The sequence below is a fragment of the Claveliimonas bilis genome (genome assembly GCF_030296775.1).
GTDB lineage: Bacteria > Bacillota > Clostridia > Lachnospirales > Lachnospiraceae > Claveliimonas > Claveliimonas bilis.
The window spans coordinates 2,305,073-2,766,445 of record NZ_AP027742.1; the positions used below are offsets into that span (position 1 = coordinate 2,305,073).

421 protein-coding genes, 4 tRNA genes, 3 rRNA genes, 1 other RNA gene, 2 pseudogenes and 5 riboswitches (2 of these 436 only partly in view) are annotated in these 461,373 nt (G+C 44.3%); of the genes and pseudogenes, 73 read left to right on the plus strand and 358 right to left on the minus strand.

All coding sequences use genetic code 11. From position 1 onward, the window contains the following. The 3 genes from R2J37_RS11225 to hpf all read left to right on the plus strand — a co-directional run. A protein-coding gene (locus R2J37_RS11225) for a phosphatase PAP2 family protein (protein WP_316265046.1) crosses the window boundary here: on the plus strand, positions 1-2 show a 2-nt sliver of it. The gene continues 898 nt to the left of window position 1, outside the view; only 2 of the gene's 900 nt are visible here; its start codon lies off the left edge, out of view; its stop codon straddles the left edge of the window (only 2 of its three bases are visible, at positions 1-2). Positions 3-10: 8 nt separating this feature from the next. Then, positions 11-625 (plus strand): transporter, encoded by a 615-nt coding sequence (locus tag R2J37_RS11230; protein WP_230105597.1) that lies wholly within the window; start codon positions 11-13, stop codon positions 623-625. A gap of 104 nt (positions 626-729) precedes the next feature. Next, the gene (gene hpf / locus R2J37_RS11235) at positions 730-1,266 is read left to right on the plus strand and encodes a ribosome hibernation-promoting factor, HPF/YfiA family (RefSeq protein ID WP_230105596.1); all 537 of its coding nucleotides are present in this window, start codon (positions 730-732) and stop codon (positions 1,264-1,266) included. 37 nt (positions 1,267-1,303) lie between these two features. On the opposite strand, the gene R2J37_RS11240 is transcribed toward hpf, so the two are convergent. After that, a complete protein-coding gene (locus tag R2J37_RS11240; protein WP_316267034.1) occupies positions 1,304-1,957 on the minus strand; it encodes a YigZ family protein in 654 nt (217 codons plus the stop codon). Between the two features lie 135 nt (positions 1,958-2,092). Between R2J37_RS11240 and R2J37_RS11245 the strand changes: the two genes are divergently transcribed. Beyond that, positions 2,093-4,735, plus strand: coding sequence for a transglycosylase domain-containing protein (locus tag R2J37_RS11245; RefSeq protein WP_316265047.1), 2,643 nt, complete (start codon positions 2,093-2,095; stop codon positions 4,733-4,735). A gap of 92 nt (positions 4,736-4,827) precedes the next feature. Here R2J37_RS11245 and R2J37_RS11250 read toward each other — a convergent pair whose 3' ends face one another. The 7 genes from R2J37_RS11250 to ftsH form a co-directional block, all read right to left on the minus strand. Further along, positions 4,828-6,558: an ABC transporter ATP-binding protein gene (locus R2J37_RS11250; protein ID WP_316265048.1), complete on the minus strand. Its 1,731-nt coding sequence runs from the start codon at positions 6,556-6,558 to the stop codon at positions 4,828-4,830. After that, positions 6,555-8,330, minus strand: coding sequence for an ABC transporter ATP-binding protein (locus R2J37_RS11255; protein WP_316265050.1), 1,776 nt, complete (start codon positions 8,328-8,330; stop codon positions 6,555-6,557). The genes R2J37_RS11250 and R2J37_RS11255 overlap by 4 nt, the downstream gene beginning before the upstream one ends. 156 nt (positions 8,331-8,486) lie before the next feature. After that, positions 8,487-9,113 carry a TetR/AcrR family transcriptional regulator gene (locus R2J37_RS11260; RefSeq protein ID WP_256195408.1) on the minus strand — a complete coding sequence of 209 codons (627 nt, stop codon included), beginning with the start codon at positions 9,111-9,113 and terminating at the stop codon, positions 8,487-8,489. A 106-nt stretch (positions 9,114-9,219) separates the two neighbouring features. Beyond that, positions 9,220-10,158 carry an ROK family glucokinase gene (locus R2J37_RS11265; protein WP_316265053.1) on the minus strand — a complete coding sequence of 313 codons (939 nt, stop codon included), beginning with the start codon at positions 10,156-10,158 and terminating at the stop codon, positions 9,220-9,222. A gap of 15 nt (positions 10,159-10,173) precedes the next feature. Continuing rightward, complete coding sequence (hprK, locus tag R2J37_RS11270; protein WP_316265054.1) at positions 10,174-11,097, minus strand: HPr(Ser) kinase/phosphatase; 924 nt, start codon at positions 11,095-11,097, stop codon at positions 10,174-10,176. 44 nt (positions 11,098-11,141) lie between these two features. Beyond that, positions 11,142-12,980, minus strand: coding sequence for an excinuclease ABC subunit UvrC (gene uvrC / locus R2J37_RS11275; RefSeq protein ID WP_316265055.1), 1,839 nt, complete (start codon positions 12,978-12,980; stop codon positions 11,142-11,144). Between the two features lie 99 nt (positions 12,981-13,079). Next, the gene (gene ftsH, locus R2J37_RS11280) at positions 13,080-15,143 is read right to left on the minus strand and encodes an ATP-dependent zinc metalloprotease FtsH (protein WP_316265056.1); all 2,064 of its coding nucleotides are present in this window, start codon (positions 15,141-15,143) and stop codon (positions 13,080-13,082) included. A gap of 159 nt (positions 15,144-15,302) precedes the next feature. Here ftsH and R2J37_RS11285 point away from each other — a divergent pair, with 159 nt between their 5' ends. Beyond that, positions 15,303-16,796 carry a DUF1846 domain-containing protein gene (locus R2J37_RS11285; protein WP_256195419.1) on the plus strand — a complete coding sequence of 498 codons (1,494 nt, stop codon included), beginning with the start codon at positions 15,303-15,305 and terminating at the stop codon, positions 16,794-16,796. A gap of 42 nt (positions 16,797-16,838) precedes the next feature. Continuing rightward, positions 16,839-18,464, plus strand: coding sequence for a CTP synthase (locus R2J37_RS11290; RefSeq protein WP_316265057.1), 1,626 nt, complete (start codon positions 16,839-16,841; stop codon positions 18,462-18,464). Between the two features lie 137 nt (positions 18,465-18,601). Here the strand turns inward: R2J37_RS11290 and hemW are convergent, their stop codons facing one another. The 14 genes from hemW to argC all read right to left on the minus strand — a co-directional run bounded on the left by hemW (position 18,602) and on the right by argC (position 34,141). Next, on the minus strand, positions 18,602-19,702 hold the full coding sequence (hemW, locus tag R2J37_RS11295) for a radical SAM family heme chaperone HemW (RefSeq protein ID WP_256195423.1): 1,101 nt from the start codon (positions 19,700-19,702) through the stop codon (positions 18,602-18,604). A gap of 106 nt (positions 19,703-19,808) precedes the next feature. After that, positions 19,809-21,623, minus strand: a complete 1,815-nt coding sequence (gene lepA, locus R2J37_RS11300; protein ID WP_316267036.1) for a translation elongation factor 4 — start codon at positions 21,621-21,623, stop codon at positions 19,809-19,811. A 146-nt stretch (positions 21,624-21,769) separates the two neighbouring features. Further along, positions 21,770-22,753, minus strand: a complete 984-nt coding sequence (holA, locus tag R2J37_RS11305; protein WP_230107600.1) for a DNA polymerase III subunit delta — start codon at positions 22,751-22,753, stop codon at positions 21,770-21,772. Between the two features lie 39 nt (positions 22,754-22,792). After that, on the minus strand, positions 22,793-25,045 hold the full coding sequence (locus tag R2J37_RS11310) for a DNA internalization-related competence protein ComEC/Rec2 (RefSeq protein ID WP_316265058.1): 2,253 nt from the start codon (positions 25,043-25,045) through the stop codon (positions 22,793-22,795). A gap of 2 nt (positions 25,046-25,047) precedes the next feature. Beyond that, entirely contained in the window at positions 25,048-25,980 is a 933-nt protein-coding gene (locus R2J37_RS11315; RefSeq protein WP_316265059.1) for a GerMN domain-containing protein, read from the minus strand. An 11-nt stretch (positions 25,981-25,991) separates the two neighbouring features. Continuing rightward, positions 25,992-27,458, minus strand: a complete 1,467-nt coding sequence (locus tag R2J37_RS11320) for a sensor histidine kinase (protein WP_316265060.1) — start codon at positions 27,456-27,458, stop codon at positions 25,992-25,994. Further along, positions 27,415-28,104: a response regulator transcription factor gene (locus tag R2J37_RS11325; RefSeq protein ID WP_230105581.1), complete on the minus strand. Its 690-nt coding sequence runs from the start codon at positions 28,102-28,104 to the stop codon at positions 27,415-27,417. Before R2J37_RS11325 ends, R2J37_RS11320 begins: the two co-directional genes overlap by 44 nt. Continuing rightward, positions 28,101-28,754, minus strand: coding sequence for a helix-hairpin-helix domain-containing protein (locus tag R2J37_RS11330; RefSeq protein ID WP_316265062.1), 654 nt, complete (start codon positions 28,752-28,754; stop codon positions 28,101-28,103). Before R2J37_RS11330 ends, R2J37_RS11325 begins: the two co-directional genes overlap by 4 nt. A gap of 65 nt (positions 28,755-28,819) precedes the next feature. Further along, entirely contained in the window at positions 28,820-29,251 is a 432-nt protein-coding gene (locus tag R2J37_RS11335; protein ID WP_230105579.1) for a DMT family transporter, read from the minus strand. 57 nt (positions 29,252-29,308) lie between these two features. After that, on the minus strand, positions 29,309-30,487 hold the full coding sequence (locus tag R2J37_RS11340; protein ID WP_316265065.1) for an aspartate aminotransferase family protein: 1,179 nt from the start codon (positions 30,485-30,487) through the stop codon (positions 29,309-29,311). Continuing rightward, the gene (gene argB / locus R2J37_RS11345; RefSeq protein WP_316265067.1) at positions 30,477-31,376 is read right to left on the minus strand and encodes an acetylglutamate kinase; all 900 of its coding nucleotides are present in this window, start codon (positions 31,374-31,376) and stop codon (positions 30,477-30,479) included. The genes R2J37_RS11340 and argB overlap by 11 nt, the downstream gene beginning before the upstream one ends. A gap of 5 nt (positions 31,377-31,381) precedes the next feature. Then, complete coding sequence (gene argJ, locus R2J37_RS11350) at positions 31,382-32,605, minus strand: bifunctional glutamate N-acetyltransferase/amino-acid acetyltransferase ArgJ (RefSeq protein WP_316265068.1); 1,224 nt, start codon at positions 32,603-32,605, stop codon at positions 31,382-31,384. 35 nt (positions 32,606-32,640) lie between these two features. Continuing rightward, positions 32,641-33,090, minus strand: a complete 450-nt coding sequence (locus R2J37_RS11355) for a GNAT family N-acetyltransferase (protein WP_230105575.1) — start codon at positions 33,088-33,090, stop codon at positions 32,641-32,643. Positions 33,091-33,100: 10 nt separating this feature from the next. After that, positions 33,101-34,141, minus strand: coding sequence for an N-acetyl-gamma-glutamyl-phosphate reductase (gene argC, locus R2J37_RS11360; protein WP_316265070.1), 1,041 nt, complete (start codon positions 34,139-34,141; stop codon positions 33,101-33,103). Between the two features lie 271 nt (positions 34,142-34,412). Here argC and R2J37_RS11365 point away from each other — a divergent pair, with 271 nt between their 5' ends. Next, positions 34,413-35,639: an argininosuccinate synthase gene (locus tag R2J37_RS11365; protein ID WP_230105573.1), complete on the plus strand. Its 1,227-nt coding sequence runs from the start codon at positions 34,413-34,415 to the stop codon at positions 35,637-35,639. Between the two features lie 31 nt (positions 35,640-35,670). Here R2J37_RS11365 and R2J37_RS11370 read toward each other — a convergent pair whose 3' ends face one another. Together R2J37_RS11370 and R2J37_RS11375 are read right to left on the minus strand one after the other, a co-directional pair. Beyond that, complete coding sequence (locus tag R2J37_RS11370; RefSeq protein WP_230105572.1) at positions 35,671-35,841, minus strand: putative ABC transporter permease; 171 nt, start codon at positions 35,839-35,841, stop codon at positions 35,671-35,673. Positions 35,842-35,848: 7 nt separating this feature from the next. Beyond that, positions 35,849-36,820 carry a dipeptidase gene (locus R2J37_RS11375; RefSeq protein ID WP_316265072.1) on the minus strand — a complete coding sequence of 324 codons (972 nt, stop codon included), beginning with the start codon at positions 36,818-36,820 and terminating at the stop codon, positions 35,849-35,851. Positions 36,821-36,880: 60 nt separating this feature from the next. Between R2J37_RS11375 and R2J37_RS11380 the strand changes: the two genes are divergently transcribed. Next, positions 36,881-37,597 (plus strand): gamma-glutamyl-gamma-aminobutyrate hydrolase family protein, encoded by a 717-nt coding sequence (locus R2J37_RS11380; RefSeq protein ID WP_256195441.1) that lies wholly within the window; start codon positions 36,881-36,883, stop codon positions 37,595-37,597. Between the two features lie 6 nt (positions 37,598-37,603). Here R2J37_RS11380 and R2J37_RS11385 read toward each other — a convergent pair whose 3' ends face one another. Beyond that, a complete protein-coding gene (locus tag R2J37_RS11385) occupies positions 37,604-38,572 on the minus strand; it encodes a Gfo/Idh/MocA family protein (RefSeq protein WP_316265074.1) in 969 nt (322 codons plus the stop codon). Positions 38,573-38,678: 106 nt separating this feature from the next. Here R2J37_RS11385 and R2J37_RS11390 point away from each other — a divergent pair, with 106 nt between their 5' ends. The 3 genes from R2J37_RS11390 to R2J37_RS11400 all read left to right on the plus strand — a co-directional run bounded on the left by R2J37_RS11390 (position 38,679) and on the right by R2J37_RS11400 (position 40,746). Beyond that, positions 38,679-38,861, plus strand: coding sequence for a hypothetical protein (locus R2J37_RS11390; RefSeq protein ID WP_230105568.1), 183 nt, complete (start codon positions 38,679-38,681; stop codon positions 38,859-38,861). 78 nt (positions 38,862-38,939) lie between these two features. Further along, on the plus strand, positions 38,940-39,200 hold the full coding sequence (locus R2J37_RS11395; RefSeq protein WP_256195445.1) for a spore coat protein: 261 nt from the start codon (positions 38,940-38,942) through the stop codon (positions 39,198-39,200). A 256-nt stretch (positions 39,201-39,456) separates the two neighbouring features. Next, a complete protein-coding gene (locus R2J37_RS11400; RefSeq protein WP_316265075.1) occupies positions 39,457-40,746 on the plus strand; it encodes an aspartate aminotransferase type Ic in 1,290 nt (429 codons plus the stop codon). A 46-nt stretch (positions 40,747-40,792) separates the two neighbouring features. Here R2J37_RS11400 and R2J37_RS11405 read toward each other — a convergent pair whose 3' ends face one another. Continuing rightward, complete coding sequence (locus R2J37_RS11405; protein ID WP_256195459.1) at positions 40,793-42,079, minus strand: cytochrome c biogenesis protein/redoxin; 1,287 nt, start codon at positions 42,077-42,079, stop codon at positions 40,793-40,795. Between the two features lie 219 nt (positions 42,080-42,298). Between R2J37_RS11405 and R2J37_RS11410 the strand changes: the two genes are divergently transcribed. Continuing rightward, on the plus strand, positions 42,299-43,651 hold the full coding sequence (locus tag R2J37_RS11410) for an MATE family efflux transporter (protein ID WP_256195446.1): 1,353 nt from the start codon (positions 42,299-42,301) through the stop codon (positions 43,649-43,651). Between the two features lie 90 nt (positions 43,652-43,741). Here the strand turns inward: R2J37_RS11410 and R2J37_RS11415 are convergent, their stop codons facing one another. Then, the gene (locus R2J37_RS11415; RefSeq protein WP_256195447.1) at positions 43,742-44,425 is read right to left on the minus strand and encodes a CPBP family intramembrane glutamic endopeptidase; all 684 of its coding nucleotides are present in this window, start codon (positions 44,423-44,425) and stop codon (positions 43,742-43,744) included. Positions 44,426-44,565: 140 nt separating this feature from the next. Between R2J37_RS11415 and R2J37_RS11420 the strand changes: the two are divergent. Then, positions 44,566-45,320, plus strand: a pseudogene (locus tag R2J37_RS11420) (IS256 family transposase); the annotation flags it as partial. Beyond that, positions 45,319-45,780: an MATE family efflux transporter gene (locus tag R2J37_RS11425; RefSeq protein WP_392391211.1), complete on the plus strand. Its 462-nt coding sequence runs from the start codon at positions 45,319-45,321 to the stop codon at positions 45,778-45,780. The pseudogene R2J37_RS11420 and the gene R2J37_RS11425, both read left to right, overlap by 2 nt. A 294-nt stretch (positions 45,781-46,074) precedes the next feature. Here the strand turns inward: R2J37_RS11425 and R2J37_RS11430 are convergent, their stop codons facing one another. Continuing rightward, positions 46,075-46,584 carry a flavin reductase gene (locus tag R2J37_RS11430; protein WP_230105564.1) on the minus strand — a complete coding sequence of 170 codons (510 nt, stop codon included), beginning with the start codon at positions 46,582-46,584 and terminating at the stop codon, positions 46,075-46,077. A 51-nt stretch (positions 46,585-46,635) separates the two neighbouring features. After that, positions 46,636-47,415: an SDR family NAD(P)-dependent oxidoreductase gene (locus R2J37_RS11435; protein WP_230105563.1), complete on the minus strand. Its 780-nt coding sequence runs from the start codon at positions 47,413-47,415 to the stop codon at positions 46,636-46,638. 144 nt (positions 47,416-47,559) lie between these two features. On the opposite strand from R2J37_RS11435, the gene R2J37_RS11440 reads away from it, so the two are divergent. Beyond that, entirely contained in the window at positions 47,560-48,264 is a 705-nt protein-coding gene (locus tag R2J37_RS11440) for a FadR/GntR family transcriptional regulator (protein WP_230105562.1), read from the plus strand. A 53-nt stretch (positions 48,265-48,317) separates the two neighbouring features. Here R2J37_RS11440 and R2J37_RS11445 read toward each other — a convergent pair whose 3' ends face one another. From R2J37_RS11445 to R2J37_RS11540, 20 genes are all read right to left on the minus strand, one after another. Next, positions 48,318-49,658, minus strand: a complete 1,341-nt coding sequence (locus tag R2J37_RS11445) for a GntP family permease (protein WP_256195454.1) — start codon at positions 49,656-49,658, stop codon at positions 48,318-48,320. 67 nt (positions 49,659-49,725) lie between these two features. Continuing rightward, a complete protein-coding gene (gene ilvC, locus R2J37_RS11450) occupies positions 49,726-50,712 on the minus strand; it encodes a ketol-acid reductoisomerase (RefSeq protein ID WP_230105560.1) in 987 nt (328 codons plus the stop codon). A gap of 407 nt (positions 50,713-51,119) precedes the next feature. Beyond that, positions 51,120-51,764: an ABC transporter ATP-binding protein gene (locus R2J37_RS11455; RefSeq protein WP_230105559.1), complete on the minus strand. Its 645-nt coding sequence runs from the start codon at positions 51,762-51,764 to the stop codon at positions 51,120-51,122. An 18-nt stretch (positions 51,765-51,782) separates the two neighbouring features. After that, a complete protein-coding gene (locus R2J37_RS11460) occupies positions 51,783-52,667 on the minus strand; it encodes a hypothetical protein (RefSeq protein WP_230105558.1) in 885 nt (294 codons plus the stop codon). Next, a complete protein-coding gene (locus R2J37_RS11465) occupies positions 52,660-53,409 on the minus strand; it encodes a hypothetical protein (protein ID WP_230105557.1) in 750 nt (249 codons plus the stop codon). Before R2J37_RS11465 ends, R2J37_RS11460 begins: the two co-directional genes overlap by 8 nt. A 436-nt stretch (positions 53,410-53,845) precedes the next feature. Continuing rightward, the gene (locus tag R2J37_RS11470; RefSeq protein WP_230105556.1) at positions 53,846-54,529 is read right to left on the minus strand and encodes a CPBP family intramembrane glutamic endopeptidase; all 684 of its coding nucleotides are present in this window, start codon (positions 54,527-54,529) and stop codon (positions 53,846-53,848) included. A gap of 496 nt (positions 54,530-55,025) precedes the next feature. Next, positions 55,026-55,829, minus strand: a complete 804-nt coding sequence (istB, locus tag R2J37_RS11480; RefSeq protein WP_316265078.1) for an IS21-like element helper ATPase IstB — start codon at positions 55,827-55,829, stop codon at positions 55,026-55,028. Then, the gene (locus tag R2J37_RS11485) at positions 55,826-57,400 is read right to left on the minus strand and encodes a Mu transposase domain-containing protein (protein WP_316264354.1); all 1,575 of its coding nucleotides are present in this window, start codon (positions 57,398-57,400) and stop codon (positions 55,826-55,828) included. The genes istB and R2J37_RS11485 overlap by 4 nt, the downstream gene beginning before the upstream one ends. Positions 57,401-57,556: 156 nt before the next feature. Continuing rightward, positions 57,557-57,769, minus strand: a complete 213-nt coding sequence (locus tag R2J37_RS15220; protein ID WP_416386656.1) for an IS66 family transposase — start codon at positions 57,767-57,769, stop codon at positions 57,557-57,559. An 84-nt stretch (positions 57,770-57,853) separates the two neighbouring features. Continuing rightward, positions 57,854-58,039: an IS66 family insertion sequence element accessory protein TnpB gene (gene tnpB / locus R2J37_RS15295; protein ID WP_416387400.1), complete on the minus strand. Its 186-nt coding sequence runs from the start codon at positions 58,037-58,039 to the stop codon at positions 57,854-57,856. Beyond that, positions 57,994-58,251: an IS66 family insertion sequence element accessory protein TnpB gene (locus R2J37_RS11495; RefSeq protein ID WP_230105553.1), complete on the minus strand. Its 258-nt coding sequence runs from the start codon at positions 58,249-58,251 to the stop codon at positions 57,994-57,996. Before R2J37_RS11495 ends, tnpB begins: the two co-directional genes overlap by 46 nt. Positions 58,252-58,546: 295 nt before the next feature. Then, positions 58,547-58,726: a CLI_3235 family bacteriocin precursor gene (locus R2J37_RS11500; protein WP_230105552.1), complete on the minus strand. Its 180-nt coding sequence runs from the start codon at positions 58,724-58,726 to the stop codon at positions 58,547-58,549. Positions 58,727-58,854: 128 nt separating this feature from the next. After that, positions 58,855-60,366 (minus strand): DUF6034 family protein, encoded by a 1,512-nt coding sequence (locus R2J37_RS11505; protein WP_316265081.1) that lies wholly within the window; start codon positions 60,364-60,366, stop codon positions 58,855-58,857. Between the two features lie 16 nt (positions 60,367-60,382). Then, complete coding sequence (locus R2J37_RS11510) at positions 60,383-61,489, minus strand: S8/S53 family peptidase (protein WP_230105550.1); 1,107 nt, start codon at positions 61,487-61,489, stop codon at positions 60,383-60,385. Next, a complete protein-coding gene (locus R2J37_RS11515; protein WP_230105549.1) occupies positions 61,470-61,736 on the minus strand; it encodes a hypothetical protein in 267 nt (88 codons plus the stop codon). The genes R2J37_RS11510 and R2J37_RS11515 overlap by 20 nt, the downstream gene beginning before the upstream one ends. A gap of 33 nt (positions 61,737-61,769) precedes the next feature. Further along, positions 61,770-62,837 carry a TIGR04066 family peptide maturation system protein gene (locus R2J37_RS11520; protein ID WP_316265084.1) on the minus strand — a complete coding sequence of 356 codons (1,068 nt, stop codon included), beginning with the start codon at positions 62,835-62,837 and terminating at the stop codon, positions 61,770-61,772. A gap of 248 nt (positions 62,838-63,085) precedes the next feature. Then, a complete protein-coding gene (locus R2J37_RS11525; RefSeq protein WP_316264445.1) occupies positions 63,086-64,339 on the minus strand; it encodes a transposase in 1,254 nt (417 codons plus the stop codon). 156 nt (positions 64,340-64,495) lie between these two features. Next, complete coding sequence (gene ccpM, locus R2J37_RS11530; RefSeq protein ID WP_316265086.1) at positions 64,496-65,827, minus strand: Cys-rich peptide radical SAM maturase CcpM; 1,332 nt, start codon at positions 65,825-65,827, stop codon at positions 64,496-64,498. A gap of 85 nt (positions 65,828-65,912) precedes the next feature. Next, complete coding sequence (locus R2J37_RS11535) at positions 65,913-66,260, minus strand: ATP-binding cassette domain-containing protein (RefSeq protein ID WP_316265088.1); 348 nt, start codon at positions 66,258-66,260, stop codon at positions 65,913-65,915. Next, positions 66,257-67,522: an ABC transporter ATP-binding protein gene (locus tag R2J37_RS11540; protein WP_316265090.1), complete on the minus strand. Its 1,266-nt coding sequence runs from the start codon at positions 67,520-67,522 to the stop codon at positions 66,257-66,259. Before R2J37_RS11540 ends, R2J37_RS11535 begins: the two co-directional genes overlap by 4 nt. 396 nt (positions 67,523-67,918) lie before the next feature. Between R2J37_RS11540 and R2J37_RS11545 the strand changes: the two genes are divergently transcribed. The 3 genes from R2J37_RS11545 (at position 67,919) to R2J37_RS11555 (ending at position 69,644) form a co-directional block, all read left to right on the plus strand. After that, complete coding sequence (locus tag R2J37_RS11545; RefSeq protein WP_230105545.1) at positions 67,919-68,293, plus strand: BlaI/MecI/CopY family transcriptional regulator; 375 nt, start codon at positions 67,919-67,921, stop codon at positions 68,291-68,293. A 210-nt stretch (positions 68,294-68,503) separates the two neighbouring features. After that, complete coding sequence (locus R2J37_RS11550; protein WP_230105544.1) at positions 68,504-69,442, plus strand: M56 family metallopeptidase; 939 nt, start codon at positions 68,504-68,506, stop codon at positions 69,440-69,442. Then, the gene (locus tag R2J37_RS11555; protein ID WP_230105543.1) at positions 69,405-69,644 is read left to right on the plus strand and encodes a hypothetical protein; all 240 of its coding nucleotides are present in this window, start codon (positions 69,405-69,407) and stop codon (positions 69,642-69,644) included. Before R2J37_RS11550 ends, R2J37_RS11555 begins: the two co-directional genes overlap by 38 nt. 161 nt (positions 69,645-69,805) lie before the next feature. Here R2J37_RS11555 and leuS read toward each other — a convergent pair whose 3' ends face one another. After that, positions 69,806-72,232, minus strand: coding sequence for a leucine--tRNA ligase (leuS, locus tag R2J37_RS11560; protein ID WP_256195582.1), 2,427 nt, complete (start codon positions 72,230-72,232; stop codon positions 69,806-69,808). A 287-nt stretch (positions 72,233-72,519) separates the two neighbouring features. On the opposite strand from leuS, the gene R2J37_RS11565 reads away from it, so the two are divergent. After that, positions 72,520-73,923 carry an alanine/glycine:cation symporter family protein gene (locus tag R2J37_RS11565; protein WP_316265094.1) on the plus strand — a complete coding sequence of 468 codons (1,404 nt, stop codon included), beginning with the start codon at positions 72,520-72,522 and terminating at the stop codon, positions 73,921-73,923. Between the two features lie 82 nt (positions 73,924-74,005). Continuing rightward, positions 74,006-74,431, plus strand: a complete 426-nt coding sequence (locus tag R2J37_RS11570; protein ID WP_230105540.1) for a P-loop NTPase family protein — start codon at positions 74,006-74,008, stop codon at positions 74,429-74,431. A 136-nt stretch (positions 74,432-74,567) separates the two neighbouring features. Here the strand turns inward: R2J37_RS11570 and R2J37_RS11575 are convergent, their stop codons facing one another. From R2J37_RS11575 to R2J37_RS11600, 6 genes are all read right to left on the minus strand, one after another. Beyond that, positions 74,568-76,196: a Na/Pi cotransporter family protein gene (locus tag R2J37_RS11575; RefSeq protein ID WP_316265096.1), complete on the minus strand. Its 1,629-nt coding sequence runs from the start codon at positions 76,194-76,196 to the stop codon at positions 74,568-74,570. A 43-nt stretch (positions 76,197-76,239) separates the two neighbouring features. Beyond that, the gene (locus R2J37_RS11580; protein ID WP_316265098.1) at positions 76,240-77,172 is read right to left on the minus strand and encodes an AEC family transporter; all 933 of its coding nucleotides are present in this window, start codon (positions 77,170-77,172) and stop codon (positions 76,240-76,242) included. Between the two features lie 31 nt (positions 77,173-77,203). Further along, a complete protein-coding gene (locus R2J37_RS11585; protein WP_316265100.1) occupies positions 77,204-78,799 on the minus strand; it encodes a CvpA family protein in 1,596 nt (531 codons plus the stop codon). 22 nt (positions 78,800-78,821) lie between these two features. Then, entirely contained in the window at positions 78,822-80,264 is a 1,443-nt protein-coding gene (locus R2J37_RS11590) for a TrkH family potassium uptake protein (protein ID WP_230105536.1), read from the minus strand. A gap of 13 nt (positions 80,265-80,277) precedes the next feature. After that, positions 80,278-81,639, minus strand: a complete 1,362-nt coding sequence (trkA, locus tag R2J37_RS11595; protein WP_316265102.1) for a Trk system potassium transporter TrkA — start codon at positions 81,637-81,639, stop codon at positions 80,278-80,280. A gap of 170 nt (positions 81,640-81,809) precedes the next feature. Continuing rightward, the gene (locus tag R2J37_RS11600) at positions 81,810-83,888 is read right to left on the minus strand and encodes an elongation factor G (protein ID WP_230105534.1); all 2,079 of its coding nucleotides are present in this window, start codon (positions 83,886-83,888) and stop codon (positions 81,810-81,812) included. 262 nt (positions 83,889-84,150) lie between these two features. Between R2J37_RS11600 and R2J37_RS11605 the strand changes: the two genes are divergently transcribed. Together R2J37_RS11605 and aroA are read left to right on the plus strand one after the other, a co-directional pair. Then, positions 84,151-85,287 (plus strand): prephenate dehydrogenase, encoded by a 1,137-nt coding sequence (locus R2J37_RS11605; RefSeq protein ID WP_316265104.1) that lies wholly within the window; start codon positions 84,151-84,153, stop codon positions 85,285-85,287. Then, entirely contained in the window at positions 85,277-86,638 is a 1,362-nt protein-coding gene (gene aroA / locus R2J37_RS11610; protein WP_316265106.1) for a 3-phosphoshikimate 1-carboxyvinyltransferase, read from the plus strand. Before R2J37_RS11605 ends, aroA begins: the two co-directional genes overlap by 11 nt. 65 nt (positions 86,639-86,703) lie before the next feature. Here the strand turns inward: aroA and R2J37_RS11615 are convergent, their stop codons facing one another. Genes R2J37_RS11615 through R2J37_RS11625 form a run of 3 tightly spaced genes read right to left on the minus strand, consistent with a single transcriptional unit; the run spans position 86,704 to position 89,832 of the window. Next, positions 86,704-87,876, minus strand: a complete 1,173-nt coding sequence (locus R2J37_RS11615; RefSeq protein WP_230105531.1) for a SpoIIE family protein phosphatase — start codon at positions 87,874-87,876, stop codon at positions 86,704-86,706. 1 nt (position 87,877) lies between these two features. Beyond that, positions 87,878-89,590 (minus strand): [Fe-Fe] hydrogenase large subunit C-terminal domain-containing protein, encoded by a 1,713-nt coding sequence (locus R2J37_RS11620; protein ID WP_316265109.1) that lies wholly within the window; start codon positions 89,588-89,590, stop codon positions 87,878-87,880. A 2-nt stretch (positions 89,591-89,592) separates the two neighbouring features. Next, positions 89,593-89,832 carry a (2Fe-2S) ferredoxin domain-containing protein gene (locus tag R2J37_RS11625; RefSeq protein WP_230105529.1) on the minus strand — a complete coding sequence of 80 codons (240 nt, stop codon included), beginning with the start codon at positions 89,830-89,832 and terminating at the stop codon, positions 89,593-89,595. A gap of 197 nt (positions 89,833-90,029) precedes the next feature. Here R2J37_RS11625 and R2J37_RS11630 point away from each other — a divergent pair, with 197 nt between their 5' ends. Then, complete coding sequence (locus R2J37_RS11630) at positions 90,030-91,376, plus strand: CapA family protein (protein ID WP_316265110.1); 1,347 nt, start codon at positions 90,030-90,032, stop codon at positions 91,374-91,376. A 14-nt stretch (positions 91,377-91,390) separates the two neighbouring features. On the opposite strand, the gene R2J37_RS11635 is transcribed toward R2J37_RS11630, so the two are convergent. The 7 genes from R2J37_RS11635 to R2J37_RS11665 form a co-directional block, all read right to left on the minus strand. Beyond that, positions 91,391-92,038, minus strand: a complete 648-nt coding sequence (locus tag R2J37_RS11635; protein WP_316265112.1) for an HAD family hydrolase — start codon at positions 92,036-92,038, stop codon at positions 91,391-91,393. Between the two features lie 109 nt (positions 92,039-92,147). Further along, entirely contained in the window at positions 92,148-93,428 is a 1,281-nt protein-coding gene (gene ltrA / locus R2J37_RS11640) for a group II intron reverse transcriptase/maturase (RefSeq protein WP_230107305.1), read from the minus strand. A 551-nt stretch (positions 93,429-93,979) separates the two neighbouring features. Then, positions 93,980-95,722: an NADH-dependent [FeFe] hydrogenase, group A6 gene (locus R2J37_RS11645; RefSeq protein WP_230105526.1), complete on the minus strand. Its 1,743-nt coding sequence runs from the start codon at positions 95,720-95,722 to the stop codon at positions 93,980-93,982. A gap of 15 nt (positions 95,723-95,737) precedes the next feature. Beyond that, positions 95,738-97,525, minus strand: a complete 1,788-nt coding sequence (gene nuoF, locus R2J37_RS11650; protein WP_230105525.1) for an NADH-quinone oxidoreductase subunit NuoF — start codon at positions 97,523-97,525, stop codon at positions 95,738-95,740. Between the two features lie 13 nt (positions 97,526-97,538). Beyond that, complete coding sequence (locus tag R2J37_RS11655) at positions 97,539-97,919, minus strand: (2Fe-2S) ferredoxin domain-containing protein (RefSeq protein ID WP_230105524.1); 381 nt, start codon at positions 97,917-97,919, stop codon at positions 97,539-97,541. 33 nt (positions 97,920-97,952) lie between these two features. Next, entirely contained in the window at positions 97,953-98,510 is a 558-nt protein-coding gene (locus R2J37_RS11660) for an ATP-binding protein (protein ID WP_230105523.1), read from the minus strand. A gap of 3 nt (positions 98,511-98,513) precedes the next feature. After that, complete coding sequence (locus R2J37_RS11665; protein ID WP_230105522.1) at positions 98,514-99,008, minus strand: NADH-quinone oxidoreductase subunit NuoE family protein; 495 nt, start codon at positions 99,006-99,008, stop codon at positions 98,514-98,516. Between the two features lie 305 nt (positions 99,009-99,313). Between R2J37_RS11665 and R2J37_RS11670 the strand changes: the two genes are divergently transcribed. The 9 genes from R2J37_RS11670 to R2J37_RS11710 all read left to right on the plus strand — a co-directional run bounded on the left by R2J37_RS11670 (position 99,314) and on the right by R2J37_RS11710 (position 105,757). Then, complete coding sequence (locus tag R2J37_RS11670) at positions 99,314-99,667, plus strand: hypothetical protein (protein ID WP_256195611.1); 354 nt, start codon at positions 99,314-99,316, stop codon at positions 99,665-99,667. After that, positions 99,660-100,082, plus strand: a complete 423-nt coding sequence (locus R2J37_RS11675) for an ATP-binding protein (RefSeq protein ID WP_230105520.1) — start codon at positions 99,660-99,662, stop codon at positions 100,080-100,082. Before R2J37_RS11670 ends, R2J37_RS11675 begins: the two co-directional genes overlap by 8 nt. 42 nt (positions 100,083-100,124) lie before the next feature. After that, the gene (locus R2J37_RS11680; protein ID WP_316265119.1) at positions 100,125-101,507 is read left to right on the plus strand and encodes a [Fe-Fe] hydrogenase large subunit C-terminal domain-containing protein; all 1,383 of its coding nucleotides are present in this window, start codon (positions 100,125-100,127) and stop codon (positions 101,505-101,507) included. Between the two features lie 2 nt (positions 101,508-101,509). Beyond that, positions 101,510-101,839: a hypothetical protein gene (locus R2J37_RS11685; protein WP_316265121.1), complete on the plus strand. Its 330-nt coding sequence runs from the start codon at positions 101,510-101,512 to the stop codon at positions 101,837-101,839. Then, the gene (locus R2J37_RS11690) at positions 101,836-102,561 is read left to right on the plus strand and encodes a PHP domain-containing protein (RefSeq protein ID WP_316265122.1); all 726 of its coding nucleotides are present in this window, start codon (positions 101,836-101,838) and stop codon (positions 102,559-102,561) included. Before R2J37_RS11685 ends, R2J37_RS11690 begins: the two co-directional genes overlap by 4 nt. Before the next feature lie 66 nt (positions 102,562-102,627). After that, positions 102,628-102,846: riboswitch (cobalamin riboswitch) on the plus strand. A gap of 154 nt (positions 102,847-103,000) precedes the next feature. Beyond that, positions 103,001-103,759 carry an energy-coupling factor ABC transporter permease gene (locus tag R2J37_RS11695; protein ID WP_316267038.1) on the plus strand — a complete coding sequence of 253 codons (759 nt, stop codon included), beginning with the start codon at positions 103,001-103,003 and terminating at the stop codon, positions 103,757-103,759. Continuing rightward, a complete protein-coding gene (locus R2J37_RS11700; RefSeq protein WP_316265123.1) occupies positions 103,752-104,078 on the plus strand; it encodes an energy-coupling factor ABC transporter substrate-binding protein in 327 nt (108 codons plus the stop codon). Before R2J37_RS11695 ends, R2J37_RS11700 begins: the two co-directional genes overlap by 8 nt. A 28-nt stretch (positions 104,079-104,106) precedes the next feature. Continuing rightward, on the plus strand, positions 104,107-104,907 hold the full coding sequence (cbiQ, locus tag R2J37_RS11705) for a cobalt ECF transporter T component CbiQ (RefSeq protein WP_316265125.1): 801 nt from the start codon (positions 104,107-104,109) through the stop codon (positions 104,905-104,907). A gap of 4 nt (positions 104,908-104,911) precedes the next feature. Continuing rightward, positions 104,912-105,757 (plus strand): energy-coupling factor ABC transporter ATP-binding protein, encoded by an 846-nt coding sequence (locus R2J37_RS11710; protein WP_316265127.1) that lies wholly within the window; start codon positions 104,912-104,914, stop codon positions 105,755-105,757. A gap of 47 nt (positions 105,758-105,804) precedes the next feature. On the opposite strand, the gene kynU is transcribed toward R2J37_RS11710, so the two are convergent. From kynU to R2J37_RS11840, 26 genes are all read right to left on the minus strand, one after another. Beyond that, complete coding sequence (gene kynU / locus R2J37_RS11715; protein WP_316265129.1) at positions 105,805-107,079, minus strand: kynureninase; 1,275 nt, start codon at positions 107,077-107,079, stop codon at positions 105,805-105,807. Positions 107,080-107,131: 52 nt separating this feature from the next. Then, the gene (locus R2J37_RS11720; RefSeq protein ID WP_316265131.1) at positions 107,132-108,259 is read right to left on the minus strand and encodes a YkvI family membrane protein; all 1,128 of its coding nucleotides are present in this window, start codon (positions 108,257-108,259) and stop codon (positions 107,132-107,134) included. Positions 108,260-108,484: 225 nt separating this feature from the next. After that, positions 108,485-109,861 (minus strand): helix-turn-helix domain-containing protein, encoded by a 1,377-nt coding sequence (locus tag R2J37_RS11725; RefSeq protein ID WP_316265132.1) that lies wholly within the window; start codon positions 109,859-109,861, stop codon positions 108,485-108,487. Positions 109,862-110,035: 174 nt separating this feature from the next. Further along, positions 110,036-110,485, minus strand: coding sequence for a hypothetical protein (locus R2J37_RS11730; protein WP_316265134.1), 450 nt, complete (start codon positions 110,483-110,485; stop codon positions 110,036-110,038). A gap of 5 nt (positions 110,486-110,490) precedes the next feature. Further along, positions 110,491-110,784, minus strand: a complete 294-nt coding sequence (locus R2J37_RS11735; RefSeq protein WP_316265136.1) for a hypothetical protein — start codon at positions 110,782-110,784, stop codon at positions 110,491-110,493. Positions 110,785-111,145: 361 nt separating this feature from the next. After that, positions 111,146-111,388 carry a hypothetical protein gene (locus tag R2J37_RS11740; protein ID WP_316265137.1) on the minus strand — a complete coding sequence of 81 codons (243 nt, stop codon included), beginning with the start codon at positions 111,386-111,388 and terminating at the stop codon, positions 111,146-111,148. Between the two features lie 52 nt (positions 111,389-111,440). Then, a complete protein-coding gene (locus R2J37_RS11745; protein WP_316265139.1) occupies positions 111,441-112,463 on the minus strand; it encodes a virulence RhuM family protein in 1,023 nt (340 codons plus the stop codon). Positions 112,464-113,058: 595 nt separating this feature from the next. Beyond that, complete coding sequence (locus R2J37_RS11750; protein ID WP_316265140.1) at positions 113,059-113,931, minus strand: PD-(D/E)XK nuclease family transposase; 873 nt, start codon at positions 113,929-113,931, stop codon at positions 113,059-113,061. 463 nt (positions 113,932-114,394) lie between these two features. Beyond that, the gene (wecB, locus tag R2J37_RS11755; protein WP_316265142.1) at positions 114,395-115,507 is read right to left on the minus strand and encodes a non-hydrolyzing UDP-N-acetylglucosamine 2-epimerase; all 1,113 of its coding nucleotides are present in this window, start codon (positions 115,505-115,507) and stop codon (positions 114,395-114,397) included. Positions 115,508-115,549: 42 nt separating this feature from the next. Next, the gene (locus tag R2J37_RS11760; protein ID WP_316265144.1) at positions 115,550-117,076 is read right to left on the minus strand and encodes a polysaccharide biosynthesis protein; all 1,527 of its coding nucleotides are present in this window, start codon (positions 117,074-117,076) and stop codon (positions 115,550-115,552) included. Positions 117,077-117,101: 25 nt separating this feature from the next. Beyond that, positions 117,102-118,280, minus strand: coding sequence for a Coenzyme F420 hydrogenase/dehydrogenase, beta subunit C-terminal domain (locus R2J37_RS11765; RefSeq protein WP_316265145.1), 1,179 nt, complete (start codon positions 118,278-118,280; stop codon positions 117,102-117,104). Next, entirely contained in the window at positions 118,270-119,370 is a 1,101-nt protein-coding gene (locus tag R2J37_RS11770) for a polysaccharide pyruvyl transferase family protein (RefSeq protein ID WP_316265147.1), read from the minus strand. The genes R2J37_RS11765 and R2J37_RS11770 overlap by 11 nt, the downstream gene beginning before the upstream one ends. Before the next feature lie 22 nt (positions 119,371-119,392). Next, a complete protein-coding gene (locus R2J37_RS11775; RefSeq protein WP_316265149.1) occupies positions 119,393-120,688 on the minus strand; it encodes an O-antigen ligase family protein in 1,296 nt (431 codons plus the stop codon). Then, positions 120,681-121,568 (minus strand): glycosyltransferase family A protein, encoded by an 888-nt coding sequence (locus R2J37_RS11780; RefSeq protein WP_316265151.1) that lies wholly within the window; start codon positions 121,566-121,568, stop codon positions 120,681-120,683. Before R2J37_RS11780 ends, R2J37_RS11775 begins: the two co-directional genes overlap by 8 nt. Beyond that, positions 121,561-122,313 (minus strand): glycosyltransferase family 32 protein, encoded by a 753-nt coding sequence (locus R2J37_RS11785; protein WP_316265153.1) that lies wholly within the window; start codon positions 122,311-122,313, stop codon positions 121,561-121,563. Before R2J37_RS11785 ends, R2J37_RS11780 begins: the two co-directional genes overlap by 8 nt. Further along, complete coding sequence (locus R2J37_RS11790; RefSeq protein WP_316265155.1) at positions 122,306-123,412, minus strand: glycosyltransferase; 1,107 nt, start codon at positions 123,410-123,412, stop codon at positions 122,306-122,308. The genes R2J37_RS11785 and R2J37_RS11790 overlap by 8 nt, the downstream gene beginning before the upstream one ends. A 37-nt stretch (positions 123,413-123,449) precedes the next feature. Further along, positions 123,450-124,646 carry a glycosyltransferase family 4 protein gene (locus R2J37_RS11795; RefSeq protein WP_316265157.1) on the minus strand — a complete coding sequence of 399 codons (1,197 nt, stop codon included), beginning with the start codon at positions 124,644-124,646 and terminating at the stop codon, positions 123,450-123,452. A 158-nt stretch (positions 124,647-124,804) separates the two neighbouring features. After that, the gene (locus R2J37_RS11800) at positions 124,805-125,899 is read right to left on the minus strand and encodes an ATP-grasp domain-containing protein (RefSeq protein ID WP_316265158.1); all 1,095 of its coding nucleotides are present in this window, start codon (positions 125,897-125,899) and stop codon (positions 124,805-124,807) included. A gap of 42 nt (positions 125,900-125,941) precedes the next feature. Next, positions 125,942-126,940 (minus strand): PLP-dependent aminotransferase family protein, encoded by a 999-nt coding sequence (locus R2J37_RS11805; RefSeq protein ID WP_316265159.1) that lies wholly within the window; start codon positions 126,938-126,940, stop codon positions 125,942-125,944. Between the two features lie 211 nt (positions 126,941-127,151). Next, a complete protein-coding gene (locus R2J37_RS11810) occupies positions 127,152-128,204 on the minus strand; it encodes an NAD/NADP-dependent octopine/nopaline dehydrogenase family protein (protein ID WP_316265160.1) in 1,053 nt (350 codons plus the stop codon). Positions 128,205-128,263: 59 nt separating this feature from the next. Beyond that, entirely contained in the window at positions 128,264-129,358 is a 1,095-nt protein-coding gene (locus R2J37_RS11815; protein WP_316265162.1) for a hypothetical protein, read from the minus strand. Between the two features lie 103 nt (positions 129,359-129,461). After that, the gene (locus tag R2J37_RS11820) at positions 129,462-130,745 is read right to left on the minus strand and encodes an ATP-grasp domain-containing protein (RefSeq protein WP_316265164.1); all 1,284 of its coding nucleotides are present in this window, start codon (positions 130,743-130,745) and stop codon (positions 129,462-129,464) included. Between the two features lie 114 nt (positions 130,746-130,859). Then, on the minus strand, positions 130,860-131,528 hold the full coding sequence (locus R2J37_RS11825) for a sugar transferase (protein ID WP_316265166.1): 669 nt from the start codon (positions 131,526-131,528) through the stop codon (positions 130,860-130,862). A 423-nt stretch (positions 131,529-131,951) separates the two neighbouring features. After that, positions 131,952-133,226, minus strand: coding sequence for a DegT/DnrJ/EryC1/StrS family aminotransferase (locus R2J37_RS11830; RefSeq protein ID WP_316265167.1), 1,275 nt, complete (start codon positions 133,224-133,226; stop codon positions 131,952-131,954). Positions 133,227-133,348: 122 nt separating this feature from the next. Beyond that, on the minus strand, positions 133,349-133,873 hold the full coding sequence (locus R2J37_RS11835; protein WP_316265169.1) for a transcription termination/antitermination NusG family protein: 525 nt from the start codon (positions 133,871-133,873) through the stop codon (positions 133,349-133,351). A gap of 155 nt (positions 133,874-134,028) precedes the next feature. Beyond that, positions 134,029-134,394 (minus strand): hypothetical protein, encoded by a 366-nt coding sequence (locus R2J37_RS11840; RefSeq protein WP_331490081.1) that lies wholly within the window; start codon positions 134,392-134,394, stop codon positions 134,029-134,031. Positions 134,395-134,893: 499 nt separating this feature from the next. Between R2J37_RS11840 and R2J37_RS11845 the strand changes: the two genes are divergently transcribed. After that, positions 134,894-135,676, plus strand: coding sequence for a sirohydrochlorin cobaltochelatase (locus tag R2J37_RS11845; RefSeq protein WP_316265171.1), 783 nt, complete (start codon positions 134,894-134,896; stop codon positions 135,674-135,676). Positions 135,677-135,713: 37 nt separating this feature from the next. On the opposite strand, the gene R2J37_RS11850 is transcribed toward R2J37_RS11845, so the two are convergent. The 27 genes and pseudogenes from R2J37_RS11850 to tdh all read right to left on the minus strand — a co-directional run bounded on the left by R2J37_RS11850 (position 135,714) and on the right by tdh (position 161,250). Next, entirely contained in the window at positions 135,714-136,655 is a 942-nt protein-coding gene (locus R2J37_RS11850; RefSeq protein WP_316265173.1) for a 2-hydroxyacid dehydrogenase, read from the minus strand. An 86-nt stretch (positions 136,656-136,741) separates the two neighbouring features. Then, positions 136,742-137,803, minus strand: a complete 1,062-nt coding sequence (locus R2J37_RS11855; RefSeq protein ID WP_316265175.1) for a Fic family protein — start codon at positions 137,801-137,803, stop codon at positions 136,742-136,744. 123 nt (positions 137,804-137,926) lie between these two features. Beyond that, positions 137,927-138,640, minus strand: coding sequence for a precorrin-8X methylmutase (locus tag R2J37_RS11860; RefSeq protein WP_316265177.1), 714 nt, complete (start codon positions 138,638-138,640; stop codon positions 137,927-137,929). A 10-nt stretch (positions 138,641-138,650) separates the two neighbouring features. Continuing rightward, positions 138,651-140,165 carry a cobyric acid synthase gene (locus R2J37_RS11865; protein WP_316265179.1) on the minus strand — a complete coding sequence of 505 codons (1,515 nt, stop codon included), beginning with the start codon at positions 140,163-140,165 and terminating at the stop codon, positions 138,651-138,653. Next, on the minus strand, positions 140,147-141,223 hold the full coding sequence (gene cobD / locus R2J37_RS11870; RefSeq protein ID WP_316265181.1) for a threonine-phosphate decarboxylase CobD: 1,077 nt from the start codon (positions 141,221-141,223) through the stop codon (positions 140,147-140,149). Before cobD ends, R2J37_RS11865 begins: the two co-directional genes overlap by 19 nt. Before the next feature lie 51 nt (positions 141,224-141,274). Next, the gene (cbiB, locus tag R2J37_RS11875) at positions 141,275-142,243 is read right to left on the minus strand and encodes an adenosylcobinamide-phosphate synthase CbiB (protein ID WP_316265183.1); all 969 of its coding nucleotides are present in this window, start codon (positions 142,241-142,243) and stop codon (positions 141,275-141,277) included. Then, positions 142,200-142,805, minus strand: coding sequence for a histidine phosphatase family protein (locus R2J37_RS11880; protein WP_316265184.1), 606 nt, complete (start codon positions 142,803-142,805; stop codon positions 142,200-142,202). Before R2J37_RS11880 ends, cbiB begins: the two co-directional genes overlap by 44 nt. 4 nt (positions 142,806-142,809) lie before the next feature. Continuing rightward, positions 142,810-143,568 (minus strand): adenosylcobinamide-GDP ribazoletransferase, encoded by a 759-nt coding sequence (locus R2J37_RS11885; RefSeq protein WP_316265186.1) that lies wholly within the window; start codon positions 143,566-143,568, stop codon positions 142,810-142,812. Next, positions 143,565-144,116 (minus strand): bifunctional adenosylcobinamide kinase/adenosylcobinamide-phosphate guanylyltransferase, encoded by a 552-nt coding sequence (locus R2J37_RS11890; RefSeq protein WP_316265188.1) that lies wholly within the window; start codon positions 144,114-144,116, stop codon positions 143,565-143,567. The genes R2J37_RS11885 and R2J37_RS11890 overlap by 4 nt, the downstream gene beginning before the upstream one ends. Before the next feature lie 21 nt (positions 144,117-144,137). Beyond that, positions 144,138-145,190: a nicotinate-nucleotide--dimethylbenzimidazole phosphoribosyltransferase gene (cobT, locus tag R2J37_RS11895; protein ID WP_316265189.1), complete on the minus strand. Its 1,053-nt coding sequence runs from the start codon at positions 145,188-145,190 to the stop codon at positions 144,138-144,140. Further along, positions 145,159-146,577, minus strand: coding sequence for a cobyrinic acid a,c-diamide synthase CobB (locus R2J37_RS11900; protein WP_316265191.1), 1,419 nt, complete (start codon positions 146,575-146,577; stop codon positions 145,159-145,161). The genes cobT and R2J37_RS11900 overlap by 32 nt, the downstream gene beginning before the upstream one ends. Next, complete coding sequence (cobK, locus tag R2J37_RS11905) at positions 146,574-148,583, minus strand: precorrin-6A reductase (RefSeq protein ID WP_316265193.1); 2,010 nt, start codon at positions 148,581-148,583, stop codon at positions 146,574-146,576. Before cobK ends, R2J37_RS11900 begins: the two co-directional genes overlap by 4 nt. Further along, positions 148,576-149,259, minus strand: a complete 684-nt coding sequence (gene cobJ, locus R2J37_RS11910) for a precorrin-3B C(17)-methyltransferase (protein ID WP_416387401.1) — start codon at positions 149,257-149,259, stop codon at positions 148,576-148,578. Before cobJ ends, cobK begins: the two co-directional genes overlap by 8 nt. A 4-nt stretch (positions 149,260-149,263) precedes the next feature. After that, entirely contained in the window at positions 149,264-150,358 is a 1,095-nt protein-coding gene (locus R2J37_RS11915; protein WP_316265197.1) for a cobalt-precorrin 5A hydrolase, read from the minus strand. After that, positions 150,355-151,140 carry a precorrin-4 C(11)-methyltransferase gene (gene cobM, locus R2J37_RS11920; RefSeq protein WP_316265199.1) on the minus strand — a complete coding sequence of 262 codons (786 nt, stop codon included), beginning with the start codon at positions 151,138-151,140 and terminating at the stop codon, positions 150,355-150,357. The genes R2J37_RS11915 and cobM overlap by 4 nt, the downstream gene beginning before the upstream one ends. Further along, entirely contained in the window at positions 151,141-151,833 is a 693-nt protein-coding gene (gene cobI / locus R2J37_RS11925; protein ID WP_316265200.1) for a precorrin-2 C(20)-methyltransferase, read from the minus strand. A gap of 75 nt (positions 151,834-151,908) precedes the next feature. Continuing rightward, positions 151,909-153,060 carry a cobalt-precorrin-5B (C(1))-methyltransferase CbiD gene (gene cbiD, locus R2J37_RS11930; RefSeq protein WP_316265201.1) on the minus strand — a complete coding sequence of 384 codons (1,152 nt, stop codon included), beginning with the start codon at positions 153,058-153,060 and terminating at the stop codon, positions 151,909-151,911. Beyond that, positions 153,057-154,571, minus strand: a complete 1,515-nt coding sequence (gene cobA, locus R2J37_RS11935; RefSeq protein WP_316265202.1) for a uroporphyrinogen-III C-methyltransferase — start codon at positions 154,569-154,571, stop codon at positions 153,057-153,059. The genes cbiD and cobA overlap by 4 nt, the downstream gene beginning before the upstream one ends. After that, a complete protein-coding gene (gene hemC, locus R2J37_RS11940) occupies positions 154,568-155,467 on the minus strand; it encodes a hydroxymethylbilane synthase (RefSeq protein ID WP_316265204.1) in 900 nt (299 codons plus the stop codon). The genes cobA and hemC overlap by 4 nt, the downstream gene beginning before the upstream one ends. Positions 155,468-155,511: 44 nt before the next feature. Beyond that, positions 155,512-155,973, minus strand: coding sequence for a precorrin-2 dehydrogenase/sirohydrochlorin ferrochelatase family protein (locus R2J37_RS11945; RefSeq protein ID WP_316265206.1), 462 nt, complete (start codon positions 155,971-155,973; stop codon positions 155,512-155,514). 43 nt (positions 155,974-156,016) lie between these two features. Beyond that, positions 156,017-156,250, minus strand: coding sequence for a hypothetical protein (locus tag R2J37_RS11950; protein WP_230105472.1), 234 nt, complete (start codon positions 156,248-156,250; stop codon positions 156,017-156,019). Next, positions 156,231-156,392 carry a hypothetical protein gene (locus tag R2J37_RS11955; RefSeq protein WP_316265208.1) on the minus strand — a complete coding sequence of 54 codons (162 nt, stop codon included), beginning with the start codon at positions 156,390-156,392 and terminating at the stop codon, positions 156,231-156,233. Before R2J37_RS11955 ends, R2J37_RS11950 begins: the two co-directional genes overlap by 20 nt. Before the next feature lie 63 nt (positions 156,393-156,455). Continuing rightward, positions 156,456-157,871 carry an aminopeptidase gene (locus tag R2J37_RS11960; protein ID WP_316265210.1) on the minus strand — a complete coding sequence of 472 codons (1,416 nt, stop codon included), beginning with the start codon at positions 157,869-157,871 and terminating at the stop codon, positions 156,456-156,458. 160 nt (positions 157,872-158,031) lie between these two features. Then, the gene (locus tag R2J37_RS11965; protein ID WP_316267069.1) at positions 158,032-158,436 is read right to left on the minus strand and encodes a hypothetical protein; all 405 of its coding nucleotides are present in this window, start codon (positions 158,434-158,436) and stop codon (positions 158,032-158,034) included. A 6-nt stretch (positions 158,437-158,442) separates the two neighbouring features. After that, positions 158,443-158,832: pseudogene (locus tag R2J37_RS15225) on the minus strand (transposase); the annotation flags it as partial. Between the two features lie 64 nt (positions 158,833-158,896). Next, positions 158,897-160,096, minus strand: a complete 1,200-nt coding sequence (locus R2J37_RS11975; RefSeq protein WP_230105468.1) for a glycine C-acetyltransferase — start codon at positions 160,094-160,096, stop codon at positions 158,897-158,899. A gap of 101 nt (positions 160,097-160,197) precedes the next feature. Further along, positions 160,198-161,250 carry an L-threonine 3-dehydrogenase gene (gene tdh / locus R2J37_RS11980; RefSeq protein WP_316267040.1) on the minus strand — a complete coding sequence of 351 codons (1,053 nt, stop codon included), beginning with the start codon at positions 161,248-161,250 and terminating at the stop codon, positions 160,198-160,200. 313 nt (positions 161,251-161,563) lie between these two features. On the opposite strand from tdh, the gene sstT reads away from it, so the two are divergent. Continuing rightward, a complete protein-coding gene (gene sstT / locus R2J37_RS11985) occupies positions 161,564-162,832 on the plus strand; it encodes a serine/threonine transporter SstT (protein WP_316265213.1) in 1,269 nt (422 codons plus the stop codon). Between the two features lie 139 nt (positions 162,833-162,971). On the opposite strand, the gene R2J37_RS11990 is transcribed toward sstT, so the two are convergent. From R2J37_RS11990 to R2J37_RS12010, 5 genes are all read right to left on the minus strand, one after another. Further along, complete coding sequence (locus R2J37_RS11990) at positions 162,972-164,363, minus strand: glycine--tRNA ligase (protein WP_230105466.1); 1,392 nt, start codon at positions 164,361-164,363, stop codon at positions 162,972-162,974. An 86-nt stretch (positions 164,364-164,449) separates the two neighbouring features. Further along, a complete protein-coding gene (gene recO / locus R2J37_RS11995; RefSeq protein ID WP_230105465.1) occupies positions 164,450-165,208 on the minus strand; it encodes a DNA repair protein RecO in 759 nt (252 codons plus the stop codon). Beyond that, positions 165,147-165,335 (minus strand): hypothetical protein, encoded by a 189-nt coding sequence (locus tag R2J37_RS12000; RefSeq protein WP_230105464.1) that lies wholly within the window; start codon positions 165,333-165,335, stop codon positions 165,147-165,149. The genes recO and R2J37_RS12000 overlap by 62 nt, the downstream gene beginning before the upstream one ends. A gap of 54 nt (positions 165,336-165,389) precedes the next feature. Next, positions 165,390-166,286 (minus strand): GTPase Era, encoded by an 897-nt coding sequence (gene era / locus R2J37_RS12005; protein ID WP_316265216.1) that lies wholly within the window; start codon positions 166,284-166,286, stop codon positions 165,390-165,392. A gap of 55 nt (positions 166,287-166,341) precedes the next feature. Continuing rightward, entirely contained in the window at positions 166,342-169,263 is a 2,922-nt protein-coding gene (locus R2J37_RS12010) for an insulinase family protein (RefSeq protein ID WP_316265218.1), read from the minus strand. A 187-nt stretch (positions 169,264-169,450) separates the two neighbouring features. Between R2J37_RS12010 and R2J37_RS12015 the strand changes: the two genes are divergently transcribed. Next, the gene (locus R2J37_RS12015) at positions 169,451-169,978 is read left to right on the plus strand and encodes a GNAT family N-acetyltransferase (RefSeq protein WP_316265219.1); all 528 of its coding nucleotides are present in this window, start codon (positions 169,451-169,453) and stop codon (positions 169,976-169,978) included. Between the two features lie 103 nt (positions 169,979-170,081). On the opposite strand, the gene R2J37_RS12020 is transcribed toward R2J37_RS12015, so the two are convergent. The 3 genes from R2J37_RS12020 to R2J37_RS12030 form a co-directional block, all read right to left on the minus strand. Further along, positions 170,082-170,642: a chorismate mutase gene (locus tag R2J37_RS12020; RefSeq protein WP_316265220.1), complete on the minus strand. Its 561-nt coding sequence runs from the start codon at positions 170,640-170,642 to the stop codon at positions 170,082-170,084. 55 nt (positions 170,643-170,697) lie between these two features. Next, the gene (locus R2J37_RS12025; protein ID WP_316265222.1) at positions 170,698-171,960 is read right to left on the minus strand and encodes an FAD-dependent oxidoreductase; all 1,263 of its coding nucleotides are present in this window, start codon (positions 171,958-171,960) and stop codon (positions 170,698-170,700) included. A gap of 108 nt (positions 171,961-172,068) precedes the next feature. Continuing rightward, complete coding sequence (locus R2J37_RS12030) at positions 172,069-173,532, minus strand: SLC13 family permease (RefSeq protein WP_316265224.1); 1,464 nt, start codon at positions 173,530-173,532, stop codon at positions 172,069-172,071. A 155-nt stretch (positions 173,533-173,687) separates the two neighbouring features. Here R2J37_RS12030 and R2J37_RS12035 point away from each other — a divergent pair, with 155 nt between their 5' ends. Continuing rightward, positions 173,688-174,605 (plus strand): LysR family transcriptional regulator, encoded by a 918-nt coding sequence (locus R2J37_RS12035; protein ID WP_316265226.1) that lies wholly within the window; start codon positions 173,688-173,690, stop codon positions 174,603-174,605. Positions 174,606-174,609: 4 nt separating this feature from the next. Here the strand turns inward: R2J37_RS12035 and R2J37_RS12040 are convergent, their stop codons facing one another. The 26 genes from R2J37_RS12040 to clpB all read right to left on the minus strand — a co-directional run bounded on the left by R2J37_RS12040 (position 174,610) and on the right by clpB (position 208,333). Next, positions 174,610-176,184 carry a Na+/H+ antiporter NhaC family protein gene (locus R2J37_RS12040; RefSeq protein WP_416387402.1) on the minus strand — a complete coding sequence of 525 codons (1,575 nt, stop codon included), beginning with the start codon at positions 176,182-176,184 and terminating at the stop codon, positions 174,610-174,612. Between the two features lie 234 nt (positions 176,185-176,418). Further along, positions 176,419-176,590, minus strand: a riboswitch (Lysine riboswitch). A gap of 99 nt (positions 176,591-176,689) precedes the next feature. Then, positions 176,690-180,229, minus strand: a complete 3,540-nt coding sequence (gene nifJ, locus R2J37_RS12045; protein WP_316265230.1) for a pyruvate:ferredoxin (flavodoxin) oxidoreductase — start codon at positions 180,227-180,229, stop codon at positions 176,690-176,692. 151 nt (positions 180,230-180,380) lie between these two features. Beyond that, positions 180,381-181,247 carry a prolipoprotein diacylglyceryl transferase gene (gene lgt / locus R2J37_RS12050; protein WP_256194604.1) on the minus strand — a complete coding sequence of 289 codons (867 nt, stop codon included), beginning with the start codon at positions 181,245-181,247 and terminating at the stop codon, positions 180,381-180,383. Between the two features lie 17 nt (positions 181,248-181,264). Beyond that, entirely contained in the window at positions 181,265-182,365 is a 1,101-nt protein-coding gene (gene ychF / locus R2J37_RS12055) for a redox-regulated ATPase YchF (RefSeq protein ID WP_316265233.1), read from the minus strand. 219 nt (positions 182,366-182,584) lie between these two features. Then, a complete protein-coding gene (locus tag R2J37_RS12060; RefSeq protein WP_316265235.1) occupies positions 182,585-182,899 on the minus strand; it encodes a type II toxin-antitoxin system RelE/ParE family toxin in 315 nt (104 codons plus the stop codon). Further along, entirely contained in the window at positions 182,889-183,188 is a 300-nt protein-coding gene (locus R2J37_RS12065; RefSeq protein ID WP_230105450.1) for a type II toxin-antitoxin system RelB/DinJ family antitoxin, read from the minus strand. Before R2J37_RS12065 ends, R2J37_RS12060 begins: the two co-directional genes overlap by 11 nt. 357 nt (positions 183,189-183,545) lie before the next feature. Next, positions 183,546-184,205 carry a thiamine diphosphokinase gene (locus R2J37_RS12070; RefSeq protein ID WP_230105449.1) on the minus strand — a complete coding sequence of 220 codons (660 nt, stop codon included), beginning with the start codon at positions 184,203-184,205 and terminating at the stop codon, positions 183,546-183,548. After that, complete coding sequence (rpe, locus tag R2J37_RS12075; RefSeq protein ID WP_316265238.1) at positions 184,198-184,860, minus strand: ribulose-phosphate 3-epimerase; 663 nt, start codon at positions 184,858-184,860, stop codon at positions 184,198-184,200. The genes R2J37_RS12070 and rpe overlap by 8 nt, the downstream gene beginning before the upstream one ends. Before the next feature lie 4 nt (positions 184,861-184,864). Beyond that, positions 184,865-185,749 (minus strand): ribosome small subunit-dependent GTPase A, encoded by an 885-nt coding sequence (gene rsgA, locus R2J37_RS12080; protein ID WP_230105447.1) that lies wholly within the window; start codon positions 185,747-185,749, stop codon positions 184,865-184,867. Between the two features lie 3 nt (positions 185,750-185,752). Continuing rightward, the gene (pknB, locus tag R2J37_RS12085; protein WP_316265241.1) at positions 185,753-187,783 is read right to left on the minus strand and encodes a Stk1 family PASTA domain-containing Ser/Thr kinase; all 2,031 of its coding nucleotides are present in this window, start codon (positions 187,781-187,783) and stop codon (positions 185,753-185,755) included. Further along, on the minus strand, positions 187,777-188,520 hold the full coding sequence (locus R2J37_RS12090; protein WP_230105445.1) for a Stp1/IreP family PP2C-type Ser/Thr phosphatase: 744 nt from the start codon (positions 188,518-188,520) through the stop codon (positions 187,777-187,779). The genes pknB and R2J37_RS12090 overlap by 7 nt, the downstream gene beginning before the upstream one ends. Continuing rightward, positions 188,498-189,568, minus strand: a complete 1,071-nt coding sequence (gene rlmN / locus R2J37_RS12095; protein WP_230105444.1) for a dual-specificity RNA methyltransferase RlmN — start codon at positions 189,566-189,568, stop codon at positions 188,498-188,500. The genes R2J37_RS12090 and rlmN overlap by 23 nt, the downstream gene beginning before the upstream one ends. A gap of 2 nt (positions 189,569-189,570) precedes the next feature. Then, complete coding sequence (rsmB, locus tag R2J37_RS12100) at positions 189,571-190,887, minus strand: 16S rRNA (cytosine(967)-C(5))-methyltransferase RsmB (protein ID WP_316265244.1); 1,317 nt, start codon at positions 190,885-190,887, stop codon at positions 189,571-189,573. Positions 190,888-190,911: 24 nt separating this feature from the next. Then, positions 190,912-191,616 (minus strand): zinc metallopeptidase, encoded by a 705-nt coding sequence (locus tag R2J37_RS12105; protein WP_256194575.1) that lies wholly within the window; start codon positions 191,614-191,616, stop codon positions 190,912-190,914. A 470-nt stretch (positions 191,617-192,086) separates the two neighbouring features. Continuing rightward, positions 192,087-193,016 (minus strand): methionyl-tRNA formyltransferase, encoded by a 930-nt coding sequence (gene fmt / locus R2J37_RS12110; RefSeq protein WP_316265246.1) that lies wholly within the window; start codon positions 193,014-193,016, stop codon positions 192,087-192,089. Next, positions 193,017-193,490: a peptide deformylase gene (def, locus tag R2J37_RS12115; RefSeq protein ID WP_316265248.1), complete on the minus strand. Its 474-nt coding sequence runs from the start codon at positions 193,488-193,490 to the stop codon at positions 193,017-193,019. Positions 193,491-193,634: 144 nt separating this feature from the next. After that, entirely contained in the window at positions 193,635-195,863 is a 2,229-nt protein-coding gene (priA, locus tag R2J37_RS12120) for a replication restart helicase PriA (RefSeq protein WP_230105439.1), read from the minus strand. A 38-nt stretch (positions 195,864-195,901) separates the two neighbouring features. Further along, on the minus strand, positions 195,902-197,446 hold the full coding sequence (locus R2J37_RS12125) for a UDP-N-acetylmuramoyl-L-alanyl-D-glutamate--2,6-diaminopimelate ligase (RefSeq protein ID WP_316265250.1): 1,545 nt from the start codon (positions 197,444-197,446) through the stop codon (positions 195,902-195,904). Positions 197,447-197,721: 275 nt separating this feature from the next. Beyond that, positions 197,722-199,245, minus strand: a complete 1,524-nt coding sequence (locus tag R2J37_RS12130) for a Mur ligase family protein (RefSeq protein ID WP_316265252.1) — start codon at positions 199,243-199,245, stop codon at positions 197,722-197,724. Positions 199,246-199,272: 27 nt separating this feature from the next. Continuing rightward, positions 199,273-199,989, minus strand: coding sequence for a cysteate racemase (gene cuyB / locus R2J37_RS12135; RefSeq protein WP_316265254.1), 717 nt, complete (start codon positions 199,987-199,989; stop codon positions 199,273-199,275). An 11-nt stretch (positions 199,990-200,000) separates the two neighbouring features. Continuing rightward, positions 200,001-201,212, minus strand: coding sequence for a carboxylate--amine ligase (locus R2J37_RS12140; protein WP_230105436.1), 1,212 nt, complete (start codon positions 201,210-201,212; stop codon positions 200,001-200,003). 111 nt (positions 201,213-201,323) lie between these two features. Further along, positions 201,324-201,920 carry a UbiX family flavin prenyltransferase gene (locus R2J37_RS12145; protein WP_316265256.1) on the minus strand — a complete coding sequence of 199 codons (597 nt, stop codon included), beginning with the start codon at positions 201,918-201,920 and terminating at the stop codon, positions 201,324-201,326. Further along, positions 201,895-203,364 carry a UbiD family decarboxylase gene (locus R2J37_RS12150; RefSeq protein WP_316265258.1) on the minus strand — a complete coding sequence of 490 codons (1,470 nt, stop codon included), beginning with the start codon at positions 203,362-203,364 and terminating at the stop codon, positions 201,895-201,897. Before R2J37_RS12150 ends, R2J37_RS12145 begins: the two co-directional genes overlap by 26 nt. A gap of 67 nt (positions 203,365-203,431) precedes the next feature. Continuing rightward, a complete protein-coding gene (locus R2J37_RS12155) occupies positions 203,432-204,307 on the minus strand; it encodes a YitT family protein (protein WP_230107593.1) in 876 nt (291 codons plus the stop codon). Then, the gene (locus R2J37_RS12160; RefSeq protein ID WP_316265260.1) at positions 204,288-205,583 is read right to left on the minus strand and encodes a DNA polymerase Y family protein; all 1,296 of its coding nucleotides are present in this window, start codon (positions 205,581-205,583) and stop codon (positions 204,288-204,290) included. The genes R2J37_RS12155 and R2J37_RS12160 overlap by 20 nt, the downstream gene beginning before the upstream one ends. Before the next feature lie 146 nt (positions 205,584-205,729). Continuing rightward, complete coding sequence (gene clpB, locus R2J37_RS12165; RefSeq protein WP_316265262.1) at positions 205,730-208,333, minus strand: ATP-dependent chaperone ClpB; 2,604 nt, start codon at positions 208,331-208,333, stop codon at positions 205,730-205,732. A 256-nt stretch (positions 208,334-208,589) separates the two neighbouring features. Between clpB and R2J37_RS12170 the strand changes: the two genes are divergently transcribed. After that, positions 208,590-209,909: an IS30 family transposase gene (locus tag R2J37_RS12170; RefSeq protein ID WP_316265264.1), complete on the plus strand. Its 1,320-nt coding sequence runs from the start codon at positions 208,590-208,592 to the stop codon at positions 209,907-209,909. Positions 209,910-210,563: 654 nt separating this feature from the next. Here the strand turns inward: R2J37_RS12170 and R2J37_RS12175 are convergent. The 7 genes from R2J37_RS12175 to R2J37_RS12210 all read right to left on the minus strand — a co-directional run bounded on the left by R2J37_RS12175 (position 210,564) and on the right by R2J37_RS12210 (position 215,628). Further along, positions 210,564-211,802 carry a tyrosine-type recombinase/integrase gene (locus R2J37_RS12175; RefSeq protein WP_316265265.1) on the minus strand — a complete coding sequence of 413 codons (1,239 nt, stop codon included), beginning with the start codon at positions 211,800-211,802 and terminating at the stop codon, positions 210,564-210,566. Between the two features lie 81 nt (positions 211,803-211,883). Beyond that, positions 211,884-212,078 (minus strand): DUF6462 family protein, encoded by a 195-nt coding sequence (locus tag R2J37_RS12180; protein WP_009248769.1) that lies wholly within the window; start codon positions 212,076-212,078, stop codon positions 211,884-211,886. Further along, the gene (locus R2J37_RS12185; protein WP_316265266.1) at positions 212,079-212,933 is read right to left on the minus strand and encodes an ATP-binding protein; all 855 of its coding nucleotides are present in this window, start codon (positions 212,931-212,933) and stop codon (positions 212,079-212,081) included. Next, positions 212,930-213,676 carry a replication initiator protein A gene (locus R2J37_RS12190; RefSeq protein ID WP_316265268.1) on the minus strand — a complete coding sequence of 249 codons (747 nt, stop codon included), beginning with the start codon at positions 213,674-213,676 and terminating at the stop codon, positions 212,930-212,932. Before R2J37_RS12190 ends, R2J37_RS12185 begins: the two co-directional genes overlap by 4 nt. After that, positions 213,660-213,860 carry a hypothetical protein gene (locus R2J37_RS12195; RefSeq protein WP_416387403.1) on the minus strand — a complete coding sequence of 67 codons (201 nt, stop codon included), beginning with the start codon at positions 213,858-213,860 and terminating at the stop codon, positions 213,660-213,662. The genes R2J37_RS12190 and R2J37_RS12195 overlap by 17 nt, the downstream gene beginning before the upstream one ends. Positions 213,861-214,335: 475 nt before the next feature. Beyond that, entirely contained in the window at positions 214,336-214,617 is a 282-nt protein-coding gene (locus R2J37_RS12205) for a plasmid mobilization protein (RefSeq protein WP_316265272.1), read from the minus strand. A 657-nt stretch (positions 214,618-215,274) separates the two neighbouring features. After that, positions 215,275-215,628 (minus strand): hypothetical protein, encoded by a 354-nt coding sequence (locus R2J37_RS12210; protein WP_316265274.1) that lies wholly within the window; start codon positions 215,626-215,628, stop codon positions 215,275-215,277. A 137-nt stretch (positions 215,629-215,765) separates the two neighbouring features. Here R2J37_RS12210 and R2J37_RS15235 point away from each other — a divergent pair, with 137 nt between their 5' ends. Next, positions 215,766-215,936 (plus strand): helix-turn-helix domain-containing protein, encoded by a 171-nt coding sequence (locus R2J37_RS15235; RefSeq protein WP_316267042.1) that lies wholly within the window; start codon positions 215,766-215,768, stop codon positions 215,934-215,936. 228 nt (positions 215,937-216,164) lie between these two features. On the opposite strand, the gene R2J37_RS12220 is transcribed toward R2J37_RS15235, so the two are convergent. Genes R2J37_RS12220 through R2J37_RS12250 form a run of 7 tightly spaced genes read right to left on the minus strand, consistent with a single transcriptional unit; the run spans position 216,165 to position 229,205 of the window. Next, positions 216,165-219,806: an ATP-dependent DNA helicase gene (locus tag R2J37_RS12220; RefSeq protein WP_316265276.1), complete on the minus strand. Its 3,642-nt coding sequence runs from the start codon at positions 219,804-219,806 to the stop codon at positions 216,165-216,167. 22 nt (positions 219,807-219,828) lie between these two features. Further along, the gene (locus R2J37_RS12225; protein ID WP_316265277.1) at positions 219,829-222,885 is read right to left on the minus strand and encodes a type III restriction-modification system endonuclease; all 3,057 of its coding nucleotides are present in this window, start codon (positions 222,883-222,885) and stop codon (positions 219,829-219,831) included. Next, positions 222,882-223,196: a hypothetical protein gene (locus tag R2J37_RS12230; RefSeq protein WP_316265278.1), complete on the minus strand. Its 315-nt coding sequence runs from the start codon at positions 223,194-223,196 to the stop codon at positions 222,882-222,884. The genes R2J37_RS12225 and R2J37_RS12230 overlap by 4 nt, the downstream gene beginning before the upstream one ends. 10 nt (positions 223,197-223,206) lie before the next feature. Further along, complete coding sequence (locus tag R2J37_RS12235; RefSeq protein WP_316265279.1) at positions 223,207-225,087, minus strand: site-specific DNA-methyltransferase; 1,881 nt, start codon at positions 225,085-225,087, stop codon at positions 223,207-223,209. After that, positions 225,059-225,739 (minus strand): DUF4391 domain-containing protein, encoded by a 681-nt coding sequence (locus R2J37_RS12240; RefSeq protein ID WP_316265280.1) that lies wholly within the window; start codon positions 225,737-225,739, stop codon positions 225,059-225,061. The genes R2J37_RS12235 and R2J37_RS12240 overlap by 29 nt, the downstream gene beginning before the upstream one ends. A gap of 9 nt (positions 225,740-225,748) precedes the next feature. Then, on the minus strand, positions 225,749-228,979 hold the full coding sequence (locus tag R2J37_RS12245) for a helicase-related protein (RefSeq protein WP_316265281.1): 3,231 nt from the start codon (positions 228,977-228,979) through the stop codon (positions 225,749-225,751). Between the two features lie 55 nt (positions 228,980-229,034). Continuing rightward, a complete protein-coding gene (locus tag R2J37_RS12250; RefSeq protein ID WP_316265283.1) occupies positions 229,035-229,205 on the minus strand; it encodes a hypothetical protein in 171 nt (56 codons plus the stop codon). Positions 229,206-229,615: 410 nt separating this feature from the next. On the opposite strand from R2J37_RS12250, the gene R2J37_RS12255 reads away from it, so the two are divergent. Continuing rightward, positions 229,616-229,813, plus strand: a complete 198-nt coding sequence (locus tag R2J37_RS12255; RefSeq protein ID WP_316265285.1) for a hypothetical protein — start codon at positions 229,616-229,618, stop codon at positions 229,811-229,813. Here the strand turns inward: R2J37_RS12255 and R2J37_RS12260 are convergent. From R2J37_RS12260 to R2J37_RS12285, 6 genes are all read right to left on the minus strand, one after another. Continuing rightward, positions 229,810-231,783, minus strand: a complete 1,974-nt coding sequence (locus R2J37_RS12260) for a BbrUII/HgiDII family restriction enzyme (protein ID WP_316265287.1) — start codon at positions 231,781-231,783, stop codon at positions 229,810-229,812. The genes R2J37_RS12255 and R2J37_RS12260 overlap by 4 nt on opposite strands. Beyond that, positions 231,780-232,988, minus strand: a complete 1,209-nt coding sequence (locus R2J37_RS12265) for a DNA cytosine methyltransferase (protein WP_316265289.1) — start codon at positions 232,986-232,988, stop codon at positions 231,780-231,782. Before R2J37_RS12265 ends, R2J37_RS12260 begins: the two co-directional genes overlap by 4 nt. A 298-nt stretch (positions 232,989-233,286) precedes the next feature. After that, positions 233,287-234,063, minus strand: a complete 777-nt coding sequence (locus tag R2J37_RS12270; protein WP_316265291.1) for a hypothetical protein — start codon at positions 234,061-234,063, stop codon at positions 233,287-233,289. Between the two features lie 13 nt (positions 234,064-234,076). Further along, the gene (locus tag R2J37_RS12275) at positions 234,077-234,538 is read right to left on the minus strand and encodes a hypothetical protein (RefSeq protein ID WP_316265293.1); all 462 of its coding nucleotides are present in this window, start codon (positions 234,536-234,538) and stop codon (positions 234,077-234,079) included. Continuing rightward, positions 234,531-234,998: a helix-turn-helix domain-containing protein gene (locus tag R2J37_RS12280; RefSeq protein WP_316265294.1), complete on the minus strand. Its 468-nt coding sequence runs from the start codon at positions 234,996-234,998 to the stop codon at positions 234,531-234,533. Before R2J37_RS12280 ends, R2J37_RS12275 begins: the two co-directional genes overlap by 8 nt. 597 nt (positions 234,999-235,595) lie before the next feature. Further along, positions 235,596-237,515: a DUF5107 domain-containing protein gene (locus tag R2J37_RS12285; protein WP_316265296.1), complete on the minus strand. Its 1,920-nt coding sequence runs from the start codon at positions 237,513-237,515 to the stop codon at positions 235,596-235,598. Positions 237,516-237,688: 173 nt separating this feature from the next. On the opposite strand from R2J37_RS12285, the gene R2J37_RS12290 reads away from it, so the two are divergent. From R2J37_RS12290 to R2J37_RS12300, 3 genes are all read left to right on the plus strand, one after another. Then, positions 237,689-238,387, plus strand: a complete 699-nt coding sequence (locus R2J37_RS12290) for a response regulator transcription factor (RefSeq protein WP_230105417.1) — start codon at positions 237,689-237,691, stop codon at positions 238,385-238,387. Beyond that, positions 238,377-239,450, plus strand: a complete 1,074-nt coding sequence (locus tag R2J37_RS12295; RefSeq protein ID WP_316265299.1) for a sensor histidine kinase — start codon at positions 238,377-238,379, stop codon at positions 239,448-239,450. The genes R2J37_RS12290 and R2J37_RS12295 overlap by 11 nt, the downstream gene beginning before the upstream one ends. A gap of 94 nt (positions 239,451-239,544) precedes the next feature. Next, positions 239,545-239,877, plus strand: a complete 333-nt coding sequence (locus R2J37_RS12300; protein WP_230105415.1) for a hypothetical protein — start codon at positions 239,545-239,547, stop codon at positions 239,875-239,877. Between the two features lie 87 nt (positions 239,878-239,964). Here the strand turns inward: R2J37_RS12300 and R2J37_RS12305 are convergent, their stop codons facing one another. Continuing rightward, on the minus strand, positions 239,965-240,900 hold the full coding sequence (locus R2J37_RS12305) for a GGDEF domain-containing protein (protein WP_316265301.1): 936 nt from the start codon (positions 240,898-240,900) through the stop codon (positions 239,965-239,967). 252 nt (positions 240,901-241,152) lie between these two features. On the opposite strand from R2J37_RS12305, the gene R2J37_RS12310 reads away from it, so the two are divergent. After that, positions 241,153-241,902, plus strand: a complete 750-nt coding sequence (locus R2J37_RS12310; protein WP_230105413.1) for a response regulator transcription factor — start codon at positions 241,153-241,155, stop codon at positions 241,900-241,902. Here R2J37_RS12310 and R2J37_RS12315 read toward each other — a convergent pair. Continuing rightward, the gene (locus R2J37_RS12315) at positions 241,843-243,342 is read right to left on the minus strand and encodes a hypothetical protein (protein ID WP_316265304.1); all 1,500 of its coding nucleotides are present in this window, start codon (positions 243,340-243,342) and stop codon (positions 241,843-241,845) included. The two genes, R2J37_RS12310 and R2J37_RS12315, sit on opposite strands and share 60 nt — an antisense overlap. 27 nt (positions 243,343-243,369) lie before the next feature. Between R2J37_RS12315 and R2J37_RS12320 the strand changes: the two genes are divergently transcribed. Further along, positions 243,370-245,370 carry a sensor histidine kinase gene (locus tag R2J37_RS12320; RefSeq protein WP_316265305.1) on the plus strand — a complete coding sequence of 667 codons (2,001 nt, stop codon included), beginning with the start codon at positions 243,370-243,372 and terminating at the stop codon, positions 245,368-245,370. Here R2J37_RS12320 and R2J37_RS12325 read toward each other — a convergent pair. The 8 genes from R2J37_RS12325 to R2J37_RS12360 all read right to left on the minus strand — a co-directional run bounded on the left by R2J37_RS12325 (position 245,367) and on the right by R2J37_RS12360 (position 254,358). Continuing rightward, positions 245,367-246,299, minus strand: a complete 933-nt coding sequence (locus tag R2J37_RS12325) for a C39 family peptidase (RefSeq protein WP_230105410.1) — start codon at positions 246,297-246,299, stop codon at positions 245,367-245,369. The genes R2J37_RS12320 and R2J37_RS12325 overlap by 4 nt on opposite strands. 2 nt (positions 246,300-246,301) lie before the next feature. After that, positions 246,302-246,775 (minus strand): signal peptidase II, encoded by a 474-nt coding sequence (locus R2J37_RS12330; RefSeq protein WP_230105409.1) that lies wholly within the window; start codon positions 246,773-246,775, stop codon positions 246,302-246,304. A 19-nt stretch (positions 246,776-246,794) separates the two neighbouring features. After that, the gene (locus R2J37_RS12335) at positions 246,795-247,085 is read right to left on the minus strand and encodes a hypothetical protein (RefSeq protein WP_230105408.1); all 291 of its coding nucleotides are present in this window, start codon (positions 247,083-247,085) and stop codon (positions 246,795-246,797) included. Between the two features lie 19 nt (positions 247,086-247,104). Beyond that, entirely contained in the window at positions 247,105-248,811 is a 1,707-nt protein-coding gene (locus tag R2J37_RS12340; RefSeq protein WP_316265306.1) for a S8 family peptidase, read from the minus strand. Between the two features lie 83 nt (positions 248,812-248,894). Then, a complete protein-coding gene (locus tag R2J37_RS12345; protein ID WP_230105406.1) occupies positions 248,895-250,142 on the minus strand; it encodes a cation:proton antiporter in 1,248 nt (415 codons plus the stop codon). Between the two features lie 28 nt (positions 250,143-250,170). Continuing rightward, positions 250,171-251,598 carry an ATP-dependent Clp protease ATP-binding subunit ClpX gene (clpX, locus tag R2J37_RS12350; protein WP_230105405.1) on the minus strand — a complete coding sequence of 476 codons (1,428 nt, stop codon included), beginning with the start codon at positions 251,596-251,598 and terminating at the stop codon, positions 250,171-250,173. Positions 251,599-251,610: 12 nt separating this feature from the next. Continuing rightward, a complete protein-coding gene (gene ligA, locus R2J37_RS12355; protein WP_316265307.1) occupies positions 251,611-253,590 on the minus strand; it encodes an NAD-dependent DNA ligase LigA in 1,980 nt (659 codons plus the stop codon). Between the two features lie 15 nt (positions 253,591-253,605). Continuing rightward, positions 253,606-254,358, minus strand: a complete 753-nt coding sequence (locus tag R2J37_RS12360) for a pseudouridine synthase (RefSeq protein WP_230105403.1) — start codon at positions 254,356-254,358, stop codon at positions 253,606-253,608. Between the two features lie 160 nt (positions 254,359-254,518). Between R2J37_RS12360 and R2J37_RS12365 the strand changes: the two genes are divergently transcribed. After that, positions 254,519-255,001 carry a DUF5721 family protein gene (locus R2J37_RS12365; protein WP_316265308.1) on the plus strand — a complete coding sequence of 161 codons (483 nt, stop codon included), beginning with the start codon at positions 254,519-254,521 and terminating at the stop codon, positions 254,999-255,001. 70 nt (positions 255,002-255,071) lie between these two features. Here the strand turns inward: R2J37_RS12365 and R2J37_RS12370 are convergent, their stop codons facing one another. From R2J37_RS12370 to R2J37_RS12390, 5 genes are all read right to left on the minus strand, one after another. Next, a complete protein-coding gene (locus tag R2J37_RS12370; RefSeq protein ID WP_256193642.1) occupies positions 255,072-255,500 on the minus strand; it encodes a DUF1893 domain-containing protein in 429 nt (142 codons plus the stop codon). Continuing rightward, on the minus strand, positions 255,490-256,062 hold the full coding sequence (locus R2J37_RS12375; RefSeq protein ID WP_230105400.1) for an ECF transporter S component: 573 nt from the start codon (positions 256,060-256,062) through the stop codon (positions 255,490-255,492). The genes R2J37_RS12370 and R2J37_RS12375 overlap by 11 nt, the downstream gene beginning before the upstream one ends. A gap of 67 nt (positions 256,063-256,129) precedes the next feature. After that, positions 256,130-258,187: a molecular chaperone HtpG gene (htpG, locus tag R2J37_RS12380; RefSeq protein WP_316265309.1), complete on the minus strand. Its 2,058-nt coding sequence runs from the start codon at positions 258,185-258,187 to the stop codon at positions 256,130-256,132. A gap of 139 nt (positions 258,188-258,326) precedes the next feature. Then, entirely contained in the window at positions 258,327-261,938 is a 3,612-nt protein-coding gene (locus tag R2J37_RS12385; protein ID WP_316265310.1) for an FtsX-like permease family protein, read from the minus strand. Between the two features lie 46 nt (positions 261,939-261,984). Then, positions 261,985-262,689, minus strand: coding sequence for an ABC transporter ATP-binding protein (locus R2J37_RS12390; protein WP_230105397.1), 705 nt, complete (start codon positions 262,687-262,689; stop codon positions 261,985-261,987). Between the two features lie 131 nt (positions 262,690-262,820). Between R2J37_RS12390 and R2J37_RS12395 the strand changes: the two genes are divergently transcribed. Continuing rightward, positions 262,821-263,324 carry a GNAT family N-acetyltransferase gene (locus tag R2J37_RS12395; protein ID WP_316265312.1) on the plus strand — a complete coding sequence of 168 codons (504 nt, stop codon included), beginning with the start codon at positions 262,821-262,823 and terminating at the stop codon, positions 263,322-263,324. Positions 263,325-263,336: 12 nt separating this feature from the next. Here the strand turns inward: R2J37_RS12395 and R2J37_RS12400 are convergent, their stop codons facing one another. The 7 genes from R2J37_RS12400 to R2J37_RS12430 all read right to left on the minus strand — a co-directional run bounded on the left by R2J37_RS12400 (position 263,337) and on the right by R2J37_RS12430 (position 271,238). Then, the gene (locus R2J37_RS12400; RefSeq protein WP_230105395.1) at positions 263,337-263,552 is read right to left on the minus strand and encodes a helix-turn-helix domain-containing protein; all 216 of its coding nucleotides are present in this window, start codon (positions 263,550-263,552) and stop codon (positions 263,337-263,339) included. 23 nt (positions 263,553-263,575) lie between these two features. Then, positions 263,576-263,908 carry a helix-turn-helix domain-containing protein gene (locus tag R2J37_RS12405; RefSeq protein WP_230105394.1) on the minus strand — a complete coding sequence of 111 codons (333 nt, stop codon included), beginning with the start codon at positions 263,906-263,908 and terminating at the stop codon, positions 263,576-263,578. Positions 263,909-264,058: 150 nt separating this feature from the next. Next, positions 264,059-266,593, minus strand: a complete 2,535-nt coding sequence (locus R2J37_RS12410; RefSeq protein ID WP_316265315.1) for a YfhO family protein — start codon at positions 266,591-266,593, stop codon at positions 264,059-264,061. After that, positions 266,478-267,533: a glycosyltransferase family 2 protein gene (locus tag R2J37_RS12415; protein ID WP_230105392.1), complete on the minus strand. Its 1,056-nt coding sequence runs from the start codon at positions 267,531-267,533 to the stop codon at positions 266,478-266,480. The genes R2J37_RS12410 and R2J37_RS12415 overlap by 116 nt, the downstream gene beginning before the upstream one ends. Positions 267,534-267,628: 95 nt before the next feature. Next, entirely contained in the window at positions 267,629-269,119 is a 1,491-nt protein-coding gene (gene galT, locus R2J37_RS12420; RefSeq protein WP_316265317.1) for a UDP-glucose--hexose-1-phosphate uridylyltransferase, read from the minus strand. 33 nt (positions 269,120-269,152) lie between these two features. Next, positions 269,153-270,319, minus strand: coding sequence for a galactokinase (locus R2J37_RS12425; protein WP_316265319.1), 1,167 nt, complete (start codon positions 270,317-270,319; stop codon positions 269,153-269,155). Positions 270,320-270,443: 124 nt separating this feature from the next. Next, complete coding sequence (locus tag R2J37_RS12430) at positions 270,444-271,238, minus strand: HAD-IIB family hydrolase (protein WP_316265321.1); 795 nt, start codon at positions 271,236-271,238, stop codon at positions 270,444-270,446. Between the two features lie 273 nt (positions 271,239-271,511). Between R2J37_RS12430 and R2J37_RS12435 the strand changes: the two genes are divergently transcribed. Beyond that, entirely contained in the window at positions 271,512-271,769 is a 258-nt protein-coding gene (locus R2J37_RS12435) for an AbrB/MazE/SpoVT family DNA-binding domain-containing protein (RefSeq protein WP_316265323.1), read from the plus strand. Between the two features lies 1 nt (position 271,770). Beyond that, positions 271,771-272,169 carry a putative toxin-antitoxin system toxin component, PIN family gene (locus tag R2J37_RS12440; protein WP_316265324.1) on the plus strand — a complete coding sequence of 133 codons (399 nt, stop codon included), beginning with the start codon at positions 271,771-271,773 and terminating at the stop codon, positions 272,167-272,169. Positions 272,170-272,273: 104 nt separating this feature from the next. On the opposite strand, the gene R2J37_RS12445 is transcribed toward R2J37_RS12440, so the two are convergent. From R2J37_RS12445 to R2J37_RS12475, 7 genes are all read right to left on the minus strand, one after another. Then, a complete protein-coding gene (locus R2J37_RS12445; RefSeq protein ID WP_316265326.1) occupies positions 272,274-274,472 on the minus strand; it encodes an ABC transporter permease in 2,199 nt (732 codons plus the stop codon). Between the two features lie 5 nt (positions 274,473-274,477). Next, on the minus strand, positions 274,478-275,158 hold the full coding sequence (locus R2J37_RS12450) for an ABC transporter ATP-binding protein (protein ID WP_316265328.1): 681 nt from the start codon (positions 275,156-275,158) through the stop codon (positions 274,478-274,480). A 64-nt stretch (positions 275,159-275,222) separates the two neighbouring features. Then, positions 275,223-276,410: a sensor histidine kinase gene (locus R2J37_RS12455; protein WP_316265329.1), complete on the minus strand. Its 1,188-nt coding sequence runs from the start codon at positions 276,408-276,410 to the stop codon at positions 275,223-275,225. Beyond that, entirely contained in the window at positions 276,407-277,078 is a 672-nt protein-coding gene (locus R2J37_RS12460) for a response regulator transcription factor (protein ID WP_316265331.1), read from the minus strand. Before R2J37_RS12460 ends, R2J37_RS12455 begins: the two co-directional genes overlap by 4 nt. A 221-nt stretch (positions 277,079-277,299) precedes the next feature. Continuing rightward, positions 277,300-279,021: a [FeFe] hydrogenase, group A gene (locus R2J37_RS12465; RefSeq protein WP_256193649.1), complete on the minus strand. Its 1,722-nt coding sequence runs from the start codon at positions 279,019-279,021 to the stop codon at positions 277,300-277,302. Further along, positions 279,015-280,847 (minus strand): NAD(P)-binding protein, encoded by a 1,833-nt coding sequence (locus R2J37_RS12470; RefSeq protein ID WP_230105386.1) that lies wholly within the window; start codon positions 280,845-280,847, stop codon positions 279,015-279,017. Before R2J37_RS12470 ends, R2J37_RS12465 begins: the two co-directional genes overlap by 7 nt. 259 nt (positions 280,848-281,106) lie before the next feature. Next, a complete protein-coding gene (locus tag R2J37_RS12475; RefSeq protein WP_230105385.1) occupies positions 281,107-281,988 on the minus strand; it encodes an AraC family transcriptional regulator in 882 nt (293 codons plus the stop codon). 114 nt (positions 281,989-282,102) lie between these two features. On the opposite strand from R2J37_RS12475, the gene R2J37_RS12480 reads away from it, so the two are divergent. Both R2J37_RS12480 and R2J37_RS12485 read left to right on the plus strand, forming a co-directional pair. Further along, complete coding sequence (locus R2J37_RS12480; RefSeq protein WP_316265334.1) at positions 282,103-284,184, plus strand: TIM-barrel domain-containing protein; 2,082 nt, start codon at positions 282,103-282,105, stop codon at positions 284,182-284,184. Positions 284,185-284,251: 67 nt separating this feature from the next. Beyond that, positions 284,252-285,136 (plus strand): AraC family transcriptional regulator, encoded by an 885-nt coding sequence (locus tag R2J37_RS12485; protein ID WP_316265335.1) that lies wholly within the window; start codon positions 284,252-284,254, stop codon positions 285,134-285,136. A gap of 17 nt (positions 285,137-285,153) precedes the next feature. On the opposite strand, the gene R2J37_RS12490 is transcribed toward R2J37_RS12485, so the two are convergent. The 17 genes from R2J37_RS12490 to R2J37_RS12570 form a co-directional block, all read right to left on the minus strand. Further along, complete coding sequence (locus R2J37_RS12490; protein ID WP_230105382.1) at positions 285,154-285,825, minus strand: ABC-2 transporter permease; 672 nt, start codon at positions 285,823-285,825, stop codon at positions 285,154-285,156. Beyond that, positions 285,822-286,673 carry an ABC transporter ATP-binding protein gene (locus tag R2J37_RS12495; RefSeq protein WP_316265337.1) on the minus strand — a complete coding sequence of 284 codons (852 nt, stop codon included), beginning with the start codon at positions 286,671-286,673 and terminating at the stop codon, positions 285,822-285,824. Before R2J37_RS12495 ends, R2J37_RS12490 begins: the two co-directional genes overlap by 4 nt. Before the next feature lie 3 nt (positions 286,674-286,676). Further along, positions 286,677-287,048 carry a GntR family transcriptional regulator gene (locus R2J37_RS12500; protein WP_230105380.1) on the minus strand — a complete coding sequence of 124 codons (372 nt, stop codon included), beginning with the start codon at positions 287,046-287,048 and terminating at the stop codon, positions 286,677-286,679. 172 nt (positions 287,049-287,220) lie between these two features. Further along, on the minus strand, positions 287,221-287,574 hold the full coding sequence (locus tag R2J37_RS12505) for a hypothetical protein (protein WP_316265339.1): 354 nt from the start codon (positions 287,572-287,574) through the stop codon (positions 287,221-287,223). A 230-nt stretch (positions 287,575-287,804) separates the two neighbouring features. Then, entirely contained in the window at positions 287,805-288,173 is a 369-nt protein-coding gene (locus R2J37_RS12510; protein WP_316265341.1) for a hypothetical protein, read from the minus strand. Between the two features lie 588 nt (positions 288,174-288,761). Beyond that, the gene (locus tag R2J37_RS12515; RefSeq protein ID WP_316265343.1) at positions 288,762-289,346 is read right to left on the minus strand and encodes a hypothetical protein; all 585 of its coding nucleotides are present in this window, start codon (positions 289,344-289,346) and stop codon (positions 288,762-288,764) included. Between the two features lie 166 nt (positions 289,347-289,512). Then, positions 289,513-290,190, minus strand: coding sequence for a flavodoxin (locus R2J37_RS12520; protein WP_316265345.1), 678 nt, complete (start codon positions 290,188-290,190; stop codon positions 289,513-289,515). Between the two features lie 31 nt (positions 290,191-290,221). After that, positions 290,222-291,250, minus strand: a complete 1,029-nt coding sequence (locus R2J37_RS12525) for an alpha/beta hydrolase (protein WP_316265346.1) — start codon at positions 291,248-291,250, stop codon at positions 290,222-290,224. 37 nt (positions 291,251-291,287) lie between these two features. Then, the gene (locus R2J37_RS12530; protein ID WP_316265348.1) at positions 291,288-292,133 is read right to left on the minus strand and encodes an aldo/keto reductase; all 846 of its coding nucleotides are present in this window, start codon (positions 292,131-292,133) and stop codon (positions 291,288-291,290) included. 111 nt (positions 292,134-292,244) lie between these two features. Then, the gene (locus R2J37_RS12535) at positions 292,245-293,240 is read right to left on the minus strand and encodes an aldo/keto reductase (RefSeq protein WP_316265349.1); all 996 of its coding nucleotides are present in this window, start codon (positions 293,238-293,240) and stop codon (positions 292,245-292,247) included. 74 nt (positions 293,241-293,314) lie between these two features. Further along, positions 293,315-294,481, minus strand: a complete 1,167-nt coding sequence (locus R2J37_RS12540) for an iron-containing alcohol dehydrogenase (RefSeq protein ID WP_316265350.1) — start codon at positions 294,479-294,481, stop codon at positions 293,315-293,317. A 54-nt stretch (positions 294,482-294,535) separates the two neighbouring features. Further along, positions 294,536-294,865: a hypothetical protein gene (locus tag R2J37_RS12545; protein WP_256193662.1), complete on the minus strand. Its 330-nt coding sequence runs from the start codon at positions 294,863-294,865 to the stop codon at positions 294,536-294,538. 237 nt (positions 294,866-295,102) lie between these two features. Then, positions 295,103-295,978, minus strand: coding sequence for a YitT family protein (locus R2J37_RS12550; protein WP_316265353.1), 876 nt, complete (start codon positions 295,976-295,978; stop codon positions 295,103-295,105). A gap of 116 nt (positions 295,979-296,094) precedes the next feature. Beyond that, positions 296,095-298,800, minus strand: coding sequence for an ABC transporter permease (locus R2J37_RS12555; protein WP_316265355.1), 2,706 nt, complete (start codon positions 298,798-298,800; stop codon positions 296,095-296,097). Continuing rightward, positions 298,782-299,483, minus strand: coding sequence for an ABC transporter ATP-binding protein (locus R2J37_RS12560; protein ID WP_316265357.1), 702 nt, complete (start codon positions 299,481-299,483; stop codon positions 298,782-298,784). Before R2J37_RS12560 ends, R2J37_RS12555 begins: the two co-directional genes overlap by 19 nt. A 159-nt stretch (positions 299,484-299,642) precedes the next feature. Continuing rightward, entirely contained in the window at positions 299,643-300,566 is a 924-nt protein-coding gene (locus R2J37_RS12565) for a sensor histidine kinase (protein WP_256193665.1), read from the minus strand. Positions 300,567-300,595: 29 nt separating this feature from the next. Then, positions 300,596-301,273, minus strand: coding sequence for a response regulator transcription factor (locus R2J37_RS12570; protein WP_230105364.1), 678 nt, complete (start codon positions 301,271-301,273; stop codon positions 300,596-300,598). A 204-nt stretch (positions 301,274-301,477) separates the two neighbouring features. Here R2J37_RS12570 and R2J37_RS12575 point away from each other — a divergent pair, with 204 nt between their 5' ends. Both R2J37_RS12575 and R2J37_RS12580 read left to right on the plus strand, forming a co-directional pair. Continuing rightward, positions 301,478-301,963, plus strand: a complete 486-nt coding sequence (locus tag R2J37_RS12575; protein ID WP_230105363.1) for an RNA polymerase sigma factor — start codon at positions 301,478-301,480, stop codon at positions 301,961-301,963. A 20-nt stretch (positions 301,964-301,983) separates the two neighbouring features. Further along, the gene (locus R2J37_RS12580; RefSeq protein ID WP_316265360.1) at positions 301,984-302,946 is read left to right on the plus strand and encodes a zf-HC2 domain-containing protein; all 963 of its coding nucleotides are present in this window, start codon (positions 301,984-301,986) and stop codon (positions 302,944-302,946) included. Between the two features lie 46 nt (positions 302,947-302,992). On the opposite strand, the gene R2J37_RS12585 is transcribed toward R2J37_RS12580, so the two are convergent. The 4 genes from R2J37_RS12585 to R2J37_RS12600 all read right to left on the minus strand — a co-directional run bounded on the left by R2J37_RS12585 (position 302,993) and on the right by R2J37_RS12600 (position 307,637). After that, positions 302,993-304,009: an NUDIX domain-containing protein gene (locus R2J37_RS12585; protein WP_256193667.1), complete on the minus strand. Its 1,017-nt coding sequence runs from the start codon at positions 304,007-304,009 to the stop codon at positions 302,993-302,995. Positions 304,010-304,096: 87 nt separating this feature from the next. Further along, complete coding sequence (locus R2J37_RS12590) at positions 304,097-305,845, minus strand: S8 family peptidase (protein ID WP_316265361.1); 1,749 nt, start codon at positions 305,843-305,845, stop codon at positions 304,097-304,099. Between the two features lie 95 nt (positions 305,846-305,940). After that, a complete protein-coding gene (locus R2J37_RS12595; protein WP_230105359.1) occupies positions 305,941-306,555 on the minus strand; it encodes a rubrerythrin family protein in 615 nt (204 codons plus the stop codon). A gap of 65 nt (positions 306,556-306,620) precedes the next feature. After that, a complete protein-coding gene (locus R2J37_RS12600; RefSeq protein WP_230105358.1) occupies positions 306,621-307,637 on the minus strand; it encodes a glycosyltransferase family 2 protein in 1,017 nt (338 codons plus the stop codon). A gap of 148 nt (positions 307,638-307,785) precedes the next feature. Between R2J37_RS12600 and R2J37_RS12605 the strand changes: the two genes are divergently transcribed. After that, complete coding sequence (locus R2J37_RS12605) at positions 307,786-309,015, plus strand: 6-phosphofructokinase (RefSeq protein WP_230105357.1); 1,230 nt, start codon at positions 307,786-307,788, stop codon at positions 309,013-309,015. 77 nt (positions 309,016-309,092) lie between these two features. Here the strand turns inward: R2J37_RS12605 and phnX are convergent, their stop codons facing one another. From phnX to R2J37_RS12650, 9 genes are all read right to left on the minus strand, one after another. Next, positions 309,093-309,860 (minus strand): phosphonoacetaldehyde hydrolase, encoded by a 768-nt coding sequence (gene phnX / locus R2J37_RS12610; RefSeq protein ID WP_316265363.1) that lies wholly within the window; start codon positions 309,858-309,860, stop codon positions 309,093-309,095. Between the two features lie 32 nt (positions 309,861-309,892). Continuing rightward, entirely contained in the window at positions 309,893-310,063 is a 171-nt protein-coding gene (locus tag R2J37_RS12615; RefSeq protein WP_331490009.1) for a hypothetical protein, read from the minus strand. Beyond that, on the minus strand, positions 310,056-311,630 hold the full coding sequence (locus R2J37_RS12620; RefSeq protein ID WP_316265365.1) for an ABC transporter permease subunit: 1,575 nt from the start codon (positions 311,628-311,630) through the stop codon (positions 310,056-310,058). Before R2J37_RS12620 ends, R2J37_RS12615 begins: the two co-directional genes overlap by 8 nt. Before the next feature lie 15 nt (positions 311,631-311,645). Next, positions 311,646-312,416: an ABC transporter ATP-binding protein gene (locus R2J37_RS12625; protein WP_256193672.1), complete on the minus strand. Its 771-nt coding sequence runs from the start codon at positions 312,414-312,416 to the stop codon at positions 311,646-311,648. Positions 312,417-312,903: 487 nt separating this feature from the next. Then, positions 312,904-313,806: a MurR/RpiR family transcriptional regulator gene (locus R2J37_RS12630; protein WP_316265367.1), complete on the minus strand. Its 903-nt coding sequence runs from the start codon at positions 313,804-313,806 to the stop codon at positions 312,904-312,906. 17 nt (positions 313,807-313,823) lie between these two features. After that, positions 313,824-314,486, minus strand: a complete 663-nt coding sequence (locus R2J37_RS12635) for an HD domain-containing protein (RefSeq protein WP_316265369.1) — start codon at positions 314,484-314,486, stop codon at positions 313,824-313,826. 31 nt (positions 314,487-314,517) lie between these two features. Beyond that, positions 314,518-315,891, minus strand: coding sequence for a PhoH family protein (locus tag R2J37_RS12640; RefSeq protein WP_316265370.1), 1,374 nt, complete (start codon positions 315,889-315,891; stop codon positions 314,518-314,520). 299 nt (positions 315,892-316,190) lie between these two features. After that, positions 316,191-317,231 carry an alcohol dehydrogenase gene (locus R2J37_RS12645; protein ID WP_316265373.1) on the minus strand — a complete coding sequence of 347 codons (1,041 nt, stop codon included), beginning with the start codon at positions 317,229-317,231 and terminating at the stop codon, positions 316,191-316,193. A 146-nt stretch (positions 317,232-317,377) separates the two neighbouring features. Beyond that, positions 317,378-317,452: transfer RNA gene (locus R2J37_RS12650), tRNA-Pro, on the minus strand. Positions 317,453-317,613: 161 nt separating this feature from the next. Here R2J37_RS12650 and dapB point away from each other — a divergent pair. Continuing rightward, positions 317,614-318,411 carry a 4-hydroxy-tetrahydrodipicolinate reductase gene (gene dapB / locus R2J37_RS12655; protein WP_316265374.1) on the plus strand — a complete coding sequence of 266 codons (798 nt, stop codon included), beginning with the start codon at positions 317,614-317,616 and terminating at the stop codon, positions 318,409-318,411. 81 nt (positions 318,412-318,492) lie between these two features. Here the strand turns inward: dapB and dtd are convergent, their stop codons facing one another. The 3 genes from dtd to R2J37_RS12670 all read right to left on the minus strand — a co-directional run bounded on the left by dtd (position 318,493) and on the right by R2J37_RS12670 (position 320,646). Next, positions 318,493-318,939, minus strand: a complete 447-nt coding sequence (dtd, locus tag R2J37_RS12660) for a D-aminoacyl-tRNA deacylase (protein ID WP_316265376.1) — start codon at positions 318,937-318,939, stop codon at positions 318,493-318,495. A gap of 77 nt (positions 318,940-319,016) precedes the next feature. Next, a complete protein-coding gene (locus R2J37_RS12665; protein WP_230105347.1) occupies positions 319,017-319,529 on the minus strand; it encodes a CarD family transcriptional regulator in 513 nt (170 codons plus the stop codon). Positions 319,530-319,737: 208 nt separating this feature from the next. Further along, on the minus strand, positions 319,738-320,646 hold the full coding sequence (locus R2J37_RS12670) for a DMT family transporter (protein WP_316265378.1): 909 nt from the start codon (positions 320,644-320,646) through the stop codon (positions 319,738-319,740). A 159-nt stretch (positions 320,647-320,805) separates the two neighbouring features. Here R2J37_RS12670 and R2J37_RS12675 point away from each other — a divergent pair, with 159 nt between their 5' ends. Continuing rightward, on the plus strand, positions 320,806-321,447 hold the full coding sequence (locus R2J37_RS12675) for a TMEM164 family acyltransferase (protein WP_230105345.1): 642 nt from the start codon (positions 320,806-320,808) through the stop codon (positions 321,445-321,447). Here R2J37_RS12675 and R2J37_RS12680 read toward each other — a convergent pair. Then, on the minus strand, positions 321,401-322,294 hold the full coding sequence (locus R2J37_RS12680) for a MerR family DNA-binding transcriptional regulator (RefSeq protein ID WP_316265379.1): 894 nt from the start codon (positions 322,292-322,294) through the stop codon (positions 321,401-321,403). The genes R2J37_RS12675 and R2J37_RS12680 overlap by 47 nt on opposite strands. A gap of 67 nt (positions 322,295-322,361) precedes the next feature. Here R2J37_RS12680 and R2J37_RS12685 point away from each other — a divergent pair, with 67 nt between their 5' ends. The 3 genes from R2J37_RS12685 to R2J37_RS12695 all read left to right on the plus strand — a co-directional run bounded on the left by R2J37_RS12685 (position 322,362) and on the right by R2J37_RS12695 (position 324,255). Continuing rightward, positions 322,362-323,726 (plus strand): MATE family efflux transporter, encoded by a 1,365-nt coding sequence (locus R2J37_RS12685; RefSeq protein WP_230105343.1) that lies wholly within the window; start codon positions 322,362-322,364, stop codon positions 323,724-323,726. Positions 323,727-323,821: 95 nt separating this feature from the next. Beyond that, positions 323,822-323,894: transfer RNA gene (locus R2J37_RS12690), tRNA-Ala, on the plus strand. A gap of 34 nt (positions 323,895-323,928) precedes the next feature. After that, positions 323,929-324,255 (plus strand): DUF6465 family protein, encoded by a 327-nt coding sequence (locus R2J37_RS12695; RefSeq protein ID WP_230105342.1) that lies wholly within the window; start codon positions 323,929-323,931, stop codon positions 324,253-324,255. Positions 324,256-324,352: 97 nt separating this feature from the next. Here R2J37_RS12695 and R2J37_RS12700 read toward each other — a convergent pair whose 3' ends face one another. The 14 genes from R2J37_RS12700 to R2J37_RS12765 all read right to left on the minus strand — a co-directional run bounded on the left by R2J37_RS12700 (position 324,353) and on the right by R2J37_RS12765 (position 333,978). Further along, positions 324,353-324,808 (minus strand): Rrf2 family transcriptional regulator, encoded by a 456-nt coding sequence (locus R2J37_RS12700; protein WP_230105341.1) that lies wholly within the window; start codon positions 324,806-324,808, stop codon positions 324,353-324,355. Positions 324,809-324,954: 146 nt separating this feature from the next. Beyond that, a complete protein-coding gene (locus R2J37_RS12705; protein ID WP_316265380.1) occupies positions 324,955-325,632 on the minus strand; it encodes a 4Fe-4S binding protein in 678 nt (225 codons plus the stop codon). Next, on the minus strand, positions 325,607-326,350 hold the full coding sequence (locus R2J37_RS12710) for an amino acid ABC transporter ATP-binding protein (RefSeq protein WP_316265382.1): 744 nt from the start codon (positions 326,348-326,350) through the stop codon (positions 325,607-325,609). Before R2J37_RS12710 ends, R2J37_RS12705 begins: the two co-directional genes overlap by 26 nt. Beyond that, positions 326,340-327,083, minus strand: a complete 744-nt coding sequence (locus R2J37_RS12715; protein WP_316265384.1) for an amino acid ABC transporter permease — start codon at positions 327,081-327,083, stop codon at positions 326,340-326,342. Before R2J37_RS12715 ends, R2J37_RS12710 begins: the two co-directional genes overlap by 11 nt. 6 nt (positions 327,084-327,089) lie before the next feature. Beyond that, positions 327,090-327,965: a transporter substrate-binding domain-containing protein gene (locus R2J37_RS12720; protein ID WP_256193684.1), complete on the minus strand. Its 876-nt coding sequence runs from the start codon at positions 327,963-327,965 to the stop codon at positions 327,090-327,092. A gap of 298 nt (positions 327,966-328,263) precedes the next feature. After that, positions 328,264-329,076, minus strand: coding sequence for an ABC transporter permease (locus tag R2J37_RS12725; protein WP_316265387.1), 813 nt, complete (start codon positions 329,074-329,076; stop codon positions 328,264-328,266). 128 nt (positions 329,077-329,204) lie between these two features. Further along, positions 329,205-329,684, minus strand: coding sequence for a histidine kinase dimerization/phospho-acceptor domain-containing protein (locus R2J37_RS12730; protein WP_316265389.1), 480 nt, complete (start codon positions 329,682-329,684; stop codon positions 329,205-329,207). Further along, positions 329,681-330,367: a response regulator transcription factor gene (locus R2J37_RS12735; protein ID WP_316265391.1), complete on the minus strand. Its 687-nt coding sequence runs from the start codon at positions 330,365-330,367 to the stop codon at positions 329,681-329,683. Before R2J37_RS12735 ends, R2J37_RS12730 begins: the two co-directional genes overlap by 4 nt. Then, entirely contained in the window at positions 330,342-331,220 is an 879-nt protein-coding gene (locus tag R2J37_RS12740) for a carbon-nitrogen hydrolase family protein (RefSeq protein WP_316265393.1), read from the minus strand. The genes R2J37_RS12735 and R2J37_RS12740 overlap by 26 nt, the downstream gene beginning before the upstream one ends. Before the next feature lie 37 nt (positions 331,221-331,257). Next, positions 331,258-332,076 (minus strand): Cof-type HAD-IIB family hydrolase, encoded by an 819-nt coding sequence (locus R2J37_RS12745; RefSeq protein ID WP_316265395.1) that lies wholly within the window; start codon positions 332,074-332,076, stop codon positions 331,258-331,260. Beyond that, entirely contained in the window at positions 332,058-332,579 is a 522-nt protein-coding gene (locus R2J37_RS12750; RefSeq protein WP_316265397.1) for a GrpB family protein, read from the minus strand. The genes R2J37_RS12745 and R2J37_RS12750 overlap by 19 nt, the downstream gene beginning before the upstream one ends. 54 nt (positions 332,580-332,633) lie before the next feature. Beyond that, positions 332,634-333,272, minus strand: coding sequence for a GNAT family N-acetyltransferase (locus tag R2J37_RS12755; RefSeq protein ID WP_230105337.1), 639 nt, complete (start codon positions 333,270-333,272; stop codon positions 332,634-332,636). 29 nt (positions 333,273-333,301) lie between these two features. Further along, positions 333,302-333,691, minus strand: a complete 390-nt coding sequence (locus R2J37_RS12760) for a DUF6483 family protein (protein ID WP_230105336.1) — start codon at positions 333,689-333,691, stop codon at positions 333,302-333,304. A 2-nt stretch (positions 333,692-333,693) separates the two neighbouring features. Further along, positions 333,694-333,978, minus strand: coding sequence for a DUF1905 domain-containing protein (locus tag R2J37_RS12765; protein ID WP_230107592.1), 285 nt, complete (start codon positions 333,976-333,978; stop codon positions 333,694-333,696). A 415-nt stretch (positions 333,979-334,393) separates the two neighbouring features. Between R2J37_RS12765 and R2J37_RS12770 the strand changes: the two genes are divergently transcribed. Further along, a tRNA-Trp gene (locus tag R2J37_RS12770) sits at positions 334,394-334,464 on the plus strand. 96 nt (positions 334,465-334,560) lie between these two features. Here the strand turns inward: R2J37_RS12770 and R2J37_RS12775 are convergent. From R2J37_RS12775 to R2J37_RS12815, 9 genes are all read right to left on the minus strand, one after another. Further along, entirely contained in the window at positions 334,561-335,733 is a 1,173-nt protein-coding gene (locus tag R2J37_RS12775) for a tyrosine-type recombinase/integrase (RefSeq protein ID WP_230105335.1), read from the minus strand. Between the two features lie 52 nt (positions 335,734-335,785). Continuing rightward, on the minus strand, positions 335,786-336,109 hold the full coding sequence (locus tag R2J37_RS12780; protein WP_316265400.1) for a DUF3784 family protein: 324 nt from the start codon (positions 336,107-336,109) through the stop codon (positions 335,786-335,788). 18 nt (positions 336,110-336,127) lie between these two features. After that, on the minus strand, positions 336,128-336,775 hold the full coding sequence (locus R2J37_RS12785) for a flavin reductase family protein (protein ID WP_316265402.1): 648 nt from the start codon (positions 336,773-336,775) through the stop codon (positions 336,128-336,130). Between the two features lie 25 nt (positions 336,776-336,800). Beyond that, positions 336,801-337,445: an ECF transporter S component gene (locus tag R2J37_RS12790; RefSeq protein ID WP_230105332.1), complete on the minus strand. Its 645-nt coding sequence runs from the start codon at positions 337,443-337,445 to the stop codon at positions 336,801-336,803. Positions 337,446-337,560: 115 nt separating this feature from the next. Next, positions 337,561-337,676: riboswitch (FMN riboswitch) on the minus strand. Positions 337,677-337,790: 114 nt separating this feature from the next. Beyond that, positions 337,791-338,795, minus strand: coding sequence for an aldo/keto reductase (locus tag R2J37_RS12795; protein WP_316265403.1), 1,005 nt, complete (start codon positions 338,793-338,795; stop codon positions 337,791-337,793). Between the two features lie 37 nt (positions 338,796-338,832). Further along, positions 338,833-339,366: a flavodoxin family protein gene (locus tag R2J37_RS12800; RefSeq protein ID WP_230105330.1), complete on the minus strand. Its 534-nt coding sequence runs from the start codon at positions 339,364-339,366 to the stop codon at positions 338,833-338,835. Between the two features lie 64 nt (positions 339,367-339,430). Then, entirely contained in the window at positions 339,431-340,060 is a 630-nt protein-coding gene (locus R2J37_RS12805) for a TetR/AcrR family transcriptional regulator (RefSeq protein ID WP_316265405.1), read from the minus strand. A gap of 19 nt (positions 340,061-340,079) precedes the next feature. Beyond that, the gene (locus tag R2J37_RS12810; protein WP_230105328.1) at positions 340,080-340,550 is read right to left on the minus strand and encodes a flavodoxin; all 471 of its coding nucleotides are present in this window, start codon (positions 340,548-340,550) and stop codon (positions 340,080-340,082) included. Further along, positions 340,547-341,719, minus strand: a complete 1,173-nt coding sequence (locus R2J37_RS12815; protein WP_230105327.1) for an iron-containing alcohol dehydrogenase — start codon at positions 341,717-341,719, stop codon at positions 340,547-340,549. The genes R2J37_RS12810 and R2J37_RS12815 overlap by 4 nt, the downstream gene beginning before the upstream one ends. A gap of 173 nt (positions 341,720-341,892) precedes the next feature. On the opposite strand from R2J37_RS12815, the gene R2J37_RS12820 reads away from it, so the two are divergent. Next, a complete protein-coding gene (locus R2J37_RS12820; protein WP_316265408.1) occupies positions 341,893-342,723 on the plus strand; it encodes a polysaccharide deacetylase family protein in 831 nt (276 codons plus the stop codon). Between the two features lie 79 nt (positions 342,724-342,802). On the opposite strand, the gene thiC is transcribed toward R2J37_RS12820, so the two are convergent. From thiC to R2J37_RS12835, 3 genes are all read right to left on the minus strand, one after another. Next, the gene (gene thiC, locus R2J37_RS12825; RefSeq protein ID WP_230105325.1) at positions 342,803-344,113 is read right to left on the minus strand and encodes a phosphomethylpyrimidine synthase ThiC; all 1,311 of its coding nucleotides are present in this window, start codon (positions 344,111-344,113) and stop codon (positions 342,803-342,805) included. Positions 344,114-344,194: 81 nt separating this feature from the next. Then, on the minus strand, positions 344,195-344,704 hold the full coding sequence (thiW, locus tag R2J37_RS12830; RefSeq protein ID WP_316265410.1) for an energy coupling factor transporter S component ThiW: 510 nt from the start codon (positions 344,702-344,704) through the stop codon (positions 344,195-344,197). 252 nt (positions 344,705-344,956) lie between these two features. Continuing rightward, a riboswitch (TPP riboswitch) is annotated at positions 344,957-345,062 on the minus strand. A gap of 153 nt (positions 345,063-345,215) precedes the next feature. Further along, positions 345,216-345,791, minus strand: coding sequence for a class II aldolase/adducin family protein (locus R2J37_RS12835; RefSeq protein WP_331490087.1), 576 nt, complete (start codon positions 345,789-345,791; stop codon positions 345,216-345,218). A 6-nt stretch (positions 345,792-345,797) separates the two neighbouring features. Between R2J37_RS12835 and R2J37_RS12840 the strand changes: the two genes are divergently transcribed. Further along, positions 345,798-346,607: a helix-turn-helix domain-containing protein gene (locus R2J37_RS12840; protein ID WP_316265412.1), complete on the plus strand. Its 810-nt coding sequence runs from the start codon at positions 345,798-345,800 to the stop codon at positions 346,605-346,607. Between the two features lie 199 nt (positions 346,608-346,806). On the opposite strand, the gene R2J37_RS12845 is transcribed toward R2J37_RS12840, so the two are convergent. The 11 genes from R2J37_RS12845 to moaC form a co-directional block, all read right to left on the minus strand. Further along, on the minus strand, positions 346,807-347,172 hold the full coding sequence (locus R2J37_RS12845) for a winged helix-turn-helix domain-containing protein (protein WP_230105315.1): 366 nt from the start codon (positions 347,170-347,172) through the stop codon (positions 346,807-346,809). Positions 347,173-347,185: 13 nt separating this feature from the next. Then, positions 347,186-348,253: a sulfate/molybdate ABC transporter ATP-binding protein gene (locus tag R2J37_RS12850; RefSeq protein ID WP_316265415.1), complete on the minus strand. Its 1,068-nt coding sequence runs from the start codon at positions 348,251-348,253 to the stop codon at positions 347,186-347,188. Between the two features lie 9 nt (positions 348,254-348,262). Beyond that, entirely contained in the window at positions 348,263-348,937 is a 675-nt protein-coding gene (modB, locus tag R2J37_RS12855) for a molybdate ABC transporter permease subunit (RefSeq protein ID WP_230105313.1), read from the minus strand. A gap of 3 nt (positions 348,938-348,940) precedes the next feature. Then, the gene (gene modA / locus R2J37_RS12860; RefSeq protein WP_316265417.1) at positions 348,941-349,798 is read right to left on the minus strand and encodes a molybdate ABC transporter substrate-binding protein; all 858 of its coding nucleotides are present in this window, start codon (positions 349,796-349,798) and stop codon (positions 348,941-348,943) included. A 127-nt stretch (positions 349,799-349,925) separates the two neighbouring features. Next, positions 349,926-351,287, minus strand: coding sequence for a selenium-dependent molybdenum cofactor biosynthesis protein YqeB (gene yqeB / locus R2J37_RS12865; protein ID WP_316265419.1), 1,362 nt, complete (start codon positions 351,285-351,287; stop codon positions 349,926-349,928). Continuing rightward, the gene (gene yqeC, locus R2J37_RS12870; protein ID WP_316265420.1) at positions 351,284-352,228 is read right to left on the minus strand and encodes a selenium cofactor biosynthesis protein YqeC; all 945 of its coding nucleotides are present in this window, start codon (positions 352,226-352,228) and stop codon (positions 351,284-351,286) included. The genes yqeB and yqeC overlap by 4 nt, the downstream gene beginning before the upstream one ends. Further along, positions 352,134-352,532 (minus strand): NifB/NifX family molybdenum-iron cluster-binding protein, encoded by a 399-nt coding sequence (locus R2J37_RS12875; RefSeq protein ID WP_316265422.1) that lies wholly within the window; start codon positions 352,530-352,532, stop codon positions 352,134-352,136. Before R2J37_RS12875 ends, yqeC begins: the two co-directional genes overlap by 95 nt. A gap of 82 nt (positions 352,533-352,614) precedes the next feature. Further along, the gene (locus R2J37_RS12880; RefSeq protein ID WP_316265423.1) at positions 352,615-353,583 is read right to left on the minus strand and encodes an XdhC/CoxI family protein; all 969 of its coding nucleotides are present in this window, start codon (positions 353,581-353,583) and stop codon (positions 352,615-352,617) included. Between the two features lie 41 nt (positions 353,584-353,624). Then, a complete protein-coding gene (locus R2J37_RS12885) occupies positions 353,625-354,656 on the minus strand; it encodes a molybdopterin-binding protein (RefSeq protein ID WP_316265424.1) in 1,032 nt (343 codons plus the stop codon). After that, entirely contained in the window at positions 354,653-355,198 is a 546-nt protein-coding gene (locus tag R2J37_RS12890; RefSeq protein ID WP_316265426.1) for a MogA/MoaB family molybdenum cofactor biosynthesis protein, read from the minus strand. Before R2J37_RS12890 ends, R2J37_RS12885 begins: the two co-directional genes overlap by 4 nt. Further along, positions 355,192-355,743 (minus strand): cyclic pyranopterin monophosphate synthase MoaC, encoded by a 552-nt coding sequence (gene moaC / locus R2J37_RS12895; RefSeq protein ID WP_230105305.1) that lies wholly within the window; start codon positions 355,741-355,743, stop codon positions 355,192-355,194. The genes R2J37_RS12890 and moaC overlap by 7 nt, the downstream gene beginning before the upstream one ends. A 161-nt stretch (positions 355,744-355,904) precedes the next feature. Here moaC and R2J37_RS12900 point away from each other — a divergent pair, with 161 nt between their 5' ends. Both R2J37_RS12900 and R2J37_RS12905 read left to right on the plus strand, forming a co-directional pair. After that, complete coding sequence (locus tag R2J37_RS12900) at positions 355,905-356,234, plus strand: hypothetical protein (protein ID WP_316265428.1); 330 nt, start codon at positions 355,905-355,907, stop codon at positions 356,232-356,234. A gap of 295 nt (positions 356,235-356,529) precedes the next feature. Continuing rightward, positions 356,530-358,002: a nucleotide sugar dehydrogenase gene (locus R2J37_RS12905; protein ID WP_316265430.1), complete on the plus strand. Its 1,473-nt coding sequence runs from the start codon at positions 356,530-356,532 to the stop codon at positions 358,000-358,002. A gap of 78 nt (positions 358,003-358,080) precedes the next feature. On the opposite strand, the gene R2J37_RS12910 is transcribed toward R2J37_RS12905, so the two are convergent. The 8 genes from R2J37_RS12910 to R2J37_RS12945 all read right to left on the minus strand — a co-directional run bounded on the left by R2J37_RS12910 (position 358,081) and on the right by R2J37_RS12945 (position 367,608). Then, positions 358,081-358,989, minus strand: coding sequence for an Rpn family recombination-promoting nuclease/putative transposase (locus R2J37_RS12910; RefSeq protein ID WP_316265432.1), 909 nt, complete (start codon positions 358,987-358,989; stop codon positions 358,081-358,083). Between the two features lie 340 nt (positions 358,990-359,329). Beyond that, positions 359,330-360,073 (minus strand): D-allulose 6-phosphate 3-epimerase, encoded by a 744-nt coding sequence (alsE, locus tag R2J37_RS12915; protein ID WP_311135876.1) that lies wholly within the window; start codon positions 360,071-360,073, stop codon positions 359,330-359,332. Continuing rightward, on the minus strand, positions 360,063-361,085 hold the full coding sequence (locus R2J37_RS12920; RefSeq protein ID WP_316265436.1) for a sugar ABC transporter substrate-binding protein: 1,023 nt from the start codon (positions 361,083-361,085) through the stop codon (positions 360,063-360,065). Before R2J37_RS12920 ends, alsE begins: the two co-directional genes overlap by 11 nt. Positions 361,086-361,122: 37 nt before the next feature. After that, positions 361,123-362,082: an ABC transporter permease gene (locus R2J37_RS12925; RefSeq protein WP_230105300.1), complete on the minus strand. Its 960-nt coding sequence runs from the start codon at positions 362,080-362,082 to the stop codon at positions 361,123-361,125. A gap of 18 nt (positions 362,083-362,100) precedes the next feature. Further along, positions 362,101-363,582 (minus strand): sugar ABC transporter ATP-binding protein, encoded by a 1,482-nt coding sequence (locus R2J37_RS12930; RefSeq protein WP_230105299.1) that lies wholly within the window; start codon positions 363,580-363,582, stop codon positions 362,101-362,103. Positions 363,583-363,605: 23 nt separating this feature from the next. Beyond that, positions 363,606-364,829 carry an anhydro-N-acetylmuramic acid kinase gene (locus R2J37_RS12935; RefSeq protein ID WP_316265439.1) on the minus strand — a complete coding sequence of 408 codons (1,224 nt, stop codon included), beginning with the start codon at positions 364,827-364,829 and terminating at the stop codon, positions 363,606-363,608. A gap of 292 nt (positions 364,830-365,121) precedes the next feature. After that, positions 365,122-366,930, minus strand: a complete 1,809-nt coding sequence (locus tag R2J37_RS12940; RefSeq protein ID WP_230105297.1) for a histidine kinase dimerization/phosphoacceptor domain -containing protein — start codon at positions 366,928-366,930, stop codon at positions 365,122-365,124. 12 nt (positions 366,931-366,942) lie between these two features. Further along, a complete protein-coding gene (locus R2J37_RS12945; protein ID WP_256193722.1) occupies positions 366,943-367,608 on the minus strand; it encodes an ANTAR domain-containing response regulator in 666 nt (221 codons plus the stop codon). A gap of 75 nt (positions 367,609-367,683) precedes the next feature. Here R2J37_RS12945 and R2J37_RS12950 point away from each other — a divergent pair, with 75 nt between their 5' ends. The 4 genes from R2J37_RS12950 (at position 367,684) to pflA (ending at position 372,060) form a co-directional block, all read left to right on the plus strand. Beyond that, positions 367,684-367,914 (plus strand): helix-turn-helix domain-containing protein, encoded by a 231-nt coding sequence (locus tag R2J37_RS12950; RefSeq protein ID WP_230105295.1) that lies wholly within the window; start codon positions 367,684-367,686, stop codon positions 367,912-367,914. 274 nt (positions 367,915-368,188) lie between these two features. Next, the gene (locus tag R2J37_RS12955) at positions 368,189-368,818 is read left to right on the plus strand and encodes an SGNH/GDSL hydrolase family protein (protein WP_316265442.1); all 630 of its coding nucleotides are present in this window, start codon (positions 368,189-368,191) and stop codon (positions 368,816-368,818) included. Between the two features lie 37 nt (positions 368,819-368,855). Then, a riboswitch (ZMP/ZTP riboswitch) is annotated at positions 368,856-368,934 on the plus strand. Between the two features lie 113 nt (positions 368,935-369,047). After that, positions 369,048-371,300 carry a formate C-acetyltransferase gene (gene pflB / locus R2J37_RS12960; RefSeq protein ID WP_316265444.1) on the plus strand — a complete coding sequence of 751 codons (2,253 nt, stop codon included), beginning with the start codon at positions 369,048-369,050 and terminating at the stop codon, positions 371,298-371,300. Beyond that, a complete protein-coding gene (gene pflA / locus R2J37_RS12965) occupies positions 371,266-372,060 on the plus strand; it encodes a pyruvate formate-lyase-activating protein (protein WP_316265445.1) in 795 nt (264 codons plus the stop codon). Before pflB ends, pflA begins: the two co-directional genes overlap by 35 nt. Here pflA and R2J37_RS12970 read toward each other — a convergent pair. The 9 genes from R2J37_RS12970 to R2J37_RS13010 form a co-directional block, all read right to left on the minus strand. Beyond that, positions 372,057-374,102, minus strand: a complete 2,046-nt coding sequence (locus R2J37_RS12970) for an LTA synthase family protein (protein WP_316265446.1) — start codon at positions 374,100-374,102, stop codon at positions 372,057-372,059. The two genes, pflA and R2J37_RS12970, sit on opposite strands and share 4 nt — an antisense overlap. A 25-nt stretch (positions 374,103-374,127) precedes the next feature. After that, positions 374,128-375,468, minus strand: coding sequence for a sodium-dependent transporter (locus R2J37_RS12975; protein WP_316265449.1), 1,341 nt, complete (start codon positions 375,466-375,468; stop codon positions 374,128-374,130). Positions 375,469-375,812: 344 nt separating this feature from the next. Beyond that, a 23S ribosomal RNA gene (locus R2J37_RS12980) occupies positions 375,813-378,701 on the minus strand. 510 nt (positions 378,702-379,211) lie between these two features. After that, positions 379,212-379,329, minus strand: a 5S ribosomal RNA gene (rrf, locus tag R2J37_RS12985). Positions 379,330-379,399: 70 nt separating this feature from the next. After that, a 16S ribosomal RNA gene (locus R2J37_RS12990) occupies positions 379,400-380,934 on the minus strand. The 16S, 23S and 5S rRNA genes sit together here, the layout of an rRNA operon. A gap of 401 nt (positions 380,935-381,335) precedes the next feature. After that, positions 381,336-382,091: a TraX family protein gene (locus tag R2J37_RS12995; protein WP_316265451.1), complete on the minus strand. Its 756-nt coding sequence runs from the start codon at positions 382,089-382,091 to the stop codon at positions 381,336-381,338. A 34-nt stretch (positions 382,092-382,125) separates the two neighbouring features. Then, the gene (locus tag R2J37_RS13000; protein ID WP_316265453.1) at positions 382,126-382,776 is read right to left on the minus strand and encodes a helix-turn-helix domain-containing protein; all 651 of its coding nucleotides are present in this window, start codon (positions 382,774-382,776) and stop codon (positions 382,126-382,128) included. Positions 382,777-382,903: 127 nt separating this feature from the next. Then, entirely contained in the window at positions 382,904-384,262 is a 1,359-nt protein-coding gene (radA, locus tag R2J37_RS13005; protein ID WP_230105288.1) for a DNA repair protein RadA, read from the minus strand. 50 nt (positions 384,263-384,312) lie between these two features. Beyond that, positions 384,313-384,873 (minus strand): helix-turn-helix domain-containing protein, encoded by a 561-nt coding sequence (locus R2J37_RS13010; protein WP_230105287.1) that lies wholly within the window; start codon positions 384,871-384,873, stop codon positions 384,313-384,315. A 177-nt stretch (positions 384,874-385,050) separates the two neighbouring features. On the opposite strand from R2J37_RS13010, the gene R2J37_RS13015 reads away from it, so the two are divergent. Next, positions 385,051-385,548, plus strand: a complete 498-nt coding sequence (locus R2J37_RS13015) for a GNAT family N-acetyltransferase (RefSeq protein ID WP_316265456.1) — start codon at positions 385,051-385,053, stop codon at positions 385,546-385,548. Positions 385,549-385,628: 80 nt separating this feature from the next. Here R2J37_RS13015 and R2J37_RS13020 read toward each other — a convergent pair whose 3' ends face one another. The 5 genes from R2J37_RS13020 to ald form a co-directional block, all read right to left on the minus strand. Then, entirely contained in the window at positions 385,629-386,042 is a 414-nt protein-coding gene (locus tag R2J37_RS13020) for an endosialidase (protein WP_230105285.1), read from the minus strand. Between the two features lie 58 nt (positions 386,043-386,100). Continuing rightward, a complete protein-coding gene (locus tag R2J37_RS13025) occupies positions 386,101-388,536 on the minus strand; it encodes an ATP-dependent Clp protease ATP-binding subunit (protein WP_256195644.1) in 2,436 nt (811 codons plus the stop codon). A 78-nt stretch (positions 388,537-388,614) separates the two neighbouring features. Continuing rightward, positions 388,615-388,983, minus strand: a complete 369-nt coding sequence (locus R2J37_RS13030; protein ID WP_230105283.1) for a GntR family transcriptional regulator — start codon at positions 388,981-388,983, stop codon at positions 388,615-388,617. An 83-nt stretch (positions 388,984-389,066) separates the two neighbouring features. Further along, positions 389,067-389,858: a nitroreductase family protein gene (locus R2J37_RS13035; protein WP_316265459.1), complete on the minus strand. Its 792-nt coding sequence runs from the start codon at positions 389,856-389,858 to the stop codon at positions 389,067-389,069. Between the two features lie 236 nt (positions 389,859-390,094). Next, complete coding sequence (gene ald / locus R2J37_RS13040; RefSeq protein WP_256195647.1) at positions 390,095-391,216, minus strand: alanine dehydrogenase; 1,122 nt, start codon at positions 391,214-391,216, stop codon at positions 390,095-390,097. A 307-nt stretch (positions 391,217-391,523) separates the two neighbouring features. Between ald and R2J37_RS13045 the strand changes: the two genes are divergently transcribed. Beyond that, positions 391,524-392,381 (plus strand): MurR/RpiR family transcriptional regulator, encoded by an 858-nt coding sequence (locus tag R2J37_RS13045; RefSeq protein WP_316265462.1) that lies wholly within the window; start codon positions 391,524-391,526, stop codon positions 392,379-392,381. Positions 392,382-392,419: 38 nt separating this feature from the next. On the opposite strand, the gene R2J37_RS13050 is transcribed toward R2J37_RS13045, so the two are convergent. The 48 genes from R2J37_RS13050 to R2J37_RS13285 all read right to left on the minus strand — a co-directional run bounded on the left by R2J37_RS13050 (position 392,420) and on the right by R2J37_RS13285 (position 443,591). Further along, positions 392,420-395,122: an ABC transporter permease gene (locus R2J37_RS13050; protein ID WP_316265464.1), complete on the minus strand. Its 2,703-nt coding sequence runs from the start codon at positions 395,120-395,122 to the stop codon at positions 392,420-392,422. Further along, complete coding sequence (locus R2J37_RS13055) at positions 395,119-395,814, minus strand: ABC transporter ATP-binding protein (protein WP_230105278.1); 696 nt, start codon at positions 395,812-395,814, stop codon at positions 395,119-395,121. The genes R2J37_RS13050 and R2J37_RS13055 overlap by 4 nt, the downstream gene beginning before the upstream one ends. Before the next feature lie 76 nt (positions 395,815-395,890). Continuing rightward, entirely contained in the window at positions 395,891-396,892 is a 1,002-nt protein-coding gene (locus tag R2J37_RS13060) for a sensor histidine kinase (protein ID WP_316265467.1), read from the minus strand. A gap of 12 nt (positions 396,893-396,904) precedes the next feature. Further along, entirely contained in the window at positions 396,905-397,579 is a 675-nt protein-coding gene (locus tag R2J37_RS13065; RefSeq protein ID WP_230105276.1) for a response regulator transcription factor, read from the minus strand. Between the two features lie 87 nt (positions 397,580-397,666). Further along, on the minus strand, positions 397,667-398,941 hold the full coding sequence (gene purD / locus R2J37_RS13070) for a phosphoribosylamine--glycine ligase (RefSeq protein ID WP_230105275.1): 1,275 nt from the start codon (positions 398,939-398,941) through the stop codon (positions 397,667-397,669). 10 nt (positions 398,942-398,951) lie between these two features. Further along, entirely contained in the window at positions 398,952-399,578 is a 627-nt protein-coding gene (gene purN, locus R2J37_RS13075; protein ID WP_230105274.1) for a phosphoribosylglycinamide formyltransferase, read from the minus strand. Continuing rightward, entirely contained in the window at positions 399,572-400,597 is a 1,026-nt protein-coding gene (gene purM / locus R2J37_RS13080; protein ID WP_230105273.1) for a phosphoribosylformylglycinamidine cyclo-ligase, read from the minus strand. The genes purN and purM overlap by 7 nt, the downstream gene beginning before the upstream one ends. Positions 400,598-400,612: 15 nt before the next feature. After that, the gene (gene purE, locus R2J37_RS13085; protein WP_256195660.1) at positions 400,613-401,125 is read right to left on the minus strand and encodes a 5-(carboxyamino)imidazole ribonucleotide mutase; all 513 of its coding nucleotides are present in this window, start codon (positions 401,123-401,125) and stop codon (positions 400,613-400,615) included. A 50-nt stretch (positions 401,126-401,175) separates the two neighbouring features. Continuing rightward, positions 401,176-403,224, minus strand: a complete 2,049-nt coding sequence (locus R2J37_RS13090) for an aminopeptidase (RefSeq protein WP_316265471.1) — start codon at positions 403,222-403,224, stop codon at positions 401,176-401,178. Next, positions 403,225-403,623, minus strand: coding sequence for a DUF6142 family protein (locus tag R2J37_RS13095; RefSeq protein ID WP_230105270.1), 399 nt, complete (start codon positions 403,621-403,623; stop codon positions 403,225-403,227). Further along, positions 403,589-404,071 (minus strand): VanZ family protein, encoded by a 483-nt coding sequence (locus tag R2J37_RS13100; RefSeq protein ID WP_230105269.1) that lies wholly within the window; start codon positions 404,069-404,071, stop codon positions 403,589-403,591. The genes R2J37_RS13095 and R2J37_RS13100 overlap by 35 nt, the downstream gene beginning before the upstream one ends. A 21-nt stretch (positions 404,072-404,092) precedes the next feature. Further along, a complete protein-coding gene (locus R2J37_RS13105) occupies positions 404,093-404,245 on the minus strand; it encodes a hypothetical protein (RefSeq protein ID WP_230105268.1) in 153 nt (50 codons plus the stop codon). A 15-nt stretch (positions 404,246-404,260) separates the two neighbouring features. After that, the gene (gene pyrE, locus R2J37_RS13110; protein ID WP_230105267.1) at positions 404,261-404,941 is read right to left on the minus strand and encodes an orotate phosphoribosyltransferase; all 681 of its coding nucleotides are present in this window, start codon (positions 404,939-404,941) and stop codon (positions 404,261-404,263) included. Between the two features lie 170 nt (positions 404,942-405,111). Further along, the gene (locus R2J37_RS13115; protein WP_230105266.1) at positions 405,112-405,267 is read right to left on the minus strand and encodes a hypothetical protein; all 156 of its coding nucleotides are present in this window, start codon (positions 405,265-405,267) and stop codon (positions 405,112-405,114) included. Between the two features lie 103 nt (positions 405,268-405,370). After that, a complete protein-coding gene (locus R2J37_RS13120) occupies positions 405,371-406,435 on the minus strand; it encodes an aromatic acid exporter family protein (RefSeq protein ID WP_230105265.1) in 1,065 nt (354 codons plus the stop codon). Positions 406,436-406,641: 206 nt separating this feature from the next. Then, positions 406,642-407,259 (minus strand): L(+)-tartrate dehydratase subunit beta, encoded by a 618-nt coding sequence (gene ttdB, locus R2J37_RS13125; RefSeq protein WP_230105264.1) that lies wholly within the window; start codon positions 407,257-407,259, stop codon positions 406,642-406,644. After that, on the minus strand, positions 407,259-408,158 hold the full coding sequence (gene ttdA / locus R2J37_RS13130; RefSeq protein WP_230105263.1) for a L(+)-tartrate dehydratase subunit alpha: 900 nt from the start codon (positions 408,156-408,158) through the stop codon (positions 407,259-407,261). The genes ttdB and ttdA overlap by 1 nt, the downstream gene beginning before the upstream one ends. 122 nt (positions 408,159-408,280) lie before the next feature. Then, on the minus strand, positions 408,281-409,549 hold the full coding sequence (locus R2J37_RS13135; RefSeq protein ID WP_230105262.1) for an SLC13 family permease: 1,269 nt from the start codon (positions 409,547-409,549) through the stop codon (positions 408,281-408,283). A gap of 210 nt (positions 409,550-409,759) precedes the next feature. Continuing rightward, positions 409,760-410,407 carry a GntR family transcriptional regulator gene (locus tag R2J37_RS13140; protein WP_230105261.1) on the minus strand — a complete coding sequence of 216 codons (648 nt, stop codon included), beginning with the start codon at positions 410,405-410,407 and terminating at the stop codon, positions 409,760-409,762. Continuing rightward, on the minus strand, positions 410,404-411,069 hold the full coding sequence (locus R2J37_RS13145; protein WP_316265475.1) for a GntR family transcriptional regulator: 666 nt from the start codon (positions 411,067-411,069) through the stop codon (positions 410,404-410,406). Before R2J37_RS13145 ends, R2J37_RS13140 begins: the two co-directional genes overlap by 4 nt. Before the next feature lie 124 nt (positions 411,070-411,193). After that, on the minus strand, positions 411,194-412,099 hold the full coding sequence (locus R2J37_RS13150; RefSeq protein WP_256195674.1) for a dihydroorotate dehydrogenase: 906 nt from the start codon (positions 412,097-412,099) through the stop codon (positions 411,194-411,196). Further along, positions 412,099-412,881 carry a dihydroorotate dehydrogenase electron transfer subunit gene (locus R2J37_RS13155; protein ID WP_316265477.1) on the minus strand — a complete coding sequence of 261 codons (783 nt, stop codon included), beginning with the start codon at positions 412,879-412,881 and terminating at the stop codon, positions 412,099-412,101. Before R2J37_RS13155 ends, R2J37_RS13150 begins: the two co-directional genes overlap by 1 nt. A gap of 68 nt (positions 412,882-412,949) precedes the next feature. Then, the gene (gene pyrF, locus R2J37_RS13160; RefSeq protein WP_256195678.1) at positions 412,950-413,876 is read right to left on the minus strand and encodes an orotidine-5'-phosphate decarboxylase; all 927 of its coding nucleotides are present in this window, start codon (positions 413,874-413,876) and stop codon (positions 412,950-412,952) included. Further along, the gene (locus R2J37_RS13165; RefSeq protein WP_316265479.1) at positions 413,869-415,161 is read right to left on the minus strand and encodes a dihydroorotase; all 1,293 of its coding nucleotides are present in this window, start codon (positions 415,159-415,161) and stop codon (positions 413,869-413,871) included. Before R2J37_RS13165 ends, pyrF begins: the two co-directional genes overlap by 8 nt. Positions 415,162-415,233: 72 nt before the next feature. Next, entirely contained in the window at positions 415,234-416,394 is a 1,161-nt protein-coding gene (locus tag R2J37_RS13170) for a S41 family peptidase (RefSeq protein WP_230105256.1), read from the minus strand. Positions 416,395-416,424: 30 nt separating this feature from the next. Next, entirely contained in the window at positions 416,425-417,567 is a 1,143-nt protein-coding gene (locus R2J37_RS13175; protein ID WP_316265481.1) for a murein hydrolase activator EnvC family protein, read from the minus strand. Positions 417,568-417,706: 139 nt separating this feature from the next. Continuing rightward, positions 417,707-418,615, minus strand: coding sequence for a permease-like cell division protein FtsX (ftsX, locus tag R2J37_RS13180; RefSeq protein ID WP_230105254.1), 909 nt, complete (start codon positions 418,613-418,615; stop codon positions 417,707-417,709). Then, complete coding sequence (gene ftsE, locus R2J37_RS13185; RefSeq protein ID WP_316265482.1) at positions 418,605-419,291, minus strand: cell division ATP-binding protein FtsE; 687 nt, start codon at positions 419,289-419,291, stop codon at positions 418,605-418,607. Before ftsE ends, ftsX begins: the two co-directional genes overlap by 11 nt. A gap of 16 nt (positions 419,292-419,307) precedes the next feature. Further along, positions 419,308-420,396: a PucR family transcriptional regulator gene (locus tag R2J37_RS13190; protein WP_230105252.1), complete on the minus strand. Its 1,089-nt coding sequence runs from the start codon at positions 420,394-420,396 to the stop codon at positions 419,308-419,310. Positions 420,397-420,604: 208 nt separating this feature from the next. After that, the gene (locus R2J37_RS13195; protein WP_230105251.1) at positions 420,605-421,303 is read right to left on the minus strand and encodes a WecB/TagA/CpsF family glycosyltransferase; all 699 of its coding nucleotides are present in this window, start codon (positions 421,301-421,303) and stop codon (positions 420,605-420,607) included. 113 nt (positions 421,304-421,416) lie between these two features. Beyond that, on the minus strand, positions 421,417-421,611 hold the full coding sequence (locus R2J37_RS13200) for an alpha/beta-type small acid-soluble spore protein (RefSeq protein ID WP_230105250.1): 195 nt from the start codon (positions 421,609-421,611) through the stop codon (positions 421,417-421,419). Positions 421,612-421,698: 87 nt separating this feature from the next. Beyond that, positions 421,699-421,890 carry a PspC domain-containing protein gene (locus R2J37_RS13205; protein ID WP_230105249.1) on the minus strand — a complete coding sequence of 64 codons (192 nt, stop codon included), beginning with the start codon at positions 421,888-421,890 and terminating at the stop codon, positions 421,699-421,701. 27 nt (positions 421,891-421,917) lie between these two features. After that, positions 421,918-422,742 (minus strand): DUF4097 family beta strand repeat-containing protein, encoded by an 825-nt coding sequence (locus R2J37_RS13210; protein ID WP_316265484.1) that lies wholly within the window; start codon positions 422,740-422,742, stop codon positions 421,918-421,920. Continuing rightward, complete coding sequence (locus R2J37_RS13215) at positions 422,743-423,516, minus strand: DUF1700 domain-containing protein (protein ID WP_316265485.1); 774 nt, start codon at positions 423,514-423,516, stop codon at positions 422,743-422,745. Then, a complete protein-coding gene (locus R2J37_RS13220) occupies positions 423,513-423,836 on the minus strand; it encodes a PadR family transcriptional regulator (RefSeq protein ID WP_230105246.1) in 324 nt (107 codons plus the stop codon). Before R2J37_RS13220 ends, R2J37_RS13215 begins: the two co-directional genes overlap by 4 nt. Before the next feature lie 292 nt (positions 423,837-424,128). Beyond that, positions 424,129-427,767 (minus strand): helicase-exonuclease AddAB subunit AddA, encoded by a 3,639-nt coding sequence (addA, locus tag R2J37_RS13225; protein ID WP_316265486.1) that lies wholly within the window; start codon positions 427,765-427,767, stop codon positions 424,129-424,131. Beyond that, positions 427,764-431,144, minus strand: a complete 3,381-nt coding sequence (locus R2J37_RS13230; RefSeq protein ID WP_316265487.1) for a PD-(D/E)XK nuclease family protein — start codon at positions 431,142-431,144, stop codon at positions 427,764-427,766. The genes addA and R2J37_RS13230 overlap by 4 nt, the downstream gene beginning before the upstream one ends. Positions 431,145-431,179: 35 nt before the next feature. Beyond that, positions 431,180-432,418 carry a GTPase HflX gene (gene hflX / locus R2J37_RS13235; protein WP_316265488.1) on the minus strand — a complete coding sequence of 413 codons (1,239 nt, stop codon included), beginning with the start codon at positions 432,416-432,418 and terminating at the stop codon, positions 431,180-431,182. A gap of 19 nt (positions 432,419-432,437) precedes the next feature. Continuing rightward, entirely contained in the window at positions 432,438-432,965 is a 528-nt protein-coding gene (locus tag R2J37_RS13240) for a tetratricopeptide repeat protein (protein ID WP_316265489.1), read from the minus strand. A gap of 35 nt (positions 432,966-433,000) precedes the next feature. Next, on the minus strand, positions 433,001-434,863 hold the full coding sequence (locus tag R2J37_RS13245; protein WP_316265491.1) for a heavy metal translocating P-type ATPase: 1,863 nt from the start codon (positions 434,861-434,863) through the stop codon (positions 433,001-433,003). 33 nt (positions 434,864-434,896) lie between these two features. Then, positions 434,897-435,256, minus strand: a complete 360-nt coding sequence (locus R2J37_RS13250; RefSeq protein WP_230105240.1) for an ArsR/SmtB family transcription factor — start codon at positions 435,254-435,256, stop codon at positions 434,897-434,899. A 134-nt stretch (positions 435,257-435,390) separates the two neighbouring features. Further along, positions 435,391-437,688, minus strand: a complete 2,298-nt coding sequence (locus R2J37_RS13255; protein WP_316265493.1) for a heavy metal translocating P-type ATPase — start codon at positions 437,686-437,688, stop codon at positions 435,391-435,393. A gap of 142 nt (positions 437,689-437,830) precedes the next feature. Continuing rightward, positions 437,831-439,261 (minus strand): dihydrolipoyl dehydrogenase, encoded by a 1,431-nt coding sequence (lpdA, locus tag R2J37_RS13260; protein WP_230105238.1) that lies wholly within the window; start codon positions 439,259-439,261, stop codon positions 437,831-437,833. Positions 439,262-439,307: 46 nt separating this feature from the next. Continuing rightward, positions 439,308-439,976: a uracil-DNA glycosylase gene (ung, locus tag R2J37_RS13265; RefSeq protein WP_316265495.1), complete on the minus strand. Its 669-nt coding sequence runs from the start codon at positions 439,974-439,976 to the stop codon at positions 439,308-439,310. Positions 439,977-440,011: 35 nt separating this feature from the next. Beyond that, a complete protein-coding gene (gene hisF, locus R2J37_RS13270; RefSeq protein ID WP_316265497.1) occupies positions 440,012-440,773 on the minus strand; it encodes an imidazole glycerol phosphate synthase subunit HisF in 762 nt (253 codons plus the stop codon). Between the two features lie 16 nt (positions 440,774-440,789). Further along, positions 440,790-441,395, minus strand: a complete 606-nt coding sequence (gene hisH / locus R2J37_RS13275; protein WP_316265499.1) for an imidazole glycerol phosphate synthase subunit HisH — start codon at positions 441,393-441,395, stop codon at positions 440,790-440,792. A gap of 57 nt (positions 441,396-441,452) precedes the next feature. Next, entirely contained in the window at positions 441,453-442,913 is a 1,461-nt protein-coding gene (locus tag R2J37_RS13280; protein ID WP_256193099.1) for a sensor histidine kinase, read from the minus strand. Next, complete coding sequence (locus R2J37_RS13285) at positions 442,914-443,591, minus strand: response regulator transcription factor (RefSeq protein WP_304999989.1); 678 nt, start codon at positions 443,589-443,591, stop codon at positions 442,914-442,916. A 192-nt stretch (positions 443,592-443,783) separates the two neighbouring features. On the opposite strand from R2J37_RS13285, the gene R2J37_RS13290 reads away from it, so the two are divergent. Then, entirely contained in the window at positions 443,784-444,065 is a 282-nt protein-coding gene (locus R2J37_RS13290) for a TFIIB-type zinc ribbon-containing protein (protein WP_230105232.1), read from the plus strand. A gap of 91 nt (positions 444,066-444,156) precedes the next feature. Continuing rightward, positions 444,157-444,248 (plus strand) — tRNA-Ser (locus R2J37_RS13295). Between the two features lie 52 nt (positions 444,249-444,300). On the opposite strand, the gene R2J37_RS13300 is transcribed toward R2J37_RS13295, so the two are convergent. From R2J37_RS13300 to R2J37_RS13325, 6 genes are all read right to left on the minus strand, one after another. Beyond that, the gene (locus tag R2J37_RS13300) at positions 444,301-444,975 is read right to left on the minus strand and encodes an MmcQ/YjbR family DNA-binding protein (RefSeq protein WP_316265503.1); all 675 of its coding nucleotides are present in this window, start codon (positions 444,973-444,975) and stop codon (positions 444,301-444,303) included. A 91-nt stretch (positions 444,976-445,066) separates the two neighbouring features. Next, on the minus strand, positions 445,067-446,530 hold the full coding sequence (locus tag R2J37_RS13305) for a GH25 family lysozyme (RefSeq protein ID WP_316265505.1): 1,464 nt from the start codon (positions 446,528-446,530) through the stop codon (positions 445,067-445,069). A 273-nt stretch (positions 446,531-446,803) separates the two neighbouring features. After that, positions 446,804-448,207, minus strand: coding sequence for a dipeptidase PepV (pepV, locus tag R2J37_RS13310; protein WP_230105229.1), 1,404 nt, complete (start codon positions 448,205-448,207; stop codon positions 446,804-446,806). Between the two features lie 30 nt (positions 448,208-448,237). Next, positions 448,238-449,830, minus strand: a complete 1,593-nt coding sequence (locus R2J37_RS13315) for an OPT/YSL family transporter (RefSeq protein WP_316265507.1) — start codon at positions 449,828-449,830, stop codon at positions 448,238-448,240. A 94-nt stretch (positions 449,831-449,924) separates the two neighbouring features. Beyond that, positions 449,925-450,989, minus strand: coding sequence for a 2,5-dihydroxypyridine 5,6-dioxygenase NicX family protein (locus tag R2J37_RS13320; protein ID WP_230105227.1), 1,065 nt, complete (start codon positions 450,987-450,989; stop codon positions 449,925-449,927). 18 nt (positions 450,990-451,007) lie between these two features. After that, positions 451,008-451,694, minus strand: a complete 687-nt coding sequence (locus R2J37_RS13325; protein ID WP_230105226.1) for an AroM family protein — start codon at positions 451,692-451,694, stop codon at positions 451,008-451,010. A 152-nt stretch (positions 451,695-451,846) separates the two neighbouring features. Between R2J37_RS13325 and R2J37_RS13330 the strand changes: the two genes are divergently transcribed. Further along, entirely contained in the window at positions 451,847-452,824 is a 978-nt protein-coding gene (locus R2J37_RS13330) for a LysR family transcriptional regulator (protein WP_230105225.1), read from the plus strand. 123 nt (positions 452,825-452,947) lie between these two features. Here R2J37_RS13330 and ssrA read toward each other — a convergent pair. The 8 genes from ssrA to R2J37_RS13370 all read right to left on the minus strand — a co-directional run bounded on the left by ssrA (position 452,948) and on the right by R2J37_RS13370 (position 459,403). Continuing rightward, positions 452,948-453,299, minus strand: a transfer-messenger RNA (tmRNA) gene (ssrA, locus tag R2J37_RS13335). 96 nt (positions 453,300-453,395) lie between these two features. Next, on the minus strand, positions 453,396-454,595 hold the full coding sequence (locus R2J37_RS13340) for a pyridoxal phosphate-dependent aminotransferase (RefSeq protein ID WP_316265509.1): 1,200 nt from the start codon (positions 454,593-454,595) through the stop codon (positions 453,396-453,398). Positions 454,596-454,640: 45 nt separating this feature from the next. Next, a complete protein-coding gene (locus tag R2J37_RS13345) occupies positions 454,641-455,228 on the minus strand; it encodes a zinc-ribbon domain-containing protein (RefSeq protein ID WP_256193093.1) in 588 nt (195 codons plus the stop codon). Between the two features lies 1 nt (position 455,229). Further along, the gene (locus tag R2J37_RS13350; protein ID WP_256193092.1) at positions 455,230-455,496 is read right to left on the minus strand and encodes a hypothetical protein; all 267 of its coding nucleotides are present in this window, start codon (positions 455,494-455,496) and stop codon (positions 455,230-455,232) included. A 12-nt stretch (positions 455,497-455,508) separates the two neighbouring features. Then, the gene (gene smpB / locus R2J37_RS13355) at positions 455,509-455,976 is read right to left on the minus strand and encodes an SsrA-binding protein SmpB (RefSeq protein ID WP_256193091.1); all 468 of its coding nucleotides are present in this window, start codon (positions 455,974-455,976) and stop codon (positions 455,509-455,511) included. Continuing rightward, positions 455,960-458,116 (minus strand): ribonuclease R, encoded by a 2,157-nt coding sequence (gene rnr / locus R2J37_RS13360; protein WP_230105220.1) that lies wholly within the window; start codon positions 458,114-458,116, stop codon positions 455,960-455,962. The genes smpB and rnr overlap by 17 nt, the downstream gene beginning before the upstream one ends. Positions 458,117-458,198: 82 nt before the next feature. Continuing rightward, positions 458,199-458,441 (minus strand): preprotein translocase subunit SecG, encoded by a 243-nt coding sequence (secG, locus tag R2J37_RS13365; RefSeq protein WP_230105219.1) that lies wholly within the window; start codon positions 458,439-458,441, stop codon positions 458,199-458,201. 68 nt (positions 458,442-458,509) lie between these two features. Then, the gene (locus tag R2J37_RS13370; RefSeq protein WP_316265513.1) at positions 458,510-459,403 is read right to left on the minus strand and encodes a LysR substrate-binding domain-containing protein; all 894 of its coding nucleotides are present in this window, start codon (positions 459,401-459,403) and stop codon (positions 458,510-458,512) included. Between the two features lie 143 nt (positions 459,404-459,546). On the opposite strand from R2J37_RS13370, the gene R2J37_RS13375 reads away from it, so the two are divergent. After that, complete coding sequence (locus tag R2J37_RS13375; protein ID WP_316265515.1) at positions 459,547-460,581, plus strand: YeiH family protein; 1,035 nt, start codon at positions 459,547-459,549, stop codon at positions 460,579-460,581. 5 nt (positions 460,582-460,586) lie between these two features. Here R2J37_RS13375 and eno read toward each other — a convergent pair whose 3' ends face one another. Beyond that, positions 460,587-461,373 carry the 3' portion of a phosphopyruvate hydratase gene (eno, locus tag R2J37_RS13380; RefSeq protein WP_316265517.1) on the minus strand. The gene runs 503 nt beyond the window's last position, so the window shows 787 of its 1,290 coding nt (coding positions 504-1,290); its start codon lies beyond the right edge, outside the window — the gene reads right to left on this strand; its stop codon occupies positions 460,587-460,589.

The window sequence follows — 461,373 nt, forward strand, 5'->3', positions numbered from 1 at the left end:
AGGAGGCATTATGAAAAAATATATTACTATGTTCCTTTCCTATCTTGCCATGTTTCTGGAGTTTTTTATCTCCATGATGCTTGCAGTCGGAATCATCCTTTTATGCATACGTCTGGCCGGTTCTCTTGTACATATCCCGGACCTGGATGTTTATCCCAATTATGAGGATCTGCTGGAATCCTGTTTTGAGCTGATCATTGGTGTTGAGCTGATCCGTATGATGTACTACCACACACCGGACACGGTATTTGAAGTACTGGTTTTTGCCATCGCACGGCAGATTATCAACGGCCATTCCTCTGCTCTTTCCAGCCTGATCGGAGTATGTGCCATCGCCGTTTTGTTTGCCACAAGAAAATTTCTTTTCTGCGGATTCGATCTCCTGGAGAAAAATATTTTCCGTGCTTCTTCCAGAATTCAGGTGATCAATAAGCTAATGGCCTGTCATATTCCATGTCCCAGTCCGTCCTCTACTCTCAATGACGCGATACTTGAAAAAATGTCGGAAGAAAATGTAACTCCTGAAGTAGGTACATGTGTTTCTGTTGCAGATGTTGCTCTTCGTATCGATAAAATGAAGGACGGAAAAATTTCAAGAATCGAAGTAATACATGCTATACATTGACACAAAAACATGTTATACTCAATATATCAGATATAAATAGTTTGTCTTACTATTTTGTCAGACATTATTTCGTCTGAAATTCTCTTAAAAAGGAGTTGGGCATCATGAAATTTATCATTAGCGGAAAGAACATTGATGTGACACCTGGTTTAAAGGATACCATCACACACAAATTAGGAAAGCTGGAAAGGTATTTTACTCCTGATACGGAAATCATTGTTACGTTGAGCGTTGAAAAAGAACGTCAGAAAATCGAAGTCACTATCCCGGTAAAGGGCCAGATCATCCGGTCCGAGCAGGTCAGCAGCGATATGTATGTATCCATTGATCTTGTGGAGGAAGTCATTGAACGTCAGCTTCGCAAATATAAAACAAAGCTGATTGCAAGACACCAGGAAGGGGGTAATTTCAAACAGGAATTTTTTGACAGCCAGGAACAAAACGAAGCAGATGAGGAGATCAGGATTGTACGTACCAAACGTTTTGGTATCAAACCTATGTATCCGGAAGATGCCTGCATAGAAATGGAACTTTTGGGACATGATTTCTTTGTTTTCTGTAATGCGGAAACAGAAGAAGTCAACGTGGTATACAAACGAAAAAATGGAACCTTCGGTCTGATCGAGCCGGAGTTTCAATAACAGGGTGCTCCCTTTTTCATGACCAGAGTTCTGGAGTTTACTCCAGAACTCTGGTCTTTCCATTTATTTCTGCATAAAAGCAGGGACCCCCTTCTGTTATGTTCGCCCGTCCTGCCGTTGCTTCTGTTACTTCTTCCTTTATCTTATCCAGCAGCTCTTCCGGTACCAGCGCCTCCAACGCTACCCGGTCCGTATATTCCGTATCCAGGATTGCTATATTGCGCTCCCCAAATATATACTGTATTTTTCCAAGTCCCGTATAATCCGTTTCAAGGTTCAGTTTAACGCCCCGTTTTCTGGTTATAATAGTAGAAGATAAAAGACCTTCCTTTACCGCCGCCGAATAGGCCCGCACAAGTCCTCCCGTTCCAAGAAGCGTTCCTCCAAAATATCTCGTCACCACTACTGCCGTGTCATGGAGATCTTCTCCCAGGAGTACATCCAGCATCGGTTTACCCGCTGTTCCGCTTGGTTCTCCGTCATCGCTGCATCTTTGAACTTCATAGTGCTCTCCAATGACATAAGCAGAGCAATTGTGCGTAGCATCCCAATACTTCTTTTTCATAGATTCCACAAACGCCACTGCTTCATCTTCGTTTGACACCGGAAGAACTGTAGCGATAAAACGGGACTTTTTTTCTGTGATCTCTCCTTCTCCCCCCTGATATACTAATCGATACTCCATTTTTATATCCCTCACTTTCATACATATATACTATACTTGATTTCTTAAGTTTTTCCTACTGAAATATGAAGTTTTCATTTTCTTCTTTATTTCAATAGGTAAATTTGCTATAATGACTTGGAATAAAGGAGGCATAAATGCATGAATTACGGAAAAAGAAAGATTTCTAAAAAGCAGAAAGAAATCACCTCAAAATCGACCATGCAGGGCAAGCGCGTCGGAGTCAGACTGATCAAGGCATTTTTCCTTTGTGTGATCGCCGTTTTCATTATCGGTGCCGTAGGTGGTCTGATTTTTTTAAAAAGAATTCTGGATAATTCTCCTGATATCTCTCCTGAGGATGTCCGCCCAAAAGGATATACCACTTTAGTATACGCCGATGACGGTTCCACGGAAATTGAACGTTTTGTAGAAGCCGGCTCCAATCGTATCTACAAATCCATTGATGAGATTCCGAAGAATCTCCAGCATGCATTTGTAGCGATCGAAGACGAACGTTTTTATGAGCACAACGGAATCGATCCCCAGGGTATTCTCCGTGCGGCAGTAACGGGTCTTGCTTCCGGGGGAAACTTTTCACAGGGTGCCAGCACGCTGACACAGCAGCTGATCAAAAATAATATCTTTCCTGATTTTGTAAATGAAGAGACCTTCTATGACAGGTTAGAGAGAAAGATTCAGGAACAGTTCCTGGCACTGGATATCGAAAAGCAGATGTCAAAAGAGGAGATTCTGGAGGCATATATGAATACCATCAATCTTGGACAAAATACTCTTGGTGTTCAGTCTGCTTCCAAACGTTATTTCAATAAAGATGTATCAGAGCTTACCTTATCGGAATGTGCGGTTATTGCCGGAATCACGCAGAATCCTTCCCTGTACAATCCGATCACCAATCCGGAAGAGAACGCAAAACGGCGTGAAGAAGTTCTGAATAAAATGCTGGATCAGGGCTATATTGACCAGGCCGCATATGATGAGGCTATGGCAGATGATGTATATGCAAGAATCCAGACTGTCAATTCACAGATTGGTGAGGATTCTCCTTATTCCTATTTTGTAGACGCCCTCTCTGAACAGGTAATTAACGATCTGCAGTCCAAGCTGGGCTATACAGAGACTCAGGCTTACAATGCCCTTTACAGCGGAGGCCTTACCATTATCTCTACTCAGAATCTTGCCCTTCAGCAGATCTGTGATGAAGAGATGAACAATGACAGTAATTACCCCTGGCTGAAAGAAGTGGGACTTTCTTCCTATGCCCTGACTGTCACAAGAGCTGACGGCACTGTAGAAAATTACAGTGAAGGTCATGTCGAGGCATTCCGCGCTGAAACATACGGAAGCACAGAGGGGCTTACCTTCTCTTCGGAAGAGGAAGCGAACAGTGTCATTGCCGCCTGGAAGGCCAGCATTGCAAAAGAGGGCGATACCTATGATGAGTCCATCATCCTCACTCCGCAGCCTCAGGCTTCTGTCACTTTGATGGATCAGGCGACAGGACAGATCAAGGCACTGGTGGGTGGACGAGGCGCTAAACAGACCAGCCAGAGTCTGAACCGCGCTTACACCGGTTCCAAAAGGCAGCCTGGTTCCTGTTTCAAAATCCTCTCTGCATATGCACCGGCTCTGGATACCAACCAGATTACTCTTGCTAATGTCATAAAGGATGAACCGTGGACCTATTCCGACGGTACAAAATTTAAAAATGCCGGCAACAGCTACATGGGCAATATTACAGTTAGAGAGGCCATTGCCAATTCACAGAATACCTGTGCTGTAAAAACGATCCAGCAGATCACACCGGATCTGGGATATGAATACGCAAAAGAGAATTTCTCTATGAGCACTCTGGTGGACAATGATAAATATGAACCGATCGCTCTTGGCGGTCTGACAGATGGTGTATATAATTATGAATTGTGCGCGGCCTTTGCTTCTATTGCTAACGGCGGTGTATACAATACGCCTACTCTTTACACAAAAATTTTGGATCATGACGGAAATGTTCTGATCGAGAATCCTTCCGAATCTCATACAGCGATCAAAGACTCCACTGCTGCTCTTCTTACAAGCGCAATGGAAAGCGTTGTTACAAGCGGAACAGGACGGGCTGCCGCCCTTTCCAATATGCCTGTTGCAGGTAAGACCGGAACCGCCGATGAAGACAAGGACCTCTGGTTCTGCGGTTATACTCCGTACTACACCTGCTGTGTATGGGGCGGATATGATGATCCAAAATCTCTGACGAATATTGACACTACCTTCCGTCTGCGGATCTGGAACTCCATCATGAGCCGTGTCCATGCCGGTCTGGAGACACGGGACTTCCAGATGCCAGCTTCTGTTGAACAGAAAACAATCTGTACAATTACAGGAAAACTGGCACGGGCAGGAAGCTGTCCTTCTGTAACGGAATATTTTGCTACTGACAATGTAGCTACTGAGGTTTGTCCTGGACACGGTTCCGTCGATTCTGGTGATTCCGACAATACCGCAAATCAGGATGCAAATACGTCTTCTGATTCCGGCAATACCGACACTGGCAACACCGGTAATACCGGCAGTGGTTCCGGTGATTCCGGCAATACCGGCGGCGGTTCCGGTGATTCCGGCAATACCGGCGGCGGTTCCGGTGATTCCGGCAATACCGGCGGCGGTTCCGGTGATTCCGGCAATACCGGCGGCGGCTCCGGTGATTCCGGTAATACCGGCGGCGGTTCCGGTGATTCCGGCAATACCGGCGGCGGTTCCGGTGATTCCGGTAATACCGAAGGACAATAAAGTAATTAAAAGAAAAAGCGGATTATAAAAAATCAAAGGGACAGAAAGAAATTTCTTGTCCCTTTGATTTTTTATTAACCTATACGCTGTATTCAGATACTCCACTTTTGGCTTAGCATCTGTAGTTTTACCATATGAGGATAAATTTCCCCTTTCTCCATAAGTATGCCAGGCGTTCCCTGTTCCGCCACCTTGCCGCCGGAAAGCACAACAACCTTGTCTGCCCCGCTTACTGTTCGCATGCGATGTGCAATTACAAGCACTGTTTTATCTTTTATTAATCTCGACAAAGCGGACTGTATCAAAGTTTCATTTTCCACATCGAGACTTGCAGTGGCCTCATCCAATAAAATGACAGGTGCATTTTTCAGGAAAGCCCGGGCTATGGAAATCCGCTGCCTTTCGCCGCCGGACAACTCGCATCCGTTTTCTCCGATCATACTATTATAACCATCCGGAAGCTTCCCGGCAAATTCCTCACAGTTTGCCATTTGTGCAGCTACAAGCACTTCTTCGTCTGTTGCATCTTTTCTTCCTATCCTGATATTTTCCATAATAGTATTATTAAACAACGTAACATCCTGGAATACAATAGAGTACAGCGACAGTAAAGCTTCCGGATCTATTTCCGATATATCCATCCCCCCGACCGTAATTTTTCCTTTGCTGACATCCCAGAACCGCGCTGCAAGCCGGGAGACTGTGGTCTTTCCTCCACCTGACGGACCTACCAGAGCCGTCACTTCTCCCTGCTTCGCAGTAAACGATACATCTTCCAGAACGGTTTCTCCCATGTTGTAAGCAAATCCCACATGATCGAATACAATATCATATCCTTTATTTGTCAGACTGCTGCTGCCCCCTTGAACCGGATGATCAAGAATTTCATTCATCCGGTTAATATTCGTCCTTGTAGAGATAACGGCCGCCAGATTTTGCAGTGCCCCTTCCAGAGGAGCATACAGCCTGGAGGCAACAAGCAGAAACATAAAGAACAGTGGAATATCAATCTCACCGCGAATCAGAAGCACTGATCCTGTGAGAGCGACTGTGGCAATACCGAACTTTAAAATTAATGTGGCTGAAACAACAAACAAAGCAGTTCCAAGTTCTGTAATAATATGTCTTTTTTCCACATCGTCGATTTTCTTATACAGACCTTTCAAATACCTTTTTTCCGCGTTATTTGCCTTTAAGTCCTGTAATGTTTCGATGCACTCCTGCACTCCCTTTTCAAGAGCTACATTGGCAGTTACTGACTTTCTGTTGAAATATTCCTGGATCCTCGCTGAAAAAAGTGTGATCGCAAAGGCAACCGGCAAAACCCAAACTGCTGCCAAAGCCATCCGCCAGTCATAGGCAAAAAGGCACAGCGAAATAAATGTTGTAGAAATAATCGATCCTGCCAGAGCGGGAACATAATGTGAAAATGCCGTTTCAAGAGTGGCACAGTCTCCCATAATAGAATTCGTCAGATCTGCAAGATCCTTTTTCCCGAAAAAGGACAGCGGAATTTTCCGAAGCTTTTCTGCCAGAGTAACACGCCTGACTCCGCTTTCCACATAAGTTGCCAGGTAAGTCGCATTATATTGAAACCAGGCAGCAATAAATATAACTGCAAGGCAAATCACAATACCTATCCCATAAAAAGCTGTGCGTTGTCCATTTACTCCTCCATTCATCATATCAATAACCAGAAAATACAGGAGTCCGACAGGCAGCATGAAGGAGATATCCTGTACCACGCATGCAAGGCACCCTTTTATCAAATCCACAGCTCCCTGTCTTGATAATGCAAATCGTTTCTGTAATATCCGAATCATAGACTTACCTCCTTTGCAATTTTCCACTTCGCCGCTTCCGAATAATTTTTCCACATATGAGTAAATATTCCATTTTGCGCGATCAATTCTTCATGCGTGCCACTCTCAGCAATTTTCCCATCCCTCAGTACATAAATGCAGTCTGCATCGGTAATAGAAGAGAGTCTGTGTGCGATCATTATTACTGTTTTTCCTTTTGAGAGAACCGATAATGCCTGCCCTACCCGTACTTCATTATCTGGGTCCGCAAATGCAGTGGCCTCATCCAGGATCAGAATAGGTGCATTCTTTAAAATAGCCCTCGCAATTGCAATTCTCTGCTGCTCGCCACCTGACAGATATACACCGTTTGTACCGACAACAGTATCTATTCCATCCGGCAGTTTTTCAATAATATCCATGCACTGTGCCGCATCCAGAGCCTGTATAACTTCCTCTCGCGATGCGTTGGGTTTTCCCATACGTACATTCTCCAGAATAGAGTCCTTGATCAAGCGGCTGTTCTGAAATACAAAAGATATTTTATTCATAAGTACTTCTTTCGGAATATCTCGTATATCGACATTCCCTATCAAGATCCGTCCCTTCTGCGGATCAAAAAATCTTGTCACAATATTGGCAAGAGTTGTCTTTCCACCTCCCGATGGACCTACCAAAGCTGCCTTCTGTCCCTGCCCGATAGAAAGAGAGATATGATCCAATGCATTTTTCTTTCCATCATAGCTGTAGCTTACTTCTTCCAATGTAATAGAATAGTTAAAGGGTTCCTGCACTTTTCTGCATTCCGGCAGAGGTTTTTCCTTCAGCACCTCATCAATTCTGTTTATCGCGTCATTTACGATCATCGCATCCTCGCTCATAAACATAATTTTTGTCAATGTCGTTCCAATTACCGGAGTAATAATGATATAGAAAATAAGGTTTAAAAGCAGTGTATCCGTTACTCCCCCTCTTGCAAAAATAATTCCCCCAGCGATCAGAAAAGCAAATACTCCATTGATAGCAGTCGTATAAAACATCATAGGAAGCCGCAAAGCCTTTGTGTATGCGATAACCCACTTTTCATAATTGTCAATAGTTCCTTTGAATCGTTTAAACGAAAAAATTGTCTGTCCGAACGTTTTTACTACCGGTATTCCCCGCACATATTCAACAGCCTCATTAGACATATCTGAAAGTGCATTTTGATATTCTTCCATTTTCTGCTCCATATTTTTTCCGGTCATTTTCATCATGATCAAAAAGCCAAGAACAACCGGTATCAGGCTTAAGAGTCCCAGTCTCCAATCAAAGACAACAAGCAGAAAAAGCAGTCCTGCAGGTGTTGCAACGGCGCCGGCCTTATCAGGAAGTCTGTGTGCAAGATAGTTTTCAGTTGCACTGCTGGATGTATTCACAATCCTCCTAAGCTTCCCGCTTCCGTATTTTTCCGTCACACCAAGAGGAAGTGCGGTGATATGGCGCATCAGTTCTTTCCGGATATTGGATGCAACCCTAAATGCACTGATATGCGAACACATCAGAGCCGCTATATAGACAATAACAGATATCACCGCGAATCCTACTGCCTGCCAGCCATAATGAGTAATACTGTATGCCCGTGAAAAGTCGGGAGACACTTCCAGTATGTCGTGGATGATACGCCATATGTACCAGAAAGGTACAAGTGCCAGAAGCGCACTTATAACTGATAATATCCAGGAAAGATAGGTCAGTATCTTATGTCTTCCGGCATAGCTCATCAATCTTGATAAATTAGACTGTTTTTTCATGAAAAACCCTCCTTGAAAATATTTTTATGATATGAGAATAAATTTATTATTCTCTAATATCTCCAGTTAGTTGTTTCGTATTTTAGTTAGTTTATACTAACTAATGTATCAAATATAATGGAAAGCTCTCGCCTTCCATTATTCAAAACTACAGACTCAAATTACCTGCTGTCCCATAATTTTCATCCATCCGGCAGTATAGAAATCTCTCATTTCTTTTAAATAATGCTCTGCCTCTTCAAGCGGCATTTCATGTATGATCAATTCAAAAAATGTATTGAACATCCCTGTAATCAATATATGTTCCAATCTTTCGTCAATAGGAGGCGACGGTCTTCCTAATTTTTTAAGCACTTCCATATAGTCGCGAGTTCCTTTTGTTTCGATTTCTACCATTTTATCGATAAGTTTTGAAAAACGCGTCCCCTCTGAATGGCAGAGAATCAGTTTAAATTCATCCAGATATTTATAAGCATATAGAAGCATATCGTACATACATCCGCCGGAAACTGTACTAAGATTTTCCGGCTGTTTTTCTTCCGGTAAATCTGCAAATTCCTTCTGGGCATTGCAGAAACAATTCATAAAATAATCATATTGTTCTTCGACCAATGACGCAAACAGCTCCTCTTTACTTCCATAGTACCCATAAAGTGCACCTGTCGTAACACCTGCTGCTCTGGCAATATTCCGCAAAGAAGCAGATCGGAAACCTTTTTCAAGAAATTCCTGCCTGGCAGCTCTTTGTATTAAATTTAAAGTTGTCTTCTCATTCTCACTCATAATTCTCTCCGGATATAACATTGTTATATATCACTGTTATATTTTACAGATAAAAAAGAGAAATGTCAATAGCTGATTGAACATTTCTCTTTGAAACGCCGGTCCATTACTCTATGATCAGTCTGGCCGCACCGCATATCCCTGCATCATTTCCAAGAGTTGCAAGAACAAACTTCGTGTCCTGATTTGCAAAAAATGCACTCTCCCGGAAAGGTTTCTCAATGAATGGGAGGAGAACCGGTCCGGCTTTTGATACTCCGCCTCCAATTACAATGACAGCCGGATCTGTAATTACTGCAAGATTAGCCAGCGCACATCCCAGGTATCTTCCAAATTTCTCTGCGATCTCAACTGCCACCTTGTCTCCCTCTTTCACAGCGTCAAAAACCGTCTTTGCACTGATGCTCTTTGATGAGAGTAAGGTCTGTCCATCATAATGTTCCAGATATTTTCCTGCAAGACGTGCAATACCTGTAGCAGAGGCATATTGTTCCAGACAGCCTTTTTTACCGCATCCGCACCTTTCTGTCTCCTCACTGTTGACACAGAGATGACCGATCTCGCCTCCTGCACCGTTTGCTCCCACAATGACTTTTCCATGGGTGATAACTCCTCCTCCGACACCGGTTCCAAGAGTCACCATGATCATATCACTGCAGCCTTTTCCGGCTCCAAGCCACATCTCTCCCAAAGCTGCCACATTTGCATCGTTTCCGATCTCAGCACGGATACCCCCAAGAAGTTCCTCGATTTCCCTCTTCACTTCCTTATATCCCCAGCCGATATTAGCGCTGTCCTTGATGATTCCCTGCTCATTTACCGGTGCTGGAACTCCGACGCCGACTCCTTCCACATCCTCTTTCCTGATTCCTCTTTCCTCCATTTTACCGAAAATGGCATCTACGATATCAGGAAGGACGGCCTCTCCTCCATTTTCTGTGCGGGTCTTGATCTCCCATTTATCAAACAATTCTCCTTCTGTGGAAAACAATCCCATTTTAACGGTTGTTCCCCCAACATCCACTCCAAAACAATACTTCTTCATTCCATCTGCTCCTGTCTATTTTTTCGCTAAATTTCTCTGCACACGCTTATAAAGCTCCTGCGCCGCATTATATCCCATTTGCTTCTGTCTGTGGTTGATCGCTGCCGTCTCTACAATGATCGCCAGATTTCTTCCCGGACGGATCGGTATCTGATGGCATACGACTTTGTTTCCAAGGAAGGACGTATACTCTTCTTCCATTCCAAGCCTGTCGTAATCCGTTTCTTTGTTCCAGTCCTCAAGAGTAATGACCAGATCTATATTCTGTGTCTCTCTGACGCTCTGCACACCATACAATGTCTTTACATCTACGATGCCGATTCCTCTAAGCTCAATAAAGTTTCTCGTAATATCAGGCGCCGAACCTACCAGAGTGTCGTCACTTACTTTGCGGATCTCCACCACATCATCACTGACAAGCCGGTGTCCCCTTTTTACCAGTTCCAAAGCGGATTCACTCTTTCCGATCCCGCTCTCTCCCATGATCAGTACACCGACGCCATAAACATCCACAAGGACTCCATGGATAGAAATACATGGCGCCAGCTGTACATTCAGCCATCGAATGATCTCAGCCGTAAAAGCAGAAGTCTGTATTTCTGTGGAAAAAACCGGTATCTGCATTTCATTCGCTTTTTCCAGAAGTTCCGGATCCGGCTTCAATGCACGGCAAAAAATAATACACGGAATCTTGTAAGAGAAAAGTGTGTCATATACTTTCGTTTTTGCCTCCTTTTCCATCTGTTCCAGAAATGTATGTTCTACATATCCGATAATCTGTACCCTCTCCGCAGCAAAATGTTCAAAAAACCCTGCCAGCTGCAATGCCGGACGATTGATGTCCGGAACAACTACATATTTATCTGTCAGATCCACATCCGGAGTCAGATTTTTCAGATTCATTTTTTCTACGATCCTCTGCATCTCAACTTTAGACATAATCTATCTCCTTTACTACTTTTTATAGTGCTCAGTATAACACATCAGTGAAAAAACTGATACACCTCTTCTGCGGATTTTTCATTCATACTGGGCAGCCTTTTCAAATCTTCTACCGTTGCCGCCCGTATCTCATCCAGACTGGCAAAATGCTTCATAAGATCCTTTCTCCTCGCAGGCCCTACTCCGGGGATATCATCCAGCACAGAGTGTACCTGCTCCTTACTTCTTAGCTTGCGGTGAAATTCAATCGCAAATCTGTGGGCTTCATCCTGAATCCTGGTAATCAGCTTGAACCCCTCTGAATTTCTGTCAATGGGAATTTCTTTGTTGTCAAAATACAATCCCCTTGTCCGATGATTATCGTCCTTTACCATGCCGCACACCGGAATGGTAAGATGCAGGTTATCAAGAACCTGAAGCGCAATATTGACCTGCCCTTTTCCTCCATCCATGAGAATAAGATCCGGGAAAGCCGTAAAACTTCCTCCTTCCCTGCCTTCCTTCTTTTCTTCCAATCCATGACGAAAACGGCGTGTCAGCACTTCTTCCATGCTGGCATAATCGTCTGGTCCCTGCACGCTCTTAATCTTAAATTTACGGTAATCATTCTTCTTCGGCCTGCCTTTTTCATAGACAACCATGGATCCCACGGAAGCAAAGCCACTGATATTGGAAATGTCATAAGCTTCCATGCGCACGATATTTTCCAGTCCGAGGAGTTTCGCAATTTCTTTGACCGCTCCGATCGTTCTTCCCTCTTCTCTTTTCAGCCTCTCCCGGTCTGTCTGGAGAACAAGCTGCGCATTCCTTGCAGCCAGCTCCACCAGCTTCTCTTTTGTACCCTTCTTAGGGACCTTGATCTGTACCTTATGCCCTCTTTTCTGTGAAAGCCATTCTTCCAGAACTTCCGTATCCTCTATTTCCTGCGGCAGCATGAGTTCAGAAGGAATATAGGGAGTGCCTGCGTAAAACTGCTTGATAAAACTGGATAGAATCTCTCCCGGAAGCTCTCCTTCCATAATCTTCAAATAAAAGTGATCTCTGCCGATCAGCCTTCCACCTCGTATAAAGAACACCTGGACAACCGCATCGCTCTGATCTGCTGCCATTGCCATGATATCTCTGTCGTTTCCGGCAGTGTCTGTTATTTTCTGTTTCTGTGAAATTTTCTTTACACTTCCTAACAATTCACGGTATTCAATGGCTTTCTCAAATTCCATATTTTCTGAAGCCCGCATCATTTTCTGCTCCAGCTCCTTCAAAATACTGTCAAAATTTCCATTCAGAAACCGCAGTACTTCATCAATGGAACGCCGATAGTCCTCCTGAGATACATACCCCTGACAGGGAGCGTCGCACTGATGGATATGATAATTCAGACAGGGGCGCTCTTTCCCTGTATCTCTGGGAAGTCTTCTGTTGCAGCTCCTTACCTTATAAATCTTCCGGATCAGCTCAATGGTATCTTTGACCGCTCCCGCACTTGTATATGGGCCGAAATATTTTGCCTTGTCTTTTGCCATACGCCGGGCCATCATAATGCGGGGAAAAGGCTCGTCTACCGTCACTTTAATAAAAGGGTAGGTCTTGTCATCCATGAGCATAGTATTATATTTCGGGCGATACTCCTTGATCAGATTACACTCCAGCACCAACGCTTCCAGCTCTGAATCTGTCACAATATACTCAAATCTTGTGATGTGGGTCACCATCTGGTCTATCTTAACCCCTTTGCTGCGGCTTGTCTGGAAATACTGGCGTACCCGGTTTTTCAGACTGATTGCTTTCCCGACATAAATAATCTCATCCTTCTCGTCATGCATCAGATAGACGCCCGGTTTGCCCGGAAGCTTTTTCAATTCTTCCTGTATATCGAACACGGTTTCCTTCCTCCTTTCCGGAAACAGACATTGTAAAACCCCTGTGCGGTATCCCGTTTTCTTCTCATACCATACCGCACAGGGGCGCTTGCATTTCTCTTACTGTTCTGTTTCTTCTTTAGCTTCTTCGCCAACCGCTTCCGCTTCAGCCGCTGTTGTCTCTGCTGCCTTTATTTCATTTTCCGTGTCAGCGTTCTCTTCCGGCACTGCATCTGCCGGCAGATCAGTACTTTTCTTTTCTGTGTCAGTTTCCGGCGCCGTAAGCTTGAGAGCAACTCTTTGCTCCGGAGCTTTCTTTTCCTCCGGATCAATACCTTCTACTTCATAGAAGATCTTCATAAATTCTTTTCCTGTAATCGTCTCCTTTTCGATCAGGAATGCTGCAATCTTATCCAAGGCTTCTCTATGTTCACTGAGGAGTCGTTTTGCTTCCTCATAAGATGACTTCAGCATGACCATAACTTCCCTGTCAATTTCGGAAGCCGTCTCCTGTCCGCAGTTCATGACCGGTCTGCCGTCCAGGTAACGGTTTTGAATAGATTCCAAGCCGATCAGACCGAATTTACTGCTCATTCCGTACTGCGTGATCATAGCTCTTGCAATACTGGTAGCCTTTTCAATATCATTAGAGGCTCCGGTAGTTACTGTATCAAAAACAATCTCCTCCGCTGCACGGCCGGCCAGCATTCCCACCAGCATTGCCTCCAGTTCTTTCTTTGTATTAAGGAATTTTTCTTCTTCGGGAGTCTGCATTACATATCCCAGCGCTCCCATTGTTCTTGGAACAATGGTGATCTTCTGAACCGGTTCGGCATCCTTTTGAAGCGCGCTTACCAACGCGTGGCCAACTTCGTGATAAGAAACGATCCTTCGCTCTTCCTGGCTCATGATCCGGTCTTTTTTCTCCTTACCCACAAGCACCACTTCCACCGCCTCAAAAAGGTCGCTCTGCGATACAGCGTTTCTTCCATGCTTTACGGCATTGATGGCAGCCTCGTTGATCATATTTGCAAGATCAGATCCGACTGCACCTGATGTAGCAAGGGCAATTGCTTCCAGATCTACTGTTTCATCCATTCTGACGTCCTTGGAATGTACCTTCAGGACGTCGATCCTTCCCTTCAGATCCGGTCTTTCTACAATGATACGGCGGTCAAACCGTCCCGGACGAAGCAGAGCCGGATCCAGTATTTCCGGACGGTTCGTCGCTGCAAGAAGAAGGAGTCCTTTATTTGTATCAAATCCATCCATCTCTGCCAGGAGCTGATTCAGAGTCTGCTCACGCTCATCATTTCCTCCCAGTTGATTATCACGGCTCTTTCCGATCGCATCAATCTCATCAATAAAGATAATGCAGGGAGCCATCTGCTGTGCCTGCTTAAAGAGATCACGCACTCTGGATGCTCCGACACCCACATACATTTCCACAAAGGCAGAACCGGAAAGAGAAAAAAACGGTACCTTTGCTTCTCCCGCAACCGCCTTGGCCAGAAGAGTTTTTCCTGTTCCCGGCGGTCCTACAAGAAGAGCTCCCTTCGGCAGTTTTGCCCCGACACTGGTATATCTTCCCGGATTGTGCAGGAAATCCACGACCTCCTGCAGTGATTCCTTTGCTTCATCCTGACCGGCAACATCCTGAAAGGTTACGCCTGTTTCTTTTTCTACATACATTTTGGCATTACTCTTTCCAATGCCCATCATTCCGCCGCCTTTAGACATTTTCCGCGTAAACCACACGAACAGGCCCACAAGGCAGGCAATCGGCACGAACGTAAAAATCAGATTCAAAATCACTGCTGAAGTGGTGTCCGGAATCTCCTGGGATACTTCAACTCCTGCATCCAGAAGTCTGTCTATCAGCTTATCGTCATTGACGGTCCCTGTATAATACTGCTGCTGTGTCGGACTGTCCGTATCTTTTTTGGCTGTGATAGTGATCTGACTGCTTCCTATTTCAACCTTCTCGATCTTTCCGTCGTCTACCATCTGCAGAAATCTGTTATAGGAAATTTCTTCTGCATTTCCCATGCCCTGCAGCTGGAACAAAACCAGTACCACGATGGAAGTGATCAGGGTCACTAAAAGAATAAAAGAAATGCCCTGCCGGTTATTGCGGCCCGGGTCCTGATTATTATTTCTGTTCTGATTATTCTGGTTATCCATATTTGTCCTCCTGTACTTCTCTTATTATAAGTATCCATACTTTTAAAATCAATAAAAACATTATGAAAAGATTGTAAACTCGCACTTCCCTGTAGTATACTTGTGAGGAAAATATTTTCTCCGCCCAAGTAGTGCGGAGCAGTAAAAGGGGATACACAAATGAAAATTGGATTTGACAATGATAAGTACTTGAAAATGCAGTCTTCCCACATTCGTGACCGGATCGCACAGTTTGACAACAAGCTGTATCTGGAGTTTGGCGGCAAACTGTTTGATGATTATCACGCTTCCCGGGTACTTCCCGGCTTCCAGCCTGACAGCAAACTCCGTCTTTTAAAGCAGCTGGCAGACCAGGCGGAAATCGTGATCGTCATAAGCGCGGGAGATATCGAAAGCAACAAAGTCCGTGGAGATCTTGGCATAACCTATGATTCTGATGTTCTCCGGCTTCGGAAAGAATTTATGCATGCCGGCCTTTATGTGGGCAGCGTTGTCATCACACAGTACTGTGGACAAAGCAGCGCTGATCTTTTCAAAGCCCGCCTGGAACGCCTTGGCATCCGGGTCTATCTTCATTATGTTATACCTGGTTATCCGGGAAATGTCCCGTTCATTGTCAGTGATGAAGGATACGGCAAGAATGATTACATTGAGACAGAACGTCCTCTCGTTGTAGTGACAGCGCCGGGCCCCGGCAGCGGAAAAATGGCCACCTGTCTTTCTCAGCTTTATCATGAACATAAGAGAGGAATCCACGCCGGATATGCCAAGTTTGAGACTTTCCCTATCTGGAACATTCCGTTAAAGCACCCGGTCAACCTTGCTTATGAGGCTGCCACAGCTGATCTGAACGATGTAAATATGATCGATCCTTTCCATCTGGAAGCATATGGAGAAACAACGGTAAACTACAACCGGGACATTGAAATTTTCCCTGTTTTAAGCGCCATCTTTGAGCGGATTTATGGAAAAAATCCATATAAGTCCCCTACAGATATGGGCGTCAACATGGCGGGAAATTGTATCTGTGATGACGAGGTATGCCGACAGGCTTCTCTTCAGGAAATCATCAGACGATACTATGATACAATGGACCGCTTTATCATGGGATCCTGCTCTCAGGATGAAGTCCGTAAGATCGAAATGCTGATGAGCCAGACCGGCATCACGGTCCATGACCGTCCGGTAGTGGATGCCGCTCTCGAGCGCGCCGAAGCCACCAATGCGCCTGCCGCTGCCCTGGAACTTCCTGACGGGCATATCGTAACCGGCAAGACAAGCAGTCTTCTCGGTGCATCCGCTGCTCTTCTTCTGAATGCTCTGAAAGAACTGGCCGGCATTGACCATGACTGCCATGTCATCTCGCCTTCTGCCATTGAGCCGATCCAGAAGCTGAAGGTTGATTATCTTGGAAGCCAGAATCCCCGGCTGCACACAGATGAGGTTCTGATCGCCCTGTCCATCAGTGCGGCAACAGATAGGCAGGCGCAAAAAGCTCTGGAGCAGCTTCCAAAATTAAAAGGATGCCAGGCTCACACCTCGGTCATGCTGAGCGCAGTTGACATTAATCAGTTTAAAAAATTAGCCATTCAGGCAACTTTTGAGCCAAAATATGAAAAAAAAGCTGTATTTTCTGACGAAAAAGCTGTATAATATATTTTTTTAAAAGTAGTTTGGTTTCAAAAGGAGGATATTATGGCAGTAAAATACGTATTTGTTACAGGCGGTGTTGTTTCAGGACTGGGAAAAGGCATAACAGCTGCTTCTCTTGGAAGACTGCTGAAAGCCAGAGGATATACGGTGACAATGCAGAAATTCGATCCCTATATCAATATCGATCCGGGTACCATGAATCCTGTACAGCATGGAGAAGTGTTTGTCACAGACGACGGCGCCGAAACGGATTTGGATCTCGGACACTATGAACGTTTCATTGACGAAAGTCTTACCAAAAATTCCAATGTCACAACCGGAAAGATCTACTGGTCCGTACTCCACAAGGAGCGCCGTGGGGATTTCGGCGGAGGAACCGTTCAGGTTATCCCTCATATCACCAATGAGATCAAGAGCCGTTTCTATCGTAATCCTGCAGCAAAAAATACGGAAATTGCCATAATTGAAGTGGGAGGCACTGTCGGCGATATCGAAAGCCAGCCCTTCCTGGAAGCTATTCGGCAGTTTCAGCACGAAAGGGGCAGGGAAAATGTCATTTTGATCCATGTTACATTGATCCCCTACCTGCGGGCTTCCCAGGAAATGAAAACAAAACCTACCCAGGCAAGCGTCAAGGATCTTCAGGGTATGGGAATCTGGCCGGATATCATTGTCTGCCGTTCCGAATACCCTCTGGATCAATCCATCAAGGACAAGATCGCTTTGTTCTGTAATGTCCCTGCAGAGCATGTTCTTCAAAATTTGGATGTGGAATATCTGTACGAAGCGCCTCTTGCAATGGAAAAAGAGCATCTTGCCGAGGTTGTCTGCGAATGTCTCCATCTGGACTGCCCGCAGCCGGATCTGAAAGACTGGCGTGAAATGGTGGACTACCTGAAAAGCCCCAACACCGATGTTACAGTGGCTCTGGTAGGCAAATATATCCAGCTCCACGATGCATACATCAGTGTGGTGGAAGCCTTGAAACACGGCGGCATTTTTGCCCGCGCCACCGTCAACATCAAATGGATCGACTCTGAAACAGTGACAGATGACAATGCAGACGAGCTGTTTGGAGATGTCAGCGGCATTCTTGTACCGGGAGGATTTGGCAGCCGCGGGATCGACGGGAAGATTGCTGCCATCCGCTATGCAAGAACCCATCAGGTTCCGTTCCTTGGTCTCTGCCTTGGCATGCAGCTTGCTATCGTTGAATTTGCGCGGGATGTTGTCGGTTTCCACGATGCCCACAGTGCTGAACTGGATCCCGATACCACCCATCCTGTCATCCATATCATGCCTGACCAGGTAGGTGTGGAAGATATTGGAGGAACTCTCCGCCTCGGCGCATATCCCTGTATCCTGGATAAAACTTCCAAGGCATACAGACTTTATCAGAGTGAAGAAATAAAAGAGCGGCACCGGCACCGCTACGAAGTCAACAACGACTACCGGGAGGATCTCACCAGTCATGGCATGAAGCTCTCCGGCCTCTCCCCTGACGGACGGATCGTAGAGATGGTAGAGATTCCGGAACATCCCTGGTTCATCGCAACACAGGCCCATCCTGAACTGAAATCCCGTCCCAACCGTCCGCATCCTCTTTTCCGCGGATTTGTAGAGGCAGCTTTGGCATATCAGAACAGCCGCAAAGATAACGAAAGATAAACTTCCCTGGAAGAATAATCGAAAGAGGGCGTCCCCAGGCTATGGATTTTAACTTCATAGTTTTGGGACACCCTCTTTTTGCCATTTACAATAAGCTGCCTTTTCTATCCGGATACTCTCTTCTCCAAACACTCTCTTCAGAACAAAAATTCACTCATTACATAATTGCTGATGTCAATCCCCCGCTCTGTCAGCCTCCAGTTGTCACCTGCCTGTTCCATGAGTCCTTCCTCTTTCATCTTCTGCAGGATCAGGCCGTAAACTTCCTGCATTTCTTTCTGGAAAACATTCCGGAAATCTGTTTCGGACACTCCTTCCATTTTACGAAGTCCCAGAAACATAAATTCTTCCATTTCCTCTTTTTCTGTCAATATTTCCGGCTCCTCCCCTTCCCTCCACCTTTTATTTCCGATCAAAGAGGAGGCTCCTGTGCCTATGCCAAGGTACTGTGTCCTGTTCCAGTATCCCAGATTATGTCTGCATGCAAATCCGCTCCTGGCATAGTTGGATATTTCATAACGGATATATCCGTATTCCTCCAAAACCTCCTTCGTCCTTACATACATTTCCCTTTCTTCCTCCTCTGCAGGAAGTTCCTCGGCATGTTTTCCTTCTCCGTATCGCTCATAAAAAGGCGTTCCCTCTTCGATGATAAGACTGTATGCTGATATATGTTCCGGAGGCGGCACAAGCTCTGCCACTGTCCGCAGAGTTTTTTCGTAGCTTTCCGGAGTCTGGAACGGAATGGCTGACATTAAGTCCACATTAATATTGGAAAATCCGCAGTCTCTTGCCATCTGATAGCTATGAACAAACATTTCATAGGTATGGATCCTTCCGAGGCATTTCAGCTCCTGATCGTTGGCTGACTGAAGACCGATACTGAGCCGGTTAATGCCCGCTTCCCTGTATGCCTTTAACTTTTCTTCCGAGACAGTTCCCGGATTCATTTCCACTGTAATCTCCGCCATATCATCCACCCGGAACGTTTCTCTTATGTCTCTGAAAATATATCCCATCTGCTCTCCTGTAAGAAGAGAAGGAGTACCTCCTCCCACAAATATACTGCTCACATGCCAGTCTTTTGCAAATTCTTTGCAGGATCGTATCCTGCTGCAGAGGCTTTCCACGTATCTTTCCCGTTCCTCTTCATCTGCCGGAGCCGACAAAAAATCACAGTACCTGCATTTGCTGACACAGAATGGTATATGAATATATAATTCCAGTTCTTTCGCCATATTTTTATTTCTCTCCTCTCCATTTCCTTCAAAAGAATCTAATAGCTTTTCAAAAGGATATGGTGATTCTAATTAAGGACGGGGATTAAAAAATCCCCGCCCTCCATTAACGGTCGTCCAGCTTCAGCACACTCATAAAAGCCTTCTGTGGTATTTCTACATTTCCCACCTGGCGCATCCGCTTCTTTCCTTCTTTCTGTTTTTCCAGCAGCTTTCTCTTTCGGCTGATGTCACCGCCGTAACATTTTGCAAGCACATCTTTCCTCATGGCTTTCACTGTTTCTCTTGCAATAATCTTGCTTCCGATCGCTGCCTGGATCGGAATCTCGAAGAGCTGCCTTGGTATCTCTTCCTTCAGCTTCTCGCACATCTTTCTGCCCCGCTCATAAGCTGTTCCTGCATGTACGATAAAGGAAAGGGCATCTACTTCTTCCTTATTGATCAGAATATCCAGTTTCACCAGTTCTGACTGCTGGTATCCCATCATCTCGTAATCAAAGGACGCATATCCCCGTGAACGGGATTTAAGCGCATCAAAGAAATCATAAATGATTTCATTCAGCGGCAGGTGATAGTGGAGTACTGCTCTTGTCTCTTCCATATACTCCATCCCCTGATAGATTCCTCTTCTCTCCTGGCAAAGTTCCATGATGGAACCGATATATTCGGATGTTACCATGATCTCCGCCTTTACCATAGGTTCTTCCATGTAGTCAATTTCCGACAGATCCGGAAGATTGGAAGGGTTTGTCAGCTCTATCACTTCTCCGTTTGTTTTATGCACCTTGTAAACAACTCCCGGCGCTGTTGTCACCAGATCCAGATTGTATTCTCTTTCCAGTCTTTCCTGTACGATCTCCAAATGCAGAAGTCCTAAAAATCCGCACCGGAATCCAAACCCAAGAGCCACCGACGTCTCCGGTTCAAACTGCAAAGCTGCATCATTTAACTGGAGCTTTTCCAGAGCATCCCTAAGATCCGGATATTTCGCCCCGTCTGCCGGATACATACCACAGTAAACCATAGGATTTACCTTTTTATACCCCGGAAGCGGTTCACTGCAGGGGTGATCTGCATTGGTAACTGTATCACCTACCCTGGTATCTTTCACATTCTTCAGGCTGGCTGTAAAATAACCTACCATTCCTGCTGCCAGCTCATCGCACGGAATAAACTGCCCTGCTCCGAAATATCCCACCTCAACAACTTCCGCCTCTGCTTTGGTTGCCATCATGCGGATCGTTGTTCCTTTCCGGATGGTTCCTTCCTTAATTCTGCAAAAAACAATAACTCCCCTGTAGGAATCATAGACTGAATCAAAGATAAGGGCCTGCAAAGGTGCGGACGGATCCCCTTTTGGCGCCGGAATCTTCTGTACGATCTGTTCCAGCACTTCGTCCACATTAAGGCCTGTCTTTGCAGAGATCAGCGGAGCATCCTCCGCTTCAATACCGATGACATCTTCAATTTCTTCTATTACTCTCTCCGGCTCCGCACTTGGAAGATCCACCTTGTTGATAACCGGCATCACATCCAGATCATGGTCCAATGCAAGATACACATTTGCCAGAGTCTGGGCCTCTACTCCCTGTGCTGCGTCCACCACAAGAATTGCACCGTCACAGGCTGCCAGACTGCGGGATACCTCATAGTTAAAATCCACATGTCCCGGTGTATCGATCAGATTAAAAATGTATTCTTCTCCGTCCTTTGCCTTGTATACCGTACGGACCGCCTGGGCCTTGATCGTAATTCCACGCTCTCTTTCCAGCTCCATGTTGTCCAGAACCTGAGACTGCATCTCACGGCTTGTCAGAAGTCCGGTCATCTCGATAATACGGTCGGCAAGTGTAGATTTTCCGTGATCAATGTGTGCAATAATACAAAAATTACGTATTTTGCTCTGCTCAATTCCTTCCACTTCTATCGTTCCTTCCATTACAAATTCTTTTTTCAAATTCATCTGATTTTATAAATGTTCCATCTCATATGCGGGCTGATTCTCCCGCACAGGCTATCATATCACGATACCGCCTCTTTTGGCAATCCTCTTTCCTAATCGCTTTCCTAATCCTTCATACTGTACTTGACAATAAAAAGCTCCACACACATCGTATCTGCCAGACGGCCTGTCTTGACTGCTTCCTCCATTTCAGCGGCATCCTCCATGATTCCTCTTAAATCTCTTCCGGAAAAGCTTTTACACTGGCTCATATATTTTCCCGCCACATAGGGGTGAAGTCCGGTTACTTCTGCAACTTTAGGTCTTGCATAGCCCCGTGATACCAAAAGCTTAACCTCCATAAGAAGACGGAACTGCCGGGTCAAAAGTGCCAGGATTTTCATAGGAGGTATCTTTAAGGCCAGCAGATCATAATAATAATCCAGCGCTTTCTTTTGCTGTTTCATAGCGACCGCCTCTACCATATCAAAAATATGGTCTGTGATCTGTGTCGTGCAGACTGCGTCCACATCTTCCACAGTAATTTCTTCCTTAAAAGCAGTATAAGAAAACAGCTTCTCCAGCTCTTTTTCCAGATTCTCCATATCTGTTCCCACCTTAGAGAGCAGATGTCTTGCTGTGGATTCCTGGATTTTCTTCTTCTCCCTTTTCACTGCGCCTGCGATCCAAAGAAGAAGTGTTTTCTCATCCTGGTATCCCAGTTCTGTAATACGTCCTTTTTCTTTGACCGTCTTGTACATTTTTCCCCGCTTGTCCACCTCTTCTTCTATAAAAAGAAAAAAGGCAGTATCCGGAGCTGTCTTGAGATAGTCGGCCAGCTCCGGAGAAGCATTTTTAAAAAATCCTGAATTTTCAATGACGATCAGTCTCCTGTCTGAAAAGAAGGGCATAGTCTCCGCCAGGTCGATGATTTCCGGGATGGAAATTCCTTTCCCTTCATAATAGGAATAGTTCATGGTATCCCCTTCCGGTATGATCGCCCGGGTCAGTCTTTTTTTGTACTGCTTTTTCAGATAAGCTTCCTCTCCGTAGAGAAGGTACATGTTTTTCAATTGTCCTGTCTTAATATCTTCATTTAAACTTTTCATACCCACAATTATAATGGATTTTCCTGTTTCTGGCTAGACTCATTCTTGCAGGAAACTTTGTATTTCCATCTTCCTCCCATCTGTACAGATAGTGACAGCTCCGTTTTTGATCGTGGTATATATGCTGCATCCCCGATCTTCCAGACGCTCAACCGTATCCGGATGGGGATGGCCGTAACGGTTGTTTTCTCCGGCAGAAATCAGCGCATAGTCCGGAGAGACTTCCTCAAGAAATTCTGCAGAAGTTGAATTTTTAGAACCGTGATGGGACACTTTCAGCACATCATATGACTTCCCGGTCCGCTCTTCCAGAATCTTTTCCCCCTCTCCTTCCACATCTCCTGTCAGCAGAAGGTCAAATTTTCCCAGACTGACATCTAAAACGAGGGAAGCCTCATTTCCCTTTTCAAACTTATCTTTCCCTTCCGGCTGTATGCAGGTAATCCTCCACTCCCCGGAAATGATTCCCTGCCCTCTTTCCACCGTACGAATCTTCACTTCATATTGCTCAGCCAATGCAGCAAGTGCCTCCAATTTTTCATCCCACATCTCCCTTGCGGGAAAAATGAGGCAGGAAATCTCCACCCCTCTGCCCTGTCTGGACAACATTTCTTCTATTCCATTCATATGATCACTGTCCCCGTGAGTGACAAATACGTAGTCCAACTGACCCACGCCCTGAGACTTTAGGAAGGGCTCGATTCTATATTTTCCAATCTGTTTCTCCGTACTGCTTCCGGCATCTACAAGCACCGTGGTTCCTTTTGCGCCTCTCATAAAAATGCTGTCCCCCTGCCCCACATCCAGCACAGTAATGTAAGTCTTCCCATATACGGATACCTGTCCTGCCAGCATAAGAGTTCCGCATGCCGTAAAAACACAAAGCAGACTTCCCCACTTTCTTCTTCCCACATGTTTGAAAAAAATCCACAGAGCCACCGCAACAGTTCCATAGTAAAAAATGACAGTTTCTAATTCCGGCCGGCCCACAGCAATCTCACTGGCAGGAATCCTCATCACTGCCCTGCAGGAGATTTCATAGAGATCCAGTATCCTTTTACAGATCCAGATCAAAACACCGCCACCTTGAGGAAACACCCAATAGAGAAGACTGCCGCCTGCTCCCAGCACAAGAAGCAGCGACATAAGGGGAATGACCAGAAGATTCAAAAAAACCGAATAAAGTGGGTAGGAAAAGAAATGATATAAGGTAATTGGCAGCAGAACTGCCTGCACACCCAGGCTGGCCATCAGTGAGCTTTTCCATTTCCCCGCAAGTCTTCCGCTTTCCCTCCTGCTGTTTTTCCCCTTCTCTCTTTCTTTTTCCGCCTTCCGCTGTACCTGCCCTGCAATCCAGATGCCCAGAATTGCACCGAAAGACATCTGGAATCCTCCGTCATAATAAGAGAGCGGCTGCCACAGCACAACAATAACAGCGGCCGCCAAAAGGGAGGTCAGCATGTCATATGCCCGTCCGCTCATATCAGCCCCCACCCGTATCAAAAACATAACCAGCGCCCGAAGCGCCGACACTGTCAGACCGATCATCATAACATAAAGAAGCAGAAACATCATTCCTGCCACACCGCCTGCCAAATAGGAGCCGGTCTGTTTTCTTAAAAACTGATATACTCCCGTCCCGATAAAAGAAAGATGAAGCCCCGATATGGCAAGAATATGTGCAATCCCGTTGACCTGATAGAGTTCCTTTATTTCCGCATCCATCCCGGCCTTATCTCCGATGATCATGGCCGCTAAGATTCCTCCATCTTCTTCACCCGCAGCTTCATAAAGCGACGCTTTCCATTTGTCGCGGAATTGCTCCAGTTTATCTTGAAGAAAAGAAACCTTTTGGTCTGTCACGCGGACCTCCTTTCCCCAGATGGCTGCATGGATATTTTGTTTCTGATAATAGAATTTCTGATCAAAACCCCCGGGATTTCTGGCTTCATCAAAGAAAAACAGATTGCCTGACGCCTGCACCTTATTTCCTGTTTTGATTGCTGTTTTCTGTGGATCATATAAGAGTATTTTTGATTCCTGCAATGAATTGTTTTTGAATGGTCGATTATAGATAATAGAATTGCTTTTCAGATATAAGATCTGGTAGTCTTCTCTTGCTTCCTTCCGGTATACTTCCCCTTCCAGATGTACTGTACTGTCAGGCGGAATATATTTCTCTGTCTGGGAGGGCTGAAGTTCCTCCAGGAAATATTCTCCTGCAAAATGAACCGCCCCAAATCCCAAACAGAAAAGGAAAAGACATATTGTAAATAATATTCTTTTTTTCAAAATTATTTTGTTTCCTCCACAATTTCCATGTTTCTGGAAAAAGGTTTACTCAAATCAATGGAATTTCCAAAAAGAACATCTGATTCCCCGTTAATGGAAATCTGTACCTCTCGCACACTTTCACTCTCCGTAAGAGAATTGACAAGAGAGTAGATAACTGTTTCCGGTTCTGCATTATTATAACCCTGTACAAGAAATCCTTCATCAAAATTCACATAACATATTCCGGCTTTTACGGAAATCCCCAGAAGAACCGCATCCGGTGGAAGAGTCTGCAGACAGCTGTCATCTTTAGGGCCTTTCAGCAGCTGTTCCACGATCAGCTTTTCTAAAGATGTATTGCTGTTGTAACGCACGTTTACCGTCTGTTCTGCCAGAGCATTTCCCTCTATATTGGAAAAATAGAGCTTCAGCTCCGCCTTCTGATAAGAATGGAGCGCTGAACCGATATTCTGTACAAAATCATCTTCCGTCATATAGCCTGCGCTGGTACCATCCTCGTTCTTGACCGGCTCCTCTCCGATAAAAAATCCCACACGGTCAATTCCCTCTATCTGAACCAATGTCTGCACAATTGCCGCCTGCATCAGCACTTCGTCCTTCTTTTTCATATTCCTGTAGGCTTCATTAAAGGACAGATCCGCATAACCTTTTTCTATCCTTTCTACTGCTGCCTCCACCCCTTCGGGAACCGCACTTTTATAAATATCACTTGCAGGCGATGAAAGGAGCTCCATAGCCTCCTCTGCCTGTTCTTTTGCACTGCCTTCAGTCAAGGAAGAATCCCACGCTGTACGGACAAGTGAAGTCCCCTTTTCATTAATATAGTACACATAAGGGCCTTTTTCTGCTTCTTTTCCGCTATCTGCCGAACAGCCGGTGCACAAAAGTATACATATGAAAATCCACAGGACACTTTTATGTTTCTTTTTCACATCCATCCCTCCTAGGCAATATAATTCAGCGGAATCCTTACAGTAAATGTTGTTCCTTCTCCAAGCTGGCTGTATACCTTGATCGCTCCGCGGTGCATAACTACTGCATTACGGGCAATCGCAAGACCCAGTCCGGTTCCTCCGATTTCTCTGGAATGAGATTTGTCCACCCGGTAAAATCTCTCAAAGATATGCTCTTTGGACTCTTCCGGTATTCCGATTCCGGAATCTGCCACTTCAATATAAAAAAACTTATGATCTGCATTCAGAGACACGTGTACCCATCCGCCGTCTATATTATATTTTACTGCATTTTCTACGAGATTTGTTATAGCAAGAGAAAGCTTTACTCCGTCAACTTCTGCGTTTACCGGACGAAAGCTTTCAAACACTACTTCAATATTTCTGGCAGCGGCAATCGGCTGAAGTCTCTTCAGTATCTTTTCTAAAAGATCATTGATGTTTTCCTGCTTCACTTGCAGAGAAGCTGCTGTTTTGTCCATTTTTACAAGTGAGAGAAGATCGTTGATGATCTTGTCCTCTCTTTCAATCTCTTCTGAAAGATCCTGCATAAATTCCTGGTACAGCTCCACCGGCACATTTTCCTGGGCAAGCAGTGAATCCGCCAGAACCTTCATAGAAGTAATCGGTGTTTTCAACTCGTGAGAAACATTCGCCACAAACTCCTGCCTGGAATCGTCTAGGATTTTCAGGCGTCCCAGCATTTTGTTAAAAGCTTCTGATATCAGCCTTGTCTCTGTGTAAGTATTTTCATGGAGATAATTGTCATCGTATCCCTCATTCACCGCCTCAATGGAAGATGTAATTCTGGCAAAAGGCCGCACCATTACCGCCCCCAGAATAATCGCAAGCACCGCCACAGTCAGAATGATGATCCCTTCCGCGATCCATGCTTTTGCATCCAGCACTTCAATGCTGTCAAGGATAGGTGTGGTGGATACACTGACAAGCATAACCCCTGTTACGCTCTCCTTATCCGCTGCAAAAATAGGTGATGTTACTTCTATATATCCGCTTTTGGCATCGTAAATCTTTGTCCCCTCGCCCTCAAAACATTGGATCACATCTTCTGATACGATTGTCTTTTCTTCATCCAGATCATAGGTATCTTCCACAATCTGAAACTGACTGTCTATCAGCATGACCCTTCCGTTATATATGCTGGACAGCTGCTCCAGCTCAGGCAGCATTGCTTCCGCCGCTTTCTTTCCAGGATAACCCATAGCGGCAAGCTGATCGCACAGAATGGTACACTGATTTTGTATCTGGGCGGTCTGGACATCTACCGCCCTGTCTTCATAACTTTTCAGGATAATGGATTTCAGAATCAGGCAGGGAAGAATCCCTACCAGCATGAGTAAAAAGATAATACGAAATCTGAGACTTTTAAAAAAATGATTTCTTATATACAGCCTAACCCCTGAAATAGTAACCAACTCCCCACTTTGTATAGACATATTTCGGATCGCTTGGATGGGTCTCTATCTTCTCCCTGAGACGCCGGATATGTACATCTACCGTTCGGACATCTCCCGGATACTCATAGCCCCACACAATATTGAGCAGACTTTCTCTGCTGTACACTTTTCCCGGATTTGTTGCCAGAAGTTCCAGAAGATCAAATTCCTTTGCCGTCAGGTTGATCTCCTTTTCGCCGATTACAACTCTCCGGCTTTCACAGTCTATTTTCATTTCGCCTTTGACGAAGATCTTTTTATCTTCTGTCTCTTCGGTTTTCTTGCCTGTGCGGCGCATGATGGCCTTGATCCTGGCTTTGACTTCCAGAATATTAAAAGGCTTTGTAATATAGTCATCTGCTCCATATTCCAGGCCCAGGATCTTATCCATATCATCGCCCTTTGCAGTCAGCATGATAATGGGCACATCCGAATATTCCCGGATCTGTGTACACACCTCAAATCCGTCTTTTTTTGGGAGCATTACATCCAGAAGGATGATATCGTATGTATTTTCCGCCGCCAACTTCAGAGCCTCTTCTCCGTCATAGGCACAGTCCACTTTCATTCCATCCTGCTCCAGACTGAAACGTATCCCCTTAACAATCAGTTTTTCATCATCTACCACTAATACTTTTTTGCTCATTCTGTTTTGATCTGCTCCTTAATCTTTTCATAGATGCCTTCTTTGATCCCCTGGACATTCATAATATCCTCCGGGGAATGAAAGCTTCCATTTTCCTCACGGTAAGTCAGAATTGCCTCCGCCCGCGTCTCTCCTATTCCCGTCAGCGTCATCAGCTCTTCCTTATCCGCTGTATTTAAATTTACTCTCTCATCATTCATGCCGCCGCTGCTTCCTTCGTCCGGAGTTTCAGCCGGCATAGCGGCCGCCTCTTCTTTTGACGGTATATAAATACGCTGTCCGTCCGACGCTTTTTCCGCCAGATTGACGCTCTCCGCCGCTCCCTGTTCCAAAATCCCTCCGGCGCTTTCGACTGCCTCATAGATTCTGGACTCTTCCGGCAGTTCATAGACTCCTGGCGAAGCCACCTGTCCGCAGACATACACCCAGATCTTTCCCTCATCTGTTCTGCCTGTCTGCTCTTTGCCTGCTCCTTCCCGCTGCTCTTGACTCTCCCCGTCTTCCTGCTCCTCACCGGAGCCTTTTTCCTCCTGCAGCGCTTCCTCCTCCAGGGTAACTTCCTCCCCGGTAATCTCATCGCTTTGGCAGCCGCTTAGCACAAACGTCATCATTGTCAAAATTATAAGAACCATTCCTGGTTTTCTACGCATAAAATCCTCCTTTACAGTTAAAAAACCGTAAACACCCCTCTTTATGCCTAGACACCGTTATTGTACTATTTCCATTGGAAAATTGCAACTCCAATCAAAGACAACGCAAGTCCTCCCAGTTTTCTCCATTCCAGCGGTTCTTTTTCAACGCCAAACATGCCGAACAATTCTATCACATAAGCTACCGTAAGCTGTGCGATGACAATGAGAAGCGCCGCTTTTGCCGGTCCCAGCTGCTCCATGCTTTTAATAACTGTCCAGGTAATTCCTGCTCCGATCACGCCTCCCAACAGCATATATTTGGGTTCCACACGGGCAATGGCCCCGATACTGTCACGTCCCATAAAAAACCACACTGCCAGGCAGACCAAAAAGGCGCTGAACTGTACCCAGCCATTGCTGACATACATCCCTGTTGTCTTTGTCACCTGTGTATTGAATACTCCCTGCACGCTCATCAATGCACCGGACAAAAGCGCAATGAAAAAACCAGCCATAAGAAATACCTTCCTTCTTTCATAATTAAGGAATAGTATCTCCTACAGCCGGCTGTTTTATAACGCCTTTTTCAGCTTTTCAATCATTTCATCCACATAATCTTCCGTGATGATAAGCGGCGGTACAATGCGGAGGACATTCCCTCCTGCTGAAATGACAAGCAGTCCTTCCTCCTGCGCCTTTGCGATCACTTCTCCTACCGGAACGTTCATTGCAAGCCCCTGCATCAGACCTTTTCCGCGCCGTTCTTTTACAGCATCGCTCTTGGCTGCAAGTGCATCCAGCTTCTTTTCCAGGTACGCCGACACCTTTTTGACGTGTTCCAGGATATGTTCCTCCTCATAAATGTCAAGAACTTTGGAAACTGCCGCACATACAAAAGGATTTCCTCCATAGGTTGTTCCATGATCTCCGGGTGCCAAAGACTTCTCTGCCACCTTTTCTGTCATGGCAAATGCCCCTACCGGGACGCCTCCTCCGATAGCCTTTGCCATTGCCATAATATCCGGCTTCACACCGTAATCCTGCCAGGCAAACATAGTTCCTGTCCGTCCCATGCCGCACTGGATCTCATCCAGGATGAGAAGCGCTCCTCTCTCATCACAAAGCTCTCGCACTCCCCGGAAAAATTCCGGATCTATAGGATAAATGCCGCCCTCTCCCTGAAGGGTTTCCATGATGACCGCACAGGTCTTATCAGAAAACTGTTCCTTTACGCTTTCCAGATCGTTATAACGGGCAAATTTCACACCTCCGATCAGCGGTTCAAATGGTGTCCTGTAGCTTTCTGTGGCTGTCACAGAAAGCGCTCCCATACTTCTTCCGTGGAAAGAATGTTCCATAGCAATGATCTCAAATTTTCCGGAACCTTCTGTGTAAGCATACTTTCTTGCCGCCTTCAGTGCTCCTTCGATAGCCTCTGTGCCGCTGTTGGTAAAAAAGATCCGGTCCATCTGTGCTGCTTTGGCAAGCTTGGCCGCCGCATCCGCTGCCGGACGGCTGTAGTAGAGATTAGACGTATGCAGCAAAAGATCTATCTGTGATTTCAATGCTTCTGTATAGCCTTTATGTCCATATCCCAGGCTGCACACGGCAATTCCGGCTGCAAAATCAAGGTATTTCTTTCCCTCTGTATCATACAGATACACGCCTTCTCCCTTTTCCAGCACAATAGGATACCGATTGTAAGTGTGGAGAAGCGCATGATCCGCCTCATCCATCCATTTATTCTTCATGGCAAAATCTACTCCCTTCATCATCCAAAATCGCAGTTCCAATTCCCTTATTTGTAAAGATTTCCAAAAGCAGGCAGTGGGGTATTCTTCCATCCAGGATATGCACTCTGGACACTCCGTTCTCAATAGCGTCAATACAGTTGTTCAGTTTTGGAAGCATACCGCCTCCAATATATCCGTCCTCCATCAGACCTCTTGCCTCTGTGACTGTCAGCTCGGATATAAGGGTTTCCGGATCCTTGGGATCTTTGTAAACGCCTTCGATATCTGTAAGAAACGCCAGTTTTTCTGCATGCATTGCCCTTGCAATAGCACAGGCTGCATCGTCAGCATTGATATTGTAAGTGTAAAATTTTTCATCCAATCCAACCGGACACACAATAGGAAGAAAATCTTTTTCCAGAAGATCCCACAAAATATCTGCATTTACTTCCGTTACTTCTCCTACAAAACCAATGTCTTCGCCGCCGGACAGTTTCTTCTTTACCTTCAGAAGCCTTCCGTCCTTTCCGCTGATTCCGATTGCTCTTACTCCCAGGCCTTCCACCAGCTGTACCAGCTCTTTATTTACTTTGGAAAGAACCATCTCTGCCAATTCCATGGTGGCCTCGTCTGTCACACGCAGCCCGTTAACAAACTGCGGCTCCATTCCTACTTTTCCGCCCCAGCGGCTGATCTCCTTCCCTCCGCCATGTACAATAATAGGCTTAAATCCTACCAGTTTAAGCAGCGTCACATCCTGAATGACATGTTCTTTCAACTCCTCATCCACCATGGCGCTTCCGCCGTACTTTACAACAATGACTTTCCGGTTAAACCGCTGGATATAGGGGAGGGCTTCAATCAGAACCTCCGCCTTGTCCAGATATTTCTGCATACTATTATCCATTTTTTCTAACTCCTGTAATCTGCATTAATCTCAATGTAACCATGGGTGAGATCACAGCCCCAGGCAGACGCCGTCATTTCTCCCATCTTAACGTCAGCTCTGGCCGTCACCTCCGGCTGCGACAAAATTTTGGTCGCCTCTTCTTCACTGTAATCTACAGCAGTTCCGTTTTCAATGATCTGAATAGTTCCGGCGCTGCTCTCAAAGAAAAGGTCCACTTTTTCCGGATCAAACTGCGCGCCGGAATATCCCATGGCGCACAGGATCCTTCCCCAGTTTGCGTCGTGTCCGGCAATGGCTGTCTTCGTAAGGTTAGAGCATACAATGGCTTTTGCCAGGATTTTTGCCTGCTCTTTTGTCTCCGCTCCCACGATTTTCGCCTCAAAAAGCGCGGTAGCTCCTTCTCCGTCGCCGGCAATTTTCTTGGCCAGATATTCATTGATCACATGAAGCGCTTCTTTGAATTTATCATAATCTTCTGTTCCGTATTGGATCTCTTCATTTTCCGCCAGCCCGTTTGCGAGGAGAAGAACCGTATCGTTTGTGGATGTATCGCCGTCTACGGAAATCATATTGTAGGTATCCGGCACATCTTCACTAAGAGCACTCTGGAGCGCTTCCCTGGAGATAACTGCATCTGTCGTGATAAATGCAAGCATGGTACACATGTTGGGATGGATCATTCCGGAACCCTTCGCCATACCTCCGATAGTAACGGTTTTTCCGCCGGCTTCAATAGTTACAGCCAGCTCTTTTTCAGCTGTATCTGTGGTCATGATGGCCTTTGCAGCAGCGGTTCCGCTCTCCAGTGAATCCTGCTTTTTCTCCCCCAGGGCTTCGATTCCTTTTTTCAGTTTCTCGATAGGCATCTGTCTGCCGATCACACCGGTGGAGCCGATGAGGACGCCATCCGCATCCACACCGAGGACTTCTGCCGCTTTCTGTGCGGTCTCCTGGCAGTAGCCGTACCCTTCTTCTCCGGTACATGCATTGGCAATACCGGAATTTACAATAACCGCCTGTGACTTCTTTCCGCCTTTTACTACCTTCTGATCCCATTTTACCGGCGCTGCTTTTACCACATTAGTCGTAAATGTACCGGCGCACACACACGGTACCTGGCTGTACACCAGCGCCATATCCGTACGATCCTTGTACTTTAATCCTGCAGCTGTACATGCTGCTTCAAATCCCTTTGCTGCGGTCACTCCGCCTTTGATAATCTCCATTTCCACACACTCCTTGCTTATCAGCTGTTCATTTTCTATTGCTCATTAAAAGCCGTAATATTTTCATCATTTAGCACAAAATCATAATAGTTCAGATCTTCCCTCTCTGTCCAGCCGATTGTATTCCAAAATGCATTTCCGATATCATTTTTGGTAAATGCGATCAGACAGACTTTATTGATCTTCTCTGCTTTCAGCGCTTCCATGGCCTTTACTACCATAGCCTTTCCAATTCCGTGACGCCGGTATGCCTCATCCACACAGACATGATAAAGGCATCCCCTTCTTCCGTCATGTCCGCACAGGATTCCGCCTACAATTTTTCCATTCTCTTCCGCTACGACGCTGGTAGTAGGGTTTCTCTGAAGGAAGCGGGCAACTCCTTCTCTGGAATCATCAATGCTGCGGATACCGAATCCCTTGATCTTTTTCCACAGCTTGTATACCTGATCATAATCCTCTATTTTCATTTCACGGATCGTCATTTTTTTCACTCTACGGGAACATCGGTACAAGATTTAACCCTTCATCCTCCGGCAATCCAAAGGCAAGGTTCATATTCTGTACTGCCTGTCCGGCCGCTCCTTTCACCAGATTGTCGATAGCGCCCATCATAATGATTCTGCCTGTGCGCGGATCGATTTGGAAATTAATGTCCGTGTAATTGCTTCCCTCTACCCATTTTGTCTCCGGGAAAACGCCTTTGTCAAGCACACGGATAAATTTCGCATCCTTATAATATTTATCATATACTGCTTTTACTTCTTCATAGGTTACATCTTTTGTAAGCTTCGCATATTCTGTCGCAAGAATGCCCCGGTTCATGGGCACAAGATGAGGGGTAAAATTCAGGACAACTTCCCTGCCGGAAGCATATCCAAGCTGTTCCTCGATCTCCGGCGTATGTCTGTGGGTTGCCACACCGTACGCCTTTATATTTTCATTGACCTCACAGAAAAGATTTGGAAGCTTCGCTCCTCGTCCTGCCCCTGAGGTCCCGGACTTTGCATCGATAATCAGTGTATCCATATCAATCAGCCCCTCTTTTGCCAGCGGGTAGGCTGTCAGAATGGAACAGGTTGTATAGCATCCCGGATTTGCGATCAGTCTTGCCTTTTTCACATCATTTCGGTTAATCTCACAGAGACCATAAACTGCCTCTGAAATAAATTCCGGACTTTTATGCTCAATTCCGTACCATTTTTCGTAAGTTTTTACATCTTTTATACGAAAATCCGCGCTAAGGTCAATGATTTTGACCTGTGACAGGATGTTCTCATTCACCAGTGAAGCGCACAGCCCCTGTGGAGTTGCCGTAAAGATCACATCCGCCTGTGCGGCCAGCGCCTCCATATTGTCATCCATACAGGCTGCATCTACAATCTGAAACATGTTCCGGTAAACATCTGCATATTTCTGATCTATATAACTTCTGGAGCCGTACCATACAATTTCCGCATCCTTGTGTCCCGTCAGTATGCGCACCAGCTCCCCGCCGGCATATCCGGTGGAACCGATAATTCCAACTTTTATCATTGCTGTACATCCTTTCTTCCTATTAATAAGGTTACCTGTTCAAGTTTATACCACTTTCTTTTTCCTGTAAAGTAGCAAAACAGGCCTCTCCTCCTCCGATATTGCATGATTATACATCTTTTATGAATATTATGCAAGATATTTTGTATATCAAACATTAAAATATTCTTTTTTCAACTTTTAGTTGCATAATTATTAAATATAGTGTATAGTAATCCTTGCGATTAACATGAACTGTAAAAATGAAAATAAATTTTCAGGAGGAAATATCATGAAAGAAAAAGTTGTACTTGCTTATTCAGGCGGTCTTGACACTACCGCAATCATTCCCTGGTTAAAGGAAACTTTTGATTACGAGGTCATCTGCTGCTGTGTAGACTGCGGACAGGGCGAAGAACTGGACGGACTCAATGAACGTGCAAAATTATCCGGCGCTTCCAAATTATATATCGAGGATATTGTAGATGACTTCTGCGACAATTACGTTGTTCCATGTGTACAGGCACACGCAGTATATGAGAACAAATACCTGATCGGAACATCCATGGCCCGCCCTGCCATTGCAAAACGTCTTGTAGACATTGCAAGAAAAGAAGGCGCTGTTGCCATTTGCCACGGCGCAACCGGAAAAGGGAACGACCAGATCCGCTTCGAGCTCAGTATCCGGGCTCTGGCTCCGGACATTAAGATCATTGCTCCATGGCGTATGACAGATGTATGGACCATGAACTCCCGTGAAGACGAGATTGAATACTGCAGAAAACATGGTATCGAGCTTCCTTTTGACGCAAAACACAGCTACAGCCGCGACCGTAACCTGTGGCACATCAGCCACGAAGGACTGGAGCTGGAAGATCCGGCAAACGAGCCAAATTATGATGATCTTCTGGTGCTTAGCGTTACCCCGGAAAAGGCTCCTGATGAAGGAGAATATGTAACTATGACATTTGAGAAAGGTGTACCAAAGAGTATCAACGGAGTGGAGATGAAAGTTTCCGACATCATCCGCAAGTTAAATGAACTGGGCGGAAAACACGGAATCGGTATCATCGACATTGTTGAAAACCGCGTTGTCGGCATGAAATCCCGCGGCGTATATGAAACTCCCGGCGGAACCATTCTCTACGAAGCACATCAGCAGTTAGAAGAACTTGTACTGGACCGCGCTACTTATGAAGTAAAGAAAGAAATGGGTGATAAACTTGCCCAGGTTGTATATGAAGGAAAATGGTTTACTCCTCTGCGGGAAGCCATTCAGGCATTTATCGAAAGCACGCAGGAGTATGTAACAGGCGAAGTTAAATTTAAACTGTACAAAGGCAATATCATCAAAGCCGGCACAACTTCTCCATACTCTCTTTACAGTGAATCCCTGGCAAGCTTCACAACCGGCGATCTCTACGATCACCATGATGCCGACGGATTCATCAATCTGTTCGGACTGCCGCTAAAGGTGCGCGCTATGAAAATGCAGGAAGTAAAAAAAGAGACGAAATAGTTAATTTGGGACGTAACAAAGTTTAACTTTGTTACGTCCCAAATTGCATTTTACCATGGGTAAAACTGCGATTTACCCCGTCCCTTTTTGCGCCTGCGCCGCATTGGGATAAATCTGCTCCAAATGCCGCCGTCTCTGCTATCCACCCTAAAAAGCTGTAAACAAAGAACAGCCAAAGTATTTCATATCCTGAGTAAATCATTTATCTTCTACCTTTCTTTCCAGACTCTCCAGACATTTTCAAAGCAAATTTTCTCTATTTGGCGCTCTGTAAGTCCCGCCCTTTTCAAGGCATCCCACAGCTGCCCCAGAAAGCTTTGATCCGGAAGATCCATCTTATCCATTCCGTCAAATCCGTCAAAATCCGTTCCCAGGCAGGGAAGGTCCTCTCCGCCTTTATCGATCATATGTCTGATATGAGCAGTCATTTCCTCTATCCGGGATTCTTTCGGTGTACCAAGAAATGGACCGTAAAAATTAAGGCCTGCTATCCCTCCATTTTCTCCCAGCGCCTTTAGCATTTCATCACTTAAGTTTCTCGGATGGTTGGCAAGCGCTCTGCAATTGGAGTGGGAGGCCGTCACCGGCTTTTTGCTCTGATGGAGAACGTCCCAGAAGGTGCCGTCAGAAGCATGGGAGAGATCCACAAGCATTCCCAATTCATTCATCCTTTCCACGACTTCTTTGCCAAAAGCCTTCAGCCCCTTTTCCATCCTGTCCTTTTCATTGCTGTTTGGAAATCCGATACAGTTTTCATAATTCCAGGTAAGGGTCAGAAGTCGGATTCCTCTGTCCCAGAGTTCTTCCAGCCGCTCTATTTTTCCATTCAGGATCCCTCCGTCTTCTACCGTCAGCACTGCTCCGCATTTTTTTCCCGTCCGGAAATCTCCAAGTTCTTCTTTTCCCGTAATCGGAACAATTTCTTTGCCATAAGTTTCCATCTGCTCTTTCCCATATCGGATCATATCAAGAACATGGAAGTAGCCATTTTCATATTTTTCCTCTTCTGTTCTCCCTTCCATGGCGTCACGGTACAAAAAGCAGGCGAAAAACTGTACTGCAACTTCTCCTGCCTGCATTTTTCTGATGCTGACCGCGCCGTCATTTTCCAAAAGGTCCCCCTGTCCTCCCAGATCCATGAGACGCCATATGGTATCACAGTGCAGATCGATCACACTCATATTTGTGCTCCTTTCTTTCATACATATACTATACTACTTTATCAAGACGGAGGAAGTACTATGACTCCCACTTCCCTTCCTTTTATTGGTGTCGTTATGTGCGGTTTTATGGATCAACGCCAGTTCGTCACCCACTCCTATATCTCTGCCATTGTCCGCTCCGGGGGATGCCCCATTGTCCTGCCCTGCACAGGGAAAAAGGAGGCATCACTTCAGGCCGCCTCCATCTGCCACGGATTTCTCTTCTGCGGCGGAGGAGATGTGACGCCCCTTCTTTTTGACCGGCCGCCCCTTTCCTCTGCCGGAGAAACAGATTTCCAAACCGATCTGTTTCAGCTGTCCCTCATGAAACATGTTCTCACTCTGTCGCGCCCCGTCCTGGGTATCTGCCGGGGAATGCAGCTTATGAACATTGTGCGGGGAGGGGAAATTCTGCAGGATCTTTCCCTTCACAGCGAACCCTGTCTGTGCCACATGCAGCATTCCCGTCTAAGAAGCGATCCCTGCCATTCCATCACCCTCCAAAAAGATAGTATACTACATAATATTCTGGGAGATCATGCGGAAGTCAACAGTTTCCACCATCAGGCTGTCCTGACTGCCGGAAAAGGAATATCCATCACAGCCCACTCTCCCGACGGCATTGCAGAAGGGATAGAACTGACCGGTCGTCCCTTCGTGGTGGGCGTCCAGTGGCACCCCGAATGCATGATGAACTCCGCAAAAATGCGGCGGCTGTTCCGCTCTTTTATATCTGCTGCGTCCAGGGGGATATAGCTTTCCTTATTCAAAAGGATAGCGGATTCCCCAGTCTTTTCTCAGAGCGTCCATCCATTCCATCATTTTTAAGGTTTCATTGTGAGGCATTTCCGGGCATTCAAGGCGTCCCTCCTCCAGAGCCTTTTTACAGGAGAGCACCTCGTACTCATAACCGGTGATCTGAGGAGGGATATCGATCCTTTCTTTTAACTTTCTGTCCGGCGTAAAGATCTCAATCCGGTCAATGTTATTAATGTTGTATGCAATGAGATAACCCTCTGTACCGTAAACAATACCATACTGTTCTGTCGCCGCCAGCATCCCGGTGTGGATAGTCGCTGTTTTCCCTCCCGGATAGGACAGTATGATGCTGTCCTGTGCATCCACGCCAGTCTTATATTTCACACATGCGGACGTCATTTTTTCAACATCATTACCCAGCACCATACTTGCAAAATTCAAAGGATAGATTCCCACATCCAAAAGCGCTCCGCCTGCCAGGGCCGGATCTGTCATCCTCTTCTTATCTGTCAGGGCATAGCCCAGATTTGCTGTAAGAGAACAGATCTCTCCCAGCTGCCCGGAGGCAATGATATGGTCTATTTTCTTTCTGGAAGGCATATATCTGGTCCAGATGGCCTCTGTAATAAAAACCCCTCTGTCTCCGGCACAGTCCAAAAGTTCGCGCGCCTGATCGGCGTTGGCTGTAAATGCTTTCTCCATCAAAATCGGCTTTCCATATTTTATACATAATTTTCCGTGTTCCAGGTGGTGAGAATGGGGAGTCGCTACATAGACAAGCTCCACCTGTTCATCCTGAAGCATTTCTTCATAAGAGCCGTAGGCTTTTTCCACATGATTTGATCTTGCAAATTCTTCCGCCTTTTCCGGACTTCGGGAAGCAACTGCATACGCGCTTGCTCCTTCCATTCCATTCAATGTTTCCGCCATTTTTTTCGCAATATTTCCCGCTCCAAGGATTCCTACTTTCATTTTTTCTTCCTCCGCTATATTTTTATATTGCATTTACTGCATATTTTCTCTGCCTTTTAACCATACTAATCCTGTCAAATAAAGTCAACAGCAAGGAGGAAAAGAAATGTCAGAATTATCCGTTTTGGATCTTCAAAACCTTCGCCACCTTATCGGCGGCTATGACACAAGTCATTGCAAAATGACAGAATATGCAAACATGACTGAGGATGCCGAGATCAAAAAGCTTTTTCAGGACGCTGCCGACAGCGCCATGAAAAACAAACAGGAACTGATGCGTTTCCTGTAACTTTCCTAAAGGACTGTACGCCTTTTCACAAGCCGGTCCATCCGGAATGAACATGTAAACTCAAAGGGAGGGAAAGAAATGTTAAATGAAAAGACAATGGTTGCCGACGCTCTGGCCGGAGTCAACGGCGAGCTGACCCGTTTTGGTGAAATGATCCCGCAGACAGAAAATCAGGAATTAAAACAGTGCCTGAAACAGATGAGAAATGCCTGCGAGATGTCACAGGAGAAAATTTTTGAGCTGGCAAGATCACGCAGTTATTACGTTCCTGCTGCAAAAGCATCACAGCAGGAAATCGAACATGTCCGCTCAATCCTGACACAGCCGGCAATGAAATAACTGCCGGAAGCAGGCTGCTTCATTAAAACAGATTTTTTCATCGGGGACGGGACTGTCAAAAGTCCCGCCTTTCTTTTTTGTATTTCTCCTAATAAATGAATAAAAAACTTTAAAAAGCTTCATATTTCTTGTGGTTTTTTACAGAATTACTGGTTTTTATCAATATTTTTGCAAGAACCAATTGACGATTCTTCAATTTACCGCTACAATGGTAGCATTGAGTAAAATATGGGAAAATGAGATGGAGGATGCAAGGATGGCAACAACATATGAAGAATTATCAAAAGAAGAATTGCTGGAAATAAAATCAGAACTGGAAGCTGAATTTGAAAAGGTAAAGGCACAGGGACTGAAGCTGGATATGTCCCGGGGTAAACCGTCTACAGAACAGCTGAATCTTTCTATGGGAATGATGGATGTCCTGAACAGCGACTCTGACCTTGTCTGTGAGGAAGGAGTGGACTGCCGCAATTACGGTGTCCTGGACGGCATACGTGAAGCAAAGCAGCTGCTTGCTGATATGATGGAAGTTCCAAAGGAAAACATTGTAATTTTTGGGAATTCCAGTCTGAACATCATGTATGATACAATTGCCCGCTCTATGACTCACGGAGTAATGGGAAGCACTCCCTGGTGCAAACTGGATAAAGTCAAATTCTTATGTCCGGTTCCCGGGTACGACAGACATTTTTCAATTACAGAATATTTCGGCATTGAAATGATCAACGTGCCAATGACTCCAACCGGCCCTGATATGGATATTGTAGAGAAGCTTGTCAGCTCCGATCCGGCTATCAAAGGAATCTGGTGCGTTCCAAAATATTCCAACCCACAGGGAATCACTTACTCTGACGAGACAGTACACCGTTTTGCAAAACTGAATCCTGCTGCCGAAGATTTCCGTATCTTCTGGGACAATGCTTATGGAATCCATCATTTATATGAAGACAAGCAGGATTATCTCATTGAAATCCTTATGGAATGTAAGAAGGAAGGACATCCGGATATGGTATATAAGTTCTCTTCTACTTCCAAGATCAGTTTCCCGGGTTCCGGAATCGCCGCCATCGCTGCATCCACTGAAAACCTTAAGGCAATCCGCGAGCAGATGAAGATCCAGACCATCGGTCACGATAAAGTAAACCAGCTCCGCCACGCAAGATATTTTAAAGATATTCACGGCATGGTACAGCACATGAAAAAGCATGCAGATATCATGCGTCCTAAATTTGATGCCGTTTTGGAAACATTGGAACGGGAAATCGGAGGACTCGGCATCGGCTCCTGGCTGGCTCCCCGCGGTGGCTATTTCATCTCCTTTGACGCTCTTCCGGGATGCGCAAAGAAAATCGTTGCCAAAGCAAAAGAAGCCGGTCTTGTCATGACAGACGCCGGAGCTACCTTCCCCTACGGAAAGGATCCGCAGGACAGCAACATCCGTATTGCTCCATCCTATCCGACCACCGAGGAACTGAAGGTCGCTACTGAAATTTTTGTATTAAGCGTAAAACTGGTCAGCATAGAAAAAATACTGGCCTCTAAATAACCCCTTCATAAATTGAGGCAGGCCGGACAATTGTCCGCCTGCCTCATTATTTTTCTCCTTCCAGCGTCTGGCTGATCATACTCTCCAGACCTTCTTTGCCAACCATGCCGCTTACATAGCCGTAAATTTTCCCTTCCTTATCGATCATATAGGTTGTAGGATACGCCATGATCCCGAATCTTTCCATCAGCTGTCCTGATTCGTCCATCAGCACCGGATAAGTATATCCGTTTTCCTCAAGAAAGGCAGTAATTTCCTCCCTGCTTCCTTCTCCCGAAATTCCGGGAAAAGCAACTCCCAAAATTACCGTATCGCTCCCGCTGCCTTTCGCCTGATATTCCTCATACAGATTTTGTATGTCGGGCATTTCCCTCTTGCATACCGTACACCATGTTGCCCAGAAATTCAGAAGAACTGCCTTCCCCCGATAATCTGACAGCCTGTGCTCCTGCCCATACTGATCTGTCAAAGTGAAATCAACAGCTGCCGAAGGATCTGTCTTTGCACTGTCTTCTTCTGCGTTTTCTCCTGCTCCTTCTTCTACACTGTCCTCTTCCCCATTGTCTTTTGTTTCATCATTCTGCACGGACTCTGATTCCACGGAGGGCGTTGACAGATACCCTGTCACTCCATTCATCTTTCCTGTCATCATCATAAGCCCCATGAGGATCATCAGCACCGCTCCTGCCCGCGCCGTATATCTTACAATATTTCCATGCTTTTTGAAAATCTTCAGTAAAGTTGTGGTAAATATACCGACAGCCAGGAAGGGAATAACAAATCCCAGCGTATAGACACCGATCATCAGAAATCCTTTCGTCCTTGTGGCTGCTGATGCCGTCATCAGCAGCACGCCCGACAGCGCCGGTCCCACACACGGCGTCCATGCAAAACTGAATGTAAATCCCATCAGCAGCGCTGCAACAGGAGACATAGCCATCCGGTCAAATTTCAAGGGAAGCCGATGTTCATTTCCAAGAAGTTTAGACGTCCCCAAAAGGCCAAACTGATACAATCCAAGAAGGATCACAAGGGCTCCTCCCACTCTGGCAAACACAGCCTGATGTTCGGAAAAGAACTCTCCTGCAGCTGACACACCCATCCCCAGCAAAAAGAAAGTAAAGCTGATCCCAGCCACAAAAAACAGCGTATGGGTCAGAACCTTTCCTTTCTGGTATTGCAGCTCTCCGCTGTCACCTCTTCTGACCGCTCCTCCTGACAGGTAACCGATATATAAAGGGATCAGCGGGAAAATGCAAGGCGAAAAAAAGCTTAAGATCCCCTGAAGAAATACTGTAATTACCGGAATACTTATATTCAGATCAAATCCCATAAACCTCTCCTTTTTGTTTTTTACCATCATATAGGTCTTACTTCCTTCTGTCAACAAGAATCCATTCCCGGCGTCACCGCGCAGCACGCCATCCTCTCAACTACATGCTAAAATCATTCTCGTGGCTGCATACTGCGCAGATTTGACAGCCCTCCGGCTTCTCTTCTATAATAGTATCGTTAATGCCCAAAAACAGGAACTTTCAGGAGGACCTTACGGATGAATGAGAGCAAACTCTTAACCGGAAATATCACAAAAAGCCTACTGGTTTTCGCACTTCCCATGATTGCCGGGAATCTGCTCCAGCAGTTTTACAATATTGCTGACACGATCATTGTCGGACGCTTCCTTGGGGCCGATGCTCTGGCTGCGGTAGGTTCTTCTTACACTCTGATGACATTTCTTACTTCCATCATCCTGGGCCTGTGTATGGGAAGCGGCGCTTCCTTTTCCATCAGCTATGGAAAACAGGATGAAGTTCGTATGAAGGGAGCTATTTTTCAATCGTTCCTTTTTATCGGAGCCGTTACTGTTGTTCTCAACCTGGCTGTTTTTCTTGGCATCAACAGCATTATCTGGTTCCTTCGCGTCCCCGCTTCTGTCACTGATCTGATGCGGGATTATCTGCTTGTCATTTTTGCAGGGATTCCTGCCACTTTTTTCTATAATTATTTTGCCTGCCTCCTCCGCTCTGTTGGAAACTCCAGGATTCCACTGATCTTTCTGGCTGTTTCTGCCGTCATGAATATTGTTCTGGATCTCCTTTTTGTTCTCTCCTTCCATTGGGGTGTATCAGGCGCTGCCTTTGCGACTATCCTTTCACAATATGTTTCCGGAATGGGACTTGCACTGTACACTCTTCTGCATTTTCCCTCTCTTCGTCCCCGGAAAGAAAATCTAAGGTGGGACCGGGATATTTTTCGGGAAATCACCGGTTTTTCTTTCCTCACCTGTATTCAGCAGTCTGTTATGAATTTCGGCATCCTCATGGTACAGGGACTTGTCAACAGCTTCGGCCCGGTTATCATGGCTGCATTTGCGGCTGCTGTAAAAATTGATTCCTTCGCCTATATGCCGGTACAGGATTTCGGAAACGCCTTTTCTACTTTTATTGCACAGAATTTCGGCGCAAAAAAAGAAGACCGCATCAGACAGGGAATCAAAAGTGCTTTCCTCACTTCCTTTTTCTTCTGTCTGGCTGTCAGTCTTCTTGTCTGTATCTTTGCCCGTCCTCTTATGAAGATCTTTGTATCTGCCAATGAGACACAAATCATCGAAGCCGGAGTACACTATCTTCGCATTGAAGGCTCCTGCTATTTCGGGATTGGCATTTTGTTTTTATTGTACGGGCTGTACCGCGCTATCGCCCGTCCGGGTATATCTGTGGTTTTAACGGTTATTTCCCTGGGAACCCGTGTATTTCTGGCCTACACCCTCTCTATGGTACCGTGGATCGGAGTCACCGGCATATGGGTGTCTGTTCCCATCGGATGGATTCTGGCGGATCTGACCGGAATCTTTGTATACCGGAGGTTGAACCGGCGCCGCTCGAACGACAAGACGGCATCTTAAAAAATCCCGATGGTATCGGCTCTAATCACAGCCATTGTGTGATATTGGTAATTTAAAAGATGCATCTTATGTAATGATTTTAAAATATATTTATTGTGTAAAAACAGATATTTTATAAGTTATTTCTGTAGTCAGAATATGTGGAGCCATATGAAGGAAAACAGGGAAAAAAATATTTCCTACTTTTTTATAAAAGAACATAAATATGTACTGTCCTGCTATACCAGAGGTTATTGAATTAAATATCAAAAGGCTATTCACTTGCATATCGGGACGCCCAATATTCAAGAGAATATGCATACTCCCCCACAATACTCCACTAATAACAGCTCCCAGATGCTTATTATATAATCTCATAAGCTTTGGCCCTAAATAAGCTCTGTAAATAAATTCTTCTACAAAGAAAAACATACAAAAATATATAATCATATTAAAAATGTAATCACAAATTGAAACTTCTGAAGAAGAAAACGGCAGATAATTCATAAAGAAAGAAATTCCAACTATAAGCACAAACAATACTATCGTTATTTTCAAACCTTTCATACAAATCCCTAACGAAGTTAGATCATGCCGATTTCTAAAAATAATAGCACCAACATAAACTGCAGAAATTGCTATGCCTAAAAAACTGGTTAAGTAAAATTGATTCTTCTTATCAAAATGAACACTTACTCCTATCATTACCAGCGTGTATAATATATAAAAAATAATAAAAAGATTTTTTCTTAAACCTGAAAATAAGGAACTATTATTTGGAAAACAGTTTTTCATCTTCTCCTCCTTCAAAAATGGGTGTTTTAACCAAAGTAGAACACCCATATATTAATTGATGTATAAAATAGACATGGTCTATAGCCGTTTGGTAAAATTAAGTCACCACAACCAAATCTATCAAAGGAGGTTATAGAACCATGTCTGATAAAATTATACAACTAAATGAGGACTTAATAAAGCACGATTTAAAGGATCTTGTCTGTAACAGTGTCGAAGAAACTTTAAACGCTCTGCTCGATAAGGAAGCCGACGAATTAGTCAACGCTGAAAAGTATGAGCGTTCTTCTGACCGTCAGGGATATCGTTCCAGTCATTATAAGCAGAATCTCCATACTACCGCTGAGGAAGTGGAGCTGAAAGTTCCAAAACTCAAAGGCATTCCTTTTGAAACTGCAATCATTGAAAGATATCGGCGCAGAGAATCCTCTGTGGAAGAAGCTCTTATTGAAATGTATCTGGCCGGTGTTTCCGTCCGCCGTGTGGAGGATATCACCGAAGACTTATGGGAACGAAAGTCTCTCCTGGCACCATCAGCAACCTGAATAAAAAAGCTTATGAGCATATCGAAACCTGGCGTACCCGTCCGCTTTCCGGGGATTATCCCTATGTTTATGTGGATGGTGTTTATCTGAAACGCAACTGGGGGCGGTGAAATTCAGAATGTTTCCATCCTCGTTGCTATCGGAGTCAGTCAGGATGGCTGCCGGGAGATCCTTGGCGCTGCGGATGGCATGAAAGAGGATCGTGAAAGTTGGCGTTCTTTCTTTGTATGGCTGAAATAACGCGGGCTTACAGGTGTACGTTTGATCATAGGCGATAAGAATCTCGGTATGCTGGAATCCTTCTCCTATATGCCGGTACAGGATTTCGGAAATGCCTTCTCCACTTTTATTGCACAAAATTTCGGGGCAAAAAAAGAAGACCGCATCAGACAGGGGATCAGAAGCGCATTCCTTGTTTCCTTTTTCTTCTGTCTGGCTGTCAGTCTTCTCGTCTGTATCTTTGCCCGTCCTCTTATGCAGATCTTTGTATCTGCCGATGAGACGCAGATCATCGAAGCCGGAGTCCACTATCTTCGCATTGAAGGCTCCTGCTATTTTGGGATTGGTATTTTGTTTTTATTATACGGGCTGTACCGCGCTATCGCCCGCCCGGGCATGTCTGTCGTTCTGACAGTCATTTCCCTTGGAACCCGTGTGCTGCTGGCCTACACACTCTCTATGGTGCCGTGGATCGGGGTTACCGGCATATGGCTGTCCGTTCCGATCGGATGGGCTTTAGCAGACCTGACCGGAATCTTTGTATACCGGAGGTTGAACCGGCGCCGCTGCGCCACCAAACCGGTCTCCTAGTTTGTCATAATCAAATGTTAGCGTCGGTGTACAAGGGGACAATACGCTCCAAGCCGCGTAATTTCGGGGATTTTCTTTGTTATCCTCATTCGGCGTACGTCCAGTACGCCTCAATCGTCTGCCTTGAAAAACCCCGAAATTCCTGCGGCTGGAGTCTGTGAGTCGGGAAGGAGCAGATTTTAGCCCCTTTTAGGCACTTGAACGACGCGTACAGAGACGTACGCGGAGTGAAAGTAACGAAGAAGGGACTAAAATCTACCCTTCACCGACCGTGTTGCCCCTTGTACACCGACGCTACTCTTCCTTTTGCAGAATCCTTACAATTTCCAGCATATACATCTCATGGTAGTCCTTCTCCGGATAACATTTTATGTCATTCTCTTTTTCAATAAACAGTGTCGGATCCACCCACTGCGTATACTGTTTCTTTCCCACAATAATGAGTTCTGCCTCCTCTACTCCTACTGTCCCATCCACATAATAGGGATGAAGACCCGCAGCTTCCCATTTATTCATATCTTTTCCCGACTTTGTACCACAGATCTTCAATGCTTCCCGGTAACCGTCCGGCAGGAAAGATATAGTGAGCATATCATTCTCGTCTGCAAATTTTTTGGTATAGCGCTGAGGGCGGATAAAAATTTCCACAATACTTTTTCTCCAGAGTGTTCCAAACAACCCCCATGATGCCGTCATCAGATTATTTTCCTCTTCATCCCCTGCCGCAATCAGGATCCAGTCTTTATTTGTCCTTGTAAAGGGATTGAATGTCATATCTTCCACAGTAATTTCTTTAAATTTCATTTTCTTCCTCCGCTTGTCATTAATATATTATTATATCATTTTTTTCTGCGTCTATATCAATGTATAACCTCCGTCCACACACAACATCTGTCCGGTTGTATAGGCTGACAGATCTGACGCATAGAATACGGCAATCCCTCCTAGATCCTGATCTGGATCTCCAAAACGCCGCATCGGTATATGGCTTAACAATTTGGATCTTACATCCGAATCTTCAAACAAAACTTTTGTAAGTTCTGTCTGGAAAAATCCCGGTGCGACCGCATTCACCGTAATTCCATGAGACGCCCACTCTGCTGCCAGCGCTTTTGTCATCTGCATCACACCGCCTTTGGCGGCCACATAAGAAACGATATCCTCCCTTGCAACAACCTTTGCATTGATGGACGCAACATTAATAATCCGCCCTCTGATCTTTTTTTCTATCATATGCCTTGCCGCAGCTTGACAGGTAAAAAACACACCTTTCAGCTGTACCTCCTGTACCCTATCCCAATCTTCTTCCGTATAATCCACTGACGGTTTTCTGACATTGACTCCTGCGCTGTTCAAAAGGATATCCACATGTCCTGCCAAATCTACCGCCTCTGCCACCAGCTGGGAAGCACCGTTTTTCCCACTGATATCTGCTCGTAGTCCAAAAGCCTTTCCGCCGGTTTTTTTCTGTATTTCTCCTGCTGCTTTTTTACATTCTTCTTCTTTTCTGCTAGCAAGGATTACCTGTGCTCCTGCCTCCGAAAGAGCTTCTGCCATTCCCCTTCCAAGTCCCCTTGACCCTCCAACGATCAACGCATTTTTTCCGTTCAGAGAAAACATTTTTTCAAAACCCATATTTCTTCCCCTTTCTATAGTTGTACCAGAAACTCCAACACAAATGATAAAATATATTTTTTACATCGATTCACTCTATTTTTCAAAAATAAATAGAATTGGTCGTTGAATTATGTTAAAATTAGAATATTAGGAGGTTTTTATATGATAGAATCAAATGAATCATGGCTTTTGCCCATGCCCAAAAAAAATTTGAGCCGCATGGTTACTGATAAAATTACCGAAGCCTTGGCAACCGGACAGCTCAAACCCGGTGAGTATCTTCCTTCCGAAAATCAACTTTCTGAAAACCTGGGAGTCGGAAAATCCAGCATCCGTGAAGCAATAAAAATGCTGGAGGCAGTCGGCGTCGTAGAAATTGTAAAAGGACACGGCAGCCGTATCCGTACTTCTATTGATTCCGATGCCTTAAACCCGCTGACCTATCAGCTGATCCTCCAGAGCAATTCTTCACAGGATAATCTGGTTGAATTTCGTCGCATCATTGAAAACGCTGTCAGCTGCCTTGCCGTAAATACAATTACTGATGAAGAGATCCTTTTTCTAGAAAAGTTGCATGAACAAATGAAAGAAAAAGCCGAAAAAAAGGAAGACACATTGGAATTAGATGTCCAGTTTCATGAATATATCTATTCCGCAACAAAAAATCCTTTTTTTTCCTGTATCGGGAATGCGATCATGAAATTGTTCAAGCCTTCCATGGAGGTTTCCAACTCCATCTATCAGAATATTGTGCTGGAAAACCATGAACGGATCCTTCAAGCCTTTAAAAAGAGAGATCAAAATGCCATGCACGACGCAATTCTTCACTCTATCAATAAGTGGGATACCCTGACACTGCATCATTAAAATTCGGACTGGCAGTTCCGCAAGATATGCCAGTCCGAAAACCTTTTGATTTACTATATGGAGCTGATTAGTGCTGCCGCAATACAAACAATCATTGTGAATACGGCTATAAATATGCCTGCCAGTGTGTAGGACTTAAGTCCTCCCTTTACAGTGTAGCCGGACATGTTGGTTACAACCCAGAAACCACTGTCATTTACATGTCCAACACTGATTCCGCCGGCCAGGCACGCCAGTGCGATAAAAACCGGATGCAGTGTTGTCATACTGGCAAAACCAGCCATTATGTTCATGGAAGTGATGGAAGCAACTGTTCCTGAACCAAGCGCTATTCTGAACACTACCGCTATGATAAAGGCAAACAGTACCAGAACAACCGGCGAAGTTCCAATTGATGTAAAGCTTTCCGCAATGATGTCAGCAAATCCGGTGGCACTGATCACAGCTCCAAACGATCCGCCGGCTCCGGTAATCAGAAGAACGATACCGGAATCTGCAACTGCCTTATTCGCTACACTTTCCAGATTTTTCCCAATAGATTTAATAGAGATCAAATAAGCAGCCAGAGTTCCAAGGAGCATGGCGATTGTTTTGTCTGCGAGAAATGACAGTACAGCGGAATCCACTCCAAATGCTGTACTGACTGTGTCAAGCAGGATGCAGACAACCGGGAGCAGCAAAGGAATCAGAGCCATACCGAAGCTTGGTGCTCCTTCCGGGATTGGCTTTGACTCACTCATTTCCAAAATTCCCGTTTCATCTTTTTCTTTATTCCAGAACCCTTTATCCAGCATTTTAAAATAAATCGTTGTTCCTATAATATAGACGAAAAGGCAGACAACTGCCCCTACACCAAGCATGATACCAAGATCAAAATGAAAGATCTGTGCAGCTGCAAGAGGATTTGGTGTAGGCGGAACCAGAGTATGTGCTCCGGCCGCACCGATCGTTACAGCGCCAATGGCGTATGGCAAAGGTTTTTTCAAAGTTTTACTTACTTCAATTGCAAGAGGTACAAGGATAATAAAAGTAATATCAAAAAATACCGGTATTGCAAGAAGAAATCCCGCAAATCCAAGAGCGTAAAGCGCATATTTCTCGCCGGCTTTTGCTACCAGCGTTTCTGCAATCACACGAGCGCCTCCATTTTCTTCCAGCAGTTTTCCTAAAATAACGCCTAAACCGATTGGAAGACCGATTCCAGCCATTAGGTCGCCAAATCCGGTTCCAATTGTTGTCGCTGTATCTAACAGATTCATGCCGCATCCAAGCCCCATGACAAGACTTCCAAAGATCAACCCGATAACTGGACTTAATTTCAATTTCATAATAGAAATTAAAATCACAACGATTGAAATAATAAGCCATAATGATACCTGTGCCATTTCAGACATATTCTTTCCTCCCTTCTTCCTTTTAGAAAGGGACGGTCTGTTCGATCCGCCGTCCCTTTACGTAATATTAATTAATCTTTTCAAAGAGTCGTTCTTCTGCCTTTGTAAGTTCGCTTTCCATTGCCTTTTGGCTCAGTTCTTTCAGAGTCGCCAGATCATTCTCCTTCTGTTCTTTCTCCCATTCCTCTGCAAATGCACCGTTGCGTATTCTGTCATATCTGTCGCGGAGAAATTCTTTAATCTGTGTCGGATCAAAAAGTTCAAAACTTTTAAGCTGTCCATACTGGCTTGTATGTGAGTGGAACGGAAGCTGTTTGAACATTCCCATTTCTGCTGCCTTCTCCATCATGAACATAGGTTCTTTTGAAATGTATTCCTCCATCAGTACTGCTTCTTCCGGATGTCCCATTTCTACATGAAGTTTAAATGCTTCTACAAATACATGATAGATAATCGGCCAAATTCCCTGTTCTGTCATCAGATCCAGGCATGTTTCATCATCAAAGCATACCTCAATCGCACCTTTTTTCGTGGAGCCTATCGCTTTACAAAGGGCTTTGCCATATTCCAGCGCTTTCCCGGACGCATCCTGCGCAACGCCTACAAATGCTGGGAAGCCTTCTCCTCTTAGATACATCTCACGAACTCCTTCTCCAATCATTCTTGGAGCTGCCATAACAACATCTACATACTCAGGCGGAATAATCTTTTTGAATGTAATATTGTAGGCGGAAGCGAAATTAACAATATTGCCCTTTTCCAATCCAGGAGCGATCTGCTCTTCAAAGATCTTCGGTGCAAATTCGTCTGGAAGAAGCATGAAAATTACATCTGCCATCTTGCAGGCTTCAGCAATCGGGAATACCTCAAATCCATCTTTCTCTGCCTGGTCGTAAGATCCGTCATGGCGGCTTCCTACGATGATCCTCTTTACACCGGAATCCTTCATATTCAGCGCCTGCGCGCGTCCCTGATTTCCATATCCTACGATTGCCACTACTTTGTCCGTTACCAGACTTAAATCCGCATCCTTGTCATAATAAATGTTTGCCATTTCTTTTTCCTCCTTAACCCTTTTTGCTAATCTGATATCAGATGTCTTATATCTGTTATCACATTACTACTTTTAGGTAAAATAGTCAATATATTTTCCTGCTATTTTTATTTTTCATCAATTATGCACAATTTATATTTTTATTTTTGTGATATTATACTATTATTACTTCTATTGAGCGATAAATTTTCACATTTCTTTTTTATCGTCAGTTTTATCCAAAACAACAATTTCCGCTTCGCGCAAATACATATCCCACAGAGCGTTTTATTTAACAGGGAGCAAAGTTCCTGTTAAATAAAAAAAATACCTCAAAAATTAATAAATTAAATTTCAAGGTATTCTCAATATAAATGCATCTTATGTAATGATTTTGAAATATATTTATTGTGTAAAGACAGATATTTTTATTTAACGCGTGTCATTTTTCCCGCATCCATTTCCCACACATGGTCTGCCAAAAGAGTAATGTCTTCACTGTTATGGCTGGTTAGAAGGATCGTTTTCCCTTTCTCCTTCCACTCCATCAATAAAGCGCGTATCTCCTCCACTCCCCCCTTATCCAATCCATTAAAGGGTTCATCCAGTATCAGCAATTCCGGGGCTTCCATGATTGCCTGGGCAATGCCAAGTCTCTGCTTCATTCCCATAGAATATTTGTCCACTGCTTTTTTTGAAGACGGATCCAGACCCACTTTACGGATGACCTCTTTGATCTGCTCATCCGTAATTTGACCGCGGATTCCCGCCATTAACCGGAGATTTTTAAATGCTGACATCTGCTGCATAAAGCCCGGATGTTCAATCAGAAGGCCAATAGATTCAGGAAAATCTACATCTTTTCCAATCTGCTTTCCTCCTACTGTAACCTGACCGGCTGTAGGCGTAAGAAAACCGCATACGCATTTAAAAAATACACTTTTTCCGGAACCGTTGTTTCCGATCACAGCATACGTCTTTCCTCTTAAAAACTCACAGTTTATCCCTTTGAGAACTTCCTGCTCCCGAAAGGTCTTTCTCAAGTTTTCAACTTTTACCATTACTTCATTCATCGTCTGCCCTCCGTTTCTCTATGAAAATACGAACTGGTAACGCCTGGCCAGCTTTCTGATAATCAAAATATTTAACAGAACCCACACAACCAGAATCAGATAACTGTGCCATAACCTTGGCAACAGATCATAGCCGAAATTGTGCATATAATAGGTGGCATGATTCAAAGGAGAAATCCACCCAGTAATCACATTACTTTTATATTGCAATATATCCGGTATATTTAAAAGCCTGCCTACCATATCCGGATTCAGAAGAAGGCCATAAAGATTCAGGATGAATACACTTACAACGCCGCCAAACTTATTTTTCAGCAGATTAAAGATCATCATGAGCGTTGCTGCCAATAGGGTATATAAGGTCATCAAAAAGAAAATAGCGGCCGTACACTTATAAGGTTTTGACATTTCCATTATTTTCACTGAAGCAGGAAGCGCCACCTTCTCTCCCACACCAGAGTACCCTAAAAGAGCTCCTGTCTCGCTCCACATATTCCCCACGAACGAGAGGGGTGCACATAATATACAAAATACTATCAGTATAAAAAACATATAGATCAATGTTACAGCCACAATATACAGGATCTGGGCCCAGATCCAGGTACTTCGCCTGGCCCTGACCAGATAATAGGGTGTTGCTTCGTTGATAAAGGGCATGTCCATAAAGAAGAAAATCAAAAGAAAAGAAGCAAGCAGAATTGATTTTCCATCACTGAATGCCCATACAAAAGGTTCAAAAATCTGCATGATCGTTCCATAGGTCCGGGCAAACATAATAGCCTTGGCAGACATCATAACACAGAACACAAATGCCAGAATAAACGCCAAAACAATCTGGGGATTTTTCTTCCACCCCAGGAAATTCAATCTGGTCATTGAGCATACAAGACAAAATTCACTCATGTTTCCACCTTCTTTCCATCATAATAAGATATCCGGTTCCCGCTATCAAATTAGCAGCAAGCAAAATCACTATAACCTGACTTTCACTGGAAATTCTCAATAACATCCATTCTTCCGGATTCAAAATGGGATAATCTGAAAGATAGGCTTTCAATAAGGTGGATATGATATAATACAAAATAAAGGGAGAGGCATAGGCCATATAGCGATTATTAGAGCCAACGGAAATCACTCCCCCAAGCAAAGCATAAAAGGAGCTGTTTATACACAAAATTGCTGCCATCTTGCACAAATATATCAAACTATCTGTCTGGAAGGTCTGTATTTCCGCCTGCTTTGGCGGAAACAAGATGCCAAAAATAATAAGCAGCAGTAAGATCATGGCAAGAACTGTTAAAAATCCAACCAATACACAGCTAAGTATTTTACTGGTATAGTAACGCTTCTTTGTCGTTCTAAGGATACTATAATATAACACTCTGCTTTGCATATCTTCAATAAACATCCCACTTACTGCGAATGTACATACAATGGGCAATACATAAGCAATGGCTTCCGTTCGAAGCGCTATGCAGACCGCGGACAGGAAACGGATTTCTCCTTCCGGTATTATAGATTCTGCAATATTTTCCATCATCTCTCCCATGCCGAAAACAGCTGCTAAAGAACAAAGCACAATGCCCACATAAAACCCTGGTGAAGATAATCCACGTTTGATATCCATTCGATAGATTCCATTCATTCCTTACCCCCTCCTTTCAGGATTTAGTCCACTTCAATCCCGGGATCCGCATTCGGCTGAATGTATCCTCCATCAATGGCATTTAATACGATGGTTTCTGTGCCCCATTTACGGATCTCCCCAGCCGAAGTTAAGCCTGTCCTTTCTAAATCGAAAACCCACACAGAAACCAACCATACTCTTTCAGGTTCTTCAATGCATTAATGTTGGCCGCACGAATCCGAATAATTAAAACATTATATATGCGATAACGTATAATTAATTGCAAAAAGGCCAGCAACTCCACTCAATATCTGCAATAAATAAATCGCATTTTCCTGTTGAAACCAAGGGATTTTTCACCTCTTCCATACGTCTGCTTATGAAAACGAGAGTTAATTATCAAGGAAGTTCACATCAATATAAATGCGTCTTATGTAATGATTTTGAAATATATTTATCGCGTAAAAACAGATATTTTATAAGTTATTTCTGTAGTCAGAATGTGTGGCGCCATATGAAGGAAAACAGGGAAAAAAATATTTCCTACTCTTTTATAAAAGAACATAAATATGTACTGTCCTGCTATACCAGAGGTTATTGAATTAAATATCAAAAGGCTATTCACTTGCATATAGGGACGCCCAATATTCAAGAGAATATGCATACTCCCCCACAATGCTCCACTAATAACAGCTCCCAGATGCTTATTATATAATCTCATAAGCTTTGGCCCTAAATAAGCTCTGTAAATAAATTCTTCTACAAAGAAAAACATACAAAAATATATAATCATATTAAAAATGTAATCACAAATTGAAACTTCTGAAGAAGAAAACTGCGGATAATTCATAAAGAAAGAAATTCCAACTATAAGCACAAATAATACTATCGTTATTTTCAAACCTTTCGTACAAATTCCTAACGAAGTTAGATCATGCCGATTTCTAAAAATAATAGCCCCAACATAAACTGCAGAAATTGCTATGCCTAAAAAACTAGTTAAGTAAAATTGATTCTTCTTATCAAAATGAACACTTACTCCCATCATTACCAGTGTGTATAATATATAAAAAATAATAAAAAGATTTTTTCTTAAACCTGAAAATAAGGAACTATTATTTGGAAAACGGTTTTTCATCTTCTCCTCCTTCAAAAATAGGTGTGCTAACCAAAGTAGAACACCCATATAATTGATTATTCCGAGGCTCTTTGAGCCACCTGTCCGGACTTTGAGAGCTGCCATTCCGGAGAATGAAAGCCATATATTCCGGTAAGTCAGAGCCACATTAGGCTCTATTACATAGATTTCCTTTATACTGTAAGAACAACATCAGTAGATATGAATACAGTTAAAGGAGGTCACCACTATGACCAAATATCGAGAAATCCTTCGCCTGAAAAGCTTAGGATTCAGTGAACGGAACATCGCACATAGTTGCGGTGTGTCCCGTAACACAGTTACTGTTCGCCGGACGCCCATCCTTCGCTACTTTGTGCAAATGTCAACCACTTTTTTACATTGTTAGGTAAGATGTTTTTTACACCGTATGGTAAGGAGTTTTTTACATCCCTTAGTAAGCAGATTTTTACATCGTAAGGTAAGCACTTTTTTACTTTACCCGGTAAGCAGTTTTTTACATCCCTGTTTCTCCCTTTGGGTAAAGGTCAGGGTGCTTCAGCCGGTACGATTCCCCGCGGAAAGAGTAACACTTGGCATGGTGCAGGATCCGATCCAGCATTGCAGTGGTAAGTACCGGATCCCCCATCATCTCAGCCCAGTCAACGATCTCTTTGTTGGTGGTAAAGATGATAGAACTGGTTTCATAGGTATCACTGATAAATGTGAAAAATCTGTTTGCCTGTCCGCGGCTGATCGGTGTGTAGCCGATCTCATCAATTATGACAAGCTGTGCTTTCTTGATATTTTTGAGCCGGAATCCGGCTGCACGCTCTGTCTCTGCGGTATCAAGGATCTTGATCAGACTGGTCATCTTCTCAAAACATACAGTATAGCCGCTGTTGACAGCCTGCAGACCAAGGCCACAGGCAACCATGGTCTTGCCGAGGCCCGGAGGCCCCGCAAAGACAAGGTTTCCGCAGTTGTCCAGCCAGGACAGTTCTTTCAAAACGGAGAGCTGTGCGTGGGTGATACCTGACTCCAGCTCTTCCGGATCAAACTCTTCCAGCGGCCGGATATTTGGTGGAAAATGCGCCGCGGAATAGTTACGCTTCCGACGCCGTTCATTCCGCCCTTTGACTTCGGTCTCAAGAACGGCCAGAAGAAATTCCCTGCAGGAGGAGTCCTGCAGATCCGCAGTTTCCAGAAGATCCGGAAGCATGCGCGCCGCGTGCTTTAAGGTAAATGTTTCGAGCAACGCTGTGAGCCGCTGTACAGGGATATGGCCGGTATCCATACTTTTTAAGATTTCACGGTTCATCGAGCAGCAGCCTCCTTCCTTTCTGTGCGTTCCTGAAAGGCTTTTGCATAAACAGAAAGATCCGTGTAGCTGACACTGCCGGATGGAACCTGGGCACGGCAGTCGTCTGTGGTCAGTTCCCGGCCGGCTTTTGCAAGACTGTAAACAACTTTAAACTGTGAGAACTGATACCGGTATTTCTGGCAGCATTCCTTCATCACCTGCGCTACCAGGGATTTATCCGGATTCTCAGAATCAAGGAACTGTTCAATTGCCCGAAGCTGTTTGGAGATATGCCGTGGATTTTCCTTTTTCACACCATTGATGAAGTGCTGGAAGTCATAGCAGTTCCATTTCCCACGGAGACGCTCCATGATCTCGATCCAGTCTCCGGAGTCCTGTTTCCGGTGTTCCGGGAGCTGATTAACACTTCCCTTCCTCTCGCTGAGATTATGGGAACAGATATAGTTCAGCTGGTCATCATAAATGTGGATCTTCCCACTGACAACTTTGAACTGTACCGTTTTGAAAGCATAATCACGTGGAACCGAATACCTGCATGATTTATACAGGACGTAAGGTATTGCCGCGATTTCATAAGTGCGGAATGTATTCGGAGATGTTTCATACACGGATGGAAGAAGAGGCCGCATGGCTGACCTTTCAATGCTGTCGTAGACTGCTTTTGGGACCCGTAAGGTAGAACGGTGGATCCGCTGGTTCTTGCGTTCCAGCCATCCGGGCAGGGAACGCCATACATCATCGATACAGGTGACCTTCCGCGCACTGAAGAAGTTTTTCTTCACGAACCCGACAGAGTTTTCGATAGGTCCCTTGCTTTCCGGATCCGCTTTATTACACACCCAGAGCCGGATATCCTGTTCAGTACAGAAATCTTCAAAGGTCCTGGTCTTGATGACTTCACCATAGGTTTCACTGGCGACAAACACGGCGTCCTGGTCAATGACCAGTTCTTTAGGACGCCCTCCAAGCCTGCAGAAACTACGGTAGATCGCCTTACAGGCCTCTTCCGAGTTATACTTGTGATCCTGTGCATAGACGCATAAAAAACGGCTATAACGCAGCAAAAGGCACATGAAATGGATATGCGTTGTTTTTGAGAGAGTCTCCTCACCGAAGTCAATCAGCATCTGTTCTCCGGGCGGGGTGTCAAAAACATAATCATAGATACGGCGGTGCTCAGGCTCCCTGTTGATCTGTCCGGAATCCTCAAGATAATGGATGTAGTTCCGGAGCGTCTGTTGGTTCCCGGGAAGTTTCTCATAGTCTCCGTTTTCGATGAATTTTTCTTCCAGAACATCGTAAACTGATGACATACAGAACGTTTTTCCGCTGTTTGTTTCAAGGATCCTGATAATCGTACTGCGGAAAGGTTCCGCATCAAAGGTTTTCGGTTTTGCGAGCTTAGCGCCGGGATCATCCGGGAGCACATCCATGTCATAATACTTGCTGATTGTGGGCCGGCTGGGAGGCTTGCGTCCCTGCGCTTCATAGTATCTGATAATATCAGCTTTTGTGTAACCTTGCAGTTTTAAATCCTGTATTTCCTGCATTTTTGTTTTTGTCAGCATAAAGGTCTCCTCTCTTGTGTACTGCTTACAGTATACAAAATCGGATGAACTGCTGACTCCTCCTGTGATAAAACTCGCCGCAGAGGATGTAAAAAAGTTCTTACCGGACGGTGTAAAGAACTTCTTACCAACTCATGTAAAAAACTCCTTACCGCGTCATGTAAAAAACTCCTTACCCTGTGGCTGTAAAATCACCTTACCACGCACAACTTTGACTGGAGTCTCATCGGCCTGCAGCACATGGAAGCGGTACATCCTGTTATGAAGGTAATCATAAAGTGCCCCCAGATACCGGTCGGCACACTGGATCACCCAGTTGGCCATCACCTGCCGGGAGATGTGGAGTACTCTTAATTGAATGAATTGCATGAGACCCGGATGTGGATAACTTCCACTGTATCTGCGAGGGCGAACCGGAAAAGATTTTTAAATTTCTCTGTTTTGCACAACGTATCACAGGAGATTGCTGGGCTGCACTTCCTGGATCGGATGTCTGGATACGATCTCCAGCCCCTGCATCAGCGCCCGGTATTGTTCCGGCGTGATCTCCAGAGCCTCTTCTTTTGTACGGGACCAGCTGAAGCCGCCCTGTTTTAGCCTTTTGTAAACCTTCCGGAATCCGGATGGAAAACGGATGATGCATCTGGTAACACAGCAGGAAGTTTGATCTCAGCGAAAGATACGGACTGCTGAACAGTAGATAACTGTCCCGTCTCTATAACTGCGGACAGAGACGGATTTTGAGATGCTTCATAAGCTTCCCAGCGCAGGATGCGCTGCCAGTAAAAGAACTGTTTTCCAGAGATTCCGTTTGCCCGGCAGCAGGCGGTCTTTGGCATCCCGCTGTTCATACATTCATTCAGGATCTTGGTCCAGTGCTCTGCACGGACCTGATGTGTGATTTTATCTATGGCACTAACTCCTTTAAAAAACTTGTAGTTTTCTGGAGTTATTATCTCATGAGACAAGGAAACTAGCACGGTACTAGTGATTTACCATATACAAACAAATTACTACATAATAATGAATTAAACATATTATTGCTTTTCAGGCAAAGAAAACAATATGTTTTCTTTGCCTGAAATTAATTAATTAAACATTCTAATATTACAACAAAAATATACTTTTAGCGCAGAAATAGAAAAATCATGCTGTAATATTTCTGTCAATATTAGACTTCATGTTTTCACGTAAACTTTCTTTTGCAAGAGCCCACGGATATCCTCCCGGACCACAATAACAATCGCAATTGATATCACATACGCAATTCTTATACTGCTCTAATGTATTACGATTTTCTTGAATTCTTTTATTTAGTTTCTTCATTTCATATTCCTCCTATTTTTATAATGAATGCCTTATTATAAATAACATTATTCAAACTTCTTTAACTCTACTCCTCCTTTCCAAGAATAATTTTATGATTGAATAATGTCATATATAGAAACAGTACATTATCCTTCTCCCTGCTTGATCGATACAAATCCTCCATCAATTGCATTTAATACGACGTTTTCTGTGCCCCATTTAAGAACCTCCCCATCTGAAGTTAATCCTGTCTTTTCTAAATTGAAAACCCACACAGGAACCAACCATACTTTTTCAGGTTCTTCAAATGCATTAATGTTGGCCGCACGAATCTGTATATTTGTAACATTATATATACATTTTGTACCAGTATCCTTCAGCTCATCTCCATCGTCAGAAAGAGCGGAATACAGCAGGTGATCTGCCAGTTTTTCCTTTATTTCATCAAAAGAAAGTAGCTTTGTGTTATTTGCAACTGTATCTATTTTCTTTGACATATTTGTCCAAGCAAATTTTTGAACACCATCTTTCGTGATAATGATTTGAATTTTTTCGGAAGAAAATTGTGGGGCGTATACTGTTTCTGGAATTCCTTCTAGTATTTCAGGTGACCGCTGACTATATCCCATCAAGTCTCCCAATGTACGATAAAAATAAATTGAAAATCCAACCTCATTAAAGGGATTATCTTCGTCCCATAATACCCATGTTTCTGTATTCCTATTTCCGATTGCTTTGACACAGCTGCCTACTTCAAACCCTTTTATTGATATTTTATCGAGTAAAGCCTTCGCTTCATTCAAAGCCTCCTCTTCAGATAGAGATGGTATCTCTTCCATATGTTCTTTTAATGATTTTAGCCAAGCATCATTTTTATTATTGCTATCTAAATTTCCATGAATCAAAGGCATCAGATATTCTTCATCAATAAACGTACCCTGGGAATACAGAAAATTGGTTGTGCTTCCTAATTTATCGCTATAGCTTATCGCACGGATTAAGGGGTTCTTTTCATTTTCTTTATCTATTTTGGCTGTGAAACCTAGTTTTTCGTCTGTATCATAATAATAATCACTTACTCCATCATAGAAATCTCTTTCTGTCTGTACCGGCTCCATAAGAACAGGCTTTATAGAATTCTTTGTTCCCGCTTTTTCTGGAGCTTCATCAATAAGTTGATCCATTTTACTAAGTTGATCCTGCCAATATTGAGTTGATCCTAATCCACCAGATAACGAAGCCCAAGTCCCCTCATAATTTTCCATTCTCGCTTTTTCCGATTCTAATTCATCTTTTGTCATCTTAGGATATTCATACAATGGATTCCCATCTGAAAAATAATCGCATAATTTCTCCAACAATTCATTGGTCAATACTGATTGTTCATAAACATCTACAGGTGTATTGTATATTTCTGGTATCTGTGGAGAATAATCTGCTTCTAAAGTAACAAAACCATCGCTTCTTTCAATCTTTTCGTGCCAATGATCAGGAATCTGCAGATCTTTTGGTACATCGTCATCTTTTTCCAGAATGCTTTCTTTCGGAATCCCCTCTGATCGGTCAACAACAATTTCTTCTTGTGGCGTTTTAGCACATGCCATTAATCCAGAACTTAAACATAGCAAACAAACCAAAATATATGTTTTGTTCTTCATTAGAAATCACCCCCTTCTATTCTTGTAATAATAATATCATATCTTTGCATATTGATTCTATTTCATGTTTACTATAATTGTGTATTACCTGGTTACAGACGGTTAATTTCATGCTATTTCGATACACATGTATCCAGCAACAATCAGTAGTATCTACTATATTTGGAAATGTTAAAAGTATATTTGAATTTAATAATAAAAGATCAACATTACGATGAAATGAAATATTTATTTGTTGTTCGAAGTTTTGTTTATTATAATTTATAATTCTAAAATCATCGCTTGAAGAATTATTGTCTGTAATACATACACATTCATAACCAAATATTTTAGTAAGACAATTTAAAACATTAGAAAATATTGAAATATCATCTGATTCTATTAAAATAATTGGTGGATTGATAATTTTTTTTGGAAGCAGTGCTTCAGACAGTACATTAATCTGGCGATCATTACAGGTTTCTCCTTGGGCAAGAAACTGATTTATTAGGTTTCTTGAACATGAAAAACTACTTTCTTCGCATAACGCATCAACTTTATTTAACAAATTTGCCAAAACACGAGGAGCTGAAAAGCTATTTCCTATATTTGAATCCAAAACTGTCCCACAATCCACATGAAGATCATTATCTGGAATAGCATAGATTTTTTGACAACAAAAATGTTCTACAGGTAATGCTATAGTTCCGATCACTTCTTGAAACGCTGCCGGCATAGTAATAAGATTAGCATTACTGCTTGCAGCTATTATAGTAATTCCACTGTCATACATTTTTTTAATCAAAGGATATATTTCTTTTTGTTTTGATAATATCGTTGTGCCAATGCTCAAACATAATACATCAATTTGATTAGAAAAAAGAAATTCTAATGCAATTATGAAATCGTTAATATCTAATTGATTTTTATTCATAATATCAACATGTATTAAAACGTGGTTCTTAGGATTTCTTAAGTTATCGTTCAAAATCTTGCAGCATAATGTACTATGAGTAGAATTAACTATATCGTTTGTTTGGCATACCGTTTTTACTTGACATTTCGTTATTTTATACTTATGTATCTGAGAAAAATCAAGCATTACATTATTATCTAAAGAATCGTCAATTATTCCTATTTTCATTAATGCCAATCGCCTCTATTTCTGCCGCCAAATTGTTAACAGTAAATATTGGGCTATCATTCGTTTCTAAAATTCTGCAAATATTAATTCCATATTTAGTTTCAAGCGTATTAATTAAATATAAGAAATCAACGGTATCTATTCCAAACTTTTGATCAAGCAAATTATCATTTAAATCTGAAATAGTAATATCAAAAAGAGCACTAATTTCCTCTAACAACATTTTTTTAGCAATATCTTTTGTCATATATATACCCCCTGTATATTTTTTACAAATGATCTAAATTATCTCAGGATTTTCATTTAAAAGGGAAGTTAATTCATCTATGAATGTTTCAATCCCTTTTTTATCGTCTGGAAGTAAGACAATATTGCTGTTCACAATTTCTGTTGGCAAATTTTCTTTACAAAACTTGTTAGAATAGAAATTATATTCTACTTTTTCTTCCTCGGTATTTACATTATAAGTTTGATTACAGATATAGAATTTAATAATATCCACGCCCAATCGTAACTTACACAACTTTTTCATTTCATCAAAATATTTATCCGTATAGTATTTACTATAATGTATACAGAGAACACCATAATCACTTATTATTGCATTAGATAAAACATATGAAATTTCTCCAAAATAATTGTGTTCATAATCATTTAATGTCATTATCCCACTAGGGCAACTAATCAGTATTATGTCAGGAAGTTTTTGCTCAGCTAAGTCACAAATAAAACTATTGGCTCGTTTAACTTTTAGAGGCAGAGATATATCATCCGCATATAAAAAATCAGGTAATACGTCACAATTAAATAACCTTGCAAGTGGATTCCCAGAAATTACTAAAACGCTATATCCTTTATCCTCTAAAACTTTTTTTACTGATAATATCAAAGAAAACTTATCACAATTTTCACCATCTCCTAATATAGAGATAACTGGGCATGTCACTTTTCGTAATTTTTTTGACGAAGTACAAATTCTATTGTTATAGCTATTTAGAATTGTTGTCTCAGCATCTTTAAATACTTCAACTCCCAGCCATTTATAGATAAAGCTGCTAGTGTATATTGGTATATTTTTTCGAATGGCTTCATTAATTCGATTAATATATGCTTTTTTGCCCATTTTTTGCACATTATCACATAAAATCAAGACATCGCAATCCATAAGGGCTTTTTCGGAATCATTTGTGTAAATGCTATTTTTTTGAACTTCTATTTCATTTTCTTTATATGTAACTATAAAACTTATTTCATATTTTTTTAATTCCTTGGAGTGTTCATAGATTACATTCGACTCATAATTTGCAGGGAACAATACAATTTTTCTCTTACTATTCTCACTCATCATGATCCTCCTCGTGAAAATGATATCCATTTTCTATCAAAACACATAATTCTTTTAAATTATACAAAGTATCATTTATACTCGTTTTACAACTCTTGAGTTTCCGCAAACTGCATTAAAAAGATAGATATGTCTTCCTAAAGTACCAATCTGCTGTTTTTTGAGAAATTTAGAATGGCAGCACCGAGAATAGAGGCACTTTTATAAGCCCCGTCGGAACCGGGCTTGGGGAGATATATTCTTTTATCTATTCAAACGGTCAGCTTAAGGCAGAGTTGACGGTTCACTGGACGTTTTGTCCTGTACCAGAGCCGGATGCCCTCTTTTGCATATGACAGTATGCCGAAGATGCCTTTTGCCAACCGATAATAGCAGAAACTGACTTTCTCCTTGATTGGATTAGCTTCCTGTATGATTGAAACTTTCAGGGGGTTTGTATCAGGACTTAATTCTTCCTGCGCTAAAAATGCCATGGCTAAAGTAATATAAAAGTTAAGCGCATTAATGGCTTCCAGTTTCCTTACACGGAAGTTTTCAAACTGATAGGTCTGCTTTTTACAACGAAAATATTCCTCGATCCGCCATCTGGAAAAGTAGGTTCTGGCAATGCGGATCACATCATCCTTTGAACGGATCTCTTTGTTTGTAGCCAGCATCATGGGATGTTCCGTGATCCCATAGACCAGGACCAGATAGATATCCTTCCGGGAGGCAGTGATATGAACTTTTACGTGGGAAAGATATGCGGTATGTCTTTTTCCTTTATAGAAAACATCCGCTTTTACTTTTCCTTTCCTCCGGTTCCGCAGTTCCGTTGCCTTTGTCCATTTATTGTGATAAAGAAGTTTCCGGTTGGATTTCAGACGGATCACGTAATTCTGCTTCAGATGGTCGAGGACGAGAAATATCTTATTGTCATCATAACCGCGGTCCATAACAAAGGTGGCCTTCCCAAAAAGAGCAGCTGCCTGTTTGATCGCATCAAACGTGATGGTGTTTACAGATTTATAGTCCTTCTCAGCAGAAGAATGGATCATGGAAAAAACACTGACAGGATGCTTGCTGGCAGTCAGGGCACAGGCCTCTGTTACATGGTATCCTTTTTTATAAACACTTTTCGTCTGTGTGCTTTCAGAACCATCGCGAATGATACCAAGAGCTTCAAACTGTTTTCCATCTGGTTTTACGATATCACTTTCATCAATGAGGACCACTGGTTCAGAGGGAACGCGTCTCTTTACGGTATGGAGATAAGAAGCAGCCGCAGAAGCCGGCGTTCCTTCTGAAAGATGATTGGAAAGCCGTTTTACAGTATTGGCTTTCTGTACTGTTTCATGAAGCTGGTCGGAAATATCAGTGAGCAGGCAGCTTCTGGATGCCAGAATGCCATAAACCATATCTGCTGTGAACTTTCGGTCTGGTTTCGAAAGTCTGCGGGAGATTTTATTAGTAAAAGTCAAAATTTTTCTTTTCAAACGATAAGTAGTTGATGTAGAATTAGCCATAAGGAATCCCCTTTCTTTTTTGTTTAGTAAAGTTTTTGTTTGGTAGCTTAATTTTACATCAAAAAGGAACAGGATTCCTTATATTTTGGACATTTTTTGAAAGTTGTGGATAACAAAACGCAGCATATTTGTCTTAGGGGATAATTCTGCGGAAACTCAAGTACAACTACATAACTTTCCTTCGCATGTTAATTTATTATTTGTAGGCTCAACTTGTCCTACACACATTCTACATAAACGTAAATTCCAACATTCCAAACATTCTTTTTCTGTCAATTGACCGATGTTCAAAATATAACGCATTTTATTATAATCAAATCCCTTTTCAACACTTCCTATCTTCATTCCTTGAACATTTTCACTAACTCTTTCGCATGGATAAAAATCTCCTGAAGTGTCTACAAACAACCTTCTTACCCCAGGGATGCATGGACCACCGTGATGCATTGCTTCCAGTTCTATATAATGTTGATGAGTCTCTTTATAAAAAAGTTCTATTGCTCTATGATCTGTAATATATAAGGGGTGTATATATTTCCGATCAATTTTTCCCAATAAGTATAGCAATACCTTTAAGTGTTCATATCTGTGTGGAATCCAAAATGAATCATTTACTTTAAGTAATCCATTATTTGATACACCTGTTTCATTTAACATACTTAATCTGACTTGAATAGGATTGAATAACTTTGAATTAGCGAAATAGTCTAAAACATTTTTTAAATCCGCTTTTGGATTGATGACGGTATTATATCTTACAGTAGAAAAAAATTCTTCGTCATACTTTTTTATTTTGTTTAAATTTCGAACGATTACATCAAAAGAACCTTGCCCATTTCTAAATTTACGATTTACATCGTGTTCTTCTTTTTTGCCGTCTAAACTGATTGTAACTGCAAATTTATGTTTTGCTAAAAAGCTAATAACCTCTTCTGATAATAAAGTTCCGTTAGTAGTTATAAAAAAACTCAATTCTTTATCCTGAACTTTTCCCTCGGCATACTCTACGCATTTTTTGATGAGCGGAAACTCTAATAATGGCTCTCCTCCGTAAAAAGCAATAATTAATTTATCTGAATCTATAGAATGTTCAAAATAAAAATCTATTGCTTCCCGTGCTATCTCCCAAGACATTCTTTTGTCTGAATGTCCTCTATTATAATAATTACCCGAATATGTACAATAGAAGCATCTTAAGTTGCATTGCTGCGTCACTTGTAATATTAGTTCTTTTAATTGCTTGTTTGCATAATATTCAATATCATCGGAAGAGGGGTGAATTATTTTTTTTGTAATCTTCTTCTGCAATAATCCTTTTTGTAAATATTTGTCTAATTCCCTGCAATTATTTGGAATTTTCCCATCTCGTTCGACATTTTTTAAGATTTTGTATTCCTCAGGATTTACGCAAACTACTGAATTTGTGTGTCGATCATAGAAATAATACTTTTTTAATGTTGAAAAACATTTTATTACAATTTCTCCCATAGACACCTTCTCCCTTCTTTATATAGATACTTTTATAATTGTTTCCATCCTTAACATATTCAACTTCTTCTAATTAATTTATTGACTATTTCTTTTGGATTTTATGACATTTAATCTCATATATTTTGTCTAAATTTTCTAGATTTTCTGCTTTATGGGTAACAATTATCACAGTTTTATTATTACATTTTTGAAAAATATAATTGTGAATAAAACTGTCATATATCCGATCTATATTTGAAGTGGCTTCATCCATTATAATAATTTTTGCATCTTTGACTATTGCTCGTATGAAGGCAACTTTTTGACGCTCCCCGCCGGATAAATTTCCTCCGTTTCTATCAAGTATCGTATTCAATCCTTGTGGCAAACTTTGAATAAACTTTTCTAACTTTAATTCTTCTATTATTTGCCAGAGTTGACTATCAGTCATTTTTTTCCTAAAAGAATATTATTTCGCAAAGTATCTCTGAATAAATATATGTCTTGACTTATAACACTAAATAATTGACGATAACAATTAAGTTTTACTTCTCCAATATCAACGCCATCTATTAAAATTTGTCCCTTTTGTGGATGATAAAATTGTAATAGAAGTTGAATTAAGGTTGATTTACCTGAACCATTATCTCCTATAAGGGCTATTCTTTCACCTTTCTTAATTGTTAATGAAATATCATTTAAAACAGGATGATTTTTATCATAATAAAAACTAACATTATTAAAAATGATTTCTTTATCAAAATTTTTTATTTCACGATATCCGCTTAATGTTTGCTCGTTTTCCAGTTTTTTTAATTTTTGCAACCTTTTGATAGATGGTTTTATTTGTGCAAGCAAGAATTTCAAATTAAAAATCAAAGCTATAGGACCAATTACATAAGAACTGTATGTAATAAATGCAGTTAAACTACCTACGGTCATTTCGTTGATACAAACAAAATAACCTCCTACGCCATAAAGGAATCCAGTGATAATCCATTGCAACAAAGTATCTCCTGCCAAATTAAATGAATTTAAGAGATTACCTTCTTTGAGAAACTTGAGATTATATTTTTGATATTTTATCAATTCTTTTTTCTTTATTTTAAATAAATTCCATAATTTAATTTCAGCAATTCCATTTAATGTATCATCAAACCATCCGGAAAAATCGGAATAATATTTTAAAATACATTCTGTGTTTTGCTCTCTTTTATTTGAAAAAAAAGTAATTAAACAAAATTTTATTGGTACTGCAAGAAGAACAAAGATAGCAAGTTTCCAATTAATTACAAATAATCCAGCAACTCCACTCAATATCTGCAATAAATAGCTTACTGTATTTATCAAGCCACTATTAAATAACGAACTAATATTGTCTATATCTGATGTAATTCTGTTAATAATTTCAGAAGAATTATTATTTTTAAAATAAGCCACTTTAAGATTCAATAAATAGCTAAAATATTTGTAATACAGCCTTAATACAATCCAATTTTGTATATTTACATAAACCGAAGTTTGTAAAATACTAATCCCAGATTCTATAATAGATAATCCAACTAGTATAATAGAACATACTATTACGACACTAAAAGTTTTTCCTACTAATCCAGTATCAACAATTTTCTGAATAACTAATGGACGGCCAAATGCAATAATTACTGTGATTACATAACAAAAAAATATCTCTATAATCCATCTCTTTTTCATATGATACGCCTTACACGATTTTTATTACGATTGTTGTTGAGTAATCCACTTATAACCTTGTCATCTATGCGATAATTTATTTTTAATATATTATATAATATCAAGTCATTATTTTCAATATATTTTTAACATATTAAATTATATACTAATAATAAATTAAATCAATTGAATTTTACACATTATATTCAAATTTAAATTAATATTAAAGGAAATATCGAAATTTAATTTACTGCTTTAGATTGCTAAGGTTTTCAGCACAAAATTATTAAAGATTACGGAAATAAAGCAATAAGATGTTATTATTGATTATTCAATATTTTTATATTATTAAATAGTGAAATATAAATAATAATGTGTTATTATAATAATATATAACGGTTGCAAAGGAGGATAAAAATGATTAAGTTAACACGAAGGCAGGAAGATATCATGAAAATATTGTGGGAATCGGACAAACCATTAATTGCATCAGAAATCGAAAAAAAGCAGGATGATCTTAATATTAATACTGTCCAGGCTACGCTCCGAGCTCTTATGAAGAAAAATGCCATTGAAGTTGCAGACATTGTTTATAGTGGAACTGTATTGTCCAGAAGCTATAGGCCAATTATAAGTCGGGATCAGGTTATCACAGAATATGATCAGGTAGTTAGTAAGGTATTAAATGATAAGAACCTGATTGCACATTATGTGGATGAAATTAACGATCTGGCTGCTATTACAGAATTAGAAAAAATAATCAAAGAAAAAAGGAAAAAATTGGAGAAATAATATATGCGCTTAGTTTCTTTTGGATCCCTTTTGATATGTTTTTTGTCAATTATTGTTCTGACTATATATATGTATTTAACTTTAAACAGGGCAAAAGGCATTTTGATCTGTTACCTAAAACCTATATTTGTTTTGTCAGCCATTATTATGCTTCGAATGCTGATACCTGTTAATTTTCCATTTACCTATTCCTTTCGCGGAGCAAAAATCATGAATGCTGTAGGGAATATTGTATACATTAAAATAACCGAAACTGTAAATATTTTTGATATAATGCTGGGCATTTGGTTCATAGGAGCAGTCATCCAGATTATTCGTTATATACTAAAAAGAAAAAAAGTATATACCTATATTACCCCCTATATCCTGTCAGCAGAAGAAGTAAAAGAATCTGAATATTATTATTTGTTAAATACATATAAACAAAGCAAAATGCAAGTAGCTTGTGTACCAGAAAATGTTAGTCCTTCTATCTTTGGTATCTTTCATCCAATTATTATTTTTCCACAAAATATTGTTTCTTCAAAGGACTTACATTTTATTTTATCACATGAAATACAACATTATCGTAACTTTGATTTACATTTAAAAGTTATACTTGATTTATTAGTTGCAGTGCATTGGTGGAATCCTTTTGTATATATGCTAAGAAAGAAATATAATAGTGCAATAGAATTTTCAAATGACTATATGGTATCCAGGCAATTAAATGAAACTGAAAAAATAGAATATGCAGAATCACTTCTGAATATTGCAAAGATACCATTTTCAGACAAATCCTTCGACCTTTCATTAGTTGAGAACGCTAATTTTAAAAAAAGAATCTCTCTGCTTGTAGAAAATGCTAATGTTGCTAACAGCAGGAAAATGGTCACCTTGATTTTAAATATTATGTTTATTTCAATAATAATGTTTATTTCTTTGTTTTTTGTTCCAGAGGCAGATTACAGTAAAGAAGCAGAGGAAGTTTTTAAAGAAGCAGGCGCATTCAGTATTACTCCAGATAACGCTTATATAGTAACTGCCATTGATGGTTATAAATTATATATGAATGGAGAATTTATCGGTACAATGACCAGTATACCGGAGGATTTAAAGGAGGTTCCAATTTATGAAGAGAAAACTATTAATCAAAAGTCTGGTGACTAATTTGCTGGTATTAACAATGCTTTTTCCTTGTTATACAGCATATGCGCAACAACCGATTACTAATCCAATCTCAAAAGAAGAATCACAAATAGGAAAGGCAAATAGATATGTGTGGAAGTATAAAGAGATTAACGGAAAGATTTATAAAAGATTATATGACCTTACTGAAAACAGATGGATTGGTGACTGGATCTTAGTATAATCAAATATTATATCAATCTCTCAAATGTGCGTTGTCTTTATAAATAGTTAGCTCCTTTCAAATAAAAAATCAGGAGCTAACAGGGTCACAACCTATAATAAGAGACAGGCCTCCTTTTATGCAAGCATAAGGAGTCCTGCCTCTTCTTTTATCCGCACAGCTTACTTCTGTACAATATTTATAATTCTTCCCGGCACATAGATTTCCTTTACAATGGTTCCGGTCAGTTTGTCTTTGACAGCTTCTTTTCCTTTCTCCAGGGCTTCTTCTTTAGAAATCTCTGCAGGAAGTGATACGACTGCTCTTGTTTTTCCATTGATCTGGACAGCGATCTCAATCTCATCGTCCTTCATTGCTTCTTTATCGTAAGACGGCCATCCTGCATGGAATACAGTCTCTTCATGCCCCAGCTCTTCCCACATTTCCTCTGCCATATGAGGTGCAAACGGAGCAAGGAGCACAGCCAGAGCTTCCAATGTCTCTTTGTCTATGCCGCCGGCTTTCTTCGCGATCTCTGTCAGCTTGTTTGTATGTTCCATAAATGCGGAAATAACTGTATTGAGGCTGAAGCTCTCCAGACGAGTTGTAACATCATAAATCAGTTTATGACGTTCTTTTACCATATCCTTTGACGCCTCGATCTCTTTCTCCTTGCTGTCCTGAAGGAGGTTCCATACTTTCTTCAGGAAACGATATACTCCGTCGATTCCTCTGTCATCCCACTCGGCATCCAGTTCCGGCGGACCTACAAACAGCTCATACATTCTAAGAGAATCGCATCCGTAATCTCTTACCAGATCATCCGGAGATACGACATTTCCTTTGGATTTGCTCATCTTGATACCATTCTTTCCGGTGATCATTCCCTGATTGAACAGCTTTGTAAACGGCTCGTCAAAATCGATCACTCCGATATCACACAGGAATTTTGTGTAAAATCTGGAATAGAGCAGATGGAGCACCGCATGCTCTACTCCGCCGATATACATATCTACCGGAAGCAGCGCATCTGCCTTCTCCCTTGATACAAGCTCCTCGCTGTTGTGATTATCCACATAGCGCAGGAAATACCAGGAAGATCCTGCCCACTGCGGCATGGTATTTGTCTCTCTCTTAGCTGGTTTTCCACATACCGGACACTTGCAGTTTACCCATTCCTCGATACCTGCAAGCGGAGATTCTCCTGTACCTGTAGGCTCATAGGACTCCACATCCGGCAGACGGAGCGGCAGCTCCTCTTCCGGTACCGGCACAGCGCCGCAGTCCGGACAGTGTACGATCGGGATCGGTTCTCCCCAGTAACGCTGACGGGAAAATACCCAGTCACGCAGCTTGTAATTTACCGTAGCTCGTCCGATTCCTTTTTTCTCTATAATATGCGGGCCTTCCTTTTTCAGCACAGAAGATTCCATTCCGTTCCACTCTCCGGAATTGATCATGATTCCTGATGCCTCGGTATATGCCTCTGTCATATTTTCTATTTCTTTGCCGTCTTTGGAAATAACCTGAACGATCGGGATTCCGAATTTGGTAGCAAATTCAAAGTCGCGGTCATCATGGGCAGGTACGCACATGATCGCTCCTGTACCATAATCCGCCAGTACATAATCGGACAGCCAGATCGGTGTCTTCTCTCCGTTCAGCGGGTTGATGGCATAACTTCCTGTAAAAACGCCTGTCTTCTCCTTATCCTGCAGACGATCCACGTTTGACTTCATGGATGCCTCATAAATATACTGGTCAACCGCCTCTTTATATTCCGGTGTAGCGAGCTCTGCCGCCAGCTTATGTTCCGGAGCAAGTACCATGAAAGTAGCGCCGTACAGCGTATCCGGTCTTGTGGTGTAGACTGTGATCTTATCGTCCCGTCCTTCTACCGGGAAATCCACTTCCGCTCCGTAGGATTTACCGATCCAGTCAGACTGCATCTTTTTCACTTTCTCCGGCCAGTCAAGCTTGTCCAGATCATTTAAAAGACGCTCTGCATAAGCGGTGATCTTCAGCATCCACTGACGGAGGTTTTTCTTCGTCACTTCCGTACCGCATCTTTCACATTTTCCGTTTACAACCTCTTCATTTGCAAGACCTGTCTTACAGGACGGACACCAGTTGATCGGAAATTCTTTTTCATATGCCAGACCCTCTTTGAACATTTTCACAAAGATCCACTGTGTCCATTTATAAAATTCCGGGTCCGTTGTATTGACTTCCATATCCCAGTCATACAACGCTGCGATCTGGTTGATCTGCTCTTTGATGTGCTTTACATTTTCTGCAGTAGATTTTGCCGGATGTACTCCCATCTTGATCGCATAGTTTTCTGCCGGAAGTCCGAACGCATCCCATCCCATGGGATGAATAATATAATATCCCTGCAATAATTTGTATCTGCTCCACACATCAGAAATAACATATCCTCTCCAGTGTCCTACGTGGAGGCCATTTCCTGATGGATACGGAAACATATCCAGGCAGTAATATTTCTCGCGCTCTTTGCCAGTCTTATCTACTTTGACGTTAACTGGATTTTTCTCCCAGTTTTCCCGCCATTTTTTCTCAATCGCCTTATGATTATAAGGTACAGCCATTATTCATTCCTCCTAAATCATGCATACGCGTAAATACTCTTCCTTGATAAATGCATATACAGCCAAGAGTATACACTATCTTTTAATTTTACCATACGAGTTTTTCCTGTCAAGTTTTCCCCGGCAATTATCTTTAATAATATGTAAGAAAATTTCCCGGTTTTGCTGGACAAACCCCGCTTCTTTCTATTATGATATATAAGCATGGCCATTTTAGAGGAAGCGCATATTTCCTGCCAAAATGACCGATTATAGAATCCAACACAACAGGAAAGAGAGGTTTGAACATGTTTGCACAAATCATCAACACTTTGAGCGATCTTTTGTACAGCTACATTCTGATTGTCCTGCTTCTTGGTACAGGGATCTACTTTACTTTCAAGACACGTTTCGTACAATTTCGCATGCTGGGTGAGTCTATCCGCGTCGTAATGGAACCCAAAAATGACGAAAACGGTCTTTCTTCTTTTCAGGCTCTGATGGTATCCACCGCTTCCAGAGTAGGAACGGGAAACATTGCCGGTATTTCTACGGCCATATGCCTTGGCGGCGCCGGAGCTGTCTTCTGGATGTGGGTAACTGCTCTTCTCGGCAGTGCCTCTGCGTTTATTGAGAGTACTCTGGCACAGATCTACAAAAGAAAAGCTCAAGACGGAACCTGCTATGGCGGGCCTGCCTACTATATCCAGGCAGTTCTGAAAAAACGATGGCTGGGAGCCTTGTTTGCTGTCTTTTTGATCATGACCTACATGGTTGGTTTCAATCTTGTAGCATCTTTCAACATCACTGACTCCTTCCGTACTTACAGTTTTTTTAATGAATCCACGACTCCGATGGTAGTTGGAGGTATTCTTGCAGTTATTTTCTGCCTGTGTGTATTTGGCGGAAGTACACAGATTTCCAAAATCACCGGAATCCTTGTTCCTTTTATGGGTATTTTTTATCTTGCTGTAGCGCTGTTTATCGTTGTAACACATTTTAATCTTATACCGCAGATGTTTGCAGATATTTTCTCCAATGCTTTTGACTTAAAGGCTATCTTTGGAGGCTTTACAGGATCCTGCATCATGCAGGGTATCAAAAGAGGACTTTTCTCCAATGAAGCCGGTGTCGGTTCCGCTCCTAACGCCGCTGCAAGCGCATCCGTATCCCACCCTGTAAAACAGGGACTTGTCCAGATGCTTTCTGTATTCATTGACACAATCCTGATCTGCTCCGCAACGGCATTTATGCTTCTTTGCTCTGGGGTAGCTCCCAGTGATGAACTCAAAGGTATGCCCTGGGTCCAGACTGCGGCAGCGGAATCTCTTGGATCCTTTGGTACTGTTTTCATCACGGTAGCCCTGTTCCTTTTTGCCTTTACAACTCTGATCGGAAATTACTTTTATGCAGAAATGGGCCTTGGTTATCTCTGTGATAAAAAACCGGGCAAAAAACTTCTGACTGTTTTCCGTCTGTTTGCAGCAGTTGTAGTATTTGGCGGATCCTTAATGGAATTTAGCGTAGCATGGAGTACAGCAGACGTAATCATGGGCTTTCTGGCACTGATCAACCTGCCTGTCATCATCCTGCTGGGCGGACCTGCCGTACATTGTCTGCAGGATTATATCAAACAGAAAAAAGCCGGCAAAAATCCGGTCTTCAAAGCTGCAGATATTGCCCTGAAAGACAAGACAGACTTCTGGAATTAAGTATTGTTTCTCTCATTAAATTCATGTATAATAAATGTTAAGAAAATACGTATGTCAAATACATAAAAAAGGAGTGTTTCCCATGGTAAATTTATTGACAGGGCCGAAAGGCAGCGGTAAGACACAGCAGATGATCGATCTTGCAAATCAACAGGCAAAGGCATGCAGCGGGAATGTAGTTTTTATCAAAAACAGTCATCGTGATACAAGCAGCGTAGCATTTGATATTCGGGTTGTATGTATGGACGACTATGATGCGATCACAAATATTGATGAATATATCGGTTTCCTGTACGGAATGTACAGTGCTAATCACGATGTAGAGTGTATCTTTATCGATGGAATTTTGAAACGCGACCACATCAAATCAGAGGACATGCCAAAATTCGTAGAACGTCTGGAAAAGATTTCCGCACAATGCGACATTGATTTTTACGTCAGCATCAGCGCCGGAAAGGATGATCTCACAGGAATCAATCTTTCAGAGACCTGTAAGGTATTAAATTAAAAAGTTGGGGAAAACAAAAAGGTTCTGTGCAAATGAAAATGATTGACACAGGACCTTTTTTAGACCGTAAAATAACGTCGGGGACAGAGTATTTGCAAAATACTCTGTCCCCGATCTGTAAAAAGAAGTTTTCCTTCTATGCTATCTCATTATATTTCTGTGCAATATTCAGCGCATGATCTCCGATTCGCTCAAAATCTGTAAGGATTTCGGAATAGATAATACCTGTATCTGCCTGGCAGGTTCCTTTCTGCATGCGGTTTACCTGTTTGTCACGGTATTCATCCCTCATATCGTCAATCCTCTGCTCATTCTGTGCTGTGCGCTCCAGAATCTTTTCCTTCTCTCCCCGCGTAAATCCTTCCAGTGTATCGATCGTTTTCAGACACATGTCACGCATCGCCCGCACTTCGGAAAGCGCTTCCTCGGAGAAAGTCTGTTTCCACTTTTTCAGATTAGATGCATATCCCGCAATATTCATCGCATGATCGCCAATTCGTTCCAGATTGCCCACTACAGTATAGTAGCCGTTGATATTTACCAAATCCTGACTGCCGGCCTCTGTAGACATTACATGGACAATATAACGGGATATCTCCACATTGAGGTAGTCAATGTATTCTTCCCTCTCATCAATCTCTTCCCGCTTCTCAACATCATTGTTTAAGAGGGCATCAAAACTCTCCTCTACATTTTTACGGACCATACCTGTCATACGGTCAACTTCCTTCTCAACCTGTGTCTGTACAATTGCTGCATGTCCCACCTGATAATTGGTCTCAAAGGGAACAATATATTTGAGACGTTTGACTTCCTCCTTCTCTTTTTCGCTCTCCGGAAGGATTTTCTCTGCCAGCTTCGCCATATAAGTTCCGAATGGCAGAAGGAGCAGTGTCGTCACAATATTAAACGTCGTATGCACATTGGCGATCTGTGCAGCCGGGTTACCCGGTGCTGTCTGTGCCATCAAAGATGTGAATGGTGTCACTATACAAATAATTGTAAATAAAACAGAACCGATAATATTGAACATTAAATGAATGATCGTGGTTCTCTTCGCGTTCGTCTTTGTTCCGATAGACGCCAGAACCGCTGTAATACATGTTCCTATATTCTGTCCAAACAGAATATATACCGCACTGGAAAGAGGAACAAGTCCAGCTGTAGCAAGCGCCTGCAGAATACCTACTGACGCGGAAGAGGACTGGATGATCGCGGTAAAAATCGCACCCATTGCAATTCCTGCCAGCGGATTCTGGAAGGTTGTCATAAAGTTAATGAACACTTCCGAGCTCTGGAGAGGAACCATAGCAGCCCCCATCATATCCATACCGATGAAGAGCACACCGAATCCGGCGATCACTTCACTGATATGTCTTACTTTTTCTTTTTTCACAAACATGATGCACGCCACGCCGACAAATGCAAAAAACGGCGCCATAGCCCCTACATCGAGAGCGATCAGCTGTCCGGTAATGGTTGTACCGATATTGGCTCCCATAATTACCCATACAGCCTGTCTAAGAGTCATAAGTCCTGAATTTACAAATCCCACAACCATGACTGTGGTTGCTGAAGACGACTGAATAACTGCGGTAATGATCGCACCTGCAATAACACCTTTGATCCGGTTAGAAGTAAGTTTTTCCAGGATTGTCTTCATTTTGTTTCCTGCCGCTGTTTCCAGACCGGTACTCATCATCTGCATACCGTACAGGAAAAGTGCAAGTCCCCCTAGCAACTGCAAAACTTCTGTGATTCCCATAATTTTTTCCATCCTTTGTATGATTGTTTTTATTTTTTACCTTTTAGATAAGCTCTTCATAAAAGAGCAGCATCAAAGGCATAGTAACAATACAGAAAATTACAGACATAACATTTATTACACTGGCATATATGGCATCTCTGTCATGTATCTGCGCAAGCTGCGTCACCATAACCGCTGCCGGAGCGCTGGCTGCCAGTATGACGATCATCAGGATATATTCAGCATCCGGATGAAGATTTCGGATTCCACTGCATGCAAAAATCAGTATAATGATCATCGGAAAGAAAATCAGCCGTAAAAAGCAGATAAAATATGGCCTTTTCTGGCAAAATACCCATTTCAAATCTACATTTCCAATGATCATTCCCACAACCATCATGCTTGCAGGTCCTATCATATCCCCAAATCCACTGATACACTCATTTACGATCACAGGCAGGCGTATTTTCGTAAGGAACAAAAACAGTCCTGTTATAATCGCAATGATATTCGGATTCAGTAATATTTTCCTGTAATTCATCTCCAGTCCCTGACAGATCACTGACTGCCCATGGGTCCAGATAAGTATCGTCTGTACGATCATAAATGCAGTTGTGTAAAATACCCACTCTGCTCCAAGTACTGCTCCCACCAGGGGAACGATCAGATTTCCGGAGTTACTGTATTCCACTGAAGCTTTCTCAATCCCATTCAAATGGAACGGTTTCGATAGAAGCTTCCCTCCACCGATCAAAATAATATGCACCAGTATCGAAGCCCCTCCGGCCAGAAGGAGCCCCTTGACCTTATCTGCAGTAAAATCGATCTGAAATGCATCAATGATCACACAAGGAGAACAGATATACACTACCAGATTTGAAATGATCCGGCTTTCATATTCTCTGAATTTTCCGGATTTCACGGCCAGATAACCTACCAGCCCCATCAAAAAGAGCGCTGCGATCTGCTCCGCCAGCAGTATACTTAATTCCATTGTTCTCTCATCCCATCTTTTCCTCGCCCGTCTAACGGATAGCCGTTACCGTATTGGCAGGAGTATCTTCTTTATACTCCATTGTAATTGTCTGTCCTTCTTCATATCGAATGATGTCGATATGATCCACTACCGATACATCAAAAATCTGGTCTGAACTGTCAAGCATAATATAGTAGTGAGAATTTCCATCCACGACACCTTGAGCAATTTTCGTAATCTTGCCGCTTATGCTCTTTTCCTGCCGGGTATCCTCTTCTTCTTTTGTAATTCCATTTTTCACAAGGAGATTTCTGTAGCTTTCCTCACATTCATTTACACTGTCTCCCACTGCCACAATCTGATATTTCTGAATATTGACAAGGGCATATTTTTTTACCAGCCCGGCATCATCTTTCAGTGCGATAAAATATGTCGGTTCATCTGCCACATTAAGCAGCATCGGAAAAGTGGCCGTGTATTTCAGATTCTGCACCTGCCCTTCGGCAGACGCCATGGCCGCTGCCTCTGTTGCACCTTCCACTTCATAGTACCTTGTTTCCATTGTCCTCTGGTTTGCCAGAACGAATCCTACATTGGACTGATCTCCATTTACTGAGGTCACGCCGGTATACATCCACACATCATCATCCAGAGCCAGATAATTATATCCTTCTGTAGCCCGCAGACAATCCCTCTGCCCTAAAATACTATTGAAGAATCCATGCTTCAACGTACCGTAATAATTGAACAGTTCCACCAGAAGATCTGCGGAATAGGCACGGTCAATCCACTGTGGCGCATCTTCCACATCATAGGTTGTCGTTTCCCCTGTAATTGCATTACAGAGTACGACCTTTCCTACTGTTTCTCCTCCAAATAATCCAATATTAAATTTTTTCACCGGAGCGATCCAATATGGAACTCCTTCATCATCAATTTCAAAGCTCAGTTCCCCGTAAATATAGGTCGGATGAGCAAACCTCAAATGACGGTATATATTCCTGTTAAAGTATTCGCTTGTGGAATATTTGATACCTTCCTCCAATTTAACCAGCTCTGTATTTTGATTCGTCATATCGATCATGATATAGGCCGGTATTCCTTCCGACTGATTTGTCAGCCACTTAATGGGACTTGCATATTTCAGAGGAGATACCCTCACCGGTCTGTCCTGGTAGTTGATCTGACTGTAGATATTATCTGCCTCAAACTGTGATACCATGTCCACCATGCTTCCCATTTTTCTGTCGCCGAGAATTTCAGCAGAATCCTTATCAAGAAGCGGTATTTTGTCAAAAGAAACTTCTTCGATATCTTTTGTAAATTCTCGTTCCTCTACCTTTAAAAGACTTTGATATTTTTTCGCATTAATAATAGGTGAGGACAGGAGTGTCCCTGCCAGATAAACCACTCCGATAATCAGGATCAAAATCCCGAAAATTTTCATGACTCTGGACTGCTTCAGTTCTGTTCTTCCCAACCGTTTTCTTACTGCATAGGCAACTGCAAGCACAGCAAGAAGGAACAGCGCAAAAAACCAGACGTCCGACGAGTGGATATTAATTGCCGGGAGCGCTACATAATAGTAGATTCCTGCAAGGATCAGGACAATCATCCCCAGCAATACTTTTCTGCTTGTTTTCATAATTCCTCCTTTTTATGGAGTCTTAAAATTTTTTTCTCCATACATAAGAGAATAACATTAAAAACGGGAAGATTTCAAGCCTTCCGGCCAACATATCTAAACAAAACACAAATTTTGCCAGAAGTGAATAGTCTGCAAAACTTCCCACCGGCCCGGTCATACCAAGGCCGGGGCCAACATTACCCAGCGCTGTGATCACCGAACCGACTGTCGTTTCAAAATCAAAATTATCCAGTGAAACAATCAAAACTGATACGATCGCAAGGGTAATATAGGCAAGCAGATATACATAGACATTTCTTATTGTATCCTCGCCCAGCTTCTTTTTATTCAGCTTTACTACATTTACTGACTTAGGGTGCAGCATCTGTTTGATTTCTTTATAAATACTTTTCAGGGAGATCAAAAGTCTTGATACTTTGATTCCGCCTCCTGTGGAAGACGCACAGGCTCCAATGATCATCAGTGCTACAAGCACACATCTGGAAAACTCCGGCCACAGCATATAATCTGCTGTAGCGTATCCGGTAGTGGTAATGATCGATGCTACCTGAAATGCCGAATAGCGGAATGCTTCGGCCACAGACCCGTATATCGGATAAATATTGATCATTATCATTACGACCGCACCTGATATGATGAGCAGATATGCCCGTAATTCTTCATTTTTAAATACCAGTTTAAATTCACGGACCGCCAGGAAAAAGTACAGGTTAAAGTTGATCCCGAACAGAATCATAAATACACTGATCACTCCATCCAGATAGGCGCTGTCGAAATGCCCCACACTGTCTGCATAATTGGAAAATCCGCCTGTCCCCGCTGTCCCAAATGCATGGATCAGAGAATCAAAAAGATTCATTCCTCCCAAAAGCAGAAGAACAACCTGGATCGCCGTCAAAATAAAATACATTCCGTAAAGGATCTGCGCTGTTGTCCGTGATTTTGGAACCAGTTTATCTTTCTCTGGCCCTGGTACTTCCGCGCGCATCAGATGAATGGAACTTTGCTTGTCCAGGTTCGTCAGCACCATAACAAAAACGAGCACACCCATTCCGCCTACCCAGTGTGTCAGACTTCTCCAGAAAGTCATACACTGCGGAAGCACTTCCACGTTCTTCAGAATCGTAGATCCTGTCGTGGTAAATCCGGATACGGTTTCAAAAAATGCATCCATATAATTCGGGATCGATCCGGAAAGGAAAAAAGGAAGTGCTCCAAAAAGCGACCACAAGATCCAGGCTGATGAAACGATCAGCAGGCCGTCTTTTCCGTAAAGCATCGTATTTTCCGGTTTCTTCCTTCCTGTCAGCAGGAAAATAACTGCCAGCACCGCGGCCGTAATAACAAAATAAACCGCACATTTTTCCTGATAGATCAATCCTACAAGCGCCGGGATCAGAAGGAGAAGCCCCTCCACTCCCATCATTTTACCGAGAATATGTAAAATCATCTTCCTGTTCATTTTTTGTTTCCCTCTATTTCTCCAGCATATCCTTCAGGTCATTGACTCCCCGCTCTGTTGTTACGATTACAACGCTGTCCCCGACTTCAATATGATCATCACCATTGGGAATCCGGATTTTTCCCTTTCTCCCGATGCAGGCAATAAGATAGTTTTTCTTTGTCTTCAGATCTTTCAGAGGGATGTTGGTGTATTCACATTCCTTCCGGATAATAAATTCCAATGCTTCAACTTTACCGTTTACCAGTCGGTACAGAGCTTCCACGTTGGCACTTTTTAAGGATTTACGCCTTGCCCTCACATAGCTTAGAATCACATCGGCAGTTGCACTCTTTGCCGACACAATACTGTCAATTCCCAGTCCTTCCACCATCTGTGCCCTGGAATCCTCATTAACCTTAGCAACGATCTTCGGCACATTTTTTGTTTTCGCAAACAGCGCCATGATAATATTTTCTTCATCCATTCCTGTCAGAGCCACAAGGGCATCAGCATGCTCAATCCCCTCTTCGATCAAAAGGTCGTGATTTGTAGCATCTCCATGGATGATCGTTGCGTCCGGCAGCATTTCACAGAGCTTTTCACATTTATTATAATCCTTCTCGATGATCTTTACATTCATTCTGTCTGATCCGAGCTGGCTTGCCAGATAATAGCTTACGCTGCCGCCTCCGCAGATCAGCACATTTTTTACTTTTCCGCTTCTCTTTCCCAGGGCATTAAAAAATGACTCCAGCTCCTTATGGGTAGCAGCCATATGGATCTTATCCCCTTCTCTTAACACTGTTTCTCCATCCGGAATAAATACATCATTTCCACGCTTTACTGCACATACCAGTATCTTGATCTGATATCTCCGGTAAATCTCTGCCAATGAAAGATCTTTCAGGCGGCTCTCAGCACGAATGGGAAATTCCACCAACTCCACCCGGCCTTTTACAAAAGTTTCCACCTTGCTGGTATCCGGAAAAAGAAGTACTCTTGCAATCTCATGAGAAACTGCAAGTTCCGGATTTACAGCCATACTAAGATGCAGATCCTCTTTGAGCAACCCGATCTGTTTATAATAGATGGGATTCCTTACTCTGGCAATCGTATGCTTTGCCCCCAAACGCTTGGCAAGGAGACAGCTTAGCATATTCAACTCGTCTGTAGATGCACAGGCAATCACCAGATCGGCATGTGGAACGTCCGCTTCCTTCTGAACTTCAACATTTGCGCCGTCTCCTGTAATACAGAATATATCCATGCGATTCAGCGCTTCCTTCAGTCTGCCTTCATTCTGGTCGATCAACACAATATCATAATCCTCTTCGGAAAGCTGGGCAGTCAGTTTATGGCCTACCTTTCCATCTCCAATGATAACTATCTTCACCGTTTTTCCCTCTTTTTTATGTAGTTTTTCTATAGGTTTTTTCTTGCCCTGATATTATGGCAAGTGGATTATAGCACTTTTAGTATTATACTGCAATAGAAAAAAGAGACATTCCAGGAAAGGAATTTCCTCCCTGAAATATCTCTTAAATCACTTTGTTTTAGGTTATCTTATGCCTCTTCTGCAGCTCTCTTTGCAATCTCTGCTTCCTGTACATCAGACGGGGCCTGCTCATAGCGGGCAAATTCATACTCATACGTACCGCGTCCGCCTGTCATGGAACGAAGATTTGTACAATATCCGAACAGACCTGTCATCGGCACATCTGCTTCAACTACCTGATAACCGCCGCTTACCGGGTTCATACCAAGCACACGGCCTCTTCTCTTATTCAGATCACCCATAATATCTCCGGTATACTCATCCGGGACTGTGACCTTCACAGAAGCGATCGGCTCAAGCAGAACGGGGCCTGCCTCCATGAAACCTTTCTTAAATGCCTGGATCGTTGCTGTCTTGAACGCCATTTCTGAAGAATCTACAGGATGGTAAGATCCGTCATAGAGAACTGCCTTCACGCCTACAACAGGATATCCTGCCAGAGGTCCTTTCAGGACAGATTCCTGCAGTCCCTTCTCTACTGCCGGGAAGTAGTTCTTCGGAACAGCGCCTCCAACTACTTCTTCTTCAAATACATAAGGAGTCTCCAGATCGCCGGACGGCTCAAAACGCATTTTAACATGTCCATACTGTCCGTGTCCTCCGGACTGTTTCTTATACTTTGTATCAACATCGGATTTTTTACGGATAGTTTCCCGGAAAGCAACCTTCGGCGTCTCCAGAGTAATCTCGCATTTATACCTTGCAAGGAGCTTGCTTGCAACTACCTCCAGGTGCTGATCTCCCATACCATAGATCAGGCTCTGCCGGTTTTCGCTGTCATTGACTGCGCGAAGCGTAACATCCTCTGCCATCATTTTCTGCAGCGCCTGTGATACTTTGTCCTCGTCGCCTTTATTTTTCACTACATACTTCATATATGTATATGGTTTGGAATAATCTGTCTTTCCGTATACGATCTGACTGGATTTCGCGGACAGTGTATCCCCGGTCTTTGTGCTGGAAAGCTTTGCGATGGCGCCGATGTCTCCGGCAAACATCTCGCTTACCTCAACCGGCTTGTTTCCGCACATTGTATAGATCTTTCCAAGTTTTTCCTCTGTCTCTGAAGTAGTATTGTAGAGAACATCATCTCCCTTCAGAACGCCGGAGCATACTTTAACGAAGGAATATTTACCGATAAACGGATCCACCATTGTTTTAAATACATACGCGCTCTTTGCTGCGGAAAAATTGTAGTCTGCTTCAAAGATCTCATTTGTTGTTTTGTTGAGTCCCGCACATTTTCTGCAGTCCGGGCTTGGGAAGAAACGAACAATATCAGAAAGGAGGTTGGCAACTCCCTGTGCCTGAATATTGGATCCCATTGCCACCGGAACAATATCGCCGTCCATAACCTCAGTACGCATTGCCGCCCTGATTTCTTCTATTGAAAATTCTTCTCCGGCAAAATACCGTTCCATAAATTCTTCACTTGTCTCTGCTACTGCTTCAAGAAGTTTTTCCCTGTAGATTTCCAGGTTTGGTTTACAGTAATCCGGAATCTCGCACTCTTCTCTCTGGCCGATGCCTGTATAACGTCTTCCTGCATTCTTGATAACATTTACATAGCCTACTAACTTTTCATTTTCGCGGATCGGCTGAAAATGAGGCGCGATCACCTTTCCATACCGGTCTGTCAGCTGCTGTACCACTTCACGGAAGCTGGCATCATCCACATCCATCTCTGTCACATAAACCATGCGGGGCAGATTGTATTTATCGCAGAGTGCCCAGGCCTTCTCCGTTCCTACCTCTACACCTGCTTTTCCGGAAACAACAATAACTGCGGCGTCAGCTGCACTGACCGCTTCCTCCACTTCTCCGACAAAGTCGAAATATCCCGGCGTATCCAGAATATTGATCTTTGCTTTTTCCCACTCGATGGGTACCAGTGTTGTGCTGATAGAAAATCCCCGCTTCTGTTCCTCTTTATCAAAATCACTGATCGTATTGCCGTCGGCTACCTTTCCCATACGGCTGGTGGCTCCCGATACGTAAGCCATTGCCTCAACAAGGCTTGTCTTTCCGCATCCTCCGTGTCCCAAAAGAACCACGTTCCTGATTTCGTCCGTTCTGTAAACCTTCATATGGCTGCCTCCTTGTTTTGTAAAATCTCATGGGTATATTGTACTAAAAAAAAACTGTTTTTACAACTATTTCATGCACATTTTACAAAATACTGCCTGGTATTAATATACAATTCTGTCTTGAGGAAATTTTTTTCCATTCAGTCAGATTTAAATATCACCTGGTCTTTGACAAGCCCCGGCGGACATAGTAAAATTTAACTAATTGTGATGAAAGATCATTTCATCTGACTACAGCTATCAGAGAGGACTTTAGCAATTTATGAATGAATTTACACACTCCTTTTTATCGTCTGCTGAGGTAAGACGCAAAAAAATCGGTTTTATCGGACTTGGGCTGATCGGCGGCTCCATTGCCCGGGCAATCCGGCAGTATTATCCGGAATATACCATTACCGCATTTGACAAAAACAAAGAAACGCTGGCACTTGCTACCCAGGAGTCTGTGATCGACGTTGCCGCCGTTCATATTGACGACAGTTTCCGGGGATGCGACTATATTTTCTTATGCGCCCCTGTTTCCTATAATAATGCTTATCTTAAGCAGGTTGCCTGTTATCTGAAAGAGGGATGCATTCTGACGGATGTAGGCAGCGTGAAGACAAGCATCCATCAGGAAATTAAAAAACTGAAATTAGGGAAGTATTTCATTGGCGGACATCCTATGGCCGGCTCTGAAAAAAGCGGATATACCAATTCCAAGGCAATGCTGATCGAAAATGCCTACTATATCCTGACTCCTGCCCAGGAAGTCCCTGAAGAGAAGATTTCGGAATTTCAGAATTTTATTGAAAGCCTGAAGGCGCTGCCGGTTGTGCTGGACTATCATCTCCATGATCAGATCACAGCCGCTATCAGCCACCTTCCCCACATTATCGCCTCCACCCTCGTCTGCCTGGTAAGAGATGCAGATACGCCGGATGAGCTGATGAAACAGCTGGCAGCCGGAGGTTTTAAAGATATCACGCGGATCGCCTCCTCCTCGCCTACCATGTGGCAGCATATCTGTCTGAAAAACAAAGAGAATATCTCTCATATTCTGGAACAGTATATTTCTGTACTGGAAGAGGCAAAAGCATCGGTAGACGAAGGGGATGAACAGGCCCTTTACCATCTTTTCGACAGTTCAAGGAATTATAGAAATTCGATTCCCGGCGGATCATCAGGACCCATCAAAAAAGTATTTGCCGTTTACTGTGATATCATTGACGAAGCCGGAGGGATTGCAACAATTGCCACCATTCTTGCTTCCAATAACATCAACCTGAAAAACATCGGCATCATTCACAACCGCGAATTTGAAGAAGGGGTTCTGCGCATAGAATTTTACGATGACGCCTCCTCAAGAAAGGCGTCGGAACTTCTGCAGAAATACAGGTATATTGTTTATGAACGGTAAGTTTACACACAATCAGTTGATCACTCCCGCAATGCACCCGCTGTCCGGAACTATCCGCATTCCCGGCGATAAATCTATTTCTCACCGCGCCGTTATGCTGGGCGCCATTGCAAAGGGAACCACAAGGATACAGGGATTTCTGCCCGGAGCGGACTGCCTGTCTACAATAGAATGTTTTCAGAAAATGGGGATACGTATAGAATATGCAGACTCTTCCAGCGTACGTTCCGACAATTCTTTTTCACCGGAACTTCTTGTACATGGCCAGGGGCTCCATGGATTGAAGCAGCCGGATGGACCTTTGTATACGGGAAACAGCGGAACAACTACCCGGCTGATCTCCGGTATTCTGGCAGGACAGGATTTCAGCTGCATTTTGACAGGGGACGACTCTCTGAACCGGCGGCCGATGAATCGGATCATCGAGCCTCTGTCCCAGATGGGCGCTTCTATTAAAAGCATTTCCGGAAATGGCTGTGCGCCCCTTGGCATCTCCCCCGGAAAGCTTCATGGGATCCGGTATAACTCCAAAGTTGCATCTGCCCAGGTAAAATCTGCCGTCCTTCTGGCCGGGCTGTATGCAGACTCCCCCACAGAGGTGACAGAGCCCGCGCTTTCCCGAAATCATACGGAATCCATGCTGTCCGGCTTTGGTGCCGACGTTTCCTCGCATCAAAATGAGAATGGTTCCTGGTGCGCCTCCATCCAGCCCTGCCGGGAACTTTTTGCCCAGGATATCCAGGTACCCGGAGACATTTCCTCAGCAGCCTATTTCATTGCTGCTGCCCTTCTGATCCCCGGCTCCCGGCTTCTTATCAAAAACACCGGGATCAATCCCACCCGGGCCGGCATCCTGAAAATATGCAGGGAAATGGGCGCTGACATCACCTGCATCAATCAGCATGTTTCTGCCGGTGAGCCTACCGCTGATCTGCTGGTAAACTACTCTCCTCTTCACGGCACAGCCATTGGCGGATCTGATATCCCTACTCTCATTGACGAGCTGCCGGTTATCGCTGTTCTTGCAGCATACGCCAAAGGTACCACTGTCATCTCCGATGCCGCTGAACTGAAAGTCAAAGAAAGCAACCGGATCGACAGCATCACCCGCGGACTTCAGGCTATGGGCGCTGATGTCATTCCCACTGATGACGGCATGATCATCCACGGCGGAAAAGCATTGAGGGGCGCCGCAATCGACAGCTTCCTTGATCACCGGATTGCCATGGCATTTACAGTGGCGGCCCTTGCAGCGGAAGGGGAGACCATTATACAAAACGCCCAGTGCGTGGACGTTTCCTATCCGGGATTTTATGATGAAATATGCAGTTTGGGACGTAACACTTTTTAAAAGTGTTACGTCCCAAACTGCATAATACCATGGGTAAAACTGCGAAATACCCCGTCCTTTTTTGCTTAATAATACTTCACTGTCACACTTTTCCCCAAATGTTCCGCACATTCTTTCAGCTGTTCCACAAGATTCATCCGAACACTCAGATCAAAAGGAAGATTAGAGCTTTGATGTGCCGGATTCAAAGATTTCCCCACAAAGAGGTGAAGATCCGTACATTCTTCGATTAAAAGCTTGGCCAGCTTTGCCGCTCCGCTTTTTCCGTCCAGTTCATCGAAAAATTCTTCATCAAAATCATCCTGCTCATATCTTTTCAAAAGTCCCAATGCTTTACCGATGGTAAGAACCCCTTCCGTCACCAGATCCAGACCTTCGATCGTCGCTGTAGGCGGAACGCTCGGATCTGCATAATCCAGTGATGTAATGATCTCCTTTTTCAGGACTCTGGCAGCAATATTGGCACTTGTACCTCCGCAGACAACTTTTTTCCCTTCGTTTTTCATAAAATCATGAATCACCTGTTCATCGTCCTCTTTATTGGTTGGAGGACCGGTAAAAATATTCACAATTCTCCGTTCGATCACACGAGTCACTGCTACTGTCGTATCATCTCCCGGCTTCTCGCCATACAGCTCAAAGCAGGCCTGCGACAGCATTGCGGCAAGCCGGGATGCGGATAATGTCTCTTTCGTGCATTTCAGTGTATATTCAGCCATGCTTTCCCATGTCCATCCGAAATTCAAAAGCTCGCCGACTCCCGCATAGATCACGCCGTCGCTCATCAGCACAAAGCAGTCGTTTAACTGTACCTGAAACCGATATTCCCTGATCTTCTTGTCCTCGATCATCCGTTCCTCATATGGATAATCCACGATTTTTTTATCCCGGATAAAAACGCAGGAAGGATTGTCAAATTCTACCAGATACGCACTTCCATCATGGAAAATCTGCAGAATACTGAAGGTGGCATAGGCAACTTCTCTCACTTTACAGACCGGCAGCGTACTCGCGATGGTCTCCACACAGGAATCAATGGCCGCTCCATTCAGAAGCATGGTGCCGAGGATTTTAGACGTCAAAGTTGCCAGAATATTGGCTTTTACTCCGCTTCCCATGCCATCTGCCAGGATCACAATATCTGAATCCTTTGTTTTCAGAATCTCAACCTTATCTCCACACAGCTCCTCATGGTGTTTATTCAGACTCTTCCACGCTATATCAACACGAACGCTCATATCATTCTTCCTCTTCAAATAAAATGGAATCCCTAAGCTTTGACAGCGTTACCTTTGTCTCTGCCGTTGTTTCTCCAAGAAGCCCTGCAATCTCCTGCGCAACCATCATCTGTTTGTCAATGACTTTCTGCGCCATCTCCACTGTCTCCATCTTCAAATGGTAATGCTGTTCCCTTGCCTTTTCTTCTTTTGTCACATCCTGGTAAGTCACAAGAACGGATTCCAGATGGTCAATATAAATAATGCTCTCTACTACCATCATTTCCGACGCATCCAGGCTGACTTTCTTTCGTATGATCTGTTCCTTTGTATCCAATACCTGAACGATATCCTCCGGCTCAATAAATTCAAAAATATACCGCTCCAGCGCCTCTTCTCTGGATACCCCCAGCATCTTCTGGGCTTTTTTATTACATTCCCGGATCCGAAGCTCTTTATCAATGATCAGTATCATACTGGGCGTCACATCCATAACAATATTGGACATAGACTCTGCCTGTGCAACTGCATGGGGCAGACACATGCCGATCTCTGCTTTTTTCTGAAAAACTGCTTTCGCCTTTGCACGACAGCTTGGATAACCGCATGCCCCGCAGTTCAGCTCATCTTCTTTGGTGTATTTTCCCATAGCGTGCAGCACTTCTTCCATCTGCTCTTCTGTCGGCTCCATATCTGTCACACGGCGGTCCATAAATATTTTCTCCATGTCCACGCCGCTGCCATCGATCTCACTTGCTTCCTCCCGGTAAACCGCCTGATCCTCTACGTCCATCTTTGCTCGGACCACAGACCGCTGCCATTTATCGGATGCAGGCCCTTTTATGCACCCTCCTTCACAGACATTCACCTCAAAAAAGCAGTTTTCAATCTCATTCTTTTTCAATTCATCAAAAAGTTCCATACATGCAGTAAGTCCGTCTACAGAAACTTTATAGTAATTATCCTCCACGGAACTTGCCCGAATGGATTTGATAATACCCCCTCCTACAGGATACAGCTGATTTACTTTCGGACTCGGGTTGCCAAGAGGCTCGCTTGGACACTCTTTCGGGTTGATTCCTTCCCTTTCCCACCACTTTACAATTTCTTCAAAGGTAAGAATAGCGTCAATAGCCCCGCTTACTCTTTCATCACCTTCCGCTTCCTCTTTTTTGGCAATACAGGGACCCAGAAATACAACTTTCACATCATCCCCGTAAATCTGCCGGATCAGGCGTCCATGAGCGATCATAGGCGATACCACCGGCGCCATCAAAGGAACAAGCTCAGGGTAATATTTCTCGATCAGATCGTTTACACTGGGACAGCATGTTGTGATAATGTTGGTCATCTTTCCCTCTTTTAAGAGCCGGCGATATTCTTTTGTTACCAGGGCCGCTCCTTCCGCCGTTTCTCTCACTTCATAAAATCCAAGCTTTTTCAGGGCCGATACAACCTGTCCCGGCTTGTCATAGTCCAGCACTCCCAGATAGGAAGGCGCAATAGAAATGATAACCTTCATATTCTGCCGAAGATAGCCTACAACCCGGTCCATATCACTTGCAAATTTCTTCGCATTCTGGGGACAGACTTCCAGACAATGCCCGCAGTTGATACAGTGGTCTTTCATAATATGAGCCTGGGCATTCTGCACGGAGATTGCCTTTACCTCGCAGTGACGTACACATTTATAGCAATGTCTGCAGCTTGCATCCTTAAAATCTATAACCCGCATTCTCACTCCTCCTTTCCTATGATCTTAAAAAAGAACTCATCCACCTCTTCCGGCCCGATATGGTAAATCTCATCATCCACTTTCACACTGACTTTCCTGGAGCACTTTCCCATGCAAAAAGATCCTCCCAGTTCAATCTGTTCATCCATTCCCTGTTCTTTTACCAGTTCCTGTATCCTTTTTACTACAGTCTCTGATCCCCGCAAATGACAGGAACTTCCAATACAAATTTTAATCTTCATCCGGTATCCCCCTTTATTTTTCGGGCTTTTATCATAGTATATCATCCGCTTTGTCCCCCTGCAACGGAAACAGCAATATACGCCACAATAATAGTGTCTGATACCGCTTGCTTTTTGTCCTGCTCAGATTTACAATAAAATCAGTTTACAAAAACACATTGGTTGTACTTATGTAACATACAAAAGAGGTGGGGAACATGTCGGAATTGAAACGTCACAGAAAAAAACAAAAAAGGAGAAAGTCCAGACATCTGCTGGCCGGAAGCTCGGCATTCTATGCCGGTGTTTTCTCCTGTATTGCTGCAGCCATTGTTGTTTCAGCCCTTCTGTCTGTCTATTTTCCGACTGCAGCAAAACCGGAAAAGGGAAAGCCCAAGGCAGTGGAAGTATCCGCAGAGCCTTCCACCGCCAAAAAACCGGCTTCTATCACTTATACAGCCGCCGGAGACATTATTCTCCACAAACCGTTTCTGGAATCTCCCGTTTATCTGGATTCCCAGGACGGGACCTATGATTACACATCCATTTTCACCTACTGCAAAGATCTCCTGTCAGAGGCCGACTATACCTCTGTCACCTTTGAAGGTTCTCTTGTAGATGGAAGTAACGGCTACAGCGGATACCCTATGTTTCAGGGTCCTGACGCCCTGGCCGACGCTCTGGCAGCAAGCGGGATCGATATGGTAAATCTTGCCAGCAATCATGTATATGATGCAGCAGAAGAAGGTTTTCTGCGTACATTGGATGTAATAAAGCAGAAAAATCTTATCCCCTGCGGTGTCCGGTCTTCCGAAGAGGAAAACAGATATACTATTCAGGATATCGGCGGGATCAAAGTCGGCATCATCAGTTATGTATATGAGACAACCGAAGCGGGCGGGGCTCCATCCATTAACGGCATTCCCTTGTCCGACAGCGCTTCCGCTCTGATCAATTCTTTCGATTACAATGATCTGGACAGTTTCTATACAGAACTTCAGGATTCTTTGGAGGCAATGGAAAAAGACGGAGCTGAATATACTATCGCTTATATGCATTGGGGCACTGAGTACCAGACGCAACAGTCCCAGCAACAGGAGGAGATTGCACAGAAATTATGTGATCTGGGGATTGACGTTCTGATCGGCAGTCATCCTCATGTCATTCAGCCGGTAGATCTTCTCACAAGCACGAACGGAGAACACCAGATGGTATGCGCCTACGCCATCGGCAACTTTCTTTCCAATCAGCAAAAAGAATATATGCAGGCCGAAATGCCCACAGGCGAGACAGAGGATGGATATGTTCTCAGTCTTTCTATCGACAGAGATAAAAAAGGCAATATTTCTCTGACTGACGCTGTTTTCACTCCTACCTGGGTCTATCGCTTTGATGATGTGGGAGCACAGTTTTATATCCTTCCTGTCAACGATCCGGCTGCCCTGGAAACTTCAACCGGCATTTCCGGCATTTCAGCGGAAGCCCAGGAGTCTGCCAGCCGCACCGGGGCTATCATTAACGAAGGAGTGGAAAAAGTAAGAGCAGCTCTTCCCATCAGAAGTTAAATCTGATGGGATTTTTATACGCTGCCGTAAATATCTTCCACTGTTTCCGCAAGGTAATCCGCCCCGGCCGTCTCCAGTTCTTCCCTGCTTCCGTATCCGTACAGCACGCCCATACTGTCAAGGCCGTTTTCTTTCGCCCCCTGGATATCATGCTTCCTGTCGCCGATCATGAGTGCTTTTCTTTTATCTGTAATACTGCACTGCTCCAGGGCATAGGCGATCACATCTCCCTTTTTCACACGATTTTCATCCATAGTAGCCCCGGCAACAAACGTAAAATAGCTGTCCAGGTGAAAGTATTCCAGAATCTGGCCTGCAAAAAATTCCGGTTTTGAGGTGGCCAGCACCAGCGTTTTGCCGTCTTCCTTCATTCTCTTCAACACATCTTCTATTCCCGGATAAAGCTTATTCTCAAATATTCCTTTTTTGCTGTAATATTCCCGGTAAAACCTGATCCCTTTTTTCGCCTCGTCCGCCGAAAATCCATAAAACTCCCGGAAGGAATCTGCCAGCGGGGGGCCGATAAATCGATAGAGTTTCCTTCTGTCCCTCTCATGGATTCCGAATTTTTGCAGTGCATACATAACAGAATTGGTAATTCCCTCTCCCGGGTCTGTCACCGTTCCGTCCAGATCAAACAAAAAATACTGATAATTCTTCATGTTTCCTCCTGAAATCTCCTTCTAATCGAGTAGGAGGTAGGCGATTATTTCGCCTACCGACCTCTCACACCACCGTGCGTACCGTTCGGTACACGGCGGTTCAATCAACTTAACAAGTAACCCGCCTTTCGGCGTAGTAGTCTTCCATAGATACAAGCCCAAACTTAGCCAGTCTCTCTTTACTGATTCCAATGTGGAGATTCCAGCTCCTGCACACTCTGGCATATCCCTTTGCATACGAAATACCATGTGCCGCACGCCGTGGCAGTCCGAGCTTGATAAGGTTCTTTTCCCTGTTCTTAGGTGTTTTCCAGTGTTTCCAGATACACATCCGCAATCGAAAGCGGATATGCTTATCGAGCTTTCCACATAACTTTTTCATGCTTCCGATTTTGAAGTAATTAATCCATCCTCGTATCAGTTGGTTGAGTTTCTCCACCTTATAGGTGTTGCTGACTCCCCAACTCCTACATGTAAGTTTCTTCATTTGCTCCTTAAACTTTTCCACCGCTTTCGTGTGGGGTCTGGCTTTATATCCTTTGGCAAATGAGTCATAGTAAAATCCAAACCCAAGATACTTTATCCCTTTTGGTTTATCTACCTTGCTCTTTTCGGCATTCACTTTGAGTCCGAGTTTATTCTCTATAAATCTCGTCACACTCTTCATGACCCGTTCCGCCGCCTGCCTGCTCCCGACCATGATGATTAGGTCATCGGCATACCTGACAAAATCCAGCCCTCTTGCTTCCAGTTCCTTGTCCAGCTCGTTAAGCATGATATTCGCTAATAATGGCGAGATATTCCCTCCCTGCGGTGTGCCGACTATTGTATCTTCATACTCATCGTCTATCATCACTCCGCTGACTAGAAACTTTCTTACCACTGATATCACATCCCCGTCCTTTATGGTTCGTCCGATGATTGTCATCAGCTTATCATGGTCTACCGTATCAAAGAACTTCGCAAGGTCAATGTCTACTATCCAGCTGTGTCCGTCATTCATCATCTCCAATGCCTTTAGGACTGCCTGCTGTGCGCATCGGTTTGGTCTGAATCCGTAACTATGGTCATGAAACTGCTCCTCAAATATCGGAGTCAATACCTGTGCTACCGCCTGTTGTACAAAACGATCAACTACCGTCGGCACCCCCAGGTTCCTTACTCCTCCGTCTGGCTTCGGTATCTCCACTCTGCGTACCGGCTGCGGCTTATATTTTCTCCTCCGTAGCTGTTCCATGATGTTCTCGCCGTTTTCCGAAAGGTATGGACCGAGTTCTTCCACGGTCATTCCGTCTACCCCTGCCGCTCCTTTGTTCCTGACGACTTGCAGATATGCCGCATTAAGATTGTCCTTACTCAATATCTGCTCCATTAGACTACTTATGTCCATGCGTTGTTTCCTTTCTGCCCCTTTTGCCTTTTCCGCCTTTGAAGTTATCGACAGGCGTTGCTCCGGCTACGAAGTGGAACGTACTTCAACTGATTGATTGTTCAGCCCTTCGCTCCATTCCCATTACAGGAACTTCCTCACTACTATGGCTTCTGCTGACTTCTCACTGTTCGTTGTTACTACGGCTGATGAAACCGCCTGTGAGACCTCCCCAGTTAAGGTGCGTATTCTTTCCCTCCATGCACCTGCCACATTTACTCGTACTTCCGGCAACCTTTTGGACTTCAGTGCCTTTTGCCACCTTATCCGCATTTCCGAGCCTTATATGCGGTTCCTGTCCGTCAGGTCAGAGGTTTGCTTACAGCTTCTTTCAGATTCCGTCTCACGGCGGACACCCTTGCTGTTCGGCTATGTGCTTCGTCGTTGCCTACGCGCACTTGGGACTTTCACCCATTAGAATACGCCCATGCTGGGCAAACAAAATCCCGGAGACGGTATGTTTGCTCCGCCTCCGGGATTTCTTATTATTTGTGGATCTTTTCCTTATCCGGCTAATTCACAGTCCTCTTTACATAAGTTGTATGCAGATATTCGTGAGCCTTATGGCTTCCCGGTTCGCCCAGATATTCCTCATAAAGCTTTTTGATCGCCGGATTTTCGTGGGATTTCCGGATTGATTTTGCCTGATCATTCCGATAGAGCACTCCTGCCCGGATGGCACGTACATCTGTAAAGTTTCTCACATCGCCGGATACCTGCGGCTGTCCGCCTCCATTGACGCATCCGCCCGGACATCCCATGATCTCTATGAAATGATAGCTGGCTTCTCCGGATTTCACCTTATTAAGCAGATTCCTTGCATTGTTAAGTCCTGAAGCAACTGCCACTTTAATGTCCATTCCGGCCACATTGTAGCTGGCCTCCTTGATTCCTTCTGTGCCGCGCACATCGGTAAATTCCAGATTGGCAAGTTCTTCACCGGTCAGAACTTCCACTGCAGTACGAAGAGCGGCTTCCATTACTCCTCCGGTTGCGCCGAAGATCACACCTGCACCTGTAGATTCGCCCATCGGATCGTCAAATTTCTCATCCGGCAGCGCAGTAAAGTCAATGCCGCACCTTTTGATCAGCCGGGCCAGTTCTCTTGTGGTGATGGCAATATCCACATCCGGAACTCCCGCTGCATTCTGATCATCTCTTCCGATTTCAAATTTCTTTGCCGTACAGGGCATTACACTGACGGACACAATCTTTTTCGGATCGATTCCTTCTTTTTCAGCAAAATATGTTTTCAGCATCGCCCCGAACATCTGCTGGGGTGATTTGCAGCTGGACAGATTTTCTGTCATATCCGGGAAATAATGCTCACAATATTTGATCCATCCCGGTGAGCAGGAAGTGATCAGCGGAAGTACGCCGCCGTTTTTCACGCGATCCAGAAGTTCTGTAGCCTCCTCCATGATCGTAAGATCGGCTGCCCAGTCCGTATCAAATACCTTATCAAATCCGATCCTTCTAAGTGCTGCAGCCATCTTTCCTTCTACATCTGTTCCCATGGGATATCCAAACTCTTCTCCAAGTCCCGCTCTTACGGAAGGAGCAGTCTGAACCACTACATATTTATCCGGATCTGCAATCGCTTCTATGATCTGATTTGTATAATCTTTTTCATACAATGCCCCTGTAGGACAGACTGCAATACACTGTCCACAGGATACACAACTGGTCTCCCCCAGCCCCATATCAAATGCGGATCCGATAAATGTATCAAATCCCCGGTTGTTGGGTCCGATCACACCGATCCCCTGGGTCTTTTCGCACACTGCCACACAGCGCCGGCACAAAATACATTTGTTGTTGTCGCGGATCATATGAGCAGCAGAATCATCCAGCTCATAATGATTGGTTTTTCCTTCAAAATAGTTCTCATCCTCTACTCCGTACTCCCTGCAGAGCTGCTGAAGCTCGCAGTTTCCGCTCCTTACGCATGAGAGACATTTCTTATCGTGATTGGACAAAAGAAGCTGGAGCGTTCTCCTTCTTGACTTGATCAGTTTTGGTGTGTTGGTGTACACTTCCATTCCTTCCGTCACCGGATATACACAGGCTGCCACCAGGTTTCTGGCTCCCTTGACTTCCACCACACACATACGGCATGCACCGATCTCATTGATTTCCTTCAGGAAACACAAAGTCGGTATCTTAATTCCTGCCAGATGTGCCGCTTCAAGAATGGTGGAGCCGGCTGGAGCGGATACTTCAAGACCATTGATTTTTAAGTTTACGTTTTCCATATTCTCCATCCTCCATTATTCTTTGTAAATAGCACCAAAACGACATTTCTCCATGCAGGCGCCGCATTTCACACATTTCTCCTGATTGATCACATGCGGCTCTTTTACCTTGCCGATGATAGCGTCGTTCGGACAGGTTCTTGCACACAGAGTACATCCTTTACATTTATCTGCATCAATCCGGTACTGCAGAAGATCCTTACAGACTCCTGCCGGACATTTCTTGTCTACAATATGAGCGATATATTCGTCCCGGAAATACCGCAGGGTGGAAAGAACCGGATTGGGAGCTGTCTGCCCCAGCGCACACAGAGAATTGGATTTCAGATGTTCTGCCAGTTCTTCCAGGCGATCGAGATCCTCCATGGTTCCCTGACCCTTGGTGATCTTTTCCAGAATTTCCAGCATGCGCCTTGTTCCCACACGGCACGGCGTACATTTTCCACAGGATTCATCCACTGTAAATTCCAGGAAGAATTTAGCGATATCCACCATACAGGTATCTTCATCCATAACGATCAGTCCGCCGGATCCCATCATGGAACCAATGGCGATCAGGTTATCGTAATCAATAGGAACATCAAAATGCTCTGCCGGGATACAGCCGCCGGACGGTCCTCCGGTCTGGGCCGCTTTGAATTTCTTGCCTCCCGGGATTCCTCCTCCGATCTCCTCTACAATCTCCCGGAGTGTAGTTCCCATTGGAATCTCCACAAGTCCCGTATTGTTTACTTTACCGCCGAGGGCAAAAACTTTTGTTCCTTTGGACTTCTCCGTTCCCATAGATGCAAACCATTCCGGTCCGTTCAAAATGATCTGCGGAATGTTTGCGTAAGTTTCCACATTGTTAAGGATCGTCGGCTTCTGGAACAATCCTTTCAGCGCCGGGAACGGCGGACGGGGACGAGGCTCCCCTCTGTTTCCTTCAATGGATGTCATAAGAGCAGTCTCTTCGCCGCATACAAAGGCACCGGCTCCAAGACGAAGCTCAATATCAAAATCAAATCCGGTTCCGAAAATATCTTTTCCCAGAAGACCGTATTCTCTTGCCTGACCGATGGCAATGTTCAAACGCTCTACCGCGATCGGATATTCTGCACGCACATAGATATATCCCTGGGATGCTCCGATAGCGTATCCTGCAATTGCCATAGCTTCCAGTACAACATGGGGATCACCTTCCAGTACAGATCGATCCATGAATGCACCGGGATCCCCTTCATCTGCATTACAGCAGACATATTTCTGATCCGCCTCATTTGCCGCTGCAAACTTCCATTTCAGACCTGTGGGGAATCCTGCTCCTCCCCTTCCTCTAAGTCCGCTGTCCAGAAGGATCTGGATCACATCCTCCGGTTTCATCTCTGTCAGCACTTTTCCGAGCGCCTCATAGCCTCTTGTACCGATATATTCTTCAATATTCTCCGGATTGATCACACCGCAGTTCCTAAGGGCGATTCTGTGCTGTTTCTTATAAAACTTTGTCTCCTGCAGGGGAAGCACTTCCGTTCCTTTTACTGTCTCATCATAGAGGAGACGTTTTACAACTCTTCCTTTCAGCAGATGTTCCGATACAATTTCCGGGATATCTTCCTCCTTTACCATGGAATAGAAGGAACCTTCCGGGTATACGATCATAATAGGGCCTAAGGCGCACAGGCCGAAACATCCTGTTTTCACAACGCCAACTTCATTTTCCAGCCCCTGCTTTCTGATTTCTTCTTCCAGTTTCTCTCTGATCCTCTGGCTGCCTGAGGAGGTACATCCGGTTCCTCCACAGACCAGTACATGTGAACGATACATATGTAACCTCCTTTTATTCTTTACTGATTTTTTCCGCTGCAAGCGTATATTTTGTTACAACCTGCCCGCCCTTAAGATGCAGGCGGAACACTTCCATTGCCTTTTCCGGCGTCATTTTCACATAAGTAACCTTTTCTTTGCCCGGCTCCATCACCTCAACAATCGGCTCATACTGACAAAGTCCGATGCATCCGGTCTGGGTTACGTTAATATTATTTAATCCTTCCTCCTGTACAGCATCTGCCAGCGCTGCCAGAACCGGGCGGGCGCCGCTTGCGATTCCGCAGGTTGCCATACCCACAACTACTCTTGTCTGTGTCGCATCTTCGGAGCGGAAGCCGACTTTTCCCTGCATTTTCTCTCTAATTGCCCGTAACTCTTCCAGAGATTTCATACTCTTCCTCCATTTCTTTTTCAGATCTTTCCGTTACAAATTTTTCCCTCCGCTTACTTCCCTGTGATTTTCCTTAAGATAATCCATAATGAATGCGGAAACTTCCGGGGAATGAAGCGGCACATCGCCTAACATTTCTTTCATCTCTCTTGTATCGAGGACAAATTCCCGGCCATCGCACGCATAACGATACCGAAAATCCACTTCCTCATGGTATACCATCAGATTATGTACAGTCATACTCATATCGCCAAGAGGCATTCTGTCAATACTGGACAGGACAAACCGGGCGGTAAGGACCGTCCCTTTCCCTTTCTTGGATGTAATCTGAAAGCTCCCTCCTGATATTTCCGCTGCCTGCTTAAAAAACGGAACACCAAGCCCTACCTTGCGCGTTGTCCGGGTAGTAAAAAAGGGATCCGTCACTCTTTGCACCTGTTCAGGGTCCATACCGGATCCGTTATCTTTGATGGTAATACTAAGAGAATCTTCTGCAGTACTGACTGCAACTTCTATTTCGACAAAAGCTGCTCCCGCACGGACAGAATTTTCCGCCGTATCAAGAACATGCAATGATATTTCCGGCAGCATAGGCTATTCGTACTTTGCCAAAATATCGTCAATATCATCTACTTTTAACCTGCCATATACATCGTCATTGATGGTCATGACAGGGGCCAGACCACAGGCACCGATACAACGGCACGCATCCAGGGAAAACTTACCGTCGGGGGTACATTCTCCTCCCACGATCCCCAGCTTTTCCATCAACTTATTGTAGATGTCGCCGGAGCCCTTTACATAGCATGCCGTGCCAAGACAGACGGAAATCTTATATCTGCCCTTGGGACTTAACGTAAACTGAGAATAAAATGTCGCAACGCCATAAATTTTTTCCAGCGGTATTCCCGTTTCATTGGAAATGATCTTCTGCACTTCTATCGGAAGATATCCGTAAATATCCTGCGCCTTTTGCAGGATAGGCATAAGCGCACCTTTTTCATCTTTCATTTCGCGGATCACTTCCAGCAGTGCCTGTTCCTGTGCTTCAGTTCCGCGAAACGGAACTGATGTTTTCTTAGAAAGCATTTCTGAACCTCCCTTGTTTGTATTTTGTCTGAAAATTGCCCAGCGCTCCTATATAGAGGCTGACTATTGTTTATAACACATTCTACCACAGTACATACTAAATATCCACTTATTTTTTCCTTATATTTTGTTAAATTTGTTTACATTCAAGCTATTTTTTTCACAATCATGTCAATAAATGCACAATATTTAACCTCGTTTTTTATATATTTTATACAAAATGTATTGATTTGCCATATTCTCAATGCTATACTTTATTAAAGTCAATTGTTTCATATTAGTATTCTGTTTTGCAGGAGGTTCCTATGATAATCAGAGAAATCCAATCGCTCCTGAAGGCCCGTATTCTGGAGGGCGAAGCACAGCTTGACCACACTGTCTCCGAAGCCTTTGCCTCGGATATGATGAGTGATGTGCTGGCTTATGCTTCTCCCCATTCCGCCCTTCTCACCGGCCTTTGCAATCCGCAGGTCATACGTACTGCAGAAATGATGGATATGCCGTGCATTATTTTTGTCCAGGGAAAATCCCCCGGCTTAGAGGCTCTTGCTCTTGCGGGAGAAAGGGATATCTGTATTTTGCAGACATCTTTGGACATGTTCTGCGCATGCGGTATCCTGTATACTCACGGACTGCCTGGAGGTGGTGCGCATGAGTAAAACACTGACATTTGAATATCAGGTTCCGGGCGATGATTTTACCCGCGCCGGCGAAGCAAGCAGCAGCGTAAAGAATAAGCTGAAAATGATGGGTGTAGACAGCACAGTGATCCGCAAAGTGTCCATTGCCATGTATGAAGGAGAGATCAACATGGTGATCCACGCAAACGGCGGTACAATCAAAGTACTGGTCTCTGATGACAACATCCGGATCATCCTTGCCGACACCGGCCCCGGCATTCCCGATGTGGAAAAAGCCATGCAGCAGGGATACTCTACCGCTCCGGAGGAAGTTCGTTCTCTTGGCTTCGGCGCCGGAATGGGACTTCCCAATATGAAGAAGTATTCTGACGATATGAAGATCGACACCATAATCGGAAGCGGAACTACCGTCACCATGGATATCCATATGTAAGAGATTCATCAAAAGGACTGACAGGAAGGAGGCACTTCAGCTTTGGATCATAACGATAAATTTATAAATTCTGTAAAACTGGATAAGGACGCCTGCACCGGCTGCATCAACTGCATCAAATACTGTCCCACCCAGGCAATACGGGTACATAACGGCAAGGCTTCCATAAATCCGGATTTCTGCGTGGACTGCGGACGGTGTATCCGCTACTGCCCCAACCATGCCAAAATACCTGTATCTGACTCCCTGGAGGAGATCACACATTATAAATACACAGTGGCTCTCCCCGCCCCTTCCCTCTATGCGCAGTTCAACAATCTGACAAACATAGATATTGTGTTAAATGCCCTGATCTCTATGGGATTTGATGATGTTTTTGAAGTGAGTGCGGCAGCGGAGCTTGTTTCGGAAATGACAAGAAATTACATTGCACAGCATCGGGATGAAGCTCCTTTCATCAGTACAGCCTGTCCCACCATTGTCCGTATGATCCGGGTTCGCTTTCCTACGCTTATCCCCCGTCTTCTGCCCCTTAAGCCTCCTGTGGAGATCGCAGCCGAGATTGCCAGAAAAAAGGCAATGGAAAAGACAGGACTTCCCGCTTCGGATATCGGGATCTTTTTCATTTCTCCCTGTCCTTCCAAGGTAACTTATGCCAAAGCACCTCTTGGCATTGAAAAAAGCCAGATTGACAAGGTATTGGCGATCAAGGACGTTTACCCCGTCCTCTTAACTCATATGACCCACGATGAGTCCCGCCTGAAGCCGCTTGCCGCCTCCGGCCGTATCGGAATTGGCTGGAGCAACAGCGGGGGAGAGGCAGCCGGGCTGATCACAGACAATTATCTGGCAGCTGACGGCATTATGAACGTCCTTCGCGTCCTGAGCGATCTGGAAGATGAAAAATTTTACGGTCTGAAGTTCGTGGAACTGAATGCCTGCAACGGCGGCTGTGTCGGCGGCGCTTTGACGGTGGAAAATCCCTACATTGCCACTGCAAAGACGAAGAAGCTGCACCGCTATCTTCCTGTGTCCCGCACCCACTCCAACATGTATCCCGATGTGGATTATCACTGGGACAGCTATGTGGAATACGAGCCTGTATTCCGGCTTGGGAAGACATTCCGGGAAAGTCTGGAAATGATGGGCATGGTAGAAGAGCTGACAGAACAGCTCCCCGGCCTGGACTGCGGCTCCTGCGGTGCGCCCACATGCCGTGCTCTGGCCGAAGATATTGTAAGGGGCGAGGCAGACAGAACCGACTGTATCTATGTATTTTTTGAATATATCGGAAATCTCTCCCGGGAAATTTCCTATACGGCGCGGAATCTTACTTCTTCTGAAGACGGATCTGAAATTTCCAGGGAAGACCTGGAAGACTATGTAAAAAAACTGGAGGCAGAGTTAAAGAGAAAGGATGTGTAAAAATGGCTTCTGTACAGGATCTTATCAATTCCGGAATATTCCATACCGAAAATCCGGGGAGAAGCGAACAGCCGATCACCCGTGTATTTTGCTGCGACCTCTTAAGCGTCGCCATGGGGAAAGCGCCTTCCGGCTGCGCCTGGGTCACAGTCATTGGCAACCGGAACACCCTGGCTGTCGCTTCTCTTGCAGATGTATCCTGCATCGTCCTTGCGGAAGGGGCCTCTTTTACAGAGGACGATATGCAGTGTGCCAAAGAGCAGGAAATCGCAGTATTTTCCACGGATCTTCCTGTCTTTGAAGCCGCGCTGAAGGTTCATCAGCTGTTATGATCCCGCTCTATTATGACCTGCACATCCATTCCTGCCTGTCGCCCTGCGGAGATGACGATATGACCCCTTCCAACATCACCGGCATGGCCGCAGTCAAGAATCTGGATGTCATTGCACTTACGGATCACAATTCCTGCAGGAACTGCCCTGCTGCCATAGAGGCTGGCAAACGTCTGGGAATCACAGTCCTTCCCGGCATGGAACTCACTACATCGGAAGAGATCCATGTCCTTTTCCTGTTTGCCTCCCTCGGTCGCGCCCTTTCCTTTGACGCCTATGTGTATGAGCATCTTCTTCCCGTAAGAAACCGCCCGGAAATCTTCGGCACTCAGCTGATCGTAGATGAAAATGACAAAGTGTCCGGATCCCTGGATAAACTTCTGATCAGCGCCACAGACATCCCTTTTGATGAAACGGGAAAGCTGGCTGACTCCTTTGGCGGCATCTGTTTTCCGGCCCATCTTGACAAGTCCTCTACCAGCCTGATCTCCAATCTGGGAGCGATCCCGCCGGACAGCACCTTTTCCTGTGCAGAACTGAAAGATATGAAAAATCTGCACCGGCTGAAAAGAGAACACCACTATCTGGAAAACTGCCGGATTCTCTCCAGCTCGGACGCCCACTATCTATGGGATATTGCAGAGCCAAACCTGCAGATCTATGCCCGTTCAAAGTCTCCTTCTGATATCTTGGAAGCACTTGGCCGCGGTGTTTTAAGATGAGCAGGAACGCTTTTAGAAATGCTTGACTTTTGAAAAACGCCATGCTATTATTTATCCTGTTAAAAGTAAAACTAAATACATTCAGGTGCCTGTAAAGTCTGTGTGTGCAGCCTTGTACAGGATAATAGGGAAACAGGTGCAAATCCTGTACGGTCCCGCCGCTGTAAGGAAGGAGCGATTTTTATTATGCCACTGTATCTTATGCTGTGATATGCGGCAGATATGGGAAGGGAAAAACCGTGATGATCTCCAAGTCAGAAGACCTGCCTGTCTGTATGGAACTGCCGTCTGTCACGGAGTATGACACAAGGTATAAAGGAAGCAAAGTTTTCGTTCTTTTGCTTCTCTTTTTGGTGCCCTTGTTCTTCCCACGACAGGGGCATTTCTATTGACTGTAGAATATAATCTAAAGGAGGAGCATTTTATGACAAATCGATCCATGACACTTTATGAGAAAATGCTGGTATCTTTAACAGCTGTCCTGGCCCTGTCCCTGGGGACGGCCCCCAGCGTACATGCCATGCATATTATGGAGGGCTATCTTCCCGGCGATTCCTGCATCGCCTGGGGCGTTATCTGCCTTCCCTTCCTTTTAGCCGGCTTTTTCTCTATTCGCCGAACACTTGCGTCCAACCGGAAAGCGCTGGTTCTTCTTGCCATGTCCGGAGCATTCATTTTCGTTATTTCTTCTTTGAAGATCCCTTCCGTAACCGGAAGCTGTTCCCACATGACAGGTACCGGCCTGGGAGCTATTTTATTCGGCCCTTCTGCTGTAAGCATTCTGGGCCTCATTGTGCTTTTGTTCCAGGCAATTCTCCTGGCTCACGGAGGGCTTACTACTCTTGGCGCAAACACCTTCTCCATGGCTATTGCAGGACCCATTTTATCCTGGCTCATTTATACGATCTGCAAAAAGCTCAAAATAAACCGGCGTGTCAGCATCTTTCTCGCTGCTGCCCTGGGTGATCTTTTCACCTACTGTATTACCAGCATTCAGCTGGCGCTTGCCTACCCGTCCCAGCAGGGAGGATTCCTCACATCTGCTGTAAAATTCCTGGGCGTGTTTGCTCCCACACAGCTTCCCCTTGCTGTCATCGAGGGAATCCTGACCGTTGTCATCGTCATTGCTCTGGAAACCTATGCACAGCCTGAGCTGAAGTTGATCGGATATCATAAGGAGGCAAAAACATATGAGTAAAAATAAACGAACCGTCATTCTTTTACTGATCCTCGCTGTTCTTCTGGTGATTTCCCCTCTGTTTTTCCAAAAAGACGCTGACTTCGGCGGATCCGACGACGCCGGAAGCGTCATGGTGGAAGAAGTCCAGGGAGAAGCCTATGAGCCCTGGTTCACGCCTGTCCTTGAAACCTTCCTTGGCGGGGAAGTTCCTGGAGAAATAGAAAGTTTGATCTTCTGCGTACAGACCGGTATCGGCGTAGGGATCATCGCATTTTTCATGGGAAGATTTGTAGAACGAAAAAAATGGATGAAGGATACGGATCCAACCGAAGATTAACGCTTGTATCCGTCAGGAGGCTGTTTCCATGTCACTTATTGATAAATTATGCTATACGTCCAAACTGCGATATACAAATGCCGGAGAAAAGTTTTTCTTTTCTCTGGCCTCTTTGTGCTTCTGCATCGTCAGCCGTTCTGTCCTTGTAGCCTTGATCGTCCTTTTGGCATCCTCCTGCCTTACCATAAAAAAAGGCGGTATTTCTCTCCGTTACTACCGGAAACTGATGGAGATCCCTTGCGCCTTTTTACTCGTCAGTACAGCGGCCATTATTGTAAATATCTCTTCCGTTCCCCTTGACGCATTTGCCCTTCCTGTGGGATCCTGGTACATAAGCGGAAGCTGGGAAGGGATTTATCGCGGGATCCAGCTCATCCTCACTGCCCTTGCCTGTGTTTCCTGTCTGTATTTCCTGTCCCTTAGCACTCCTGTGACAGACATGGTTTCCGTTTTGGAATCCTGGCATATCCCCTGGCTCATCATTGAACTTATGATGCTGATCTACCGGTTCATTTTTCTCCTGCTGGAAATTGCTTCCTCCATTTCCTGTTCCCAGCGCTCGCGGCTGGGGAACAGGAATTTGAGCACTTCCATAAAATCATATGGTCTCCTGGCCTCCTCTTTGTTTATTCTTTCTATCCGGCGGGCCAGCACTGTATACGACGCGATGGAAGCCCGGTGCTATAATGGCAGGATCCATGTTTTAAAAGAGCATCACCCCGTCAGACGCAAAGAAATCCTCTGGCTCATCTTATTTGAAGGGGTTCTTTTCCTGATCACTGTATTTGATGCCAGGCTATCAGAAATACTTTTCAGAATGTGGAGGTAATCTTATGAGAGATATCATACTGGAAGCCCGAAACCTTTCTTATTCCTATGAGGACTCATCCTCTCCTGCCTTAAACGGTCTCTCTCTTTCCGTCGCCCGCGGCAGCAAGATCGCCGTTATGGGAGCCAACGGTTCCGGAAAATCCACCTTCTTCTTATGCTGCAACGGAATCTTAAAACCGGATCAGGGAGAACTCCTTTTCAAGGGACAGCCGGTATCTTACCGCAAAAAAAATCTGCTGGAACTTCGCAGCAAAGTGGGAATCGTCTTTCAAAATCCCGACACCCAGCTTTTCTGTGCCAGCGTCTATCAGGAAATTTCCTTCGGACCTCTCAATCTGGGTATTCCGGAAAAAGAAGCCGCAGAAGCGGTAGAAAATATCATTGAAACACTTGAGATCACAGACTTTCGCCACCGCCCCGCCCACGCTTTAAGCGGCGGACAAAAAAAGCAGGTGGCGCTTGCTGACATCCTGGTAATGAAACCGGAAATCATGATCCTGGACGAGCCCTTTGCCGCCCTGGATCCTGTCCACACCCGGATCATCCGCCAGCAGATTGACAAAATGTGCGCTTCCGGCATGACTGTGCTCCTGGCAACTCACAATACAGACTATGCCCTGGAATGGGCCGATGAAGTTGTCCTTTTAAAAAACGGACGCGTCCTAAGTCAGGACCGTCCTGACAAAGCGCTTACAGATGAAGAACTTTTAAAAGAGACGAACCTGGAACTTCCTTCCGTGATCCGCCTCCATAAATTTCTGTGCAGCCGGGGGATGGCTGATCCTTCTTTGCCTGTCCCCAGAAACATGGATGAACTGGAAAAAGAGCTGCTTGCTGTCAGATCCTGAAACCTCTTCTGCCGCTTAAAACTCCCGCATCTTAAAAGGACCATGGCTTACGCCACGGTCCCTCTTTTATTTGCAAAGTTTTCATATTCTTTCTTTTCCATAATGTCCACAATAATATCTACCATATCATACACCTCTGTATAGGAGATATAAAGTGGAACCGGAGCCAGTCTGATCACATCCGGGAACCGGAAATCCGGAATAATATTTCTTGCTTTCATTGCCGCATTGATGCGGATCGCATCCTCATGCACCAGCGCAACATGGCCGGTACGTTTGGAATCTTCCCTGTAATTTCCTACGGAAAATCCATATTTTGAAAGTCTGGTATCGATCAGATACATCAGATATTCTGTGATATCCAGGGATTTCTTCCGCAGATTTTCAAGGCCTGCTTCTTTGATCATTTCAAGGCTTCCTTCCAATGGCGCCATAGAAAGAACCGGCTGTGTTCCTGTCTGCCATCCTCCTGCATATTCTGCATGTTCAAAATACTGCTCCAGATTGAACTGTGTATCCTTTCTGTTTCCATGCCATCCTGCAAGTCCCGGTTCCATGGAAAAATGTTTCTTATTGATATACAGACCTGCAATCGCTCCCGGGCCGCCGTTCAGGTATTTGTATGTACACCACACTGCAAAATCCGGCTGGATCTCCTTAAAATCATGGGGAACTGCTCCAATAGAATGGCAAAGGTCAAATCCTACATAGATTCCTCTTTCATGTGCAGCGTCTGCAATCTTTTTCATATCAATGAGCTGGGCGCTTCTGTAGAGAGCAGAAGGAAGAAGAACAAGGCATACGTCATCTGTCATCGCTTCAATCACATCGTCCTCATAAATATATTCTCCGTCCCGGCTCTTTACCACTTTCAGACATTCATCCGGATCATATCCATGTACGCGGATATTGCTGTATACCGCATACCGGTCTGTCGGGAAATTCAAGTCATCCATAATAATCTTATTTCTTTCCGGAGTCGGCTTATAGAAAGTAGCAATCGCCTGATGCACATTCATTGTTGTGCTCATGCAGATAGTCACCTCTTCCGGATCCGCATTTACAAGGGGTGCACACATTGCTCCCAGTTTATCCTGATACAGGAAGTAATCATATTTCTCCCACATATCAATTCCGGCCTTTTTCCACACTTCCAGCGCATTCATCAGCGCTTTTTCCGCATCTTTGCTGCACAATCCAAGAGAGTTTCCGTCCATGTAAATGACACCCTCCTGCTTATAAAACCTCTGCTGGAAATCCTTCAACGGATCTTCCTGATCCTTTTTCTGCGCAAACGCTCTTCCATCTTCATATTGTCTCATATTGGTCTCCTTTCTGATCTCACCCCACGAAATCATATACCTTTTTCACTTTTTAATTTTGGGCTTTTCCTACAACATCATTTTCGTCAAACTCTTCGTACTTCTTTTTCTTAATATATTTTGTATAGATCATTCCTGCAAAAATGACAACTCCCGCATATCCGGAAATCGGATAGATAATGCTGATCATAGTGGAAAAGGACAGCTGCCCTCCAAATATACTTACAATCGCCGTCACAATTGCAGCCACACGATATGGTGTACTCTTGGAGTCAGAAGAAATTTTATTACATACTGTATAGAGCATCGGAACTGCAGTAGTGTAGATTGCCCCAATCAGAAGAACAGAAAATATCTGTCCGAAAATCGGATGAATTGACGCTGCCACAAACAGAGACGGAATCTCAAGATTATAAACATCGCTTAAGTTTGCAAGCAGTCCGAAGTTCAGGATCATAACTGCGATCAAAAATGCTCCGCCTCCAAAGATTCCTCCCAGCAATGCATTCTTTCTGTTGGTAGCGGTAGACTTTCCAATGTCAGCAAGGTAGGGAACCACTCCGGTCACTGTATATGCCCCGTACATAAATCCGGATACCGCCCAGTTATTGAAATTATTACGCACTTCCACCTGCTTCAGCGTAGCATCCGCCTCTGCAATTCCTGCCGGGTTACTTACAATAGAGATAATGCCTATCAGAATCGTCACAGCCAGAAGCACCGGAGCAATATATCCCACGATCTTTACCAGCTTGTTCAGTCCCAGAAGAACGGTCAGAAGCGAAACAATGATCATAAATGCCCGTCCGATATTTCCATTGACACCATAGTACTCTTCAAACGTAGACCCTGCCCCTGATATCATAGTGGAATATACAAAGAACAACATGATCGGAGTAAACCATTCCATGACAAATCCCAAATACTTTCCAAGGTAAAAGTTGAACATCTTACCTGAATTGTGAAGCTTAAGTTTCCGTCCATCTTCTACGATCACAGTAACAAACCATACATACAGCAAAAGCGCAATAATCCCAGCACCTATACTTCCCAGTACCCCGTGTCCGGTAAAATACTGCATACACTCTTGCCCTGAAGCGAAACTTGAACCAATAACAAATCCCATAAATGCTCCGCCTATGGCAATTACCTGAGATATGCTGATTTTTTTCTCTTCCATATAGCCCCTCCTTTTTTCTGAATATTTTTCCGTTTTTTTGTTGTTGAATTTACTATACCGTATTTTGACAGTTATATTCAATTGAATCGGATAGCTATTGCAAAACGTCAACAGGGTCAAAAAAGAGGAAGTTGAATTCAAGTTATTCAACTTCCCCACCGTTCTTCTTATTGTCCGGGTGCAAAATCTTTGCAGATACCGGCGTGTCTACAGATACTGACATGTCTACAGATACCGGCGCAGTTCTTCCGGAGTCAGCTCATAACAATCCGGACGCTGTATCATGGCATCAAAATATTTTTCAAACACTCTTATAATCTGCGGATACATAGAAATATGATAATTTTCATTTGGCTTCCTTCTGGAATTTTCCAGCGTTACTGCCATTGTATCAATAAATATAGAGGGAAACATTTTAAGGTTCTCTGACTCACTCACCGTATCCCGCAGAACATAAACCTTAAATCCATGATTTTCCTCCATACACTTGCTAATGTAATGAATATGGTCCCTCACCTGCTTTTCTGTCAGATGATGCGGCACATTTCCCAGGCTTAACTCTCCTGTTGCAATATACTCGCTGATCACCGAGGAAAACAAAAGAAGATCCACTCTGGCATTATATGTATAGGAAGAAAATACTTTCTTCAGCTTCCTTAAATAATCCGAATAATCTTTACTCTCACTTTGCTTTGCCAGTTCTTCCATTACATTTTCCGGCAGGAGCATAGCAGGTGCCTCATTGAAAAACAATCTCTGCCGGCGGCAGGAATAAGAATCCAGCTGTACATTCGTTTTTCTTAAATTTTCCGGCGAAGCATAGCTCAAAACCTGCTCGGCATTCTCAAAAATTTCTCTCCCGATTCTGCGGAACATAGACGCCACTTCCGGATCCGTGCTGAAGCAGGCTGCAAAATCATCCTCTTTCTGATACAGGATCTGTATGTAAAAAAATCCATTCACCACGATGATCCATGGCGTCTGCTCTTTTGCAGCAACAATAGAAATTTCCGCTCTTTCATAGCCCGCAACAATATTCAGGAGCATATCACAGTACAGCTTGTTTTCTACTTCCTGCTCCGGCATATTCATGCACATTTTCATGCTGAATCTCTTTGTTCCGGCAGACGGCAGCTTCTGCAGCAGCTCATAAAACCGATGTCCCAGATGTTCCAGTACATTAAAGGAGGCGGCAATCTCAACAGTGTGGTCGTCCAGCGCGCTGACCTGACGGAACAGCTTCTCAAACACATCAAAGAAATCCTTTCTGCTGTCCACAAAAGACAGAGAATAAGTTCCCTGTATCTCCATCTCTTTAAACAATTCATCCTTCCTGCAGGCGTTCAAAAGCTCCTCCGCAATCTCTGCCGCATCTGCACCCACATCTTTCATATTCTGTGCAAAGCACTCCGCCAGTGCATAAATGATCTCACTTCGGTTCCGTTTGGAGGGCAGCTTAGCTCCATTCACCCACTTGCTGATGGAAGTAATATCATAGTTAATAAAATTTGCCAGCTCTCTCTCCTTCAATCCGGCAAGATGCATCAGCTTTCTAAGCTCTTCTCCGAATTTTTTACTTTCTGTCTTTCTTTTATCTGTCAATTTCTTTACCTGCCTCTGCTGTTGTCTTTTGTCATAATTTGCAGCAATATCTGCCAATATTGCTATAAAACAAACAATAATAAAATTATAATACCTGCAGGATAAAAGAGCAATAGAGTTTATGGCCGCTGACCTGACACTTTAGCGGAAAATTAGCAATCCCCGTTCTTCCCGTTACTCCATCTTACGGCGGATTGCCTCAATCTCTTCCTCGCTCCACCCACTGGCTTTTTTGATCATCCAGGTGTCCGCGCCTGCTTTCAGAAAAGCAAGGATCATTTCTCGTTTTCCTTCCAGCTTTCCCTCCTCGCGGCCCTTTTCTTTCAGTTTCTCTAATGCCGTACACATATTCATTCCTCCTTCACTCTCCAAGGCTTCTTCAACGATCAGGCTGCTGTCTGTCATAACTCCGATCACTGCACCCACGTCGGATTTTACTACTTTTTCTCCGTAAAATTTCTTCACTTTAGCAAATTCACCCTGATAAATATATCTGGTGATCTCAAAAATGGTCTGGACATCTTCATTATCAAAATGATATTGGGATGACTCCCTCACCTGCAGCAGATTCATCCGATAATCCGAAAACACTCCGGAAATCTCCGAGGGCATATCTCTGATCATGTCCTTCAGGCTCTGTGCAGTATCCCATGATGGATCTTCCGCTGATTCTCAATTCCCAGTATCACAAAGTCCGTACCATGAGCTGCCTTTTTCACAACATCTCTGGCTCTTGTCAAAGATTCCTCATACTTTCCAGATTTTATGAGATTAGATACATCCGTATCCAACTCTTTCAGCGCCTCCGGCTGGATCACTGTCTTACCGCCAAATACAACTGTGTTAAAGAGACTGGCAAAATGTCCGTTATCTCTCCAAAAGTTTTTAAATATAACGTCAGGCTTGATTCCCGTGTTTCTCATATTCGCTCCTCTTCCATTCTGCTGCTGAAAATAAGTAACAATCTGTCATTACTGTATCTAATTAGTTATCACGGAAAGAATCTGCTCCGGGCTATATCTCTATTCATCGTCAAGGGCAGGCGACCTTCTCATATTCCATCTGCCCTTTTGTCAATTTACATAATTTTATTATAGGATAAAAAAGAAGGAAAGTAAAGACCGGATTTATGGAAATTAAATTCCAGCTTACTTTCCTTTTTAACATCTGCTTTTCTCAAGATCCTCCATAATTTTCCCACATAATATTTCAAAACCACGTCTTTATCCATATGGGAAGGTATGCACAAAATATAGTATAGATCTCCATACAAAGACTTTATCTTTACTTCGACATCGCTGCCCCTTCAGCAAGCCATTGCTGAATCTGGTCCATGCTTTCCTTTACCGCCTGTGAAATCTTATTGACAGGCATTCCCATTGAGGCAAGTGTCATGGCTGTTTCTTTTTTGGCCTTTTGTTCTCCAATCTCAATTCCCTCATTATAAATCTCATCCATCTCACGACACATATCCTCTACTCCTTTCGGCGTTTCCTTTAACTCCCGGACACGCTCTGCCAGAATCATACTCTACATTCTATCCATAATCATAGGAAAAGATCTCCTTATTCCTATCCAGTTACTTTTCCTCAGTGCTGGCCACAAGACGGTCAAAATCGCTCTGATACTGACGATCTTGAAGAATACGATATTGTTCAAATTCACTTTCTGCAAAAGCTTTTGCGATTTCAGCCGTAACCTTTCCTTTATCATGTAAGATTTCAGCATCGTTAAATTGCAGAAACGCATCCAGTTTGGAAGCCCAATCTGCCATCGTCATAGGAATATGGCGCCTGGCTTGCCTTGTCGCATAGTCCAGGTACATTGTGACAATCTCGTTCAACTCTTCCATTTCATCGACAGATAAGTAATTTTTTGCGATAGATACATCAGCTTTCACAATCTTTCCATTAGGAGCATTACGCCAAGATGTTAATCCCATATGCTCTTTTGTGTAATCTGCTCTTGCTGTGATAACCTCCGCTGCGGTATTACCATGAATAGCATAATGCATCTTGTTCTGCACTGTTGCAAAAAATTCTCGCGTGATTTGACTATCGAAAGAATAATCAACCGCAGTAGCATATATGTCCGTGATTTTCTGATAAAAACGGCGCTCACTAGCTCGAATTTCCTGTATTTCGGAAATCAGGTGGTCAAAATAGTCCTCGTCAAAAATTTGCCCGTTAATCAGTCTACTTTTATCCAAAACATATCCTTGTTTGGCAAAAGTGTCCAATACTTTCGTTGCCCATTGCCGGAACTGTGTTGCCCTGCCAGAGTTAACGCGATACCCGACAGCAATGATAGCAGATAACGAATAGAACTTATATTGATAAGTTTTTCCATTATCCGCAACTTGTGCAAAATTTGCACAAGTTAAATCCGCAGACAATTCACCGCTTTCGTAAAGATTTTTGAGATGCTTTGTAACAACGCTTCTGTCCACATCAAAAAGCTGACCAATCGCTTTTTGCGTTAGCCATACATCGTTATCCTGCACACGGACTTCAATCCCATCCTCGTGAGCGTCCTTCGTAAACACAAGGAAATCTACGGTACTATTTCGAATCTGCAATTTAACGTTTTTATTTTCAGCCATTGTATATCACTGTCCCATCATTCATCATCAGATTTATTTTCTTTATACTACTCTTGTAATTATTACACTTGCTTCAATCTGCATTATCACTCGATAATTTGACCTTATAATGTCGATTATACTATCCATTTCTCCGGTTATCAACTGCCAGCTCATGTTCTCATACTTAACATAATTAAGCATGCTCTGTTAATATCTGTTTGTACATCGCATTCGCATTTTTATACTAAAAGTCATGCAGCAAATATCCAAACGTAATCCAAATTCTTCTATTTGCTTCTTTCCTTTACTCCATCCACATCGGATTGCTTCAATCTCTTCCTCACTTTCTATTTGCTATTATGGGCAGATTCCATCTGTTAGTATACCATTCGCCCTCGCTTTTAATTTACATAATTTTATTATAAGGTAAAAAAGAAGGAAAGTAAAGACCGGATTTATGGAAATTAAATTCCAGCTTACTTTCCTTTTTAACACTCTGCTTCTCTCAAAATCCTCCGTAATTTTCCCACATAATATTTCAAAACCATATCTTTATCCATACGGGAAAGTATACAAAAGATATAGTATGGATTTTCATACAAAGACTTCTTCTTTACTTCGACATCGCTGCCCCTTCAGCAAGCCATTGCTGAATCTGGTCCATGCTTTCCTTTACTGCCTGTGAAATCTTATCGATAGACATTCCCATTGAGGCAAGTGTCATGGCTGCTTCTTTTTTGGCCTTTTGCTCTCCTCGCTTTTCTCCAATCTCCATTCCTTCATTATAAATCTCATCCATCTCACGACACATATCCTCTACTCCTTTCAGCGTTTCCTTTAACTCCCGGACACGCTCTGCCAGAATCTCGCTAAACATCTCATCTGCAGTTCTGCATTGCAGATCGTGCATTAAACGGCCCAATGCAGTCTCTTTATCCTTGATTTTTGCATTCACATAGATAAGGTGAGCACCGTCCTGAAAATCTTCCCTTGCCTCTTCAATTTTTTTATTAATGTGATAAATAGGAAGTCCATAGCCAAGCACATCATCTCTTGTAATGAAAATTACATAGCTTTCTGGCAGTTCATCAAAATCCTGTCCGGCTTCCAGAGTATTCATATCCAAAAGTCCACTGTGATATCTGGCTCGTTTGGCAGAAGCCCCTTCCTCTTCCTGCTGGAGTTCCACATCGTACCGTTTCGACTGAGTGTCACGGGCAACGCAGTCCAAAACAGCCGATCGTCCCTGCAGATTCTTATAATCCTTCTGCAGGACCTGCTCCTTCACTTCCAAATCTTCTTTGTCCATAATGATCCGTAAAATATACTCTGTGCATTCCCGCTTTTTCAAGACATTTCGCATGAAGATATCGCTCATGATCGTAAGTCCTGCAAGAATCCGCTTGTATTTTTCATATCGATCCTCAAGCTCATGCTCTTCCACCGGTACGTCAAAGTTTCTGGCATCTTGTGCCTCTTTCCCCATAGGCAGCCTCCTTTTCTTGATTGTATAAAGAGGCTCTTTCTCCCTCTGGTTCCGTTGATTGTCCTGCCTTATTTTATTTTCCATACCATCCAGGAAAGAACCTCTTTACTGTATATAAATCAGTTGTAAAAGCATTGAGATATCTTTCCTGATGTGTATTTAGAAAATAAGATACAGGAAACAAAACTAAGACGCTTGCCGCTTCCTGTGAAAGACACAAAAGATTGTGAAGATATAATGCTTTAGATATATGTTAACATATGTAGAATGGTTTGTCTAGTAGTTTGACATAATCGTCACATTTCTACTTTCTCGCTAAATGCAAAAAACTCGCTTTCCTTACATTATTATATATAAGAACAGCGAGTTTCTACTAACATTAATATTTTTACCTATCTTTTTACTATTGCAAAGTAAAGTATTACTATAACTTATTAATTTTAAAAAATCCTTTTATATACTTTTAACTGAACGGCCTCGGTGTTTTTCCTTCCAAAATGTCAGCAATTCTTTCACTGGCGAATCCGTCTCCATAAGGATTAGAAGCTTTACTCATGGTAGTGTATACCTCATCATTTATTAACAAATTAGAAAAATTCTGATAAATTGTCTCTTCATCAGTTCCTACCAATTTAAGAGTTCCTGCCGCAATTCCCTCTGGTCTCTCTGTTGTATCTCGCATAACTAAAACTGGTTTTCCTAATGAAGGAGCTTCCTCTTGGATCCCCCCAGAATCTGTAAGAATCAAATAACTTCTATTCAAAAAATTGTGGAAATCCAAAACATCTAACGGCTCAATTATTCTTATACGATCACAACCTGAAAGTTCCTGCTCAGCCTTTTCTCTTACAGCCGGATTCATATGAATAGGATAAATAGCTTTAACATCTGGATGTTCTTCCATCACACGCCGAATAGCTCTAAACATATGTCGCATAGGTTCGCCTAAATTTTCTCTTCTATGAGCAGTAATCATAATCAGTCTGCTTCCCTCTGCCCAATCAAGATGCTCATTCTTATAATCTACCTTTACGGTCGTTTTTAATGCGTCAATCGCCGTATTACCTGTAATATAAATACTGTCAGGATTTTTCCCTTCTTTTATAAGATTATCTCTCGATAAGGTAGTTGGTGCAAAATTGAAAGATGAAATAATAGATACAGCCTGTCGATTAAACTCCTCTGGATAAGGACTGTAAATATTATACGTACGGAGTCCAGCCTCTACATGGCCTACAGGTATCTGCAAATAGAAACAAGCCAATGCAGTTACAAATGTTGTGGAGGTATCTCCATGAACTAAAACTACATCTGGCTTGACTTCGTCCAATACAGACTTGATTCTATTTAATATATTCGTTGTTACATCAAATAGTGTTTGCCTATCTTTCATAATCGAAAGATCATAATCCGGCACCACCTTAAAAGCATCTAAAACTTGATCTAACATCTGTCTATGTTGTCCTGTAACACAAACTACTGTATTAATATTTTTGCGCTTTTTTAACTCATTAACCAAAGGGCACATCTTAATTGCCTCAGGTCTCGTTCCAAAAACTATCATTATTGTTTTCATCTATAGTCCCTCACCTAACCGCTTATCTTTTTTGAAATATCTCTAACACCGTATTTCTTTTATAAATCTTTTTATCACTTTAATAGATTGTTTCAATTCATTTTTATAGAATGCTACTGCTGTTATTCCTATTATTCCTATAGATATTATCGAAACAATTAGGGCTTTTATAATCCAAGATGTAATGTCCACGACTGCTACCTTTACAAACAAAAAGCCTACTGAGATAATAATAATATACCCCATCAATGATAGACATACATTTTTAAATGTATACGTTGATTTCACATTTAATATATTGTGTGGTACATAATATATTAAATCAATACATCTATATATGTTTGACAGACATGAAGCTATCATGATTCCCGTAAGCTTATATAAAGGAGTTAATATCAAACCACCAATAATAATTATCAATACCTGTATTGTGCATTGCACTCTTGTTTCTTTATAATGCCCTGCCGAACCTATTAGCATTCCTTGTGGGGTTTTCATATTATACAAATATCCATTTAGCGCCATCAGCACTCCTAAAACTGGAAAAATATAGTTCTGATCGTGAATATCTGATGTGTATATTTTTACAAAATCTACAATTAAAACCGTAGTCACTGAATATACAAAAGTATTTATGCATGAGTATACAAATACAAAAAGGTTATAGCTACGTTCTAAAGTATTTTGTTCCTTTTTTGCTAATACATCACCAAAAGATGCTCCCAAACCAGATATAAAAATACTCATAATTCCGTTTATTCCAGACATAACCATGTTATATATCGTATAAACACTAACTAATGACAGAGAGCAAAAAAAAGTGGCTAGTACAACAGGTACACTGCTTTGAGTCGCCCCAAGCATCTGTTGATATAGCGCATCCCATCTTTTATCTAAAGCACTTTTATCTGGTTCAAGATCATATCTTATTTCTGAATATTTTCTGCAAACATAAGTTTTTAAAATAACTGTCCTTGAATAAACAGCAATTATAGCGAACAAATATACGAGCACAATACTAACCCGAAAAAAAGCCAATATTGAAATGATTAAGATATAAATAATCTGGTATACGATAGAGGCCGCCGAAATGATATAAACTTTTTGGTCAGCTGTTAATAAAACTCTGTATTTAGCCAATGTAAAAAAATCAAAAAATGATTTTGCTCCCAATGCAATTACTAATATGAATATTTGAATATATGACAGCTGTTTCGTATTGTTGAAAAGCGGATAAGTCGCGGCCAATATAATTACTAGAAAAGTAAATATATATCCACATTGATAATAATATTTTTTTGCTGCACTTAAAATTCTGTTTATCTTATCCAAATTTCTTGTAGCCAGTGGCTCATATAGCGAATAAACAATAGCGGCAGCCAAGCCCGCCTCTACCAAACTAAAATATGAAATAAACTGATTAATAGATGAAACAAGTCCATTTAATTCCGACCCGTATGCAACTAACATTACTCGCGGGACAATAAAGCCACTAATCATTATAATAAACTGATATATTGCAGTTACTATTGTACTATAAAAAAATTGTGTAGTTCTGCCTTTTTTCATAAAGTCCCCTTAAAACCCCTTAAAATTAATGTTTTATTTTAGAATAAAATTTATATAATTTAATATATAAAGGTTGTGGTAATTTTGAGATGACTCTTTCTTTTCTACTCATAGTCATTTGAGCTGCTGAACAAAGACCCTCTTTTATAAATTTTTCTTCTATTTCTCTACGATTTTTGTTGAATTCTATTGATTTATTAATATATGGATTATTTTTTATAGCCACATCCAAATCAAATACTTCTAACGATATGTTATCCATTCTATTAATAAACGCCTCGCCTTTTTTTGTGTTTACAAGAACAAGAGAAACTCCGTTTGGATTATATTTTTTTTTCGTAGCATTTATTCCCCAACAGTCGCCAATTGTCAAATCTGCCACCCTTTGTTCCCCCTTAAATTTACAATTATGGCATGACATTCTTGCCATATTATTAAATAATTTTCCATATTCAGAAAGAACAAAATCTTTATAAAATTGGTTACCATTTTTTAATTTTATATAGATCATTTGATTCATCCATGTTGCATTGTGGCGTTTCTTCTTATCTTTATATCTCATCGAAAAGAACTCTATAGATGATCTATATTTTTTTTCAATCCTATTAATATACTCTTCTAGCACTTTCTGTGAGGTATTTCCATGACACACTAATTCACAAGTAAGTAAACTCTCATTGTTACCAACCATAGATTTTACCGCTGCCACCTCACATGGACATCCAATAAATAGCACCTTTTTCCCTGTTTTTAATTCTTCACTTACATCTTTATATAATTTGTCATGGCTTGCCTGTGCATACTTTGACCCTTGTAATAAGTACAAATTTTCCTTTTTATTAACTTTTAGATATTTTACAGATTTATAATTTTCTGCATAGCATACTCCAAAACAACTTCCATTCTCTTCAATAACTTTCTCATATAGTGCCATCGCTACACCACCTGAACTACTCTGCATAAGAACTCGCATATTTTTATGTGTAGCTGCATATATTTTAATATTGTGCGAAGGAATTGCTATTTCATTATTATTCAAAGGGCACTTTTTTATACATATACCACATTTGATACACATATCATCTCTTATACAAGGATATTCAAATCCTTCTTCATCCTTTTTCATTACAATCGCGCTGTGAGGGCATACATTATTACACAGTCCACAGCCATTACATAATTCTTTTGGTAATTCAATTTTCATAAATAGCATCCTTTTCTATAATCATTTTAAGATATTTCATACTCTCTTTTCGTAACTCAATTAATTTTTGATTTATTTTATTATAATTTACAGGTATAGTTTCATTTGCGTATTGCAAATCTCTTTTTTCCACAGATAATAATTCTAAGAAACATTTGATTCTAGAATTAACAGATACGGCCTGCCCTTGAGAAGTTTCCACAAAGAACTCTTTTTTAAAATTGATAGAGAATGCTGTTCCATGAAAAGAATTAGTTATAATAAAGTCTGCATAATAGAATAAATTTAAAAATTCAAGAGGTCCACATCCTTTAAATTTAGTAATATTCTTATAATATCTTAACGAATTTGAAATCATAATAATTTTCAAATTTCTCTCTTTTGCTATTTTTTTTGCTGTGCTATATATAGAATCAGTCATACCAAAAGAATAAATCAATAAGTATTTTTCTTTTATTATTCGATTTGTAATTGAAGCTTTCTCTTTCCATTCATTTTTACTGAGCAATAATGTTGGATCTAATACTAATTTGCAATCCTTTCCCAATAAATTATTTATAATATTAACTCCTTGTTTCTCTCTTACTGAAATATCATTAAATTCATTTAGAAGCCTAATGTATTCTTTCTCATATTTTGGAGGAATCCCGGATATGCCGAAGCTGGCAGCATATGATTTTTTTTTCATATTTTGTTTAACGAAATCTAAAAAATATGTTTTGTCAAAATTACTCCCCTGATAATTCCAAACCTGATCACTACCAACAATATAAACTTCATATGAATCTGCAACTTTTTCTATGTTATCTCTATTAAAATTATCATTACTTAAATTTAATTTATCATTTCGAAATTTAATAAACTTCTTTTTTGTTTGATTTATCCTATGGCCAGAAAGTATAAATTTTATTATATTTTTTATTGATTTTTCACTACCTATGTTTTCAATATAATCACAACGATAATCAATTATCTCAACATTATAATCTAATTTCTGTATAGCAGATTGTAGAGCGTAAGTTTGTAAAACAGCACCATAATTATACGCTCTATGATATGTAAGAATCCCAATTTTCTTCGCTTTACTCATATTTTTTCCTCCCAAAAACTGGTTAGACTTCATTATTACCCTTTGAAATACTTAGCCGCATATAGCTTAAAACAAAAAGAATATAAATATATGTGTTCGCATAATTAAAAGAGCCTTCCGTAAGTGTTGCTACGAAATATATACTTGCTGGCAAGAGCAAAAAAACATTTTTTTTCACTTGTTTTATTACAAAATTATTTCTTACCATATATAAAATTATAATGAGGAGACAGGAAAATCCAATAATCCCCCAAGACATTAATGCATCAAGATAAATGTTATGTGCCATAGCACTAAACCTATATCCATTTTGTTGTCCTATAACAGTATAGCCAATGCTTCCCTCACCAATTAGTAAAGCTTTTATATTAGATAATAAATAGTTTATGCACTCTTTATATATTTCTAACCTAGCACTTTCACCACCACCAATCCGGACAGTAAATTTCAAGATAAGATTTAGAATTAAATCTTGAAATTTAAAATATAATATGAAAATTGCCACAATCCCCAATAGTTGTATTCCCAATACTTTTAAAGTTTTTAACTGAAGATTTTCAATAACGACAAATAGAATAATGACTCCTAAAATCAACAAAAAATTTCTTGAAACTGTCATAATTCCTAACAAAAGGCAAAAACTTATCAGCACAATATTTATCCATTGATTTCCATATTGTTTAAATATTCTTTCTAAAGCAATAGCAATTATGAGTCCCGTATATATAGGAATTCCCATTGCTCCACCTAAAGAAGTTGCTTCCTGTCCAAATCGGTAATAATCTATAGTATTATTATATGCTTGTATACCCCCACCAGCTATTAAAGAATAGGTTAGAGCTATCAGACATGAAATAATAAATTTGTTACATAACTTGTATATATCAATTTCACTGTATATTTTATAAAGAATAAAAACGGAAAAATAGAGAATTGCACTTACATTGTTAAATATTGAAAATACATCGGCATAATAAAAATCATTTATTACTTCAATACCAAGTAAAATATACATGGAACATAGCAGAATCCCAACTGCCTTTTTTTTCGTAAAAGCTATTATTTTTATTGCTGCTATGAAATAAAAAATTCCCCTAATAGAAATCCCCGCTAAAATCAACGTGTTATTAAAGGGAATAAGCATTACCAATAACCCAAAGTTATCCTTATAATTTCCTCCTAGTAGAAATACTAACAGAAAAATGACTGCCAGTGGTTGCATTGCCATCAAACGACCGTTAATTGCATACGAGCCTAAAACAATAAATATTAAAATAATAATTACATCTAATATAAATTCTTTTTTTATCTTAATCATAACTATTTATTCGTCTCTTTTTTTTATATGCTTCGATTACTCCTAGTGGAAATGTAATCACCAAAATAAGCCTTTCTCTTAATTTAAATTTTCTAATATCCTTCCTTCTTGCAATTTTTTTATACATATTATATCTTATGCCTGCTTTTAATTTATTGAAAATTCCTTTTTTTAATTTCATATTCTGGGCTTCATGATACATTCTGCCAACAGGATTTCTGTATGAAATTTTGTCCATATTTTTCGAATACCCATCAGTCAAATATTCACAGATGGTAATAATTTTAGGACATAAAATATAATCATACTTTTGATCTATCTGATCATAAATATATGTTTCAGATAGGAATTTTTCATCTTCTATAACCGGAAATAAATACTGTTTTATTACTTTGGAACTGAAACACATTGTTGTATCTCCGAAGTATGTTTTATTCATCATATTTTGCAGATTACATACTTTTTGGTCTGGAAAATAACCTCTTCCCAACTCTTTTTCCATATCAAACCCTTTTTTTGCAATTATCCCCGCTATATTAATATGATCATTTTCTTTCCATTGCTTTATCAATATGTCCACAGCCCTATCAATTAAATAATCATCAGAATCGACACATAAAAATAATTCCGTTCTACACTTTTCTACTCCCACATTATGTGCTTGCATTTTTCCCTTATTTTTTTGGTAGTAATATTCAATTCTAATTTTTTTTTCATTAATATATTGTTCAACCAATTCCTTTGTATTATCTGTAGATCCATCGTCAACTATTAACCATATAAAAGCATGGTTTGTCTGTTTTATCAAACTTAAGTATAAGCGTTCTAGTAAATGCCCCCTATTATAAGTTGGTGTAAAAATTGTAATCATCTCATTCATTAGTTAGATTCCTCATCTCCCTCAGTACTCTTTTTGCCCTATCTTCTCCCAAGATTTTACAGCACATTCTAAACAAAGCTTTATGCCTCAATGCTTTCCGTGGAACCCAACTTCCAGCAAAGTGATGTATTGTATATGTATTATTAGTAACTGTTATTTTTCCCGTTGATGGTGATTTTGCACAAAAATAGTCCATAGGATATATCGCCATTCCATATTTTAGTACTTGATAACTGTTATTAAGTACTAGTCCATGCTTCTCCACACTAATGTGAGTTATGATATCAACATTAGTAATATGCTTCTCTTCAACTTCATTTAAAGAGAATTTTCTATCTTTATAGAAGTCTAACTGTTCTTTATACCATTGATTTTTAGGTTCAGAAGCCATAATTCCAGTAGGAATTTGATCAGGCATCTGAAATCCCGAAAATGCATGTTCATGTAATAAATTATCTAGTGGCTTTAATACTTCTACGTCTGTATCCATATATATACCTCCGTAATGATACAAAACATGAAGTCTAACAACATCTGATACATAAGCATACTTTTTTTCTTTATATGCCCCTTTTGTAAATTCATATAAATTTAAATCAAAATTATCTTCATTCCACTCAATAATTTCATACTCAGGCAAGTATTTACGCCAACTTTCAATACATTTTTCTATTTGACCATTCTTTTTTCCACGCCCAAACCATACATAATGAATTATTTTAGGAATTCTCTTTTCCTCACTCACTTACATCCACCTGTTCATTTATTATTTTCTTATAATTATTTATAGTTTCTTTAGCAATTGAATCCCAAAAAAACAACTTTGCACATTTAAACGCATTTTCCTCATATTTTTTCTGATCTTTCTTGGAATCAATTGCCTTTATTATGGCCTTTGATATATCCACAGAATTATTTCCTACCCAGCCACATTCATTATTTAATACTAATTCCGCCATACCGGTCCCTTCACTAACAATAACGGGAATTCCATAAGATAGGGCTTCTAAGATTCCCATCGGCATTCCTTCAAATCGTGACGTTTGAATAAAGTAATCCGTACTATTTAGTATTTTTCTCTTTTCTTCTTCATATATTGGATCACAGACTTTAACGATGTCACTTATTTCGAATTTCCTTATCATATCAATTAATTTTTCTTTATCACCGCAAACATCCGAACCGTATAAATAAATTTTTACAGTATATTTTCTTAAATAGTCATCTATTTCTTTACATGCCTCTAATAGGATATCCAATCCTTTATGATAAATATCTAACCTCCCTATATACACGAGATCAATACTACTTTTCTTGCAAGATTGATATTCATTTTTCTCTGCCGGATATATTCCATTTCCAACAATAAAATATCGCTCCTTCCATCTTTTCTTTGTTTCCTTCATCTCTTGATAGGATAAAAAATGAATTGCCTGAGAATTCTTCATATATGAATTTACACATACTATGTTCGCTAATCTCTTTTTTAACTTACTTTTCCTTTGTGCAAAATTTGTTGATGATCCATGAGGTACGACTACATAAGGAATATTTTTCTTCATAACAAAATAGCGCCATATTTTCCATAAATTAGGCAAATACATTCCATGGAATATGACTAGATCTATTTTTCCAATATTTTTTAATATATATTTAATTTTATTTCTACTAAATCCATCTAAGGCATAATATTTCACATTGTCACACAATTTGAAATGTGTAGAACAAAAATTAATACATATAACTTGCTCTATCCGACTTTGAACATTTAAATGCTGTGGAATAACTACTGACATACCTGAATCTTTGCGATTTGATATATTACATATATGCAAAATCTTCATATAATGTTTCCTCTCATCATCTTATATTTTAAAAGGATCAAACTACTGACGTTATAATTTTTGCCAGTTTTGTATATGTATACTTTCTGTCAAATCTTTCTTGTGCACAACGCCTTGCGTTTTTCCCCATCTCCAGGCGTAATTTTTCATCATAAATCAGTCTTTCCATCTTTTCTGCCATATCTTTTGGTTCTCCATTTCTACAGTTGAATCCCATGCTATAATCGTCTATAAGCTGACGAAATTCTTTACTTTCCTGCGTACTAATTATTGGAAGTCCAGCAGCCACATAATCTGCATGCTTATTAATAATGCTTTGAGCTGCCCCGTGCATAATTGGATTCAGTGCTATATCACATTCGCACAATCGCCGAACCATATCGGGATAATTAAGCGTTCCTGTAAACTCCGCATTAATGCCTTTTTTTCTTGCATATTCTACAAATCGGTTTTTCAGAGGGCCATCTCCCATAATAACAAAACGATATTTTATTCCCTTTTCTTGCAGAATACTCAAAGCATCGAATGTACTCGTCAAATCATAACTATGCCCCAGTGTCCCACAATAAGCAAAAAGTATTTCATCTTTTCTATTCTTTCTCACAAAACCTTTGTATAAATCGAAGGTTTCTAATTCCGTCCCCAGAAAAATCACTTCTGGTTTTGGACATACCATATTAACTCTTTTCCCCCTATCAGCGTATGTTTTGGACACTGCAACAATTCTATCTGCTGCTTTGTATATTCTATCTGCCTGTTTCTTCATAGGAGCAAAAATAATATTACTTATAATTGGTATGTTAAATACCACTCTAAATGCTTCCGGCCATAAGTCCTGGATATCTATTACAAATTTTACATTGTTCCGTTTACAATAGGAGGCACATACATCTGCCACATCTAAAGACGGAACTGCGGTATAAACCAAGTCAGGAGTTATCCTTTCATTAAGATATAATCTTATATTCTTTGCCAATTCTTTATGACTTCCAAAACGCTTCAAACATACGTTTTTAGGATATCCTGATTCGTGACATGTTGTAATCTTAATTCTTTTTAATTCACCTACACTTTTAAAATGTTGCTTCTTTCCATGACTAAAATCAGACGTAATAATTTCGACACTATCTATTCCTTCCTTTATTAATTCTTTTGCAATATAAATAAAGCGACTATTATTTCCTTCAAAGTCCTCTATATTTCTTAAATACTGTGCAACAATTACAATATCCACCGCAAAAAATTCCTTTCCCGTGTACTCAGATTCACCCGAACCCTATCTATGACCTTATAATTTTCTAACTTTTCGATATAGATAGATCTTCCCATCCATAAAGTAATAAAAAAAGACATCTTTACAATGTCTATATCCATTCCTTATAACTACACTATTTACAATTTTGTCTTTAAATCATCAAAGATTTTTTCGCTCTCCAAAATAATTGGCTCTACATCGACATCACGAAGAAAAATATATGGTTTCTCATAATGATAAAACTGATCACGTACCACATTATTAGCATTCCCCTCTTCCATAATACGAATCGTATCTTCTATCAAATCAAAACCTACATGTGCCATAACACCTGTGTACGCCATGTGACGGATGTTAATCTCTGTAACTTTCATGTTGCCTTCCGTATCCTCTTTTAAATCAAAAGACAGAATACCGTGAGCCGGAACGTTAAGTTTCTTTTCTAGGTATTTGATGCAATCATCGCAGAACTTGTTAATTTTATCCTCGTTAAGAAATCGACCAAAGTGTGTATTTCCTGTTACGTGTGATGGAGCTGTGTTTGCCATGACATATTCAACGCACTCCAACGCTGCACCTTTCACATACTCTCCATTGTAGTAAAGCATCTGATTTGCCAGATGACGACCTGAGAGAAACTCAGATACTGTAAATTCTGGAATTCTTCCATTAATGAGGAGCCAAGAACGATAAGAACTTATATCATTCAGTTTTAGGCTTCCGAGACCTCCTGTTCCTTCTGTAGCTCTAATCCAGCAAGGAAACTTGATTTCCTTCTCTACCTCTTCAAATCTAGGATTTCTCTGCGTAACCTTGAGCGTCTTTGGAATGAATTCCGTGCCTTCAAGAAGTTCAGCCATTATCGCTTTATCTTTAAGACTCTCCGAGAATAATCTACATCCCATAAAAGTCGGACAAGGATATTTTTTGTGAATCTCATAGTATCGTCCCCATTCAATAATTTCGCTTTCTGGCTCTACGAAGGCATAATCTATTTTCTTCTCAATCACAAGTCTTTCAATCCAAGCAAAATATTGGGGACTGTCACATCTTGGAGCTATGAAATACTCGTCTATAAGTTTTTTGTTATCTTTAGTTTTCATAAAAAAACCTATTGCTTTTTTATCTACATCGCAACCAATAAGCTTGTAATCGGGATGTTTTTCTTTAATCATTATTGCAATAGAGCGTGGCGTAAGACCACCAATACCTGTAATCAAAATTGTCTTCATTGTTGTTCCCCTTTGTTTCTATTTATTTTAATGTAGAATAATCTATAGTAATGTTTTTAGAACGGACACAAGCCGCTCCATATCTTCTTCATTATATCGTTGATCACAAATGAGAGATAATTCCTGATCATATAGATTTGAATCGCAACCATCCGGCCTTGGCCAGTGAATTGGACAGTAAATCTGTTTGAGAGAGAGTTCTCTTTTTATCTCTTTCTGATTATGGAGCAGTATAGGCACAAACAAAGGGCAATCCATATCTTCTATCGAAAAAAGGAACTGCACTTTCTCTTCCAGCCCTTCATACAACACCTTTGCGTTTCTTCTTCTTATCCTCCTTTGCTCTCCAACATCCACAGTGGAAAGATAGTCTTTTGAACACAAGTCTATAGATAGTCCTGAATAATTCTCTGCAAGCCAGTGATTACTTTCTTCGAACATAGAGAGGAATCGAGGCTTTTTTTCTTTATCAAAATCTAGCAGATACTCTCTCTTTAATTCCATGGCTTCCTTCTTTAATCTCATATATTCCACAGGCGGAGATATTGTCGGCTCATAGTGAATCTTCCCATTTACACTCGAACAGTATCCTCCGCAATTAATTGGCTCCCACTTGCGCAATGAAGCAACCAAGTAATGTGATTGCGGATGGCAAGGGTTTTCTGAAAATAAGCTATGGGTAACATCCTCGATAATTACGCCTTGAAACTTTGACAAGTCTGGCATTGACATCATAAATCCAAAGTAATTGCACCAGAGGATAATATCCGTATTCTCCGGTATATCAACCTCAATCTTTAATCCATTCTCAAAATACACAGGATAAAATTCAACCTCTATCCCTGCATCCTTAAAGGGTTGAATCATTGAGTAACAACAGTAAGACGGGAGGGCCGCTTTTCTTGCTCCTATAATCTCTTTAAGTACAGTCTCTATTGCCGTCCTGCCAGAGAAAACCAATGAACCTAGAATTGGATAGCGCAAACCATGACCTCTATCAGGTAATACTCTATGAAATTCACTACCAATTTCCCATGCCATAGTTTCACCTCTTTCAACTATCTGCTATAACATCCTTAGTTTCGATTTATTCTCGTATATTTTCCCACGCCTTTCTCAAAACCTTAATCATTACTATTGTACTAATGAGCAAAGCTTTGCAATTCCCTATGATGGTTAAGTTAAGATTCCATATCTTTATCTATTATGAGACGTATTTTGAATATTAGTCACATCAAACAACCACAAAAGATTAAATGTAATCCTTTACTTCTTCAATCGAGTACCCCTGTGCTCGATAATCCGTATTCTTCAGAGCAGATGCGATAGTAATTAATGCAGAAGCAATAGGTGTATGAAGCCCCTTATATTCTGAAAGCCTTTCAAGCATACACAATTCCATGGGTACATCCTCATATATATATCGAGTATTCAGATCTTCTGGCCCTTTGGGACCTCCTGTTGCAGCATAGTTCCTAAAAACTTCTAAACTATCAACATAGAGATTCTCTTCATTTCTCCACTTACATGCATCAAGATAGCTAATAACATGTTCACCACCATATGCTTTGATGACTTGTTTTTTTTCTTCATCCAACTTCTCAATAAGCCCCCAAACGGAAGGTGAGAAGGCTTCCCTATACATCCAAAACTGACCTTTTGCATATTCTATACGACTCGCTGACATAATTGATCCAACTGTATGTACAATCATATTGGGATTATGCATCGTTGTCTCTATTATATTTGTCCTCAAATATTTATGAGTACCGAACAATGATGTTACAACAGGCAGATATTGTTCATCCTTCTTATTCAAAAAAGAGACAGCATTTCTCACGTTTTTGAATAAGATTTCAACCTTCCCTGGAGCAATAATACGTGCATCATAGGGGGTTGATTCCCCCTCTACATAAACTACGTGTTTCCCAACAGAGTGCTTTGCAAACTGCGTAGAACCCATATTACCTGGAATAATGAATACAATTTGTCCTTCCTTAAGTAAGGGACCAATTTTTTTAGCTAAGTCTCGATGCTGTAGACTTTGCGTTAAAACCATAACAACCTCAGCATCTTCAAGGCCTTCTTCTAAATCTCTCGTAATCATCGAAGGCTTAAGTGTGAACTCACGATTTCCATCTGTTGTATCGAGACAACTAATTTCTCCTGTTTTTAACAGATATTCGAAATTGTCATCATGCAAACTATGGGAAGTTTTAATCAAATTGACCTGATGACCATTTTGTATCAATTTGATTGATTGAGCACACCCGGAGTTCCCTGCTCCAATAACCGCTACTCTCATTTTAAAAAACTCCTTTCGTTGTAAATAATATTATTTGTTTAGCTTCATGATGTAAAAAATCAGAATATGATGGTATTACATCCACCATATCTAATTCGCCATTTGCTCTGGTCTAATATTCCCTCTTGATTAAGTCCTCCTGGTTTGATTGACATCTGATAGCTCCCATGCCTTATAAATCCAATCTTTTCCATACCCTTATTATCAGATATATCTGATAATACTGTAGTAATATTATCAACTTGCGAACCAAAGGAATCGATTGCCAATAAATTTAAATCAATCTCACTCAATTCTTCTTCGTTATAGCTACCCCATTCTACAATTGTCCCCCGTGTTATATTTTTATATTTCCCCTGTCTACTTTCAAATCTTTCTTTTGTCATAAAAAATCCTTTTGGATTGCCCTGTCTATCACATACTGTGTAAAAGGACTGTTTGTCATTTAGTTTCTCAGTAAATTTATTATCTAAGCACCATTGAAACCATTTGTGATCATGCACTTCCATAAATTCATGTCCATCATGAAGGGTTAGCTCATCTATCCAATCCGGTATAACACATTCTTTCTTGATTTGATAAAATGCCTTTATCTTTTTTAATCTGAAGGTATTTGGAATATTTATAAGTTTTAAAACTGCATTGACAATAATTGTTCCTAACTTAAGAGGAAAGCCCCGAAATCCGTTTGCCTCCAAAACTGAACGGCTATTACACAGCTTATAATAAGACGGAAGTTCAAAAATCGTCAGTCCAAGTTTTCGGACAATTGCTGCTGCTGTTGTAGAGTAGAATTGTCCTATGTAAGATTCATACTCTGAATTCATAATACTATCTCTGAATACTATTGTTCCCAAACCACGACCACGAAGCTGCTCCGCAATTTCATAACTACCTCCAGTTTGGGCCATAATTATCTCATCATTTATTTTAAGTTTTGTGGGCATCAACATATTCCTGCCTGCAATAATTCCATCACAAATAGCAATGTTTATAGCTGATTTACACTCATCATCAAGATTTGGATTTGCCAAAAGCGTACTTCGAACTGACGATGTAAGATATTCAGAAACCATACCATAGTTATCATCAACAGAAATCCCCGTTTGATCTCTCAGGTCTTTATATGTTATTCTTTGCAAAACAACATCCATGAACTCTCACCTCTCTATAAAGTTTTCTAAAAACAAATCTTATCATGCCAATCATCCACATCTGACATTTTCTTCTTTCAAAATAAATATAGCTGTCTATATCTCATTGAAACAAAATCTCAGGATCCAACTTCTCCATTAATAAAGATTCACCATATTCGTTAAATACATCAAATTCTCTATTGATATAATTGACAATTCTCTTAACCTCTTCTTTGTTATCAGCTACCACTTCGGCAACCATAATGGGTCTGTCCACTGTTCTATCTTTGCCATAGTGATACCCGACATCCCGGTATTTTTGTATCTCAATACATTCTGGCATTGCTTCAACTTCTTCCATGCCAACAATCAATGCTACCGTTTCATCTGTTCCCTTTAACAGATAGTTACAATCAAGAGCATATTTTTTATATTTAGCAGCTTCTTCGCTAATCGTATTGATATCATCAACCATCTGTCCTGTCAAAGCAAAGCGGATTATCATATCCATTGCATTATATCCCAAACATGCCTGCTCATGATTAAAGTAAGAGCCACCAAGTCTGCATCCCATCTCATAAAATGTTACTCTCTTTCCATCATAGTAACCTTGCATAAATAAGACACCGTCTGTAAAACCTTCTCTTTTGAACATACTGACAACTCGATCATTAACATTATCCAAATAATAATCAACCATCTTAGAAGGCGACATACTAATTGTCGAGTAATTGATGGCGCTTCCTCGATCTGACGCCATAAATCGATCAAAAATAGACAAAAGTCTAAACTCTCCATTAACAGCAATGTAATCGAGTAAAAACTCTCTTCCGGTAATATAGTCTTCGATTATTGCCTCACCTCTAGTGGAATAATCTACTGCTTCCTGGAATTTTGCACAGAGTTCCTCTTCATTATTGCATACTCCAGCCCCTCTCGATCCGCTGCCATCTAAGGGCTTTACAAACACTGGGTAATTAATCCTCTTAAAAGTATCTTCATCTATACTTTTACCCATAAAATATGTATGTGGAACCGGCACTCCGTATTTGTCACACGTTTCCTTAAAAACCACTTTGTTAGTAGACATACTCAGCATTTTGTCTGTAATATAGCACGGAAGATTAAGTCTCTTGCAAACCTCCATATAAGGACTTAAAAGGATATCCACAAATCCAGTAATAACGCCATCAACTTTTTCCTGCTTACAATAATCCACCAATGCATCAACGTCTTTTCCACTGATCAAGGCAGCCTTATCTGCAATTTTCATACCAGGGGCTTCAGAATCATAATCGGCTACTATCGTATATGCTCCTTTAGCCTTTGCATAATGTACAATATCACATTCTGTTTTTGTTCCTCCTATTATCAGTAATTTCCTTCCCTCAAATTCTTTATTCATACCATAAACCTTTCGTTTCCACTGTTTATTTAGAATAGCATCTCATTTGCTTATCACTCTCAAATACACAAATTTCTTATAGACTCATTGGTATAGTCCTTTCCTCTTTTATACTCAACACTTTTCTCTATGTTCTTCTCTCTGCTTAATGCGATACTTATCAAAGTCTCCTTGACTGCCCGCTTCAACAATATTTGACCGCTTTATGACCTTTTTCACAGTCTCAATTATTATTTTGACATCAAACAGAAAAGAAACCCTTTCCACATACTCTATGTCATATTTAAAGCGTTTCTCCCAATTTGCTGCTGTTCTTCCATTCACTTGTGCCCAGCCACTCAATCCAGGTCGAACTGCATGCCGTTTACGTTCTTCATCTGTGTAATACGGAAGATACTGTACTGCCAAAGGACGCGGCCCTATAATACTCATATCCCCCTTCAAGATATTCCATACCTCCGGTAACTCATCTAGGCTAGTCGCCCTAAGAATACGACCGAATTTCGTCAATCTCTGAGCATCTGGAAGTAATTCTCCATTTTCATCCTTCACATTGCTCATAGAGCGAAATTTATACAGACTAAATATTTTTTCTTTCCCAGTCTTCTTATCAATTCTACCAGGGCGATCTTGCCTAAATATCACTGGACTTCCAAGTTTTATATAGACCAAAAACGCAATAATAGCATATAGCCAGCAAAAAAACATCATAGCCAACAACGAACAAATGATATCTAAAATCCGTTTAACAAAGCGGTTATAAATCCCATTAATGCCTTTCACATTACAACTCTCCTTTTTCCTCTAAATGTGTTCCTCTCACTTTCCACTAGGCGACTTTCCAATAATGAAAACCCTCAGCGTAGACTTATTGAATTCAAACCAAGTATCCCAAAGTGAATCTTTATTGTGTTCTCCTAAGATGCATAATATGACAAGAATAGTAGTCAAAACCTCATCTGTACGCTCTTACTTATTCCTTTATCTACCATATTAATAACCACTATCCAAAACTGTAATTCTGTAGTTCGATTTTTTACGCTAATACTCCAACATCACAGTTCCAATAATAATTCGAAACATGTTATAACTCATGTCATCAAATTCATGGAAGGTTCTATCTATAGCTAACTCAATCGGATAGCCCTAAGTTAGCATATCAACATAAGGTAATATGTAATTAATAGTTATATTTTCCTGTACTGATTACTCAAAACATCCCTTCACAATCTCAATCACTCTATCCTGCTCCCCAGCCGTCATCTTATTATCACTCGGCAGACACAGTCCTCTCTGGAACAGATCCATTCCTACATCCAGCGCTCTTCCATCTTTTCCAACTGCTCCGACCGCAAGATAAGCATTGGTCTTTGCCCTTCCGTTACCTTCCCGCGTCACAAATGAATTCATCCGGTAGATAGGCTGCATATGCATGGGTTTCCATATGGGCCTTCCTTCCGCATTATAGCTCGCCAGTGTTTCCAGGATTTCTGTGGGGCAGCTCTTCCCATGTTCTGGAAGATACAATGCCTCCTGTTCTCCCCGCATCTGCCTGCACATTCCTTCCGGCTTGATCAGAAGACAGCTTAGCCAGAAGTTCGGCTCGCTGTTTTTTTCGTCATAAGGATTCATTTCTACCGGAAGACCTGCTCGTTTAAAAGCTTCCTTATAACGCATGTAGATTGCTTTCTTCTGTGCGATATGCTCTTCCAAATAAGGAAGTTGTCCCCGTACCACTCCAGCGATCACATTACTCATGCGGTAGTTGTATCCCAGCTCTTCATGCTGATACCAGGGAGCATTTTCTCTGGCCTGAGTAGACCATTTCCGCACCTTTTCCGCTGCTTCTTTGTCATCGGTCAGGAGCATCCCTCCGGAAGATCCTGTAATGATCTTGTTCCCATTAAAAGAAATACAGTTATATGTACCAAAGGTTCCTGTCTGTATGCCCTTATAAGTTGCGCCGAAAGATTCTGCGGCATCTTCGATGATGGTTGCCCCGTGTCGGTCGCACACTTCTTTGATCTCATCGACTTTTCCCGGCGTTCCATACAGATGAGCCACAACGACTGTTTTCACTTCGGGATACAGACGAAAGGCCTGCTCCAAAGCAACGGGATCCATGTTCCAGGTAGCATATTCGGTATCAATAAATACAGGTATGCCTCCCTCATAGACAACAGGGTTTACCGTTGCATCAAAAGTCATATCCGAACAGAATACCTTTTCTCCAGGCTGAACTCCTGCCAGCTTGACTGCCATATGCAGCGCCGCCGTTCCTGCTGAAAGTGCCACTGCATAATGACACCCTGTCTTTTCACAGGCAATACGTTCCACCTCATTGATATTTTGTCCCACTGTAGACATCCAGTTTGTCTCATAGGCTTCTTTCACATATTCAATTTCCGGGCCGTGCATGGTTGGACTGCTCAGCCAGACTTTTGATTCAAAAGCCTTAAACTCTTTTCCTTGCTTAAACATCTTTTCCTCTCATCCTCTGCAGCCTCATTTTTAAACTCTTGATGCTGCTCTTATTTTTCTCCACAAAAATAGGAAGGCCTTGCCTTCCTCTCTGGTTCTTCTATATTTCTTTTACTTCTCTTCTACCTTTTTCCTTCCGGATCATCCTCAAGCCGGATGCCAAGGATAATCTCCCGATCTTTTCCCAGAAACTGCTGTCTGATCAGCACGTAGCGCTTCCGGATCCGTTGTTTGATGATATACTCAAAATATTTTCCTACTGCTCCCTCTGCTGCCACGATCTGCTTTTCTTCATCCAGCTTTACCAGTGAGCGCCGGACAAGATGTCCTTCGCTCTGGATGTTTTCCAGAAATCTCTCTTCCTCTTCTTCTACCTTAAGAAAAACTTCCTCTTCATTTTTCAAAAGCTTTGTAAGCTTCGGTACATTCTTTAATTCATAATATAATTCTTTGGGGAATTCTGTGTCTATAAAGACATAGCCGGGAAACAATGCCTTTTGGCAGATCTCCCAGCTACTTTTTTGTTTTATGGCACATTCCCTTTTTATATAGAAGCAGTCCCTGTAAAGTTCTTTTGTGAGGATTTTCCTCATCATCTCTACCAGGATTTCTTCCTGTCCTGTTGTTGTCTGAATCACATACCACATATGTATGCTCCTTTTTGGGTATGCTTCGCCATATCCGCAGTATGAAGCGTCATACTCCGAACTTTTTACACGCAAATTTATGACCACAATCCACGATTTCCATAGCACACACTACAGAAAAAGATCCTGACTCTGGTTTTTATCCGATCACCTGCTTAACTTTTTGAAGTGATCTCTAAACCTGCCTGAAGAAAGGTTCCTAATCCTCCGGCAGGCATTTCCACATTTGCCGTACGTTTATGGCGGTCTATTTTTCGGATTCGTCGTTCCATTCCCACCAGCGGGCCATGGATAACATGGGTGATTCCATCACGGATATATCCCTGGGACATACAGAGATGATGCTCGTTTCCGCACAGTTTTTTCAAAAACTCTTCCGCATCTGCAGGCACAGCCCAAAGCAGTCCGCCCTCCTCGGAAGTCTGAAGAAACTTACGGCAGGGTTCCAATTGTTCCGACAAAGCGGCAGGATCCGTTGTCTCAACAAAGATACAATCTGGGAAAAGCTGCCTTTTTTCCATATGCCAGCTTCCTTCATACCGCTTCATTCTGTCAGAAGTGAACACAAAAATATCACGCAAAATTTGATGTGAAATCTGCCTTCTGCATGACTTTATGACCTCTTCTGTTTTTCCGGGGTGACATTTCAGTATACACCACATAGAATCACTCCTCATTTTCGCAGAGTTACATACTCTGCGAAAGTGAAAAAGGCGAAAAGGCTTTAATTGCGGCTGATACACGGAAATTATTTTTACTATATATTATAGAAGAAACAGGAAACTTCAAATGTCGAAAAAAGCCTGCTTTCTACACATTTCTACGCGAAAACAGGCGAAAACCTATGGAAATCATGGCAATTCTGATCTTTTTGTTGAATAACAAATACAGATGAGGTATAATATTTACGATTTCGCAGAGTATGTAACTCTGCGAATTTTTTTCTGACCTAATTGATTAATTTTCAAACCTCCGTTATACTACTGACAGTTCCTATTTACCCACATGGAGGAAAAATCTATGACAAACAAAGCTCTGCTGGTGGTAAGCTTTGGCACCAGCTATAAAGAAACAAGAGAAAAAAACATTGAACATATTGAGAAAATTCTTGCCCGGAAGTTTCCGGACAGAAAGTTTTTCCATGCCTATACAAGCGGCATGATCTTGAAAAAATTAAGAGAGCGGGACCACATTATCATCCCCAACGTAAAGGAAGCTATGGAGGATATTGTAAAGGAAGGTTTTACGGATCTTCTTGTGCAGCCCACCCACATTATGAATGGTGTAGAAAATGATCTCATGAAGGCGGACGTACTCTCCTTCCGGGAGCATTTTTCCAGTCTTTCTTTCGGCTCCCCTCTCCTTACGGATACTTCGGATCTTTTTTATGTGATCGACGCTTTAACAAAAGAGCTCCCTGCCTTGTCGGAGCAGGAAGCTCTTGTATTCATGGGCCACGGAAGCGCCCACTATGCCAATATGCTCTACGGGGCGCTGGATTATGCCTTTAAACAGACGGGCCATCCCCATGTCTATGTAGGCACAGTGGAGGCTTATCCGGATCTTGATGCTGTTCTTAGCCTGATGGAAGGCAAAGGTTACCGCCATATCTACCTTACGCCGCTTATGCTGGTGGCGGGAGATCACGCCTCCAACGACCTTGCCGGTGAGGAGCCTGATTCCTGGAAATCCATCTTCCAGTCCCGCGGCTATGAGACTACCTGCATTTTAAAAGGTCTTGGCGAATATGAGTCCATCTGTGAACTCTATGTGCGCCACGCCCTCCAGGCACAGCCTGTTTAATATCCAGTACATGCTGACACCTGGCAGGACATTAAAATTAAATCGCGTTTTTCTGCTCTCCTGCAAGCCAGGAATAAAGATTGTCAAATACGATCTGGGCCCTTTGTTCCATAGACTCTTTCGACGCAAAAGCAATGTGAGGGGTCACAATGATGTTGGGGCAATGAAGCAGCGGATGGTCAGCCGGAAGGGGCGGCTCCATCTCAAAGACATCGCTTGCCGCTCCTGCAATCTGCCCTTCTTCCAGAGCCTTTGCCAGTGCTTTGGAATCTACTACGGCTCCTCTTGCAGTGTTAATAAGGAGAGCGGTTTTCTTCATCATTTTCAGCTGCTCTTCGCCGATCATTCCTTTTGTGTCCTCGGTCAGCGGGCAGTGAAGGGAAACGATATCCGACTGTTTTAACAGTTCTTCCAGACTCACCTGTTCATCGATAACCGGATCTGTAATTTTACTTCTGTTAAATCCAATGACACGGCAGCCAAATGCTTTGCAGAGGGCTGCTGTTTTCTTTCCAATGGCTCCTGCGCCTACGATTCCTACTGTCTTTCCACACAGAAGATTGCCGATGAGACCATCCTTCGTCCCGCCTTCCCGGCACCGCTCTTCTGTTTTTCCTACGTTGCGGAGCAGCTGGATCATGAAACTGATGCACAGTTCTGCCACTGCCTGTGTCGCATAGCCGGAAGCGTTGCTGATGGCAATACTTTTCGCCTTTGCCTCTTTCACCGGAATGTGATCCACTCCGGTAAACGCTACGTCAATAAATTTCAGGGAAGAAGCCTTCTCAATAACAGATGCATCAAGGGGCATATTTGCCAGCATCAGAACATCTGCATCTTTGCTTCTTTCCACCTGGACTTTGGGATCTGTGTCCTTTGGATACGCCACAAAACTGTGTCCCATTTCTTCCAGCTTCGCTGCATAACCTTCCATAACAGAATCTGACACGCCCAGACTCTCCAACAATACGATTTTCATTTTGCCTTCCTCCTCTTTTTTGAATAAATCTATCTGCATGACATTTGTACTTCCGGTATACAAAAACCTCATAATAGGATTTGAAATCAACAACCGTATTCATTCGCTTTAATATATCTTGTTGCCCTTGATGAGCCGATTCGCTTCACCGCACCGCTTTTTACCATAGCGCCGAGAACAGCTTCAACAGTAGTGGGGCTCACATCGGGAAGAATTTTACATATTTCTGCTTTGGAAATCGGTGTAAGACTATTTAATACCGTGGCCTCTACACGGGCTTTCTTTGTGATCTTTTTTCCATGAACAACAGCAAAACGCTTATCAAGTTCTTTATAGCACATATAAAGGGTGGACAGAAAGTTTTCGACAAATGGGAAATAACTGTTTTCGTTTGTTTCCCAGCCTTCCGAAGATTGCCGGAGGGCTTCATAATAGTAGGCTTTGTAATGATTGATCTGTTCCTCAAAAGACACATACTTTCCTGCATCAAAGCCATTTTTGTACAAAAGCAGTAGGGAAAGCAATCTTGACATTCTGCCGTTACCGTCACGGAAAGGGTGTATGCAGAGAAAATCCAAAATCACGCAAGGGATTAACAATAGTTGATTGATATTAGCGTCACTGCGTGCCTCCATATAAGCAAGCTCTAATTGTTCCATTGCCTTTGGGGTTTCTTCTGCCGGTATAGGGCGGAAACGAACCCGTCTGTTGCCCTCCGCATCCACCTCTAAAATCACATTATCTTCAGTTTTGTATTGACCGCCATACTCATAACCGGTCAGGGACATCATCATTTCGTGTAAGCGCAAAATATCATTCTCTCTGAAATCTATGTGTTCAAAACCTAAGTGGATTTCGTTTAATGCATCTCTGTAACCGGCAATCTCTGCCTCATTATGGTTCAGAGGGGCGCTGTTTTGATTAACAATAGCTGCGATACGCTCATCGCTTGTAACAATACCCTCAATCGCATTTGAACTTTTGATAGATTGTACTTTTGCAACCGCCTCCAATTCGGTAAAGACTTGTGCATATTCCTCTTTGCGGATTCCCGCCATAGTTTTCAAGGCGGAAATGTTAGAAGTAAGGTTTACCAGATTTGCAGGCAAAAGACCATTGTTCAAAAATGAATAATCAAATTTCCTCATATAATCCCCCTATTTCTGCATATAAGAATACTATATTATATGCAGAAAATCAATTCACCATTCGATTTTACTGCATATAAAATTCAAAATTATATGCAGTAAAAATCCTTATCTGTTTTCCGACTACACTTTTGTCTTATTGAAAGACATATAGATCAATGCATTACAGATGGCTGCCGCAATATTGCTTCCGCCCTTTCGTCCCCTCGCCACAATACAGGGAACTCCCGCCTGCATGATCCGTTCTTTTGCGGGGATCACATTGACAAATCCAACCGGCACGCCGATCACAAGATCCGGTGCAAACCTGCCTTTTTGAATGAGCTCATAGGCTTCGATCAGAGCCGTTGGCGCATTTCCCACTGCCAGGATAAGAGGGCGGTCATCTGCCTGCCTCCTTTTTCCCAGCTCCTCCTTGGGCTTTCCTGTAGCCTCTGCAGTCTCTGCAGCTTTCAGAGCAGCGGCCTTTTTTACACTGGCTACTGCCCGGGTGGTTCCCTCTCTTTTTGCCGCCTCTGCCACATCTTCATCTGCCATAAAGCACAGCACTTCCCCGCCAAATTTGCCAAGGGCTGTCTTGTTGACTCCAGCTTTTCCCATATTGGTATCCGTCACGATCCGGGCTCCTTTTTTTATAGCTTCTATTCCAATCTTTACCGCGCCGGGTGAGAAGTAAAGCTGATCCGCATAGTCGAAATCCGCACTGGTATGAATGCACCGCTTGATAATGGGTTCTTCCAGAGGATCAAAAGTTCTTTCCCCCAATTCCTCTGTAATGATCTCAAAACTTCTCTTTTCTATGTCGCCAGGCAGTACCTGTTCTAATTCTTCCAGCATGATTTCCCTCCTAACATTTTACTTCCCTTAGCATCCGGTAAATCGCCTCCATATCCAGAGACTCACGAAGCCCTTTCGCCAAAGCCTGGTATTGCTTTTCCTTGTATTCCCGAAAATCTGTCCCCTTCAGGGCGGCGCCATCCAGGCCTTTTTTCTCTGCCAGCATTTGAAGAAGACCGTCGGCTGTCCCGCTGCTGTCAAAAATCCCATGAATATAAGTTCCTGCTGCCTGCCCCCGGCACACACCTAAGATTTCTTCTTTTTTTGCCAGAACCTGCGCTTCTCCTGTAAGCATTGTCCTGCCCATATGGATCTCATATCCCTCATATGCAGCGCCTGACAGTTTTTCATACATCCCGCTTAAAGCTTCCAGTTTCCCCTGTATGCGTGTTCTTGTTTTCTGCTTATGAAAAATGGTCTCCACCGGGAGGAGTCCCATTCCTCTCATGGTTCCTCCCCCTTCTGTTCCTTCCGGATCCGCAAGGCTTTCCCCCATCATCTGGTAGCCGCCGCATATGCCGAAGATCATGGTGCCTTTTTTCAAACATTTAAAAATAGAAGCTTCCATGCCGGAGGTCCGCATCCATTTCAGATCTCCCATTGTATTTTTACTTCCGGGAAGCAAAATGAGATCGGGATGTCCCAGATCCTGTGGTGCGGAAACATAACGAACCGCAACCCCCTCCACAGATTCCAGAGGCGCAAGATCCGTATAATTGGAAATCTTTGGAAATCGGATCACTGCAATTTCAATGGCTGCCTTCTGTGCGCCTTTTTGGCCCGCCTTGTTTCCTTCCCTTTCCAGACGTTCCGATATGCTGTCTTCCTCCTCAATATCTACGGAAAGCATAGGAACAGTTCCCACCACAGGAATCTTTGTCCGCTCCTCCAGCATGACAATTCCCGGATCAAGGATGGATTTATCTCCACGGAACTTATTGATAATGAGCCCCTTGATCCGCTCCCTCTCCTTCTTTTCAAGAAGGGCCACTGTCCCGTAAAGCTGTGCAAATACGCCGCCCCGGTCAATGTCTCCGGCAAGAAGTACTGGAACATCCAGCATTTCGGCAAGACCCATGTTGACAATATCATTTTCTTTCAGATTGATCTCTGCCGGACTCCCCGCCCCTTCTATGACAAGAATATCATACTCTTCTGCCAGATGGCGGCAGGCGTTTAAGATATCCGGGACAAACTTTTTTTTGCAGGCAAAATATTCACGGGCGCTCATATTTCCTATGACTTCCCCATTTACTATGACCTGAGATCCGGTGTCCGTAGTAGGTTTGAGCAAAATAGGATTCATATAGACAGAGGGCTCTGTCATAGCCGCCTCTGCCTGCACCACCTGGGCGCGTCCCATTTCCAGTCCATCCTCTGTAATATAGGAATTTAAAGCCATATTCTGGGATTTAAAGGGAGCGGTCCGAAAGCCGTCCTCCGTAAAAATCCGACAAAGTCCGGCTGCCAAAAGGCTCTTTCCTGCTCCGGACATGGTTCCCTGTATCATGATCGCTTTTGCCATTGTTCTCTCCTTTTTCCGATATCACCGCACGTTTTCAAAACTTCCAGAAGCTGCACATTGTCCTCATGCCGCCTGATCCCGATCCGGTAAGTTCCCTTTCTGATCCCCGGAAAACTGGCTGCATCCCGAATATAGATTCCCTGTTTCAAACAGGCTTCCTGCAGGTCTTCTTCCCCCTCAAACATACAGAAGATGGTATCTGAAGGCCATACGAAAAACCCCAGTTCCGTCAGCTTTTCTTCCATCCACTTTTCTTCTTTTAACAGAAATTCCCGGCTCTCTCTGACAAAGGCCTCCTCTTCCAGAGCGGCGCACCCTGCCATCTGTGCAGGAGCGGACACGTTCCAGGGAGGCAGTATATCTTCCAGTCTCTTTGCTGTTTCTTCATCGGCTGTCAGTGCATAGCCGAGCCGAAGTCCCGGCATGGCATAAATTTTTGTAAATGCCCGTAAAATAAGGATCTCCGGATATTGTTCCTGCAGATACTGAATGGATTTTCCCTCTCCCTGCACTGTCAGTTCCAGAAAACATTCATCCACTACAAGAAGCATCTGTTTCCTGTGGCACAGATCAGCCAGCTTTTCCAAAAATCCTCCATCTGCCAGCATTCCGGTAGGATTGTTGGGATTGCAGAGAAAAACGGCGCTAAGTCCTTCTTCTTTTTCAAGCCATTCCAGCGCTTTTTCTGTAAAGCGGTATCCCTCTTCCCGGCGGGCCAGATAATGCATCACCTGCCATCCATGGATGCGAAGGGCTTTTTCGTATTCCCCAAAGGTCGGCCCCAGCACGGCAGCCTTCCCCGGTTCAAAGGCAGCCGCTATGGCATAGATCAGTTCCGCCGCCCCATTTCCTGTCACGATCCGCCCGGGGGATATTTGAAGTTTTCTTCCCAGAGCTTTTCTAAGTTCTCTTTTTTCTATATCCGGATACCGGTAAGCAAGAGAGACCCCTTTATGGGCCGCCTTTTTCACCGATTCGGGCATGCCAAAAGGATTGATATTGACAGAGAAGTCCAATCTGATGTTTTTATCGAAAATATTTCCGCCGTGTTCTTCCATTTCTATCCTCTTTTTCTATCCTTTTTCTCTGAATCTCTGCTGCCGTTTTCTCTAAATCAGAAAGATCAAAGCTGCTTTTACCGCCACCATCACCAAAAACTGCAGGATGACTGCTCCGTACTCCAGACGGCAGGCTGCCCGAATATCCTCCCGCCTCACCGAGCGGATGGGATCCCCGATGGTGGGCTTTTTATAAAGTTCTCCAAAATACCAGGCGTCCCCGGCAAGCTGCACCTGAAGAGCCCCCGCCATCACCGCTTCCGTCTGCGCCGCATTAGGACTTTTATGATTATGGCGGTCACGCCGGTAGATTTTCCATGCACTTTTTCCGTCAAATCCCAGCACAAAGGCTGCTGCTGTCATAAAAAGCGCACTGATCCTTGCAGGAATGAAATTGGCAATGTCATCCAGACGGGCCGCGCAGGTTCCCAGCCACCGGTATTTCTCATTGCGGTAGCCGATCATGGAATCCATGGTATTGATGGCCTTATAAAAAACACCTCCTAAGGGTCCCGCCAGCATCATGTAAAATAAAGGAGCTGTCACACCGTCTGATGTATTTTCCGCCACGGTTTCCACTGCCGCTTTAATGACGCCCTCTTCGGAAAGGGACTTTGTATCCCGTCCCACGATCATGGAAACTGCTCTTCTTCCCGCTTCCAGCCCTTCTTTTTCCAGAGCGGTATACACTTTCATACTTTCTGTTTTCAGGGATTTTGCTGCCAGCATCTGCCAGCACAAAATGCAGGAAAGTCCAAAACCAAGAGCCGGATGGATCCTTTCTGCTATCCACAGAAGCAGCCCTGCAAACAGTACGGAGACAGACACCACAAAGATCACCAGAAGGAGACCTGCTATCTGTAAAGACCTCTTTTTATCGGGAAATACCTTTCGCAGCACCTTTTCCGTCCCGGTGATCAAAGAGCCGATCCCCTGCACCGGATGCCAGAGGCTGTGGGGATCTCCCAAAATAAAATCAAGTATAAATCCGATGCAAAGTGCCGCCAGTGACTGTGCCATCCAGATGTCCTTCCTTCCATTTTTCTTCGTCTATTTCCACAATATAGCCTTCTCCGTTTTCTACGTTCCAGGCATAGTAATCGCTGCCTTTCACCATCTGCGACATCACTGCCATGATCACCCCGCCGTGAACGGTACAGCCTATACTCTGATATCCTCTTTCCCCGGCAATTTCCACTGCTTTTTGAAGAGCCTTCACGCACCGGGCGTTAAAATCAGGAATCGCCTCCCCTTCCGGGAAAGGCAGCTCGCCGCCGCTTTCTACAAAAGTGTCATACAGGGGATCTTCCATAAGTTCCTCATGGGTTTTGCCCTCCAATATTCCGAAATCACATTCTCTAAACTCCTCTATGATCTCCGGATCTTCTTCCCCAAAGACCACCTTCGCTGTCTGTATGCACCTCTTCATCGGACTGGAAAATACATGCTCCACCTTAGGATATATTCGTTTTTCCAGTGTAAGGATTCCTTCTTTCGTCACAGGTTCATCGCTTCTTCCTCCGATGAAACGATGCTCCCGGTTGCCTTCTGTTTGTCCGTGACGGACCAATATGATTTTCATTGTACTATCCTGTCACCGCTGCCGCAAGAAGAAAGACCAACTCTAAAAGCTGGACAAAATATCCTGCCAGATCTCCGGTGATTCCTCCAAATTGTTTTTTACTTATGTAATAATACCAGATATAAACCGCTGCCGCCGTCAAAAGGCAGATCCATCCGCATCGTCCCCCGAACACAAGGAGCAAAGCCGACGCAGCAAAAAGCAGCAGACCAAGGATGACTGCTCCCTTTTTCTTCTGTGCCTTCCCTGCAAACATAGTCACATAGGAGCCTGTCTTTTTTGCCTTGGGAAAGAAAATAACAGAAAGTCCGCTTAAGGCCCGGCTTATCACAAAGCCCACACCGACACAGAAAAGCCCCTGCCCGGGTCGGATACAGTTCCATGCTCCGTAAGAGAGCAGAAGATAAATCCCAAGTCCCATCACGGCAAAAGCTCCCACACGGCTGTCCTTCAGGATTTCCAGCTTCTTTTGGGAATCTCCCCAGGAAGCCAGCGCATCTTTTGTGTCCATATAGCCATCCATGTGGATCCCCCCGGAAATCCAGAGAGGAAGCGCAGTCAGAACGGCCGCCGACAGCTGCCGGGGAATAGCAAAAAAATCCGCCGCCCAGGCAGCCCCATACAGGATACCCCCGATGACAGCTCCCACCAGCGGGAAAAAGCACATGACATATTCCATAGAAGATTTCTCCCAGTCTGCCTGTGGAACCGGAATCTTGGAATACATACTGAAAGCGATCAGAAAGCTGCTTACATATTTCATACTGTCCCGTCCCCTTTCAGCTCCAAAGGCAGCTCTCCTTTCAGCATAAGGGGAAGGCCGAATTTGACTTCAATGACCACATCCGCCTCTTTTGCCAGTTTCTGATTGACCCGCCCGGACTCCCGGACATATCGGCGCATTTCCGGGTCCATGGGAACCTCGGAAAAAGAATCCTGGGCGATCACGATCAGGTCCTCCACCTGGCCTTTGATATGCCGGATCCCTCTCATAATGTAATCCGCCACCGGCTCTTCCTTCTGTGCCTTTGGGGAATACATCTCATTTGCCAGAAGATTGGTCATGCATTCTAACAGTACCAGTTTCTGTCCGCTTACATCCAGCGTTTCCAGGGCAAGCCCCTGCTCAACAGTTGTAAAATGCTTTCCTTTCCGCATGGTTCTGTGATCTTCAATTCGTTTTTCCATTTCTTCATCAATATCCTGCAGAGTGGCAAGATAAATTTTTTCTTCCGGACAAAGTTTCACCGCAAGATCTTCCGCATACTCGGACTTGCCGCTTCCGCTTCCTCCAAATATCATGTAAAGCATTGCTTCCTCCTTTAAAGAGCGTTAAAGAGGCTGATAGGCCTCAATCTGAATCCCGTCAAAATCAGGCATATGACGATACACTTCCAGCGCCATATCCAAAAGGGGCATAAGAGCGACTGCGGCGGTCCCTTCTCCCAGCTTCATGCCGCAGTGCAGGAAGGGTTCCTTTCCAAGTTCTTTTAAAACCAGGCTCATTCCCCCTTCTCCGGATAAATGGGAAGGAAGAATATAATCGGAAACCTTTGGCTCGATCCGGCAGGCAACAAGAGCCGCCGCCGCGGAAATGAATCCGTCCATCACTACAGGGATCCGGTACATGGCTCCTCCAAGGAACACTCCGGCAAGGCCTCCGATATCCAGTCCTCCCACTTTGGCAAGCACATCCAGCGGATCTTGGGGATCCGGCCGGTTCCTTTGGATAGCTGTCCGTATCACCTGCTGCTTCCGAAGAAGCCCCTCGTCGGAAAGTCCTGCCCCTTTTCCTGTCACTTCCTTCGGATCCTTGCCAAGGAGCACTGAAACCACGGCGCTGCTTGTGGTAGTGTTGCCGATTCCCATTTCACCGGTCAGAAGGATCTGATACCCCAGTTCCCGGCAGCGCCAGGCTGCGCGGATTCCTGCATGGATGGCTTCCTGGGCTTCCTTCTTTGACATGGCAGGGCCTTTGGCCATATTCCGGGTTCCCCAGGCTACTTTATCTTCATAGACTTTTGTCTTTGTCTGTACGCCGATATCAATGGGGAAAACGTCCACACCGGCCCGCCTGCTCATCAGGCAGGCGGAAGTCTTTCCTTCTGCAAAATTGTCTGTCACCACTGCCGTTACGCTGCTGTCTGTCTGGGAGACCCCCTCTTCCACTACTCCGTTGTCAGCGCACATGACGATCAATGCTTTTTTGTCTATAGAAACTTTTTCATTTCCCATAATACCTGCAATCTGTATGATGGCATCTTCCAGCCTTCCAAGTCCGTACAAAGGTTTTGCAATCTGCATCCAGCGCCTTTGGCACCGCTCCATGGAAGTTTGATCTAATCCTGTCACTTTAAAGCTGTTGTTTTCTTCTGTTTTTTCCATATTCTTCTGCCTTTCTTACAAATCGTCCGGCAAAATCCGGCATCGAATAGAGATAGAGATGAGGAAATCCGGCATAAAATGCCTCTCCTGTCACGCCGCATTCCCAATTCCGGCCGGTAATGGGTTTGCAGGCCTGGAATGCGTCCCCATTTGCATCTGTATCCATATAGTGAAACTCATGTCCCCGGATAATCTCTTTTTCTTTTGCAAACGCTCCGTCTTTTTGGGCTGTCAGTGACACATAGCCAAATCTGGACAGTCTCCCTTTATAAAAGCTTTTCCCCGGCAGGAATCCTGCCATTTTGCAATGTCTTCCTTCGGGATCTTCCATCTCCTCCTGAAGATAGAGGAAGCCTCCGCACTCTGCCATACACGGCATTCCAGAGGAAAGCGCCTGCTTCACTGACTGGCGCATGGGAAGATTTGCCTCCAGATGAGCGCCGTAAAGCTCAGGATAGCCGCCTCCAAGGAGAAGGGCATCCGCCTCCCTGGGAATTTCCCTGTCATTTAAGGGGGAAAATTCCAAAAGCTGTGCCCCAAGCTTTTCAAGAAGCCTTAGGTTATCTTTATAATAGAAGGAAAAGGCCGCATCTTTTGCCACAGCGACCACAGGCGGCTTTTGGGAATCCTTTTGGAGCAACTTTTGAGAAATCTCCTTTACAGGGATATCTAATTCCCCTTCCTCCATATCCGGAGCCGTGGAAGCAATCTTTTCCAGAAGGGGAAGATCAAGAGAAATCCGGCACTGCTTTTCCAGTTTTTGCAGTTTCTCCTTCCACTTCTTGATCTCACCCGGCATAACAAGCCCCAAATGGCGGCTTTCCAGGTCCATATCTTCCATTTTAGGCAGATAGCCGCAGACCGGAATGTCAAGCTCTTCTTCTGTCAATTGTTTCATCCCTTCATAGCGGGACGGAGACAATTGATTAAAGATCACACCCCGGATCAGGCTGTCCCGCCGAAATTCCCGGAATCCTTTCAAAAGCGCCATAACGGAAACGCTTGTCTTTGCAGCATCAACTACCAGTATAACGGGCGCTTCCAGCGTCCTTGCCACATCGTAGGTACTGGCTGAAAGGGAAGTGCCTGCCAGGCCGTCATAATATCCCATCACGCCCTCGATCACAGAAAGATCCGCCTGTTTTGCCTCCTCCAGGAAAAGCTGTCTTACCAGTTCTTCTCCGGCAAAGAAAGTATCCAGATTTTTGGAAGCTGTTCCGATCACGGTTTCATGGAACATGGGATCAATATAATCCGGACCGCATTTAAAGGCTGCCGGCTTTTTTCCTGCTGCCAGAAGGGAAGTTAAAATTCCACAGACAGCAAGTGTCTTTCCGCTTCCGCTCCCCGGCGCCGCTATGACAAGTCTGGGTGCCTGCCGTTTCATTCTTTCTTCTCTCCTTCCCTGCCCTGCTCTTTTTTCTCTTTCCGTCTTTCAAACGTAACGATATAGATGGGGTTCTGTCCGGTCATCATCTGATATCTTCCTACTTTTTTTCCCTGGGATACCTGGATCTGCATTATATCCGCTCCAAGCTTTGGATGCCGCTTTATATATTCGGTGCATTCCGCAAGGGTATTCAGTGTGATAGCGGAAACTACGATTTTTGCCTCTGGATTTTTGCTCCATATTGCTTCCAGAATGGACGTCAGATTTCCGCTGCTTCCTCCCACAAAAGCAAGATCCGGCGCCGGCAGCTGCTCCAATGCTTCAGGAGCCTCTCCGTGAACGGCCTGAATATTGGATACATGAAAATGCCTCTTGTTCTTGTGTATAAGAGCAATTCCTTCAATCTTCTTCTCGATGGCAAAAACCATGCCGTCTATGGATTTCTTTGCAAGGGCAATGGACACGGATCCGGTTCCTGCGCCTACATCGTAAATAACTGCGTCCTTTTGGGGATTCATTTTTGCAAGGACTACGCTTCGGATCCCGCTTTTTGTCATAGGAATCTTTCCCCGGATAAAATCGCCATCCTCCGTCTCCTGCGGTGCCTCTTCCACAAGGATTTCCGGGATCTCCACATACATCACACTGAGCCCGTCCCAGATTTTTTCTTTTTCAGACAAGCGTTTGGCTGTACCTGATATGAGATTTTCCTTGGGGTAGGACAGTCTGCTTCCCACATAGACAGACGCAGATCCATAGCCATACCGGCAAAGTCTTCTTAACACGGTTTCAATCTCTTTCCCGCTGCTTACCAGAAGAAAGATTCGTCCGTATTCTCTTAAATAATCCACATAATTACAGTTCCGACCGTGAATGCTGAGCAAAGGAGTATGTTCCACTCCCTTTCCAATCCGGGCCGCCATACAGGAAATAGATGAAATTCCCGGAATGACTGACATCTCATATTCCTTCAATGTCTCTTTCAGCTTCGCCGCTCCGCTGTAAAAGCTGACATCGCCGGAAAGCAGAATGACAATCTGCCGGTATCTGGAATTGATCCTTAAAAATTCTTCTATCTTGTCTGCACGGTACTCTTCATATCTTTCTGCCGCGATTCCTTCTGCCGCCTGCAGCATACGCTTGGCTCCGATCAGCACATCCGCCGATTTCATTGCCCGCTGTGCTGCTTTTGTCAGCAAACTCTCATCCCCCGGCCCCACTCCTACAAGGGTAATATGACGCGGACGGCGGAAACCGTATTTTTCTGCAAGGATCTGAAACGCTTCATCCAGAGTGACTCCCTTTTCCAGGGGTCTTCCAATGACAACTGCCACTGCTCCCGCTTTTTTGGCGGCGCGAAGCTTTTCTTCATATCCGCCGCTTCGGCCTGATTCCTTTGTCACCATATATTTTGCCTGCACATGGCGAAGAAGCTGTTCGTTCATTTCCTGGGAAAAAGGTCCCTGCATCGCAATGAGATGTTTCCCTTCAAATCCGTTTTCCACTGCTTTTTGCACTGCTTCTTTTGTGGAAAGCACACGAAGAAAGCACCGGCTCTGATAATCGGGTATTTCCGTGTAAGGCGCAAGTTCCTTGCTTCCGGTGGTGATGAGGACATTTCCTTCCTTATCTTTCAGATAGTCCGCCGCCTCCCGAATATTCTTTACCCACACTGCATTTCCGTCCTTTACGGATCCTTCCCGCAGCACCCGCATATAAGAAATGCTCTCTTCCCGACACATTTTCTGTATATTTTTTGTCACTTCCATGGCAAAAGGATGGGTGGCGTCAATGACAAGCTCTGCCTGGCACCCGTAAGCCAGTTCCCGCATTCCCTCCACATCCAGTCTGCCGGCGAGAACGTGGATATTTTCCCCGTCCTCCACTTGCTCTTTTCCATACTCTGTCGCCGTAAGGACATATACTTTCGGTGCATGTCCCCGAAGAAATTCCGCTATTTTCCGCCCCTCTGTCGTTCCTGCAAAAATCATAATACTAGCCATTTTCATATCCCCTTGGTGTTATCATAGCTTCCTTTTTTCTGATGGTCTGTGAGTTTCCAATAAATACTGTTGTAAACATATCTGTCTGCGCTTCCATAAGCCGGGCAAGCGTGCATATCCTGTATGCCTCTCCTTCCCGCCCTATGTTGGACACATAGCCGCATACGGTATCGGAGCTCTGGTATTCTCCAATGATGCGGCACGCTCTTTTCAGATAGTCCTTCCTTTTGCGGCTGGAAGGATTATAGATACAGATTGCAAAGTCCGCCTCTGCCGCCGACCGCAGCCTTTTTTCAATCTTTTCCCACGGCGTGAGAAGATCGCTTAGGCTTATGACGGCAAAATCGTGGATAAGGGGCGCGCCCAGTACAGCCGCCCCTGAAGAAGCCGCCGTCACTCCCGGAACCACTTCCACCTGGACGTCCGGATACTCTTCTTTCATGGAAAGGATCAGTCCTGCCATACCGTAGATCCCTGCATCTCCGCTGCAGATCATGGCTGTGGTCTGCCCCTGCTGTGCCTTTTCAAGCGCCATGCGGCATCTCTGGATTTCTTTTGTCATAGGGGTTGTCAGAAATTCCTTTCCGGGAAAATGCTCCTTTACCAGATCTACATAGACCGTATAACCTGCGATCACCTGGCTTGCTTCCAGCGCCTTTGCCGCCCGTATCGTCATATCTTCATAGTTTCCCGGCCCGATGCCCACTACATATAATTTCGTCAAATGCTACACTCCAATCTTTGGCCGCCACCGCAAGGGTCATGCCGTTTTCTGCTGTTTTTTCAAGAAGCAGCCTTCCGTTTTTGCTGCCCTGTATCGCTGCCCGCTCGCAGACATTTCCAATTCCTGTCACCTGGCGGACAAATCCGGATTCCCTGCTTACGTTTTCTATCTGCTTAAGCACTTCCTCCGGCCAGGTCTCAAATGGAATGTTCCACTGATCAGCCAGCTCAAGGAATCCCTCTTCTTCTGCTTTTCTGTCAATACTTCCGATCTTTTCCACCTGTTCTTTTCTAAGGCCGAGAGATTTAAGGCTCCTGCAGAAGAAATCTTCCAGCTCTTTTGCCGGCTTTCCTTTTTTACACCCGGCTCCCAAAGTGAGATTAGCCGGGTAAAGATAAAGGATCTTCGCTCCGGACGACCCGCTTGTTTCCAGGTCCTTTCGCCCTTCGCCGTCCGGGCTTTGTACAACGGCAATTCCCAGGGGAAATTCTTTCAGCATCTCTTCCCTGGGACAGGACTCCAGTTCTTCCGGAAGTTCCCCTTCCACCGGGCACTCTGCATAAAATCCGATTTTCTCCCCTCTTAGTATAGCAGCAGAAATTTTTTTTGCCAGCATCCGGTTGGAAAAAAGGAGAGACTGTTTCTTTGCAAACATATCTACCGCAAATTTCCCCTGTACATCTGTCGCCGTTGTCAGCACCGGCAGGGAGCCCATCTCCTCCGCCAGAAGAAGGGCAAGTTCATTTGCCCCACCCACATGGCCGGACAGGATCGGAATGGCAAAGGTTCCTTTCTCATCCATGACAACCACTGCCGGATCCTTCATTTTATCCTGAAGACAGGGGGCAATGAGACGGACCGCAATCCCGGCTGCTCCAATGAAAAGGATCTCTCCGGCTTTGTCCCAATAATGAGATACCCAATCCTTTCCGGAAGGTCTCTCAAGACAAACGGTGTCTCTTCCCCGGCGGGTAAGGATCTCTTCTATTGCCTGCATTTTTTCTTTCCCTCTGTCTGTATAGCAGACAATAAGTGTTAAGGACTTTTTCAATGTTCTTTCCTCATTTCTTTCTGCCCGTCTTTGCTCTTCCGATATTCGGTGTCGAAGGATGGATCATATAGTTTGGATCTTTCATAATTCTTTTTTTCCAATATACGTCCCACAATAATAAGGGCAGTCTTTTTGATCCCCTCTCTTGCCGCTGCCTCTTCCAAAGAATCCACGGTGCAGATCACTTTCTTTTCCTCTTCCCAGGTAGCTTTGTATACAATGACTGCCGGTGTGTCCGGAGGATACCCTCCTGCCTGCAGCTCTAAAGACAGCTGCCCCAAAAGCCCGGCGCTTAAAAACAATACCATGGTCGTCTGATGCTGTGCAAAAGAACGGATACTTTCCCTCTCCGGCACAGGGGTACGTCCCGCCATCCTTGTGATAACAACACTCTGGGCTATGGACGGCAGTGTGTATTCCAGCTGAAGGGCAGCTGCGGCTCCACAAAATGAACTGACTCCGGGACATACTTCATAAGAAATGCCAAGCGCATCCAGCGCATCCATCTGTTCCTGAATGGCTCCGTACAGGCAGGGATCCCCGGTATGCAGCCGCACCGTCGTCTTCCCTTCTTCTTCCGCTTTTTTCATAACATCCAGTACTTCTTCCAGTGTCATATAAGCACTGTTGAAAACCTGGCACTCTTTTTTTCTGTCTGCCATCACCTGGGGATTTACCAAAGACCCGGCATAAATAATGACATCCGCCTCATCTACTTTCCGTTTCCCCTTTACTGTAATAAGATCCGGATCCCCAGGGCCTGCGCCCACAAAATAAACCATCTATTGTCCTCCTGCATCTTTTACTACCATAATAGAATAATAACTTAAATCATCTGGAATTTCATCCAAAGAACGGTAAATTTTCTCTCCGTCCATTTTGCATCGCTCCACAGCCTGCCCTTTCTGCCCATTCTCCTTCAGGTAGTCTCTTACCCTGGCCGCTTCTTTTCCCGCTTTCATTAATACCTTGGTACCTGAAAGAGCGATTCCTTCTGCAATCGGATAGGAGGCGGGAATGAGATGAAGCATCTGATCCTTTTCCACAAGCCCCTCATCCAAAGCTGCCGATACTGCCAGAAAAGAAGGAATCCCATTGATCAGTTTTGCCGGATATCCTGCTGCCTCTACCTTTTTATGGACATAGAGATAAGTGGAATAAATACAGGGATCTCCCAGCGTGAGATAAGCCGCTGTCTTTCCCTGTTCCAAAACTGCAAGGATCCTCTTTGCCGCATCTTCATGGGCCTTCTCCCTTGCTTCCTCATCTTTTGTCATCGGCATATAAAGCCCTTCCGTCTCCTTTGAGGCAAGTTCCGGTACCGCTCCTGCCGCGATCTGATAGGCAGTTGTCTCTTCCGGCACTTTTCCGGGTGCAAAGATCACATCGCTCTCCCTTATGATACGGACAGCTTGAAGGGTCAAAAGTTCCGGATCCCCAGGGCCGACGCCTACTCCATACAACGTTCCTTTCATATGATTCCCTTTCTTTTTATATATTTTTTTATTTCTATAGAGCTTTTATTATTTATCCTATTGATATATGCAATATCAATTCCGCTGCTGGCAATGGAACTTATATTCCTCGATCAGCTCCAAAGCGTCCTCCGTCATTCCAAGCATCCCGAAGGTATTGGAAAATACGATTGCTCCGGTCTTTATCTCTCCGCCGGACCTCATGTTAAGATACGTATGGATCTTCTGCATCAAAACCTCTATTATCTTCTCCCTTTTTTCTCCATCCAGCATCTGCAGTGCATCCTCTGTTGTGTTGCAGCCAAGAAGCGACAGGGCAGCCGCTTCTCCCAGACCTGCCCGAAGAGCTGCAGCACTTAAAATTTCCATCCGGCAGTCTGCATATCTGGAATGCGTATTCATAATGCCTCCGGCAACCTTTACAAATTTACCGATATGAGAAATAAAAAGCAGCCCCTTTGCGCCATGTTTTACTGCAAGATCTATGGTATCTCCCACATAATTGCTGCACTTGACAGCCTCCTCTTTCTGGATCTGCCATTTCTCTTCCAGGAAATCCAGCCCATAATTGCCGGGCGCTGCCAAAATAATCTCTCTTTTTGCGGCAAGCTTTACTTTTATCTCTACCTCAATGGTGTCAATAAGGGCCTGCTCACTCATAGGTTCCACAATGCCGCTTGTTCCAAGCACAGACAGCCCTCCTTCTATCCCAATACGGGGGTTAAAGGTCTTTTCTGCCAGCTCCTGGCCTCCCGGTATCTCAATGATTACCTTCAGGCCTCCGGTATAACCTGAGATGTCCCGCACTTCCCGGACTTCTTTTTCTATCATTTTTCTTGGGACCGTGTTGATGGCCGCACTGCCTACCGGCTGATCCAGACCGGGCTTTGTCACTCTTCCCACTCCTTCTCCGCCGTCTATGATGATATGATCTCCTTCTTCCATAGAGACTGTACTGTAAATCACAACTCCGTTCGTAATATCCGGGTCGTCTCCGCTGTACTTTCTGATACCGCACCTGACAGAGTTCACATTTCCCCGGTCATCATATCTTACCGGCCCGCATTCTTCCACAGGAAGTTCCAGGCTCCATCCGGCAGGAATCCATACTTTGATCTGTTCCCTCTTTCTGCCTGTAAGCAAATATTCTGCCGCTGCCCTTGAAGCTGCCTGTGCGCAGGTTCCTGTAGTCCAGCCTTTTTTTAACTCCTTTTTCTGCCTGCTCATTGCTTCTCCATTTCTTCTGCCAGTAAAACAAGGGACTCTACGTCCGCCCTCCTAGCTGTATAGGTAACCATCCCGGCTTTCCTTGCTTCTTCTTCTGTCTTTTCTCCGATACAAAGCGCCGTCACCCTGCCAAAATCCAGCTCCGGCGCGGCATGGACAAATCCGCGGACAGTAGAAGCACTGGTAAAAACAGCATAATCACTGATCCCTTCTCCAAACTCTTTTTCCAGATCAACAAAGGGCCGGGACTCATAACAGGTATCATACAGCGGTATGTCCGCCGTCTGTATGCCTGCTCTCTCCAGGATTTCCGTAAGTTCCCGGCTTCCCATCCTGGCTCTGGGAAGAAGAATTTTTTCCTTCTTTCCCACTTGCAGCGCCAATTCCTCCGCCAGATGTCTGCTGTCGTATACTTCGGGCATCAAATCCGGGGAAAATCCCCACTCCCGCATTTTCTCCGCTGTTCCCTGCCCTATCACTGCAAATTTAAGATGAGACAGCTTTCGGTTGTCTATCGAATGCTTTTTCAGATAGTCTCTGAAAATCTGTACCCCTGTAGGGCTGGTAAATACCAGCCAGCTATAATCTACAATCTTCTCCAGCGCTTCATCCAAAGCAGGATTTTCTTCTATGGGGACAATGCGGATTGTAGGAGCTTCCAAGACTTCCGCCCCCTTTTCCCTAAGGAGGGCTGACAGCTTGTCCTTTTGCTCTCTTGGCCTTGTCACCACAAATTTCTTTCCTGCCAGCGGGCGTTTGTCATACCACTCCATTTGGTCTTCTCCGGCAGCCTGCCCTACAAGAATGATGGCTGGGGACTGTACCTTCTCTTCCAATGCTTTCCGGGCAATGTCTGCAATGGTTCCTTTGATTTTCCGCTGCCTTGCCGTTGTCCCTCTCTCCAGGACAGCAGCCGGTGTCTCTGGAGGCATACTGCTCTTTAACAAACCTTCTGCCACATCCTTTACCGTGTGCACCCCCATCAGGAATACCAGAGTTCCGCCTCCTTTTACCAGGGCGTCGTAAGAAATATCCGGAAAACTTCCGTCCTTTTTGTGGGCAGTGACAACGTGAAAGGATGACGCCATATCCCGGTGGGTCACAGGGATACCAAGATAGGCCGGCACAGAAACAGCAGAAGTGATTCCGGGGACAATCTCAAATGCGATCCCCTGAGCGTTTAAATATTCCGCCTCCTCTGCACCTCTCCCGAATACAAGGGGATCCCCTCCTTTAAGGCGCACGATCCTCCCTCCTTTTTCTGCCTCTGCAGCAAGAATTTTATTGATCTCTTCCTGGGGGATCGGATGAAATCCCGACCGTTTTCCCACATCTATATATTCCGCTTCATTATTTCCATATGAAAGGACACTGCTTCCCACAAGCCGGTCATAGACAATAACATCCGCCTCTTCCAGCAGGCGTTTTCCTTTTACAGTGATCAGCTCGGCGTCAGAGGGGCCGGCCCCTACCAGATAGACAACTCCTTTTCCTTGTCTTCTCTGCTTCATTTTTCTGTCTCCTCATTTTTTAACTTTTCCGCAAGATCCATCCCTATCCGGACAGCGTTTTGAACATCAGCCATTTCTTCCTTCGGCAGCGACTGCTGGCCCACTTTGAAAAATCCTGTTCCTTCATTATAATAAAGACCCCTCAAAGTACAGATGCCGTTCCTGATCTCTCCATAAGCCGCCACGGGCGAAGAACAGCCTCCATTCAACCGCCGCACAAAGGACCGCTCCGCCACAGAAATCCACCGGGATTCCTTGTGATCGATTCCATCTGTAATGGATTTCAGGGACTTTTTCCCCTGCACGGCCAAAACTCCCTGTCCTGCAGAAGGAAGGATCTCCGTCACCTCAAAGTAACGGCTGATCCGGTTTTCCAGGCCTAATCTTTTCAGCCCGGCTGCCGCCAGCACCAAAGCGCCAAACTCCCCTTTATCCAACTTTTCCAACCGGGTCAATACGTTCCCTCGTATACTGGTTATTTCCAGTTCCGGATACATAGCATGCAATTGAATTTTCCTTCGCAAACTGGAACATCCAACCGGTTTTTTAACATCCCATTTTTCCACTCCCTTTGGGAGCACTAACACATCTCTTGGATCTTCACGCTCAGAAAATGCCAGAATGGGATACTCTTTTGTCTCCTCCATCGGCATATCTTTCAGACTATGTACTGCAAGATCGATCTTCCCTTCCTGAAGAGCTGCCTCCAGCTCTTTCATAAAAAGACCTTTCCCTCCGATTTTATCCAGCGTCTTATTAAGAATGCGATCCCCTGTTGTCTTCATCGTAACCAGTTCACATTCCAGCGCCGGATTGACTGTCTGTAATTCTTCTATTATAAGTTCTGCCTGCCGGATTGCCAGCCGGCTCATTCTGCTTCCTACCTTAAGTTTCATTCTCACACTCCCAGCTGTCTTCTGATACTGTGCGTCCCAGGACGCTATAATTCTCTGCGAACTTTCGCTGCAAGGTCAGCCACTGCCCGATGATCCGATCCGTCTCCTGCAATTCCAACCACAATGTTGTCCTTTGCTGCAATGGCCGGAAAATAAAAATCACAGTCCTCCCGGCACGACGCCGAATTTACCAAAATTCCTTTCTCCCTGCCAAGAGCTACGATGTTACGATTAAGGTCATTGTCATCCGAAGCAGCGATTATCATAAAATAGTCTGTAAGAATATCAGCAGGACGAAATTCCCGCTCCATCAGGTTTATTTTCCCCTCTCTGTGCAGACATTCGATTCTTTCTTTCTGATCACCCGGGACGCTTTTGGCAATGACTGTGATATCGGCTCCAAAATCCTGAAGGACTGATATTCTGCGAAGAGCCACTTTCCCTGCCCCGATAACCAGTACCTTTTTCTTCTCTACAGATATAAATAGCGGAAAATGTTTTTTCATTTTTCCTCCTTCATAAAGAAATCTTAAAGGGAATTTCCCAGATTTACTCTTCCATTTCCACAATAAGATAAAAGCCTTTTTCTGTCTCCTCGATTTTTCGGATGACGCCCTTTCGCGCTTTGATTCTTTCATTTGTCCGATAAATTCCGGACATGGCTACAGACGGTTCAACCAGATAGGTATACCGCCCTGTACTGGGACTTCTCTCGCTGATGACGACCTCCTGACCTTCTTCTACAAGGCCCTGCCTCTCCATTTTAAATCTTTCCTGCCTCACCTTTATCTGTCCTTTCTAATTTTCCTGTCCGTTCTGGTTTGTCTGTCTGCTCTACATTTTCTTCATACTCCGCTTTCCTCATCCTTTCAGGTGCAGACATTTTGAAAAGGCTAAATGAGAATACAGCCGTTCTGCCTCTCATCCAGCCTCCCTCTCTTCAATATTAACCTGGGACATCATGCCTGCTTGCCAACAGGCGGCGCTTTTACATTTCTTCTATAAATGCCATGTATCCTTTGTATGCCTCATACACATCCGCCTTGCTTGTAATCTCCCATGGTGCATGCATACAGAGAACCGCCACTCCGCTGTCGATCACTTCCATACCGTAATTTGCCATGATATAAGCAATTGTTCCACCGCCGCCGGCGTCAACCTTTCCAAGCTCCGCAAACTGGTATGCTACATTTCTTTTATCCATAGCCTGCCGGATCTGTGCCAGATATTCTGCGTTTGCATCATTTGACCCGCTCTTTCCGCGGCTTCCGGTAAACTTGTTGAACACCAGACCCTTAGCAAAAAATGCAGAACTTCTCTTTTCAAACACTTCCGCAAACATAGGATCATAGGCTGCACTGACATCCGATGAGAGCATTTTTGAATTTTGCAGGGCACGGCGTACTTTCAACTCCGACTCGCCTTCCGTAAGAGCCACAATCTCTGCCACCGTATTTTCAAAGAACCGGGAATGCATTCCAGTTGCGCCTACACTTCCAATTTCCTCTTTGTCCACAAGAATACAGCATGCCGTTTTTTCAAGGTTCTCCACATCCAACATTGCAAAAAGTGAAGTAAAGGCACAAACTCTGTCATCCTGTCCATAGGCCATGATCATGCTGCGATCCAGGCCGCAGTCTCTTGCTCTGCCAGCCGGAACGATCTCAAGCTCTGCGGAGAAAAAGTCCTCTTCTTCTATATTATAGCTTTCTTTGAGAAGCTTCATGATCTGGCTTTTTACTGCATCCTTTGCAGCTGCTTTTTCTTCCTTATCTGCATCTTCTGTCTCATCTGCCTTCTCCGGACGGCTTCCGATCAAAAGATCCAGCTTTTCTCCTTCGATCACGATGTTAGCTTTCTTTTCCAACTGTTTTCCCGCCAGATGGACCAGAAGATCTGTGATGGCAAACACCGGATCATCGTCCTTTTCCCCGATGCGGATAGGAATCGTCGTTCCATCCTTTTTTACCACAACCCCGTGGAGAGCCAGCGGAAGAGTTACCCACTGGTATTTTTTAATACCGCCGTAATAATGAGTATCCAGGTAGGCAAGTTCTTCATTTTCATATAATGGATTCTGCTTCACATCGATTCGCGGAGAGTCAATGTGTGCACCCAGAATATTCATACCCTCCTGAAGGGGCTTTCTTCCTATATGAAATAAAAGAATGCTCTTATCCATGCATACCGCATACACTTTGTCCCCGGCTTTCAACGGTTCCCCACTGCGGATCACATCCTTCAGATCTTTAAATCCCTTTTCCTGTGCCATACGGTGCGCTACTGCCACACATTCCCGCTCGGTCTTTCCCTCGTCGAGACAAGCTTTATACGAAGAATTGATTCTTTCAAGCCCCTCCATATCCTGAGCGGAATAGGTGAGCCATGCGTTATTTCTTTCCATAGATGTCACTCCTTCACTCTAAAATCAATACGTATATCATAACACATACCGGTTTTTTTGTACATGTAAGTTAATTGTACACGTAACATTTTTAAAAAGTGTTACGTCCCCATTTAATGTAAGTGGTGTGTATTTTTGCAAAATACCCTGCGTTTTTTTGTCATTTGCTCTTCATCTTTTTTCTTATTTTTGAATATATCTCCTGGGATTTACGACACGATACATCTAGTGTCTGCTGAATTTTTTTAAGATATTCTTCTCGAACCGCTTTTTCTTCAAAGACTTGAATACAGAAATCAAATTTGTTCTTTTCACACAATTCATGTGCCATCATTTCAGCTATGTCAATTCTCTGCTGTTCTATTTCTTCCTTAACATCCTCAAACACTTCATATTTTCTTCCTTGATGGAAAGCTTCAAAGATATGAAATTCTCCGAACCGGTTTCTTATAAACCTTACCGCCTCTTCATGTATCAGCATTTTCTCCTCTGCAAAATATTCTTTTATACTGCTGTATTTATAATCTGCGGCCTTTTTTGCCATACCTGCTTTTACCGGATTCATATGAATATATCTGAGACAATTCCAGAAATAATTCTCGTCCTCAATACACTCACTGGTAAATCTGTTTTGAAACACATGTCCGTTTCTGTCATGTTTGTAATTGTAATAATTTGCGTATTCAGCCAAGACCCTGGCCATAAAAAATGACAATTCCTGAATTTCCGCCCATATCATAATATGAGCATGATTAGACATAATACAATATGCATAGATCTTTACATCATAATTTTTCAGATGCTTTCTAATAATTGATCTAAAATACTTCTTTTCCCGCGTTTGACTAAAATTTCTTTCCCGTGCAATCCCTTTTACAACAACGTGATAGAAACCGGTACTACTCTCTTTTCTTCTTCGCAAAATATCCCTTCCTTCATTTTTGCACAGGGTATTTTGCAAAAATGCACACCACTTTTTCTAATTTGGGACGTAACACTTTTGAAAAGTGTTACGTCCCAAATTATTATTTCAATCCCATTTCCTCTCTTACTTCTTTGAAGCATTTTACGATGAAATCGATATCTTCTTTTGTGTGGCTTGCGCATACCTGGGTACGGATTCTTGCTTTTCCCTTCGGTACTACCGGATAGGAGAATGCCACAACATAAACTCCCTTGTCCATCATGCGTTTTGCGAATTCTGCCGCTGTTTTCTCATCATACAGCATTACCGGTACGCAAGGATGAGTTCCCGGAATAATATCAAATCCGTTCTCTACAAGAAGATTTCTGTAATATGCTGTTACTTCTTCCAGATGATCTCTAAGCTCTGTGCTCTCATCAAGCATATCAAACAGCTCAATACTTGCTCCAGCAATCGCCGGTGCCAGTGAGTTGGAGAACAGATACGGGCGGCTTCTCTGACGAAGCAGATCAATAATCTCTTTGCGTCCGGATGTGTATCCGCCGGATGCTCCTCCAAGTGCTTTTCCAAGTGTTCCTGTGATGATGTCTACACGTCCCTGTACACCACAGTATTCCGGAGTTCCGCGTCCTGTCTTTCCGACAAATCCTACTGCATGGCTGTCATCAACCATAACAAGTGCATTGTATTTATCTGCCAGATCACATACTCCCTGCAGGTTACAGATAATACCGTCCATGGAAAATACTCCGTCTGTTGCGATCAGCTTAATTCTTGCGCCAGCTTCGTCTGCTTCCTTAAGTTTTGCTTCCAGATCTTCCATATCATTGTTTTTATAACGGAATCTTTTTGCCTTACACAGGCGAACACCGTCGATAATGGATGCATGGTTCAATTCGTCGCTGATAACTGCGTCATCTGCTGTAAGGATTGTCTCAAAAAGTCCTCCGTTTGCATCAAAACAGGAAGAATAAAGAATCGTATCATCTGTTCCCAGGAAATCTGAAATTTTCTTCTCCAGTTTTTTGTGAATATCCTGGGTTCCGCAGATAAAACGAACAGAGGCAACCCCGTATCCTTTTTCATCGTATGTTCTCTTTGCAGCCTCGATCAGTCTCGGATTATCTCCCAGTCCAAGATAGTTGTTGGCACACATACACAAAAGTTCTCTTCCGTCTTCCATTTTTACTTTTGCGCCCTGCGGAGAAACAAAGGGAGCCTCACCTTTAAAGAGCCCTGCCTCTTTGATTCCTTCCACTTCTTTTGCATAAATACTTAAAATATCGTCTTTACGTGCCATTTTGTTTTTTCCGCTCCTTTTCTTTTTCTGTTTTCATCACATATTTTGTATAGTGCTTTACTCCGCACTATATTCTGTCAGACGATCTGACTGTTTTCCCTCTAGTCATTAATGTGTGACCAATCCAGGATAACCTTTCCTGACTCTCCGGAAATCATTGCCTCAAATCCTTTTGCAAAGTCCTTGATGTCAAAGTGATGTGTGATAATGCCGGAAATATCCAGTCCTGCCTGCAGCATAGTGGACATCTTGTACCATGTATCCCACACTTTTCTTCCATAAATACCGCGCAGATTCAGTCCGTTGAAGATTACTGTCTCCAGATCCACCTTGGCGTCTGTTCTCTGCAGTCCGAGAAGCGCGATCTTTCCTCCGTGCTTCATATTGTGGATCATATCGTGAAGTGCAGCCTGTGATCCGGACATTTCAAGACCGACGTCAAATCCCTCTGTCATACCGATCTCTTTCATCACATCCGGAAGTTTCTCTTTTCCAAGATTTACTACTCTTGTAGCGCCCAGCTTCTTAGCCAGATCAAGACGATACTCATTAAAGTCTGTCACTACAACATGTCTTGCGCCTGAGAATTTCACGATAGCTGCTGCCATAATACCGATGGGGCCTGCTCCTGCCACCAGGACATCCTCTCCCAATACATCGTAGGAAAGAGCTGTATGGGTTGCGTTTCCAAAAGGATCAAAAATCGCATACATTTCTTCCGGGATATTAGGATTACATGGCCATACATTAGAGGACGGGATTACCAGATACTCTGCAAAAGCACCGTTCCTGTTTACACCCACACCTTTGGCATCTTTACAGTTCTCTTTATGGCCTTCCAGACAGTTACGGCATTTTCCACAGGTAATGTGTCCTTCTCCGGATACAAGATCTCCTATTTTAAAGCCCTGTACACCTGCTCCTACTTCCACGATCTCTCCTACGTATTCATGACCTGCTGTAAGTCCAATAGGAATCGTGTGCTGTGCCCAGTCATTCCACTGCCAGATATGTACGTCTGTTCCACAGATTGCTGTTTTGTGAATCTTAATCTTAACATCATTCGGTCCTACCTCGGGAATCGGAACACGCTTCATCCACAGCCCTTCTTCCGGCTTCTCTTTTACGAGAGCCCACATCATTCCATCATTCATTTTTTCTCCCATGATATACCTACCTCCAATTTCCTGTCTCTTGACAGATTTCTTTTTTTATTATATCACTCGCTTGTTTTTCCCACAATTGGCTTTTTACACTTTTTACAGAATTTATCCTACTTTTTTTAATATTTTACTCTTTTTCACAAAAATACTTTGTTAAATTATTATTTATCTAAATTTTCTATGGCATTATTACCAAATTTGTGCGATAATATAATTTATCAGGAAACGGAACCTAACAACAAAATCAATGAGAGAAAGAGAGGAATTGCAGATATAAAATCCGTATATATCTGCAGAAGAAAGTATGAAAAATGCAATCAAAAAATGGAACAGCATCAGTCTTGTAAAACGAATTATTGTAGGACTGATCATTGGTATCATTCTCGGACTTACTATTCCACAGGCATCCGGAATTTCCATCCTCGGTGATCTGTTCGTTGGGGCGCTTCGTGGTGTTGCACCAATCTTGGTATTTTTCCTTGTTATGAGTGCATTATGCCATATGGGCGAAGGACAGAAAACCAACATGAAGGCTATCGTAGTTCTGTATATGCTCGGTAACCTTCTCGCTGCTCTTGTAGCTGTAGTTGCACATTATATCTTCCCGGTTACTCTGACATTTGCAGAGAATACAAATACCGGTGATGTTACACCTCCAAGCGGTGTAGTAGAGGTTCTTACAAATCTTTTAATGAACCTGGTAGACAATCCGGTAAATGCTATCGTAAATGCGAACTACATTGGTATTCTTGCATGGGCAATCATTTTCGGTGTGGCTTTAAAGAAAGCCGGTCCGGGTACTAAAAAAGCTTTAGAAGATATTTCCGATGCCGTATCTGTAGCTGTTCAGTGGGTTATCAGCTGTGCTCCATTCGGTATCATGGGCTTGATCTTCACAACAATTTCCGAGCAGGGTCTGGGCGCTCTTGTAGAGTACGGACGTCTGATCGTTATCCTGGTAGGCAGCATGGCAGTTGTTGCATTTGTTGTTAATCCGCTTGTTACCTTTGTATGTACAAGAAGAAATCCATATCCGCTTGTATTTACATGCTTAAAAGAAAGCTTTATCACTGCATTCTTCACAAGAAGTTCCGCTGCAAATATTCCTGTTAACATGGAACTGTGTAAAAAGCTTAACCTTGACGAGGATACATATTCTATTTCCATTCCTCTGGGAGCAACAGTCAATATGGCGGGAGCAGCTATTACAATCTCCACAATGGCCCTTGCAGCAGCTACAACACTGGATATCCAAGTTTCCTTTGGATCAGCCCTTATTATGTGTGTTCTCGCGGCTGCCAGTGCAGCAGGTGCATCCGGTGTTGCCGGAGGATCATTGCTTCTGATTCCTCTTGCCTGCAGCCTGTTCGGTATTCCGAATGATATTGCAATGCAGGTTGTTGGTGTCGGCTTTATTATCGGCGTTATCCAGGATTCCTGTGAGACAGGTATCAACTCTTCCACAGACGTTCTTTATACAGCGTGTGCAGAGTTCCGCGACAGACGGCTTCATCCTGAAGACTATACAGGAAAACCGGAAGCACGTTTCACAGTGCCAAAAAATAACGCTTAATCTTAAAACTGAATATGAATCATCTGAACCGCGCATAGAGATGCGCGGTTCTTTTTTGTCAGATTTCAAATCACGGATGCGCAAAAACAGCCGGATCCTTTCCTGAACCCGGCTTGTTTGTACCTGTATATTTTTTATTTTACCATTCAAACTTTTCAGCAAAGTAAGCGTCCAGATCTTCGATCTTGATTCTTTCCTGCTCCATGGTGTCTCTGTCACGCACTGTTACTGCTCCGTCTTCTTCAGAATCAAAATCATAAGTAACACAGAAAGGCGTACCGATCTCGTCCTGACGACGATAGCGTTTTCCGATATTTCCACGCTCATCAAATTCACAGTTATATTTCTTGCTAAGCTGTGTATAAACCTTCTCTGCACCCTCGCTTAACTTCTTTGAAAGAGGAAGTACACCGATCTTGATCGGCGCCAGAGCAGGATGGAAGCGAAGGACTGTTCTTGTATCTCCGCCTTCCAGCTCTTCCTCATCATAAGCGCTGCACAGGAAAGCCAGTACCATACGGTCAGCGCCGAGTGACGGTTCAATGACATATGGAATATATTTTTCCTTTGTTTCGTCATCAAAATACGCCATATCCTGTCCGGAAACATTCTGATGCTGTGTCAGGTCAAAGTTTGTTCTGTCTGCGATTCCCCACAGCTCTCCCCATCCGAAGGGGAAAAGGAACTCTACATCAGTTGTCGCTTTACTGTAATGAGACAACTCTTCTTTCTCGTGATCGCGATATCTGACTTCCTCATCCTTTAAGCCGAGAGAATACAGCCAGTCCAGACAATATTTCTTCCAATATGCAAACCACTCCAGATCTGTATCCGGCTTACAGAAAAATTCCAGTTCCATCTGTTCAAATTCTCTTGTACGGAAGGTAAAGTTTCCCGGTGTGATCTCATTTCGGAAGGATTTTCCGATCTGACAAATTCCAAAAGGAATCTTCTTTCTGGATGTACGCTGTACATTTTTAAAGTTTACGAAAATTCCCTGGGCTGTCTCCGGCCTTAAGTACACCGTGCTCTTTGCATCCTCAGTTACACCCTGAAATGTTTTAAACATCAGGTTAAACTCTCTGATCTCTGTAAAATTATGCTTTCCACAGGACGGACAGGGAACATTGTGCTCTTTGATAAACGTTTCCATTTTCTCATGACTCCATCCGTCAATGCTGTCCCCGATTTCCAGATTATTTTCATGTGCATAATCCTCGATCATCTTATCTGCACGGAAACGTTCGTGACATTCCCTGCAGTCCATCAAAGGATCGCTGAAACCTCCCAGATGTCCGGATGCTACCCATGTCTGCGGATTCATCAGGATCGCACAGTCAACGCCTACATTGTAGGGATTTTCCTGCACGAATTTTTTCCACCAGGCCCTCTTTACGTTATTTTTCAGCTCTACGCCCAGGTTCCCGTAATCCCATGTGTTTGCAAGTCCTCCATATATTTCAGACCCCGGATATACAAAACCTCTTGATTTAGCCAACGCTACGATTTTGTCCATTGTCTTTTCAACCATTTTCCTCTACCTTCCCTTCTATACTGGATAATGTCAATATTATAACGTTATATGGGGCAGTTTTCAAGCCTAATCCCCCGTTTTTCCTAGCTTTCGCCCGTAATCTGCTTCAGAATATCCAGAGATTTGAAGTGCCTGTCCACATAGATATCCATATAGCGTTCCATCACCATTCCCAGTTCCTTTAAAACCTCATCCGACACCGTAAATGTATACAGCTTTTCTATACTGGAACTAATAATATACTGGAGCGTATATACAGTAGACGGATTCAGCCGGATACCGTCCGGCACACTTCCCCGGCAGGACTCGCACACAAGTCCTCCTTTCAGTGCACTGAACACCGCCGGCTGATCATTCCTCTGGCACATCACACACTGAAAGACCTGAGGCGCCTCCCCATTGACAGCGATAGCCTTTAATTCAAATATGTACCGGATCAGACGGTCAGGCAGCGTCTTTTTCACAAGTGCCCGGAACGTCTGATACAAAAGCTTCAAAAGCATTGTCTCATCATTGGCCTCGCGGCCGTAATAATTAGCAATGTCCAAAAAATAAAAACCGTAATAGGCCGCTTCTATATCCGCCCTAAGTTCTGCAAAGTAGTTGGAAATATCAGCTGCCACAAGCGTATAAGATGTCCTGCCCTCATATACAGTAAACGTTCCGAAAGAGAAAGGATTCACCGCGCCGGTCAGCGGACTTCCCGGCTTCCTTGCCCCTCTGGCAAAGGCTGAGATCTTTCCTCTCTCTTTCGTCAATATCACAACTCTTTTATCATACTCACCGATAGGAGCTGCCGACAGAATCATCCCCATTACGGTTATCTGATTTGACTGACTCATTTTCCATTCCTGCCGTTTCTCTGGAATACTTGTTTATTGTCTGCCTGCACATTTCCATCCCTTTATAGGTAAGATAATCTTCCACCGTTCCCGATGCCATAAATTTGTTCCAGTAGCTTTCTTCCATTCTATCACCTCATCCTGTGTTGATAAGGTTAGAATCTCCCATGCCGGCTGTCTTTTATTCATCTTCACGGTATCCAAAATTTTTCATCAGAAATTCACTGTCTCTCCAGTCCTTTTTCACCTTTACCCAAAGCTGCAGATTCACCTGACAATCCAGCATTTTTTCAATCTCATACCGGGCTGTACTGCCGATCTTTTTCAACATTTTTCCTTGTTTTCCAATAATTATCCCCTTGTGAGAATCCCTCTCACATATAATAGTCGCATCTATGTGCGTCAGCTTCCGAGTCTTCTGCATTCTCTCAATCGTCACTGCAATTCCATGAGGAATCTCTTCATTGAGACAGTGCAGCGCCTTTTCCCGAATCAATTCCGCAACAATCTGTCTCTCCGGCTGGTCTGTCACCGTGTCTTCATCGTAAAACTGCGGCCCATAAGGAAGATATTTGAAAATCTCTTTCAAAAGTTCCCTCGTATTTTCTCCGCTTCTTGCAGAAACCGGCACGATCTCCGCAAAATCATAGAGATCCTTGTAAGCGGCAATTGAGGCAAATACCTCTTCTCTTTTCACTGAATCCACCTTATTGATGACCAGGATCACAGGAGTTTTTACTCTTTCCAGCTGCTGTGCAATATGCTTTTCGCCGGCGCCGATAAATGTGCTGGGTTCCACAAGCCACAGCACCACATCCACCTCATTCAGCGTACGCTCCGCAATATTGACCATGTATTCTCCCAGCTTGTTTTTGGCCTTGTGGATACCCGGAGTGTCCACGAAAATGATCTGCCCTTCTTCTGTTGTAAGCACTGTCTGGATACGATTTCTCGTTGTCTGCGGTTTATTGGAAGTTATGGCGATCTTCTGGCCGATCAGATAGTTCATCAGCGTGGATTTCCCCACGTTGGGACGGCCGATCAGAGTCGCAAAACCTGATTTAAAATTCTCTGTCATAGATTCTCCTTTGCAATTTGGGACGTAGTAAAGTTTAAAAGTGTTACGTCCCCCGTTAAAATCTTGTCACACAGTCAAACATCTCTTTGTTTTCTTCTATCTTATCTTCTCCGCCGATAACACAGATCTGCTCTGCTGACAGCATAGCCTTCACAACCGCTGCCAGTGCGCGGATATCCTCCTGTTTCGCATCCAGAACTTCTGCCCTTTCTTTTCGGATCATCTCCTCGCTGACATGGTTCATGTACAGATTCATGGAGCGGTCTCCTTTTGCAGCAGGCGTCATAGGCTGATCCAGGTTGCTGATGGTTCCAATGATATATTTATTCATATCCCGGTCGCTGACTGTAAAGTTCTCCAGGTATTCCACCACGCCTTCATAGACATCCATGGTACGGCGAAGATTCGGATCCCGATAAGATACCATATACCCTTCTCCAATGCGGTTAAAATTGCTCATACAGCCGTAAGCTCCGCCTTTTACACGGATATTCTGCCACAGATAATCATAGCTTAATATCACCTTCAGGATCTGCAGCGCTCCGGTGTAAGACGCGCCATGATCGATGAAATTCCCTGTACGGGCCACGTACTGAACCTTGGACGCTGTCTTGAAACCTTCATTCCTCTTCTGACAGTGGATCACGCAGGCTGTCTCTTCTTTTTCTCCTTCCGGCAGTTTTGCCGCCAGCTCTTCCGTCAGCTTTGCAAGGCCTTCCAGACCTTCTCTTTCAGCCGTGTAACTTATCATCATATTATCTGCCCTGAAAATCTGTCCTGCCAGATTTTGAAGTTCCTGGGAAAGAGCTTCCTTTTTCTCTTCAAAATGTTCTTCGATCTCCGCCACTGTCTGATAAAATTCTATTCCGTTTGTCATATCCTTGAGCTTTGCTGACGGGGATGCGTAGGACAGCGCACGAAGAGCCGCCGTTGTATGCCCGGAGGACTGGAACTTCATCATAAGCCGGGATTTCAGCATAGCCAAAATCTCCCGGATCCTTGCCGTATCGTTCAACTTGGACGCCGTCAGGATCTCTCCCATCATGGAAAATGCCACAGGCATCTGACTGTAAAGAGCTTTCGCCTTTATCTCAAATGTAGCCTTAAATTCTTTTTCCCGGATGTGAGTCACATCATTATAGAGTTCCAGAGAAGTTCCGATTCCGCCTGTATGCATGTTGATCTCGTTAAACAGTTCTCCGTACTCATAATTCTCTGTGTCAATAATGCCAAGCACGGACTGCAGGATTCCCACATAAGGCAGCTTCTCTTCAGGTATTCCGGATAGATCAAACATCACCTCTACATAACCAATACCGTTTGTGTCAATATCATGGAACACAGCCGGAATGTTCCCAAGTTTCATTTCCTCATTTCTGATAGGTTCGATTTCCCTGGAAATATCGCTGACTTTAAGAACCGGTATTTTTTGAATATCTTCTTCTTTATCCGGGGCAGACTGATATTCTTCCAGATCCTTTGTGCGCTTTACAAGCGCCTCTTTTTCTTCCTCAGACAGGCTGTCTTTGTAAGCCTGGAGCTTCTGATCCAGTTCCCGGTCCATGCGGGCTGTCCGTCCTTTCTCCGGCTTTACTACCACAACAGCGCCGTGGGTATTGTTAAGAAGATAAGTCTGGATCAGCTCTTCAAAATAGCGGCCTCCCACCTGATTTTTCAAAAATTCAAAAGTGTCCAGAGCTTCAATATGCATAAACGGCTCATTCCCATCATAGAGCCAGCTGTCCATCATCTGAAGACCGTACATAAGCCCTTTCGGGTAACCGCCGAAATCTGCTTCTCTGTACCGGAACTCATGATAGTTGATCCCGGCTTCCAGCGCCTTTTTGTCCATACCGTTTTTCACAATATTCTTCAGCACCGTTTCAATGGTATCTACAAATGCCGTCTTCTGCTCCGGATCCGCGTTCTTTGCGATGACGGAAAAAACAGGCTGGTAAATGCCATTATCATAGGACCCGATAATATCCTTTCCAATGCCTGCATCTGTCAGCGCTTTTTTCAAAGGAGCTCCCGGTGCGGACAAAAGCGCATAATCCAAAATCTGAAACGCCAGATAAAGCTCTTTATCCAGGCTTGTTCCGATGACTTTGTTATAAGAAAGATAGGTATTTTCCTCCTCCGGCTCTTCGCTTGCAATAGAGTAAGGAATTTCCTTTTCCACCATCTCCTCAAAAGGCTTCTGCAGACGGATTTCCGAATCTACATCCGCTGCATCATACCGGCTCAAATACTCCTGATCCAGCCAGTTCAATTTCTCTTCCATATCCATGTCGCCATACAGGTAAATATAGCTGTTGGAAGGATGATAGTAAGTTCTGTGGAAATCAAGGAACTGCTCGTAGGTCAGATCCGGAATAAATTCCGGATCACCGCCGGATTCATTAGCATAAGAGGTATCCGGGAACAGCGTATTTAATACCACCCGGTCCAGCACACCCTCCGGAGAGGAAAAAGCTCCTTTCATCTCATTGTAAACCACACCATTGTAAGAAAGCTTATCCTCTTTGGAATCCAGTTTATAGCTCCATCCTTCCTGGCGGAAAATTTCCTCATGCTGGTATATATTAGGGTACAGTACCGCATCCATGTAGACATGCATTAAATTCTGGAAATCCTTCTCATTGCAGCTTGCCACCGGATATACGGTCTTGTCAGGATAGGTCATTGCATTCAAAAACGTATTCAGAGATCCCTTCACCAGTTCCACAAAGGGATCCTTGGCCGGGAAATTTCTTGATCCGCACAAAACAGAATGTTCCATGATATGGGGCACTCCTGTACTGTCAGAGGGCGGAGTCCTGAAACCGATACTGAATACCTTGTTGTTATCATCATTTTCTACAAGAAGAACTCTTGCTCCGCTCTTTTTATGTTTCAGAAGATATCCTGTGGATTTGATCCCTTTCAGTTCTTCTTTCCGGAGCAGTTCATAAGCTTTGCAATTTTCTGTTTTCATATCCAACTCTCCATTCTTCTATCGTTACTGCCGCCGGTGCCGATGCATGCCGACGCTTCTGTTCAGCATTATATTATAACAGTTTTCCCGTAAATAAGGAAGATAATCTCGTTCAATTTACTCTTTCCCAAAGTTCCTGTTCATATGTTATACTAAATTATAATCATTTTACAAAAGGGGAATTAGTATGATCACATTCAGACATTCTGCAACCGCCGATGTAGATGCAATGGACAAAATAATAAAGGACGCTGTCCGGGGACTTGGAGCCCAAGGTATTCCGCAGTGGCAAAAAGGATATCCCAACCGGGAACTTCTCGTTTCTGATATTGGAAACGGGATCGGATATGTTCTGACAGACCATGACAGAGTAGTGGCTCTGTGCGCCGTCACCTTTGCAGAAGAGCCGGCCTATCTTCATATTTCCAACGGAAGCTGGCTGACAGGAGATAACGCATCTTACGCCACCATTCACCGTATGGCTGTCGATGCCGATCTTCGCGGAAAAGGATACGCTTCCCTGCTGTTTTCTTCTGTAGAAGATCTGGCTGTCCAAAAGGGTATGGAGAGTATCCGCATTGATACCCACGAGCAGAACCTGTCCATGCAAAAGGCGCTGGAAAAATCCGGCTTTATCCGCTGCGGCAATATTACGCTCTGCGGCGGACCGGAAGACGGCGATCCCCGGATCGCCTATGAAAAATTGTGCAGATAGCCACTCTGGAACAGAGTTTCCTGTCTAAACAAAAAAGGAAGGACTTTTAGCTTTCGCCTGGCAAATCCCGGCTGCAGCAAGAAAGTCCTTCCTCATTTTCATCTTATTTTATTCCCACGAGATGGAAGTTTTCCGCTTCCTTTCCAATCTGACAGAGAAGCCTTCTCATCTTCTCCTCTCTTAAATTTCCATCCAGCACTATGCGAATGTTCTGCACACCGTCCGCTGTTTCCAGGGACATAGCGTCAATCTCCACCCCGTTTAATTTTGTCATATTGATATACAGGTTCAGATCACTTGTATCTTTCGGACAGGTAAATGCAATCTCTACCTGGCTGTGAGACGCCGCTTCATCTATGCCTGCCTCCTTCTCGGCACTGCTTAAAACTTTATCCTGCATCCCGGTAAGGATCCCATACTGGTATCTTCTGCTGACGCTCATCAGATGGCGAAGGAACGCCACATACTCATCATAAACCTCTTTATCCACATCTCCTGCCCGCTTCTCAATGATGGACAGCTCTCTTTCCAGCACGAAAACGTCGCCGCCGGTTTTTGCCTTTGCTTCTGCTACTTGTTTTGCGCATTCCATTCTTTTTAAAAACAAAGGCTTCATCTGTGTATCTACTGCATCGATTTCCACGCGAATCTCATCTAATGTCATTTGATCACTCCTATTCTCTTATTGTCTTGTGTTTTCCGTCCTTATCTGCCGGGTTCTAAATGAGAGCTCCCTGTTTTACCAGCTCTTCCCTTATTTTCCTGATGTCCGCTTCTCCCTGCAAAGCCTGCACTGCCGCTACCACGCCGGCACCGTGCCCGGTTGCAAAGCAGGTTCCCATCACACGGACCGCCGCAAAGGCAGCCTCGTCCGCCGAGATCATTCTTCCCGCCCCATAGAGGTTTTCCACAGACTCACACTGAAGCGCGCCAAGAGGAATGTCAAACCAGCTTCCTTCTTTTACATCTATATAGGTTGCCATTTTGTCGGCGCTTTTATGGATTTCCGGCTTCCATCCGCCTCTTGCCACGCCGTCTTCACATTTCTTTCTGGAAAGCACATCGTCTGCTGTCAGCACTTTACGCCCTTTGATCCTGCGGGTCTCCCGAAATCCGATAGAAGGCCCGATCACAGACAATTCACTGTTTTCCATTCCCGGAAGATATTTTTTCAACGCTTTCACATAGGAAAGTACCTGCTTTCTTGTCTCCTGCTCCATAGCGGTCATTTCCCGGCAGTCTAATGACTTTGGCATTACGCTTGGCAGGAGAACTGCCACCTGATCTGATCCCTCCCTTTTCAGGATAAATCCTTTTTCTTTGGAAAGATTCGGAATCCCTTCTTCTTTTGCCTTGATCACTGCTTTTTCCACGGCAGCCGGAGACAGATCACAGGAGGTGTCCACGCCGCTTAACCGGAACGGCAATGTCGCCGCCTGGACGGTGCCATCCTCTCCTCCCCAGATGGTCTCAGCTCCTGCCAGATGAGCCAGCGCCGCATCTCCCGTGGCATCCACAAATGTTTTTGCCTGAATGGAAAATGTCCCTTCATCATCCGTACATTCCAGCGCAGTCATCTGTCCGTTCTGCATCTTCACTCCAGTTACTCTTGTGTGAAGAAGACAGGTTACTCCTGCCTTTTCCAGTACATTATCCATTGCACATTTCAGATATTCAGGATGAAAATTAATATTTTTGTTTCCTGTTGCCGAAACAATATAGTTGATCGAAGAGGGATCCAGTTCTTCCATTTCTTTTAAGATCATCTCTCCAACTCCTGCTACCGCCTTAACCGGATCTCCCCCGCAGGTATAAAATCCGCAGAAAGCCGCCACGCCAGAGTGAGTAGCCTCCCCACCCGGATAGGGACTGCGCTCAATAAGAACTGTCTTTGCCCCTGCCAAAGCCGCACCTACCGCTGCTGCAGTTCCGGCTGTTCCGGCCCCTGCCACAGCTACATCAAACTGATACTCTCGTTTCACTGATCTGTTCTCCTTTTCTTCTTAATTTACAGATATTTTATTTCCTGTTCAAAACAGCGGCAAAGCGGATTTTCACCCCTTATGCCGCTGTCAGATACATTCAGCTTATTATGAAATAAACAGTGATCCCAGAGGATATGCGATAAAGCTTAATACAAGAATGCCTGCTATCGCAAACAGTCCTCCCCAGATAAACATGGATTTTGTATCGGTCCATCCTGAACCGATGGCAACTGTATTTACTGTACTTTGTCCTGCCGGAGTCATATTGCAGATTGCTGCCGCAAATCCTACCATGCATACTACAACTCCCACATTGACACTTCCTTCCGGAAGAGCTGTAAGAACAGATAAAGCCACTGCGCTTACCACTGTTGTCGTAACAATGTTGGATGAGAAGTTTGTCTCAACAACCGCCCATGTCATGAAGAACAGGATCAGTCCGATCACCGGGAGATTTCCTGTCAGCGGTTCCAGCGCTCCTGTCAGCCATGCGCTGATTCCCACATCTTCGTTTGTCAGGCAGGAACCAAGCTGTGTCGCTGCCGCTGTCATCAGCACGCTTCCCCAGAGTACGCCTTTGCTTGCAGTTTCTCTGAAGTTCATAATGCTCTCGCCGTCTACGCGGATGACAAACAGAAGGATACATCCAAGAAGCGGAGGCATTGCGGTAGACCAGCCGTTTACTGTTTCATAGAACTGGGGCCATACGCCTTTTACAAGACTTGGAGCAACCCACAGAAGCACGGTAAGAAGCATAACACCAAGGATTACCTTCTCCTTGAAATCTGCTGCAGGCACCGTTCCTCTAAGGCTCATTGCCTTGTCCGGCTTGATGGTGTCTGCGTCATCCGGACGGTAAATAAATTTAAAGATTAAAATTAAAATAACAATCAGGATAATTCCTGTTGGGATTCCCATTGCCATATACTGGAACTGATTCACGTCATTTCCAGTGGCTGATGTGTAATATCCGATCGCCATAGTCGGCCATACATGTCCGATTGCAGTCATACCGGAAGAAAGGCTGATACAGAATGCAGTTCCCATCATGAGCACATTCGCAACCTTGCTTCCCTTTTTCAGTTCAAGCACCTGGAAAATATCTTCCAGGAACGGCATAAATGCTACAAACAATACAGATGGAGAAATGAACAGCCCCATAAAAGTAACTGCTGCAAGCAGGAAGCAGATAAAATACCATGGTCCCTTTCTTGCAATTCTGTTAGTAATAAAGTAAATAGTACAGCGTCGTACAAAATTGGTCTTAGAAAGCGGATATACCAGCATAAAGGTAAATAAAAGAAAGGCAACTGTCGTATTTCCGAATGCCCCTGCAAAAGTTCCTGAAAATCCGAAAATCGGAATCAAACCTAAAGCCAGAAGCGTGATCATACTCGGCCAGTCAATGGAAATGCCGATCCACATGATCAGTGATCCAAAAAATACGCCAAGCACCGCCCATGCGTCGCTGGACAACCCGGCCATCTTTGGCATAAACCGTGAACCTATGATGACAACAAGCGCCAGGACTAAGAAAATGTTTGCTTTTGTGTTCTTTTTTGTCTGCATATCAATTCTCCTCTCATTCCTTTTACGCTTTATTTCTTTGAAGCGTTAAAACATTACATTATTAATATAGTACCGTTATTGCCATTTGTAAACTATTGATATATTATAGTATCGATAGGATTTTCCTATATCATATATGAAAGGAGAACTGCCTTATGCAGCTTCAGCAAATGCGTTATGTTCTTGCAGCAGCAGAGAAAAACAGCTTTTCTGCCGCTGCCAAAAGCCTTTTTATCTCCCAGCCCTCCCTCTCCCAGCAGATCGGCAATCTGGAAAAGGAACTTGGGATTCCGCTTTTTATCCGCCATTCCAAATCTGTTACTTTGACAGATGCCGGCGAACAATTTGTCATTCAGGCACAGCGTATCCTTAATCGGGTAGATCAGCTGTCTGATACCATGAAAAAATACAGTCTGCAGCAAAGTGGCACTCTTCGCATCGGCATGCTTTGGATCGCCGGATATCTGGGTCTATCCAGCGTGATTACAGACTATCATAAACGCTACCCCCATATCACCTATCACCTTAAAGTAGAAGGAAGCAATACGCTTCTGAAAATGCTCTCATCCAGAGAAATTGATGCGGCTTTTGTCATTAGCACAGACAATATCCTGGCAGAAGAAGATTTATACTACCAACAATTGATGGATGACCGATACATGGTCATTTTATCTGCCCAAAATCCTCTCTCTTCCAAATCCTCCCTGACAATACAGGATCTGAAGGAGGAAAAGATCATTATGCCCGCCAAAGCTTCCGCATTCCGCCAAAATATGGAACAGCTTTTTGCGCAAAATAATATATCGCCCAATGTTTTATGCGAGACAAGCCAGTCTGATCTTGTCATGCAGCTTGCTTCACAGGGACTTGCCGTAGGATTTGCTTCCCGCTCCATTGCCCGGAAACTGCAAAATCCTGCATGCCGCATCCTGCCGCTTAAGCCCCGCATTTCCCGCCCCATTTACTATGTAACATTAAAGGAGCTTCTGGACTATCCGCCCATCCGCTCCTTTACCTCGTTTGTAGAAAGCTATCCTCTTTTTACAAATGCACATACTGCCGATAAAAAATAAAGCATTATTCTGCCTCTTTTCCGTATATTTTCCTGATCACCAGAAGTACTGCAACCATCAGCACGATTCCTGCCGGAAGCGCGATCCATGCTGTCTGCACGAACCCTGCGATAATATATACGACAAAAGAAACCGCTGCAACTGTAATTGCATAAGGAAGCTGTGTCGTTACATGGTTCACATGGTTGCACTGTGCGCCTGCCGATGACATGATCGTTGTATCCGAAATCGGAGAACAATGATCACCGCACACTGCTCCAGCCATACATGCAGAAATGGAAATGATCATCATTGTCTCATTCTGCCCCTGGAATACAGAAACAACGATCGGAATCAGGATACCGAATGTTCCCCAGGATGTACCTGTGGCAAAAGCAAGTCCGCACCCTACCAGGAAGATGATAGCCGGAAGGAAATTCATAAATCCGGAAGCGCTGGATTTCACAAGCTCAGATACGAACACATCCGCTCCCAGACTGTCTGTCATTGCCTTCAGAGTCCATGCAAAAGTTAAGATCAGAATAGCCGGCACCATTGCTTTGAATCCTTCCGGAATACACGCCATACACTCATTAAATTTGATGAGCCTTCTCGCTACATAAAAGATAATTGTAATAACAAAGGCAAAAAAGCTTCCAAGTACCAGTCCGACAGAAGCGTCACTCTGTGAGAAAGACGTAACAAAATCTGTTCCGGAAAAGAATCCGCCTGTGTATATCATACCGATAATACAGAATACGATCAGCAAAATGATAGGAAGTACCAGATCAATAACCTTCCCTTTTCCCTCCACGATCTCTTTCTCTGCATCTGCATAAGGCCTGTCAGGCGTTGTATAAATATCTCCTCTGATAGCATTATCCTCATGCAAACGCATTGGGCCGTAATCCAGCTTCAGAAGAACAAGGCTAAACATCATAACAATGGTAAGCAGAGCATAAAAGTTATAGGGAATCGCACGAATAAAAATAGAAAATCCGTCTTCCCCCTCTACAAATCCTGTTACCGCTGCCGCCCAGGAAGAAATCGGCGCGATAATACACACCGGAGCTGCAGTAGCATCAATCAGATAAGACAGTTTTGCTCTTGATATTTTATGCTTATCTGTCACGGGACGCATCACACTTCCCACTGTCAGACAATTAAAATAGTCATCAATAAAAATCAAAATTCCCAGAAGAATTGTTGCACACTGTGCTCCCGCTCTGGATTTAATGTGCTTTTGAGCCCACTGTCCAAAGGCTGCCGAACCGCCAACTTTATTCATCATACATACCATAATTCCCAGGATAACCAGGAACACAATAATTCCCACATTATAACTGTCTGACAGAACAGATATAATGCCTCCCTGGAATACATGAGTTACAGTTCCTTCAAACGCAAACCCGGAGTAAAATACTCCTCCGATCAAAATACCAATAAACAGGGAACTGTAAACCTCCTTTGTGATCAACGCCAGTACAATTGCCACAAGGGGCGGGATCAGCGACCAGAAAGTCGCGTACATAGCCGGCACATATTCCTCTGCTTCCTCCGCTGCAAATGCCAGCATAGGGCAACATGCCACAAGCAGCATTACTGTGGAGATCAGCCACAGGATTTTTCTCTTTGTCTCTCTCATAAAAATTTCCTCTCTCTCTTTTTGTAAAACAGATTTCCACTTCACGTGTATGCCTATTCCGCGAAGCGTTTTATCTAACAGGGAACAAAGTTTCCTATTAAATGAAAAAGCTATGAATAACGCTGTCTTGAGCGCATCCATAGCATAAACTGCCCTTCTTCGGACTTCTTATGTATATCAATTTCATTCAATAATGATAGCGCTCCACAGGTTGTGACAGTCCGCAGCATATTCTGCATACGGCCCAGGAAATCTGTCCGGGAAAACAAGATCTCCTTCGGCAATGTTCCCTTTCCACACAGTATGCATACCCGTGCTTCTATTCTGTGGTACTATTGAACACTGCACCTCTATCAGGTCTGATTATTCATACAATAAAGTTGTATCACCTTTGCCGGATAAAGTCAATAGAAAAAAGCGAACGCCGCATAAAATGCAGCGTCCGCTTTGCGTTTTTCTTTTATTCTTCTGTTCCGTACAGAGTAACAAGCTTTTTCAGATATGCATATCTTTCTTTTGCTTCTTCCTCGTTCTTTGCAAACATTACTTTTGCCTTCTCCGGATTGGATCTTACAAGTGAATTGTAACGAACTTCTCCGTTCAGGAAGTCCTGATATCCTTCCAGTTTTGGCTCTTTGCTGTCCAGAGTGAATTTCGCTCCCTCTGCAGCCGGGTTGAAGCGGAAGTTGTTCCAGTATCCGCATTCTACAGCCAGCTGTTCCTCTGTCTGAGCCTTGCTCATACCTTTCTTGATACCATGGTTGATACATGGAGCATAAGCAATGATCAGTGACGGTCCCGGATATGCCTCTGCCTCTGCGATTGCTTTTACAGTCTGGTTGTAATCAGCACCCATAGCAATCTGTGCAACGTATACGTATCCGTAGCTCATTGCGATACCTGCAAGGTCTTTCTTCTTAGTATCTTTTCCGCCTGCTGCAAACTGTGCAACTGCACCTGTCTTTGTAGCCTTGGAGGACTGTCCGCCTGTGTTGGAGTAAACTTCTGTATCGAATACCATGATGTTGATATCCTTGCCGCTTGCAAGAACATGGTCAACACCACCGAATCCGATATCATAAGCCCATCCGTCTCCACCGAAGATCCACTGTGATTTCTTAGCAAGGAAGTCTTTGTTGTTTACGATATCTTTGCATACTTCACAGTCGCATCCTTCCAGCGCTTTTACAAGGTTGTCTGTTGCTGTTCCGTTTGTAGCGCCGCAGGAGAATGTATCAAGCCATTCTTTACATGCAGCTTTCACTTCATCAGAAGCTTTATCAGATTCCATTACAGACTCTACTTTAGTCTTAAGACCTGCTCTGATCGTGTTCTGTGCCAGCAGCATACCATAACCGAACTCTGCATTGTCTTCGAACAGGGAGTTGTCCCAAGCCGGTCCTTTTCCTTCCGGTGTTACGGTGTAAGGTGTGGACGGTGAGGAGTTACCCCAGATAGAAGAACATCCTGTTGCGTTTGCAATGTACATTCTGTCACCGAACAGCTGTGTGATCAGTTTTGCATATGGTGTCTCACCACATCCTGCACAAGCTCCGGAGAACTCAAGCAGAGGCTGTTTGAACTGAGAACCTTTTACTGTATTTTCTTTGAATTTTGCTACTACTTCCGGTTTTACAGGAATTTCTCTTCCGAAATCGAATCCTTCCTGACATCCTGCATTTTCTTCCATGTTGCCCATAACAAGAGCTTTCTCGCCCTTCTTGCCCGGGCAGACATTTGCACAGGAACCACATCCTGTACAGTCATAAGCTGATACAGTGATAGCGAACTTCATTCCAGGCATACCGATCATATCAATTGTCTGGAATCCTTCCGGTGCATTTGCGGCTTCTTCCTCTGTCAGAGCTACCGGACGGATAACTGCATGAGGACAAACATATGCACAGCGGTTACACTGGATACAGTTCTCTGACTGCCAAACCGGGATATCTACTGCGATACCACGTTTCTCGTAAGCAGATGTACCGGACGGTGTAGATCCGTCTACATAATCTTTAAATGCAGATACAGGCAGTGTATTTCCTTCCTGTGCATTTACTTTTGCCTGAATATTTTTAACAAAATCTACAACTTCTGTTCTTCCGCCCTTTACTTCCGGTGTAAACAGACCTTCATCAGCACAGTCTTTCCAGCTTTCCGGAACAGTTACTTCATGAACCTGTTTTGCACCTGCATCGATGGCATCATAGTTCATCTGTACGATCTTGTCACCTTTTCTTCCGTAAGTAGCTTTTGCAGCAGCCTTCATCAGGTCAATTGCTTCCTCTTCCGGAATGATAGCCGCCAGTTTGAAGAATGCTGACTGAAGGACTGTATTGATACGTCCGCCAAGTCCGATCTCCTTACCGATCTTGATACCGTCGATTGTGTAGAATTTAATGTTGTGGTTTGCGATAAATGCCTTTACCTGTCCCGGAAGGTGTTTCTCCAGTCCTTCCATATCCCATGGACAGTTCAGAAGGAATGTTCCTCCGTCAACCAGTTCCTGTACCATATTATATTTATTGATATAGGATGGGTTGTGGCATGCAACAAAGTTTGCTTTCTTGATCAGATATGTGGATTTGATCGGCTTTTTACCGAAACGAAGGTGAGACATTGTCACACCACCGGACTTCTTGGAGTCATAATCGAAGTAAGCCTGTGCATACATATCTGTGTTGTCACCGATGATCTTGATGGAGTTCTTGTTTGCTCCTACTGTACCGTCAGCTCCAAGTCCCCAGAATTTACAGTTGATCGTTCCTTCCGGAGTTGTAACAAGCTGCTCGCCCTCTTCCAGGGAAAGTCCTGTCACATCATCCACGATACCGATAGTGAATTTCTCTTTTTCTGTGTTGCCAAATACAGCAACGATCTGTGCAGGTGTTGTATCTTTGGAACCTAATCCGTAGCGTCCGGAAAGAACCGGAACAGCGTCAAATTTTGTTCCCTTCAGAGCTGCTACAACGTCCAGCCACAGTGGCTCTCCAAGAGCACCCGGCTCTTTTGTTCTGTCTAATACAGAAATTGTCTTAACTGTGTCAGGAATTGCATCGATCAGTGCCTGTGCGCTGAATGGTCTGTACAGACGTACTTTTACAAGACCAACCTTCTGTCCTGCTGCCAGCAGATAGTCAACTGTCTCCTCGATGGTATCACATACAGATCCCATAGCGATGATAACCTTCTCTGCATCTGCTGCTCCATAGTAGTTGAACAGTTTGTAATCTGTGCCGATCTTAGCATTTACCTTGTCCATGTATTCCTGAACGATAGCCGGCATAGCTGCATAGTACGGGTTGCTTGCTTCTCTTGCCTGGAAGAAGATATCCGGGTTCTGTGCGGAACCTCTCTGGCATGGATGATTCGGATTCAGAGCATGTTTTCTGAATGCGTCAATTGCGTCCATATCTACCAGATCTTTCAGATCTTCATAATCCCATGTCTCAATCTTCTGAATTTCGTGAGATGTACGGAAACCGTCAAAGAAATTGATGAACGGAATACGTCCCTTGATTGCAGAGCAGTGTGCGACCGGTGTCAGGTCCATAACTTCCTGTACACTTGATTCACACAGCATTGCACATCCGGTCTGACGACAGGCATATACGTCTGAGTGATCTCCGAAAATAGAAAGTGCATGGCTTGCAAGAGCACGTGCAGATACGTTGAACACACCTGGAAGCTGCTCACCTGCAATTTTGTAAAGGTTCGGGATCATAAGGAGCAGACCCTGGGAAGCTGTGTATGTTGTAGTCAGGGCACCTGCTGCCAGTGATCCGTGAACAGCACCTGCTGCACCAGCCTCTGACTGCATTTCAGTCACCTGTACTTCCTGTCCAAAGATGTTCTTTCTTCCCTGTGTTGCCCATTCATCTGTAGCTTCTGCCATGACAGATGACGGGGTAATCGGGTAAATTGCGGCAACATCTGTATATGCGTATGACGCATGAGCTGCTGCATGATTACCATCCATGGTCTTCATTTTTCTTGCCATTTTTTGTTCCTCCTTAGATTTTGAAAAATAATAATTTATTTTTTCACATATATTTATATTATAGCCTGTGCAATTTTAAAAGTCCAGATTTTACTCTGTTTTCTTTTGTTTCTTTTTCGGTACAAAAAGGAAAAACGGAATCCTTCCGCATTTATAAGGATTCCGTTTCTTTCTTTTTTCTTCTTCCGCATATGATCCAGATTACTGACACGATCACCAGCGTTCCCGCCAACACCTGTGACACCGGAATTTCCGTTCCCGGAATCCAGAGCTGATCTGTCCGAAGCCCTTCGATCCAGAACCGCCCCAGGCCGTATCCTCCCAGATACAACAGGAAAATTTCTCCGTTAAATTTCTTATGTGTCCGGTACAAAAGCAAAAGCACAAGAACTCCCAGACACCACAAAGACTCATAGAGGAAAGTGGGATGTACCTGGATATAGGATACGCCGTCTATGACTTCTATGTGATCCCGGATCTTCTCTGTCAGATCTGAAGTGCGCACTGCATCCAAAGGAAGCCTCATCGCCAACACGCTGTCTGTATATTCCCCAAAAGCTTCTCTGTTAAAAAAGTTCCCCCATCTTCCAATCATCTGCCCGGTCACAAGACCAAAGACTGCCGTATCAAGAAGCAGGGCAACCGGCTGTTTTTTCACCCTGGCCACCACAAACACAGTAATGACTGCCGCAATGACTCCGCCGTAAATCGCAAGACCTCCATGGCGGGTATTAAAAATCTCCAACAGATTATCTTTGTACATATCCCAGGCGAACACAACATAATAAATGCGGGCGCCGATGATCCCGAATATAATTCCGAACATAGCCAGATCCAGATAATCCTCCTGCTTCTGGCCGGTCCTTTTTGCTTCCATCAACGCCATGGCGATACCGGCCAGCATTCCGATCCCGATCGTGATTCCGTAATAAGCAATATCAAAGCCGAAAACTGTCACTGTCTTTCCTACATTTTCCAGGTGGATGCCCAGATTAGGAAAGTCAATTGATGTATGCATAAGCTGCCTCATCCTTTCTATACGTTAAACCTAAACAGCATGATATCGCCATCCTGTACCACGTAATCTTTTCCTTCCAGCCGTACAAGTCCCTTTTCCTTTGCAGCATTATGGGATCCGCATGCAATAAGATCGTCATAAGCGACCACCTCTGCCCGGATAAAGCCCCTCTCAAAATCCGTGTGGATCTTGCCGGCAGCCTGCGGTGCCTTTGTTCCTCTCTTGATGGTCCATGCTCTTACCTCTGGCTCTCCTGCTGTCAGGTAACTGATCAGTCCAAGCAGATGATAACTTGCCTTGATCAATTTCTCAAGTCCGGACTCGGATAGTCCCAGATCTTCCAGGAACATTTTCTTTTCTTCCTCTTCCAGTTCCGCAATCTCCTGTTCAATCTGAGCGCATACAACAAATACTTCAAAACCTTCTTCCGCCGCATACTCCCTTACTGCCTGTACGCCTGCATTGGAAGCGCCGTCATCCGCCAGATCATCCTCAGTTACATTGGCAGCAAAGATAACCGGCTTATAAGTGAGAAGATTATAGCTCTCCAGCCATTCCTGCTCTTCTTCATCTTCTGCTCCGTCAAAACTCTTTGCCAGTTTTCCATCTTCCAGATGAGCCTTGATCTCCTCCAGCAGTTTCAGCTCTTTGGCCGCTGTCTTATCATTTCTTGCAACCTTGGTTGTCTTCGCGATCCTCCGCTCCAGAATTTCCAGATCAGAGAAGATCAGTTCCAGATTGATCGTCTCAATATCTCTCATGGGATCAATGCTTCCGTCCACATGGACAATATTGCTGTCTTCAAAACAGCGCACTACATGGACAATCGCATCCACTTCCCGGATATTTGCCAGGAACTGATTGCCAAGCCCTTCTCCCTTGGAAGCTCCTTTTACCAGCCCTGCAATATCCACAAATTCGATTGCAGCCGGTATGATCTTTTTCGTATGATACATTTCTCCAAGGACATTTAATCTTTCATCCGGAACTGTTACCACGCCCACATTGGGGTCAATGGTACAGAAGGGATAGTTTGCAGATTCCGCACCCGCCTTTGTCAGCGAATTAAAAAGTGTACTCTTACCTACGTTGGGCAGTCCTACAATACCTAATTTCATTTTATCTTTTACCTATCCGAAAGCCCCTGCTTTCTAAGGCTTTCTGCCTTTCGTTAAATTTATTCTGCGCTACCTTTACGCCGTTTCTCTAAACTCCACCGCGCAGTTCATAAAAGGAGTCCAGCGTGACTATAGAGTATAGCACAAAATCGGGCTTTTTTCAATCACCGGTCCGGGCGAATCACCAATTAGGACAAATAGCCACAAAAAATATTCCCATCAGCATAAAACTTTTTCATAATCCTGAAGCTCATGAAAGATATTATCAACAATTGCCCTGTTGCCCCCTATATGATACAGCATAAAATACTTGTGAGACATGAAACTAATCCTTTTATACCCTGCTTTCTTTAGTCTTGGATTCTCGCAATATTTCAAGCTTCCAGCCACCTGTTCTAACGTGCGGATTGTACGCTCAAAGTCATCAAGCACGTTCTTTGCCGCCTGTTCATTTCCTTTTTCAAAAAGCAAGTATTGGATAAACCTATCCAAATCTTCTTCTGCACTTTTTGTAACAACAACGTTATAATCCATATTTCCCTTTCATTTCCGCGATCAAAGAATCTGCACTTCTATATTCACCCCGATTTGCCTGTCTCATGGAATATTCCAGCTTTTGCATTAACTCATTTTCACTTAACGGAGCATATAGGTTCACAGAAGACTGGTTCAATTTGATCTCAAATGGAAAGCCATTGTTCATCACAGACTGTGTTAAAAACATTCTGATTGCAGAAGTTGTATCCGTTCCCAATTTTTTAAACAATTCATCAGCTTTATTTTTCAACTCGTCATCTACCCTGACTTGTATTGTACTTGACATCTCTTTGCCTCCTCCCATTTTCGCAATTGATACCCTCTCTTTGCAAGACATATACAATTGATAAAGAAAGAGTAAGTATTTTGTTATATAATTATAGTATTAACTCAATGTCAATACAATACTTTTGCATTGATTTGACATGGTTTTTATATAGTTTTAGGCAATACACAAGCTAGAAAGACAACACGCCGTTTATAATACCATCTTTTCAATGGCTGCCCGGTAAATTTGGGCGCATTTCATACATGCTGCCTCTGTGCAGGCATTTTCCCATTCAAGAGAACGCGGCAGACACTCTTTCCCACGAAAAAAGACAGTACAGTTCTCAAAACTGCACTGTCTGCATCACAATTCTTTTTACTCTTTATCCCGCGTTTCCATCAAGATAACGACTCCACTGGAAAAGTCGATGACTACTTCGTCATCTTCTATTTGGTTGCTGACACACAGGCTGTCATAAGGAGTCAGTGTATGATCCGCCAGCGGATATTTTGCTCCTTTGATATTCAGCTCATAGACCGTGCCTCCAAGAGGGAACACAGAAAAATAATTTCCAAACGCCTCTTCCTTCTTAAGATGGGTTTCTCCCCCTATCAGACGGATCCGGTTCATAGGATCCAGGATCACAGCCTCAATCCCTGCCTTAAACGGAATCATCAGGGTCTGGATATTGGCCCACAGATGATCTACCCGATTGCCGGTAGCTCCCAGGATCAGCATACCGTCGCAGCCCAGTGTCATTGCAAGGCGGATTGCTATTTCCGTATCGGACGCATCTTTGACCGGATTAAATTCCCGTACGGGAACATGAGTTTCATTCTTATAATAGTCCACGATTTCCTGTGACAGACTATCAAAATCTCCTACAATATAGCTGGGTACGATTTTATGTCTGTATAAAAATTCCACGCCTTTGTCTACACCTATAATGCACGGCGCATCCTCTTCCCGGATTGTCTGCAAGACCAGTTCCTCATAAAGAGTTCCGCCGCTGATGATTACTGCTTTCTTATTCATAACTTTTCAATATCTCCATAAACTCTCTGGTGTTTTCTGCTGCATTTCCCTTAAAGACAGCAGAACCTGCCACAATGATATTTGCCCCTGCGTCAAGAACTTCTTTTACATTTGTCAAATAAATCCCTCCATCTACCTGGATATCAATCTTTCGTTTCTGATCTTTTGCCATTTTCCGGATTGCCTGAATTTTCTCCAGCGTATCAGGAATAAATTTTTGTCCGCCAAATCCCGGATGCACCGACATTACAAGGATCATGTCCACTTTTTCCAAATAGGGTTCTACTTCCTCTGCCGGAGTTTCCGGGCAGATGGAAAGGCCGACTTTCATTCCCGCCTCATGTATGGCATCCAGCGTTGCTTTTACATCCTTGCAGGCTTCCAAATGTACCGTGAGCAGATCTGCCCCGGCCTTTTTAAACTCTTCTATGTACCGGATTGGTTCTTCGATCATCAGGTGCACGTCCATAAACTGCCCTGTTGCTCCCTGTATGGATGCAAGAACAGGCATTCCAAACGAAATACTTGGCACAAACATGCCGTCCATCACGTCAAAATGTAAATACTCCGCGCCGTTTTCTTCTGTCACTTTCATTTCCTCCCCCAATCTGGTAAAGTCTGCTGCCAGAATGGAGGGCGCCAGTATATATGCCATAATATCAGTACCTCCTCTTTTCCTTCTCTTGTTGCTCCTGATACATCTCCAGATAATCACGATATCTTATTTCATGAATCTTCCCCTGGTCCACTGCCTCTTTCACCGCGCATCCCGGCTCATGCACATGATCGCAGCCATGAAATCTGCATTGGTCATTGTAAGGAGTAAATTCCGGGAAATAATATTTCAGCTCTTCCTTCTCAAAATCATTGACATAGAGGGAACTGAAACCGGGTGTATCCATAATATAAGAATCCTCGTTTAATGTAATCAGCTCAGAATGTCTGGTGGTATGACGTCCCCTCTCTATCTTCCTGCTGATCTCTCCGGTTTCCATCTTTACCCCGCTTTGCAGAAGATTGATAAGAGAGGACTTTCCGACTCCCGATGGTCCTGCAACCACAGTTGTACTGCCCTGAAGCACATCCTTCACCTCTTCAATATTCTGCTTTTTAAGAGCGCTTGTAAAAATCACGCGGCATCCGCAGTTCTCATAAATCTCCTTCAGCTCTGTAATCCGGGACTCTCCGGCAATATCCTCTTTGTTAAAGCAAAGCACAGTGCGGATTCCTTTTGCCTCCATCATAACAAGAAAACGGTCCAGCAGATTGAAATGCGGGTCCGGCTTTGCGGCGGCAAAGACAACAAGAGCCTGATCCACATTGGCAACTGCCGGCCGGATCAGCTCATTTTTCCGCGGAAGGATCTTTACAAGATTTCCTTCCATATCCTTATCATCCAGAATTTCTATCTCTACATTATCGCCTACCAGAGGTTTTTTATTCTCCTTCCTAAATATCCCTCTGGCCCTGCACTCGTAAATACCGAATCCTACTACATGAACGTAGTAGAATCCGGCAATTCCTTTCACTATTTTCCCCTGCATATTTTATTGTTCCTCACCCGTGGTGTCATCGCCGTCATCAGGAGTCTCCGTACTTCCTCCGGCAGGCCCGCGGCTTACAACAATCGTCACCGTTGTCCCTTTGGAAACGCTGGATCCAACTCCCGGTGAGCAGCGGATCACATAGCCGGCCGGAACGGTGTCGCTGTTCTCATACTGGCTTACGGGACTTAGCCCCGCATTGCTGATCATCTGGCGGGCGTTTGCTTCTGTAACGTTGCTCGTCACATCCGGCACGCTTACCTTCTCTTCCGGTTTCTTTCCGAGACTGACCACAATAGTCACCCCTGTTCCGGAATCCACCTTTGTCCCGGCTGACGGATTCTGCGAGATTACGTTTCCTGTTGAAACACTGTCACTGTACTCGGTATCCACTGTCACATTCAATCCTTCGGCAGACAGAGTACTCTTGGCAGTATTTTCATCCTTTCCTCTTACATCGGGAACGGTAATCTTCTCTTCTCCCTTGCTTACCTGAATGGTAACGGTAGAACCTTTGGCGGCTTTCGTGCCCCCTTCCGGATCTGTCGACACTACAGTTCCCTGAGTATTGCTGCTGTACACTGCTTCCGATTCCACCACAAATCCGGCATCCTGCAATGTCTTCTGAGCCGTTGCCTCATCCTGGCCTACAACATTGGGCACATCCACCTCTTCCTCTGCAAGACCGGTACTGATATCCAGTGTGATCTGAGTATTTTTGTCCACCTTTTCTCCGTCTTCCGGGTCCTGTGCCATAACATAGCCCTTCTCGTACTTCGTGGACTCTTCCTGTTTGCCGATCTTGTAACCTAACCCGGCCTTGTTCAGCATTTCCTTGGCTTCATCCTGTGTTTTCCCCACCACGTTAGGCACTTTGACCTGGTCAGATTCCTGTTCTTCTGTGGCGCTGGACGGTCCGAAACGGAACAGTCCGGCCGCACGGCCGACTACCAGCGCCAGCACAAGGATAATGATCACGGCTACAACAATGGTCATGATCTTTATAACTTTATTCATCCGGGGATTTACTTCATCGCTGTCATGTTCCTCTCCGTCATCGTCATCCCCGTATTCATCATCATCCTGATCTCCGTACTCGTCATATTCATCATCATCGTCTTCGTCATAGGCACTGCGGATATCATCCAGCTCATCTTCCGTGATGATCACCGTATCTGCATTTCCTATGGGAACAATATGGACAAAATCTCCGTCGGGATCTACCAGAGAATGCTTCAGATCCTGGATCAGCTCTCCGATCTCTCCATACCGGCGCTCTGCATTCTTCTGAGTACATTTCAAAATGATCTGTTCCAGACTGTAAGGAATGTCGGGAACCAGCTCGGAGGGCGGCGTGATCTCCTCCTGCAGATGTTTCATAGCCACCTCTACCGTGGATTCACCGTTAAAGGGCACTTCTCCTGTCACCATCTCATACAAAGTGATACCAACAGAGTAAATATCGCTCTTCTCATCGCTGTATCCTCCCCTGGCCTGTTCCGGAGATGTATAGTGTACAGATCCCATGGCCACCGTACTTACCGTCGTGGATGTAACCATCCGCGCAATGCCGAAATCTGTCACTTTTACTTTTCCATCATTGGAAATAATAATGTTCTGCGGCTTGATATCCCTGTGTATAATATGATGCTTATGCGCTTCTTCAATGCCCATACACATCTGGATCCCGATGCTGATCACTTCTTTCGGGGAAAGCCTGCTCTTTTTGTCAATGTAATCCTTCAGCGTAATGCCTTCCACAAGCTCCATGACAATATAGTAAAGACCTCTGTCCTCCCCTACATCATAAACATTTACAATATTGGGATTGAGAAGTCCTGCCGCTGCCTGTGCCTCGGACCGGAATTTCCTGACAAATGTTTCATCTTCCCGAAATTCTTTTTTCAGTACTTTGATCGCGACATAGCGATTCAGCATATGGTCCTTGCCCTTATACACATCCGCCATGCCGCCGGCTCCAATTTTCTCTAATATCTCATATCTTTTCCCTAAAAATATTCCATCCTTTACCATATATCCACCTCGTCCGCAATGGGCTCTGCCATCACTACCCCTATATTATCTCTTCCGCCGGCCTCATTTGCCTTATCAATCAGCATATGCACAGCCTCTATGATATCCCTGGATCCTTTTACGATTCCAAACATATCCTCATCCTCTACCATATTACTTAGGCCGTCAGTACACATCAGTATTTTATCTCCCCTTCTGATGCGAAATTCATAGAAATCTGCTTCTGCCTCGTCTTTCACACCCATCGCTCTTGTGATAATATTTTTATCCGGGTGATTTCTGGCCTCTTCCGCTTTGATTCCTCCCAGCCTTACCATCTCTTCCACCAGGGAATGATCTTTCGACAACTGCCTGATATTATCGCTGATGAGATACAGACGGCTGTCCCCTATATTTGCAAAATAAAGTGTATTCCCGATCACAGTAGCGGCAACCAGCGTGGTTCCCATTCCTTCCAGCTTAACGTCCTGGGAAGCCGCCTCAATAAGCTTGTGGTTTGCGGTCTCAATCGCCGCGCGGAAGATTTCTTCCGGCTTGCCGGCCTCGCTTTCTTTCAATTCTTTTTTCAGCGTTTCTACAGTGAATTTTGACGCAAAATCTCCTGCCTTGTGTCCGCCCATTCCATCTGCGACCACAAGGAGATTGGGAAACGGCCCTACCGGCCTGTCTGTCGCATATACATAGTCTTGATTTACTTCCCTTCTTCTTCCCACATCAGTTAACGCGTATATCTTCATCTGCTTCTCCTTTTTCCGCTGCCGCGTAACGCCTTCTCAGCTGTCCGCAGGCTCCATCAATATCGGAACCTCTTTCCCTTCTTATAGTAACATTTATTCCGTTTTTTTCAAGTTTATTTTGGAATTTCAGGGCATTTTGCCTGCTGGGTCTCCTGTACTGCCTCTCCTTGATGGGATTGACCGGAATCAGGTTGATATGGCAGTTTTTGTGCTTTAACAGACCGATCAATTCCTGTGCGTCCTCATCCGTATCATTAACCCCGCTTACAAGACTGTATTCAAACGTCACTCTTCGGCCTGTTTTTTCAAAATATTCATCGCAGGCTGCAAGGACGTCTTTTAACTCGTACTTATTTGCTACCGGCATGAGTTTCTTTCTTTTCTCCTGGGTGGACCCGTGAAGAGAAAGGGCAAGCGTGATCTGCAGACCCTCCCCGGCAAGCCTTTTTATACCGGGCACAATACCGCAGGTGGATGCGGTAATATTTCTCTGACTGATATGTAATCCCTTATCACTGCTGATCATACGGATAAAACGGACAAAATTGTCATAGTTATCCAGCGGCTCTCCTGTTCCCATCACCACAATATTCGACACTCTCTCCTGAGTAATCTTCTGGATCTGATAAATCTGCCTTAACATTTCCGATGTTGTCAGGTTCCTTTTGAGCCCGCCTATCGTAGAAGCGCAAAAGCGGCAGCCCATCCGGCAGCCTGCCTGTGATGAAATACACACAGAATTTCCATAACTGTATTTCATCAGTACACTCTCCACCATATTGCCGTCATCCAGCTCAAACAAAAATTTCTCCGTTGGATCTACGCTGGAAATCTGCCGCTCCAGCATTTTCACCTTTGCAATTTCATATTCCTCTGACAGCCTTTTGCGCAGAGCTGCCGGAAGATTTGTCATCTCGTCAAAACTGTCCGCCAGCTTCACATGCAGCCACTGGTAAATCTGTTTCGCCCGGAAACTTTTTTCCTGCAGGTTTTCCACTTCTTCCTGCAGTTCTTCATATGTATAGGAACAAATATCTTTCTTCTCCATCTTTACTCCAAATCCGCCTTTTTCCTCTCAAACTCCGCTATATAAAATCCGTCGCCTGCCTCTTGTTCCGGCAGCATCTGCTGCTGCTTTACTAAATGAAATTCCGGAAACTTATCTGCAAACCAGGCGGCGTTTTCCTCATTTTCTTCCCGGTCTATGGTGCAGGTACTATAGATCAGCCGGCCTCCCGGCTTTACATACCTGCGGACAACAGACAGTATGTCTCTTTGCAGCTTGGCAAGTTCCTTCTGCATCTGTTCTGTCATCTTATATTTCAGGTCGCTTTTCTTTGCCAGCACTCCAAGTCCGGAGCAGGGAAGGTCAGCAATAACGATATCTGCCTTTTCCAGGGAAGTTTCATTCAGTTCCAGGGCATCCTGCTGAACAGCCACTACATTGGAAAGCCCCAGGCGTTCTATGTTGTCCCGGATGAGATTTACTTTGTATTCTGTCAGATCGCGGGCCTCCACTGTACCGGTTCCCTTCATTTTATCCGCCAGATGGACTGACTTTCCTCCCGGAGCTGCGCAGACATCAATAATATAATCTCCCTCTTTGGGATCCGCCCATTCTCCCACCATCATGGAGCTGATGTCCTGCACCTGAAAGCAGCCTTCCCGGAATGTTTCCAGGGCATCCAGATAATCATATCCGGAAATTAAAAAGGCTCCGGGGATCTCTCCATATTCCTTTACTGTCACGCCTTCTTCTTCCAGTCTGCTCTTCAGCTCCTTAGGAGTAATCTTGGAGCAGCTGCAGCGGATCGAAGTGGGCCGTTCTGTAAGAAACGCCTTCAGGATCTGTTCTGTTTTTTCTTCTCCGTACTCTTTTCTCCACTTTCTTACGATCCATTCCGGCATGGAATAGATGGCAGACAGCCATTGAACCGGCTCCTCCTCTTTGGAGGGATACTCAATATGATCCAGATTTCTGCTTATATTTCGAAGAAGGCCGTTGACAAACCCTTTCAGATTGATAAAGCCTTTCTTTGCCGCCAGTTTTACCGCCTCATTGCAGACAGCAGAAGCAGGAACACTGTCCATATACTTTAACTGATAGACACCGCTCCTTATAATTTCCCGGATGACCGGCTTCATTTTATTGATCTTAACACTGGAAAACTGATTGATGATCCTGTCGATTTCAATCCTTCTCTCCAGTGTTCCTTCTACAGTACGCGTCAGAAACGCCCTGTCTTTTTTGTCCAGGTACTGGTATTTCCCCAGCACCTGTCCAAGTGCAATATGGCTGTATTCGCCGTCCCTGTTGATCAGAAGCAGCGTTTCCAGCACAAGTTCTCTTATATTTACGGATGCCATATGCTCCCCCTCTTTTTCTCTTCCTTAATCTCTTCTTCTGCCTGTCAGCAGTACAATACGCAAAAGCTGCAGGATAGCTGCCGCTGCTCCGGCCACATAAGTCAGCGCCGCTGCGCTCAGCACTTTTTTCGTATCTTTCACTTCTTCCGGATACATGATCCCGGAACTTCCCAGTATGCGGATCGCTCTGTTAGACGCATTAAATTCCACCGGCAGCGTCACGATCTGGAACAGAACCGCCAGAGAAAAGGCCAGAACTCCCAGGTTCAGAAACATAACAGAAGATTCTCCTGTAAAGAGAAGCCCCAGCAAAATCAAAGGCCATGCCAGCGTGCTTCCCAGATTCGCCACCGGCACCAGAGAACCTCTGATCTTCAAAGGTACATATCCCTGCGCATGCTGAATGGCATGACCGCATTCATGCGCCGCCACACCAACCGCCGCAATAGAATTGGATCCGTATGTCGCATCAGACAGACGGAGCACCTTGGTTCTCGGATCATAGTGATCGGTCAGATTCCCGGCTACCCGTTCCACCCGGACATCATAAATACCTGCCCGGCGAAGCACTTCCTCTGCAGCCTCCCTGCCGGTCATACCGGAATGACTGCGCACCCTCGCGTACTTCTGAAACGTAGAGCGCATTTTCGCAGAAGCCAAAAGACAAATAATGACTCCCACGATCACAAGCATATATGTCGGATCAAAATAAAACATTGGATAATACATAGTTATCAGCCTCCTATTGGAGTATTATATACGAAAAACAGGCTGTCAGCCTGTTTTTCACATAAATTTAATATTTTTTAATAACTATTCAGCCATGCGCTTGGCGGGAATAAGCCTCCGACACAAGCTTGCTTGTAGAGGAGGAATATTCTCGGCAAGCATACGGCGTTTAGCCGTAAGCGAGGATTTAGCTGCGCAAGCAGCGGTAAAGCAGCGTATGCTGCGAATCCGAGCTGCATGGCGGAATTGCTGCTCCCTGTCGCACCACCACGTTTAGCCGTAAGCGAGGATTTAGCTGCGCAAGCAGCGGTAAAGCAGCGTATGCTGCGAATCCGAGCTGCATGGCGGAATTGCTGCTCCCTGTCGCACCACCGCGTTTAGCCGTAAGCGAGGATTTAGCTGCGCAAGCAGCGGTAAAGCAGCGTATGCTGCGAATCCGAGCTGCATGGCGAAACTGCTGCTCCCCGCATCTACCCCAGCCTGTATCCTTCTTCCACCTTATAGCCCCGGAGAAATGCACCTGCATCCATCCTTTTCTTTCCCGGGATCTGAAGTTCCTTTATCTTCAGCTGGCCTTCTTTTGTCTGAACTGCAAAGAAATCTTTGCCTACTTCTGTCACTGTCCCGGGCGCTTGATCTGTATTTTCCGGCAACACTTCCGCCTTCCAGATCTTCATGGTCTTTTCGTCCCAGAACGTGTAAGCGCTGGGCCAGGGATTTAATCCCCGGATCAGTCTTTCAATCTGCACTGCTTCACAGGTCCAGTCGATCCTTCCCATTTCTTTATTCAGCATACGGGCATAGGCAGTCGGACTTTCTCCCTGCTTTTCAGGTTTTAGAGTTCCCTCTTCCAGTTTTTGCAGTGTTTCCACACAGAGCGCTGCCCCTGCCGCTGCCAGTTTATCATGGAGACTTCCTCCTGTCTCGTCCGCCTCAAGAGGAATCTCTTTTTTCAAAAGCATATCCCCTGTATCCAGCCCTTCATCCATCTGCATGGTCGTCACTCCGGACACTTTTTCCCCTTCTATAACAGCCCACTGGATCGGCGCTGCTCCGCGGTATTTCGGAAGAAGGGAGGCATGAACATTAATACAGCCGTAAGGAGCCATCTGAAGGATCTTTGCCGGGAGGATCTGTCCAAAAGCGACCACAACCATCACATCAGCCTGATAACGAGCTAATTCTTCCATACATTCCGGTTCCCGGACTTTCATCGGCTGAAACACAGGAATCCCTCTTTTCAGAGCTGCCTCTTTCACCGGCGGATACTGCATTTCCTTTCCTCTTCCCCTGGGTTTATCCGGCTGCGTCACCGCAAGCACGATCTCATGTCCGGCATCTGCCAGCGCTTCCAGCGTTCCTACAGAAAACTCCGGCGTCCCCATAAAGATAACCTTCATTTATTCTTCCTCCTTATATTCGGTATCATGAAGCTCGCCTTCCACCAGATCTACATACATCTTTCCATCCAGATGATCGATCTCATGGCAGAAAGCTCTTGCAAGAAGCCCGTTTCCTTCCAGCTCTATTTCTTTCATATCCTCATCCAGAGCTTTTACCTTCACATAGTCCGGTCTTGTGACAAGTCCGGATTTTCCCGGTACGCTTAAGCAGCCTTCTTCTCCGGTCTGTTCCCCATCTGTCCCCACAATCTGCGGATTAATCAGAACAATCGGTCCTTCTCCCACATCGATCACTACGATCCTTTTTAGAATCCCCACCTGCGGCGCTGCAAGTCCTACCCCCATTGCTTCATACATGGTATCCAGCATGTCATCGATCAGTATTTTTGTCCGAAGTGTCATCTTTGTCACTTCTTTGCATGGTTTGGTCAAAACTTCATCTCCGATTTCTCTTATTTTTCTAATTGCCATATCTGTTTTTCTCCTTTTTTCTATATGTGTTATATCTCCTTTTTTGGAGACTTATTTTTATCCCGTCCCATTTGTCCAGGCAGTCTCTTCACCGAAACTTTCCCGTGCATTCCTGATGAAACTTTTCTGATGAAACATTCCTGCTTAAAACAGATTCATGGGATTAAAGTCAAACTGAATGCGCATATCTTTAAATCCTGTATTGATCTCTATATACTGTTCCAGCTTATCTTTGGCCTTTATCAGCATATCATATTTATCGCTTTTTAGATAGAGTATCCTGCGATAAACATCGTTCACCTTCCCCACATAGGGACTGGCGGGACCGATGACCGCAAGCTGACCTGCCGCCCCGAGACGCTCGGCAAATCCTTTCAGATATTCTGCAGCAAGGATCAGTTTTGTCTCATCCGGCCCTGTCATCAAAATGGCCAGAAGCTCCGCTGCAGGGGGATACCCCATCATCTCCCTGTAACTCATTTCCTCTTCATAAAAAGCGCAGTAATCCTGCCGGGCCGCCGTCTGAATGCTGTAGTGCTCCGGGCTGTATGTCTGGATTACCACTTCTCCTTCTTCCCTGCCTCTGCCGGCTCGTCCCGCCGCCTGGGTAAGGAGCTGAAATGTCCGCTCGCCGGCGCGGTAATCATCGCTGTAAAGAGACATATCTGCCGCCAGGATCCCCACAAGAGTAACACCGGGAAAATCATGACCTTTTACGATCATCTGTGTTCCCACAAGAATATCTGCTCCGCCGTCTGCAAATGCCTCCAGGATCTTTTCGTGCCCATCCTTGTTTCTTGTGGTATCCGCATCCATGCGGAGGATTCTTGCGCCCGGAAATTCCCGGGCTGCCATCTCTTCTATCTGCTGTGTTCCCGCCCGGAAGCCTCCAATGTGAACAGAACCGCAGACCGGACAGGCAGTGACTGCTTTCTCCTCATAGCCGCAGTAATGGCAGACCATTCTGCCGCCCCGGTGTACGGATAAGGACACATCGCAGTGAGGACATTTTACCACATGACCGCAGGAACGGCAGGAAATAAAGCCTGCGTATCCCCTTCGATTAATAAAAAGCATAGTCTGCTGTTTCTTTTCCAGCCGATCCTGTATCAATTCTCTTAACTGATCACTGAAAATAGAACGGTTTCCTTTTTTCAGTTCTTCCCTCATATCAGCAATCCATACGTGAGGGAGATTCCCTTCCCGCACCCTGCTTTTCAGCTCCAGCAGCACATACTCTCCCTTCCGGCAGCGGTAATATGCTTCCAATGATGGCGTAGCGGAGCCAAGGACCACGCTGGCGCCTTCCAGTTTTGCCCGGTAAATCGCTGTCTCCCTTGCATGATACCGGGGAACCTGCTCACTTTTGTAACTTGGCTCGTGCTCCTCATCAATGATGATCAGACCCAGATCAGGGAAAAGGGTAAACAGAGCGGAACGAGGCCCGATCATGACATCGATCTGTCCTGTCCGCGCCAGCTCCATCTGATCATACCGCTCCCCTGCTGACATGCGGGAGTTTAAAATGGAAACTCTTTCACCGAATACTCTCTGAAAACGCATGACCGTCTGATAGGTCAGAGCGATCTCCGGAATAAGGACAATGGCCTGTTTTCCCTTTTCCACTGCTTTCTGGATCATAGCCATATACACTTCCGTCTTTCCGCTTCCCGTGACTCCGTGCACCAGATAAGTTCCGCGCTCTCCCCTGTCATAATCCTCCCGGAAGCGCCGGATTGCCATCTCCTGCTCCTTCGTATAGCAGATCTCTCTCCGACTCTGCTTCCTTGCAGCCACAGGACTTCGGTACACCTGGGATACCTCTGTTTTCAGGATTCCCTGCTCTTCCAGCGCCTTTACAACTGTGGCGCTAAGGTTCAGTTTTTTGATGGCAAAATCATACTCAAGCCGGGGGCTGTCAAGAAGGGCGGCAAGCAGCCTGGCCCTGGCTTTCTGATTTTTTTCCAGATACCAATCCAGCTTCTTTTGGGCCTCCTCCCTGTCAGAGACAAGGAGAAGGGTCCGTTTTTGCCGTATTTTTTCTTTTTTCTTAATAGGAAGCACTGTCTTAAGAGACTGGATCATGGTTCCTCCATATGTCTCTTTCATCCAGGCGGCAAGCGCTACCAGTTTTGCCTCAATTGCCATGCTTTCTTTTGCCACACACAGGATTTCCTTCATTTTTTCCGGATCATACCCCGGCTTCTCTGAAAAGCTGACAACATAACCTTTTGTCTCCTTATTTCCCTTCCCGAAAGGAACGACTACTTCCATCCCGATGCGCAGGTCCTCTTTCAGTTTATCCGGAATCCTGTATTGAAAGATTTTATCCAGTTTTTCATGTGTAATGTCTATGATAATATCTGCGTACATACTGTTCTCCCTTTCCCTCTCTATGAACGCATATGTCCTTATAAAGAGAGGGGATCTTCTGCCATGCATCTGCTGATCAGCTCCCGGTCATCCATGGGGTAACGGATCCCACAGATTTCCTGATAAGTCTCGTGTCCTTTTCCCGCAATTAAAATGATATCTCCGTAATGTCTTGTTTTCAAAGCATAATGGACTGCCTGACGCCGGTCTTGAATTACGGTGTAATCCCCTTTCGTTCTGCGGATTCCTGACACAATATCTGCAATAATATCCTCCGGATTTTCCCAGCGGGGATTATCACTTGTAATGATGGTGTGATCCGCCAGGCGCCCGGCTGTCTCCCCCATCTCATATCTTCTCTCTTTTGATCTTCCTCCTCCGCAGCCAAAGACAACTACCAGTCTTCCGGGAGCATATTTTCTCAGCGTCCCAAGGGCCTCCGAAAGGCTCATGGCATTGTGTGCGTAATCCAGAAAAATGCTGCATCCTTCCGGAGAGGGAATCTGCTCCATCCGTCCCGGAACATAAAGTTCTCTCATAGCTGACGCCACCGTTTCCATGGGAATGCCGTAATCCAGCAAAGCAGCGGAAGCTGCCAGAGCATTCTGTACATTAAACTGTCCCGGAAGCGGAAGGAAGATCTCACCGCTTCGTCCTTCCAAAATAAAACACATGCCCGGCCGGCCGCCGCGCACGCTGCTTTTAGAACCGATTGCCCTGTAATCGGCTCCTTCTTTCATTCCAAATGTAACTTTCCGGCATCCGCACCGATCTGTCACTTCTTCCCATGCCGGATCATCTGCATTTCCCACTCCCGTTTCACACTGAAGAAAGAGCAGATGTTTGCACTGCAGATATTCCTCCATATCTGCATGTTCTCCGGGGCCGATGTGGTCCCGGCCCAAATTGGTAAACACTCCGTATTTAAAAAAAACGCCTGACGTCCGCTGCAGCTTCAGGGCCTGTGAGGAGACTTCCATGACAGCTGTATCACATCCGGCATCTGTCATCTCTTTCAGGAATCGCTGCAGATCGCAGGACTCCGGCGTGGTGTGGATACTGGGAAAACGGCGAAGCCCGGTGTCTGTCTCTATAGTTCCTATAAGTCCCGGACGCCTTCCTGCTTTTCTTAAAATTTCCCGTATCATCCAGGCTGTTGTGGTCTTTCCCTTAGTTCCTGTCACTCCGATAATATCCAGTTTTTCGGCCGGATATCCAAAAGAAGCAGCCGACATTTCAGCCATCACACATCTTGGATCTGCCACCTGAATGACTGTCACATCTTCGGGACACACAACCATCTTTGAAACCACCACAGCAGCCGCTCCCCGCTCTGATGCTTCCCACGCAAAGCGGTGGCCGTCCTGTTCATATCCTTCGATGCATATATAGACATCATCTTTTTGTACTGCCTTTGTATCATTGGTTACGCTTTTTACCTCTCTGTCTGTCGTTCCCTGGATCACCCTGTATCTGACTCGTGCAAGCAAACTGGAAAGCCGCATTTTTATCACCGGCCTGTAGGTCTTTTCTATCATTGTCACACAATCTTTCCGGAGCGTCAACTCTTTTTCGTCCGCCAAATTCCGCGGTCTCTGGAAATGGTTACTACTCGCAGCCACCCCACCTGCATGCGCACTCGTCGCGCTTACGCGCTTCAGTTCCGCCCCTTACGGGGCTAAGACTGCTTATGTGGGTGGGGTGGCTGCTTCACAGTCCTGTTTCAGACCTGACAGCAGGAGCTTTTGTGCGAGCGCAACGCATCTGCTGTCAGGTCTGAAACGGCTGTGAATAGTAACGAAAATGCAAAAAACAACAGGCCAGGAGTGTTTCTCCCCCGCCCGCTGTCTGTTTTGTTTTACTGTCTCTGGTCGTACTCGGCAAGATATTTCTTTACATAATCCACATCAGAAGGACAGTCCACATACTCGCTGCCATACTTCTGTCTCGTCTCTTTTCCCTTTCCAGTAATAAGAAGAAGAGTTTTTCCTTCCGCGCTTTCAATGGCAGAGCGGATCGCTTCTCCCCGGTCCTCGATCATCTCATACGGACAGTTCTGGGCTTCCACATACTGCGCGATATCTTTCGATATATCCTCCACCGGCTCATATCCCGGATCCTCTGCTGTCAGGTATACCTTCCGGGCATACTGTCCGGCTACCGTTCCCAGATCTCTCCTCCGGATATAGGCTTTCTTTCCGGGGCATCCGAAAATAGACACGATCCCGTAATCCGGATATTCTTCCTTCATGGAAGAAAAAAGCTTTTCAAAACTCAGCTTATTGTGAGCATAATCCACAATGGCAATGACATTCTTATCCTTGCTTGCATACAGCTCCATTCTTCCACTGGATCTTGCCCGCTTCAGCCCGCTGTGGATATATTCTCTTGGAATCTGAAGAGCCGATGCCGCCGCGATCACTCCAAGGGCGTTTTCCACATTGAAAAGTCCCGGCATGGTAAGGACAAATTCCTCATCAAAGTCTTTACTCTTTACGGAAAAGGTTGTCTCATGTCCGTCTTTTCTGATGTTGTAGCCGTAATAATCAGCCTCCGGATTCTTCAGGCTGAAAGTCACACACGCTTTCGCTGCTTTGGCTTCCTCCAGTATACGTTCTATATGATCTGCATCCAGGTTCACTACCGCTGTGTCTGTCTGTGCAAACATCAGCATTTTAGATGAGAAATAATCTTCAAAATCCTCATGTTCAATGGGGCTGATATGGTCTTCTGATATATTCAGAAAGATTCCCACATCAAAACGCATGCCATCTACACGGTGATATTTCAGAGCCTGTGAGGATACCTCCATTTCCACATAGGTAATCTGGCTGTCCAGCGCATTTCTCAAATGCTGCTGAAGCTCCATAGCCTCCGGCGTTGTAATATGGGATTCTACTTTTGTCACCCCGTCGTAAATATCAATGGAAGAGATAACGGCACTTTCCTTTTTCCCTTGTGCCTCCATATAATCATCCACGACAGCCTTCATATAATATGCTGATGTAGATTTTCCTTTTGTTCCTCCGATCCCGGTGACAACCAGTTCTTTCCATGGCTCCTGGTAAAAGAAATTTGCCAGAATCGCCATTGCCTTCCGAATGTCTGTTACAAGAATATAGGGAATATCTTTCTCAAGCTCAAAAGCCTTTTCACTGATATAGCATACCGCCCCTTTTTCCACTGCTTCCCGCAGGTAAGCCGGCTTGAAAGCCGCGCCCTTACAGATGAACAGCGTATCTTCCCCCGCTTCTTTAGAATTGTAAGTCAGGATACGGATAACCTGGTCAGAGCTCCCTTCTGTCTTTGTCTCAAAGAGCAGCCCGCTTTTTCTCAGCAGCTCCTGATATTCCCCTATTGTATGATACTGCATTTTTGCCATGATTTATCTCCCTTAGTGTTCGCTTTTCTACTGGTACTGGGCGCCTGATCGTATAATGGATTCTCTCACCAGCACATCCATCGCATCCAGACAGAGTGTGGGAATCTCATGCTTTCCCTTAAAGACAGACAGTTCTGTACAGGCCAGTATGACTGCGTCACATCCCTTTCTCATAAATTCGCTTAATACACGGTCAAATTTGGCGCGGTCCCCTTTTTTTCCGCTTTTGATATCGTCATAAATAAGAGACATCACATCCCTCTGACGCTCAGGAGAGGGTTTTACCGGAGTAATACCAAGCTTCCTGCATTCTTTATGGTAAATCCGGGAATTAATAGTTCCATCCGTCGCCATAATACCGATTCTCTTTACATCAGCTATCTTTTCCACTGCATAAGCCACGCTCTCACGCACCATGTTGATCACCGGAACAGACACCGCTTTTTGGATCTGCTCATAATAATAATGGGACGTATTGCAGGGGATAGCAATATTTGCCGCCCCCAGCTTTTCCAGCGTACGGGCATCCTCTGTCAGAATCTGGATCAGATGGGCGCTGTCGCCGGATATAATGGATTCCGTACGGTCGGGAATGGACGCATGGCTTAAGATCACCATGTTAATATGATCCTGATCCTTTTCCGCCCTGGTGTGAGCAATCACATTTTCATAATAATAACTGGTCGCCTCAGGTCCCATGCCTCCAATTACGCCCAGGATTTTTCTTTCTTTTCTTTCTTCCATAAATTCTTTCCTTATTTGTAATATTTATTAAAATAGGAATACTGTTTCAAATGGGTCTTGAGCATCCGAAGGAAGCGCATCGGACGAAGGTCCCCTCTCATAAAGACCGGATTTACCATCCTGCCTTCTTTTACCAGCTTTTTCATTCTGGCGATCATTGCAGGGTCTTTGATGTGTTTATAAGCCACGCCCTTTGGAACGGTCATCCATAAATGTTCCTCTGTGGCCTCCTCATATGGAAGATCGCGGTGATAAATGTAATCCTCCACAAAATATTTTGCCACATTAAACCCGGAGCCTGTTACATAGTAGTTGCTCCTGCCCTGCCTTGTGTTGATCTCAAAGAAGCGATATGTGCCGTCGCGCATATCATATTTAATATCAAAGTTGGAAAATCCCACATAGTGCAGGTCTTCCAGAAGATTCTTTACTCTTCCCATCAGCTCTTTATTCGGTTCTGTAATAATGACAGCATGGTTTCCAAGGCCGTGAGGAGTATGCTCCTCTAAAAGTACATGGCCTAAGCACATCATCTTTACTTTTCCGTTCCGGTCAGAATAGGAAGTGAGAACTCTCATATATTCATCGTTTCCGGGTATGGTATCCTGGATGATCAGCGCATCGTCATACCCTGCTTCATAGATCTGGCGGATCACATCTTCCATCTCTTTTCTGGAATCCAGCTTATAGATCTTATTCTGCGTCGGAAACGGATGTTCCCAGTAAGCAATACTGTTGGATGGCTTTACAATAACCGGGTAGGAAAATTCACATGGGAAATCAAGCCCCATATCCGGCCTGTAAATGATGGTCTTCGGATAGTCTACTCCATGTTTCTCACAGAGCTGATAGAAACGTTCTTTCTGCTGCAGGCTGTCCATCAGATCAAAGTCAATATAAGGCGCGATCACATTGGAAGCCAGTTCTTTCTTATGTCTGCTGGCCAGCGCCACATAGCTGTCTCCGCAGCCGATCAGCAGGATCTTTTTGTCTTTATGCTCATTTGCAAACCGGTTGATACGCTCAAGGAAATAATCATCCGTATCAATTTTCGGATTTCCCTCGTACACTGTGATCTGGCTGTGATAGCTGGGGCCGGTCTGGTATTTTCCAAATACATAAGATTTCACCTGGTACTGCTCATAAAATGCTCTTGCAACACTGTAGGTATTAATATCTCCTCCCAGAAGAACGGGAATAAACTCTCTTTCTTTGCATTCCATAACTGTCTGAAATTCTCCTTATATACATTTGTTCACACTGTCAGGACAAAAGGAATTTTGTCCCAACTGATTATAACGCTTAGGTACCCCGGCTTGTCAAGTAATGGCCCTTTATTCTTTGGGCACTCCCGTCCAGGGCACAAAATGTTCATAGGAAATTCCAAACTGCAGAAGGATTTTTCCTATAATATGGTGGATCTGATCCTCCAGTGTGCGGGGATTATTATAAAATGTCAGGACCGGGGGCACGATGACGCACCCCAGATCCGACGCTTTCTTCAGGTTTTCTATATGGATTTTTCCAAAAGGCATCTCCCTTGGAACAAGAACAACCTTCCGTCCTTCTTTCAGGCAGACGTCAGCAGCCCTTATAAGGAGATTCTCCGCATACCCCACTGAGATGCCTGCCAGTGTTTTCATACTGCAGGGCAGGATCACCATGCCGTCCGTGACAAAGGAACCGCTGGATACAGCTGCAACCAGATCCTTTTCATCATAAATGAAATCCGCAAGCTCTGTCAGCTCTTCTAAAGGCACACTGCTTTCCAGATCCCATGTCACCTTTGCACCTTCACTCAAAATCAGATGTATTTCACAGTTTCCCATATCCTTAAGCGCCCGCACCAGATAATAGCTCATCTCCACTCCTGTGGCGCCGGATACTCCTACGATCATTCTCATATCAGAACCCATATTCTTTCCATTCATCCATCACTTTTTTCTGCAGTTCTTCCGGATATCCGCGGAAGGACGCCTCCACCGGTCTTGTCTCCTCTGGCCAGCTGTGGAACGGCGTCAGACAGTTATAGATCACTCTCGTGGAAACGGCGTCCGCCTTCTCCTTAGCACTTAAATATGCCACCAGCGGGAAAATATACTGATTCGGGATCGTCACCCGGGTATCCGGATGGTGACGGGTGGCAATGGCCCATACAAGCTGTGACAGATTGCTGGGATCAACATCGTCATCCACAACAATTACCTTTGGAACATAGGAGCCTCCTTTGGATGCAAATACCGCCTTTCCAATATCCTCTGCCAGTTTCTGGTCATCTTTTGTATCCCGGTTTTTATCTACGCTGACAACAAACCAGTGTGCCGCCGACTCCATCGGAATGAAGCATTCCCGGATTGGGAAATCCTGTTTGGACAGCACATTCTGAATGCTTGCCGCGATACTGATCCCCCAGTTTGTATGATTTTCCTCTGTGGGTACGCCTGCCACACAAAGGGGCATGATGGGATCATCACGGTATGTCATTGCTGTCACTTTAAAACATGGAACCTCTTTTCCCCGTCCGGTCCAGACATATCCGCCGTACTCTCCCATGGGGCCTTCCGGAACCAGCTCATCCAGGGACGCAAATCCTTCAATGACAATCTCTGTAGAGGCCGGCACAAGAAGGTCGTTTGTCTCACATTTCACCACGTCAACCGGCTCGCCGTACCAGCCGCCCATCATCTCTCCTTCGCTCATTCCGGAAGGAAGAGGATAGCCTGCGATCATGGCAATGGCAGGATCTACGCCAAGACAGAGAGCGAAAGGCATTTCCTCTCCGATTTCTTTCCACTGAGCATAAATTTTTCCGAAATCCTGTGTCGGGATCACAACGCCTGCTATCGTCTGTGGGCCGTCCAGCATTGCACGGGAAATCGCCCAGTTTACCCAGGAGCCGTCCGGCGTTCTTGCAACGAAAATACCGTATGTATTAATATAGCGACCTCCGTCCCCATAATGGATCCAGGGGATCGGAAGCCTGGTAAGGTCAATCTCTTCCCCAAATAATTTATTCTGCTTACAGGGGCCGTCCTCCACTGTGCGGGGCGGGATCGGAGTTACATCCGGAACTTTTGACCATTCCTCCACAAGTTTTGGCGCCGGTGTATCTACAGGCAGCCCAAGAGAGAGGGCCACTCTTTTAAATGGATGTTCTTTATCCGGGCTTAACCCAACAGGCGCCCCAAGCACCCGGAAACCTTTCTGACATCCTTTTACATTCTCGAACAGCGGAGCCGGAGCCGGAAGATCATAGGCTCTTCTTGTAATTGCCCCCATTTCCAGATTCCAGTCTACTTCCTTTGAAATCTTTACGATTTCACCGCTTTCCTCCAGCTTTTCCACATACTCGCGAAAACTTTTGATCGGTTTCATTTTTCTTCCTCCTTAAACAAACCAAACACTTCTTTTTATTCTAACACATATCGCTGTATATGAAAACCTAGGGCTGCTGTTCATTTTCTTTAAATCCTTCTCCCACTACTTCATTGGATTCCATAATAATGGTAAACGCCTCCGGATCCACCTGGCCGACGATCCGCTTAATGGTATACATTTCCTTGTTGTTGCAGGCGCACATGACAACATCCTTTTCCCTGCTGGAATAACTTCCTGTTCCTTTTAGAATAGTAGATCCTCTGCCGGAATACTGATCGATCTTCTGAGCAACCTCTCTTCCTTTTTCTGTGACGATCAGAGTCATTTTTCCCTCATCAATTCCATACATAATGCGGTCCATCACACTTGCCATCAGGTAGGTCACGATCACACCGTAAATAAATCCATCCACTTCTTTAAACACGATCAGGCTTCCCAGAAGAATGGTGATCATATCCAAAACAAAGGTAATAATACCCAAGGTCATGTGGGGACGCGCTTTGCGGATAGCCACAGTGATAAAGTCCTGCCCTCCCGTGGAAGATCCCCGCATAAAGATCAGAGCATAGCCGATGCCGGTCAGAACGCCCATACAAAGTGCCGCCAGAAGCCTGCTGCCTTCATAGACCGGAAGAAGCGGCGCCACATAGTCCATAAGCAGCGAAGAAATGATCATCGATTTGGCTGATTTCAGGAAAAAGATACGCCCCAGATATTTGTAACAGAAAATAGCTACCGGGACATTCAGAAGGATCGTTCCGGCTCCTACAGGAATCCCGAAAACATGATACAAAATGATCGCCACTCCGGAAAATCCCGCCACCGGAAAGTTGGCATTGAGGGCAAAATTGTAAATTCCTATGGCAAGAGCCATTCCTGCCGCCAGGTCAACCAGTATATCCGTGCCGATTTCTTTCCATTTAATCTTCTCTGTCTTCATGCTCTCCATTTCTTTTTCCTTCCCTGTTATTTTTTAGAAAACTGCCTCTTGTCACTGCATTTTCTCCATACTTTCCCCGGATCTCATCCAGGGCTTTGGCAAGTTTTTCCTGTTTTATGGACTGCAGCGCGGCGAAAGCATCCTTTTCCTTTTCTTTCTGCACTTTTTGCAGAGGTTTTTCCGGTATCTGAATATCAAAAATACTCAGCTGCTGCGGTTCATCCTCTCCCACAAGTTTGGAACTTCTTATTCCCAGCAGCCGGATGGGCTGACCGTTCCACAATTCATCAAAAAGCTGCACAGCCTCCTGGTAAATTTCCGTATCACTGCTGGTAACACGGAAAAGCTGCCTTTGATGGGAGCAGGTGGCAAATGTGGAATACTTGATCTCCACGCTTAACATTCCCGCCTTCTGTCCGGCTTTGCGAAGCCTTCCCCCTACACTTTCCGCAAGCTTCAGGAGCACCTGCTTCGCCTCCTCTCTGGTGACGGCATCTTTGGGAAGCGTCACGGAATTGCCGATCCCCTTTGCCTCAACCTTCTCTGATACCACAGGCGTGTCGTCCCGCCCATTGGCAAAATTCCACAGCATTCTCCCGTGGCTTTTCAGATGAAGCTCCAGGATCGCCGGATCAGCGCATGCCAGTTCCCCAATGGTATGGATACCAAGTTTTTTCAAAGTCTCCACGCTGGAACCTCCGGCCATGTATAGCTCTCTGACAGGCAAAGGCCACATTTTTACACGGATCTCTTCCGGGAACAGCGTATGCACCTTGCCCGGTTTTTCAAAATCTGACGCCATCTTTGCCAGAACTTTATTAGAAGAAATGCCGATGTTTACGGTAAATCCGAATTTCTTATATATTTTCTCTTTGATTTCCAGAGCTGCAGATACGGGAGAATAGAACTGATGGGCAATGCCTGTGTAGTCGAGGTAACATTCATCCACACTGACCTGTTCAATATCCGGCGTATAGGTATGAAGAAAATCCATCAGCTTTCTGCTGTAGGCCCGGTAAAGCTCATGATCCGGCGGCTCTATATGGATATCCGGGCATTTCCTTAAGGCGTTTGCCACAGGCTCACCGGTCCGGATCCCATATTTCTTGGCCGGAATCGATTTCGCCAGCACCACACCATGTCTGGATTCCTGATTCCCGCCGATAATAGCCGAAATGGTCCTGATATCTGTTTTCGCTCCATTCTTCAGCTGTTCCACTGCTGTCCAGCTAAGGTAGGCGGAATTTACATCAATATGGAAGATTGTCCGTGACATGCTCCTTCTCCTTTCTGCTAATACTGACCAAGAATATGTCTATTGTAACATATCAGCGCCGGTGTACAAGGGGTAACTACGCTGCTGACTGCGTAATCTTCCCTGCACACCGGCGCTGTTTTCTTCTGAAATCTTCCTAAGATTTTCTAAGAAACTATTTTTAAATTTTCTTTTACCATGGCTTTCAGCCTGCCTTCCGACTCATCAATCAGGATCGTATCACCGCTTCCTACATTTCCTTCCAGCATAAGCCTTGCAGCCGTTGTCTCTACATTTTTCTGAAGATATCTCTTCATAGGTCTTGCCCCGTACATCGGTTCATAACCCCCCTGAATGATGTGTTCCTTCGCCGCCTCTGTCAGCTCAATGCCGATTTCTCTGTCAGCCAGCCGCTTATTCAGGTCTGCTACCAGCAGATCTATGATCTGTCCGATATCTGTTCTCGTCAGCGGCTTAAACATGATCGTCTCATCCAGACGGTTCAAAAACTCCGGGCGGAAATGAGCACGAAGCTCATTCATGACTGCCTGCTGGCTTTCCTCTTTGATATTTCCCTGATCGTCAATGCCCTCCAGCAGATAGCCGGATCCGATGTTTGAAGTCATGATCAGGATCGTATTCTTAAAGTCAACGGTCCGTCCCTGGGAATCAGTGATCCGCCCGTCATCCAGTACCTGAAGAAGTACATTGAATACGTCAGGATGGGCCTTCTCGATCTCATCAAAGAGAACAACAGAATAAGGCTTTCTTCTTACCGCCTCTGTCAGCTGTCCTCCCTCGTCATATCCTACATATCCCGGAGGCGCTCCAATCAGTCTTGACACGGAATACTTCTCCATATACTCACTCATGTCAATACGGACCATATTGTTCTCATCGTCAAAAAGACTTTGTGCAAGAGCCTTGGCAAGCTCAGTTTTTCCTACACCGGTAGGACCCAGGAAAAGGAAGGAACCGATAGGCTTTGTCGGATCCTTGATCCCTGCTTTGGAACGGATAATTGCTTCTGTCACCAGTTCCACTCCTTCGTCCTGACCGATGACTCTTTTGTGAAGTTCATCCGCCAGATGGAGGGTCTTGCTCCGCTCGCTTTCATTCAGTTTTGCCACAGGGATTCCTGTCCATCTGGATACGATCTTGGCAATCTCATCTTCATTGACGCTCTCATGCACCAGATCCAGATCTTCCTCTTTAATCCTTGCTTCCTCTGCTTCCAGCTGTTTTTTCAAGCCCGGCAGCCTTCCGTACTGAAGTTCCGCTGCCTTTTCCAGATCATAGGACTGCTGTGCCTTCTGGATTTCTTTTCCGATCTGCTCGATCTCCTCGCGCAGCTTCTGTACCCGCTCCACGCTGCCTTTCTCATTGTCCCACTGTGCCTTGCGGGTCGCAAATTCTTCTCTTTGCTGGGCCAGTTCTTCCTGAATATGCTCCAGCCTTTCTTTGCTTAACCGGTCTTCCTCTTTTTTCAGAGCCGCCTCTTCTATCTCAAGCTGCATGATCTTTCTTTGAAGTTCATCCAGCTCTGCAGGCATGGAATCCAGTTCTGTCTTGATCATGGCACAGGCTTCATCTACCAGGTCAATGGCTTTATCCGGAAGGAAACGGTCGGAAATATAGCGGTTAGACAAGGTTGCTGCCGCCACAAGAGCTCCGTCCGCGATCTTCACTCCATGGAACACCTCGTACCGTTCCTTCAGTCCTCTTAAAATAGAAACGGTGTCTTCTACAGTAGGTTCATCCACCGTAACCGGCTGGAACCTTCTCTCCAATGCTGCATCCTTCTCAATGTACTGCCGGTATTCATCCAGGGTAGTCGCTCCGATACAGTGCAGCTCGCCCCGTGCCAACATGGGCTTCAGCATATTTCCGGCATCCATGGCTCCGTCTGTTTTTCCTGCTCCCACAATGGTATGAAGCTCATCAATAAACAGAATGATCTTTCCGTCACTGTTCTTCACCTCTTCCAGCACAGCTTTCAGACGTTCCTCAAATTCCCCCCTGTACTTTGCACCCGCTACGAGAGCGCCCATGTCAAGGGAAAATATCGTCTTGTCTTTCAACGTCTCCGGCACATCTCCGCGGACGATCCTCTGTGCCAGGCCTTCCACTACCGCAGTCTTACCGACGCCGGGTTCTCCGATCAGCACCGGATTATTTTTGGTTTTTCGGGAAAGGATACGGATCACATTTCGTATTTCACTGTCACGGCCGATCACCGGATCCAGCTTCTGATCCCTGGCTCTCTCCACAAGATCTGTCCCGTATTTTGTCAGAGTATCATACGTTGCCTCCGGATTGTCGCTGGTGACTTTCTGATTGCCTCTCACGGTAGAAAGGGCCTGCAGGAAACCTTCCTTTGAAATTCCCATCTCACGAAACAGTTCCTTCATCTCCCGGCTGGGGTATTTCAAAAGAGCAAGAAACAGATGTTCCACAGAGACGTACTCATCACCCATCTGTTTCATCTCGTCCTCCGCGTGAATCAGAACCTTATTCAGATCCTGTCCCACAAAGGCCTGCCCGCCCTGGACTTTAGGACGCTTTGCAACTGCCTGCTCCGCCCGATTGGCAACATAGTTTTTGTCAAGTCCCATCTTTTCCATCATTTTCAGTATGAGACCATCTTCCTGTGTCAGAAGCGCATAGAAAAGATGCTCCTGACAAATTTCCTGATTTCCATACTCCATGGCGATCTTTTCGCAGTCCTGAACGGCCTGCAAGGACTTTTGTGTAAATCTATTGATATTCATAAATAAAACTCCCTCCTAACTGCTATTGAAAGGGCGCCTATTGGCACCCTGGTTTTCTTGTTCTATCAGAACTATAACACAGTTTTATTAGCACTGTCAAGAGGTGAGTGCTAATTCATTTAAATTGCCTTAAAGTCTGTTAATTGAAAAAGTTATTTCTGATTTTTTTCCTTTTTTGCTTCTCTATAAATCAGGGGTGGATTTTACCTTTGCAATCGTGTTATCCTGTACTCCCCGGAGCGGATTGGAGGTCATCATGGCAACTCATCATATTGGTAACTTTAAGCATCTTACTCTTTCTGATCGTGCAGAGATTGAAATCATGATCGAAAAAGGCTTCTCTTTTTCTCAAATGGCTAGGGCTCTTTCCAAAGACTCCTCTACCATCTCTAAAGAAATCCGGCGGCATCGTTTCCTTGTTCCACACTATCGGGACGAGAACAGCCGCAGACGCTCGGAATGCGCTCATTTTTCTTCCTGTACCAGGCAGCACCTGTGCGGACGCACTTCCTGTCTCTCCCTTTGCTCCAAATGCCGCAGCAAGCGCTGTTCTTTTTACTGTCCGGACTTTTCTCCCTTGATCTGTCCACGGCTCTTAAAGCCTCCTTACGTTTGCAACAGCTGTCCTAAACTGCGTACTTGTTCCCATGACTTCTATTTTTATCGGGCAAAATACGCAGAAGATTCCTATCAGGAGGTCAAATCTTCTTCCAGATCCGGGATCAATCAGTCTCCGGAATCCCTGGAAAAACTGGACAAGCTCATCTCTCCTCTTTTGAAGCAAGGGCAGCCTCTGTCCCATATTTATCTCACCCACAGGGAGGAGATCAACTGTTCCCAGCGGACTCTTTACAACTATATCGATCTCCGTTGTTTCTCTGCAGTAAATCTGGATCTCCCCAGAAAAGTTTCTTATAAACCCAGGAAAAAACGGCGGTCTGAACCAGAAATTCCCGGCTATCGTATGGGGCGCACATATCTGGACTTTGAGCAGTACATAGCCGCTCATCCAGACTGTTCCATTGTGGAAATGGATGTGGTGGAAGGCGCCGGCGGCAAAAGCTCTCCTGTCCTCCTTACTCTTTTCTTTCGCAGCTGTTCCTTTATGCTCCTTTTTCTCATGGAGAGCGACTGCAGAGCTTCTGTCAGGGATGTTTTTGACTTCCTATATGCCTCCCTGGGACCTGCCCGGTATTCTAGGCTTTTTTCCGTGATCCTGACGGATAATGGTTCCTCTTTTAAAGATCCTTCCGTCTTTGAACGAAATAATGGCCATGGTTCTCATACTCTCATTTTCTACTGTGACCCGATGGCTTCCTGGCAAAAGGGAAGGTTGGAAAAGAACCATGAATTTATCCGCTATGTTCTTCCCAAGGGAAAAACTTTCTCCGGGTTGACACAGGCACAGGCCACGCTCATAGCTAATCATATCAATAGTACGGCAAGAGCCAGTCTAAACGGCTGCACCCCGTTTGAACTGGCTCTTCTCCTATTGGACAGAAAACTGCTGGAGCTCTGCCATATGGCATGGATCCCGGCTGATCAGGTCACACTGAAACCTACGCTTTTAAAGTAAATTTTTTCAACAACCTAAAATACAGAAAGCTCCGGGCCAATGACAGGATTTCATACAAACCATACAGAAAAACCGGTGGAAGTTAGTTTTTCAAAAACACTTCCTGCGGTCTTTTTTGAATGTCATAAAATATACATCCAGCTGCTTTTCTCCTTTTCATTATAAAGAAAATGTCCCTTAAAATCTATGGAAATCCAGAAATAAGTTTTTCTAAAATCCTTTATTTATCGATAAGATCCGATGGTGGAAATTAGTTTTTCATTTAACCATTTTTTTGGAAAACCTCAAAAAAGCTTGATTTTACGGGCTTTTTCGGGCTTTCCAAATTTTCGATTTTTTCAAAAAATGGCTTACTACACCATTTTTACACCATTTCTACACCAATTTGCGCGAAAACTACGAGCCATGCAGGGACGAAATTGGATTGATTTTCGGGAGCTTGCTCACAGAAAATCATATACAATTTTGGACCTATAAGGCGACAGCCGCGACTGAGCGAACTTGTTCGCGAAGTGCATGGCGAGTAGTTCTGTAATCATTCTTAAGGAAATCTGAGTTAATTTACTACACCATCAAACGCAGAAAAATCCGATTTTTTTGTGATTTCCGCTCCAAGGCAGTCAAAAATCTCTGATTTGGAAACTGAAAATCCGGTCACATGATCTGAACCAGATCCATCTTTGCAATCTCTTTTTCGATCCTGGATCGGTCTGTGATGTGGTTATAAACTTCCATCGTGACACTGATGTTCGCATGTCCCATCACATACTGAACGACCTTCATATCCAGATCTGTCTCTGCCATTCTAGTACAGGCTGTATGTCTGAGAATGTGGGCGGAAATATGAGGCAGCTCTTCCGGCTTTCTCCTCTCCCGCTTTGCCCGCTCATTTTCTTCCTCGTTATACGCCTTCACAATATCCTGGAGAATAAAGTTCACAGTAGTCGGCATCATAGGACGTCCGCTCCTGCTCATGAATACGAAATTCGAAAGCCCTTCAATCTTCACATCCCTGGGAATCCCCATCTGAAAATTCAGCCGTCTCTGGGTCTCAAAGGCTTTTGCCACCATTTTACTCATTGGAATCTCCCGGATCCCGGCTTCTGTCTTCGGCATGGTCACATGAAAATCACACCCGTCACCATAGTTCTTGTAGATCAGCTGATGATTCACGTATACAGTCCGGGTCTTCAGATCTACGTCATTCCAGGTGAGCCCAATCAGTTCTCCACAGCGGAGTCCCGTTCCAATCATCACCTGCAGAAGTGACAGATAGATATGGAATACCTCGCTGTTCTTTACATAATTCAGCAGATTTTTCTGCTGTTCAAAGGACAGGGCGGTGCGTTTCTTTTCCGGTTCCCCATAGTCTCCCAGCGTTCTCTTGGCCGGATTCTTCCGGATGATATCATCATCTACAGCCACCTCAAAGCTCGGTAAGATCATATTATGGAGAAACTTGATGGTACTGTGGGAATATTTCTGTTTGCTCAGCCGGGAATAAAACAGGCGTACATGAGATGGTCTTACCTGTACCACTTTCATCTGTCCGAGTTCATTCCTCACAAGACTGTTCCACATCCTTCTATAATTGGCCTGTGTACTCTCCGCCAGCTTTCTGGTATCCATGTGGATCTCAAACAGGTCATTGAGAGTCATGTTCTTGCATTGGGTATCAGTCATAATCCCTTCGCTCTGGTCTTTCTCAATCTCTTTTTCTTTTTTCCTGAGTTCAGCCAGATCCGGAGAATAAACGGCCAGGCGTCTGCCGGTCCGTTCATCTTTGTACCGGTACATATAGAGTCCATCCTTGCGCTGGGATTCCCCGGTCCTCAGATTTCTTCCTCTATTGTCTTTTCTTGCCACAAAACCATTCCTTTCTCTAATTTCCACACCTCCCTGTTGTGGGGAATGGTCTTGTCCTGTCTATGAAAAGTATAGCACAAAACCACCCCCACGCACATCCGTGTTCCTCTATTCCGCTATTGCTTCCAAGTATTTCTCCACCTTCTGTACGGAGTACAATACCCGGCGGCCGATGGTGATCCGGGCTCCCGCATCTTCCGCAATCTTCCTTGCAGTCATCTGTCCGCAAGAAAGCATAGCAGCCAGACCTTCAATATCCACTGCCAGACGGCAGCTGCTCTCTCTTTCTTTTGTCTGTCTCATTTACCTCATCTCCTCCTTTACTCTTTTCTGCATCCGTCCCAGCTTTTCCTGAACTGTACGCTTCCGGAAACTCTCCCCTTTAAACTGAACCGGCACGCACATCTCCAGCAGCCGGTCATAAATTCTGGCATGCGCTGTATCCTGCGGATTCTTTAACTCCTGCAGTGTCAGATTGGTCGTTGCGATCAGGGGTTTCCCACTCCGATATCTGCCGTCAATCACCGCATAGATCTGTTCCAGTCCGTACTCTGTTCCCCGCTCCATTCCAAAATCATCCAGAATCAGCAGCGGAACTCTGCACAGATTATTTATGTATGTGTTCTTCGCTGAAAAATTAGCAGACAGATCATTCAGCACTTCCGCAAAATTGTTCATACGCACTTCTATCTCCTGTTCCAACAATGCATTGGCAATACAGCCCGCCAGAAAACTTTTTCCGGTTCCCACTGCTCCCCAGAAGAGGCAGCCTGTATTCTCCGCCTTCATTGTTTCCCAGTCTTTCACATACAGCTTTGCAAGCACGGTATTTTCGGAAAGCCCTTTATCATTCTCAAATGTCCATTCCTGCATGGATTTATTCGAAAAACAATGTTCCTTCAATTCTCTGACTACAGCTTCATGACGCTGTTGTTCCCGGTACTGTTCCTCTTCTTTTCTCTTTTGCCTCCGGCACTCACATTCACGCGGATGTTTTTTTATTCCCAAAACTCCGACTTTCTCCTGATCGAAATAAGCCTCCTTCGGTTCATGGCATTGTCCACAATACAGGAGCCCGTCTTCTCCGATGTAATCCTCCCTGGTTCTTTCTCCCGGCTGCATCATGTTCTTTACTGTTTCTTCTACCACCTTGTTCATAGACTTTCCTCCTCACTGCAGGTATAATCCGGAATGTTTTTTACCGGGGCTGACCGTTCTGCCCATCTTCTCAAGGTAACAGCATGATCAGCATATTGCTTTCCACTGGAACGCATATAACTGGACAGCTCCTCGATCAGCCTGTCTATTTCCCGGATCTCCTGTTTCAATTCTCCATATTCTGTTTCGGAGAGAAACACGTTGTGATATTCGCCATAGGCAGAGCGCGCTTCTCTCTCTTTATTTGTTTGACTATATATCAAGTAACTATTATTTAAGTAATTAGGGGATACTTTTCTATCCATCACAGGGACAGGTTTCTTTCCCTCATAAGTATCATTTTCTTTCCCTTTGAGGGACACTTTTCTTTCCTTCACAGGGAAACTTTTCTTTCCCTCTGCCGGGATTCTGACATACAGCAGATTCGGTTTTGAAAATCCCTGCTTTTTTCTTACCAGAAGTCCGGCTTCTTCCAGTTCATTCAATGCCTTTTTTACAGTCATGTGACTCTTTCTAAGATCGTCAGCCAGATAAACAATGGGATAAACCACAAAAATGTGTTCCTCCTCATCCTTCCACCCTGTTTTCCTGGAAAGACTGGCCCGATCCAGCAACAGAGCATACAGGACCTTGGCTGTCTGAGTCAGATCCATCCCCAGCAGAAACCGTGGGTAAGGAAGATACACCGGAATCTGGGTCTGATCCGTCATGTATACCATCTGATCTTTATTCTTCACATCCATCCTTTTGTTTCTGTCTGATCTTCCGCCGACGGCCTCGCTTGGATTCATAACAGGGGCAACAGACAATCACAGTCCGGAAACTCTGCTTGCAGTCTCCAACACATTTCCGGCAGATGTCATTGTGGGCGATGCGCCCTCTTTCATTGAGAAAAAAGGCCAGTTCCTGTTTTCTTTTCTTGCTCATTCTCGGCACAGACATTCCTCCTTTCTGCTATCCTGCCAGTGCCCGGTACAGGACAGCGAAATATGGTCACGTTTCGGTATCATTTTTTGCATTTTTTGCCCTTTACACCAGGCTTTTTTGACCTCAAATATATTTGCCTGGGGTTTATCCTGTCTGACGGCAGAAAACGCTGTTTGGTCGTGCTTCGGTATCGTTTTGGAACAATTCATCTGGACTACTTTACCTGCGACGATAATCCCGTTCAAAATCCCCTGCCATCTTCAGCACTTCTTCCCTGAGTGCGAACAATTCCGCAATGCAGTGACGGATTTCATCCTCCATAGCCAGCGAACGTTCCCCGCCCGAAAACGGGATGTTCGCAATCCGCTTTGCTCCTTGCTCATAACCTCATAGCTGTTAACACAGCTTTTCCGTGTTCGCTAATGCGTCCACGGAAACAAGGAAGTCTGCTTTACTCAATTCAAAAGTGTTTAAATTACGAGACTTCCTTTATGAGGTTAAAGTACCGTGCGATCTGATTCAAGTTCACACCGATCTTTCCATATGCCCCTACCAGACTTCGCAGTTCTTCCATATCGGCGACCACTTCTACTCGATGCACGATCTCCTTTTCCACCAAAAGTTTCCGCAGGCATTCGGATCTGGACACCCCCAGGATCTCCGCCTTCCTGTCCAGAAGTTCCAGCTCAATATCGGAAAGCCGGACTCCGACAAAACACGGATGGTTCAGTTCCTGTTCCATTCTCCTTTTTCTCATGACTTCATCTCCTTTCTTTCAGTTACTTCAGTAACACCACAAAGGGGAGAGCCGGCAGTCCTGCCGGAATCTACCTTTTGTGCTGCGTCCCACTTTCCAGTGGACGCCAATATCTGCCAGATTGGCAGATCATCGAGGGTATGGGGAATCGAAATCCCAGGCAAGAGCCCTACACAGGAAAACACGATAGTGTATTACGGGGTGGATCTTGCTCTGGAAAAATCCCCATCAAGAGCTCAACCTGTAAGTTAGAGGATTGCCAGGAATGGCATAACCGCTTAACACGGGTGGATCTTGCTCTATAATATTTTCCCCCTCACTTAACGTAACCGGGAGCGGCTATTATACAGGGTCAAAAAGAAATAAATTTTATTCTTATCAACCAGATCCACTCTTATCTTTTTTATTCTTTAAAAATCCCCTCACTTAACCCAATCGTCAGAGGCAGAAATACAAGGAGATTCGAAAAATCTTTTAATTTTCTGCTTCAAAAAAGATTTCCCCTCACTTATAGAAAGGAAATTCGTGAATTATACAGTGTGTGGAGACAAAGTTTTAATAAAGTGCATAAAAAAACATCCCGTCTTTTTTGACCGGATGCCAGATTTTAATTCATAGATTTCTGTTATAAAAAATAGCCACCAGATTTTCCAGCAGCTATTCGCATGTTAAATCATCACCATATTCATTTTTTATTCTTTCGCACAATCGATCCCAGCTTTCTTCTTCCTCCTCTGGAGTTCTTTCCGGCAATACCACATCCTTTATATCTTCATCGATAGCTTTTACGTATTTATCCATTAAATCCGGATACTCATCCAACAACCTTTCGAACAGTTTATAAAGTCCCCATTCCGTACACTTAGCCAGACATGAAGAAAAAAGTTCCATTGTCATTGGCTTTTGCTTATCGATTGCCGCCAGCTCATCTTCGGAAAACTTGAATGTTGTAATAAGAAATTCCTCAAAATTATGTTTTTCTTTGTTGAATAGCTCATCATATTTTTTCATCCCAGCTCTCCCTCCATATACCTTTATTATAGATACATTTTTCAGTATAGTAAACCATTATTTTTGCCATGATAATGATTATATTACAAACTGGGAAGTGAGCAGAAATGATAAACTATTCTCCATTATGGGAAACCATGCGCCAACGGGATGTCTCCACCTATACACTGATTCATAAGTATGGTATCAATCCCCGGACGATCAATAATTTAAAACATAATAAGTCCATTACTATGTTTACACTGGAAAGGCTTTGTGAGATTTTGAATTGCGAACCGAATGATATAATAAGATTTGAAAAGAAATAAAGCTACTGGAAAATTACGCTCCAATAGCTTTTCATAATATAATCCAGACTCTTCTTTTTCTATTTCTTAATTTATATTTTTGCCGTACTGGATATCTGCATAAAAACTATGTCCTAACTGGATACCAGACATCCTGTTCCATACTGATGGATATGAGACCATGTTTTACAAGAAAGACAGACATGAAAATAGCAGCTCCCGGTTCATCGCCGGAGGCTGCTAATTAATTTACTTATGATTTTGTATTATCTCCATTGCCACCGTAGACAAATCTTTTCCTTCATATGTTTTCAATAGTTTCCCCGGGAAATTTTTCTCATACCATTTTTCTTTCTTCTCCCAATGCGCCCGATACCCTGGAAGATCTAAGCGTCCAATATGCTCCCAATAATATGTTTCTCCCTTAAATTTAACTGTAAAATCAGGCAGATACATTGTGCCGTCCTTAGCGTAAAGCGGTTCTTCATATACAAAAGGAACCTCTTCCGACACCAGCATATTTGCAATGATTACCTCGGATTTTGATCGTACAAAATACTGCGACAAAGTATCCAACTTCTTTTCTTCCTTATACCAGTCGCCGCTGTACAATAATTCATCAGGTAATGGTTTGAATTCAAACACTGAAGAATTGATCTTCCTCACAGCAGACTTTTCAACATGGCTCATTGTAGTCAATGTGCTGATATCTTGCTGAAGGAATACTGTTACATGACGCTGAGCTCTGGTCAGAGCTGTGTAGAGCAACTCCATCGTCAACAAATGGCTCTCACGTTTAGGAATCACAATATAAACATAATCAAATTCAGACCCCTGCGATTTATGAACACTGATAGCATATGCAAGTTCAAGGTTATCGGTCACACTCTGATCAGGTATCCAATACCCTTTCTCATCCTTACCTAAGAACTTACCATAGTTATAGCTATAGTTTAGCCTAGTTTTCCCGGAGAACTTGCATTGAAAATGCTGGATATTGGTCATCCATGAGATTTTCTTTGCTTCATAGGCCATTGGAGAAACAGTCGCTATTTCTCCGTTATATACTTCCTGCCTTCCCGGCTTACGCGTACTCCAGTCATAAACATATGCTTTATCAGAAGAGGGTCTGTTTCGGATTTGGATGACTTTATCATACAATCCAATACCATCAACAGAAAGCCGTCTACTCCAATAACCATTAAAGGTGCTCTGCATAAAAGTATTGATAGACATGGTGCCATAGAACTCTCCCCTATATGGAGAAATAATCTGGAACCGTTCCGGCGCATCTTTTATTGCTTCAGTCCAAAGATCGTGAAGTTCTCTTTCAGTCTCAGCTCTTTTGCCGGTCAGCGCCTGCATATCAGTAACAAGCCGATCCTTCAATAATTTTTCAAGATCTTCTTGCTCCTGCCAGAAATAAACGCCTAAATCCTTGTCTACATCATCATTCCCATGTTCAAGAACTTTTGTAAAGATGGCTTCCTTTTCCAGCTTATGACATATTGCAGCATCTGTATCATCTCCAGCAGTCTGTTTTTCCTGAATAAAGACATTGGCCAAATCCAGAATGCCCGTACCATTTCCTTCAGCTGTATTTACCAGTTGCCTGATATTCTCCGTAAGTACACCGACGCTGTCAACATATTCATCACTATTCTTTAACCACTCAATAACATCTGCAAAAACCTTCCCCCTTCCAATAGGCGGAAGCTGATTCGGATCTCCGACTAAGATAAGTCTCTGTACGCTGTTCCAGTTTATTGCCCTTACAAGAGTTGCGAACAAATTCAAATCTATCATAGAGCATTCATCAAGGATAAGCGTATTAACGTCCTGGCTTTTTTTCCCTCCAGATCTCTTCATCGTCATATTCTTATTCATCCATCCATTCTTAGCTAGGAACGAATGGATTGTTGATGATGGCTTGCCGGTCTGAACCTTAATTCTCTCAGCAGCTTTACCTGTCGGTGCCATAAGTAGAAAGCTTGTTCCGGCACCATGCACTCTTTCAATGTTATCAAGAATTGCTTTGATTACAGTTGTCTTTCCTGTACCTGCCGCACCAGATAAGATGCAGATAGGCTTCCTAAATATTTGCATACACACTTCGGCCTGTCTGTCCAGAATAAACTCATACTTTTCCGCTGTTTCTTCCTTATCAAGCAACTTGGAGCTTTCGTTCTTCAGGTTTTTCTTAAACCTCTCAGATGAGATTGGAATCTTAAGTTCAATATCTGTTCGATCAACCAATGCTCTAAATACATCCTCGACAGTTCTCTCGTCCTCATAAACACTCCGAATATAAAGATAGAGATTTTTATCCTCATCATGTCTCATGAAGAGGCCACCGCTCAGAATATTCTTCTCAACATTAAAATTCTTCAGAGAATAGACATATCTCTTCCATTCAGGCATTCTATCCAACCTTGCATTGATTGACTTTAATAGTACTTCGGCTTTACCAAAAGAATGAGCCGGAATCCTATTTAATTCATCAACACAAAGAGCACGCAAACGTTCCGTAGATCCTACATCAATGATTTCTTCCAGACCATACTCAGGTGACGTAATAATTCCATTATCGATTTTATAAAACGGAATTATATCATCAGAATCCTCTCCCATATACTGTTCAAAGATGATATAAGGGTTCTCAATAAGCTCGCTAACAGATACAGTAATTGATACATCCTCACGATTCTCTGAAATTATTCCTTTTACCTGCCTAGCAGTCAGATCAAATCTGGGAAGTAAATGAAGTAGAAGTTCTTTTTCCTCGTCATCCTTCATCTGAAACTGGCGGCGTACTATCTTCAGATCTTTGTCACTATACTCTATCCCAGCAATGGTATTGGAGTCACCGTTCAACAGATCTTCCAACTGCTTATAAAAATTTTTCCTTCCAGCATCATTTGTGATATCAAGAAACGGCTTTATCAGTTCAGGCAACTGTAAAGCTTCAAGAACTGATCCCATACCTGGGAACGGCCCTCTGGCTTTCCAAAGTTCGTTCAGAACAGAACTAAGCCATTCCTTTCTCTTGTTCCAATCTTCGGTGTCATCACCAATTTCAATCAGAACATCTATGATCTCCAACATCTGGTGAATGACTTCAATAGCGTCGTCATTCGTTACTTCACGGCTGCCATACTTAAATGGCGTTCTATTGAGCGGTTTAATTGCAAGACGCTCCGATAACTCATCGTCATGTACATACTTCCAATAAGGAATGCAGAAGCCTTCTTCAGGATACATGGATGTTACAGGCTTCTGCCAAGCAAAACCTCCGCCATATTTTCGCTTAATATCCTCTGTCGTATTCTCATAGAAATGAAAGCTATCAATCTTTTTCAGTCTTGAAACGCCTACTATAACATAGTTCTCCTCTTCACCTTCTGAAAAGGGATTACTATATCCTGCGTAATAGAAAACAAGAGACTTACCTTCATCAAATTGCTCGAAATATTCTTTGGCATTGTTAAAGCGCTTGTTATAATCGTAAGTCTGTGTACTCCCCGCTTCAGGTGATACGTCTTTTTTGTACATAGCTTCATAGCACCATGTACATGCTGTAGCCGGTGGAAGCGTTAAAGTGACGGGATCCGCATTGCCATCCCCCCACCAATCCGGAGGATCCACACGAGTCTGCACAGTTTCCTTTCCAAATGCATTGATGCTTAAGCCGCACGCTATTTGGCATGGATATTTACCAGCAGATTCACCGCAATGTTTCTTTTCTAATTCAAGATCCCTCTTTGTTGCAATTAAATCTCCTGGGTATGAGTGCGCCCCCACGCAATATGGATTATTGCATGGGTTTTCACATATATGTCCATTCCAGCCTTTATCGTGCCAGGCTAGCCTTAAGCTCATGTGCATCGTCATAAGCCACCTCCCTAACCTAAATCTATTTCATTACCTTCTCCATCAGTGACGTATAGCTGTCCACGACATCATAGACAACATTACCATTGGATATGGATTTAAAGTGCTCTCTTGCACAGTGAATCTTCGATTCCTCAATCAGTCTCAGCTGCATGGAATTCATAGATCCCTTCGTTTCAGCAACAAAGTAAATATGTTTCATGCTGCCCTCATGAAAAGCAATTGCCCAGTCCGGATTATAGTGTCCAACAGGAGTTGAAATATAAAATCCCTTTGGTAGCTTTACATATACGGCAACATCCATATTAGTATCCAGATCTGTAGCAAAGTCTCGTTCGTTGGTTGAGTCATATACAATATGATCATACAGGTGCTTCTGTGCCTTCATGGCATTCACACCCAGTTTTCCTTTGATAGACGGATCGGTAAAGATATCCGTTCCATACCGTTCATCAAGAACATTATAAGTAATATGCTCAATGATTGCCGTAGCTTTCTGATCATTAATCAACTGAGCGGCTTTTGTAATAAATTCCTCCGGATTATCCTTGAACTGATCAAACACAAACGGTTGTATACCCTGAAGAATTGTAATAATTGCCTTACGCGTCAGCCCTGTTTCGTCTACCAGTTTTCCGATTAGATCATATTTCACATTAGGATTGGCAGCAACACTTACTCTATAGTTTCCGGATTCTTCCTTCACAAACGAGGCTCCTGCAACCAGGTCTTCTTTTGATTTAATGGTGTCCATTACACCAGTCTCGACTTTAAAATAAATCTTCGCAACACGGAGTTTGGAATCCAGACACGCAATTGACTTCTTTATGAGCTCATCCGTATCGAAATCCACTACATAAACAGACTTTGCGTTGATCTTTGACCACAGTGCCTTAAATTCCTTACTATTAAGTTTTTCATCATCTACCTGAAGCTCCACGTTGTTACTGCGGGCATTCTCCGGCAACATAGCCTTACTGTCATAAATAGAATCTATAATTCCAATTACATCCACAGAAAAATCCTTTGCTTCTTCAGCAATCTTTATCTCACCATTAGCTTTATCTTCATAATATTTATCTGTAAGCTCTCCAATCTTATTAATATAACCATTTACGATCAAATCAAAGTGAATGGCAGATGCAACATCTCTTGTAATAACAAATTCATTACCTTTATCATCCTTAACGACATGATTAATAAAAAGCTCCTGTGTAACCTTTTTAGGCCTGTCGGCTACTGCTTCAGCCATTTCTGTCTGTAAGCCCTTAACAAAGGAATCATAGCTCTCACTTGCTATGACAGTCAGAACATTTACATTGTGAACATCATTTCCAAGAGCATTGATATCCATACGTTCACCATACTGGTTAACACACAAACGAAGTCCACGACCAATCTCCTGACGTTTACGAACATCACTATTGCTTTGCTTCAATGTACAGATCTGAAATACATTCGGATTGTCCCAACCTTCACGCAAAGCGGAGTGTGAAAAGATGAATCTTACTGGAGACTTTTTCGGGTCTCTTTCCAACAAAAGCTCCTTATTCTTCATAATCAGCTCATATGCACTAACATCGTCAGAAGTAGTCTCTTTTCTACCAACCTTTGAATTGATCATCTTTCCTTTGCCATCCACAGAAAAGTATCCTGCATGAGTTTTTTCCACTGGAATTGCTTTCAGATACTGTAGATAATCATCTTCGCCTAATATCAGCTGCCAATTGTTTAGAATATCTTCGTATTCCTCTTCAAACATCGTCGCATACTTACCGTTCATAGGGTAATTGGCAGCATCATACTTACGATAATTTTCAACCTCATCAATAAAAAATAAAGACAATACTTTGATTCCCTTATAAAACAGCTGACGCTCCCTCTGCAAATGAGAAAGAATCGTCTCCCTAATCTGAATTCTGCGGAGCTGATCTTCGTCTACAGCGCCGACCACATCTCCGGCATAAATCTTAATTCCGTTGATGAATTCGACAAAATCATCACGCCCGTCTATATGGCTGACAACAAATCCATTCTTATATTCTTCAAGCCCGTTTGAATAATTATAAAGATTATCTCCTTCCTTAACTATTTTGCTCTTTTTCTTCGCTTGACCGCTGGCCATCTTCATTTCAAACTGGAGTGTGGCAGTCGGATCACCTTTTGAAAGATTGATGCTTTCAAGATAAAGATAACTGTCCGTAGCGGTGCTGCCGGTCTCAGAAATACCTTTAACTACAATCTTCTTAACCAGACGCTTGTTATATGCCTCCAAAGCATCCAGACGATAAACCATGTTATAGACGCTGTCGCTCTTATGAGTAGCTGAATACCTAAGTGTAAGCATTGGATTAAACTGCTTCAGATTTTTCTTGGTCTGCTTACCTTCTACCGACTGAGGCTCATCTATGATCATAATCGGATTTGTCTTTGCAATGATATCAATCGGTCTACGTGAGCGAAATTCATCCAACTTCATGTATATTCTTCTGGCATCTTTACCTTTCGCATTGAATGCCTGAGAATTGATGATCATTACATTGATGGAGCCGTCCGATGCAAAACGGTCAATCTCCGCCAACTGTTTAGAGTTATAGATAAAGAAACGGATCTTTTTTCCATACTCTTCCGCAAAGTGCTCCTGTGTCATCTCAAATGACTTATACACGCCCTCACGAATCGCTATGCTCGGAACAACGATGATGAACTTACTCCATCCGTATGCTCTGTTAAGTTCATACATCGTCTTTATATATGTATATGTTTTTCCGACACCCGTCTCCATTTCGATGGTGAGATTAAAACCCTCACTACGACCTTCCAGTTTTTTTGACGGCGTAATCTGATTAGCGCGCTGTATTTTCTGCAGATTATCCAAAATCAATTGATCGTTCAGTTCCGGAACAATCTTCTGATTGCTCCATCCTGTAAAGTCAATGTCATCCGTCAGGCTTTGTTGATAGTTTATTCCACGATCCATCATATAAGTTGGAGTCAGATATGGTTGCCCTGTAAAGACTTCAACAACAGCCCTTGCTGCATCCGCTTGAAATTTTTGATGTTTATATTGTATCCTCATTGGTCACCCTCCTCATTCAACTGAAATCCAGATAGTGATCCCTTGTAATCTCTAGGTACTTTCAGCACCCAATAATAATGCTTATTCTTCAATGTTTCCTTCAGCATTTTTTGGACACGCCCAGTTTGAATAGAATATTGTGACAAATTAACAATAAAACCTTTCTCAGTTCTTTCCATAATCGGGGTAGAATAATGCATAAGTTGATTTCCGTGTATAGAAAGATTACCTGGAGCAGTTTTTGACCCCGCTCTTCCCGAGGTCTCACCTGCAATGAACATATCTATAATTGTTTGAAAATTCAAATTCATGATGCCCTCCTTACATTATTTTTACACTCGTATCCGGAGAAAGCATTTTGAAAATCTCTCCAACGTTAATCTTTGCTGGACTACCACTAAAGCTACTGTCACGAAATACTGCTTTAAGGGGCTGCTTCTTTGCTATCGCACGAACCACTGAGTCTGGAATGTTTTCATTAAAACAAGCGATTAAATCCCCTTCATTATATAAATACACAGAGCAACCTTCTATTATCTCTGTATTAAACGGCAGCGATAATGGAAGTCCCCAATCAAGAAGACACCCAAATAACAAATCCAGATCATTTCTATCAGATTTTATATTTGATTCCAATAGTGACAACATGTTTTGCTGATACTCCCCTGCGGAATAGTAAACATCATTCATATTACCGTCATCCAATTTCAACACACGGAAACCAACATCTAAACCTTGCGACAACAATCCACCTTCCTCGAGAATAGCTTTACCAGCTCTTCTTATACGTTCTTTGCCAAAATCTGCAATGCTTGTATACTCTGAGCCTCTCAAGTCATTTCCTTCATCAGACTGTACCATGATAAACCTTCTTGACTTTCCATCTTTAAAATTTGCATTAAAAGTTGCATGCGCAGTAGATGACGAACCAGCAAAAAAATCCATAACAATATCACCATCTCCGGAAAAGTTTTGAACAAAAAGTTCTAACAGTTTCGTTGGCTTTGGTGTTTGAAACGGCAGATCTCTGGTCTGAACAATTCCAAATAAAGCCTTTAATTCTTCCTTAGCTTCATTGTTATTTGAAATCTCAATAAAAGAAGGTATCTTTACTTTTCCGCCGCCATCCGATTCATAGAACTTCTTATACACAGGATATTTGCTTGATTTCGAATCCTTAAATTCAATTCTGCCGTCACGCAGGAGCTGTTCATATGTATCTTTTGCACAAATCCACTGTGTGGTAACTGTTCCACCATTTGGCAACTCAATTGGGTAAACCAACGTAGGCCTTGGATCAAGATTGGACTTCAACGGTCTAGTATAATAACGTCCTCGCTCCTCCAAGTACTCATCTTCCAACACAAACTTTCCTTTTTCTTCATCGGGACGCGCCATTGATATTTCTCCCAATGAAACAATTTTTTTAGCATACGCTAGAATATATTCATGATAATCAGCAAATGTTGATGTTCCTTTTCCTCCTGTATATTTCTTTTTCCATACTAAAATGGCAAGCCTGTTCTCTCGTCCAAATACCTCGTCACATATTTTAATAAGATTCTCAACTTCATTATCATCTATGCTAATGAAGATTGCCCCATCATCCTTAAGCAAGTTACGTGCAAGTAGCAGTCTAGAATAAATCATGGAACACCAATCAGAATGAAATCTTCCATTTGTGTCAGTGTTTTTGAATAACTTCTCTCCATTCTCTCCATAAACACCACTTTCCTCGTCGTAATCCTTTTTCTTTGTGGTAAAATTATCGTTGTAAATAAAATCTCCACCCGTATTATAAGGTGGATCAATATATATCACCTTCACTGAATTTAGATAACTCTCTTGTAACAACTTCAGAACTTGAAGATTTTCTCCCTCAATATATAAATTCTCAGTAGTATCCCAGTTTACGCTTTCCTCTGGACATGGACGCAAAGTTTTACGGATAGGCCTGTTTGCCTCTACAATGGCGCGTTTCTTTCCAACCCAAGTAAATTCATATGCTTCACCACCTTCAAGGACATCCCCAGAAAGCATCTGGCGAAGCATATCAAAATTTATAACCTTCTTGTATACCTTTTTCTCTGGAGAACTCTTTTCTTCATCCAAAACCTCAGTTATACAGTTAGGGAATAAAGCTGCAATCTTATTCACATTCTGTTTTGTCATATCAACTGACTCCATTCTCATTTTTTCCATTTTTGAGATCCTCCAGTTCTTTTTTTAGTTTCTTCAGCTCTGTATTAAGTCGTACCTGTTTATTTAATTGCTTTTCCTTCCTGACCTTCAGCTGTAGAGCAGTAATCTGTTTCTGCAATTCCTGCCGTCTGTTATCTCGATCAACAGAGTCTTTAAGACTTTCTTGTTTTTTAGTTTGTAACACATCTCCTGCAATTTGCCGGACAAAGTTTTCATATACTTTATCGATGCTCAGACCATCTATTTTTAACGGTAAATTAGTTTCTTCCAACCAATCCGTATGATAATAGGTTTCCACCTTAAAAGCGTTATTGCCGGATCCCACAGCTTCCTTATACGCTGTCCACGCCTGATATTTTCCATCATATTCCAATAAAAATATGATGTGATACGGGATCTCTTTATCAATCTGACGAAGAATTGCTTTATCCAGCTTTGGTTCTGCCAGCTTGACTTCAAATATCTCAATCTCCGTTACCATCTCGCCTGCTGCCAGATTCATTGTAGTAGCAGCGATTTTATTTCTCCAAAAAATCACTTTTATCTGATCTATGAACACTCTTTTTAACGCAGGCGGCACCGTCAGGTTCTCATAAAATTTCTGCTTTGGTATTCGCCGGTTAAACTCCGTGCTTTTTGGCAATCCAATCACTTAAACACCTCATTTCACAACTAGGAAGCAAATCAGCTCAAAATCATCCAGTCCGTTAATCTCTGACATCAGTGCTGAAGTGCCTCCTGCGGAGAACAGACTGTCAATATCGCTCTCTTCCTTAACATCAATAATGGAATTGATGGCATCGGAAAGAAGCTGTGATACTTCCTTCATATTTCGTCCATCATCAGTTTCTTTATTAAACTTCCCACAAAGCTCCAATACAGGCTCGGATTTACCACGGCAAAGCAACCGAACTGTATCAAGAAGTTTCTTCGGATTCAGATAATCACAGACAACTTCCCCATCAATTCCAATGTAAACCATATAGAACGGATGAATCCGGTTCTGATTATCAATATTAATATTGTTGTTGATGTTCCGTAGAACGAAGATCACGCCTTCCGGATTCTCTTCCGTGGCAGGTACCACAGCATGAAGCCCTTTCGGCTTCTTTGCCAGATCTTCATGCGTCTTTATGTATTCCAGCAAATCCAGGCGGAATTCATTCAGCCCCAGATCCATGATGGAAATACCTGTGGACATATCCTCGATATCGACCACTTCATCCTGCAACCGCTTCAACTGTTGCTTTCTGTATTCCAAATCCCCCTTCTCTTCCGGATTGATTAGATCATCATCTCCTGTAGAAGTCATGACAGAAATCTTCATCCTTGTCTCAACACGAGACTTCAGATTAATATAGTCATCCAGTGTCATATCCGGCCAAAAGTTCACCAGCTGTATGTACTGGTTCCGGCTGCCGATACGATCGATACGACCAAACCTCTGAATAATACGGACCGGATTCCAATGGATATCATAGTTCACCAAATAATCGCAATCCTGCAGGTTCTGACCTTCAGAAATACAATCAGTAGCAATAAGAACATCAATCTCCTCTGTGCTTCCTGGCATCAGAACATCCCTGCTCTTGGATATCGGAGAGAAACAAGTCAACACATTATTCAGTGTTGCCTTCAACCCTTTAATGGTTGTCCTACCATCAATCGTTCCAGTGATGACCGCTGTATCCAGGCCATAATTATTCTTCATGTAGCTGGCAACTTGATCATAAAGATACTCCGCTGTATCAGAAAAAGCAGAGAAGATTAGCACCTTCTTGTTCCCTTCATTGATAGGATTAGCCATCTTTTCGTCCAGAAGTTTGAAAAGAGTCTGAAGCTTTAGGTCATGTTCCGGAGTAATGTCAGCGACCATAAGCGTAAGAAGCTCCAAAGTATCCGCATCATATCGAAGCTCTGCTCTCCATGTCTTATAGTCCATATCTGCCAGATCTATTTTTACCTTCTTACCAACCGTGAAGAAATCCGTGTTTCCATCTTCCATATCGAAATCATTATCATTGGCTTCGTACATGTCCAGTTCCGCTTTGCCATACTTTTCAAACTGATTAATAGCATCAATTGTATCCTGGATAAGATCACGTATTCTTGCAAGTGTCAAGCTAAATGAGTAAACGGAGCTTTCGAGTCTCTTCAACAGGTTGATGCTCATTAAACGCCGGATACCTTGCTCACGACCTTTCTGAGTAAGGTTATTGCCCTTGTTATGAGTCAAATCTACATACTTCGACATCTTACTTGGAAAAATATAATGCGATGGTGTATATATGCATAGTGTAAGCTGCATCAGCTGTTCATAGATTTCATTGTAATTGATGGCATCATTGAGATCTGTAAGGCCCGGTCTCTTTGATATTGGCTTTAACCGCTCCGGAAATTTTCCAATCTCTTCTGTGTTATAATACTTCTCTATATGTCTTCTGGATCGTGCAATTGTTACGCTGTCCAAAACCTCAAAGAAATCAAAATCCAGTGTTCGCAGCAGTGCATCCGTCGTTCTTGTTTCAGGCTCAAGTTTGCTCCATGCATTAAAAGCTTTTTGAGCCTGACGGAATATCTCTTCAATAGGTTTCTTTGTATCCAACTGTTCATTAATAAACTCTGAGTTTCCCTCATAGGCAAGTGCCAACTGATTCTTAAGATCTGTAAATCTGTTATTTACTGGTGTAGCAGAAAGCATTAGCACCTTTGTTTTAACGCCGGCACGGATGACCTTATCCATCAATTTCACATACCGGTTCTCCTGTGTATTGGCATGAGTCCCGGCTCCATTGCGGAAATTATGCGATTCGTCAATCACGACCAGGTCATAGTTGCCCCAGTTAAGACGATCCAAATCAATTCCATTTGAAACACCACCGCTACGTGATAAATCCGTATGAAACAATACAGCATAGTTCAACCGATCAGAAGCAATCGGATTGTTGACATAGTTATCTTTATATGTGTTCCAGTTCTCGCAAAGCTTTTTGGGACAGAGTACAAGAACTGTCTTATTTCTATTTTCGTAGTATTTGATGACTGCCAGCGCCGTAAAGGTCTTACCAAGACCAACGCTGTCTGCCAGTATGCAGCCATTATATTTTTCCAACTTATTGATGATGGCAAGTACCGCATCACGCTGGAAGTCATATAGCATATTCCAAATCTTACTTTGCTTAAAGCCCGTTGCATCATTAGGCAGAACATCTTCGGAAATATCATCCAGGAACTCACTGAAGACATTATACAGCGTCATAAAATAGATAAACTCTGGAGAATTTTCATTGTATGCCGTGCTGATATTGGAGATGATCGTCTCCGTTACATCCTGTATCTTTTCTTTATCATTCCACAGAGTTTCAAATAGCTGCATATACTGAGTAGAAAATGGAGCCTCCATACTGTTTACCATATTATAGCTGTTATTCCCGCGCTCACATCCAATATCGACTGTCGTAAAACCATTAATTGGCATATACGCTGTCTGCTCCACCGGTGAATCTACCGTCATGAATCCACCCATATTTTCACCGGTAACATTGGACTTAAATGTAGCCTTCTTCCGAATCCAATCGGCGCACTCTCTAGCAATAGCTTTCTGCGTCATTTCATTACGCAGCTTTATCTCGAATTCAGTTCCATAAAGACTATTCTCACGGCTGAGCCTCGGAATATAGAACTCTCTCTTCTGCTTCTCAGCCTTCTCTTTTATGAATGTCGGAGACGTAAAAATAAAGCGGAATTCATCCACCTTTTCCAACTGACTCTTCAGTTCTTTGTATGCATACATAGAGAAGCAGGCCGCTGCTATGGAGACTTTGCTTCTTGGTTTTATTTTCTCTTTTAGGTCATCACGTACCACTTTGGTGATGTTATCAAATATCTCCACAGGCACTGGCCTCCTTCCTTATCCTCGATATATTTCTGCGCCAAACCGCCCGGAATTACCTCAGCTCGTCCCATTGTTTCAGTTCAATCAAAACTACATTTACATCTTTTCGTTTCCCGTAACGGAATATCAGAAAATCCAATTGTTTGGATGTCTGTGGGATATTATACTTGATAGCACTCCCTGCATCAGATGGAATTCCCTGATAATTCAGGACTTTATACATATATACCATCCAAAGTATCACACAGCGGTAATACTTAATCTCACTTTAGCGCAATAATATATGCAATTTATTTACGAATTAACTTTTCTATAATTATATATTATTTTCGCTTTTTCTTCAATTTTTCTCTCGAGCTTTAATATAAATTAAATAGCTCTAAAAACAAATAAATCCCAAGTAATCATAACACTATCGCACTTTTATAAATGCTAATCTAAAAGTGAGCCCCAGAGGCTCACTCTATAGTTGACGAACATACACTTTTTAACACTAATACAAAGTTTGTTGTAAAACATATACAGAACTTGATGCATAAAAGTGCCATAGGTGGTTAACCTATGGCATGTAAAATATTTTCTCATTCATACAAGAAACTTTATAGGGCATTATGTCTACAGGAGAAAATTTAAATGATACAGTATAAAACCAAATGTATGTATGGCTATTCGCTACTCGGCGAACGTCCCCCTCAATTAGATATTAATACAGAATATGTAATCATCGGTCAATCAAAGTTCTTCTCACATTGCGTTATTATACAGCGAGCAGATGGGAAAGCCTTTCTTGGAGAAAAACGTTGGATTGTTCCTGAAAATAGCATATACTAATCAATCTCCAATTCATTGATAAGATCGCTCAATGTTGAAAGATTCTTATTTTGTTCAAGAAAATCGCTGTATAAATTTTGCGCATTTTTTAAAAGTTCATCATAATACATAATCCGACAATGATATGCTTTTAACGCTTCTTTAGTTGCCTGATATACTTCTTCATCATATTTTTCCCCATCTAGATGACGTCCCAAAAGTACTATAATTTCAAAAGGTTCTGGCTGATCTAAAGTCGACATTACTTTTTTGGTAGCAGAGAAATATTTATACACTTGGGCAGTTATTTCTTGTGATTTAACCATACGGTTGCCTTTTTTTAATTCAATAATTAAATGCTCATTAGAGGCTTTTCTATATCGAATATCAAGGCGGGCATCTAATTCCTCTTGGGATAGCCCCGCATCTATAGTTTTAAATTGAGTTTTAAATGCTTGTTCTACTATTGGAAGTTCTGTTCCTCTATCCCATGAGGGATCCAGCAACCATAAGTTTTTGCTTAAATGCTCCTGTATTACTTTTTCAAGACTTCCATCAGACACAACATCTTGCATTTTTTGAATTACAGCCAACCGTTCTTGAACAATTTGATAATACATTGTTGCTTCAATATTATCAAGACGTCCTGCGACTTCTATAAATGCCGCAATATTTTCAGCATCAATTTTTTCAAGTTGACTTAATTCATTTTTTAATTTGAAGGATTCAAACGCTAATACGCCATGCTTAAAAAGTTCTTTCTTTTCATCTTTCTCAACAGTTAATTGATTAATTTTACCAAACAATTTTTTTGCAGATTTTTTATCGTCACCTTTTAGCTCGTTGTACCAGTCACTAACAACCACATATTTACATGCCTCGTCAACCCCACTGGTGCTTCTGATTTCTTCCCAATCATTTCGGACAGATGATAGCGATTTTTTAACAAATTCCTTTAAAACTATATAACGCTCGTCATCTTCAAAAAAATCTTGTCTACTACTTGTGGTTATGTCCGCTTCATCATCTAAATCTAAGAAATCCGCAGATAATTCGCCAAAAACATATTTAGAATAGAGTGCAGTCGTACCTATTTCAGAAAAAATATCTTCTTTTGCCATTTTACCTCGTACCATGATCACTATGCGATTCAAATTTTCATCATCATCGAGCTCTTTGGGTTCTGAACAAGTAGCAATCCATCCTGTAATACGATAAGAATTTTCTCCAACAGTGACTGTAGACGGAAGTTCTTTTATCAGTTTAATTTTTTCTGATTTAGTTTGAGATTTTAAATCTTCCCTATAATCATCAGCTCCATTCTCTGGTAGAAACATCCAAACACATTGAGCTTTAGATAGATAGTTTCTGTCAGATATACTAATTTCTTCGCCATTTATCGATACTTTAAAATTGTTTTTTGTACCAATAACAGCAAATCTACGAGCTAAACGTTGTCGTAAATGAGTCGCCAATGTAGCAGTTCTTTTTTTCTTTAGATCACTTAAAACAATTTTAGTGCCGTTTCCATTAAATTCTATATCATTTGCAGTTAATTCAACAGGATAATAGGTATCATTGTTTTTAATGGCTTCTTTTAAAGAGTTGGTATCAATCTTAAAACCATTAAGTTCTCCACCCTTTTTCGAATAAACTTCTACAATATTGGCAATAGAAAATAATGATAATTTCCCAATGCCTTTTCGTCCCATTACTGCTCTATGAAATACTGGAGATTCTCCACTTTCACTACGTTTCTGATAGCCTACAGTCAAATATTTATTATTTATATCCGAAAGATTCATTCCATTTCCATTATCTGTAATGGTAATATTATTTCCATCAATTTGGATATTGACTTCTGTAGCATCTGCATCCCAAGCATTTGCTACTACTTCTGATAACACAGCCGATGTATTACTGTAAAGATTCAACCCCAAATGATTTAATACTTGTAAGTTTATAGACATTTGAAATTTTGGTACACTCATAACGCCACCTCCGTATGTTCGGAAATATATTCAAAATAAAGCCGAATTGCTCGCCGAATCTGCGCTTGAACAGATGGGACAATATTTTGGAAAGAATCTTCTTGTCGTAATTTTTTTAGATAGCATTCACAATCATAAGTACCAAAGTCTAAAATACGTTTAGATCTTCCGATTCTAGAGAGTGTATCGCCAGCAACTTTCGACGAAAGCTTCTTCTCATCTTTAAGCCAATCTATAAATCGCAAATTATATAAATCAATGTCCCCGTTAATAAAGCGCATTAGACAAGTAGCGACATAATTAGCAAGTTTAACTGGGACTGCGTTTCCAATCATTTGTTCAGTTGACGCAGATGAATCATCCCAAATAAAATTCCAAGGAAATGTTTGTATAAGAGAACGTTCTAAGGCAGATAAATTACGTATCTCTTTTGGATCGCATAAATCTCCCATATGTTTTTTATAATTCCCTGGTTTAGGACGATTGACTCCTCTTATAGTTGGAGACGGCTCATCAACAGAAAATATACCTCGCCGTTTATATGAACGAGGATGTCGATAATAATATTCAATTGGTAATTCATATTTTTCCTGTTCAAAATATTCTCGCACCGTCAAAGGAAATATCGATTGATTTGTAGAAAGTAATCCATCTAAAAAACTATCTTGACCATTTTTATGCCCAATACAAAAAAAACGTTTCCTCTTTTGTGGAACTCCACAAAAACTCGCATCAAGAACTTTTTCTGTCAAACCATAGCCAGCTACTTTGAATATTTTACGAGCCTTTTTATAAGCTTCACTATTGTAGGCACGTTCAACATTTTCCATTACAAAATATTGAGGTAAGATTTCACTAATAATTTTTGCAAATGCAACAGTCAAATTTGCACGATCTCCTTCAATTCGGTTACCTGCACCCGAAAAGTCTTGACAAGGTGGTCCCCCTATTATAATGTCTGGATTATATTTTGAAATAATTTTGACGGAAAGTTCTACATCAGAAAGATCAACATCTTCAACCGGATGAGAAAAATTATTTTTATAGCAAGATATTGCAGCATTCCAATGTTCAAATCCAGCTAAAATATTAAAACCAGCTTCTTGAAACCCTAATGACATCCCACCACAGCCACAAAACAAATCTACAATAGTAATGTCAACCTCCCCCTTTCCAGCAAATATTTTAGCCTTTAATTGTACCATAAAAAATCTATAAAAGCAATTAAATTTATAGTTTTATTTATTATGTAGTATTACTTTCAACAACATTAACTTTATTCTATCAGAATATCATTAAAAGTACTAGTGTTATTCTTCATCCCTATTTAAAATAATAGACATTATTTTGCTACACTATTTTCTTTCAAAATGACAATTTTTTGACGCTCCCATGCCTAAATTCAGAACCTGAAAAAGCCTTGAAAGCAAGGATTTATTGGCTCTAACACCACAGGATAAAACCACTCCGAACGAGCCAAGAGTTTATGTGTCACTCCGTTATTTAGTCATCATTTGGTAAATACCAGCCGTGTTCTCTGTGAGGCAAGTTGAGAGGAAATCTACTGGCAATTGCATTGACAACATCAATGCGCTTGAGGTCGAGCTGTAAATACTCGTCAGAATCATAGTCCAGCTTATCAAGTTCTACTCTCATTTCATCCTCTACAGAACGTAGTTCATCTTCCGATGCTGTTTCCATCCAATAATCTGTTACGTGGTTAAATCTCATCCCATTTCCTTTTTCGTCATCATCACGTCCAGGCATCGGTGAATATTCTGTATCACTATCCTCATCGGACTGAGAGGTTAAAAACACTGCCCCTGCTACTACAGCCACAACACCAATTGCTTTACCTGCTGTAACCAACCGTTCCTTAGCCTTCCTTCTTCTTTCTTGAATGCAATCTTCACAGAGTGTTGCTCCAGGGGCTGATATGGCCTTACCACACTTAGAACATATTCCTTTGATATTATCGAATGTCGTGTCATTCTCGTATCCGCATTCTGTACAGATATGCTTGCTTGCACCACAGTCAAATCCTTCTTGATTGTTCAGATAGGTCTTGCACTCATCACAGAACCAGAACACATAATCATCCTCAAACTCATCTGCTGAGAGTTGATAGCCACATTTTTCACAAGTCCACATGGTGGATTTTGTGTTGATAGTCATTTTTCCGTTTTGGCAAGCTGGACAAAACATCCACTTCTTGATTTTTCTTATGTAAGCATAGTTCAACCGATTGGCAATTCTTTTCTTCTTTTTATCCTTATGCATCTTATCTCCTTTATCAAGCAACACACTTTGCGTAGGTGTCTACTATGGTTTGATTAGGAAGCAGTTCTATTCCGAGAGCTACAGCTTCTGTCGCTTTTTCTGCAGAATGATGTCTTCCTACTGCCATTGTTCTAATGTGTCTACTTACATCAAACTTCTCAGTTGGAGAAGTATATTTTCTTGTAGGCATCACCGTCTCTAACACTGAAGTATCCGGTAAAGCAACCTGTTCCTCAATGGGAACCTTTTTGACGCATTCTTCGAGCGAGTCCCATAAGGTCTCAAGTGCATCCTTGCTCTTAAGTCGTAGAATTATGCCGATTATCGTAGTGAGTCCAGCACCCGCTAAAATCAACTGTTTTTTATGAGTTTTCACCCAAATGATAAAACCCTTCTTATTTTCCGGCATTTTATCCGTGTTCTGCTCCATCTGATAAGTTTCTTCAAGAGTAATCTGTTTAATATTCTCACTCATGTGCATCCTCCTTCTCATTTGAAAGACTTTCTATCAACTTCTGAAACTCCGTTATTTGTGTTTCATCGGCTTGTATCTGTTTCCGCAACTGATGGATGGCGGACTCTTTGCTTTTGATAGCATCTTGACACTTCTGAATTTCGCTTTGGAGGAACAAAATAACATCCTGCGTCGAGATTCTGGCTTTCTTTAATTGCTCCGAATCAATTAACTTTTGTGCAATCAAGCCACCTACCATAACTGTTGGCAATACAGCGGCTCCTATCAAAGAAGTTTTGGCCATGGCTGCATACTTAGGAGAGGTCTTTAAAAATTCTCTAAGAGCTGCTTCATAAACGATGTGACCGCCCTTTTTTGACTCTATGGTTGCATCGAGTTTTTTGTCACGAATCCAACGACGAACTGTTTCCGGATTGGTATTTAGCATTTCAGAAATTTCTTTTACAGTATAAGTTTTCATGCTTGCCCTCCTGTCTAAGAGCATGATAACACAATATTGTAGCATTAACAAGCAAATGTAGTATTAAAATGTAGTATTAATATGCTTTTTTATATTTCACACAAAAGTAAACTCCTTCCCCCCAACGGATCAAGAAAAGAGAATTGCTAATTATTTTTGATTTGATCCAAAACCTAGAGAAAATGTTTGCCAATAGCCTCTGCATCATAATTATTAATTTCACAAACAAACAGTAATCTATACAAAGTAAACAATCAGCCATTACCTCTGCTGAACAGTTCATATTCTTGAAAATGTTTCATCATATATTGATTCTAAAAATCAACTCGTTCTCTGCCAAATACGAAAATCACATTTATCTTAATTCTATCAAATCCTGGTACTATTCTTTATCACTTATTTTTCACGCCTCACTCGATGGTCCACGCCAATTTTACTACACCATTTACTACACCATTTTTTCAAAAAATGACGATTTTTGACGCATCCAGATAAAAAGTAAGAACCCGCAAAAGCCTTGTAAAATAAGGCTTTACGGGCTCTGACACCACAGGACAAAACCACCCCAAACGAGCCAAGAGGTGAGTGCTAATTCATTTAAATTGCCTTAAAGTCATACCGATACGGAACTTCTGCCTTTACGCCGTGTATTGTTTCGTATAATTCGCTCCAAAGCTGGGAAATCGAATCTTCACCCTCACGGATATCGTCAATGACAAGCCCTCCGTCCTCTTCCAGCATCTCATACGCTCTCCTGTCTTCTCCCAGCTGATGCAGCGCATTGATATAATAAAACTTAAGTTTTCCTATCTTCTGCGTTTCCTCTCCCTGCTTTTCATAAAAACCGGCAATTTCTTTATAGGCTTTACAGAGAAATAAAATTTTTAAGCCTTCTTTTAAATAAGAGACCTTTTTATCTTCCATTTTCAGACCTTCAAGCATCCATTTCACTGCTTTCTGATGCTGTTCTGTAAGAAGGTAAACACATGCCAGGCCATGACACGCCCATGGATTTGCCTCCACATCCCATGACCGGAGCAGAAATTTCTCTGCCTCCTTATAGTTCTCTTCTGAAAAACAGCCGATTCCCGCCTGATAATAGGCGTACCAGTTTTCTTTATTTACAGACTCCAGTGTATCTATGAGAAATTTTAAATTTCCGCCGTCTATGAGAAACTCATCCGGCGCGTCGCTTACGGATAGTCTATGCAAAACTCCCGTCTCAAAAAAGCAATTCCATTGTTTTAAAGAGTCTGATGTCATGACAAACTCCAAATGTTCCGACCACTTTCCGCGCTTTTCCATCGCTCCATATCCGCTGCCCGGCATAACAAGCCTTGCCTTTGTCTTCGCCATAGCGGCTGTTTCCCGCAGTTTTCTTTCCATATAAGCAGAGTGGCCGGAAGCCTCCAGGATGCCTGTCAGCTTCTTTTCTCTCTCCTGATGATGTTTAGGATTTTCTTCCAGTTTTATGGGACCATACTGCTCCATCCATTCCCATGCGGTGTGGGGCGCCATCGGAATACAGCCATATTGTGTCTTCCCCAACCCTGCCTGTATTTCTGCATATCTTCCTGCCTTATCTGTCAAAAACTCCTGCCAATGGTCAGATCCCCGTCCATTTCCCCAGGAGAAAAGTTTTCTGCTCTTTAATCTCTGTGTAGATGTATGCAAAAGTCCGTAACCGTCTTTATTCAAATTCGCAATATATTTTGGTTTTCTGTCATCGATTTCAAAAAAGTAATCTACTGATTTTGGAATCTTTTTATAATCTGTCACATCAATCCCATTTACGATCGGAATATCTACCTTAAAAACTCTGCCGTCTGCATATGTAAAAGCTTTTTCTGAAGGAACGGTTATCCGGCCGCCTTCGTATTCGGGAACCGCTATATTGCTCCACCAATACATAGGGATAACTTCTTTGCTTTCATTCACGATCCTTATTCTGCAATTCAGGAACTTATCTTCCTCTTCCAGCCAGAAATCCATCTGATAAGGCACTTTCCTTACACGCTCATATTCATACATACGCAGAACCGGACTTCCGGTTTCCGTTTCTGTCACTGCTGTATACAATGGTCCTGCCGTATAAGCATTATGACCGATGATTCCCACATTCCATTCCACGCCGCCGCTGAACCATGCATTTCGCACAGCCAGGTTGCTGAACCTGATAACATCGTTGGTGTAAAGCAGATTATTTCCGGTTTCCTTATCCCACAGTTCCCAAAGCCTGCCGCCGTATTCCGGTAGAAATACAGCTTTTAAATACTGATTTTCCAGTACTGCTGTTCTGATCTCTTTTTCCTTCAGTTCTCTTGTATAACTGTTGTACTGCCGATAGGGATACGCATTTTTTCTCCGTCCGTATCCTTCATAGATCTCATCCCATTCATCCAAATGGAACTCCAGATCATTCTGAAGGATATGTTCCCCCAGAAGATCCGGCACGCTGGCCTCTTCCCCCAGATCGGCTCCCTTTATCATCCTGTCTTCAAATCTTAATTCCGGCATTTTGTTTCCTCCTGTGCACCCTCTGATTCTGTTTTCATAATATTTGTTTTCATATGGCTTTTCAAGCTGATATCTTGCCATATTTTTTCAAAAAATTGCTTCTATCTGTTTTCATTGTGTTTTTCCGTTCTCTTCGTTATAATAAATGAAAATATACAAAGGAGAAAATTTTTATGGCAGATCATCCTGTTAAAATACTGATTGCTGATGATGAAAAGGAAATCCGCGACATTCTGACTCTTCTGCTGCGAGGCGAAGGTTATGAAGTTACCGCCGCCAAAAGCGGAGAAGAAGCTGTGCATCTGGCTGATCCTTCCATCGGCATGTACATCTTGGATATTAATATGCCCGGCATGTCCGGCTATGAAACAGCGGTTAAAATCCGTGAAAAATTTTATGCTCCCATTATTTTCCTGACTGCTTATTCAGGCGAATCGGATAAGACTATGGGATTTTCCGCCGGAGCGGACGACTATATTGTCAAACCTTTTTCCAACACAGAGCTTTTGCTCCGGGTCCGTTCTCTACTACGCCGCGCCTATGATTACAGCCCCGCCCAGGGCTCCTCTTCGTCTGAAAATAAAATTTCCTACAAGGATCTGGTCCTTGATCTTGACAGCCAGTCTGTTCAAAAAGACGGACAGACCATTTCTCTTACATGGACCGAATTTCAGATATTAGAGCTTTTTATTTCCAACCGCGGCAGGATCTATTCCCTGGATCATATCTACCAGTCTATCTGGCAGGAAGACGCCGTGGGGGACGGTACTATCATGGTACATATTAAAAACTTAAGAAAAAAACTGGGGGACAATTCCAGGAATCCCATATATATAAAGACTGCCTGGGGAAAGGGATATTATGTGGATTAAGAAGAAAAATAAGATTTTCAAAGGGAAATCCTTTGCCAGAGAAGTGCTGGAATATCTTTTTCTGTCTTTTCTGGTATCCGCCTTTCTTTTTTACTTCCTGTATCATACGTGCATTTCCATTGCCGAAACCTATGTACTGGACAGAGCGATCCGGGTGACTTCAGAGCAGGCGGCCGCCTTTTATATGTGGCTTCGCAGCGCCTGTATACTGGCAGCAGTTTTCCTCTTTCTTGTTCTGTTTCTCTTCCTTCTGGGTCAGAGACTTAGTTACCTTCTCGTCCTTATCAAGGGCGTGGAATCTCTCCGGGAACATCCGGGGGACTTTTCCATCCCTGTAGAGGGACAGGATGAATTTGCCGCTCTGGCAGAAGGGATTAATTTTCTTGCTGCCACGCAGGCAGAACTGAATCACCGGGAAAAAGAAATTTCCAGGAAGCGGGAGGAGCTGATCCGCTCCCTCTCCCACGATATCCGCACGCCCCTCACCTCCCTTCTGTCCTACTCGGAATATCTGGAGCAAAAAGAACAGCTGGAGTCTGAAGAGGTTCGAAGTTTTATCAGCCTTGTCCACAGCAAAGCGGGACAGATGAAACTTTTGACGGAACAGCTGCTTGAGACAGGGAAGTCCGCCGAGGAACCCGGAACACCTCTGGATGAAATTTCCGATCTTCATCTTCTGTTCCGGCAGTTTCTTGACGAGTGGGAAAGCCTTTTGGAGGATCAGTTTGTATGCCATACAACGCTCACCTGCCCCAGAGAGTTTTCCTGTTTCCTTTCCGTCAGTGATCTGCACCGTATTTTTGATAATCTGATCTCCAATATTGAAAAATATGCAGACCCAGATCATCTGGTAGAGTTTTCTATAGAAGCAGATGAAACTTCGGTTATTATGATCCAGAAAAACAAAATCCGTTCTCTGAATGGAAATATACCCGAAAGTTCAAAAATAGGTCTGGAAAATATACAGAAAACAGCTGACAAATACCGGGGCAGCGCAGATGCTTTACAGAATGACGATATATTTGAGATACAGATTCAACTGTATTTTCCTTCCTTTCTTTAGAATTCTTCAGAATTACCTGCATTTTTTCTTTAGAACACTGTCGTATAATAAACGCATAACAACGAAGGAAACAAAGAAAGAGAGGAAATATTTTATGACACTTGGATTATTATTTATTGCATTTATTGTATTCAGCGTAATTAGCGTTCTGGGAATTTTATTACTTTTTCTCACAAAAGATGAACGAAAGAAAAAAGGTATCTTTTACTTTCTGGCAGTCTGGGGAATGTTGATCGCCGTTTTCAGCGCAACAAGCCAGCCAAGTAATTATATCGTATCACAACTGATTGCATGGGCTTTTGGATTTCTCAGTATTGCAGGCCTTGTCGTACACTATAAAGCAAAAGTAAAAGCCCGCTGCTACGCAGCATATCTGCTGGTCAGTGCATCTTCCATTCTGGGCGTCCTGCATCTGTTTGTACTATAATTATTTTGAAAATAAAATTTTCCATATTACAAAGATCAGCAGACGGTTTCTTTTTCACAACATCTAAAAGAAACCGTCTGCTGATCTTTATCTTTTTTCACTGGAATCTTCTTTTAATTCACATCTGCCTTTTCCATTTTGTTTGATAGCATACAAAATTTGATCTGCCATATGATATATTTTACGAAAGCTTTCCGGCTCTTTTCCGTAGATTCCTCCTACCGATACCGATGTCCTGCTAAGCGGATATCTCCTCTTCGCCTCTTCTGTATAAGAAAAAACCAGCTGATCGACTTTTTCTTTAACGGCGCTGATATCCAGGCACGGCTGGGCAAAAACCGCAAATTCATCACCACCCAGGCGTACAATAATGTCTGTCTTCCGAAAACATTCCTTTAGTTTTTCTCCCATATAACAAAGCATACTGTCGCCTGCTCCATGGCCATATATATCGTTGACCTTCTTAAAATCATCCAAATCCAGCATGAGGAATACAAAAGGAACTCCTTTTTGCATTACCTCTACGATCCTCTCTTCTCCTCCTTTTCGGTTATATACGCCTGTAAGAAAATCTCTGCTCGATTCCCGGATCAGATCATGAATATACCCGGCCATCTCAACCACAGCATCGTCTACTCTGGATATATGGAGCATAGATATCACATCTTTCTCTTTCTTCTTATATACCAACGCTGTAAAAATAAAGCAGCTTGGCGGTTCCTTACGCTCTGCTTTACACAGGCATCTTCGGCTTTCTTCTCCTATTTTCTCCTCATGATAAGACACGATTTCATATCCGGAACGGATTGGCATCATTTCTTCATTTTCCCTTTCCATCAGTCTTTGAAATTGTCCCCGATTCACTGCCGTATAATCTCTGCCTGCTCCCACAAAATACATATTCTCGTCAACCATGGATATGATTTTTGTAATATCCCTGTCCCTGAAATAAAAGTCCAGGAAACTGACCATCACCGGGTACGCTTCTTTTATCGCATTTTTTCCTGTAACCTTTTCTTCCATTCTGCATACAGTCCTTTCTGCACTCTGCCTCTGCCAAACGCTTCTTACCATATCTTTTATTAACTTTATATTAGCATATTATGACACTGAAATGGGCATTTCCAATTCAATTTGACTGTTTTTTGATTTTTTTCTGTTTTTCTCTTTTCTTCTTTTTCTCAGGGCATGGTATAATAAATTATACCTGTGCATAAGGTAGTTTCTGCGGAACCGCAGAAACCGCTTTACATGATACGCTAGAAGGAGAAGGATATGGAAAAACTTCTGTTTATTGATGATGATTTGGATTTTCTGGAAAGCAATCGGATTTATTTCACCCGAAAGGGATATAAAGTCTATCAGTGCAGTTCTCCGAAGGAAGCCTGGGAACTTCTTCAAAATACAGCCTTTGACTGTGTGATCCTTGATATTGATATGCCTGAAATCGACGGCTTTTCTCTCTGCCGCCATTTTCGCGAACAAAGCCGGGCTCCTGTCATTTTCTTATCTGGATTTTCAGATACAGAAAGCCGGATTCAAAGTTTTCAATCCGGCGGTGACGATTTTCTGGCCAAACCTTATGACATTCTGGAATTAGAATACCGGATCCGGGCAAGAATCCGACGAAGTGAATCCGTATTTTACAATGATGTGCTCACCTTTGGTCCGCTTGTTATTGATATGGATCGACGGATAGTAAGCTATAATGGAAAAGAAGAATACTTTTCTGCTCTGCAGTTTGATATTCTTTCCTTTCTGGCTCAAAATCCCGGAAAGGTCTTTTCCTATGAACAGCTTTACGACCGCATCTGGAAAACTCCTATTGTGGGCAGCAGACACAATCTTCAGGTTACCGTTTCTACTATACGTCACAAACTTACTGCCCTTTGCAATGAAAAACAATATATAAAAACAGTATCCCGAAAAGGATACTGCTTTTCACCGCCTAAGGACCAGGATTTCTCACCGTCTTTTCCTTCTGAACAGGAAAACCAGAAGGATTCCTCCCACCACACAAACTGAAAGCACTATACCGACTCCTATCTGCAGTGACTCGGAGGGATAATTCGTATCCTCTTCTGGATTTTCCTCCCTGTCCGGGGTTTTTAGGCCTGCTTCTTTATTTTCTTCTTTGTTTTCTTCTTTTTTACCGGAAGACACACTGGAAGAGCCGGTTCCGGCGGATGCAGCATCGGAAGCGGAAGCATTGTCACTATCCGAGGCCGATGACGCTGAAACATTCCCCATTCCACTGCTTCCTCCCGGCACCTGCGTCAGCGGCGGCAACACATCCTCTCCCTCTGTAGGTCTTGTCTCTCCGCCTCTGCTGCCTTCGATACCGGTTCCCTCCATCGTGTATTCCTCTGTCAGCTCCAGGATGTCTGAATCCAGAGTTGTCCCATCCGACAGTCTTTGGCTCATTTTATAATAAGTATAACTTTCCTCTTCCAGAAGATTATATGCAGGATACCAGCTTATCTGCTCTCCTTCAGATACTTCCTGGCTTTCCAGATCGCTCCATGTTCTTTTATCATCGGAGCCTTGCAGCGTAACTGTTCCCTCCTGCGGAACAAATGCGTCCATATGAAGGATAAGGCCGCTGTTCTGATAAGTTTCTGCAAAGGCCAGGAGAAAGTAGGGATTCGTACTGGAGCCATACACCACCAGGCACCTCGGATTCTGATCTCTGAAAACAACATAATCATCCGGATAAGTACCCGTTATAACTGTGCGGACTCTTTCTTTCGGGAAGTCCGTATCTTGCCAGATCACCGGAATTGCTGTACTATCTGTCTTCCCGCTTTGATTGATCGTCACATCATCTTCAGCAGGCAGACAGGAAACCGAAAAATTTTCTTCTTCCGGAATCACAATGACCGGCATATCCTGATAGTTCTCCGCTGATGCCGCTGATACAACAGGCTTATCTGCCAGAATCATCCGGCCCTGACAGAAAAATTCGGGAAGCCCCATTCCTGTTTCTTCCCCATAGACAAAGAAAGAACCTTCTTCCTGTACAACTGCAGTATCTTCTGCCGAACCCGCCAAAATGCTGACGGAAATTAATGTCAGACTGCCCCCGGGACAAACATGGAAAATCCCTTCACTTCCTCCGGTTCCTTCCAGAGACAAAAAGGGCCACAGTTCCATCTGTCCTTTCACATAAATTGTATGTCCGGCTGTTTTCACTGTAATATTTTTCCTGTATTTTCCGTTATCATAAAGATAATTCTCATCTTCCGGTACTATAATGTCATCTGTCAATACAACAGTTCCGCCTTCGCTTCTGTGACTCTCAAGCCACTTCTTCCATTCTTCGTATGTAGCTACTGTATCATTGTCCTCCGTTTCAGAGGCATGAACATAGGCAAAATTCAGGAAAAATAATATTGTCGCAAAAACTATGACTTCTGCTATAATAACTATAACTAAATGTGGACGTTTGGCTTTCATCAATGCCATTCTTCCTTTCCAGAGAGGTAAACTGCTATGTACACAAAAAAAGTTTCTATACTGACCTGTCTGCTCCTGCTTACAGGGTTATGTGCTATCGGACTCTTTTCTCTTCTATATCGCTTTGACAACAAGTATATCATGAGGGCTTCCTTGTCACAAGAAGGTTTTTCAGTCATAAAAGGGGACTCTTCTGATCCTCACAAAATCACCTACCTGGCAGAAGGCTGGGAATTTTATCCGGATGTGGAAGCCTCTCCAGATGAACTGTCGGACTATACTTCAAAAGAAATCTATATTGGCCAATATTTTAGTTTTTCTTCCTTCCATAAGAACCATTCTCCCTATGGATCCGGTACATACCGTATTGTCCTGACCGGTAAGTCAGGTAGCTATTCTCTCCTCCTTCCGGAGGTTTTTTCAGCCTGTAATGTTTATGTAAATGGAGAACTTACTGCTTCTGCCGGCTCACTGTCCCCCTATCGTCCCTTAATCAAAGATACCATCGTAACTGTTCCCCTTGAAAACAGGCAGGCAGAAGTTGTGGTCCAGACAGCAAATCACAGTCATTATTATAGCGGCGTCACTTATCCCCCTGCTGTTGGAAGTTCGGAAGCAGTCAGCCGTCTTATCTCAGAACGCATGATCTTTTACGGCTTTCTGTGCTTTACTTCTCTGACGCTGGCTCTTTTCTCCTCCGCCGTATGGATCGGCCTGCGTCATGACCCCCGCTCCCGGGAAAACTTCTTCCTCGGTATCCTTGCGCTCTCCTTTTCTATCCGCATCTGTTATCCGTTCCTTCGGCTGGCGGGAGTCCCCCTGATCCGTCCCCTGTATGCACTGGAGGATGCCATGGCTGCTCTTGGCATCTTCTGCATCATACGGATCGTCTCTTTAGTCTGTCTGAAAAGAGGGCTTCTGTCAGATCGTATTCTTCCAGGCATCTCCCTTGGATTTGTTGCCTTAAGCGCTGCTGCTCCTATGGTAATTCTTCCTCTTCTCCCGGCCTTTGCTGCTGTTTACGGACAACTGCTTTTCTGGTATAAACTGATTATTTCCCTGTTTCTTTTCTTCCTTGTCCTTAAACATTTAACCGGCAAAAGCAGCGAAAATTTCCCTCTTCTTGCCGGAATTGGATTTTATGCCCTTTCCCTGTGTGCGCACATGCTCTGCCTTGGACGCTATGAACCTGCCCGCACCGGATGGTATGATGAGTGGGGTATTTATGGATTGATCCTGCTTTTTTCCGTCCGTATGGTTATCCACAATATTCGGATCGTCCGGGAAAATATCCGGCTGAACCGCCACCTTCAAGAAGAAGTGGAGCATAAAACCGCCTCTTTAAATTCTCTTCTGGAGGAGCGGCGTCAGCTTCTTCTGGGATTTGCCCATGATTTAAAAACTCCGATCACATCCATCACTACCTTTACGCGGCTGGTACAGATGGAGCAGCCGGATCTCAGCGACGAAACAAAACAGTATCTTGATACCATACGGCAAAAAGCAGGAGAAATGAGGGATCGGCTGGTACTGCTCCAGGAATTTTCCTATCAGGATACACCTTCCGACTTTTCTGTCATAAATCTCACGGACCTGATCCGGGAATTTTATGAGCAGAATCTGCCTGACATGGATGTATCAGGCATTCGTTTTCTGCTGCATATCTCCCCCAAAGAACCGCTTTTCGTTTATGGCGACCACATTAAACTGATCAGTCTTCTTCAGAACTTAGTTTATAATGCGGTAGGATTTGTACCTGCAGAAGGAAAGATTGAACTTTTCCTGTCCCTGAAGGATAACAATGCCTGTATCATAGTCAGGGACAATGGCAGCGGCATTGCGCCTGAAAATCTCCCCCATATATTTGAACAGTTCTTTACCCGCCGTAAAGGCGGCGAAAATGGCGGCATGGGCCTTTATATCGCCAAATCCATCACAATTGAACATGGAGGAAACATTTCTGCTTCCTCCATGCCTGACAGCGGCACTTCCTTCACTGTGTCGCTCCCTATTTTTCATAAAACAGACCAAATCTAAGATGGTAGTGAAAATACCCACATCTGCCGGATTTGATCCTGAATGTCCGCAAACACCCACTCCTTTTCCGAATTTGCCTTGCTGAAAGGATCGTTTAGGGTTACTTTTCCATCTTTATATCCTGTCAGCACAAGAAAATGACCTACGTCTGTAAAATCGCCCGGCAGCATGCTGCAGACTACCGGATGACCTGCCTGCAGTTCTGCCGCCAGCGAGCTTTCATCCAGCATGGTTTCCTGACAGCGAAGGCCCCAGTCTGACGCCGCGCTCTCCAGCATCGCCCAGTATGTATTATTACTTTCATCGATATAGCCCCGCTCTTCGCTGTATTTTGCCATCCTGTAGGGCGTTGCCGTTACATCGCCGGTCAATCCTACGATCACCATGGACATACAGGTGGGCCCGCATCCGCTGGAAGCGATAATACTCGTTCCGTAGGAAGCATATCCCCATCTTTCATCCCATTGCAGGTAATGGGGAATCTGTCCCTCTTCCGTCGGGCCTTCTACCGTATCCGGAATTTCTTTATCTTTATTCTGGGCATAATCTTTTACAAAATCAATCAGCTCATCATTTTTATCTACCAGGCTTATGATCTCATCCGGACAACCTTCCTCTTTTGCTTCTTCCTTTGCCGCCGCAATCTGTTCTGCTTTCTTTTCCTCCGGCGTCTTGGACGCTTCCTCTTCTTCCATGGCTTTCCTTTGTTCGTCTGCCGCCTTTTCGCGTTCCGCCTGCTCTCTGGCTTCCGCCTGCGCCTTTTCCCTCTCTGCTTTCACTTCGTTTAAGGCATACCCGCCTGCTGCCCCTCCTGCCAGAATCAAGGCTGCTCCTATACACATCGCCTTTATTTCTACAATTCTGCTGTTCTTCTCTCTTTCCTTTTTGCTGTCCTGATTCTCTCGGATATTCTTCTGTATATCTGTCACCTCTATCGTTTTTTTCTTTTATACAGGAGTCTTCCGGCCAGCACAGACAATGCCCCGGCAAAAATACACAGATCTCCTATATTGAATGTTACAGCCTGCGCCTTCTTCCATTTTGTCTTTACTGCAAGATAGTCCACAACTCTCCCGCGGACAGCGCGGTCAAAAAAATTGCTCCATGCGCCTCCTGATGCAAGCATGATCCCCGTTTTTTCAAGAACTCTTTTCTTCTGTGTCATAAGAAACTGTCCATAAAGAAAAACAGCGGCGCCCACTGCACAGGAAACGCCTGTTACAATTTTCGGCCGTTTTTCCAAAATATTGAAAGCAAACCCTTCATTGTAAACCTTCCGAAGGATCACGCGGCCTCCCATGATCTCTTTTTCGTCTGACTCGCCCAGATTCCGCTCTACAGACTGTTTGATCAAAATATCCGCCGTTGCTGTCAAAATCGGAATAGACTGCAGAAATACCGTCATATGTTTCTTTCTGTTAATTTCAGATTTCTTCTTTAATGCGTACAATCTGTTCTTCGTATTTTTCAATTTCCTCTTCCCGTTTCTCAATAGCTTCACACAATGCGATCATATCCATATCCTGGATCTCATTCTTTGTAAATTTCTCGTATATCGATCTGCCGATATCTTCAAAATCCCTTCTGTTTCCTCTCTTCAAAGAACGGATTTCCCCTTTCAGTCTCTGTATCTCCAGGGAATCTCCGGCACGTCTGCTTAAATCACTTGCCACATCAGATACTCTTTTTCCAAATTCATCAAAAAAATCTGCCATTTATCATCTCTCCTTTGTCTCATATCTGTCTTAACCGATCCAGAGTATGGTACAGATCCAGGGTTCCGTATCCCCATTCCCTGTTCGGATATGGTTCTCCCGGTCTCTGCCTGGCTCCCAGGATAAACAGGTTTTTAAGCTGCAGCGTATCTACTCCGCTGCTTCCCACATGATAGCGGAGCCACTCTGTCATCAGCGCGGCGGCTCCCGCGGTAATGGCTGCGGCAGCGCTGGAGCCTGATCTTTCCTGGAATCTTCCTCCCGGAACGGCACCTATAATGCCGACACCCGGCGCTGCAAGATCCGGTTTTATCTCTCCAGTTCTAGTATATCCTCTACCGGAATTAATATCAATACTATTCTCTGTTCCATTATAAAAGCCACAGGAAATGGCAGAACTTACGGCTGATGGCGCCGTCAGCGTTGTATTGGGATCAGACCTGAGAAAAAACACCTCACCGTTCAGAAAATTTTCTACAGGGAGCCAGAGATGAAACTCACCTCCTGCCAGCTGTACCGGCTCTACGATTACTTTCCATATTCCCGGTGAGGGATGCCCGAACCTGAAAAAAATCAACTGGGAATTATTCCTCTCTACCAAAAGACGGTAATCTACCGAGACTTCTGTTTGGTCAAACACAAACTGAAACACTGCGTTTCCTCCAGGCTGCACTCCGATTCCCTGCTTCACTTCCCCGGAGGGAGACACAAGAGAAATTGTCAGGATATTGGGAATGTCAGACCAGAGCTCTGTCACAAAACCTCCCACTCCTTCCCCGACCCGTATCTCTACCTCGCTTCTGTCATCCCTGTCCGCAAGCCTGTCAGAAAAATGCCTCCGTCCCGCCGCTTCATTTCCTGTCCCTGTCACGATCCCGCGGTTGATGATGTTGGAATAATATTCCAAAAGAACAGCAAGGGGCAGTGTCCCGTTATGTCCGCCCATACTGGTTCCAAGAGCAATACACAGGATCAACGGCATATTTTTCCGCTCTGCCAGATCCGCAAGGTACTGTACTCCCAGCATAATATCATTTTCCTGGTAACATACAGCTTCCGGAGCAATATAATAAAATTCTTTCAGATACTGCTTGGCTTCCTTCAGCTTTACCACAGCCAGCGTGGCTTCCGGAGCTGCTCCCAGAAATTTACCGGATTCATCTGCTCCTCCTGCAGCCACGCTGGCAATAAATGTTCCGTGTCCGTTTCTATCCATGCTTGGAACGATCTGAAAAGGATCCTCTGATGCCAGAGCCCGGTTGATTTCTTCCTCTGTATATTCTGTACCGTAGAGAAATCCTTCCGGAGTCATTCCATCCTGTATGGTCTGATCCCAGATGGCTGCAATCCTTGTGCCTCCATCCAGAGCACGGAACACCGGATGGGTATAATCGATCCCGGTATCTACGAAACCGATCATCACGTTTTCTCCCATCAGCTCTAAAGTAGGATAATTCTGTACCTGTGTGATCCCGGCCTGATTCATGGCTTCCATATCAAGGAGAGCATAGCATTTGGGGACAGAACTGTATGGAAACCGTTCAAATCCTATAGGATCCGCAAGAGGCTGATCAATATAGATCACATCATACCCCGCCTGTGTCCTCTGGCGGCAAAGCTTTTCCTCCGGAACCTGAAAATCAATTCTTCCCCCTCTGGATGATACGATAAAATCCCGATACTCCTCTGACAAGATTCTCTGACGGCAAAGTTTAAAATCAGGCATAAAAATACCTCATATGCTTTTTCAATTAAGTATATGAGGTATCAAAAACTCTATTCCTGCAGTCAAAGATTTCCGCCTGTATTTCACTGTTTTTTCTCGCCCATATTTTCGTAGAAACTGGAAATCTCCTGCTCTTTCGGCACTGGCAGATCCGGTCCCTTCCGGAAAATAATCTTTAAGAGCACCGGGGTTACGATAGTCGTCAGGACGACCATAATAATGACAGGCCCGAGGAATACGGACCCCAGAAGTCCTAAAGCCATACCTTTGTTTGCCACGATGAGAGCCACCTCACCTCTGGAGATCATACCCACGCCGATCCTTCTGCACTGATAATTCTTATAATGGCAGATCTTTGCGCCAAATCCGCAGCCGATGATCTTCGTCACAACAGCAACGATCACGAGCAGAACGGAAAAAATCACAATGGTGGAATCCATTTTCGGAAGGACAACTTTCAGCCCGATACTGGCAAAAAACACCGGTGACAGAAGCAGATAGGAAATGGTGTTAAATCTTTCCTGCAGATACTCTGCTTTCTCGGTATTGGCGATGATCAGACCTGCAAAAAAGGCTCCGGTAATATCCGCCACACCGAAAAATTCTTCTGCACAGTAAGACATGACAAGGCAGAATACAAAAGCAAGGATCACATGTCTTCTCAATCCTTTTTCTGCATGATCTACCCAGGAATGGTACCATCTGTACACCACAACTCCAACCACTGCGGCAAAAACAAAAAATCCCAGAATCTTCAGCAGGACTACCGCTATACTGACAGAAGAATCTGCCATGCTGGTTACAATGGTAAGCCCGATGATACCTAAAATATCATCTATGATAGCCGCGCCAAGGATCGCATTTCCGGAGCGGGTCTTTAATTTCCCCAGCTCTTTTAAAGTCTCTACCGAGATACTCACCGATGTGGCTGTCAGTATGATACCGATAAATATATTCTGCAGCATAAGGCTGGCTGCTGCATCTGACTCGATCACGCCAGGCCTGTTAAAAAGATAGGACAGGGCAAAACCGCCTGCAAGAGGGACAAGCACCCCGCACATGGCAATGACAAAAGACGCCTTGCCGCTGGCTTTCAGTTCATTAATATCTGTTTCCATTCCCGCACAGAACATCAGCACGATCACTCCCAGCTCTGCCACGGAAGTAATAAAGGCCGTCTCTTCAAGAATCCCGAATACAGCCGGGCCAAGGATAAGCCCCGCAAGAAGCGCCCCTACTACCTGAGGCATCTGCACTCTTCTCGTTGCAAGCCCTAAAAGTTTGGTACAAAGTAAAATAATCGCCAAATCCAGCAAATAACTATAATCCATTTCCTGTCCCCTCGTAATCTCTAATATTTTATCCTTCCAGAAGTGCTGGTTCCTGACCTCTCAAAGTAATGATCGGTCCTCCGGTCCCCTGTATGTAACTTTCTGTAATCGTCACCTGTCCGATAGAATCATCTTTTGGTATCTCATACATGATATCCAGCATAAATTCCTCAATGATTGCCCGAAGCGCTCTGGCCCCTGTATCCTTCTCCATCGCTTTTCTTGCAATAGCCCTCAATGCGGAATCATCAAATTCCAGCTTCACCTCATCCAGAGCAAGCAATTTCTGATACTGCTTCAAAATCGCATTTTTCGGCTCTTTCAGTATCTTTACATACATATCTTCATCCAGTCCCTGCAAAGTAAAGACGATAGGAAGACGCCCGAGAAATTCCGGGATCATACCAAAATTTCTTAAGTCTTCTGTTGTCACTTTTCCAAGGATATTTTTATCATGATCATATTTATCCTTCAGATCTGCATTAAATCCAATGGCAGCCTGTTTTGTAAGACGTTCCTTTATAATATTTTCCAGATCCGGGAAAGCTCCTCCGCATATAAAGAGAATATTCCGGGTATTAACCGTGGTCAGCGGAACCATGGCATTTTTGCTGTTGGCTCCAACCGGAACTTCCACCTCGCTCCCTTCCAGAAGCTTCAGCATTCCCTGCTGTACGGATTCTCCGCTTACATCCCTCTGATTGGTGTTTTTCTTTTTCGCGATCTTATCGATTTCATCGATAAAAATGATTCCCTGTTCTGCTTTCTCCACATCATTGTCCGCCGCTGCCAGAAGCTTTGACACGACACTTTCTATGTCGTCGCCGATATAACCGGCCTCTGTAAGAGATGTGGCATCCGTAATGGCAAGAGGTACATCCAGAAGCCGCGCCAGCGTCTTTACAAGATAGGTTTTTCCGGATCCTGTCGGTCCGATCATCAGCATATTGGACTTCTCAATCTCAATATCATCCATAGTATCTGTAGCTACCCGCTTATAGTGGTTGTATACAGCCACGGACATAACCTTTTTGGCATATTCCTGCCCTACCACATACTCATCAAGTTTTGCTTTGATCTTATGAGGCGCTGGAATGTTGTTAATATCAAGAAGGGGCTTCTTCTCCTCGCCCTCTTTTCTCTTCTTGATCTTCTGCTGTTTTGGCACTGCATTTTCCAGATCAGACATGTTGAAGATCTGAACGCCCGGTATATTCATCAGCTTGCTGTAATCAATCTGCCCGTTTGTCATGGCGTCAAAACTCTTCTGCATACAGTCGGAGCAGACAGAAATATTGTTGGGAAGATCGATCATTTTTCCTGCTGTGCTCTCCGGGCGGTGACAAATGAAACAGATCTTCTCATATTCGTCTTCTTTCTTGGTTTTTTCTACTTCTACTTCTGAGTCATTTACTTTTTCAATCTCATTTTCATTGTTCTGATCTCTTTCTGACATGATGACTCCTTTCTATTTCTTTCTCTCTTCTATCATCTGAAGGAAGGCTTCCTCCGACAAAATCGGAATCCCAAGCTCCCTTGCCTTTTTGTTTTTGGACGATGTGGATGCTGTATCATTGTTGATCAGATATGTCGTTTTAGATGTGACAGATCCGGTCACCTTGCCTCCCATGCTTTCGATCAGTTCCTTTACTTCTCCCCGGTTGGCAAAATGTTCTACGCTTCCGGTGATCACGAAGGTAATTCCCTTAAGGATCTCTCCGTTCTCCTTCTCCTCTTCCTCCGGAAGGATCACCTCTTTTAAAAGCTTTTTATACTGTTCTCTATGCTGCTCATTCTGAAAATAATCCACAAAAGCCCCGGCGATCACTTCCCCAACTCCTGCGATTGAACTTAACTGCTCTTTGTCAAGTTCCAGGATCCGTTCGGGATCATTTCCCACTTCCTGGCATATCATTTTTGCATTTGCCAGACCAATATTGGAAATCCCAAGGCTGTAGATCAGTCTCGGCAAAGTAGTAACTCTTGCCTTCCTGGCACTCTCGATCAGATTGCGGTAAGATTTCTCTCCAAAACCTTCCATATTCCGGATCTCATCCTGATAGCGGTCCAGATGAAAAATATCTGTATATTCGCGGATAAATCCTCTGGCTATAAATTTTTCCAGCGTCGCCTCCGAAAGGCCTTCTATATTCATGGCGTCCCTGCTGACAAACAGGGCGTAGGATTTGATCTGCTTCGCCTGACATTCGGGGTTGGTACAGTAAAGCGCCTTTGCATTGCTGATTTGCCGTATCTCCGTCTTTCCCTGGCATACCGGACAGACCTTGGGAATATCTTTCACCCCGCTTCCGGTCAGATTCCGGGCAATCTGGGGAATGATCATATTTGCTTTATATACTTCAATGGTATCTCCTATCCCCAGCTTCAGTTCTTCCATAATGCTGATATTGTGAACGCTTGCTCTGCTGACCGTGGTACCCTCCAGCTCCACAGGATCAAAAATGGCAACCGGGTTAATAAGACCTGTTCTGGAAGGACTCCATTCGATTTCTTCCAGCACAGTCTCCTTTGTCTCGTCCGCCCATTTAAATGCGAAAGAATCCCGTGGAAATTTAGAAGTTCTCCCTAAAGACTGACCATATCCTATATCATCATATATTAGCACAAGTCCATCTGATGGAAAATCATTTTGACTGATTTTTTCTGAAAATTTAATAACTTCTTCTTCTACTTTTTCCCTGGTTACAACATGGTGTTCTACTACGTCAAATCCCTGCTGTTTCAGCCAGTCCAGCTGGTATGATCTCGAATTATGGAAATCTACTCCGTCCGCCTTTACAAGCGCAAAAGCAAAAAAGTTTACGTTCCTTTTTGCTGTGATTTCATTGTTGAGCTGACGCACTGAACCACTGCAGAGATTACGGGGATTTTTATATTTTGCATCCGCATCGGGAATTTCTTCATTGATCCTCTCAAAATCCCGGTATCCGATGACTGCCTCTCCCCGAAGGATCAGCTCCCCCTGGTAGGCTATCCTTAAAGGAATATTTTTAAAAACTCTGGCATTGTTGGTGATTACTTCCCCCACTTCTCCAGTTCCGCGGGTAACTGCCTTTACAAGTTCCCCGTTCCGGTAAGTGAGCACAACAGTAAGGCCGTCCATTTTCCAGGACATCACCACTTTCTGATCCCCGGCAAACTCTTTCAGTTCCTCAATATCTTTTGTCTTATCGAGGGAAAGCATCGGGCTTTCGTGCCTCTCCTTGGGAAGTTCACTTAACACCTCATATCCCACATTGACAGTGGGACTGTTTGACAATACCATACCAAGCTCTTTTTCCAGCGCTTCAAGCTCGTCATACAGGGCATCATATTCGTAATTGCTCATGATCTCCTCTGCATCCTGATAATACGCCTTTCCGGCCCGGTTAAGAAGATCTGTCAGTTCCTTCAGTCTCTTTTTCTTCTCTGTCTGATGATCTGCCATTTTCCTGCTATTCTCCTATTCCTTTTTTTCTCCGGACTTTGTACTGTGTTCCTCAATCTGACGGTGCAGTCCGGCCAGCTCCTGATCCGTCAAAGGCCTGCTCTGTCCCGGCTTCATATTGCCGAGTTCTATATTCATAATACGGATCCTTTTCAGCATTCTCACCTGATATCCAAGGGCATCGCACATTCTTCGTATCTGACGGTTCAGCCCCTGTGTAAGGATGATCCGAAAAGTATAAGGTCCTTCCTGATATACACGGCAGGGCCTGGTTACAGCGTCAAGATTTTTTTCTTTATCTGTAATATGGACTCCTTCGGACATTTCCCTGATAAATCCTTCTGTAATCCGGCGATCTACCGTTACCTTGTACTCTTTTTCATGGAAATTGGCCGCCCGCATAATACTGTTGATCATATCTCCGTCATTTGTCATGAGAAGAAGACCTTCGGAATCTTTATCCAGCCTGCCGGCATAGGTGATCCGTACCGGATAGTTTAAAAAACGGACAATATTATTCCGTGTCCTTGGATCTTCTGTACAGACAATGCCTACCGGCTTATAAACTGCCAGGACAACCTTTTCTTCCTTACCGCTGATTACTTTTTTTCCAACCTGTACTTTCTGACCTTTTCGTATCTTCATTCCAAGAACTGCCCTCTGGCCGTCCACATAGACCTTTCCGGATTCGATCAGGCGGTCTGCCTCACGGCGGGAACAGATTCCTGCTTCTGTAATATATTTATTTAAACGGATTTCTTCTTTCACATCAATTGCTCCTAGTATAACATCTGTGTTCTGGTTTCGACAACTTTTCGTTTGTAAAAACATCCTGTCTGTATTAAAATGAATTTAGCGTCGGTGTATGCTTGTTAATATACCTGTTGTGCACCGACGCTATACATCCTTAAAAGAAAGGACTTTTTGTATGATCATTCTGACACCTGAGACAAAGACCTGCATGTCTCATCTGCTGGCTCATGAGACATTCGATCATTTTTCTTTTATAGAAGGTGAAATTATAACCTTTGGGAAATTTACTATGAGCGGCTTTCTCCAAAAGAGTTTTTTTGACGAACCTCCCAAAGAAGAATATGCTCTCTGGAAACTTTTCAGAGACTACTGCTATTCTATTATCCGTGGAAAACGTACCCCTTTGAGCTTTCGCCTGATCTTTTCTCTCGCCCCGGAAGAAATCGGGAGATTTCTCTCTGACAGCAGACTGGATTTTCCTTTGTCTGATGTCCAGGGACTTTATCTGAATTTCCGGTATGACGGTTCCAAACTCACCTGCACTACCGGAACCTCCTTCCGTCAGTTTATCATGGACAAATCTGTGGAGCAGGCGTGGGATAAAAAAGTCCAGGAACTTTTCTTCCAAAACGGGATTCCCTATGAACTGGACAGTTGAAGTAACCTGATACTTATAGCAGGCAAAGCAGGCGGATATCACATCCGCCTGCTTTTTATATCCTCTATTCTTACTTTCCGGCCGCAAGCCTTTTCAACGTCTGCCGAATTACTTCCCAGGCCTTTTCAGGGCTCTCAATATCTTTTGTTGCTTCCTCCATGGGACAATTTCCTGTTCCCTGACGATTGCGGATCCTGTCAACCTTTTGCCCGCAGAAGCCGTCAATACCGTAATCAGACAATAGAGCGGCTGCCTTCTCACTCATAACCGACGCGTAGACTTCCTTTACTCCTGCCATCACGTAAAGAAACGCTGCCCCTTTGCCTACTACCTTATCCGCTGCAGAGAACCCTTTCAGATCCTCCCCGGCTTCCAGCCATTCAACTAACGGCAGAACTCCCCGTTTTTCTGTTGTCAGTATCTGTTCCCCTCTGCAGAGAACGCAGGTGTATCTGCTCTTGTCAAGAATTTCTACCGCTCTTCTAAGATCACTGCTCATTTTTTGCCCTGTTATTGATCCAGAATACAAGCAGCGGCAGCAGAGTCCACTGCAGGATCAATCCCGGAAGCCCTGTAACAATGCTGTTCCAGATAACAGGCATCTGGATTCCCTGTACACCCAGCAGAGAAACCCCGGCTACAATTGCAGCTGCACGCACCAGACGTCCTGCAATCTGCACAAGAACTACTTTTGCCAGTACAGGCATACTTACATTTCTAAGAAGACCTGCCGCCAGTCCGTAAACTGCCAGCTCGATCATCATAAACGGAAGCATAGCTGCTCCCGGCATTCCTGACAGCGCAAAGCTTACAAGGGGACCAAACACTCCGGCAACTGCTCCCGCATAAGGTCCTGCCATCAGTCCTGCCAGAATGATCGGAAGATGCATGGGAAGAAATGTCTCTCCAAGTGCTGTACCAAGTCCCGATACCGCTCCCATTACATGAAATAACTGTGGAATTACAACTGCTCCTGCTACCGCTGCAAATGCGGCAAGAGCCTGTGTTTTGAAAGCCAGTTTCGGAAGATCCTTTTGTTTTGTAATAATCGTGTTTGCCATACTTTCTCTCCTTTCCATTTTTGTTCTGTCATCCTCTTCTCTTGTCAAAAGAGTGTCCCATCCGCTTTTATTTTGTCAGCAGCATCATAATGTCATTGCTTCTCTGTACAAAAGCTGTCATCTCTTCCGGGCTTAAAGGCTTATGAGCCAGCATTGCCAGATCATAAAGCTGTCTGCAGATCACCGGAACCTTCTCATTATCTTTGTTTTCAACTACAAACTGGACCAGTGGATGGTTGGCATTCAGAGTCAGCGTACTGTCTGTACCGAACATGGACGGATCCATTCCCGTCATGCCGTACATTTTCATCATTTCCTGCATACGTCTGCTCTGCTCTGACAGAGTGATCATAGAAGCCACCTTGTCATCTTTCAGTTTTTCAACCTTTACATTCAGTTTATCATTATCCAGAGCTTTTTTAAAGACCTCTGTTAAAGTATCCGCTGTTTTCTGGAAGTTTTCTTTTTCTTCTTCCTTCACTTCTTCCTTTGCAGATTCTGTAATGTCAGCATCGATGCGCTGGAACTGTATATTTTGGTTCCTCTGTTCCAGTTGTGTGATAAACGGAGAGTCGATATTGTGGTTCAGGATCACCGCATCCAGTCCCTGAGTGCGGAACATATTGATATACTGGCTCTGCTGCTGTTCATCTGTCACATAATAGATAGTAGTCTTCGGCTCTTCCTTCTTCTCTTCACCCTCTGTCTCCTCTTTCTGATCCTTCGGATCGATTAAAGTTCCGCCGTTTTCCTCTACACACTCTTTCAGAGTCATATATTTATGGTCGATATTCTTGAAGAGAATGTAATCCATCATCTTGTCACAGAATTTTTCGTCCTTCAGGCAGCCGAATTTAATAAACGGACTGATATCATCCCAGTATTTCTCATAATTTTCCTTGTCAGTCTTACACATGCCGCTCAGTTTATCAGCTACCTTTTTGGAGATATAATCTGCAATCTTTGTCACAAATCCATCGTTCTGAAGCGCGCTTCTTGATACATTCAACGGAAGATCCGGACAGTCGATCACTCCTTTTAATACCATCAGGAACTCCGGAATCACTTCTTTGATGTTATCAGCAATAAATACCTGGTTGTTATACAGCTTAATGGTTCCCTCAATGGAATCGTACTCTGTGTTGATCTTCGGGAAATAAAGGATACCCTTTAAATTGAAAGGATAATCCATATTTAAATGAATCCAGAAGAGCGGCTCCTTGTAGTCCAGGAACACCTTTCTGTAAAATTCTATATAATCCTCCTTGGAACATTCATTCGGATGTTTTGTCCAGAGAGGATGGATGTCATTGATCGCAACCGGACGCTTGTTGATCTTTACTTTGTCCTTTGCCGGGGATACTTCTACCATTTCTTTCTCCCCGTTTTCATTTTCCTTCTCTTCCATCTTGGCTTCCTCATGGATCCGTTCTACAACAACGTCATCCTCTTTCAGGTCAGCCTCATCGATCGTCTCATATTCCTGCTCCGCATTGGCTTTGGACAGGAAAATTTCCACCGGCATAAAAGAGCAGTACTTCTCCAGAACTTCTCTTACACGATACTCATTTGCAAATTCCAGGCTGTCATCATTCAGGAAAAGAGTAATTTCCGTTCCGACTCCTTCTTTATTTCCGTCTGACATCTCATATTCTGTCCCGCCATTGCTGACCCAGTGCACCGGCGCGGATCCTTCCTTATAGGAAAGAGTATCGATATGAACTTCATCAGCCACCATAAACGCTGAATAAAATCCAAGTCCGAAATGTCCGATCATGTCATCTTCCGTTGTTTTGTCCTTGTACTTTTCCAAAAATTCTGTTGCTCCTGAAAAGGCGATCTGAGTAATGTACTCTTCCACCTCATCTGCTGTCATACCGATACCATTATCGATAAATTTCAGTGTCTTTTCTTCCGGATTTACGATCACCTGGATCTGCGGTTTATAATCATCCGCCATCTGATATTCTCCCATCATATCAAGCTTTTTCAGCTTTGTGATGGCGTCGCACCCATTTGAGATCATCTCACGGACGAAGATGTCGTGATCAGAATACACCCACTTCTTAATGATTGGGAAAATATTCTCACTGCTGATAGATAAATTTCCTTTTTTTGCTGCCATTTATATCACTCCTTATAAATTCTCTTTTTCTCGTCTAAAAAATATGATAATACCCTCTGTTTTAAATGTCAATAAAAAATTAGCACTCTTTTGACAAGAGTGCTAATAATTCCCTTAAAAATATAAAAATTTCATAAATTTATTCCACGCTCTTTAAGGATTCTACCATATCAATGCGCTTCAGTTTAAAATACATTACCCAGTTTACGAACATGGAAAATCCCAATGTAAAGAGAAGGCTGTACAGATAACTCGGGAAATGGATCACTCTGCCGAACATGATCTCGTCTACCTCCACAGTGACAATAATAAACTGAAGCAGAAGCCGTCCAAGCCCCATTCCCGCAAGGGCTCCTATCAATGTGAGAAGAATATTCTCCCGGTATACATAGGAAGCCACCTCTATGTCATAAAATCCCAGTACTTTGATGGTTGCAAGTTCCCGTTTTCTTTCTGTAATATTAATGGTATTCAGATTATAAAGTACTACAAAAGCCAGCATTCCGGCCGATATGATCAGTACAACAATGACCAGATTTAAACTTTGAAGCATATCATCCAGCCTGCCTTCTATACTGGTAGTGTAACTGATATTCAGCACATTTTCATTGTCCAGAAGACGGCTTCCGATCTGTTCCGCCTGATCTTCTTTTCCATCCTGCAGTTTCACAAGGACTCCATTATATTTTGCCTGTGCTCCAAATAGCTCCTCATAATATTCCGGTGACAGATAAATGTAATGTCCTATATAATTTTCACAGATAGCCTCTACCGTCACTTCCTTTTCACCAAGACCGTTATCTTCCAGCTTCACGGTATCTCCGGTTTCCACGCCAAGGGCTTCCGCCGCTTTTTCTGTCAGGATAGCTCCCTCGCCTTCCAGCGTATAGGATTCTGATGAGGTTCTGCTTCGGAATGTAAGGAAATCCTCAATATGTTCTGTACTTTCCGGTACTGTAAGATAGACATCCAGAGTTTCACTGTCTGATTTCACCTCCAGATTCTGCATCCGGACCTGGAGTTCTCCGTCTACAGCCTTTTCGTCCTTTACCGCATTTACGATCTCATCTTTTTCCTCTGCAGATAATCCATCATCATAGTAAACTGCGGCATCATAATGCTGAATCTCCTGATATTGCAGATCCGGGACCTCAAAAATGCTGTCCTTCAGCCCAAAGCCCACTACCATCAGAGCCATGCAGCCTCCTATACCAAACACTGTCATAAAAAACCGTTTTTTATAGCGGACCAGATTTCGTATAGAAGATTTCCACGTAAAATTCAAATGCCGCCAGATCAGTCCCACTCTCTCCAGAAGAATCCTCTGCCCCTGTTTTGGCGCCGGAGGACGCATCAGCTGGGCCGGAACACTTGCCAGTTCTTTATAACAGGCCATAAGTGTTGCCGCAAGAGTACAGAGCACAGCGATCAAAATTGCCTGCAATGCATAGCTCATGTGATAGGGCACAAGCATATCGGGAATATGCTGATACATGATCTTATAAGCATATATGATGATCCACGGAAAGATCTTTTCTCCTAAAAGTACACCGACAATGCTTCCGCCCAGAGTAGCTGTTAGAGCATATGTAATATATTTCCCCGCAATAGCCAATTTGCTGTATCCAAGAGCTTTCAGCGTTCCGATCTGGATTCTCTGCTCCTCCACCATTCTTGTCATAGCAGTAAGGCTGATAAGCGCCGCTACCAGAAAGAATACAGCCGGAAATACCTGCCCGATAGCTCTCATCCTGTCGGCGTTGTCCCCGTATCCGTCATACTCCGCCAGTGCGCTGCTCCTGTCCTGCACATACCATTCAGGGTTTTCGATCTTTTCTATTTCTGCTCTGGCATCGGCGATTTCCTGCTTTGCCTCCTCAAGCTGTCTCTCACCGTCCGCAATCTTTGCTTCTCCGTCTGCGATCTGCTGCGCTGCCTCAGCTGCCGCCTTCTCATATTCGGACCATCCGTCCTGAATTTCTTTTTCACCGGATGCCAGTTCGTTTTTCCCTGACTGAAGAGTTTTTTCCTGACCGTTTAGCATCTCCCACGCTGCATCAATCTGGGCCTGCCCGGCATCGATCTGTCTTTTCGATGCATCCAGCTCCTCTCTTGCCTGCTTAAGCTGAGCCTCGCCATCCCGGATCTGCTTCCCGGCTTCTATAAGCGCCTGTTCGCCGGCTGTCAGCTGCTGTTCTTTTTCAAGAAGCTGCTGTTCTCCCGCTTCCAGCTCCTGTTCCTTCTTCTCAAGATCTGCAAGCTGACTTTCCAGAGCCGCGATCATTGTATTGAGAGCCTCTTCACTTTCAATGCCCTGTCCCTGCATCTGTGCGGTCAGAGCATCTTTTTGCTGATTCCATCCGGCAAGGCTTTCTTCCAGTCCGGCCTTTACAGAATCCCACTGTTCCAGAAATTCTGTCTCCTCCTGTGTCCTTTCCTCCTCCGGAATCTTCAGGATTTCTTCATAATGCACCGCGCCTTCTTCCATCTGTCCTGTAACCTGGTCAATATTATCCTGGCAGGTTTGAAAAGCAGCCTGCAGCTGCTTCAACGGTTCCAGAGATGAGTTGATCTCGCCCTTTCCCTGTTCCAGCAATTCTTTCTGCTCATCCAGCTCCTGTTTTTGCCTGGCAATTTCCTGCTTCGCCCCGGTGATCAGAGGCATTTTCTGATTGTATTCTACAAGATAAGCTGCCCTTGCGCTCTGCAGCTCGCTTTCTTTTTGCTCCAGCTGTGCCGCACCGCTTTCATATTGTTGTTTCCCCTCATCCAGCGAAGCCTGTTGGGAAATCAGTTCCTGCTTTCCTGACTTAAGCTGGGCTTCCCCATCTGCAATCTGCTGCCTGGACTGCTCGAGAAGCTCCTGGGAATCCTCCAACTGTTTTCTGGCGTCTGCAAGCTCTTTTGCAGCCGTGCTTTTAGAATCTTCCAGTTCCTTCCGTGCATCTGCAAGGGTTTTTGATTCCTCGTCTACCGTCTGCTGTGCGTCGTCCACTTCTTCGTAGGCCTCATCCATAATATCCTGTCGCCGCACTTCGCACCTGGCGTCGGCAATTTCTTCCAGACGGTCTGCCGTTTCAGAAACAACTGATTCATATTCGTCGGTAAATGCCGTCTCATCGGCCGCTCCTTCCACCCGGACATAAGCCTCCGAGTAGACATCCATACAAAAACTCTCTTCCGGCACCGCAATAAAACCACTGACTTCGCCGTTTCCTACCGTACTGCTGCCTCTCCCGAAGGAAATATAAAGAGGGCTGTTTCCGATTCCCACAATTTCATAAGTATCTGTTGTGAGAGTATCCGAAAGAGAGTCGCCGCTTCCGGAGGAAACTGTGATGGTATCCCCCACTTTGTACCCTTCGCTGGCTGCAAAGTCCTCATCTAAAAGACACTCTCCCTCTTTTTGAGGGAGCTGCCCTTCCGCTACCTGCACATCATTAAAATTTTCCTGTATGGACATGACATGGACAACCTTTTCCGTATCTCCCACGGAACAGAGCACATCCGTACTGTAGGCTCCTTCTGCCGCCTCAACGCCTTCCGTCTTTTCTATTTCTTCAATATCATCTTCCGTAAGCCCCATCGTTCCCATGACTTTAATGTCCATCAGATGTTCCTTGTCAAAATAGGCATCACCGGAAACTCTCATACTGGGTTCGGAAGATCGGATTCCCGCATAGAAAGCAACTCCCAGCGCTACAATGAAAAAGATAGAAATAAAACGGCCCCGGGACTTTTTGATCTCCATGAAGAAGTCCTTATGTAACATATTCCTTTTTTTCTTCATACAATCCCTACCATTCTATCGTTTCTACCGGAACCGGATGGGGGTTTTCCACGATTTCTTTTGTCTTTCCGTTTTTAATCTTGATCACGCGATCCGCCATAGGCGCAATTGCCGAATTATGCGTGATAAGAATCACTGTCATTCCTCTTTGGCGGCAGGTATCCTGCAGTAATTTTAAAATCGCCTTTCCTGTATTGTAATCCAGAGCACCTGTAGGCTCATCGCACAGCAAAAGTTTGGGATTTTTAGCAAGCGCCCGGGCGATGGAAACTCTCTGCTGTTCTCCTCCGGAAAGCTGCGCCGGAAAATTATCCACCCGCTCTCCTAAGCCTACATGCTGCAGCACTTCTCTTGCATCCAAAGGGTCTTTGCAGATCTGCAGCGCCAGCTCCACATTTTCCAATGCGGTAAGATTGGGGATCAGATTATAAAATTGAAAAACAAATCCAATATCATCTCTTCTATAGGAGATCAGTTCCTTTCCGCTGTATTTTGTAATATCATTTCCGTCGATCCACACCTCGCCCCCGGTGGCTGTATCCATTCCGCCCAGTATGTTCAGCACCGTGGTCTTTCCGGCACCACTTGGTCCAACTACAACTGCAAATTCGCCTTTTTTTATCTGGAAGGAGATCCCATCTGCTGCTGCAATATCTACTTCTCCCATATGGTATATTTTTTTTACGTCTTTCAAAGAGACAAATTCAGGCATAAAGTACCTCCTGTGGATAATGTTCTCCCGAACTGAAATTTTACATTGTATGCAATTATTATATCACTTATAATAGAAATTGTAATGTTCTGTATTGGAAGTTTATAAGATTTTAAGAATGGAGTGGTATAATGGAAAAAGTAGAATTTGTGAAAGCACAAAGTGACGAAGACATCCGCCGGGTTGCGGTTCTTGCTGAAGAAATCTGGCATGAACATTTCACAGATATTATCGGAGAAGCACAAGTGAATTATATGGTAGAAAAATTTCAGTCCTATCCGGCACTTAAAGCGCAGATTGCCGACGGGTATGAATATTATCAGATCATGTATGGCGGGCAGCTGGCAGGCTATACCGGGGTACATCCGGAAGATGGCAGACTCTTTTTAAGCAAGCTTTATCTGCACAAAGATTTTCGCGGAAAACATTTAAGTACAAAAGCCTTTCATTTTCTCACAGAACTCTGCCGTAAAAGAAATCTTTCTTCGATTTGGCTCACCTGTAACAAACATAATGATCATACACTAAAAGTATATGATCATCTCGGTTTTCATACTATCCGCTCCGAAAAGAATGACATTGGAAACGGTTTCTATATGGATGACTATATTATGGAATATTCCGTGACAGGATAAATGAAAAATAAATTACTGTGCCTCTCTTCCGATCAGATGATCAAGGCTGATCTCAAAAACATCAGCAATGCGGCACAGCATAAAAATATCCGGAACACGTTTGTTATTTTCATAAGATGACAGGGAAGTACGGTCCACACCTATCTTTTCTGCCATCTCTTTTTGTTTCAGACCGTGCTCTGTTCTGAATTTACGGATCCTGTTTCCGATTTTATATGGTTCTGTCATTTTTACTGGTTCCTTTGTCCGTCTTACAGATTTTCTTTCAGATTTGACTTCATATCAGCAATCATCCGGTTAATGATCTTCAATTCCCTTCCGTTGCAATTCTCCAACTGTTCCATGATCTCACTCTGATAAATCTTCGCCGATTCTGTCAGGCTGTCACATAAAAGACAGTCCGTTGTGACCTGGAGTGCATTGGCTGTTTTAACCAGAAAATCTACGCTGAGTTTCCTGCTGCCATTTTCCACATGGCTGATATGGGGAACAGAGTACTCTATCTCATAAGATAATTCCTGCTGTGACATATTCCGCTGCTTCCGCGTTTCTTTGATCCGCTGTCCAAGCTTTGCATAATCCATAGCACTACCTCCGTCAGTCGTATTCTTATTTTATTGGAAAGTCTTCATTTTTAACATGCACTGTAAGGATAATGCTATGCTTATAGTTTAAATATTGTAAAATTTTTTTCGTTTAAAAATTAACGGGAGACGTAGTAAAGTTAAACTTTGCTACGTCCCCCGTTTACGTTTTAACAATCTGTCCAGCAAAAGCAGAAGGGCTGCCGCTGCTGTCACCGCCGCTCCTGCTCTTTTTCCCGGCGCATGATAGATCAGCTCTATCTCATGTTGTCCGGCTGTCACTTTGGCTCCGGTGAATCCTTCATTTACTTTCTGAACAGTTGTTTCTTTGCCGTCTATGCGTATTTCAAAATTTTCGTCATACGGAATGGATGTGATCAGCCATCCGTCTTTCTCTGTATGAAAACTCCCTTTCAGAGTGTCGCCGTCCTTTTGAAGCTGTAATCCTGCATCTTTCCACCAGGCCGTATCCTCTTCTTTTGGGCTGGCATACCATGCCCGGATATCAGAAATCTCATAATCTCCCTTGCCTAATTCAATTTCCAAGCTGTCGGTCTCCTCTGTCAGACTGCAGGTGTAACAAAATGTTGTATTTCCATTATAATAAACAGCGCTTTTCGCTGTAAGTTTATTTTTCTCACCCTGTACTGTAACCGAAACATCAGAAGACCGGCGGTTATTTTTTACATCAAAAGAAATAAAAAGAAGGCTGTCATTCTTTTCTCTTTCCGTCAGGGGAAGGGTAATTTTCTCTGTCTTATCTGACTGTATGTGAAAGCTGTCCTGAAATCCTGTCAGATCAGCTTCCCGCATAGTTCCTGCCATTTCTTTTGCATCGGTATCCTCAGACCCCTCTCCTGCCACAGCGCAGTTTTGGAGCGCCATCTGTTTTTCCTGCCAGGAAAGATTGTGAAAGTCCTCTTCTGATATAACCTGGTCTGTTACATAGCCCACCGGAAGCACATCTTCATTTTCATAAATGCAGGTGCCGTTTATGGTATCGATCAGCTGATATCCCTCCGGTGCCTCCGCACCGCTCCCTTCTCTTACGATCAGGTACCGTACTCCCATTATTTTCAAAAATAACGGATTATTTGATAATTCCTGCATAAGAAGATTTCTTGTGGGCCTGCTTAACTGAAGTTCTTCTTCCCGAAATGCCTTGTAATCAGGATTTGTCACCGACGAATAGCAGGAAGTTACATTCTGTCCCGGGACCAGGATATCATTGTCCGCCGCCTTATTCTGTTCTGCGGTTCCTCTTGTCTCTGTCCGGTAAAGCCCGTCCTCTTTTTCCAGCACCTTCTTCACTGCTTCTGTCACATCATCGCTCTCATATTTTTCCATCCACGCTTCTGTCACAAGTTCTTTCTTCGTCAGAGAAATCTGCAAAAAACAGCTGCAGCACATTGTCAGAAGAATCCCGGTACACACAGCCCTTTTCCAGATTTTCCATCCTGCCAGCAGCGCCGCCCCCATCAGGATCATATCCGACAAAAGCACATATATTTCATAAGTATCATATTTTGATGATCTGACATATTGTACTCCTATGATAAGAAAAATTGCCGCCGCCCCGAATCCTGCCGCCAGTTTTCTCGGCGCTATCACTCCTTTTTTGAACCGGACAAGGAAAGATGCTGTCAGATAACTGACCAGTGGAAGGAAGGGAATAAACGCCTTTTCTCTAAGATAGAGAGTACCGTTCAAAATCCAGTCAAAAACCGGAAACAGCAGCAGAACGGTAAGTGACACTGCCATATATTTCTCCCGGCTTCTCCGGTAAAACAGACTTATCGCGACCACGATCACCGCTGCCGCTGTAAGTCCCATTCCGTAAGGATGGTATAGAATCTTGTCCAATTCGATCTCCGGCAGGAAAAGCTCCTTCCAGGATACGCTGCTGCCTTCGCTCCTGCCTGCCAGCATGGCACAGCAGGTAGGGACAAGATAAAAAAAGGACAAAAGACCCCCAAAAAACGCCGGATAAAACTGATGCCACAAAGATTTTATCAAAACTGCCGGGGAGGATGCCCACTCCTTTTTCCATCCGCACAGTCCGTAAAGAACCAGAGCGGCTACACCTCCCAGGGCAAAATAAAAATTGTTCAGCACCATCCCCAATACGCCCAGCGTCACAAAGGCATACTTTCCGGTACGGCAGTATCTGTCATATCCAATCAGTGCAAGAAACAAAAAAGGCAGATAACTGACAAACATAAACTGCATGGAGGAATGATAAATAACCGGTCCCGCAAGAACAACTGCAATGGAAGCAAAAAAACTTTCCTCTTCCTTAAACTGATTCCCCTTCAGCCAGACATAACACAAAATCCCGTCTGCAATCTGTTCCAGGACCGCCAGGATCTGAAGGTAATCTGTCATTTCAATAAAGGGCAGCAGGTAGGACAAAAGATACAATGGGTTATAAAGGCCGTAGTAAGCGAAATTGTAAATATTCTGCCCGCCGCCAAGCTCCATGGAAAAATCCGGAAAAAGATTTCCCGTCTCGTAAAATCTCTGTCGGAAATATTCCGGAAATACACTGTGCTGTGAAAGCCAGTCTACTTTAGATCCGGCCAGGTATCCGCCGTTTATTTTCAGAAGGTATACTATGACTGGTATCGCTGTAAGTATCAAGGGAAATAAGATTTTCCTTTTGTCCCTGCATCTGATCTTCTTCATCACTGGAACTCCTTAATAAATAAATTGGCCGGTGCTTGATCTCCATGTAGGCCCTGGCAAGATATTGACCGATAATTCCCAGGCACAGAAGCTGTATACCCCCGATCAGAAAGATCACGCACATCATAGCCGGCCAGCCTGCCACCGGATCGTGCCAGAACAGGTTCTTGATGACAAGGAATACGATCATAAAAAACGCAATACCGCAGAACAGAATGCCGCCGTAAGACGCCGCTGACAAAGGAAGAGTGGAAAAGCCCAGTATCCCATCCAGGGAATATTTAAACAACTTAAAAATAGACCACTTTGTGTCTCCGGCTGCTCTCTCCACATTGTGATAAGGCAGCCACTTTGTCTTAAATCCCACCCAGCCGAACAATCCTTTTGAGAAGCGGTTGCACTCGCTTAAAGCCAGGACCGCATCCGTCATCTTTCTTGTCATCATACGGAAATCTCTGGCTCCTTCTTCTATTTTTACTTTTGAAATCCGATTGATACATTTATAAAAAGAGGCCGACAAAAAGGAACGGATTTTTTTCTCACCTTTTCTGTCCTCTCTCCGGGTGGCCACACAGTCATACTCCCCTTTTCTCAAAGTCTGATACATTAAGGGAATATATTCCGGCGGATCCTGCAGGTCTGCATCCATCACAGCCACATAATCTCCCCTTGCCGCCTGAAAGCCTGCATACATTGCCGCTTCTTTGCCGAAATTTCTGGAAAAGGACAGGTAGCGCCATTTTTCATTTCTTTTGTGAAATTCCATAAGCAGCGAAAGCGTCCTGTCAGTAGAGCCGTCGTCCACAAAAATAAGCTCTACTTCAGCCCTCTGCATTTTATCTATGATCTTTCCCATTTCTTCTATATAAACAGGAAGCACCTCTTCTTCGTTAAAGCAGGGAACAACGATGCTGATTAAAGGTTTGTTTTCCTCACGCATAAAAAAGACTCCTTTCCATGAATATCTGTTATTAAGTGTACACTTAATTTGTGATAATTAATGAAAAGAAGTCTTAAAAATTTTTAAAGATTTATTTATAAGCTGTTTATAAATTTCAGGAAGGCCTTTCGTCCTTCTTCTGTGCACTTGTAGACGCCCGCATCCTCCAGAACATGAGTAAATACAATGCCAACTTCCTCTTTCAGGATATCCATTACATTGTCTCTGGAAATATTTTCATATTTCGGAAGGAAGGATTTTACCCAATTAGCATGTTTTTCAATCTTCTCATTGCTCTGGATTTCTTTGCCTTCTACAATATACTCTGCCAGAATCTCCAACTCTTCCTTCAGTCTGGACGGAAGGACCGCAAGTCCCATTACCTCAATAAGACCGATATTTTCTTTCTTGATATTATGGTACTGTGCATGAGGATGATATACGCCGAGAGGATGCTCCTCTGTGGTAATATTGTTCCTCAATGTCAGATCCAGCTCGAACATCTCCCCATGTTTTCTTGCAATCGGAGTGATCGTATTGTGAGGAGTCCCCTCTGTATGCGCATAGATAAAGGCTTCCTCATCCGTATAATTTCTCCATGCCTGAAGCACATGATCCGCCAGGTCGATCAGGCGTTTCTCATATTTACTGCGGATACGAAGTACGGAAAGAGGCCATTTCACGATCCCGACCTCCACATCCTCATATCCCGGTATGGAAACCGGTATTTCAATAGGTGCCTTTGCCATTGCGAAAGTATAGTTACCGCCCTGGAAATGGTCGTGGCTTAAAATGGAACCTCCAACGATCGGCAGATCCGCATTCGATCCGAGGAAATAATGAGGAAACTGTTTTACAAAGTCAAACAGTTTGACAAACGCATCCCTGTCTATCTTCATCGGCACATGCTGACCGTTAAATACGATACAGTGCTCATTATAATATACATAAGGAGAATACTGAAATCCCCAGCGGGTTCCGTTGATAGTCAGAGGAATGATGCGGTGTGTCTCCCTTGCCGGATGATCCGCGCGTCCTGCATATCCTTCATTTTCCATACAGAGCTGACATTTCGGATAACTGACTGCCTTTGCTGCCCCTGCTGCCGCAATTGCCTTTGGATCTTTCTCTGGCTTGGACAGATTGATGGTAATATCGATCTCTCCATAAGGGGAATCCACTTTCCACTTCATATCCTTTTTAACCCGGTATCTCCGTATATAATCACTGTCCTGACTGAATTTGTAGAAAAATTCTGTCGCAGCCTCCGGTGACTTTTCATATTCCTTCCAAAATTCCTGCTGTACCTGTGCCGGTCTTGGAAGCAGACAGTTCATAAGCTTCGTGTCAAACAGATCCCGGAAAACAACGCTGTCTTCTACAAGTCCTCTTTCTTTCGCTTCCTCAAGAAGCCCTGCCAGGATTTCTTCCAGATCCAGGTTTTCCATATCTGTTTCCACATCTTCATAATTGTTCTCCCCAAAAAGATCAAGAAGCAGATTTGTTGTGTAAACCCTCTCACATTCCGGAGTCAGTCCGGTTTTTATTCCATATTCTACTAATTTTTTTATATTCTCATAAAGCATAACTCTTTCCTCCTAAATTGCTCTGCCTCTTCCCTATGACAGGCGGTGTGCGCCATCTCCGATATCTACCACGTAAATTTCTGCTTTCTTATGGCATTTTTCCTGATAGCCTTTCTGCACTTCTTCGATAAAAGTATCCACTGCCTCATTTTTCACAATGCTGACTGTACATCCGCCGAATCCGCCTCCGGTAATACGGGATCCGATCACTCCCGGTATCTTCCACGCCAGCTCTACCAGCACATCGATCTCCTCGCATGAAACTTCATAATCATCTCTTAAAGAAACGTGGGATTCATTCATATATTTTCCAAACTGCTCTACATTTCCTGCTTTCAAAGCTGCTTCTGCATGAATGGTACGCTGATTTTCGTATACCGCATGTTTCGCTCTCCGGCGGCACACATCATCTTTGATCGCTTCCTTATATTTTTCAAATTCTTCCTCTGTCAGATCACCCAGAGCCTGAATGTCTGTCACCTCTTTCAGCTCTTTTAAAGCCCTCTCGCACTCATTTCTCCTGTCGTTATACGCGGAGTCTACCAGGCTGTGCTTTACCTTGCTGTTAGTGATCACGATCTTGGCGTCTTCCAGTTTCACCGGAGCATATTCATATTCCAGTGTGTTGGTATCAAGAAAGATCGCATGGTCTTTCTTTCCCATTGCACTTGCGAACTGATCCATGATTCCGCAGTTGCATCCATTGAAATTGTTTTCGGAATACTGTCCGATCAGCGCAATGTCCGGAAGGGAAACCTCAAATCCATACAGATCCTTCAGCATTACCCCTGTCAGCACCTCCAAAGATGCAGAAGAAGAAAGCCCTGAACCGTTTGGAATATCTCCGTAGATCAACACATCCATCCCGCAGTCCATCTGGTATCCTCTTTCCTTAAAAGCCCACAAAACTCCTTTTGGATAATTGGTCCATCCTGCTTTTTTGTCAGGTACCAGATCATTTAAGTCTGACTCCACAATCCCTATGCTCTCAAAATTCATGGAATAAAACCGCAGTTTACTGTCCTGTCTCTTCCTTGCCACTCCATAGGTTCCCAGTGTCAGGGCACATGGAAATACATGACCTCCATTGTAATCCGTATGCTCTCCAATCAGATTGACACGTCCGGGTGCAAAATACATGCGGATATCTCCGCCGTCTCCATATTTCCCGATAAATGCACTGTACAATTTCTCTTTCATTTTTCACACACCTCTCTCATTGCTTGGCCCACAATACCCTTGCTTTTACGTTGCTACCATTATAAATTTTTCCCGCCGGAAATACTATAAACATCATGGTCAAAACTATAAAAATATTGCGTTTTTACAGAATAAGCCCATAATGTTTCATTGACTGCCAGATAGCCTCCTCTTCCACTGCAGGCGCAATGTATTCTGCATAGGGATCAAGAACCGGATCATGAACGCCCATGGCAATTCCATGTCCTGCGTACCGGAACATAGCCAGATCATTGCTGCTGTCTCCGAATGCATAGGAATCTTCCCTGCCGATTCCGAATTTTTTTAAGACCACTTCCATGATCGTTGCTTTGGAATACCCTTTCATAATACATTCATAAGTGTGATTCCCCCGGTCCAGGATTTCCAGATAATCTGACAGAAAATCAAAGAACTCTCTGCTGTTGCTGTGCTCATCCTCATAGGCAAAAAGCTTATCGTAAGCACAGCCGCCCTGCTCAATACAGCGTTCCAGACCAAGTCCTCTGTTATTCATATATTTCCTTGTATTTTCCAGGCTGTCAAAGCGGGAGATACGTGAAGAAAAATACACATCGTCCTTTCCTTCATACAAAGCGTCTACCCTGCATTCCTGCGCTTTTTTCACAATCGCATCCGCAGACTTTCCATCCAGGTGCTTTTCAAAGAAAATCTCCTCTTCAAATTCTCCATAAATCCCGCATCCGCATAAAAATCCGTGCACCGGAAGTCTCTTCAGTTCTTCCGGAATACTGCAGATCGTGCGCCCGGTATTAACAAAGATCAAATGCCCCTTTTTCTTTGCCTCCTCCAGTGCGTGTACTGCACTCTCCGGGATCTGGTGCGTCACTTCACTCAACAGAGTTCCATCTATATCAAAAAACAATGCTGCTCTTTTCATCTTGCCTTTTCAGTTCCTTTCTCCCATTTCCACATATCATATCCGGCGGTCCACAGATAAAACTTCTCCGTTTTCACAAGTGTACCATGAGAGCCTTATATTGACAACTGTTCAAAGGAGTGAAGCAAAGGAGACATGCAATAATATTGTTTATAATGCTGCAAATGAAAAACCTTTTTTAACTACACAAGTTTACTTTCCCCGGTACATTGGATATAATATAAGCAAAGATAAAGAAAACTTGAGTTCTAAAGAATAGAAAGGGTGAATTATATGAATTTGGCAAAAATCTCTGCAAACGGTCAAATCACTGTGCCGGTAGAAATCAGACGGCAACTTGGTCTAAAATCCGGCGATAAAATTCTGTTCCTCCAAAATCAAAATGGAGAGATCGTTGTCAGCAACGCCTCCGCTGCGGCTATCCGCAAAGCGCAAGCGGCCTTTACCGGAGCCGCCGAAGCGATAGGTGTATCCAATGAAGATGATATTCAAACGCTTGTAGACAAAGCACGTTACGGAAAGGAAGGGTAAAATGCGGATATTGATAGATACAAACATTTTGTTTTCCGCATTGGTTTTTCCCCGTTCCAAACCCGCGCGGGCTTTGCTCTACATCGCAGACAATCACGAAATCGTCTTGTGCGATCGCAATATTGCGGAGCTGCGGAATATCCTCGGACGGAAAGCGCCAAAGTATCTCCCGGATGCGGAAGTGCTGCTGGCAGAGATGTCCTATGAGTTAATTCCTGCGGTAGACCACGCGGAAAAGCTGATACGCGACGCAAAAGACCAACCGATCTTAAACGCGGCCATTGTGTCGGATGTGGACATCATCGTCACCGGTGACAAAGATTTCCTTAGTCTGGACATGGAACATCCAAAGTGCATGACTGCGGCACAATTTCTTGAAAACGAGGGCATAGAGGAATAACCCCTGCACCCTATTTCCCGACATATCCTATTTTGAACGTGACAATTGCCTTCCGGATGACAGTAAAAGAATCCGTCGTCCGGAAGGCTAGTATTTGTGCGTATTTATCCCATATAATCACTTTGTAGTGCTTCTGCCAAATTGCATTTCAGAATTTTTTTGCTCCCTATATAATATGCCAGTGTAACAAAGCCAAAAATCGCCGCGATAAAAATTACGATAGGAACAATCGGAGCCACTGACAAAAACTCCATTGGGTTCAGGTAACTTGCCGTTATCATAAACCAGACAAACAATACAGTGACCGGCAACGTAATCAGAACAGGACGCCCTGCAATAACAAGAGCCTCAATTCGAAATATTTTACGCATACCTTCCGGCGTCATACCGATAGACATATACCTCGCAAACTCTCTTTTCCGTTGCCGGATAAAACCCAATGTATTGGAAAAGACATTGGCAATTCCAATCAGAGCAAGTAATGCACACACTGCCCCAATAATCAGCTTATAGCCATTTAGCATAGCGTCATTGTCTATTTTTTCCTGGACACGGTTTTCTATCTCAAGCATAAATTCATGCTCCAGGATATTTGTCAGTTCCATTTCTATCTTATTCAATTCAGTTAAGGTTCTATCTTTCGTGTCCAGTACGCGAATATATGCGTCTTGCTCTGCATTCCCAATCACTTCTTTGATCTGTTTCCACGTTGAAACCGAAAGGAACTGAACCAATACATAGTTACCGTATTCTTCTCTTAAAACCGGCGGCTCCTGTGTATAGCCCAAAACAGAGACTGTGACAGCAGTTGACGCGTCATCACAATTTTGTAAGATGATGGTGTCCTGTTCCTCAGTTAAAAACGGAACGTATTCTTTGTACCTAAAATTGCTGTTTACGCTGTCCCAGATACGGTTCAGAATCACACTCCCTGTCCCTGACGGAGAAACGCCGATCTGCTCACAGTATGCAGCAAAGCTGCTGTCATCCATAATGACAATAGGGACCTGGATAGTATAGGTGTCATCGGCAGCACTGACAGAGTTTCCGGCCAACTCCTCTATCCCTCCCAGACTTTCCACTTTCTTGCTGATGGCCTCCGTGGGAACAGAACTATAAGCCTCCGCCTTTTGATAAATCACGCTGTCTGTACCATCCAGCGCATGGATTTCATCTTCGTAAGTAAAATCCTCTATCGGAGTGTCTTTTACGGTTGCCATGACATCCCAAGCGTCCTGATATCGTTCAAAATACGTATGATTCGTGCTGATTCCTGAAAGAGTAAAGAAGCACAGCATGAGTGTAAAGCCCAGGAAGGAAAGGGTTAAGGACAACGTAGAGGTTCTTAAGGCTTTCTTCTGCGCCTTCAGCGCATTACCGGCCAATTCGCCTTCTACTCCAAACAGCCGTGCAAGGATACGAGACTTTTTCCTACGTTTTAGCTGCAACTCGTCTATATTTTTAATAGCTTCCAGCGGAGTCAGCTTGCTTAGTTTTCTGGCTGGCAGCCATGCGGAAATCAACACTGTCAGAACAGATACCAGGATTGTGATGACAAATACAAGAGGATGATAAGTAAATACCGCATCACGCCTGCCCACAATGCCATCTGCAAGGACATTTACAATCTGTATAGTTCCGAAAGTCAAGGCAATCCCGATAAAACTTCCGAGCAAAATTGGGATGGCACTAAGAACAGCCACCTCCTGCAAAAGGCAGGTACGAATTTGTCCCGGCGTTGCCCCTATACTGGAAAAAATACCAAATTGATGAACACGGGCGTTCATGGATACGGCAAAGGAGTTATGAATAATCAAAACCAAAGATACCGATACAAGCAGAAGCAGAGCCAAATAAAAGGCCAGCAATAAGGGAGGGCTGGCATCCTGTGGATCATGGATAAAATATGTTGACAACAGCGATTCATGATACGCCACGGAACTGTCAGGGACTCCCAGTTTCTGTGCAATCAAGGGCATATCCTGATATACTGTCCTCATGTTGTAAAAGCAAATATCAATTACAAGGGTTTGCCCATCCGATAATTCTTCATTGACAGCAGCGGTTTTCACATTGGCAAAGTGTTCAATGTCGAATACCGCATTTTCTTTATATGTTCCTGTAATACGACCTTGCCAGTTTCCTTCTTCCAGGACAATGGATTCTATCTCGTAATTCCAGAAATTGTAGAACAAGCCACACAGCAAAGACAGAAACAAAGCCGAAATAAACGCGGCAACAAGGACGGATAAGCTGGAGGCACGATTCTTTTTTATAAATCCGATTGAATAGTCTTTCCACATATCCTTCACCGACCTTTCTGATCGCTGATGATTTTCCCATCCTCTATGGTTATAATGCGATCTGCTTCTAAAGCAACCTTTTCGTCATGGGTAATCAACAGAATAGTCTGGTTCAGGTTGCGGTTTGACAATTTCAATAGATCAATAATTTCTTCTCCGTTTTTCCGATCAAGGTTCCCTGTTGGCTCATCAGCAAGTAAGAGGGCAGGACGATAGATCAAAGAACGGGCAATGGCCGCGCGCTGTTGCTGCCCGCCCGATAATTGGTTGGGAAGAAAATCCAGCTTATCTTCAATACCTAGCGAACGGACAATCTGGTCAAAATATTCCTGGTTGGGTTTCCGTTTATCTAACATGAGCGGCATAAGGATATTTTTTCGGACGGTAAGCGTTGGAATCAAATTATAAAACTGATAGACCAGCCCCACTTTTCTACGCCTGAAAATCGCTGCCTGTGTTCGGTTCATCTTGGATATATCTGTTCCTTCTATCACTACTTTTCCCTCTGTGGGCTTATCCACACTGCCTAAAATATGCAGCAAGGTAGATTTTCCTGAGCCAGACGCACCCACGATTGCCACAAATTCTCCTTTTTGGATGGAAATGTCAATATGATCCAGAGCCACGACCTGATTATTTCCAGCGCCATATACCTTTCGTAAATTTTCACACTTTAGTATTTCCACGTCGCTTTCTCCTTTCTGTACTGCAGTTTATCTTGCGTACAGTATAGCAAAGTAAAGTGACATTTCAGTGACTGTACAGCCTTATTTCAAAACATGCACCGCCGTTTCGTCGATTATAGGCAATAATCGTCCCGTTCTGTAACTCAAAGATAGAACGGGCAAGCGCCAGACCAATTCCGATACCATTTCCTACTGCACGCTTGCCACGATAAAAGCGATCAAAAAGATGTGGTAAGTCCTCCTCATCAAAACCTGTCCCTTCATCCCATATCCGAATTTCTGCATAAAGAGGATTACCTGAATACTCACAATAGACAATCCCGCCAGGCTGTGAATGCTCCATACAGTTTTTCATTAAATTGATGAAGGCTTCCATTGTCCATTCCAGATCACCGAAAAATTCAATACAGCCGTTTTCTAGTATCTCGATAAAAATATGACTATCTTGCAATATATCATTCAGATTTTCCGCTGCCAGATTAAGTGCTGTATAAAGATCAACTTTTTCGTGCTTTAACAGTAGCGTTCCTGCGTCAATCTTAGAAAGCATAAGCACGGATTCTTCCAGACGGTTCAGCCTATCCAACTGCCTTTCAATCCGATCGGCATATTCATTGGCTGCTTCCTTCTTCATAAGCTGTAAAGACAAGAATGCTGCGGTAATCGGTGTTTTTAGCTGGTGTGCGATATTTGCCAGGTTTTCGGCGAAGTTTTTCCTTGCAGAAACGGCTGCTTCTCTGGTCTGATAGAGCGTTGTAACGGTTTTGTATATCTCGTCCTGTAATCTGGAAAAATCGTCTTCCTGTGTCTGTATCAGGGTTTCCCCAGCCCCTATGTTGACCCGCTCCAAATACTCCGTCAAATCAACAATACGTTTTTGACTACGCCTGTGAAACAACCATGCTGCTAAGACAAATGCTCCAGAAACCATAAAAAATAACATGACAGGAAGAATAAAAGTATACGTTGGAATCCCTTTGCAAAACTCCTCTGCACGATAACCATATTTCCCCAAATAATTATTTTTTACTATCTCTTGTTCGCTCATTGAGTAATACCCTTTCAAACCAGACAACAACTGTGGCTCGGCTTCGGGGGAAGTTTCCAGAATGATTTCGCTGAATGCGGAAATATGTTGATAGGCTATCTGTCGATAGGTATGATAAAACAACGCGGTTGTGAAAATTATCCCCATCAAGAGAACCGCGACTGGAAAAAGCAGTAGGATTCCCTGTTTTCTTCTTTCATTCATTTCGTATCCTCCATGCGGTAGCCAAAGCTACGGATTGTTTTTAAACAGAGCGGATGATGCAGCTTTTCTCTTAACCGTTTCATGCTAACCGTCAGCGTATTGTCATTGACATAGTTCCCGCTGTTATCCCAGATCTGTTCCAAAAGTTGTCTCCTAGTGACAGTTTTTCCCTTGTTTTCCAAAAGCAGCTGAAGAAGCTGATATTCCAACTGGCTAACAATAACTTCTTGCTGCTGATAATAGACGGCAGCTTTTTCTTTATCCAACATCAGGTCATCGCAAAACAATTTCATTGCTTCTGCACCCTTTGCTCTGCGAAGCAGTGCCAGAATACGCGAATGAAGAACGGCAAGATCGAAAGGCTTTACCACATAATCGTCTGCACCATTCTGAAAACCGCTGACAATATCGCCGGAGTCGCCGCGAACCGTCAGATAGATAACGGGTAAATCATCCCATCTATCCCGAATCCAACGGCACAATTCGTTTCCGTGACCATCCGGCATATTCCAATCCAGCAAAATAACAGCAGGCAAATGGCTGATCAGTGCTTTTTTTATATCGGTAATAGCGCCAAAGATGGTTACCTTGCAGTTTTTCTGTTCCAGATATTCTTTTACGGATTTAGCAATGATTTCATCATCTTCCGCGTAATAAACCTCAATCACAATGATTCTTCTCCCTTCTGACGATCAGATTTTCGTCTGCCATCTAATGGTTTTTTCGCACTTTGGGGAATCAGTCAAATTCTTTCCGTGTTATATAGCCCATGATTATACCTCCAACTTTTACATTCATTATATTTTGAGCGAACGAAAGACGCAACAAAGAAAGCTGCAGCATCTATGATTTCTTAATCATTGATACTGCAGCTTTCTTCTATTTTCCTTTAATGCTCGGTATGCAAAAGCATATGCGCCTTATGCGACATCGGTTTTTCCATATATTCATCATACAATTTCTGAATATCCGGATTTTCATGTGAGAAACGTAAATCTGCATTCTTATCAAGTGCATACAGCGTCTTTCCTCTTTCAAATGCCAGCTCTTCACCATCATGGATCGGCTGTCCGCCGCCGCCGACACATCCTCCCGGACATGCCATAACTTCTACAAAGTCATACTTGACTTCTCCCTTTTCCATCTTATCCAGAAGGTTTCTCGTATTTCCAAGCCCGCTGACAACTGCAGTGCGAACTTTTATTCCGTTGATATTAAGCTCTGCTTCCATCACACCGTCATTTGCGTTAAACCCGGAGCTTCTCACTGCCTTAAATGCATCCGCCTCCGGATTTTCTCCGGTAATAATAGCGTAAGCGGTACGAAGAGCAGCCTCCATAACTCCACCGGTTGCACCGAAGATAACGCCGGCGCCAGTTCCGTCGTGCATTGGTGAATCGCTCTCAATGTCCTGAAGGGTATCCGGACTGATATGAGCAGAGCGCATCATCTTCACAAGCTCTCTTGTAGTAATAACAGTATCTACACCATGTCCTGCATATTCATTATAGAAAAGTTCTTTCTCCCGTTCTGCCTTTTTTGCCACACATGGCATAACGGAAACGGTATAAATCTCCTCCGGAGATTTTCCAATTTTTTCTGCAAAATAAGTCTTCATAACTGCCCCGAACATTTCCTGTGGAGATTTTGCCGTGGACAGATATTTTACAAGATGCGGATACTGGGATTTTGCAAATCTCACCCATCCCGGACAGCAGGATGTAAACATCGGGCGGTCTTTGAGTTCTCCGGACGTAAATCTTTGCACAAACTCGTTGGCTTCCTCCATAATGGTCAGATCAGCGGAAAACACAGTATCAAATACATAATCTACTCCCATTCTCTTCAAGGAGTCCATAATCTTTCCAATAGTTGCCTCTTCCGGTTTCAGACCGATCTGCTCGCCCCAGGATGTTCTGACAGCCGGAGCCACCTGAACCACAACGGTTTTCTTCTCATCGGCAATGGCATCCCATACTTTCTCTGTATCATCTCTTTCACGAAGCGCGCCCACCGGACAGTGCGTAATACATTGTCCGCACAAAGAACAGGGGGCATCCTCGATCTTTCCATGTCCGGCTACATTTACAGTTGTTCTGGAACCTGTCCCTTCTACATCCCACACGGAAAGTTTCTGTACTTTGTCACAGACCTGAATACATCTCATACATTTAATACATTTTGCAGAGTCTCTGATCAGCGGGAAATCCTGATTCCACGGCTGACGCTCAATCTCCTTTTCAAATGGAATATCCAAAATATTCAGATCATTTGCGATTTTCTGCAGGCTGCAGTTTCCGCTTCTTGCACAGGTCACACACTGACAGTCATGCTGCGACAGGATCAGTTCCACATTCGTTCTCCTGTCTTTACGCACTTTGGGACTGTTTGTGTGGATCACCATCCCTTCCTCTGCCACATTATTGCAGGAGGTGATCAGACGATTTTTCCCTTCCAGTTCCACCACACAAACACGACAGGCTGCAATCTCATTAATCCCTTTCAGGTAGCACAGCTTTGGGATTGGTATCCCATTTTGCCTTGCAGCTTCCATAATCGTTGTATTTTCTTTTACGGAAATCTGTTTTCCATCTATTGTCAGGTTTACCATAATCTCTCACGCCCTCCTTTGAATATTCCATAGCCGAAGTGGTCGCAGCGCAGACAGCGTCCCGCTTCCTGCTTTGCTTCCTTTTCTGTCATGCAGTTTTCCACTCCCTCGAAATCGCATACACGTTCGCATGCTTCCCTCTCTGTCAGGTTTACCCTTCCGCAAGGAGAACGGTCGGAAAGATTGGCCTCCGGGATCTCCACATCACAGGAAATCTCATGGTGATAGCCAAGGTATTCATCAATATTTGCCGCAACAACTTTTGCTGCCGCAATAGCAGTGATTACAGAAGCCGGGCCACTGGCACAGTCGCCTCCTGCAAATACACCAGGCATATTTTCAAAGGTTCCGGTACTCTTCGTACGGATCTTCCCTCTCTCTACCGGGATTCCCGCCTCCTCAAAATGCCGCGTTTCAATATTCTGCCCGATGGCTACGATCAGCACATCGCAAGGGATGTATACATCCGGCTCTCCGGTAGGACGGATACTGGCTCTTCCATCTTTGATGGCGCTTACCATCTGCGGCGTTACATAGATACCTTTTACATGATGGTTTTCATCTACATCGATTGCTGCCGGAGCTTTCAGAGTCTGCAATTCAATTCCCTCTGCCACTGCTCCTTCAATTTCCTGTGGCAGTGCTGTCATGTCTGCCACACGGCGGCGGTAAACAATGCTGACCTTCTTTGCACCAAGGCGTTTTGCAGTACGCACTGCATCCATAGATACATTTCCGCCTCCAATAACAGCAACTTCCTTGCCGGTCAGATCCATGATCATATTTTTGCCCACGTTTCTAAGGAACTGTACTGCAGAGAGAACTCCGTCAGCATCTTCTCCTTCCAGCCCCAGTTTTTTATCCGTACTTGCTCCGATCGTAATCAGCACAGCGTCATACTCTTTACGAAGCTGCTGGATTGTAATATCCTGTCCGATCTTCAGGCCGTATTTTACCTGTACGCCAGTCTTCAAAATGCAGTTGATATCATCTTCCAGTCTTTCTTTCGGCAGACGGTAATTAGGGATTCCATATCGCAGCATACCTCCAAGTTTTGGAAGCATCTCATATACAACTGCCTGATGTCCCATCAGCTGCAGGTAATAAGCGGCACTCAATCCTCCAGGTCCTCCTCCAAGAACCGCTATCTTTTTACCGGTAGACGGCGCACATTCCGGCGGATCCACCTCTCCTGCAAAGTCTGCTGCCACTCGCTTCAGTCCCCTGATATTAATGGAATCATCCACCATATTTCTCCGGCATCTCGCCTCACATGGATGTTCACAGATAAATCCGCATGTAGTAGGGAACGGATTATCCTTCCGGATCAGCCGTACGGCATCTGCATATCGTCCCTCTCCTACCAGCGCTATGTAACCCGGAACGTCCACGTGAGCCGGACATAAGGCCACACAGGGAACCGGCTGATTGTAGGTGCAGGTACAGCGTCCGTTCTGGATATGTTCAATATAGTCATCCCGGTATCCGATCAGTCCTTTATAAACCATATTGGCTGCCTCATAGCCAATGGCACAGTCTGCTGATTCCATAATGGAGAGTGCTGTCTCTTCCATATAGTCCAGCGTTTTCATTGTTGCTTTTCCGTCCAGCACATCTTTGATAAAACGATTAAGCTGGCCAAGTCCGATTCTGCACGGCACACATTTTCCGCACGTCTGTGCATGGCACAGTTCCAGAAAGGCTCTTGCCATATCTACCGGACATAAGCCCGGAGGACTGGATTCAATTCTTCTTTCCAGATCCTTGTAGAGACCTTCCATGACGATCCGCGCTCTGTTTGGAGATACAATCTCTAATCTGCTCATTTCTTTTCCTTCTTTCCTCTCAATGTTATTAGTACCCTGGGGAAGCCCTCCAGCAGCTTCCTGCCACGCCTTGCAAGCTCGAACCCTTCGGGTTCTCCCTCGCGGGCTTCGCCCTATAGAAATACAAGATGTCCAAATTGCATGCAAGCATGCATTTGTACCTCTTGTATTTCTGCACGGCTCATTGCCTATGCGCATATTATACCATTCAACTTTCCGGATGTAACCAGCTTTGCCGTAAGTAGATAATTTAACAATACTATTCGGATATATCCTGCATAGAAGCGCGATACTGTGTGGGTGTCATGTGGTAACTTTTTTTAAATACCCGGTTAAAATAAGAAATATTCTGAAATCCCGTATCCAGCGCCACATCTGTCACGCTCTGACTGCTCTCGGCTAATTTTCCGGCAGCGATCTCCATTCGATACTGGTTCAGATATTCAATGCAGGTCATATTCATATATTTTTTGAAGAAACGCATAAAATAATATTCGCTGAAATGGCATATCCCGGCAAGCTCCGATACTGTCACCTGTCTCTGATAGTTCTCTTTTATATACCGGATCACATTTTTCAGCTTTTCCAGCACTTCTTCATTCTCTGATGTGATTCTTTTATGAGGGACATATTTGTACAAGAGATAGAAAAACTGATATAAAAGCGCCTCTGACTCCAGTTCATAGCCCTCTCCCTTTCCAAGGAAACTTTTTTTCAGCTTTTCAAACACCTCTGCCAGGCCGGAGCTTTCCACCGCATCCTTTTTAATAACCGCCGGAAAGCGCACTTCTCCCGCTCTGGCAGGTCCGACGTATTTTACCCCGCATACATCCTTTCCGGTTCCTAGCATTTGAGGATGAAACACAAAACTGTCCGTTTCCAGTTCTCTGACCTGCCCTTCCGGTATACCGTGAAGCATCCCGGAAGCGAAAAACAGAAGATCTCCCTCGCCGGCATGACAGGCTTCCAGGTCAACAAGATAGGTACAGCTCCCTTTCCTGATATATGTGATTTCAAATTCCTCATGCCAGTGAACCGGCAAGGCGGAAAGTCCCGCCGGGTACAGACAGTGATAATATTCTATGGGAAAGAGGGGACTTCCATGATTTGTCTTTTCCAAATATTCTTCTTTTTGTTCCATATTTTCACCTCACAGCAGGATTGTGTTAGAATCTGTTAGAAATATGCAAGAAAATCTCATCTTGCAGTTTATATAATATTAGCATAATCAATCGTCAGCTGAAAGGAGAAAACAATGATTCGCAGATATACTTTTGGAAAACCATTTCCTACAGAGGCAGTTGTAAAGGAGCTGCCTTATGAAACTGATGCACTGCCTTTCTTTTCTATAGAGGATAATCGTCTAAGTCTTCCGCTTGAAAATGACATCCCTGTATATGGACTTGGAGAACAGGTAAGGGGCATTAATAAAAGAGGCTGGCTCTATGTCAGCAATGCTACTGATGATCCCAATCATCTGGAACACACTCATTCCCTCTACGGCGCCCACAATTTTCTTCTGATCGGCGCTTCCCACCCCTTCGGTGTGTTTATTGACTATCCCGGTACGCTTACTTTTGACATTGGATATACCCGCCGGGATCAAATGTACATCCAGCCTTCACAGTGGGATCTGGATATCTATATCATAGAATCCCCTGATGACCGCCTTGTCTCTATTGTACGCCTCTTCCGACAGCTCATCGGGAAAAGCTATATCCCGCCAAAGTGGGCTTTCGGTTACGGGCAGAGCCGCTGGGGTTATCAAAATGAAGCGGATATCCGCAAAGTTGCAAAAGGACACAGGGAAGCCGGCATTCCTCTGGATGCCATCTATATGGATATCGACTATATGGTCCGCTATGAGGATTTCACTGTATCCGAAGAGAAGTTTCCGGATCTTCCCACCCTTGTACAGGATATGAAATCCCAGGGCATACACCTTGTCCCCATTATTGATGCAGGCGTAAAGATCGAAGAGGGATACAGCGTCTACGAAGAAGGCGTGCAAAACAACTATTTCTGTAAAGAAGAGGACGGCACAGATTTCGTGGGAGCTGTCTGGCCGGGAAGAGCCCATTTCCCTGACATGCTCAACCCCAAAGCCCGCCGCTGGTTCGGACTGAAGTACAAGTATCTTCTTGATATGGGAATCGACGGCTTCTGGAATGACATGAACGAACCCGCTATTTTTTACTCTGAAAAACGTCTGCAAAAAGTATTGGATCAGGTGGCTGATTTAAAAGGCCAGAATCTTGACCTGAATAAAAATAATGAAATGCTGGGACTTGTCAATACTCTTGCCAACAACCCGGAAGACTACAGAAGCTTTTACCATGAACCGGGAAATGGTTGGGAAAAAGTCCGCCATGACAAAGTCCATAACCTGTACGGCTTCAATATGACCCGGGCTGCCGGGGAAGCTTTCGATGAGCTGGAACCGGATAAAAGAATCCTGATGTTTTCCCGTTCTTCCTATATTGGTATGCACCGGTACGGAGGAATCTGGCAGGGAGATAATCTGTCCTGGTGGTCCCATCTCCTTTTGAACATCAAAATGATGCCTTCCCTCAACATGTGCGGATTTCTCTATACCGGCGCAGATCTGGGCGGATTCGGGGCAGATACCACGGAAGATCTCCTGCTTCGCTGGCTGCAGTTCGGAATCTTCACTCCTTTGATGAGAAATCATTCCGCCATGGGAACAAGGGAACAGGAAGCTTACCAGTTCGACAATATGGAAGCACTGAAAAACACCATAAAACTGCGCTACTGCCTTCTTCCTTATCTCTACAGCGAGTATATGAAGGCAGCCCTTACAGACGACATGATGTTCCGGCCCCTGGCCTTTGACTATCCGCAGGATCCTTTTGCATCCAAGGTAGAAGACCAGCTCCTTCTGGGCGACGGACTGATGCTTTGTCCCGTATATCAGCAGAATGCTTCCGGACGTTATGTTTATCTGCCGGAAGACATGCTCCTTATTACCGCCTCCGGTCCGGATGATATCCGTTTCCGGGAAATGAGCGCCGGACATCACTATATAGAAGCTTCTCTGACAGAGGTTGTCTTCTTCCTGCGCCGGGGACATCTTCTTCCGCTTGCACCGGCCGCCGAAAGTGTAAAAGATCTGGATCCTTCTCATCTGACATTAATCGGGTATCTGAACGGTCCATGTACTTACACCCTGTACGATGATGACGGAATCAGCAAAGATTTTGACCTGGATAAGCATGCAGAGCCAATCACTGTATCCCCGGACGGATCTGTGAAGTACAGCGGCAGCAGACGCCTGACTTTTGATGCAAAAATTTTCAAGGCACTTCCTTCTTTATAAAGTTTTTTGTATAATGTCTGTAAAAGAACTTTTGCGGGCGGCGCAGACCGCCATAAGGAGGGACGTTATGCAGCTTGCACTTCGAGGTGACGGCCGGGAAATGAAATCTCACGGAGACTACGGGTTTCCGCTTCTTATCAGCCTGGAACATCTGTCTGCCTATGAGATGAGCAGTTTCGCCTGCCATTGGCATCCGGAGCTTGAATTTACTTTAATCCTGAAAGGTGAAATACTGTACCAGATCAATGACCACACGTATCGCCTCAAAGCCGGAGAAGGCGTATTCTGCAATTCCAACATGCTCCATACCGGCAGAAGAGCAGGCAGTTCGGACTGTACTTATCTGTCAGTCACTGTCAACCCGTCGCTCCTTTACGGTTATGAAGCCAGCCTTATACAGACAAAATACATTCAGCCGGTTACAAAAAACCCCCTCTTCCCATCTGTCCCCTTTACCGAAGGGGAAGCATGGGGAAAGGAGGTTCTCCTTTACATGCAGCAGATCTGGCAGCTCTATCAGGAACCAACATCTGACTATGAACTGGAGCTTTTGATCCGTCTGTACCAGATCTGGGCGCTTCTCTACCGTCATCTGGATTTCTCCCAGCAGCCCTCTTTGAATGATGCCAGGGAACTGGAGCGTCTCCGCATGATCATTACATTTATTCATGAACACTACATGGATCACATTACACTGGAGGATATCGCCTCATGCGCCAGCATGTGCAAAAGCGAGTGCTGCCGTCTGTTTAAACGAAACATGAAACAGTCGCTTTTTGACTATCTTCTTCACTACCGGATCCGTCAGAGCCTGCCTCTTTTAACTATGGGAAAAGACAGTATCACTGATATTTCCATACAGTGCGGTTTTTCCAGTCCCTCCTACTATACAAAACTGTTCCGCCGCTTTATGGACTGCACTCCAAGGGAATATATGGCTTCCCACCGATAGGATGCCGGACTGATCGTTTAAAATTCCTTTTTGCTTAAAATTCTTGTGCTGATCCCGGCAGATACGACCAGGGCAGCTACGGCAATCAGGGCGATTACAGCTGCAACCCCTGCCGTTCCCAGCTTCTGACCTGTTTCGATCAGCCGATTCAGATTCATGATATTGGCATCCAATGCCTTTGCCAGTCCATAGACCACTACGAATACTGCCATAAAAACTGCGATCAAGGCGATCCTTCCTTTTTCTGCTCCGAATTTTAGCTGAAAAGGAATCATCAGCGCAAGGAATCCGGCCAGACATGCCGCTCCGCTTCCAAATGTCACAAGCAGCATGGTCCAGTCTGCTGAAATATCCTGAACCCGGAAATAGGCTCCCTCAATAACCAGCATAATAAACATCGTCAAAATTCCCATAGACAGTCCGAAAATATATTTTTCTACTGCATAAGTGCTCCTGCGGAAAGGAAGCGTAAACAGATAGGCATTTCCGTTGTCATATTCATCGTATCCAATGGTGCTCAGTACAAAAAACGAACTGACAAAACCGACATAACAAACAACATAGGAGGCGGAGGCAGCCGCTCCTCCTGTTCCGGAAATCAACAGAAAGATCGCCACAACAAATACAGCAGCAAAAAAATTCTTCTGTCCCATCAAAAGTTTAAAATCCTTGATCAATAATCCTTTCATAACTCTTCTCCCTGAATCATCATCATAATCACGTCGTCAATTCCACTGTTCTCAATCACTGCCTTAGGGTAATTCTCGGCATAAAACTGCTTTTGATCTGTCAGAGCGCTGTATCCGAAATTTTCTTTCTTTACCCGGAGAATATATTGTTTATCCATCTGGGCAAACTCCTTGTGATCCACCTTTAAAACAGCATACCTGCTAAGCAGGATATCAGTATCCTCATGAAAAATAATCTTTCCGTCGCTGATCATATACAGATCGTCGCAGATTCCTTCCAGATCTGTGGAAATATGGGAACTGATGAGAATGGAACGATTTTCGTCCTCCTCCATATATTCTCTCAACATATCCAAAAGTTCATCCCTTGCCACCACGTCCAGTCCGGCTGTCGGTTCGTCAAGAAGCAAAAGGTCCGTACTGTGGGAAAGAGCGATCAAAAGCTTCAGCTTCGCTTTCATTCCGGTCGAAAACTCCTTGATCTTCTTCTTTTCCGGCAGGCGGCATTTTCTGCAGCTTTCAAGAAATTTTCCCTTGTCAAAATCCGGATAGAATCCTGACAGCATTGCCGCTGTATCTTTGACGGTCAGATAACCGCTTATACCGGAGTTAGACAGAACGACTCCTATTTTCTGTCTATCTTTCATAGTCAGGGAAGCCGCGTCTTTGCCCATAATGGTAATTTTCCCGCCGTCCGGCCGGATCAGTCCGAGAACAGCCTTAAAGGTTGTGCTCTTTCCGGCTCCATTTTGCCCTACCAGTCCGGTAATGCATCCCGGTTCTACATGCAGAGAACAGTTCAGTGTAAAGCGGTCATAATGCTTCGTAACATTTTCCAATTTCAACATAGCCTATTCCTCCAAAATGAGTGTAAATAATTCTTTTAAATCTTCATCCTTCATTCCATATCTTCTGCCTTTTTGAATGGCCAGTTCAAAATCGGCTTCTACTTCCTTTCGCTTTTCTTCCTTCATCAGTTCTGTATTAAACGCGGCAATATAGGTACCTTTTCCGTGTACAGTAACTGTGAATCCTTCCTGCTCCAGGCTGTCATATGCTTTTTTCACCGTCAGGGCGCTGATCTTCAGCTCTTTGGACAAGGTCCGGACGGAAGGAAGCGCTGTGTTTTCTGTCAGTTCTCCTTCCATGATCAAAGCTTTGATCTGCTCGACGATCTGTTCGTAAATAGGAACCATGGATGAATGGTTAATGATGATCTTCATATTCATCCTCCTTGTATAAACAGTATATAACAGTATATTAGTGTTGTCAACTGTTATACGGTGTTTATTTAAATTATTCGTACATCTCTTTGATTCTTCGGACGCAAAAAAGCAGATGCACGAAGCTTTGTTGCCTTTCTTCGTATATCTGCTTCCCATTCCATCTCTCACCTTATATTACCGACATTTGCAAACCTTTATATGGCTCCCTTTGTCTGCAAAAAATGTTCCCTCCCGTCACCTCTACTGTGATCTTTTTCTGCCAGCTTTGAGGAATATAAATAATAATTTTTTTCTTTTTCCCCTTTTCCATATAATGCTGAATAACAAGGTTATTATTAAATCCATCCTGGATTTCGATTGCAACATCTTTCTCACGGATATAACAGTCTCTTGCTTCCTGTTCTTTCATAACAAAGCTGCTGATATCCCTTGAATCCTTCCTCAATAGTTCTTTTGTAAATCTGGAAATAATATGTTCTATGATTCTGACTTTTGTGTTTGGGGCATCATATAAAGCATCCATTTATTTTCCTCCTGGTATTTTGGCGCAGATCACTGTTCCTGGAATTATATAGCAAAATATTGTTCTGATTTTTTCAAAATAAACATTCCTCCCCTGCCATTCCTAATAACCGCATTTTTCTTCATGGCCCTTCATTGCAGTAATAACTGCAGCTGCTCCGGCAACTAATGCTAAAATGGCAACAATCACTTTTTTCATTTTGCCTTCCTCTTTTTTGATAATGTCTATGCTTATTTCAAACCTTTACATAATGGAATCAGACAAAGCAGTATGATGATACCGACCATACCGACAACAATACCTAAGATCATATTTCCCCATACCATTGTCAAACACATGCCAACTCCTAACGCCAAAGTTCCTGCAATCCCGACAATCGCTGTCACCACTGCTTTTCCGCTGATCTTTATTGGCTGCTTATGCTCCATTTTTCGCCATACAAACACAGTGAGCAATGCAAATACAATTCCTACGCACCCCACGATAACTCCCGGTCTGAATACATTCCACTCCGGGATCATAGCCATACACATTCCCATTGCAAAAAACAGACAGCTGATAGCTCCTAAAATCAATGTAACAAAACTACTTTTCTTCATTTTGAAATCCTCCTCTTTTCTTTGTTTGATTACAGAAGGTAGCATATATCTTGTTTGTTTCACTTTTGTTCTATTTTTGTTTTTAAAATATTAAAAACGAGATACAGGATATTCTCCCATATCTCGTTCATTCACCATTTCTCTATTTTTTATTCAAGAGATTATTGGCCCTTAAAACAAGGAAATTGTTTTCATAACCTGTATTACCTCATTCAACTGATTCATGCGGTTATGATTTACAGCATATCCTTTTCATTTCCCATAAGTTTCTTTCCCCATAGTTTTATTCCAGTCCACTGGCGCGATTATTTTCAAACTAATAGCGTAGAATAAATCTCAGATGGCCTATTAACCGAATCATTTACTTTGTTTTTTTGTTCATTTTATATACCTTATGTTATCGCATCCTTTTAATTATGTAAACTATTTTGCACCTCATATTTAAAATAAGTTCCTTCCAATGACTGCAGATTCATTGAAAATTTGTCAAGGGAGAATTTTTTGCCAGATCTATTCTATTTCATCTTGACAAAACCGTCAGTTCTCATTAGTATAAAGGAGAGAAATGGGTTTGTACCAAGTATGATTTTAAAATCTGAACGGGTTGCTCGTTTCTTTTTTTATACCTAAAATATCATACAGATAATATTTCCCATTTTTTGCATGACGGATCAACATGGAAACATGATATACATTATACCGTTCCAACATTCCCTGTTCGTTATAAACAGGCAATGCGAATCTGGAATCATACCGATACCATCCAAAAGCTGCATCTCGCAAATGCTTATTTCCAGAATTCTCTCGGAAATGTTTTCCTTCTGCAATCTCAATCATCTCTGGAATTCCTTGCACAGCATTTGCCTTTGCTTTAGCATTGGCTCCTTTCAAAGAATAAGTGTATTTCGATCCTGCATATTCGTCTGGAAAATCACTCCCAATATAAACTGTATCTTTTGTATCTTCAACCATATAGGAATCACCTACATACTGTCTCAAATACTCTTTTACTTCGTCCCAGCAAATCCACCGTTTCCCTTTAAACAAAATTCTAGAAATTACAACGAGTCTCCTGCCATCTTTGTCTGTAATGATTTTCACGGTTTTTTCCATGAGCTGATCCCTCTTCATTTGATTCCTAATTTTTATCGTATATAGGTTATAATATGGCATCCGATAAAATATGTCAACCAGTTTTCTTTCTCACATTTGCGCCCTATGAATCTCCTATTAAACACAATTTTGAAATTAAAAAATACTTTCTGGCACTTTAAATGGCACATAAAAAGACAGGATGCCATACACCCTGCCCACATTTCTACATATTCTATTCCAGTAATTACAATCCCAGTCCATTCACCCATTCCTGCACATCTGCCTCATCAGCGCCGGAACGGAATCTCTCTCCTTCCTGCCAGTCGCCGGTTCCTGCCATTTCCTCTAACAGCTGTCCGCTGTCTCCTATTCCGGAGGATGCTGACGTACAGAACGGAATAACGGTCTTTCCTGTAAAGTCATTGTTTTCTACAAAGCTGTCAACCGGCCATGCAGCGATCCCCCACCAGATAGGGTATCCGATAAAGACTGTGTCATAGGAATCCCAATTTTCTACATCTGTTGAAACCAGCTCTACATCTCTTAAACTCTCATCTTCATGTTCCTGGGATACCCGGCTGTTGTCATCAGACCAGTTCAGGTCATCGTCTGTGTATGGTTCTACTGGTTCCAATTCAAAAAGATCTCCTCCTGTAGTATCGGCAATATAGTTTGCAACTTCCTCAGTGTTTCCCGTTGCCGAATAATAAACAACAAGTACATTTCCGGATCCTGAAGAAGAATCCTCATTATCCTCTGCGCTTTCCTGCTCATCTGCCTGTGCAGTATTGTCCGAAGATTCTGTCTGTGCGGCATCCTCACTGTCGGCCTGTGTGTCCGATGTATTAGAGCCGCATCCTGCCAGCAGGCTTACTGATGCTGCTCCAATCAGTATTATAGAGAGTAATTTCTCTGCTTTCATAATCATCACTTTCCTTTCTGTTTTCTTATTGTCATTCTGTCTGTCCCATGTTTCTTTCCCAAAAATCAACTGCATTGTTAATCCAACCTTCAGCCACCATTCCTTCTCCCAGTCCGAAGCCATGTTGGAGACCATCGAACACTTCAATCTCAGTATCTGTCCCGTTGTTTTTTATCCATCTGATGTAGTTTTCCACAGATCGATAGGAAGCAATCCCATCATTGGTCCCCACACATGCATAGGTGGGAGGTTCATTACCTGTGACTTCCGACAGTCCGGTGTACTGCATGATCACTGACGCCGGTGCTGGATAGTCATCTTCTCCAAATGCCGCTGTTCCATATGAGCCAAGCCATGCCGCCATACGTGCTCCGGCCGAGCCGCCCCATAAAGAGTAGTCTGTCATATCAATCTGCAGTTCCTCTGCATTTTCATGAAGAAAGGCAATGGCTCTTGCCAGATCTTCGCATGCAGTATCTGCACCGGGACGATAGATCAGCGCAAAGGCATTATAGCCTTTTTCGGACAGTTCCATAGCCTGGGGAAAACTGTCATGCATAGCAGCTACATAAACAAAGCCGCCGCCTGCATTGAGAACAGCTGTTTTCGCCCCTGGTTCTCCCCGGAAGAAAAAAAGCCCTGTATTCTCTTTTTCCGGATCCTCCGCCTTTTCTTCCTCTGTATAAATATCGTAGAAAATCTGCTCTCCCGATGCCGCCTGATCCTTCAGGTAATTTACAATCTCCACTGTACGGTTCGGATTTACATTATGATACCATACCAGGATTTCTCCAACATCCTGCAGTGTGAGATTATCATCAATCGTCCGGTCTACCGGGAAAATCAGTCTTCCATAGTCTTCAAACACAGGATCGTTTATCACATCTGTTACTTTTGTCTCCAAAGTATAGTCTCCTCCGCCTCCTGAAGGCTGTCCTTCGGTCTGAAGATTTTCTTCTTCCTGCCTGCCGCATCCTGAAAGGACCAGGACACAGATGAAAATAAAGAAACAAATAACCGACAGGATTCCTTTTTCTTTCATATTTAATAACATCTCCATCTGAAGCTTCTCCTTATTGCGGATACAGCGGCCGGTTTTACTTTTGCTCGTCAACAGGAGGAACCATAGATACATACTGTTTCAGCAGTTCCGGCGTACTGGTATAGTATCTCTTGTTCTGATCCAAAGCGCGGATATCTGCCATCTCTTCTTCTGTCAGAGCAAAATCAAATAAATCAAAATTATCGCGGATATGATCCGGATTCTTGGAACCTGGAATTACAATATTGCCGTCCTGAATATGCCAGCGCAGAATGATCTGGGCCGGACTCTTTTTGTACTTTTCTCCCAGTTTTGCAAATACCGGTTCCTGCAGAAGTGCGGCATCTCCATGTCCCAGAGGATACCATGCCTGGATCACAATATCAGATTTTTCAAGAAATTCTTTCAGCTTTTTCTCCTGATCGTAGGGGTGTACTTCTGTCTGAAGAACCGCCGGCTTCACCTCACACATATCCAGGATTTCCCGAATCTGCTCTTCGTTAAAGTTGGAAAGACCGATCGCCTTTACTTTTCCTTCTTTATACGCCTTTTCCATCAAGCGGTATCCTGCTGTATAGTTTCCTGCCGGCTGATGGATCAAAAGCAGGTCAATATAATCTGTATCTAATCTCTCCAGCGTCTTCTCTACGGCGTCCTCCTGCTCATAAAAGGACGGCCACAGTTTTGTCTCCAGGAAGATCTCTCCTCGGTCAATACCGGATTTCTTTATGGCGCGTCCCACTGCTTTTTCATTTACATAAGCGTTGGCGGTATCAATCAGACGGTATCCGTCCTTCAGCGCATGTGCAACGGCGCTTTCTGCTTCATCCGGTGTCAGCAGAAATGTACCGATTCCTGCCATTGGCATTTTCACTCCATTGTTTAATACTGCATATTCCATGATAATTCCTCCTTATATCGCTTACTTCTTTACAATTTCAGTATAGCCCTTCTTTTTACATACCAGAAGTTCCATTTCGTTAAACAGTATATACCTTTTAGTTTCGATATCTTACTCTACTTTTGACCCGCCGAATACTCCGGACATTGGCAGGATGTCAAGCATCCGGTCAATCTCTTTTACTTCCTCTTTTGTGAGTTCCACATCCGCTGATCTTCCGTTCTCGATCAGCCTGTCATATTTCCTGGTTCCGGGAATCGGTACGATCCACGGCTTCTTTGCCAGCATCCACGCCAGAGAAATCTGCGCCGGTGTTGCATTTTTCTTATCTGCCATTTCCTCCAAGTATCGGATCAGTTTTTCATTTTTATCAAATGCGCGGGCAGTAAACTGCGGCATTGCGCTCCGGTAATCTGTCTGTGCATCAAACTTTGAATTTTTATTATATTTTGCAGACAGAAGGCCGTTTGCCAGCGGAGAGAAAGCCACAAATCCGATATTCAGTTCCTCCAGCACCGGAAACAATTTCTCATAGTCCCGATACATCATAGAATAACGATTCTGTACTGCTGTCACCGGGCAGACTGCATGGGCGCGTCTTAACGTATCTTCATCTGCCTCGGAAATCCCCCAATGAGTAATCTTACCCGCCTCAATCAACTCTTTCATGGCTCCTGCAGTCTCCTCGATGGGAACCTTGCGGTCTATCCGATGAATATAATATAGATCCAAATGGTCTGTCTGGAGGCGCTTCAAAGACCCTTCCAGAGATGTCCGGATCGTCTCCGGTCTTCCGTCCGGAATCAACGGTTTATTCACTTCTTTTGATTCCTCATCAAAACGGATACCGCACTTGGAAGCCAGAACGACCCGGTTACGGCAAGATTTCAGGGCTTCTCCCAGAAGTTCTTCATTATCGTGGGGATTTTCAGCTGTTCCGTAAACCTCTGCTGTATCAAAAAATGTATACCCTTCTTCTACTGCCTTTAAAAGCAGATCTGTCATTTCTTTTTTGTCCGCCGCCGGACCGTAAGCATGGCTCATCCCCATACAGCCAAGACCAATGGCCGATACTTCCAAATCTTTTCCTAAAATACGTGTTTTCATATTTTGTTTCCTCCTTTCTATATGATGACCAATTAATATTGAATCATTTTTCCTGTCTCCATTTATCTGTCTGTTTAAAAACACTCCAGAAATATTTTCAGGATTTCATCCGGCAGGATTCTTCGGTAGCTTCCAGGAGAATAATGGCAGGAATCCGCAATCTCCTTCAGCTCTTTTTGGTCTTCTATTCCAAGTTCTCTTAAAGTCGTGGGAAGTCCTGTCACTTTGATGAAAGATTCAAGTGCATCGATCCCGTCTTTTGCCAGCTCCGCATCTGTTTTCCCTTGTTCCCGGATTTTCCACACATTCCTGGCAAATCTTGAAAATTTTTCAACACCGCTTTTGTATATATGCCTGTAGTAGACCGGATGCAGTACGGCCATTGCCTGCCCGTGACTGCAGTCCGTATAAGCGCCGATCTGATGAGCCATCAGATGACAGGCAAAATCACACTGTTTTCCCAGTTTAATAAGACGGTTTTCAGATAGGGAAGACTCCCACAGAAGATTGCTCCTGGCCCCATAGTCTTGGGGATCCTTCAGTATCATCCTGATATTTCTTATAATACTTTGCATAAGTGTTTCCGAAATCTCATCGGATACATTCCGTTCATCCGGAGCGCTGAAATATGTTTCCATGACATGGGACAAACTGTCAAAAGCTCCGGATATCATTTGTTCTTTCGGCACGGTAAATGTATAGGTAGGATCCATCAGTGCAAACCGGGGATTACATGCCGGATAATCATATCCTGTCTTTCGCCTTTTTTCTTCATTGGTAATAATGGCTGCTCCATTGCATTCGCTTCCGGTTCCCGCCGCTGTGACAACCACTCCCACAGGAATGGGTTCAAAATGAATGACCCCTTTTCTTTCCCAGTAATTCTCCCACGGATCTCCCTTACAATATGCCACAAGGGCAACCGCCTTACAGCAATCCATAACAGAGCCGCCGCCAATTCCAAGAATGATCTGGGCTCCGCTGCTTCTTGCCAGTCTGGCTCCCTCCATCACTTTTCTATAAGTGGGATTTGGCATGATACCGGAAAATTCCACTACGTTTTTTCCGGATTTTATCAGAATCCCCAGAATCTCGTCGTAGATGCCGTTTTTTTTAACGGATCCCATTCCATAAGCCAGCATCACAGTATCGTAATCTTTTATCAGGCTGACAAGAAATTCTTTTACACATCCCGGTCCAAAATAAACTTTTGTCCTGTTTTCATAGATGAAGTTATTCATGCTCTGAAAAACCTCCCTGCATCCACTTTTTGAATAAATTGTAAAAAAGAAAACCTACTGCCAGATCCAGCACAATCCGTTGTAAAAATATTCCATTGCATACTCTCCGCTGTGAGTGCCTCCTTCCTGCTCTTCGTAACTCATTGATTCATAAGTATCGTACTCCAGCTCCACAAGTGTGCCCGGACGCTCTGACTCTCCAAAATATTCCTCCGGAATTTGTGACAGTTCTTCAGGGAATGCAGCGGTCGTCTCCTCCGTGGTTGCCCCCTCCTCGGATGCTTTCTCCTCTCCGATGCTCTCATCTGTTCCGTCCCGTCCGCAGCCTGTTGTTATCGCTATGACCGTCAGAAATATTGCAAACAGTCTGGATTTTTTCACCATTTTTTACCTCCTTATGTATCCGATCTAAACACAGTATAATTGAAAAAAATGAACCGGAGAAGCCATGTATTGGTTGCGGAATATATACCTTAAAGTTTTGACTCTCCTATATAGGACAAAGAATTCCGCTTCGCGCGAGTGCGCATCCCGCAGAGCATTTTATTTAAGGGGAACAAAGTTTCCCCTTAAATAAAAAAGACTGCAGGTTTTCCCTGCAGCCTTTCCGGTCTGTTCACATTATTCAATATTTTCATCATCCAGCCTGTGAAAATCCCGATTCTGTCCAAATACATGGATCAGAGGCAGTACTTTAATAAAACACTCAAAATTCCCTTCTTTTATAAATTCTCGAAGCTGCACATATTCCCGGGAGTTGCACACACAGCTCATTTGTATCTTCGGCTCTTTTGAGTAGCCGCCCATAGCGTCATGATAAATCGTCACACTCTTATGAATCTTGTGAATAATAAAATCTTCAATCTTTTCCATATTTTTCCCGATCATCTGCACATCATACAGTTTGGGGCCCAGATTGAATACAACATAATTCATACTGTTCACATAAATGAGCTGTCCCGCAAATGCATAAGCCAGCTGATCCAGGCTGAATGCCAGAGTCATAATAAGGAGGATCAAAACTTCTTCAAAATAGTAAATCTTCTTCAGCTCTGTTGACTTCCAGATTGTCTTTTTCAATATTTTAGCCACCGTATCATCTCCGCCATAGGAAAATCCGATACGATACGGGATTCCCACTCCAATTCCATAAAGGACAGCGAACGCGGCCAGTGCGATCAGCTTTTCCTCAAAAATAATCTGTATATCAATAAAACTTAGCACCCACAATACCATGGGATACAGGATAGACAGGATAACAATATTGGACACATCTCTCTTCCCCAGAGTCATCCATGTAACAATCAAAATAAGGATCGTAATGACATAGTAAATAAGCGCATAATTAATTCCCGTAAATTTTTCTACAGTCATAGATATACCAGTAATACCGGGCGTAGCCAGTCCGTTGGGAATCATGATCCAGTTGGTTGCAATACTACAGCATAAACAGCCAATAACCAAAAGAAATCCTTTAAAAACCGGTGATTTTTTCATGGTGCTTTCCGCAGGATCTCACATCCTGCTTTCCTCCTCATACAGTTCCTTTTTGTATCTGCTGATACTTCTAACTCCTAGTATAACGAATCAATCTCCGGCCTGCAATATGGCAATTATTTTTTTCTTTCCGCATAGCGGCAGATGACCGCCGGCATTGCTGCGCATAAAATCAGAAGACCTCCCAACACAACCGCTGCCTGAGCTACAGGCCATTGGAATACAAAATAATCCAGCCTGGACTCCATATAGAAGGACAGCAGCAAAAGTCCCGGTATGCCAGGAACAGCAAGCAAAACCAGCGTCAGAATGAAATAAGCAACTCCTTCATTTACCAACATTCTTCTTTGCTGCCGTTTCGTCATTCCCAGACTTTCCAGAACAGCAAATTCCTTTTGCCTTGTCAGGATTCCTACCGCCATAACATTAAAATAATTCATTATCCCTGCAAGAAGCAAAATTGCTCCAAGCGCTCCGAGAAGCAGCCGGCTGCCATTCACATAGCCTTCCGCCTCCTTTTGCAGTATCTGTTTGCTGATCTGGAAAAGTCCCGTTTCCTGTTTCTCCTCTCTTATCTGGTTTTCTCTGGATAAAATCTGCTGTACTTCCTTTTCTGCCGCTGCCTCTTCCCCTTCCTGTACATTCATTTCCACGGAAAAGGTCTTCTTTTCTGTCTGAAGTTTCTCAAATCCTTTCTCGCTAATTGCAAAGTACAGAAGTCTCGGTCCATGCCATGTCTGTTTCAATTCCGGAAAACCTTCAAGTGTTGTGTCCATATAGCCGCACAGTGTCATTTCTGTCGACTCCTTTTCTCTTTCCTCTTTTGTCCGAAGAGAGGTAAACCAGACCGGCTCTCCCACTGCTTCTTCCGCCTGCTTCTGCTTTTCCTTAGACAGAATATGATCCTGCAGGAGAAGTACTCCAAAGCCCTCCTCCAAAGCTTCCATATCCAGTTTCAGCGACTGTTCTTCCGCAAATGCCTTGAGTTGTTCTATTTCTTTGCCTGTCAGAATTTGAATGGTACATCCACCTGTCTCTATAATCATCTGCTCTGTCTTCGCCTCATCCGGATCATCCACAAGCGGGCGAATGCCTGTTTGAGTAAAACAGACGTCCATATAGGCGCCTTCCGTCAGATGCACATTCTCCGGTTTATGATCTGTCACTTTCAGAAGCTGGTTCTTTACTTCTTCAGAGACAGGAGAAAATTCATCATAAGCATTTTCCGATAAAAGTCCGGTCATGCTTCCCTCTGTCAGGAAAGGATCCTCTCCCGGATCTCTTCCAAGATACTCTTTTCCCCACCCCTCTGCTTCTGCCCAGGGGGCAAATCTTCCGGCAATCACAAAATCCGGCATATTATCAAACACGTTGCCGTAATCTGTTCCTTCAGTGATCACCACTGCCCCCATCGTCGTCTCAAGCCCAAGAAACAGTGAAAGAACCGTCCATATCAGCCTGCCGCGGGTCCGAAAAAGATTCTGCCACGCCATACGGCGGATTTCCCGGCGTTCCTTCCATGTATTTTTCTCCGTCTTTTTCTCTGCGTTTTTCTTTCTTCTTTTTTCCGACCTTTCCCCTTTTTTTCTGCCTGTATAGTGCATAGCCTCCAGACAGGACATCTCCACTGCCCGAAATACTACTGCTCCTGCTGCCGCTGCTGTTACAATTCCAACAAAAAGAATCGCTCCTGCCAGAAGCAAAATAGAAAATACGGAAAGACCTCTGCTTCCCCCATACTGTGACAGATACTGCCTGCCCAGGACACGGGGCAGCCATGCAGACAAAAATATCCAGGAACTTCCGGCTCCAACTGCTGTCCCCCCTAAAAACACAATCCCTATCTGTCGAAAATAAAAACTTCGAAGCTGTTTTTTTGTTGCTCCAAGTGTATGCAAAAGACCAATCTGCCTGATATCTCCGGTCATGGAAATCCAAAGTACATTAAAAATCAGAAAATAAACTGCAGCCAGAACAAGAAACGCCCCTAACACAGCCATTTCATATCCTCCCAGAAAACGGTTCAGTGCTTCATAAGCGTAGGTATTTCCTCCGGTAAATGTCTGTGCGTCGTCTGTCATCTTCACATCCTCGTACAGTTTTTCCTCTGCAGTATGTCCGTCTATCCGGTCATCCTGGCAGATCAGAATATCACTTTCTTCATCCAGGTTTCCGCCCCATGTTCTCAGTTTCTTTTCTGAAACATACCCCTGTGCCGGGTGGGAGGCGGGATTGGTGTAATCCCGATACCACCCGCTTAAGAGGAAGGTTGCCTCTCTCTGCTCAAAAAGACCGATCTTCACAGTAAGAGAAATCTTCATCCCTGATCTTGGTTCTGTAATTCCCATCTGTTCCAGGACCCTTATCGGAAGCATTATCTCATTTTCTTCTTCCGGGTAATGTCCCTGGATATCCGTGTATGCAGGTTTCATCATCTCTTCCCATGCAATCTGGTCCAGTACCGCAATCCCACATACCGATTCTGTTTCGTTGTAAGCATATCCGACTCTCTCCATCCGGCCTGCTTTTTCTATATATCCAAGTTCTTTTATTTTTACATACTGCTCTTTGGTGCCATCTTCCAAAATTGTAGCAGCCGCCGTTCCATCCCGACGAACCGTCCGGAGATACTCTGCCTGCATTTTCCCTTTTGCCGTACCAAATACCATGGTAAGTGTAAGGATTCCCAAAGCCACCGCCAAAAACAGTATCATATTCCTTCCACGGCTCCCGGCCGCATTTCTCGCCGCAAGAATCCGTATCACAGAAGGATTTTTTTCTGAAACATGTCCTCTTTGCGCCATCAGAATCTTTCCTCCCATCTTTTCTCTTCGTCAGAATCCGCTGCAAGCCTTCCGTCAGACATACAAATGATCCGATCGGCCATCTGAGCCACCTCCTCCTGATGAGTGACTACAATAACGGTCTGATGAAAACGTGCAGCACATGTTCTAAGAAGTCCCATTACTTCCATCCCGGCCTCTGAATCCAGGCTTCCTGTAGGCTCATCCGCAAGGATAACCGCAGGCTTGGCAAGCAGAGCCCTGGCAATAGCCGCTCTTTGCTGCTGGCCGCCTGATAATGTCTCCGGCATTTGATGCAGCTTTTCTTTTATCTTCAGAATTTTCAGCATTTCCTCCAAAAATGCCTCATCCAGCTTTCCCCCGTCCAGGCGTATCGGAAGCGTAATATTCTCATACACATCCAGCATGGGAACCAGGTTATACTGCTGAAAGATAAATCCGATATTTCGTCTCCGAAAGACAGTCCTTTCCTCTGCCGTCATATCCTTTAAGCTTATGTTTCGTATCCATACTCCTCCTTCTGTAGGCTCATCCAAGGCCCCAAGAAGATTCAGAAGTGTAGTTTTTCCGCTTCCCGATGTTCCTACAACCGCAAGAAATTCGCCCTCCTCTACAGAAAGATCAATACCGTCCAGGGCATGTACCTCATAGTCTTCTGTAACAAAATATTTTTTCAGTCCAACTGCCTTTACAATTTTCATCTTTTCTTCCTCCGGTAATTTCCCAGTATATGCTGGTATATTTGCCATAAAAAGAGAATACTATATAAATCTTACAATCCTGTGACAAAAAAGGGACAGGCCGCTTTTTGTCCTGTCCGCTTTTTCGTTCTCACATTTCTTCCTTTGTCTGCACAGCATCTATTCTTCTGTGGGAAAGAAAATCTCCATCAGCAGTCCTCTTGTTTGTCTCTTTACCCGGATAAAGCCTCCCTGCGCCAGGATGATCTGTCTGGCAAGATAAAGGCCCACCCCAAATCCTTCCTGCACACGGACTCTCTTTCCCCTGTAAAATCTCTGGAATATTCTGTTCTCCTCCCCGGCTTCAATGCCAATTCCGTAATCTCTCACGGAAATTTTAAGAAACATTTCATTTTGCAACGCGCTTACTTCCACATGTCCGCCTTGACTGCTGTACTTTACTGCATTATCCAGCACATTGAAAAAGGCCTCGCCAAGCCAGTTTGGATCGTGCCTAAGTTCCAGATCAGAAGGAAGCGATACCTGGAAGTCCAGTTTTTTTTCTTCTGCCTGTGCCTGTATCTGTCCCAGGGCATTCAGCAGAGTTCTTCTAATATCTTTCGATTCCTTTCTTATCTGTATCATGTCATGTTCCAATCGTGACATTTTGATGAAACTTTCTGTGAGAAACCGGATTTTCTCTTTAGCTCCCTCTGCCGACTGGATATACTGATATGCCTCTTCATTTCTCCCTTTTGTTTCCCCTTTTGCAAGTTCCAGATAGCTTTGGATATTTGCCAGGGGAGTCCGAAGCTGATGGGCAATTTCCGTAATAAGTTTCTGAAGTTTTTCCCGGCTTTTTTCTGCCTCTTCCTGACGCCCTTTCGCCATCCTGCATATCCGAATCAGCCGGTCTTCTATCTTCGCATAGATTGTCTCTTCCCCGGCTGTTCTGTTGGTCACTTCTTTTTCTTCCAGCACAAGTTCCGTGAGCTCAAGCAATGTTTCCATTTCCCGTCTTCTTTGCTTTCTCTCTATCCAAATAGAGATCGTTCCTCCAGCTGCAATACCTGCTGCAGCTGCCGTCACAAGCCAAATCCACATTTTCTTCCTCCCGCCATTGTACTTTTTTCTCATTCTCCAAACCGGTAGCCCAGACCAAATACGTTTTTGATCAGAGCTTTCTGCACTTTTTGATCTCCTATTTTTCTGCGAAGCCTTCCAATCGTGACACTGACTGTATTTTCCTCTACAAATTGTCCGTCAATCCCCCATACGCTCTCAAGGATCATTTCTCTTGTCAGAACCTGCCCCTGATTTTTGGCAAAAAATTCGAGCAGATTATATTCCCTGGCTGTCAGCATGATTTCTTCTCCGCCCCGGAAGACTCTTCTTTTCTCCGGCCAGACTTCCAGATCATCAAAAATGAATACTTTGTCTTTATCTGTCCTTCTAAGAACAGCCTCTATCCGTTTCAGCAGAACTTTCATCTGAAACGGTTTTACTACATAGTCATCTGCCCCGGCGTCAAAGGCTTCCAGCATTTCTCTTTCCTCATCCCTGGCTGTCAGAAAGATAGCCGGAAGTTCTTTTATTCCGTTTCTTAATATTTCTTCGTATAACCGGATTCCGTTTCCATCCGGCAAGGTCACATCTATCAGCAGCAAGTCTAAATTTTCGCCGTTGTTCAGCATTTGTACAGCTTCTTTGCAATCATAAGCACAAGATGCTGCAAACCCGCCTTTTTGGAGTGCGATTTTTAGAGCCTGATTCAGCATTTTGTCATCCTCTATAATCCCGATCCGTGCCATCGTTTTCCCTTTCTTTCCATTGTTTTTCAAGATAGCGTTGGTGTACAAGAAGTCAATACGCTCCCTTGTACACCACTGCTACATACCTATGTAATCATATCACATTGTACCCGCCATGTAAAAATTCCATTATTTTGTTATAATCTTCTGTAACGAATGAATATGCTCATGCGTCTAATAAGCAAAGAGGGGAGGGATGCCAAAATGAACGCTGACTTTGAAGAGCTTTATGAACGCTTTTTTCATGATGTATATTTATTTATACTTGCTGCAAGCGGAGATCCTTACATTGCTGAAGAAATCACACAGGAAACGTTTTTCAGAGCTCTGAAAGAAATCCGGCATTTTAAAGGAAATTGCTCCGTGAAATCCTGGCTCTGTCAGATTGCCAAAAATTTATACATCAGCCAGAAGCGAAAAAAGCCTGCCCTTTCCACCGAGGATATCCCTGTAACGGACATATCTACGGAACAAAGCGCGGAAGATCTTTGTATACAAAATCAACAGGCTCTTTCCCTTTACAAAATCCTTCATTATCTGGATGAACCCTATAAGGAAGTCTTTACACTGCGCACGCTGGGTGATCTTTCCTTCAGGGAGATTGGCGAGATTTTCGGAAAACAGGAAAACTGGGCAAGAGTAACCTATTACCGGGCCCGTATGAAGATCCAGAAAAAAATTCAAGAATAATTTTTAAGGAGCGTGAGTTTATGAAAATATCCTGTAATATCATTCGTGATCTTCTCCCGCTTTACCTGGACCAGGTATGCAGCGAAGAAAGCAAAGATATGATAGAAAACCATCTGACTGAATGCGAAAACTGCCGGGAATACTACGATCAAATGTCTGCCGATGTTCCCGACATCAATATTGATCCGGAAGAATCTGCAGACCCTTTAGATGATAAAGCCATGATAAGAAAATTAAGCCGCCATATTACATCCCGGCAGTTTATGATCACCGGTATTACTTTGATCGTTGTTTTTATCATTGGCTGTTTCCTCAATTCTCCCGACTTTTCCTCTGCCTCTTCTCCGTTCATTGACAAAGCGAAGGAAACCGTACTAGAGACCATACCGGTTCTTGACTCAAGAATTTCCACGGATAAGATTACTCCCGGCGATGCCTACCGTCTGGAAGACGGTTCTATCTACTGTTCCTTTACTGTCAATTCTTCTTTTTCTTCTTTCTCGGAATGTTATGTGACGGATCAGGATGGAGAACAGAAACTTCATACAAACTATTTTACAGACTTCAATGCCCTGGCTTTTCAAAAATCTATAGATGATCGCATCAATGAACTTTTTCATATAAACAGCAGCGATGAGGCGACGACATTCTATATGGTTGTACCTGAAAAATCCGGAACCTGGCCCGATGATGTCAAAAATCCTTCTGAAGGCAGGCTTGTCATTCAGGATACCAGCGGCGTATATTGCATAGGAAAAGGCGGGGAGATTCTCGCTCTGTGGGAAAAAGGTCAGCCTCTTTCACAAGCTCCCCAAGAGATTGAAGAACTAGTCGCCGACCAACGTGCCATGATGGAAGAAGATTATGCACAAATGGAGGAAAATACAGAAGGGACCGACGCTGGCGAAGAAGACGGCACAGTAGAATGGTCAAAAGACTTTAGAAAAAATTTCTGGGGGACAATTTGGGATTCGGAAGAATAGTGCAACAAAGGAGACAGTTGGCAAAACTCCTGTCTCCTCTTTTATCCTATTGAAAAAGTTCCTTTCTCAAAAGCTCCAGCTCATCTTTGTAAATGCAGTTTTTCAAAGTCCCTTTTTCTACCGCTTCCCTGCATTTTTCAAAATCCATCCACATTACTTCTTCTACCTCTTCTTCCTGAAGACTCAGGTTTCTTTCATCTACTTGTTTTTCGTAGAGATAGACAGCGCTAAGCTCATTATCCCGAAAGGGCTTTCCGTAAAATTCATCTTCAAAAGCACTGTACCTCATGCCCGCAAACCGAAGATCGCTTCCTTTTGCATCTATTCCTAATTCTTCTTTTAGTTCCCGCAAAGCTGCCGGGAGATAATCATCTCCTGCTTCCACATGCCCCGCTGATGAAACATCATAACATCCCGGGTTGGAGTCCTTACAGGCACTTCTCTTTTGCAGAAGCAGATCATACCCGCTCTGTTCATTCTTCCGTATGATCCACACGTGAGCAGTAGGATGCAGGCTCCCTTCCAGATGAGCTACTCCTCTTTCTGTAACAATTCCGCTTTTCGATCCATCCTCGTTTAAAATATCAAAAAGCTCCATCGCTCTTCCATCCAATGCTGCCATAAGAAGTGTATCCGTTTCGTCGTACACAAGTTTTAAGGAGAAAAAGGGGTGGTCCTCGTTCATCAGGCGAAAGAAGATCTTATCTCCCTCCCAGATATTCAGATCAAAGACCTTTTCCTTCTCCACCCACTCCAGTTCTCCTTCATCGCAGGGGTGCGGCTCTCCCTCAAATCCGTCGGCGGTATAAAGTGACATGTATTCTGTAACAGAATCCCCATATACAAAGGTGACAATTCCCCTGTATTTCCAGGAGGTCAGTGTGTACCCTGTCTCCTCCCACACTTCCCGCAGCAGACATTCCTCCGGGCTTTCACTGTCTTCAAAGTGACCGCCCACTCCGATCCATTTATCCTTATTGACATCATTCTTTTTCACTGTCCGATGGAGCATCAGATATTTTCCGTCTTTTTCAATATAACATAATGTGCTTAATCTTATCATATTTCTTCTCCTTTGTACTCCTGTGTACTTTTTATACTACTATATAAATTTTATGATATCTTATCTGACTGATTCCGGCAATATCCTTTACACCGGTATACTGTCTCTTACGCATAGTGCTCCATATCCCACCTGATTATTGGGATAAACTGTGAAACCGGGGAGTTCTGCTGCTCCTTTTCTCAGATATGCCTTTATCTTCTCCCCATACAGATAGGCATCATTTCCCCTGACAATCCCCCATTCCATCAAAAGAGAGGCCGCCCCTGTCACAAAAGGCACTGCAAAAGAAGTTCCTGTTACAGAAACAATTCCCCCTCCCGGAGCCCGGGTTGATATATTTACTCCAGGAGCTGCCAGATCCGGTTTGGTACGATATCCTTCTCCATCTGCACCCCGTCCGGAAAAATCTGCATACGTAAAAGTCAGTGCATTATAGGCCCCTACGGTAATAACCCTGGAAGCTGTTGAGGGGATAGTGAAGGTTCTTTCCTCAATAGGGAAAAGAAAGCCTGTTCCCCGATTGAGAACTTCCTCCGACGGAAGCCACATCTGATAATTTCCGTCCACTACCTTTCCCGCTGTCAGAACAACAGTCCACACTCCTGAAGCAATATAACTGTCCACCGGAAGAAGATCAATAAAAATCTCCTGCACCAGACTATAAGGACTTGGCTCTCCATAATATATCAGAATTTCTGTAGGCCCCACCCGTATTCTCTGCGTACCTATCACCTCGCGGATAGGTTCTGTCCGAACGCCGGAAGGCGTAATAATAGAAAAGCGCACTTCATCAGCGTAAGTCTTCCAGATCTGGATATTTAAAGTAGGCTGGCTTTCCTGGACCGCCAGCTGTACCTTCACTTCTTCTCCGCTTCTGATCTTTCCGGAGGTGTGCCCGGCGCTGTTTCCTTCGTTGCCTGCCCCTACACAGATGCTGGTACGTCCCAGGTTCGCAATGTCATCCATATATCGTTCCAGAAGCGAACTTCCGTCATGTGCTCCATATGTATTACCAAAACTGATATTCATTGCCATAGGCATCTGATATTCCAGAGACTTTCGGACGGCATAGTCAATTCCCATCAGCAGCTCTGTTGTCCTCGGGAAGCCGTCTGCCCTTGGAGATGCCAGTTTTACGATCAAAAGGCTGCTCCCCGGAGCCACACCTGCATACCTGTCTCCTTCACTGCCTCCGCCTCCGGCTGCGATGGCTGCAACTGCCGTCCCATGACCTGACCGGTCTTCTTCCGGTACTAATCGCCTTCTCTCCCCTTCCGTTTCCGCACGGATAGCGCGGTCAATCTGTTCCGCCGGATATTCTGCTCCTATCTGGTAGCCTTCCGGCGGCTTTGCCTCCTCTGTCCCCCGGGCGGCAGACTGGTCCCACATGGCAAGAATGCGTGTCGAACCGTCTTCCCATCTGAAATCCTGCAGCATATAGTCAATGCCGGAATCTATAATGGCTATCAATGTTCCTTTCCCGCTCAAAGAAAAAGGTGTATCCTGCACAGCATTTATGCAGGATACACGCTTTCCGTCATATACCTGGAAAAACAGCCGCTTCGGCTTCTCGATATACTCGATTTCCGGCAGCAAAGACAGCTCGTTTAAGCGGGACTCCAAAATCGTGATCACCGCGTATTCATTCAAAAGCTCTGTCACCTGAACAGCTATCGCTCTGGCGCTTTCAAGGCTTCCGGAATATTTGACAATAACATCCCACTCCCGGTCAATAGGATAATATCCCACATCCAGTTCCAGCGACTTTTCCCTCTCCTCTTCCGTAGCATCCAGCGCAAGGTTCAAAAGATTTTCTACCTTCTGGCTTTTCATCCGGCCACCTCGTTTTCCTTCTGCAGTATCGTCCTGTATTTGGACACTGCATTTTTATTACATCATATGCCCGGAATATAAGAATATAACCTTTCCTAGCACACTGCAATCCCCGAATCTGTGTATGGTGCGATAGAAAGAGGGATAAAAAATCCTCTCTCGTGGCGGCACAAAGGACAGATCTCAGGTACCTTTGACCCGCGGAAGATGTGCCCGCAGTTCAGACACATCCATGCCCCCTCTTCGGCAAATTCAAAATAGGTATTATTTTCCAGAAGTTCTTTGATCGTCCCGAACCTTTTCGCATGTATTTTTTCCACTTCTGCAATCTGGAAAAATGCAGACGCCGCCTCCAGAAATCCCTCTTCTTTTGCCTGATTTCCAAACACCTGATAGACATCTTTATATTCTTCTGTCTCGTTGTGCTCTGCAGCAGCCAAAAGCTCTGTCAGAGAATCAAAGGTATCTACCGGAAAACCGCTGCATATTTCGATGGTCTGCCCCTCTGCCTCTTTTAAAAGTTCATAATAGCGCTGGGCATGAGCCCGCTCCTGCTCTGCCGTAAAAAGGAAAATCTGGCTCACTGCATACATATGATGCTCCCGGGCCATCTCTGCTGCAATGGTGTAGCGGTTTCTTGCCTGACTTTCTCCCGCGAACGCCTTCATCAGATTTTCTTTTGTTTTGCTTCTTTGAAAATCAACTGCCATGATACATACTCCTTTCATTTGCTTTCTATAGTATGTACCATGGCAGTGCCAGATTATTCATTATTTTATTGGAATCCGATCAGTCTCCTTGCAACAGTATACGCCAGAGACGAAATCTTCCGTCCGGATCTTCCCGGAAGATTCATTGTCTGTCCTAAAATCCCATAACGGATCTTAAAGTAAGTTTTTACATCCTTCTTCCTCAAATATAGCCAAAGGTCCTTCTTTTTATCAAGATTTTCCCTCTCCTTAGAGCGGATACACAGAATAGAAGAAACCGTCATCATGATAGCCAGATAGTTTATCATATATTTTTTCAGCTTCTTATTCGTTATCTCCTTCATCTGATACATATCGATCATTTTCTTTGTCACAAAGATCTGCTGGTCTACCCGTTTTATCATAACCTTTTCGTTGACGGATTGATCTTCCCGGCCGATATAATAACGGTAAAAATCTTCATCCATGTAATACATTTTTCTCACATGGGGCAAAGGATAGTATACATATATATTATCAACATAAAATGTATGCTTCGGCAGACGCAGCTGGCAGAGCTGCAAAAGCTCTGTTCGGTAGATAACGGAGTGCATCAGAATATACTGATCCAGATGGAAATGACCGATATCAGACCAGTGAAAAATCTCATCCTGGGGCAGTACATTCCGATAATGGATACACTTTTTATTCTCCATGCCTTCTTTTTCATAAACATAGTTGGCAATCAGCATATCTACCTGCTGTCCCTCTTCTTCAAATCCACGAAGCACCTGAAGGATTCGGTGCAAAGATTCTTCCTTGACCCAGTCATCGCTGTCTACTACTTTAAAATATTTGCCGGACGCTGCTGCCAGTCCGCTGTTGACAGCATCTCCATGCCCTCCGTTCTCTTTATCGATCACCTTAATAATATCCGGATATTTTTCAGCATATTCATGTCCTATTCGTGATGTATTGTCCTTTGATCCATCATTGACAATGATAATCTCTACATCCTCTCCCCCGGGAAGAATACTTTCGATTGCATGAGTCATATACGCCTCTGAATTATAACAGGGAATTGCGAATGAAATGTATTTCATAATTTTTTCCTCCTCGACTTCTTTAGTATTATATAGTATTCCTGCCTTTTTTCCAACTTAAACTTTGCAAAATCTTCTTTGTCTGATTGTAAAAAAACTTTTTTTCCGTTATATTTATAGTAAGTACACACAACGGAGGTAAAAAGGCATGAAAAAAAATATCATTGTGGGACAATCCGGAGGTCCGACTGCTGTCATCAACGGAAGCCTGTACGGAGTTGCTTCAGAGGGCGTCAAAAAAACTTCTGACATTGATACAGTATACGGTATGATCAACGGAATTGAAGGATTTCTCCACGGTAATTATATGGATCTGGGCGCTCTTGACAAAACAAATGAGCTGGAACTGATCCGCACTACTCCCGGAGCTTATCTTGGTTCCTGCCGTTACAAGCTGCCGGAAGATCTTCATGATCCGGTTTATCCGGAACTCTTCCGCCGTTTTGAAGAGCTGAATATCGGCTATTTCTTCTATATCGGCGGAAATGATTCTATGGATACGGTAAGTAAACTGTCACGGTATGCCGGTTTTATGAACAGTGATATCCGCTTTATCGGCGTTCCTAAGACTATTGACAACGACCTGGTAGAAACAGACCACACTCCCGGATATGGGAGCGCTGCAAAATATGTGGCAACCACTGTCCGTGAAATTGCGATCGACGCTTCTGTATATGATAATAAGAAATCTGTCACCATCGTAGAAATCATGGGACGACATGCCGGATGGCTGACTGCCGCCAGTATGCTGGCAAGGAAGTTTAAAGGCGACAACCCGGTTCTTATTTATCTGCCAGAAGTAGCCTTTGATCCCGATGCATTTATTGAAAAAGTCCGCTCTTCTCTTGAGAAAACCCCCAATCTGGTGGTATGTATTTCTGAAGGGATCAACGACGGAAAAGGAACCTTTATCTGTGAATATGCAAGTGAAGTGGGCACAGACAACTTCGGTCACAAAATGCTGACCGGTTCCGGCAAATACCTGGAAAACCTGGTAAAAGAAAAACTGGGCGTTAAAGTACGTTCTGTAGAATTGAATGTATGCCAGCGCTGCTCCTGCGCTCATCTCTCCCGTGTGGATCTTGACGAGGCGGTAAACGCCGGCATTTACGCCGTACAGGCTGCACTTGCCGGAGAAAGCGGTAAAATGATCACCTTTATCCGCAACAAGAGCGTTCCCTATGAATTGTCCTACGGCACAGCAGATGTCAACATTATCTGCAATAAGGAAAAACCGGTTCCCGCACAGTGGATCATCGGCGAGGGCTCTGATATCAGCGAAGAATTTGTGGACTACGTACGTCCTCTTACTCAGGGACATGTAGAACTTCCCACAAAGAACGGAATCCCGCTCTTTGCTTACAGAAAAGAGAATTAATGACCAAAAGACAGGAGGCATGATCTGCATGCCTCCTGTTTTCCTGTTTAGTCGGAACTCGTTGTCCTACGGGTCGTCTATACGTACTCTAAGATTCCACGGATATCCCGCACAACTGCGTCTGCTCCGGCCTCTTTATATTTCTGCTCCGCCGCCGCAAGTCTTACTTCCTTTTCTTCTTCCGGAAGGGCCTCGAATTCTTCCTTGGAAAGTCCTACAAGAGAACTTCCCTCCAAAATTCCGACCGTAAATACACCGGCATTTTTTCCTTCCCTGATATCAGAAATGGTATCGCCTGCCTTAATGACCTTATCTACAGAAGTCACTTTTAATGTTTCCATATTTTTAAAGATCATATAAGGATAGGGGCGCCCCATATTTCCGGTGGAGTCCGGGCTGTACCAGCAGTCCGGCTCATATCCCAGTTCCGCCGCCTTTGGCACAACGACTCCCATCATCACATCTGTATATCCTGTTGTAGATCCGATCTTAATTCCCTTTTCTCTGAGAGCTTTCACCGTCTCAAGGACATAGGGCTTTGGATCAGAGTACTGATCCAGTATCTTAAGAAGGGACGGCTCATAACTTTCATACATTTTGTCAGCATCCGCATCTTCCGGATCTCTCCCGTATTTCTCTCTCCATGCCGCCTTGATCCTCGGCATCTCCAGCATGGTGCGGATATGATCCCACTTCAGCATACCCATGGGTTCCCGCACTTCCTCCATTGTCGGCTCTACTCCGGCATTTTTAAATACTTCTGTGAAAACCTGCACCGGTGCAAAGCATCCGTAATCTACTGTTGTGCCTGCCCAGTCGAAAATCACTGCTTCTATTTTACTCATAATATCTGTATCCTTCTTTCGCTTTTGGCTTCCTAGCTTACTTTTTTCTCTTCCATCTGTGCGAAAAATTCTGCAAAAATATCACATAATTTTTCGATATCATCCCGGTAAATCTCCCCGATATTTCCGATGCGGAAGGTATCAGCGTCTGTTACCTTTCCCGGATAGATAGCGTATCCTCTGTCTTTGATAAATTCATACATTTCCTGGAAAGAGAAGTTGTGATGTTCCGGATAGAAATTTGTTGAAATACTGTAATTCTTTGATCTTTGTCGTAATAACCATGGTCCTTGTCCCTGCAAGGAAGATCAGCGCACTGATCGTCACCATAGCATTTACGAAGTAATAACTGAATACCTCCAGCAGTGTGGACACTGCATTTGGCGTCACCACCCGGATGATGGTCTTTGTCCAGTTATCCCCCATCAGCATTGCTGTTGTTTCCCAGGATGCGTTCATCTTGGAGAGGGAATTTTTCATCATAAGATATGGCGTGGAAAAGAAGTGTACCATATTACAGATGATGAGGATTGCAAATGTATTTTGAAGGGAGGTACCGGAAAAGCAGAATAAATATGCAAGACCGATCACCATACCCGGAATTGTATTTGTTACAAGAGCAATACTGTCAATCGTACCTTTCAGCTTCTGGCTTACGCTGCTTCTTGCCGTCACAAGAGCCGCACCATATGCCATCAGTGTTCCAACAAGAGCTGTCACAATGGCTACCATTAATGAATTGGTATAAACACCATAGAGCGAGCTGTCCTCAAATACTGTCTGAAAATGTTCCAGCGTAAAAGATGTGCGGTAAGGCCACTCTTCTGTAAAAGGTACAACAAAGATTACCGCAAAGATGGACAGGATCCCTATCATAATAACCGCGCTTGCCACTGCGCATGTGATGTCTCTCTTTTTGCTTTTTTTCAGCTCAATCGGAGAAATCTTATTGTAACGTACATTATATTTTTCCAAAATGTTTAATACCGTAATGCTGACAATAGATGGAATCAGCATAATGATCGCTACAACAGCGCCGTTTCCGAAATCCGGAACGCTTCCCAGCATTTCCTCATAGAGAACGCTTGCAACAACCTCAAATTGTCCTCCGATAGATGCCGGAATACCAAAATCTGTGAAACACAGGAAAAAGGTCTGTATAAAAGAGGCTGCCAGAGTTCCCAAAAGGGGACGGAGTATTGTGATCTTAAACGTCTGGAATGGAGAATCCCCCATCAACCGGGACACGATCATAAAACGTTTGTCAATGTATCCCATGGTATTGTTGATCAACATAAAAGAAATCGGAAGCGTATAGATCACATATCCCAATAAAAGACCGTTAAATCCATAGATGTCAAAGAGCTGACGTCCAAATAACCTTGTTAAAAGTCCCTGCTTTCCAAAGGAATAGATAATTGCAAATCCATAAGTAATGGTAGGGAGCAGCATAGGAAGCACAGCTGCCTTTGCAATAAGGTCTTTATAACGTCTGCCAAGGTTTGTGTAATGCACTGTATAGGCAAGGACAAAAGCAAGAAGCGTTGTTACCAGCGCGCTGCATCCTGCCACCAGGAAACTGTTCCCTACCGCCTGCATAAATCCCTTGCTTGTAAGAACTTCCCTGTAATTTTCCAGACCGATTCCCGCTGTATCCTGCGTCAGTGACTTTACGATCACCTGTACCATCGGCACTGCCAGGAAAGCCAGGAAGAACACAGCCAATACTGTAAAAATAAGTTTGATCTCTTTATTTTTTCTTCTCTGCATGACTGATTCCTCTTTCTATGACACCTGCACAGCAGCCTGAGGCTGTGATGCAAAAAGGGTGAAAATATTATTCTTTTTGATCTCCAGCTGATGCAGGATAAATTTCTGTACAAAATTATTTTCCGGAGTTTTAATAATCTCCTCTGGTTTTGCAAACTGTGCAATCTTTCCTTCATTAATGATCATAACTCTGTCAGAGAGTGTCAGCGCTTCTTCCGGATCATGGGTTACGATGATCGTTGTCAGATGGTATTCTTTCGCAATAGCCTTGATCCTATCCTTAATAGACTCCTTGATCACTCCGTCAAGAGCGCTTAAAGGCTCATCCAGCAAAAGGATCTTCGGTTTCATTACCATTGTCCTGGCAAGAGCAACTCTCTGCTTCTGTCCGCCGGACAACTGCCCGATCCTCTTATTCAGATGTTCTTCCAGTCCGAGAAGTTTGATCAGATCCTGTACTTCCTCTTCTGTAGAAATAGAAGGGTTATTGCGAAGGCCGTATGTAATGTTCTGATATACATTCAAATTTGGAAAAAGAGCATAGTCCTGAAAAACAATATTAAATCCTCTTTTTTCCATTGGAACATTTGTCAGATCTTCATCGTTGTAAATAATTTTTCCGCCGTCTGAATCTACAATTCCAAGAATCAGATTTAAAAGCGTTGTCTTTCCGCATCCGGAAGGTCCCAGTATGGAAACGATCTCACCATCTTCAATATTAATGCTGATATCTTCTAAAACCGGTACGCCATCATAGCTTTTTTTCACATTCTTAAGTTCAAGCATAAATACAACTCCTTTTTTCTTTTTTCCCAAACAATAAACTTTTTCTCCTTTGGCAGATTGGTCTTTACCGCTCCAGCCATGGCAAATTATAGCAATGGCACCCGGATCCAGCTATCAAATTTCTTTTAAACTCATGTAAAGGAAATGTAAACTTTACATAGTTTTTACTTTATTTACTTTGTAGAAATTCTACGGGTACAGACATGCAGATCAGCGCATATCCTGCGAAGTACTTCTAACCCTTAAAAGCGCGAGCGCACATCCCGCGGAGCGTTTTATTTAGTAGGAAAAATTTTCTATTAAATAAAAAAACAGAACCTCTCCCGCCTGTTTATTTTTGCGTGAGATGTTCTGCCTTTCCACTTTATACTGTATTTCTACCAAAAATAAATATGTATTTTTTCTACAATTTTCCTTGCTTTTTCTTGCTTCTCTTCTTTGTTTTGCTCTTTCCTGTCTGTTCTCTTGCCGGCAAAGTTCTCTTTTGTTAAATCTTCGTAAAAGCTTCCATTTCCTCTTTACTGGTATAGGCCCTTTCCATGACGATATCGCTTGTCTTTCTAAGCTTTCCGGAAAGGTGAGCATAATCTCTGTTCAGTACACCTGCATAGATCATATCTACCAGAGCAAGCTGAGAAATTCTGGAAAAAATGGTATCGCCGTACAGGAACTGCCGATGGCTTGCACATAAAAGGATATCTGCATATTCAGCGATCAGTGCATTTTCAAAATTTGTAAGGACAAGCGTCTTTGCACCTGCCTTTTTTGCCAGGCGCATCATTTCTACTGTATTCTTGGAATATCCGGAATAGGAAATGCCTATGGCAAGATCCTTTGGTGTCATATTCACTGCACTGACATGCTGCAGATAATAGTCACTGTACTGCCTGCAGTTCAGTCCCAGATAAGTCAGCTTCGTCAGGAGGTCATTGGCAGTGCATACTGAATTTTCCACACTGTAGATCACAATGTTCTCCGCCTTCAATATTGCTTCTACGGCCCTCTTATATTCTCTGGTCTGTATGCTCTTTAACGTTTCCTCCAGCATCTGTATGGAAGTGGTAATAATCTTACCCGGAATTTCCTCCAATTTGTCCTGGCTGGTAAGCTTAAATCCGTAAAGTTCAATATTTCCATTCTCTTCCCGGTGTTCGCTTAAAAGCTCCTCTTCTATCATAGCATATTTAAAATCTTTAAACCCCTTATATCCCAAAGCCTTTACAAAACGGACAATCGTAGGCTGGCTTACCTTGGCATCCCTGGAGAGTTCTTCCATCAGCAAGTCTCCCGGTCTTCCCCGATAAGCCAGGAGATAATCAGCCACTTTTTTCTCCGAAGGGCGAAGTGCGGTATATGCTGTTTGTATTTTTCTCCTGATCTCATTTCCCATTTTTTGTTCTCTCTTTCCTAACAAAGCTTGCTTCCATTGGCAACCAGCTTAAATTTGCATCCCAAATGTTCCGCCGCTCTTTGACACATCATCATACGTTTCAGAAAAATTTCAAAGTAATCCATTACAGTGCAGATGGTATCGTCCAACTCCAGATCCATACGTATGATTCTCTTTTCTCTGTCAATCTCTACCTTGGAGGACAGAGCCGCATAATTTACCCTGTCATGGGTATCAAAATTGGAGGGTACAGAATTTTGCACCCGGTTTCTCCTCACATCTGTCTTATCCGCAAGAATAAGAGCCGCCGACACTTCGTCTACCGCTGCTCCTGTCCCCTCGTCATGATGACCGATTGCTGACGCTATTGTAAGAACATCTTTAAGGGGCATCTGCCGTTCTTTTAAAATCTGATAAGCCAGAACCGCCCCGCTGTGGGGATGGTCGTGCCGGTTGATCGTGTTCCCGATATCGTGCATGTAGCCGGCAATTTTAGCCAGCTCGATCTTATGTTTTCCGCATCCTAAATCCTTCAGGATCTTTCCTGCCATTTCAGCTGTTCTGGCTGCATGCTTTCTGGAATGTTCCGTATATCCCAGCTCACTTAAAATTTTATTTCCTTTTTCGATCAGAAGATTAATTTCTTCATCACTGCGTATCTGTTTATAACTCACTGCCAAATTATATTTCTCCTTTATATATAATGTAGATTTACAGACGGCGCACGGCGTCCATGGCAAGAACCGACCTTTCGCACTCCTCTGCCGTCATGGTGATCTGCCAGCAGAGAGGACTTCCCTTCATATGTTCCGACGCATAACTTAATCCATTTGTCCTCTCGTCAAGAAACGGCCTGTCTATCTGATCCGGATCGCCCAGCAGGATGATCTTTGTATCCTTCCCTGCACGGGTAATGATCCCTTTTATCTGTCCGGGTGTCATATTTTGAGCCTCATCAATGATCATATAGGTTTTTACAATAGACCTTCCCCGGATATAATTCAGAGCTTCTGTCTGTATCAGTCCCCGGGAAAAGATTTCCTCAATCTTCCCCTGCAATTCCTTTTCATCTCTGTATCTTTCTTCCTCACTGGAATCAATAAGCTGCTCCAGATTATCAATCACAGGACGCATAAGCGGTGAGATCTTCTCCTGTTCATCTCCGGGAAGAAAACCGATATCCGAGTCGAACTGTGCATTGGGCCGACATACCAGTATCCTCCTGTATTCGCCGGTAGGATTGTTCAGCACCTTTTCCAGACCCACAGCAAGAGAATAGAATGTTTTGCTTGTTCCTGCCATTCCTTTGACAATAACAAGAGGGGCGTTCTTGGCAGGCTGCATCAGAGCTTCCTGCAGAAAATACTGTCCGGCGTTTCTTGGATGTATCCCATAAGGGGCTGACTTTTTATATTCCAGCTTTCGTATGCGTTCCCCTTCCACACGTCCCAGATGGGTCTTTCCGGAAGACTGATCTGCTCTCAAGATCACAAACTGATTTTCCGTAAGCTGCACTTCTGTTCTCTTTCCCGACTCATCCACCTGGTAAACTTCTTCGCAGGGGATCCCTTTTTTCTTAAATTCTTTAAAAATTTCCTCCGGAACATAAACTTCCGTTCTCCCCTTATACTGCTTTTCATGATCAAAAACCTGTTCTGTAGTGAAATCCTCCGCACAGATTCCAAGGATCTGGGCTTTTATTCGAAGAAGGATATCTTTGGTGACAAGGATCACCTGCTCGCTTCTATCCCTGGAAAGTCCGAGACATACTTTCAGGATGCGATTATCCGGCACCTCTGCTGCAAGATCCTCCGGAAGAGACACGTCAACAAAATTTTTTTCTACACGCAAAGTTCCGCCGCCTTCCATTTCCACACCCGAAAGCAGGTTTCCCTTTTGCCGGAACTGTTCCAAGATCCTAACCGCCTGTCTGGCGTTGCTTCCCCTGTCTCCTTCAGCCTTTTTCAATCGATCCAGCTCTTCCAGGACTACCATAGGAAGTATAACCTGATTGTCTTCAAAACATTCTACCGCGTGCGGCGCCTGAATCAGCACATTCGTATCAAGAACGTAAATTTTTACCATATAACAGAATGCTCCTTTCCGGTTCTATTGGTTTGTCCCCAGTATACCGTCCTTTCTTTTTTATCCAATGAAGCGCAGGTAAAATCTACGTAAATTTTTTTCGTTCATAATTTGTTCATTTATCTTTCAAAAAACCTTCATTTCTTGCACACTATTTCTTCACAGCTATGCCGTATACTAAAACCATCAAATGAAGAACAAGACGTTACGTAGTAAAATACTTTTTGAATAAACTTTTTCATAATACATGCCGGGGACTGGTAAAACAGTCACCCGGCATCCTCCCTTTTATGGAGCTTTTACGGCTTTAACGCCACTTTCATTACTCCATCTTCCTTCTTTTCAAATATCTGATACATTCTCATGGCATCCTCAAGGCCGGCTCTATGAGTGATCAGACATTCTCCTTTTAATCTTCCTTTTCTTATCAGCTCCAAAATCTCTTCACAATTGCAGGCATCCACTCCTCCGGTCTTAAAGGTAAGATTTTTTCCATACATTTCCGGAAGAGGAAGAATCTGCTCCTCCTCATACATGGCTTCGATCACCACGATTCCTCCCGGCCTTGCCGCCTGCCACGCCGCCTGGAAACTTTCCGGGGTTCCTGCTGCTTCAATGACAACATCCGCCCCTCTTCCTTCCGTCAGCTTTTTCATCTCTTCTTCCAAAGATACCTCTTTCGGATTATAAAATTTTCCGGCAAGCCTTTGCCTCTTAGCAAAATCCAGCCTTTCCCCTTCAATATCCGCCGCTGCGATGATTGCAGGTTCATAGAGGGCTGCGCACATCATGGTACAAAGCCCTGCCGGCCCGGCTCCGATCACTAACACGGTATCTCCCTTTTGAATTTCTCCGATCTTAGCCGCCCAATAACCAGTTGATAAAAGGTCTCCTGTAAACAGAGCCTGCTCATCTGTTACTTCATCCGGGATAGGAGTCAACGCCTGATCGGCAAAAGGAATACGCACATATTCCGCCTGTCCTCCGTCGATCCTGCAGCCAAGAGCCCATCCTCCGTTTTCATCCTGGCAGTTGTTCACGGAACCTCTTTTACAGAAAAAACACTCTCCACAGAAAGTCTCCACATTGACAGCCACCCTCTGTCCCACACGGACATTTTTTACCTTTGTGCCTGTCTTTTCTACAATCCCGATAAATTCATGTCCCAGTATGGTTCCCGGCACTGCTCTTGGGACTGCTCCGTTTCTAATGTGAAGATCACTGGTGCAAATACTTGTCAGCGTCACTTTAACAAGTGCATCACTTTCTTCCTGAAGCTTCGGTACCGGACGCTCCTCCATACCGATTTTTCCATTTTCCTGATAGACTACTGCTTTCATACTGTATTCCCCCTCCGCGCCAATGCGCACTTATCCAAAAAGCTTGTCTGACAAACTTCACACAACGTTTTCTGTAAGACAAAAAAAGCCATCGCTCTCCAGCGATGCCTGTCTTATTCAAAACTTTCCCTATAATAATACAAAAATCGGGGTAACAGGATTCGAACCTGCGACCTCGCGGCCCCCAGCCGCGCGCTCTAACCAAACTGAGCCATACCCCGTCAACAAATCTTATTATACTCGAATTATGTCGGATAATGCAAGCCTTTTTTTACAATTTCTGTATTCTTTTCTGCACTTTAGATTTCATATAGATTTTTGCCTCTTTTTTATAATATATGCTAAAATAATTATAAAATTACATGCGAAAGGAGTCGCTCATATGAAACTTATCGTAATAGGTCCCCGCGGGAAAATGGGAAAGCTGATCACTCAGGTCGCTGCAGAGCGCGAGGATATGGAATTGGTTGCCGGCGTAGCCCCAAGGGGAAGGGACTATATCGGAACAGACCTGGGGCAGGTCGCTATGGTAGGACGAAACTTAAATGTCCCAGTTGTTGATGATCTGGAATCTGTAATCGATTCCTGTGACGTCATCATTGATTTTTCTACAAAAGAAATGGCAATGGAAGTGGTAGATTGCGCTGTTCGGCATAAGAAAGCACTGGTATGCGGTACCACCGGATTCTCGGAAGAAGAAAAGAAGAAATTCCAGGATGCTGCTGCCCATATTCCCATGCTCTATGCCGCCAACACTTCCAAACTTGTCAACATCATGAATAAGCTTTTGGAAATCGTCACCTCTTCTGTAGGAGATGAAGCAGATATTGAAATTCTGGAAATGCATGATCAATGGAAAAAAGACGCTCCCAGCGGCACTTCAAAAGAAATGGGGGAAATTATGGCGCAGGCTATGGGAAAAAAACTGGACGACATTGCCGTATACGGACGCCACGGCTCTTCGCCAAGGGAAAAAGGCACCATTGGCTATCACTCGCTGCGGGCCGGTAATATCCCCAGCAGCCACACCGTCTATTTCGGCTTCATGGGTGAGCGCTTGGAAATCACCCACCATTCCTACAACTGGGAATGTTTTGCAAGGGGCGCCTGCGACTGCGCTGCTTATCTGGCAGGTAAGGAGCCGGGATTTTATACTATCAAAGATGTCCTGAATCTTTAGGATACTCCTTCAAAAAAAAACCGGAAGAAGAACTTCTTTGCTGTTCTTCTTCCGGTTTTTTCTTTCTGTCAACAAAAAACTCTACAGTTTCTCTGAATCCAAAATAATCGTAAACGGACCATCGTTTGTGAGGCTGACTTTCATATCTGCTCCAAACTGTCCTCTTTCCACTACCGGAACACTTTCCCTGCATTTTTCGATAATATATTCGTACATTTCTTCTGCCATCTTCGGCTCTCCTGCCTCAATAAAGCTTGGACGGTTTCCTTTTTTACAGTTTGCATACAGAGTAAACTGTGAGATCAAAAGCAGGCTTCCTCCTACTGTCTCCAGAGACAGGTTTGTTTTTCCGTTTTCATCTTCAAAGATGCGAAGGCCGATCATTTTCTTTATCATTTTATCTGCAATCTCTTTTGTGTCAGTGTCAGAAACTCCGATCAGAACCATAAATCCTTTCCCAATTTCTCCAAGCGTCTGCCCGTCCACCTTGACATTTGCATTTGTAACGCGCTGTATCACGAATCTCATTTTGCATTTCCTCCTTTTCGCATGTCATAAATTCTCGTATTTTCTATCATCCACGAATCGGAAGAACTTGTCAATATTTATCCTGTAATTTTGTCTTCCATCTTTTCCATAATATAGCGCTCCACATCATTTTTTTCAATTCCCAGAGATACCGCCAGCTCTCCGTACAGATTTTCCCGCGCCGCATGGAGACATCTCTCGTCGCCTGCCGTCACTTTCTTTCCCTGTGCCTGGCGTTTCTGCTTCCTTTCATAAACCGTTTTGATTACCCGGACCCACTGCCTTACATCGCAGGTACGCAGTGCCTTTTTCATGATCTCTTCTCGCTGACGCTCATTGGTGATGCCAAGCATGTCTATATCTTTTATCTCACCGATCAATTTCTTAGCTTCCTCTTTTGAGAGCACATACCGCATAATAATCTTTTCACTGTCAGCAGGGACATAGATAACACCGCCTTTTGAGTACAGCGGTGCAAGTGTATAGTAATCCTTGCCTGCCGATGCCTCTGAAAGCCGGATGGGACCTATGCTCTCCACTCTGCATACGCCATGCTGCCCACATATAATGTAGGCTCCCGTTTCAAACATTCCGATTCTCCTTTCTTTTCAATATAATACCATTATTCCCAAAAATCTCCCTGCTCAAAATAATCTCTCGCCTTATACAAAAATCCGCCTATCCAGGAACTGGATTAGACGGATTCTTCTATCTGTCTCTTTTTATTTTATCAGACAAATTAACTTTTTGTAATATTTTTCCAGAAAAAAGTTGTTTTTCATCACTTTTGCCTATAAATCAGCAGGCTTCCTTTTGTGCAATTTCACTACTCGGTCCGGGAATCTGCGCCAAAATGATTGCCACAAACATTAAGACGCATCCCATACTTTCTCTGACAGATAACTGTTCTCCAAGGATTACCCATCCTGCCAGTACTGAGATACAGGATTCCAGACTTAAGATCAAAGACGCAATGGTCGGATTCATATTTTTCTGTCCTATGATCTGAAGTGTATAGGCGACTCCGCTGGAGAGAACTCCTGCATACAAAAGCGGGATCCAGCTTTTTACAATTCCATCTGCCGTAGTTGTCTCCCAAAACATCATTGGTATCAGAGAGAGAGCACCTGCCACAAAAAACTGAATACAGGACATCTTCACCCCATCTGTCTTCGGCGCAAAATGATCGATCACCAGAATATGCAGAGAAAATAGAAGTGCTCCAATGAACACGTATATATCGCCTTTTCCTATAGAAAAGGACTCTGTAATGCACAGAAAATACAGCCCCGCCAGAGCGATAGCCACTGCCAGCCATACTTTCCATCCGGTTTTCTGTTTCAGAAAAATTCCAAGTACCGGAACCAATACAATATAGAAAGCAGTGATAAATCCGGCCTTTCCGGCTGTCGTATACTGAAGTCCAAGCTGCTGCATGCTGCTTGCCGCAAACAAGATCACGCCGCAGCTTAATCCCCCGGCGATCAGATCCTTTCTCTTGCCGCTGTTTTCCACATTCCCCTTTTCTCCTTTATTTAATTTTCCTAAAAGATAAATGCAAGGAAGAAGGGCAATCCCCCCGATGAATGATCGGATTCCGTTAAATCCAAAGGGCCCCAGATAATCCATACCTACACTCTGCGCTACAAAAGCTGTTCCCCAGATAAAGGCTGTCAGAAACAACATACATGCATTTTTCTTTCTCATTCTCTTATCATTCCTTTTTCTTGACTTATTTCTCGCTTGTACATCTATCCAAAAGAACACGATGCAGTACATTAGTATATCATATTCATGAAATTTTTCAAATGGTGTATAATAATGGAAAAGCTTTACACTCTTCATAAAACATGGCCGGAGGCAATCATGAAAAAATATCACTCTTTTTTCTTTCTATGGGGCATAATTATGCTGGTATCGGAAATCTGGAAGCAATATACACTTACTTTTGTGCTTGGACAGGGACACTATAATCTCTGGTATCTTCCCTTCCAGCTATGCAGTATTCCGATGTATGTCTGTCTCCTTATACCATGGGTAAAAAATCCCCGCCTTTTGGGGATCCTGGCAGCTTTCCTGACAGACTATGGCCTTCTGGGAGGTATTTTTGCCTTCTTTGACACAAGTGGAATGCACTACGGATACGCTCCTTTGACTGTGCATTCCTATCTGTGGCATATTGTCCTGATTTTTATCGGCCTGACTGCCGCCTGCATTTTTCCTTCTTCATCCAAATGGTCCTGTTTTCTGGGAAGCACCGCTTTGTTTCTCGTCTGCTGCCTTATTGCGCTTATACTGGATCTTACCCTGGATTCCTACGGCACCATCAATATGTTTTATATCAATCCGGACTATCCTATGGCACAGAAAGTATTTTCTTCCATTGCCCTCGCAATTGGAAATACCCCGGGTATTTTAGTCTATATTGGAAGTATTATCTCTGGCGCTGCCCTCTTTCATATCATATGGCGGCAGGCTGCATCCCGTCTGATCGGACCGGAATCATAATTTTGACAACGTAGGTGTCACCCTCGCCTCCTGCAAGATAACTGATCATATCATAGACATACCCATCTCCGCAGATTTCCAGATTTTCTTTTTTGATAAAATCTATCAGGCATTTCAGCCCCTTCCCAAAAGTGGAGTAATCTCCTTTATGATTGACCTGGGCATAATAGCCTGCCGGTTTCATTCGAATATCTTCTTCGCATGAGCCCGGATTACTTTCTTTTCTTCTCTCATCTGTTCCTCTCCATTTCGTACCTTCTGAGATTTTACTGAAATATCCGTTTTCCTCCTCACAGCCGGCCAGAAGATTGGATCTTGAGATAATCGATCCAAAAACCGCCCTGTTTTTCAGACCATACCGCTCGCATTTTTTCATGTGCTCTCCCATTCTCCTGGCTACACTGTGTATATATTCCCCTTCCGGCGGGATGATCGAAGTAACCAAAAGCAATTCCTCTTCCTCATATTTCAGTTCCGGCTGATCATAGACATCATCCAGCGCATTTTCCGTCATTTTTATTGTATCAGAAAGAAAGCGGCTGATCTCTTCCAATTCCTCTTTTTTTCTTTCTATCTCCTCCTGCTTTTTCCGGAAGATCTCCAGAAAATGCGCCGTATCATAGTGGCTGAAATACCATTTGATATCATTTAAACTGCTGCCGGTATATTTCATCATTCGGATCAGATCATAATCAAAAAACTGTGCCGGTGTATAATATCTGTATCGATTTTCTCCGAGCCATGCCGGTTTTAAAATTCCTATCTCATCATAGTGGAATAGTGTCTCTTTCGTCGTTCCGCACAATTCCGCAAACTCTCCGCTTGTGAGAAAATACTCTTTTTTCATACTCTTCTCCTTGACTATAGTCTTACCCTATAGTTTACTATGTCCTGCGAAGGAGGACAATATCCATATGAGCAATACAACAACTTTATATAAAGAACAAAACCGGATCTTTCAGGAAATGGCTCCCTTAAAACTTTTTCTGCGCTGTGCCCTTCCTAATATGATCAGCATGGCAGTTGTTTCACTTTATACCATCGCTGACGGTGTCTTTGTCGGGCATTATATCGGAGCCGAAGCCCTGGCTGCTATCAATCTTGTCATGCCTTTGATCATGATGAGCTTTGCTCTGTCAGATATGGTTGCTGTCGGCTCTTCCGTTCAAATCGCCATATGGCTTGGAAAAGGAGATGAAAAAATGGCAGGAAGCATCTTCTCTTCTTCCTGTCTTTTAATTTTGCTTTCTGCTGTTGTAATGGGCGCTGCTGCATACGCCTTCGCCTGGCCTCTTGTCCGCTTTCTGGGGGCATCCGGCGAGGTAGCTGTCCTGGCTGTCCGGTATATGCGGGTCTATGCAGCATTTTCCATATTCATCATGCACTTTTTTGCTGTAGATAACTATCTTCGCATATGCGGCAAAGTCCACTACAGTATGGCAATGAACGTTGGTATGTCCTTGGCTAATATCTTTTTGGACTGGATTTTTATCGGCATTATGGGATGGGGGATTGAAGCTGCTGCCCTGGCTTCCTGCCTGAGCCTGATGGCTGGAAATCTGATCTGTTTTTATCCGTTCTTCCGGGGAAAATTGCTTTTACGTTTTACTAAAAAGTTGATTCCCCTGAAAATGACCGGCAATATCATTGCGAATGGAAGTTCCGAATTTTTCAACAACATTTCCGGCTCAGTCTGTATGATGATCTTCAATGCAGCGCTTTTATCTTTTGGAGGCTATCTGGCTGTTGCCGCTTTCAGTATTATCATGTATGTAGACAGTGTGGTGAAAGCCCTGATGTTTGGCATGGCTGATTCCCTGCAGCCGGCTATCAGCTACAATTTCGGCGCCGGAAATCCTTCCCGCGTACGAGCGATCGAGAGAATTGGGCAAGCTGCCGCTTTCCTTTTATCCTTAGCTGTATTTCTTCTGATGCAGACTTTAGGCGAAACGCTTATTTCTCTGTTCAGCAGTGAAAATGCAGACCTGATGGCTATGAGCATCCACGGAATGCGGATTTTTGCTTTTTCCTATTTATTCAGCTGGTGTTCCATCCTGTCCGGCTCCTTTTTTACTGCTCTGAACCGTCCGGTATTTTCCCTTATCACCGCTTCCTGCAATACTTTTATCTTCCCGGTTGTATTCCTGCTGCTTTTATCCGGATTGCTGGAACTGGACGGCATATGGCTCTCTTCACCTGCCGCTTCTGCCACAGCTTTTCTTCTTGCACTGATCTTCCTTAAAAATACTTATGACCGGCTGAATGTCAGATCATCCTGACATCCCCGGCATATCATAACAAGCATTGACTGCGTCCGGCATTTTTATCTGCCAAAGTCTTGATTTTCCCTCCCGGAGTGTTATACTTTCTGTATGGGGTATTAGCGCAGTTGGGAGCGCGCAACATTCGCATTGTTGAGGCCACGGGTTCGAATCCCGTATACTCCATTTCCATTTTTCATCAGTTAAGGAGGTATCGGCGATGGAAAAAAAGAATATGCCGGGCGCATCCCAGGCACCCAAATCACTTGCAACAACAAAAGATACTACAATGGCTATTGAAACAAGAGCCGGTGTATTGAAAGATGCAGAGTCGGAAATACCAAAGTTTAAAGCCAATGTATATCTTCAATATCTGGGAAAAGAGTTCAGTACAAAAGAAATCCTGGTAAAAGCAAAAAACACCTGGATGAAAGAATCCGGAAAAGGTCCGGAAGATATAAAGAGTATCAATATCTATGTAAAGCCGGAAGAATTTGCAGCATATTATGTCATTAATGATGACGCAACCGGAAAAATTGACCTGTAAATATATTTCTACAGCAAAATTTTTCTTATTTTCCAAAAACAAAACACGCCTCTGCTCTGTCAGAAAAAGACAGATGCAGAGGCTTTTCTTTTCCAATTTATTCGGTATCCCCGGATGCCTCCTCCAAAAGCCGTGCATCCAGCGCTTCTTTCACATCCGCCAGAGTCATGGACTTCAGTTCCTGTTCCATGACATCCTGCACCTTTTTCAGACGATCATCCAGAAGAAAATGGATATTCCGGCCCACCGGGCACTTTGGATTCGGATTTTCATGAAAGTGAAACAGCGAGTTCTCCTCCACGCAGTCTACTGCCCGGTATATATCAAGGAAGGTAATGTCCTCCAGGGGTTTTGCGATACTTGTCCCTCCCGGTCCTCTTTTTACTTCGATCAGTCCCGCTGTTTTCAGCTGTGACAGCAGCTTACGGATAATAACCGGATTGACCTGTATACTCCCCGCCAGAAACTCGCTGGTGATCTTGAATTGCCCCTGAAAGGTATCTATGCAGGCGAGCATATGTACAGCAATTGTAAATCTGCTGGATATCTGCATCTTTTTCCGCTCCCTTCCCTGACACCGGCAGGCTGAAAACACTGCCTGTTTTGTTGTTCTTTTTGTCCGGTATCAGTTGCCATTTAGTATATGCTCCATTCTGCACAGTGTCAACTGCCTTTCGGCATTCCTTCCGTTTCCTTTTCTTAATCTGAAAGCCCCTTACTCACAATTGCCTTCGCCGGACAGTTCACATAGCAGTTGCCGCATTCATCGCAGCGGTTTCCCATGATCCGATACGGCGAACCGGGAACAATGGCATCAAAGGTACAGACTGTTTTACATTTTCCACATCCGATACATTGATCTGTGATCTTAAGTCCGGGAGGCACGATTTCCATACCGCCATAGGAAAATCTCTCTCTTTCCAGCTTATGATCCCGGTGTTCTTTTGCATAATCAAAATCATAGTACTCTCCCTTTGCACGGTAAAGAACAAAAATCCTGGTTGCGGGATATTTTTTCACATCATAGACAGCCACATTAAAGTCTCTGTTATGTTCCGCCTTCTTCTCCATCTCTTCCATGGAAAGCTCCCGGATGTCCCCTCCTATCCTGATGGTATATCCCGGATGGAAGGAAGGCAGGTTCTGCTCATTGTGCATCACCTCCGTATTGGGATACATTCCGCACACCGTCACATTCCCGCTCTCTTTCAACTGTTTGTAAAAAGGCTTTACCGTCATGGTCCGAAAATAAAGACCGTCCTCATCATAAGCAAAAAAGTGGGCGATCCTGGACTCTACCCGTCCGTCACTGACTGTAGAAAATGTCACGCATCCGATCTGGTCAAATTTTTCATAGATTTCCTGAATTGTCATCATCGTAAAAATCCTCCTCTTTTACAAAATTTCTTAAAAGTTCTGTCTGAGGGTGCCAAAGACAGGAAATGGGACCCTCTTCTACAATTTTTCCTTTATCCAAAAAGATAATATGATCCGCAAAATTTCTCAAAAACTTCAGTTCGTGTGTCACAAAAATGAAATCCTTCCCGCTTCCTTTCAATTCCCGGATGGCTTTCAGCACTTCTCCTGTCAGCACCGGGTCAAGAGCCGCTGTCGGCTCATCCAGGAAAATCAGTTTCGGATCGGTGCACAGCGCCCTTGCAATGGATGCCCTTTGGGCCTGCCCGCCTGATATGCTGTCAGGTCTCTTATTCATCTCTTCTTTTAAATGAAGCTGTTCCAGCATTTGTTTTGCCCTGGCTTCCGCTTCTTTCCCTGGCACCTTTTTGATCTTATTTAAGATCAGTACAAGATTTTCCAGAATAGTCAGATGAGGAAAAAGATTGTGCTTCTGAAAAACATATCCGATCTCATTTTGATATTCTCTGACCGTTCCTTCCTGGAGCCGTCTGCCATTTACTTCAATACTCCCTTCCTGGGGCCGTTCCATTCCCGCAAGCAGACGGAGAAGGGTGGATTTTCCGCATCCGGATGCGCCGATGATCCCCAGAGCGTGAACATCCTCAAGCTCCAGCGAAAGGTCGTCCAGGATCTTTCTGTCATAATATTTGGAAACATGATCCAGCTTAATTTTCATAGCTTAATCTCCTTCCTGCATACTGTGCCAGCACGGACAGCGGAATCGTTATGATAAGATACATAAGCCACATCACCAGATATCCTTCAATGGAAGCCCAGTTCTTAGAAGATATGGCTGTAAGGACATAGGATATTTCCGGCACGGAAACAATTTTCAAAAGTGCCGACCCTTTAATGATCCCTGACAGATGGTTAATGAGAGCCGGAAGCATGGGCTTTGCTATCTGCGGAAAAATGACATAGAGATATTTCTGCACGCCGCTGAAATGATAAAGCTCCATCACAACATACTGGTCTTTGTCGATCACAGATGCAGCGCTTTCATAAGAATTTGCCACATAAGGCATGGTGTAGACGGTCAGGGCCGTAATCCCCAGAACCACCTTGTCGGACACTCCTATCAGATTTCCAAATACATATACCATCAGAAACACCATGACCAGCATCGGAGTCCCCATGATAATCTCCCGAAAAATGACCGCAATAGCCTTTATCAGCTGAATACGGCTGTTAAGGAGCAGATAGAATAGAAATCCTGCCGCCATGCAAAGTACAAGTGAAATGAGGCTGATATAAAGCGTATTCCACAGCGCTTCCAAAAGCATTCCCCGCTCATCAAGAATCAGATGATATCTGGGATTATCCGTTGTATGAAACAAAATATACAGGATCAGCGCCGCGAAAATACCAAAGGCAGCTATATTTTGGATCCATTTCATTTTTGCAGACATGTTCTTTTACACCTCCGGTGTGCCGCCTTTTGGCGGATAGATCAGATATTCCAGACCTTTGCTGTCATCCTGAAGATACTCTCCGATCGCGTCATCATATTTATCTCCTGCCTCCATATAAAAACCGCCGTCCTCATACATTGTTTGAATGAACGCATTCAACTGTTCCAAAAGTTCTGTATTTCCTTTCTTCACAGCCATTGCTGACTGGCTGTACTCTTTGATCCCTTCGTAGACGATTGTCGTATCCGGATTGGCAGCGTGATCTCCAAGAATCGTATTGGCGCCTACAAGAACATCCGCTGTATTCTGATTAATCTCCATCAAAGCGCTGGCAATCTCCGTCACCTCTTCCACCTGTGCGCCATAGGACTGCGGCACAGATACCGATATGGTTCCTGAAAGTCCCACAATCCTCTCTCCTTCGATCGAGAAAAATTCTTCCGGAGACATGTCATTCGTAATATTGTTCTCCTGAGCAAAATCTTTATTTACAAGGGCAAGAGTTCTTCCATATCGGTAAGGATCAGAGAAATCCACCTTCTCTTTCCGCTCTTCCTTGACAGCCATATCGGAGATGACAACGTCAGCCTCTCCTGTCTCAAGAGCGGTGATGAGCATGGAAAAATCCGTATTGATAATTTCAATATCCCGGTCCAGATATTCTCCCAATGCATAAGCAATATCTACTTCTAGGCCTTCCGGCTCTCCATTCTCATCCGTTCCGGAAAAAGGCGGAAATTTCAAATCCATGGCAACTTTCAAAGTATCCTTTGATGAGGAACCCTCCTCATTTTCACTGCTGCTTTTTGATGAAGCGCATCCTCCCAAGCTTCCAATTAATAAAACTGCCGCTAAAATCATTGCGATCCTTTTTCTCATTTCCAATTGTTCCTCCTTTTCCAAAAACTCTTCCACATTGGTTCTTTGTTTCAAGCGCTTGTTGTAACATTATTTATTACATCTAGTACATTAGCACCATTTTGATGTAATGTCAATAGTTACATCTACTTTTTATAAAATTTTCTTTTGGAAATGGTTGGTTTTTCCACTTCGCGCAAGTGCGCATCCCGCGGAACGTTTTATTCAATAAGGAACAGGGGTTCCTATTAAATAAAAAAGCTTACGCATCCATGACCGGCAGATCACAGATACGTAAGCCCTCTAAAGCGCTTATTCTTTATTCTATTCTCAAACGTTCCACAACACTTTGTTTTTCCAGATTTCGGAAGCAAAGATACGGAATCAGAACTGCTGTCACCAAAAGGATCGGCGTACAGATTCCAAGCGGAAGCAGTGTAAAATGGAAGGTAGAAAATTCGCTGGCCGTCATGGCACGCACTACCACTCCCACCGCAAGAGCGCTGACAATATAAGATACAGCCAATGTAAGCGCCGCATAGAAAAGCCCTTCATACACAAGCATCCGGCAAAGCTGCTTTTTCGTCATTCCAATGCTCTGGATCATGGCAAACTCCCGTTTTCTTGACACGATCGCTGTCACCATAGAATTGATAAAATTCAGCACGCCCACAAGTGCAATGACTACGCTGATGGCGTTCCCCATCACTGCTGCCGATCTTGTCTCCGCCTCGTACTGTTCTGCCATAGACTTTCTGGATGTCACCGGAAGAGAGGTGTCCACAGACTCTGTATATGCATCCAGCATTTCCTGCACCTGATCGACCTGGCTGTCCTTTACATTAAGAAAGAACTTGCGCAGCGTGTTGTCCGGCCACTGCTCCTGAAAGGTATCGGAGGGAATGACAAACTCCATTTCCATACCGTCCTGGAATCCCATTTCCGGTGCGCCTTCCTCCACAGAAGTTACCGGTTCTACTACCGCCATCACCTGATAACTCTTTCCTTCAATTATGACAGAGCTTCCCACATCCGGCACCGGCATGACTTCCGTGCTTTCTGCCGCCGGTCCTATTGCCAGTATATAATCTCCCGCAGCAAACGCCTGCCGATCAAAGCTTCCTGCCATCATGTTGTAGTCCTGGGTAAGCGCATCCAGCGGAATCCCGTCCACTCCATAAAGGACGGCATTTACCTTTCCTGTCTGAATGGCATTCCGGGCCGCTTCGGCTCCGCCTGCATCATAGGATTCCCACTCTTTCAGCCGGTCTTCCGTTCTTCAGACAGTTCATGCCTCTGTAAAATTCCTGCAAACATTCGTATATTGGCCACCGGCGTTTTTACCTGATGGGAAATATCGCTGACAATAGCCTGCAGCGTCTCTCTCTCCCTCTGACTCTGCCGCTTTGTCTCATTTGCTCTGTCGTAAAACTGTATCATTTTCTCCTGCACTTTTGATGTAAGGCTGTCGTCATAAGGCTGGTACTGTTCCATCTTACGGTCTGCCATCAGCCTGTCCATGGTTTCGCACAAAGTATCGGCAAAGAAGGCAATCTGCCTTCGCTGCCGGAAGGACAAAAGTAAAAAGAGAAGAAACATTCCTGCGATAACAGCCGTCAGACTGTATCTTACATTTGCCCAGGGAATCTCATGCCATACGATCCACAGAAACGCGGCCCCAAGGGCAGCCATGAACGTCCAAAGCAGCCAGCCCATTTTTCCTGCTCTCTTTTGGTTCATACCCTTCCTCCGTTCCAGATATATCCCATTCCTCTGACCGTCTTGATATAGGAGTGTGTTCCATCTTCAATCTTGCTTCTCAATCGGTTCATTGTCACCGTCAGGGTATGGTCGTCTATATAATTTCCTCCGCTGTCCCAGAGCCGTTCCAGCAATGTCTGGCGCATGATCACATTGCCTCCGTTTTCTGTCAGAACCCGAAGCAGCTTATATTCATTGGGGGTGATCGCGATTTTCTCCCCGCCTTTTTGAGCCGTAAGCGTAGAGAAATCCAAATGAAGAAAACCATCGCTCCACTGATCCGGATTTTTCTTTTCCGCCTTTTCCAAATGCCGAAGCGCCACATCCACTTTTTTCAAAAGGATCTTTATATTAAAAGGCTTCGTAATGTAATCCTCAGCGCCCAGATCATATCCTTTCAGGATGTTCTCTTCCAGATCATTTGCAGTCAAAAAAATAACCGGAGTATCCGGACACATGTCTCTTATTTTCCGGCAAAGTTCAAATCCGTTTCCATCCGGAAGATTTACATCCAGTATAGCCAGATCAAATGTTTCGTTTTGCACCAGCTGCCGCACTTTCAGACAGTTATATGCCGCAACTGTGATATAACCGTTCATATCCAGTTCAAAACATAACCCTGCACTTAGTGCAAGGTCATCTTCTACCACTAATATTTTCATCCTCTTCCCCTCTCCTCCTCGTCAGCATCCCATATTTCTCCGGACGGCGGTACGCATCTCCGTGCACCTCTTCCGCCCGATACCTCCGCAGTCTGTCCAAATCCAGCGAAGCAAGAAAAATCCCTTCTTTTTCGTCCGCCTCCAGAATGCAGGTATCTCTGGAACCAGGCTGATCCGGCAGATAAGCAACTCCGTCAAACACCGTAGAGTGTCCGTTGCAGTCAGGCACTCCCTCCGGATAATTGCAGGTAGCAATTGCCAGCATATTTTCAAAGGCTCTTGCCCGAAGCTGGGACAGACGGTTGATCTCCATCGGACAGGCATTTGGAACCAGGATCAGTTCTGCACCTTTAAGCATAAGGATTCTGGCGCTTTCCGGAAATTCTCTGTCAAAGCAGATCATAGCTCCCACTGTCACATTTCCGGCAGCTGTATCAAGTACAGCCGTATAAAATTCTTCTCCTCGGGACAGATTCCCCTCCACATCAAAAGCGCATGTATGTACCTTGGCATACACAAATTGTTTTCTGCCGAACCGGTCAAAAAGGACAAGCGTATTGCGCGGATCTCCCTCTGTTTTCTCCAGAAAAGTAACGGCAATCGCCATCTCAAGCTCTTCTGCCAGTTTTCCAAAAGTCCGGACAAAATCTCCGTCACAGGGCAGTGCATCCTGCTTCCATTCTTTGGCCGGCCGGCTGTGAAGATCATATCCGTTGCTCCACATCTCCGGAAACAGCGCAATGTCCGCCCCCATTTCTTTTGCCTTCCTGCAGCACCTTATGCCCTTTTCCAGATTTGCTTCCAAAGTCCCTGCGGGCGCAATCTGCAGCAGTGCAATTTTCATAAGGCTCATCCTTTCCTCCTTCTTCCGATCATTCTTCTGCTAATATTCAGAAAAACAGCTTTTCCAATGTGACAAGCACACCGTCCTCCTCATTGGAGGGACAGATATGCTTTGCCGCACGTTTTACGTCCGGCGCCGCATTTTCCATTGCATAGCTGTAACCGCAGTATTGGAGCATTTCAATATCGTTGCCTCCATCTCCGAATGCCGCACACTGTTCCGGTGAAATTCCCCACCTCTTTACAAGCCTTTTCAGTCCCGACGCCTTGTGACAGCCCGGGAGGATCACATCAATGGAGCCATGTCCGCTTGTTGTGGGCTCCGCCTTTCCCGCAAGCCTTTCCCTAAAAATATCATAATAATAATATGTTTTCTCATCCGGGACAGTAGGGGCAAATTTCAGGATCTGATCTTTCACCTTTTTAAAATCATCCGTCCATTTTAATCTGTGATAATAGATTTTCGTTTTCTCAAAAAACTCCCCGTCTACTTCCCCTTTCTGGCAATATGCGCTCTCCAGCCCGCACATTACATTCTGTATCTCCGGATATTCCCTGCAAAGGTCAATAATCTCATTCACTGTCTCATCCGGCATTTCCGCCGCAAAAACCAGTTCTGTCCGGTCTTTGACAAAAGCGCCGTTTTCCGCCACAAAAGACAGCTCATCATAATAGCCCGGAAAAAGATCCCGAAGCTGATAATATTGATTTCCGCTTGCCACTACAAAACGGCAGCCCGCCTCATTCATGCGGGACAAGATCCTGCGGAACCGAGGTTTATCATATGTATAATCAGCGTGGACAAAGGTTCCGTCTATGTCCACTGCCACCATTTTAATGTCCTGACTCATTGTTCTCCTTTCCACAGAAGCGCTTCCTGTTCCAGCTTCTTTACAAACTCTTCCTTTCCATCGCAATACCCTTCTATATCATAAGGGTAAACTTTCGCCAGCTCTGTTTTGAGACAGCCATATTGTTCCGCTGCCTCCCGGTGGGTCCTAAGATAATCTCTCACTGCAAGATGACGGGTGATATCTGCTTTGTTTTTTTCTTCAAAAATGTGTACCTGATGCGTCCTCTCATCTTGGCCTTTGCGCAGATACCTCCTTCCCCTGATGCCAAACTCTCCCAGATATTCATACCCTTCCTTTTCAAATTCAGAGGACTTTTGGTCTGTCTTTTCAAGGCTTCTTACTACAGGCATAATATCAATAATCGGCTTTGCAGCCAATCCCGGCACTGCCGTACTTCCGATATGGTAAATCGCAACGCAGTTCTCTCCTAAAATAGCTTTGATCTTCTCTGACTCTTTTTCATATTCTGCCGGCCACCTGGGATCGTAGTCTGTGACAATAATATGCTGTGCCATGCCCTCTCTCCTTCCGGAAACTTTTAGAATCTATTTTTCAAAGTATAAATCCTTTTATACTGACAGGCAGGAGTGACTTAGGATGTAAAATTCTTCCTGGCATGGAAGCACTTTCTTTTCCATTTTCTCCAGACTGTCATCATAGTCTTTTGCTTCCTTTTCATCAACCTGCATTACCGGGCTGTCGTAATACATCCATTTCCTTCCATCTAAAGTATTTTCCCTCAGCTCCTTTGCCAGCATAGCAGTCGGATAAGAACCATCTGGCAGGCAGATGTGATATCTGCTGCTGCTTTTAAATCCCCGGCTCACGTAATTTCCGGGATCGCCAAATATCACTACTACATCATAGCCCATCTGCCTTGCTTTCTGAAAGGAATGTTCCATGAGTTGTTTTCCATATCCCATCCTCTGATATTCAGGCAGAATGCTGACGGGACCGAATGTCAGGATTGCTTTTTCTTCCCCGGCTTCATCCACCAGTTTCGCCTTTGTATACATGATATTTCCGATCACCTTGCCATCCAGCTCAATAACAAAGTCCAGCTCCTTTATAAAATCTTCGTGGTCCCTCATAATATGGACCAGATAATGTTCCATACATCCCGGGACATAAATATTGTAGAAAGCTTTTCTTGTAATCTCCTCTACTGTCTTGTAATCCTTTTCTGTTTCATTACGAATCACTATCATTTTTTACCGTTCTCCTGTTCTGCATATATTTATATATTGATATCCTGATAGAACTGTCCGTATCCGGCATTTTCCATCAACTGCTTCATACCATCCAGCGCCTCTTCCCTGGAATAATTGTGAAGCTGTAAAAATTCCTCTTCTTTTTCACTTACATACTGATAAAAAACCGCTGCTACTCTCACGCTGTTTCTATCCGAATAGTCTATTCCATCCAGCAGGATATTTTCCGCTTCGTTTACGTTTCCTTCATCCACCATTTCCATATAATCCGGCAGCTTCATTCCGGATACTTCCGTCTTGTTCTGCTTTTCCTCTTCCACAGAAATGTATGACTTTCCCAGCATCAAAGAAAACAGCACTCTCACCATTTCCTTGATCAGCCGCATAATATAGTCTTTTTCGTCCTCAAAATTCATCTTTACTCCCTCTCTTTTACCACAACATGAATGGAATCTCCGTCCTTTTTCCCAAGCTTTGTCCGGATCGCTTTCAGAACTCCGATGATATAACACACATTTCCATCAGCATCCTTCACTCCCATATTGAAAATGCTTCCGTTGTAGGGAATCCCGTCAAACTCTGCATGGACTTTGACTCTGCCCCTGCCGAAGACTTCCTTAATGTTCCAGGGGAAGATCACGTAGGCTCCTCCTTTTTCCGGAATTTCATGGATGATCTCATCATATTCAAATACTTTTTCCATATACTCTTCTCCGCTTTCCTTCTCTTTTCGCCGTCCTGCCCTTTTCGCCGTCCCAGCTCCAACCCTCCGGGTTCTCGCTGTCGGGCTGGCGCCTCTTCTTCGCCGTCCTGCCCTTTTCGCCGTCCCAGCTCCAACCCTCCGGGTTCTCGCTGTCGGGCTTTCGCCCTATAGAAATACAAAATGCCCAAATTGCCTGCAAGCGGCATTTTGGTCTTTTGTATTTCTGCACGGCTCATTGCCTACGCCATATTATACCATACTCTTATCTCTAGTAAACTCCTGGCTTTTTCTTTTGAGATATTTTTTCTGTCTTGGCAAACCTGTAAAATAGCAATTTTTTCAAAATAACAATTGACAAAATACTCCCGGCTGTGATATAAATATCTAGTGACCGATTTAGGTCGGGAACAGGTACAGGGGATTGGTCAAATGGTATGACAGGAGTCTCCAAAACTCTTAGCGGGAGTTCGATTCTCTCATCCCCTGCTAGAAACCGCTGAAATTCAGCGGTTTTTTTCATGTCCGGAATGAACTGGAACACAAGGTAGAACACAATTAGAAAAGAGCCTTTTTCATGCTGTATCAGATAGCTGAAAGGGCTCTTTCTATTTCCTCAATCTTATGTTTTTCACTTTGATTATTGCGAAAATAATACTTCCTGGTTGTCGATATATCCGCATGCCCCATCTGATGAGCAACAAGCGTCTCCGAAACCTGATTGTCAAGAAGAGTCGTTCCGTATGTCTTTCGGATTTTGTGCATTGGTCTAAAAGGAATTTCCAGGTTTTCACAAGTCCGTCTCAATGCTCTGCTAAATCCTTGAATTTTAATCCTTTTCCCATTTTCCTCAAAAAGAAACTCTTTTGGATCAGCATTCAATTCTTGAATACGCCGTAAAATCTGTACCGCAAAGCTGTTAACAATAATCTTTCTATTTCCTGCTTCAGATTTTGCGAACTCTTGAACCCGCACAACGTTTTTTCTCTTTCCCGGTTCTTTTTCCTCGTTATAATGCACTTCCGTCCGACACACATGAATTGTACCGCTGTTTTCTTTCAGACGTATATCCTCCGGCTTTAAAGCCGCAAGCTCTCCGACTCTAAGCCCGGTCACAAACACCAGAAGTATTCCCAGATACCTCAAAGAGTCCTTTTTGAGAAGGTACTCCTTAATAATAGGGATTTCTTCTTCACTGTAAACTTCTTCAGCATCCGTTTTCTTTTCCCGTATGGTAAAAATATTCTTAGAAAGGTCTAATTCATCGAAAAACACAGAGATAATCACATCTGTCAATTTTTTCTTTCGAGCATGCCGGAAAATTCCCTTTATAAGAATTTTCAAACCGTTATAAGTCTTTTTTGTCAGCTTATGCTTTTTGATATTTCCCTTGATAAACATTTCCAGGTCTATCTCTGTAATATCAGCTATATATTTCATACAGATTTCATTATCATCCGGGAAAAATCTTCTAAAATCATTTTCATATCTGGTTCTTGTCTGCTCACTGATTTCTCCATACTTAAATTTTAACGTCAACCAGTCATGGAAAATATCAGAAATCCAAGGTTGCTCTTCAATCGCACGATAATGCTCAATGATTAATTTTTCAAGGGACGCCTTTTCCTTTCGTCTTTTCAAAACGAACCCCCTTTTTACAGAGGGTTCGTCTATATAGGTCATCCACTGATTCGCTTTTTCATCAAACCAGATTTTGTGGTTATGCTTTTCAAGATATTTTTCATTTTCTTTCTTCATTACTATTTTAAGCCCCATGCTTCACTGATAAATATTGCTGTTCACAGTGCAATTATCTGCTTTTTTCAGATTTTACAGCTTCTTTGATAGCATATGCTATAACACAGGCGAACAAAATGAACACTATATAGAGGCACATTTTCCAGTCTGTAATAATATATACTGTCACAAATGCAAAGATTACCGCCAAAATGCCAAAGACAACCGAAACCATATGATATTCTGCCTTTTTATCCATTTTTTCTCTTTCTTTTTGAACTGCAAATAAATAGGTATTTGATAAAATCGGTCCCTTTCCTCTTGCGGTAAAAGATACATATATGAATAAAGCAATGGAAATAAGCGCTGTAATTACAGCAAAAATAATATCGCTCATTCAGTCCACCCCATTTCGTTAATCATACTTTTCAATGGCAACACTGGCAATGGCAGATTGATTCGGCTCTCCGCTGATAAGATTCTGCGGTGCCGGCACCAGCATCATAAATCCTTCTTTTCCATATCGCTGTGCATATCCTTCTGCATAGTTTTCTTCAACGGAAATGTGCTGCACCTGCCCAATGACCATAGCTGCAATTCCCGCACCGCTTAAATCCTGTATCTCTTTCAGGGTACATTCTATATTGATAAAAGCCTCCTCAATTACCGGAGCTGGAATCGTTTTTGCGTTGGAAAGAGTAAAATCCCCTGCCGCAAATTCGTCTTCTTCCATATCATTGTGGTGAATGGTTTCTACCAATTTATCGTAATAACTTATGGGGAGGAAATTAATACAAAAGCATTTCTCTCTTTGAATATTGGCATAGGTATGCGTATGCTGATACAAATTTCCCATTACAGCAAAGAACGCAGTCTTATCTCCATGGAAACAGCTCCACGAATGAAGACAGACATTGGGTTGCCCGTTTTCTTTCCATGTCGTAATGGCAAACAAAACGGTCGGTATGCCTGCCGTCACTTCAAAATGGGAAAACAGCTCAAATTCCTCCGGATACAAGGGTTTAAAATACTGCGGGAAATCTTTTCCAATCTCTATTTTCATTGACAGCACCTCCCTTAAAAGATCGTTATAGCACTCCATTCATTGATAAAATGAAAAGAATACAGGTTGCAATAATAATAGACGCCAGCAAAACCATGCCCGCATGTCTGCTTCTTATCTCTTTTTCTGAAGCAGCAACATATCCGCTTTTTCTTAAAGCAGTAATAACAGGCTTATACAGCAGAAATGTAACAGATGCATTCAGCCCTCCTTTCAACAAATTAAATGGAAGAAAGACGGGAATCAGCAATTCTGCCACAGCTTCTCTTGGATATCCCATATAAAGCGGCGTTACAAGATAGTTCCACATAAGCATAACAACAATCATCGCAAGGCAGCCGGCTCCCAGTCCAAGAACAGCCCCTGACAGCGTGTGCCTTTTTTTATAAATAACTGCTGCTGTACAGGCAAAAGAAAGCGTTTGAATAATATTCATAATGCATCCCAAAATTCCCGTATCACTTACTGTTATCATTTCAATTGACGCCACAATAACCGACACAATACAGGAAGTCATCGGCCCCCATATCAGTCCGCCCAGAGTAACGATAACATCCGATGGATCATACTTTAAGAATAGCACAACCGGGATCCTGCCTACAACCATTACAACATAAGTGACCGCACACAGCATGGCAATTGTCGTGATTTTTTTCGTTTTACTGTTCATTTTTTGTCCCTCCGTAATCTATGTAATAAAAATAACACCCGGAAATGTCTTCCAGGTGTTACACTCCAATTAGACCACAAAGCAACAAACACTGCTGTACTTTGCAGAAATCTAATGGTATCTTCTTTCATCCAGACTATACTGTTGGTTTTGGAATCACACCAAATCATGCGATCTACGCTCGCGGACTTTACCGCCAATCGGGAATTTCACCCTGCCCCGAAGACACTTTATTCGGTTGTTGGTTTTTATTATACTCTTTTTATCATTGAATTGATACTGCTTTTTGATAAATTTTACATCTAAATCAAAAATTCCCATACCGTCAAAATGTACCATTAAAACTTATTTCTTCTCATCCAGCAGCTTGACACCTTCCGGCGGATTTTGATCGATTGCTCCTACAATCCTGTGAGGTTCATATGGTTCTTCCAGAAAAGCAATGTCTTCATTCGTAAGTTTTACGGAAAATGCTCCGGCTGCATCGTCAAAGTGAGCCACTTTTGTCGCTCCGATGATTGGCGATGTCACACCTTTCGCCCATTCCCATGCCAGAGCGATCTGCTGCATTTTCATGCCATATTTTCCTGCCAAAGTGTGAACTCTTCGGACAATTTCCATATCCTGCTCCTGGCTTCTGTCATATTTTCCCATTGCCACCCTGTCTGTTTTACTTCGAAGGGTGTCTGTATTCCATTCCGGACGGGTCAGATGTCCGGCTGCCAACGGACTGTACGGCATAAGAGATACGTTCATCTGCCGGCAGATAGGAATAAGTTCTCTTTCATCCTCTCTGTAAAGAAGATTGTAATGATTTCCCATTGCTGAAAACTGTGCCCAGCCATGATCTCTGGCCGCCAGCTGCATATTATAAAACTGGTATCCGTACATAGCAGAAGCGCCAATAGCACGGACTTTTCCGGATACGACCAGATCGTTCAACGCCTCCATTGTTTCCTCAATCGGCGTCTCGTAATCAAATCTATGAATGATGTACAGGTCGAGATAATCTGTACCGAGACGTTTCAGGCTTCCTTCTATCTCACGATGGATCGCCTCTGAAGAAAGTCTTCCGGGATTAAAATAAACTTTAGACGCGATCACTACTTTATCTCTTGAAACATTTTTCTTAAGCGCCCTGCCAAGATATTCCTCGCTGGTTCCTTCCGAATATCCGTTTGCAGTATCAAAAAAATTAATCCCCAGATCCAGTGCGTGTTTTACAATTTCCTCTGTCGCTGCTTCGTCCACTGTCCAAGCGTGCATTGTTCCGGCCTTTCCGAAACTCATACAGCCTACACAGAGTTTTGATACTTCTATATCCGTGTTCCCAAGTTTTGCATATTCCATTCTGATCTCCCCTTTTCTTTCCAAAATCTGCTGTTAATTAAACAGATCGTCCAAGCTCATAGGCTTTATCCGGATATGGACTGTGTTTCGTCATAGACACTGTTCCGCACCCATAGCCCAGCACCACTCCCTGATCATCAAGGTTCAGATAGCGGACCAGGGTTCTGTAATGGCTTTCCAGAGACTCAAATGTCCAGTCATCCGCATTCCACGCTGCCGCAAGAAGCGCTGATTTCATATGTTTTCGGTTAATACTGCTGTTAATAGCGCAGAACCGGTCAACCAGAATCTTCAACTGGGCAGACATGCCATAATAATACAGAGGCGTTACAAACACCATCATATCTGCATTCAATATCTGTTTTCTGAACTGTTCCATATCATCTTTCTGCACACAGGGTCCCTCATAACCACAGTATATACAACCTGTACACGGATGAAGATCCGCATGAGCCGCATCAATAATTTCTACAGTATGGCCTGCTTCTTCCGCTCCCCTGATAAACTGATCCGCCAGAAGATTGGATGATCCATGTTTATTCGGGCTCCCTTCCAGTACAACAATTTTCATAAAATGTGCCTCCTTCTGTTTTTCAAAATCACTTGTCTGTGATTAGCGTCGGTGTACACCGACGCTACTGAAAATTCTGCAAAAGTTTCGTGACAAAGGATTCCGTAATTTCGTAGATAGAATAGTGCACATAGTCTACATGGGCAAGCTCCATAGCCTTTTTCTGTTTGTCTGTGGCTGTCGTATAGGGATATACGCCGAACATAAACGGAAAAAACGCATAAAGAAATTCCTGGATGTCAACAGCAGTCATACGCGGGAAAAACTTTTCCAGGCAACAGATCACGGTCTGCATCGCATTGGAATATATCTTTTTGAATGCTACAAGATTCTCAATCCGGCTGTTTCCTTCCATGTCATAAAGATTCATAGACATCAGTTTCAGCATACATCCCCGCCTCTCCAGCGTATGAGCAAGTTCACCTGCAAACTCTGCGGCAGACAGGCAGCCATACCTGTCGAGAATGCCCCTTAGATCTGCCGCCCATGCTTCATGCTCCCGCCCCAAAAGAGCCAGGAAAATTTCCTCTTTCGTCTGAAAATAATTGTAAATAGACGTTCGGGTAAAAGAAGTCTTTGCTCCAATATCCCGAATTGTTATATCTTTAAAGCCCATCGTTTCATAAAGCGAAGCGCAGGCATTAATGATTTCTTCTTTTCTTGCATTCGTCAATTCTTCCGACCCTTTTGGCATAACTATTATTCCTACCTTTCTAACTGTTCAGGACACGTTTCGCCCAGGCTGCCGCTTTAGAACCGTTCACAAGTTCTCCTTTTTCCCAGGAAGCCGACGGGCAATGATCCCGCAAACTTTTTTCTGCCTTTCTTATTCCGCTTCCGCCGGAAGTGGCAAAAGGAATCACTGTTTTTCCGGAAAAATCATAGCTTTCCAGAAATGTATCCACAATACGAGGCTCGACATACCACCAGATAGGAAATCCCACCAGAACCGTATCATACTGTTCCATATTCTGTACCGGTTCTGCAATGGCCGGACGACAGGCCGGATCATTCATTTCAATCGTACTGCGGCTGTTTTTATCCATCCAGTCCAGATCAGCTGACGTATAAGGCTGCTCAGGGCGAATCTCATACAAATCCGCATGGACAACATCTGCCATTTGTTTTGCCGCGCGGGCAGTTACGCCGCTTGCTGAAAAATATGCAATTAATGTTTTACTCATCTTAAACTCTCCTTTAAAATTTCCACAATTTCATCATGTTCCAGAACTTTGTATCCGCCCGGCATGATAAGAGTGCCGTCTGCGATACCTTCTATCATGTCCTCTGTCGCTCCCAGCTGTGAAATGTTCATTACAAGTCCCAGCTCATTCATCCAGTTCTCCATTGCCTGCAGACCTTCTTCTGCCACCTGTTCATCTGTCTTGCCTGACGGATCAACATCCCATACATTGACGGCAAACCGTTTGAACTTCTGCAGCCCATACGGCAGAATATGACGATAATAAGGAAGCGAAACAGCAGCCAATGTCATGCCGTGAGTCGCATCTGTGTAAGCTCCTACAGACTGACCGAGCATGTGGACCATCCAGTCTGTAGATTTCCCCCTGGAAACCAACGTATTCAACGCCCATGTTGCCGTCCACATAATGTTGCTCCGCGCTTCATAATTCTGTGGGTCTTTATTGGCGATCCGACTGGAGTAAATAACAGAACGCATCAGACCTTCACTGATATAATCGCTTGTGTTATCGTCTTCTCCGGAAAAATACTGCTCACAGATATGATTAAAAATATCGTAAATACCGGATACCATCTGGTAATGAGGAAGGGTCAGTGTATATTTAGGATTCAGAACTGCAAATTTAGGCATAATGTTCTCATCCGCAAAAACATGGCCGATCTTCTGCTTTGTCTTATGATTTGTGATTACAGACCCGGCATTCATTTCCGATCCGGTTCCTACCATAGTCAGCACACACCCTACCGGAAGAGTCTCGCAGTCCGGTTCTTCAAAACGTATATAATATTTCTCCCAGGGATCTTCTTTACAATTAACAGAAACAGAAACTGCTTTCGCATAGTCGCAGACGGATCCCCCGCCAACTGCCAGCAGAAAATCTGCATTATGGTTTCTTGCAGTTTCAATGCCTTCATAGAGTTTATCCACTGTCGGGTTGGGCATAACACCTGAGATTTCCGCTACATTTTTTCCATTCTTTTTCAAAATTTCTACAACTTCATCATAAATCCCGTTTTTCTTAATAGACCCGCCACCATAGATCAGTATAACATTTTTCCCATACTTTGGCAGTTCTATGTTCAGATTATCCAGCGAATCCTCTCCAAAATAAAGTTTTGTCGGGTTACAATACGAAAAATTTCCCAGCATTTGCAGGTCCTCCTTTGATTTTTTATTCTGACACCATGTCAGTACATATACTATAACTCCATTCTGACATAGTGTCAATATTGTTCGCAAATTTTTTAACTTTTTATTCGCCGTAGTCTAGTTTACCGGCCGCTGACATATAATACATAAAACAGGCCATTTACGAGGAATTTATGCTGACACGTTTCAAATCTTTCCGTCCATTTCGCCCTATTCTTCTTCCCCTTTTATTTGCAGGCGCATTTTTTTTCGGTCATCTGACCGGCTTTATCGTGGAGCAGGTTTTTCCCGCTGCCGCCGAAACATCATCGGAAGGAAACTGGGGACTTAGTTTTCAGGAGGAAGGCGAAGCGCCGATCGGAAACGCCAAAGCCGAAGATCTCAAAGAACTGAACGCCTACTATACAGGTGATACAGGTAAACAGATCATCTATCTTACTTTTGATGCAGGATATGAAAATGGAAATACCGACGCTTTACTGGATGCCTTGAAAAAACATCACGCCCCTGCCACATTTTTCGTTGTCGGTAATTTCATAGAAGATAATCCTGATCTTATCAAAAGGATGGTAAAAGAAGGGCATACCGTCGGCAACCACACCTACAGCCACCCCGATATGTCGCAGATTTCTACAAAGGAAAGTTTTGAAACCGAACTTGGCAAGGTGGAGCTGCTTTATCAAGAGATAACAGGGAAAGAAATGACAAAGTTTTACCGGCCGCCGCAGGGCAAATACAGCCAGGAAAATTTAAAAATGGCCCAGGAACTCGGCTATCATACCTTTTTCTGGAGCCTGGCTTATGTAGATTGGTACGAAGAGGATCAGCCTTCCCGTGAGGAAGCCTTTGACAAACTGCTTCCCCGCATCCATCCGGGAGCTATTGTTCTTCTCCACAGCACTTCTTCTACAAACGCCGGCATTCTCGACGAATTATTAACACGCTGGGAGAAAATAGGGTATGAATTTGGGGATTTAAATGATCTTGTCGCCGAAGAAGGATAGAAAGTAATAAACAAAAAGAGAATACATAAATTTAAATCGGGACGGGGTTTTTATACTCCCGTCCCAAATGAAATCCATATTAAAGAATGTCAATATATTCCCCGGCAAGGGCTTTATTCATACTGCGCACTGCACAGAATTTTCCGCACATACTGCAAGTGTCGCTGTGATCGTCTTCCGGACTTCTGCTGTCACGGATCGCTTTGGCAGTTTCCGGATCCAGCGCGCACGCAAACTGCGCATCCCAGTCCAGTTTTCTCCTGGCATCCGCCATACGGTCGTCGATATCCCGTGCTCCCGGTACGCCTTTTGCTATATCCGCGGCATGGGCTGCAATTTTAGAAGCAATGATTCCCTGCTTTACATCTTCTACATTAGGAAGCGCCAGGTGTTCTGCCGGGGTTACATAGCACAGAAACGCTGCGCCGCTCATGGCTGCCACTGCTCCTCCTATAGCCGCTGTGATATGGTCATATCCCGGCGCAATATCTGTCACCAAAGGTCCCAGTACATAAAATGGCGCGCCCATGCAGATGCTTTTCTGCACTTCCATATTTGCAGCCACCTGGTCAAGCGGCACATGTCCCGGTCCTTCTACCATAACCTGTACATTGTGATCCCACGCTCTTTTTGTCAGCTCGCCAAGGCGCACCAGCTCTTCAATCTGGCACACATCTGTTGCATCCGCCAGACATCCGGGACGGCATGCATCCCCAAGTGAAATTGTCACATCATATTTTTCACAGATGTCTAAAATTTCATCATAGTATTCATAAAACGGATTTTCTTCTCCCGTCATGCTCATCCAGGCAAAGACCAGGCTTCCTCCCCGGCTTACAATATTCATTTTTCTTTTATGTTTCTTAATCTGCTCAATTGTTTTTCGTGTAATTCCGCAGTGCAGCGTAACAAAATCCACGCCGTCCTCTGCATGGAGTCTGATCACATCAATAAAGTCTTTTGCCGACAAAGTTGCCAGATCTCTCTGATAATGAATAACACTGTCATAAACAGGAACCGTTCCGATCATAACCGGACACTCCCTTGTCAGTTTCTGACGGAAGGGCTGAGTATTTCCATGGCTGGACAGATCCATGATCGCCTCTGCGCCAAGGTTTACAGCGCTCATCACCTTTTCCATCTCAATATCATAGTCTTTGCAGTCTCTGGATACTCCCAGATTGACATTGATCTTCGTGCGCAGCATGCTTCCGATTCCTTCCGGGTTAAGGCATGTGTGCTTTTTATTTGCACAGATTGCCACCTTTCCTTCTGCTACAAGCTGCATTAATTTTTCTACCGGCATATTTTCCTTTTTTGCCACGATTTCCATCTGCGGTGTTACAATCCCTTTCCGGGCTGCATCCATTTGTGTTGTGTAATTTTCCATCCGTAGTTTCCTCCTTATCTTTCTGTGTGCTCTGATCTGCCGGTCCTCCAGATTGTTCCGGCTTTTTTCATTTCAGCAGTTCTATCCTGCCACCTTCAGCAGTTTCATTGCGCCGCCTTTTTCCAGAATCGTAATCAGCAAAAAGGCAAGAATACTGCCTACTACCGTAGAAATCAAAAACGGCACGATATAGACAAACAATCCGGCCGGTTCCATCCCCATCAAGAATTTTGCTGCCGGGTACGCTGCCAAAGCCCCCAGGATGCCTGTCCCAAACACTTCGGCAAAGCAGGTTACGCCAAGTCTTCGGCACACCATATACACGATTCCACAGCACAGGGCACCTGCCATACTGCCCGGGAACGCCAGAATACTCCCGATTCCCATCACATTTCTGAGCAGACTTGCACAAAATGCAATTCCCACTCCCCAGCCCGGTCCAAGGGTTACCGCTGCCAGGATATTTACCATGTGCTGTACCGGCGCACATTTGCTTCCCGCCACCGGGAAACTGATCATACTCCCAACTACAGCCAATGCTGTCAGCACACCAGCCAGCACCAGCTTTCTCGTCGCATTCTTCTGCTCCACAAAAAACGTCTCCTTCCTGTTCCGCTACTCCTTTTTACGTTTCTGCTTCATTTTTGTCCGCTTACACGCAAAAACGCTGTCAAGTACTGTATTTATAGTTCTTCTTTAGCGTCGGTGTACAAGGGGCTAAAATCTCCCCTTCACCGACCATGTTGCCCCTTGTACACCGACGCTACGGGAAGACGAGAAAATAAAAGAATTTTTCCAGAATGTTTCACGAAAAAAAATAGAGTTCCACCGACGGAACTCTATCAATTACTCAATATTCATCCCTACGTTGGCATTATCCAAATCAGGTTATGGGTCGAAACAAACCAGTCTCCTCTCAGCCGGCTTCAGCCAGCTCCCCGTATCACTATAATTTTGTACTGGGTTTATTATATCCCTGACATCTGGATTTTGCAACTGCTGCGAAGGAATATTTTCAAAATTACACACCATGTTTCGCAGTTTTGCCCACCGCTTACTGCAACTTGACACGTAGTAAAGTTTAAAAGTGTTACGTGTGGAATTAGCAAATTAACGCATCAACCTGCCGCAGACTCCAGGCAATCCTTGCGCTCTCTTCCAGCTCTTCTATCGCATAAAACGCATCCATCATACTTGCAGCTCCTACAACCGGGCCGTGATTTTGCAACAGGTAGCCGTCGCTGCCTTCCATGTGTTCTTCAAAGAGCCCGAATAATTCCCGGCTTCCCGGAGGCGCATAGGGAATCAGCCCCACTTTGCCCAGTTTCATTTTCAGATAAGGCGTGTGCTCTGGCATGATATCTATCATGGATTCATGGGGAAGGCAGGACCACAGTGTAGAGTAAAAACTATGTGTGTGTATCACAGCCCCGCTCCCTTTTTTCTGATACATAAGCAGATGAAGGGGCGCTTCTTTGCTGGGCTTTGGCCCCGCTATATACTCTCCTTTTAAATCAAGAACCGCAAATTCTTCTTCCTTCAATGTCCCAAAGCAGGTTCCGCTGGCGCTGATGTAAATTTTGTCTTCATGACGAAAGCTGATATTGGCAGTGGAACCGGTTGCTTTCCGCTCATTAAGGGCAATCCGATCCATCGGGATTACTGGGAGAAAAACCAAAGTGTCATGTCCGGCAAAACTCCTGTTGTTGTCTGCGGAAGCCCGGGCAGCGGAAGGACTATTTTCTCCTACGGACTTTACGCCGCCAGCCCCTACACCTCAAATCCGCTTATTGAAGTGGACTGCTACCATTTAAACGCCAAACAATGTGATAAATTATTCAAAGATGAGCGTTCTCCTCTCTTTGAAAATAACTATATCATACTATTTAAAAACCTGAACGCGCTGTCCCCCACACTGCAGAACCTCTTCACCTACTATCTGGAAAATCTGGAACTGACATCACGCCACAAAGTCATCTGTACTTTTACAGGAGACATGGGGGACCTTATTGCCGCCAACCAGTTTTCACAAAATTTAAGCTATCTGATCTCCGGCTTTACGATCCAGCTTCCTTCTATTAATCACAAGCCGGAACTGATCGTATCTATCGCCCGCTCTTACTTGAACAGCCTGAACCAGGAACTTCCCATCCAAATTGCCGGATTTGAGCCTGAAGCCCTGAAACTTCTGGAAGAACATCACTGGCAGTACGGGATCTCACAATTTCAAACTGTACTGAAACAACTTGTTATCCAGTCCAACAGCCAGTTTATTACCGCCGAAAATGTACAGACCATCCTCTCTCATCTGGGACCTTCAAAAAGCAATGCTTCGAGGGATACCCGCCTGAATCTGAACCAGACATTGGATGACATCACAAAAGATGTGATCGATCTCGTATTGAAAGAAGAAAGCATGAATCAGACAAAAGCCGCCAAACGGCTGGGAATCAGCCGCAGTACACTGTGGAAGAAGTTGAAAATGGAGACGTAACACTTTTAAACTTTACTACGTGCCAACTTGCGGTAAACGGTGTGTAAAACTGCGAGAAGCCCCGTCCTTTTTTGAAAATAACCAAAAAAGGACGGGGCTTCTCGCAGTTGTTTTATGTGGGATTTCAATTTTGCACACCGTAGTTTGCAGTTTTACACAGGGTTATACATAAGCTGACACGTAGTTTATATGAAAAGTGTTACGTCACCAATTCACCAAACCACCGTTCAAACGAAGCACGGGCACACATTTTCACTTCCGCTTCCATAGCACGATACTTCTCCATCAGCGTTTTTCCTTCTGCGGTTATCTCACATTTTCCTCCGCTTCTGCCTCCCTGATGCCGGATCAGCAGCGGGGTCCCAAGCTCTCTTTCTGCTCGGTTTATGATTTTCCATCCTTTGCTGTAAGACATTTCCATTTTCTGACAGGCTTCTTTCATAGAACCGCTTTCTTCCAGGTGTTCTAAAAGTTTTATCAGTCCCGGTCCAAACACAGGTTCATCTGTGCAGACCTGCAATTTAACCACAGGCCTGAATTTCCGGCTTTCTTCTTTTTTATCCATTCTTTTCACCTTTTTAATTTTCTTCCAGGAGAAGAAGTCTCTCCGGAGCAATTGTCACAGCCTCCGGAATCCGGCAGCCGCCCCGCTCACTTTTCATCCACAAGCCTTTCTCCGCCTGTTGATCCGCCTTAAAAATAATCGTCTGTTCAAAGGGCGTCTCGGACTGCTCCACCGGCAGTACAGGAAAACGGTTGACTTGGTTTTCCCCTTCTGCTCCGCCTTCCCTTGACTTGCCTGCTGCCGGCAGGATATCATGGGCCCGCACTCCGATATACGCTGTTTTTTCCGAAACAGGTTCTGCCGTCCAAAGAGAAATCCCCCAGTCTTTTGCATAGACCTGAAACTGTCCTCTTTTTTCTATCTGTGAGATATTTTTGCATCCGGTCAATCTGGCAGCCGCTACTTTCCTGGGATTTTCAAACAGTGCTTTTGTATTGTCAGTGATCACATTTTTCCCTTTTTCCATGATCATCGTATCCGTACACAGCCGGTAAATCTCGTCTCTGTCATGGCTCACTAAAATGGTGCATCCTGCAAAATTCCGAATCCACCTTTGCATTTCCAGCTGAAGTTCTTCCTTTAAATAGCTGTCCATAGCGGAAAACGGCTCATCCAAAAGCAGAATATCCGGTTCGCTGGCCAGTATTCTTGCCAAAGCCGTCCTCTGCTGCTGTCCTCCCGAAAGCCGAGTCGGATATTGTTTCTCCAATCCTCTAAGCTGGAACTGTTCCATCAACCCGGCGGCTTTCTGCTTTTTTTCCGCCTTTTTCCCCTGTATGCCGGCCATAATATTTTCTTCTACTGTCATATTGGGAAATAATGCATAATTTTGAAACAGATAGCCTACCTTCCGTTTCTGTGGAGATAGGTCGATCTTTTTCTCACTGTCGTAAAACACTGTTTTTTCCGTGGCAATTCTTCCACGATCCGGACGCACGATCCCGGCTACCGCCTTCAAAGTCATACTTTTCCCGCAGCCGGACGCCCCCAGGATCCCGAGACATCCGCCATTCATGGAAACTTTCATGTCCAACATGTAATGTTTCAGTTGTTTTTGAAAATTAATTTCCAGCTGTTTCATTTTCAGCCGTTACCTCCGGTTAAATTTCTGGAAAATGTATGTCACATAGTTCATCCCTGTCACAACCAGAAAGGAGATCACCACCAGCACAATTACATACTGATATGCTCCCTCCATGTTTCCGGCTGCCACATCAGAATACACAGCCAGAGGCAGGGTCCTTGTCTTTCCCGCAATATTTCCCGCGATCATTGCCGTGGCGCCAAATTCTCCCAGCCCTCTTGCAAACGCCAGGATCCCTCCTGATAAAATTCCGGACAGTGCATTAGGAAAGAGGATTTTCCAGAAAATCTTCCACTCAGACATTCCAAGCGTCCGCCCGGCATCGATCAAATCTCCATTGACCTGCTCAAAAGCCCCTCTGGCGGAACGATACATCAAAGGAAAAGAAATCACCACTGCCGCCAGGACCGTCGCTCCCCACGAAAAGGCGATTTTCACCCCGAAAAACTCCAGAAAGAAACGGCCAATAGGCCGTTTCACTCCGAAGAGATAAAGCAGAAAAAAACCAGCTACCGTCGGCGGCAGGACCAGGGGCAGGGTCAAAATTCCGTCCCATATCATTTTCCATTTTTCATGACGGATCCTCACCACGAGAAACGCTGCCAAAATCCCGGCAAAAAACGTGATCACAATGGCAAGAGACGCCGTTTTTGCCGATATCAGAATCGGTGACCAGTCCATATCCTACCTCTTTATAAATCCGTAATCTTCAAATATCTGGATTGCTTCATCGCTTTTCAGAAATTCTACAAACTTCTCTGCCGCCTCTTTATTTTCAGACGCGGAAACAATTCCTACCGGATAAATATCCGGTTCTGCCAGACTGTCCTCCGGAGCTTCTGCCACAACTTTTACTTTATCTGTAGTAGCTGCATCTGTTGCATATACAATGCCGGCCTGAGCGCTTCCCTCTGCAACCCAGTTCAGTACTTCCGTCACATTCGTTCCAAGGCTGGCTTTTGCCAGTACCTGATCCCACAGTCCCAGATTTGTCAGAGCTTCCTCTGAATACTGTCCAACCGGTACACTGGCAGGGTCTCCGATGGCAATGGTATCCGCCTTTGTAATATCTTCAAAAGAAGATAATTCCAACTGTGAATCAGCAGATGTGATCAGTACAATTTTATTTTCCAGTAGATCTGTCACAGAATCTTCTTCGATCATTCCTTCTTCCGTCAGGGCGTCCATCTGTTTTGTAGCCGCCGACATAAAGACATCCGCTTCCATTCCTTCTTCAATCTGAGTCTGCAGTTTTCCGGAGCTGTCGTAGGTTCCGCTCACTGTAATATCCGGATTTTGTTCCTCAAACATAGGAATCAGTTCGTCCTCATATGCATATTCCAGGCTGGCTGCTGCCGCAACGAGTATTTCCGTCTTTTCATCTTCTCCGCTTTCTTCCTGACCTTCTTCCTGAGTATCAGCCTCAGTTTCTGACTGACTGCTGTCAGATGCATCTGTATTCTCCTCACTGCTTCCGCATCCTGCTGCCAGAACTGCCGTCATGGCTGATACCAGCAAAAGACTTACGATTTTCCTTTTCATTCTCTTTCCTCCCTGCTTTTTGCAAATATTAATCTTTTTGTAAATATTTATCTTTTCTCAAACTCTCAAATACAGTATACATCAAATTATTTTTAAAAACAATTCGCTTTCCGCAAAAAAATTTGCATCAGAAGCTTCCCATATCCTCTTTCCGGTCAATGTCTTTCAGCTCCCGCTCATCCGCCTCTACAACATAGACCTGCTCCGGGTATTTTCTCATGACAGCCCGGCCTCCTGTGTCGCCTTTTAATTCCAGCAATTCCCCGAAATATTTCTTTGGCCACAGCACCGGATTTCCCGGCTGTCCGTCTTTGCCGGCGCAGATGATCTTTCCCGGTCGTACTGCCGCCGCATTCCAGATTTTCTGAATCGTGGAGACCTTAAGCCCCGGCTGATCACACACTCCAAACAAAACACCCTCTACCTCTGGTTTCTCTCTTAAAACAGCCTGTAATCCAAGCTGCAGAGAATGGGAAATACCAAGGTGAGGCTCCCGATTTACGATTCCGCTGATGCCCCTCTTTTTTGCTTCTTCAAGGATCACAGCGTTTCCCGTCACGACAAAACGCTCTCTTCCGCAAAACGCTTCCAGTCTTTCCATAGAATACTGATAAAGAGGCTTTCCTGCCAGCACTTCCGAAAGCTTATCTTTCCCATACCTGCTTCCTGTACCCGCCGCAAGCATAACCATAGCAAATCTGCCTTTTACCGCCTCATAACACTGCACCGCTTCCAAAACACCGCCTCCGATGGCTCTTGCCTTATCTGAAATCGTCCAGCAATGTTCCTTTTCACACCGTGCGTCAATATCCCCAATCTTCATTCCTTTTACCACAGAAACGCCTTTCTGCAGCATTCCCCGTACCATTCCGGACATTGCGGCATACACCGCCTCCCCTCCTGTATAGGCTGCAATCTGTCCTTTTTCCACCATATCGCCAATGGAGATCAGAGGCTCCATCACTCCGTCACCGGAAGCTTTCAAAAGCCTTTCCGTCGTGTAGCCCCCCACTTCACCCGGCACACCGGTATTGGGAAGCGCTGCTCCATCATAAATTACCTGTCCAAGGGTATGTCCCCGTTTCGTTTCCACCACACAGTGGCAGTCCTGTCCTGCATAAAATCCCGGACCGACGCCGACCGCCAGCGGTGCGTCCGTTATTTTCGTCCCTAAATTCTTCTTTGCCAGGATAGCATCTACTACCACATCGGGACAAAATTCCTTTCGGATTTCTGCTGCCTCGTCTACGATCAGCGCAATATTTCCATCCCCCATCACTGCATATGCCTCATCCAGAGAATGGACCAGGCGCGCTTCCATATCCTCTACTTTGGCGCTTCCTTCGTACACCGCTCTGGAAAAAGCCACCGTTCTTCTTACAGTTAAAGGGGCTTCTCTTTCTGTCATAAGAATATTATGTCCGCTGTGGTAAAGCCGGGCAGCAATTCCTGTCGCCAGATCACCGGCTCCTCTTATTAATATTTTCATCTCTTTCTATGCTCTCCTCTTCCCGCAGATGATAACTCCTGTGTATACCGACGGTCCAGATTCCCCAGACACAGGATAGGATTCTCGTATCCGCATTCCTGAAGAATCTCACAGATTTCCCGGGCCGCTTCCTTTTTTCCTGGCAAATCTGTTTTATTGAAAATAAGGGCGTATTTCACCGCCTTATTCACTCCTTTTGCCCCGCCTCTCTGGTGCATGGCAAGTCTGGCAATATCCTGTGGAAGAACCGGTTCCCCCATCTTTTTTCCCAAAATCCGAGCCGCCTCTTCCGCCCGAAAACAAACCTCTTCAAGGGGTCTTCCGATTGCATCCATGCCATACACATACAAAATACGTCCGGTTTCTTTCCGAAAGACCGGCTCCTGTTCTCCCGGCACCTTGATCGGCATACGCCGTGCTCCGTCCGCCTCTATCAAAACCGGACAGCTTAGCTGCAGCAATTTTTCCATCCAAACTTCATCCGGCATCTGCATTTTCCCTGCCTCCGCCTTCTTACCCAGAAAAATTTTCCCTTCCCGGTTTAAAATCTGTATCATCTTTTCTTCTGAAGGCTCCAGTAGAAAATAAGGTTTCTCCTCTGCATACATGTGCGTTGTTGTCGTCACCACTGTCGGAAGATTCCGGGCATTATATTCCTCCACAAGAGCTTTGATAAGGGAAGTCTTTCCTCCCGCGCCTGCCACACTGATCCTCTCTGCAGCATCAGGACAGACTCCCAACGCTTCCAAAATGCCAGGAAAAGGGCATAATCTGCCCTTTTCCCACTTTTCCACGATCTTTTTTTCTTCTCTTTGCATTTCTTTGATGATATTCACTGCTCTTCTGCTATTCACCGCAGTGATGTCCGCACCCTTCATGTGCCTCTCCACAGTCATGGCCTTCTCCTTCATGGTGATGGCTGCACAATGTATCCGGATCATAGTTCAGCTTTCCTTCAAGATAAGCTTCCACCTGCTCATCTGCATTGCCGGAAGCTCCCGGCAAAAGCTCAATGCCTGCTTCCGCAAGAGCTGTCCTTGCTCCGCCGCCGATTCCGCCGCATATCAAAACATCTACTTTCTCCATTTGAAGAAATCCTGCCAGAGCGCCATGTCCTTGCCCGTTTGTATCCACGATATGACTCTCTGTCACCTTTCCATCGTTTACTTCATAGACTTTGAACTGTTCCGTATGTCCAAAATGCTGAAATACTTCTCCGTTTTCGTAGGTTACTGCTATTTTCATTTTCATCCGCTCCTTTTTAGGCATTTTCTACCCCAGTGGGTCTTTTATTATAGTATCCCATCTGCCTTTTTAATTCAAGATTTTATATTTTTTCCAATGCGACTTCTATGGTTCCTCCGCAGACCATCCCCTCTTCCTCTGCCTGGTCTGCTGTCATATCTACCTGAACAAGACGAAAGGCTCCGTCCTTTTCATCCGAGAGCATCTGTCTGCCTTTCTGCAGGATCTCGCTCTCCGCACATCCTCCGCCAATGGTTCCTATCTGACTGCCATCCTTTAAAATGAGCATTTTCGTACCCACGCTCCTTGGAGCTGAGCCCTTTCTGGAAACAATAGTAGCCAGCACAGCTTCCTCTCCGTTTTCCCTCGTTTCCAGGATGCCATCTAAAAGTTCTTCCGAATAGCCCCCTTTGCTCTGCTTCTTATTTTTTACTTCTATGATCTCCCCCAGAATGGATACCGCGATTTCTTCCGGAGTTTCTGCGCCAATGGCAAGGCCGATGGGCGTACATACCTTGCCAACTTTTTCCTGCGAAATTCCCATCTGAATCATCTGTTCCTTGACAATGGACGTTCTCCTTCTGCTGCCCATCATGCCTACATAGGCGCACTCTTCTTTCCGGTCAAGAACAGAATACAGGCATGCCGAGTCATAACGATGCCCCCTTGTCACGATCACCACATAAGTATCTTCATCCAGCTTTTCCTCTGCCAGCGCTTTCTCATAAGGGGCGCAGATTACCCGGTCCGCCCCTTCCTTTCTGGCACAGTCTGCAAATTTAGGCCGGTCCTCCAGAACCGTAACCTGGAACCCCACCATTTTCCCAATGGCAATAACAGGCATGGAAACGTGACCGCCTCCGCAAATGATCATTTTAGGCGAACAGCTGACCCGTTCCCGGAAAACACGCACTTCCTCCGGGAAAGATAAATTTTCTCCATCTCTCACCAGCCTCTTCTCACCCGCCATTTTTCCGGTCAGAATCAGCACTGTTTCCATTCCCTGTATTCCGTTTTCCAAATTCAGCTGCAATTCTTTGTAAAAATCCATTCCGGCTCCTTTGTTTCAAACATGATCAAACAGAATAAAATTTATTTCCCGAACCCGCAGTTTGGGAAGGTGCATACCGGACAGGAAAGGCAAAGACCGCCCTCTCCCATCTTTGTAAAATCATCTTCTGACAGTTTTTCGCCTGCCACAATCCTTGGAAGGACAAGATCAAAAATCGTCCGTTTTGCATACATCACACATCCGGGAAGGCCCATAATAGGAATATCCTCCTGTCCTTCTCTGCGGCAGTAAGCCAGCATAAACATGGCTCCCGGAAGAACAGGGGCACCATAAGTTATGACTTCATCTGCTGTCTTTTTAATAGCCAGCGGGGTCCGGTCATCCGGATCCACGCTCATCCCTCCTGTACACACGATCAGATCCGCCCCTTTTTCCATCCACTCCTGCGCCGCCCTGGCGGTCATATCGGCATCGTCACTGCAGACAGTATTTCCCATTACTTCCACACCGTATTCCTCCAATTTCTGTCTGACAACAGGTGTAAATTTATCTTCAATCCGTCCGCGGTAAACCTCATTTCCAGTCGTTACAATTCCTGCTTTCCATTTCCGGAAAGGAAGAATCTGAAAAACAGGAGCCTCTCCGCCGATCTGGCGGATCCTTTCCATTTTTTCCTCCTCGATCACCAGGGGAACAACCCGCATGCCTGCAATCTTATCTCCTTTTCTCACAGGAAAATTTCCATGCCTGGAAGCAATGACGATCTGCCCAAGTCCATTCATCTGATCCAGTTTCCTGGTGTCCACTTTCAGTACACCATCTGCAAGGGCTGTCAACTCAATTTTCCCTTCTTTGACTTCGGAACGTTCCATCCATTCCCCCTGACAGACTTCTCTTAAAATTTCCGCCGCCTCATTTTCATGGAGCATTCCCTCCTGCTTCTCCCATACATACAGGTTTTCTTTTCCCACAGACAGGAGCACAGGTATATCCTCTTCCGTCACAATATGCCCTTTCCGGAACACTGCATCTTTTACTTTTCCCGGAATGATCTGGGTGATGTCATGGCACAGCACACTCCCCACCGCATCCTCTGTACGAATCAGTTTCATTTTTCTCCTCCATTTCCGCATTCTCCGGCTCTTCCTGCCAAAATATCCAGTCCATGTTCAAGATACGGCAGCACACCTTCCAGATTTTCCCGGACAGCTTTGGGGCTGCCCGGAAGATTGACAATCAATGTCTTCCCCCGGATGACAGACACACCTCGTCCGAGCATGGCCTTTGGCGTGATCTGGAAAGACATCCACCTCATAGCCTCCGCAATGCCCGGCGCATTTCTGTCCGCCACCGCAAGAGTTGCCTCCGGCGTACAGTCTCTTGGAGAAAATCCGGTTCCGCCGGTAGTCAGGATCAGCTCTACCTTTTCTTCATCACAAAGCCAGATCAGTTCCCTTTCTATCTGATTTTGCTCATCCGGCAAAAGGATCACATCTCCTACTTTATATCCGGCCGCTTCCAGCATTGTCTTCACAAGAGGACCGCTTTTATCTTCCCGCTCCCCTGCATACCCTTTATCGCTTAACGTAATGACTGCTGCCCGCTTCCCATTCTCCGATCTGACGCTTGTTTCTTTTCCCTTTTCCATTACCATATTTGCAGTTCCTTTCCATCTCCCGGCTCCTGCCTTTGCGTTCTTCCTTCGCCGCCTATACGGATTTCTTTCTTTTCATTTCGAAAATCTCCGCTTTTTCCTCCGGTCTTATGAAGCAGATAAATACCTGATATCTCCATAGACTTATCCAGTGCTTTGCACATATCGTATATCGTCAGCAGCGCAGTACTCACACCGGTAAGCGCTTCCATTTCCACCCCTGTTTTGCCGTGTATTTTCACTTTACAATAACAGTAGATCGCACATTCTTCCGGCTGCATTTCAAACGTGATCTTACATCCGGTGATGGGAAGGATATGACACATGGGAATCAGCTCAAACGTCCGTTTTGCCGCCATGATCCCCGCTGTCTGGGCAACCCCGAGAACGTCTCCCTTCCCCACAGTTCCTCTCTTGACTGCGTCAAACACCTCTCTGCTCACAAGGATTTTTCCTACCGCTTCTGCTTCTCTTTCCGTTTCCTCCTTGCCGCTGACATCCACCATCACTGCACGGCCGTTCTCCTCAAAATGTGTCAGTTCCATTGCTTTTTCTCCCTTTTCTTTTCAGGGCATACGAAAGCTGCCCGCTCAATCTTCGTTTTGTTCTTATTATATAGGGAACAAACAAAAATAACAAGTTTCCATGTCTTTCTCCTCCGTTCCATGGTATACTTTCATCAGATGGACAAAGGAGGTAAACAAAAATGCTGGAAAAGTTACTGACTCTGCCAGGATTTATTTACGAAGCTGACGGGGCATATTATTATCTGGGAAAATGGATCTGCAAAGAATGTACAAATGTAGACGAAACCGACTGTGTAACGATGTATCAAATGTGCCGTGCGGGAGGCGAGGAAAAGGACGCATCCTTCTATTTTCAGAAAATCCGGGCTTACAGTGATTTCGCTCTGGACATTCCCTACAATCCGGCACTGATCCGCGAGAACATGGAGAAACTTCTGGCAGGTCTTTCAGAGAACGGACAGAAAAACCTGGAGAAGCAAATACAGCTGGTAGAAACCGACGCACAGTAGTCTCAGCGCTCGGGAACCAACTGGCAAAAATGTAAAATAATCTCACACAAAAAGAGGCAGAAATCCTACTGTCTCTTTTTTCTATTCCCGTTTTATCCATTTTTGTCATTTTAAACATCATAGTTCTGTTCTTTTTCGTCGTTCAAAACAACATTTTCACTATTTTATCATATTATATTGACCTTTATTTTCACCTGTGATAACATTTTTACAGTTATTATAAAATCATATTCTCATCATTACAAATATTCAAGCATCAATATTGTCATTTAAAATAACAAAGGAGTTATCACTTATGAAAAAATTATCTCAGAGCCTCCTGGCTTCTACTGTTACTGGTAAGAGAAAAGAAAAGAAAATCACACAGCAGCAGCTTGCTGATCTCACCGGGATCAACCGGGGAATGCTAAGCCGCCTGGAACAGCAGGACTATATTCCTTCTATCGAACAAATAGAAAAACTGGGAGAAGTACTGGATTTTGAAGTAACAGATCTGTTTGTTGCTTCCGAGCCGTCCTCCTCCCTTCCGGTAGAACGCACTTATCGGATCGCTGTTGCCGGAACCGGATATGTAGGTCTTTCCCTGGCTGTTCTCCTTTCCCAGCACCATCATGTTACAGCTGTGGATATTGTTCCGGAAAAAGTTGAAAAAATCAACCATAAGATCAGCCCTATCCAGGATGAATATATTGAAAAATACCTGGCGGAAAAGAAATTAAATCTTACTGCAACTACCGACGGAACCGAGGCATACAAAGATGCTGATTACGTCATTATCGCCGCGCCTACAAACTATGACAGCAAGAAAAATTTCTTTGACACTTCTGCCGTAGAATCGGTTATTGAGCTGGTTATGAGTGTGAACGATCATTGTACGATGATCATCAAATCCACTATTCCGGTTGGCTATACTGCATCCGTGCGTGAAAAATATCATACAGACCGCATTATTTTCAGCCCGGAATTTCTCCGGGAGTCCAAGGCACTGTATGACAATCTCTATCCAAGCAGGATTATCGTCAGCTGTGATGAAAACACCCGCCACGCTGCACAGCAGTTCGCCGCACTCCTTCAGCAAGGGGCTATCAAACAAAATATCGACACTTTATTCATGGGATTTACAGAAGCAGAGGCTGTAAAGCTGTTTGCAAATACCTACCTGGCGCTTCGTGTTTCCTATTTCAACGAACTGGACACCTATGCAGAATCCAAAGGGCTTAACACCAAGGAGATCATCAGCGGCGTCTGCCTGGACCCGCGTATCGGTACGCATTACAACAATCCATCTTTTGGATACGGCGGCTACTGCCTCCCCAAAGATACCAAGCAGCTTCTGGCTAATTTTGCAGATGTTCCGGAAAATCTCATTGAGGCCATTGTAGAAAGCAACCGTACCAGAAAGGATTTCATCGCTGACCGGGTGCTCCATATGGCCGGATGTTACTCTTATGAAGACGGAGAATTTAATCCATCCCACGAAAAGATGGCAACCATCGGAGTTTACAGACTGACTATGAAAAGCAATTCCGACAATTTCCGACAGAGTTCTATCCAGGGTGTCATGAAACGAATTAGGGCAAAAGGAGCTTCCGTCATCATCTACGAGCCGACTCTTGAAAATGGCAGCACTTTCTTCGGAAGCAAAGTGGTAAATAATCTGAAAGAATTTAAGAAAAAGTCTGACTGCATTATTGCCAACAGATACGACTGCTGCCTTGATGATGTGGCAGAAAAAGTCTATACAAGAGATTTGTTTAAGAGAGATTAGAAAGAGTTCGATCTTTTCCAAGAATCAAAAGGTGTTCAGGCCCCTTCCATTTTGAAGGGGCTTGAATATTTTACACGCTTATTTCACTGCTGCCATCCCTTCGGCAATCCACTTCTGCACCAAATCCGTACTTTCTTTTACAGCCAGAGCTATTTTGTCAACAGACATCCCCATTTCCAACAATGTCACAGCAGTTTCTTTTTTCGCTTTCATCTCGCCCTGCTTCTTTCCGCGCTTTTCTCCTCTTCTTTCTCCACGCTTTTCCCCAACTTCAATTCCTTCATGATAAATTTCATCCATTTCACGGCACATATTCTCTACTCCTTCCGGCGTTTCCTTTAACTCCCGAACACGCTCTGCTAATATTTCACTATACATCTCATCTGCATTTTTACATTGCAAATCATGCATCAAACGTCCAAGCTTTGTTTTCTCATTTTTCATTTTAACATTAACATAGATAATGTGAGTTTCATCTGGGAAGTCTTCCTTTACTTCTTTAATCCTTCTATCAATGTGATAAATAGGTAAGCCATACCCCAGCACATCTTCCCTTGTAATGAAAATAATATAGCTTCCCGGCAGTTCATTGAACCCCTGTCCGCTCTCTAATATATTCATATCCATCAATGCGCTATGGTATCTCGCCCGTTTGGCAGACGCCCCTTCGCTCTCCTGCTGTATTTCTACATTATATCTCTTTTTCTCCCTATCACAGGCAACGCAGTCCAAAACAGCTGATCTTCCCTGCAGATTCTTGTAGTCTTTCTGCAAAATTTGCCCTTTTATCTGCAGATCATCTCTACCCATAATCACCTGCAGGAGATGTTCTGTACACGCCTGCTTTTTTAACACATTCCGCATGAAAATATCACTCATGATCGTAAGCTCTGCAATAATATTTTTGTATTTCTCATACCGGAGGTCAATCTCCTGCTCTTCTTTTAGCGTCTTAAATTTTGCAGTTCCTTTTGCCGCCTTTCCCATAGGCGCCTCCTTTTTCTAATTTTGCAAAGAGGTGTTTTCTCTGCTGTCCGTTCATTCCCTGTCTATATCTTATTTTCTTTACGATTCAGGAAAGAGACCTCTTTGCTGTATAAACAAGTACAAAAGCATTGAGATATCTCTCCTGATGTGCATTTAGAAAATAAGATACAGGAAACAACACATGCCGTTCCTGCGAAAGACACAAAAGATAATTAAAGATATAATGCTTTGAATACATGTTAACATATGTAACCGGATTTGTCTATGAGTTTGACATAATTATTGTATAGCTTTCATTCAATATTTCTACAAAAAAGGAGCAGAAATATTCTGCCCCTTTTTATGCTTCTCCTATTTCATTTTCAAAGATTTCCAACATTTTGTTCCAGCCCTTCTCCAGATCCTCGTCCAGATCAAAAACCCCTGAATATCCCACAATAAACACTTCCGCACCTGCTTTATACAGCTTTTGAAAGCTTTTGGAATTGCATGAACCGTCAACTTGAATCTTATAGCGAAATCCATACTCAGTTTTCCACTGTTTTGCCTGTTTAATCTTCTCTAACATCTCATCTATAAAAGGTTGTCCAGCAAATCCCACATCAACTGTCATAATTGTGAGAAGATCGATTCGATTCAGATAATGCCGAACACTCTCCAAAGTAGTAGCCGGATTTAAAACTACCCCCTTTTTGCACCCTGTTTCCTCTATAAGATTCAAAACTCGATAAGCATTAGTATTGATAGTCTCCGCATGAGGGGATATATAATCCGCACCTGCTTCAGCTACCTTTTTAATCCAATCCAGAGGTTCCGTCATCATTAAATGAACATCAATAGGCTTTTGTGCAATTCCTTTTATCGCCGCCAAAAGATCCGGGGAAAATGCCAGATTCTTGCAATAATGCCCATCCATAATATCCACATGAAGTAAATCGGCTCTGCGGTTCAGCACTTCCATCTGCCGCCTGATTTCAAGAAAATCCATACACATAAGTGACGGGGCAAATTCTACCTTCATCGCATCGCTCCCTTCCGCAACAGATTTTTCCTTTTTACATTCTCTTGTGTCTTTATGGCTCATAATCCGGTAAATACTGCTGAATTGCCGCAGTCGCTTCTTCGGATTTCATATTATCTGGTGTCAGAATAAACACGCCTGTATCTACCTGTTTTTCTACTTCTTCTCCGTCTAAGAGCTTCATGATAGAAGTCACGCCTTCATATCCCATAGTATATGGATTCTGAAGTGCTGCAGCGTCAATGATTCCCTGTTCCATTGCAGAAAGCACGTCTTCACTAACGTCTACTACACACAGTTTCACTTCATCTGTAATTCCTGCCTTACTAAATGCATTCAGCGCTCCTTGAGCTGCTGCATCATTAGTGGCAAAAATCATATCCAAATCCGGATTAGCAGTCAGATAATTAGAGCAAATATTTTCTGCCTCTGCAATATCCGATTTTGCCAACTGGATTCCCAAATATTCCATTCCGTCTTTTTTTGCCATTGCCTGATTAAAACCTTCCGGACGGTCTTTTCCTGCTGCAAATTCGTAGCTATCCCCAATAATTGCATAAGATTCCAATTCATCTCCATATGTATCCAACATATATTCTCCCAGTTCCTTACACCCTGTAATATTATCTGTATAGAAAAAGGACTCTGCTTCATTGGGTTCCACACCACTGTCTACTGTTACCACATGCACCCCTGCATCTATGGCATCTTTTACAGGCTGCAGCAATGCTTCCGGATCAGTTGCTGCTAATACAATCCCATCTGCCTGCGCTGTTACTGCATTGTTCATAATGTCAATCTGTCCGGTAGCATCTCCATTTTCCGGAGGACCATCATATTTGATCGTAATCTCTCCATACTCCTCTTTTAAATCTGCTGCTGCGTCCTCTGCTCCCTGTTTCACTGCCAACCAGTAAGCGGATGCCGTAGACATCGGAATAACCTGAATGGTCGCTCCATCTTTCCCACCTTCCCCACCACCGGAGTTATCTTCTGATGAAGCAGAACTTCCGCATGCTGTAAGTGCTAATACCATTGTCATAGTCAACGTCGCTGATAAAATTTTTTTCTTCATAATATTCTCCCTTCTATCTATTTTACTTATCATTCTTTTATGCTTCTTTTTTGCGTCTCATATTATCAATAAATACTGCGCACACCAAAACAATACCAATCAGAAGCTTCTGCCAGTATGTTGATACACCCATGAGCTGAAGTCCATTAGACAGTACTGTCATAATCAATGCTCCTACCAAGGCTCCTGGTATACTTCCCTCGCCCCCAAACAGGCTGCCTCCGCCAATTACAACTGCTGCAATGGCATTCATTTCATAACCATCCCCGGCCAGCGCAACACCACAGTTCAGTCTGCAAAGCATCAATATTCCAGCAATACCACTTAAAACGCCGCTCATCAGATAAATGATAAAAAGCTTCGTCTTTACTCTAACTCCCGAGAACCTAGCCGCCTCCTCATTACTTCCTATAGCATACGTATATCTTCCAAATCTGGTTTTACTTAACAGAATGTGAGCCACTACTGCCAACACAATAGTAATAACAGTAATGCTGGGCAGGATTTCAAAAACATTCAGATTACTGAAATTTTTGATAGCTTCCGGCAAACTGTAAATATTATTCCCACCGCAGCTTAACAGCGCTACTGCCTCAAATACGTACATTGTTCCCAATGTAGCGATAAAGGCCGGGATTCCCAAAACAGCCACCAAAATCCCATTAATGACTCCAACCAACGCTCCCAACAGAATTGCCAGACAGATTGCTATTGCCAAAGGCATATGAAATTCTGTGATAAACAAGGCTGACATGATACAGGATAATCCCACTGTTGTTCCTACAGACAGATCAATTCCCTTGCTGACAATAACAAAAGTCTCTCCTACAGCCAACAACCCTACAACGGATGCCTGCTGCAACAAATAGTATAAATTTCTCGTAGAAAAGAATCCCGGAGCAATGACAGAAAATACGACCAGCATTAATAAGAGTACAAATAACACTGTAAGAGAATTTAATCTGTCCCGAAGCGCTTCCTTCCTTTTCAGTTCCATAATCTCCACCTCCTCTTATTAACTCTGCTGTGCAAGCATAAGCTCTTCTTCTGTTGCAGTTCTTCCATAGCTTCCCGTTATCCTTCCTTTTGACATCACTGTAATCTTGTCGCATACTCCTTGAAGTTCCGGGTTATAGGAAGAAATAACTAAGATCGCATATCCCTGCTTTGCCAGTTCGCGAATCACTTCATAAACCTTCGCTTTTGCCAGAACATCGATCCCTTTTGTCGGTTCGTCAAAAATTAATATCCTTGCTCCGGAAGCAATCCATTTTCCAATTGATATCTTTTGCTGATTCCCCCCGCTTAAGTTCATAATCTTCTGTTTTGGGGAATTACACTTTACTGCCAGCCGTCCTATAATCCGATCCGCCAAATCTGCAATTCCTTTATCATTGACAAAAGGCTTTTTTACTGTTTCTTCTGTTCCTACTACAAGACTTGGAATGGAAATATTAAACGCAATAGACATAGTCAGATTTAAGCCGCCATTTCTTCGATCTTCGTTAATATATCCAATTCCCAGTTTTATGGCATCATTTTCATTTCGGATTCTCACTTCCTTTTCTTCAATAAAAATCTTTCCGCCTTCCGGCTTTGTCTCTCCAATAATCAAATGTGCCAATTCTGTTCTTCCAGCTCCTATCAATCCGGACAATCCTAGAACCTCTCCGTAATGCAGGGTCAGATCTACCGACTTTACAATCCCTCCGCTTAGTCCTTTTACTTCTAAGGCTACTTTATCTGTCACATAATTTTCATAGACGGGATAAAACTCCGACATTTTCTCTCCTATCATATAACCTACCAGCTGATTTTCTGTAAGTCCGTCCATTCTGTCATAAAAGGCAACTTTTCCATCCCTCATAACAACACACCTGTCTGCCAGGTTAATGGCATCTTCCAGATAGTGAGTAATAAAAAGAATCGTCAGTCCATCCTCTCTCATTTTTTTCATGATCTCAAACAGCTTTTCTTTTTCTTTTACCGTCAAGGAAGTAGTCGGTTCATCCAAGATGACAATTTTAGGATGCCGCGAAATACATTTTGCAATTTCACAGATTTGCTGCTGTGACACGCTCATACTCATGACCTTTCGGTTGGGAGCGATATCCTCTACTCCCAACCTTTTTAACATTTCCGCTGCAATTTCATTCTGCCGTTTCTTATCAATCATGCTATTTTTTACAGGTTCATTTCCAAGCGCTATATTCTCCGCAACTGTCAGGTGGGGAACTACACTGAGTTCTTGATAGACAATGCCTATGCCATTTTTCTTGCTTTCCTCAGCACTTCCAAGGCTTACTTTCTTTCCGTCAATCAAAATCTCACCTTCGTCCTTTTTATAAACACCAGACAGAATCTTCATTAACGTACTTTTCCCAGCCCCGTTTTGTCCCAATAGAGCCAGTATTTCTCCTGGATATGCTTGAAAGCTTACGTTATCCAGCGCCTTGTTAGAAAAAAAGGTTTTTGTTATATTTTTAAACTCCAGCATACCAGCGTATCCACCTCTTCCTTTTATTCCTCATCACTGGTTCCCTGTGCATATTTCGGAGCCATGCAGATATGTCCCAGAATATTGTATCTTCTAGCTTTGCATGCACCAGGTACATTGTTTGCACAATTATGTACAGCAGCATATCCAAGAGTTGCAAACTTCATAGCTTCTTTGAACTGCGGCGGAATCCCAATGGCAAAGGATGTCTCTACCTTAATCTCCGGCAGTTTTTCCTGAATATTTTTTAATAATGTCTCATTATAAGCGCCGCCACCGCTCGCATACATAACTTCTGTATCTGTCAAATCTACAAATTCCCGAATACTTGCCACAATCGCCTCTGCTGAAAACATATTATAGGTTGCCATAATATCTTCATCAGAAAGGTGAGCATATTTTTTTCTCGTCTTTTCAGAATAAGCGCAGTCAAAATCATCTCTCCATGCTGATCTTGGATAAGGGCGTATAAGGAAATCTGCTGTCATCAATTCTTTTAGCAGTGTCTCATCACATTTTCCTCTAGCTGCTATTTCTCCATTCTTGTCATACTTTACTCCAAAATACTGTTTTGCAATATAGTCCATCATAATGTTTCCAGGGCCACAGTCGTATCCAAGCATTTTTCTTCTGTCCTTGTAAACTTTATGAACATTGGAAATACCTCCAATATTCAGTGTAAGTGTTGGTTTTTCATTACGAAACAGCACATAATCTACATATTGCATCAGAGGCGCTCCCTGTCCCCCCAATGCATGATCCGCAGGTCTAAACTGTGAAACCGTTGTAATGTCAGTATACGCTGCTACCACATTTCCATCACCAAAACAGAATCCATAGGCGTAAATATCATCCAAGAACAGATCCACATAATTCTTTTCAAACATTTCGTCAGTTACTTCATCTGCCTTTTTCCTATTTGTTTGGTGGAGATATACCTGCTGGCCATCAACTCCAATACATTCAATCTCATCTGCTGTGTGTCCTGTTTCTTTTAAAAGCTGTTTTACTGCCACACCAAAAAATGCACCGATTGCATAATTCAATTTTGCAAGCTGATCCAAACCAAGCTTTAAATCAAAAGCATCCCATATCATTTTATTTAGTCTTTCTGGCCAGTCTACAGAAATGCCTCCCACGTATTTTGGCGGATTAGGCTGTCCATCATCTGCCATAGAAATTTCTGCCAAAACGCAGTCTACTCCATCACAGGAACTTCCACTGTTTAATCCAATTACTAATGCCATATTTTTCACTCCTTTTTTATTTTGTCAAGATCAAAGCAGATACATCAGCCGGCTTTCTTATGGGGATACCAAATGTAATACAGCTTTTTTGACTTTAGAGATTTGCAATATAGGAAAGTTCCGAATCTTCTCTCCATAAGACAAAAAAACGCCAACACAAATAATTGTGTTGGCGTTCATGACCTCTACATTCATTTTAGCAAATCACCCATAAATTTGCTTTTTCTTTCTTAACTTTGATATAACTTTAATATCTTATTTACATTTTGTCAATATATTTTTGACATTTTTGCTAAAAAAAGTTTTCTTCATTGATTATAATTATAATATATGCCCCATTTTCATTAGAAAATTGAATTTCACCTCCAAACTCCTGACATACAATAGATTTTATAATCATCAAACCAATCCCGCTTTGATTCTCAGCGTCAAACCCTTTCGGAAAACCTTTGCCGGAATCACGATAGATGATAACAATTTTATGACTATCCTTGTCTTTTTGTATAGATATACTGATTTTCAATCTCCCATTTCCTGCATGTTTTACACTGTTATTGATTAATTCATTCAATACCAGAGCAAAGGATGTAGCTCTGTTATAAGGGACAAAAATTTTCTGTGTGTCAAAAGCAATTTCAGCAGCATGGTGATAAAACCCTTTGATTGCTTCTATAATTTCTTCCATGGATGTAACTTTTGTAGCGGACACATCATGCGCCAGAATGTCATGAATAGTAGCAATACTTTTAATCCGTCCTATCACATCATCCATCATCTCCGTCACACTCTCGTTTCTTTCTCCTTGGTTCGTGTTTCCGACCATCATTTTTTCCATCTGTAAAAGACTAATAATAATCTGGAGATTATTTTTTATTCTGTGATGACTTTCCTGCAAAAGCACAGAACTTCGCTTCAGCTTAGAATTTTCTACAATCATTATAACTTCTCTGGCTATCAATTCCAGATAAATTTTATCCTTTTCGGAATAAATATAATAATTCTGGTAATACACGCATATCATGCCGATCACTTCGCCATTTAATTCCAGCATAATTCCCAAAACTGCTTCTGCTCTTTTTGCATCATTTTCTTCAAACAATTGATAAAATTTTGTTCTGTCATTTATGCTAAAATAAAATACCCCGCTTTTTTCGCTAATGGTGCGGTAACTTTCTATTTTCAGTTTCGGCATTTCCAATGACTCCTGATTGGAAAATCTAACAAAATTACGGTTCCTTTCATCAATCAGAGAAATCTCACACCAGTTCCCTTTCAACTGTTTTTTGATACGTTTTGCCAGTTCTTTCATCGTGTTTCCGTAATTGTATCCAATTCTTATTTCTGCCAGTCCTTGACTTAAATCCTCAAGAATTTCTGTCTGTTTCTCTGACTCTTCCAGTTTTTCCCCACCCAGCATAATATAGTATATTTGAGCTGGATTTTTTTCTATTTCCTTTACAGAATATTCCCCTGTAGTTTTTCCATGAGCAATTACCGTGACTTTATCTCCAACTTTCACCGTATCCTCCCACTGGCTTGTAAAATATAATATCATTGTTCCCTGTTTTTTTAACATATTGAGAATCCGAAAAAAACAAGCCATACCGTTGTATGACAACTTTCCATGAATTTCGTCAATAATAAGCAGCCTTGGCTTCATCCCCACGGCTCTTAAAATTGAGACTATCATCTGTTCCTCCGGCATCAGTTTCTTTACTTTCTTCCACAGGTCGAGGGGATAATCAATGCTATGCAACAATTGGCTACATTTTTGATAATATTTCTTTTTCTGTATAAAAAAAGGGATTTTTTCATTAGTCATGACTATATTTTCTGCAACTGTTAGATTAGGATAGAGATTATTTTTTCTTGTAACAAACGCAACCTTATCTTCCTGTCTTGCACAATAATAATCCATATCATCCAGAGTCATACTTCCCTGGCTCACCGCATTCTTCTCATGAAGAATATGGACCAACTCATCAATCGTATCAATATTAGGGCAAAGCACAGCCTGTACCTGGGAATCTTCTACAGATAGGCTTACATCATGTACCTGTGTATTTCCTGCTCTTCCTTCAATGTGATTCATGAAAAACATAATAGATCCCTCTTATCTTCCGCCTAATATACTCGCTTTTTCTATAATTTCCTCAGCAACAACCGAAATCTTTTTATTGGAATCCCTGCTCTTCTTCTGTAAGCTTTTCATAGCGTCTGACTCCTTCAGTCCAAATTGATCCATAAGGATTCCCTTTGCTCTTTCAACCAATTTTCTTTCTTTTAGTGCACTAGTCAGATTTCCATTCTGTACCATGATATGATGAAATTCCGCATATCTGTTCAACGCAACTTTAATAGCGATTTCCAATTGTTTTTCATCTATTGGTTTGATCAGGTATCCAAAGACTCCTATTTCATTTGCTCGGTCTATAAGTTTATCCGAAAATTCTCCTGAAACAATGATCGCCGGAATAATTTGGTCTTGATTCACCTTCTCCAAAACAGTTAACCCATCCATTCCTGGTAGATTAATATCCATCAAAATAAGATCCGGTGAAATTTCCCGAATCTGTTTTAATGCCTCTTTTCCCCCTGTGGCATATCCAGCTACCAAATAGCCCATCCGCTTTACCATGAGCTTGAAACTCTCTAGGATAATCACTTCATCCTCTGCAATAAATACCTTTAACTTTTCCCTTTCTCCCGCCGTCTTCAAATCGATCAACTCCTTATTTCCAACTTTCTGTCTCCCCTTAAACCAATCTAATGTATACATTATATAACCTGCACATCATTCATGCAAGTATTAGGTTTCTACTATAATGGCAATAAATGGAAAAGGAGATTACTAATGATACGTTTACGGGTCCTCGAAATATTGAGAGAGCAAAATCACACAAAGTACTGGCTCTTTAAACAAATGGATTTAAGTTATCAAAATTTCAACAGGATGATCATGAATAAAACTTCTTCTATTCGTTTTGAAAATATTGAAAAATTAAGCACAATTTTAAACTGTTCTATCGATGATCTTTTTGAAAAAGTAGATTCCACTGAGTATGAGAATGACAATAAATCATAATTCAAGGAAGACAGGTTCACTTCTGTATATTTAGGAAATATGGGATTATTTCTGCTTGCGGCAGGTATCAGCGCTATCTTTTGTCATCGGATTTCTTCCATAATGTATTCATGTTTACACTAATAGACAGATAGACAGCCAGAGAAGAAGCGATTATAATATGACTTGAATCTGTGAGGCAATCATAGCTATTCTTTACGGTATTACCGCTCTGATCTTATCAAGATAAACCATACTAAATTAGAGCTTTAATAAATATCAGGAGGACTGAATCATGAAAAAAAGAATACTTTGTTATGGAGACTCCAATACATGGGGTTATAACGGTGAGACAGCAACCCGTTTTCCGGAAGATATACGCTGGACAGGACAGCTGCAGACACTTCTTGGGGAAGAATGGACGATTATAGAAGAAGGAATGTGTTCCCGTACAACTGTGTTTGATGACCCGATCATAGAAGGAACAAATGGTCTGAAATATCTGCATCCCTGTCTTTCTTCTCAATCTCCCATTGATTATCTTATCATTATGTTAGGAACCAATGACTGTAAGCAGCGATTTGCCCTGACTCCCAAAAATATTGCTGAAGGACTGAAGCTTCTTGTCAAAAAGGCAATGCAGCCCGGTTTCTGGCGAAAGGAGCCTCGTATTCTTCTGATCGCGCCGGCTCCTATTTGTCCAGAATGCGAATCCTCGCCAACCGGAAGAGATACCGGAATCTGCAGCGAGCGTTCGCAGCATCTTGCTTATGAATACGAACTTGTGGCACAGGAATTTGGCTGTAAATTTTTAGACGCTGCTCCATATGTCACCATGAACAAGACAGATTATATGCATTACGACGCGGAAAGTCATGGACGTCTGGCGAAAGTTCTCGCTGATTTTTTAAAGAAAGAATTATAAAATTTTCTTGACATTCTCTTCAGAAATGTTATAGTAAAAATACTTATACGACTGACGGAAGTGGAATTGACCACAGGAAGTATAGGAAGAAAGCGCCGACCGTCTGGGCATCACATGTGCCCGGATGGTCGTTTTTGTTTGTACATTTAGCGCTCTTCCGGGCCGGAGATACGGAAACAAGAAATCTTGCGAAGTCATTTCTTCGCCCTGAAAAAAGGAGGAATATCCAATGATACAAATGGAACAGTGGAATGGATTTGAAGGACGGCTCTGGAAAGAAGAAGTCAATGTGCGTGACTTTATCCAGAACAACTATAAACCTTACGACGGAGACGCTTCTTTTCTTGCCGGACCCACAGAATCTACCCGGCTTCTCTGGGAAGAACTTAAGAAACTCCAGAAAGAAGAGCGTGCAAAAAATGGCGTCCTGGATATGGATACCGATGTGGTTTCTACTCTTACTTCCCATGGTCCAGGCTATATCAATGAGTCTTTAAAGGACCGTGAGCAGGTTGTCGGACTGCAGACAGATAAACCTCTGAAGCGCGCTTTCATGCCTTTCGGCGGGATCCGCATGGCAGAGGAAGCCTGCACCTGCAATGGCTATACGCCCAGCCCGGTACTTCACAAATTTTTTACTGAATATCATACTACCCACAATCAGGGGGTATTTGATACCTACACGCCGGAAATCAAGAAAGCCCGCCATAACAAGATCATCACCGGACTTCCGGACACTTACGGCCGTGGACGTATCGTAGGGGATTACCGCCGTGTCGCTCTCTATGGCATTGATTTTCTGATTGCCATGAAGGAGGAGGACTATGATCATTGCGGCTACGGTTCCATGCGTGACGATATTATCCGCCAGAGGGAAGAACTGGCCCAGCAGATCCGCGCCCTGAAGCAGATGAAGGAAATGGCTGCCCTGTATGGTTTTGACATTTCTCAGCCTGCAAGAAATGCAAAGGAAGCAGTACAGTGGCTGTATTTTGGTTATCTGGCTGCCATCAAGACCCAGAACGGCGCTGCCATGAGTGTGGGACGTATTTCTACCTTCCTGGATATCTATATCCAGCGTGATCTGGATGCAGGAATCCTTACAGAAGAAGAAGCGCAGGAACTGATCGATCATTTAACCATGAAATTCCGCATGGTTAAATTTGCCCGGATCCCCTCCTACTATCAGCTCTTCTCCGGCGATCCGGTATGGGCGACTCTGGAAGTGGCCGGCATGGGACAGGACGGTCGTTCCATGGTAACACGGACCGACTACCGATTCCTTCACACTTTGGAAAATATGGGGCCGTCCCCTGAGCCGAATCTGACTGTGCTTTATTCCTCCCGGCTTCCGAAACAGTTTAAAGACTATGCATCCTATATTTCCATCGAGACCAGTTCCATCCAGTATGAAAATGACGACGTTATGCGCCCTATATGGGGAGATGATTATTCCATCTGCTGCTGTGTCTCCGCGACGCAGACCGGAAAGGAAATGCAGTTTTTCGGCGCAAGGGCAAACCTTGCAAAATGTCTTCTTTACGCTATTAACGGCGGAGTAGATGAAAAGACAAAGGAACAGGTAGGGCCGGAAAGCCGTCCCGTTACTTCCGAATATCTGGACTATGATGAAGTGATGCACAAATTTGACAGTATGATGAGCTGGCTTGCCGGACTCTATGTCAATGCCCTCAACCTGATCCAGTACATGCATGATAAATATTACTACGAAGCAGCCTTAATGGCTCTTATCGATACAGATGTACGGCGTACTTTTGCCACCGGAATTGCCGGATTCTCTCATGTTGTGGATTCTTTGAGTGCTATCAAATACGCCAAGGTAAAGACCATTCGTGATGAAAATGGGATTGTAGTAGATTACGAAACTATTGGTGACTTCCCCCGCTATGGAAACGATGATGACCGGGCAGATGATATTGCGGTATGGCTCCTTCATACATTTATGAAAAAGCTGAAACAGCACCATACCTATCGAGACGCCGAGCCGACTACTTCCATTCTTACGATCACTTCCAATGTAGTTTACGGCAAAGCAACCGGCTCTCTTCCGGACGGGCGAAAGGCAGGAGAACCGCTCTCTCCGGGAGCAAATCCAAGCTACGGTGCAGAGCAAAACGGTCTTCTTGCCTCTCTTAATTCGGTTGCTAAACTTCCTTATGAATGGGCTCTGGACGGTATTTCCAACACCCAGACCATCCATCCTGACGCACTGGGCCATGAAGGTGAAGAACGTATAGAAAATCTGACCCACATTCTGGACGGATATTTCACTCTGGGAGGCCACCACCTGAATGTCAATGTATTCGGCGTGGAAAAGCTGATCGACGCTATGGAACATCCGGAAAAAGAAGAATATGCCAACTTTACGATCCGCGTATCCGGGTATGCGGTAAAGTTTATTGATCTTACAAAGGAGCAGCAGCTGGATGTTATTTCCAGAACCTGCCATGGAAAAATGTAACTCTACAGGCGGACGCAGCATACAGGGACTGGTTCATTCCACAGAAAGCTTTGCTTCTGTGGATGGCCCCGGCGTCCGCTATCTCATTTTTCTCCAGGGCTGCCCCATGCGCTGCCGTTTCTGCCACAACCCGGACACCTGGCAGACAGATCCGCAAAAGGCGCTTTCTGCTTCTTTTCAGGCTCCGGAAAAACTGATCCGAAAAGCACTCCGCTTTCGTCCTTATTGGGGTACAGAAGGCGGAATCACTGTCAGCGGAGGGGAACCGCTTCTGCAGATGGATTTTCTCCTGGAGCTGTTTCAAAGAGCAAAAGCGGCAAATATACACACCTGTCTGGATACCTCCGGAGCACCTTTTACACATGAGGAACCTTTCTACAGTCAGTTTCTGGAGCTGATGAAGTATACGGATCTTGTGCTCCTGGATCTGAAGATGATGGACAGGGAGGGGCACCAGTCTCTCACCGGACGGGATAACGACAACATCCTTGACATGGCCCGTCTCCTTGATAAGCTCCATGTACCTGTCTGGATCCGCCATGTTCTTGTCCCGGGAGTAACGGATGATGAACAGGATCTTCGAGATATGGCTGCATTTATCCAATCCCTTCAAAATGTAAAACGTGTGGAGGTTTTACCCTACCACACGCTCGGTACTTATAAATGGAAAGAACTTGGTCTTTCCTACTCTCTGGAAAATGTAGATCCGCCCTCCTTAGAAGAGGTAAAGAAGGCAAAAGAAATTCTGCACGCTTTTTAGTGCACTGCCGTCTTATAGTAATCATTTTCAATGATCAGCTCTCCAAGGCGGAGCCTGCATTCCACCAGATATTTCATATTTTCTACATAAATCTTCTGCTCTTCCGCGCTCATGGCGACACTGCCGGAAGGGGTAAAGGTGCCTGTGTATCGGTCATAGGCGCCTTTTTCAGTGAGCCAGGAATTAGAGAAAAAGATGACAACCGGGTCATTTTCGGACATAACATCTGTTCCGGCCAGCATGCGCGAATCATATGTTTCGCCCAGCAAATTTAAAAGAGTAGGAAGAATATCTACCTGTGAGCAGGGCTTCTCAACTTTAATCGGCTCTTTTATACTGGCTGACCATAAAATCCATGTATTTTTGTAGACGTCGAAATCCACGTTCTGTTCATCCAGCATTTCCAGAGTATCCGTACCAAAAGACCTGCCTGCCAGCTCTTCCAGGATATCCAGATCCGAATAGGGAATATGATCCGGCGCCATTACAAGCAATGTCCGATCGGCAATTCCTGCTTCCTCCAGTTTTTCTATCAGGCTCGTCATTCCTTTTTCCAGCTCCAGTCCCGCTGCAATATAAGCCTTCGTCTTTTCAGAATAAGGCAGATTCGCCACTGCCTCCTGATTCCTTTTTGACATCTCATTGCTGTCGAATCCATAAGGAAGATGCCCGCTTAAAGTAAGATAATAAATGTTGAATGGCTCTTTATCCACATAGTCGGCAAAAGACTGCTGTATCATATAATCGTCAGACTGCGGCCAGTATTCATGGCCGCTTTCGTCAGTTTCCTTGGTAACGGGCCGCCCACAGGCATCCGCCTGTCTCCACTCATATCCCAGATTTGGATGAGACAAATCCCTGCCATACATATTTTCATTAAAATGATATCCGATCGAGGTATAGCCTTTTTGATTCAGCCGGTTGGCTAATGTAAAGGGAAGGCTTGTCCCCTGTTCTCCAGTCTCGCTCATACTGACCGGAAAGGCTGCTTTCGGATAAAGTCCTGTCAGATTCTGAAATTCACCGCCGGAAGTACTGGTAAAATGCAGTGTAGAATAAAAATTCTCAAACACAAATCCCTCTGTGGAAAGTTTATAGAGCGTAGGAGTCAGCTCCGGATCAATCATGTAGCCGCTGAATCCTTCCGCTGTTATGAAAATGACATTATACCCTTCAAACATTCCCGTATATTCATTCTGCCTTGTAGGGGTCAGACTGCCAAAATACTCGCTTAGCCATGCTGAGTCCTCTGTGGCAGCCTCAGCCTGCAAAGCAGCAAAATCAATGTCCATTTCATTATAGGGATAGTCTTCCTCTGCCGGAGTTTCCTGATTCTTCACTGTCTCCTGGGCTTCTTTCTGGATATCAGGCGTATCCTCACCAGAAGTCCCCCATATACTGTGCTTGATATCCAGATGGAGCATAGTGATCATTCCCAGCTGCTCCACCTGATCTTCTGTATGTGTATCTGTCTGATAGAGTTTTTCAGGCGTAAAGTCACCTTTCCACGGATAGAAAAAAATAACGCCAAGCATAGCAAGATGGAGAATTATCGCCGCTGCCATGCAGATCCCGGCCATAAGAAATTCCGGTTTCTTTCTATCTTCCTGACTTTTTAGGCGCAAATGCAAAACAGTATAGCAGCCAACTGGAACAACAACCATCAGAAAAAGACCGGGGATATGAACAATCAGGGCATCCCGCACCGCCGCATTGTAATCCAGCAGATGATTTCCCGCTGCTGTTTCCATACCGCTTATAATTTGATAATATTGCTGGAGGATCTCCTTACAGAGGCATTCCACCGCAAAGATAACTGACAGACAGATGACAACAATCATGCCGGCAACTTTTGCTACTTTCTCCGGAAGACAATACAAAATAGCGGTACACACCATTCCAAAAGAAGCGGCAGACAGAAAGAATATAGGGAAATATCTCATATCCAATCCCATATACAAATGAAATATTACCTCTATGAAAGCTGTCAGCCCTGCAACTGACAGCGTAGTTTTTCTTGCTTTTCGTACTTTCTCTTTCATTTCTCTCACTCTTTTCCTGCTGGAATTAGCCGATTCCACCAAAAAAGATTCCTAGAACATATACTGCAAATGTAATACCGACAAATAAATACTTCGTAACCGGCTCCAGCCATTTCCCAATCTTTTTTTCTCTTCCCATCTGAATCTGTTCCCTTGCATAGCCTTTGGGGCAGATCCAGAAAAACATCACTGCTGCAATAAGAGCTCCCAGCGGAATAATATAAATCGATACCGCATCCATCCATGCTCCTACTGTATCTCCGCTTTCAATAAACACAGCTACTGCTGCGGCGATCAGGGCAACAATGCATACTGACGTTCTCCGTGACAGCTTCAGCTCGCTTTGCAGCGCCTCAATGGGCGTCTCAAAAAGATTCATAAGCGAGGTTACCGCTGCAAAAATTACCGCAATAAAGAAAATTACTGCGAACAAAGCCCCAAAGGGAATCTGCTGAAATACTGCCGGAAGAGTAATGAACATCAGCGGAGGTCCGCTCCCTACATCCAGTCCAAAGGCAAATACCGCCGGAATAACAACCATTCCTGCAAGAAGGGCTGCACATGTGTCAAAAAGAGCAACATTGCCGGCACAGCTTACCACATCTATATCCTTTTTCAAATAGCTTCCATAAACAATCGTTCCTGATCCGGCAAGAGACAGAGAAAAGAACGCCTGACCCAGCGCATAAACCCATGTCTGAATGTTGCCAAGTTCTTCCCACCTTGGTACAAACATATAACGATAGCCTTCCGCAGCACCGGGAAGCATAACTACACGGATCAAGAGCAAAATGAAAAAAATAAAGAATATCGGCATCATCACTTTATTCATTTTCTCAATCCCCTTGCTGACTCCCATGAGCATAATTGCAAAAGTGAGCAAAAGCCCCAGGAAGTGCCAGCCTATACTTCCAAAATCAACTGCAAGTTCCCCAAAATAAGCTCCCATATCTTCTGCCTGCATCAATTCTCCGGAAATCGTTCCCCAAAGATATTTCAAAAACCATCCCACCACAACAGAATAGCCAATTGCAATTCCCAGAGATCCGAGAACCGGAATCATTCCAATAATCTTGCCCGGAATGCGTCCCTTCGGCCCAAACCTCATCTCCATTGCTTTTGTAAAAGCTCCGATCGGACCGCATTTTACACTTCTTCCGAAAGCCATCTCACCGATGACTCCCGAAAATCCAAGCAGGATAACAAAAATAAAATACGCGATCAAAAATGCTGATCCGCCAAATTCACCAGTCCGATAAGGAAACATCCATATATTTCCCATTCCCACTGCCGAACCAACACAAGCTATGATAAATCCCAGACGAGTCCGAAATTCACCCCTCGCATCTTTTTCCTTCTCTTTCATTTATTTTCCCATTCCTTTACTTTTTCGTTAAATTGTATACACTATATGTTCTGAAATCAGTTTATACAAAGGTATAATAATCGCACCGTGGTTATTATATCACATTTTTCTATAATCGTGCCTGTCAATTTTACACAGGGCTTTTCACAATTTTACACAGGGTTAAATGCAGTTTGGGACGTAACACTTTTTAACTTTACTACGTGTCAGTTTACAATTCCCACACAATTAACACAAAAAGCAGTGCCGTTTTGGCACTGCTCTCCCATTCCTGCTCAATTATTATGTACCTTCAAAACCACATACAAGAAATCTTTCCATCTTCCAGCCTTTTTGAACCTTCCTTGGTTATGCCCTCGACCGATTAGTAACAGTCAGCTCCATGTGTTGCCACACTTCCACCTCTGCCCTATCTACCTCGTCGTCTTCAAGGGGTCTTACTACTTATCGTAGGGATATCTCATCTTGAGGGGGGCTTCACGCTTAGATGCCTTCAGCGTTTATCCCTTCCCGGCTTGGCTACTCTGCCATGGCCTTGGTAAGCCAACAGATACACCAGCGGCCAGTCCATCCCGGTCCTCTCGTACTAAGGACAGCTCCTCTCAAATATCCTACGCCCACGCCGGATAGGGACCGAACTGTCTCACGACGTTCTGAACCCAGCTCGCGTACCGCTTTAATGGGCGAACAGCCCAACCCTTGGGACCTACTTCAGCCCCAGGATGCGATGAGCCGACATCGAGGTGCCAAACCACTCCGTCGATGTGAACTCTTGGGAGTGATAAGCCTGTTATCCCCAGGGTAGCTTTTATCCGTTGAGCGATGGCAATCCCACTTTATACCACCGGATCACTAAGTCCTACTTTCGTACCTGCTCCACCCGTCGGTGTCGCAGTCAAGCTCCCTTCTGCCTTTGCACTCTTCGAATGGTTTCCGACCATTCTGAGGGAACCTTTGAGCGCCTCCGATACCCTTTCGGAGGCGACCGCCCCAGTCAAACTCCCCACCTGACATTGTCCCCCAGCCGGATCACGGCTGCAGGTTAGAAACCCAGCACTGCAAGGGTGGTATCCCAACAGCGGCTCCAAAAAGACTGGCGTCTTCTCTTCCTAGCCTCCCACCTATCCTGTACATGCAATACCGAATCCCAGTATCAAGCTGGAGTAAAGCTCCATGGGGTCTTTCCGTCCTGGCGCAGGTAACCAGCATCTTCACTGGTATTTCAATTTCACCGGGTGCATTGTCGAGACAGTGCCCAAATCATTACGCCTTTCGTGCGGGTCGGAACTTACCCGACAAGGAATTTCGCTACCTTAGGACCGTTATAGTTACGGCCGCCGTTTACTGGGGCTTAAGTTCAAAGCTTCGCTTGCGCTAACCTCTCCCCTTAACCTTCCAGCACCGGGCAGGCGTCAGCCCATATACCTCACCTTTCGGTTTCGCATAGACCTGTGTTTTTGCTAAACAGTTGCTTGGGCCAATTCTCTGCGGCCTGGTCTCCCAGGCACTCCTTCTCCCGAAGTTACGGAGTCATTTTGCCGAGTTCCTTAACAATGCTTCTCCCGTCGGCCTTAGGATTCTCTCCTCATCTACCTGTGTCGGTTTACGGTACGGGTACGATATGAACAATAGCGGCTTTTCTTGGCAGCCAGCTCACACATTTCCCTACTCTTAGTTCGGTATGCATCACGTCTTCAGATTGGCAGGCGGATTTGCCTACCTGCCTCCTACCTCGCTTGCCCCGGTCTCTCCATTCCCGGTAGTGCTCTCTTTCTGCGTCCCCACAGTTCTGTCATATCGTAGTACAGGAATCTCAACCTGTTGTCCATCGGCTACGCCTCTCGGCCTCGCCTTAGGTCCCGACTTACCCAGAGCAGATCAGCTTTACTCTGGAAACCTTGGATATTCGGCCGGAAGGATTCTCACCTTCCTCTCGCTACTCATTCCGGCATTCTCTCTTCCATACAGTCCACAGCTCCTTCCGGTACTGCTTCTTCCCGTATGCAATGCTCCTCTACCAATTGATCAGATCAATTCCCGAGCTTCGGTGGTGTGTTTCAGCCCCGGACATTTTCGGCGCAGGACCTCTCGACCAGTGAGCTATTACGCACTCTTTTAATGTATGGCTGCTTCTAAGCCAACATCCTGGTTGTCTTTGAAATCCCACATCCTTTTCCACTTAACACACACTTTGGGACCTTAGCTGCAGGTCTGGGCTCTTTCCCTTTCGACTGTCCAACTTATCTCGTACAGTCTGACTCCCACACACCATCTACACGGCATTCGGAGTTTGATATTCTTCGGTAAGCTTTGACGCCCCCTAGGAAATTCAGTGCTCTACCTCCGTAAGACTTGTGTGAGGCTAGCCCTAAAGCTATTTCGAGGAGAACCAGCTATCTCCGGGTTCGATTGGAATTTCTCCCCTATCCACACCTCATCCCCACCCTTTTCAACGGATGTGGGTTCGGTCCTCCATTGCCTTTTACGGCAACTTCAACCTGGACATGGATAGATCACCCGGTTTCGGGTCTACTCCGACTGACTCATCGCCCTATTAAGACTTGGTTTCCCTTCGGCTCCATCCCTTAAGGACTTAACCTCGCCAGCCAGCGTAACTCGCCGGACCGTTCTACAAAAAGTACGCGGTCGGACCTATATAGTCCTTCCACAGCTTGTAAACACAGGGTTTCAGGTTCTCTTTCACTCCCCTCCCGGGGTCCTTTTCACCTTTCCTTCACAGTACTATGCGCTATCGGTCACTAAGGAGTATTTAGCCTTACGGGGTGGTCCCCGCTCCTTCCTACAAGGTTCCACGTGTCTCGTAGTACTCTGGATCCCGCCTTGTCAACTTATCTTTCGCTTACGGGGCTTTCACCCTCTCTGGCTGGCTTTCCCAAAACCATTCTGCTAGACTTGTTGAATCAATTGTGCGGTCCGAACCCCAGCATGCACGCACGCTGGTTTGGGCTCTTTCCATTTCGCTCGCCGCTACTTTGGAAATCGATGTTTCTTTCTCTTCCTCCGGCTACTTAGATGTTTCAGTTCACCGGGTTCCCCACGCATGGCTATGGATTCACCATACGCTGACGGAGCTTTTCTCCGCCGGGTTTCCCCATTCAGATATCTCCGGATCATTGGATATTTGCTCCTCCCCGAAGCTTTTCGCAGCTTATCACGTCTTTCATCGGCTCTTAGTGCCAAGGCATCCACCCTGTGCTCTTTTCTGCATAACCAACTTGCCAAATAGTTTCGAAAGCATCCTGACGGGACTGATCTTTCGGGAAAGCTTGCTTTCTAAAGAAAGATCCTGTTTCGGCAGTGATATTTGCAAAGCAAATGTCACCGAGAGAATTTTAATTCTCGAGGGGCTTTCAATACTACGGCTCACATGTATAGCGTTACATGTGTTGGTTCTTTCGGCCAATTTTTTTACTTTGTTTTCTTCAAAGTGTTGTAATCATCACAACAGTTTCCTGTTCATAACAATTACCTCGGATGTCTTGTTAAGATATTTCATCTTATCTATTTCTCGTATGCGGTTTTCAAGGTACATATCTGACTGATGTTTTATCAGTCATTAGAAACCTGAACTTCTTTTCAGCTCTCTAATCACTGGTAAAACCAGTTATCATAACAGCACTGCCCTGCTGATCGGGTTGGCGGCGATAAGTTGTTGCTCATCCTTGCCTGTATCTATGATAAATTTTCTTTTCGGCAGCGGTTCTGCCTTCTTTTCTTTTTTAATCTGGCGGCCACCTACTCTCCCACACCGTCTCCAGTGCAGTACCATCGGCCGCCCGGGTCTTAACCATCGTGTTCGGGATGGGTACGGGTGTTTCCCCCAGGCGCATCGCCACCAGAATTAAGTCATCAGCTTTTGACAGCTTGATCACTCAACAATAGACAACAACTCCCTACTTCTTTTCCCTAGAAAGGAGGTGATCCAGCCGCACCTTCCGATACGGCTACCTTGTTACGACTTCACCCCAGTTACTGGTCCCGCCTTCGGCAGCTCCCTCCTAAAAGGTTGGGTCACTGACTTCGGGCGTTACCAACTCCCATGGTGTGACGGGCGGTGTGTACAAGACCCGGGAACGTATTCACCGCGACATTCTGATTCGCGATTACTAGCGATTCCAGCTTCATGTAGTCGAGTTGCAGACTACAATCCGAACTGAGACGTTATTTTTGAGATTTGCTCCGCTTCACAGCCTCGCCTCTCTTTGTTTACGCCATTGTAGCACGTGTGTAGCCCTGGCCATAAGGGGCATGATGATTTGACGTCATCCCCACCTTCCTCCAGGTTGTCCCTGGCAGTCCCTCCAGAGTCCCCAACTTTACTTGCTGGCTACTGAAGGTAAGGGTTGCGCTCGTTGCGGGACTTAACCCAACATCTCACGACACGAGCTGACGACAACCATGCACCACCTGTCTCGATTGCCCCGAAGGGAAGGTGACATTACTCACCGGTCACTCGGATGTCAAGGCCAGGTAAGGTTCTTCGCGTTGCTTCGAATTAAACCACATGCTCCACCGCTTGTGCGGGTCCCCGTCAATTCCTTTGAGTTTCATTCTTGCGAACGTACTCCCCAGGTGGACTACTTATTGCGTTAGCTGCGGCACCGATAAGCTTTGCTTACCGACACCTAGTAGTCATCGTTTACGGCGTGGACTACCAGGGTATCTAATCCTGTTTGCTCCCCACGCTTTCGAGCCTCAACGTCAGTTACCGTCCAGCAAGCCGCCTTCGCCACTGGTGTTCCTCCTAATATCTACGCATTTCACCGCTACACTAGGAATTCCACTTGCCTCTCCGGTACTCCAGCTCCACAGTTTCCAAAGCAATCCCGGGGTTGAGCCCCGGGTTTTCACTCCAGACTTGCAATGCCGTCTACGCTCCCTTTACACCCAGTAAATCCGGATAACGCTTGCCCCCTACGTATTACCGCGGCTGCTGGCACGTAGTTAGCCGGGGCTTCTTAGTCAGGTACCGTCATTTTCTTCCCTGCTGATAGAAGTTTACATACCGAAATACTTCATCCTTCACGCGGCGTCGCTGCATCAGGGTTTCCCCCATTGTGCAATATTCCCCACTGCTGCCTCCCGTAGGAGTTTGGGCCGTGTCTCAGTCCCAATGTGGCCGGTCACCCTCTCAGGTCGGCTACTGATCGTCGGCTTGGTGCGCCGTTACCGCACCAACTACCTAATCAGACGCGGGCCCATCTCACACCACCGGAGTTTTTACCTCAAAACCATGCGGTTTCGTGGTCTTATGCGGTATTAGCAGTCATTTCTAACTGTTATCCCCCTGTGTGAGGCAGGTTGCCCACGCGTTACTCACCCGTCCGCCGCTCAGTCACAAACCTCGTCATTCCGAAGAAATCCAAAGTAGGTGCTTCGCTCGACTTGCATGTGTTAAGCACGCCGCCAGCGTTCATCCTGAGCCAGGATCAAACTCTCGTTAAAAAAGTTCTCTCTCGGTCAGGAAAACTACTAGCTTTCCTATCCCGTTATTTACTGTTGGCACCAGGCTTCTATCTCTCGATTTCTGCCTGATTTCCGTTCTGAATATTTCTCTTAGAAATTTTCAGGGTCGTTGTCTATTGTTCAGTTATCAAGGTGCTTTCTGCTTGTTTCGCTCATCAGCGACAACTTCTATAGTTTATCATGTCGCTTGATGTTTGTCAACAACTTTTTTCATTTTTTCTTTTTCCGTATTCTCCCGAATCAGAAAGAAGAAGAGATGAGATGAAGTTGTTTTGCGCCGTCTCACGCGACAGCTTTGATATAATATCACTTCTATTTTTCAAAGTCAACCTTTTTTTCTATTTTTCTTTTACTTTTTTATTTTTCGCAAAATCCGCCTTCTACAAACGCGGAATAACAGCTAAAGATGTTATCACAAATAGAACCAGTAAATGCGCCGGATAAAAGATATAGAAAAAATATTTCATATTTATTCCACGTTTTCCGTTATAAAGAAAAATCGGTATCAATGAACACGCGCTTGTCAAAAAATAAGGGTCCAGAATACCTTTCGGGGAAAATTCCAATCCGCAGATAAACATGATACAAATTGCAGCTATGCATTTTATCACTTTCCTGTCATGGAGTATATAAAATACTACCACCAGCAAAATCCCATAGTATCCTCCATCCAACATACATCCGCGAGCCAATAAAGCACCGTCGGATGTACAAATTACGATCACCCAAATGTTATTGCGGGACTTTTCTATTACCGCTAATACGATCAGTCCCAACAACAATGTAAAAAGAACATTCTGTGCCTCGCTGCTTATCAGCTTTCCACGGAAACCCAGATCATAAACAGGTTCGGAAACGATTGCAAACGCCCCAAGGTTCAACATATATCTTTTTATATTGTGAGTATGTAAAAATCCCTCTGCCAGCAAAAAGCAAAATATGGGAAAAGCGATTCTCCCTATAATATGGCATATATTTACCGCACTTAATAAAATCGCAAACTCTTTGTCCGTAAAAACAGAATAGGGAGCGTTTAGCACAATCCCATTTTTCAAGATAATCTGTCCGATGTGATCGATCAGCATGGATAGAACTGCTACTATCTTTAATGTACTTCCTGCAAAATATTGTTTCATTATTCAAATAACTGACGGCATCTTGTTTTTAATATTAATTTTTCACTTCTATGCAGTATTCAAGACTTACCACGTCTTCCTCATATCCGTCAGCATCGATTTGAATGATATAAGATCCTTTTTCAAAATATAACGTCTGCTCATCCTCCAGGGACTGTCCGTCAAGCTGATACCAATTTTGTTTGTTGCTGTCAGTAATTAAAACATGCAATTCTCCGTCATCGATCTGGGCATCTAATTCCAGATCCAAGTGCCCGCTTTTCGGTACAGTAAAGTATGCGTTGGCGACATTTATCGTAGGGTCACTGACTTGATAAGTCTTAGAATCTGACATTGTAAAATTTACATCATCTTTTCTAAACTCAGATCGCATTTTCAAATATCCTGCCACGAGCAATATCATAAAACTTCCTATTACTACAACCAGGAGGGTTACTAAAATTTCAAACCTCCATTTTCTCTTTGTATAGTTCTCTGTACCTGCAGTTTTTTTCTGTTTTAGCAGCTCATCCACCGAGATCTCAAAATAATCGCTGATTTTTACAAGCATTTCCAAATCGGGATAACTTTTTTCGTTTTCCCAATTGGAAACAGTTTGTCTTGAAACCTTTAGCACATTGGCAAATTCATCCTGACTTAATCCTTTTTGTTTACGCAGACGACTAATCTGTTCTCCTATATTCACCTCAAACCCGTCCTCCTTCCACACCATATTTTCCCATATCAGGCAAGAACAATCTATCAAGCGCCTTTTACATTCCGACAAAATCAGTTATAAAAGCTGCAAAACGCCTTTTACACGGCCGCCATCTCTACAACAGCTGAATCGCCTCGCTGACACTTCTTACCCCGATCACCCGGATCCCTTCTATATTTTTCACTGCATTTTCAGATACCGATGGGATCACACATGTCTTAAATCCCAGCTTCTTTGCCTCTGACACTCTCTGCTCCGGCATACTCACTGCGCGGACTTCGCCGCTTAATCCCACTTCGCCGAAGACGATCATATCCTCCGGCACCGGGCGGTTTTTATAACTTGAGAAAATCGCCATGACAATACCCAGATCCACTGCCGGTTCATTCATCCGGATCCCTCCGGCAATATTGACATAGGCATCATAGTTGGAAAGCGGAAGTCCCATGCGCTTTTCCAGTACCGCCATAAGGAGATTCACTCTGTTGTAGTCTGTCCCTGCTGCCGTTCTTCTCGGGAAACCGAAATTGCTGGCACAGACCAGAGCCTGTATTTCCATCAAAATAGGCCTTGTCCCTTCCATAGAACATGCCACCACAGATCCCGAAGCATTTTCCGGCTTTCCACTCAGCATAAATTCCGACGGGTTCGCTACTTCTTCCAGCCCTGTCTGACGCATTTCAAACACACCGATCTCATTGGTGGAGCCAAAACGGTTTTTCACTCCTCGCAAGATCCGATAGGAGGCATGCCGATCCCCCTCAAAATACAGCACTGTATCTACCATATGCTCCAATACCCTGGGGCCGGCCACTGTTCCTTCTTTTGTCACGTGACCTACTATAAAAATAGAAATCCCCAGTCCCTTGGCAAGCTGCATAAACGTATTCGTTGCCTCTCTTACCTGGGAAACACTTCCCGGAGCAGAGCCTATCTCTTCGCTGTACATTGTCTGTATAGAATCAATGATCGCAAGATGGGGCTTCTGCCTCTCAATGGTCTGCCGGATCGTTTCCAGATTCGTCTCACACAGAAGAAGCAGATCTTCTGAAAATTTCCCCATGCGGTCAGCTCTAAGTTTTATCTGCTTCAGCGACTCTTCCCCGGAAATATAAAGTACGCTTTCTTTTTTTCCGGACAGTTTTTGGCATACCTGAAGGAGAAGGGTTGATTTACCGATTCCCGGATCTCCTCCTACCAACACGAGAGAACCGGGGACAATTCCCCCTCCCAGCACACGATCCAGTTCCTGTATGTCTGTCTTTATCCTCTCTTCACCGTCGGTTCTCACACTGGAAAGAGTGACCACTTCCCCTTCCCTTACACTTTTCCCTGCTGCCGCGCCTTTTACCGGCGTGATCTTTTCCTCTACAAATGTATTCCACTCCCGACATGCCGGACACTGTCCCAGCCATTTGCTCTCTTCATGTCCGCAGTTCTGGCAGAAAAAAATTGTCTTTTTCGCTTTTGCCACAATATTTCTCCCTTCTTACTAAGAAAATATATCCCTATCTCGTACCAGCCCTAGCCTTTTCCATAATAAATAAGCATGCTCAACTGGGCTGTCTTTTTCCCCGGATTATGGTATCTGTGCTCTGTATCGGAACGAAAATGAATGGAATCGCCTTCTTTAAGCTCATATTCATTTCCTCCAGCCGTAATCTTCACATTCCCTTGAAATACTGTAATGTATTCTTCTGTCCCCAGAATATGCGGCTGAGCATCCAAACATCCGCCCGGCTCAATCACGATCCGGTACATTTCAAAGAGTTTCTTCTCATCAAAAGGAAAAATCGGATAATTAATATATCGTCCGTCTCCCTCGGTAACCGGCTGCACAGATTCACTGCGGATAACTGTGGCGTCCTCTAAAGCTGCCTCTGTCAATGCTGTAAATGACACCTTAAATCCATTTGCAATCTTCCACAAAACCGTAATGGTCGGATTGGCATCTCCCCGCTCAATCTGTGACAGCATGCTCCTGGATACTCCCGTAGCTGCTGCCGCCGCATCCAGTGTCAGATGCTTGCTTTCTCGTATTCTTTTTATGTTTTTTGCCGTTGTTTTTGAAATATCCAATTTCATCCTCCGTTTCTCATCATTGATAAAGGCAGACTGCTGCATTTTGTTCTAATATATAAGATTTATTTCCAATATACTGTTGACTCCGATCCAAAACTATCTTATACTTTTTTAACAAGATAGTGTATTTTTAGTACATTATATCGCACGGGCTCAAAAAGTCAACAGGAGGAAATACTCATGGAACTGAAAATTGCAAAAGCAGATCATCTGCAGCGGATCATGGAACTGATCAATGATGCAAAGGCTTATCTGAAATCCTGTGGTGTAGACCAGTGGCAGAATGGCTATCCGGATCAGCATTCCATAGAAAATGATATCCGGAAGGGAACCGGATACCTTTGTATTGCCGATGAAAAAATCGTCGGATATGTGTGTATTGATTTTGAAGGCGAACCGGCTTACGAAACTCTCTGCGGAAAATGGCTTAGCACACAGCCCTATGTTGTTGTCCACCGTCTGGCATTGGATCGGCACAGCAGAGGGAAGGGCCTGGCTTCCCAGGTTTTCGCTCTCGCCGAGGCGCTTGCACAAAAAAGGAATATCCACAGTTTCAAAGTGGACACAGACAACGATAACGAAATCATGAAACATCTGATAGAGAAAAACGGATTCCAATACTGCGGTACGATCTGTTTTGACAACAGCGAAAAAATAGCCTATGAAAAACTGATCTGATCCGCCTCTTCCCGTTCATCAGACGCAACAAAAGGCCGCAGTGCAAAACTGCAGCCTTTCGCTCTCTTTATGATTGATCTCTATTTTTTCTCGATTTTTACTTCTACCGTTTTCCCTTCATCCATCTCTGCGCTGACACTTAATTTTCCGCTAAGATTGGTCTTCATGTCGCCCATATTCACTCCGTCCATATATACGACATATTCACTGTCTGCTTCCAGCTCAAGGGTAAACTGTACATCTTTTGGCGCAGAAACTTTAAATGATACGGTTCCGTCCTCTGCCTTAAAGTTCTCCACCGCTGTCCCCGGAACGGATTCATACACAAACATACCATTTTTTTCCAATTTGGTAATTTCAGCGAAGGTCTTTACCTTATAGAGATTGCCCTGAAACTCAAAATCCTCCAGTTTTGTCTTGGATGCAAGAGTGTAATCTCCAAAACTTAATGTTCCATCGCTTTCCGTTCTTAACAGCTCTTTTACTACTGCCATCTCAAATGTCCTCCTAATGGTTCTTCTTTTGTATCTCACATTATATCTCAAAAAATTTTCAATTTGTAGTCTTTAAAATAAATTTTATTTCTTTTTTAGAGATACCGGCTTCCACAACATCGCCGCTTTTTATCTCCCCGTCCAACAGGGCCTCTGCCAGCTTATCTTCCAGCATATTCTGGACTGCCCGGCGAAGCGGCCGTGCTCCGTATTTCTGATCCGTTCCGGTCTCAACGATGTGCTTCTTCACAGATTCTCTGACATGAAGCGTAATACCAAGCTGGGACTTGGCTCTGTCGCACACCTCTTTGCACATCATTCCCACGATCTTTTTCATTTCGTTGGATGTCAGCGCATGGAAGACAATGATCTCATCAATACGATTTAAAAATTCCGGACGGAAGATGAGCTTGATCTCATTCATAACATTGGACTTCATCCTCTTATAATCTCCGGATGCGTCCTCCTTCGTGACAAATCCAAGACGTTTGGGATCTATGATCGCCTGGGCTCCGGCATTGGAAGTCATAATGATCACTGTATTCCGAAAATCTACCTTGCGCCCCTGGGAATCTGTAATATGTCCGTCATCCAGCACCTGCAGAAGGATGTTGAACACATCCGGGTGCGCCTTTTCGATCTCATCAAAGAGCACGACCGAATAGGGATGCCTGCGCACCTGCTCGCTTAACTGTCCGCCGTCATCATGTCCCACATATCCCGGAGGAGAACCGATCATTTTTGACACACTGTGTTTTTCCATATACTCGGACATATCTACACGTATCATAGACTCTTCATTTCCAAACAGTGCCTCTGCCAGCGCTTTGGAAAGTTCTGTTTTCCCGACTCCGGTTGGTCCAAGGAACAGGAAGGAACCAATGGGACGTCCCGGATCTTTCAGCCCTACCCGGCCTCTTCTTACAGCCTTAGCAACCGCAGTGACTGCTTCTTCCTGCCCTACAACTCTTTTGTGAAGAGTCTGTTCCAGCTTTTTCAGTCTGGCGCTTTCTGACTCCGCCAGTTTCTGCACCGGGATCCTGGTCCACTGGGATACTACATCTGCAATGTCCTCTTCCTTTACTGTAATCTGTTTCTGACTGTTCCTTCTCTGCAGACGTTTTTTCTGCTGCTCCAGTTTCTTTCGCAGTTCTTCCTGCTCATGATGGAGCAAAGATGCGCCCTTCATATCGCCGTTTCGTATCGCATCCTCTTTCTCTGTTCCCAGATTTTCAATCAGCCTTTCCATTTTTTCCACATTTTCCGGCACTTTAAAGCCTCTAAGCCGCACTTTGGAGCAAGCCTCGTCCAGTACGTCAATGGCTTTATCCGGAAGGAATCTGTCGCTGATATATCTGCTGGACAGTTTAACTGCTGACTCCAAAGCTCCCTGCTCGATCGCAACCTTGTGGTGCTGTTCATATTTTTCCCGAAGTCCTTCCAGAATTTTCAGACACTCTTCCTCGCTTGGCTCTTCCACCATAACCGGCTGAAAACGCCGCTCCAGGGCAGCATCCTTCTCAATATATTTCCGATACTCCGCCAGAGTTGTAGCTCCAATGAGCTGCAGCTCTCCTCTGGCAAGAGAAGGTTTCAATATATTGGAAGCATCCATCGCACCTTCCGCGCCGCCTGCTCCGATAATCGTGTGCACCTCATCGAGAAATAAGATCACATTTCCCGATGCCTTCACTTCCTGGATCAGCCGTTTCATCCGCTCTTCAAATTCTCCGCGATATTTTGATCCGGCGATCATTCCGGCAAGATCTACTGTGACGATCCTCCTGCCCTTCATGGTATCCGGCACTGTTCCTTTCGCCACACGGTCTGAAAGTCCTTCCAGCACGGCTGTCTTTCCAACTCCCGGTTCCCCCACCAGACAGGGATTGTTTTTCGTCCGACGGCTCAAGATCTGCATGAGTCTTTCAATCTCTTTTTCTCTGCCGATGACAGGATCCAGTTTTCCTTCCAAAGCCTGCATTGTCAGATCTGTTCCATACTGCTCCAACACAGAATTTTTCCTTTTGCCTTCATCCTGCATTTCTTCCATATATTCCTTGGGATCCACTCCCACTGTCAGAAAGACGTCCTGGCAGATCTTCTGAATATTAATATTCAGCGTCAGAAGAATCCTTGCCGCAACACAATCCACATCTTTCAGCAATGCCAGCAGCATATGCTCTGTCCCTGTTTTCTCTGACCGAAGAGACGCTGCCTCTGCTTCCGCCTCCTCCAGAATATACTCCAGTCTCGGACTGATTTCCGGATCCTTACAGATAGTGCTTCCCTCTCCGGGAGAGACAAGTTCATTCATGATCTTTAGAATATTTTCCTCGCTGACTCCATTCATAGCCAGAACCTGTCCCGCCACACCTGTATACACCTTCTTCAGTCCCACCAGAAGATGCTCTGTTCCAATATATGGATGCTTCAGCTCTTTTGCAGCTGATTTTGCAATTTTTAATACTTCTTTTGCCTGTTCCGTATAATTCATGTTGTCTTTTCTTCCGGTATGCGCCCAGGCATACTCAGATTTTGCTCCTTTCCTTTTTCTGCGTCCGCCGGAAGCGTTCTAAGAGTACTCTTCAAAAATTTCATCTACCAGTGCGTGAACTTCTTCTCTGGAAATATTCTTACAGCATCCCCTCGCCAGTATAATGCGAAGTTGCTGACGCATTTCCTCCACCGCCTCGATCTTGTCGATGTCCAGCGCGATCACAGCTCCTTTTCTCCGATCCAGCTGGATAAAACCCTCCTGCCTTAGAAGACTGTAGGCCTTATTTACAGTATGCATATTTATTCCCACCGCCTGCGCCAGCTGACGAACAGAGGGCAGCGCATCGCCTTCCCGGATTTCAGAAGTCGCAATCCCCATGATGATCTGGTTGCGCACCTGCATATAAATCGCTTCATCACTGTTGAAATCAATCTTTATCAACATAGTATCACCATTTCCTTTTCAGGTTTTCTTTTGTTATATATAACTTAGCACACATACCGCAGACTCTGCAAGAAAAAGAAATGCTATCTGATGACAATATTTCCCTGTTTCCTCGGGGCTGTCCTTTTATAAGACACTGCCGGATATCCGATCAGCATACAGCAGGCAACGGTCCGGCTGCCGATTCCCAGCCATTCCCGGAGCGTCTTGCTTGCGTCTATGACCGCTCTTGTGTATCCGCTGTACAGCACGCCGGCCCCTTCGGCTACAGCCATGTTCTCAATGTTCGCTGCCGCAAGACCTGCATCCAGCACATTTTTAGCCGTGATCACAAGAAAGGCAGGCGTATTAAAGAAAAAGCTGTCCTCTTTAGGATTCTCCTGATGTTTTCTATAGAAAGAACGGAACACCCTCGCATAGAGCGGAGCTTCCTCCTCCAGGACATCCAGGATTCCCGGCAGCTCTTTCCAGAAAAGTTCTTTAAATTCGGCAAGCTCTTTCTGGATCAGTGTAAACCTGCAGCCCTGTTCATTCTTGGCCGTGGCTGTATACCGTCCAGCGCTTAGTATACGCTCCAGTTTTTCCTGCTCTACCGGAGCGCCGCGGAACTGCCGGATACTTCTTCTGAATTTCACTGCGTGGAGATAGGTTCCGGGATCCAGAACAAAACTGTCTTTATCAAACTCTTCTACCTCTGCCATATCATAATCCGGAATGGACACCGCATTCACCGGACAGATGGCCACACAGTGCCCGCACTGGATACATTTACGGATATATTCCGCCTTCTTGTCCTTCAGCTCCAGAGCTTTTCCCGGGCAATCCTTTACACATGCTCCACAACCGATACATTTTTCTTTGTTTATCTCTATCATATTTACAACCGCCTTTCTCTCCCGATATATTCCATCACAGATAAGATACACTCAAATTCATGTCTATCATACTTGCTTCCCGGCTTTTTTGCAAGAGCGGGCGTCCTGCCTTAACCCCGGACATGCATACATAACATATTTTTCTTAATATCAGAAAAAGGCTGCCACCCGGAGGAGATTCTTCGGGATAGCAGCCTTTTTTACAGGCAAACTACTTTATCATAGGACTCATGGCACTATTTGCAGATTTCTCTGACATCTACATATTCATAGCAGTCAAAGCTGTCTGCTACGTTCTTGCATGTCAGTTTTCCATCATAGGTATTGATTGCAGAGTAAATTACCTCATTGTCTGCACATGCTTTCTCCAGACCTTTGTTTGCAATCTGAAGACCATAATTTAAAGTAGCGTTTGTCAGTGCGATGGTTGATGTTCTCGGAACAGCACCTGGCATATTTCCTACACAGTAATGAACAACTCCGTCCTCAACAAAGATCGGGTCATCATGATAGGTTACTTTTGTTGTCTCGCCGCATCCGCCCTGGTCTACAGCAACGTCTACAAATACAGCGCCCGGTTTCATCTCTTTGAGATATTTCTTCTTAAAGATCTTCGGAGCAGCTTTTCCAGGAATCAGTACGCTTCCGATTACCAGGTCAGCTTCTTTTACTGCCTTTTCAATATTTGCATCATTGGATACCAGTGTCTGGATACGTGCTCCAAACAGATCATCCAGATAAGCCAGTCTTGGAAGACTGATATCAAGAATTGTTACGTTAGCTCCCATTCCGACAGCAATCTTACATGCATTTGTTCCTACATTACCTCCTCCGAGGATAACGATGTTTGCTTTTGGAGTTCCCGGTACACCTGCAAGAAGAACGCCTTCTCCGCCAAATGTCTGCTCCAGATATTTAGCACCTTCCTGGATACTTAAACGTCCGGCAATCTGGCTCATAGGAGCAAGAAGCGGAAGTCCGCCCTGTTTTGGATCAAACAATGTTTCATAAGCAACGCCCTTTACTTTTCCGTTCAAAAGAGCATCTGTCTGCGGCTTGTCAGCTGCCAGGTGAAGATATGTATAAAGGATCAGCCCTTCATGGAATAAGGGATATTCTTCCGGAAGCGGCTCTTTTACTTTGATCATCATTTCAACAGTATCCCATACATCTTTTGCAGCGTCGATCATTTTTGCGCCTGCTGCTTCATATTCATCATCTTTGAACCCTGAGCCTACACCAGCACCTTTTTCAATATAAACTTCATGTCCTGCTGCTACATAGCTCTTTACGTTGTCCGGTGTCATACCTACACGAAATTCATTGTTTTTGATTTCCTTTACGCATCCTACTTTCACTTTCAAACCCTCCTAAATCGTTATAAATAGTGCTTGTTTTTCCAAATCCGCCTGCACCGGATCCGGATGAAAAATATTTTTCAAAAAAAATATTTTTTGAAGAATATTATTCATTTGTCTTTAAAATAATCTTAGCACAATGTTTTATAATGTTCAATAAAAGTTATTTTTTTCACGATTTCTCTTAATTGTCATTTAAAAACTTCAATTGTAAATACAATTTACTTGCATATTTCCCTGATTCATGTTTAAATACTATTATAAGATGAACAGAATAAGCGTGCAAAATAAACGGAGGACGGATTTTATGAAAGAATTGCGGACAATGATCAATAATACTTCACTAACCAAAACTCAAAAGATGATCGCAAAATATATTTTGGACAATTCTGCGGATGCCTGTTTTATGACTTCCACAGAAATCGCTATGAAACTTGGAGTAAGCGAATCCTCTGTGATCCGTTTCAGCCGTTCTCTGGGCTATGACGGATTCATGGATTTCCAGAAAAATCTGAGAAAAGATTATCAGGATAAGGTGCTTAGTATTTCCAGCTCTATCACCGTTCCTTCACAGCGCATTGCAAAACGGGCAAAGCTTACAAATACTGCCGATTACATCAACCGCCATTTTAAAAACGCCGCCAAAAATCTGGAAAACGCACTGACTTCCAACAGTAGTACCGCCTTTGAGGAAGCCGCCGATATCATCGTGGCAAGCAGGCATAAATACATCACCGCCTCCCGCGGGAACTCCTCTCTTGGGGACTATTTTCTTCTGTATCTGAAGCACATGGTTCCCAATGTGGAATCTACAAGTTCTGCCGCTATCAGCCCCATAGATCATCTGTGCAACATTTCCAAAGATGACTGTCTGATCGTATTCAGCTTTCCCCGGTATTCTTCAGAAGATAAGATCTGTGCTCAAATGGCGCGTGAAGCAGACGCCAAGATCATCGTTGTAGCCGATAAGCCCAGCGCCCTTCTGGCGGAATACGCCACCGTTCTTCTGACTGCCCCGGTAGACAGCAACGCCTTTTTCAACTGTATGACAGCTCCGCAGTTTGTAACAGAGGCGCTTCTGGAAACCGTCAGCCATAAGGCCAGAGGAATCGAGAAACGCCTCAAGAAAATTGACAAATATCTCGGAGAGCTTGGCAACTACTAGGAGACTCTCCGGCCAAAAATACCGGGATCCGTCCCTTATTATGCCATCCGCAGTTCGTCAATAATATTAAATTTTCGTATTTTCCTCATTGTGTAGATCATAGTCACAAGAACGATCGCCAGCACGCCTGCTGCCGCTGTCAGGAAATAACTCCACGGGAATATCAGTTCCTGTCCGCTGGCCTGGCTGGTAAATTTCCAGAATAGAATGCTGACAGCAGAAGAAAGGATACATCCGTATAAAACAGATCGCGTCCCATAGACCAGGCATTCGTAAAGCATCATTTTCCGGAATCCTTTTCCTGTCATGCCTACGGAACGCAGCATGGCAAATTCTTTTCGTCTGAGCATCAGATTGGTAGAGATCGTATTAAACACATTCGCCACTGCAATCATGGACAGCAGCACAATAAATCCATAGCACAGCACCCGGATCGCCGTCACCGCCTGCCTGCTCATTGCCGCATCCTCTGCCGGCGTGTAAAGGCTTCCCTGCTGTTCTTCCGGCATATTCTGAATCTCTTCTTCTAGGTTTTCCGCCGCTTCTATATAATTTTCCGCGTGGATCTGAAAATAAGCGATATACAACTCTTCTTCCGCTTCCCATCCCTCTTTTACCGGCTGATCGATATACTCTGCATACTGCTTTGCCTGTTCCTCTGAAAGGATCAAAACGGGTTTGAAAACATTTTCCGTTCCGCACTGCAGCGGAAGTTCTCTGGCCTCCTGCGCCAGTTCCACTTGAAAAAGCTGCTCATATTCTCCGGCGTCTCCTGTCTTTTCCTTTTCATCCTTCCTGTGTAAAACTCGCCCGGCTCCCAGTTCCCGGCGCTTTACATTCTCCGTCAGCGCCGGCACCTTATCATAACTCTGCATTTCCTCATTATAACTTTGTACCTGATCATAATAAATGGCATAAATGACGCCGCTGCCGCTCTTTGGCTTTTCAAGTCTTTGCTCTTTCAGGTAAGTTTCATAATCCTTATCCTGCAAAACAACAGCGCTGCAGTGGAATGGTATGCTTCCGTCCGCCAGCTCTTCCCAGTAATTTTCCGACCGGTAAGCCTCGCTTACATCTTCCTGCCGCATCGGGATCAAGATGGAAAATTCTTTATAACTTTCGTAGGAATCTACAAGTTTTTCCTCATCCAGCATGGCCTTAGTACGGATCAGAGCGTTTTTATCATCCTCGCTTTCGTTCCATCCTAATATTTTCTGGTACTGCAATTCATAGGAAGGAGGATTCAAAATCGTGCTCCCCGCCTCTTCCATGTACAGGAAAAACAAAGAAGCTGTCACAAACAGCACAATACTCATGGTAAGCGAGATCACGGTACTTCTGTATTTTTTCCGGTCCCTTCTGTAATTTTTCCCCGCGAGCATTCCCTCCAGTCCGAACAGACGACCGGTTAATTTTGCAGATTTGACTTCCCGAGGGCGAATCCGGATATCCTGCAGGGACCGTACAGCCTCCATAGGCGATACCTTCCCTGCCCGCGCTGCCGGTATCCACACCGACAAAAGCACCGTCAGAAACGCCAGCACAGCCGAGCCTGCCAACACTGCCGGAGGACAGGACATCTCTACAGTACCTTTCTCTCCATAGATAAAACTTGTCAGCCCCGCTCCGATAAAATGAAGTGTCACGGCACTTCCGGCTGCTCCTGCCAGAAGCCCAAGTGGAATCCCCACGGCGCTGACAACAAATGCTTCAAATCTTAAAGACCGGCGAAGCTGCTTTTTCGTCGCCCCCACAGAAGCCAAAAGTCCAAACTGTACCGTCCTCTCTCTTAGGGAAATAGAGAAAGAATTGTAGATCAGAAGTACCGATCCCGCCATTATGACTGCCAGAAGTGTTCCCAGCGCTCCGCCTATCATGTACGTATATCTGTCGTTGCGGAAAACTCCCTGCCACCGAAGCAGGCTGTCGTGTCTGCTCCAGGAAACATAGGATCCATATTCTTTCCCCTCCAGCCAGTCCTCTATAAATGCATCTGCATCCTTTGGATTTTTCATCTCAATATAGACATCGCAATAACTGTGTTCCGGCAATGTTCCGTAAGACCCTGCAATCAGCATACATCCGAAAAAGCCGGATGCCGCTCTGGCCTGCTGCACATCGTGATAGACGCCCACCACCTGATACGTACCGCTTTCATTTTCCTGAAATGAGACTGAACTGTTTTCCGCTCCCTCTGCCGCCTCTTCTTCCCCGTCAGCTGACAAAGAGGCAGCCTGATCGGATACCATATGTCTGCCGTCCATAAAAAACTGTCCTGATTTTAAGGTCACTGTGTCGCCCACAGACGCCTTCTTGCCTTCCAGCTCAATCCCTTCATAAGGGATCAGGATCTCCCTTTCATTTTCAGGAATCCGCCCTTTTTCAATCTCCAGGGGAAGATTCTTCCACGCACTGTTATCCCGGCTGAAAATCCTGATATAGTCCCCGTCCGCTTCAGATCCTCTCAGATAACCGATTTCTCTTTGTATGGATAGGGATTTGATCCGTTTGTCCTTTCTGATTTCCTGAAGTTCTTTTTCTGTAAATCCCTCTGCCGCTACATGCCAGCTTCCTTCTTTCTCCACCGTCTTTGTTTCAATATAATTCAGGACGCTGATGCCGAACACAGCAACTGCCATCAGCATTGCCGCCGAGAGAATAACGCCCAGTATGGTTACAATTGTTCTCGTCCGGTTCAGCCCCATTGTTCTTGCCGTGATCTTATAGAAAATATTTTTCATCCCCGGATCACCTCATCTCTGATGATTCTTCCATCTGCAAGCTCAATGAGCCGATCCGCCTGAAGCGCAATATCTTCATCGTGGGTGATCATGATCATAGTCTGATCATAAATCCTGTTGGAATACTTCAAAAGCTCTACAATCTCCCGACTGTTTCCCGAATCAAGATTCCCGGTGGGTTCGTCTGCAAGAACCACTGCCGGAGCATTCATAAGGGCGCGCCCAATAGATACTCTCTGCTGCTGGCCTCCTGAAAGCTGTCCGGGAAGATACCCTCTTCTGTCTTTCAGTTTCAGGATATCCAAAAGCTCTTCCACTCTTTTTTGATTGACTGACCGTCCGTCCATCAATACAGGAAGCGTCATATTTTCCTCCACTGTCAGCACCGGAATCAGATTGTAAAACTGATAGATCAGTCCCACCTGACGGCGGCGGAAAATAGCAAGCGCATCCTCCTTCTGACTGTAGACATCTGTGCCATTTACATATACTTTCCCTTCTGTAGGACGATCCACACCTCCGATCAGATGAAGCAGCGTAGATTTTCCCGATCCCGATGCTCCGATCACGGACACAAACTCCCCTTTCCGCACGGAAAAAGACACATGATCCAGCGCGCACACTTCATTTTCACCCTGTCCATATATTCTGGAAAGATTTTCTACCCGTAAAATATCCTCATGCATTTTCATAAGTCCCTCCTATCTTTTTCACAAGTATAGCATCTCCACATGACAGGGCCGTGACAGTGAGGTGACAGTTCTGTCACTATTTATAAAACCGCAGAATAAAACATCCTCCCCGGTCTTTGGAATTTTCTGCCAGTATCACGGCGTTTTCAAGAGAAAGGACAGCTCTTGAAAGGGAAAGTCCAATTCCAAAGCTGTCTTTTCCGGCAGTTTTTCCCCGGTAAAACCGCTCAAAAAGATGGGGGATATCTTCTTTGGGGATCCCCGGTCCGGAATCAATGACACTCATCTGTACATAAAGCACTGTATCTTTTATCTCAATCCATATTTTCCCGCCCTCCGGCGTATGCTCCAGCGCATTTTTCATCACATTCTGCAGCGCTTCCAATGTCCATGTGTAATCTCCTGAAATACAGATATCTTCCGACTCATCTGCAATGCAGGTCTGTCCATGAAGTTCCATGGAAACTGCAAACGTCCGCAGGGCGTCTTCTATCAGGCTGCTTACCGGAAATTTTTCTTGTTTCAATGTCACAGTTCCTGCATCCAGCCGGGAAAGTTTCAAAAGGGTGTCCACAAGCCATCCGATACGCCCCAGCATATGGGACATTTCCCTAAGCAGCTTCCGCCATTCCCCCTCGGAAATGTCCGGCCTTCTCATCCGCTCCGCCATCAGATTCACAGAAGTTAACGGAGTGCGGATCTGATGAGAAATATCGGCAAGCGCTCTGGAAAGCTGTTCCTTATCATCCGCAAGTCTCCGGGACTGTTGATTTAATGTCCATGTCATTTTGGCAATTTCGTCCCGAAGGATTTCCAGATCTCCTTCCCGGAAATGTGAAATCTCAAGTCCTTCTTCGCCATGAAGGATCCGGTCCAATTCTTCCGAAAGCTTCCGTATGGACTTTTCCCTGAAAAACGCCGTCCCCATAAAGAGAGCAAAGAGACATATTCCCATAAATGCAGCAGCTCCTGCCGCTTCAGGAGAAATGATGACCGCTGCAGCCAGTGTCACTGCCAGTATGATTGCTGCGCTGACGGATGCCGGGATCCAGATATCCCTGTTTTTCCACATTCCCATACTCTCCTCCTTTTATTCCATTTTGTATCCCATCCCTCTGACGGTCTTTACGATCACAGGGTTTTGGGGATCCTTTTCTATTTTTTCCCGCAGCCTTTTGATATACACTGTAAGTGTATTGTCATTGACATACTCTCCGGTAATATCCCACAATTCCTCCATCAGGGCAGAACGCGTCATGATTTTCCCCCTGTGGTTCAAAAAGACAAGAAGAAGCCGGTATTCCAAAGCAGAGAGGAAAATTTCCCTGCTATCTCTCTTCACCACTCCCTTTTCTACATCAACTGAAATATCCTGCACCGTCACGATCTGGCTGCTTCTTAAATATCGGCGCAGTACTGATTTCATTCTGGATACAAGCTCCCTTGGACGGAAGGGCTTGCTGATATAATCATCCGCCCCCATGTCAAGTCCTGCCACCACAGAGTATTCATCGCTCATTGCCGTGAGAAAGATCACAGGAATCTGATATTCCGCCTTGATCCTGGCGCATATGCTGAACCCGCTTCCGGAAGCAAGCGTAATATCCAAAAGAGCCAGATCAAACTTCTGCTCCTCTAAGAGGCGCAGCGCTTCCTCCTGCCTCCCGGTACTTTTCACCGAAAATCCCTCTTCTTTTAAAAATCCTGTCAGATTTTCCACAATGGTTCTGTCGTCTTCCACAAGCAAAACAGATACTAAGTCCATACTCCATCCTCCACAAAAAATCCCCGCGCCGGATCTGCCCTGTTTTAAACAGACAGTCGGTGCGGGGACATACAAAAATCCGTCTTTTTACGCCTCGTCTATGGCTTTTCCAATATCATGGCGCATATATTTGTTGTCAAATGACACCCACTCGGTAGCCGCATAGGCATTGGCTCTTGCTTCCTTCAGGTCTTTTCCCTTCGCTGTTATGCCAAGCACACGTCCGCCGCTTGTCACAATCTGATCGCCGTCAAATTTTGTGCCTGCATGGAAGCAGTAATATCCCTCATGCTTCTTAAACTCATCAAGTCCGTGGATCGGAAGCCCTTTCTCATAAGCCAGCGGATAGCCGTCTGATGCAAGGACAACACATACAGCGGCATTATCCTCAAACTGCAGATCGATCTGATCCAAAGTGCCGTCAATACATGCTTCCACTACTTCAATGATGTCATTTTTCATCCGGGGCAGCACCACCTGTGCCTCCGGATCCCCGAAACGGGCATTGTATTCCAATACTTTCGGTCCGTCCTCTGTCAGCATCAGTCCAAAGAAGATCACTCCCTTGAAAGGACGGCCTTCTGCCTTCATGGCGTCTACGGTAGCCTGATAGATATACTTCTCACAAAATTCTTCCACTTCTCTTGTATAGAAAGGACTTGGAGAGAAAGTTCCCATTCCTCCGGTGTTCAGTCCAGTATCGCCGTCTCCCGCTCTTTTGTGATCCTGAGCGCTTGTCATTGTGCGGATGGTATTTCCATCCACAAAGGACAGCACGGACACCTCACGGCCGGTCATAAACTCTTCGATCACCATTGTATTTCCGGAAGCGCCGAATTTTTTATCCAGCATAATGGTCTTTACGCCCTCTTTTGCTTCCTCCAGCGTATTGCAGATCAGCACGCCTTTTCCAAGGGCAAGCCCGTCCGCCTTCAAAACGATCGGAAACTTCGCTTCTGTTTCCAGATAATGAATTGCCTCATCCGCATCGTCAAAATTTTCATAAGCCGCAGTAGGAATATGATACTTTTTCATCAGATCTTTGGAAAAAGCTTTGGATCCTTCCAGGATCGCTGCATTTTTCTTTGGTCCGAACGCCCGGATGCCAGCTGCTTCCAGTTCATCCACCAGACCGCCCACCAGCGGATCATCCATACCTACAATGACAAGGTCGATCTTCTTTTCTTTTGCAAATGCTGTGATCTTATCAAATTCCATAGGGCCGATGGGTTCGCATACCGCATACTCTGCAATTCCCGCATTTCCCGGCGTGCAGTAGATTTCATCCACTTTACTGCTCTTTGCCACGCAGTATGCAATGGCATGTTCTCTTCCTCCGCTTCCTACAATTAATACCTTCATTGGCTTCCTCCTACCTGCTGATCTTCACCTGATTTCCTTCCACTGTGATCCGGTTGTTTGCAATCAGATCAATGGCTTGGGGAAGGATCTTCCACTCTGCCTGCTCCATCACACGTCTCTGGAGCTTCTCCGGGGTATCATCTGCCTCCACTTCTACAGCCTTCTGCAAAATGATGGGCCCGGTATCTGTCCCCTCATCTACGAAATGCACCGTTGCTCCTGTCACTTTGACTCCTCTTGCAAGAGCCGCTTCATGCACCTTCAGTCCGTAAAAGCCGGTTCCGCAAAAAGAAGGAATCAATGAGGGATGGATATTGATGATCCGGTTCCGGTATCTCTCGATCATTTTTGCCGGGATCACCACAAGAAATCCCGCCAGTACGATCAGATCCGGCGTCAGGGCATCCACTGCCTCCAAAAACTTCTCGTTAAACTCTTCTCTTGTCTCATAATCCTTCGGAGAAATGCACTGTGCCGGTATACCGTGATCTTCCGCACGTTTCAGGGCATAGGCATTTTTGTTGTTGCTGATGACGCCGCACACGCCGGCATTCGTGATCCTGCCCGCATCTATCGCGTCCAGAACAGCCTGCAGATTGGTACCCCCTCCGGAAACAAGCACTGCAACTTTTAACATAAAGTAACTCCTTTTTCTCCCGCTTTGATCTGTCCGATCACATAAGGCGTATCTCCAGCCTGACGCATTGCTTCCATGGCTTTGTCCACATCCCCCGCGTCTACTGCTACTATCATTCCGATTCCCATATTAAAAGTATTGTACATCATCTTTTCTTCCACCTGGCCTTCTCTTGCCAGCATGCCGAAAACAGGCGGGACCGGATAGCTGTCCTTCTCAATAACGGCATGGGTGTGTTCGCTTAACATTCTCGGAACATTCTCATAGAATCCGCCGCCTGTAATGTGGCTGCATGCTTTGATCTTCACACCGGCATTCTTCACATTTTTCAGCGCTTTTACATAGATTCTTGTAGGCGCTAAGAGAGCTTCTCCAAGTGTAGTTCCCAGTTCTTCATAATAAGTCTCCAAAGACTCTTTCGTCATTTCAAACACCTTGCGCACAAGGGAAAATCCATTGCTGTGCACACCGGTAGATGCCATTCCGATGAGGACATCTCCTTCTTTCAGATCCTCTCCGGTGATCATATCTTTTTTATCGCAGACACCTACTGCAAATCCGGCCAGATCGTACTCATCCTCCGGCATAAGTCCCGGATGCTCCGCTGTCTCGCCGCCCACTAAAGCAGCCTCTGACTGAAGGCATCCTTCTGCCACGCCGCTCACAATACTTGCGATCTTCTCCGGGTAGTTCTTACCGCAGGCAATATAATCCAGGAAAAACAGCGGTTCTCCGCCTGCGCACGCAATATCATTGACACACATTGCAACAGCGTCAATACCGATAGTATCGTGTTTGTCCAGGATCATGGCAAGCTTTACTTTTGTTCCGCATCCGTCTGTTCCGGACAGTAAAACCGGTTCTTCCATGTCTTTGATCTTACTTAAAGAAAATGCCCCTGAAAATCCTCCCAGGCCGCCCAGAACTTCCGGACGCATTGTCTTTTTCACATGTTCTTTCATCAGTTCTACTGACTTGTAACCTGCTTCAATATCTACACCAGCATTTTTATAATCCATACCGTATCTCCTTTATTACATCTGCTTCATGTATTCTTTATAGCCAAGTTCATCCAGCTTCTTTGCCTTTGCCTGAACAGTTTCCTTCATTTCCTGAGTATAGGCTTTCAGTCTCTTAAGAAGCTCCGGATCGGAAGTTGCAAGGATTCTGGCTGCAAGGATAGCTGCGTTCATTCCTCCATCGATGGCAACTGTTGCAACCGGGATTCCCGGCGGCATCTGTACGATAGAGTAAAGTGCGTCCTGTCCATCCAGATTCTTTCCGGACATAGGCACGCCGATAACCGGCATTGGGAAAATTGCTGCGCACATTCCCGGAAGGTGTGCAGCCATTCCCGCGCCTGCGATAATGACTTTATAATCCTTTTCTTCCGCTGATTTTGCGTATTCAAAAAATACATCCGGTTCTCTGTGGGCAGAGATGATCGTCATTTCATACTCAATTCCCAGTTTTTCCAACATGTCAGCAGCCTTGCTCATGACCTTCATGTCAGAGTCGCTTCCCATTACAATTCCTACTTTTGGCATAGTTTTCATCCTTTCTCACTTATTTATAAGCTTTGCAGATAAATAATAGCTTATTTATTCATATTTTTCAATGGTTCATTTAAAATCTCTGTGCCCGGGAGGACAAATTTGCCCTGTTCCAAAATAACAATCTCCCTGCCGTCCCCGGTCACAACAGCAATTTTCTCCAGTTCTTCATAGGGGATGGTAATATCAGTATGGCAGTGAAAATATGCCTTGGACACATCCTCTTTTCTTTTTACAGACACGGAATTATCTCTTGCCACGATCTCTTTGCCGTTAGGGTTATAGACCTTAATATCCTCGCTCCAGCTGTAGCAGGTATCTCCCACCGCAAAATGAGGTCCCATCTTCTCCGCGATCAGAATCGGCAGCTTATCCTCGATTTTATATTTCTTTGCCGCTGCATAGGCAGTCGTGTTTGTTCCAATGGCAAACTCTCCCAGAGGAAGGGACGGATGTTTATGGAGAATATTATCACGGATATAATTTTTTCCCTCCTCCTCATTCTCAAAGTTGCCGCATCGGTAACCTGTGATCATTCCATCAGCAAAGGTAAATTCCAGATCCTGATACTGCAGTTCATTCAAGTATACTCTGCTGACATGAAGCGTTCCTTCTGTTCCTTCCAGTACAGGAGAGGTGAATACTTCTCCCACCGGAATATTTACATCAGCCACGCAGTTTTCAAAAATCGTTTCTTTTTCCGGATCCTTAAGCGGGAAAAGCTGCACCTTCATGTTCGTCCGGTTTCCGTTTCCCCCGATCACCCGGACGTATTCCCCCTGGTCGAGAGCGTCTATGATCGTCTGCTGTACTTTTGTATAAAGTTTCGCGTCCAGGGTATTGATCTTCACAACCTCGTCGAAGATCTCTTCATATTTCTCCCCGATCTCCGGAACAGGATATGCAATGATCGTAAAGCTTCTCTCCTCCCCTTTGATATACTGATTGGTCAGCTGGCCTGATCTGGAGTCAAATAAAAGCTGCTGCTCCTCCTGCTTCTCTGTCAGAGATATGGCTTCCTCTTTCGGCTCCGGGCTAAAAGGCTTTTCTCCGAAGGTTTCCATGACAGCCGGTCCCGCCAGACCTGCTGCCAGATCCTTATGCCTTTCATAGACCGTCTTTATCACTTCTAATTTCCGCTCTGTAAAACGTTTATTCAAAAACAGGCCCTGATCATTTCTGTGGTCGTAATCATACTGCTTATTAGGATTGCCTCCACAGTAACCTACTTTCGCCGTTCCCCGCTTTGTCAGCCCACTGACAGCAGCCCGGTAGATGATCGGCCTTAGTCCCATCTTTGCAAAATTTTCTATCGCCGCTTTTATCACACGTTCAAATCCCAGCACATAGCGGATATTCACTGTACTCTTCTTGGACAGGTCTTTTCCGGTATTGACAAAACCGATCCGGTAACCTTCCGTGTACACATCCGCCATTTTCTGAATCTTTTCTTCCGGGAGGGACATAAGATGCTTTGCTGTACGGATCTCATTTTCGCTGATATATTCTCCGAAATAGTAAAGATATCTGTAATCGGAAAGATCGCTGTTCTCTATGATATCTACCGCAAACCGTTCCGACGGATCGATCTGCTCAAGAATCCGGTCCGCCACAAACACATCGCAGTAGTCGCTGGCATACCAGTAAATAATTTTCTTCAGCTCGCCTTCATCCGGAGATCCCTCATCCTCAAAGCAGTTATAAATCTCCACAAAAAGCTCATACAGAATATCCAGATATTCTGTGTGCTGCTCAAACACCCAGACGATTCCCCCTCGAAGTTCCGTATAGAGGAAACTTAATATCTGTCCGTACTCCTCTCCCAGCTTCTCTTGTGCATAAGCCGGATTCGCATAGCTTGTCTCATAATGTTCCGGCAGAATATCCTCATACAGCTTTTGATTCCACTGCTCCAGATCTTCCAGGGACAGTTTCCTGTATGCTCCGGAATCTATATTTTCTTTTAACCGATCCAATAAAAGAATAAATTCCGCAGTCTTCCGAAAATACGGGCGAAACTTTTCCGCCGCCGTATTTTCACCCGGAATCTGCGAAATTCTCTCCATCACAAGTTGATATCGCTCTTCAATCATCTAAAAAAGCCCCCTTACAAAAATTCCAGCCATACCCAGAAGAAAGACTCCATTCAGTGCAATCCCCACTTTACAGGTAATATAATTTTTTTCCCGTTCTTTCAGTCCCTGTATTCCGGCCTTTAATCCAGATACCGCAAGGACGACCACAAGGATTCCGCAAAGCCCTATCAGGATGCCTACATCTCCTCTGGTTATGTAAGAAACTGAAAAGATCAAAACAAGAATAAAGAGGGCGCATACAGCTAAAAAACAGGACTTTATTCCCCGGCGGGAATGTTTCAGCTGCGCCTGCCCGTATTTCCGGCTTCTCCTTTTCATTTTTTCTTTTTCTATCTTTCTTTTTTTTCGCTCTTCCGCCCTGTCATCCGCGGCTTCTTTCAGACTTCTTAGAAACATGCCTTCTCCTTATCGCTGCGCAGACAACAAATACAAGGTACCCTGCTGCGCCTCCTACTGTATTTAAAAGCAGATCATCCACATCAAAACTTCCTACCATAGTAAGAAGCTGGAATGTCTCCACGCATAAACTCAAACTGAAACTGTAAAAAACTGCCGAGAAAAAATTTCTGTATGTACTGGCCATAGGCAGAAAAAAGCCAAACGGAACAAAAATCAGGACATTTCCCAGCAGATTAGATGCAACTGCATAAAATCCCAGCTGTTCCCGATATTGCCAGAATCTTTTTATTTCCTTAAAAAGGACGAGGTTGTAACTGTACTGTGTCCTTACCCCCGTCCTTCCATAGAGATCTGAAAACAGAAGAAAATATACAATAAATGCAATATACAGAATAAATAGGATTTTTCCAAATATACGCAGCCGCCTGTTTTTTTTATGACTCAATCCTTCACCTTCTGACACTTTTTAAAAAATCAATCCATTCTTTTCCTTCAGAAGGCGAGCGCCGCTTACGATGGAAATTACGCCGGCTGCAACACCGACAACGATCATGATCACGCCTATAACAATACTTCCAGCCCCGGCGCTTCCCATTGCTTTGTATGCCTTTTCACTCATAAAAATCCCTCCTGTTTATTTTACTCCGTAGGTTTCATAGTATGCATCGATCGCCGCTTTTAACGCATCGTCAATAATAACTTCTCCGTTGCACTCCTGATTATACAGGCATTCTACCACCTCGTCCATGGTAACGATCGCTGCCGTGTCAAATCCGTACAGATCCTTAATCTCTTCGAGAGCGCGCTTTTTGCCGCCTTTCCCTACTTCCATACGGTCCAGAGACACCATAAGACCCACAATAGTCACATCTGCCGCTCCTCTGACTTTCGGTACTGTCTCCTCCATGGATTTACCGGATGTTGTCACATCCTCGATCATAATGACTCTGTCGCCGTCTTTCAAACTGCTGCCAAGGAAGCTTCCCTTGTCAGCGCCGTGATCCTTCTCTTCCTTACGGTCGGAGCAGTAACGCACTTCTTTTCCATACAGTTCACTGTATGCGATCGCTGTCACAACTCCCAACGGGATTCCCTTGTAAGCAGGTCCGAACAGTACGTCGAAATCATCACCATACCTGTCATGGATCGCTTTCGCATAATATTCACCAAGCTTCTTTAACTGTGAACCGGTTACATAGGCGCCTGCATTCATAAAAAACGGGGACTTCCTTCCGCTCTTCAATGTGAAATCTCCGAATTTGAGCACCTGACTTTCTACCATAAACTGTATAAATTCCTGTTTGTAGCTTTCCATCTTTCTTAAAACCTCCGCATTTATAGGGTTCAAATTCTTTACAATTTTACCATACCCTATAAATATTTTCAATTCAGGAAGTGACACAATACCAATTTTATAAATCCTTTTATTTTGAAAACAGTAAAAAGGAGGCTGCCATATCTTCCAACAGTCTCCGGTAAAGTTTCTTAATATATTTTATTTCTTCCTAAGTTTTTAAGCTGTGAAAATACGTTTTCATGCTCTACCTGCCTTAAATGTTCCCGGCAGGATCCGTCTTTGTTCAGCTCGTATTTTCTCGTCATGAATACATTCAGTACCTGGAAAATCATAACCTTATGCATTATCATTCTCATTTTGTCAATTCTAACTATTTCACAAATTCTTTCTCATCTTTTTATGCATTTTTTTGTTTTTCTCGCGCCTTGCATTGGATATAATATACGACTATTTTCTGATCCATTTTTTCAGCCTTGATTCACTCCTGCACCACTCCTCTTTCTTTTGGTTCCAGTACCGTTCCATTTGTTTGTCATCCAGTCCTTCTACAAACTGCTTCTTAAAAATCAGAAACTCTTCAAGATCCATCAGGATATGATACAACACTGCCCTTCCCTCAAATTCCTCCCGAGTCACGGGAAGCGGTTCCTTCTTCATCTCACTGAAGATTCTTTCCAGTCTGCTAATTTGCTCGTCCGGAAAATTAACCTCTACCACGAAAGGAGTCAGATAAAGAATATATTCCGCAATGATCATGGCCTGCCGGGGAATTTCCCGAATCTTCTTAATCTCATAATGAAGGTTGTGAAGGATACCCACCTGTTTCATACGCATCTCAAAGTAATCTATATAATATCCCGGATAGGAGTGAAAAGTATTGTCCTGATACTCACACGCATCCCGGATAAACATATCCAGATCACACTCCAGCAACCTGATTTCCTCCCATACATTTACCTGTATATCCTTTCCAGCGAGATATGCTGCCAAGCTCCCGAGGATTTTCTGCAGACGGTTCTCCGTGTCCCGCATACTGTTGATCAACCCGTTTTTCTGATTTTTATAGTCATAGAACAGGTTGAGGATAAAAGCGATGGCGATACCAATTACAACAAGTAGAAACTCATTTATAACAAAGTAATATCCGAAATCTTTTGTCATAAGAAAATGAGTTCCTATTACCGAATTTACAGACATGGTGGCTTGCCATCCCAGCGCATGACAGACTGTCATGACTACAAACATAAAGATGCCGTAGGCGATCCACTCACTTTTCATCTGCCCGATTGTAAGCTCTGCCAACAAAACAGTGAAAAAGAAAGAAAGCAGTCTGTACACAGATAGTTTTACTGTTTCCCATTTTGTCGTCACAAGAGTAAGCAGCGCAATACCTCCCGCCGATGCAGCATACTCAAGTCCCATCCGCTCTGCAATATAGATGGCTGCGCTGCTCCCCACCGCTATCTTCACTGCCCGGAGCAATATTTTTTTCCACTCCTTTTTTCTGTCCACATCATTCTTCCTTTCCTTATAATTATCCGATCTGTTTGATAAATTAAATATCTCTTTCCTTTTACAGCTCAAAAGACAGAAAAGCCATACAAAGATCATAGCAGAAACTCTTTGTATGGCTCATTGGCAAAAATTTAGGTTTGGCTTTCAGCTGTCTGCTGTTTGCTGATCTGCTTCACAGGGTCTAAAACTTCTCTATCCCCGCGTTATTTGATAAAGCTTACATGTTTACAGATTTCTTCAACGGCTTTATCCTTTTTCTCGTTGAAGATAACCTTGTTCTCCTCGAACAGGTTTCCCCCGTGGGTGTCAATGGACACGATCAACGGCCCGAATTCTTGCACTCTGCAGGTCCACAGCGTCTCCGGCATACCAAGATCCTTCCAGTTGGCATCCTCGATCTCTTCTACTGTCGCCGCTGCGACTACTGCGCATCCCGCTGGGAATACACAGTGCAGCGCTTTGAATTCCTTGCAGCCCTTCATGGTTCCTTCTTTCATTCCTCCTTTCCCGACAATCAGTTTCACGCCTGTTTCGCGGATGAACTCATACTCAAATTTTTCCATTCGCATACTGGTCGTAGGTCCTACAGATACCATCTCATACTTGTCTTCCTCCCCTTTTACCGGGCGGACGATAGGCCCCGCATGGAAGATAGCGCCGCCCTCCAGATTCACAGGCAGTTTTCTTCCTCCTTCGATCAGACGTCTATGGGCTACATCACGGCATGTGGTAATATGTCCGTTCAGATAAATGATATCTCCGATATGGATATCCTCTAAATCCTCTGCTTTGATAGGTGTTGTAAGTATTTTCTTTGCCATTATAATTCTACCTCCTTATGAGAAGTGATCGTATAATTCAGGTCCTTATCAAACTCAATATGTCCTCTTCTGTGTGACCAGCATCCTACATTAACAGCTACACCGATAGTGGAAGGATGTCTCGCCGTATTCTCGATATGTACACCCATGACGGAATAGTTTCCGGACATTCCCTGAGGACCCAGGCCAATTGCATTGATCCCGTCCTCCAGCAGCTTCTCCATCTCAGCGGCGCGGGCGTTGGGATTATGCGTTCCCAGAGGACGCATGAGCGCCTTCTTGGAAAGGAGAGCGGCAGTCTCAACAGATGTGGCCACTCCCACGCCTACAAGCAAAGGCGGACATGCATTCAGTCCATAGCTTGTCATGACATCCATCACAAATTTTGTCACTCCCTCATAACCTTCCCCGGGCATCAGTACCATGGCTTTTCCCGGAAGAGTACATCCGCCGCCAGCCATGTAAGTGTCGATAACACACTGATCATTGTCCGGCACAATCTCCCAGAATACAGTGGGCGTTCCTTTGCCCACGTTTTTCCCGGTATTATATTCATCAAATGTCTCTACACTGTTGTGGCGGAGCGGCGCATCAATAGTCGCCTGGATCACCGCTTCTTTCAGGAGAGCTTCTACTTCCCCGATCAGCGGAAAGTTTACGCCGCATTTTACGAAGAACTGCAGCACTCCGGTATCCTGGCAGCTGGGACGGTCCAGTGTCTTCGCCAGCTCCTGGTTCTTAAACATGGCGTCATAAATGGTCTTCGCCAGTTCACCTGTCTCCTTTTCCCTCAGCTCTGCCAGCTTGGTACGAACGTCATCGGGAAGGACTTTCCCTGTATAGGCGACGAATTTTGCCATAACGTCCGTCATTTTCTTTACTGACTGCTCCTTACTCATTTTTAACTTCCTCCTTTTCATTTCTTCTCATTTTCTAAGACTCGGCACTTATGCCGCTTTCATACATCTTCCGTTCATGTTATCCCGAAGCCCTCTTCACCCTTTTTTATGTACTCTACATTTTACGGATAGAATGGGAAAAAGACAGGCAGAAGAATAAGGCTTACTACTGTGGAGACCAGAATCAACGGCAACCCCGCTTTTACATAGTCTGTAAACTTATATCCCCCGGGAGCCAGTACCATGGTGTTAGCCGGCATTCCAATGGGGGTAGCATATGCGCAGGAGCCTCCAATGACCGTTGCCATCACTACCGCACTGGGGTCGGCTCCCATTCCCTGAGCGATCGAGATACTGATAGGCACCAGGAGCGCTGTTGTAGCTGTATTGGACATGAAATTGGTCATCACGCAGGCAAGGACAAATACCACGACCAGCAATAGAAACGGAGAGGCGTTATCTCCGATCATACCAATAACTACCTCCGCTATCTTCTCTCCTGCTCCGGTGACCTCAAGTGCCTTTGCCAGCGACAGAGTCCCTCCGAACAGGAAGATGGTCTGCATATCGATTGACCTGATGGCCTGTTTCTCGGAGATAACCCCGGTCAGGATCAGCAGGATCGCTCCGATACCTCCTGAAATAGCCAGGTTGATCCCGATGACATCTTCGAAGATCATAGCCAGGATGGTGAGCACCAGGATGACCAGTGCCAGATACTGCTTCCAGGCCGGTACATTGCTGTAATCCACTTCCTCGTCAAATGTAGTCTCTGTCTTCACGCTGGGCTTATCCGGCAAAAGCTTATACCCGATAGTAGCAAAGAACAGGATACCCGCGACCAGCATGGGGAGGCCGATCTTGCCGTAATCAAAGAACGCGAAGTTCAGTCCTATGTCCTGCAGCGCCGCCTGTGCAATCAGATTGCCTGGCGCTCCGATGAGGGAAATATTGCCACCCATGGCCGCCGCAAATACGAGCGGCATCAGCAGCTTCGACCGGGAATAGCCGGACTTTGCGGCGATTCCGATCACTACCGGTATCAACACGGCTGCGGTCCCTGTGTTTGACAGGAATCCGGACATCGCACCTACCACGACCATGATCGTAACGATCAGCTGTCTCTCAGTCTTGGCAAACTTCGTTACGATACCTCCCAGTTTGTTTGCCATACCTGTCTCAAAGAGCGCTCCTCCTACAATAAACATCGCCACGAACAGGATCACGTTTGTATCGATAAACCCCTCAAATGCCTCCTCGATGGAGAGCACGCCCGTTACCACCAGCGCAATACAGACGATCATGGAAGTAAGTGCAAGCGGTATCTTCTCCAGCACGAACATGACGATCGCAAACGCCAGCAGAATCAGTGTGATTATCATTGGATCCATCTCTCATTCCTCCTTATCGTTGATATTTGATAATGTATCCATTTCTTGACTAAACAATAATATGAAACAGCCCTCACGTCAACACTTTTTTCACTTTTCGTGCTTTTCCATGAAAACAGAGTTGTTTTTTTGTGCAAAACAGACAGAGCAGAACAATGACTGCAGCCACTGCCCTGCTCTGTATCATTTTCTGTTTCCTTCTTTTTTGTACTATACGGAAAATCTCGTCAGGATATTCTCCATGCTACGGATAATATGATCGTACATCCTGCTCCGCGCCTTCTGCTCATCATTAGCCTTAATGGCCTCCAGGATCCGGCGGTGCTCGTACATGGATATCTTGGCATAATCCTCCTCTGTCACCTTATGTCCCATGGAAAGCCCGTTCCAAAGCGATGAGAGAAAGGACTTCATCTTCTCGTTGTCCGCCGCAGTCCAGATTGCCATATGAAATGCCTGGTTCCCGTCACTGTATGTGCCGAAATCATTCTCATCCAGTGCCTTCTCCGTGGTCTCATAGGCGTATACGATATCAGAAATATCTGTTCCCGGCCTGCTGGCCCGTGCCGCCGCCTCGCTCTCCAAGAGTGCCCTGGTCTCGTAGTGATCCCGGATCGTCTTCTCGTTCACTCCCAAGACGATGGCCCCTTTGTTGGGTCTGAGGCGTATCAGGCCGTCGGATGCCAGAATCTGGAACGCCTCGCGGACCGGTGTACTAGATACCCCCAGAGCCTGTGCCGTTCCCTCCAGGGTCAGCTCCTCTCCCTCCTTCATCTCCCTCTTCAGAATTGCCTCCCGGAGCGCGGAAGCCACCTGTTCTCTGGCCGGGAGCAACTGGATCTTCTTCATGTTTCTCATTGCCGCCTCCACCTTTCTGTGAATCTGTCTGCATAGTACATATAATATTCCTTCAGCGCTGCGCCTGCTGCCCCGGCATCCCTCTTTTCCACCGCCTCTGCTGCCTCCTGGAGCATATGCAGCACCTGCCCCTTTTCCGTCAGATTACTTATCGCATAGGACACATACCCGTCCATGACTTTGTTCTGCAGTTGTTCCAGATAGGGATTATCTGCCATATGGATCAGACATTCGTGAAATTCCATTTCATATTGGATCTTATGATCCGGGTCAGATACTTCTTCCATAAACTGCAGGATCTTTCTTAGTTCTCTGCCTATACCGGACAGATCCGAGGTCACATTCTCCCCGTCCTTTCTCTGTTTTTCCAGTATCAACGCCACGAGCTCTGCCTCTATGGTTCCTGCGATCCAAAATACAGCATGGATCTGCTGACTGTCAAGAACCACTGCCTGAATATGCCGATTCGGCATCCTTCTGGCGAATCCATCCTGCACCAACGTTTGCAGAGCTTCCCGCACAGGCATCCGGGATACTCCCAGCATCTCTGCCAGCGCCTCCTGCGCCAGTTCCTCACCTGGCTTCATATGCCCGCTTAATATTTCATCCCGAATGGACTGCGCAATCCGGTCCTTTGTCTGCATATTTCTTAATGTTTTCATACCCTTCCCCTTGTCTACTTGTTTCTGCCCCTCCGCATCAGATATCTAATATTGTATCCAATACACCGTGACATATTAGGGGCAAACGGTATTAACCGACAGCCCCATCGCCTTTTTCATAAACTTATTCCACGATTCCGACCATCTCTTCTACTGTCGCAAATCCATATCGTTCCATATATTTTTCAATTCCATCGATCACTTCCATGGTAACAGCCGGATTATGGAAGTTTGCCGTTCCTACCGACACCGCCGATGCGCCTGCCAAAATAAATTCGATGGCGTCCTCTGCGCTCTGAATACCTCCCATTCCGATCACCGGGATCTTCACTGCATGAGATGCCTGATAAACCATGCGCACAGCAACAGGATGTACCGCCGGACCGGACATGCCTCCTGTCTTGTTAGCCAGAGCAAAGGCCCTCTTATGAATATCAATCTTCATTCCCGTCAGAGTGTTAATAAGAGAAATCGCATCTGCCCCTCCTGCCTCTGCCGCTTTTGCAATCTCTGTAATATCGGTCACATTGGGAGTCAGCTTCATAATAATGGGCTGTTTTGCCAATTTCTTAATCTGACCTGTCAGTTCCTCCACATGGCGGGCATCCTGTCCGAACGCCAGAAATCCGGCATTAACGTTGGGACAGGAAATATTAATTTCCAGCATATCTGCCGGCTCATCGGCAAGACGCTCTACAACAGCCAGATATTCTTCGGGTGCGTGGCCGCACACATTGACAATGATCTTTGTATCATACTGTTTGAGATACGGAATATCTCTTTTGCAGAACAGTTCAATCCCCGGATTCTGCAGACCAATGGCATTTAACATGCCTCCATATACTTCCGCCACCCTTGGCGTAGGATTTCCTGTCCACGGCACGTTGGCAACGCCTTTGGTCGTCACTGCTCCCAACTTATTTAAATCTACAAAATCAGCAAATTCTTCCCCGGATCCAAACGTTCCGGAGGCCACAGTAACCGGATTTTTCCATTCCACTCCTGCAATGGTTACTCTTGTATCAGCCATTATAACTCCACCTCCGTCGACAAGAATACCGGCCCGTCTTTGCAGACCCTTTTGTTATTGACGTTGCTGTGGGCATCCTTTTCTTTGGTTCGGCACACACAGCCAAGGCAGGCGCCGATACCGCAGGCCATTCTCTCTTCCAGAGAGATATAACACTCAATACCCTTTTCTTCCGCATAGTTTTTAATGGCTCTCAGCATAGGTGTGGGGCCGCAGGCATAGATCACATCTGCTTCCAGTGCCTTTTCCTCCACTACATTCATCACGTTTCCCCTGGTTCCCACGCTTCCGTCTTCTGTAGAAATATAGACTTCGCCGCATGCTTCAAACTCTTCCTTCAGGAAAGTCTGCCTGTCTCTGTAACCTACAATGATCTGCTTCTTTTCACAGCTCAGCTGCTTTGCCAGCTCCAGGATCGGCGGAACTCCGATTCCTCCGCCCATAAGAAATACTCTTTTCCCTTTTGCTCTCTCAAGGGGAAACCCATTGCCAAGGGGACCGATAATGGACAGCTGTTCTCCTGCCTGCATCCGTGAGAACTGTTCTGTCCCGGTATGCTCTCCGGTCACGCGGTATACCACCCGCAGAGCGGATTTTTCTTTATCAATCTCACAGATACTGATGGGACGGGGAAGCAGCTTCGTCCCGTCACTTGTATACATGGAAATAAACTGTCCCGGCCTTGCGCTTTTTGCCGCCTCTGTACGGATCCACATGCTGAAGATCCCATCTGCCAAAGAAGCCTGCGATATCACCTGAACCTGTTCTTTTTTCTTTGTCATTTTCTCTTTTCTCCTGCTTTTTATCAGCTTTGATTTTTGATTGTCAGCACAATAACGCCTTTCGGTTCCTAACGGTTCTCCAGCGCGCCCCTGATGTCGGCGATCATATCTTCTACTGCCGCCCTGGATGCGTCTCCAAACGCTTCCGGACCAAAGGAAGCATATTTTTCCTGCTTATAAGCTGCTATGATCCCTCTGGAGGAATTGACGATTGCGCCAAGTCCATCCTCGTTGAAGAAATGTACAAGATCTTTCCCCTGGCCTCCCTGAGCACCATATCCCGGAACAAGAATGTAGGCCTTCGGCATGATCTTACGAAGGACTTTTCCCATCTCCGGGTAAGTTGCACCTACAACAGCGCCGACATAGCTGTAAGAACATCCCATGCATTCCTGTCCCCACTCATTTACCTTTTCGCCTACCAGTTCATACAGCGGACGTCCGTCGATAAGACGGTCCTGGAACTCGCCGCTGGAAGGATTGGAGGTCTTCACCAGGATAAAGAGCCCCTTCTGCTCTTTCTTACATACATCGATAAAAGGCTTTACTCCATCAGAGCCAAGATAAGGATTGACCGTTACGAAATCCTCGTCAAAGGGCGCATAAGTCTTGCTGCCCACCTCAACTTTTCCGATATGCCCTGTTGCATAAGCTGCGGAAGTGGAGCCGATATCTCCCCGCTTAATATCTCCAATAACTACCAGACCTTTTTCTTTGCAGTAATCTACTGTCTTTTTAAAAGCCATCAGTCCCGGAATACCGAACTGTTCATACATGGCAATCTGAGGCTTTACAGCCGGAATAAGATCCCATGTCTTGTCCACGATCTCTTTGTTAAACTGCCAGATCGCCTCTGCGGCGCCTTCCAGCGTCTCCCCAAATTCCGCGAAAGCTTTTGTTTTCACCTGTTCCGGAATATATCCAAGCATGGGATCCAAGCCTACTACAATAGGTGCTCCTGTTTCTTTTATTTTTCTTACCAATTCATTAATCAATGATTTTTCCTCCTTCGTATACGATTCTTCCACCGGCAATGGTACAAACAACCTCGCCTTTTACCTTGCGCCCGTGAAACGGCGTATTCTTTCCTTTTGACAAAAATGTATTTTTATCGATCGTATATTCTTTTTCCGGATCAAAGATCACGACATCCGCAATCTTTCCTTCTGACACGGAGCCCCGGTCATGAAGCCCCAGTATCTTCGCCGGATTCCAGCTCATTTTTTCCGCCATCTGCATAGGGGTAATAATTCCTGTTTCTACAAGTTCTGTGTACGTAAGAGCCGCTGAAGTTTCAAGTCCTACAATACCAAATGCAGCCAGCTTCATGGAACGGTTTTTTTCCGCCTCCGCATGGGGAGCGTGATCCGTTGCGATCACATCCACCGTACCATTCCTTAATCCTTCTTTGATAGCTTCCACATCTTCTTTGCTGCGAAGAGGAGGATTCATCTTATAGTTTCCGTCATCTTTCGTAATATCATCTGTTGACAAAATAAAATGATGCGGGCATACCTCTCCTGTAACATCCAGCCCTTCCTCTTTTGCAAGCCCCAGCATTTTAATACTGTCCTTGGTAGAACAATGGCAGAGATGAAGGCGCACGCCTGTCTCCTTAGCCAGCAGGATATCCCTTGCCACGATCACATCCTCCACAGCGTTGGTGATGCCTTTCAGCCCCAGTTTCTCCGCCTTTTTATCGGCATTCATCACGCCGCCTTCCACCATGGTGATATCCTCACAGTGTGCAAAGACAGCAAGACCTTCCTCTTTTGCCAGGTTCATCCCTTTTCGGTACAGGGATGCATTCATAACAGACTTTCCGTCTTCGCTGATGGCGTGGCACCCGTTTTTCGCCATTCCCCGGATATCTGCCAGTTCTTTTCCCTCCTGACCGACTGTGACAGCGCCAAGCTGGATCACATTGGTGAGAGATTCCCTCTTGGCGCGCTCCATCACTTCTTTTACCTTCACGCCGTTATCGATCACCGGTTTTGTGTTGGGCATAGCACACACAGTAGTCACGCCGCCTTTTACCGCCGCCCGGCCTCCTGTCGTCAGTGTCTCTTTATACTCCAGCCCCGGATCTCTTAAATGTACATGCAGATCGATAAAACCAGGCATGACGTAGCACCCTTTTGCATCAATGATCCGCTCTGCTTCTGTCTCTATCCCGCTGTCTACTCTGGTAATTCTGTCGCCATCGATCAACACATCACAGATTTCATCCCTCTTTGTTTCCGGATCCAGGACACGCCCCTCTTTGATTAAGATTGTCATAGATTTCCTATCCTTTCTAAAAAACTACATACTTATGATTAGTTTAACATATGCCCGGTGGAAATGGAATGACTAAATATTTTTCACTGTCTCTATCGCCTTTTCAAGTTGATTGTCTCTGTCGGGATTATTCTCATCGTACACATATTCAATCTCAACATCCGGTGCAATCCCTGTTCCGTTTATATTTCGTCCTTTAGGAGTAAAATATTCCGCAATCGTCAGTTTCACGCTTGTTCCGTCCTGCAGGTCGAAAATCTGCTGGACCAGGCCTTTTCCATAAGACTGTGTTCCTACGATCTCCCCTGTGCCGTAATCCTGAATAGCCCCTCCGAATATTTCCGAAGCGCTGGCGCTGTTTCCATTCATCAGGACAACAAGCGGCTTTTCAAAGACATGCTCTGCATCAGAAGTATATTCCTCTTTCTCTCCATTCTTATCCTCTGTATAGACGATCAGTCCTTCCGGCAGCATCAGATCCAGAATCTGACATACAGTCTTCAGATTCCCTCCCGGATTATTTCTAAGATCTACGATCAGTCTCTCCATACCCTGCTCTTCCAGCGAATCCATCGCCTCTTTATACTGATCGTAAGTAACAGAAGCAAATTCTGTGATGCGGATATAACCGATCCCCTCTTCTGCCATCTTACTTTCAACCGTCTGCTCTACTATGGTGTCTCTTTTAACAGCGAACTCTTTCTCTTCCCTGTTATCCCCTCGCAGCATAGTCAGCTGAACAGTTGTACCAATCTCTCCTTTGATTTTTTTCACAACCGCATTGATATCCTGCCCGGTGATATCTTCCCCCTCTATTTTGTAAAAGATATCGCCTTCTTTTATACCTGCATTATCAGCCGGGGAATCTTCGTATACCTGCATAACCCGGATCGTCTGTGTCTCCTTATCCTGAGTAACTACCACCCCGATCCCGCCAAATTCCCCTGTTGTCATTTCTGTCATTTTTGCTGTCTCGTCTTGATCATAATAAGCAGAATAAGGATCTTCCAGTCCTTCTATATAGCCCTTATAAATGCCTGTTTCCAGCTTCTCCTCATCTACCTCTCCCGTATAATACTCATCGATCAGAGCATTCAAAAGCTCCATTTTATCACTGTCTGCTTCCGCTGCATTCCCAGCTTTCCCGAGGCTGCAGGAAACCGCACTTATTCCTAATAATACAACGAGGGCGCCAAAAAGCGCCCCCTTAAAAAAACTTTTTTTATGTTTCATACAACAAAAACCAACCTTTTATGTTCCTGTCTACAAATAAAGTCTCGGATCAACCGGCGTACGGTTTACCCACACCTCAAAATGAAGATGCGGTCCGGTAGACGCTCCTGTCGAGCCTACCAACGCAATGTTCTGTCCTGTACTTACAGACTGACCGGAACTTACCAGAATACGGCTGCAGTGCTGATACAATGTAGCAAGATCGCCGTGATTGATGATCACGTAATTACCTCTTGCACCGTTATATCCCACTTCGATTACCGATCCAGATGCCGCCGCGTAAATCGGACTTCCCGTACTTGCCGCATAGTCGCGTCCCTTATGGTTCGTACTTCCGATACCTCCCGGTGACGCCCTGCCTCCAAACTCACTGCTGATATATGCGGATGGACACGGATTCTGAAGTCTGCCGCTGCCACCTCCGGTGTAAGGCGGTGTAGGAGTAACGGTTGTACCGCCGCCACCGCTTGTTCCTCCAGAGCTGCCGGACGCCGCTGCCTGTGCTTCCTGCTGCATCCTTGCCTGACGTTCCGCTTCTGCTTTCAACGAAGCGATCTTTTCATTTACTTCGCCAAGCTCACTGCTTAAGCTGCTGATCTCTTCGCTCTTGCTTTCGATCAGACTTTCCATCTCCGTCTGTTGTTCCTGAAGACTGGTCTGCATTTCTTCCAGTTTCTTGTTTTCTTCTTCCAGGTCTTTCTTCTGATCCTCTACCTCTGTAACAATATCCTGAAATTCCACCAGCATATTTCTATCATATTCAGAAATCTGTGCAATATACTCTGCATTACTTAAAAATTCCGCAATACTCTTTGATTCCAGCAGTGTTTCCAGAAATTGACCGTTTCCGTTCTCATACATGTACTGGATCCGGAGTTTCATGCTGTTATACTGGTTATTCTCATCAATCTGAGCAGCGATGAGTTCATCTGTCTTTGCAGCGATCTCTTCCTGTTTTTTCTCAATGTCTGATTTGGTCTTATCCATATCATCCACGATCTTTTCCAGCTGTGCAGCAAGATTATCCTTCTCTGCCTGCGCCGCTGCCTTCTTATCCTGCAGCTCACTGGCCTGATTCTGTGCATCCTGGAGATCATCTGCCTTTACCTGCACTGCACTTCCGAATGTAAGCGCCCCAACTAACAGCACACTGACTAATCTCTTTTTTTGCATTTCTTCTCTCCCTTTACTTTTAACCCCTTGTTTCTACTCCCTTACGGGTTTTTTCCTGCTATTTTTTATCATAGCACATTTTTTTTGGTTTTTCCAGTATAACAGGAAATTTTCCCTTCTATATCCTTACTTTCATTGCTTATACTTTCAAATGCTTACGGATTGTAAAGAAGCTTCCCAGGAAACCGATTCCAACACCGAGAGCCAATCCCACCGGAAGAAGAGTACGGTATACTTCTGTTACCGGAAGGAAATCCAGAATATTATTTAATAAATTAAATCTCTGAAGGATGTATGAAACTGCCTTGTCATACATAAAATATAACATTACCAAAGGTATCAACGCCCCAATGATACCGATAACAAGACCCTCTATAACAAACGGCGCCCGGACAAATCCGTCCTTCGCTCCAATATATTTCATGATTGCGATCTCCTCCCGCCGCACGGTAATACCCATGGTTACCGTATTGTTGATCAGGAAGATCGACACTGCAAGCAGAATAGCAATGATCGCAATGGAAACATAGGTAATGAGTCTGTTAACGCTGCCCAGCGTATCCGCCACTACGTCCGATTTATTTACCTTACGTACCCCATCCAGACCTTCCGCAAAAGCTACTACGTCGTCCTGTTTGGTAACATCTTCCATATACACGGAGTAATTGTTGGAATTTGCCAGCGGATTATCATCCTTAAATCCTTCTGCAAGTGAGGAATCTTCTCCGAAATACTCGCTCTGGAAAGATTCCCATGCCTGATCTGCGGACACATATTCCACATCATGGACCCCTTCACAGCCTGCCAGCTGCTCTCCAATCTCGTCTATCTGGTCTTCTGTGATATCCTCTTCAAAAAATACTGTAATGGCCACACCCTCTTCGGCCTTCTGCACAATATAATTAAAATTCATTACGATCGCAAAAAACAGACCGAACACAAAGATACACGCTGCCATTGTAGCAATGGACGCAATGGAAAACATCTTATTTCGGCCAATATTTTTAAATCCCTGTTTCGTCGAATATCCGACTGTACTAATTCTCATTTTTATACCCACCTTTTTGCTCGTCGCTGACAATGACACCCTTTTTCATTGTAACGACACGTTTCTTCATCTCGTTTACAATTTCCTGATTATGCGTAACTACCAAAACGGTCGTACCCCTGTCATTCGCTTCTTCCAGAAGCTTCATGATCTCCCATGAATTAGTCGGGTCCAGGTTTCCTGTCGGCTCGTCCGCCAGAAGAATAGCCGGCTCATTGACAATAGCTCTCGCAATGGCCACTCTCTGCTGCTCTCCTCCGGACAGCTCCTTTGGATAGGATTTATACTTCTGTGCAAGACCAACCAGAGACAGCGCAGCAGGAACCTTTTTCTTGATGATCCTGGTAGGTGTCTCTACAACACGCTGAGCAAAAGCGATATTTTCATATATATTCCGGTCCTTTAAAAGACGGAAATCCTGAAACACAACCCCAAGCCCTCTGCGGTACATGGGAATCTGTCTGTGTTTCAGCCTTTCCAGGTTCTGACCGTTTACAACGATCGTACCGGAAGTCGGCTCCAGTTCCTTCATGATCAAACGGATCAGCGTCGATTTTCCGGAACCGCTGTCGCCTACGATAAAGACAAATTCACCCTGATCGACTTTCAGGTTTACGCCGTTCAGAGCAGCAACCCCTTTTGAGTATTCTTTCGTTACCTCATTTAATTCAATCATACTTTCCTCCTAATTATCAATACTCCAATGACTCCATGTATTTCATATACTTGACTACCATCAGTGCAATCTTAAATGTGATGGCATCCTCAAACACACGAAGATCAAGCCCCGTACTTTTCTGGAGTTTATCCAGACGGTAAACGAGTGTATTACGATGGATGTAAAGCTGTCTTGATGTCTCTGACACATTCAGACTGTTCTCAAAGAACTTATTGATCGTCGTCAGTGTTTCCTCATCAAATTCGTCCGGGGATTTCCCCTCAAAAATCTCGCGGATAAACATTTTACACAACGGAATTGGGAGCTGATAGATCAGACGTCCGATTCCCAGAGTGCTATAAGCAATCACTTTTCTGTCGTCAAAAAAGATTTTTCCCACATCCAGAGCGAGCTTAGCCTCTTTATAGGATTTCGAAACTTCTTTAATATCTCCTACTATGGTGCCGTATGCGATCCGTATATCCTCTTCTCCCTCTCCCTGAAGAAGCTCCAATATGGATTCCGCCATTTTTTCCAGCTCCGCGTGCCCATCGGAAGAACTCAGTTCTTTTACAATAATAATATCCTTTTCATCAACTGCCGTGACAAAATCTTTGGACTTATTTCCCAGCAGACTGCGGACATGATCCACCATACTGCTGTCTTTTTCATGGGCAGTCTCCACTATAAAGATAACACGTCTTACTTCAGTGTCAATATGTAATTTCTTTGCACGATTGTAAATATCTACCAGAAGCAGATTGTCAAGCAGCAGGTTCTTGATAAAATTGTCTTTGTCGAACCGCTCCTTGTATGCGATCAGAAGATTCTGTATCTGGAATGCCGCAATCTTTCCAACCATATACACATCATCGCTGCCGCCGTTAGCCAAAAGGATATATTCCAGCTGATGTTCATCAAAAATTTTGAAAAACTGATATCCCTGTATAACCTGGCTGTCTGCCGGTGAATCTACAAAAGACAGCACAGACGCCTCATAATTCTCCTGTTCGGCAAATGTGCTTGCAAGAGATTTGCCATCCGTGTCCATCACGCAAAGATCAATCCGGGTAATTCCCTTTAATCCATCGATGGTATTTTGTAGTATTTGATTAGATATCATATTCTATCTCCTCCACTAATTTCAATATGCATTTTCCACAATGTATTTTCTGCACATTTACCCATTTATACATATTACTTTTTTTATACTAATATAAATCCACAAAAAAAGAAAGAGGAAATCACAAATTTTTGTTAATTTCCTCAATTTTCTCCCGGTATTTTCCTGATTTTCGGCATATACATACTATACAAAATCACGTGCACTCTCAATGGGCATTCACAGCCGTTTCCATTTCTTTTTTCCGCTTTTTTTCAATCTCGCGTTTAAAAATTTTGTGGTTGATAAACTGCACCATTTTCTGCATACGGCTCCGACTGCGGTAAATGGGATTTTCACCCTTTCCGATCCCAAGCCAGACTCTTGCATTCAGAATACTTCTGTTTCTTACAATAAATTCCTGCTCTGCCGGAGCAGAAAGAGCTGCGATCACACAGTCTGTCTCTGCACCGTTTACGGCATTTACAACAAGGTCATCCGCTGAATCGGTAGGCGATACTTTCGCCATTCCCGCCACCTGTATCCCGCTGTATCTCTCCTCCAGGTATTGATAGAAGGCTTCCGCCTCCTCCTCTGTCTCCACCAAAAGAAATACTCTGAAGTGGTTTTTGTGAAGATAGCGCAGAAACATTCTAAGATATGTGCGCTGCTCCACTTCCTGAAGATGCCGTTTCTCTGTTATATCTGCCCCTTCCAGAATCTCCTTCTCTCCCGGCAGCACAAGATCCACACACTCAATGCTCTCCCGAAGCTTCGGTTCCTCCGAGGCATACATTACAGTATCCACCGTAACAAGCTCTATCACGCTGACAGGCTCTGTACCCATATATTCTACTGTCTGCTTCATGGCTTCTTTGGCTGTACAGTCATCAATTCCAATATTCAGCACTTGAATCTTTTCGTTCATTACAATCACCCGCTATTCCTTCTAGCTGTTCGATTATAGCAAAACGACTTTTCCTTTTCAACCTTTGACACCAAATATTCATACTTCGTAATACTTTTGTTACAGTTCAGCCTTCAGCGTATTCCCTGTTCTTTTTTCTTTTTGTTGATCAGACCTCCGATGCGTCCCGTCTCTTTTGAAGAGAGGGATTTCCACCCCTGCTCCATGACTTTGTCCAGCAGACCAAGCTCTTCCGCTATTTCGTATTTCATTTTTTCTTCTTTTGTCAGTTCGCTTAATACGATCGGTTTTTCTTTTTTCCTGCTCATGCTGATACCCCTTTCCTATATGCAAGTATTAACATGATGCAGGATTTTATACAGCCAAAACCGATTTATTCCTGACTGCTCCGGTCCTTAATTAGGGTCATCCGGCATAACGATCGCCGCAATGATATATGCCAGCACTCCGCTTCCGGCGCAGAAAACAAACAAAAGGAAAGCAAGCCTTACTATCGTCGGATCGATATTAAAATATTCTGCCACTCCTCCGCATACTCCGCAGACCAGACGTTCTCTTCTTGATCTGTATAATCTTTTTGATTCCATATACACTCCTTCTTTCTGTAATTTCTGTTATCTTACTTCCGCTGCTCCTTGAAAAGAAACATTCACTGAACCGATACCGCACTGGATCTTCATATCCTTGCCGGCGTTGTTATCAATATCTTTATTTACTGCAACTCCGGAATAACTTTCATTTTCCAGATTCAGCTCACCGATTCCACATTCAATGAAATAATTGAAGTCTTCCTTCGTCCCTTCTGCAGTATAATTTAATTCTCCTACTCCGCATTCTATATCCACTTTTTTTCCAGCCTCGCCCACTGCAGTCAGACTTCCGGCGCCTACCATAAATTCCGCCGTGTCGGCTGTAAAAGAATTGATATTTCCTGCTCCTGCCCCAACTTCCAGATTCAGATCTTTGGCCTTTATCTCTTCTACGTCAAGTTCTCCATATCCCACCTGAAGATCTGCTTCTCCAAATTCCAAATAGTAAGGAACCTGTATCGTCACTTCTCCGGCTACTTCCTGATTCAAAAGTTTCCAGGGATAATGTTCGGCAGTGGTTTCCACTTTCAATTCTCCCTGTTCTTCCTTAATCTGAAGCTTCAGTCTGGAATTTACATTATAGGTTTCTACTCTGACGTTATTCTCTTCACACGGTACAATATTCACGAACAGTCCTTCTGTATCAACCTTCAGGTTTTTAACATTTGAAAAAAGTTCAACCTGATCGCTATCCACACTGGTACTGCCTGATTTCCAGAAGAACTGCGGCATATAGTTATCAACTAATACACCTGTCGCTCCCATTGCTTTGCCCGTCACAGCGCATACACAGCCCACCGCTGCCGTAACTCCGCAGAACACCCAAAATCGTTTCCATCCTTTTTTCATTTATGCCACCGCCTTTCTCCTGTGAAACGGTCTTCGGATTAAGTTGATGATCCCCCGGAAGAATCCGGGAAGTACGATCATACATGCCCTCACCGACGCCACCGTCATAATAAGTCCGATCACAAATGTGATCAGGCCGCCGCCGATCAGCACAAGTCCTGCCGACGCTTCCGGTATCAGGCAGGCTATTCCTGCTCCCACGAGCGTCACACCAAGCAAAACTACCATCACGGAAGCAAAAGCCAGACCGGCAAACAACGCCACAACTGCCACAACTACCGCTACCGCCGCACAGATCAGCGCTATACCTGCCGGAACAATGACGGGAAGCCCCACCAGGATCACCAATATGATCAGCACTATTTTAAGTCCGGTATTTTTCTGTTTTGTCTCCTCACTTCCGGTGTCCCAGTTGTTGTTTGATCTCTGTTCTTCCCGGGTGTATTTCCCCTGCTGTTTTTCCGTTCCGCCGCCTGCCTCATCCGAATCTTTTTCCTGCCCCGGATACGCCGGCGCTTCTTTCTGCTCGAATCTCGTATCGGTATAACCGGTCTCCCGAAATTCGCCTGCATCCGACGAAGCCTCTCCAAGTCCTGCTTTCACCTCTGCAGCAACTTTTGCCGGGCTTCCAAGTTCCCGAACGATCTCTTCTTCGTTCTCTTCTCCCGCTTCATCGAAATAATCATTATAATACTTCATCGCCTCTACACGTTCTTCCACGGATATATCCTGAAGAAGCGCTGCCAGTTCTGTCATAAACTGTATACGATTCATGAAATAGCACCTCCCTCAAATAATTCGCTGATCTTACTCGAATAGACTTTCCATTCGCCCCTGTATAAGTTAAGCTGCGCGGATCCTTTCGGCGTAATCTTATAGTATCTCCTGTTCCTTCCATCATACTGCATATCATAAACTTCCAGGCATTCGTCCTTTTGAAGTCTTCGCAGTACCGGATATAAAGTGGACTCTGATACTTCAATTGCTTTTCTTACATCCTGGGTGATCTTATATCCGTAAGTCCCTTCACTCTCCCGCGAAACAACCGCAAGGACGATCGCATCAAGAAGAGCTGCTCCGGTGTTAAATACCATCCAATCACTTCCTTTGTTATCATGTCTGCCTGCAGCCTCGGTGTACTCCGCCGCTGCTCTGCACACAAAATTAGTTGCAAAACAATATTATTTATCTATCTATATTATTTTTATGATTATATTATATGTCATATAATATTGTTTGTCAATATATGCAGAACAAGTTTCCTATTGAACAAAAAAATCCATCGATGCTTTTTTCGCACCGATGGATCAATTCTCCAAACATCTTAGCGTCTGTGTACAAGGGGACAATACGCTCCGTGTTGCCCCTTGTACACAGACGCTATTATTACAGCAAGATCCGCTCCTGAAGCGTAAAGGAATAAATAATTTTTTCTTTCACCCGTTTCCCGGTGAGCTGTTCCAACGCCTTTGCATAATAGGCCAGCTGTGCATGATATTTTTCTGCAAGTTCCTCTGGTTTTCGCACTTTATCCGTCTTGTAGTCCAGCACCACAAGCTCTCCGTCCTCCTCAAAGAAAACGTCAATAATTCCCTGAACCAGTATGGTTTCCCCTTCTCCTGATCCGGGGTAGATTTCTTCTGCATCTACGCCCAGAACAAAAGGCTGTTCCTTCCAAAGCTTTCCTTTTTCTGCCGCTTCTTTCATCCGTCTTCCGTCCGCACCGGAAACAAATGCAAGAATTTCTTTCGTCCGAACACTCTGCGCCATATCTTTCCGGATCTTTCCGCTGTTTTTCATCTCTTCGACCGCCATAGCCATGGATTCCAGACTGTAATCTTCCTTAAAATCCAAAAGCTCCAGAACACGGTGGTAAGCGCTTCCCCGGGAAGCTCCCGTCAGTTCTTCTTCCTCCATACGGAAACGCGGGATCAGCGGAATGACTTCCGGTTCTTCATAGGCCATCTCTCCCAGTTCTGTTCCTTCCTCACCATACACTTCCTTCATATATTCTCGCTTCTTCAGCTCCGAGACCGTAAACTTCAGCTTCCGTCCAAACGTATCCGGCCAGGGATAAGAGTATCCAAACTGCTCTTTCAGTCTGTCTTTCATTTCTTTATCATATGTTTCTTGTGTATTCCAGTCTTTCAGCGCCTGCTTGGTAAATATTTTCTCTGTCTTTTCCTCTTCTTCTGCACGGACAAAATCTTCCAGTCTCTTTATCCATACCTGAAGAGGCATCTCTTTCCCTCCGCCTGCAATGGCCGGAAGGATCCAGCTCAAACAGGAGGAAGCCGATGACAGCACCCCAAAAGAGAGTTCTTCTTCCACGCCTTTTACCGCTCGCAGAAATTCCAGCTTCTCCCCGGGATTTTTCATGGTTCCTGTGAGGATCAATTTTTCTTTTGCCCTTGTAAGAGCTACGTATAAAACCCGAAGTTCCTCAGCCAGGTTCTCCAGGATTTCCTCCCTTTGCATCACCCTCTTAAAAAAGGATACACTTTTGGTGCCCTCGTCCAGATCAACAGCATCCATACCTACTCCCAAAGAGGCATGAACGATCACACTGCTTCTGGCATCCTGCTGGTTAAACCGTTTTCCCATGCCGGCTGCGATCACCACCGGAAATTCCAGCCCCTTGCTCTTATGAATACTCATGATCCGCACCGTATCTGACTGTTCATCACTAAGACTTGCCTCTCCGTAATCCACATCATATTTCCGAAGCTGCTCGATATAGCGCACAAAATTAAACAGCCCTTTATAGCTGGTGCTTTCAAATGTCATGGCCTTTTCTGCCAGCATATCCAGATTTGCCTTCCGCTGCTCTCCTGCCGGAAGAGCGGCTGTGTAATCTCCATAGCCTGTCTCGTCCAGGATCTGCCAGAGCAGTTCATGGATCGCCGTATAGGGAACTCTCCGGCGGAAATGTTCCATCTGCCCCAGGCAGGATTCCAGTTTCCCCCGGATCTTTTCATCTTCTCCTTCCGTCCGGTAATGCTCCACCGCATCATAGAAGCGCTCCTTCGGATAAGCCGCCTTGATCCTGGCAAGCTCCTCATCATTCATTTTTCCGAAATAGGAAGAAAGAACTGCTGCCAGCGGAATATCCTGTTTCCGATTATTTAAAACACGGAAGTAATCCAGAAGAGTTCCGATCTCCCGTGTCTCAAAATAGCCTTCCTTCGTCCCTGCATATGCCGGTATCCCTTCTTCCGACAACACTTCCAGGAACACATCGCTCCACCCTTTTATGCTTCGGGTCAGGATCACAATATCCGAATAGCGTACCGGGCGCAGTGTTCCGTCTTTTTTGTCTGTCACCACAGCCTGACTCATCAGTTCCCGGATCCGGCCTGCCACTGCCTTTGCCTCCAGGCGGCGGGCATTGAGGGTGTTTTCTCCCTCCCCGGCCATATCCAGGATTTCTTCCTCGATCTGTGATTCGATCAGCAGGATCTCCGGCTGATTTCCCGGCTGCTCCTCAAAGGAAGCGCCGGGATGAAGGGCCGCCCGGTCGTCATAGACAATTCCTCCAAGAGGCTCTGTCATGATCTGCCGGAACAGATAATTCACTCCCTCCAGCACTTCTTTTCTGCTTCGGAAATTGCGGTAAAGGTCAATCCTCTGCTTCTCGCTGTCGGTCCCCTCCCCTTCATAAAGACGGTACGTATTGAATTTCTCCATGAAAAGCTCAGGCCTTGACAGCCGAAACCGATAGATACTCTGCTTCACATCTCCTACCATGAAAACATTGTACCTTCCCCGGGAAATCCCGGAAACGCTGGTAAGGATCGCTTCCTGGATCAGATTGCTGTCCTGATATTCGTCGATCATAACCTCCCGGAACATTTCCTGGTATTCACGGGCCGTGGCAGAAGGTTTCCATCCATCCCCTTCTTTTTCTGTCAATATACGCAGGGCATACTGCTCCATATCACTGAAGTCGATCATATTGCGGCTTCTTTTTCGTTCCTCAAAAGCTTTGGCAAAATCCTCTGTCAGACCTGCAAGCACTTTCATCATAGGGAAACAAAGGGCTGCCTGGCGGAGCACTTCTTCGATATTATCTTTAAAATAATGACCGGCTGAATTTTTCAGGATCCCCTTCATTTCCTCCCGCAGTGCTTTTACCTGCTCTGCCTTTTCCTTTGACACTGTTTTATCCCGGTTAGCCGCCAGCTTCTTCCAGGAAATCTTCTGAAACGCCTCATAATAATCCGAATAAGTTACAGCCTTCTCAAACCGTTCAATATTTTCCAGATCACTTTCCAGCGTTTCCCCGTACATATAAGGCCCGTCCGGCTCTAAGCACAGCTTTTCCGCTTGTCTTTGCAGTTTTGCAGCACTTTGGACATAGCAGTCCATCCGCTGTTTTGCCGCCTGAAAAGCAGAGGTCTTTAACAGTTCTTCTTCCGACGTCACCTGATAAAGGCGCACACAGGAGCCCAGCCATTCCTCCGGCGCCGGATAGCTTCTGGAAAATTCATAGAGCTTCAGGATCAGCTCTTCCATCTTGCGGTCATCCCTGCCCCGGGCATAACTCTCTGCAAATTCCAGGAACCGGGCATTACCCTCCTGATATTTTTTCTCGAGAAGCTCCTCCAGGACATCCTGGCGCATCAGCCGAAGCTCTCCCTCCTCTCCGATACGGAAAGACGGATCCAGGTCAATGCTGTGAAAATGTTCCCGTATAACAGAGAGACAAAAGCTATGGATGGTGGTAATCCTGGCGCTGTGTATCAGCGTAGCCTGCTGCTTCAGATGTTCATCATCCGGTCTCTCCGCCAGCTTCTTCTCAATGGCTCCCCGGATCCTCTCCTTCATCTCTGCCGCCGCTGCCTCTGTAAACGTCACGATCAAAAGCTGATCCACATCCACCGGATCTTCTTCTCTTGTCAGCATGGTGATGATCCGTTCCACAAGAACAGCGGTCTTTCCGGAGCCGGCTGCTGCCGACACAAGAATATTGCGGTCCTGCAGATCAATTACATTTTGCTGTTCTTTTGTCCATTTCACGCTCACAGATCATTCTCTCCTTTTCCCGTACTTTTTTCTGTACTTTCTTCTATCTGTTTTCCCATCCGCTCTATGGCTTCCTGTCTGTCGAGTTTTTCAATGTCACGGTAATGGTAGCCCGGAATCTTTGTATCGAATCCGCATATATGCCGGTAGGCACAGTAATCGCATCCGGTCCGGGTTCCCTGCCGGTAGGGACTGATCTTGGCCTCGCCGGACGCAATCCTTTCATGCAGCTCTTTTACCTTTTCCCCGGCGTATCTGGAAAGAACGGCAAAATCACTTCCATCTACTGCTTTTGATGAAGCAGCAAGACTTCCGTCCTTTTTAAATTTCACCGGCACAGCCAAAGATTCCCCTTCTCTTCCATGCTCCAGATGCGCAAGAGAATTTTTTTCCAGGCTGATCAGGCCGTCCGGGCGGAGTTCTTTCAATAGTTTTTCCTTTACTGTTTCCTTGTCATCCCCTTTCTCCACAAGGGGATCCTGGATGCGATAGTAAAAAATCCCGGACGGCACCGCCTCCTTGTCAGGATACCTCCGCTTTACCAGCCCCAGCGCCTGGTTCATATAAACCATCAGCTGAAGCTGAAGCCCATGATACAGCAGAGAAAAATCAAAAGCAGTGTGGCCGGTCTTGTAATCCACCACTTTTACATACACCGTATCATCTTCCAGACAGGTATCTACCCGGTCAATCTTTCCGCTTCCAAAACTCAGCTCACTGGCTTCCGGCTGGAAATCTCCCCGGCGGAGCTGCTCGGTCAAGGCCCACACCGTACGGTTCATCATATGTTTCATCCGTGTGACCATATACTGATTTCTCGATGTACTGTAAAGCACAGAATTTCCATAGTCTGTAACCGCTTCATCCACACATTGGTCTGAGAGTTCTTTTTGCTCTTCCAGAGTCAGAGAAATCCAGCTTCTTTTGCTCTCCGAAAGTTTTCCCGCGTATTTTTCCACTGCACTGTGGAAAACATTGCCCATATCCGCAGCCCGAAATTCATATTCCTGCCTTTCTTTTAAAGCCAGGCCATAAGTAAGGAAATGAGAAAAAGCACAGGAAGAAAACCGTTCCATTCTCGTAATGCTGGCTCTGAAATCATCTCCGTAAATCTTTTTTGCCACCGCTTCGCTGACCGCATCCGACGGGCGGACATAATAAGCCGCGTCCAGAAGATCTGACAGCTTGCCCTGCCATTTTTCCTCTCCTTTATACCAGCTGTAAAGCTCCATCCAGGCGCTTCCGGAAGCATCATCCCTCCCCTGCAGCCCTTTTGTGAGTTCCGTGATTCCCGACTCCGGCGTCATCTCTTTTTCCTTCAGCGCCTTTTCTTCCTCATCCTCCACAGAAATTTCAGGAAAAAGACGGCGGATTTCCTGAATCAGATAAGACGGCCTGACGCTCTTTCCATCCGCTGACACCTTACTGTAAAATACACAGAGTTTCTCTGTCGGTTTCGTCAGATTCAGGTACAGATAATATTTCTGCACATAGGCCTGTTCCTTTGCTCCAGGCGTCAAAGCAATCTTTTCCCGGGCAAATTTTGTCCTGTCTCCTTCTGAAAGAAGTCCTGCCTGCATCAGATTTCCCGGAAGGAAGCTGTCATTTGCCCCCAGAAAGAGCAGCGCCTTAATGTCTTTCAGTCTGGTTCTTTGCATGTCACCGATCACAACCTGGTCGATGCCGGGCGGAATCACACCTACCTTGGCCTCCGTCAGACCTGCATCCAAAAGGCTGCAGTACTCCTCCAAAGTGACGGTCTCGTCCCCAAGCAGCTGCACAAACTTATCAAAAAGATCCAGAACAATCCCGTAAATCTGAGCATACTCTCTTGCAAGCGCCATCTCTCCTTCCGCCTGGAACTGCTCTTCCTGTTCTTTTAAAACGAGCTGCATTTTTTCCCGGACAAGAAAATCATAGAGCGCTTCTGTAATATCCCTCACTGTTTTCTTTTTCTGCTTCAGCACAAATACGAGATCATCCACCAGCTCCACCAACATCACCCGTAAATGATTGACCCGCTCAAGTTCCTCCTCGGTCATATCCCTGGAACGCCGGATCCACCGCTCCTGCCATTTTGCAAATCCTTTTACGCCAAGGGCCAGGCAGTAATTTTCCAGCTCGTCTATCTCCTCCGCTTCAAATCCTGCATACCCCGTACGAAGGAAGCGGAAGACACTCTCAAATGAAAAATTCTGCTCCGCCATGGTAAGGAGACTTCTTATATATTCCACAAAAGAGTTTAAAAGGATACTCCTTTTCTGATCCATAAAGACCGGGATCTCATAGCGTCCAAAGGCCCTCTTAAGACTGTTTCCGTATGTGTCCATATCACTGACGATAATGCCGATCTCCCGATAGCGGTATCCTTCCGTCCGGATCATACGGCGTACTCTTTCCGCTGCCGCCCACGCCTCATCCATGGGATTTCTGGCTACATGAAGTTCCACTGCGCTTTGCTGCCCTGTATATGTTTTTCCTGAATAACGGAAGATTTCTCTTTCCAGGAACCCGATAGCAGGACAATTTTCAAACCTGGGAGCAGGCTGCCTTTTCAAAACAACGGGGTCCTTGACAGGAATCTGCATCTTCTTCGCTGTTTCCAAAAGAGAAGCTACTGTCTGCTTGCTCATGGCAAAAAGCTGGTAAGGATGACGAAAGGTATAGGGATCTTCCCGTTCATCAATAGTTACCGTCACGATCACATCCCTGCATATTTTCATCAACTCTCCCAGAAGACGGCCCTGCACCGGGGTAAATCCGGTAAATCCATCCAGAACTACTGTGCTTTTTCTCAGAATCTCCGATTCACAGGCCACTCTGGACAGTACATCCAAAAGCTCTTCCTTAGTGATAAACTTTTCCCGGAGATAATCCTGGAAGCCCTGGTACAAAAGAGCAATATCCGACAGTTTATAATACAAATAAGAATCCTCCCCTGAGGATTCCATCACTTTGCGGATCTCATCCATGCCCACGTCGTACTGTATAAATTCCGACAGAACGGATTTCACTTCGCTGACATACCCCAGCTTCCGCATATTTCCTTTCAGCACCTTCAGGCGGGACTCAAGCTCCCCTCCGATCTTTCTAAGCACCAGATTCTTTCCCTCATCGTCCAATACCGGGAATCCTCCCTTTCCTGTCTCTTCAAAAATACGGTGAGCCAGGCGCACAAAGCTTAGGACATCAATATTCATGATTCCCTTCCTGCTGCCGTGCATAACAAGGTCTTTCTGAGTCTGCATGGTAAACTGCTCCGGTACAAGGACAAGATAAGAAAGGGAGGGATTCTCCTCCGCTTCTTTTGTAATATTCTGATAAAGATAATGGGACTTCCCTGAACCGGAACCCCCAAAAACAAACTGCAGCGCCATATTTTTTCCTTTCTGTTGTCGTCACCTTTGCCTGATCAGCATATCCTGCCGTATATAAATGCCGGCACATACGCTTTCACATAAATGCCTTCCTCGCGGTACTCTTCTTTGGACAGCTCCCCATACTGGCGTATGATCTGAATCTTTCCCGCCTCACTGTAAAGATAAAGCTTCTCCACCTCGATCTTCTGCTCCCGAAGAATATCTTCCACAGCGCTTAGAAGTTCTTCCGTCCCTTCTCCGGTCTTTGCGGAAATACAGACCGTTCTGTCCGCCCGGAAATCTCTTGGAACATATTCGCACCGGGCTGTATCGATTTTATTAAACGCTGTGATCACAGGCTTATCAAGCGCCTGAAGTTCCCGCAGCGTCTCATAGACAATATGCATCTGCTCATCCATCCGGGGACTGGACACATCTGCCACATGGATCAAAATATCTGCATACCGGGCTTCCTCCAAAGTACTTTTAAAAGCCTCGATCAAGTGATGGGGAAGCTTCCGTATAAATCCCACCGTATCCGTCAGGAGAATTTTCTGTCCTCCCGGCAGCTTTTTTACTCTCGTGGTCGGATCCAGCGTTGCAAACAATTTATCCTCCGCCAGGATCCCGGCATCTGTCAGATAATTAAGAAGCGTGGACTTTCCCGCATTGGTATAACCGACAATGGCAGCAACCGGAATATTTTCTCTGTTTCTGTGCTCCCTTGTCACTTCCCGATGTCTCTTAACCTCCTTAAGCTCCTGATTCAGTCTGGAAATTCTGCTCTTGATCAGCCTTCGGTCCATTTCCAGCTTTTTCTCTCCGGGTCCTCTTGTCCCGATTCCTCCTCCCAGTCTGGAAAGAGAAGTGCCAAGCCCTGTAAGGCGGGACTGCCGGTATTTCAGCTGTGCAAGCTCCACCTGGATTTTCCCTTCGCTTGTAGAAGCACGAGCCGCAAAGATGTCCAGGATCAAAAGGGTACGGTCCATGATCTTTGTGTCCAGCTCTGCCTTCAAATTGCTGATCTGCGCCGGGGACAGCTCATCATCGCATATGATCCCGTCAGCTTCTGTCTCCCACAAAAGGTCCTTAAGCTCCATAATCTTGCCTTTTCCCAGATAGGAAGTGGGATGGATCTGTTCCCTCTTCTGGATCAGGCGTCCCACGCACACCGCTCCGGCCGTCTCGGCAAGATCCTCCAGCTCATCTAAGGAAGACGATACATCGTCATAATCCGAAACACTCACCCCTACCAGGATGACTCTTTCTTTCCTTTCCTTCGTCTCAAACATGCTCTTTTCCCTTCTGCTTTTATCTTGTCTCCAGAAATTCCGCTTCTTTTGCAGCCTTTTCATCGTCAGGATAATCCTGAATGTAGGACTTCAGCTTTGACTTGGCGCTCTCCATGTCTCCCGATTTCTCATAGGCAGCGATCTCATTCAGCCGCATCTCCTGCTTCAGTTCGTCGCTTGCATCCTCTTCTTCCAGGCCCAGGCGGTAGTAATTCAGCGCCTGTTTCGCCTGATCCAGTTTCATACAGCAGTTTCCCATCAGATTATAAATCTCTGCGGTCTTGTCCCCTCCGTTTTCCAGCGCACTTTCAAAGGCTGACAGCGCTCCTTCGTAATCCTCAAGCTCCCACTTTGCAATGCCAAGCCCTCTCTGTGCCTCTGCGTCTTCCTCATCCTTTTCTACAGCCTGCTCAAACAATTCCGCCGCTCCCTTGTAGTCCTGCTCTTCCAGAAGGCTTACCCCTTCCTCTACTGTTTTGTCGCCGCACCCTGTCAGCATGAATCCGGCCAGGGCCAGAGCCGCCAGTGTTCCTATATAACGTTTCATCCCAAATCTATCCTCCCGCTGTGTTTCAGGCAGTTTTACTGCCAATATTTTACCACTCCGGACGCATTGATAATAGACAGAATCATTACGCCCACATCAGTGAATACCGCTTCCCACATGGAAATGTACCCAACAGCTGCCAGAACCAGCACGATAAATTTCATTACAAGAGCAAAATTGATATTCTGCCCTACCACCCGCACGGTTTCTTTCGCTATGCTTACTGCATCCACGATCTTGGGAAGCTCATCTTCCATCAAAACAATATCTGCCGCCTCGATCGCCGCGTCAGCTCCCAGAGCGCCCATAGCGATTCCCACGTCCGCTCTGGCAAGAACAGGTGCATCATTGATACCGTCACCGACACACACAACCCGTTCCGCCTCGTACTGACACTGCATAAATTCTTCCATCTGTTCCAGTTTATCTTCCGGCATCAGTTCTGTATAAGCATAATCCATATGCAGTTCTTTTGCAACGGCGTTTCCGGCTTCCCGGCTGTCTCCGGTCAGCATAACCAATACTGCATGGTATTTTTCGCGAAGCGTCCGCATGGTCCATTTGGCATCTTCCTTGAGCCGGTCTCCTACCACAATATATCCGCCGTATTCGCTTTCTACAAGAACGTAAATTACCGTGTCCTCTGTCTCTATTTCATCCACTTCCACACCGTAAAGCCCGGCCATTCGGCTGTTGCCGATATGGATATTCTTCCCTTCATACCTGGCGCTGATGCCATATCCGGGCTGCTCTTCTACCTGGGTTACCCTGGAAGCATCATATTCTCCGCCGTAGGCGTTCATAAGAGACTGCGCAATGGGATGGTTGGAGTAATTCTCCACATGAGCCGTAATCTCCAGAAGTTCACTCTCTGTCAAAGATTCCGCATAGACTTCAAGCACTTCAAACACGCCTTCCGTCAGAGTTCCGGTCTTATCGAAAACAAAGGTGTCCGCCTTAGCCAGCATTTCAAGATAATTTCCGCCCTTTACCACAATACCCTGACGGGCCGCCGCTGCAATCCCGCCAAGAAAAGCTACCGGCACCGACAGGATCAGTCCCGCCGGACAGGCGGCGATCAGCACGATCATAGCACGGTAAATCCAGGTACTCCACTGGGCTCCGGGTAAAAACACAGGCGGAACTACCATGATCAATATGGCCGCTGCTGTTACCGCTGGCGTATAAAACTTCGTAAACCGCTGAACAAAGCTCTCCGTATCAGCCTTTCTTTTCTGTGCGTTCTCGACCAGCTCCATTACTCTGGATACGGTGGAGTCTTTGTACAATTTCTTTACCTCTGCCTCTACTACACCGGTTGTATTGATGCTCCCGCTGTAGATCCTGTCTCCTGTGCCCACCGTCTGGGGAACGGTCTCTCCAGTAAGCGCTTTGGTATCCATAGCCGTGATGCCACTTGTGATCACAGCATCTACCGGGACTCTTTCTCCGGGTTTTATAACAATAACATCTCCTACCTGCAGACTGGATGGCTCCACCTGCACTTCCTGTTCCCCCTCTTTGCGTATTGCATACATAGGGCGTATATCTATATATTTCGCTATGGTACGCTTTGTCCTGTCCACAGAAACAGCCTCCAAAGATCCTCCGATCTGGAACAACAGCATAGCTGCCACACCCTCCTCATAATGTCCTACTGCAAGAGCTCCCACAGTAGCCACGATCATCAGAAAGTGCTCATCTAAAAATTTCTTTTTCATGACATTTTCCTGAAATCCCCGGAAAGACTCAAATCCTGCCACCAAATATATGGCAAGGAAAATAAAAAATTTGACTTCATTATCAAGAGCAGTGAGCCTGGCCAATGTCACTGCACCCGCATAAAGCGCGATTCCTGCCGCCAGAATGATCCACCTTATTTTCAGTTCTTTTGCCATCCTTTTATCCTCTTCATCCCATTTATATGAGCTCTATTCGCTAATATGCTCCATACCCTGGCTGATGATCGTCTGAATATGTCCATCCGCCAGGGAATAAAAAACGGTTTTTCCTTCTCTTCTGTTTTTTACCAGCTTCATCTGCTTCAGCACTCTGAGCTGATGGGAGATTGCCGACTGGGTCATTCCGAGTATCTCCGCCAGATCGCAGACACATACCTCTGCCTGGAGAAGAACGCACAAAATACGGATTCTCGTGGCATCTCCAAATACTTTATAAAAATCCGCCAGATCATGGATCATTCCATCTCCCGGCATCTTTTTCTTCACTTCTTCTACTGTACCTGTGTGGGTCATCACAACATCGCAGCATTCTGCTTCTGTTCTTTTCATGTTCTACCGTCCTTCCTGACTTTCCACAGCTATCATGTGAATACTGGTTCATTTGTTAATTATGCCAAAATACCCCCGATATTTCAACTATTTCGCTGAAATCCGGGGGAACTTAACAATTTTGTAATGTGTTTTTAAAATTTTCTATACAATATACGGATGGAATTAAGCACACAGAGCATCGCTACTCCAGTGTCGGCAAATACTGCCATCCACATATTGGCAGCTCCAAAAAATCCAAGAAGCATGACCAGCGCCTTGATCGCAAGGGCAAACACTACGTTCTGCATCGCAATCTTTCCGGTAACCCGAGCAATGCGGATGGAATCGGGGATTGCTTCTACGGAAGAGGTCATAAATACAACATCAGCCGCCTCAATAGCAGCGTCCGCTCCACTGCCCATGGCAGCGCCTACATCTGCTCCTGCAAGAACCGGCGCATCATTGATGCCGTCTCCGACAAACATCACCGGCCCATATTTCTTCCGGATCATCTGCAGATGTTCCAATTTCTCCTGCGGAAGCAGCTGCGCATAAATCTCCTGGAGCCCTACAGCATCTGCCACTGCCCTGGCACTGTCCCTGGCATCTCCTGTCAGCATTGCCGCCGCCAGATGTTCTTTTTTCAATGTTTCAACAGCTCTGACCGCTTCTTCCTTCAAAGCATCCGCAATCACAATATATCCGGAAAGCTCTCCGTTTACTGCAATCAAAACTTCCGTACCGTATTCTGTATATTCAAAACTCCTGGTATCAACCTGATACTTCTCCATCAGCGCCCGGTTTCCGCAAAGCACCTCCTGCTCTTCTATCACTGCACGAATGCCTTTTCCTGAAATTTCTTCCGCTTCTTTTGGCCGTACCAGGGTAAGACCTTTTTCTCTTGCCGCTTCCACAATGCTGGTTCCAATGGGATGCGTCGAACCCAGTTCACATTCAGCCGCTTTTCTTAGCAGCTCTTCCATCCCGATCCTTCCTTTTGGCACCACGCTCTGCACCTGAAACTCTCCCTTAGTGATCGTTCCCGTCTTATCCATAACAACAGCTTTCACATCTTTTAACGCCTCAATAGAAACGCCTCCCTTAAAGAGGATTCCCCTTTTAGATCCTGCTCCGATACCGGAAAAGAACGCCAGCGGAACACTCAGCACAAGCGCGCATGGGCAGCTGATAACAAGGAATGTGATAGCCGTATAAATCCAGTGGTTCCAGTCTCCAGTAATCATTGACGGGATAATCGCTGTCAAAACAGCTGCCAGAACAACGATGGGAGTGTAAACTCTCGCAAATCTGGTAATGAAGCGGTCCAGTTTTGGTTTACTTGCAGCTGCATTCTCTACCGAATCGAGAATTTTAGTGACCATGGATTCACTCAATTTTTTCTCCACTCTCATCTTCAGGACGCCCTGTTCGTTGACACATCCGGAGACAAGAGAAGATCCCGGTGACACCGCTACCGGCACCGGCTCTCCGGTTACCGGAGAGGTATCGATCCTGCTTGTTCCTTCTGCCACTGTTCCATCCAGAGGGATTCGATCTCCGGGACGGATAAGGAGAATATCTCCCACTTCCGCTGATTTTGCAGGAATCTCATAAACATTGCTGCCTTCCACCCTATTTACAACTTCCGGCCGCATATCCACTGCTTCCATGATCTGGGACCGGCTTCTGTCAACAGCAATATCTTCAAACAGTTCTCCTATCCGGTAAAAAAGCATAACTCCCACAGCTTCTGCGAAATCACCAATGGCAAATGCCGCCAGTGTTGCTACACTCATAAGAAAATTTTCGTCAAATACATGACCCTTCGTCAGATTTTTCAGCGCTGACCATACGATTTCCCAGCCAAGAAGTACATATGCCACTACAAATCCTATAGCGGGATACAAGGGAGTCATTCCCATATGCTCACTGATCGTTCCCGCCGCAAAAAGAATCGCACCTGCCGCAATTATCAAAATTTCCTTTTTGTTTTCTTCAAAAAGACTTTTCTTCACTTTGGGAAGAGGCTTTTCCTCTTCTTTTGGTACAACAGTCACTTCACTTTCAATAGATGAGCATATCTCCTGTAATTTAGGAAGCAGTGCCTCCTGATGATTCGCCGCCACCTTAAGCTGTTTGGTAGCATAAGTAAGAACCGCCATCTCCACCTCCGGAAGCGCACAGATCTGCCGTTCCATTTTCGCTGCGCAGTTAGCGCATCCCAGCCCTTCCAGAATGTAGATTCTCTGCTCCGTCTTTTTATCTATATGGTCAAACTCATGTCCTGTGTGTATTACTTCTGTATGGTGATGATCTCCATGAGCATGGCTGTGTCCTTCATGGCTATGGGAATGCTCCTCATGGTCATGGGAATGATGATTTCCTTCGTGGCTGCATTTTCCTTCACAATGGCAGTGTTCCTGTTCTGCCTGCATTTTTTCTTCCGACATGCGAATCCCTCCTCTGACTGACTTCAAATTTATCTTTATATGAATGATTGTTCATATGTTCATGATTTAATATAAACACATTTTCTCCCTGTTGTCAATAGAGGAATGACTTTATTTTCACACAAGAAACCGCTGCACCCGACTATCGGGTAACAGCGGCCTTTCTGCTGTCCTCCACAGCACATGAAATTGCCTCATTGAATGTAGGATGGGCACGCATTGCATACATAAGCTGGGAGCTTGTCAGACCGTTGGCAAGAGCCGTGGCAAGCTCTCCAATCATATCCGTTGCCCTGGGGCACATCATCTGCGCTCCCAAAAGCTCATCGCTGTCCGCTGCAAAGAGCACTTTGATAAATCCGCCCTCTCCGCCTGCAATAATAGACTGTCCGTTTCCATCCATGATATATTTCCCGCACCTTACCGGCACTCCCTTTCTCTTCGCTTCCTCTTCCGTCAGCCCCACAGAAGCGATTTCCGGGTCTGTATAAAGACAGCTTGGCACGATCGAAACTGAAGTAAACAAGCCACCCGGAACCATGGAAAGAATCACTGACGCTCTTTTATCATTCATTCTCTCCACTACATATGTAGCCTCTGCAGAAGCCACGTGGGCCAGCTGTATTCCTCCGGTCACATCACCTACCGCATAGACTCCCGGCATGCTGGTACGGTAAAATTCATCCACCACAACTTTCCCATTTTCCAGTTTGATAGGAACATCCGCTTCAAAAAGACCCTCTGTAGCCGGCGCGCGTCCCACAGACACAAGTACCACATCCACCGACTCTTCTTTGTTCTTTCCGTCATGCACAAATCGACATCCCAGAAGATCTCCCTTTTTTTCCACCCGCTCGAGAATGCTTTCTTTATAAATCCGGATTCCTCTTTTTGTCAAAATCTGTTCCAGCGCATCTGAAAATTCTCGGTCCATATTGGGGAGCAGCCGGTCGGAGATTTCTATTACAGTCACATTTGTGCCAAGCGCCTGGAATACAGTGGCAAGTTCCAGACCGATCACGCCCCCTCCCAGGATAAGCATATTTTCGTATTTATGGGCCTTGCTGACAAGAAGTTCTTCACTTGTAACCACTCCCGGAAGCTCCATCCCCGGGATATCTGCCAGCTTCGCTTTGGCCCCGGCAGCAATGAGGATCTTATCTCCGGCAAGGAGAAGGCTGCTTCCGTCCTCCCTGGCAACCTTCACAGTTTTATTCTTTTGAAGCACGGCATTTCCATAGATCATATCAATGCCCAGGCGTTCAAAATCCTTTTCCAGTTCTGACCGCATCTGTTCCGATGCCCAATCTTTATACTCATATATTTTCTGAAGATCAAAACTGATATTTTCCGCATGAAGTCCGAACTTCTCACACTCTCTCATTTCCCGGTACAAAGTTGCGGCATGAAGAAGCGCTTTTGCCGGAATACATCCTCTGTTCATGCAGGTTCCTCCTGCAGGCCCCCTGTCGATCACGGCTGTTTTCATTCCCAGTTCTGCTGCCTTTTTAGCGGCCACATATCCTCCAGGTCCTGCCCCAATAATTACCAGATCATATCTGTTCTCTTCCATATTTCCCCCTGTCCTGCCAGATATATCACTCTCTGGCATTTCTTTATTACTCTATCTGCCAGTCAATAGGCTCCATTCCGTTCTTTTCCAGAAAGGCATTAGTCTGACTGAACGGTCTGCTTCCAAAAAATCCTCTGTATGCAGACAACGGGCTGGGATGAGGCGCTTCCAGAATCAGATGCTTCGGATTGTGGAGCATTGCCTTTTTCCTCTGTGCCGGCGCCCCCCACAAGATGAACACAATGGGTCTGTCTTCCTGATCCAACACCCGGATCGCCGCATCTGTAAATTCCTCCCAACCGATTCCCCGATGAGAATTTGCCCGATGAGCCCGTACAGTCAAAACAGTATTCAGCATCAGCACCCCCTGCCTGGCCCACTTTTCAAGACAGCCATGATCCGGAATCGTGCAGCCCAGATCATCGTGAAGCTCCTGATAAATGTTCACAAGAGAAGGGGGAATATCCACACCTTTTTTCACCGAAAAACAAAGCCCATGGGCCTGCCCCACATTATGATAGGGATCCTGTCCCAGAATAACCGCTTTCACCTCTTTAAGCGGCGTCAAATGAAACGCATTAAAAATATCGTCAGATGGGGGAAAAATCAAATAAGTTGCATACTCCTTTTTTACAGTCTCGAATAATTGCCTGTAATAGGCTTTGCCAAATTCTCCTTTTAATGCTTCCAGCCAGTCGTTTGATATTGCAGCCATCGTATCCTCCTTCTCTTTCGTCCGTTTTGATGCCTTTACAGGCGCACCGAAATCCCTTCTTTTTTCAAATATTCTTTTACTTCCCGTATCTCCAGTTCTTTATAATGGAACAGGGAAGCCGCAAGCACCGCATCCGCGCCCCCTTCCGTCAGAGCTTCTTTGAAGTGCTCCAGTGTACCGGCGCCGCCGGATGCGATCACCGGAATACGCACTGCGTCCGCAATAGCTCTTGTCAGCTCCAGGTCATATCCCGCTTTCGTCCCATCACAGTCCATACTGGTAAGGAGAATTTCTCCTGCCCCCAGTTTTTCCGCTTTCAAAGCCCATTCTACAGCGTCAATCCCCACATCAATACGCCCGCCGTTCTTGTAGATATTCCAGCCGCTGCCGTCCGCTCTCTTTTTGGCATCTATAGCGACAACAACGCATTGGCTGCCGAATTTATCTGCCGCTGCCGAGATCAGTTCCGGCGTCTGGATTGCCGAAGAATTGATAGAGATCTTATCCGCTCCCTCCCGCAGGATCGCGCGGAAGTCCTCCACAGTCCGGATCCCGCCTCCTACGGTAAAGGGGATAAATACTGTTTCTGCCACTTTGCGCACCATATCCACCACAGTAGATCTTCGGTCTGAAGACGCGGTAATGTCAAGAAATACCAGTTCATCTGCCCCTGCCTGGTCGTAAGCTTTTCCAATCTCCACCGGATCCCCTGCGTCCTTCAGATCCACAAAATTCACACCTTTGACTACCCGCCCGCCATGAACATCCAGACAGGGAATGATTCGTTTTGTATGCATGCTTCTCTCCTCCGTTTTATAACTCTACAAAATTCTTCAAAATGGCAAGTCCTGTGCTGCTGCTTTTTTCCGGATGGAACTGACAGGCAAACACATTATTTTTTTCCACAGAAGCATGAATCCTGATACCGTAATCCGTTACTGCCGTTACGATCTCTTCTTCTGCCGCCTGCAGATAATAAGAATGGACAAAATAGACATAAGGATCCTCCGGAAGGCCTCGAAAAAGTCTGCCGTTTCCCTGGAGCTTCAGAGTATTCCATCCCATATGGGGAATCTTCAGCCCTTCCGTTTCCGGAATCTTCAGTATCCGCCCCTTCAGTATGCCAAGTCCCTGAACGCCGGGGCTTTCCTCGCTGCTCTCAAAAAGCAGCTGAAGTCCCAGGCAGATGCCGAGAAACGGAGTTCCGTTTTCTGCAACTTGACGGATCACTTTCTCCAGGCCATACTGACGTATTTTATCCATGGCATCACCGAAAGATCCTACGCCCGGCAAAATGACCTTATCTGCTCCCAGAATCTGCTCCTTCTTCCTCGTAACTATCACTTCCTGTCCAAGGAAGTTCAGCGCTTTTTCCACACTTCTGATATTCCCCGCATCATAATCAATTATCGCTATCATTCTCTTTCCTGTCCTTTCTATTTCCGGCGCTGTATAAGCATGCTATGACTGCACCGGTTATTTTCTGTCCAGCTCAAACCAAAACTCCACGCCATTATCATAATTATTGACTCCGTATTCCTGATGAAAGGAATCCATGATCGCTTTTACAATAGAAAGCCCTATACCATTTCCGCCATATTCTCTTGTATGAGCCTTGTCCACTTTATAAAATTTCTCCCATATATGGGGAAGATCATCTTCCGGAATCGGAATGCCTGTATTGAATACCGTTACTTTTGCCTTCTCATCATGACAGAGAATTTTTATATCAATCACCTTATCCCCATCCAGGTGGTTGAGCGCATTATTGACGTAATTACGAAGCACCTGCTCCGCCTTAAATTCATCCGCCCATACATAGACCGGCTCCTTGGTTCTGAACTGGATCTTCGCATCCTTTTGCTGGATCAGTATTTCCATACTTTGCAGCACGCCTTTAATAAGCTCTGTCAGATCAAATCTCTCAAACTGGACATCCTGATCTCCAAACTCCAGCTGATTCAATGTCATGAGATTTTTTACCATCTGATTCATTTTGTCTGCTTCGTCTATGATTACATCACAATAAAACTGCATGCTCTCCGGATCATCACTGACCCCTTCCTTCAGCCCTTCCGCATATCCTTGTATAAGGGCAATCGGGGTTTTAAGCTCATGGGAAACATTTCCCATGAAATCTGTTCTCATTTTCTCCAGCTTTTCCTTTTTTTCGATATCCTGCTGCAGACGGTAATTGGCGCTTTTCAATTCAGAAACCGCCTCTTCCAGCTTCTGTGACATCACATTAAAATTCTCTCCCAGAACACCGATCTCATTTTTACCGCCGCTTGTATATTTGGCATCAAAATCAAGGTCCGCCATCCTGACCGACAGTGCGGTAAGTTCCATCAAGGGCTCTGTCAGCCTTCTGGAAAAGTACCACACAAATAGAATGCCTGCCACAATCACGCTTGTCCCCACTAAAAGAAGAAAACGGTCAAAGAGCATAATGCTTTCCCTGATACTTTCAATAGGGCTCCGGATGAAAATATTATATCCGTTTCCCATTTCTCCCCAGAGAGCCAGGTACTCTGAACCGCTGTCCACATCATTGAATCGTATGATCTGATAAGAGTCCGTCTTCTCCAGCATCTGGCTTCCCGGCTGATTCAGAAGAACTCCTGTCAGCTGCTGCAGCAGTTTTTCTGTATCCCTGACATTGGAATAGCCCTGACGCTCCGCAAAATTATATACCATATAGGAAAAATTATATCGTTCCGCTGTATAGGCCAATGTGTTCCTGACAGAATCATTCTGGATATTCCCATCGTCCATAACTTTTCCGATATCATCGTACATTTTAACAAAACTTTCTTTTTTGTTTTCTACATAATAGGGCTGCAGGAAAAAAGCATTGATAATAAAAAGACCGATTATCATACAGACAATAAGGCCCACAAAAATCCCTATCATCTGCTTGCGAATTGAATATTTCATCTAGTCCACCTCGAATTTATATCCCATGCCCCACACAGTCTTAATATAATCTCCTTTGTCTCCCAGCTTGCTTCTAAGCTTCTTTACATGAGTATCTATGGTTCTGGCATCTCCAAAATAATCGTAATCCCAAACATTGTTCAAAATCTTTTCTCTGGAAAGAGCCACTCCTTTATTCTCCATGAAATAGGCAAGAAGCTCAAATTCCTTATAGCTTAAGTCCACATTCTCTCCATCTATGGTGACAATATGGGCTGTCTTATCAACCCGGATCCCGCCTGCTTCCAATGCATCTTCCTCTGCCGCGCTGCAGGTACGTCTAAGAATTGCTTCTACACGGGCAACCAGAATCTTCGGGCTGAAAGGTTTTGATATATACTCGTCTACTCCCAGATCAAAGCCCTGGAGTTCATCTCTTTCTTCAGAACGTGCCGTGAGCATAATGATCGGTACTTTAGAAGACTGCCGTATCTCTCTGCACACCTGCCAGCCATCCATCTTCGGCATCATAACATCCAAAATAATAAGACAGACATCCTTATTTTCATAAAATATATCCATAGCCTCTATACCGTCGCCTGCCTCCAGGACCTTATATCCTTCCCGCTCAAGGAAATCCCGGACAAGCTTGCGCATACGGCTTTCATCATCCACTACTAAAACTTTTATCTGATCCACAAAAGCCACCTCCTCTGTTATTATCTATTATCTGCAATATTTCAGGTAATTGCAACCGGATTTCTCTATTCACCGTATAGAAATCCAAAAGAGCCCACTTACCTTCAAGTACAGTATACCAGTAATTTATGTTTCTTTTGTGAAAATCTTTCCAACTTGTGCTATACTGTTTTCCGTGAGGAGGTTTTGAAAATGAATTGTCCAAAATGTGGAAATCCCTTAAGGATGAGCAAAAAGTCTCCAGGCTATGCTCTTTGCGATACATGCCGTAAAAAGTTCCGCCTGCCGGACTCTGCTCCTAAGCAGGAAAAAAACGAAGATGAGGAAGAGCATTATCCCAAATATGCCAATATCCCTCCAAAACATGTCCGGGAAAAACGAGAACGGGAAATGCGCCGGGCGTACGACGAACTCCTGGCAATCGGTGAGGAAGAACGGCGGTCACGCTTTTCTTTTTTCAGGAAGAAAAAATAGATTTTCTCCCTTTTCCAATCCGTCCAGACGTGTTATAATATTCCTGCTGTTATGCCAGAGAATGCATTCCCTGACCTGACAGCATGAACGAGGAGACGTACCGAAGTGGCCGTAACGGGGCTGACTCGAAATCAGTTTATCGGTTTTATCGCCGGTACGAGGGTTCGAATCCCTCCGTCTCCGTTCTATTAAAGCATCAGGAGAAAACCCCTTAAAACAGAGGTTTTCTCCTGATTTATTTTGTTGCCAGACGGTAACTTCTGTCAATTCTGTTGTATATCTCCTCTTCCGGTACTGAACCGTCCAAAATTATGGTATACCAGCTTCTTTTATTCATATGCCAGCCGGGAAAATACTTTTTATTATCCACAGTCGCTTCCATCTGTTCCGGTTCAATCCGCAGATCGATGATCTCAGCCATTTCATCAGAAGGAAGTCCCAGCTTGCTGCGGGAAACTGTAAGGACTGCGGCATACCATTTCTGTGTATCTTTCCGACGCCAGATAGCATTATCAGGCGTTTTCGCCCAAAGAAATTCCAGTTCATCTCCATAAGTTTCTCGAACATAAGCGATTATCGCTTTTGTCTGTGTGCCCTTAAAAACATCCGGCTCAAAGCAGTGTTCTGCAATATCAGTGAGCACCTGTTCATAGTCCATTTTCACTCCTGTGATAAAACTGCCCGATGCGCTGTCAGTAAGATGCAAAGTGTAGGGTTCATTTGTTTCTGCGTCAATTACGGTCGCTTTCACCAAACCTTTCCCGGTAATTTCCACCTCCATCGAAAACCCGCTGCCCGGCAGCACCGTATGATAGAAATATCTGCCCTTTTTTTCTGAAAATCCATAAGCAGGCAGCCTGGTCAGATTGACTTTCCTTCTCCTGAATATATTGTTTATGATATCCTTCATCGCTCCTCCTGCTTACTTTTGCCGCAGTAAAAGTTGTTTTGTATTTCTTATTTTCCATTTTCATTATAGCATAGAAGTCCGGGCGTAACCTCTATCTTTTCATGCGTATCTGAAACGCCTCCATTGCAAGCGCCTGCCCCACCGTTCCCAGTGTTGCAATACCATCTGCCAAAGTCCAGTCTGTCCAGCCGCTGTGAGCAAGATGCGCCCGCCATTCAAAGGGACCTTCAAAGCACAGACATTCCAGCCGCTTTTTCTCATTTACTGTACCGATCACGGTATTTTTACTGATGATGCCATAATCCACCCAGCCCTCTGACTGAATATGGGCCTTCGCCCTGATTTCGTTCTCAAAAGGATCCAGCCGGAATGCTTCCAGCCGAAGGGATTTACCTGTAGTTCCCGTGATCTCACCATCCGGAACTTTCGGCAGCCAGCCTTCGCTTTGCACATGAGCCTCCAGGATCAGATGGGCAATCCGGATCCTCACTGCTTCCATCTGAAGAGATCCTCCTCTTTCTCCTGCCCATTCCCCATCAAATTTCCAGTCTGTCCACCCTTTACTTTTCTGGTGTACCTGATAGGCATAATGAAGCTCCTCCTCTTTTGTACTGCCTTCTATAGCAATGGCTTCTATCCGCCTTTTCTCTCCTGTTGTGCCAAGGATCGTATTTTTCGTAATATCCTGATACTCCCGATCTCCGATTCCTTTCATATGGATTTTTACATTGGTCTTTCCCGGAGGCGCGATACGAAGCGCTTCTATCCGCCTGTTCTGCCCGGTCGTCCCGGCCATTTCCCCGTCGCATTTCCAGGAAAGCCACCCTTGTCTCCTCACATGTACCTGGTAGGATACTTCGCCCTTCTGCGATTTATCTCCCTGCATTTCTCCTCCATTTCTTATCGCTCCATCCGGATCATTTATGACGCTTGAAGCTCCCGCATATTTGTCCCAGGCCTCCCTGCTGCCGTAAAATACATTCAGGTCAAGATTGCCGCTCCACCCCGGCAGCCTTCCCGACGAAGTGTACTGATACATAGCACAGGTTTTCCACGCCCCCAGGCTGCCGTAAACAGGAGCATCCGGTGTATAGCCCATTGTCTGATCCCCCGCAAAATATCCGGCATTCCACAGACCATAATCTGCCTGTACAACCTTTGTCCAGTCATAACTGTTTACTACACTGTTGCTCATATAAATGAGCGGTTTTACTCCTGTCAATTCATAAATCCGGTCCAGAAACGCTTTGGCATACCCCGGACCTTTTTCTATTGCTTTTCCTTCCCAGTCAAGAACAAGTACCGACTGTTTGATATACCCCCGAATATTTTTATAAAAAAAATCCGCTTCTTCTTTTCCTGTACTTTTTCCTGTGGCATAATGGTAAACTCCTGTTTTTCTTCCAAGGCTTTTTGCCCTCTGAATAAATCCGTTACAGTATGGATCCACAAAACCGGTTCCTTCTGTAGCCTTACATATTACAAAGTCAGCAGAAACTTTCGCAAGGTCAAGCCCTGCCTGATGATTGCTGATATCAATGCCGTTTAAACTCATATTTCGCTGCCTCCTGTCATTTTTTGCAGAATTTCAATATTAACTTATGTGAAAATATCGAAATTGCCACTTGAGGCATATTCCATGAATGGATGAGTGATCATCCAGAAAGGCAGGACAGAAAATCAGGATTCTTTTTGATCTTTCACACAAAAATATGGGAATTTGTATTTGGGCAAAGAAGTGGTGCCGGAACTAAGCTCCCGCACCAACTTTGTCTACAGTCTGAGAGGATGTCGGTACCGACATCCCCTCTCTTAAAATTATGCAATCTTACTCCATCTGCAGCAGCCGATACAGTGCCTGCGCATATAGTCTTGCACACTGTACCAGCTCATCCAGATCAACAAATTCATCTGCCTCGTGAGCCAGCTCCGGTTCACCCGGAAATACCGGACCAAAAGAAACAAAGTTCTCTACATCACGGCAGTAGGTTCCGCCCCCGATAGTGATGGCCTCTTCTCTTGTCCCAGTCACATCTTCGTACACATCCAGCAGAATCTGCACAAGCTGTGCATCTTTAGGTACATAGAGCGGCGGCCGTTTCTGCCAGTATTCCGGTTGGAATCCATGTTTCTCACAGGTCAGACGGATTGTCTTCCAGACTGTGTCCAGATCAACATGGACAGGACAACGGATATCTACCTTCAGTTCACTGTGTTCTTTCTCCACATTCAGGATCCCCAGATTCATACTGAGTTTTCCTGAAAGCTGATCCTCACAGGCAATTCCCAGGCCTCTTCCTTCCCAGCCGTCTTCAAACAGAGCAGCCAGAGCTTTGAAATATTCCCTGGTCTTGTAATCCGCAAACGGCAGATCCTTTAGGAACCGGATCATGGACAGGATCGCATTTTCTCCCAGCCAAGGCTGCATAGCGTGGGCGCTGACTCCGGTAAACGCAAGATAAAGATTTCCCTCTCTTATCTGTGCAGTTCCCTTGGAAATCTTTTCCTGGAACTCCCTAAGAATCTCTTCCAGCTGCTCCTTTGGGCCGCCAATCCACACCTCCGCAATGTTAGGTACTGCATTTACAACTGTTCCCCCTTTGATCCGGATCACGCAAAGTTCCTTTGTGTTTGGAAGCTCTCGTTCCTTCTGGATCTGGAACCGCAGGATCCCTTTCTCCGCATGGATGACAGAAAACATACCATCTGGAGAAAATCCAAGATCCGGGCCTTTTTCCTTGGTCAGATAATACTTGATACAACGGTGGCCTGTCTCTTCATCACAGCCGATGATGTGCCGTACATGGTTCTTAATGGGCAGGCCGCTTTCCCTCACAGCTTTCATTGCATAAAGCGCGGCAACCAACGGTCCTTTGTCATCAATCGTGCCCCTTCCGTACATTTTCCCGTTCTCAATTTCCGGGACAAAGGGCTGCTTTGACCAGCCGTTCCCCGGCGGAACCACATCAATGTGGGACAAGATCCCTATCTCCCTGCCTTCTGCTCCAAAATCCACTGCAGCCGCGTAGCCGTCATAATCCCGCACTTCGAATCCAAGCGTCTTGGCCAGCTCCATAAGCGCATCCAGGGCGCTTCGGATTTCCTGACCAAACGGGGCGCCTTCTCCGGCGCTTTCCAGATTGATCACGCTGGGAATCTTAACCAGTTCTTCTAGAGACTGGATCATATCATTACGGTATGATTTCACAAGTTCATCGATTTTCTGTTCCATTTTACTGTCTTCCTTTCTGATTCTATGCATTTAGATAAACATTTTGATAAGACTCGAGAAAAAGCTGTATAATCCATCCCCTGCAATCAAACCAGCATCACGGCAGTTCATAAATTCATCCCCGATAATCTTTCGGATAATAACAGCTACAACAACACCTATTCCATAAATTGGATTATTGATCAAAAGCCCGGTCGCCAAAAGGACGCCAAACATATACTTTCTTCCGATTATCTGAATGATCGCTCCCGGAATCGCCCAGATGGCCAGCTCCTTCATAAGCGCCATATCGCTCCCCATCTCTGCGGTAGTCGCAAATACTGTACTTGTAGCCGGAATCAATCCGTCTTTTAATGTCATGTCCGCAAAAAAGATGACAACAATAATTCCGATCAAAGCTCCCAGCATTTCTATCCAAACCTGTTGTTTTCTTCCATACAATTCATATTCCGGATTTTTTGCTTTTCCACGGATCAGCCAGCCTGTTTTTAAATCATATCCCATATCCGCAAAACATGGACCTACAGAGCTGATATAACCAGTCAAAACCGCAACAGCAAGAGGATGGAAGCCCATAACGACACCGATGGTCATGAAAATCGTAGTGACCGCAAATCCTGGAAACCACCCGGAATACATTGCAGCTTTCCCTATAATAATCATCGAAGCAACAGAGGCAAACGCAGTCCAGAGTACCCATAAGGCCATTTCACCAGCAGACATCCCAGTAAATATTCCACAGATCACTCCTACAAATACGCCGCCAGCCAAATGGGTGAGCAACGCAATGATCAGCGTCCACTTAGTCTTTCCCGCAGAAACAGTCAGTCCCTCTTCCACATCATCTCCCTCTGATTTCTTTGCTCTTTTTGCAGAGCCCTGATAGATTGATACAACCGACTGGATCAATGCGATAATACCTGCTCCAACCATAAAGCCCTGAGGGATACTCGTCGCCCCAAGATCAAACCCTGTCAGCGGGGCACAGTATCCCCGGATCAGCAGACCTATCCCCAACGCCAGCATAGATACAATGTTTGCAATGAATACGATACCTACGGCGCCTACCGGTAATTTTACGATACTTCCCAGGATTCCTACAACAATACCCTGGATAACACGTTTAGCTTTATCCCCGCCCTCATCTCCAGCCTCCAGGACCTCCGCAGTAGCCACTCCCGGCGCCCAGGCTTCTTTGGCAGGAAACAAAGGAGAATCAAACAACGCCCCTACCGTATAAACGGAAATCAATGTTCCGAAAATACATCCCAGCGCCATTGGCAAAATAGCGTCAAATTCACCCATCACAAACAGGATAGCTACTGTCACAAAGGCACAGTTTGCTGCGGAAAAACCTGCGCCAGACACAATCGTCTGGATATAATTCTGTCTTTCCACACTTTTAAATTTCCCAAATACTGTCATCGGAATCCTTGCGACAAGCATCGCAAAAATCGCGCCTAATATAGATGTATTAGCCGAAACTCCGACCTTTCCCATGATCTGCATACATATTATGCCTGACAATACCGCGAGAACCGATCCAAAAATAATCGTCATCGGCTCTGAACATCGTATTTTCTCAAATGTATCCGCTGCTTTAGATTTCTGATTATCTTGCATTCTTTTTTTCCTCCTCTCCTGTTCCTTTACATGACGGTATCAAAAAAGCGCCTGAGTCGCAGAAACGTTCAGGCGCCTATCCTCTTATGTTTCTTTAGTATCCTGCTGCACCCATTTTTTTACAGATTTCTATGAGTTCCGGATCAACGTATTTTCCATCTTCTTCCATAGTGACGCCATCCAAAATAATGGTTGGTTTGGAAACAACTCCATCTGTATGGGATGCCGCTGTCCAATAACTTCCGCGAATCATCTTTCCCTGACTTCCGATTCCAAACTCCATGCAGCCAAAAATTCTTTCGTCTTCTACAATCCGCCCTGTTGCCTCTGTAACACCCGGGTTAAATCCAAGTGAATAGTGAGCAAGGCGGAACATATTCGGATCGTCGAAGGATTCCAGCCATGCTTTAAATCTTTCTGCATCCTTTCCTCCTTCAATCTTTGTAACTCTGCCCTCTTCCAGAGTCAGCTCTACATTGCCCGAAAGGATTCCCATATCCGTCGGCGGGAAAATAGCCGCATCAAACACGAGTTTTCCATTAATGGTCTCTTCAATAGGACACCAGCTGATCTGTCCGCACATCATAAATGGGTAACCTTTAAAGGTAGCAAGCTGTCCGGAATGTCTTACAGGCCGTCCCTCATTTTTAGCTGTCAGATAGGTTCCATTTCCGTCTTTAATAATAATCTCATTTGCAGCTTCCATCTTAGCTTTCAATGTCTCTCCCAATTCTACAACGCTTGCGACATCTACTCTGCCGATACATTTTACAATCATCGTCACATCCATTCCTGTCAGATTGATATAACGACATCCAAAATCGATTGCTTTTCTCCATGACTCACAGAGCATGATAGACGAATAAGACAGCTCGATCCATACATCTGCAACCGCAACCGCATTACCAAGAGGTGCTATCGGTTCCGCATACGCCTTCTCATTCGTAGGAACATAGACCAGCACGGGGTTCGCTCCTACGATATATGCCGCGTTCATAATCGCGTCAAGTACTCTTTTATCTGTAGACGTATCTCCTGTAACAACTACATTTTCCCCCGGCTCGACAAGCATAACCTCTTTGACAAGCTTATAGGCAGCTTTACTTACCTCATAAGACAAATAATCTGGTGACATCTCAATTCCAATTGGGTATTCCATTTTCCTTCCTCCTTTAGTTTAATCTGCGGTTAATTCACCGTCCAACATTTCTCTTACAACACGTGCCATAGTGGTTCTGCAGAGCAGAACAGGTTTCCCGGTGATTGTTGCTACAATTCTTCTCGCTTCTCTGGTAAAACCGATACAATCCATCACGATAAGATCCGCTGTGGCATCCTTTGCCAATTCTGCCGCTTTGTACACCTCATTGATGTCTCCATACGGATTTGCCGGTATTGGCGTTACCTTTTTCATAATTGGCCCCCACTGCTCGTAGGCCTGCTGGATCTGCTGTTCGTCCGGAGTGATCACAATAATATTTGACTCCTTACTCAGAGCTTTTGCCAGCCCGTTTAAAATTTTTGCCGGATATACCAATGGCACGCGCGATTGAAAAACATCCGGGAAAGATCCTGCGCAGAAAATCATGATCAGTGAAACGCCCTGTTCTTCCAGCTTAGATATACAATTCTGCATTCTTTCCAGGATAAAACTTTCCCCAAATTTTGCAAAACTTCCATCATTCAGCCTGGAAACCAGCACGTAGTCCTCCGGACCCGGCGCCATGTCTTCTATCTCTTCCCGGCTCAATCCATCCAACGCTCCCGCCTGAAGCAACTCAATCTTATCACCCAAAATAGGCAAAATATCTGGCGTTACATCGACACGAGGAGACTGTCCTATAGTTACTGCTCCAATTTTCATTTGCAATCCTCCTCCCTCTTTTTTGATATCCGGAATATCTTTACCTTGATTCTATCACTAATAACTAGTAAAATGAAATTATATTATCTTATAGGCCGATAACTTGTCGTTATACCTAAATTTATCTGAATATTTACACAGGGAGGGATTTTATGTTAGACGTCAGAATAGATACTTTTCTTAGCCTTTGCGAAACCAGAAGTTATACCCAGACAGCCAGTCTCCTGAATATAACGCAGCCGGCCGTTACTCAACATATTAAACATCTGGAAAACCAATACTCCACAAAACTGTTCTATTATGATGAAAAACGCAGACTGCATCTGACTGAGCACGGCAAGCTTCTCCACCGCTTCGCACAGACTGTAAAGGCAGACTCCGTTCAAATCACAGAGTATCTGAAAACTCCTGAAAAAGAACCGGAAGAAATTAAAATCGGTTCTATCGTTACAATCGGAGAATCTCTGGTTCCACTAATCCTTGCTGAATATCTCCGAAAATACCCTGATAAAAAAGTTTATATGTATCTGGATGAAGCGGATACCCTTTTAGAACAGTTAAAAAACGGAAACATACATTTCTGCGTATCTGATATCTACTGCCCGCACACAGAATATGAAAGCCGGGAGTTATTTGAATGTGAAACAATCTGTGTCTGTTCGCCAAAGCATCCTTTGGCAGAAAAGACCGTAAATTTTGAAGAACTGAACAGTTCCAGACTGATTTTTCGTGAAAGCGCAACCAATTCCAAACGCAATCTGATAAAAATCCTTCACGAGTATAATCAGGATATCACCAATTTCCGTTCTTATGTAGAAATAGGCACGATCAACGCTGTTAAGAAACTGGTCATGGAAAATACAGGGATTTCCTTTATTTACCGTTTTGTTGTACAAGACGAGCTGGACGATGGTCTTCTCAGCCAGATATATATTAAAAATTTCTTATCAAAATCGCGTATTAACCTTGCCTGGATGAAAAATAGTTTTTTCACGCCACTTTGCCTTCAATTTTATGATATTTGCAGACAGGTGCTCTCTTCTCCTGATTTCTCCCAAAAATCAATTATCAAAAGTATAAGAGGCTGTCAGGAAACAGATTGTTCAAATCGGGAGATTTTTGTACCCTAAATACGAGAAAAAAAGAAGAGACAATCCGACAGAAGATCCGGTTCTTAAAAAACGAATCCTCTGGGATTGTCCCTTCCTTGCATGCCAGGGGGTAAAATCCGATATTAACCGACACCCCCTTTAGGATGGACCTGGCGGGAATCGAACCCGCGTCCGAAAGCCTTTCCATCAGGGCATCTCCCATCACAGTCATTACTTTTTCATTCCCTCTGCCGGACGCTTAATGACAAGCTTCCGGTTTCAGTAGCTTCATAAATTCTTCCATTTCCTCAAAGCTTTGGAAACGAAGTGCTCCGCCTTATTGAAGCCGGGATCTTAAGCAGCGGATGACCTAAGGCCGACTGCCGCCGAAATTAGGCAGCGTACGCTAATTCTCTATTGTCTGCGTTTATATTTAATTGGAACTTTTAACGTAGTGTCCCGCTACGGATGGCTTCCCCAACTTCCAAACCCCCGTCGAAACCAGTACAAGCCCTGATTGCTGCCTTTCTGGTCCGCAGACGTCTTCTGTTGGCGCTTATTTATTATAGTAAACCGGCTGCATAATGTCAAGGAAGGACTGCTCTGTATTTCAGCTTTTTCTGTGCAGTTTTTCCAGCGCTTCCTCCATCTGATCCATCGCCTGTTTCAGTTCTGCTTGCGAGGCCGCATAGGTGATCCTCAGGTGTCCCGGCGCATAGAACACACTCCCCGGAACAACAGCAATATGCGCCTCCTGCAGAAGGTATTCCGCCATGACAATATCATCCTTTATTTCCCATTCTCCATAGGAAGCTCCATAATAGGCGCGTATATCAGGCAAAAGGTAAAAAGCCCCCTCTCCCAGACGACAGTTTACTCCTTCCATGCTCTCAAGGCGGCTATACACATATCTGCGCCTTTTTTCATATTCCGCCACCATATCAGCCACTGAATCCTGGCTTCCGTTCAATGCCGCAATTCCCGCTTTCTGTGAAAGGGAATGGATGGAGGACACCATCTGGCTCTGAAGCTTATTGACCGCCCCGATCACTTCCAGAGAGGCCGCCAGATACCCGAGACGCCATCCTGTCATTGCGTAGGTCTTGGAAAAACTGTTGATCAAAATAATATGGTCTTTCCACTCTTCTGATTCCGACAGGGAAGCGATACTCACATGCTCTGCTCCGTCATATACCATGGCCTCATACACTTCATCCGCCAGGATATAGAAATCTTTTTGCACCGCAAGCTGTCCCAGTTCCTTCAGCGCCTCTCCGGAATAGACTGCTCCTGTAGGATTATTGGGAGTGTTGATCAGGATTCCTCTTGTCTTATCTGTAACAGCGTTTCTGATCGCTTCCGCATCAAGGCTGAAATCTTCTCTGCAGGGCACAAGAACCGGAGTTCCTCCGGCCATCTTTACCATTTCAGTATAGCTGACCCAGCACGGGTATGGAATGATGATCTCCTCGCCGGGATTACAGACCGCCATCAGAGCAGCATAAATGCATTGCTTTGCCCCTGCTCCAATGGTAATCTGATCCGGAGTATAACAGACATGATTTTCCCTTTCCAGTTTCCGGCAGATTGCCTCCCTAAGAGGCAGGATACCCATTACCGGCGTGTATTTCGTGAACCCCTCTTTCAGCGCCTGATTTGCCGCTGCACAGATATGGGGCGGAGTGACAAAATCCGGCTCCCCCACATTCAGGCCGATCACTTTTTCCCCTTGCCGTTTCAGCTCTGCAATGCGTGCTGTCAGCTCCACTGTTTTGGAAGGTTCGATATGCTTTACCCTTTCTGCTGTCACTTTTTTCTCTCCCTTTTATATCTTAAAACTGATAACAAATTATGTTTACTGGAATATGCGGATGCTTCCCACCACCGGCAAAGGATTTTTCGTTCCTTTACATGCACTCACGATCCCTGCAATCGCAAGGATAAAAAGGGCCAGAGAAAGCACGCCGCCCACAAGAGAAAGTCCCCATGAATAATGATAAAATATCTGATAACCCAGCAAGGAACCATTGGTGATCAGATTCAGGATCAGAGAGGTGATCCAAAGCACAATCCCCTGATTCAGATGATGACGGAGATATGGCGAAGATTTATTTCCGGCCAGAAGGGGCACAAGAACCAGAATCCCGATATAAGACAGCACTCCCATCACTTTATTTCTCTGTACATCTTCTTTTTCAAATTTTTCTTCCTTATATTGATAATACTGCTGATTTCCGCCCGGGCCGCTGTGCTGATATCCGTTTTGCTGTTCCTTTTGATATCCTCCGCCCTGGTAACTGTAATTCCAGGTATCCTGGTTTGTATAAGTATACTGCTCTCTATCTTTATTTTCCGCCTGCCCCTCCGGAATACTTGCTCCGCATTCCGGGCAGAACTTTGCTCCATCCTGTACTTTCGCTCCGCATTTTACACAGTAAGCCATTTTATCTCCCTCCTATGTGTACCGGTTGTTTCTCGTCTTCCAGCCCAAGAATTTCCGCCAGAACTTCTATAATAATCTCATTAGTACATGATTTGATATACCCCATCATATGAAGAGAAATCTCGTCCTGTTTCTGCGCTTCTGTCAGATCTTCTTTTCTGTTAGTCTCCTGGATCAGCTGAACCAGCTGTGGGGTCAGCTCTTCGTAAGTTTCTATGGTTGTCTGTGATACCAGATCTCTTAGCTGTTTTTTATTGGTCGGAACCATATCCTTTTCTCCTTATCCGAAATTCCTTACTTTAAATTCTCTGCTTGCCTCTCTTTGCTGATCTTTTTTTGCGATATCCTGCCTCTTGTCATACAGTTTTTTACCCTTCGCAAGGCCGATCTCCACTTTGACAAGACTACCTTTAAAATATACCTTTAGCGGTACAATTGCAATCCCTTTTTCCTTCATTTTCCCGGCCATTTTATTGATCTCGGATTTATGAAGAAGAAGCTTTCTTATGCGAAGGGGATCTTTGTTGAAAATATTTCCTTTTTCATATGGGCTGATATGCATGCCGTAAATATAAACCTCTCCATTCTCGATACGGATAAATGATTCTTTAATGCTGCATTTTCCCATACGCAGAGATTTCACTTCCGTTCCAGCCAGAGAAATTCCAGCCTCATATTTTTCCAGTATAAAATAATCATGATATGCTTTTTTATTATTGGCTATCATTTTTTCACTGGTCTTTGCCATTTTCAAAGTCTCCTTTTTCTGCAATCTCAAAATCTACTGTTCTTGTAAGACGATCCGCCGCAGACACACGGACATATACTTTTTCTCCCAAACGATATGTTCTGCCCGTATGAAGCCCCGCCATCTCACTGCGCTCTTCATAATACTCATAATGGTCGTCACGCATGGAGGCTACATGGACCAGTCCTTCTATTGTATTCTCAAGCTCCACATACATGCCCCATTTTGTCATTCCCGAAATAATGCCCTCGTATATCTCTCCAATATGGGCCTGCATATATTCCGCCTTTTTCAGCTTCACAGTCTCCCGCTCCGCCTCCTCTGCCTTTCTCTCCGTTTCGCTGGAGTGTTTCGCCACTTCCGGAAGGATCGACTCGTAATGTTCTATTTTCTTGTCGTTCATCCGCCCTCTCAAGTTATCCTTAATGATCCGGTGGATCTGAAGATCCGGATAACGGCGGATCGGTGAAGTAAAATGCGTGTAATAGGGCGCTGCCAGACCGAAATGTCCGGTATTTTCCGGTGAATATCTTGCCTGTCTCATAGATCTTAGGGCAAGCCGGCTGATCAGATCCTCCTCCGGTTTTCCTTCCAGCCTCTCCAAAAGTTTCTGCATCTCTTTCGGATGGACCTCCCCTTGCCCCACATGCATGGAATAACCGAAATTATTGATAAATATGGCAAATTTCCGGATTTTTTCCTCATCAGGAGCCTCGTGGGTCCGATATACAAACGGCAGCTCCTGCCAATAGTAATCCTCCGCCACTGTCTCATTGGCAAGAAGCATAAAGTCCTCGATCATCTTTGTGGCCGCATTCCGGTCATAGGGCTGGATCTCTATCGGTTTTCCCTGCTCATCCAACCGGATCTTTGCCTCCGGAAAATCAAAGTCAATGGCTCCTCTTTTATGACGTTTTTTCCTCAAAATTTCCGAAAGCACTGCCATCTGTCTCAGCATAGGTACCAGAGTTTCCTGCTCCTTTGCCTCCTCGCCGTCAGGATCGGAAAGGATCTGCTTAACTCCCGTATAGGACATCCTTTTATCTACGCGGATCACCGTTTCAGCAATCTCATGATCGATCACATTTCCCTGCCTGTCAATCGTCATAATACAGCTCAACGCAAGGCGGTCCACGCCTTCATTCAAAGAACATATCCCATTAGACAGCCGGTGAGGCAGCATGGGGATCACCCGGTCTGCAAGATAGACGCTGGTTCCTCTCTTCAGTGCCTCCCGGTCCAAAGCGCTTCTTTCCTGCACATAGTTGGACACATCCGCAATGTGGACTCCCAGCGTAAAGTGATCGTCAGTCCAGGTAAGAGAAACTGCGTCATCCAGATCTTTGGCGTCTTCCCCGTCAATGGTAACCATCTGCCATTCACGGATATCTTTTCTGCCCTGCATATCCGCCTCGCTGATCTCCTCCGGCACTTTTCCCGCCTGATTCAGCACTTTCTCCGGAAATTCCACCGGCAGATCATATCCTTTTACAATGGATAAAATATCGGTTCCCGGATCATTTTTATGTCCGAGGATCTCTTCTATTTTCCCCTCCGGTTTTCTGTTTTCATCTCCATAGCTTAAAAGCCGCACCACAACCTTGTGTCCGTCCATTGCCCCTTTGCTGTTTTCTTCTGCCACAAAAATATCCTGAAGGAACCTGGCATTGTCCGGGCGTACAAAACCATACCCCTTATTTTTCCTCTTCTCATACAACCCTACAATACGGGTTGTCCCACGGGAGAGGATTTCCACGATTTTTCCTTCTTTTCTTTTTCCTTCCGGCGTCCGAAGAAGCACAACCGCAACGGTGTCTCCCTGCATGGCTCCGCACCGCTCTGCCTCGCCGATGAAAATATCTTCCTCCTCACCTTCTACACTCACAAACCCAAAGCCTTTTGGATGGGCCTGATATACTCCGGTAAGCCTGCCCGCTTCTCCCCGCAAGTATTTCCCCTTTTGAGAGAGACGGATCTTGCCGTCTGTGATCAGGCTGTCCAACACCTCCTTCAGCTCTGTGCGCTGTTCTTTGGGTACCTGAAGGATAACGGCAATCTCTTTTAATTTCATTGGCACATACAGGTCATCGCAGATAAAATCATAGATAACCTTTTTTCTTTTTTCAAAATTATCATCCATTTTCTGTCACCTTCTATACTGTATACGTAAAAAGACACTCTTATCCGCAAACAAGAGTGTCTCGACATTTTTATCTTAATGATCAGGCAAATATTTTCATATTCAGCACTGCTGCCAGTACAATGAAAAGTACAGCAAGAACTCTGGTGATCTTGACAAGCGCTCCTTCCATAGAACGTCCTTTATTCTGTCCCCAGTAAGTATCCGCCATGCCTCCGATCGTTCCAAGGCCTGCCTGTTTTCCTTCCTGCATCAATACGATAATTGTCAATGCGATACAGTCTATAGCAAATATAATCATTAATACCATCTTCAAAATTTCCACTTTTTCACACCTCCTGTGGATAAACCAAATATATTCTATCATACTGTTCCCCGGATAGCAAGGTTTTTTTATGTAGCATTTGTCATCTGGAAGAGCAGTTCTTTATACTGCTGTGAAAAAATGCTGTTCTTCCGCCAGATAAAAGTAAAATCATGGTATTTGGGAAAGCCTTCCACAGGAAGTTCCACAAGACTTCCTTCTCCAATCTCCTTCTTCACCGCCGCTTCATACAGGAAAGATATTCCTCCTCCGCCCATTACAATAGATTTGATAGCGTTCATATTGCTGATTTCCACCACATTGTCAAAATCACCGATCTGATAGCCGTCTTCCCTAAGCGCCCTCTCCAACACTTCCCTCGTGCCGGAACCCTGCTCCCGGACGATCAATGTCTCTCCGAAAATCCGGGGCCACCCGCATTTTTCCCCGCTCATTTTTACCTTGGCGCCGTAGGGACTCGCTACTCCTATGTAACGTTCTTTTCGGAAAAGCTGAAAATCATAGTCGCTTTTTTCAAAATATCCTTCTACTACAGCAAAATCAATTTCTCCTTCATCCAGCTTCTTCAAAAGCCCCTCCGTATTGGCAATGGTAAGCCTGATCTGCGTATGAGGGTGCTTTTTCATATATCCGGCAAGATAATCACCTATCACATATTCTCCGATCGTCAGAGTCACCCCAAAGATCAGATGGCGCTGCCCGGCAGCGTTTTCCTGAAATTTTCTCCGAAGAGCCTGGTCATCATGCTGCCAGGTCACAGCCATATTCAGAAGCGCTCTCCCATCCTTTGTCAAAAACAGTTTTTTCCCCTGAAATTCAAACAGTTTCACCCCATATTCTTCTTCTATATGGCGCATGTGCTGGGACACAGCCGGCTGTGTAATATGCAGGGCGTTGGCAGCCTTTGTATAATTCATATATTTGCATACAGTAACAAATGTCTCCATCCGAAAATCCAGCATATTTCCCCTCCTTATATAAATTATTTTTATCATATCATAATTTATTATAATTTTACATTATTATTTTTCTGTGATAAATTAAAAGCATCGGTTCAGGCCGAAACTACTGTTGAAACTCACAAGAGAAAGAAAAGAGGTAAACTATGGAAGTTGTCACTAAAAATATGAAAGGGCTTCTGCTGTGCCTTCTCATTGCAGTTCCCGCATGGTTTCTCGGAACAGCATTCCCTATCATCGGAGGTCCTGTGGTCGCCATCATTCTTGGAATGATCGTTACACTATTTATAAAAGATAAATCTTCTGTTCAGGACGGTATTAATTATTCCGCCAAGAAAATTCTGCAGTACGCGGTTATTCTCCTTGGATTCGGACTGAATCTTTCCGTTATCCTGGATACAGGAAAGCAATCCCTTCCTATCATTATCTGCACCATTGCCACTTCACTTATCCTGGCATACTTTTTAAGCAAAGTTATGCATATTCCGGCACGTATTGCCACTTTAGTGGGCGTCGGCTCCTCCATATGCGGCGGTTCCGCCATTGCCGCCACGGCTCCTGTTATTGATGCGGATGACGAAGAAGTCGCCCAGGCTATTTCCGTTATTTTCTTCTTCAATGTGCTGGCTGCAGTAATCTTCCCACATTTTGGAAATTTCCTGGGATTTGACCAGACAAGCGGCGAAGCTTTCGGTATTTTTGCCGGTACAGCCATCAATGACACTTCATCCGTTACAGCTGCAGCTTCTACCTGGGACAACATGTTTGCGCTTGGATCTGCCACCCTGGACAAAGCCGTCACTGTAAAACTCACCCGGACGCTGGCCATCATCCCGATCACTCTGGTGCTTGCTCTTTATCGCACAAAAAAGGAAAAATCTTCTTCCGGAAGCTCCGTCAGCCTGAAAAAGATTTTCCCCTTCTTTATTATCTATTTTATTGTCGCTTCCATCATCACAACAGTGGCGACAAATGTGTTCGGTGTATCTTCAGATTTTTTTGCTCCCATCAAAGAACTGAGCAAATTTTTCATTGTTGTTGCCATGGCTGCCATCGGACTGAATACCAACATTGTGAAACTGGTAAAAACAGGAGGCAAACCTATTATCCTCGGCCTTTGCTGCTGGGTTGGCATTACTGCCGTCAGCCTGATCCTCCAGCATGTGCTTGGTATCTGGTAAACCTTTTAAAATCCATAACGGGCGGTATCGCCCAATCGTTCTTCTATCCGAAGAAGCTGATTATATTTTGAGGTGCGCTCTGCTCTGCAGGGTGCGCCTGTTTTTATCTGTCCGGCGTTAAAGGCCACTGCAATATCCGCTATAACCGCGTCTTCCGTCTCTCCGGACCGATGGGAAATGATCGCCTGGTATCCTGCCTTTTTTGCTGTCTCTATGGCGTCAAACGCCTCTGTCAACGTTCCGATCTGGTTAACTTTAATAAGAATTGCATTTGCCACACTTCGTTCAATACCTTTTCGCAGCCTTCTTACATTTGTCACAAAAAGGTCATCTCCTACAAGCTGGATATCCCGTTCCAGTCTGGCTGTCAGAAGTTCCCATCCCTCCCAGTCCTCTTCGTCGAGAGGGTCTTCAATGGAAACAACAGGAAACTCGGATGCAAGTTCTTCATAGTAGTCTATCAGTTCCTCCACTGTACGCGCCACCTTGAATCCATGCATACTGCTCTCCCCCGCAAACACATACTTTTTCAGCTTGCTGTCATAGAGTTCCGACGCCGCCACATCCAGTGCGATCCGTATATCCTCTCCCGGTTCATATCCGGCCGCCTGTACTGCTTCCATAATAAAGGCAAGGGCTTCCTTTGCATCTTTCAGATTTGGAGCGAATCCTCCTTCATCTCCTACTCCCGTGCTGTATCCCTGTTTTTTCAGCAGCGCTTTCAGATGATGGTATATTTCCGAACACATGCGCAATCCCTCTTTGAAACAGCACGCTCCGGACGGCATGATC

Bases quoted from the DNA above. Each gene is read 5' to 3' on its own strand.
- R2J37_RS13010 (WP_230105287.1), bottom strand. From the start codon at position 384,873: ATGAAATTGGATATTTCAAAAACAACGGCAAAAAACATAAAAAGAATA.
- R2J37_RS11460 (WP_230105558.1), bottom strand. From the start codon at position 52,667: ATGAGTGAATTTTGTCTTGTATGCTCAATGACCAGATTGAATTTCCTG.
- R2J37_RS11245 (WP_316265047.1), top strand. From the start codon at position 2,093: ATGAATTACGGAAAAAGAAAGATTTCTAAAAAGCAGAAAGAAATCACC.
- R2J37_RS12590 (WP_316265361.1), bottom strand. From the start codon at position 305,845: ATGAAAAGCCAGAAGGTAGAAAATCTTTTGAACCTTGCGCTGGATGCT.
- R2J37_RS12565 (WP_256193665.1), bottom strand. From the start codon at position 300,566: ATGTGGATTTGGCTTGTGACGGCAGCTGCAGCAGGTATTGCAGCTGGA.
- R2J37_RS12340 (WP_316265306.1), bottom strand. From the start codon at position 248,811: ATGCCTGATTTTAAACTTTGCCGTCAGAGAATCTTGTCAGAGGAGTAT.
- nuoF (WP_230105525.1), bottom strand. From the start codon at position 97,525: ATGTATCGTTCACATGTACTGGTCTGTGGAGGAACCGGATGTACCTCC.
- R2J37_RS11790 (WP_316265155.1), bottom strand. From the start codon at position 123,412: ATGAAGATTTTGCATATATGTAATATATCAAATCGCAAAGATTCAGGT.
- R2J37_RS13050 (WP_316265464.1), bottom strand. From the start codon at position 395,122: ATGAAAAATATTTTCTATAAGATCACGGCAAGAACAATGGGGCTGAAC.
- R2J37_RS12000 (WP_230105464.1), bottom strand. From the start codon at position 165,335: ATGGAAGAAAGCTACTGGAACAAATTTATGGCATCGGGAACGGTGGAA.
- hprK (WP_316265054.1), bottom strand. From the start codon at position 11,097: ATGTCTAAAGTTGAGATGCAGAGGATCGTAGAAAAAATGAATCTGAAA.
- R2J37_RS11550 (WP_230105544.1), top strand. From the start codon at position 68,504: ATGAATGCTGTAGGGAATATTGTATACATTAAAATAACCGAAACTGTA.
- R2J37_RS12555 (WP_316265355.1), bottom strand. From the start codon at position 298,800: ATGGGAGGAAAGATTCTGATGGCGCAAAGAGGACATGTTTCAGAAAAA.
- R2J37_RS12070 (WP_230105449.1), bottom strand. From the start codon at position 184,205: ATGAATAAGAAAGCAGTAATCATCAGCGGCGGAACTCTTTATGAGGAA.
- R2J37_RS13210 (WP_316265484.1), bottom strand. From the start codon at position 422,742: ATGAAAAAAGGATGGAAACGATTTTGGGTGTTCTGCGGAGTTACGGCA.
- R2J37_RS12225 (WP_316265277.1), bottom strand. From the start codon at position 222,885: ATGAGGATACAATATAAACATCAAAAATTTCAAGCGGATGCAGCAAGG.
- R2J37_RS11575 (WP_316265096.1), bottom strand. From the start codon at position 76,196: ATGGGAATCACAGAAGTTTTGCAGTTGCTAGGGGGACTTGCACTTTTC.
- R2J37_RS13300 (WP_316265503.1), bottom strand. From the start codon at position 444,975: ATGAAGGATATCATAAACAATATATTCAGGAGAAGGAAAGTCAATCTG.
- R2J37_RS12795 (WP_316265403.1), bottom strand. From the start codon at position 338,795: ATGGAATATGCAAAACTTGGGAACACGGATATAGAAGTATCAAAACTC.
- R2J37_RS12495 (WP_316265337.1), bottom strand. From the start codon at position 286,673: ATGTTGAAATTGGAAAATGTTACGAAGCATTATGACCGCTTTACACTG.
- R2J37_RS11415 (WP_256195447.1), bottom strand. From the start codon at position 44,425: ATGAAAAACTGTTTTCCAAATAATAGTTCCTTATTTTCAGGTTTAAGA.
- R2J37_RS11440 (WP_230105562.1), top strand. From the start codon at position 47,560: ATGATAGAATCAAATGAATCATGGCTTTTGCCCATGCCCAAAAAAAAT.
- purN (WP_230105274.1), bottom strand. From the start codon at position 399,578: ATGTTAAAAGTTGCAGTGCTTGTTTCCGGAGGGGGTACCAATCTGCAG.
- R2J37_RS11945 (WP_316265206.1), bottom strand. From the start codon at position 155,973: ATGAAAAAACATTTTCCGCTATTTATATCTGTAGAGAAGAAAAAGGTA.
- R2J37_RS12280 (WP_316265294.1), bottom strand. From the start codon at position 234,998: ATGAAAACTTATACTGTAAAAGAAATTTCTGAAATGCTAAATACCAAT.
- R2J37_RS11390 (WP_230105568.1), top strand. From the start codon at position 38,679: ATGTCAGAATTATCCGTTTTGGATCTTCAAAACCTTCGCCACCTTATC.
- argC (WP_316265070.1), bottom strand. From the start codon at position 34,141: ATGATAAAAGTTGGAATTATCGGTTCCACCGGATATGCCGGCGGGGAG.
- lpdA (WP_230105238.1), bottom strand. From the start codon at position 439,261: ATGGAAGAGAACAGATATGATCTGGTAATTATTGGGGCAGGACCTGGA.
- hisF (WP_316265497.1), bottom strand. From the start codon at position 440,773: ATGCATACAAAACGAATCATTCCCTGTCTGGATGTTCATGGCGGGCGG.
- R2J37_RS12480 (WP_316265334.1), top strand. From the start codon at position 282,103: ATGATTCGCAGATATACTTTTGGAAAACCATTTCCTACAGAGGCAGTT.
- R2J37_RS12975 (WP_316265449.1), bottom strand. From the start codon at position 375,468: ATGAAAGAGAAGGAAAAAGATGCGAGGGGTGAATTTCGGACTCGTCTG.
- R2J37_RS13095 (WP_230105270.1), bottom strand. From the start codon at position 403,623: ATGTTTCTAAGAAGTCTGAAAGAAGCCGCGGATGACAGGGCGGAAGAG.
- hflX (WP_316265488.1), bottom strand. From the start codon at position 432,418: ATGTTTGAGACGAAGGAAAGGAAAGAAAGAGTCATCCTGGTAGGGGTG.
- R2J37_RS12235 (WP_316265279.1), bottom strand. From the start codon at position 225,087: ATGGAAAAAATGAGAATGGAGTCAGTTGATATGACAAAACAGAATGTG.
- R2J37_RS13280 (WP_256193099.1), bottom strand. From the start codon at position 442,913: ATGAAATATTCAATTCGCAAGCAGATGATAGGGATTTTTGTGGGCCTT.
- R2J37_RS13045 (WP_316265462.1), top strand. From the start codon at position 391,524: ATGAAAGAATTGCGGACAATGATCAATAATACTTCACTAACCAAAACT.
- R2J37_RS12640 (WP_316265370.1), bottom strand. From the start codon at position 315,891: ATGGTAAAAATTTACGTTCTTGATACGAATGTGCTGATTCAGGCGCCG.
- hisH (WP_316265499.1), bottom strand. From the start codon at position 441,395: ATGATAGCGATAATTGATTATGATGCGGGGAATATCAGAAGTGTGGAA.
- R2J37_RS12955 (WP_316265442.1), top strand. From the start codon at position 368,189: ATGAAAAAAAGAATACTTTGTTATGGAGACTCCAATACATGGGGTTAT.
- R2J37_RS11335 (WP_230105579.1), bottom strand. From the start codon at position 29,251: ATGGCTGGTTTTTTCATTGCGCTTTTGTCCGGTGCATTGATGAGCGTG.
- R2J37_RS12925 (WP_230105300.1), bottom strand. From the start codon at position 362,082: ATGGAACTGAAAAGGAAGGAAGCGCTTCGGGACAGATTAAATTCTCTT.
- R2J37_RS12710 (WP_316265382.1), bottom strand. From the start codon at position 326,350: ATGAAAATTAAGCTGGATCATGTTTCCAAATATTATGACAGAAAGATC.
- R2J37_RS12685 (WP_230105343.1), top strand. From the start codon at position 322,362: ATGAGCAATACAACAACTTTATATAAAGAACAAAACCGGATCTTTCAG.
- R2J37_RS12510 (WP_316265341.1), bottom strand. From the start codon at position 288,173: ATGAAGAAAAGTAGTTTTGTTACATTGATTTTAGGAGCTATCAGCTGT.
- cuyB (WP_316265254.1), bottom strand. From the start codon at position 199,989: ATGGAAGAAAGAAAAGAAAGAAAAATCCTGGGCGTAATTGGAGGCATG.
- R2J37_RS12725 (WP_316265387.1), bottom strand. From the start codon at position 329,076: ATGATGGCAGGAAGCTTTGATCGGCAGGCGTTTGCTGCGGGAGATTAT.
- R2J37_RS12880 (WP_316265423.1), bottom strand. From the start codon at position 353,583: ATGGATTTTTACAAAGAATTGCAGCTGAATTTGGAAAACGGAATACAG.
- recO (WP_230105465.1), bottom strand. From the start codon at position 165,208: ATGAGTCAGTCAAATCAGATAACCGTAATGGGGATGATTCTGTCGGCA.
- R2J37_RS11840 (WP_331490081.1), bottom strand. From the start codon at position 134,394: ATGGAAAAAAGGCAGCTTTTCCCAGATTGTATCTTTGTTGAGACAACG.
- R2J37_RS12015 (WP_316265219.1), top strand. From the start codon at position 169,451: ATGATCACATTCAGACATTCTGCAACCGCCGATGTAGATGCAATGGAC.
- R2J37_RS12060 (WP_316265235.1), bottom strand. From the start codon at position 182,899: ATGGATTATAACGTTGTTGTTACAAAAAGTGCAGAAGAAGATTTGGAT.
- R2J37_RS12505 (WP_316265339.1), bottom strand. From the start codon at position 287,574: ATGGATGCTTTATATGATGCCCCAAACACAAAAGTCAGAATCATAGAA.
- R2J37_RS12615 (WP_331490009.1), bottom strand. From the start codon at position 310,063: ATGTATGAATTTATCAAAGACAGAGGATACGCTATCTATCCGGGAAAG.
- R2J37_RS12525 (WP_316265346.1), bottom strand. From the start codon at position 291,250: ATGGAGATGTTATTAAATATGAAAGAAAAAGGAATCCTGTCGGTTATT.
- R2J37_RS11730 (WP_316265134.1), bottom strand. From the start codon at position 110,485: ATGATCAGAGATATGCCCTCGGAGATTTCCGGAGTGTTTTCGGATTAT.
- R2J37_RS12320 (WP_316265305.1), top strand. From the start codon at position 243,370: ATGTACACAAAAAAAGTTTCTATACTGACCTGTCTGCTCCTGCTTACA.
- R2J37_RS12520 (WP_316265345.1), bottom strand. From the start codon at position 290,190: ATGAAAGCAGAGAAATTACTCTCTATAATACTGATTGGAGCAGCATCA.
- hpf (WP_230105596.1), top strand. From the start codon at position 730: ATGAAATTTATCATTAGCGGAAAGAACATTGATGTGACACCTGGTTTA.
- R2J37_RS12230 (WP_316265278.1), bottom strand. From the start codon at position 223,196: ATGAATTTGAATTTTCAAACAATTATAGATATGTTCATTGCAGGTGAG.
- R2J37_RS13145 (WP_316265475.1), bottom strand. From the start codon at position 411,069: ATGAAAACATTAAGAAATATGCAGACAAAGGACCGGATTGCGCAGTCC.
- R2J37_RS12950 (WP_230105295.1), top strand. From the start codon at position 367,684: ATGATACGTTTACGGGTCCTCGAAATATTGAGAGAGCAAAATCACACA.
- R2J37_RS13060 (WP_316265467.1), bottom strand. From the start codon at position 396,892: ATGGGAATGTGGAAAAACAGGGATATCTGGATCCCGGCATCCGTCAGC.
- R2J37_RS12675 (WP_230105345.1), top strand. From the start codon at position 320,806: ATGAAAAAATATCACTCTTTTTTCTTTCTATGGGGCATAATTATGCTG.
- cbiB (WP_316265183.1), bottom strand. From the start codon at position 142,243: ATGGCACAGTCACTGGCGGCACTTTGCATCGGATTTATACTTGATTTT.
- R2J37_RS12335 (WP_230105408.1), bottom strand. From the start codon at position 247,085: ATGGCAGATTTTTTTGATGAATTTGGAAAAAGAGTATCTGATGTGGCA.
- holA (WP_230107600.1), bottom strand. From the start codon at position 22,753: ATGAAAAGTTTAAATGAAGATATTAAGACAGGACAATTGAAAAACATG.
- ftsH (WP_316265056.1), bottom strand. From the start codon at position 15,143: ATGGATAACCAGAATAATCAGAACAGAAATAATAATCAGGACCCGGGC.
- R2J37_RS11515 (WP_230105549.1), bottom strand. From the start codon at position 61,736: ATGACAAAAGATATTGCTAAAAAAATGTTGTTAGAGGAAATTAGTGCT.
- R2J37_RS12430 (WP_316265321.1), bottom strand. From the start codon at position 271,238: ATGAAAAGAGCAGCATTGTTTTTTGATATAGATGGAACTCTGTTGAGT.
- R2J37_RS13290 (WP_230105232.1), top strand. From the start codon at position 443,784: ATGAATTGTCCAAAATGTGGAAATCCCTTAAGGATGAGCAAAAAGTCT.
- R2J37_RS12765 (WP_230107592.1), bottom strand. From the start codon at position 333,978: ATGGAAAAAGTATTTGAATATGATGAGATCATCCATGAAATTCCGGAA.
- R2J37_RS12620 (WP_316265365.1), bottom strand. From the start codon at position 311,630: ATGCAGAGAAGAAAAAATAAAGAGATCAAACTTATTTTTACAGTATTG.
- R2J37_RS11660 (WP_230105523.1), bottom strand. From the start codon at position 98,510: ATGCTGCCGGAAATATCATTGCATGTTCTTGATACGGCGGAAAATTCT.
- R2J37_RS13175 (WP_316265481.1), bottom strand. From the start codon at position 417,567: ATGCAAAAAAAGAGATTAGTCAGTGTGCTGTTAGTTGGGGCGCTTACA.
- wecB (WP_316265142.1), bottom strand. From the start codon at position 115,507: ATGAAAACAATAATGATAGTTTTTGGAACGAGACCTGAGGCAATTAAG.
- R2J37_RS12625 (WP_256193672.1), bottom strand. From the start codon at position 312,416: ATGCTTGAACTTAAGAATGTGAAAAAAAGCTATGATGGCGTACCGGTT.
- R2J37_RS12760 (WP_230105336.1), bottom strand. From the start codon at position 333,691: ATGAATTTTGAGGACGAAAAAGACTATATTATGCGGCTGATCAAGGAA.
- R2J37_RS12630 (WP_316265367.1), bottom strand. From the start codon at position 313,806: ATGGGAAATGAGATCAGGAGAAAAATACAAACAGCATATACCGCACTT.
- ilvC (WP_230105560.1), bottom strand. From the start codon at position 50,712: ATGGCAAACATTTATTATGACAAGGATGCGGATTTAAGTCTGGTAACG.
- R2J37_RS11695 (WP_316267038.1), top strand. From the start codon at position 103,001: ATGACACTTTATGAGAAAATGCTGGTATCTTTAACAGCTGTCCTGGCC.
- R2J37_RS13150 (WP_256195674.1), bottom strand. From the start codon at position 412,099: ATGGCTGATACAAGAGTAACCATTGCAGGAGTGGAATGGAAAAATCCG.
- R2J37_RS11570 (WP_230105540.1), top strand. From the start codon at position 74,006: ATGGTAAATTTATTGACAGGGCCGAAAGGCAGCGGTAAGACACAGCAG.
- R2J37_RS13065 (WP_230105276.1), bottom strand. From the start codon at position 397,579: ATGGACTTAGTATCTGTTTTGCTTGTGGAAGACGACAGAACCATTGTG.
- sstT (WP_316265213.1), top strand. From the start codon at position 161,564: ATGAAAAATGCAATCAAAAAATGGAACAGCATCAGTCTTGTAAAACGA.
- R2J37_RS11710 (WP_316265127.1), top strand. From the start codon at position 104,912: ATGAGAGATATCATACTGGAAGCCCGAAACCTTTCTTATTCCTATGAG.
- R2J37_RS12155 (WP_230107593.1), bottom strand. From the start codon at position 204,307: ATGAAGACAGAGAAGATTAAATGGAAAGAAATCGGCACGGATATACTG.
- galT (WP_316265317.1), bottom strand. From the start codon at position 269,119: ATGCTTTATGAGAATATAAAAAAATTAGTAGAATATGGAATAAAAACC.
- R2J37_RS13320 (WP_230105227.1), bottom strand. From the start codon at position 450,989: ATGGAATACCCAATTGGAATTGAGATGTCACCAGATTATTTGTCTTAT.
- tdh (WP_316267040.1), bottom strand. From the start codon at position 161,250: ATGAATGATGGAATGATGTGGGCTCTCGTAAAAGAGAAGCCGGAAGAA.
- R2J37_RS13115 (WP_230105266.1), bottom strand. From the start codon at position 405,267: ATGCATAAGGTTATGATTTTCCAGGTACTGAATGTATTCATGACGAGA.
- R2J37_RS12935 (WP_316265439.1), bottom strand. From the start codon at position 364,829: ATGGCATTAGTAATTGGATTAAACAGTGGAAGTTCCTGTGATGGAGTA.
- R2J37_RS11375 (WP_316265072.1), bottom strand. From the start codon at position 36,820: ATGAGTGTGATCGATCTGCACTGTGATACCATATGGCGTCTCATGGAT.
- R2J37_RS11600 (WP_230105534.1), bottom strand. From the start codon at position 83,888: ATGAAGGTTTACAGAACGGACGAAATCAGGAACGTGGTTCTTTTGGGA.
- R2J37_RS12425 (WP_316265319.1), bottom strand. From the start codon at position 270,319: ATGAAAGAGAAATTGTACAGTGCATTTATCGGGAAATATGGAGACGGC.
- R2J37_RS12540 (WP_316265350.1), bottom strand. From the start codon at position 294,481: ATGAATAACTTCATCTATGAAAACAGGACAAAAGTTTATTTTGGACCG.
- R2J37_RS12575 (WP_230105363.1), top strand. From the start codon at position 301,478: ATGAACGCTGACTTTGAAGAGCTTTATGAACGCTTTTTTCATGATGTA.
- R2J37_RS12305 (WP_316265301.1), bottom strand. From the start codon at position 240,900: ATGGAAGAAAAGGTTACAGGAAAAAATGCGATAAAAGAAGCGTACCCG.
- R2J37_RS13105 (WP_230105268.1), bottom strand. From the start codon at position 404,245: ATGAGTGAAAAGGCATACAAAGCAATGGGAAGCGCCGGGGCTGGAAGT.
- R2J37_RS11500 (WP_230105552.1), bottom strand. From the start codon at position 58,726: ATGAAGAAACTAAATAAAAGAATTCAAGAAAATCGTAATACATTAGAG.
- R2J37_RS11800 (WP_316265158.1), bottom strand. From the start codon at position 125,899: ATGAAGACAATTTTGATTACAGGTATTGGTGGTCTTACGCCACGCTCT.
- R2J37_RS12410 (WP_316265315.1), bottom strand. From the start codon at position 266,593: ATGAAGAAGATCAGATGCAGGGACAAAAGGAAAATCTTATTTCCCTTG.
- R2J37_RS11880 (WP_316265184.1), bottom strand. From the start codon at position 142,805: ATGAAAATCATATTGGTCCGTCACGGACAAACAGAAGGCAACCGGGAG.
- R2J37_RS11555 (WP_230105543.1), top strand. From the start codon at position 69,405: ATGAAGAGAAAACTATTAATCAAAAGTCTGGTGACTAATTTGCTGGTA.
- R2J37_RS11630 (WP_316265110.1), top strand. From the start codon at position 90,030: ATGTCGGAATTGAAACGTCACAGAAAAAAACAAAAAAGGAGAAAGTCC.
- ligA (WP_316265307.1), bottom strand. From the start codon at position 253,590: ATGGCAGATCATCAGACAGAGAAGAAAAAGAGACTGAAGGAACTGACA.
- htpG (WP_316265309.1), bottom strand. From the start codon at position 258,187: ATGGCAGCAAAAAAAGGAAATTTATCTATCAGCAGTGAGAATATTTTC.
- R2J37_RS12250 (WP_316265283.1), bottom strand. From the start codon at position 229,205: ATGTATAAAGTCCTGAATTATCAGGGAATTCCATCTGATGCAGGGAGT.
- R2J37_RS12530 (WP_316265348.1), bottom strand. From the start codon at position 292,133: ATGGAATATGCAGTATTAAACAATGGAGTGAAAATGCCAATGGCAGGA.
- R2J37_RS12705 (WP_316265380.1), bottom strand. From the start codon at position 325,632: ATGATGACAATTCAGGAAATCTATGAAAAATTTGACCAGATCGGATGC.
- R2J37_RS11520 (WP_316265084.1), bottom strand. From the start codon at position 62,837: ATGATGAGTGAGAATAGTAAGAGAAAAATTGTATTGTTCCCTGCAAAT.
- priA (WP_230105439.1), bottom strand. From the start codon at position 195,863: ATGTACGCAGATATTATCATAGACATTACACATGAAAAACTGGATAAA.
- R2J37_RS13030 (WP_230105283.1), bottom strand. From the start codon at position 388,983: ATGTTGATAAAGATTGATTTCAACAGTGATGAAGCGATTTATATGCAG.
- R2J37_RS11525 (WP_316264445.1), bottom strand. From the start codon at position 64,339: ATGGCTAATTCTACATCAACTACTTATCGTTTGAAAAGAAAAATTTTG.
- R2J37_RS11230 (WP_230105597.1), top strand. From the start codon at position 11: ATGAAAAAATATATTACTATGTTCCTTTCCTATCTTGCCATGTTTCTG.
- R2J37_RS11700 (WP_316265123.1), top strand. From the start codon at position 103,752: ATGAGTAAAAATAAACGAACCGTCATTCTTTTACTGATCCTCGCTGTT.
- R2J37_RS13190 (WP_230105252.1), bottom strand. From the start codon at position 420,396: ATGATATCTAATCAAATACTACAAAATACCATCGATGGATTAAAGGGA.
- R2J37_RS11960 (WP_316265210.1), bottom strand. From the start codon at position 157,871: ATGGAAAGAAATAACGCATGGCTCACCTATTCCGCTCAGGATATGGAG.
- fmt (WP_316265246.1), bottom strand. From the start codon at position 193,016: ATGAAGGTTATCTTTATGGGGACGCCGGAGTTTTCTGTAGGAACGCTG.
- R2J37_RS12330 (WP_230105409.1), bottom strand. From the start codon at position 246,775: ATGACGGTATTTCTGCAGTCTATTCCGATTTTGACAGCAACGGCGGAT.
- R2J37_RS12290 (WP_230105417.1), top strand. From the start codon at position 237,689: ATGGCAGATCATCCTGTTAAAATACTGATTGCTGATGATGAAAAGGAA.
- R2J37_RS13165 (WP_316265479.1), bottom strand. From the start codon at position 415,161: ATGACAATCTTAATCAAAGAGGGGCGTGTCCTGGATCCGGAAACAAAG.
- R2J37_RS13195 (WP_230105251.1), bottom strand. From the start codon at position 421,303: ATGAACGAAAAGATTCAAGTGCTGAATATTGGAATTGATGACTGTACA.
- R2J37_RS11395 (WP_256195445.1), top strand. From the start codon at position 38,940: ATGTTAAATGAAAAGACAATGGTTGCCGACGCTCTGGCCGGAGTCAAC.
- R2J37_RS12010 (WP_316265218.1), bottom strand. From the start codon at position 169,263: ATGAAAACAGAAAATTGCAAAGCTTATGAACTGCTCCGGAAAGAAGAA.
- R2J37_RS11990 (WP_230105466.1), bottom strand. From the start codon at position 164,363: ATGGTTGAAAAGACAATGGACAAAATCGTAGCGTTGGCTAAATCAAGA.
- R2J37_RS11845 (WP_316265171.1), top strand. From the start codon at position 134,894: ATGACAAACAAAGCTCTGCTGGTGGTAAGCTTTGGCACCAGCTATAAA.
- pknB (WP_316265241.1), bottom strand. From the start codon at position 187,783: ATGGTAAAGGATGGAATATTTTTAGGGAAAAGATATGAGATATTAGAG.
- R2J37_RS11385 (WP_316265074.1), bottom strand. From the start codon at position 38,572: ATGAAAGTAGGAATCCTTGGAGCGGGAAATATTGCGAAAAAAATGGCG.
- hemW (WP_256195423.1), bottom strand. From the start codon at position 19,702: ATGGCGAAAGAACTGGAATTATATATTCATATACCATTCTGTGTCAGC.
- R2J37_RS12140 (WP_230105436.1), bottom strand. From the start codon at position 201,212: ATGGAATGCAAAGAAAGAGAGTTTATTCCCGTTCTTCTGGGAGGAGAT.
- R2J37_RS12440 (WP_316265324.1), top strand. From the start codon at position 271,771: ATGCGGATATTGATAGATACAAACATTTTGTTTTCCGCATTGGTTTTT.
- R2J37_RS12255 (WP_316265285.1), top strand. From the start codon at position 229,616: ATGATACAGTATAAAACCAAATGTATGTATGGCTATTCGCTACTCGGC.
- purD (WP_230105275.1), bottom strand. From the start codon at position 398,941: ATGAAGGTATTAATTGTAGGAAGCGGAGGAAGAGAACATGCCATTGCA.
- R2J37_RS11675 (WP_230105520.1), top strand. From the start codon at position 99,660: ATGAGTAAAACACTGACATTTGAATATCAGGTTCCGGGCGATGATTTT.
- R2J37_RS12210 (WP_316265274.1), bottom strand. From the start codon at position 215,628: ATGAAAAAATATGATGAGCTATTCAACAAAGAAAAACATAATTTTGAG.
- R2J37_RS11540 (WP_316265090.1), bottom strand. From the start codon at position 67,522: ATGAAAAAGAGATGGATTATAGAGATATTTTTTTGTTATGTAATCACA.
- R2J37_RS12945 (WP_256193722.1), bottom strand. From the start codon at position 367,608: ATGTATACATTAGATTGGTTTAAGGGGAGACAGAAAGTTGGAAATAAG.
- R2J37_RS13250 (WP_230105240.1), bottom strand. From the start codon at position 435,256: ATGAAAAGAACAGAAGCAGAATGCTGCGATGTTGTGATGACCCACACA.
- R2J37_RS12145 (WP_316265256.1), bottom strand. From the start codon at position 201,920: ATGAATGGAAAGAATATGGGTTCTGATATGAGAATGATCGTAGGAGTA.
- R2J37_RS12035 (WP_316265226.1), top strand. From the start codon at position 173,688: ATGCAGCTTCAGCAAATGCGTTATGTTCTTGCAGCAGCAGAGAAAAAC.
- R2J37_RS12755 (WP_230105337.1), bottom strand. From the start codon at position 333,272: ATGATAGTGATTCGTAATGAAACAGAAAAGGATTACAAGACAGTAGAG.
- R2J37_RS11655 (WP_230105524.1), bottom strand. From the start codon at position 97,919: ATGAAATCTCTGGAAGAGTTACGGGCAATTAGAGAGAAAATGCAGGGA.
- R2J37_RS11330 (WP_316265062.1), bottom strand. From the start codon at position 28,754: ATGCGTAGAAAACCAGGAATGGTTCTTATAATTTTGACAATGATGACG.
- R2J37_RS11900 (WP_316265191.1), bottom strand. From the start codon at position 146,577: ATGAAACGGCAGGCACCCAGACTTGTCATAGCGGCGCCGGGGAGCGGA.
- R2J37_RS12065 (WP_230105450.1), bottom strand. From the start codon at position 183,188: ATGTCAAGTACAATACAAGTCAGGGTAGATGACGAGTTGAAAAATAAA.
- cobT (WP_316265189.1), bottom strand. From the start codon at position 145,190: ATGGAAAAAACAGAAGAAAACAACAGCTTTAAAGTGACAGGATTAGAT.
- R2J37_RS12515 (WP_316265343.1), bottom strand. From the start codon at position 289,346: ATGCCATATTATAACCTATATACGATAAAAATTAGGAATCAAATGAAG.
- R2J37_RS12265 (WP_316265289.1), bottom strand. From the start codon at position 232,988: ATGGTACAATTAAAGGCTAAAATATTTGCTGGAAAGGGGGAGGTTGAC.
- cobD (WP_316265181.1), bottom strand. From the start codon at position 141,223: ATGGAAGAACACGGCGGAAATATTTTCGATAAAAACATCAGATTGGAC.
- R2J37_RS12185 (WP_316265266.1), bottom strand. From the start codon at position 212,933: ATGAACAAGGTGGTAGAAGAAACAGTAAAGAACATGATGCAGCCGGGA.
- cobJ (WP_416387401.1), bottom strand. From the start codon at position 149,259: ATGACGATACGGGCGGCAAAGGCGCTGGAAGCAAGCCAGGTGATCGCA.
- R2J37_RS12815 (WP_230105327.1), bottom strand. From the start codon at position 341,719: ATGCTGGGAAATTTTTCGTATTGTAACCCGACAAAACTTTATTTTGGA.
- R2J37_RS12315 (WP_316265304.1), bottom strand. From the start codon at position 243,342: ATGGCATTGATGAAAGCCAAACGTCCACATTTAGTTATAGTTATTATA.
- R2J37_RS12090 (WP_230105445.1), bottom strand. From the start codon at position 188,520: ATGAAGATATACGCGTTAACTGATGTGGGAAGAAGAAGGGAAGTAAAT.
- R2J37_RS12740 (WP_316265393.1), bottom strand. From the start codon at position 331,220: ATGAGCCTTATGAAAATTGCACTGCTGCAGATTGCGCCCGCAGGGACT.
- R2J37_RS12105 (WP_256194575.1), bottom strand. From the start codon at position 191,616: ATGTATTATCCAATGTTTTATTTTGATCCGACATATATGCTTGTGATC.
- R2J37_RS11545 (WP_230105545.1), top strand. From the start codon at position 67,919: ATGATTAAGTTAACACGAAGGCAGGAAGATATCATGAAAATATTGTGG.
- R2J37_RS11890 (WP_316265188.1), bottom strand. From the start codon at position 144,116: ATGCTTTACATGATATTTGGAGGAAGCGGAAGCGGCAAGTCCGAGTAT.
- R2J37_RS11590 (WP_230105536.1), bottom strand. From the start codon at position 80,264: ATGAACAGGAAGATGATTTTACATATTCTCGGTAAAATGATGGGAGTG.
- R2J37_RS11510 (WP_230105550.1), bottom strand. From the start codon at position 61,489: ATGAAAATAGGAATAATTGACGATTCTTTAGATAATAATGTAATGCTT.
- R2J37_RS13205 (WP_230105249.1), bottom strand. From the start codon at position 421,890: ATGGAATCAAAAAGATTATACAGATCAAGAAGAGAACGTCTGGTCTGC.
- R2J37_RS12900 (WP_316265428.1), top strand. From the start codon at position 355,905: ATGCTGGAAAAGTTACTGACTCTGCCAGGATTTATTTACGAAGCTGAC.
- R2J37_RS11400 (WP_316265075.1), top strand. From the start codon at position 39,457: ATGGCAACAACATATGAAGAATTATCAAAAGAAGAATTGCTGGAAATA.
- ftsE (WP_316265482.1), bottom strand. From the start codon at position 419,291: ATGATTGAATTAAATGAGGTAACGAAAGAATACTCAAAAGGGGTTGCT.
- R2J37_RS11635 (WP_316265112.1), bottom strand. From the start codon at position 92,038: ATGAAGAATTATCAGTATTTTTTGTTTGATCTGGACGGAACGGTGACA.
- R2J37_RS11535 (WP_316265088.1), bottom strand. From the start codon at position 66,260: ATGACTGATAGTCAACTCTGGCAAATAATAGAAGAATTAAAGTTAGAA.
- R2J37_RS15220 (WP_416386656.1), bottom strand. From the start codon at position 57,769: ATGCAATTCATTCAATTAAGAGTACTCCACATCTCCCGGCAGGTGATG.
- R2J37_RS13350 (WP_256193092.1), bottom strand. From the start codon at position 455,496: ATGGTTCCGACCAATAAAAAACAGCTAAGAGATCTGGTATCACAGACA.
- R2J37_RS13230 (WP_316265487.1), bottom strand. From the start codon at position 431,144: ATGGCGCTGCAGTTTGTTTTTGGGGGTTCCGGTTCAGGGAAGTCCCAT.
- R2J37_RS12370 (WP_256193642.1), bottom strand. From the start codon at position 255,500: ATGAGCAGTGATCTTAGAAGAGCGGTAGAAATTCTTGACAAGAGCAGA.
- alsE (WP_311135876.1), bottom strand. From the start codon at position 360,073: ATGAGCCATAAAGACACAAGAGAATGTAAAAAGGAAAAATCTGTTGCG.
- leuS (WP_256195582.1), bottom strand. From the start codon at position 72,232: ATGGCTGTACCTTATAATCATAAGGCGATTGAGAAAAAATGGCGGGAA.
- thiC (WP_230105325.1), bottom strand. From the start codon at position 344,113: ATGGAAAATTACACAACACAAATGGATGCAGCCCGGAAAGGGATTGTA.
- R2J37_RS13035 (WP_316265459.1), bottom strand. From the start codon at position 389,858: ATGATAGAGATAAACAAAGAAAAATGTATCGGTTGTGGAGCATGTGTA.
- purE (WP_256195660.1), bottom strand. From the start codon at position 401,125: ATGCCAAAAGTAGGAATTGTAATGGGAAGCGACTCTGACATGAAGGTC.
- rsmB (WP_316265244.1), bottom strand. From the start codon at position 190,887: ATGGCATCCGTAAATATAAGAGAACTTGTGCTGGAAACGCTGCTTCTG.
- R2J37_RS12485 (WP_316265335.1), top strand. From the start codon at position 284,252: ATGCAGCTTGCACTTCGAGGTGACGGCCGGGAAATGAAATCTCACGGA.
- R2J37_RS11265 (WP_316265053.1), bottom strand. From the start codon at position 10,158: ATGAAGAAGTATTGTTTTGGAGTGGATGTTGGGGGAACAACCGTTAAA.
- R2J37_RS11430 (WP_230105564.1), bottom strand. From the start codon at position 46,584: ATGAAATTTAAAGAAATTACTGTGGAAGATATGACATTCAATCCCTTT.
- R2J37_RS12455 (WP_316265329.1), bottom strand. From the start codon at position 276,410: ATGAATGAAAGAAGAAAACAGGGAATCCTACTGCTTTTTCCAGTCGCG.
- R2J37_RS11370 (WP_230105572.1), bottom strand. From the start codon at position 35,841: ATGATTTACTCAGGATATGAAATACTTTGGCTGTTCTTTGTTTACAGC.
- era (WP_316265216.1), bottom strand. From the start codon at position 166,286: ATGACAGAGAATTTTAAATCAGGTTTTGCGACTCTGATCGGCCGTCCC.
- R2J37_RS12585 (WP_256193667.1), bottom strand. From the start codon at position 304,009: ATGATAAGATTAAGCACATTATGTTATATTGAAAAAGACGGAAAATAT.
- R2J37_RS13245 (WP_316265491.1), bottom strand. From the start codon at position 434,863: ATGGCAAAAGAACTGAAAATAAGGTGGATCATTCTGGCGGCAGGAATC.
- R2J37_RS11645 (WP_230105526.1), bottom strand. From the start codon at position 95,722: ATGGAAAACGTAAACTTAAAAATCAATGGTCTTGAAGTATCCGCTCCA.
- pflA (WP_316265445.1), top strand. From the start codon at position 371,266: ATGTTATTTCCAGAACCTGCCATGGAAAAATGTAACTCTACAGGCGGA.
- R2J37_RS12275 (WP_316265293.1), bottom strand. From the start codon at position 234,538: ATGAGTGAGAATATTAAACAGATTACTCTTGAAGAAACTTATCAGATG.
- ychF (WP_316265233.1), bottom strand. From the start codon at position 182,365: ATGAAATTAGGTATTGTAGGACTGCCCAACGTAGGTAAGAGTACACTT.
- R2J37_RS12580 (WP_316265360.1), top strand. From the start codon at position 301,984: ATGAAAATATCCTGTAATATCATTCGTGATCTTCTCCCGCTTTACCTG.
- R2J37_RS12790 (WP_230105332.1), bottom strand. From the start codon at position 337,445: ATGAACAGTAAAACGAAAAAAATCACGACAATTGCCATGCTGTGTGCG.
- cobK (WP_316265193.1), bottom strand. From the start codon at position 148,583: ATGGCTAGTATTATGATTTTTGCAGGAACGACAGAGGGGCGGAAAATA.
- R2J37_RS12930 (WP_230105299.1), bottom strand. From the start codon at position 363,582: ATGCTGGAGTTTAAAAATATAACAAAAACCTTTTTTTCTAACAAGGCG.
- R2J37_RS12605 (WP_230105357.1), top strand. From the start codon at position 307,786: ATGAAAAAAAATATCATTGTGGGACAATCCGGAGGTCCGACTGCTGTC.
- rsgA (WP_230105447.1), bottom strand. From the start codon at position 185,749: ATGCAGGGGAAAATAGTGAAAGGAATTGCCGGATTCTACTACGTTCAT.
- R2J37_RS11405 (WP_256195459.1), bottom strand. From the start codon at position 42,079: ATGGGATTTGATCTGAATATAAGTATTCCGGTAATTACAGTATTTCTT.
- R2J37_RS15235 (WP_316267042.1), top strand. From the start codon at position 215,766: ATGCGCCAACGGGATGTCTCCACCTATACACTGATTCATAAGTATGGT.
- R2J37_RS11830 (WP_316265167.1), bottom strand. From the start codon at position 133,226: ATGTTTAAGCAAGGAAAAGAGTTTAAGGCTTTTGAATCAAAAGTCTGG.
- R2J37_RS12260 (WP_316265287.1), bottom strand. From the start codon at position 231,783: ATGAGTGTACCAAAATTTCAAATGTCTATAAACTTACAAGTATTAAAT.
- R2J37_RS11340 (WP_316265065.1), bottom strand. From the start codon at position 30,487: ATGAAGAATAAATGGATGGATGAGGCGGATCATGCGCTTCTCCACACT.
- cobM (WP_316265199.1), bottom strand. From the start codon at position 151,140: ATGGTTTATTTTGTGGGCGCAGGCCCTGGGGATCCGGATCTTATTACA.
- R2J37_RS13330 (WP_230105225.1), top strand. From the start codon at position 451,847: ATGTTAGACGTCAGAATAGATACTTTTCTTAGCCTTTGCGAAACCAGA.
- R2J37_RS11355 (WP_230105575.1), bottom strand. From the start codon at position 33,090: ATGACGATCCGTGAAATGAAAATAGAGGATTATGATCAGGTATACAAG.
- kynU (WP_316265129.1), bottom strand. From the start codon at position 107,079: ATGAGACAATATGAAGATGGAAGAGCGTTTGCGCAGAAAAAGGATCAG.
- R2J37_RS12295 (WP_316265299.1), top strand. From the start codon at position 238,377: ATGTGGATTAAGAAGAAAAATAAGATTTTCAAAGGGAAATCCTTTGCC.
- R2J37_RS12875 (WP_316265422.1), bottom strand. From the start codon at position 352,532: ATGAAAATAGCAGTAACCTACGAAAACGGAGAAGTATTTCAGCATTTT.
- R2J37_RS13200 (WP_230105250.1), bottom strand. From the start codon at position 421,611: ATGAGCAGGAAAAAAGAAAAACCGATCGTATTAAGCGAACTGACAAAA.
- R2J37_RS11965 (WP_316267069.1), bottom strand. From the start codon at position 158,436: ATGAATCCGGTAAAAGCAGGTATGGCAAAAAAGGCCGCAGATTATAAA.
- R2J37_RS13315 (WP_316265507.1), bottom strand. From the start codon at position 449,830: ATGCAAGATAATCAGAAATCTAAAGCAGCGGATACATTTGAGAAAATA.
- ttdA (WP_230105263.1), bottom strand. From the start codon at position 408,158: ATGAGTAAGGAGCAGTCAGTAAAGAAAATGACGGACGTTATGGCAAAA.
- R2J37_RS12730 (WP_316265389.1), bottom strand. From the start codon at position 329,684: ATGAACCAAAAGAGAGCAGGAAAAATGGGCTGGCTGCTTTGGACGTTC.
- R2J37_RS11665 (WP_230105522.1), bottom strand. From the start codon at position 99,008: ATGCTTTCTAAGAAAACATCAGTTCCGTTTCGCGGAACTGAAGCACAG.
- R2J37_RS11745 (WP_316265139.1), bottom strand. From the start codon at position 112,463: ATGGCTGAAAATAAAAACGTTAAATTGCAGATTCGAAATAGTACCGTA.
- moaC (WP_230105305.1), bottom strand. From the start codon at position 355,743: ATGGAACTGACACATTTTGAGGAGAACGGCCGTGCAGTGATGGTGGAT.
- R2J37_RS12570 (WP_230105364.1), bottom strand. From the start codon at position 301,273: ATGGCACGGATCGGGATTATAGAGGATGACAAAATGCTGAATCAGGCT.
- R2J37_RS13025 (WP_256195644.1), bottom strand. From the start codon at position 388,536: ATGAATTATACGGAACAGGCAAAAGAAGTATTAAAAATTGCAAAATCA.
- R2J37_RS11615 (WP_230105531.1), bottom strand. From the start codon at position 87,876: ATGAGCGTTCGTGTTGATATAGCGTGGAAGAGTCTGAATAAACACCAT.
- R2J37_RS11495 (WP_230105553.1), bottom strand. From the start codon at position 58,251: ATGAACAGCGGGATGCCAAAGACCGCCTGCTGCCGGGCAAACGGAATC.
- R2J37_RS12365 (WP_316265308.1), top strand. From the start codon at position 254,519: ATGATCATTCTGACACCTGAGACAAAGACCTGCATGTCTCATCTGCTG.
- R2J37_RS12810 (WP_230105328.1), bottom strand. From the start codon at position 340,550: ATGAGTAAAACATTAATTGCATATTTTTCAGCAAGCGGCGTAACTGCC.
- pyrE (WP_230105267.1), bottom strand. From the start codon at position 404,941: ATGGAAAGCTACAAACAGGAATTTATACAGTTTATGGTAGAAAGTCAG.
- R2J37_RS11865 (WP_316265179.1), bottom strand. From the start codon at position 140,165: ATGGCAAAAGCGATCATGATACAGGGAACCATGTCCGGAGCAGGAAAG.
- ltrA (WP_230107305.1), bottom strand. From the start codon at position 93,428: ATGGACATAAGTAGTCTAATGGAGCAGATATTGAGTAAGGACAATCTT.
- clpX (WP_230105405.1), bottom strand. From the start codon at position 251,598: ATGTCAGAAAGAGATCAGAACAATGAAAATGAGATTGAAAAAGTAAAT.
- R2J37_RS12550 (WP_316265353.1), bottom strand. From the start codon at position 295,978: ATGAAAAAATCACCGGTTTTTAAAGGATTTCTTTTGGTTATTGGCTGT.
- R2J37_RS13370 (WP_316265513.1), bottom strand. From the start codon at position 459,403: ATGCTGGATTTTCGGATGGAGACATTTGTTACTGTATGCAAATATATG.
- R2J37_RS12840 (WP_316265412.1), top strand. From the start codon at position 345,798: ATGTCCGGCAAAACTCCTGTTGTTGTCTGCGGAAGCCCGGGCAGCGGA.
- R2J37_RS12600 (WP_230105358.1), bottom strand. From the start codon at position 307,637: ATGAAATACATTTCATTCGCAATTCCCTGTTATAATTCAGAGGCGTAT.
- R2J37_RS11750 (WP_316265140.1), bottom strand. From the start codon at position 113,931: ATGGGGAAAGAGGCACAAGATGCCAGAAACTTTGACGTACCGGTGGAA.
- R2J37_RS11720 (WP_316265131.1), bottom strand. From the start codon at position 108,259: ATGGAAGAGAAAAAAATCAGCATATCTCAGGTAATTGCCATAGGCGGA.
- cobA (WP_316265202.1), bottom strand. From the start codon at position 154,571: ATGAAGCAGAGAAGACAAGGAAAAGGAGTTGTCTATCTGGTAGGGGCC.
- R2J37_RS12475 (WP_230105385.1), bottom strand. From the start codon at position 281,988: ATGGAACAAAAAGAAGAATATTTGGAAAAGACAAATCATGGAAGTCCC.
- R2J37_RS12695 (WP_230105342.1), top strand. From the start codon at position 323,929: ATGGAAAAAAAGAATATGCCGGGCGCATCCCAGGCACCCAAATCACTT.
- R2J37_RS12735 (WP_316265391.1), bottom strand. From the start codon at position 330,367: ATGAAAATATTAGTGGTAGAAGATGACCTTGCACTAAGTGCAGGGTTA.
- R2J37_RS11815 (WP_316265162.1), bottom strand. From the start codon at position 129,358: ATGGATGTTGTTTTGCAAAGAATAACATATAAAGACCTGAGAGATCAA.
- R2J37_RS11325 (WP_230105581.1), bottom strand. From the start codon at position 28,104: ATGAGCAAAAAAGTATTAGTGGTAGATGATGAAAAACTGATTGTTAAG.
- cobI (WP_316265200.1), bottom strand. From the start codon at position 151,833: ATGAAAGGAACGTTGTATGGAGTAGGCGTCGGCCCTGGGGATCCGGAA.
- R2J37_RS11975 (WP_230105468.1), bottom strand. From the start codon at position 160,096: ATGGCACGTAAAGACGATATTTTAAGTATTTATGCAAAAGAAGTGGAA.
- R2J37_RS13155 (WP_316265477.1), bottom strand. From the start codon at position 412,881: ATGACAAAGAAAAAAGAACAGGTTCAGGTGATATCGCAGGCTTCTTTG.
- R2J37_RS13325 (WP_230105226.1), bottom strand. From the start codon at position 451,694: ATGAAAATTGGAGCAGTAACTATAGGACAGTCTCCTCGTGTCGATGTA.
- R2J37_RS11505 (WP_316265081.1), bottom strand. From the start codon at position 60,366: ATGAAGAACAAAACATATATTTTGGTTTGTTTGCTATGTTTAAGTTCT.
- R2J37_RS12780 (WP_316265400.1), bottom strand. From the start codon at position 336,109: ATGAGCGATATTATTTTTGCTGTAATTACAGCGCTTATTTCCATTGCT.
- R2J37_RS12030 (WP_316265224.1), bottom strand. From the start codon at position 173,532: ATGCAGACAAAAAAGAACACAAAAGCAAACATTTTCTTAGTCCTGGCG.
- istB (WP_316265078.1), bottom strand. From the start codon at position 55,829: ATGAACCGTGAAATCTTAAAAAGTATGGATACCGGCCATATCCCTGTA.
- R2J37_RS12995 (WP_316265451.1), bottom strand. From the start codon at position 382,091: ATGAAACAATATTTTGCAGGAAGTACATTAAAGATAGTAGCAGTTCTA.
- R2J37_RS13015 (WP_316265456.1), top strand. From the start codon at position 385,051: ATGGAACTGAAAATTGCAAAAGCAGATCATCTGCAGCGGATCATGGAA.
- R2J37_RS12545 (WP_256193662.1), bottom strand. From the start codon at position 294,865: ATGGTGAAAAAATCCAGACTGTTTGCAATATTTCTGACGGTCATAGCG.
- R2J37_RS12490 (WP_230105382.1), bottom strand. From the start codon at position 285,825: ATGAAAGGATTATTGATCAAGGATTTTAAACTTTTGATGGGACAGAAG.
- R2J37_RS12205 (WP_316265272.1), bottom strand. From the start codon at position 214,617: ATGAGAAAAAGGAGAATGGAACAGGAACTGAACCATCCGTGTTTTGTC.
- R2J37_RS11805 (WP_316265159.1), bottom strand. From the start codon at position 126,940: ATGGCATGGGAAATTGGTAGTGAATTTCATAGAGTATTACCTGATAGA.
- R2J37_RS12445 (WP_316265326.1), bottom strand. From the start codon at position 274,472: ATGTGGAAAGACTATTCAATCGGATTTATAAAAAAGAATCGTGCCTCC.
- R2J37_RS13055 (WP_230105278.1), bottom strand. From the start codon at position 395,814: ATGAAAATGCATGAGGATATTTTACGGGTAGAAAATCTTTCCAGAATA.
- R2J37_RS11605 (WP_316265104.1), top strand. From the start codon at position 84,151: ATGAATGAATTTACACACTCCTTTTTATCGTCTGCTGAGGTAAGACGC.
- R2J37_RS12535 (WP_316265349.1), bottom strand. From the start codon at position 293,240: ATGAAAACACGTATTTTAGGAAAAGATTTGGAAGTATCGGCCATTGGT.
- R2J37_RS12910 (WP_316265432.1), bottom strand. From the start codon at position 358,989: ATGGGAAAGGCGGCAAAAGGAACTGCAAAATTTAAGACGCTAAAAGAA.
- R2J37_RS12150 (WP_316265258.1), bottom strand. From the start codon at position 203,364: ATGAAACCGATCAAAAGTTTTCGCGAGTATGTGGAAAAGCTGGAGGAA.
- R2J37_RS11685 (WP_316265121.1), top strand. From the start codon at position 101,510: ATGGCTTCTGTACAGGATCTTATCAATTCCGGAATATTCCATACCGAA.
- R2J37_RS11465 (WP_230105557.1), bottom strand. From the start codon at position 53,409: ATGAATGGAATCTATCGAATGGATATCAAACGTGGATTATCTTCACCA.
- R2J37_RS12300 (WP_230105415.1), top strand. From the start codon at position 239,545: ATGACACTTGGATTATTATTTATTGCATTTATTGTATTCAGCGTAATT.
- R2J37_RS12395 (WP_316265312.1), top strand. From the start codon at position 262,821: ATGGAAAAAGTAGAATTTGTGAAAGCACAAAGTGACGAAGACATCCGC.
- rpe (WP_316265238.1), bottom strand. From the start codon at position 184,860: ATGGCATATATACTGGCGCCCTCCATTCTGGCAGCAGACTTTACCAGA.
- R2J37_RS11860 (WP_316265177.1), bottom strand. From the start codon at position 138,640: ATGCTGGAAGAATTAGAACAGGTACTGCCTGGCGACATAGAAAAGAGA.
- ung (WP_316265495.1), bottom strand. From the start codon at position 439,976: ATGGCTGCAATATCAAACGACTGGCTGGAAGCATTAAAAGGAGAATTT.
- R2J37_RS11485 (WP_316264354.1), bottom strand. From the start codon at position 57,400: ATGCTGACAAAAACAAAAATGCAGGAAATACAGGATTTAAAACTGCAA.
- modA (WP_316265417.1), bottom strand. From the start codon at position 349,798: ATGAAAAGGAAAATCGTAAGTCTTTTGCTGGTATCAGCCATGACGGCA.
- R2J37_RS13375 (WP_316265515.1), top strand. From the start codon at position 459,547: ATGGAAGTTGTCACTAAAAATATGAAAGGGCTTCTGCTGTGCCTTCTC.
- R2J37_RS12390 (WP_230105397.1), bottom strand. From the start codon at position 262,689: ATGCCTGAATTTGTCTCTTTGAAAGACGTAAAAAAAATATACCATATG.
- R2J37_RS12180 (WP_009248769.1), bottom strand. From the start codon at position 212,078: ATGAGACAGACAAAAGAAAGAGAGAGCAGCTGCCGTCTGGCAGTGGAT.
- R2J37_RS12940 (WP_230105297.1), bottom strand. From the start codon at position 366,930: ATGTTTTTCATGAATCACATTGAAGGAAGAGCAGGAAATACACAGGTA.
- R2J37_RS11775 (WP_316265149.1), bottom strand. From the start codon at position 120,688: ATGATTAAGATAAAAAAAGAATTTATATTAGATGTAATTATTATTTTA.
- R2J37_RS12195 (WP_416387403.1), bottom strand. From the start codon at position 213,860: ATGAGCAAGAAAAGAAAACAGGAACTGGCCTTTTTTCTCAATGAAAGA.
- R2J37_RS11885 (WP_316265186.1), bottom strand. From the start codon at position 143,568: ATGAAATATGTAAGCAGCTTTCTGATCGCTTTCAGTATGTATTCCAAG.
- R2J37_RS12750 (WP_316265397.1), bottom strand. From the start codon at position 332,579: ATGGCACAGCATATTATTGTCACAGACTACGATCCCAGGTGGCCGGCA.
- R2J37_RS13305 (WP_316265505.1), bottom strand. From the start codon at position 446,530: ATGAGTTTAAACGGCATTGATATCAGCAATCATCAGGCAGGGCTTGAC.
- R2J37_RS12020 (WP_316265220.1), bottom strand. From the start codon at position 170,642: ATGACATTAGATGAGATTCGCGTGGAAATCGATGCAGTAGATACACAG.
- pflB (WP_316265444.1), top strand. From the start codon at position 369,048: ATGATACAAATGGAACAGTGGAATGGATTTGAAGGACGGCTCTGGAAA.
- R2J37_RS12805 (WP_316265405.1), bottom strand. From the start codon at position 340,060: ATGCCAAAAGGGTCGGAAGAATTGACGAATGCAAGAAAAGAAGAAATC.
- R2J37_RS11410 (WP_256195446.1), top strand. From the start codon at position 42,299: ATGAATGAGAGCAAACTCTTAACCGGAAATATCACAAAAAGCCTACTG.
- R2J37_RS12775 (WP_230105335.1), bottom strand. From the start codon at position 335,733: ATGAAGAAAGAAAATGAAAAATATCTTGAAAAGCATAACCACAAAATC.
- R2J37_RS11445 (WP_256195454.1), bottom strand. From the start codon at position 49,658: ATGTCTGAAATGGCACAGGTATCATTATGGCTTATTATTTCAATCGTT.
- rlmN (WP_230105444.1), bottom strand. From the start codon at position 189,568: ATGGAGAAGAAAGATATTTGTTCCTATACATATGAAGAACTGCAGGAA.
- R2J37_RS11580 (WP_316265098.1), bottom strand. From the start codon at position 77,172: ATGGAATTAAGTATACTGCTGGCGGAGCAGATCGCAGCGCTCTTTTTG.
- R2J37_RS11260 (WP_256195408.1), bottom strand. From the start codon at position 9,113: ATGAGTGAGAATGAGAAGACAACTTTAAATTTAATACAAAGAGCTGCC.
- R2J37_RS12670 (WP_316265378.1), bottom strand. From the start codon at position 320,646: ATGAGAAAGAAAAATGCATGTATGTTGTTTCTGACAGCCTTTATCTGG.
- R2J37_RS12595 (WP_230105359.1), bottom strand. From the start codon at position 306,555: ATGGCAGTTGATTTTCAAAGAAGCAAAACAAAAGAAAATCTGATGAAG.
- aroA (WP_316265106.1), top strand. From the start codon at position 85,277: ATGAACGGTAAGTTTACACACAATCAGTTGATCACTCCCGCAATGCAC.
- R2J37_RS13255 (WP_316265493.1), bottom strand. From the start codon at position 437,688: ATGTCGGAAGAAAAAATGCAGGCAGAACAGGAACACTGCCATTGTGAA.
- pepV (WP_230105229.1), bottom strand. From the start codon at position 448,207: ATGGAACAGAAAATCGATGAACTTGTGAAATCATACCGTAATGATATG.
- R2J37_RS12345 (WP_230105406.1), bottom strand. From the start codon at position 250,142: ATGGATTATAGTTATTTGCTGGATTTGGCGATTATTTTACTTTGTACC.
- R2J37_RS12400 (WP_230105395.1), bottom strand. From the start codon at position 263,552: ATGACAGAACCATATAAAATCGGAAACAGGATCCGTAAATTCAGAACA.
- R2J37_RS11955 (WP_316265208.1), bottom strand. From the start codon at position 156,392: ATGAGAGGCAGAACGGCTGTATTCTCATTTAGCCTTTTCAAAATGTCT.
- cbiQ (WP_316265125.1), top strand. From the start codon at position 104,107: ATGTCACTTATTGATAAATTATGCTATACGTCCAAACTGCGATATACA.
- R2J37_RS12715 (WP_316265384.1), bottom strand. From the start codon at position 327,083: ATGTCTGCAAAAATGAAATGGATCCAAAATATAGCTGCCTTTGGTATT.
- cbiD (WP_316265201.1), bottom strand. From the start codon at position 153,060: ATGAGCAGGCAGAAAAAGGAGTTAAAAAAAGGCTGGACTACAGGAACC.
- R2J37_RS11290 (WP_316265057.1), top strand. From the start codon at position 16,839: ATGGCAGTAAAATACGTATTTGTTACAGGCGGTGTTGTTTCAGGACTG.
- R2J37_RS12920 (WP_316265436.1), bottom strand. From the start codon at position 361,085: ATGAAGAAAAAAATTTTATCAGCGACGTTGACTATGACAATGGTATTA.
- R2J37_RS11740 (WP_316265137.1), bottom strand. From the start codon at position 111,388: ATGATTCTGGCAGAGCGTGTCCGGGAGTTAAAGGAAACGCCGAAAGGA.
- R2J37_RS12500 (WP_230105380.1), bottom strand. From the start codon at position 287,048: ATGAAGATCATCATTAACCATTCATCCATGGTTCCTATTTACGAACAG.
- R2J37_RS11855 (WP_316265175.1), bottom strand. From the start codon at position 137,803: ATGAGGAAATTTGATTATTCATTTTTGAACAATGGTCTTTTGCCTGCA.
- argJ (WP_316265068.1), bottom strand. From the start codon at position 32,605: ATGGAGATTATCAAAGGCGGAGTGACCGCAGCAAAGGGATTTGAAGCA.
- R2J37_RS12375 (WP_230105400.1), bottom strand. From the start codon at position 256,062: ATGGCAAACACGATTATTACAAAACAAAAGGATCTTCCGAAACTGGCT.
- R2J37_RS12890 (WP_316265426.1), bottom strand. From the start codon at position 355,198: ATGGTAATGGAAAAGGGAAAAGAAACAAGCGTCAGATCGGAGAATGGG.
- R2J37_RS12680 (WP_316265379.1), bottom strand. From the start codon at position 322,294: ATGAAAAAAGAGTATTTTCTCACAAGCGGAGAGTTTGCGGAATTGTGC.
- ftsX (WP_230105254.1), bottom strand. From the start codon at position 418,615: ATGAGAATTAGTACAGTCGGATATTCGACGAAACAGGGATTTAAAAAT.
- R2J37_RS11565 (WP_316265094.1), top strand. From the start codon at position 72,520: ATGTTTGCACAAATCATCAACACTTTGAGCGATCTTTTGTACAGCTAC.
- R2J37_RS11780 (WP_316265151.1), bottom strand. From the start codon at position 121,568: ATGAATGAGATGATTACAATTTTTACACCAACTTATAATAGGGGGCAT.
- R2J37_RS11625 (WP_230105529.1), bottom strand. From the start codon at position 89,832: ATGAAGATTAAAATTTGTATTGGAAGTTCCTGTCATTTGCGGGGATCA.
- R2J37_RS11835 (WP_316265169.1), bottom strand. From the start codon at position 133,873: ATGTGGTATGTGATTCAGACAACAACAGGACAGGAAGAAATCCTGGTA.
- R2J37_RS13220 (WP_230105246.1), bottom strand. From the start codon at position 423,836: ATGGTATTTAACACCGGAGCAGCTCTTCTTGATGCGATCGTCCTTGCG.
- ccpM (WP_316265086.1), bottom strand. From the start codon at position 65,827: ATGGGAGAAATTGTAATAAAATGTTTTTCAACATTAAAAAAGTATTAT.
- R2J37_RS11770 (WP_316265147.1), bottom strand. From the start codon at position 119,370: ATGAGTAAAGCGAAGAAAATTGGGATTCTTACATATCATAGAGCGTAT.
- R2J37_RS12405 (WP_230105394.1), bottom strand. From the start codon at position 263,908: ATGGATTATGCAAAGCTTGGACAGCGGATCAAAGAAACGCGGAAGCAG.
- R2J37_RS11850 (WP_316265173.1), bottom strand. From the start codon at position 136,655: ATGAAAATCGTATTGTTGGAGAGTCTGGGCGTGTCAGATTCTGTTATG.
- argB (WP_316265067.1), bottom strand. From the start codon at position 31,376: ATGGATAATAGTATGCAGAAATATCTGGACAAGGCGGAGGTTCTGATT.
- ttdB (WP_230105264.1), bottom strand. From the start codon at position 407,259: ATGGCAAAGAAAATACTTACAACACCTATCAAAGCAGAGGATTTAGAG.
- R2J37_RS12560 (WP_316265357.1), bottom strand. From the start codon at position 299,483: ATGAAAATTGTAAAGGCAGTTGGACTGAAAAAATATTTTGTTACAGAA.
- R2J37_RS11455 (WP_230105559.1), bottom strand. From the start codon at position 51,764: ATGAATGAAGTAATGGTAAAAGTTGAAAACTTGAGAAAGACCTTTCGG.
- lgt (WP_256194604.1), bottom strand. From the start codon at position 181,247: ATGCATACATCAATTGACTTTCCTAATCTGGGCATCCACCTGGAAAAT.
- R2J37_RS11670 (WP_256195611.1), top strand. From the start codon at position 99,314: ATGATAATCAGAGAAATCCAATCGCTCCTGAAGGCCCGTATTCTGGAG.
- R2J37_RS11585 (WP_316265100.1), bottom strand. From the start codon at position 78,799: ATGAAAACAAGCAGAAAAGTATTGCTGGGGATGATTGTCCTGATCCTT.
- R2J37_RS12465 (WP_256193649.1), bottom strand. From the start codon at position 279,021: ATGGTAAACCTGACAATAGATGGAAAACAGATTTCCGTAAAAGAAAAT.
- R2J37_RS11255 (WP_316265050.1), bottom strand. From the start codon at position 8,330: ATGAAAAAACAGTCTAATTTATCAAGATTGATGAGCTATGCCGGAAGA.
- phnX (WP_316265363.1), bottom strand. From the start codon at position 309,860: ATGAGTAAAATAGAAGCAGTGATTTTCGACTGGGCAGGCACAACAGTA.
- R2J37_RS12285 (WP_316265296.1), bottom strand. From the start codon at position 237,515: ATGCCGGAATTAAGATTTGAAGACAGGATGATAAAGGGAGCCGATCTG.
- R2J37_RS11760 (WP_316265144.1), bottom strand. From the start codon at position 117,076: ATGAAAAAAGGCAGAACTACACAATTTTTTTATAGTACAATAGTAACT.
- R2J37_RS13215 (WP_316265485.1), bottom strand. From the start codon at position 423,516: ATGAATCGTATACAGTTTATGACAGAACTGGCAGCGCTTCTTCAGGAT.
- R2J37_RS12220 (WP_316265276.1), bottom strand. From the start codon at position 219,806: ATGACGATGCACATGAGCTTAAGGCTAGCCTGGCACGATAAAGGCTGG.
- R2J37_RS12170 (WP_316265264.1), top strand. From the start codon at position 208,590: ATGGCAACTCATCATATTGGTAACTTTAAGCATCTTACTCTTTCTGAT.
- dapB (WP_316265374.1), top strand. From the start codon at position 317,614: ATGAAACTTATCGTAATAGGTCCCCGCGGGAAAATGGGAAAGCTGATC.
- R2J37_RS13020 (WP_230105285.1), bottom strand. From the start codon at position 386,042: ATGGCAGTAGTAAAAGAGCTGTTAAGAACGGAAAGCGATGGAACATTA.
- R2J37_RS11735 (WP_316265136.1), bottom strand. From the start codon at position 110,784: ATGAGAAACACGGGAATCAAGCCTGACGTTATATTTAAAAACTTTTGG.
- R2J37_RS11470 (WP_230105556.1), bottom strand. From the start codon at position 54,529: ATGAAAAACCGTTTTCCAAATAATAGTTCCTTATTTTCAGGTTTAAGA.
- R2J37_RS12270 (WP_316265291.1), bottom strand. From the start codon at position 234,063: ATGCATAAGGATAAAAAGAAGAAAAGAATTGCCAATCGGTTGAACTAT.
- R2J37_RS11690 (WP_316265122.1), top strand. From the start codon at position 101,836: ATGATCCCGCTCTATTATGACCTGCACATCCATTCCTGCCTGTCGCCC.
- rnr (WP_230105220.1), bottom strand. From the start codon at position 458,116: ATGGATGATAATTTTGAAAAAAGAAAAAAGGTTATCTATGATTTTATC.
- R2J37_RS12820 (WP_316265408.1), top strand. From the start codon at position 341,893: ATGCTGACACGTTTCAAATCTTTCCGTCCATTTCGCCCTATTCTTCTT.
- R2J37_RS13090 (WP_316265471.1), bottom strand. From the start codon at position 403,224: ATGATTGAAGAGCGATATCAACTTGTGATGGAGAGAATTTCGCAGATT.
- R2J37_RS13135 (WP_230105262.1), bottom strand. From the start codon at position 409,549: ATGGATCCAATGATAATCACACTGATTCTGCTGGCGTTTGCGATCGTC.
- R2J37_RS12415 (WP_230105392.1), bottom strand. From the start codon at position 267,533: ATGCGTGAGGAAAACAAACCTTTAATCAGCATCGTTGTTCCCTGCTTT.
- R2J37_RS12785 (WP_316265402.1), bottom strand. From the start codon at position 336,775: ATGAAAATAGAGATTGGAAAAGATTTCCCGCAGTATTTTAAACCCTTG.
- R2J37_RS12845 (WP_230105315.1), bottom strand. From the start codon at position 347,172: ATGGATAAAAAAGAAGAAAGCCGGAAATTCAGGCCTGTGGTTAAATTG.
- R2J37_RS12470 (WP_230105386.1), bottom strand. From the start codon at position 280,847: ATGAGCAGATTAGAGATTGTATCTCCAAACAGAGCGCGGATCGTCATG.
- R2J37_RS13170 (WP_230105256.1), bottom strand. From the start codon at position 416,394: ATGAAACATAAAAAAAGTTTTTTTAAGGGGGCGCTTTTTGGCGCCCTC.
- R2J37_RS11320 (WP_316265060.1), bottom strand. From the start codon at position 27,458: ATGTCTATACAAAGTGGGGAGTTGGTTACTATTTCAGGGGTTAGGCTG.
- R2J37_RS12160 (WP_316265260.1), bottom strand. From the start codon at position 205,583: ATGTCACGGACAATCTTCCATATTGATGTAAATTCCGCCTACCTTAGC.
- R2J37_RS12665 (WP_230105347.1), bottom strand. From the start codon at position 319,529: ATGTTTGAAACGGGAGCCTACATTATATGTGGGCAGCATGGCGTATGC.
- R2J37_RS13240 (WP_316265489.1), bottom strand. From the start codon at position 432,965: ATGAAACGTTATATAGGAACACTGGCGGCTCTGGCCCTGGCCGGATTC.
- R2J37_RS12385 (WP_316265310.1), bottom strand. From the start codon at position 261,938: ATGGAGATCAAAAAGTCCCGGGGCCGTTTTATTTCTATCTTTTTCATT.
- yqeB (WP_316265419.1), bottom strand. From the start codon at position 351,287: ATGAAAATATTAATAAGAGGAGCCGGTGATCTGGCGACAGGAATTGCT.
- R2J37_RS11620 (WP_316265109.1), bottom strand. From the start codon at position 89,590: ATGCGGGTTATAGATTTTAAGGATGCAAGCTGCAGACATTGCTATAAA.
- R2J37_RS12700 (WP_230105341.1), bottom strand. From the start codon at position 324,808: ATGCAGATATCCAGCAGATTTACAATTGCTGTACATATGCTCGCCTGC.
- R2J37_RS12800 (WP_230105330.1), bottom strand. From the start codon at position 339,366: ATGAAAATTGTTGTACTGGAAGGGAGCCCGAATAAACATGGATCATCC.
- R2J37_RS11380 (WP_256195441.1), top strand. From the start codon at position 36,881: ATGACTCCCACTTCCCTTCCTTTTATTGGTGTCGTTATGTGCGGTTTT.
- dtd (WP_316265376.1), bottom strand. From the start codon at position 318,939: ATGAGATTCGTGATACAGCGCGTTACAAATGCAAATGTCAAGGTGGAC.
- R2J37_RS12190 (WP_316265268.1), bottom strand. From the start codon at position 213,676: ATGGATGTGAAGAATAAAGATCAGATGGTATACATGACGGATCAGACC.
- yqeC (WP_316265420.1), bottom strand. From the start codon at position 352,228: ATGATCCGGATACATTGTGCAGCCATCACCATGAAGGAGAAGGCCATG.
- R2J37_RS11435 (WP_230105563.1), bottom strand. From the start codon at position 47,415: ATGGGTTTTGAAAAAATGTTTTCTCTGAACGGAAAAAATGCGTTGATC.
- R2J37_RS12850 (WP_316265415.1), bottom strand. From the start codon at position 348,253: ATGAAACAGCTGGAAATTAATTTTCAAAAACAACTGAAACATTACATG.
- R2J37_RS12905 (WP_316265430.1), top strand. From the start codon at position 356,530: ATGAAAAAATTATCTCAGAGCCTCCTGGCTTCTACTGTTACTGGTAAG.
- R2J37_RS13140 (WP_230105261.1), bottom strand. From the start codon at position 410,407: ATGAGAAACATGAAGAAGATCCAGTTGCTCCCGGCCAGAGAACAGGTG.
- def (WP_316265248.1), bottom strand. From the start codon at position 193,490: ATGGCAATTAGAAAAATAAGAGAAATCGGAGATGAAGTTTTGACCAAA.
- R2J37_RS12130 (WP_316265252.1), bottom strand. From the start codon at position 199,245: ATGGCAAAAATGCAGTATCATACAATAGGGGAATATCAGGAGCTGCTG.
- hemC (WP_316265204.1), bottom strand. From the start codon at position 155,467: ATGAAACTTAAGGTAGGAAGCAGAATGAGCCGGCTGGCAATCCGGCAG.
- R2J37_RS11820 (WP_316265164.1), bottom strand. From the start codon at position 130,745: ATGAATAAAGAATTTGAGGGAAGGAAATTACTGATAATAGGAGGAACA.
- R2J37_RS12885 (WP_316265424.1), bottom strand. From the start codon at position 354,656: ATGAAACTGATTCGTACAGAGGATGCGGTGGGGAGTGTGCTGTGCCAT.
- R2J37_RS12435 (WP_316265323.1), top strand. From the start codon at position 271,512: ATGAATTTGGCAAAAATCTCTGCAAACGGTCAAATCACTGTGCCGGTA.
- R2J37_RS11250 (WP_316265048.1), bottom strand. From the start codon at position 6,558: ATGATTCGGATATTACAGAAACGATTTGCATTATCAAGACAGGGAGCT.
- R2J37_RS12645 (WP_316265373.1), bottom strand. From the start codon at position 317,231: ATGAAAGCAGTAGTCTATCAGGAAAATGGAAAAATCGGTATGGAGGAG.
- R2J37_RS11365 (WP_230105573.1), top strand. From the start codon at position 34,413: ATGAAAGAAAAAGTTGTACTTGCTTATTCAGGCGGTCTTGACACTACC.
- R2J37_RS11765 (WP_316265145.1), bottom strand. From the start codon at position 118,280: ATGAAAATTGAATTACCAAAAGAATTATGTAATGGCTGTGGACTGTGT.
- R2J37_RS11285 (WP_256195419.1), top strand. From the start codon at position 15,303: ATGAAAATTGGATTTGACAATGATAAGTACTTGAAAATGCAGTCTTCC.
- modB (WP_230105313.1), bottom strand. From the start codon at position 348,937: ATGGACTGGTCACCGATTCTGATATCGGCAAAAACGGCGTCTCTTGCC.
- nifJ (WP_316265230.1), bottom strand. From the start codon at position 180,229: ATGGCAAGAAAAATGAAGACCATGGATGGTAATCATGCAGCAGCTCAT.
- purM (WP_230105273.1), bottom strand. From the start codon at position 400,597: ATGGATTATAAAAATGCTGGTGTAGATATTGAAGCAGGTTACAAGTCA.
- R2J37_RS12720 (WP_256193684.1), bottom strand. From the start codon at position 327,965: ATGAGAAAAAGGATCGCAATGATTTTAGCGGCAGTTTTATTAATTGGA.
- clpB (WP_316265262.1), bottom strand. From the start codon at position 208,333: ATGAATATCAATAGATTTACACAAAAGTCCTTGCAGGCCGTTCAGGAC.
- R2J37_RS11810 (WP_316265160.1), bottom strand. From the start codon at position 128,204: ATGAGAGTAGCGGTTATTGGAGCAGGGAACTCCGGGTGTGCTCAATCA.
- R2J37_RS12310 (WP_230105413.1), top strand. From the start codon at position 241,153: ATGGAAAAACTTCTGTTTATTGATGATGATTTGGATTTTCTGGAAAGC.
- smpB (WP_256193091.1), bottom strand. From the start codon at position 455,976: ATGGCAAAGACCAGTGAAAAAATGATAGCCAATAATAAAAAAGCATAT.
- R2J37_RS12970 (WP_316265446.1), bottom strand. From the start codon at position 374,102: ATGAAAGAGAAAGTACGAAAAGCAAGAAAAACTACGCTGTCAGTTGCA.
- R2J37_RS13345 (WP_256193093.1), bottom strand. From the start codon at position 455,228: ATGGCTTACTGTGTAAAATGCGGAGCGAAAGTACAGGATGGAGCAAAG.
- R2J37_RS12040 (WP_416387402.1), bottom strand. From the start codon at position 176,184: ATGCTGCTTGTGGCATGTTGCCCTATGCTGGCATTTGCAGCGGAGGAA.